At 65.8% G+C, this 459,947-nt stretch carries 409 protein-coding genes, 1 tRNA gene and 2 pseudogenes (1 of these 412 cut by a window edge); 184 read left to right on the top strand and 228 right to left on the bottom strand.

All coding sequences use genetic code 11. From position 1 onward, the window contains the following. Positions 1–174: 174 nt before the first annotated feature. Positions 175–627, top strand: coding sequence for a hypothetical protein (locus BRADO_RS35755; RefSeq protein WP_244423035.1), 453 nt, complete (start codon positions 175–177; stop codon positions 625–627). Between the two features lie 252 nt (positions 628–879). Then, positions 880–1,398, top strand: a complete 519-nt coding sequence (locus BRADO_RS13840; protein WP_011925956.1) for a hypothetical protein — start codon at positions 880–882, stop codon at positions 1,396–1,398. Between the two features lie 120 nt (positions 1,399–1,518). Here BRADO_RS13840 and BRADO_RS35295 read toward each other — a convergent pair whose 3' ends face one another. Continuing rightward, positions 1,519–1,818 (bottom strand): hypothetical protein, encoded by a 300-nt coding sequence (locus BRADO_RS35295; protein ID WP_162093058.1) that lies wholly within the window; start codon positions 1,816–1,818, stop codon positions 1,519–1,521. Here BRADO_RS35295 and BRADO_RS13835 point away from each other — a divergent pair. Beyond that, positions 1,817–2,629, top strand: a complete 813-nt coding sequence (locus tag BRADO_RS13835; protein WP_011925954.1) for a dienelactone hydrolase family protein — start codon at positions 1,817–1,819, stop codon at positions 2,627–2,629. The two genes, BRADO_RS35295 and BRADO_RS13835, sit on opposite strands and share 2 nt — an antisense overlap. Positions 2,630–2,773: 144 nt before the next feature. Here the strand turns inward: BRADO_RS13835 and BRADO_RS13830 are convergent, their stop codons facing one another. From BRADO_RS13830 to BRADO_RS35750, 4 genes are all read right to left on the bottom strand, one after another. After that, a complete protein-coding gene (locus tag BRADO_RS13830) occupies positions 2,774–4,120 on the bottom strand; it encodes an IS1182-like element ISBrsp2 family transposase (protein ID WP_012029481.1) in 1,347 nt (448 codons plus the stop codon). Positions 4,121–4,348: 228 nt separating this feature from the next. Next, on the bottom strand, positions 4,349–4,489 hold the full coding sequence (locus tag BRADO_RS34990; RefSeq protein ID WP_157872561.1) for a hypothetical protein: 141 nt from the start codon (positions 4,487–4,489) through the stop codon (positions 4,349–4,351). A 138-nt stretch (positions 4,490–4,627) separates the two neighbouring features. Beyond that, positions 4,628–4,927: a hypothetical protein gene (locus BRADO_RS13825; protein WP_011925951.1), complete on the bottom strand. Its 300-nt coding sequence runs from the start codon at positions 4,925–4,927 to the stop codon at positions 4,628–4,630. Positions 4,928–5,070: 143 nt separating this feature from the next. Beyond that, the gene (locus BRADO_RS35750) at positions 5,071–5,394 is read right to left on the bottom strand and encodes a hypothetical protein (RefSeq protein WP_011925950.1); all 324 of its coding nucleotides are present in this window, start codon (positions 5,392–5,394) and stop codon (positions 5,071–5,073) included. 345 nt (positions 5,395–5,739) lie between these two features. On the opposite strand from BRADO_RS35750, the gene BRADO_RS13815 reads away from it, so the two are divergent. Both BRADO_RS13815 and BRADO_RS35410 read left to right on the top strand, forming a co-directional pair. After that, entirely contained in the window at positions 5,740–6,024 is a 285-nt protein-coding gene (locus BRADO_RS13815) for a hypothetical protein (RefSeq protein WP_011925948.1), read from the top strand. Next, positions 6,021–6,188, top strand: coding sequence for a hypothetical protein (locus BRADO_RS35410; RefSeq protein WP_009027538.1), 168 nt, complete (start codon positions 6,021–6,023; stop codon positions 6,186–6,188). Before BRADO_RS13815 ends, BRADO_RS35410 begins: the two co-directional genes overlap by 4 nt. 34 nt (positions 6,189–6,222) lie before the next feature. Here the strand turns inward: BRADO_RS35410 and BRADO_RS13810 are convergent, their stop codons facing one another. Beyond that, the gene (locus tag BRADO_RS13810; RefSeq protein WP_011925947.1) at positions 6,223–6,753 is read right to left on the bottom strand and encodes a gamma carbonic anhydrase family protein; all 531 of its coding nucleotides are present in this window, start codon (positions 6,751–6,753) and stop codon (positions 6,223–6,225) included. A gap of 87 nt (positions 6,754–6,840) precedes the next feature. Beyond that, positions 6,841–7,170, bottom strand: a complete 330-nt coding sequence (locus BRADO_RS13805) for a hypothetical protein (RefSeq protein ID WP_011925946.1) — start codon at positions 7,168–7,170, stop codon at positions 6,841–6,843. Positions 7,171–7,366: 196 nt separating this feature from the next. Here BRADO_RS13805 and BRADO_RS13800 point away from each other — a divergent pair, with 196 nt between their 5' ends. Further along, the gene (locus BRADO_RS13800) at positions 7,367–8,065 is read left to right on the top strand and encodes a hypothetical protein (protein WP_011925945.1); all 699 of its coding nucleotides are present in this window, start codon (positions 7,367–7,369) and stop codon (positions 8,063–8,065) included. Between the two features lie 328 nt (positions 8,066–8,393). On the opposite strand, the gene BRADO_RS13795 is transcribed toward BRADO_RS13800, so the two are convergent. Next, a complete protein-coding gene (locus tag BRADO_RS13795) occupies positions 8,394–8,606 on the bottom strand; it encodes a DUF3126 family protein (protein ID WP_006611186.1) in 213 nt (70 codons plus the stop codon). A 272-nt stretch (positions 8,607–8,878) separates the two neighbouring features. Beyond that, positions 8,879–9,706, bottom strand: a complete 828-nt coding sequence (gene cysE, locus BRADO_RS13790; RefSeq protein ID WP_011925944.1) for a serine O-acetyltransferase — start codon at positions 9,704–9,706, stop codon at positions 8,879–8,881. A 396-nt stretch (positions 9,707–10,102) separates the two neighbouring features. Here cysE and BRADO_RS13785 point away from each other — a divergent pair, with 396 nt between their 5' ends. Beyond that, positions 10,103–11,518, top strand: coding sequence for a hypothetical protein (locus BRADO_RS13785; RefSeq protein WP_011925943.1), 1,416 nt, complete (start codon positions 10,103–10,105; stop codon positions 11,516–11,518). Between the two features lie 102 nt (positions 11,519–11,620). Here the strand turns inward: BRADO_RS13785 and BRADO_RS13780 are convergent, their stop codons facing one another. Then, positions 11,621–12,376, bottom strand: a complete 756-nt coding sequence (locus BRADO_RS13780) for an alpha/beta fold hydrolase (RefSeq protein WP_011925942.1) — start codon at positions 12,374–12,376, stop codon at positions 11,621–11,623. 43 nt (positions 12,377–12,419) lie between these two features. Further along, complete coding sequence (locus BRADO_RS13775; protein ID WP_011925941.1) at positions 12,420–13,562, bottom strand: hypothetical protein; 1,143 nt, start codon at positions 13,560–13,562, stop codon at positions 12,420–12,422. A gap of 320 nt (positions 13,563–13,882) precedes the next feature. Between BRADO_RS13775 and BRADO_RS13770 the strand changes: the two genes are divergently transcribed. Both BRADO_RS13770 and BRADO_RS13765 read left to right on the top strand, forming a co-directional pair. Then, entirely contained in the window at positions 13,883–14,125 is a 243-nt protein-coding gene (locus BRADO_RS13770; RefSeq protein ID WP_008964462.1) for a zinc-finger domain-containing protein, read from the top strand. A 10-nt stretch (positions 14,126–14,135) separates the two neighbouring features. Then, positions 14,136–15,335, top strand: coding sequence for an FAD-dependent monooxygenase (locus BRADO_RS13765; RefSeq protein WP_011925940.1), 1,200 nt, complete (start codon positions 14,136–14,138; stop codon positions 15,333–15,335). 10 nt (positions 15,336–15,345) lie between these two features. Here the strand turns inward: BRADO_RS13765 and BRADO_RS13760 are convergent, their stop codons facing one another. After that, a complete protein-coding gene (locus BRADO_RS13760; protein WP_011925939.1) occupies positions 15,346–15,810 on the bottom strand; it encodes a hypothetical protein in 465 nt (154 codons plus the stop codon). Between the two features lie 390 nt (positions 15,811–16,200). Between BRADO_RS13760 and BRADO_RS13755 the strand changes: the two genes are divergently transcribed. Further along, positions 16,201–16,287 (top strand) — tRNA-Leu (locus BRADO_RS13755). Between the two features lie 116 nt (positions 16,288–16,403). Further along, the gene (locus tag BRADO_RS13750; RefSeq protein ID WP_011925937.1) at positions 16,404–17,135 is read left to right on the top strand and encodes an SDR family NAD(P)-dependent oxidoreductase; all 732 of its coding nucleotides are present in this window, start codon (positions 16,404–16,406) and stop codon (positions 17,133–17,135) included. Positions 17,136–17,252: 117 nt separating this feature from the next. Here BRADO_RS13750 and BRADO_RS13745 read toward each other — a convergent pair whose 3' ends face one another. From BRADO_RS13745 to BRADO_RS13725, 5 genes are all read right to left on the bottom strand, one after another. Continuing rightward, positions 17,253–18,956: a substrate-binding domain-containing protein gene (locus tag BRADO_RS13745; RefSeq protein WP_244423034.1), complete on the bottom strand. Its 1,704-nt coding sequence runs from the start codon at positions 18,954–18,956 to the stop codon at positions 17,253–17,255. A gap of 33 nt (positions 18,957–18,989) precedes the next feature. After that, entirely contained in the window at positions 18,990–20,588 is a 1,599-nt protein-coding gene (locus tag BRADO_RS13740; protein ID WP_011925935.1) for a substrate-binding domain-containing protein, read from the bottom strand. Positions 20,589–20,748: 160 nt separating this feature from the next. Then, complete coding sequence (locus BRADO_RS13735) at positions 20,749–21,408, bottom strand: glutathione S-transferase family protein (protein ID WP_244423033.1); 660 nt, start codon at positions 21,406–21,408, stop codon at positions 20,749–20,751. A gap of 27 nt (positions 21,409–21,435) precedes the next feature. Continuing rightward, positions 21,436–21,921 carry an SRPBCC family protein gene (locus BRADO_RS13730; RefSeq protein WP_041756466.1) on the bottom strand — a complete coding sequence of 162 codons (486 nt, stop codon included), beginning with the start codon at positions 21,919–21,921 and terminating at the stop codon, positions 21,436–21,438. After that, the gene (locus BRADO_RS13725) at positions 21,914–22,249 is read right to left on the bottom strand and encodes a helix-turn-helix transcriptional regulator (RefSeq protein ID WP_011925932.1); all 336 of its coding nucleotides are present in this window, start codon (positions 22,247–22,249) and stop codon (positions 21,914–21,916) included. Before BRADO_RS13725 ends, BRADO_RS13730 begins: the two co-directional genes overlap by 8 nt. A 203-nt stretch (positions 22,250–22,452) precedes the next feature. On the opposite strand from BRADO_RS13725, the gene BRADO_RS13720 reads away from it, so the two are divergent. Further along, positions 22,453–23,856 (top strand): methyl-accepting chemotaxis protein, encoded by a 1,404-nt coding sequence (locus BRADO_RS13720; RefSeq protein ID WP_041756464.1) that lies wholly within the window; start codon positions 22,453–22,455, stop codon positions 23,854–23,856. Between the two features lie 164 nt (positions 23,857–24,020). Here BRADO_RS13720 and BRADO_RS13715 read toward each other — a convergent pair whose 3' ends face one another. Then, entirely contained in the window at positions 24,021–25,631 is a 1,611-nt protein-coding gene (locus BRADO_RS13715; RefSeq protein WP_041756463.1) for an ABC transporter substrate-binding protein, read from the bottom strand. 253 nt (positions 25,632–25,884) lie between these two features. Between BRADO_RS13715 and BRADO_RS34980 the strand changes: the two genes are divergently transcribed. Beyond that, positions 25,885–26,025, top strand: coding sequence for a hypothetical protein (locus BRADO_RS34980; protein WP_157872560.1), 141 nt, complete (start codon positions 25,885–25,887; stop codon positions 26,023–26,025). Between the two features lie 151 nt (positions 26,026–26,176). Here the strand turns inward: BRADO_RS34980 and BRADO_RS13710 are convergent, their stop codons facing one another. Further along, the gene (locus BRADO_RS13710; protein WP_011925929.1) at positions 26,177–27,790 is read right to left on the bottom strand and encodes an ABC transporter substrate-binding protein; all 1,614 of its coding nucleotides are present in this window, start codon (positions 27,788–27,790) and stop codon (positions 26,177–26,179) included. 430 nt (positions 27,791–28,220) lie between these two features. Then, a complete protein-coding gene (locus BRADO_RS13705; protein WP_011925928.1) occupies positions 28,221–29,828 on the bottom strand; it encodes an ABC transporter substrate-binding protein in 1,608 nt (535 codons plus the stop codon). A gap of 273 nt (positions 29,829–30,101) precedes the next feature. Between BRADO_RS13705 and BRADO_RS13700 the strand changes: the two genes are divergently transcribed. The 8 genes from BRADO_RS13700 to BRADO_RS13665 all read left to right on the top strand — a co-directional run bounded on the left by BRADO_RS13700 (position 30,102) and on the right by BRADO_RS13665 (position 41,235). Then, the gene (locus BRADO_RS13700) at positions 30,102–31,232 is read left to right on the top strand and encodes a M20/M25/M40 family metallo-hydrolase (RefSeq protein ID WP_011925927.1); all 1,131 of its coding nucleotides are present in this window, start codon (positions 30,102–30,104) and stop codon (positions 31,230–31,232) included. Positions 31,233–31,777: 545 nt separating this feature from the next. Next, a complete protein-coding gene (locus tag BRADO_RS13695) occupies positions 31,778–32,719 on the top strand; it encodes an ABC transporter permease (protein ID WP_011925926.1) in 942 nt (313 codons plus the stop codon). 11 nt (positions 32,720–32,730) lie between these two features. After that, positions 32,731–33,621: an ABC transporter permease gene (locus BRADO_RS13690; protein WP_011925925.1), complete on the top strand. Its 891-nt coding sequence runs from the start codon at positions 32,731–32,733 to the stop codon at positions 33,619–33,621. Positions 33,622–33,732: 111 nt separating this feature from the next. After that, complete coding sequence (locus tag BRADO_RS13685; protein ID WP_011925924.1) at positions 33,733–35,379, top strand: ABC transporter ATP-binding protein; 1,647 nt, start codon at positions 33,733–33,735, stop codon at positions 35,377–35,379. Positions 35,380–35,601: 222 nt separating this feature from the next. Further along, positions 35,602–37,107 carry a M81 family metallopeptidase gene (locus BRADO_RS13680; RefSeq protein WP_011925923.1) on the top strand — a complete coding sequence of 502 codons (1,506 nt, stop codon included), beginning with the start codon at positions 35,602–35,604 and terminating at the stop codon, positions 37,105–37,107. Positions 37,108–37,343: 236 nt separating this feature from the next. After that, positions 37,344–38,507: a M20 aminoacylase family protein gene (locus BRADO_RS13675; RefSeq protein WP_011925922.1), complete on the top strand. Its 1,164-nt coding sequence runs from the start codon at positions 37,344–37,346 to the stop codon at positions 38,505–38,507. A gap of 66 nt (positions 38,508–38,573) precedes the next feature. Next, positions 38,574–39,995: an amidase gene (locus tag BRADO_RS13670; protein ID WP_011925921.1), complete on the top strand. Its 1,422-nt coding sequence runs from the start codon at positions 38,574–38,576 to the stop codon at positions 39,993–39,995. 349 nt (positions 39,996–40,344) lie between these two features. Then, the gene (locus BRADO_RS13665; protein ID WP_011925920.1) at positions 40,345–41,235 is read left to right on the top strand and encodes a crotonase/enoyl-CoA hydratase family protein; all 891 of its coding nucleotides are present in this window, start codon (positions 40,345–40,347) and stop codon (positions 41,233–41,235) included. A 292-nt stretch (positions 41,236–41,527) separates the two neighbouring features. Here the strand turns inward: BRADO_RS13665 and BRADO_RS13660 are convergent, their stop codons facing one another. From BRADO_RS13660 to BRADO_RS13650, 3 genes are all read right to left on the bottom strand, one after another. Beyond that, complete coding sequence (locus tag BRADO_RS13660; RefSeq protein WP_011925919.1) at positions 41,528–42,508, bottom strand: NADPH:quinone oxidoreductase family protein; 981 nt, start codon at positions 42,506–42,508, stop codon at positions 41,528–41,530. Then, a complete protein-coding gene (locus tag BRADO_RS13655; RefSeq protein ID WP_011925918.1) occupies positions 42,508–43,110 on the bottom strand; it encodes a 2-hydroxychromene-2-carboxylate isomerase in 603 nt (200 codons plus the stop codon). Before BRADO_RS13655 ends, BRADO_RS13660 begins: the two co-directional genes overlap by 1 nt. 267 nt (positions 43,111–43,377) lie before the next feature. Beyond that, entirely contained in the window at positions 43,378–44,082 is a 705-nt protein-coding gene (locus BRADO_RS13650) for a glutathione binding-like protein (protein ID WP_011925917.1), read from the bottom strand. A 151-nt stretch (positions 44,083–44,233) separates the two neighbouring features. On the opposite strand from BRADO_RS13650, the gene BRADO_RS13645 reads away from it, so the two are divergent. Further along, a complete protein-coding gene (locus BRADO_RS13645; RefSeq protein ID WP_011925916.1) occupies positions 44,234–45,256 on the top strand; it encodes a methionine synthase in 1,023 nt (340 codons plus the stop codon). A gap of 82 nt (positions 45,257–45,338) precedes the next feature. On the opposite strand, the gene BRADO_RS13640 is transcribed toward BRADO_RS13645, so the two are convergent. The 3 genes from BRADO_RS13640 to BRADO_RS13630 all read right to left on the bottom strand — a co-directional run bounded on the left by BRADO_RS13640 (position 45,339) and on the right by BRADO_RS13630 (position 47,394). Continuing rightward, entirely contained in the window at positions 45,339–45,959 is a 621-nt protein-coding gene (locus BRADO_RS13640; RefSeq protein WP_011925915.1) for a hypothetical protein, read from the bottom strand. A 141-nt stretch (positions 45,960–46,100) separates the two neighbouring features. Further along, positions 46,101–46,622 carry a xanthine phosphoribosyltransferase gene (gene gpt / locus BRADO_RS13635; protein WP_011925914.1) on the bottom strand — a complete coding sequence of 174 codons (522 nt, stop codon included), beginning with the start codon at positions 46,620–46,622 and terminating at the stop codon, positions 46,101–46,103. 34 nt (positions 46,623–46,656) lie between these two features. After that, positions 46,657–47,394 carry a molybdopterin-binding protein gene (locus BRADO_RS13630; RefSeq protein WP_011925913.1) on the bottom strand — a complete coding sequence of 246 codons (738 nt, stop codon included), beginning with the start codon at positions 47,392–47,394 and terminating at the stop codon, positions 46,657–46,659. Positions 47,395–47,622: 228 nt separating this feature from the next. On the opposite strand from BRADO_RS13630, the gene BRADO_RS13625 reads away from it, so the two are divergent. From BRADO_RS13625 to BRADO_RS13605, 5 genes are all read left to right on the top strand, one after another. Continuing rightward, on the top strand, positions 47,623–49,041 hold the full coding sequence (locus BRADO_RS13625) for a circularly permuted type 2 ATP-grasp protein (protein WP_011925912.1): 1,419 nt from the start codon (positions 47,623–47,625) through the stop codon (positions 49,039–49,041). Positions 49,042–49,342: 301 nt separating this feature from the next. Then, positions 49,343–50,287, top strand: coding sequence for an alpha-E domain-containing protein (locus tag BRADO_RS13620; RefSeq protein ID WP_011925911.1), 945 nt, complete (start codon positions 49,343–49,345; stop codon positions 50,285–50,287). 80 nt (positions 50,288–50,367) lie between these two features. Further along, positions 50,368–51,216, top strand: coding sequence for a transglutaminase family protein (locus tag BRADO_RS13615; protein ID WP_011925910.1), 849 nt, complete (start codon positions 50,368–50,370; stop codon positions 51,214–51,216). Positions 51,217–51,406: 190 nt separating this feature from the next. Continuing rightward, the gene (locus tag BRADO_RS13610; RefSeq protein WP_009031967.1) at positions 51,407–52,165 is read left to right on the top strand and encodes a peptidase; all 759 of its coding nucleotides are present in this window, start codon (positions 51,407–51,409) and stop codon (positions 52,163–52,165) included. Between the two features lie 46 nt (positions 52,166–52,211). Continuing rightward, positions 52,212–52,964: an SDR family oxidoreductase gene (locus tag BRADO_RS13605; RefSeq protein ID WP_011925909.1), complete on the top strand. Its 753-nt coding sequence runs from the start codon at positions 52,212–52,214 to the stop codon at positions 52,962–52,964. An 87-nt stretch (positions 52,965–53,051) separates the two neighbouring features. Here the strand turns inward: BRADO_RS13605 and BRADO_RS13600 are convergent, their stop codons facing one another. Next, on the bottom strand, positions 53,052–53,588 hold the full coding sequence (locus tag BRADO_RS13600) for a transposase (RefSeq protein WP_011925908.1): 537 nt from the start codon (positions 53,586–53,588) through the stop codon (positions 53,052–53,054). Between the two features lie 164 nt (positions 53,589–53,752). Beyond that, entirely contained in the window at positions 53,753–54,979 is a 1,227-nt protein-coding gene (locus tag BRADO_RS13595; protein ID WP_011925907.1) for an MFS transporter, read from the bottom strand. Between the two features lie 118 nt (positions 54,980–55,097). Between BRADO_RS13595 and BRADO_RS13590 the strand changes: the two genes are divergently transcribed. Then, entirely contained in the window at positions 55,098–56,348 is a 1,251-nt protein-coding gene (locus BRADO_RS13590) for a NupC/NupG family nucleoside CNT transporter (protein ID WP_011925906.1), read from the top strand. Here the strand turns inward: BRADO_RS13590 and BRADO_RS13585 are convergent. From BRADO_RS13585 to BRADO_RS13575, 3 genes are all read right to left on the bottom strand, one after another. Next, positions 56,286–58,376 (bottom strand): acyltransferase family protein, encoded by a 2,091-nt coding sequence (locus BRADO_RS13585; RefSeq protein WP_256374616.1) that lies wholly within the window; start codon positions 58,374–58,376, stop codon positions 56,286–56,288. The genes BRADO_RS13590 and BRADO_RS13585 overlap by 63 nt on opposite strands. 155 nt (positions 58,377–58,531) lie before the next feature. Beyond that, positions 58,532–59,122 (bottom strand): cupin domain-containing protein, encoded by a 591-nt coding sequence (locus tag BRADO_RS13580; protein ID WP_011925904.1) that lies wholly within the window; start codon positions 59,120–59,122, stop codon positions 58,532–58,534. A gap of 230 nt (positions 59,123–59,352) precedes the next feature. Then, complete coding sequence (locus tag BRADO_RS13575; protein WP_009030613.1) at positions 59,353–59,637, bottom strand: usg protein; 285 nt, start codon at positions 59,635–59,637, stop codon at positions 59,353–59,355. A gap of 381 nt (positions 59,638–60,018) precedes the next feature. Between BRADO_RS13575 and groES (BRADO_RS13570) the strand changes: the two genes are divergently transcribed. Further along, positions 60,019–60,333 carry a co-chaperone GroES gene (groES, locus tag BRADO_RS13570; RefSeq protein WP_011925902.1) on the top strand — a complete coding sequence of 105 codons (315 nt, stop codon included), beginning with the start codon at positions 60,019–60,021 and terminating at the stop codon, positions 60,331–60,333. A 151-nt stretch (positions 60,334–60,484) separates the two neighbouring features. After that, positions 60,485–62,125, top strand: a complete 1,641-nt coding sequence (groL, locus tag BRADO_RS13565; protein ID WP_011925901.1) for a chaperonin GroEL — start codon at positions 60,485–60,487, stop codon at positions 62,123–62,125. A gap of 449 nt (positions 62,126–62,574) precedes the next feature. Here groL (BRADO_RS13565) and BRADO_RS13560 read toward each other — a convergent pair whose 3' ends face one another. After that, positions 62,575–63,414, bottom strand: coding sequence for a LysR family transcriptional regulator (locus BRADO_RS13560; protein ID WP_011925900.1), 840 nt, complete (start codon positions 63,412–63,414; stop codon positions 62,575–62,577). 123 nt (positions 63,415–63,537) lie between these two features. Here BRADO_RS13560 and BRADO_RS13555 point away from each other — a divergent pair, with 123 nt between their 5' ends. Further along, complete coding sequence (locus tag BRADO_RS13555; RefSeq protein ID WP_011925899.1) at positions 63,538–64,134, top strand: cysteine hydrolase family protein; 597 nt, start codon at positions 63,538–63,540, stop codon at positions 64,132–64,134. A gap of 1 nt (position 64,135) precedes the next feature. On the opposite strand, the gene lepB is transcribed toward BRADO_RS13555, so the two are convergent. From lepB to BRADO_RS13510, 9 genes are all read right to left on the bottom strand, one after another. Then, positions 64,136–64,897, bottom strand: a complete 762-nt coding sequence (gene lepB / locus BRADO_RS13550) for a signal peptidase I (RefSeq protein WP_041756462.1) — start codon at positions 64,895–64,897, stop codon at positions 64,136–64,138. An 8-nt stretch (positions 64,898–64,905) separates the two neighbouring features. Beyond that, positions 64,906–65,148: a hypothetical protein gene (locus BRADO_RS35615; protein ID WP_011925897.1), complete on the bottom strand. Its 243-nt coding sequence runs from the start codon at positions 65,146–65,148 to the stop codon at positions 64,906–64,908. Positions 65,149–65,304: 156 nt separating this feature from the next. Then, positions 65,305–66,645 carry an RtcB family protein gene (locus BRADO_RS13540; RefSeq protein ID WP_011925896.1) on the bottom strand — a complete coding sequence of 447 codons (1,341 nt, stop codon included), beginning with the start codon at positions 66,643–66,645 and terminating at the stop codon, positions 65,305–65,307. A gap of 808 nt (positions 66,646–67,453) precedes the next feature. Next, on the bottom strand, positions 67,454–67,990 hold the full coding sequence (locus BRADO_RS13535) for an HNH endonuclease (RefSeq protein WP_011925895.1): 537 nt from the start codon (positions 67,988–67,990) through the stop codon (positions 67,454–67,456). Between the two features lie 30 nt (positions 67,991–68,020). Continuing rightward, positions 68,021–68,233 carry a hypothetical protein gene (locus tag BRADO_RS13530; RefSeq protein WP_011925894.1) on the bottom strand — a complete coding sequence of 71 codons (213 nt, stop codon included), beginning with the start codon at positions 68,231–68,233 and terminating at the stop codon, positions 68,021–68,023. Positions 68,234–68,656: 423 nt separating this feature from the next. Then, complete coding sequence (paoC, locus tag BRADO_RS13525; protein ID WP_011925893.1) at positions 68,657–70,876, bottom strand: aldehyde oxidoreductase molybdenum-binding subunit PaoC; 2,220 nt, start codon at positions 70,874–70,876, stop codon at positions 68,657–68,659. A 2-nt stretch (positions 70,877–70,878) separates the two neighbouring features. After that, positions 70,879–71,829, bottom strand: coding sequence for a xanthine dehydrogenase family protein subunit M (locus tag BRADO_RS13520; RefSeq protein WP_011925892.1), 951 nt, complete (start codon positions 71,827–71,829; stop codon positions 70,879–70,881). After that, entirely contained in the window at positions 71,826–72,473 is a 648-nt protein-coding gene (paoA, locus tag BRADO_RS13515) for an aldehyde dehydrogenase iron-sulfur subunit PaoA (RefSeq protein ID WP_011925891.1), read from the bottom strand. Before paoA ends, BRADO_RS13520 begins: the two co-directional genes overlap by 4 nt. A gap of 877 nt (positions 72,474–73,350) precedes the next feature. Next, positions 73,351–74,547 carry a DUF2778 domain-containing protein gene (locus BRADO_RS13510; protein WP_011925890.1) on the bottom strand — a complete coding sequence of 399 codons (1,197 nt, stop codon included), beginning with the start codon at positions 74,545–74,547 and terminating at the stop codon, positions 73,351–73,353. Between the two features lie 645 nt (positions 74,548–75,192). Between BRADO_RS13510 and BRADO_RS13505 the strand changes: the two genes are divergently transcribed. Then, positions 75,193–75,993 carry an FkbM family methyltransferase gene (locus tag BRADO_RS13505; RefSeq protein WP_011925888.1) on the top strand — a complete coding sequence of 267 codons (801 nt, stop codon included), beginning with the start codon at positions 75,193–75,195 and terminating at the stop codon, positions 75,991–75,993. 8 nt (positions 75,994–76,001) lie between these two features. Here BRADO_RS13505 and BRADO_RS13500 read toward each other — a convergent pair whose 3' ends face one another. The 3 genes from BRADO_RS13500 to BRADO_RS13490 form a co-directional block, all read right to left on the bottom strand. Then, positions 76,002–77,519 carry a glycosyltransferase family 39 protein gene (locus tag BRADO_RS13500; RefSeq protein ID WP_011925887.1) on the bottom strand — a complete coding sequence of 506 codons (1,518 nt, stop codon included), beginning with the start codon at positions 77,517–77,519 and terminating at the stop codon, positions 76,002–76,004. Then, positions 77,516–78,649 carry a glycosyltransferase family 2 protein gene (locus tag BRADO_RS13495; protein ID WP_011925886.1) on the bottom strand — a complete coding sequence of 378 codons (1,134 nt, stop codon included), beginning with the start codon at positions 78,647–78,649 and terminating at the stop codon, positions 77,516–77,518. The genes BRADO_RS13500 and BRADO_RS13495 overlap by 4 nt, the downstream gene beginning before the upstream one ends. Before the next feature lie 339 nt (positions 78,650–78,988). Then, a complete protein-coding gene (locus BRADO_RS13490) occupies positions 78,989–79,189 on the bottom strand; it encodes a hypothetical protein (RefSeq protein WP_011925885.1) in 201 nt (66 codons plus the stop codon). Positions 79,190–79,341: 152 nt separating this feature from the next. On the opposite strand from BRADO_RS13490, the gene BRADO_RS13485 reads away from it, so the two are divergent. Continuing rightward, entirely contained in the window at positions 79,342–80,166 is an 825-nt protein-coding gene (locus BRADO_RS13485) for a DUF72 domain-containing protein (protein ID WP_011925884.1), read from the top strand. Positions 80,167–80,176: 10 nt separating this feature from the next. Further along, entirely contained in the window at positions 80,177–80,638 is a 462-nt protein-coding gene (locus BRADO_RS13480; protein WP_011925883.1) for a DUF488 family protein, read from the top strand. Between the two features lie 4 nt (positions 80,639–80,642). Here the strand turns inward: BRADO_RS13480 and BRADO_RS13475 are convergent, their stop codons facing one another. The 18 genes from BRADO_RS13475 to BRADO_RS13390 form a co-directional block, all read right to left on the bottom strand. Beyond that, positions 80,643–82,328, bottom strand: coding sequence for a tannase/feruloyl esterase family alpha/beta hydrolase (locus BRADO_RS13475; RefSeq protein ID WP_011925882.1), 1,686 nt, complete (start codon positions 82,326–82,328; stop codon positions 80,643–80,645). 105 nt (positions 82,329–82,433) lie between these two features. Then, positions 82,434–83,744 (bottom strand): adenylate/guanylate cyclase domain-containing protein, encoded by a 1,311-nt coding sequence (locus BRADO_RS13470; RefSeq protein WP_011925881.1) that lies wholly within the window; start codon positions 83,742–83,744, stop codon positions 82,434–82,436. Between the two features lie 39 nt (positions 83,745–83,783). Then, positions 83,784–84,941 carry an ABC transporter permease gene (locus BRADO_RS13465; RefSeq protein ID WP_011925880.1) on the bottom strand — a complete coding sequence of 386 codons (1,158 nt, stop codon included), beginning with the start codon at positions 84,939–84,941 and terminating at the stop codon, positions 83,784–83,786. Then, positions 84,938–85,876 (bottom strand): ABC transporter ATP-binding protein, encoded by a 939-nt coding sequence (locus BRADO_RS13460; protein WP_011925879.1) that lies wholly within the window; start codon positions 85,874–85,876, stop codon positions 84,938–84,940. Before BRADO_RS13460 ends, BRADO_RS13465 begins: the two co-directional genes overlap by 4 nt. Next, a complete protein-coding gene (locus BRADO_RS13455; RefSeq protein WP_011925878.1) occupies positions 85,873–86,649 on the bottom strand; it encodes an HlyD family secretion protein in 777 nt (258 codons plus the stop codon). Before BRADO_RS13455 ends, BRADO_RS13460 begins: the two co-directional genes overlap by 4 nt. Beyond that, positions 86,646–87,329, bottom strand: coding sequence for a TetR/AcrR family transcriptional regulator (locus BRADO_RS13450; RefSeq protein ID WP_041756457.1), 684 nt, complete (start codon positions 87,327–87,329; stop codon positions 86,646–86,648). Before BRADO_RS13450 ends, BRADO_RS13455 begins: the two co-directional genes overlap by 4 nt. Positions 87,330–87,441: 112 nt before the next feature. Then, positions 87,442–88,722: an alpha-galactosidase gene (locus BRADO_RS13445; RefSeq protein WP_011925876.1), complete on the bottom strand. Its 1,281-nt coding sequence runs from the start codon at positions 88,720–88,722 to the stop codon at positions 87,442–87,444. Positions 88,723–88,822: 100 nt separating this feature from the next. Beyond that, entirely contained in the window at positions 88,823–89,848 is a 1,026-nt protein-coding gene (gene adhP / locus BRADO_RS13440; protein WP_011925875.1) for an alcohol dehydrogenase AdhP, read from the bottom strand. Between the two features lie 134 nt (positions 89,849–89,982). After that, positions 89,983–90,396: a DUF2000 family protein gene (locus tag BRADO_RS13435; protein ID WP_011925874.1), complete on the bottom strand. Its 414-nt coding sequence runs from the start codon at positions 90,394–90,396 to the stop codon at positions 89,983–89,985. 131 nt (positions 90,397–90,527) lie between these two features. After that, on the bottom strand, positions 90,528–90,929 hold the full coding sequence (locus tag BRADO_RS13430; protein WP_041756456.1) for a DUF4189 domain-containing protein: 402 nt from the start codon (positions 90,927–90,929) through the stop codon (positions 90,528–90,530). Between the two features lie 172 nt (positions 90,930–91,101). Further along, positions 91,102–92,709 (bottom strand): NTP transferase domain-containing protein, encoded by a 1,608-nt coding sequence (locus BRADO_RS13425; protein WP_011925872.1) that lies wholly within the window; start codon positions 92,707–92,709, stop codon positions 91,102–91,104. Beyond that, positions 92,706–93,407 carry an XdhC family protein gene (locus BRADO_RS13420; protein ID WP_011925871.1) on the bottom strand — a complete coding sequence of 234 codons (702 nt, stop codon included), beginning with the start codon at positions 93,405–93,407 and terminating at the stop codon, positions 92,706–92,708. Before BRADO_RS13420 ends, BRADO_RS13425 begins: the two co-directional genes overlap by 4 nt. Positions 93,408–93,410: 3 nt before the next feature. Next, a complete protein-coding gene (locus BRADO_RS13415) occupies positions 93,411–93,734 on the bottom strand; it encodes an XdhC family protein (protein ID WP_006612353.1) in 324 nt (107 codons plus the stop codon). A 22-nt stretch (positions 93,735–93,756) separates the two neighbouring features. Then, complete coding sequence (locus tag BRADO_RS13410; protein ID WP_011925870.1) at positions 93,757–94,962, bottom strand: VWA domain-containing protein; 1,206 nt, start codon at positions 94,960–94,962, stop codon at positions 93,757–93,759. Between the two features lie 167 nt (positions 94,963–95,129). Next, a complete protein-coding gene (locus BRADO_RS13405) occupies positions 95,130–96,038 on the bottom strand; it encodes a MoxR family ATPase (protein ID WP_011925869.1) in 909 nt (302 codons plus the stop codon). 22 nt (positions 96,039–96,060) lie between these two features. Then, positions 96,061–96,918 (bottom strand): xanthine dehydrogenase family protein subunit M, encoded by an 858-nt coding sequence (locus tag BRADO_RS13400; RefSeq protein ID WP_011925868.1) that lies wholly within the window; start codon positions 96,916–96,918, stop codon positions 96,061–96,063. A gap of 49 nt (positions 96,919–96,967) precedes the next feature. Next, positions 96,968–97,453 (bottom strand): (2Fe-2S)-binding protein, encoded by a 486-nt coding sequence (locus BRADO_RS13395; protein ID WP_006612357.1) that lies wholly within the window; start codon positions 97,451–97,453, stop codon positions 96,968–96,970. A gap of 145 nt (positions 97,454–97,598) precedes the next feature. Further along, the gene (locus BRADO_RS13390) at positions 97,599–98,045 is read right to left on the bottom strand and encodes a carbon monoxide dehydrogenase subunit G (RefSeq protein WP_006612358.1); all 447 of its coding nucleotides are present in this window, start codon (positions 98,043–98,045) and stop codon (positions 97,599–97,601) included. Positions 98,046–98,278: 233 nt separating this feature from the next. On the opposite strand from BRADO_RS13390, the gene pcaD reads away from it, so the two are divergent. Next, positions 98,279–99,061: a 3-oxoadipate enol-lactonase gene (gene pcaD, locus BRADO_RS13385; protein ID WP_011925867.1), complete on the top strand. Its 783-nt coding sequence runs from the start codon at positions 98,279–98,281 to the stop codon at positions 99,059–99,061. 37 nt (positions 99,062–99,098) lie between these two features. Here the strand turns inward: pcaD and BRADO_RS13380 are convergent, their stop codons facing one another. Both BRADO_RS13380 and BRADO_RS35405 read right to left on the bottom strand, forming a co-directional pair. Then, positions 99,099–99,647, bottom strand: coding sequence for a hypothetical protein (locus tag BRADO_RS13380; protein WP_011925866.1), 549 nt, complete (start codon positions 99,645–99,647; stop codon positions 99,099–99,101). 157 nt (positions 99,648–99,804) lie between these two features. Beyond that, a complete protein-coding gene (locus BRADO_RS35405) occupies positions 99,805–99,954 on the bottom strand; it encodes a hypothetical protein (RefSeq protein ID WP_173363500.1) in 150 nt (49 codons plus the stop codon). 309 nt (positions 99,955–100,263) lie between these two features. Here BRADO_RS35405 and BRADO_RS13375 point away from each other — a divergent pair, with 309 nt between their 5' ends. From BRADO_RS13375 to BRADO_RS13355, 5 genes are all read left to right on the top strand, one after another. Continuing rightward, entirely contained in the window at positions 100,264–101,181 is a 918-nt protein-coding gene (locus BRADO_RS13375) for a branched-chain amino acid ABC transporter permease (protein ID WP_011925864.1), read from the top strand. A 13-nt stretch (positions 101,182–101,194) separates the two neighbouring features. Further along, positions 101,195–102,535 (top strand): high-affinity branched-chain amino acid ABC transporter permease LivM, encoded by a 1,341-nt coding sequence (gene livM, locus BRADO_RS13370; RefSeq protein WP_011925863.1) that lies wholly within the window; start codon positions 101,195–101,197, stop codon positions 102,533–102,535. Then, a complete protein-coding gene (locus BRADO_RS13365) occupies positions 102,532–103,365 on the top strand; it encodes an ABC transporter ATP-binding protein (RefSeq protein WP_011925862.1) in 834 nt (277 codons plus the stop codon). Before livM ends, BRADO_RS13365 begins: the two co-directional genes overlap by 4 nt. After that, a complete protein-coding gene (locus BRADO_RS13360; protein ID WP_011925861.1) occupies positions 103,362–104,093 on the top strand; it encodes an ABC transporter ATP-binding protein in 732 nt (243 codons plus the stop codon). The genes BRADO_RS13365 and BRADO_RS13360 overlap by 4 nt, the downstream gene beginning before the upstream one ends. 156 nt (positions 104,094–104,249) lie before the next feature. Next, positions 104,250–105,368 carry a branched-chain amino acid ABC transporter substrate-binding protein gene (locus tag BRADO_RS13355; protein ID WP_011925860.1) on the top strand — a complete coding sequence of 373 codons (1,119 nt, stop codon included), beginning with the start codon at positions 104,250–104,252 and terminating at the stop codon, positions 105,366–105,368. Positions 105,369–105,507: 139 nt separating this feature from the next. Here the strand turns inward: BRADO_RS13355 and BRADO_RS13350 are convergent, their stop codons facing one another. Continuing rightward, positions 105,508–105,909, bottom strand: coding sequence for a response regulator (locus tag BRADO_RS13350; protein ID WP_011925859.1), 402 nt, complete (start codon positions 105,907–105,909; stop codon positions 105,508–105,510). A 237-nt stretch (positions 105,910–106,146) separates the two neighbouring features. Here BRADO_RS13350 and BRADO_RS13345 point away from each other — a divergent pair, with 237 nt between their 5' ends. Next, the gene (locus tag BRADO_RS13345; RefSeq protein WP_011925858.1) at positions 106,147–108,915 is read left to right on the top strand and encodes a PAS domain S-box protein; all 2,769 of its coding nucleotides are present in this window, start codon (positions 106,147–106,149) and stop codon (positions 108,913–108,915) included. Positions 108,916–109,076: 161 nt separating this feature from the next. Next, positions 109,077–110,075: a P1 family peptidase gene (locus BRADO_RS13340; protein WP_011925857.1), complete on the top strand. Its 999-nt coding sequence runs from the start codon at positions 109,077–109,079 to the stop codon at positions 110,073–110,075. 5 nt (positions 110,076–110,080) lie between these two features. Here the strand turns inward: BRADO_RS13340 and BRADO_RS13335 are convergent, their stop codons facing one another. Further along, the gene (locus tag BRADO_RS13335; protein WP_011925856.1) at positions 110,081–110,842 is read right to left on the bottom strand and encodes an EF-hand domain-containing protein; all 762 of its coding nucleotides are present in this window, start codon (positions 110,840–110,842) and stop codon (positions 110,081–110,083) included. A gap of 226 nt (positions 110,843–111,068) precedes the next feature. Here BRADO_RS13335 and rpe point away from each other — a divergent pair, with 226 nt between their 5' ends. Genes rpe through BRADO_RS13320 form a run of 3 tightly spaced genes read left to right on the top strand, consistent with a single transcriptional unit; the run spans position 111,069 to position 113,147 of the window. Continuing rightward, positions 111,069–111,770, top strand: a complete 702-nt coding sequence (rpe, locus tag BRADO_RS13330) for a ribulose-phosphate 3-epimerase (RefSeq protein WP_011925855.1) — start codon at positions 111,069–111,071, stop codon at positions 111,768–111,770. A 15-nt stretch (positions 111,771–111,785) separates the two neighbouring features. Continuing rightward, positions 111,786–112,271, top strand: a complete 486-nt coding sequence (locus BRADO_RS13325) for an ureidoglycolate lyase (protein WP_011925854.1) — start codon at positions 111,786–111,788, stop codon at positions 112,269–112,271. Positions 112,272–112,316: 45 nt separating this feature from the next. After that, entirely contained in the window at positions 112,317–113,147 is an 831-nt protein-coding gene (locus BRADO_RS13320) for a bifunctional allantoicase/(S)-ureidoglycine aminohydrolase (protein WP_011925853.1), read from the top strand. Positions 113,148–113,262: 115 nt separating this feature from the next. Here the strand turns inward: BRADO_RS13320 and BRADO_RS13315 are convergent, their stop codons facing one another. The 9 genes from BRADO_RS13315 to BRADO_RS35400 form a co-directional block, all read right to left on the bottom strand. Then, on the bottom strand, positions 113,263–114,594 hold the full coding sequence (locus BRADO_RS13315) for a dicarboxylate/amino acid:cation symporter (RefSeq protein WP_011925852.1): 1,332 nt from the start codon (positions 114,592–114,594) through the stop codon (positions 113,263–113,265). A gap of 360 nt (positions 114,595–114,954) precedes the next feature. Next, entirely contained in the window at positions 114,955–116,412 is a 1,458-nt protein-coding gene (locus tag BRADO_RS13310; protein ID WP_011925851.1) for a bifunctional serine/threonine-protein kinase/universal stress protein, read from the bottom strand. 3 nt (positions 116,413–116,415) lie between these two features. Continuing rightward, entirely contained in the window at positions 116,416–117,156 is a 741-nt protein-coding gene (locus BRADO_RS13305) for a metallophosphoesterase (RefSeq protein ID WP_011925850.1), read from the bottom strand. 267 nt (positions 117,157–117,423) lie between these two features. Beyond that, the gene (locus BRADO_RS13300; RefSeq protein WP_011925849.1) at positions 117,424–118,362 is read right to left on the bottom strand and encodes a S1/P1 nuclease; all 939 of its coding nucleotides are present in this window, start codon (positions 118,360–118,362) and stop codon (positions 117,424–117,426) included. A 203-nt stretch (positions 118,363–118,565) separates the two neighbouring features. Continuing rightward, the gene (locus tag BRADO_RS13295) at positions 118,566–119,174 is read right to left on the bottom strand and encodes a hypothetical protein (protein ID WP_011925848.1); all 609 of its coding nucleotides are present in this window, start codon (positions 119,172–119,174) and stop codon (positions 118,566–118,568) included. Then, entirely contained in the window at positions 119,171–119,842 is a 672-nt protein-coding gene (locus BRADO_RS13290) for a hypothetical protein (protein WP_011925847.1), read from the bottom strand. Before BRADO_RS13290 ends, BRADO_RS13295 begins: the two co-directional genes overlap by 4 nt. Next, positions 119,839–120,618 carry a MotA/TolQ/ExbB proton channel family protein gene (locus BRADO_RS13285; RefSeq protein WP_011925846.1) on the bottom strand — a complete coding sequence of 260 codons (780 nt, stop codon included), beginning with the start codon at positions 120,616–120,618 and terminating at the stop codon, positions 119,839–119,841. The genes BRADO_RS13290 and BRADO_RS13285 overlap by 4 nt, the downstream gene beginning before the upstream one ends. A gap of 246 nt (positions 120,619–120,864) precedes the next feature. After that, positions 120,865–121,452: a TetR family transcriptional regulator gene (locus BRADO_RS13280; RefSeq protein ID WP_011925845.1), complete on the bottom strand. Its 588-nt coding sequence runs from the start codon at positions 121,450–121,452 to the stop codon at positions 120,865–120,867. Further along, positions 121,449–121,622, bottom strand: coding sequence for a hypothetical protein (locus tag BRADO_RS35400; protein WP_011925844.1), 174 nt, complete (start codon positions 121,620–121,622; stop codon positions 121,449–121,451). Before BRADO_RS35400 ends, BRADO_RS13280 begins: the two co-directional genes overlap by 4 nt. Before the next feature lie 273 nt (positions 121,623–121,895). On the opposite strand from BRADO_RS35400, the gene purB reads away from it, so the two are divergent. After that, on the top strand, positions 121,896–123,203 hold the full coding sequence (purB, locus tag BRADO_RS13275; protein WP_011925843.1) for an adenylosuccinate lyase: 1,308 nt from the start codon (positions 121,896–121,898) through the stop codon (positions 123,201–123,203). 24 nt (positions 123,204–123,227) lie between these two features. Here the strand turns inward: purB and BRADO_RS13270 are convergent, their stop codons facing one another. Continuing rightward, positions 123,228–123,992 carry a hypothetical protein gene (locus tag BRADO_RS13270; RefSeq protein WP_011925842.1) on the bottom strand — a complete coding sequence of 255 codons (765 nt, stop codon included), beginning with the start codon at positions 123,990–123,992 and terminating at the stop codon, positions 123,228–123,230. A gap of 54 nt (positions 123,993–124,046) precedes the next feature. Further along, complete coding sequence (locus BRADO_RS13265) at positions 124,047–124,595, bottom strand: cytochrome b (protein ID WP_011925841.1); 549 nt, start codon at positions 124,593–124,595, stop codon at positions 124,047–124,049. A 121-nt stretch (positions 124,596–124,716) separates the two neighbouring features. On the opposite strand from BRADO_RS13265, the pseudogene BRADO_RS13260 reads away from it, so the two are divergent. Next, a pseudogene (locus BRADO_RS13260) lies at positions 124,717–125,361 on the top strand (cytochrome b). 260 nt (positions 125,362–125,621) lie between these two features. Here the strand turns inward: BRADO_RS13260 and ftsH are convergent. Together ftsH and BRADO_RS13250 are read right to left on the bottom strand one after the other, a co-directional pair. Continuing rightward, complete coding sequence (gene ftsH, locus BRADO_RS13255) at positions 125,622–127,469, bottom strand: ATP-dependent zinc metalloprotease FtsH (protein WP_011925838.1); 1,848 nt, start codon at positions 127,467–127,469, stop codon at positions 125,622–125,624. Positions 127,470–127,529: 60 nt separating this feature from the next. Continuing rightward, positions 127,530–128,459, bottom strand: coding sequence for a lipid kinase (locus BRADO_RS13250; protein ID WP_050780998.1), 930 nt, complete (start codon positions 128,457–128,459; stop codon positions 127,530–127,532). Between the two features lie 575 nt (positions 128,460–129,034). Between BRADO_RS13250 and BRADO_RS13245 the strand changes: the two genes are divergently transcribed. From BRADO_RS13245 to BRADO_RS13215, 7 genes are all read left to right on the top strand, one after another. Then, the gene (locus tag BRADO_RS13245; protein WP_011925836.1) at positions 129,035–130,012 is read left to right on the top strand and encodes a TerC family protein; all 978 of its coding nucleotides are present in this window, start codon (positions 129,035–129,037) and stop codon (positions 130,010–130,012) included. Between the two features lie 18 nt (positions 130,013–130,030). After that, the gene (locus BRADO_RS13240) at positions 130,031–130,987 is read left to right on the top strand and encodes an exopolysaccharide biosynthesis protein (RefSeq protein WP_011925835.1); all 957 of its coding nucleotides are present in this window, start codon (positions 130,031–130,033) and stop codon (positions 130,985–130,987) included. Between the two features lie 204 nt (positions 130,988–131,191). Further along, entirely contained in the window at positions 131,192–132,922 is a 1,731-nt protein-coding gene (locus BRADO_RS13235) for a CYTH and CHAD domain-containing protein (RefSeq protein WP_011925834.1), read from the top strand. A gap of 81 nt (positions 132,923–133,003) precedes the next feature. After that, complete coding sequence (locus tag BRADO_RS13230) at positions 133,004–133,216, top strand: hypothetical protein (RefSeq protein ID WP_011925833.1); 213 nt, start codon at positions 133,004–133,006, stop codon at positions 133,214–133,216. Between the two features lie 195 nt (positions 133,217–133,411). After that, a complete protein-coding gene (locus tag BRADO_RS13225) occupies positions 133,412–134,584 on the top strand; it encodes a M20 aminoacylase family protein (protein ID WP_011925832.1) in 1,173 nt (390 codons plus the stop codon). 252 nt (positions 134,585–134,836) lie between these two features. Further along, the gene (locus BRADO_RS13220; RefSeq protein ID WP_011925831.1) at positions 134,837–135,751 is read left to right on the top strand and encodes a DMT family transporter; all 915 of its coding nucleotides are present in this window, start codon (positions 134,837–134,839) and stop codon (positions 135,749–135,751) included. Positions 135,752–135,804: 53 nt separating this feature from the next. Continuing rightward, positions 135,805–136,536 carry a hypothetical protein gene (locus BRADO_RS13215; protein WP_011925830.1) on the top strand — a complete coding sequence of 244 codons (732 nt, stop codon included), beginning with the start codon at positions 135,805–135,807 and terminating at the stop codon, positions 136,534–136,536. Between the two features lie 227 nt (positions 136,537–136,763). On the opposite strand, the gene BRADO_RS13210 is transcribed toward BRADO_RS13215, so the two are convergent. The 3 genes from BRADO_RS13210 to BRADO_RS13205 all read right to left on the bottom strand — a co-directional run bounded on the left by BRADO_RS13210 (position 136,764) and on the right by BRADO_RS13205 (position 139,122). Then, on the bottom strand, positions 136,764–137,777 hold the full coding sequence (locus BRADO_RS13210; protein WP_011925829.1) for an NAD(P)-dependent alcohol dehydrogenase: 1,014 nt from the start codon (positions 137,775–137,777) through the stop codon (positions 136,764–136,766). A gap of 137 nt (positions 137,778–137,914) precedes the next feature. Continuing rightward, positions 137,915–138,064 (bottom strand): hypothetical protein, encoded by a 150-nt coding sequence (locus tag BRADO_RS34970; protein ID WP_157872559.1) that lies wholly within the window; start codon positions 138,062–138,064, stop codon positions 137,915–137,917. Between the two features lie 128 nt (positions 138,065–138,192). Continuing rightward, complete coding sequence (locus tag BRADO_RS13205; RefSeq protein ID WP_244423032.1) at positions 138,193–139,122, bottom strand: HWE histidine kinase domain-containing protein; 930 nt, start codon at positions 139,120–139,122, stop codon at positions 138,193–138,195. Between the two features lie 413 nt (positions 139,123–139,535). Between BRADO_RS13205 and BRADO_RS13200 the strand changes: the two genes are divergently transcribed. The 6 genes from BRADO_RS13200 to BRADO_RS13175 all read left to right on the top strand — a co-directional run bounded on the left by BRADO_RS13200 (position 139,536) and on the right by BRADO_RS13175 (position 143,294). Next, on the top strand, positions 139,536–139,949 hold the full coding sequence (locus tag BRADO_RS13200; RefSeq protein ID WP_011925826.1) for a hypothetical protein: 414 nt from the start codon (positions 139,536–139,538) through the stop codon (positions 139,947–139,949). Between the two features lie 150 nt (positions 139,950–140,099). Further along, positions 140,100–140,279: a hypothetical protein gene (locus tag BRADO_RS13195; RefSeq protein ID WP_157872558.1), complete on the top strand. Its 180-nt coding sequence runs from the start codon at positions 140,100–140,102 to the stop codon at positions 140,277–140,279. A gap of 149 nt (positions 140,280–140,428) precedes the next feature. Beyond that, a complete protein-coding gene (locus BRADO_RS13190; protein WP_011925824.1) occupies positions 140,429–140,956 on the top strand; it encodes a thermonuclease family protein in 528 nt (175 codons plus the stop codon). Positions 140,957–141,120: 164 nt separating this feature from the next. Then, positions 141,121–142,224 carry a D-alanine--D-alanine ligase family protein gene (locus BRADO_RS13185; RefSeq protein ID WP_011925823.1) on the top strand — a complete coding sequence of 368 codons (1,104 nt, stop codon included), beginning with the start codon at positions 141,121–141,123 and terminating at the stop codon, positions 142,222–142,224. Between the two features lie 23 nt (positions 142,225–142,247). Next, positions 142,248–142,877, top strand: a complete 630-nt coding sequence (locus tag BRADO_RS13180; RefSeq protein ID WP_011925822.1) for a hypothetical protein — start codon at positions 142,248–142,250, stop codon at positions 142,875–142,877. Between the two features lie 201 nt (positions 142,878–143,078). Next, positions 143,079–143,294: a hypothetical protein gene (locus BRADO_RS13175; RefSeq protein ID WP_011925821.1), complete on the top strand. Its 216-nt coding sequence runs from the start codon at positions 143,079–143,081 to the stop codon at positions 143,292–143,294. Between the two features lie 417 nt (positions 143,295–143,711). On the opposite strand, the gene BRADO_RS13170 is transcribed toward BRADO_RS13175, so the two are convergent. The 5 genes from BRADO_RS13170 to BRADO_RS13150 form a co-directional block, all read right to left on the bottom strand. Then, a complete protein-coding gene (locus tag BRADO_RS13170; RefSeq protein WP_011925820.1) occupies positions 143,712–143,984 on the bottom strand; it encodes a hypothetical protein in 273 nt (90 codons plus the stop codon). Between the two features lie 20 nt (positions 143,985–144,004). Further along, positions 144,005–144,409, bottom strand: a complete 405-nt coding sequence (locus BRADO_RS13165; RefSeq protein WP_011925819.1) for a thiol-disulfide oxidoreductase DCC family protein — start codon at positions 144,407–144,409, stop codon at positions 144,005–144,007. A 140-nt stretch (positions 144,410–144,549) separates the two neighbouring features. Beyond that, a complete protein-coding gene (locus tag BRADO_RS13160; RefSeq protein WP_011925818.1) occupies positions 144,550–144,963 on the bottom strand; it encodes a GFA family protein in 414 nt (137 codons plus the stop codon). A gap of 18 nt (positions 144,964–144,981) precedes the next feature. Then, a complete protein-coding gene (locus BRADO_RS13155) occupies positions 144,982–145,461 on the bottom strand; it encodes an SRPBCC domain-containing protein (RefSeq protein WP_011925817.1) in 480 nt (159 codons plus the stop codon). Then, positions 145,458–145,787, bottom strand: coding sequence for a helix-turn-helix transcriptional regulator (locus BRADO_RS13150; RefSeq protein WP_041756453.1), 330 nt, complete (start codon positions 145,785–145,787; stop codon positions 145,458–145,460). Before BRADO_RS13150 ends, BRADO_RS13155 begins: the two co-directional genes overlap by 4 nt. Before the next feature lie 955 nt (positions 145,788–146,742). On the opposite strand from BRADO_RS13150, the gene murI reads away from it, so the two are divergent. The 7 genes from murI (at position 146,743) to BRADO_RS13115 (ending at position 152,403) form a co-directional block, all read left to right on the top strand. Further along, positions 146,743–147,540 (top strand): glutamate racemase, encoded by a 798-nt coding sequence (gene murI / locus BRADO_RS13145; RefSeq protein ID WP_011925815.1) that lies wholly within the window; start codon positions 146,743–146,745, stop codon positions 147,538–147,540. A gap of 13 nt (positions 147,541–147,553) precedes the next feature. Next, a complete protein-coding gene (locus BRADO_RS13140; RefSeq protein ID WP_011925814.1) occupies positions 147,554–148,327 on the top strand; it encodes an HpcH/HpaI aldolase/citrate lyase family protein in 774 nt (257 codons plus the stop codon). Between the two features lie 62 nt (positions 148,328–148,389). After that, positions 148,390–148,776 (top strand): cupin domain-containing protein, encoded by a 387-nt coding sequence (locus BRADO_RS13135; RefSeq protein ID WP_041756451.1) that lies wholly within the window; start codon positions 148,390–148,392, stop codon positions 148,774–148,776. Positions 148,777–148,873: 97 nt separating this feature from the next. After that, positions 148,874–149,698 (top strand): hypothetical protein, encoded by an 825-nt coding sequence (locus BRADO_RS13130; protein WP_011925812.1) that lies wholly within the window; start codon positions 148,874–148,876, stop codon positions 149,696–149,698. Positions 149,699–149,914: 216 nt separating this feature from the next. Next, on the top strand, positions 149,915–150,532 hold the full coding sequence (rpsD, locus tag BRADO_RS13125) for a 30S ribosomal protein S4 (protein ID WP_011925811.1): 618 nt from the start codon (positions 149,915–149,917) through the stop codon (positions 150,530–150,532). A 200-nt stretch (positions 150,533–150,732) separates the two neighbouring features. Continuing rightward, positions 150,733–151,260, top strand: coding sequence for a hypothetical protein (locus tag BRADO_RS13120; RefSeq protein WP_244423031.1), 528 nt, complete (start codon positions 150,733–150,735; stop codon positions 151,258–151,260). 75 nt (positions 151,261–151,335) lie between these two features. Further along, on the top strand, positions 151,336–152,403 hold the full coding sequence (locus BRADO_RS13115; RefSeq protein ID WP_011925809.1) for a low specificity L-threonine aldolase: 1,068 nt from the start codon (positions 151,336–151,338) through the stop codon (positions 152,401–152,403). A gap of 84 nt (positions 152,404–152,487) precedes the next feature. Here the strand turns inward: BRADO_RS13115 and BRADO_RS13110 are convergent, their stop codons facing one another. From BRADO_RS13110 to grxD, 3 genes are read right to left on the bottom strand one after another with little or no spacing between them, the layout of a single operon-like run. Further along, the gene (locus BRADO_RS13110) at positions 152,488–153,705 is read right to left on the bottom strand and encodes a serine hydrolase (RefSeq protein WP_011925808.1); all 1,218 of its coding nucleotides are present in this window, start codon (positions 153,703–153,705) and stop codon (positions 152,488–152,490) included. 30 nt (positions 153,706–153,735) lie between these two features. Further along, entirely contained in the window at positions 153,736–154,305 is a 570-nt protein-coding gene (locus BRADO_RS13105; protein WP_011925807.1) for an O-acetyl-ADP-ribose deacetylase, read from the bottom strand. After that, a complete protein-coding gene (gene grxD, locus BRADO_RS13100; protein WP_008961081.1) occupies positions 154,302–154,640 on the bottom strand; it encodes a Grx4 family monothiol glutaredoxin in 339 nt (112 codons plus the stop codon). Before grxD ends, BRADO_RS13105 begins: the two co-directional genes overlap by 4 nt. A gap of 304 nt (positions 154,641–154,944) precedes the next feature. Here grxD and egtB point away from each other — a divergent pair, with 304 nt between their 5' ends. Then, entirely contained in the window at positions 154,945–156,198 is a 1,254-nt protein-coding gene (gene egtB / locus BRADO_RS13095) for an ergothioneine biosynthesis protein EgtB (protein WP_011925806.1), read from the top strand. A 57-nt stretch (positions 156,199–156,255) separates the two neighbouring features. Next, positions 156,256–157,230, top strand: coding sequence for an L-histidine N(alpha)-methyltransferase (gene egtD / locus BRADO_RS13090; RefSeq protein ID WP_011925805.1), 975 nt, complete (start codon positions 156,256–156,258; stop codon positions 157,228–157,230). Here the strand turns inward: egtD and BRADO_RS13085 are convergent. Further along, positions 157,203–158,408, bottom strand: a complete 1,206-nt coding sequence (locus BRADO_RS13085) for a low temperature requirement protein A (RefSeq protein WP_011925804.1) — start codon at positions 158,406–158,408, stop codon at positions 157,203–157,205. The genes egtD and BRADO_RS13085 overlap by 28 nt on opposite strands. A gap of 36 nt (positions 158,409–158,444) precedes the next feature. Continuing rightward, entirely contained in the window at positions 158,445–158,684 is a 240-nt protein-coding gene (locus BRADO_RS13080; RefSeq protein WP_011925803.1) for a BolA/IbaG family iron-sulfur metabolism protein, read from the bottom strand. A 229-nt stretch (positions 158,685–158,913) separates the two neighbouring features. On the opposite strand from BRADO_RS13080, the gene BRADO_RS13075 reads away from it, so the two are divergent. Further along, complete coding sequence (locus BRADO_RS13075; RefSeq protein WP_011925802.1) at positions 158,914–159,276, top strand: DUF427 domain-containing protein; 363 nt, start codon at positions 158,914–158,916, stop codon at positions 159,274–159,276. Between the two features lie 84 nt (positions 159,277–159,360). Here the strand turns inward: BRADO_RS13075 and BRADO_RS33975 are convergent, their stop codons facing one another. Next, positions 159,361–159,534, bottom strand: a complete 174-nt coding sequence (locus BRADO_RS33975) for a DUF1328 domain-containing protein (RefSeq protein ID WP_011925801.1) — start codon at positions 159,532–159,534, stop codon at positions 159,361–159,363. Positions 159,535–159,951: 417 nt separating this feature from the next. Between BRADO_RS33975 and BRADO_RS13065 the strand changes: the two genes are divergently transcribed. Next, positions 159,952–161,148: an acyltransferase gene (locus BRADO_RS13065; RefSeq protein ID WP_011925800.1), complete on the top strand. Its 1,197-nt coding sequence runs from the start codon at positions 159,952–159,954 to the stop codon at positions 161,146–161,148. 329 nt (positions 161,149–161,477) lie between these two features. On the opposite strand, the gene purL is transcribed toward BRADO_RS13065, so the two are convergent. Next, a complete protein-coding gene (gene purL / locus BRADO_RS13060) occupies positions 161,478–163,688 on the bottom strand; it encodes a phosphoribosylformylglycinamidine synthase subunit PurL (protein WP_011925799.1) in 2,211 nt (736 codons plus the stop codon). Positions 163,689–163,885: 197 nt separating this feature from the next. Between purL and BRADO_RS13055 the strand changes: the two genes are divergently transcribed. After that, positions 163,886–164,368 carry a PaaI family thioesterase gene (locus tag BRADO_RS13055; RefSeq protein ID WP_011925798.1) on the top strand — a complete coding sequence of 161 codons (483 nt, stop codon included), beginning with the start codon at positions 163,886–163,888 and terminating at the stop codon, positions 164,366–164,368. A 97-nt stretch (positions 164,369–164,465) separates the two neighbouring features. On the opposite strand, the gene BRADO_RS13050 is transcribed toward BRADO_RS13055, so the two are convergent. From BRADO_RS13050 to purC, 7 genes are all read right to left on the bottom strand, one after another. After that, entirely contained in the window at positions 164,466–165,203 is a 738-nt protein-coding gene (locus tag BRADO_RS13050) for a tetratricopeptide repeat protein (RefSeq protein WP_011925797.1), read from the bottom strand. A 261-nt stretch (positions 165,204–165,464) separates the two neighbouring features. Next, positions 165,465–166,724 (bottom strand): DUF1236 domain-containing protein, encoded by a 1,260-nt coding sequence (locus tag BRADO_RS13045; protein ID WP_011925796.1) that lies wholly within the window; start codon positions 166,722–166,724, stop codon positions 165,465–165,467. A gap of 257 nt (positions 166,725–166,981) precedes the next feature. Next, a complete protein-coding gene (locus tag BRADO_RS13040; protein ID WP_244423029.1) occupies positions 166,982–167,548 on the bottom strand; it encodes a hypothetical protein in 567 nt (188 codons plus the stop codon). A gap of 166 nt (positions 167,549–167,714) precedes the next feature. Then, positions 167,715–168,416, bottom strand: coding sequence for a phosphoribosylformylglycinamidine synthase subunit PurQ (purQ, locus tag BRADO_RS13035; protein WP_011925794.1), 702 nt, complete (start codon positions 168,414–168,416; stop codon positions 167,715–167,717). Continuing rightward, positions 168,413–168,667, bottom strand: coding sequence for a hypothetical protein (locus BRADO_RS13030; protein ID WP_011925793.1), 255 nt, complete (start codon positions 168,665–168,667; stop codon positions 168,413–168,415). The genes purQ and BRADO_RS13030 overlap by 4 nt, the downstream gene beginning before the upstream one ends. Before the next feature lie 20 nt (positions 168,668–168,687). Further along, positions 168,688–168,930: a phosphoribosylformylglycinamidine synthase subunit PurS gene (purS, locus tag BRADO_RS13025; protein WP_011925792.1), complete on the bottom strand. Its 243-nt coding sequence runs from the start codon at positions 168,928–168,930 to the stop codon at positions 168,688–168,690. A 13-nt stretch (positions 168,931–168,943) separates the two neighbouring features. Continuing rightward, positions 168,944–169,711 (bottom strand): phosphoribosylaminoimidazolesuccinocarboxamide synthase, encoded by a 768-nt coding sequence (purC, locus tag BRADO_RS13020; RefSeq protein ID WP_008974302.1) that lies wholly within the window; start codon positions 169,709–169,711, stop codon positions 168,944–168,946. Positions 169,712–170,022: 311 nt separating this feature from the next. Here purC and BRADO_RS13015 point away from each other — a divergent pair, with 311 nt between their 5' ends. Continuing rightward, positions 170,023–170,340: a DUF1476 domain-containing protein gene (locus tag BRADO_RS13015; protein ID WP_011925791.1), complete on the top strand. Its 318-nt coding sequence runs from the start codon at positions 170,023–170,025 to the stop codon at positions 170,338–170,340. A gap of 78 nt (positions 170,341–170,418) precedes the next feature. On the opposite strand, the gene cynS is transcribed toward BRADO_RS13015, so the two are convergent. From cynS to BRADO_RS12980, 7 genes are all read right to left on the bottom strand, one after another. Further along, complete coding sequence (cynS, locus tag BRADO_RS13010; protein ID WP_011925790.1) at positions 170,419–170,907, bottom strand: cyanase; 489 nt, start codon at positions 170,905–170,907, stop codon at positions 170,419–170,421. Positions 170,908–170,953: 46 nt separating this feature from the next. Then, complete coding sequence (locus tag BRADO_RS13005; RefSeq protein ID WP_011925789.1) at positions 170,954–171,856, bottom strand: ABC transporter ATP-binding protein; 903 nt, start codon at positions 171,854–171,856, stop codon at positions 170,954–170,956. A gap of 8 nt (positions 171,857–171,864) precedes the next feature. Next, positions 171,865–172,704: a nitrate ABC transporter permease gene (gene ntrB, locus BRADO_RS13000; protein WP_011925788.1), complete on the bottom strand. Its 840-nt coding sequence runs from the start codon at positions 172,702–172,704 to the stop codon at positions 171,865–171,867. Between the two features lie 214 nt (positions 172,705–172,918). Beyond that, a complete protein-coding gene (locus BRADO_RS12995) occupies positions 172,919–174,301 on the bottom strand; it encodes a CmpA/NrtA family ABC transporter substrate-binding protein (protein WP_011925787.1) in 1,383 nt (460 codons plus the stop codon). A gap of 108 nt (positions 174,302–174,409) precedes the next feature. Beyond that, positions 174,410–175,285 carry a sulfurtransferase gene (locus tag BRADO_RS12990; protein ID WP_011925786.1) on the bottom strand — a complete coding sequence of 292 codons (876 nt, stop codon included), beginning with the start codon at positions 175,283–175,285 and terminating at the stop codon, positions 174,410–174,412. A 49-nt stretch (positions 175,286–175,334) separates the two neighbouring features. Beyond that, the gene (locus BRADO_RS12985; protein ID WP_011925785.1) at positions 175,335–176,456 is read right to left on the bottom strand and encodes an acyl-CoA dehydrogenase family protein; all 1,122 of its coding nucleotides are present in this window, start codon (positions 176,454–176,456) and stop codon (positions 175,335–175,337) included. A gap of 34 nt (positions 176,457–176,490) precedes the next feature. Further along, positions 176,491–177,033: an OsmC family protein gene (locus BRADO_RS12980; RefSeq protein ID WP_011925784.1), complete on the bottom strand. Its 543-nt coding sequence runs from the start codon at positions 177,031–177,033 to the stop codon at positions 176,491–176,493. 260 nt (positions 177,034–177,293) lie between these two features. On the opposite strand from BRADO_RS12980, the gene BRADO_RS12975 reads away from it, so the two are divergent. Then, a complete protein-coding gene (locus tag BRADO_RS12975) occupies positions 177,294–177,971 on the top strand; it encodes a TetR/AcrR family transcriptional regulator (RefSeq protein ID WP_041756449.1) in 678 nt (225 codons plus the stop codon). 256 nt (positions 177,972–178,227) lie between these two features. On the opposite strand, the gene BRADO_RS12970 is transcribed toward BRADO_RS12975, so the two are convergent. From BRADO_RS12970 to BRADO_RS12935, 7 genes are all read right to left on the bottom strand, one after another. Further along, positions 178,228–178,452, bottom strand: a complete 225-nt coding sequence (locus tag BRADO_RS12970; protein ID WP_041756447.1) for a hypothetical protein — start codon at positions 178,450–178,452, stop codon at positions 178,228–178,230. Positions 178,453–178,480: 28 nt separating this feature from the next. Then, the gene (locus tag BRADO_RS12965; protein WP_011925782.1) at positions 178,481–179,602 is read right to left on the bottom strand and encodes a DUF2336 domain-containing protein; all 1,122 of its coding nucleotides are present in this window, start codon (positions 179,600–179,602) and stop codon (positions 178,481–178,483) included. 146 nt (positions 179,603–179,748) lie between these two features. Beyond that, positions 179,749–181,167, bottom strand: coding sequence for an HlyD family type I secretion periplasmic adaptor subunit (locus tag BRADO_RS12960; protein WP_011925781.1), 1,419 nt, complete (start codon positions 181,165–181,167; stop codon positions 179,749–179,751). Between the two features lie 10 nt (positions 181,168–181,177). Continuing rightward, the gene (locus tag BRADO_RS12955) at positions 181,178–183,292 is read right to left on the bottom strand and encodes a type I secretion system permease/ATPase (RefSeq protein WP_011925780.1); all 2,115 of its coding nucleotides are present in this window, start codon (positions 183,290–183,292) and stop codon (positions 181,178–181,180) included. A gap of 522 nt (positions 183,293–183,814) precedes the next feature. Continuing rightward, positions 183,815–185,518 carry a C2 family cysteine protease gene (locus tag BRADO_RS12945; RefSeq protein ID WP_011925779.1) on the bottom strand — a complete coding sequence of 568 codons (1,704 nt, stop codon included), beginning with the start codon at positions 185,516–185,518 and terminating at the stop codon, positions 183,815–183,817. Positions 185,519–185,782: 264 nt separating this feature from the next. Continuing rightward, positions 185,783–186,622 (bottom strand): hypothetical protein, encoded by an 840-nt coding sequence (locus tag BRADO_RS12940; protein ID WP_157872557.1) that lies wholly within the window; start codon positions 186,620–186,622, stop codon positions 185,783–185,785. Positions 186,623–187,108: 486 nt separating this feature from the next. Then, positions 187,109–188,308: a TrmJ/YjtD family RNA methyltransferase gene (locus BRADO_RS12935; RefSeq protein WP_011925776.1), complete on the bottom strand. Its 1,200-nt coding sequence runs from the start codon at positions 188,306–188,308 to the stop codon at positions 187,109–187,111. Positions 188,309–188,614: 306 nt separating this feature from the next. On the opposite strand from BRADO_RS12935, the gene BRADO_RS12930 reads away from it, so the two are divergent. The 3 genes from BRADO_RS12930 (at position 188,615) to BRADO_RS12920 (ending at position 191,310) form a co-directional block, all read left to right on the top strand. Continuing rightward, positions 188,615–189,829, top strand: coding sequence for an NADP-dependent isocitrate dehydrogenase (locus BRADO_RS12930; RefSeq protein WP_011925775.1), 1,215 nt, complete (start codon positions 188,615–188,617; stop codon positions 189,827–189,829). A gap of 98 nt (positions 189,830–189,927) precedes the next feature. Next, positions 189,928–190,434: a DUF3455 domain-containing protein gene (locus BRADO_RS12925; RefSeq protein ID WP_011925774.1), complete on the top strand. Its 507-nt coding sequence runs from the start codon at positions 189,928–189,930 to the stop codon at positions 190,432–190,434. Between the two features lie 93 nt (positions 190,435–190,527). Next, positions 190,528–191,310, top strand: coding sequence for a hypothetical protein (locus BRADO_RS12920; protein WP_011925773.1), 783 nt, complete (start codon positions 190,528–190,530; stop codon positions 191,308–191,310). A 7-nt stretch (positions 191,311–191,317) separates the two neighbouring features. Here the strand turns inward: BRADO_RS12920 and BRADO_RS12915 are convergent, their stop codons facing one another. Both BRADO_RS12915 and BRADO_RS12910 read right to left on the bottom strand, forming a co-directional pair. Then, positions 191,318–192,976 (bottom strand): copper resistance D family protein, encoded by a 1,659-nt coding sequence (locus tag BRADO_RS12915; RefSeq protein ID WP_011925772.1) that lies wholly within the window; start codon positions 192,974–192,976, stop codon positions 191,318–191,320. Positions 192,977–192,992: 16 nt separating this feature from the next. After that, positions 192,993–193,349, bottom strand: coding sequence for a copper resistance CopC family protein (locus BRADO_RS12910; protein ID WP_011925771.1), 357 nt, complete (start codon positions 193,347–193,349; stop codon positions 192,993–192,995). A gap of 334 nt (positions 193,350–193,683) precedes the next feature. Here BRADO_RS12910 and ilvD point away from each other — a divergent pair, with 334 nt between their 5' ends. Both ilvD and BRADO_RS12900 read left to right on the top strand, forming a co-directional pair. Continuing rightward, positions 193,684–195,522, top strand: coding sequence for a dihydroxy-acid dehydratase (ilvD, locus tag BRADO_RS12905; protein WP_011925770.1), 1,839 nt, complete (start codon positions 193,684–193,686; stop codon positions 195,520–195,522). A gap of 159 nt (positions 195,523–195,681) precedes the next feature. Then, positions 195,682–195,972, top strand: a complete 291-nt coding sequence (locus BRADO_RS12900; protein WP_011925769.1) for a hypothetical protein — start codon at positions 195,682–195,684, stop codon at positions 195,970–195,972. Between the two features lie 63 nt (positions 195,973–196,035). On the opposite strand, the gene BRADO_RS12895 is transcribed toward BRADO_RS12900, so the two are convergent. Further along, positions 196,036–196,944 carry an amino acid ABC transporter substrate-binding protein gene (locus tag BRADO_RS12895; protein ID WP_011925768.1) on the bottom strand — a complete coding sequence of 303 codons (909 nt, stop codon included), beginning with the start codon at positions 196,942–196,944 and terminating at the stop codon, positions 196,036–196,038. Between the two features lie 177 nt (positions 196,945–197,121). On the opposite strand from BRADO_RS12895, the gene BRADO_RS12890 reads away from it, so the two are divergent. The 4 genes from BRADO_RS12890 (at position 197,122) to BRADO_RS12875 (ending at position 200,364) form a co-directional block, all read left to right on the top strand. Beyond that, entirely contained in the window at positions 197,122–198,786 is a 1,665-nt protein-coding gene (locus BRADO_RS12890; RefSeq protein WP_011925767.1) for a caspase family protein, read from the top strand. Positions 198,787–198,901: 115 nt separating this feature from the next. Next, positions 198,902–199,189 (top strand): DUF3303 domain-containing protein, encoded by a 288-nt coding sequence (locus BRADO_RS12885; RefSeq protein WP_011925766.1) that lies wholly within the window; start codon positions 198,902–198,904, stop codon positions 199,187–199,189. Positions 199,190–199,199: 10 nt separating this feature from the next. Continuing rightward, positions 199,200–199,658, top strand: a complete 459-nt coding sequence (locus BRADO_RS12880; RefSeq protein WP_011925765.1) for a hypothetical protein — start codon at positions 199,200–199,202, stop codon at positions 199,656–199,658. 169 nt (positions 199,659–199,827) lie between these two features. After that, a complete protein-coding gene (locus BRADO_RS12875) occupies positions 199,828–200,364 on the top strand; it encodes a hypothetical protein (RefSeq protein WP_011925764.1) in 537 nt (178 codons plus the stop codon). A gap of 131 nt (positions 200,365–200,495) precedes the next feature. On the opposite strand, the gene BRADO_RS12870 is transcribed toward BRADO_RS12875, so the two are convergent. The 5 genes from BRADO_RS12870 to BRADO_RS12850 all read right to left on the bottom strand — a co-directional run bounded on the left by BRADO_RS12870 (position 200,496) and on the right by BRADO_RS12850 (position 209,542). After that, complete coding sequence (locus BRADO_RS12870) at positions 200,496–201,695, bottom strand: adenylate/guanylate cyclase domain-containing protein (protein WP_011925763.1); 1,200 nt, start codon at positions 201,693–201,695, stop codon at positions 200,496–200,498. Positions 201,696–202,589: 894 nt separating this feature from the next. Continuing rightward, on the bottom strand, positions 202,590–205,550 hold the full coding sequence (locus BRADO_RS12865; protein ID WP_011925761.1) for a bifunctional [glutamine synthetase] adenylyltransferase/[glutamine synthetase]-adenylyl-L-tyrosine phosphorylase: 2,961 nt from the start codon (positions 205,548–205,550) through the stop codon (positions 202,590–202,592). Then, entirely contained in the window at positions 205,547–207,007 is a 1,461-nt protein-coding gene (locus BRADO_RS12860; RefSeq protein ID WP_011925760.1) for an ATP-binding protein, read from the bottom strand. Before BRADO_RS12860 ends, BRADO_RS12865 begins: the two co-directional genes overlap by 4 nt. Beyond that, the gene (locus BRADO_RS12855; RefSeq protein ID WP_009031474.1) at positions 206,991–207,671 is read right to left on the bottom strand and encodes a response regulator transcription factor; all 681 of its coding nucleotides are present in this window, start codon (positions 207,669–207,671) and stop codon (positions 206,991–206,993) included. The genes BRADO_RS12860 and BRADO_RS12855 overlap by 17 nt, the downstream gene beginning before the upstream one ends. A gap of 284 nt (positions 207,672–207,955) precedes the next feature. Continuing rightward, a complete protein-coding gene (locus tag BRADO_RS12850; protein WP_011925758.1) occupies positions 207,956–209,542 on the bottom strand; it encodes a Do family serine endopeptidase in 1,587 nt (528 codons plus the stop codon). Between the two features lie 1,405 nt (positions 209,543–210,947). Here BRADO_RS12850 and BRADO_RS33955 point away from each other — a divergent pair. Then, the gene (locus BRADO_RS33955) at positions 210,948–213,008 is read left to right on the top strand and encodes an ATP-dependent endonuclease (protein ID WP_083794868.1); all 2,061 of its coding nucleotides are present in this window, start codon (positions 210,948–210,950) and stop codon (positions 213,006–213,008) included. Between the two features lie 235 nt (positions 213,009–213,243). Here the strand turns inward: BRADO_RS33955 and BRADO_RS12840 are convergent, their stop codons facing one another. From BRADO_RS12840 to BRADO_RS12790, 11 genes are all read right to left on the bottom strand, one after another. Continuing rightward, positions 213,244–215,253, bottom strand: a complete 2,010-nt coding sequence (locus BRADO_RS12840; RefSeq protein WP_011925755.1) for a methyl-accepting chemotaxis protein — start codon at positions 215,251–215,253, stop codon at positions 213,244–213,246. Between the two features lie 473 nt (positions 215,254–215,726). Then, positions 215,727–217,070, bottom strand: coding sequence for a methyl-accepting chemotaxis protein (locus tag BRADO_RS12835; RefSeq protein ID WP_011925754.1), 1,344 nt, complete (start codon positions 217,068–217,070; stop codon positions 215,727–215,729). A gap of 326 nt (positions 217,071–217,396) precedes the next feature. Then, positions 217,397–217,882 carry a cytochrome c-type biogenesis protein gene (locus BRADO_RS12830; protein ID WP_011925753.1) on the bottom strand — a complete coding sequence of 162 codons (486 nt, stop codon included), beginning with the start codon at positions 217,880–217,882 and terminating at the stop codon, positions 217,397–217,399. A 5-nt stretch (positions 217,883–217,887) separates the two neighbouring features. Further along, on the bottom strand, positions 217,888–219,867 hold the full coding sequence (locus tag BRADO_RS12825; protein ID WP_011925752.1) for a heme lyase CcmF/NrfE family subunit: 1,980 nt from the start codon (positions 219,865–219,867) through the stop codon (positions 217,888–217,890). After that, positions 219,864–220,379 (bottom strand): cytochrome c maturation protein CcmE, encoded by a 516-nt coding sequence (ccmE, locus tag BRADO_RS12820; protein ID WP_011925751.1) that lies wholly within the window; start codon positions 220,377–220,379, stop codon positions 219,864–219,866. Before ccmE ends, BRADO_RS12825 begins: the two co-directional genes overlap by 4 nt. 34 nt (positions 220,380–220,413) lie before the next feature. Continuing rightward, the gene (gene ccmI / locus BRADO_RS12815) at positions 220,414–221,514 is read right to left on the bottom strand and encodes a c-type cytochrome biogenesis protein CcmI (protein ID WP_011925750.1); all 1,101 of its coding nucleotides are present in this window, start codon (positions 221,512–221,514) and stop codon (positions 220,414–220,416) included. A gap of 169 nt (positions 221,515–221,683) precedes the next feature. Beyond that, the gene (locus BRADO_RS12810; protein WP_041756442.1) at positions 221,684–221,953 is read right to left on the bottom strand and encodes a hypothetical protein; all 270 of its coding nucleotides are present in this window, start codon (positions 221,951–221,953) and stop codon (positions 221,684–221,686) included. Positions 221,954–222,058: 105 nt separating this feature from the next. Beyond that, a complete protein-coding gene (locus tag BRADO_RS12805) occupies positions 222,059–223,546 on the bottom strand; it encodes a hypothetical protein (protein ID WP_011925748.1) in 1,488 nt (495 codons plus the stop codon). 109 nt (positions 223,547–223,655) lie between these two features. After that, the gene (locus BRADO_RS12800) at positions 223,656–225,032 is read right to left on the bottom strand and encodes a sensor histidine kinase (RefSeq protein ID WP_011925747.1); all 1,377 of its coding nucleotides are present in this window, start codon (positions 225,030–225,032) and stop codon (positions 223,656–223,658) included. 61 nt (positions 225,033–225,093) lie between these two features. Further along, positions 225,094–225,768: a response regulator transcription factor gene (locus BRADO_RS12795; protein WP_011925746.1), complete on the bottom strand. Its 675-nt coding sequence runs from the start codon at positions 225,766–225,768 to the stop codon at positions 225,094–225,096. Between the two features lie 276 nt (positions 225,769–226,044). Continuing rightward, complete coding sequence (locus BRADO_RS12790; RefSeq protein WP_041756441.1) at positions 226,045–226,257, bottom strand: hypothetical protein; 213 nt, start codon at positions 226,255–226,257, stop codon at positions 226,045–226,047. 216 nt (positions 226,258–226,473) lie between these two features. Here BRADO_RS12790 and BRADO_RS12785 point away from each other — a divergent pair, with 216 nt between their 5' ends. After that, entirely contained in the window at positions 226,474–227,463 is a 990-nt protein-coding gene (locus tag BRADO_RS12785; RefSeq protein WP_011925745.1) for a Ku protein, read from the top strand. A gap of 326 nt (positions 227,464–227,789) precedes the next feature. On the opposite strand, the gene BRADO_RS12780 is transcribed toward BRADO_RS12785, so the two are convergent. Beyond that, complete coding sequence (locus BRADO_RS12780; protein WP_011925744.1) at positions 227,790–227,954, bottom strand: Flp family type IVb pilin; 165 nt, start codon at positions 227,952–227,954, stop codon at positions 227,790–227,792. 382 nt (positions 227,955–228,336) lie between these two features. Between BRADO_RS12780 and BRADO_RS12775 the strand changes: the two genes are divergently transcribed. From BRADO_RS12775 to BRADO_RS12760, 4 genes are all read left to right on the top strand, one after another. Further along, positions 228,337–229,866 carry a thymidine phosphorylase family protein gene (locus BRADO_RS12775; RefSeq protein WP_083795044.1) on the top strand — a complete coding sequence of 510 codons (1,530 nt, stop codon included), beginning with the start codon at positions 228,337–228,339 and terminating at the stop codon, positions 229,864–229,866. Positions 229,867–229,908: 42 nt separating this feature from the next. Next, the gene (locus BRADO_RS12770) at positions 229,909–231,501 is read left to right on the top strand and encodes an MBL fold metallo-hydrolase (protein ID WP_011925742.1); all 1,593 of its coding nucleotides are present in this window, start codon (positions 229,909–229,911) and stop codon (positions 231,499–231,501) included. Between the two features lie 270 nt (positions 231,502–231,771). Further along, a complete protein-coding gene (locus BRADO_RS12765; protein WP_011925741.1) occupies positions 231,772–233,895 on the top strand; it encodes an OmpA family protein in 2,124 nt (707 codons plus the stop codon). 12 nt (positions 233,896–233,907) lie between these two features. Beyond that, positions 233,908–235,617 carry a cell envelope integrity/translocation protein TolA gene (locus BRADO_RS12760; RefSeq protein WP_011925740.1) on the top strand — a complete coding sequence of 570 codons (1,710 nt, stop codon included), beginning with the start codon at positions 233,908–233,910 and terminating at the stop codon, positions 235,615–235,617. Positions 235,618–235,827: 210 nt separating this feature from the next. Here the strand turns inward: BRADO_RS12760 and BRADO_RS12755 are convergent, their stop codons facing one another. Then, positions 235,828–237,411 (bottom strand): MDR family MFS transporter, encoded by a 1,584-nt coding sequence (locus BRADO_RS12755; protein ID WP_011925739.1) that lies wholly within the window; start codon positions 237,409–237,411, stop codon positions 235,828–235,830. 171 nt (positions 237,412–237,582) lie between these two features. Beyond that, positions 237,583–238,095, bottom strand: coding sequence for a YcgN family cysteine cluster protein (locus tag BRADO_RS12750; protein WP_035648309.1), 513 nt, complete (start codon positions 238,093–238,095; stop codon positions 237,583–237,585). Positions 238,096–238,416: 321 nt separating this feature from the next. On the opposite strand from BRADO_RS12750, the gene BRADO_RS12745 reads away from it, so the two are divergent. The 5 genes from BRADO_RS12745 (at position 238,417) to BRADO_RS12725 (ending at position 244,261) form a co-directional block, all read left to right on the top strand. After that, positions 238,417–240,696, top strand: coding sequence for a transglycosylase domain-containing protein (locus BRADO_RS12745; protein ID WP_011925738.1), 2,280 nt, complete (start codon positions 238,417–238,419; stop codon positions 240,694–240,696). 15 nt (positions 240,697–240,711) lie between these two features. Next, positions 240,712–241,293 (top strand): DUF1214 domain-containing protein, encoded by a 582-nt coding sequence (locus BRADO_RS12740; protein ID WP_011925737.1) that lies wholly within the window; start codon positions 240,712–240,714, stop codon positions 241,291–241,293. Further along, the gene (locus BRADO_RS12735; RefSeq protein ID WP_011925736.1) at positions 241,290–241,874 is read left to right on the top strand and encodes a DUF1254 domain-containing protein; all 585 of its coding nucleotides are present in this window, start codon (positions 241,290–241,292) and stop codon (positions 241,872–241,874) included. Before BRADO_RS12740 ends, BRADO_RS12735 begins: the two co-directional genes overlap by 4 nt. Before the next feature lie 127 nt (positions 241,875–242,001). Beyond that, positions 242,002–242,505 carry a CYTH domain-containing protein gene (locus tag BRADO_RS12730; RefSeq protein ID WP_011925735.1) on the top strand — a complete coding sequence of 168 codons (504 nt, stop codon included), beginning with the start codon at positions 242,002–242,004 and terminating at the stop codon, positions 242,503–242,505. Positions 242,506–242,770: 265 nt separating this feature from the next. Then, positions 242,771–244,261 (top strand): acetyl-CoA hydrolase/transferase family protein, encoded by a 1,491-nt coding sequence (locus BRADO_RS12725; protein ID WP_011925734.1) that lies wholly within the window; start codon positions 242,771–242,773, stop codon positions 244,259–244,261. 219 nt (positions 244,262–244,480) lie between these two features. On the opposite strand, the gene BRADO_RS12720 is transcribed toward BRADO_RS12725, so the two are convergent. Continuing rightward, complete coding sequence (locus BRADO_RS12720) at positions 244,481–245,230, bottom strand: hypothetical protein (protein ID WP_011925733.1); 750 nt, start codon at positions 245,228–245,230, stop codon at positions 244,481–244,483. Positions 245,231–245,258: 28 nt separating this feature from the next. Continuing rightward, entirely contained in the window at positions 245,259–245,447 is a 189-nt protein-coding gene (locus BRADO_RS12715) for a hypothetical protein (RefSeq protein WP_011925732.1), read from the bottom strand. A 386-nt stretch (positions 245,448–245,833) separates the two neighbouring features. Between BRADO_RS12715 and BRADO_RS12710 the strand changes: the two genes are divergently transcribed. After that, positions 245,834–246,787 carry a DUF2336 domain-containing protein gene (locus tag BRADO_RS12710; RefSeq protein ID WP_011925731.1) on the top strand — a complete coding sequence of 318 codons (954 nt, stop codon included), beginning with the start codon at positions 245,834–245,836 and terminating at the stop codon, positions 246,785–246,787. A gap of 97 nt (positions 246,788–246,884) precedes the next feature. Here BRADO_RS12710 and BRADO_RS12705 read toward each other — a convergent pair whose 3' ends face one another. The 3 genes from BRADO_RS12705 to BRADO_RS12695 are packed head-to-tail and all read right to left on the bottom strand — an operon-like array spanning position 246,885 to position 249,739. Beyond that, positions 246,885–247,235, bottom strand: a complete 351-nt coding sequence (locus tag BRADO_RS12705; RefSeq protein ID WP_011925730.1) for a DUF1491 family protein — start codon at positions 247,233–247,235, stop codon at positions 246,885–246,887. Positions 247,236–247,287: 52 nt separating this feature from the next. Next, positions 247,288–247,983 (bottom strand): peptidoglycan-binding domain-containing protein, encoded by a 696-nt coding sequence (locus BRADO_RS12700; protein ID WP_041756437.1) that lies wholly within the window; start codon positions 247,981–247,983, stop codon positions 247,288–247,290. Beyond that, a complete protein-coding gene (locus tag BRADO_RS12695) occupies positions 247,976–249,739 on the bottom strand; it encodes a PAS domain-containing sensor histidine kinase (RefSeq protein WP_244423027.1) in 1,764 nt (587 codons plus the stop codon). The genes BRADO_RS12700 and BRADO_RS12695 overlap by 8 nt, the downstream gene beginning before the upstream one ends. Before the next feature lie 454 nt (positions 249,740–250,193). Here BRADO_RS12695 and BRADO_RS12690 point away from each other — a divergent pair, with 454 nt between their 5' ends. Together BRADO_RS12690 and BRADO_RS12685 are read left to right on the top strand one after the other, a co-directional pair. Next, positions 250,194–250,655 (top strand): DUF5330 domain-containing protein, encoded by a 462-nt coding sequence (locus tag BRADO_RS12690; protein ID WP_011925727.1) that lies wholly within the window; start codon positions 250,194–250,196, stop codon positions 250,653–250,655. A 75-nt stretch (positions 250,656–250,730) separates the two neighbouring features. Next, the gene (locus BRADO_RS12685) at positions 250,731–251,156 is read left to right on the top strand and encodes a SufE family protein (RefSeq protein ID WP_011925726.1); all 426 of its coding nucleotides are present in this window, start codon (positions 250,731–250,733) and stop codon (positions 251,154–251,156) included. Positions 251,157–251,162: 6 nt separating this feature from the next. Here BRADO_RS12685 and BRADO_RS12680 read toward each other — a convergent pair whose 3' ends face one another. Continuing rightward, positions 251,163–251,579, bottom strand: a complete 417-nt coding sequence (locus tag BRADO_RS12680; RefSeq protein ID WP_008961019.1) for a MucR family transcriptional regulator — start codon at positions 251,577–251,579, stop codon at positions 251,163–251,165. A 195-nt stretch (positions 251,580–251,774) separates the two neighbouring features. After that, entirely contained in the window at positions 251,775–252,695 is a 921-nt protein-coding gene (locus BRADO_RS12675) for a hypothetical protein (RefSeq protein WP_011925725.1), read from the bottom strand. Positions 252,696–253,138: 443 nt separating this feature from the next. On the opposite strand from BRADO_RS12675, the gene BRADO_RS12670 reads away from it, so the two are divergent. Both BRADO_RS12670 and BRADO_RS12665 read left to right on the top strand, forming a co-directional pair. After that, entirely contained in the window at positions 253,139–254,791 is a 1,653-nt protein-coding gene (locus BRADO_RS12670) for a glycosyltransferase family 39 protein (protein ID WP_011925724.1), read from the top strand. A gap of 106 nt (positions 254,792–254,897) precedes the next feature. Then, positions 254,898–255,677, top strand: coding sequence for a class II aldolase/adducin family protein (locus BRADO_RS12665; protein ID WP_011925723.1), 780 nt, complete (start codon positions 254,898–254,900; stop codon positions 255,675–255,677). Between the two features lie 96 nt (positions 255,678–255,773). Here the strand turns inward: BRADO_RS12665 and BRADO_RS12660 are convergent, their stop codons facing one another. From BRADO_RS12660 to groES (BRADO_RS12640), 5 genes are all read right to left on the bottom strand, one after another. Next, entirely contained in the window at positions 255,774–256,313 is a 540-nt protein-coding gene (locus tag BRADO_RS12660) for a hypothetical protein (RefSeq protein WP_011925722.1), read from the bottom strand. Between the two features lie 88 nt (positions 256,314–256,401). Further along, positions 256,402–256,851: an Hsp20 family protein gene (locus BRADO_RS12655; protein ID WP_011925721.1), complete on the bottom strand. Its 450-nt coding sequence runs from the start codon at positions 256,849–256,851 to the stop codon at positions 256,402–256,404. 219 nt (positions 256,852–257,070) lie between these two features. Then, positions 257,071–257,301 carry a hypothetical protein gene (locus BRADO_RS12650; protein ID WP_011925720.1) on the bottom strand — a complete coding sequence of 77 codons (231 nt, stop codon included), beginning with the start codon at positions 257,299–257,301 and terminating at the stop codon, positions 257,071–257,073. Positions 257,302–257,574: 273 nt separating this feature from the next. Beyond that, positions 257,575–259,194, bottom strand: coding sequence for a chaperonin GroEL (gene groL / locus BRADO_RS12645; RefSeq protein ID WP_011925719.1), 1,620 nt, complete (start codon positions 259,192–259,194; stop codon positions 257,575–257,577). Between the two features lie 43 nt (positions 259,195–259,237). Then, positions 259,238–259,552 carry a co-chaperone GroES gene (gene groES / locus BRADO_RS12640; protein WP_011925718.1) on the bottom strand — a complete coding sequence of 105 codons (315 nt, stop codon included), beginning with the start codon at positions 259,550–259,552 and terminating at the stop codon, positions 259,238–259,240. 221 nt (positions 259,553–259,773) lie between these two features. Between groES (BRADO_RS12640) and BRADO_RS12635 the strand changes: the two genes are divergently transcribed. After that, positions 259,774–260,871, top strand: a complete 1,098-nt coding sequence (locus tag BRADO_RS12635; protein ID WP_011925717.1) for a trypsin-like peptidase domain-containing protein — start codon at positions 259,774–259,776, stop codon at positions 260,869–260,871. A 140-nt stretch (positions 260,872–261,011) separates the two neighbouring features. After that, positions 261,012–262,235, top strand: coding sequence for a GGDEF domain-containing protein (locus BRADO_RS12630; RefSeq protein ID WP_011925716.1), 1,224 nt, complete (start codon positions 261,012–261,014; stop codon positions 262,233–262,235). Between the two features lie 7 nt (positions 262,236–262,242). Here BRADO_RS12630 and BRADO_RS12625 read toward each other — a convergent pair whose 3' ends face one another. The 5 genes from BRADO_RS12625 to BRADO_RS12605 all read right to left on the bottom strand — a co-directional run bounded on the left by BRADO_RS12625 (position 262,243) and on the right by BRADO_RS12605 (position 268,174). Further along, a complete protein-coding gene (locus BRADO_RS12625; protein ID WP_011925715.1) occupies positions 262,243–262,989 on the bottom strand; it encodes an SDR family oxidoreductase in 747 nt (248 codons plus the stop codon). Between the two features lie 27 nt (positions 262,990–263,016). Next, positions 263,017–263,853 carry an alpha/beta fold hydrolase gene (locus BRADO_RS12620; protein WP_011925714.1) on the bottom strand — a complete coding sequence of 279 codons (837 nt, stop codon included), beginning with the start codon at positions 263,851–263,853 and terminating at the stop codon, positions 263,017–263,019. Positions 263,854–263,976: 123 nt separating this feature from the next. Next, on the bottom strand, positions 263,977–264,924 hold the full coding sequence (locus BRADO_RS12615) for an AraC family transcriptional regulator (protein WP_041756436.1): 948 nt from the start codon (positions 264,922–264,924) through the stop codon (positions 263,977–263,979). A 132-nt stretch (positions 264,925–265,056) separates the two neighbouring features. Further along, positions 265,057–266,460 carry a M20/M25/M40 family metallo-hydrolase gene (locus BRADO_RS12610; protein WP_011925712.1) on the bottom strand — a complete coding sequence of 468 codons (1,404 nt, stop codon included), beginning with the start codon at positions 266,458–266,460 and terminating at the stop codon, positions 265,057–265,059. A 109-nt stretch (positions 266,461–266,569) separates the two neighbouring features. Beyond that, the gene (locus BRADO_RS12605) at positions 266,570–268,174 is read right to left on the bottom strand and encodes a helicase HerA-like domain-containing protein (protein ID WP_011925711.1); all 1,605 of its coding nucleotides are present in this window, start codon (positions 268,172–268,174) and stop codon (positions 266,570–266,572) included. Between the two features lie 337 nt (positions 268,175–268,511). On the opposite strand from BRADO_RS12605, the gene BRADO_RS34965 reads away from it, so the two are divergent. From BRADO_RS34965 to BRADO_RS12550, 12 genes are all read left to right on the top strand, one after another. Beyond that, the gene (locus BRADO_RS34965; protein WP_157872556.1) at positions 268,512–268,736 is read left to right on the top strand and encodes a hypothetical protein; all 225 of its coding nucleotides are present in this window, start codon (positions 268,512–268,514) and stop codon (positions 268,734–268,736) included. 52 nt (positions 268,737–268,788) lie between these two features. Further along, complete coding sequence (locus tag BRADO_RS12600; RefSeq protein WP_011925710.1) at positions 268,789–269,196, top strand: DUF4332 domain-containing protein; 408 nt, start codon at positions 268,789–268,791, stop codon at positions 269,194–269,196. Between the two features lie 79 nt (positions 269,197–269,275). Continuing rightward, positions 269,276–270,133: a dihydropteroate synthase gene (gene folP / locus BRADO_RS12595; protein WP_011925709.1), complete on the top strand. Its 858-nt coding sequence runs from the start codon at positions 269,276–269,278 to the stop codon at positions 270,131–270,133. Beyond that, a complete protein-coding gene (gene folB / locus BRADO_RS12590) occupies positions 270,130–270,498 on the top strand; it encodes a dihydroneopterin aldolase (RefSeq protein WP_011925708.1) in 369 nt (122 codons plus the stop codon). The genes folP and folB overlap by 4 nt, the downstream gene beginning before the upstream one ends. A 4-nt stretch (positions 270,499–270,502) precedes the next feature. Next, positions 270,503–270,994 carry a 2-amino-4-hydroxy-6-hydroxymethyldihydropteridine diphosphokinase gene (gene folK / locus BRADO_RS12585; RefSeq protein WP_011925707.1) on the top strand — a complete coding sequence of 164 codons (492 nt, stop codon included), beginning with the start codon at positions 270,503–270,505 and terminating at the stop codon, positions 270,992–270,994. 102 nt (positions 270,995–271,096) lie between these two features. Continuing rightward, positions 271,097–272,956: a methylmalonyl-CoA mutase subunit beta gene (locus BRADO_RS12580; RefSeq protein WP_011925706.1), complete on the top strand. Its 1,860-nt coding sequence runs from the start codon at positions 271,097–271,099 to the stop codon at positions 272,954–272,956. A gap of 2 nt (positions 272,957–272,958) precedes the next feature. Then, the gene (locus BRADO_RS12575) at positions 272,959–273,423 is read left to right on the top strand and encodes a GFA family protein (RefSeq protein WP_011925705.1); all 465 of its coding nucleotides are present in this window, start codon (positions 272,959–272,961) and stop codon (positions 273,421–273,423) included. A 19-nt stretch (positions 273,424–273,442) separates the two neighbouring features. After that, the gene (locus tag BRADO_RS12570; RefSeq protein WP_085972870.1) at positions 273,443–273,625 is read left to right on the top strand and encodes a hypothetical protein; all 183 of its coding nucleotides are present in this window, start codon (positions 273,443–273,445) and stop codon (positions 273,623–273,625) included. Next, positions 273,622–275,778 carry a methylmalonyl-CoA mutase gene (scpA, locus tag BRADO_RS12565; RefSeq protein ID WP_011925703.1) on the top strand — a complete coding sequence of 719 codons (2,157 nt, stop codon included), beginning with the start codon at positions 273,622–273,624 and terminating at the stop codon, positions 275,776–275,778. The genes BRADO_RS12570 and scpA overlap by 4 nt, the downstream gene beginning before the upstream one ends. A gap of 117 nt (positions 275,779–275,895) precedes the next feature. Then, complete coding sequence (locus tag BRADO_RS12560; RefSeq protein ID WP_011925702.1) at positions 275,896–276,660, top strand: RsiV family protein; 765 nt, start codon at positions 275,896–275,898, stop codon at positions 276,658–276,660. A 188-nt stretch (positions 276,661–276,848) separates the two neighbouring features. Next, positions 276,849–277,838: a methylmalonyl Co-A mutase-associated GTPase MeaB gene (meaB, locus tag BRADO_RS12555; RefSeq protein ID WP_011925701.1), complete on the top strand. Its 990-nt coding sequence runs from the start codon at positions 276,849–276,851 to the stop codon at positions 277,836–277,838. Beyond that, positions 277,835–278,506, top strand: coding sequence for a pyroglutamyl-peptidase I (locus BRADO_RS12550; protein WP_011925700.1), 672 nt, complete (start codon positions 277,835–277,837; stop codon positions 278,504–278,506). The genes meaB and BRADO_RS12550 overlap by 4 nt, the downstream gene beginning before the upstream one ends. 40 nt (positions 278,507–278,546) lie before the next feature. Here the strand turns inward: BRADO_RS12550 and BRADO_RS12545 are convergent, their stop codons facing one another. Further along, positions 278,547–278,834 (bottom strand): GlsB/YeaQ/YmgE family stress response membrane protein, encoded by a 288-nt coding sequence (locus tag BRADO_RS12545; protein ID WP_011925699.1) that lies wholly within the window; start codon positions 278,832–278,834, stop codon positions 278,547–278,549. 251 nt (positions 278,835–279,085) lie between these two features. Between BRADO_RS12545 and BRADO_RS12540 the strand changes: the two genes are divergently transcribed. After that, the gene (locus tag BRADO_RS12540; RefSeq protein WP_011925698.1) at positions 279,086–280,459 is read left to right on the top strand and encodes a TIGR03808 family TAT-translocated repetitive protein; all 1,374 of its coding nucleotides are present in this window, start codon (positions 279,086–279,088) and stop codon (positions 280,457–280,459) included. Positions 280,460–280,594: 135 nt separating this feature from the next. On the opposite strand, the gene BRADO_RS12535 is transcribed toward BRADO_RS12540, so the two are convergent. From BRADO_RS12535 to BRADO_RS12525, 3 genes are all read right to left on the bottom strand, one after another. Next, positions 280,595–281,338 carry a TIGR03809 family protein gene (locus BRADO_RS12535; protein ID WP_041756435.1) on the bottom strand — a complete coding sequence of 248 codons (744 nt, stop codon included), beginning with the start codon at positions 281,336–281,338 and terminating at the stop codon, positions 280,595–280,597. 610 nt (positions 281,339–281,948) lie between these two features. Next, positions 281,949–282,902: a hypothetical protein gene (locus tag BRADO_RS12530; RefSeq protein WP_011925695.1), complete on the bottom strand. Its 954-nt coding sequence runs from the start codon at positions 282,900–282,902 to the stop codon at positions 281,949–281,951. After that, the gene (locus tag BRADO_RS12525; RefSeq protein WP_011925694.1) at positions 282,899–283,468 is read right to left on the bottom strand and encodes a sigma-70 family RNA polymerase sigma factor; all 570 of its coding nucleotides are present in this window, start codon (positions 283,466–283,468) and stop codon (positions 282,899–282,901) included. The genes BRADO_RS12530 and BRADO_RS12525 overlap by 4 nt, the downstream gene beginning before the upstream one ends. A 331-nt stretch (positions 283,469–283,799) precedes the next feature. On the opposite strand from BRADO_RS12525, the gene BRADO_RS12520 reads away from it, so the two are divergent. Together BRADO_RS12520 and BRADO_RS12515 are read left to right on the top strand one after the other, a co-directional pair. After that, a complete protein-coding gene (locus tag BRADO_RS12520) occupies positions 283,800–284,948 on the top strand; it encodes a GGDEF domain-containing protein (RefSeq protein ID WP_011925693.1) in 1,149 nt (382 codons plus the stop codon). Between the two features lie 10 nt (positions 284,949–284,958). Next, positions 284,959–286,068, top strand: coding sequence for a DUF2336 domain-containing protein (locus tag BRADO_RS12515; protein WP_011925692.1), 1,110 nt, complete (start codon positions 284,959–284,961; stop codon positions 286,066–286,068). 16 nt (positions 286,069–286,084) lie between these two features. On the opposite strand, the gene BRADO_RS12510 is transcribed toward BRADO_RS12515, so the two are convergent. Continuing rightward, entirely contained in the window at positions 286,085–286,723 is a 639-nt protein-coding gene (locus BRADO_RS12510) for an NrsF family protein (RefSeq protein WP_041756434.1), read from the bottom strand. Positions 286,724–286,725: 2 nt separating this feature from the next. After that, positions 286,726–287,271, bottom strand: a complete 546-nt coding sequence (locus BRADO_RS12505; RefSeq protein ID WP_083794867.1) for a sigma-70 family RNA polymerase sigma factor — start codon at positions 287,269–287,271, stop codon at positions 286,726–286,728. 411 nt (positions 287,272–287,682) lie between these two features. Between BRADO_RS12505 and BRADO_RS12500 the strand changes: the two genes are divergently transcribed. The 4 genes from BRADO_RS12500 to BRADO_RS12485 all read left to right on the top strand — a co-directional run bounded on the left by BRADO_RS12500 (position 287,683) and on the right by BRADO_RS12485 (position 291,985). Next, on the top strand, positions 287,683–287,979 hold the full coding sequence (locus tag BRADO_RS12500; RefSeq protein WP_244423026.1) for a hypothetical protein: 297 nt from the start codon (positions 287,683–287,685) through the stop codon (positions 287,977–287,979). A gap of 81 nt (positions 287,980–288,060) precedes the next feature. After that, positions 288,061–288,840, top strand: a complete 780-nt coding sequence (locus BRADO_RS12495) for an enoyl-CoA hydratase (RefSeq protein WP_041756433.1) — start codon at positions 288,061–288,063, stop codon at positions 288,838–288,840. Between the two features lie 425 nt (positions 288,841–289,265). After that, the gene (locus BRADO_RS12490) at positions 289,266–290,693 is read left to right on the top strand and encodes a TolC family outer membrane protein (RefSeq protein WP_011925687.1); all 1,428 of its coding nucleotides are present in this window, start codon (positions 289,266–289,268) and stop codon (positions 290,691–290,693) included. Positions 290,694–291,025: 332 nt separating this feature from the next. Continuing rightward, entirely contained in the window at positions 291,026–291,985 is a 960-nt protein-coding gene (locus BRADO_RS12485; protein ID WP_011925686.1) for an amidohydrolase family protein, read from the top strand. Positions 291,986–292,362: 377 nt separating this feature from the next. On the opposite strand, the gene BRADO_RS12480 is transcribed toward BRADO_RS12485, so the two are convergent. Next, entirely contained in the window at positions 292,363–293,442 is a 1,080-nt protein-coding gene (locus tag BRADO_RS12480) for an AI-2E family transporter (protein WP_011925685.1), read from the bottom strand. Between the two features lie 754 nt (positions 293,443–294,196). Here BRADO_RS12480 and BRADO_RS12475 point away from each other — a divergent pair. The 7 genes from BRADO_RS12475 (at position 294,197) to BRADO_RS12445 (ending at position 301,746) form a co-directional block, all read left to right on the top strand. Further along, on the top strand, positions 294,197–295,372 hold the full coding sequence (locus tag BRADO_RS12475; RefSeq protein WP_011925684.1) for a transporter substrate-binding domain-containing protein: 1,176 nt from the start codon (positions 294,197–294,199) through the stop codon (positions 295,370–295,372). A gap of 14 nt (positions 295,373–295,386) precedes the next feature. Then, positions 295,387–296,010, top strand: a complete 624-nt coding sequence (locus tag BRADO_RS12470; RefSeq protein ID WP_011925683.1) for an ANTAR domain-containing response regulator — start codon at positions 295,387–295,389, stop codon at positions 296,008–296,010. A 240-nt stretch (positions 296,011–296,250) separates the two neighbouring features. Then, positions 296,251–297,126, top strand: a complete 876-nt coding sequence (locus BRADO_RS12465) for a nitrilase family protein (RefSeq protein ID WP_256374615.1) — start codon at positions 296,251–296,253, stop codon at positions 297,124–297,126. A 42-nt stretch (positions 297,127–297,168) separates the two neighbouring features. Continuing rightward, positions 297,169–298,329 carry a substrate-binding protein gene (locus tag BRADO_RS12460; RefSeq protein ID WP_011925681.1) on the top strand — a complete coding sequence of 387 codons (1,161 nt, stop codon included), beginning with the start codon at positions 297,169–297,171 and terminating at the stop codon, positions 298,327–298,329. A gap of 75 nt (positions 298,330–298,404) precedes the next feature. Then, positions 298,405–299,241 (top strand): branched-chain amino acid ABC transporter permease, encoded by an 837-nt coding sequence (locus BRADO_RS12455; protein ID WP_041756432.1) that lies wholly within the window; start codon positions 298,405–298,407, stop codon positions 299,239–299,241. Continuing rightward, entirely contained in the window at positions 299,234–301,048 is a 1,815-nt protein-coding gene (locus BRADO_RS12450; protein ID WP_157872555.1) for an ATP-binding cassette domain-containing protein, read from the top strand. The genes BRADO_RS12455 and BRADO_RS12450 overlap by 8 nt, the downstream gene beginning before the upstream one ends. Next, positions 301,045–301,746 carry an ABC transporter ATP-binding protein gene (locus BRADO_RS12445; RefSeq protein ID WP_041756430.1) on the top strand — a complete coding sequence of 234 codons (702 nt, stop codon included), beginning with the start codon at positions 301,045–301,047 and terminating at the stop codon, positions 301,744–301,746. Before BRADO_RS12450 ends, BRADO_RS12445 begins: the two co-directional genes overlap by 4 nt. Here BRADO_RS12445 and BRADO_RS12440 read toward each other — a convergent pair. From BRADO_RS12440 to BRADO_RS12415, 6 genes are all read right to left on the bottom strand, one after another. Beyond that, positions 301,743–304,865, bottom strand: coding sequence for an efflux RND transporter permease subunit (locus tag BRADO_RS12440; protein WP_011925677.1), 3,123 nt, complete (start codon positions 304,863–304,865; stop codon positions 301,743–301,745). The genes BRADO_RS12445 and BRADO_RS12440 overlap by 4 nt on opposite strands. Before the next feature lie 41 nt (positions 304,866–304,906). Continuing rightward, entirely contained in the window at positions 304,907–306,154 is a 1,248-nt protein-coding gene (locus BRADO_RS12435; protein WP_011925676.1) for an efflux RND transporter periplasmic adaptor subunit, read from the bottom strand. 1,071 nt (positions 306,155–307,225) lie between these two features. After that, positions 307,226–307,753, bottom strand: coding sequence for a transposase (locus BRADO_RS12430; RefSeq protein WP_173363499.1), 528 nt, complete (start codon positions 307,751–307,753; stop codon positions 307,226–307,228). A gap of 155 nt (positions 307,754–307,908) precedes the next feature. After that, positions 307,909–311,421, bottom strand: a complete 3,513-nt coding sequence (locus BRADO_RS12425; protein ID WP_011925673.1) for an error-prone DNA polymerase — start codon at positions 311,419–311,421, stop codon at positions 307,909–307,911. Positions 311,422–311,671: 250 nt separating this feature from the next. Next, a complete protein-coding gene (locus BRADO_RS12420; RefSeq protein WP_011925672.1) occupies positions 311,672–313,264 on the bottom strand; it encodes a DNA polymerase Y family protein in 1,593 nt (530 codons plus the stop codon). Continuing rightward, positions 313,158–313,952: an ImuA family protein gene (locus BRADO_RS12415; protein ID WP_011925671.1), complete on the bottom strand. Its 795-nt coding sequence runs from the start codon at positions 313,950–313,952 to the stop codon at positions 313,158–313,160. Before BRADO_RS12415 ends, BRADO_RS12420 begins: the two co-directional genes overlap by 107 nt. Before the next feature lie 184 nt (positions 313,953–314,136). Here BRADO_RS12415 and BRADO_RS12410 point away from each other — a divergent pair, with 184 nt between their 5' ends. Together BRADO_RS12410 and BRADO_RS12405 are read left to right on the top strand one after the other, a co-directional pair. Continuing rightward, the gene (locus BRADO_RS12410; RefSeq protein WP_011925670.1) at positions 314,137–315,375 is read left to right on the top strand and encodes a putative DNA modification/repair radical SAM protein; all 1,239 of its coding nucleotides are present in this window, start codon (positions 314,137–314,139) and stop codon (positions 315,373–315,375) included. 105 nt (positions 315,376–315,480) lie between these two features. Continuing rightward, positions 315,481–316,962 (top strand): UdgX family uracil-DNA binding protein, encoded by a 1,482-nt coding sequence (locus BRADO_RS12405; protein WP_011925669.1) that lies wholly within the window; start codon positions 315,481–315,483, stop codon positions 316,960–316,962. A gap of 106 nt (positions 316,963–317,068) precedes the next feature. Here BRADO_RS12405 and BRADO_RS12400 read toward each other — a convergent pair whose 3' ends face one another. Beyond that, on the bottom strand, positions 317,069–318,238 hold the full coding sequence (locus tag BRADO_RS12400) for a M20 aminoacylase family protein (RefSeq protein WP_011925668.1): 1,170 nt from the start codon (positions 318,236–318,238) through the stop codon (positions 317,069–317,071). 175 nt (positions 318,239–318,413) lie between these two features. Between BRADO_RS12400 and BRADO_RS12395 the strand changes: the two genes are divergently transcribed. Then, the gene (locus BRADO_RS12395) at positions 318,414–320,033 is read left to right on the top strand and encodes a GMC family oxidoreductase (RefSeq protein ID WP_011925667.1); all 1,620 of its coding nucleotides are present in this window, start codon (positions 318,414–318,416) and stop codon (positions 320,031–320,033) included. Between the two features lie 450 nt (positions 320,034–320,483). On the opposite strand, the gene BRADO_RS12390 is transcribed toward BRADO_RS12395, so the two are convergent. Further along, entirely contained in the window at positions 320,484–321,656 is a 1,173-nt protein-coding gene (locus BRADO_RS12390; protein ID WP_011925666.1) for an acyltransferase, read from the bottom strand. Between the two features lie 216 nt (positions 321,657–321,872). Between BRADO_RS12390 and BRADO_RS12385 the strand changes: the two genes are divergently transcribed. From BRADO_RS12385 to BRADO_RS12370, 4 genes are all read left to right on the top strand, one after another. Further along, the gene (locus BRADO_RS12385) at positions 321,873–322,817 is read left to right on the top strand and encodes a metallophosphoesterase (protein WP_011925665.1); all 945 of its coding nucleotides are present in this window, start codon (positions 321,873–321,875) and stop codon (positions 322,815–322,817) included. A gap of 10 nt (positions 322,818–322,827) precedes the next feature. Beyond that, entirely contained in the window at positions 322,828–323,154 is a 327-nt protein-coding gene (locus BRADO_RS12380) for a cupredoxin family copper-binding protein (RefSeq protein WP_011925664.1), read from the top strand. Positions 323,155–323,251: 97 nt separating this feature from the next. After that, positions 323,252–323,803, top strand: a complete 552-nt coding sequence (locus BRADO_RS12375; protein ID WP_011925663.1) for a sigma-70 family RNA polymerase sigma factor — start codon at positions 323,252–323,254, stop codon at positions 323,801–323,803. Beyond that, on the top strand, positions 323,803–324,582 hold the full coding sequence (locus BRADO_RS12370) for an anti-sigma factor (RefSeq protein ID WP_041757481.1): 780 nt from the start codon (positions 323,803–323,805) through the stop codon (positions 324,580–324,582). The genes BRADO_RS12375 and BRADO_RS12370 overlap by 1 nt, the downstream gene beginning before the upstream one ends. A 270-nt stretch (positions 324,583–324,852) precedes the next feature. Here the strand turns inward: BRADO_RS12370 and hpnO are convergent, their stop codons facing one another. Further along, a complete protein-coding gene (gene hpnO, locus BRADO_RS12360; protein WP_011925661.1) occupies positions 324,853–326,244 on the bottom strand; it encodes an aminobacteriohopanetriol synthase HpnO in 1,392 nt (463 codons plus the stop codon). Positions 326,245–326,345: 101 nt separating this feature from the next. Here hpnO and BRADO_RS12355 point away from each other — a divergent pair, with 101 nt between their 5' ends. Further along, on the top strand, positions 326,346–326,969 hold the full coding sequence (locus BRADO_RS12355; protein ID WP_011925660.1) for a DUF2147 domain-containing protein: 624 nt from the start codon (positions 326,346–326,348) through the stop codon (positions 326,967–326,969). Between the two features lie 93 nt (positions 326,970–327,062). Here the strand turns inward: BRADO_RS12355 and BRADO_RS12350 are convergent, their stop codons facing one another. After that, a complete protein-coding gene (locus BRADO_RS12350) occupies positions 327,063–329,651 on the bottom strand; it encodes an MMPL family transporter (protein ID WP_011925659.1) in 2,589 nt (862 codons plus the stop codon). A gap of 516 nt (positions 329,652–330,167) precedes the next feature. On the opposite strand from BRADO_RS12350, the gene ispH reads away from it, so the two are divergent. After that, positions 330,168–331,094 (top strand): 4-hydroxy-3-methylbut-2-enyl diphosphate reductase, encoded by a 927-nt coding sequence (gene ispH, locus BRADO_RS12345; protein ID WP_041756424.1) that lies wholly within the window; start codon positions 330,168–330,170, stop codon positions 331,092–331,094. A gap of 34 nt (positions 331,095–331,128) precedes the next feature. Next, a complete protein-coding gene (gene hpnH, locus BRADO_RS12340) occupies positions 331,129–332,277 on the top strand; it encodes an adenosyl-hopene transferase HpnH (RefSeq protein ID WP_011925657.1) in 1,149 nt (382 codons plus the stop codon). A gap of 278 nt (positions 332,278–332,555) precedes the next feature. Here the strand turns inward: hpnH and BRADO_RS12335 are convergent, their stop codons facing one another. From BRADO_RS12335 to BRADO_RS12315, 5 genes are all read right to left on the bottom strand, one after another. Further along, on the bottom strand, positions 332,556–333,320 hold the full coding sequence (locus BRADO_RS12335) for a phosphorylase (RefSeq protein ID WP_371259358.1): 765 nt from the start codon (positions 333,318–333,320) through the stop codon (positions 332,556–332,558). 566 nt (positions 333,321–333,886) lie between these two features. Next, entirely contained in the window at positions 333,887–335,134 is a 1,248-nt protein-coding gene (gene hpnE, locus BRADO_RS12330) for a hydroxysqualene dehydroxylase HpnE (RefSeq protein ID WP_011925655.1), read from the bottom strand. After that, on the bottom strand, positions 335,134–335,973 hold the full coding sequence (gene hpnD / locus BRADO_RS12325; protein ID WP_011925654.1) for a presqualene diphosphate synthase HpnD: 840 nt from the start codon (positions 335,971–335,973) through the stop codon (positions 335,134–335,136). Before hpnD ends, hpnE begins: the two co-directional genes overlap by 1 nt. Continuing rightward, positions 335,970–336,845, bottom strand: coding sequence for a squalene synthase HpnC (gene hpnC, locus BRADO_RS12320; protein ID WP_011925653.1), 876 nt, complete (start codon positions 336,843–336,845; stop codon positions 335,970–335,972). Before hpnC ends, hpnD begins: the two co-directional genes overlap by 4 nt. A gap of 236 nt (positions 336,846–337,081) precedes the next feature. Next, positions 337,082–337,315, bottom strand: coding sequence for a hypothetical protein (locus BRADO_RS12315; protein ID WP_011925652.1), 234 nt, complete (start codon positions 337,313–337,315; stop codon positions 337,082–337,084). Positions 337,316–337,809: 494 nt separating this feature from the next. Between BRADO_RS12315 and BRADO_RS12310 the strand changes: the two genes are divergently transcribed. After that, positions 337,810–338,304 (top strand): hypothetical protein, encoded by a 495-nt coding sequence (locus BRADO_RS12310; protein WP_011925651.1) that lies wholly within the window; start codon positions 337,810–337,812, stop codon positions 338,302–338,304. Positions 338,305–338,585: 281 nt separating this feature from the next. Here the strand turns inward: BRADO_RS12310 and BRADO_RS12305 are convergent, their stop codons facing one another. Beyond that, positions 338,586–340,943 (bottom strand): RND family transporter, encoded by a 2,358-nt coding sequence (locus BRADO_RS12305; RefSeq protein ID WP_011925650.1) that lies wholly within the window; start codon positions 340,941–340,943, stop codon positions 338,586–338,588. Positions 340,944–341,294: 351 nt separating this feature from the next. Beyond that, positions 341,295–342,881 carry a B12-binding domain-containing radical SAM protein gene (locus tag BRADO_RS12300; RefSeq protein ID WP_011925649.1) on the bottom strand — a complete coding sequence of 529 codons (1,587 nt, stop codon included), beginning with the start codon at positions 342,879–342,881 and terminating at the stop codon, positions 341,295–341,297. A gap of 443 nt (positions 342,882–343,324) precedes the next feature. Between BRADO_RS12300 and BRADO_RS12295 the strand changes: the two genes are divergently transcribed. Next, positions 343,325–345,061: a methyl-accepting chemotaxis protein gene (locus tag BRADO_RS12295; RefSeq protein ID WP_041757480.1), complete on the top strand. Its 1,737-nt coding sequence runs from the start codon at positions 343,325–343,327 to the stop codon at positions 345,059–345,061. Between the two features lie 26 nt (positions 345,062–345,087). Here the strand turns inward: BRADO_RS12295 and BRADO_RS12290 are convergent, their stop codons facing one another. From BRADO_RS12290 to BRADO_RS12270, 5 genes are read right to left on the bottom strand one after another with little or no spacing between them, the layout of a single operon-like run. Next, a complete protein-coding gene (locus BRADO_RS12290) occupies positions 345,088–346,689 on the bottom strand; it encodes an ABC transporter ATP-binding protein (protein ID WP_011925646.1) in 1,602 nt (533 codons plus the stop codon). Continuing rightward, on the bottom strand, positions 346,686–347,498 hold the full coding sequence (locus tag BRADO_RS12285; RefSeq protein WP_011925645.1) for an ABC transporter permease: 813 nt from the start codon (positions 347,496–347,498) through the stop codon (positions 346,686–346,688). Before BRADO_RS12285 ends, BRADO_RS12290 begins: the two co-directional genes overlap by 4 nt. Next, positions 347,495–348,439 carry an ABC transporter permease gene (locus tag BRADO_RS12280; protein WP_011925644.1) on the bottom strand — a complete coding sequence of 315 codons (945 nt, stop codon included), beginning with the start codon at positions 348,437–348,439 and terminating at the stop codon, positions 347,495–347,497. The genes BRADO_RS12285 and BRADO_RS12280 overlap by 4 nt, the downstream gene beginning before the upstream one ends. A gap of 15 nt (positions 348,440–348,454) precedes the next feature. Next, positions 348,455–350,020, bottom strand: a complete 1,566-nt coding sequence (locus tag BRADO_RS12275; RefSeq protein WP_244423024.1) for an ABC transporter substrate-binding protein — start codon at positions 350,018–350,020, stop codon at positions 348,455–348,457. After that, positions 350,020–351,180, bottom strand: a complete 1,161-nt coding sequence (locus BRADO_RS12270) for a C45 family peptidase (RefSeq protein WP_011925642.1) — start codon at positions 351,178–351,180, stop codon at positions 350,020–350,022. Before BRADO_RS12270 ends, BRADO_RS12275 begins: the two co-directional genes overlap by 1 nt. Before the next feature lie 71 nt (positions 351,181–351,251). Here BRADO_RS12270 and BRADO_RS12265 point away from each other — a divergent pair, with 71 nt between their 5' ends. From BRADO_RS12265 to BRADO_RS12220, 10 genes are all read left to right on the top strand, one after another. Then, positions 351,252–352,178 (top strand): GntR family transcriptional regulator, encoded by a 927-nt coding sequence (locus BRADO_RS12265; protein WP_011925641.1) that lies wholly within the window; start codon positions 351,252–351,254, stop codon positions 352,176–352,178. Between the two features lie 37 nt (positions 352,179–352,215). Further along, positions 352,216–353,559 (top strand): aspartate aminotransferase family protein, encoded by a 1,344-nt coding sequence (locus tag BRADO_RS12260; RefSeq protein ID WP_011925640.1) that lies wholly within the window; start codon positions 352,216–352,218, stop codon positions 353,557–353,559. An 83-nt stretch (positions 353,560–353,642) separates the two neighbouring features. Further along, positions 353,643–354,263: a GTP cyclohydrolase I FolE gene (folE, locus tag BRADO_RS12255; protein ID WP_011925639.1), complete on the top strand. Its 621-nt coding sequence runs from the start codon at positions 353,643–353,645 to the stop codon at positions 354,261–354,263. 205 nt (positions 354,264–354,468) lie between these two features. Then, the gene (locus BRADO_RS12250; RefSeq protein WP_011925638.1) at positions 354,469–355,014 is read left to right on the top strand and encodes a sigma-70 family RNA polymerase sigma factor; all 546 of its coding nucleotides are present in this window, start codon (positions 354,469–354,471) and stop codon (positions 355,012–355,014) included. Further along, positions 355,011–355,661: a ChrR family anti-sigma-E factor gene (locus BRADO_RS12245; protein WP_011925637.1), complete on the top strand. Its 651-nt coding sequence runs from the start codon at positions 355,011–355,013 to the stop codon at positions 355,659–355,661. Before BRADO_RS12250 ends, BRADO_RS12245 begins: the two co-directional genes overlap by 4 nt. A gap of 158 nt (positions 355,662–355,819) precedes the next feature. Then, on the top strand, positions 355,820–356,419 hold the full coding sequence (locus BRADO_RS12240; RefSeq protein ID WP_011925636.1) for an RNA polymerase sigma factor: 600 nt from the start codon (positions 355,820–355,822) through the stop codon (positions 356,417–356,419). Positions 356,420–356,435: 16 nt separating this feature from the next. Beyond that, on the top strand, positions 356,436–357,962 hold the full coding sequence (locus tag BRADO_RS12235) for a cryptochrome/photolyase family protein (protein ID WP_011925635.1): 1,527 nt from the start codon (positions 356,436–356,438) through the stop codon (positions 357,960–357,962). An 88-nt stretch (positions 357,963–358,050) separates the two neighbouring features. Continuing rightward, positions 358,051–359,334 carry a sodium:proton antiporter NhaD gene (gene nhaD / locus BRADO_RS12230; protein ID WP_011925634.1) on the top strand — a complete coding sequence of 428 codons (1,284 nt, stop codon included), beginning with the start codon at positions 358,051–358,053 and terminating at the stop codon, positions 359,332–359,334. Positions 359,335–359,343: 9 nt separating this feature from the next. Further along, complete coding sequence (locus BRADO_RS12225) at positions 359,344–361,389, top strand: sorbosone dehydrogenase family protein (RefSeq protein ID WP_011925633.1); 2,046 nt, start codon at positions 359,344–359,346, stop codon at positions 361,387–361,389. 109 nt (positions 361,390–361,498) lie between these two features. After that, the gene (locus tag BRADO_RS12220; protein ID WP_011925632.1) at positions 361,499–362,449 is read left to right on the top strand and encodes an SMP-30/gluconolactonase/LRE family protein; all 951 of its coding nucleotides are present in this window, start codon (positions 361,499–361,501) and stop codon (positions 362,447–362,449) included. 480 nt (positions 362,450–362,929) lie between these two features. Here the strand turns inward: BRADO_RS12220 and BRADO_RS12215 are convergent, their stop codons facing one another. The 4 genes from BRADO_RS12215 to BRADO_RS12200 all read right to left on the bottom strand — a co-directional run bounded on the left by BRADO_RS12215 (position 362,930) and on the right by BRADO_RS12200 (position 370,168). After that, complete coding sequence (locus tag BRADO_RS12215) at positions 362,930–363,310, bottom strand: hypothetical protein (RefSeq protein ID WP_011925631.1); 381 nt, start codon at positions 363,308–363,310, stop codon at positions 362,930–362,932. Positions 363,311–363,413: 103 nt separating this feature from the next. Beyond that, a complete protein-coding gene (locus BRADO_RS12210; protein WP_011925630.1) occupies positions 363,414–364,292 on the bottom strand; it encodes a transglutaminase family protein in 879 nt (292 codons plus the stop codon). Further along, positions 364,289–366,823, bottom strand: coding sequence for a circularly permuted type 2 ATP-grasp protein (locus BRADO_RS12205; RefSeq protein WP_011925629.1), 2,535 nt, complete (start codon positions 366,821–366,823; stop codon positions 364,289–364,291). The genes BRADO_RS12210 and BRADO_RS12205 overlap by 4 nt, the downstream gene beginning before the upstream one ends. Before the next feature lie 30 nt (positions 366,824–366,853). Next, the gene (locus BRADO_RS12200) at positions 366,854–370,168 is read right to left on the bottom strand and encodes a DUF2126 domain-containing protein (RefSeq protein WP_011925628.1); all 3,315 of its coding nucleotides are present in this window, start codon (positions 370,166–370,168) and stop codon (positions 366,854–366,856) included. A 435-nt stretch (positions 370,169–370,603) separates the two neighbouring features. Between BRADO_RS12200 and BRADO_RS12195 the strand changes: the two genes are divergently transcribed. Next, positions 370,604–370,801: a hypothetical protein gene (locus tag BRADO_RS12195; RefSeq protein ID WP_008964013.1), complete on the top strand. Its 198-nt coding sequence runs from the start codon at positions 370,604–370,606 to the stop codon at positions 370,799–370,801. A 180-nt stretch (positions 370,802–370,981) separates the two neighbouring features. On the opposite strand, the gene BRADO_RS12190 is transcribed toward BRADO_RS12195, so the two are convergent. The 4 genes from BRADO_RS12190 to hpaR form a co-directional block, all read right to left on the bottom strand. Then, complete coding sequence (locus BRADO_RS12190; RefSeq protein WP_041756421.1) at positions 370,982–372,505, bottom strand: UxaA family hydrolase; 1,524 nt, start codon at positions 372,503–372,505, stop codon at positions 370,982–370,984. Between the two features lie 109 nt (positions 372,506–372,614). Beyond that, entirely contained in the window at positions 372,615–373,394 is a 780-nt protein-coding gene (locus tag BRADO_RS12185; RefSeq protein ID WP_011925626.1) for an HpcH/HpaI aldolase/citrate lyase family protein, read from the bottom strand. A gap of 116 nt (positions 373,395–373,510) precedes the next feature. Next, positions 373,511–374,596, bottom strand: coding sequence for a malate/lactate/ureidoglycolate dehydrogenase (locus BRADO_RS12180; protein ID WP_011925625.1), 1,086 nt, complete (start codon positions 374,594–374,596; stop codon positions 373,511–373,513). A gap of 168 nt (positions 374,597–374,764) precedes the next feature. Continuing rightward, complete coding sequence (gene hpaR / locus BRADO_RS12175; RefSeq protein WP_041757478.1) at positions 374,765–375,265, bottom strand: homoprotocatechuate degradation operon regulator HpaR; 501 nt, start codon at positions 375,263–375,265, stop codon at positions 374,765–374,767. Positions 375,266–375,381: 116 nt separating this feature from the next. On the opposite strand from hpaR, the gene hpaH reads away from it, so the two are divergent. From hpaH to BRADO_RS12150, 5 genes are read left to right on the top strand one after another with little or no spacing between them, the layout of a single operon-like run. After that, positions 375,382–376,188, top strand: coding sequence for a 2-oxo-hept-4-ene-1,7-dioate hydratase (hpaH, locus tag BRADO_RS12170; protein ID WP_011925623.1), 807 nt, complete (start codon positions 375,382–375,384; stop codon positions 376,186–376,188). 24 nt (positions 376,189–376,212) lie between these two features. Further along, entirely contained in the window at positions 376,213–376,611 is a 399-nt protein-coding gene (locus BRADO_RS12165) for a 5-carboxymethyl-2-hydroxymuconate Delta-isomerase (RefSeq protein WP_011925622.1), read from the top strand. Continuing rightward, positions 376,604–378,142 carry a 5-carboxymethyl-2-hydroxymuconate semialdehyde dehydrogenase gene (gene hpaE / locus BRADO_RS12160; protein WP_011925621.1) on the top strand — a complete coding sequence of 513 codons (1,539 nt, stop codon included), beginning with the start codon at positions 376,604–376,606 and terminating at the stop codon, positions 378,140–378,142. The genes BRADO_RS12165 and hpaE overlap by 8 nt, the downstream gene beginning before the upstream one ends. Positions 378,143–378,154: 12 nt before the next feature. Continuing rightward, positions 378,155–379,027, top strand: a complete 873-nt coding sequence (locus BRADO_RS12155) for a fumarylacetoacetate hydrolase family protein (protein ID WP_011925620.1) — start codon at positions 378,155–378,157, stop codon at positions 379,025–379,027. 16 nt (positions 379,028–379,043) lie between these two features. Continuing rightward, a complete protein-coding gene (locus BRADO_RS12150) occupies positions 379,044–380,672 on the top strand; it encodes a thiamine pyrophosphate-dependent enzyme (RefSeq protein ID WP_011925619.1) in 1,629 nt (542 codons plus the stop codon). Here the strand turns inward: BRADO_RS12150 and alkB are convergent, their stop codons facing one another. After that, positions 380,673–381,323 (bottom strand): DNA oxidative demethylase AlkB, encoded by a 651-nt coding sequence (gene alkB, locus BRADO_RS12145; RefSeq protein WP_041756419.1) that lies wholly within the window; start codon positions 381,321–381,323, stop codon positions 380,673–380,675. It lies immediately after the preceding gene. Positions 381,324–381,328: 5 nt separating this feature from the next. Then, positions 381,329–382,072 carry a 2OG-Fe(II) oxygenase gene (locus tag BRADO_RS12140; protein WP_011925617.1) on the bottom strand — a complete coding sequence of 248 codons (744 nt, stop codon included), beginning with the start codon at positions 382,070–382,072 and terminating at the stop codon, positions 381,329–381,331. A gap of 168 nt (positions 382,073–382,240) precedes the next feature. Here BRADO_RS12140 and BRADO_RS12135 point away from each other — a divergent pair, with 168 nt between their 5' ends. Then, a complete protein-coding gene (locus BRADO_RS12135; RefSeq protein WP_011925616.1) occupies positions 382,241–382,999 on the top strand; it encodes a transglycosylase domain-containing protein in 759 nt (252 codons plus the stop codon). Positions 383,000–383,014: 15 nt separating this feature from the next. Here the strand turns inward: BRADO_RS12135 and BRADO_RS12130 are convergent, their stop codons facing one another. Then, positions 383,015–384,367, bottom strand: coding sequence for an amidase (locus BRADO_RS12130; RefSeq protein ID WP_011925615.1), 1,353 nt, complete (start codon positions 384,365–384,367; stop codon positions 383,015–383,017). Positions 384,368–384,373: 6 nt separating this feature from the next. Continuing rightward, positions 384,374–384,709, bottom strand: coding sequence for a hypothetical protein (locus tag BRADO_RS12125; RefSeq protein ID WP_041757477.1), 336 nt, complete (start codon positions 384,707–384,709; stop codon positions 384,374–384,376). 189 nt (positions 384,710–384,898) lie between these two features. Here BRADO_RS12125 and BRADO_RS12120 point away from each other — a divergent pair, with 189 nt between their 5' ends. The 4 genes from BRADO_RS12120 (at position 384,899) to BRADO_RS12105 (ending at position 388,787) form a co-directional block, all read left to right on the top strand. Continuing rightward, positions 384,899–385,312 carry a Zn-ribbon domain-containing OB-fold protein gene (locus BRADO_RS12120; RefSeq protein WP_011925613.1) on the top strand — a complete coding sequence of 138 codons (414 nt, stop codon included), beginning with the start codon at positions 384,899–384,901 and terminating at the stop codon, positions 385,310–385,312. 4 nt (positions 385,313–385,316) lie between these two features. Next, positions 385,317–386,456 (top strand): thiolase, encoded by a 1,140-nt coding sequence (locus tag BRADO_RS12115; protein WP_011925612.1) that lies wholly within the window; start codon positions 385,317–385,319, stop codon positions 386,454–386,456. A gap of 172 nt (positions 386,457–386,628) precedes the next feature. After that, positions 386,629–387,543: an SDR family oxidoreductase gene (locus BRADO_RS12110; RefSeq protein WP_011925611.1), complete on the top strand. Its 915-nt coding sequence runs from the start codon at positions 386,629–386,631 to the stop codon at positions 387,541–387,543. 128 nt (positions 387,544–387,671) lie between these two features. Then, entirely contained in the window at positions 387,672–388,787 is a 1,116-nt protein-coding gene (locus BRADO_RS12105; RefSeq protein WP_041757475.1) for an SMP-30/gluconolactonase/LRE family protein, read from the top strand. A 1,375-nt stretch (positions 388,788–390,162) separates the two neighbouring features. On the opposite strand, the gene ppc is transcribed toward BRADO_RS12105, so the two are convergent. From ppc to BRADO_RS12090, 3 genes are all read right to left on the bottom strand, one after another. Continuing rightward, positions 390,163–392,946, bottom strand: a complete 2,784-nt coding sequence (ppc, locus tag BRADO_RS12100) for a phosphoenolpyruvate carboxylase (RefSeq protein ID WP_041757474.1) — start codon at positions 392,944–392,946, stop codon at positions 390,163–390,165. Between the two features lie 120 nt (positions 392,947–393,066). Continuing rightward, a complete protein-coding gene (locus tag BRADO_RS12095) occupies positions 393,067–394,611 on the bottom strand; it encodes an acyl-CoA synthetase (protein ID WP_041756418.1) in 1,545 nt (514 codons plus the stop codon). Between the two features lie 126 nt (positions 394,612–394,737). Beyond that, positions 394,738–395,547, bottom strand: coding sequence for a crotonase/enoyl-CoA hydratase family protein (locus BRADO_RS12090; RefSeq protein ID WP_011925607.1), 810 nt, complete (start codon positions 395,545–395,547; stop codon positions 394,738–394,740). Positions 395,548–395,649: 102 nt separating this feature from the next. Here BRADO_RS12090 and BRADO_RS12085 point away from each other — a divergent pair, with 102 nt between their 5' ends. Further along, positions 395,650–396,525 carry an SDR family oxidoreductase gene (locus BRADO_RS12085; RefSeq protein WP_006613814.1) on the top strand — a complete coding sequence of 292 codons (876 nt, stop codon included), beginning with the start codon at positions 395,650–395,652 and terminating at the stop codon, positions 396,523–396,525. 115 nt (positions 396,526–396,640) lie between these two features. After that, complete coding sequence (locus tag BRADO_RS12080) at positions 396,641–398,221, top strand: fatty acid--CoA ligase (RefSeq protein WP_011925606.1); 1,581 nt, start codon at positions 396,641–396,643, stop codon at positions 398,219–398,221. 185 nt (positions 398,222–398,406) lie between these two features. Here BRADO_RS12080 and BRADO_RS12075 read toward each other — a convergent pair whose 3' ends face one another. Further along, a complete protein-coding gene (locus BRADO_RS12075) occupies positions 398,407–399,681 on the bottom strand; it encodes an acyl-CoA dehydrogenase family protein (protein ID WP_011925605.1) in 1,275 nt (424 codons plus the stop codon). A 166-nt stretch (positions 399,682–399,847) separates the two neighbouring features. Between BRADO_RS12075 and BRADO_RS12070 the strand changes: the two genes are divergently transcribed. Next, positions 399,848–400,627 (top strand): enoyl-CoA hydratase-related protein, encoded by a 780-nt coding sequence (locus tag BRADO_RS12070; protein WP_011925604.1) that lies wholly within the window; start codon positions 399,848–399,850, stop codon positions 400,625–400,627. 247 nt (positions 400,628–400,874) lie between these two features. Here BRADO_RS12070 and BRADO_RS12065 read toward each other — a convergent pair whose 3' ends face one another. The 3 genes from BRADO_RS12065 to BRADO_RS12055 are packed head-to-tail and all read right to left on the bottom strand — an operon-like array spanning position 400,875 to position 403,041. Next, complete coding sequence (locus tag BRADO_RS12065) at positions 400,875–401,261, bottom strand: DUF6285 domain-containing protein (RefSeq protein WP_011925603.1); 387 nt, start codon at positions 401,259–401,261, stop codon at positions 400,875–400,877. Next, positions 401,261–402,250, bottom strand: a complete 990-nt coding sequence (locus tag BRADO_RS12060; RefSeq protein ID WP_041756417.1) for a phosphotransferase family protein — start codon at positions 402,248–402,250, stop codon at positions 401,261–401,263. The genes BRADO_RS12065 and BRADO_RS12060 overlap by 1 nt, the downstream gene beginning before the upstream one ends. Next, on the bottom strand, positions 402,247–403,041 hold the full coding sequence (locus BRADO_RS12055) for an enoyl-CoA hydratase/isomerase (protein ID WP_011925601.1): 795 nt from the start codon (positions 403,039–403,041) through the stop codon (positions 402,247–402,249). The genes BRADO_RS12060 and BRADO_RS12055 overlap by 4 nt, the downstream gene beginning before the upstream one ends. Positions 403,042–403,207: 166 nt before the next feature. Here BRADO_RS12055 and BRADO_RS12050 point away from each other — a divergent pair, with 166 nt between their 5' ends. Both BRADO_RS12050 and BRADO_RS12045 read left to right on the top strand, forming a co-directional pair. After that, complete coding sequence (locus BRADO_RS12050; RefSeq protein WP_041756416.1) at positions 403,208–403,987, top strand: SDR family NAD(P)-dependent oxidoreductase; 780 nt, start codon at positions 403,208–403,210, stop codon at positions 403,985–403,987. A gap of 168 nt (positions 403,988–404,155) precedes the next feature. Beyond that, positions 404,156–404,989, top strand: coding sequence for an alpha/beta hydrolase (locus BRADO_RS12045; RefSeq protein ID WP_011925599.1), 834 nt, complete (start codon positions 404,156–404,158; stop codon positions 404,987–404,989). 96 nt (positions 404,990–405,085) lie between these two features. On the opposite strand, the gene BRADO_RS12040 is transcribed toward BRADO_RS12045, so the two are convergent. After that, positions 405,086–405,376 (bottom strand): hypothetical protein, encoded by a 291-nt coding sequence (locus BRADO_RS12040; RefSeq protein WP_011925598.1) that lies wholly within the window; start codon positions 405,374–405,376, stop codon positions 405,086–405,088. Between the two features lie 185 nt (positions 405,377–405,561). On the opposite strand from BRADO_RS12040, the gene BRADO_RS12035 reads away from it, so the two are divergent. Then, positions 405,562–406,182 (top strand): flavin reductase family protein, encoded by a 621-nt coding sequence (locus BRADO_RS12035; RefSeq protein WP_011925597.1) that lies wholly within the window; start codon positions 405,562–405,564, stop codon positions 406,180–406,182. 307 nt (positions 406,183–406,489) lie between these two features. On the opposite strand, the gene yghU is transcribed toward BRADO_RS12035, so the two are convergent. Next, a complete protein-coding gene (gene yghU, locus BRADO_RS12030; protein WP_041756415.1) occupies positions 406,490–407,365 on the bottom strand; it encodes a glutathione-dependent disulfide-bond oxidoreductase in 876 nt (291 codons plus the stop codon). A gap of 186 nt (positions 407,366–407,551) precedes the next feature. On the opposite strand from yghU, the gene BRADO_RS12025 reads away from it, so the two are divergent. Continuing rightward, positions 407,552–409,066 carry an acetyl-CoA acetyltransferase gene (locus tag BRADO_RS12025; RefSeq protein ID WP_011925595.1) on the top strand — a complete coding sequence of 505 codons (1,515 nt, stop codon included), beginning with the start codon at positions 407,552–407,554 and terminating at the stop codon, positions 409,064–409,066. A gap of 185 nt (positions 409,067–409,251) precedes the next feature. Here BRADO_RS12025 and BRADO_RS12020 read toward each other — a convergent pair whose 3' ends face one another. From BRADO_RS12020 to ltnD, 14 genes and pseudogenes are all read right to left on the bottom strand, one after another. Further along, a complete protein-coding gene (locus BRADO_RS12020) occupies positions 409,252–409,590 on the bottom strand; it encodes a hypothetical protein (RefSeq protein ID WP_041757473.1) in 339 nt (112 codons plus the stop codon). A 121-nt stretch (positions 409,591–409,711) separates the two neighbouring features. Then, a complete protein-coding gene (locus tag BRADO_RS12015) occupies positions 409,712–410,818 on the bottom strand; it encodes a J domain-containing protein (RefSeq protein ID WP_011925593.1) in 1,107 nt (368 codons plus the stop codon). Between the two features lie 39 nt (positions 410,819–410,857). Continuing rightward, positions 410,858–411,823, bottom strand: a complete 966-nt coding sequence (locus tag BRADO_RS12010; protein ID WP_041757471.1) for an MBL fold metallo-hydrolase — start codon at positions 411,821–411,823, stop codon at positions 410,858–410,860. Positions 411,824–412,123: 300 nt separating this feature from the next. Further along, positions 412,124–413,815 (bottom strand): methyl-accepting chemotaxis protein, encoded by a 1,692-nt coding sequence (locus BRADO_RS12005; RefSeq protein WP_011925591.1) that lies wholly within the window; start codon positions 413,813–413,815, stop codon positions 412,124–412,126. A gap of 300 nt (positions 413,816–414,115) precedes the next feature. After that, positions 414,116–415,744, bottom strand: coding sequence for a methyl-accepting chemotaxis protein (locus BRADO_RS12000; RefSeq protein WP_011925590.1), 1,629 nt, complete (start codon positions 415,742–415,744; stop codon positions 414,116–414,118). A gap of 271 nt (positions 415,745–416,015) precedes the next feature. Then, positions 416,016–417,722 (bottom strand): methyl-accepting chemotaxis protein, encoded by a 1,707-nt coding sequence (locus BRADO_RS11995; RefSeq protein WP_011925589.1) that lies wholly within the window; start codon positions 417,720–417,722, stop codon positions 416,016–416,018. 204 nt (positions 417,723–417,926) lie between these two features. Further along, positions 417,927–419,216, bottom strand: a complete 1,290-nt coding sequence (locus BRADO_RS11990; RefSeq protein WP_011925588.1) for an ABC transporter substrate-binding protein — start codon at positions 419,214–419,216, stop codon at positions 417,927–417,929. Positions 419,217–419,284: 68 nt separating this feature from the next. Next, the gene (locus BRADO_RS11985) at positions 419,285–420,988 is read right to left on the bottom strand and encodes a methyl-accepting chemotaxis protein (RefSeq protein ID WP_041756414.1); all 1,704 of its coding nucleotides are present in this window, start codon (positions 420,986–420,988) and stop codon (positions 419,285–419,287) included. 467 nt (positions 420,989–421,455) lie between these two features. Beyond that, positions 421,456–423,147: a methyl-accepting chemotaxis protein gene (locus tag BRADO_RS11980; RefSeq protein WP_011925586.1), complete on the bottom strand. Its 1,692-nt coding sequence runs from the start codon at positions 423,145–423,147 to the stop codon at positions 421,456–421,458. A gap of 257 nt (positions 423,148–423,404) precedes the next feature. Then, positions 423,405–425,427: pseudogene (locus BRADO_RS11975) on the bottom strand (methyl-accepting chemotaxis protein). Positions 425,428–425,717: 290 nt separating this feature from the next. Then, positions 425,718–427,745, bottom strand: a complete 2,028-nt coding sequence (locus tag BRADO_RS11970) for a methyl-accepting chemotaxis protein (RefSeq protein WP_041756412.1) — start codon at positions 427,743–427,745, stop codon at positions 425,718–425,720. Between the two features lie 415 nt (positions 427,746–428,160). Beyond that, the gene (gene otnK / locus BRADO_RS11965; protein ID WP_011925583.1) at positions 428,161–429,438 is read right to left on the bottom strand and encodes a 3-oxo-tetronate kinase; all 1,278 of its coding nucleotides are present in this window, start codon (positions 429,436–429,438) and stop codon (positions 428,161–428,163) included. Continuing rightward, on the bottom strand, positions 429,435–430,217 hold the full coding sequence (gene otnI / locus BRADO_RS11960) for a 2-oxo-tetronate isomerase (protein WP_041756410.1): 783 nt from the start codon (positions 430,215–430,217) through the stop codon (positions 429,435–429,437). Before otnI ends, otnK begins: the two co-directional genes overlap by 4 nt. 19 nt (positions 430,218–430,236) lie before the next feature. Then, the gene (ltnD, locus tag BRADO_RS11955) at positions 430,237–431,148 is read right to left on the bottom strand and encodes an L-threonate dehydrogenase (protein WP_011925581.1); all 912 of its coding nucleotides are present in this window, start codon (positions 431,146–431,148) and stop codon (positions 430,237–430,239) included. A 129-nt stretch (positions 431,149–431,277) separates the two neighbouring features. Between ltnD and BRADO_RS11950 the strand changes: the two genes are divergently transcribed. The 6 genes from BRADO_RS11950 to BRADO_RS11925 all read left to right on the top strand — a co-directional run bounded on the left by BRADO_RS11950 (position 431,278) and on the right by BRADO_RS11925 (position 437,172). Next, positions 431,278–431,940, top strand: coding sequence for an aldolase (locus tag BRADO_RS11950; protein ID WP_011925580.1), 663 nt, complete (start codon positions 431,278–431,280; stop codon positions 431,938–431,940). 21 nt (positions 431,941–431,961) lie between these two features. Further along, positions 431,962–432,174 (top strand): hypothetical protein, encoded by a 213-nt coding sequence (locus BRADO_RS11945; RefSeq protein WP_011925579.1) that lies wholly within the window; start codon positions 431,962–431,964, stop codon positions 432,172–432,174. A 707-nt stretch (positions 432,175–432,881) separates the two neighbouring features. Then, positions 432,882–433,919 carry an ABC transporter ATP-binding protein gene (locus BRADO_RS11940; protein ID WP_011925577.1) on the top strand — a complete coding sequence of 346 codons (1,038 nt, stop codon included), beginning with the start codon at positions 432,882–432,884 and terminating at the stop codon, positions 433,917–433,919. Between the two features lie 35 nt (positions 433,920–433,954). Beyond that, the gene (locus tag BRADO_RS11935; RefSeq protein WP_041757467.1) at positions 433,955–435,244 is read left to right on the top strand and encodes a PotD/PotF family extracellular solute-binding protein; all 1,290 of its coding nucleotides are present in this window, start codon (positions 433,955–433,957) and stop codon (positions 435,242–435,244) included. An 86-nt stretch (positions 435,245–435,330) separates the two neighbouring features. Continuing rightward, the gene (locus BRADO_RS11930) at positions 435,331–436,266 is read left to right on the top strand and encodes an ABC transporter permease (protein ID WP_041756409.1); all 936 of its coding nucleotides are present in this window, start codon (positions 435,331–435,333) and stop codon (positions 436,264–436,266) included. Positions 436,267–436,269: 3 nt separating this feature from the next. Continuing rightward, positions 436,270–437,172 carry an ABC transporter permease gene (locus BRADO_RS11925; protein WP_011925574.1) on the top strand — a complete coding sequence of 301 codons (903 nt, stop codon included), beginning with the start codon at positions 436,270–436,272 and terminating at the stop codon, positions 437,170–437,172. Between the two features lie 425 nt (positions 437,173–437,597). On the opposite strand, the gene BRADO_RS11920 is transcribed toward BRADO_RS11925, so the two are convergent. The 6 genes from BRADO_RS11920 to BRADO_RS11895 all read right to left on the bottom strand — a co-directional run bounded on the left by BRADO_RS11920 (position 437,598) and on the right by BRADO_RS11895 (position 443,216). After that, on the bottom strand, positions 437,598–438,302 hold the full coding sequence (locus BRADO_RS11920) for an ABC transporter ATP-binding protein (RefSeq protein WP_011925573.1): 705 nt from the start codon (positions 438,300–438,302) through the stop codon (positions 437,598–437,600). After that, positions 438,286–439,017, bottom strand: coding sequence for an ABC transporter ATP-binding protein (locus BRADO_RS11915; RefSeq protein WP_041756408.1), 732 nt, complete (start codon positions 439,015–439,017; stop codon positions 438,286–438,288). The genes BRADO_RS11920 and BRADO_RS11915 overlap by 17 nt, the downstream gene beginning before the upstream one ends. Continuing rightward, complete coding sequence (locus BRADO_RS11910) at positions 439,014–440,018, bottom strand: branched-chain amino acid ABC transporter permease (RefSeq protein WP_011925571.1); 1,005 nt, start codon at positions 440,016–440,018, stop codon at positions 439,014–439,016. The genes BRADO_RS11915 and BRADO_RS11910 overlap by 4 nt, the downstream gene beginning before the upstream one ends. After that, positions 440,018–440,896, bottom strand: a complete 879-nt coding sequence (locus BRADO_RS11905) for a branched-chain amino acid ABC transporter permease (RefSeq protein WP_035658795.1) — start codon at positions 440,894–440,896, stop codon at positions 440,018–440,020. The genes BRADO_RS11910 and BRADO_RS11905 overlap by 1 nt, the downstream gene beginning before the upstream one ends. Positions 440,897–441,089: 193 nt before the next feature. After that, a complete protein-coding gene (locus BRADO_RS11900) occupies positions 441,090–442,334 on the bottom strand; it encodes an ABC transporter substrate-binding protein (RefSeq protein ID WP_011925570.1) in 1,245 nt (414 codons plus the stop codon). Between the two features lie 63 nt (positions 442,335–442,397). Then, entirely contained in the window at positions 442,398–443,216 is an 819-nt protein-coding gene (locus tag BRADO_RS11895; RefSeq protein ID WP_041756406.1) for a putative hydro-lyase, read from the bottom strand. A gap of 113 nt (positions 443,217–443,329) precedes the next feature. On the opposite strand from BRADO_RS11895, the gene BRADO_RS11890 reads away from it, so the two are divergent. The 3 genes from BRADO_RS11890 (at position 443,330) to BRADO_RS11880 (ending at position 446,758) form a co-directional block, all read left to right on the top strand. Then, positions 443,330–444,292: a LysR family transcriptional regulator gene (locus BRADO_RS11890; protein ID WP_011925568.1), complete on the top strand. Its 963-nt coding sequence runs from the start codon at positions 443,330–443,332 to the stop codon at positions 444,290–444,292. Next, positions 444,289–445,539: a Zn-dependent hydrolase gene (locus BRADO_RS11885; protein ID WP_011925567.1), complete on the top strand. Its 1,251-nt coding sequence runs from the start codon at positions 444,289–444,291 to the stop codon at positions 445,537–445,539. Before BRADO_RS11890 ends, BRADO_RS11885 begins: the two co-directional genes overlap by 4 nt. A 307-nt stretch (positions 445,540–445,846) precedes the next feature. After that, the gene (locus BRADO_RS11880; protein ID WP_041756403.1) at positions 445,847–446,758 is read left to right on the top strand and encodes an NAD(P)-dependent oxidoreductase; all 912 of its coding nucleotides are present in this window, start codon (positions 445,847–445,849) and stop codon (positions 446,756–446,758) included. 401 nt (positions 446,759–447,159) lie between these two features. On the opposite strand, the gene BRADO_RS11875 is transcribed toward BRADO_RS11880, so the two are convergent. Continuing rightward, positions 447,160–448,233, bottom strand: coding sequence for a tartrate dehydrogenase (locus BRADO_RS11875; RefSeq protein ID WP_041757466.1), 1,074 nt, complete (start codon positions 448,231–448,233; stop codon positions 447,160–447,162). Positions 448,234–448,390: 157 nt separating this feature from the next. Between BRADO_RS11875 and BRADO_RS11870 the strand changes: the two genes are divergently transcribed. From BRADO_RS11870 to BRADO_RS11845, 6 genes are all read left to right on the top strand, one after another. After that, entirely contained in the window at positions 448,391–449,167 is a 777-nt protein-coding gene (locus tag BRADO_RS11870; protein ID WP_011925564.1) for an SDR family oxidoreductase, read from the top strand. A gap of 79 nt (positions 449,168–449,246) precedes the next feature. Continuing rightward, positions 449,247–450,671, top strand: a complete 1,425-nt coding sequence (locus BRADO_RS11865; RefSeq protein ID WP_011925563.1) for an amidase — start codon at positions 449,247–449,249, stop codon at positions 450,669–450,671. A gap of 278 nt (positions 450,672–450,949) precedes the next feature. Next, complete coding sequence (locus BRADO_RS11860; protein WP_041756402.1) at positions 450,950–452,275, top strand: MFS transporter; 1,326 nt, start codon at positions 450,950–450,952, stop codon at positions 452,273–452,275. Positions 452,276–452,301: 26 nt separating this feature from the next. Next, positions 452,302–452,964: a sulfite oxidase-like oxidoreductase gene (locus BRADO_RS11855; protein WP_011925561.1), complete on the top strand. Its 663-nt coding sequence runs from the start codon at positions 452,302–452,304 to the stop codon at positions 452,962–452,964. 172 nt (positions 452,965–453,136) lie between these two features. Then, positions 453,137–453,502, top strand: coding sequence for a hypothetical protein (locus BRADO_RS11850; RefSeq protein ID WP_011925560.1), 366 nt, complete (start codon positions 453,137–453,139; stop codon positions 453,500–453,502). A gap of 484 nt (positions 453,503–453,986) precedes the next feature. Next, complete coding sequence (locus BRADO_RS11845; RefSeq protein WP_041757464.1) at positions 453,987–455,204, top strand: bifunctional alpha/beta hydrolase/OsmC family protein; 1,218 nt, start codon at positions 453,987–453,989, stop codon at positions 455,202–455,204. A gap of 179 nt (positions 455,205–455,383) precedes the next feature. Here the strand turns inward: BRADO_RS11845 and BRADO_RS11840 are convergent, their stop codons facing one another. Then, positions 455,384–456,430: a YeeE/YedE family protein gene (locus BRADO_RS11840; RefSeq protein ID WP_011925558.1), complete on the bottom strand. Its 1,047-nt coding sequence runs from the start codon at positions 456,428–456,430 to the stop codon at positions 455,384–455,386. Between the two features lie 242 nt (positions 456,431–456,672). Between BRADO_RS11840 and paaI the strand changes: the two genes are divergently transcribed. Beyond that, positions 456,673–457,134 carry a hydroxyphenylacetyl-CoA thioesterase PaaI gene (gene paaI / locus BRADO_RS11835; protein WP_011925557.1) on the top strand — a complete coding sequence of 154 codons (462 nt, stop codon included), beginning with the start codon at positions 456,673–456,675 and terminating at the stop codon, positions 457,132–457,134. A 20-nt stretch (positions 457,135–457,154) separates the two neighbouring features. Continuing rightward, positions 457,155–458,477, top strand: coding sequence for a phenylacetate--CoA ligase PaaK (paaK, locus tag BRADO_RS11830; protein ID WP_011925556.1), 1,323 nt, complete (start codon positions 457,155–457,157; stop codon positions 458,475–458,477). 284 nt (positions 458,478–458,761) lie between these two features. Here paaK and paaE read toward each other — a convergent pair whose 3' ends face one another. Further along, entirely contained in the window at positions 458,762–459,841 is a 1,080-nt protein-coding gene (paaE, locus tag BRADO_RS11825; RefSeq protein WP_041756400.1) for a 1,2-phenylacetyl-CoA epoxidase subunit PaaE, read from the bottom strand. A gap of 99 nt (positions 459,842–459,940) precedes the next feature. Then, positions 459,941–459,947, bottom strand: the 3' end of a protein-coding gene (paaD, locus tag BRADO_RS11820) for a 1,2-phenylacetyl-CoA epoxidase subunit PaaD (RefSeq protein ID WP_011925554.1). Its footprint extends 497 nt past the window's final position; only the last 7 of its 504 coding nucleotides appear in the window; its start codon lies beyond the right edge, outside the window — the gene reads right to left on this strand; it ends in the stop codon at positions 459,941–459,943.

The following is a 459,947-nucleotide window of genomic DNA, read 5'->3' as shown; positions in this document are numbered from 1 at the left end:
CCCGGTCACATCCCCACCCCTCCCCGTCCCAGACCGGTTCGCGCGCGGCCAGCTCTCCCCCAAGGGCTGGCCGCAACTTTTTTTGGCCTTGCTTTGACGATATGTCGCAGACAGGGCGCGGCGGATGGCCGGCCAACCTTGTTTTCCCTCCGCGGTCGGGTTTAGGTTGTCGGCATGATGATGATCCTGCGAAGTGCGGCGCTCGTGGCCGCGGCCCTGACCTTGGCGAACTGCTGCATGTCGGGGACCGGCTGTTCCGGCCCCCTGGCCTCGGCCGATACGCCTGCCGCCGCTCCGGCGATGGCGTCTCCGGCGGCAGCGGCTGCGCCTAAAGTGGTCATGGCTGCGCCGCAGTCGGGCCCTGCTGCCGGATCGGATTGGGATGGCCGGGTCGCCTCCTCCGAGACCGACAACGACATGGCAATGGAGCCGGACATCGGCACCTCCGGCCGCAAGGGCAGCAAGCGCAAGGGCGACTCGCGGGTCGACGTGATGTCGTCGCAGTCGGGCTCCGGCTATCGCAACGGGCGCATGACCTATGAGGAAGAACAGGCGGCCGACATGGCTGACGAGGCCCGCCTGAAGCAGAAGCTTACGATCTGCCGGAACTGCAACGCAACTCAGTAAGCCCCTGGCCGCATGTGCTTTAGGCGCCGTCCGCCCCGGTTGGGATGACCCCGATACCGCTGTGGTCTGACCCGTCGCCCGCGATCTTGCGGGTCTCGCTTTTGTCCGATTTGCTAATAATGTCTTGCTGCGGGGATCGCTTTCCGCCGGGCACGCGTTTTGCTGCCGCGGCGAGGTCCTGGGACTCGCCTTTTCGCCGCTCCCATTCCGGGGCGGCTTCCGAAGCTTTTTTTGATTGTGGGTGGTTTCTAGATGAATCCGGTGACGCGCGACACCAGAAGCTATCTCGACAAGACCAACGTCAGTCCCGTCAAGAGCTCGCAGCCGATCGCGCTCGCCGCCGCCACCCTGCTGGTGCTGGTCGCCGGCATTGGCGGCATCGTGCTGTGGCGAGCCTATGCCGGATCCCCCGCCGAGGCTGAGCGCGGCGCGGTCACGCGACAGCTCCAGGCGAGGACGGTGCAGGCCTCCGAGCAGCTGGTCGAGAAGACCAAGGGTCTCGAGGCCACGCAGCAGGAATCCATCGACCAGCTGCAGATGATGCAGGAGCAGTTGCAAAGCATGCGCCGCCTGCTCACCGCGCAGCAGGCCGACACCAAACGCCTCTCGGACCAGGTCTCAACCCTGAAAGATTCCATCGACGGCCTGCGCCAGTCGTTCGCCAGCACGCAATCCGCGGAGCAGGCCGCGCCGTCGCCGCGCAATCGCAGCATCCGCGAGCGCGCGCATGCGAGCCGCAGCGGCCACCGGGCTCGCCGCAACCGGGGCTGACCCCGATCGACCCTCTCCCAGTAGAATTGCTGCCGAATTTTCCCGGAACCATGTGAAGTGCTTCACATAGCTCCGATGCGGAATCGGGCCATCTTGAGGTCACCGGATGGCGAGCCAATTTCAGGATGGCGCAGGGCCAATTTCAATATCCGGGGCTGGCAAGGTCGTTGGCGCCATACTGCGCCGACGGCCTTGTTCTTTGGAGTCGAGCTGCAATCGCAACGTCACAATGGAACCGGGAGCGATCTGCACCGCTCTCCGGCTGGTGACTTGCTTTTCAGCAGCAGTTCTCGGCTCAATGCGCGCCTCACCTTGGAGAAGCGCCCGCATGTCCGCCGAACCTGTCCTGACCCCTGATGTCATCACCTCGGATGTCATTGGGTTGACCAAAATCGCCCCGTTCTCGCGTCGCGGATTCATGACCGCATCTGCCGCCGTCACGGCTGGCTATACGCTGGCCGCGGGGCCGGTGCGCGCAGAGGCGATCACCACCGACACCAATGGACTCAATGCCGGCGACGCCAAGGTGAAGGTCGCCGACGGCGAGATGCCGGTGTATTTCGCGAGGCCCGCCAGCGCCAGCAACCCGCCCGTCATCCTGGTCGCGATGGAGATCTTCGGCCTGCACCAGTACATCAAGGACGTCACCCGCCGCCTCGCCAAACTCGGCGCGCTCGCGGTGGCGCCGGACTACTACTTCCGCAAGGGCACCGACCTCACGAAGATCACCGATATCAAGGACCTGCTGCCGATCGTGAATGCGAAGCCTGATGCGGAGCTGCTGTCGGATCTCGATGCGACTGTCGCCTGGGCCAAGGCCCAGGGCGGCGACACCTCGCGGCTCGGCATCGTCGGCTTCTGCCGCGGCGGCCGCAATGTCTGGGAATATGCCGCCCACAATGCCGGGCTGAAGGCCGCCGTCGCCTTCTACGGCCCGCTGACCGATCCGCCCAGCGCGGCTTTTCCAAAGAGCCCGATGCAGCTCGCACCCGAGATCAAGGCGCCCGTGCTCGGACTTTATGGCGAGGCGGACACCGGCATTCCCGTCGCCAGCGTCGAGGCGATGAAGGCCGCGCTCGCGGAGAACAAGAAGGCCGCGGAGTTCAAGCTCTATCCCGGCGCTCCGCATGGCTTCCACGCCGACTACCGCCCAAGCTACCGCAAGGAGGCGGCCGAGGACGCGTGGTCACAGATGCAGGCGTGGTTCAAGAAATATGGTGTGCTGAGCTGAAGCACGGTCACGTAGAGCTTGTGAGCCAATTTGAGTTCAGGGCTGAGTTTGCGACGAGGGGGCTGTCGCCGCGGGGATAGCCGTTGTGTGCGGCTCTGTGCGGCGGATTGTCCCGGAGGATCCCTCGGATGCCGCTATCGGCGGCTATGATGCTGCTTTTTGACAGGCGATGAGGTGCAATCCTTGCAGAAGGTTGTTGGTGAACGCGTACCAGCTCACGACGGCGCGAACCTTGTCGATGCCGCGTACCGTCACTTGCCGGAGGTCCCAGTTGCGCCAGCGGGCGTGGATGCATTCGCACAGCGAGCGGAGCTGATACTGAGCCTTGCCGGCTTCGCTCGCCATGCGCGCTCGCCAGGCCGCCACACCAGGGCCATCGGTATCTCGGGGCCGATAAGGATCAACACCGCTTTTTTGCGAGCGCGGCGGACAGTAGATCTCGATGTTCTGGCCATGCGCCCATTCGATGTCGTCGCCACGGCAGTATCCGCCATCGACGAGGTAGCGCCTGGGCAGGCGTTGCAGCTTGTCGCGCAGCCGCTCCAGCATCGGTCGCATCAGGCCGCCGTCTGATCCGTTGTTGTCGATGTCGATTGCGACCACGATCATCGCGGCAGCAGCACTGACGACCTGCACGTTGTAGGCGGGACGGAAGCCGGCATCGGCCATCTTCATCCGCCGCGCCTGCGGATCGGTGGTGGAGGCCCGAGGCTCCTTCGGCTTCTTGCCGTTGCCGCCTTTTTCCTCGAGCTTCTGGCGCTTGCGCTTGATCTCCTCCAGCGCCGCCTGCGCCGCTTCGACCTTCTGTTTATGCTCGCGTGCGGCGCGCTCACGCGCCGCGCGGATGCGCCGGTTGCTGGCTTCTGGATCTGCATCGACTTCCCGCTTGAGCTCTTCCACCACCTCCGTTGCTTCCGCCAGCTTCTGCTGCAGCCTCGCTTCGCGCCGGAACGAGCTGGCCCCCGCATTGGCGCGGATCCGCACCCCGTCCTGTGCCAGCGTATCGAGATCGACCAGCCCGGCCTCGCTCAACGCCGCCAGATGTTCGCTCATCAGGCGGTCGAGCACATCGGCACAGCCGACGCGGAAGTCCGACAGCGTGTGATAGTTCAGCGATACCCCGCCACACAGCCAGCGATAGGCATCATGGCTCTCGCACAGGCGATCCAGCGCCCGAGCACTGCCGACGCCGTCGCTGGTGGCATAGAGCCAGAGCGCCAGCAAAAGGCGTGGCGACGGTGCCGGATGACCAGGCCTGTTCTCCCGCGCCTTCACTCGGTCTTCCAACTCGCTCAGGTCGAGCGTCTCGACATAGGTCCAGATCATCCGCGCCGGATGATCCTGCCCGATCAGGCTGTCGATATCGACCGCGCGCAGCTCGACCTGGTTGCGCTCCGGAACCCGCAGACGAGGCGCACCCTTCGGAAGCTCCCGCGCTTTGGGACCCGACTGCTCCGGCAATCCATCGAAAAGCTCGTCCTTAGCCATCATGACCTCCAGCAAACCGCTCCGCTTAGAGAATCATAGTCAGCGAGAACAGGCATCGAAAGATTCACAGCCTCGTAGGATGGGAAAGCAGCCGCCGAAGGCGGCAGCGTGCCCATCGTTGGGCGGCATGCTCCGCTGCAACATGGTGGGCACGGCACCATTACTTTCTCGCACGTGGCGAGAGCGCGGCTGCGCCTTTGCCCACCCTACATTCAAAGCAGGATTTTCAGATCAGCGCCGCCGCCGCACCTTCGCGGGCTGGCGGGCGCCCCGCTCGAGCTCCCAGGCCATCCAGACCAGCGCAGCGCCGAGGCTGACGACGACGCCCATGAAGACGAAGGTGAGTTCGGGGGATGTGAGTGTGTTCATCATGCCTGGATCCATGCAAGCGTTGCGCCAGCTCTTTCTCCATTGCCGCCGTGATCATCAGCAGCGGCAATGAATCGTGACGAGATATCGTTAAAGCGAAGTGAGCGTCCAACGCATCAACCTGCTTATCGGTTCACGGTGCTACTCGCAGACTTCCACCGGACGCAGACGCCAGCCGTGCGCAGTGCGCACGCGCTTCTTGACGACGTAGCAGCCGCCGAGATCCTCGTAGGTGTAAGGGTAGTAGTCGTACGGGTAGCCGCCGTAATAATAGGGATAACCAAAGCCGAACCCGATCCCGAAGCCCGGGCCGAAGCCGTGGTGATAAAAGCCGTGATGGAATCCGCCATAGTGAAAGCCGCCGCGCGCCGACGCCATACCGGGCGTCATCATCAGCGCGATCGCGCCGGCCGCCATCCATCCCATCCATGTCTTGCGCATTCGATCGGTCTCCAAAGTCAGGCAGGTCACGACATCCTTACCGCGTGGATCCTTAAAGCCTGATTTGGAACAGCTCGCGGGCACGCCCGCTCACATCTGCGCGATCAGATGTCTTCACGTGACATGCCGGCCGCTGGCAACAATCAGCAACCCTTGCAGATGCTTTTCACCTTCTGATCGACCTTCTGGTTTTCCTTCTGGATCTCGGTGTCTCCCGTGGCATCGCCTGTCCGGTTCGGTCCGGTCGCCGCCGTCCCGCCCGCGGCACCACGGCCAGTGCCGGTGGTGATACCGGAATTGCGCGCACCTGCCCCGCTCGCCCCCGAGCCGGTCGATTGCGCAGTGCCGAGGCTATTGGTGCCGTTGACATCGGTCGACTGCGACAGCCCGGCGCCGCCATTGGTGCCGTTCGGCGAGTTCGGCGTGGTGCCGAGGCCAGCAGCATTTCCGGTCGATGAGCCGCTCACGCCATTGGTCCCCGTCCCGACCGTGCCACCGGCCGCTCCCGCAGATGTCCCCGCGCTGGGCGTTCCGGCGGCGCTGGGGCTGCCAGCAGCCGTCCCACCGCTCGTTGCTCCACCCGCTGCCCCACCACTGGCGCTCGCGCCGCCACCTGCTCCTCCACCACCTGCGCCGCCGCCACCGCCACCCCCGCCTCCTCCGCCCTGAGCGAAGACAGCCGTTGCCGCGGTAAGACCTGCGATCACGATCAACGTCCCGAATGAAAACCTGGCCATCGGATGCTCTCCCTTTAGGCTTCAACCCGACCGGGCAGAGCGTGTTCCGGAACCAATGCCGATAGGAGAGGATTGATGGCGCGAGGAGAGCCGGGACGGGTGCGCAAGCTGATCGCCTTCGACGAGGAGACATTCGACAAGCTGAAGCAGCTGAGCCGCGATCAGATGCTCAGCCTGCAGGACCTTGCCGACGAAGCCTTCATGGACCTGCTCGAGAAGCACGGTGTGCCGGCCGATCTGAAGGACGCTCTGCGCAGGAGCGCTGTCGCGGACGGCGACGCCGTCGCCGCGACGCCTGTGCGCAAGAGCAAGACGAAGCCGAGGATGAAGCCCAGGCAGAGAGGCAGGACCGCAGCATGAGCACCGACCCCGATCCGTTCGAACAAGGCCAGCGCGCCGCGCGTGAGAACATTCCAGCGGAGGCCAATCCCTATCAGGATGGCAGCGAGCAGCATGCGCTTTGGGCGAGCGGCCATGAGCGCATCGCCACCGCGCGCGAGGCCAGTGAGTCCGAGGGCACGTGAGCCGCGCGTGATTGGGCGCTCGCCCCCCCGGGCCTCAGCCGATCTTCTTCAATCCCTTGGTGTAGCGCGGCCCCTTGGCGACATAGGCCTTGGCTGCGATGCCCATGCGCTCGACCTGCGAAGGCTCCAGTGTGCGCACGACGCGCGCGGGAGCGCCGATGATCAGCGAATATTCCGGAAAGTCCTTGCCCTCGGTGATGATGGCGCCGGCGCCGACGACGCTGCCGCGGCGGATATGGGCGCCGTTCATGATGATCGAACCCATGCCGATCAGCGCGTCGTCCTCGACCGTGCAACCATGCAGGATGACGTTGTGCCCGACCGTGACGTTGCGGCCGACGCGCAGCGGAAAGCCGGGATCGACATGACAGGTCGCGTTGTCCTGGATATTCGAGCTCTCGCCGATCTCGATCCAGTCATTGTCGCCGCGAATGACCGCGCCGAACCAGACAGTGACCTCCTTCGCGAGCTTCACGCGACCGATCACGGTGGCATTCTCGGCGATGTAGTAGTTACCGTCCGTCGGCAGCTCGGGCGCCTGCCCGTCGAGTTCGTAGATGGCCATCAAGGTCTCCCATTCGCGAGAGACCTTGGCACAGCCGGAGCCGCGAGTTCAAGCAACCGCGCCGTTCGGCGGGCCGCGATGAGGAACTCAGGCCAGCACGCCCGCGGCGCGCAGCGTCATCACCACGAAGGTGCCGGACATCATGCTCCAGAACCCGGCGATCACCGTCGCCAGCATGACGAACTCGAAGCGGCGGCGCTCGATGCGGGCGCCGCGCAAAGTGTTGCGCATGATGATGAAGGGAGCGGCAAACACCAGGAACGGCACCGCGGCGAAGCGGCGGGGCGTGACGCCCTCCTGCAGCAGCTCGAAGCCGGGCGGACGCTCGGCATAGGCCTGGTATCCGCTCGCCAGCGCGCCGGCCAGCGCGAAACCGATCAGGAGAGAGAACAGGGAATTGAACGCCTCTGCAGACATCGTACGCACTCACTCAAACATGCAGAACTGCCCGAGGCTGGTTTGGCAAAATACCGCGGCGAGCGCCACATTATACTTAAGGAAGGGTTAACTCCGGCCGCGCGGGCCGCCGATCCCCATGGGGTAAGATCCTGCAGAAAGCCGCATCGCCGTGGCATAGTCGGACGTGATTCGCCCCGGAGATCCCCTGCCCGCCATGACGATGTTTTCGGTCCGCAGCGTCCGCCCTTCGAACGGACACGGCCACGCCGTGCCGATCGTGATCGGCTGCGCGCTGGCGGCATTGGCGGTGGCGTTGGTCGCCTATCTGTTGTGGCCGACCTGGCGGGCCGGCGCCTACAAGGGCCCCGATCGCCTGCCGGTCAGCATCGGCGGCACCATCTTCAACGTGCCCTCGGCGGCCATCCGGGTGAAGATCCAGCGCCACACCGGCCCGCAGGAACGCGTCGATCTCAGCTTCGACTATCCTTCGCTGACCCCGCCCGAGGCGCCGCATCACGTCTCCGCCGACCAGATCGACCAGGCGCCGCATCCGATCGATCGCATCTTCGTGTCGATCTCGGCGCATCATGATGCGCTGTCGCCGGAGGCGCGGCTGGCGACGATCTATCCGCGCTATCTGAACCCGGCGGCGGTCTCGGTGCAGGACGGCCTGACGATGCGCGGCTTCCGCGCCGGCACGCCCTACGATGTCGAGGATCTGTTCGTGGCCGAGCAGCCGGCCCTGGTCGCACGCTGCACGCGCGATGCAGCCACGCCCGGCATGTGCCTCAGCGAACGCCGCATCGAAGGCGCCGATCTCGTCTTTCGTTATCCACGCAGCTGGCTGTCGCAATGGCAGGACGTCGCCGCCGCCATGGAGCGGCTGACGGCGCAGATGCATGCGGTGAAGTAGTTCGTCGTAGCCCGGATGAGCGCAGCGATATCCGGGGTCTCCGACACAGCACGTGTGAACCCGCATGTCGCTGACGCTCATGCGGGCTACGCGATCGCCACGCGACTGACCGATACAGCGCCCTCTCCCCTTGTGGGAGAGGGCATGTACGGCCTATCGACGAGCGCGGTTGGGTGAGGGGTTCTTTCCACGTCTATCGCTCGCGGAGAGATACCCCTCACCCAAGCGAGTCTGCCGCGTTGTCCTACATGCCCTCTCCCACAAGGGGAGAGGGCGCAATAACTGGCACCTGTGCGCCCAACCTCGCGAGGATCGAGCGCAGCGACGCCTACTCCACCAGATCGTCTTCCAGGATCGCCATCTGAAACTGGAACGACCGGTCATCGTCCTCGTCATCGACGAACAGAACGCCGATGAACTCCTCGCCAATATAGACCTCGGCGGAGTCTTCCTTCTTCGGCCGCGGCACGACGCGGATCTTGGGATTGCCGAACACGCGCTTCAGATACGCGTCGAGCTTCCTGACTTCCTGAACGTCCACGGGTGATCTCCAATCGCAGCGGGGTTTGCTCGTCGTTCTCGGACGCGACACCGCGATTGCGTCCGTGTCCTCGAAGCTTGTTAGTTCAGCCCGTCGGTCCCGGCATTGACGCCAGCATCATGACACGGGCCTGAAAGGGACGCCGTGGATCTCACATTCACTCCGCCGCGGCAATGGCGGATCGTCAGATCCACGGATCAGCGATGTGTTCGCACGAAATTCCGTGGTTGAAAAGCTCTTGACTCGGAGATTGAGCGTCCGCGCTGCGCGGCTCAGATACCGATCGCGTTGATCATCTGGTCCATGGTGCGCGACGGCTCGGCGCAGCCGGCCTCGCCGACGATCTTGGCCGGCACGCCCGCCACCGTGACGTTGTTCGGCACCGGCTTCACGACCACCGATCCGGCCGCGATGCGCGCGCAATGACCGACCTCGATGTTGCCGAGCACCTTGGCGCCGGCACCGATCAGCACGCCGTGGCGAATCTTCGGATGACGGTCCTCATTCTCCTTGCCGGTGCCGCCGAGCGTCACGCCGTGCAGGATCGAGACGTTGTCCTCGATGACCGCGGTCTCGCCGCAGACGAAGCCGGTGGCGTGATCGAGGAAGATGCCGCGGCCGATGCGTGCGGCCGGATTGATGTCGGTCTGGAACACCGCCGAGGAGCGGCTCTGCAGATAGAACGAGAAATCCTTGCGGTTCTTGCGATAAAGCCAATGCGCGAGACGATGCGTCTGCAGCGCGTGAAAGCCCTTGAAGTAGAGCAAGGGATCGATGAAGCGCGACGTCGCGGGATCGCGGTCATAGACGGCGACGAGATCGGCGCGGAAGGCGTGGCCGAGATCCGGCTCGTCGCGCAGGGCATCGTCGAAGGTCTGGCGGATCAGATCGCCCGACAGCGCCGAATGATCGAGACGGTCGGCGACCCGATGAACGACCGAATCCTCCAGCCTGCTGTGATGCAGCACCGTCGAATAGATGAAGGTCGCGAGCTCCGGCTCCCGGCGGACGATCTCTTCGGCCTCGGTCCGGATCCGATCCCAGATCGGATCGAGCGTCGCCAGCTTTCCGCTCTGAGGATGGGTCTGATGCATAGCCATGGCTGCGTCTCGCGGGAGTTCAATGGGCAAGCAATATAGCACGGCGCGTGGAATGCTGTCCTCTGCGCACCGGGCAAGGTGGACGTTCCGTTCCCGTCAGCCTCGCGCGCAGAGAACACGGGATTGAGACATTTCCGTTACGGTCCCTTGCAGCGAGGTTACCGGCGACCCCGGCGTCGTTTTCAGGTGGTCAGCCGGAACCGGAAATCAAGCCATCCGCGATGGGATAAACGCGGTTCCCTTGACTGAAATCAAGGCTGGCAAGACCGCCCGATACCACCCTTGCGGCAAAAAGGAACCACAGGGGAACAGAACGCGCCCCTTCCCCCGCCCGATCACGGGGTTGGCTTGTCGCGCCACAGCGCTTGAGTCTATTGGTGAATACCTCCTTGACCCATGTTTTGGCCAAGGTGGTCCGGAACGGGAGAGGCAGGCATCAGCAACATTCAGATCCTGGACGAACGCGCGACCGAGGCCGGATTGGCCTGGTGGGTGCCAGTCATCGTCCTCCCGCTCTTCCTGGTCGCCCCGGCGCTGTGGAACGGATACCCGCTGTTGCAGTGGGACACCGGCGGCTATCTCGCGCGCTGGTACGAAGGCTATCTGGTGCCAAGCCGGTCGACCGTGTTCGGTCTGTATCTGCATTACGGCGAAGGCTCGAGCTTCTGGCTGAATCTCGGGCTGCAGGCGTTGGCCACTCTCTGGATCGTGCAGCTCACCTTACGCGTGCTCGGACTGGCGCAGCCGCTGCGGCTGCTGTGGGTCGGCCTGCTGCTGATCCTGACCACCGCCCTGCCCTGGCTCGCCAGCATGCTGCTGACCGACATCTTCGCCGGCCTGTCGGTGCTGGCGCTGTTCATCCTGGTGACCCAATCGGGCCGAACATCGGTCCTGGAGAAAGGCGCGCTGTTCGGCTTCGTGGCATTCGCCTCCGCCACCCACAGCGCGACGCTCGGCGTGTTGTTCGGTCTGTGCTGCGCCGGCTGGATTGCCCTTCCCTTTCTGCGCCGGCAGATCGCATTGTCCGGCCTGGTCCAGGCCAGCCTGACCATCGTCGTGGGCGCCGCGATGCTGCTCGCCGCGAATTTCGCGCTGTCCGGCCAGCTGGCGTGGACGCCGGGCGGCACCGGCGTCGCCTTCGGCCGCATGCTGCAGGATGGTATCGTCGCGCAATATCTCAACGACCATTGCGGGCATGAGAAGCTCAAGCTCTGCCCCTATCGCAACGAGCTGCCGCCCACCGCCGACGACTTCCTGTGGGGCAACTCCATGTTCAACAAGCTCGGCCGCTTCGAGGGCATGAACGAGGAGATGGGCTATATCGTCAAGCAGTCGCTCGCCGCCTATCCGCTGTGGCAGGCCAAGGCGGCGGCGATCGCGACCGGCGAGCAGCTGATGCATGTGGCGACCGGCGAAGGGACCAGCGGCTGGGTGCCGCACACTTATGGGATCATCGAGCGCTACATCCCGTCTCAGCTCCGGCAGATGCGCGCCGCGCACCAGCAGCATTGGGAGATCAATTTCGCAGTCGTGAACTGGTTACACGTGCCGGTCGCGCTGGCGTCGATGCTGGCGGCGGCAGCGATTGCGGCGCACGCGATCTGGCGCCGGCGGCGCGACGACATCGCGCTGCTCGCCGTCACCGTAACGCTCGCGCTGCTCGGAAACGCCGTGATCTGCGGCGTCATCTCCGGCCCGCACGACCGCTATGGCGCAAGGCTGGTGTGGATCGCGACATTCACGGTGCTGATCGCCGCAGCCAAATGGTTCAGCGGCGAGCGCACGACCGAAGCGGCAGACACTCTCCCGTAGCCCGCATGAGCGCCAGCTGGAGCCCGCAGGGCCAAGGCGAAAGCGACATGCGGGATCGCACGAGCTGCGTCGGAGAACCCGGGGTCGCCGCCCTCGCCCGGGCTATGCGCTTCGCCGCGCCAGGAAATCCACCACGCCGGCCTTGTAGACCTTGTCGCCGACGGCGCGCATGTGGTCGCGGTTGGGAATGTCGAGCACCTCGGCGTTCGGGATGAGCGCGCCGAGCGCGGGACCGGAGCCGGACACGTCGTCGGTGGTGCCGACCGCGACCAGCACGGGGACCGCGATGCGGCCGGCGTCCTCGCGCGAGATCAGGCCGCGCGAGCCGCGCATGCAGGCGGCGAGCGCGAGGCGATCGGAACGGGTCTGGTCGGCAAAGGCACGGAATGTCTTGCCGACGGGATCGCTGACGTCGTCGAGCGAGGGCGCCTCCAGCGCGGCCGCCACGTTCTCGCCGGGGCCACCGCCTTCGATCATCGCCATGCCGATGCCGCCGAAGATGGCCGAGCGCAGCCGCTGCGGCGTCGTCAGCGCGATGTGGGCGGCGATGCGGCCGCCGAGCGAGTAGCCCATGACATCGGCGCTGGCGAGGCCGAGATGATCCATCAGCGCCGTGACATCGCTCGCCATCTCGGCAATCGCGTACTGCGCGGGATCGTACAGCTTGGCCGAGTCGCCATGACCGCGATTGTCGAGCGCGATGACGCGGCGGCCGGCATTGCGCAGCTCGGTGACCCAGCCCGGATAGATCCAGTTGACGTTCTTGGTGGAGGCGAAGCCGTGGACGAGCACGATCGGATCGCCCTCCCCCTCATCGATGAAGGCGATTTCGACGGCGCCGTTGGAAAAGCTCGGCATCGGACGTGGTCCCGGGAACGCTGGAGTGATATGTCGGCGAACTCTAGCCGCAGGGCGCGGCCGCAGCCAGATCGGCGCGCACAGTCTCCGCCTGCAAGCGGCGCAGCCGCCGCCGCTTGCCGCGATCGATGAGGCTTTGCGTGGCACGCTCGGCCATCGCCTTCAGCGAAGCGACGGCGCTCAACAGCGTCATCAGCGCGCCGAACAGCCAGAGCGCGAGATTGAAGGCGCCCGCCGTGAGCAGCAGCGCGCCGCGGCCGAGCAGCTTCAGGAGCGCGCGGGTCTGGCCACCCTTGGCCTCGGCGAGGCGCGCGGCACGGGCGACGTCCTTCGGCCCCTCTGCGAGCTTGAGCGAATCGAGCGCGCCGCGGGTGCCGGCCTTCTCGGTGATGCGGCCGACATCCTTGCCGAGCCGCACCAGGGCGCCAGCCTTCTCCGCCCGGAACGCCGCGCGGATCGCGGTCGCGGTCTCACCGGGACGCAGCACCGAGCCGGCGGCGACCGCCTGCTGCAGCATCGGCGCATCGACCACCTCGCGCGCCGAGCGCCCCGCCCAGGCCGCCAGTCCCTCGCCGAGCCGGCCGACCTTGCGCGCGTCCTTCACCAGCGTCAGCCCGGCCCGCACCGGTGCAGCGCCGCCGGCCGAGACGTAGGTCGCCGCGGTGACGGCAAGCCCGGCCGCGGCAAGGCCGAGCACGAGGCGGTCGGTCTCCTCGCCCATCGCCAGATGCTTGCCTTCGCGCACGGCATCGCGGATGTCGCCGAACACGAACAGATCGCCTGCCACCGTGCCGGAAAGGCTCGCGACATCGTCGGCCTGGCCCGTGACGAGCCCGGTCGCAAAGCGCTTCGCAACGCTCGACGGCGCCTTCTCAGCGGCAGCGGCATCGCTGACGCGCTCGACCAGCGCCGGGTCGAGCGTGATCCGATGCTCGCTGGCCAGTGCGACGAAGCTCTCGGCAAGATCCGGATCGCCGGCCGCGAGCGCCTCGTCGATATTGCGTGCGATCAGCGCCGGATCGGTCCGCAGCAACGCGGACACCTGGAGCTCGGACAGCCGCGCGGGATCATCGGCCGCCGCGATCACGGTCCCGGCTCGAAAGGCATGCGGCCACCACGCCGCGCCGACTGCGGCGCTGGCGGCGAGACCGACGACGGCCAGGCTGAGCCTCCAATTGATTCGCATCTTCGAACCGCATCCAGATCACGCCGCCTTCACGTTTTCGCGCGGGCGTCCGTCACAAGACATAGGGTATTCAGTCCGTGACACAACGGCCCCGACGAAAGAAGGGCTTCTCGGCGAGGGCCAGCTTGTGTCGAATCCACACGCCGCAAAAATAACCGCGTGCGTCGCATCCAACGCAGGTTCCCAACGCGAGAAATTGGCCTTATGGCTCAGCATGGTGCGTCGCCGTCCTCGTGACGGCCGGGCTCTTCCGTTCTGTCCCGTTCTGGCGGCTTCCCGCGCTGATCCGCTCTTTTCTTTTGCCACTCGAGGTTAAACCGATGGCCGATAACATCGTCCCGCATTTCCACAACGACGCCGGTGTTCCGGTCATCGAGATCGGCTCGCATGAGTTCATGTGCGTGGGCGCCAATCCGCCGTTCGACCATCCGCACGTGTTCCTCGATCTCGGCAACGACAAAGAGATCATCTGCCCGTACTGCTCCACGCTGTACCGCTACGCGCCAGATCTCTCCGCCGGCGAGGCGCGGCCGCCGGAATGTGTGCTGAAGGACGTCGCCTGACCGGCCTGTCGTGGCACTGCGTACCGTTACTGTCGCCGGCGCCGGCATCGGCGGCCTGACCGCCGCGCTGGCGCTCGCGACCAAGGGCTTCCGCGTCGTCGTGCTGGAGAAGGCCGAGCGGCTGGAGGAAGTCGGCGCCGGCCTGCAGCTCTCGCCCAATGCCAGCCGGATCCTGATCGACCTGGGGCTGGGACCACGTCTCACAACGCGCGCGGTCGTGCCGGAGGCGGTCAGCATCATGAGCGCGCGCGCCGGCGGCGAGATCGCGCGGCTGCCGCTCGGCACTACGGCCAGCGAATCGGCTGGTGCACCCTACTGGGTGATCCATCGCGCCGATCTGCAGGCCGCGCTCGCTGCCGAGGCTATGGCGCATCCGGATATCGAGCTCAAGCTCGGATGCCAGTTCGAGGACGTCGCCGCTCACGCCAAGGGCCTGACGGTGGTGCACCGCCGCGGCGATGAGCGCCGGCAGGACGTGGCGCTGGCGCTGATCGGAGCCGACGGCGTCTGGTCGGCGGTGCGGCATCATCTGTTTCCGCAGGTCCGCGCCGCATTCTCCGGCCTGATCGCCTGGCGCGGTACGCTCGAGGCACGGCAACTGCCGCGCGACTACACCAGCGCGCGGGTGCAGCTGTGGATGGGGCCGAGCGCCCATCTCGTCGCCTACCCGATTTCCGCCGGCCGCCAGGTCAACGTCGTCGCCGTGGTGCCCGGCACCTGGAACCGGCCGGGCTGGAGCACCGACGGCGATCCGGCCGAGCTGAAAGCCGCCTTCGCCCCGCCGGGCTGGCCGGCGACGGCGCGGCTGCTGCTCAATGCCGTCGACGGCTGGCGCAAATGGGCGTTGTTCGCGGTGCCGGAGGGCATCGAATGGAGCAAGGGCAACGTTGCGCTACTCGGCGATGCCGCGCATGCGATGCTGCCATTTGCCGCGCAGGGCGCGGGCATGGCGATCGAGGACGCGGCAGTGCTCGCCAAAGCGCTGAGCGAGGCGCGCCCCGATGGACTCGCGGGGATCGAAGGCGCGCTCAAGCGCTACGCGAAACTGCGCCGCCCCCGGGTCGGACAGGTGCAAACCACCGCGCGCAAACAGGGGCGGATCTACCACATGAGCGGACCGCTGGCGCTCGCCCGCGACATCAGCATCAAGGCGCTCGGGCCGGAGCGGCTGTCGGCGCGGCAGCGCTGGATCTACGATTGGCGACTCTGAAGCGCCGGCCTCAATAAACCGAGCCGTCGCGCGGCAAGGTCGAGGGACCGCTGGAGCCCGTCGAGGCCATCGGCCGCATCGCGCGCGCCGGCTTGGCCGGCTTGCCCTTGGCGGCCACCGGCGTCGGCGGCGTCTCGACGCATTTGTTGCGCCGCCAGGCCTCCTCGGCGAACTGCGACTGTCCACGGACGGCGACATAGTCGTTGCGATACGCGACCTCGGCGACCACGGCCCCGCCGGCCCCGGTCTCCGCCTTGGCCATCAACCCCTGCAGCTCGGCGGTCCGCGCCGCCAGCGCCTTGCGCTCGGCTTCGAGCTGCTTGCAGTCGTAGAGATCATATTTGGCCGGATCCGCGAAAGCCGTCGACACGCTGTCGCTCATGCCCGCGCAGCCGGACAGCAGCGCTCCCGCCGCGAACAGTGCCGCGGAGAGCGCAAAACAGTGATGGTGCGGGCGGTGGCGGTCGGTCGTCATGCAGCCTCGATTATTGCAGTCGTCTTAAAACATCGTCTCGATCGGGCACGCCGGCAGATCGGCCAGCCTGCCATCAGCGTCAGCGCCGGCCGGCGGCAATCGTCTCAACCCGCTCCAGCCCTTGCCCATCGACCGCGGCACGTTCCGCGCGCTCGGTGATTCCCGTTCCGCGTCCGTGCCTTACAACGGCCGCCTCGCCCATGTCTTCAGAGATGTCACGATGAGCCGGCAAATTCCTTCCGTGCGAACATCAACTCAAACAGGTCGTGACGGCCGGATTGAGGCTTTACCAAGGCAGCCCGGCTGGCTTAAGCAAAGCATCAGCTGAAGGAGCCGCGCGCAGCCTCATTCCAGATCATGAGATCTTGCGCTAGGTCTCTGATCCCTAACGCGGACGTGGCGGAATCGGTAGACGCAAGGGACTTAAAATCCCTCGACGGCAACGTCATGTGGGTTCGAGTCCCACCGTCCGCACCAGGGCTCGCGCTGCCGTCCGGAGCGAGCCAATACTTGCCGACAGGCCGATCCGCCCAAGTCGGCACAGCGTTTCCGGATCAACGTCATCCCATGCATTGAGACCAGCGAGACGATCCATGGACGCATCTGTTTCCCTCGCCCTCATCACCGGCGCCGGACGCGCCACCGGTATCGGCTTCGAGGTGGCACGGCAGCTCGGCCAGCGCGGCTTTCACATCATCCTGACCGCTCGCAAGGCGGCGGACGCACGGGCAAGAGCGGATGAACTCAGCGCCATGGCCGTGAGGGCGGAGGGGCACGGCATGGACATCACCGATCCCGACGCCACCGCGAAGCTTGCCGCGCTGCTCGATGAGCGGTTCGGCCGGCTCGACGTGCTGGTCAACAACGCGGCGACGCTCGGCCGTTACGACGAGACCGCCTCGAACGCCGATCTCGGCGAGGTCCGCGCCAATTTCGAGAGCACGCTGTTCGGCGCCTGGGCGGTCGCGCAGACGTTTCTGCCGCTGTTGCGCAACAGCGCGCATGGCCGGCTGGTCAATGTGTCCAGCGGCGCCGGCTCGCACAGCGACCCGGAATTCGGTCTCGCCACCGCGGCGCCGATGCCGGCCTCCTACGGAGTTGCCAAGGCTGCGCTGAATGCCCTGACGGTGAAACTCGCCAGAGAAAACCCCGGCCTGCGCGTCAACGCCGTCTGCCCCGGCTTCACCGCGACCTTCGATGGCGGCGCCGCAATGGGCGCGCGCCCCGTGGCCGACGGGGCCGCCAGCGTGATGTGGGCCGCGCTGCTCGACGATGACGGCCCGACCGGCGGCTTCTTCCGCGACGGCAAGCCGCTCGGCTGGTAGCATCGGATCAACGGCGGGCGACTGACCTCTGCTAGTCAAGCTAGAAGGGCTTGCTGCGACATATCGCACGCGCAATATCGATAGCAGGGTATCAGGCGCCCCGGCACTGTTCTGTTATCAGTAGGCCCCCGCGACGCTGGTGCAACCGCCGTTGCCGTGCTGGGCGGGGCCGTTGGCCGGATCGTTCAGCAGCTTGTAGATCTCCTCCTTCCAGGCCGGGGACATGCCGACGAACCCGTTCTCGCGGAGGATGGCCTCGGCCTGATCGCTGCCGTAGAGATAATCGATCCAGCTGCGCAACCAGAGGAACGGATTGTTGCCGTTCGCATGGCTGGCATAGCACTGGTACATCTCGATCCAGGTGAAGCCGGAGATCGGATAGGCGCCTGGCAGAACCGGATCCGGCACCTGTCCAGCCAGGCTCCAGGCCAGCGGGTTGAGACGGGTAGTGTCATCGAATTGCGGCACCGCCTGCGCCATCGCGATCTGCGCGCCCTGCCAGGTCGGAGGCTGAAACCGGCCGCTGCCAGTCGCAAGAACCCATTCCGATTCGATGTTGATGGCTCGCAACGTGACGCCAACCACTGAAGTCGTGATGTATCGCATCGGCACCGCCGCGATAGATCCGGGAATGCCCTGATAATTGTCTCCAGGCGACCACTCCGGATAGGCGAGGTAGGTGACTTCCGATCCGGTTTGGCGGGTCCTGACGAACTTTGCGTTCGCCGGCACCGCAATCGCCCGTCCGCACTGGTCGGGGCCGCTTGCCGCGTATCGGTTGATGTTCGGCCAGTTGGTTTTGAGGCTGCCGCGTGCCGGCGGATTCGGGCAGGCTGCGCTGCGGTCGGTCCAGGGGAATGCGTAGGATACAAGCGTTGCGTCGTTCTCGTTGTTGGGTCCGATCTCGAACTGGCATTGCGCGGCCAAGGCGCTCGTCAACAGGTAGTTCATGCCGCCATCCGCCACCACGACAGCAATGGGACCACCACCGAGAACGCCGCCATTGATTGCAGTCAGGATCGGATTGTCCCATCGCGTGATATGCCCGGAAAAGATCCCGCAGAGCGCATTACGCGACAGGTTGAGCCCGCTGCTGCCGCCAGGCGGCACAGGCTGCAGAATGTTGAGAGGTCTGTTGTTGCCGTCGGTGCCGCCAAACAACAGTGCGATCGGCGCCGCGCCAATCGGCAGTTGCACCAGACTCCCGTACGCGGACCCATTGCCGGCGACCGTCCAGGCCGTCAGTTCTGCCGGATCGACGGGCGCCTCGGTCGCGATGAACTGGAAGCCGTCAAATCCGGAATAGCCGCTGGCGCCGATTCCGAGGCGAACATCGCTGAAAGTGACGGCGCTGTTCCCAAACGCGACCGCACACTGCAGATCGCAACTATAGTAAGACAATGTCGGGTCATCGATATTGAAGCTGTTGGTTCTGAGCATCTGTTTGTAGTTCGACTCAACATGGCTCACGTAAAGAATCTCGCCACCGGCTCCGCTGCTGTTGAAGGCCGGACAGTTGCTGGCCTTTGCCCAAGGTCCAGGCTTGCTGGGAAATCCATTGCGGTTCTGATTACCGCCGCCCTGCGCCTGATTATAGAAGCAGTCAAACAGCTGCCGCAGCGCATAGGCCGGCCGCCACGAGCCACCACCAAAGGCGACCGTCTCGGCCTGCGCCGGCGCCAGATTTGCGGCGAGCAAAAGGATAACCAGAGCAAATTTCATATGATGACGCATTTTCCCCTCCAAACAATCATGCGCGATGTGCGTTTTCGACCGCGGCGGCACGCTGAGGGCCGCCGCCGACAAAATCGGACGTTTCATGACCACGCGGACTCGTGGCGATGACGCGTAGTATCAGTAGGCTCCAGCAACGCTGGTGCAGCCGCTATTGCCGTGCTGGGCTGGGCCGTTGGCCGGATCGTTCAGCAGCTTGTAGATCTCCTCCTTCCAGGCCGGGGACATGCCGACGAACCCGTTCTCGCGGAGGATGGCCTCGGCCTGGTCGCTGCCGTAGAGATAATCCAGCCAGCTGCGCAGCCAGAGGAAGGGATTGGTGCCGTTGGCGTGATTGGCGTAGCACTGGTACATCTCGATCCAGGTGAAGCCGGAGATCGGATAGGCGCCTGGCAGCACTGGATTGGGGACCTGCCCAGCAAGGCTCCAGGCGAGCGGATTGAGGCGGGTCGCGTCGTCGAGTTGCGGCACCGCCTGCGCCATCGCGATCTCCGCGCCCTGCCAGGTCGGCGGCTGGAACTGGCCGCTGCCCGTCGCGAGGTCCCATTCCGATTCGATGTTGATGGCCTTCAAGGTCGAAGAGACGATCGTGGTGTTGATATATCGCAGCGGCACGGCAGCGATCGATCCGGGAGTGCCATAGAGAGTCGCGCCTGGTGCATAGGGCGGATAGGTGAGCGCCGCGATCTCGCTGCCCGGCAGAGAAGCCTGATAGATGGCCATGCCCGCGGGCAAGGCGTTTGTCTTTCCGCATTGATCCTGCGGAGTGAGCGGGGTCGGCCAATTGGTGCTGAGAGCCCCGCGCGCGGGCGGGTTCGGACACGGGGCGTCACGATCGGTCCATGGAAAGGCATAGGACACGAGCGTCGGGTCGGTCTCGTTGTTGGGTCCGATCTCGAATTGACACTGCGACGCCAGCGCGCTGGTCAGCAGATAATTCATGCCGCCCGTGCTCGCATAGATTGTGATCTGCCCGCCGCCGAGCACGCCGCCATTGAGCGCGGTCAGGATCGGATTGTCCCATTTGGTGATATGGCCGGAGTAGATTCCGCACAGTGCATTTCGCGAGAGGTTGAGGCCACTGCTGCCCCCGGACGGCACCGGCTGCAGCATGTTGAGTGGGTTGTTGTTGCCATCCTTGCCGCCGAACATCAGCGCAACGCCCGCGGCACCCATCGGGATCTGGATCAGCCTGCCATACTTCGACAGGTTGCCGGCCGCGGCCCAGGCCGTCATCTCAGCGGCGCTGACCGGCGCCTCCCCCGCAATGAAGTGGAAACCGTCATAGTTCGCGTAGCTGGTAATGCTCCGCGTTGCATCGGTGTAGGGAACGGCGCTGCTCCCATAGGCGTAAGCGCAAGGCAGGAGGCAATACTTGGTGTTGGCGGGGTCTGAAGGAGATCCGATCGAGTTGACCCGCAGCATCTGCTTGGTGTCCGCGGAGAGATGGCTCACATAGAGGATCTCGCCGCCCGCACCGCTGCCGTTGAACATGGGGCAATTGGCGGCTTTGGCCCAAGGGCCGGGCTTGCTCACCCCGGCGGAGCTGCCTCCGCCTTTCGCCTGATCGTAGAAGCAGTCGAACAATTGGCGTAACGCGTAGGCCGGCCGCCATGAGCCGACACCGATCGCCACTGAGCCCGTCTGCGCCTCGGCGGCCGTCATCAGGCCATTTGTCAAGGCCATGACGATCAGCGCAAGTCCAAAGAGCCTTCGCATCGTACCCTCCCGTCGAAAGCGGAAATGTTCCGACGATCAACCTAAAGAGGTCATGCGACATTGTGTTATATATAACGTGAAATACGTTACTCACGGTGCCCTGGCGGCCGCGTCGTGACGCGGCCCACCTGCCACCCATCTGAACAAGCTACTGAACAAGCTACGCCGCCTGCGCGCGCGCCATCAGCTGCGCCATCGTCGTCGCCTGGAAGCTCGGCTGCGCTTCCAGCCGCTCGACCCACGCGACGAGATTGGGATGCGCCGCCGTCAGCTCGGTCCATTCCGGCGTCAGCGACAGGAAGCTCGCTTGCGGGCCGGCCTGCAGGTCGGCGAGTGAGAGCCGGTCGCCGACCATGAAGGGCTGATCGCCGAGCAGGCGCGACAGCTCGGCGGTGACCGCCCTCGCCTGCGGCATCGCGCGCGCGATGGCGGCTTCGTCGCAGGCGGTGCCGAAGAATTGTGGGCCGATGATGCGCTGGAAGATGATGACGTTGCAGACACCCTGGAACAGGTACCAGTCGCTGATGTTCATCACCTGATCCATGCGCGCGGCCTGTCTCGCGTCGTTGGGCGTCAGGGCCGGCTCGGGCCGCACGCGGTCGAGATAACGCAGGATCGCCTGGGTCTCGTACAGCATGAAGCCGTCATGCGCGAGCGCCGGCACGCGGCCGAATGGATGCCGCTGAAAATGGGCGGCGGATTTCGACTCCCCGGGAGCCATGGCCGCCAGGCGATAGGGCGCCCCCTTCTCTTCCAGGGTCGCCAGGACGCTGCGCCCGAACGGGCTCCCCGGCACGGAATGGACGACGAACTCGGACATCACGTTTCTCCCGCTCACGATGAACCGTTAGGACGACGATGACGGACGCTCGGCCTCGGCGGCAAAGCGCTGCAGCAGACCGGGCCAGCCGCCATCGACATCCCGGCGCATCGACGCGCCGGCCGCCTCGCCCATGGTCTCGAACTTGTGGTGCACGAGCTCGATGCGGGTCGTCTCGGCCTCTTCCGCGAAGAAGCGGACATCGACCTCCGAGCGCATCGCTGCATCCGGCTTCCATTGCGCGTTGATCTGCCAGAGCATCACGAAACGCTGCGGCGGCTCCCATAGCGTGATGGTCGCGACCACCGTCTCAGTCCCGTCGTCGGATATTTCCACCCAGCGCCCGCCGAGCTTCGGCTCGATCAGCACCTTGTCGATCGGCTTGCCGCCGACGCCGTGCGTGTGCGGCCACCAGCGGGTCAAACCGCTGGTGAACACGGCAAAGGCATGATCGATCGGCGCTCGCACGCGGACCTGTTTCCGCACCGCCGCAATCACGACACCCTCACTCATGCCCGTCCCTTGTCCGATTCCTGTGCCGATGCGATCGCTCGGCCTCGATCTTGAACGCCAGCAGCGCATCGTCCCAGAAGCTGTCGAGCCAGTCGCGCAGTTCGGCCAGTCCTTCTCGCCGCAGCGAATAGATGCGCCGGACGCCCTCGCTGCGCTCCTCGACCAGGCCGGCGTCCTTCAGCACCTTGAGATGCTGCGACACCGCGGGCCGCGACACCGGCAGCCCGGCGGCAATGGCGTTGACCGCAGCCGGCCCGCTGCGCAAGCGCTCGAACACCTGCCGCCTGGTCTGGTCCGCCAACACCGTCAACGCGGTTTCGTAAGCCATAACTTACCGTAAGTCGTTACTTACGTATGGTCAAGTGACCGTCAGGGAGGATTCGCGCCACCGCCGGTTGCACCCCGGAAACCAGCCGTTAACCAAACCCCGAGCAAGTTGGTCCGCAACCGCCGTCATGAACAGCGGTGACACCGGGCGCGAGGCCGCCCGCGCGCGCCACGCATGCGCATTTGCCGGGATTGAGAGACACGATGCTGGGATTCCGCAGCCGCAAGACCGATCATCAGGAGGTCTCGCCCACGTTCGACAACGCGGCCCTGGAGGCATTCCAGGACGCCCTCGCGCAATGTCTCGACGACTGGGCGGAAGGCAGGCTCAACCGCGACCTGGCCGATATCGACGCGGCCGCGTTGCGCGCGAAGCTGAAGCCGCAGCTGGTCGAGGCCATGCACCGCCTGAGCAACGCGCTGGCCTCGCGCGCCTCGCAGGACCTCGACTCCATTGTCGATCTCTGCATCAACAGCAACGAAGCCTCGATCAGCGCGGCGCGCCTGATCGGGGCCTCGAACAACCAGTCGGAGCGCTGCCAGAGCCTGGCCTCGGCGTCGGTGCAGATGCAGGCGTCGGTCCAGACCATCAGCGCGACATCGACCGCGGCGGCCGACGAGGCGGCCGCCACGCGCAGGGCCGTCGAGGAGAGCGTGACCGCCGTCCGCGGCACGCTGCAGACCATGAACGGCATCGCGAGTTCGGTGCGCGATACCTCATCCAAGATCGCTGATCTCAGCGCAGCTTCGGCGGAGATCGGCTCGATCGTCGGCACCATCGACGCGATCGCAAACCAGACCAATCTGCTGGCGCTGAACGCAACCATCGAGGCCGCGCGCGCCGGCGAATTCGGCAAGGGCTTCGCCGTCGTCGCCGCGGAAGTGAAGAATCTGTCGCAGCAGACGACCAAGGCGACCGAGGACATCAAGGGCCGGATCGAGCGGCTCCAGGCCGAGATGAGCGGCATCGTCGAGGCCATGGCCGGCGGCGCCAAAGCCGTCGAGGTCGGCATGACCGAAATGACCAATCTGGCGCAGACCATCGATCAGGCCGGCGCGCGCACCGCCACCGTGAGCGCCAAGATGGATGAGATCTCAGGCATCCTTGCCGAGCAGACAGCCGCGACCGACGAGGTGGCGCAGGGCATCACCCTGATTGCGGACCTTGCGACCGCCAATGCCAATGAGGTGATGTCGCTCGCCGACACGATGGGCCGGACGGACAGCAAGGTCGGCAAGATGCTCGGCGACATCTCCAAGCTCGCGCTGGACAATCAGGTGGTGCGGCTTGCCAAGGCCGACCACGTGATCTGGAAGAAGCGCTTGATCGACATGTCCGTGGGACGGCTGCAGTTGCGCGCCGACGAACTGTCAGACCATCACAACTGCCGGCTCGGCAAATGGTACTACGGCGAAGATGGCCGGCGATTTGCCGGCGACGCCGCGTTCCGCCGGCTCGAACGGCCCCACGAAGCCGTGCACCGCCACGGTAAGGAGGCCGCCCGCCTGTTCAGCTCCGGCCGCATCGACGAGGCGCTCAACGAGATCGGCAAGGTCGAGATCGCCTCCAGCGAGGTGCTGGCGGCGCTCGACGACATCAAGACATAGGCCCGCGATTGCGTAGCCCGGATGAGCGCAGCGACATCCGGGTTCTCATGACCGCGCGTGGGAACCCGCATCTCGCTGCGCTCATGCGGGCTACGCTCGCTCATCAGCAAGACACAAGGCGATCCTCTATCCCCGCGTCATTCCGGCGTGGCGCGTAGGCGCCCCTACTCGCTCTTGTCGACGTTCCAGAACACCGGCACGGCCTGCCCCTCCAGCACGCCGCTGATCGATTTGCGCCAGGCGCTCGGCATGAACCATTGCCCGAGCGGCACGTAGATCACCTGCTCGTAGACCTCCTTCTGGATGTCGGCGGCGATGCGCTTTTGATCCGCAGGGGTGCCGGCCTTGGCGAAGGCGTCGCGCAACTCCTCCATCTTCGGGTCGTCGGGCCAGCCGAACGGGCTCTTCTGGCCGCGCGCGCTGACGAAGGTGCTGCCGATCGGATTGCCGGAGTCGGCGATCACCGAATTGGTGAAGAACATGTTCCAGCCGCCTTCCTTCGGCGGCTTCTGGCTGGCGCGGCGCGTCACCACGGTCTGCCAGTCGGTGGTCTGCAGATCGACCTTGAAGCCGGCCGCGCGCAAGAGCTGCGCCGCGATGACCGGCTGCGCCTTCAGCGTGATCGCGTCGCCCGGCGCCAGGATCACCACCGGCGTGCCGTCATAGCCAGCCTCGGTGAGCAGCTTCCTGGCCTGCTCCATGCCGTTGCCCTTGACCAGTGTTTCCGAGCCGATATCGGTCTCGAGCGGCGTGCCGCAGCCGAACACGGCGCCGCAGATCGTGTAGTATTTGGAGTTGCCGACCAGCGCGTCGAGCACGTCCTTCTGGTTCAGCGCCAGGAACGCCGCGCGGCGGACCTTAACATTGTCGAACGGCGGAAACAGGAAGTTCATCCGGCCCAGCGTCTGGTAGCCGAACTTGTTCAGCACATTCATGGTGAGATCGGGATTGGCTGACAGCACCGGCTCGAGATCGAGCGGCGGAAATTCCATGAAGTCGATGTCGCCGGATTGCAGCGCGTTGACCGCGGTCTGTGCGTCGGGCATCGCGATCCACTCGACGCGATCGACCTTCACGACCTTGCCGCCGGCGGTCCAGCTCGGCGGCTCCTTGCGCGGCACGTAATCGGTGTTCTTTTCATAGACCGCCTTCACGCCGGGCTGAAATTCGCTCTTCACGAACTTGAACGGACCCGACCCGATCTGCTCGGAGATCTGCTGGTTGGCGGGCGTCTCGGCGAGCCGCTTGGGCATCATGAACGGCACGTAGGACGACGGCTTGCCGATCGATTCGAGCACGAGACCATAGGGCTCCTTGAGCTTGAGCGTGATGGTCTTGGCATCGGCGGCCTCGAGCGAGGCCGTGGCGTCCATCAGCTTCTGGCCCATGCTGTCGTTGCGGCTCCAGCGCTTCAGCGAGGCGACGCAGTCCTCTGCCGTCACCGGTGTGCCGTCATGCCATTCCAAGCCGTCGCGCAGAGTGAAGGTGTAGGTCAGCTTGTCGTCGGAGACCTTCCACTCGGCCATCTGCGGCTGCACTTGGAACTTGGCGTCGGTGCCGAGCAAGGTGTCATAGACCATGTAGCCGTGGTCCCGGGTGATGTAGGCGGGCGTGAACACGGGATCGATCACACGCAGATCGGAATGCATCACCGCCGTGACGGTCTTCTTGCCGGCCGCGAACGCGCCGGACATCGTGCCCGCGGCGACAGCCATGACTGCGGCAACCAGAATTGAAGTCAGCGCAGAGGAGGCCCGGCGCGAAGGATATGACATGCGATCTCTCTTGACGTGAGCGTCCATTCGACGGCCTGACCAGATCAAAACCTCACGATCCGTCGCGAGGCGTTGGACAGACGCCGAGCAAACAGGATCGCGCGCGGAAGACTTGCAGCAGTTCCCGCCAAGGTCAATCGCCGCGGCTGCATAGGTTGGCGCGCCGGGCCGCACGGCCTCAGGCAGTCCCGTCTCGCGATCTGGAACTCCGTATGAGCTCGGCCGTTCTCAACGGCAAATGAGGAGCATGATCATGACGCGCGACGCCGGGAAGCCCCATGACGACCGACGCCCGCCTGCCCCGATCCGCGGCGGCAAGACGCCGCCACCGGATCAGCTCATTCCGCCCCTGATCGTCGACGGCCCGGAAGCCGTCCGCGATCCCTATTGCTGAATGATATCGTAGGGTCGGCAAAGGCGCGGCACCACTCTCTCCTCATACGATGCGGAGATGGCGCCGTGCCAACCGTACCGAGGAGCACGCTGCCTGACGATGGGCACGCCGCCGCGTCGCGACCGCTTTGCCCACCCTGCGGCAGCGATGATTAGTCCTTCTTCTCGATGTTCCAGAACACCGGCGTGGCCGGGCCGTCGAGGACGCCGCTCAGCGACTTGCGCCACACGCTCGGCCCCAGATACTGACCGAGCGGAATGTAGATCACCCGCTCGTAGTTCAGCTTCTGGATCTCGGTCGCGATCTTTTTCTGCTCCTCGGGCGATGAGGCGCGCGCAAAGGCGTCGCGCAGCTTCTCGATGTCGGCATCCTCGGCCCAGCCGAACCAGCCGCCCTTGGTGCCGCGGCCGCCGACCGACACGTTCGCCACGGGATTGGCCACGTCGGCGCCGACCCAGTTGGTGAAGAACATGTTCCAGCCGCCCTCCTTCACGGGCTTCTGGCTGGCGCGCCGTGTCACCACGGTCTGCCAGTCCGTCGCCTGCAGGTCGACCTTGAAGCCGGCCTCGCGCAGCAGCTGCGCCGCGACGATCGGCTGCGCCTTGAGCGTGACCACATCGCCGGGCGCCATGATTGCGATCGGCGTGCCGTCATAGCCGGACTCGGCGAGCAGCTTCTTGGCTTCCGCCATGCCGTTGCCCTTGATCAGCGTCTCGGCGCCGACATCGGTCTCCAGCGGCGTGCCGCACACGAACACCGCGCCGCAGATCTTCTGATACTTGGCATTGCCGACCAGCGCGTCGAGCACGTCCTTCTGGTTCAGCGCCAGGAACGCCGCGCGGCGAACCTTCACGTTGTCGAAGGGCGGGTTCAGGAAGTTCATCCGGCCGAGCGTCTGAAAGCCGAACTTGTTCAGCACGTCGAGCGTGAGCTCGGAGTTCGCCTCCAAGACCGGCAGCAGCTCATAGGGCGGCGCCTCCATGAAGTCGATGTCGCCGGACTGCACCGCGTTCACCGCGGTCTGCGCGTCGGGCATCGTGATCCACTCGACGCGATCTACCTTCACCACCTTGCCGCCCGCCGTCCAGCTCGCCGGCTCCTTGCGCGGCACGTAGTCGGTGTTCTTCTCGTAGACCGCTTTCACGCCCGGCTGGAATTCCGCCTTGACGAATTTGAACGGGCCGGAGCCGATCTGCTCGGGAATCTGCTGGCCTTGCGGCGTCTCGGCGAGGCGCTTCGGCATCATGAACGGCACGTAGGACGACGGCTTGCCGATGGACTCGAGAACCAGGCCGTAAGGTTCCTTCAGCTTGAGCACGATGGTCTTGGCGTCCGGCGACTCCAGGCTCGCCGTGAAGTCCATCAGCTTCTGGCCCATGCCGTCGTTCCGGCCCCAGCGCTTCAGCGAGGCAACGCAATCCTCGGCGGTGACGGGCGTGCCATCGTGCCACTTCAGGCCGTCGCGCAGCGTGAACGTGTAGGTCAGCTTGTCGTCCGACACCTTCCAGTCCGCCATCTGCGGCTGGACCTTGAAGCTCGAATCGGTGGCGACCAGCGTGTCATAAACCATGTAGCCGTGATCACGGGTGATGTAGGCGGTGGTGAAACCGGGGTCGATGACACGCAGGTCGGAGTGCATCACTGCGGTGATCGTCTTCTTGCCGGCAGCAAATACGTCTGGCGCGAGACCTGGCGACAACAGGACAGCGGACGCAACGAGCCATGACGCGAGCGCGGAGCGAGCCCGGCGCAATTGAGGTGACATGCGATCTCTCTTGACGTGACGGGGTGAACGACGGCCTCGGGACTGACCGAGACACGGGGCGACCGCTGGACGTCGCTCTTTCGCTCTTGAGGGTGTCGGCCCAGCGCTCATTCCGCAGTCCAAAGACTTGCAACAGTTGGCGCGCGCGTCAATCGGCTTTGCTGTCGCCGTTCGTCGCTGCCGTGCATCCTATTACCAGCCGCGCTCCCGTAGGGTGGGCAAAGGCGCGGCGGTGCTATTTGTAGGAGCAGAACGGGAGAGGCGCCGTGCCCACCATCTCGTCACCGCCAGCATCTCATCACTGAATGTTCTGCCCGGCGGTGGGCACGCCGCCGCCTAGCGGCGGCCGCTTTGCCCACCCTACGGTGCACCGCATGAAAAAGCGGCGGAGTTGCCTCCGCCGCTCGTATCGCTCGCAATCGCCCGCGAGCTACTCGCTCTTGTCGATATTCCAGAACACCGGCGTCGCCGGGCCGTCGAGCACGCCGGTCAGCGACTTGCGCCAGCCGCTCGGCAGCAAATACTGGCCGAGCGGGATGTAGAGCACCTTCTCGTAGTTCAGCTTCTGGATCTCGGTCGCGATCTTCTTCTGCTCGTCAGGCGAGGATGAGCGCGCATAGGCGTCGCGCAGCTTCTCGACCTCGGCATCCTCGGCCCAGCCGAACCAGCCGCCCTTGGTGCCGCGGCCGCCGACCGAGACGTTCGCGACCGGATTGGCCACGTCCGCACCGACCCAGTTGGTGAAGAACATGTTCCAGCCGCCTTCCTTGATCGGCTTCTGGCTGGCGCGCCGCGTCACCACGGTCTGCCAGTCCGTTGCCTGAAGATCGACCTTGAAACCGGCTTCGCGCAGCAGCTGCGCCGCAACCACCGGCTGTGCCTTCAGCGTGGTGACGTCGCCGGGCGCCATGATTGCGATGGGCGTGCCGTCATAGCCGGACTCGGCGAGCACCTTCTTGGCTTCCGCCATGCCGTTGCCCTTGATCAGCGTCTCGGCGCCAACATCGGTCTCGAGCGGCGTGCCGCACACGAACACCGCGCCGCAGACCTTCTGATACTTGGCATTGCCGACCAGCGCGTCGAGCACGTCCTTCTGGTTCAACGCCAGGAACGCGGCGCGGCGAACTTTCACATTGTCGAACGGCGGATGCAGGAAGTTCATGCGGCCGAGGGTCTGATAGCCGAACTTGTTGAGCACGTCGATCTTCAGATCCGGGCTCGCCTCCAGCACCGGCAGCATGTCGTAGGGAAGGTTTTCCATGAAGTCGATGTCGCCCGACTGCAACGCGTTCACCGCGGTCTGCGCGTCCGGCATCGTGATCCATTCGACGCGATCGACCTTCACGACCTTGCCGCCCGACGTCCAGCTCGCGGGCTCCTTGCGCGGCACGTAGTCGGCGTTCTTTTCGTACACCGCCTTCACGCCCGGCTGGAATTCAGCCTTGACGAACTTGAACGGACCCGAGCCGATCTGCTCCGGAATCTGCTGGCCCTGCGGCGTCTCGGCGAGACGCTTCGGCATCATGAACGGCACCAGCGACGATGGCTTGGCGATCGACTCCAGCACGAGGCCGTAGGGCTCCTTCAACTTCAGCACGATGGTCTTGGCATCCGGCGCTTCGAGGCTCGCCGTAAAGTCCATCAGCTTCTGGCCCATGCCGTCATTGCGGCCCCAGCGCTTCAGCGAAGCGACGCAGTCCTCCGCCGTCACGGGAGCACCGTCGTGCCACTTCAGACCATCACGCAGGGTGAAGGTGTAGGTCAGCTTGTCGTCCGAGACCTTCCAGTCCGCCATCTGCGGCTGGACCTTGAAATTCGAATCGGTCGCCAGCAGCGTGTCGTAGACCATGTAGCCGTGGTCACGGGTGATGTAGGCCGTGGTGAATCCAGGATCGATCACGCGCAGGTCCGAATGCATCACGGCAGTGATCGTCGTCTTGCCGGCCGCCAGGGCCCGTGTGCTCACCGCCGTCGAGAGCGAGAGCATGGCAACGGCGGTGGCGAGCGCCAGACCTTTCCGGCGCGAAATATGGAACATGACGAGAGTCTCCTAGAGGCGAATGATTTGACCTGAAACTGATCAGACTCAGGTCATTCGTTGGGCGTGCAGATCAATCCTTGGGCGAACTAACACGCTGTCAATCGAGCGCTTTCGACACTTGCAGAGCGTGCCTTGGGCGTCAATCCGCATTCACTGCATGCCCCTCTCGCCGCAACATGGCGTTAACGCCCGCATAGCTTTCGCTTTACAAGGCGCACGCAACTGTCGTCTCGTAGCGCCGATCACGACAAGACTTTCAAGAGAGCACAGATGAATCCAGCCGATCTTCCGTTCGATACCGAGGCCATGCTGCAGGGCTTGCGCGGGTGGGTGGAGTGCGAAAGTCCGACCTGGGACGCCGCCGCCGTGGAACGCATGCTGGACCTCGCCGCGCGCGACATGGCGATCATGGGTGCGACGATCGAGCGCATCGCAGGACGGCAGGGATTCGCCGGCTGCGTGCGCGCCCGCTTCCCGCATCCGCGACAAGGCGAGCCGGGCATTCTGATCGCCGGCCACATGGACACGGTTCATCCCGTCGGAACACTCGCCCAGCTGTCGTGGCGCCGCGACGGCGGCAAATGCTACGGCCCCGGTATCTGCGATATGAAGGGCGGCAACTATCTTTCGCTGGAGGCGATCCGGCAACTGATCAAGGCGTCCGTCGCGACGCCGCTGCCGATCACTGTCTTGTTCACGCCCGACGAGGAGGTCGGCACGCCGTCGACGCGCGACATCATCGAGGCCGAGGCGAAGCGCAACAAATACGTGCTGGTGCCCGAGCCCGGCCGTCCCGACAACGGCGTCGTCACCGGCCGCTATGCAATCGCGCGCTTCAATCTCGAAGCGACCGGGCGTCCGAGCCACGCCGGCGCGAGGCTGGCCGCTGGCCGTTCCGCGATCCGGGAAATGGCGCGGCAGATTCTCGCCATCGACGCGATGACGACGGAGGATTGCACGTTCTCGGTCGGCATCGTACATGGCGGCCAATGGGTCAATTGCGTCGCGACCACCTGCACCGGCGAGGCGCTCAGCATGGCCAAGCGGCAGGCCGATCTCGATCGCGGCGTCGAGCGCATGCTGGCGCTCTCCGGCACCACCGACGACGTCGCCTTCAAGGTCACGCGCGGCGTGACGCGGCCGGTCTGGGAGCCGGATTCCGGAACAATGGCGCTGTACGAGAAGGCACGCAGTCTTGCCGAGCAGCTCGGCATGTCCCTGCCCCACGGCTCGGCAGGTGGCGGCTCGGACGGCAACTTTACCGGCGCGCTCGGCATCCCGACGCTCGACGGCCTCGGCGTGCGCGGCGCCGACATGCACACCCTCAACGAGTACATCGAGGTCGACAGCCTCGCCGAGCGCGGCCGCCTGATGGCGGGTCTGCTCGCGACGCTGGCCTGAGGCTTTAGCAACTTAGCTCTAGGGTGGGCAAAGCAGCCGCCGCAGGCGGCAGCGTGCCACCATCGTGCAGCGCAGCTCACAGGAATATGGTGGGCACGGCGTTACCGCGGTCTCGTTCTTGTGAGACAGTAAGGCCGGGCGGGATCCCGTAGCCCGCATGAGCGCAGCGACATGCGGGGTCATCGCCGCCGCTTGCGAGACCCCGGGGTCGCTTCGCTCTCCCGGGCTACCCACCTGCTGCTGCGCAGCAGCACGGTTTCATTTTCCGGGACCGCAGCGCGCTTGTCGACATTCACCTTGCCCCGCGCGCATGATGGCATGCGGCTTGCAAAGTTTGGTGCGAAAGTTCGCCGCAAAGTGCCGCGACATTGTTCGCAATTGCGATCACGCCGATCACCAATCTCCATCCGCGTGCACGCGCAGGGCCGCGAACACCGGAGATCTTGAAAGCCATGAACCTTGCAAGCCATGACCATCGGTGACATGCAGACTCACTCTCGACGTCACGCGCGTCGGCCCCGCACCATGACAACGGTTCTCTCGAGATGATCGGTTATCTGCTTCGCCGCATCCTCGCATCCATCCCGGTGATGGGCGTGGTCGCGCTGTTCGTTTTTCTGCTGTTGCGATTGACGCCCGGCGATCCCGCCGCGATCCTCGCCGGCGACAACGCGACACCCGAGCAGTTGGAGCGCATCCGCACCACACTCGGATTGAACGAGCCGCTCTACATCCAGTTCGTCACCTGGATCAATCAGCTGCTGCATGGCGATCTCGGCGTGTCGCTGATCTCCAAGGTGCCGGTGCTGCAGATGATCGGCCAGCGCATCGAGCCGTCGATCTCGGTGGCGATCTCGACCATCATCCTGTCGATCCTCGTCGCCGTCCCGCTCGGCGTCATCGCGGCGTGGAAGCACGGCACCTGGATCGATCGCTTCGTGATGGCGCTCTCGGTGCTCGGCTTCTCGGTGCCGGTGTTCGTGATCGGCTACATCCTGATCCAGGTGTTCGCGATCAATCTGCGCTGGGTCCCGGTGCAGGGCTTCAAGAGTCTCAGCGTCGGCTTCGGCCCGTTCTTCGAGCGCATCATCCTGCCGACCTGCGCGCTGTCCTTCATCTATGTCGCGTTGATCGCGCGCATGACGCGCGCGGCCATGCTCGACGTGCTCGGTGAGGATTTCGTGCGCACCGCGCGCGCCAAGGGCGTCAGCGAGATAGCGGTGCTGCTGCGTCACGCGCTGCGCAATGCCGCCGTGCCGGTCATCACCGTGATCGGCTCGGGCTTCGCGCTGCTGATCTCTGGTGTCGTCGTCACCGAGAGCGTGTTCAACCTGCCGGGCATCGGCCGCCTCACGGTCGATGCGGTGCTGGCGCGCGACTATCCGGTCATCCAGGGCATGATCCTGTTGACCTCGTTCATCTACCTCGCGGTCAATCTCCTGATCGACCTCGCCTACACCATACTCGATCCACGCATCCGCTACTGAGGCCGCATCCGATGGCGATCGTTACCACTCCAGAGCCGTCGATCCCGGTCACCACGCGACTGGGGCCCCGCTTCGGCTTTCTCACCTCGACCCCGATCATCGCGGTGGCCACCGTGTGCCTGACGCTGATCGTGATCGTGTCGATCCTGGCGCCGCTGCTGGCGCCGCATGATCCGGTGCTGCTGGCGCCGGCGCAGCGGCTTAAGCCGGCGAGCGCGCAGTACCTGCTCGGCACCGACGCTTATGGCCGCGACCTGTTGTCGCGCACCATCTATGGCGGCCGCATCTCGCTCCTGGTGGGCGTTGGCGCCGCCGTCATCTCGATCGCGATCGGGCTGGTGATCGGCCTCGTCTCCGGCTTCTTCCGCTGGGTCGACGCCATCATGATGCGCGTGATGGACGGCCTGATGGCGATCCCGAGCATCCTGCTCGCCATCGCCGTGGTGTCGCTGTCCGGCGCCAGCGTCGGCACCGTCATGATCGCGATCACCATCGTCGAGATCCCGCGCGTTGCGCGTCTCGTCCGCTCGGTCGTGCTCACCGCGCGCGAGGAGCCCTATGTCGAGGCCGCGATTTCATTGGGCACATCGATGCCCAAGATCATGTGGCGGCACCTGATGCCGAACACGATCGCGCCGCTGATCGTGCAAGGCACCTACATCTGCGCCGCCGCGATTCTCACCGAGGCGATCCTGTCGTTCCTCGGCGCCGGCATTAGCCCGGAGACGCCGACCTGGGGCAACATCATGGCCGAGGGCCGCTCCTACTTCCAGATCAAGCCGTCACTGATCTTCTGGCCGGGCCTGCTGCTGTCGATCGCCATCCTCTCGATCAACCTGATCGGCGACGCCGCCCGCGATGCGCTCGACCCGCGCATGAAGCAGCGCGAGGCCGGCAAGTGAAACTGATTTTTCGTCATCGCGAGCGAAGCGACGCGATCCAGGGGCCGCGCCCGGAGCCCCTGGATTGCTTCGTCGCTTCGCTCCTCGCAATGACGGTGGAGAAATGAGCACATGACCGACACCATCCTCGACATCGACAATCTCGTCGTCACCGTCGGCAAGACCAGGAACCCCAACGGCCCGCGCATCATCGACGGCGTCTCGATCAAGGTCGAGAAAGGCGAGACGCTGTGCGTCGTCGGCGAGAGCGGCTCCGGCAAATCGGTGACCTCGCTGACCACGATGGGGCTGCTGCCGAAGAACGCGCTGCACCCGGTCAGCGGCAGTGTCAAGCTGGTTGGCGAGGAACTGCTCACCGCGACGGATCGCCGGCTGCGCGAGCTGCGCGCCACCAAGATGGCGATGATCTTCCAGGAGCCGATGACCGCGCTCAATCCGGTCGTGCCGGTCGGCCGCCAGATCGACGAAGTCTTGCGCGCGCATACGTCGCTCGACGGGCGCGCGCGCCGCAAGCGCATCCTCGACATGATGGAGCAGGTCCACCTGCCCGACGTCGAGCGCATCTTCGGCTCCTACCCGCACCGCCTGTCCGGCGGCCAGCGCCAGCGCATCATGATCGCGATGGCGCTGGTGCTGGAGCCGAAGCTCCTGATCGCCGACGAGCCGACCACCGCGCTCGACGTGACCACGCAGAAGCAGATCCTGTCGCTGATCCGCGAGCTGCAGCACGACCACGGCACCGCGGTGCTGTTCATCACCCACGATATGGGCGTCGTCGCCGAGATCGCCGACCGCGTCGCGGTGATGCGCCAGGGCCGCCTGGTCGAGACCGGTGCGCTCGACAAGATCCTGCGCGCGCCCGAGATGGACTACACGCGCAATTTGCTTTCCTCGGTGCCGAGCCTGATCCCACGCCCGCCGCGTCCCGACAGTGCCGAGCCGGTGGTGCTGGAGACCAACGACCTCGGCAAGGTCTATCGCGAGCGCTCGTTCCTCGGCAAAGCACGCGAGGTCGTGGCCGCGCAGAACGTCTCGCTCACCTTGCGCAAGGGCCGCACGCTCGGCATCGTCGGCGAAAGCGGTTCGGGCAAATCCACCGTGGCGCGCTGCATCGTCCGCCTGATCGATCCGACCTCCGGCGGCGTCCGCCTCGCCGGCCACGAGATCTCGATCCTGACGCGGCGACTCTTGCAGCCGCACCGCAAGCGCATCCAGATCGTGTTCCAGGATCCCTACCGCTCGCTCAATCCGCGTCTGACGGTCGGCGAGAGCATCGCCGAGGGACCGGTCAATTACGGCACGCCGCACGACAAGGCGATGGCGCGGGCGCGCGAGCTGCTCGAGCTGGTCGGCCTGCCCGCGGACGCGATCTCGCGCTATCCGCACCAGTTCTCCGGCGGCCAGCGCCAGCGCATCGCAATCGCCCGCGCGCTCGCGCTCGATCCCGACGTGCTGGTGGCCGACGAGGCGGTGTCCGCGCTTGACGTCTCCGTGCAGGCGCAGGTGCTGGAGCTGCTCGACGAGATCCAGCGCCGGCTCGGCATCGCCATCCTGTTCATCACCCACGACCTGCGCGTCGCCGCGCAGATCTGCGACGAGGTCGTGGTGATGCAGAAGGGCCGCATCGTCGAGCAGGGTCCGGCCGGCGAGATCCTGACTCATCCGAAGGAAGCCTACACCAAGTCCCTGCTCGAAGCCGCCCCCGGCCGGAACTGGGATTTTGCAAACTTCCGCCCGGTCTCGGAGGCGGTGGCCTAAGGCCGTAGCCCGCATGAGCGACAGCCGGCGCGCGATCGCGCGGCGGCGAAAGCGACATGCGGGGTCTCACGAGCTGCAGCGACGAACCCGGATGTCGCTGCGCTGATCCGGGCTACGCGTGGGCGCTGCCGCCGCATGCAAAACGGCATCGCTCCATCGCTTGCGCCGGCCGCGAGCCGCAGTCTAACGTCGTGCGGCAAATCAACGGCCTGAGGCGGAGTGATGACGCGCGTCGCGATCGGTGGCTTCCTGCACGAGACCAATACGTTCGCACCGACGAAAGCCGACTACGACGACTTCATGCATGGCGGCGGCCGCGCGTCGATCGCCGATGCGGCCTCCGTGCTGACGACCATGCGCGGCATCAATGCCGGTCAGGCCGGCTTCATCGCGGTGGCGGAAGCCCATGGCTGGGACATCGTGCCCAGCATCGCCTGCGCAGCGAGCCCCTCTGCACATGTGACCAGGGACGCCTTCGAGCGCATCACGACCGTGTTGGTCGACCGCATCAAGGCGGCGCTGCCGCTCGACGGCGTCTATCTCGACCTGCATGGCGCGATGGTGACCGAGCATCTCGACGATGGCGAAGGCGAGATCCTCGCGCGCGTCCGTCAGGCGATCGGCCCCGACGTGCCGATGGTCGCGAGTCTCGACCTGCACGCCAACGTCACGCCGGAGATGATGGCGCATGCGGATGCGCTGATCGCCTATCGCAAATATCCGCACACCGACATGGCCGACACCGGCCGCGCCTGCGCGGAACACCTCGCGCTGCTGCTGCGCACCAAGAAGCCGCTGGCAAAAGCGTTCCGGCAGCTGCCGTTCCTGATCCCGATCAGCTGGCAGTGCACCAACGACCAGCCCACCAAGGGCATCTATGAGAAGCTCGCCGCCATGCAGAGCGAGGCCGTGCCGACGCTGTCCTTCGCGCCCGGCTTCCCGGCCGCCGACTTCGCCCACTGCGGGCCGAGCGTGTTCGCTTATGGCCGCACCCAGGCCGACGCCGACGCCGCGGCCGACGCGGTCGCGGCGATCGTCGCGGGACACGAGAATGATTTCGACGGCCGCATCTACACGCCGGATGAGGGCGTGCGGCATGCGATGACGCTGGCGAAGACCGCGACGCGGCCGATCGTGATCGCCGACACGCAGGACAATCCAGGCGCCGGCGGCGATTCCGATACCACCGGCATGCTGCGCGCGCTGGTGCGCAACCGTGCGAGCCGCGCGGCGATCGGCATGATCTACGATCCGCAATCGGCGCTTGCAGCTCACGCGGCCGGCGAAGGCGCGACCGTCACGCTCTCGCTCGGCGGCAAGAGCGGCATTCCCGGCGATGCGCCGTTCGAGGAAAGCTTCATCGTCGAAAAGATCTCCGACGGCCGCTTCATCGCGCCCGGCCCGTTCTACGGCGGCCGCAGGATGGAGATGGGACCGTCCGCGGCCCTGCGCATCGGCGACGTCCGGGTGGTCGTCGCCTCGCACAAGTCACAGCTCGCGGACCAGGAGATGTACCGCTTCGTCGGCATCGAGCCGACAGAGCAGGCGATCCTGGTCAACAAGAGCTCGGTGCATTTCCGCGCCGATTTCGAGCCGATCGCCGAACAGCTCCTGATCTGCGCCGCCCCCGGCGCAATGCCCGCCGATCCCTCCACCCTGCCCTGGACTCGTTTGCGCCCGGGCATACGCCTCAAGCCGAACGGCCCGGCCTTCGGAGTCAAAGGATGAGGACTTTGTTGTTCCAGCAGCGGCCTCATGGTTCGAGACGCGCCGAAGACGGCGCTCCTCACCATAAGGGGCTGAAGTTTCGCCTTATGAACACGTCTCGCCACACCCACATCCTCATCCTGAGGAGCCCGCCCCTTGGCGGGCGTCTCGAAGGATGGGCCGCAAGCTCGGTCGCAGACCAGTCTCTTTGCACCGCCTCCTGACTGCTCCCTTTTCACTCAACGGACACGCAACCCATGCCCACGATCGACCGTATCCAAGGCTACGCCGACGAGCTCACCGCCATCCGCCGCGACCTGCACGCGCATCCCGAGATCGGCTTCGAGGAGACGCGCACCTCCGGCATCGTCGCCGAAAAGCTCGCTCAATGGGGCATCGAGGTGCATCGCGGCCTCGGCGGCACCGGCGTGATCGGCGTGCTCAAGGGCAAGGGCGACAGCGGCAAGACAATCGGCCTGCGCGCCGACATGGACGCGCTGCCGATGGAGGAGAACACCAATCTGCCCTGGCGCTCGACCATTCCCGGCCGCTTCCACGGCTGCGGCCATGACGGCCACACCACGATGCTGCTTGGCACCGCGCGCTATCTCGCCGAGACGCGCAATTTCGACGGCACCGTGCATTTCATCTTCCAGCCGGCCGAGGAAGGCCTCGGCGGCGCGCGCGCGATGATCAAGGACGGGCTGTTCCAGAAATTCCCCTGCGACGAACTCTACGGCCTGCACAACGCGCCGGATCTCGAACACGGCGAGATCGCGATCCTGCCCGGCCCGGCAATGGCCGGCGCCGACTTCTTCGATATCAGAATCTCCGGCTATGGCGCCCATGGCGCGATGCCCGAGCGCTCCAAGGACGCAGTTGTGATCGCGACCAGCGTCGCGCAGGCGATCCAGACCATCGTCAGCCGCAACGTCGAGCCGCTGCAGGCCGCCGTGGTCTCGATCACGCAGATCCATGCCGGCTCCGCCTACAACGTCATTCCGGGCGACGCCTGGCTCTGCGGCACCGTGCGCGCGTTCTCCGACAATGTCCGCGCGCTGGTGCGCGAGCGCATGCGCGCGATCTGCGCCGGCGTGGCAGCCGCCTTCAACTGCGAGATCGACGTCGACATCCGCGACACGTTCAGCGTCCTGGTCAACCAGGAGGAGCAGTCCAAGGTCGTCGAGGAGGTCGCGCGCACCGTCGTCGAGCCGTCCAAGGTCATCACGCGCTCGACGCCGAAGATGGGCAGCGAGGATTTCGCCGACATGCTGCAGACCATCCCGGGCGCCTATTTCTGGGTCGGCCATGATGGCTCGGTGCCGGTGCACAACCCCGGCTACGTGCTCGACGACAAGATCCTGCCGATCGGCGCGAGCATGTTCGCAAGGATCATCGAGACCCGTCTGGCGGCGGCCTAACGCCGCCTGACGTATGTCAATGAGCGGGCCTGGAATTGAGACGAACTTCGGCGACGGAGGACCAGCATGCACAAGCCCGTTTCAGACGACGTCACCTCGTTGCACGATCTCTCCGCCGTAGACCTGATCGCCGGCTACCGCGCGCGCCAGTTCTCGCCATCCGAAGTGATGGACGACGTGCTGGCGCATGTCGCGGTATGGGAGCCCGACATCAAGGCGCTGTATCTGCTCGATGTCGATGCCGCGCGGGCCGCGGCCAAGGCATCCACCGAGCGCTGGGTCAATGACGAACCGGCCGGCGTGCTCGACGGCGTGCCGGCGACGGTGAAGGACAACATTGCCACCAAGGGCCAGCCTATGCCGCTCGGCGCAGCCAGCGTCACGCGCGCGCCGCTCGCAGCCGACGCGCCGCCCGTGGCGCGTCTGCGCGAGGCCGGCGCGATCATCTTCGCCAAGACCACGATGCCCGACTACGGCATGCTGTCGTCGGGCCTGTCGAGCTTTCATCCGCTGACGCGCAATCCCTGGGATCTCCGCATGAACCCCGGCGGCTCCAGCGCCGGTGCGGGTGCCGCGGCTGCAGCAGGCTATGGCCCGCTGCATGTCGGCACCGACATCGGCGGCTCGATCCGGCTGCCGGCGTCCTGGTGCGGCCTCGTCGGCCTCAAGCCGAGCTTCGGCCGCGTGCCGATCGACCCGCCCTATGTCGGCCGCGTCGCAGGTCCGATGACGCGCATCGTCGACGACGCCGCGCTGATGATGAGCGTGCTGTCGAAGCCCGACCGCCGCGACGGCACCAGCCTGCCGCCGTCGGATCTGCACTGGAAGGTCGCCGAGAAGCCGGTGCGCAAGCTCCGCATCGGGCTGATGCTCGATCTCGGCGGCGTCGGCCAGGCGCTCGAGCAGCCGGTGCGCGCGACGACGCTGGCCGCCGCGAAAGCGTTCGAGGAGGCCGGCGCCGTGATCACCGAGGTCAAGGGTTTTCTCACCCGCGACATGCTCGACGGCCTCGACAATTTCTGGCGCGCGCGGCTGTGGGACGATCTCGCCCGGCTCGCGCCGGAGGTGCGCGCGAAGACCCTGCCCTACATTCTGCAATGGGCCGAGCGCGGCACCGCGCTGTCGGGTGTGGAGGTCGTCAGGGGCTTCAATGTCACCATGGCGCTGCGCGCAGCCGCCGCAAAGCTGTTCTGCGACTACGACTACATCATCTCGCCGGTTTCGCCGGGCGTGAAGTTTCCCGCCGAATTCGCCTCGCCGGTCAACGATCCCGAGAAACCGTTCGAGCACATCACCTACACCGTGCCGTGGAACATGTCGGAGAATCCGGCGATTTCAGTCAATGCCGGCTACGATCCCGACGGCTTCCCGATCGGCCTGCAGATCGTCGGCCGCCGCTTCGACGATGTCGGCGTGCTCGGCATGGCCAAGACGTTCGAGAGCCTGCGCGGCGAGCAGCGGCCATGGCCGAAGGCGCCGGCCAAGTGAAGTCTTGTAGCCCGGATGAGCGCAGCGACATCCGGGTTCATCGACACAGCGCGTGATACCCCGCATGTCGCTGCGCTCATGCGGGCTACGGACTGCGAATCCTGCTCGTAGGGTGGGCAAAGGCGCGCTCACCGGACGATCCACGCGCGCCGCTGCTGATGGGCGCCGTGCCCACCGCTGCACCATCCGCGGAAACGGTGGGCACGCCGCCGCGCGCTTTGCGCCCGCCGTCTTTGCCCACCCTACGGAATGTCGCACGCCCATTGCCGCGTCGTATGGGTCTAAGCTTGCGCATCGACGTGGAATGACGTTTTTAACAACGAGAACAACAATACATTGGGAAACGCTCATGACCTACCAGACCATCCTCTACGACGTCGCCGACAAGATCCTCACCATCACGCTGAATCGCCCCGAGAAGCTCAACGCCTTCACCGGCACGATGATGGAAGAGCTCATCGACGCCTTCGACCGCGCCGACAAGGATGACGGCGTCAGGGCGATCATCGTCACCGGGGCCGGCCGCGCCTTCTGCGCCGGCGCCGATCTCTCCTCCGGTGCCGACACGTTCGACCGCGATGCCAAGCGCGGGCCGGTGAAGCGGTACGCCGACGGCCGCGTCGACTATTCCGATCCGCAGGTGCGCGACGGCGGCGGCCAGGTGACGCTGCGCATCTTCAAGTCTCTGAAGCCTGTGATCGCGGCCGTGAACGGCCCGGCCGTCGGCATCGGCGTCACCATGCAGCTCGCGATGGACATCCGCATTGCGTCCGAGGCGGCGCGGTTCGGCTTCGTGTTCTCCCAGCGCGGCATCGTGCCCGAGGCGGCGTCGAGCTGGTTCCTGCCGCGCATCGTCGGCATCTCGCAGGCGCTGGAATGGTGCTACACCGGCCGCGTCTTCCCGGCGCAGGAGGCGCTCGCCGGCCGCCTCGTCAGCAAGGTCGTGCCGCCGGACGAACTGCTGCCGACCGCCCGCGCGCTGGCGCGCGAGATCGCCGACAAGACCGCACCGGTCTCGATCGCGCTGATCCGCCAGATGATGTGGCGCATGATGGGATCAGACGATCCGATGGAGGCCCACAAGGTCGACAGCCGCGGCATCTATGCGCGGGGCCGCTCGGATGACGTCAAGGAAGGCGTGGTGTCGTTCCTGGAGAAGCGTCCGGCACAGTTCAAGAACACGGTAACGAAGGATATGCCGGACTACTTCCCGTGGTGGGACGAGCGCGAGTACAAGTAGTGTCCGAGTGCGCACGCACGACATCCTCGGCTGTCGTCCCGGCCTTGAGCCGGGACCCATAGCCACCGGCTCGGGTTTGGCGAAGAACGACGTTCAGGGTGCCACGAGATGGATCACGCGGTATGGGTCCCGGCTCAAGGCCGGGACGACACCGGTTGTGTAGCGGCGCGGTGCCTCAATGTGCCGTAGCCCGGATGAGCGATCGCCGGGGCCCGCAGGGCGCCGGAGATCGCGACATCCGGGGTCTCACGCGGTGTGTCGGTGAACCCGCATGTCGCTCCGCTCATGCGGGCTACGAATCCATCACCATCGCCACCCTCCCGATTGCCTTGCGGTCGATGAGCAGGCGCATCGCGGCGGCGTAATCCTTGAACGGCACGCGATGTGACACGTTGGGGCGCAGCTTGCCGTCCTCCGCCCAGGCCAGCAGCACCGCCATCCTCCGCTCGCCCAATTCGGGATCCTGGCGCACGGCCTCGCCTGCGCGCACGCCGAGCACGCTGGCGCCCTTCATCAAAATCAGGTTCGTCCGTGCGAGCCCGATGCCGCCGGTGAAGCCGATGACCAAGAGCCGCGCGCCCCAGGCGATGCAGCGGACGCTGTTCTCGAACACCTCGCCGCCGACCGGATCGAACACGACGTCGACGCCGCGGCCGCCGGTGATGCGCTTGACGGCGTCGCGGAACGGCTCGCGCGCATAGAGCACGAGGTGATCAGCGCCGCGCGCGCGGGCCGCCGCGAGCTTCTCCTCGGATGAGGCGGCTGCGATCACCGTCGCGCCGATGAGCTTGCCGAGCTCCACCGCGGCAAGCCCGACTCCGCCGCCCGCGCCATGCACCAGCAGGGTTTCGCCGGGCTTGAGCTGGCCGCGATCGACCAGTGCGTGATGCGCAGTGCCGTGGCCGGCGAGATAGGTCGCCCCTTCCGCATAGTCGAAGGGCGACGGCAGCGGCGTGAGCTGGCTCGCCGCGACCACCGCCTCCTCGGCATAGGCGCCGAAACGCATGCGAACGATCACCTTGTCGCCGACCGCATGATCCGTCACCGCGGCACCTGCCTCGATCACGTCACCCGCCGCTTCGACCCCCGGCGTGAACGGCAGCTCCGGCTTGAGCTGATACTCGCCCGCGGCCATCAGAATGTCCGGGAAGTTGATGCCTGCGGCGCGGATCTTCACCCGCACCTCCGCATCGCCGAGCGAACGAGCCGGCAGCTCCTCCAGCCGCAACTTCTCCGGCGGCCCGAGCTCGCGGCAGACGATCGCGCGCGGCATCAGGTCGCCCGCCGCTTCGCCAGCGCCTCGCGGATCAGCGGCAGGCGGTCGTTGCCGAAATACATGTCGTTGACATCGACGAAGATCGTCGGCGAGCCGAAGCCGCCGCGCTTGACGACCTCCTCGGTGTTGATGCGGAGCTGATCCTTGATACCCTGCTGCGCGATCCCGTCGAACAGCGCCTTGGCATCGATGCCGACCCGCCGGCACACTTCGGCGAGCACCGCATCCTGCGAAATGTCCTGGTCCTCGCCCCAGTAGATCTCGAACACGGCGCGGGCGAACGGCACCATCTCCTGCCCGAGCCAGATGCAGCCGCGCATCGCCTTGACGCTGTTCACCGGAAACACCGAGGGCGGCATCTTGATCTTCAGCCCCGCCGAGCGCGACCAGTCGCCGAGGTCCTTGAGCATATAGGCCGCCTTGGCCGGCACCGGCTTCTCGCGCTGCGCATAGACGCTGGGATTGACGGTGTTGAAGATGCCGCCGACGAGAATGGGCCGCCAGACGATGTCGCCGCCGAACTCGCGCGCGAGCGGCTGGATGTTGTGGAAGGCGAGGTAGGTCCAGGGGCTGGAGCAGTCGAAGAAGAATTCGATCATGTGTTTCCTCAAGGTCTTTTATGAGTTCGTCATCGAGAGCGTCGAGTCATTCAGACTATTCGTGCTGCCCCTGGATTGCTTCGCTGCGCTCGCAATGACGGCGGAGGGAGTTGGCGCTCATCACTCTCGCCGCCATCATTGCGAGGAGCCAACGGGTCCGCGCACAGCGCGGCCCGATGACAGGCTCCGCGACGAAGCAATCCAGGGGCGACACGGCCGGTCTGGATGGGTTTATCGTAACGCCCATGATGCGTCCGTGGCGCTGGCTCACGATCGCCCCGTCATCTCCTTCGCCCGCGCGCCGAACATCACGTGGCGCGTCTCGTCGTTGAACGGCTCCTTCACGAACTTGCCGATCGCAAGACCCGCCTGCAGCTTCGGCCGCGCGCGCAAGGTTGCGTACCAGCGCTTGATGTTCGGATAGTCGTCGAGCGTGAAGCCCTGCGCCTTGTGCGTCATCATCCACGGGAAGCAGGCGATGTCGGCAATCGAGTAGTCCTCACCCGCGACGTAGGCGCCGGTCTTGCCGAGCTGCACGTCGAGCACGTGGAACAGGCGCGCGACCTCGTCGCGGTAGCGCTGGATCGCGTAGGGCACTTTCTCCGCAGCGTACAGCGCGAAATGACCGTGCTGGCCCATCATCGGCCCGAGCCCCGCCATCTGCCACATCACCCATTGCACCACGCGCGAGCGCGCGCGCATTTCCGTTGGCAGAAAACGCCCGGTCTTGTCGGCGAGGTAGATCAGGATCGCGCCGGTCTCGAACACCGACAACGGCTCGCCCCCGTCTGCCGGAGCGTGGTCGATGATCGCCGGAATCCGGTTGTTCGGGCTGATCGCCAGGAAATCCGGCTTGAACTGGTCTCCGGCACGGATGTCGACGGGAATGACGGTATAAGGCAGCCCGAGTTCCTCGAGCATGATCGAGATCTTCCAGCCGTTCGGCGTCGGCGCGTAATGGAGGTCGATCATGCCTCTCCCTTCATCCTTCCCCAATCGTGTCCGGTCCCTTATGCCGCGCTGCGGAACGCGTGTCCGGCCTCCGTTCTTTCTGTACCTGACAGTTAAGCCATGGCAGACAGGCGCTCAAGCCTGACTGCCCCTATGCCGACGGAGTCCGACCATGCTGTTTCCATCCACCATCGCAGGATCGCTGCCCAAGCCGGAATGGCTTGCCGAGCCGAACGTGCTGTGGGCGCCGTGGAAGTCGAAGGGTGACGAGCTCGCCCGCGCCAAGCGCGACGCCACCATCCTGGCGCTGAAGCTGCAAGAGGATTCCGGCATCGACATCCTCACCGAGGGCGAGCAGTCGCGGCAGCATTTCGTGCACGGCTTCCTCGAGCGTGTCGAAGGCATCGACTTCGCGCGCAAGGTCGAGATGGGCATCCGCAAGGACCGCTACAAGGCGATGGTGCCGCAGGTGGTGGCGCCGCTGTCGCTCAAGGGCCGCGTCCATGGCGACGAGGCCCGCATCGCCCGCACGCACGCGACGCGCGCCGTGAAGTTCACCCTGCCGGGGCCGATGACCATCATCGACACCATCGCCGACAACTACTACGGCGACCGCGTCAAGATGGCCTTCGCCTTCGCCGAGCTGTTGAACCAGGAAGCCAAGGCGCTGCACGACGACGGCATCGACATGATCCAGTTCGACGAGCCCGCCTTCAACGTCTACATGGACGAGGTGCGCGACTGGGGCATCAAGGCGCTGGAGCGCGCCGCCGAAGGCCTCACCTGCCCGACCGCCGTCCACATCTGCTACGGCTACGGCATCAAGGCCAACACCGACTGGAAGGAGACGCTCGGCAGCGAATGGCGGCAATACGAAGAGACCTTCCCGGTGATCGACGCCAGCACGATCCAGCAGGTCGCCGTCGAATGCCGCAATTCGAAGGTGCCGATCGAGCTGCTCGGGTTGTTGAAGAACAAGATCGTGCAGGCCGGCGTCATCGACGTCGCCAGCGACGAGATCGAGACCGCCGAGGACGTCTGCAAGACGCTCGAGGAGGTCATGAAGGTGGTGCCGAAACAGAACATCATCGCGACGACCAATTGCGGCATGGCCCCGATGCGCCGCGAGATCGCCGAGGCCAAGCTGATGGCCTTGGGCACCGGCGCGAAGCTCGCGCGGCAAAGGTTTGCGTGACGGTAGCCCGCATGAGCGAAAGCGACATGCGGGTTCACCACAGCCACGCGTGAGACCCCGGATATCGCTGCGCTCATCCGGGCTACGGAGCCCGCGCGCTCGGATGCAGCACGGGGCGATAGCCGGCCTGCAGCGCGCGCAATGTGGATGGCGGCGTCAGCAGCAGCGGCGCGGCGATGTCGTCACGTCGAGGGCCATAGCCGGCGAACGACCACGGCGACGCCCTGCCTTTCAGGATCAGCAAGCTCTCGTCTCCCGATCGCACCATCGCTCCGTCGGGCAACGCGGTCCACGGCATCAGCAAGGGATACAGCCGCTTGCGGCCGCGCTCCAGCCGCTCGTGGTGCAGCACCTTGTCGATCTCGGACGCTCGCGCCTCGCTGACGCCGTTGCCCTGCTCCCAGGCCCTGCAAAACCGGTTGGCATCCTCGCGGCGGCAATAGAAGCACGGCCGATGGCCGGCGGCGAGCGCGGTGGCTTCGTCGAGGAAGAACAGCTCGGTCCAGCTCCGCGTCGCCATCACCTCGCGGCGCTTGCCGCGGAACTCGCACAGGCAGACCAGCCAGGCCGGGCTCGACCAGCGCTTGTTCAGCAGCGTCCTGGTCGCAGGGTCATGGATGATGCCGCGATTGCCCGTGAACGTCCCGCGATGCGGCGTTGCGACGATGTCGCCCATCGGGGTGACGCGGTTCTGCAGCGGCATGGCGGGGCTCCGCGTCAGCCGTCATTGCGAGGAGCGAAGCGACGAACAATCCAGAGTCCCGTCCACAGCCTTGGATTGCTTCCGCCGTCGGCCTTCGAGCTATGGCGGACACGTCGGTTCGCTCGCAATGACGACGTCGGCCTAGGCCGCTCCGTCGCGCAGCGGCGGCGCGAACGACAGGGCGGTGTCCCAGGGAAAGAAGATCCAGGTGTCCTGCGACACCTCGGTGATGAAGGTATCGACCAGCGGACGGCCCTTCGGCTTGGCGTAAACGGTGGCGAAATGCGCGTCGGGCAGCATCTCCCGGACCAGCTGCGCGGTCTTGCCGGTGTCGACGAGGTCGTCGACGATCAAGAGCCCCTTGCCCGTGCCGCTGCCGAGCTTCAGCGTGTCTTCCGAGATCGCCTTCAGCACGTTCAGTTCGCCCTGCCGGGTGTGGTCATAGCTGGCGATGCCGACCGTATCGATCACGCGGATGCCGAGCTCGCGCGCGACGATCGCGGCGGGCACCAGCCCGCCGCGGGTGATCGCGATGATCGCGCCGAACGGGCCGGCATCGTTCAGCCGCCAGGTCAGCGCCCGGCAATCCCTGTGAAACTGATCCCAGGACACCGGGAAGGCCCGCCCCGCCCGCTCCTCTGCCGTCAACGTCTTGTCCGTCATCTCGCCCCGTCCGTTCTCGAAATCCAGACCTGCTTTACCGCGTCACGTTCAGCCCCGCGAGCATCTCCTTCACCGCGCTCATCGCCGCCGACAGCTTCTGCTGGTCGCGCGAGCGCACCACGAGGTGCGTGTTCGGCTTCTGGTCCTCGTCGATGAACGGATAGCTGCCGATGATGGTGTCCGGGTGCGCCTTGGCGATCTCGCGCAACGGGCCGCCAATGTCGCCCTCGCGGGCGTTGGCGCGCACGGTCTCCGAGAGCATGCGCACGCCCGATTTCAGCTTCGGCGCGACGATGTCCATCATCGCCTGCATGATCGAGGGCACGCCGGCCATGACGATGACATTGCCGAGCTTGAAGCCCGGCGCCAGGATCGTCGCGCTCTGGATCAGCTCGGCGCCGTCGGGGATCCGCGCCATGCGCAGCCGGGCCTCGTTGAGCTCCTGCTCGCTCCAGCGCTCGCGGAAGCGCGCCACCACCTCCGGATGATGGTCGATGCCGACGCCGAACGCCTTGGCAATCGAATCGGCGGTGATGTCGTCATGGGTCGGCCCGATGCCGCCTGTCGTGAACACATAGGTGTAGCGGTGCCGCAGCGCATCCAGCGCGGCGATGATGTCGCCCTCGTCGTCCGAGACCACCCGCACCTCCTTGAGGTCGATGCCGAGATTGGTCAGGTATTCGGCGATGAAGCCGATGTTCTTGTCCTTGGTCCGGCCGGACAGGATCTCGTCGCCGATGACCAGCAACCCCGCGGTGACGATCTCGCTCATGGTTTCTCCTCGCATATCCCGTCTCTTTTGGCCCGGCTCGGCGCCAATGTCATCCGGAACGTCGCAGTCTATGCCGCGGATTTGAGCATCGCGCAGCCGGTTTTTCGGGCACGATTTCCGCACCCCCCACGAAATGCCGCGGGAGAATGCATATCGCGCTGGCCCGGCCCTTGCTACCATCCTCGGGAGTCATGCAGTGTATGACGAGGCTGGGACACACGGGCATCTATGGCAGTTGCGTTCGACGAAATGAACGAGCCGGGCGGCGACGTCCGTCAGGCTTATCAGGAGCTGTCGCGGTGGCTGAAAGAAACGCCACCGGAGGCGCTGGAATATCGCCGCCACGAGGCGGAGCTGTTGTTCCGGCGAATCGGCATCACCTTCGCGGTCTATGGCGAGGCGGAGGCACAGGAGCGGCTGATCCCGTTCGATGTCATCCCGCGCATCCTCTCGGGCAAGGAATGGACCCTGCTGGAGAAGGGCCTGAAGCAGCGCGTCAAGGCGCTGAACATGTTCCTACGCGACATCTATCACGGCCGCGACATCCTGCGCGCCAACGTGGTGCCCGATGACCTGATCTTCCAGAACCCGGTGTTCCGGCCGGAGATGAACGGCCAGGACGTGCCGCACGACGTCTATGTGCACATCGCCGGCATCGACATCGTCCGCGTCGATGCCAACGACTTCATCGTGCTGGAGGACAATGCGCGCACGCCATCCGGCGTGTCCTACATGCTGGAAAACCGCGAGATCATGATGCGGCTGTTTCCGGACCTGTTCGCGCGCCACCGCGTCGCGCCGGTCGAGCGCTATCCGGACGAGCTGCTGTCGTGCCTGCGCTCGGTCGCGCCGCTCAGCGCCTCGGCCGAGCCGACGGTGGCGCTGATGACGCCGGGCATCTACAACTCCGCCTATTACGAGCACTCGTTCCTGGCCGACAAGCTCGGCATCGAGCTGGTCGAGGGCCGCGACCTCATCGTCAAGAACGACGAGGTGTTCATGCGGACGACGGAGGGCCTGAAACGAGTCGACGTCATCTACCGCCGTGTCGACGATGATTTCCTCGATCCCCTCACCTTCCGCCCGGATTCGGCGCTCGGCGTGCCCGGGCTGATGTCGGCCTATGTCGCCGGCAATATCACGCTCGCCAACGCGGTCGGCACCGGCATCGCCGACGACAAGGCGATCTACTCCTACATGCCGGATATCGTGAAGTTCTATCTGGCCGAGGAGCCGATCCTGAAGAACGTGCAGACCTGGCGCTGCCGCGAGCCGCAGGATCTCTCTTACGTTCTCGACCATCTCGGCGAGCTCGTCGTCAAGGAGGTCCACGGCTCCGGTGGCTACGGCATGCTGATCGGCCCGGCCGCGACGAAAGCGACGATCGAGGCTTTCCGCGACAAGCTCAAGCGCGAGCCGGAAGGTTTCATCGCCCAGCCGACCCTGGCGCTCTCGACCTGTCCGACCTGCGTCCCTTCTGGACTGGCTCCGCGCCACGTCGATCTCCGGCCGTTCGTGCTGACCGGCCGCGACCGCACCACCATCGTGCCCGGCGGCCTCACCCGCGTGGCGCTGAAGGAGGGATCGCTGGTGGTGAATTCCAGCCAGGGCGGTGGCACGAAGGATACATGGGTGCTGGATGAGTAGCAGTCGTTCCAGCGAGAGTGCGCATCTTTCCACGGCGACGCTGCAGCCTCTCCCCATGTGGGAGAGGGTCGCGACGAGCGCCAGCTCGGCGCGGGGTGAGGGGTTCTCTCGGCATATTCAAGCGCGGAGAGAGACCCCTCACCCGGCTTCGCTTCGCGAAGCCACCCTCTCCCACAAGGGGAGAGGGTACACCGAGCAAGTGGTGAAGACATCTCTTCGTGATTCCACACCCATCTTGCCGCTCAGCGCATCTCCGCGTTGCCCGAGCAAGCACATGCCAAACAGCCGATAGAAACCGCCCATGCTGTCGCGCACCGCCGAAAACCTGTACTGGCTCGCCCGCTATGTGGAGCGCGCCGAGTATCTCGCCCGCACCATCGACGCCACGTTGCGCGTCACCGCCCTGCCCGCAGCCTATATCGGCAAGACCAACGAGTGGGAATCGGCGCTGCTGACCGCCGGTGTCTCGGCGAGCTTCTTCGAGGCCTATCCCGAGGCCAACGAGCACAATGTCGTCGAATATCTGTCGTTCAACCAGTCGAACCCGTCGTCGATCAAGAACTGCATCGAGGCCGCGCGCCTCAACGCCCGCTCGGTGCGCACCGCGCTGACCTCGGAGATGTGGGACACCATCAACGGCGCCTGGATCGAGCTGCAGGAGGTCTGGAGCAAGGGCACCAAGACCCGCGAGGAGCTGGCGCGGTTCCTCCGCTTCGTGCAGGAGACCTCGCTGCGCTTCGACGGCTCGGCCTACCGGACGATGCTGCGCAACGACGCCTACTGGTTCTCACGGCTCGGGCTGCATCTCGAACGTGCCGACAACACCGCGCGCATTCTCGACGTGAAATATCACGTGCTGCTGCCCGAGGAGGAGCATGTCGGCGGCCCGCTCGACTACTACCAGTGGACCTCGATCCTGCGCTCGGTGTCGGCGCTGACCGCCTATCATTGGGTGTATCGCGAGACGCTGAAACCCTGGCTGATCGCGGACCTCTTGATCCTCAACGACACGCTGCCGCGCTCGCTCGCCAGCTGCTACGGCAATCTCGTCCGCAATCTCGACCAGATCGGCGTCGCCTATGGCCGCCAGGGCCCGTCGCAGCGCCACGCCCGCGGCGTCCGCAACCGGCTCGAGCACTCCAACATGGACGACATCTTCCAGCGCGGCGTGCATGAGTTCATTCAGGAGTTCATCGCCGACAATTCCCGGCTCGGCGAGATCATCACCAAGCAATATCTGATCTGATCGAGTAAGGTGAAAAGTTCTCGGCCGTCGTCATGGCCGGGCTTGACGGTGGAAAGACCGGCATCCTATCGGACACGACCATGCGCCTGCGTATCTCCCATTCCACCACCTACCGCTACGAGCCGGCGGCGACCGGCGTCATCCAGATCATCCGCATGACGCCCGGCAGCCATGACGGCCAGTATGTGGCGGAATGGCAGATCGACGTGTCGACCGATTCGCGCCTGGACATGCATGAGGACGCGTTCGGCAACGTCACCCACGTCATCACCCATGGTGCGCTGCAGGACCTCACGATCACCGCGGAAGGCCTGGTGGAGACCCACGACACCGGCGGCGTGCTCAAGGGCACCGACGAGCGGTTTCCGCCCGGCTTCTTCCTGCGCCAGACCCCGCTGACGACGGCGAACGCCGCCATGAGCACGATCGTCCGCGAGTTGCGCGCGGAATCCGAGAGCGACGTGCTCGGCTTCCTGCACACGCTGATGAGCCAAGTCTACGAGCACATGACCTTCGACGAGGACCCGACCCATAGCGGCACCTCGGCGGCGGAAGCGTTCGTGCTGAAGCGCGGCGTCTGCCAGGACTACGCCCACATCTTCATCGCCTCGGCGCGCGCCGCGGGCATCCCGGCCCGCTTCGTGTCCGGCCACTTCCTGCGCTCTGATGGTGCGGTGCACCAGGACGCGGGCCACGCCTGGGCCGAGGCCTATGTGCCGGATCTCGGCTGGGTCGGTTTCGATGCCGCCAACTGCATCTGCTCCACCGACGCCCATGTCCGGGTGGCGATCGGCCTCGATTATCTCGGCGCCGCCCCGGTGCGCGGCACCCGCTACGGCGGCGGCACCGAGACGCTTGCCGTCAAGGTGAAGGTCGAGCAGGTCGGCCGCGGCGGCCAGTCGCAATCGCAGTCGCAGCGCCAGTCCTGAATTTCCTCCCGTAGCCCGCATGAGCGTTGCGACATGCGGGTTCACCGAGAGCCCGCGTGAGACCCCGGATATCGCTCCCGCCCGCGCCCTCCGGGCGCCGGCTTTCGCTCATCCGGGCTACGGCATTGCAGGGTTGGACGGACCGCCGATTTTCGCTAACTATTCGCGCTCTGGCTCGAGGGGACTGACGATGACCTATTGCTGCGGAATTCTGGTGCGTGACGGGCTCGTCATGATCGCGGACACAAGAACCAATGCCGGTCTCGACAACGTCTCGACCTTCCGCAAGCTGCACATCTTCTCCAATCCCGGCGAGCGTATCGTGGCGGTCGCCAGTGCCGGCAATCTCGCCATCAGCCAGTCCGTGCTGTCGACCCTGACCGAGGGCATGGAAGATCCCGAGACCGGCGAGGTCGAGACCTTGATGAACGCACCGACCATGTTCCAGGCAGCGCAGCGCATCGGCAAGGCGATTCGCATGGTGCATGCGACCGAAGGTCCGGCTCTGAAGGCCGAGGACATCTCGTTCGACGTCTCCTTCCTGTTCGGCGGCCAGATCCGGGGCTCGCGGATGCGGCTGTTCATGGTCTACACCGCCGGCAACTTCATCGAGTGCACGACGGACACGCCGTATTTGCAGATCGGCGAGCACAAATACGGCAAGCCGGTGCTCGACCGCGCCATGCACTACGACGTCGAGCTCTATGAGGCGCTCAAGACGGGCCTGATCTCGATGGATTCGACGATGCGCTCGAACCTCGGCGTCGGCCTGCCGATCGACGTGCTGGTGGTGCGCTCCGATGCCTGCGAGGCGGATCTCAACCACCGCATCGAGGCCGGCGAGCCCTATTTCCACGACCTCCGCTCGCGCTGGTCGGCGGCCCTGCGCGCGGCGCATAACAACATCCCGCGGCCGCCCTATAAGACTCAGAGCGAAGTGAAGCACTGACGCTGTCGAACGCTCAAAACTGCAAAACGTGAAAAGGTGAGGACACATGGCTGAGGCAAAGAAGATAGCGCTGGTGACGGGCGCAGGCACCGGTGTCGGCCGCGCCGCATCGCTGGCGCTGATGAACGCCGGCTTCACCGTGGTGCTGGCCGGCCGCCGCGAGGAGATGCTGGAGGAGACCGCCAAGCTCGGCCCGGCCGGCATGAGCCTTCCCGTCTCCGCCGACATGATGAACCCCGCCTCGATCGCGGCGCTGTTCGAGACCGTGAAGTCGACCTATGGCCGGCTCGACGTGCTGTTCAACAATGCCGGCATGGGCGCGCCGCCGGTGCCGTTCGAAGACCTGACGATGGAGCAGTGGCAATCGGTGGTCGCCACCAACCTCACCGCGCCGTTCCTGTGCACGCAGCACGCCTTCCGCATCATGAAGGACCAGAGCCCGCGCGGCGGCCGCATCATCAACAACGGCTCGATCTCGGCGCATGCGCCGCGCCCGTTCTCCTCGCCCTACACCTCGACCAAGCACGCCATCACCGGCTTGACGAAAGCCTCGAACCTCGATGGCCGCGCCTACGACATCGCCGTCGGCCAGATCGACATCGGCAACGCCGAGACTCCGATGACCGAGCGCATGGTCGGCGGCGTGCTGCAGCCCGACGGCCGCATGATGCCCGAGCCGCGCATGGACGTGAAAGCCGTCGGCGACGCGGTCGCCTACATGGCGGGCCTGCCGCTCAGCGCCAACGTCCTGTTCATCACGGTGATGGCGACCAAGATGCCGTTCGTGGGACGGGGGTGAGGGCTTCGTAGCCCGGATGAGCAATGCGACATCCGGGTTCTCACGCGCTGTGTCGGTGAACCCGGATGTCGCTTCGCTCATCCGGGCCTACAAGATTGGCTCACCATAATCGGCCTCGTCCGCGCCGAGATCACCTGCCCAATCCTCGGGCAGAGCGCCATCCTGCACATAACGGTGAAATGACGAATGTGGCCAGTCGCAAACTCGCCTGGTCAGGCCGTGCTTGACCGGATTGAAATGCACGTAGTCGACATGCCGCTCGAAATCGTCGTCATCGCGGATTGTATGCTCCCAGAATCGCCGCTGCCATAACGCGAGTTCGCCATTGCGTCGTCGTGGCACGGCGATACCCGAATGCAGCAAGGCAGAGCTGAATTGCCCCTTGATCCTTCGCCAGCGTCCAGAAAAATCGGCGTCGTCGTGAGGTAGCGTCAGGACCACATGCAGATGGTCGGGCAGCACGACGATGGCATCGATCTCGAATGGCCGTTCGTCACGCGTCGCGCGGAATGCACGCCGGAGCAGGTCGACGTGTTCGACCAGCGCGCGGGATCGGCGATCTGCGAGGGCCAGCGTGAAAAAGTATGCGCCGCCAGCCAGGCGATGACGTCGATAGCGAACCATCGCGAATGTCCGAGGCGTGAAGCGGATGGCACCCATTCAATGTCGGACGATGATAGCCGTCAAGGATGCAACCGCGTAGCCCGGATGAGCGTAGCGACATCCGGGTTCTCACGCGCTGTGTCGGTGAACCCGGATGTCGCTTCGCTCATCCGGGCTACGAAGCCCTACTCCAGCCGCTCCACCTTCCGCAGCTCAGGAAAAATCTTCATCCACAACAGCGCCACCGCGATCGTGCCGAGGCCGCCGATAATGGCCGCGGGCATCGCGCCGAACAGCGCGGCGGTGACGCCGCTCTCGAACTGGCCGAGCTGGTTGGAGGCGTTGATGAACAGGAAATTGACCGCGCCGACGCGGCCGCGCATCTCGTTGGGGGTCGCGAGCTGCACCAGCGAGAAGCGGATCACGACGCTGATCGTGTCGGCGGCGCCGAGAATGGCGAGCGCCAGGACGGAAATCCACATGATGTGCGAGACCGCGAACACGACGGTCGCCGCGCCGAACACGATGACGGCCTGGAACATGCGCAGGCCGACGCGGCGTTTGATGGTCGTGCGAGCGAGCACCGCCGTCATCGCCAGCGCGCCGACCGCGGGTGCCGCGCGCAGCACGCCGAGGCCGAACGGCCCGGTGTCGAGCACGTCGCGCGCGTAGATCGGCAGCAGCGCCGTGACGCCGCCGAGCAACACCGCGAACAGGTCGAGCGAGATGGTGCCGAGGATCGCGGGATTGGCGCGGATGAAGCGGACGCCGGCGAACAGATCGTCCTTGCTGCCGTCGAGGCGCCCGGCCGGCACGTCGTCGGGCACCTGCATCAGGCCGGTCAACGCCATGCCGGCGAGCCAGAACAGCATCATGATGCCATAGGGCAGCCTGGGCGCGACCGCATAGGCGAAGCCGCCGATGGCGGGGCCCGCGATGGTCGCGAGCTGCGCCGCGCCGCTCGACAGCGCGCTCGCCCGCTGCAACGTGCCCTCCGGCGCGATCAGCGGCAGCAGCGCCGCGGTGGCCGGGCTCTCGAAGGCGCCGGCAATGCCGAGCACGAAGGTTGCCGCGAACAGCTGCAGCTCGCCGAGCTGGCCGGCATAGGCGCCCCAGCACAAATAGAGCGCCGTCAGCGCTTCGGCGAGCTGACAGAGCTGCACCACGCGCTTGCGCGGAAAGCGGTCCGCGGCGCTGCCGGCGACGAACACGAGCAGCCCGGTCGGCAAAAACTGGATCAGCCCGACCATGCCGAGATCGAAGGCGCGCCCGGTGAGATCGTAGATCTGCCAGCCGATCGCCACCGCCGCGATCTGGCTCGCGAAGCGCGACAGGCTGCGGGACGACAGAAACAGCAGGAACGCGCTTTGCTTGAGGAGATCGCGCGCGCCGAGCGGGACGGTGGTCGACATGATGGCGCCTGCGTGACGCAGGCCCGGATGCTTGTCAATCGCAGCCGCCGCATGGGCCGCATGGCATTGCGCGGGGCTGTTCCGTCAGCTCATAATCGCGTGGGAATTGGGGGCATTGATGCTGCAGCTGCAATCGGCGTTCGGGATCGTCGCGCTGCTCGCGATCGCATGGGCGCTCGGCGAGAACCGGCGCGCGGTGTCGCTCAAGCAGGCCGCGCTGGGCCTGATGGTGACGCTGCTCACGGCGGTCGTCCTACTCAAGGTCCCCACGGTGGCCCGCGCCTTCGGCACCATCAACGACGCCGTCGGCGCCATCTCCGCAGCGTCCCGGGCCGGCACGTCCTTCGTGTTCGGCTATGTCGGCGGCGGCACCCTGCCCTTCGACCTGAAGGCGCCCGGCGCCGATTTCGTGCTCGCCTTCCAGGCGCTGCCGATCGTGCTGGTGATGAGCGTGCTGACCACGCTGTTGTTCTACTGGCGCGTGCTGCCGCCGCTGGTGCGCGGCATGGCCTGGCTGCTGGAGCGGACGCTCGGCGTCGGCGGCGCCGTCGGCCTGTCCACCGCGGCCAACGTCTTCCTCGGCATGGTCGAGGCGCCGCTTTTCATCCGGCCCTACCTCGCGCAGATGACGCGCAGCGAATTGTTTCTCGTCATGACCGGCGGCATGGCCGGGATCGCAGGCACCGTGCTGGTGCTGTATGCGGCGCTTCTGGCTCCGCTGATTCCAGACGCCGCCGCGCATTTCGTCATCGCCTCGGTGCTCGGCGCGCCGGCGGCGATCCTGATCAGCCTGATCATGGTGCCGGAGACCTCGAAGCAGCTCACCGGTGGCGCGCTGGGCGATCCCGACATGCAGGCCTCCTCGACGATGGACGCCATCGTCAAGGGCACCAGCGCCGGGCTGGAGCTCCTGATGAACATCGTCGCGCTGCTCCTGGTGCTGGTGGCGCTGGTGCATCTCGCCAACGCCATCCTGTCGCTGCTGCCCGCCATCGGCGGCGCGCCCGTGTCCCTGCAGCGCCTGCTCGGCCTGCTGATGGCGCCGGTGTGCTGGCTGATGGGCCTGCCCTGGTCGCAGGCCGTCACCGCCGGCAGCCTGATGGGGACCAAGACGGTGCTCAACGAGCTGATCGCCTATGTCGAGCTGGCCAAGCTCGACCCCGCCGCGCTCGACCCGCGGGCGCGGCTGATCATGCTGTATGCGATGTGCGGCTTCGCCAACTTCGCCAGCCTCGGCATCATGATCGGCGGCCTCGGCACCATGGCGCCGACGCGGCGCGACGAGATCAACGCGCTCGGGCTGAAATCAATCGTCTCGGGCACCCTCACGACCTGCCTGATGGGCGCGATCGTCGGCCTCTTGAATTGAGCCTGACAGCATCGCGCGTGGCAGGATCAGCGGCGCGACCTTGCCCATCACATGCACGGAGCCCTCGGCGGTCAGATGCGCATGGTCGAACGACAGCGGCACGTCGCCGACCGTGAGCGGACAGCCGCGCTCTGCGCACACGGCTGACAGGATCGAGACATAGAACAGCCCTTCGCCGCTCGGCAGCGCCGCCTGCATCGCCTGATCCAACGCAAAGATGTCCGAGCGGACGAACATGGCGGGATCCGGCGTGACGCCGCGCAGCGTGGCGCGGGCCAGCATCGAGGGCAACCGCGCCCGGAATTGCACCGCGGGACCGAGGATCACCACCGGAATGCCGGCCTCGCTTAGGCGCGCCAAGGTCAACCTGAGGTCCCGCAGCATCCCGGCGTAGCGCGGCGGCCGCGCATCCTCGAGCCAGTCCGCCGCCATCACCACGAGATCGGGCCGGTGTGAGGCGAGATGATCGCGCATTTGCGCGGCGAGCGCGCGGCAGGCCGGAACGCTCTGCGTCTCCGCGCTGAAGGTCGGCATGCAGGTCGGTTGGGTCGCCTGCATGATGTTCACGCGATCAGGATCGAGCTGCAGCTTGAGGCCGTGATAGGCATGTGCGGCGAAGCTGTCGCCCCACAGCAGGATGTTGGTCTTGCCTGTGTCCGCGCGCAGGCAGTCCTCGGCGACGCGCCCGTCGGGCGTCGTGAAGCAGGCGCCGTAGCGATAGACCGGCTTCATGTCATAGGTGTTGTAGGCGTCGAGGCGCTGCGCCGCGCGATCGGCATCGGAGGCGGCGTCGCTGCGCAGCAGGCCGATGGCGCTCCCGACGAGCAGGATCACGCTCGCCAGCGCGGCGAGGCCGAAGGCGGCGCGCGGCGTCGGCACGAGGCGGCGCTCGCGAAAGGGCTGCTCGACATAGCGCCAGGACAAGGTGGCCACCGCGACCGTCAGCGCGAACAGGACTGCCCGCTCGCCGCCGTCGAGCGCGAGGCCCGGCTTGGCAAAGCGCGCAAAGGCAAACAGCGGCCAATGCCAGAGATACAGCGAATAGGAGATGCGGCCGACGAACGCCACTGCACTGAGCGGCGACAACGGGCTTCGCGCCGAGTTGGGGACACCTTCTCCGCTCCACAGGAACAGCGCCGCGCCGAGGCACGGCGCCAGCGCGTTGGCGCCGGGGAAGCCTGATCCGGGACGCAGCGACAGGATCGGGATGGCCAACAGCAACAGCGCCAGCGTACGCGCCGCGCCCCGCGTCAGACCCGGGCGCGGCGCCGGCAGGCCCGAGACGGCCACCAGCCCGCCCAGCAGAAACTCCCAGGCCCGCGGCGGACTGAGGAAGAACGCGGTCACGGACGCGTGGCCGCTGATCAACAACAGGCTCAGCACGAACGAGGCCGCAGCGAGCAGCGCCAGTGTGAGCGGCAGCACGAATCGGCGGCCACGCGCCAGCCGCAGCACCGCCCAGACCAGCACCGGCAGCACCAGGTAGACCTGCTCCTCGACCGCGAGCGACCAGGTATGCAGCAGCGGCTTCTCCACGGCAGCATGATCGAAATAGCCGGCCCGCAGCCAGAAGAAGACGTTCGAGGTGAAGGTGACGACGGCGGCCGCGGAGCGGAAGAATTCGGTGCGCTCCGAGCTCAGCAGGTCGCTGGCCGCCGGGATCGCCGCGAACGCCACCATGACGTAAAGGGCCGGCAACAGCCGCCGCACGCGGCGCTCGTAGAAGCCCGCGAACGAGAATCGCCCTCGGGCCATCTCGGCCGCGATGAGGCCGGTGATCAGATAGCCCGAAATGACGAAGAAGATATCGACGCCGACGAAGCCGCCGAAGATCGCCGGCGCCTCGAAATGGAAGCCGACGACCGCGAGCACCGCGATGGCGCGGAGCCAGTCGATGTCCTCGCGATGCGCCTGGGCCTGATCCTGGGCTCGATCGAAGCATTCGCCGGCGGAGCCGGACTGCCCTGGCGCGCGGATCCGCGGTGCGAGCCTGCTCGCGGGAGCGTATTGGACGACGAAGGACGGCAACGGGACGGATACGCCTTACACAAGCCCGCGCCGAACGCGACCTTCCGCATTCGTCGCCAGCCCGTCCGTCTCCGTGACGCGAGACCGGACGTCAACACACACGCGCGACGGCCGCCGCCATCACGCGACGATGTTTCCATCCGTTTCTGTCGGCTTTACGTCGAGAGTTCGACCGTTTTGAAATCGGCCGGCAGGATCACTTCGAGCAGCTCGACGTCGTCGGAATAGTCGAGGATCATGTGCCGGATCTTCGGCGGCTGCGTCCAGCAGCTGCCCTCCGTCATCAGCGTCTCGCCAACGCCTTCGAGATAGCTCTTCACCCAGCCCTTGAGCACATAGACCATCTGGAAATCCACGGCATGGATGTGCAGCTTGGAGACCTCCTGCGGATTGCACGGCGGCAGCATGCGGATGACATGCGCACGGGCGAGCCCGTGCGTGGCGGCGGCAATGCCGAGGTCGCGATAATGCGCGTAGGCGCGCAGACCGTCGGCCTTGAAGTCAGCCTCGCGGTGATGGCTGATCGCGATCTTCTGCTTCGGCCGTCGCGGCGCCGAAATGGTGCGACCCTTGCTGACAAGCGCCTTGCGCGCGGACGGCGCGGCCGCCTTGCCCGGCTTGGCGGGCGTTTTGACCACAGTCTTGGCGAGGGTCTTCGCCGCTTGCCTGGTCTTTGCGGTCTTACTTGGCGCGGCCTTGGCGGCGGCGCGAGATGCTGAATTGGTGCTGCGGCTCTTCCTGGCCATGGCGCTCTCCCTGGTGGTCCTCGCGCCCAAGGCTATCACAGATTGGAAGAACTCCGCAGACGCTCCACAAATGCTCGTCATTCCAGGGCGTGCGCAGCACGAGCCCGGAATGACACCGGTGTCATAGCTGTCAGCGAACGCGTAGCCCGGATGAGCGCAGCGACATCCGGGTTCTCACGCGCGGCATCGTTGAACCCGGATGTCGCTGCGCTCATCCGGGCTACGGCAACTCAATGCAGCCTGAACACGCCATCCACGGCGCGCAGCTCGGCCGGCTTGATCAGCTTCGAATGCGCCACCGTCACCGAGTGCAGCGGGCCTTCGATCTTCTCCTGCCAGAACGCCAGGAAATCCTGCAGCGCCGGAAATTTCGGAAACAGGTCGTAGTTCTGCCAGACATAGGTCTGCAGCAGCGAGCGATGGTCCGGCATCCGATACAGGATCTGCGCGGTCGTCAGCCCGTAACCCAGCACCTGTTTCCGAAAGTCCTCGGAAACCTCAACCCTCGACACCATGCCAACCCTCCGTTTCTGGAGCGCATGTCCGCGTGGCCAACCGGGATGGAGCCACCCGGCAAAGATGCGCTCACTGCAAAAGAAATGTGACGCATGTCCTGAACGCATCTCAAGCTTAAATGTTTAACGGCATGTTGAAAAATGCTGCATTAGCAGCCACTTAGCCCAGGTGCTAATACGGGGTTTCGCGGTTCGTTCTGCGCTCGTTAACGCTATCGGAACGCTTTGGCAGAGCGCGAAGTTGACTGCTAATTTTTCTGCTACAAGGCCTTGCCCGGCTGAAAACTCTCCCCTAAATCCAGCCCGCGTGCTGGCACTCGCCGGCACCGACTGCCAAATTTCCAGAAACTGACAATCGCCTCAATAGCTTAGGAGGACTGTATGGCTTTCCGTCCGCTTCACGACCGCGTCGTGGTCAAGCGCATCGACGCCGAAGAGAAGACCGCTGGCGGCATCATCATCCCCGACTCGGCCAAGGAAAAGCCCTCGCAGGGCGAAGTGATCGCGGTGGGCCCCGGCGCCCGCGACGAGAGCGGCAAGCTGGTCCCGCTCGACGTCCAGGTCGGTGACCGCGTGCTGTTCGGCAAGTGGTCGGGCACCGAGGTCAAGATCGACGGCCAAGAGCTCTTGATCATGAAGGAAAGCGACATCATGGGCGTCCTGACCGACGCCGGCGCCAAGAAGAAGGCCGCTTAAGCGCTGTCGATCCTCATCCTGAGGAGCCGGCGCAGCCGGCGTCTCGAAGGATGAGGCCTCAACCACCTCCTCATCTCGTCCTTCGAGACGCCCGCGACGTGCGCGGGCTCCTCGGGACGAGGACCTCGATCAAAACTCAGGGAAACCCAATATGTCAGCGAAAGACGTAAAGTTCGGCGTCGAAGCCCGCGACCGCATGCTGCGCGGCGTGGACATTCTCGCCAATGCCGTGAAGGTCACGCTCGGTCCGAAGGGCCGCAACGTCGTCCTCGACAAGTCGTTCGGTGCGCCGCGCATCACCAAGGACGGCGTCACCGTCGCCAAGGAGATCGAGCTCGACGACAAGTTCGAAAACATGGGCGCACAGATGGTGCGCGAGGTCGCTTCGAAGTCCGCTGACGCGGCTGGCGACGGCACCACCACCGCGACCGTGCTGGCCCAGGCCATCGTGCGCGAAGGCGCCAAGGCGGTTGCCGCCGGCATGAACCCGATGGATCTGAAGCGCGGCATCGACCTCGCGGTCGAGGCGGTCGTGGCCGATCTCGTCAAGAACTCCAAGAAGGTCACGTCGAACGACGAGATCGCCCAGGTCGGCACCATCTCCGCCAACGGCGACTCCGAGATCGGCAAGTTCCTCGCCGACGCCATGAAGAAGGTCGGCAACGAGGGTGTCATCACCGTCGAGGAAGCCAAGTCGCTCGAGACCGAGCTCGACGTCGTCGAGGGCATGCAGTTCGATCGCGGCTACATCTCTCCCTACTTCGTCACCAACGCCGACAAGATGCGCGTTGAGATGGACGACGCCTACATCCTCATCAACGAGAAGAAGCTGTCGTCGCTGAACGAGCTGCTGCCGCTGCTCGAGGCCGTGGTGCAGACCGGCAAGCCGCTGGTGATCGTCGCCGAGGACGTCGAGGGCGAGGCTCTGGCTACGCTCGTCGTGAACCGTCTGCGTGGCGGCCTGAAGGTTGCCGCCGTCAAGGCGCCGGGCTTCGGCGACCGCCGCAAGGCCATGCTGCAGGACATCGCGATCCTGACCGGCGGCCAGGCGATCTCGGAAGACCTCGGCATCAAGCTCGAGAACGTCAACCTCTCCATGCTCGGCCGCGCCAAGAAGGTGATGATCGACAAGGAGAACACCACGATCGTCAACGGCGCCGGCAAGAAGGCCGACATCGAGGCGCGCGTGGCGCAGATCAAGGCGCAGATCGAGGAGACCACCTCGGACTACGACCGTGAGAAGCTGCAGGAGCGTCTGGCCAAGCTCGCCGGCGGCGTCGCGGTGATCCGCGTCGGCGGCGCGACCGAGGTCGAGGTGAAGGAGCGCAAGGATCGCGTTGACGACGCGATGCATGCGACCCGCGCGGCTGTCGAGGAAGGCATCCTGCCGGGCGGCGGCGTCGCCCTGCTCCGTGCCTCCGAGCAGCTCAAGGGTGTCCGCACCAAGAACGAGGACCAGAAGACCGGTGTCGAGATCGTCCGCAAGGCGCTCTCCGCTCCGGCCCGCCAGATCGCCATCAACGCGGGCGAGGACGGTTCGGTCATCGTCGGCAAGATCCTCGAGAAGGAGCAGTATGCCTACGGCTTCGACTCGCAGTCGGGCGACTACGTGAACATGGTGTCCAAGGGCATCATCGACCCGACCAAGGTCGTGCGCACCGCGATCCAGAACGCCGCCTCCGTGGCGAGCCTCTTGATCACGACCGAGGCGATGGTCGCCGAGCTGCCGAAGAAGGCCGCCGCCGGCCCCGCGATGCCTCCGGGCGGCGGCATGGGCGGCATGGACTTCTAAGTCCGGCTTCCATCTGATCGTTGCAAAACCCCGGCAGCAATGCCGGGGTTTTCGTTTGTGCGGGAATTCGCCCGCTTGCGCTGGGCACAGCGCGTAGCCCGGATGAGCGCAGCGACATCCGGGGCCTCACGAGCCGTGTCGGTGACCCCGCAAATCGCTTCGCTCATGCGGGCTACACGTCTGGCGTGTGTAGGGTGGGCAAAGGCGCCTGGCACGCCGTGCGTTTGTGGTGCGCAGTTGCGCGCCGTGCCCACCGTCTTGCCGTTGTGTTCGCCGCACGATGGTGGGCACGCCGCCGCCTGGCGGCGGCCGCTTTGCCCACCCTACCGATCCCCAAGCCACGCTGCGTCTGATCGTCTGTAGCCCGGATGAGCGGAGCGACATCCGGGGCCTCACGAGCCGTGTCGATGACCCCGCAAATCGCTTCGCTCATGCGGGCTACGAGCTGGTCACTCCCGCGCCTGGTAGTCCACAAAACAACTTCGGAGCCAATCGATCACGACGCGTGCCGCCGGATCGCGTTTCAAATGCGTCTGCACCAGCAGCCAGACGTCGCGGCGCCTGGGTAGTTGCGTCACTCGAAGCGATGCATCGCCGAACAGATCGCGGCAGGCATGTTCGGGCAACACGGCGACAGCCCGTCCGCTGCGCAACACCTCCGACATCACCCGCACATTGTCGGTGACGCAGCGCGCGGCATCGATCAGTTTGCGCTGCTTCAAGGCCTGCTGCTCGGGAATCGCATCGAGCTCGTCCGGATAGGCGCAGACCAGGCTCGGTGCCGCGCTTGCCGGCTCGATGAGATAAAGCCCGATGCTGCCGAGCCGGGTGATGGTGAAATCGCCCTTCTCGGGCTTGCGCAGCCGGATCGCGAAATCGGCCTGCCAGTGCGAAAAGCTGACATTGCCGCTCGCCGTCAAGAGCTGCAGTCGCAGGCCCGGATGCGCGGTCAGAACCGCCGCAAGGCGCGGCGCCAGAATCGTCTCAGCGACCCCTGGCGTGGCAGCAATACGGAAACGGCCGCTCACTCCGGCCTGCGCGGCCCCGATGCGCGTGATGTCGGCAGCGTGCTGCGCCATCGCCTCGACATGCGCCAGCACCGTCTCGCAAGCTGGCGTCGGCCTGCGCATGCCGTCGACCGCCTCGAACAGCCGCACGCCGAGCGCAGCCTCGATGCGCGCCAGCCGCCGGCCGACGGTTGTCTCGTCGATGCGCAGCCGCTTGCCGGCTCCGGCATAGCTGCCGCCGTCGCGCACCGCCGCGATGATCCGCAGATCGTCCCAGTTCATCCCCCTAGCGTATCACGGCAGCGGACGTGCCTGCAATTCCGCAGCCAGCGGCTGCAAGCTCCTGCGTTGCCGCAGGCGCCGCGCCAGCTAAGGTGATGCCACCTGATCACGGAGCATCCCATCATGACCACCCCCAAAACTCTGCTCGAATTATCAGGCGCCGATCTGACGCTGCCCAAGCTCGCCGAATCCTGCCTCGTGCTGATCGACATCCAGAACGAATATCGCGAGGGCCCGCTGGCGCTGCCGCAGGTCGAGGCTGCGATCGCGCAGGCCGCCCGGCTGTTGGCGCGAGCGCGCGCCGCCGGCAGCGTCATCATCCACGTCGCCCATCGCGGCAATGCGGGCAGCCTGTTCGACCGCAGCGCGCCGCGGGGTGCGATCGTTGAGGCCGTCGAGCCGCAGGGTGGCGAGGCGGTCGTCGAGAAGACGCTGCCGAACGCCTTCGCCGGCACGGAGCTCCAGACCCTGCTGACCGCCGCCGGCCGCAAGAACCTCGTGCTCGCCGGCTTCATGACTCATATGTGCGTGTCGTCGACGGCGCGGGCGGCGCTCGATCTCGGCTGGCGCTTGACCATCGATGCCGAGAGCTGTGCGACACGCGACCTCCCGGACGGCCATGGCGGCACACTGCCGGCGGCGTCGGTGCATCAGGTCGCGCTCGCCGAATTGTCCGATCGCTTCGCGATCATCGTCGGCGACGGCGCCGCGCTGATCTAGCCTAGCGCACCGTCGTCCCGATCCGATCGGTGCGCAACCTGCTGGGCTGGCCTTGTTTGGCCTCCGCAGCGGAGAAAAAGATCATCGCGGCACGGCCGATCACGTCCTCCACCGGAATGAAGCCCATTGCAGCTCGGCTGTCGGTGGAGTTGTCCCGGTTGTCGCCGAGCATGAACAGATGCCCCGGCGGAACGACATATGCGCTGGTGTTGTCGAAATAGCCATGGTCGACGCAATCCAGCGTTTCGTAGCTCGCGCCGTTCGGCAGGATCTCGCGCCAGCGCTTGACGCGTTCGGTCGCTCCGCCGCCACAAGCGTCGGTGCCGACGACGTCCTGGAGACGTTCGCGCGGCACCGCCTTGTCATTGATGAAGAGAATGCCCTCCTTCATCTGGACGCGGTCGCCGCCGACGCCGACGACACGCTTGATGAAATCCGTCTTGCCGTCCTTGGCGCGGAACACCACGACGTCGCCTGGCGCCGGCTCGCGGCCCCAGACGCGCCCCGCGGCCGGCGGCGTCAACGGCCAGGTATAGCGGCCCCAGCCATAGGCGTATTTCGAAACGAAGACGTAGTCGCCGGTCAGCAACGTCGGCATCATCGAACGCGCGGGAATGTTGAACGGCTGATAGAGGAAGGTCCTGATCAGCACCGGCGAGGCCAGCAGCAGACAGAGCAGGACGAAGCCCGCGGTGAAAATTCCAGCGATCGCCCACCACGGCTCGCGCCGCGGCCCGATCGCTCGCGCCTCCAGGATCGCCATCGCACTCCTCATTCCCTCGCCCGAGCATGATCGAAGTCCCGCCGCGGCGCAAGCGATGGATCACCCTCGACGGACGGGTTCAGGAATGACGGCGCGGGATGCGGGGACGAGCCGGCATAGGGACTCCGCGAATGCTCGGCATCGCCGAAAGCGATCGCCTCGCCCCAGCGAATATAGTCATCGCACTCGCCGGCCGACAGAAAGCTCGCGATGGTCTCGATATTGTCGGCGTGCGATTTTAGCTCGGTCATGACGTCCTTCTCTTCGAAAACAATCACGATCGCGTAGCCCGGAGGAGCATCCGATCGCGCCCGCCAGGGCGCGAGCGGCTGCGACATCCGGAAACTGACGTGCCGCAAAGATGAACCCGCATGTCGCTTGCGCTCATGCGGGGCACACAGGCGAGCTCAATCCTTGAACGGATCGAACTCGCCCTCGCCCGCCATCGCCACGGCGAACGGCCGAAGCGTATGCATGACCTTCACCGAGCCTGCATGCTCGGCCAGCACCTCGGGCAGGCGTCGATAAGCCATCGGGCTCTCGTCGAGGTCGGCACCCACCAGGGTAACGCCGCGGCTCTGCAGCCACGCGTCCATCTCGGCGCGGGTGAAGCGTCGCTTCGCCTCACGCCGGCCGAACAAGCGACCAGCTCCGTGCACGGTGGAGTACAACGAAGCCTTGGCCTCCTCCGACTCCACGCCCTCGATGATGACGGCGTCGTCGCCCATCGAGCCGCCGACGAAGCCGCGCTGGCCCGGAAATGCCGGCGTGGCGCCCTTGCGCACCACCCACAGGTCACGTCCGTCGTGGGTCTCACGCCATGCGTAGTTATGGTGGTTGTGCACGCTGTCGGTGACCGCACCGCCGATGATCTGGCGAACGCGCTCCACTACCCACTCGCGACCCGCATAGGCGTAGCGCCCGGCGAGCTGCATCGCGGCGATGTAGCGCTGCCCGACCTCGGAGTCCTCGTCGACGACAGCGGGCGGCACGTTCATGCCGTCCTTGCCGCCGGCCGCCTTGAGGTAGCGCGTCGCCGAGGTGTGGCCGAGACCACGGCTACCGAAATGCACGCCGATCCAGACGGAGCCGTCCTCGTCGCGCATCAGGTCGACATAATGGTTGCCCGAGCCGACCGTGCCGAGCTGCCCGACCGCCTTCTGCCGGTACGCATCCATGTCGGACGCACGCCAAGCATCGGCATCATCGAACAGCTCATGCTCGACGCGCTCGGCGTTCTTGCGGCCGACGCCGAACGATATCACCTTCGACACATCCTTGATGATCGTGCCGACCTGGTCCTCGATCGCGCTGAACTGGGTGTCGAGCCGCACCGCCATGTTGCCGCAACCGATGTCGAAGCCGACGCCGGAGATGCTGATCTGCTTCTCATAGGCGATCACACCCCCGACAGGCTGCGCATAGCCGAGATGACCGTCGGCACAGATCACGCCGGCGACAGCGTTGCCAACGCTCATGCAGTTGCGCATCTGGGCGATCGTCGCATCCTCGTGGCTCCCGAACACCTTCAGCGGGCTGTTCTGATACCGCGCCGCCTGCGGCCGGCTCGCGACCGTATCGGCCAGCGCCTCGGCCTCGCGCGCGAGCTGCTCCTTGCGCGCCGCATCGCGGAACGTGCACCACAGCGGCATCGAGCGCTGCCCGGGCCGCTCGATCCGCGCATCCGGATCGAGGCCGGCTTCGATCGCCAGCTGCCGCGCACGCTCCTGATAGGGATCCGCTCTCATCTGATTCTCCTCTCTCACTCGAATGCCGGCACGGCAACGCCGACGCGGCACATTTGCCCGAGATCTACGTGACGCAACGCCGCGCAGCTTCGTTGACACGAACCGAGAGATGGATCTGATGGGATGTCCCCGCCGGGGACCGGAGCCGTTCGGATCGTCTCTCTGGCCGTCTCGGCAGAGGGACGATCCCGCCGCCGTGTTACGCTGCTAGTTGATGGTCACGGCGCAGCGCGCCGACCGCGGCCACGCACAGGACGAGACCACGCCGCCGCAGTTGCGGCAGCGCGATGTCCCTGGTCTGGCGTGCGTTCGATATCGGCATGGGTCTTTCGGTGGCGACATGTCGCCGGATGAGTTGGCGCGTGCACTTACAGGGAGTTTCCGGACTTGTAAAGATATGATCGACGGCACGCGCAGCAGCTGTAGGGTGGGCAAAGGCATGACCGCGCTTTCCCCACCTTCGAGACGGCAAAGGCTTCGTGCCCACCGTCTCGCCGCAGGCACTACGGCCCGATTGTGGGCACGCGCCACCTTCGGCGTCGCTTTGCCCACCCTACGCACTGCGGCCATACTGTGGCCGAAGCGAAGGACGGTGGACGTATATGAATATCCTAGAGTTCGCAAGTGTTAGTTTGTAGAACGAATTGATTTTATTAGTTCTACATGGCATGGCAGATAGCGCGGCCCTGTAGCCCGGATGAGCGCAGCGACATCCGGGTTCACGCACGCGGCGCGTGAGAACCCGGATGTCGCCCACGCCGCCGCCTGACGGCGGCGACGTGGGCTCATCCGGGCTACGCGATCATCGTCACCGCTCCAGCTCCACATCCCAATACAAGTAGTCCTGCCACGTCTCATGCAGGAAACGCGGCGGGAACAGGCGCTGCGCGGCCATCAACTCCTGTCGCGTCGGCTCGAACGGAGGCCGCCGCGGCTCGAGATAGCGCCGGTCCTTGCGCGCGTTGCAGGGGCTGCAGGCGGCGACAATGTTGGTCCACGACGTCTCGCCGCCGTCGGCGCGCGGCACCACGTGGTCGAACGTCAGCTCGCCGTGGAGATAGCGGCCGCCGCAATACTGACATTCGAAGCGATCGCGCAGGAAGACGTTGAAGCGCGTGAACGGAACGCGCATCGTCGGCCTGACATAGTCGCGCAACGCGATCACCGACGGCAGCCGCATCGTGACGCTCGGGCTGCGCACGATCCGGTCGTATTCGGCGACGACCACGTGAGACTCGCTGACCACGGCCCGGATCGCATCCTCCCAGCAAACCACCGACAGCGGGAAGTAGCTGAGCGGCTGGAAGTCGGCGTTGAGAACGAGCGCGGGGTTTGTGGCTGACATCGTCGACCTCCTTTCCGGCCGCCGGCTCGCTCATTGATGAGAACGTGCGACCGGACAACCGACGTCGTCTGACGCGCGGTCCATCGCGGCGCCATGAATGTAGTCGAGATAGATCTGCTGTGCGGCGGCCTCGCTGACGCCACGGCAGCTCATGACGATGCGCACGAAGGCCAGCGCCACTGGCGAGGACAAGGCTCGCGCGTGATCGCAAATCTCGGGGTCTTCGCTCGTCATGCGGGTCATCGGACCCTCCGCTCGATGTGCGGAGGGTGAGATCCCGCCGCCGATTACGCTTCTGCTGGAATTCGGAGTCCCGGTTTGGCCAGGGACAGCGCGAGATTGTCACGACCGCAATAAGCGGCGCCCATGCCAAACCAGCCGCGCGACCAGGCAAATGGCCGTTCGTTGGTGGCGGCGTTCGCGAGATGTGAGCGCAGGCTCGACACGGCCGTGGTCCTCAAAGCGCGCCGGAGAGCGGCGGGCAATTTCGATGGGGCAGAGCTATGCACAGAATTTGACGCTCTCGTCAAGACTGGACGCTCGGCAAATCGGCCTTGCTGCGCCCGCACCCATGCGAGGAGCTGGCATATGCGCGGGCACAAGCGCCGAATGATGTCTACAATCGGCATGTAGCACCGCACGACCGATCGCTCGCCCCGCGGTCGGTCACGCCGTTTCAGGCAGGCTTCCGATCAGCTTGTCGAGCGTGATCGGATAGTTGCGGACACGCACGCCGGTCGCGTTGTAGACCGCATTTGCGACGGCGGCACCGACGCCGCAGATGCCGAGTTCGGCGACGCCTTTTGCTTTCATCGGCGACGACATCGGATCGCTCTCATCCAAAAAGATGACCTCCTGATGCGGGATGTCCGCATGTACGGGCACCTCGTAGCTGGCGAGGTCATGATTGACGAACAAGCCGTAGCGCTTGTCGACCGCAAGCTCCTCCATCAATGCCGCGCCGACGCCCATGGTCATGGCGCCGATCACCTGGCTGCGCGCCGATTTCGGATTCAGAATCCGGCCGGCTGCGCACACCGCCAGCATCCGCCGCACCCGAATCTCGGCCGTCGCCGCATCGACCGCGACTTCGACGAAATGGGCCGCGAAGGTCGATTGCTGATGCGTCTTGGCGAGATCGCCGTATTCGATCGCATCTTCCGCCACGAGCTCACCATCGGCGGCCGCCCGCGCCAGCGGCGCGCTGCGGTTGCCGGCCCGGACCTCACCATCGGCGAACACGAGCTCAGACGAATTGAAGCCGAGCCTTGCGGCGACTGCGTCGCGCAGCTTGATGCAGGCCGCATACACGCCCGCTGTGGAGTTGTTGCCGCCCCATTGGCCGCCCGAGCCCGCCGATGCGGGGAAATCGGAATCGCCAAGCTTCACCACGACACGCTCGATCGGCACACCCATCATCTCCGCGGCGGTCTGCGCGATGATCGTGTAGCTGCCGGTGCCGATATCCGTCATATCGGTCTCGACCGTCACGATGCCGTCGCCGCCGAGCCGCACGCGCGCGGCGGATGTCTGCAGCAGATTGTTGCGGAAGCCGGCGGCCATTCCCAGGCCCACAAGCCAGCGCCCGTCGCGACTCTGGGCCGGCCGGGCCATGCGCTGGTCCCACCCGAAGCGTTCCGCGCCGAGCTTCAGGCAGCCGATGAGATTGCGGTGTGAGAACGGGCGTTCCGGATTCTGCGGATCGACCTGGGTATCGTTGCGAACGCGGAATTCGACCGGATCGAGGCCGAGCTTCTCGGCCATCTCGTCCATCGCGATCTCCAGCGCCATCATGCCAGGCGCCTCGCCTGGCGCGCGCATCGCGTTACCCTCGGGCAGATCGAGCTCGGCCAGTTTCATCGCCGTCAGCCGGTTGGCGCCGGCATAGAGCAGCTTGGTCTGGTCGACCGCGGTCTCGGGCCGGCCACCCGGCAGATTGCCCGACGTGCTCTCATGCGCAATCGCCGTGATCTTCCCGTCGGGCGTCGCGCCGATGCGAACGCGCTGAATGGTGGCGGGGCGGTGCGTCGTGTTGTTGATCACGAGCGGCCGCGGCAGCGTCACCTTGACAGGACGCTGCGCTGCCCGCGCGCCGAGTGCGGCCAGCACCGCATCGGCGCGGATGAACAGCTTGCCGCCGAAGCCGCCACCGATATAGGGGGAGTCGAGACGCACGTTCTCAGGCCGGATGCCGAGGATTTTCGCGATGCTGCCCTTCCCCCAATTGATCATCTGGTTCGAAGTCCAGAGCGTCAGCCTGTCGCCGTTCCACGCCGCGATGCTGGCGTGCGGCTCCATCATCGCGTGGCTCTCGTCGGGCGTGGTGTAGATCGCGTCGAGCTTGACGGGGGCAGCGGCGAACGCGCCGTTGAAATCGCCGATGCCGTTGACCGGCTTCGCGCCGCTGCCTTCGCCACTGTCGCCGCCCACGGGCGGCGCGCTTCCGGCGGCCGCACCGAGATCGAACCGGCCTTCCTGTCGCTGATAGTCGACGTCGATGAGCGAGGCCGCGGCCCGCGCCTGCTCGAAAGTTTCGGCGACGACCAGCGCGATGGCCTGGTGATAGTGCTGAATATCCGGGCCGCCGAACAGCGAGGCCGTGTTCATCCGGCCGAGGTCGAGCCTGTCCATGTCGAGCGTGCTGACGATGGCGATCACACCGGGCGCGGCCTTGGCTCTGCTCAGATCCATCGACCTGATGCGGCCCTTCGCGATGCCGGCCCCGAGCACGTAGCCATAGGCCTGGTTGGGCGCCACGTCGTGGCGTTCATAGGCATAGGGCGCCGTGCCCGTCACCTTGAAGCGGCCGTCGATGCGGTCGGTCGGCTTGCCGACCACCTTCTGCTGATCGATCGGGTTGGTCGTCGCGGGCGTCTCGAACTTCATGGTCAGCCTCGTGCTTGGGCCAGAACCGCGCCGAGGGTGCGCTCGGCAAGGCGGATCTTGAAGCTGTTGTCGTGCGTCGGCTTGGCGTCGGCCAGCAGCCGCGCGGTCACGGCCTTCGCGCCACGCCTCATCTCGGCATCGGCATCCGCGCTTCGCCATGGCTTGTGCGCGACGCCGCCCAGCGCCACCCGTCCCGTTCCATCGGGCTGAATCACCGCGGCCACCGCGACCAGCGCAAACGCGTAGGACGCGCGGTCGCGCACCTTCTGATAGATCTGCGCTCCGCCGATCGGCTTCGGCAAGGTCACGGCGGTGATCAGCTCATCTGATGAGAGCGCGGTTTCGAGGTGCGGCGTGGTGCCTGGCTCGCGATAGAACGCCGCGATGGGAATGTTCCGTGCCGTGCCGTCCGGCCTGATCGTTTCGATGCTTGCATCGAGCGCGCGCATGGCAACCGCCATGTCGCTCGGATGCGTCGCGATACAGGCCTCGCTCGCACCGATCACTGCAAGCTGGCGGCTGTAGCCGCCGATCGCGGCACAGCCGCTGCCGGGCCGGCGCTTGTTGCAGGGCATGTTGGTGTCATAGAAATACGGGCAGCGCGTCCGTTGCAGCAGATTGCCGGCGGTGGTCGCCTTGTTGCGCAACTGTCCCGTGGCTCCGGCAACGAGCGCCCGCGACAACAGGCCGTAGTCGCGACGGATGCGTGCATCGGCGGCGAGATCGGTGTTGCGCACCAGCGCGCCGATCCGCACCCCGCCGTCTTCGGTGCTCTCGATTCTGTCCAGCGCCAGTCCGTTGACGTCGATCAGATGCGTCGGCGCCTCGATCTGAAGCTTCATGAGATCCAGCAGATTGGTCCCGCCGGCGATGAACTTGGCGCCCGGCTTGGCTGCGATGGCGGCGGCCGCCTGCGCTGGCGAGGCTGCGCGCTCATAGGTGAACGGCGTCATGCCTTGTTCTCCGCGACTTCGAGGATCGCCTCGGCGATGTTGGAATAGGCGCCGCAACGGCAGATGTTGCCGCTCATCCGCTCGCGCAGCTCGTCCCTGGTCAGTTGCGGCGTTTCGGTCAGGCTGCCCGTGACATGGCTTGGAATGCCGGCCTTGATCTCATCGAGCACGGCGACCGCCGAGCAGATCTGCCCGGGCGTGCAGTAGCCGCATTGAAAGCCGTCGTGCTTGATGAAGGCGGCCTGCATCGGCGCGAGATGATCCGGCGTACCGATGCCTTCGATCGTGGTGACGGGATCGCCCTCGTGCATGACCGCGAGGCTCAGGCAGGAATTGACGCGTCGTCCGTCGACATGGACCGTGCATGCGCCGCACTGGCCGTGATCGCAGCCCTTCTTGGTTCCGGTCAGTTGCAGATGCTCGCGCAGAGCGTCGAGCAACGTCGTGCGCGTGTCGAGCACGAGTTCCTGCGGGCGGCCGTTGACCGTGAACGACACCTTGGCGGTCGCCGGCGGCACCGAAGCAAGCGGCTCGGCGGCCAATGCACCGGGCACACCAGCCCGCAACAGGGCCATCCCGGCGACGGAGGCGGCGCCGCCGACCATCAGGTCGCGCCGATTGAATCTGAAGGGCGGGTTTTCCATGACGTGGTCCGGGCTCGCGAAGTTCGAGGGGCAACGCGTCCCCCACCCGCGAGTTTCCCGATCGCGATCACAACTCGAGGTGCGTCGTCTCGCCGCCGGAACGGCGATACATGGCCCCTCGCCCCAAGCCGGCGCGCCATGACCTCGTTCGCCAACAGATGCGCGGAGAAACCGAATTTTTCAGGGGTTCCAAGCGCATCACCCCTGTCCAGTCCTCATGCGAAAAATAAATCAGTTTCATTTTTTCAGAAATGATGCATCCTAGGCCCGTCCCGTTCTCGTGAGAGGGGCGCTTCGCGATCGTCACGAACGTGGAGGGCGGGATGCGGTGGGCGCGGCGGTCGCAGCGTGAGCTGATCATGCGGACGAACGAACCGGCACGCACGGCGAAGTCGTGATGTCCTGACACCCCGAAGCTGGTGTCAAGGTCGAGAGCCCGGCGTGCTCCGACCGATGGTGGCCAGACAGCCGGAGCACCAGGGAGACCACGTATAAGCCGTAACGCCATCGCGCGGGGAATGCCGGTGTGTCCGGCTGAACCTGTGGTGACTGCCGCCTGCTTTTCTTGTTGCAGGCGGGCCATGGGTGAGGCCCTCACCCGGCATTCCCCGCGCCCTCTCATCAGTTTCGAGGGCGATGTCGTCAGCAAGACTCGGGCGTCATGCGCCGCGGGACTGCGATGTCGTGGCTGCGAGATCCAGGACTCGTAAGATGGGCAAAGCGGCCGCCAAAGGCGGCAGCTTGCCCACCGTCGAGCAGCGAGCTCCATGGAGGGATGGTGGGCACGGCGCCAATTAAGAGTGTTCGCGAGGGGCGACAGGTACCGCGCCTTTTCCCGCCCTACGGCCCATCAACGAGAACGCGTCCCCTGCCCGGCTCAGTCGATGCGGGCGAGTACGGCCAGCTTGCGGATGCCCTTGTTCTTGTAGGCATCGAGGAACGCGTAGTAATCGCGGAACGAGACGCAGCCGTTGGAGTCCCCGTTCGGTCCGAGCATGAAGGTGTGCGCCAACAGCCCGTTGCGGCCGTGAATGGCTTCCTCGCCGCCGATCGGGTTCAGCCGGAGCGCCGGCACGCCGTGGAACAGCGCCTCGCGCGGTTTCAACTCATAGATGTGTGGCGGCGTCACGCCGCGCATCTTGACCTTCTCGGAGCGGGGATCGTCGAGATTGTCGCCGAGGCCCGAATGCGCTTCGAGCTTCGTGCCGTCAGGCAGATAGACCGCCTTGGCGGAGATGTCGTAGACCGCGGTGCTCAGGTCATAAGGCGGCCGGCCGCCACGGGTCGGATCCTTGGTGATCGAAGCGGTGATGTTGGAGTCCGCCGAGGCATAGGCCAGCAAGCCGCCATCCTGGTTCTCCGGCTTGCCCCACAGCTTCTCCTGGATCGAATGCCGCTCGCCGGCGATCGACAGCACCGCCGCCTTGGCGCGCTCGGTCATGGCCCGCAACGAGAAGCCGCCACTCTTCGGCACATTGGCCTCGGCCGCCTGCGCCGGCGCGTCAGCCTGCGGCTTCGGGGGCTGCTTCGGATTGGTGTTGGCCAGCGCCAGCTGCATTGGCGGGCGGACGTCCTTCTTGGGCGCCTCGGCGACCTTCGCGGTTTCGGCCGGCTTGGTTTCCACCGGCTTGGTTTCCACCGGCTTGGCCTCGAGCAGCTTGGGCGGAGCCGCCTCCGCGAACCTGGGCAGCGGCGGCGCGCCAGCGGCGGCATTGGAGGCGATGCCCTGCGGCACGGCCGCGCCGAAGCGGTCGTTGAACATCTGCGGCGTGATGGCGGCAACCGTGGTGGTGGCCGCGGCCGGTGTTTCGGGGAATGCGGAGAAGGCATCGCCCACCGCGTCGGCCGCGCTGCGCGTTGCGATCCGCGGCGCCGGGCGCACGACGGGCTCGTCCTGCTCGATGCTTCCCAGAGTCGGATAGGCGTCGGCAGCGATGATCTTGGTGTAGACCGTCAACGCGCAGCCGCCGATCAGGCAGGCCACTGCCGCGCCACCGATCAATTTGTGAGAGAAAGCGACCAGGGAGGACTTCCTGCGATTTCGTGCGGCCAACGCAGCTCGACTGTTACTCATTCACTCACGCCCGAACGAATACTCGAAAACTTTCGCGCGATGCGCCACGGACACCCGCTTTGCATCTCGCAGAAGCACTGAGCTTCATTAAGGCGACTTTTAGTTAAATGCTGATTAAGTTTTGGCAGATTAGGGGCGGATTAACCATGGAGGTCTGTTTTACCTTCAAAGAGGGCGGAAACAGGGCAAAATTGCAGGCCGATCCAATATTGCCGCCCCGGATGATTCCGGAGCGGCAGCATTCAACCCTTCCCCGAATCCGTAAAACATCGCAGGTCGCGTTAACGATTGAGCTCAGCTGCAAGCGCGCTGTCGATGATCTCTCGTTGCGAAGCATTAGCAAGGTAAAACGGGGGGTTTTTGCTGGTAAAGGGAGCCTGCTTGCGCTTGGCGAAGATGATCTTCGGGGCGCCGACGCAAGTATTGGTCACGTAAAGTCGCGAACGGGCTCGCACGGCGGATCAGCTCGGCAGCCAGCGGCGGCCAGGCCGCATCGGCGCCCGCGCTCGAACCCCTCCCGTAGCCTTCCGGATTTTGCGGCGCGGGTCCGCGAGCGGCAGTATCGTAGCGAACGATTCTCTGCATCACCCCGTCGGCACATCGTCCCGCGTCCGCTCCTGCCGAAACGACACGAGAAGGACCCCCATGCAGATCCCCGACCGGAAGCTGGCCTTCGTTCTGGCCTCCAGCAATCACGGCACGATGATCGTCAACCGGCTCGACTATCGCATGGTCGATGCCACCAGAGGCTATGGCGTCGGCTACCAGATCCTGGAGAGCGGTGCCTTCGATCCGAGCGAGGTGCAGCTCGCGGTGCGTCTGCTCGCCGTGCGCCGGCGGCATCATGGCGATGGCGCTGTCGCGATCGACTGCGGCGCCAATATCGGCGTCCATACGATCGAATGGGCGAAGACCATGACCGGCTGGGGCTCGGTGCTCTCGATCGAGGCGCAGGAACGGATCTACTATGCACTCGCCGGCAACATCGCGATCAACAACTGCTTCAACGCGATCGCCATCCACGCCGCGGTGTCGTCGGAGCGTGGCGTGCTCAACATCCCCTCCCCGAACTATCTGACGCCCTCGAGCTTCGGCAGCCTGGAGCTGCGCCAGCGGCCCAACACCGAGTTCATCGGCCAGGCCATCGACTACGCCAACGACACCGTCGAGGTGCGCAAGCTGCCGCTGGACGATTTCAACCTGCCGCGCTGCGACCTGATCAAGCTCGACGTCGAGGGCATGGAGATCGAGGCGCTCGAAGGGGCCGCGGCGACGATCGAACGCTGCACGCCGATCATGCTGATCGAGAAGATCAAGACCGATGCCGACCTGCTGCGGCAATGGCTGGAGCGCCGCGGCTACAGGACCGTCGATGCCGGCATCAACATGGTCGCGATTCACGCGCGGGACAAGTCGCTGGGGGACATCATTCCGCAGCAGGCCTGACGCGCGCGTCAGCGCTGCAGCTCGGGCGGCGGGGTGCGATCGAGGATCTCGCCTCTCGGCTGACTGAGCGCATAGAACGCGTAAGTCTCGATCGTCAGCGGCCCGCGCTTGCGATCGGCCTCGCCGACCTTCTCGACGCGGGCGAACGTGCTCTCGACGTAGAACCGCGTCGCGATCTGGGCCTCGTCCACGAGCAGCTGCGTGCCCGCGAGCTTCGCCGGATCAGGCTCCGGGAAATTGACCCAGCGGATGCGCTGGATCGGCTGCAACACGCAGGTTCCGCGCGGCAGATAGAACGACAGCCAGGCGGTGGTCCCATAATCCATCGCGAGCACGCAATTGGCCCCGGAACGGACGCGCGCCGCCTCGATCTCGGCAGCGAGCGGCTTCCAGCCGACGCCCACGCTGCGCACGGTGGCGTCCCGCTTGTAGCCCGACAGCAGCCCCGTATTGGCCTGCAGGATCAGTGCAACGAACATCACGACGCCGGCGGGCACCGCCCAGCGCAGGCAGAAGGCCACCATTCGCTGCTCGCGCGGCCTCCAGGCGACGGGGTGCGCGGCGGCCGCGGCGGCAACGACGAAGGCCGGATAGATCGGCGCGAACCAGTTCGCCTCGACGCGGGCATGCAGCGAGTGCCAGACGAAATAGGCGGTGACGACCCAGACCATCGCCTCGACCAGCACGCGTCCTGCCGCATCCCCGGCCCGGCGCCGCGCCAGCGCATAGAGACCCATTACCCCGAGGATGAAGATCAGCGGTGTGGCGAAGGCGAACTGCGTCGGGATGATCTCGGCGATGTAGACGGGCTTGACCTCCTCGATCCTGGCGCGGCCGAGCTGCTTGATGAACGAGACCCACTGGTGCTCGGCATTCCACAGGATGACCGGCGAGAAGATCGCAAACGCGACGAGGCCACCGAGATAGGGCCAAGGCGAGGCCAGCCAGGGCCGCAGCTTCGGCACGGCAAGGAGCCAGATCAGGATCGCGGCGCCGAAGAACAGCGACGTGTATTTCGACAGCAGCGCGGCACCGACCGCGGCACCGACCGCCAGCCACCACACGCCCCTGCCCGTCTCCAGCACCTTGGCGCAGAAGAACAGCACGAAGCTCGAAGCGACCAAGAGCGGCGCATCGGGCGTCACGATCAGCGTGCCGACGGCCGCCATCAGCGTCACGTTGAGCAGCAGCGCCGCGGTCACCGCGACGCGCACGCTGCCGAACAGGATCTGCGCGGTGCGATACACCGCATAGCTCATCGGCAGCCCGAGCAGGATCGAGACCAGGCGCACGCCGAGCTCGCTGTCACCGGCGATCAGCGTCCCCAGGCGGATCACGACGGCAACCATCGGCGGATGGTCGTAGTAGCCGCCGGCGAGGTGCTTCGACCACATCCAGTAATAGGCTTCGTCGAAGGTGATCGGCGTGACCGCAGCCGCGACCAGTCGAAGCAGGACGAGGCCAGCAATGGTCAGCCAGGCATTACGGACCAGCCTGGAATCGCTGGCCTCTGCCGCAGAGGTCATCGCTTGCGCCAGACGAACAATCCGGAGATCGCGTAATTCCAGACCACGCCCATCAGCGCGCCGGCCGCGCCGGCCAGCCACCAGATCGGCTCCTGGTCGTAGACCGAGAAGGCGACGCCGACATTGGCGAGCAGGCCGACCGAGCAGACCAGATAGAACGCGAGCAGGCCGCGCAGGATGCCAAAACCCTTCAGGCGCTGGTCGCGATAGGTGAGGAAGTTGTTGAGGATGAAGTTGGAGGTCATCGCCACGAAGGCGCCCAGCGCCTGCGCCTCGGCGAACGGCATGTCGAAGAGGTTGAGACCGAGAAACAGCGTGGCCAGATGCACGAACAGGCCGGTACCGCCGACCATGGCGAACAACAGGAAACGCAGCGACACGATGTCGTTGGTCATCTTGGCCAGCACGAGGCCGAGGAAGTCGAGCGCGACCATCGAATCGAGCTTGCTCTCGCCATGCACGCGCGAGCCGAACGTATAGGGCACCTCGACGGTCTTCAGACCGCCCTCGGCGCTGGCAATGATGTCGAGCAGGATCTTGAAGCCCTGGGTCGAGAGCTTCGGCGCGATCGCCTCGAAGCGGTCGCGGCGGATCATGAAGAAGCCGCTCATGGGGTCGTTGACTTCGACCTTCAGCGCGCGGCGGGCGATCTCGGTGGCGAAGGCGCTGGCCCCGGCCCGCTTGCTGTCGAAGCTCGCGGCGCTGCCGCCCGCGATATAGCGGCTGCCGACCACGAGCTCGGCCGCGCCGCTCTGCAGCAGCGAGAGCATCTTTGGCAGCTGGGTCTCGTCGTGCTGCAGATCGGCGTCGATGACAGCCGCAAAGGGCGCGCTGGCGGCGAGAATCCCCTCGATGCAGGCGCCGGACAGGCCGCGGCGGCCGATGCGGCGAATGCCGCGCACGCGATTGTCGTTGCGCGACAATTCGCGCACCACCTGCCAGGTACCGTCAGGCGAATTGTCGTCGACGAACACCACCTCCCACGGCACGTCCTTGAACGCCGTCTCCAGCCGCCGGTACAGCGTGGTGACATTGTCGCGCTCGTTGAAGGTCGGAACGACGACCGAAACGATCGGAACATCAGCGGTCTGCGGCGACACCGGCGGGGCCGTTCGGATGGCTTCGGTCATGGTGCGGATGCGTATATCCGCCGCATCCGGCACTGCCAAGCGCGTCAGCCGGCTGGGGCAGCAAAAAGGCCGCCAGGTGGTGCCGCCTTGCACCGCCTGAAAATGTCAACGACCACAAACAAAGGGAGCGCGTACATCCGGCGCAGCCGCTCTGCCGTGGTCGTCTCGGTGCCGGAGCCGCTACAGCTCGACGCCACCGTCCCTACCCAGATGGGGCGTCCCGGCCGGAATGCAAGGGGAGCCCGACTCCGTAGCCCGGATGACCGCGGCGACATCCGGGTTCACACAAGCTGCCGAGGAGAACCCGGGTGTCGCTGCGCTCACCCGGACTACAGGTCCTCAGTTCGGAACCTCACGCACGACCGGGCCGCGCACGGCCGGCGCCACCGGGACCGTCTGGACCTGCGTCGGCTGGACCTCGACACGGGCGGGCTGCGCCGAGCGGGCCATGGGGCCAACCGGAACATAGTAGAACGCCGCCGCAAGTACGGCAGCTGCGACAATTGCGCCGAGCACGCCGCCAACCGATTCCGCTCTCATTGCCACATCTCCCCTTCCCGGCCCGCACACTGGATACACGACGGTCCCGAGCGCTGGAAGGGCGTCCGCGCAACAGCATCAAACTGGCCAGAGCCCGCCCGGTTGACTACTGTCCACCCGCCACCGTCGATCATCAGCATCGGAACCGCCTCGTGAGCAAAGCTCCTGCACGCGCCTCGACACCCAAGAGCCAGATCTATATCGGCATCGGCGGCTGGACCTTCGCGCCCTGGCGCGGGGTGTTCTATCCGGACAAGCTGCCGCAAGCGAAGGAGCTGGAATACGCCGCCTCCAAGCTGACCTCGATCGAGATCAACGGCACCTATTATGGCTCGCAGAAGCCGGAGAGCTTCCGCAAATGGGCGCGGGAGGTGCCCGACGGCTTCATCTTCTCGCTGAAGGGGCCGCGCTTCGCGACCAACCGCAAGGTGCTGGCCGAGGCCGGCGATTCGGTGAAGCGCTTCTACGACACCGGCGTGCTGGAGCTCCGCGATCGCCTCGGCCCCGTGTTGTGGCAGTTCGCGCCGACCAAGAAGTTCGACGAGGCCGATTTCGGCAAGTTCCTCGAGCTGTTGCCGCGCGACATCGACGGCCGCAAGCTGCGCCACGTCGTTGAGGTCAGGCATGACAGCTTCTGCGTGCCCGGCTTCGTCAAGCTGCTGCGCGAATTCGCAACGCCGGTGGTGTACGCGGAGCACGGCAAATATCCGGCGATCGCCGACGTCGCCGGCGATTTCGTCTATGCACGACTTCAGAAGGGCAATGACGAGCTGAAGACGTGCTATCCGCCGAAGCAGCTCGATGCCTGGGCCAAGCGGCTGCAGCTGTGGGCGAGCGGCGGCGAACCCGAGGATCTGCCGCGGGTTGACGACAAGCCGGCAAAGAAGACGCCGCGCGACGTGTTCGCCTACGTCATCCACGAAGGCAAGGTGCGCGCGCCGGCGGGCGCGATGGAATTGATCGAGCGGGTGACCTAAGGGCAGCATCATGGCCAAGAGCAAGACCCTGTTCACCATCGGCTACGAGCACACGCCCGCCAAGGCCGTACTCGACGAGTTGCAGTCGGCCGGCGTCAAGCTCCTGGTCGATGTCCGCGCGGTGGCGGCCTCGCGGCGGCCGGGCTTCTCGAAGAGCCAGCTCGCTGCCGGGCTCGACGAGCGCGGCATCGCCTATGTCCATCTGCGCGGGCTCGGCACGCCGAAGGAAGGCCGCGAGGCCGCCCGCAGCGGCCATTACGACACGCTGCACAAGATCTACAGCGCGCATCTCAAGACAACGCAGGCCAAGGAGCAGATGGACGAGTTGGCCTCGCTGGTGAAGAGCGCCGGTCCCGTGTGCCTGCTCTGCTACGAGCGCGACCACGCCCATTGCCACCGGCAATGGATCGCCGAGATCATCGAGGAGCGCGACAAGGTCCGGATCGAGAACCTCGTCTCGCCGCAAGTGTAGGCCGCTACTCCGCGGTGCAGGTGAAGGAGGATGCCTGCTCGACGTCGCCGCTGACATATTTGGCAAACTTCGGCCACGGGCACAGCGGCCGCGTCCGCTGCGCGCTCCAGCCCGACGGTACCTCCTTGTTGGCCGCATTGACGGAGGCCGTGATCGCCTCCGGCGCCTTGCCCTTCTCGACCCAGTCCATCAGCGCACCCAGCGCATCGAACTTCTCCAAGGTGACGCCGCCGCCGCAATGGGTCTCGCCGGGCAAGGCGAACAGCCGCGCAAACGTATCGACCTTGCCCTGCACGTTGGCGTTGAGCTTCTCGTACCAGCGGATGGAGTCGTTGATGGAGAACACCGGATCGGCCTGGCCGTGATAGATCAGCATCTTGCGGGCGCCGTTCTGGAATGCCGGCAAGGTCGGGTTGTCGACCGCAGGCGGCGTCATGAAGTCCATCGCGGACTCCGTGAACGGGCCCTCTTTGGCGTAGATCTTCGGCGCGTCCTTGTCGAAGTCGTACGTCTGCAGCTTCTCGACCAGCTTGTCGGGCGAGCCTTCGATCTCCACCGGTGGGGTCGAGAAGATGTAGTTCAGCGACGCGCCGCCCATGGTGGCGATGATCGGGAGGTTGTTCCAGGGCGCCACCGGGCTTTCGACCTTCCAGGCCCGCCAGTTGCCGGTGCCGACGCCGCCGTCGACCGGCCAGTCCGAATAGAGCTGCTCGCCCTTGGAATTCTGCGGTCCGGCGAACACCTTCTTCAGGGCATCGACCTTGGCGGCCGGCAGACAGGCCTCGGTGCTGCCGGCGGCGCAGCGCAGGCTGTCGAAGCTGAACGCCTTCTGGCAGGCCTTGAGGTTTGCCGTCAGCCCGTCCTTGGCGCCGTCGAGCCCGTCGCAGACCTCGGTGATCTTGGCGGAGATCAGCTTGGCATCCTCGCGCGTGATCGACTTGCGGATGTCGGCATCCGCCTTGGTTAGCGCCTGCACGTCCCAGGCATGCTGCACGGCGGCGCGCGGCAGATTGAAGCCGGGATTGCCGACCAGGAAGCCGTCATACTGCTCGGGCATGCGCTCGGCCGCGACCATGGTGTGGCGACCGCCATTGGAGCAGCCGGCGATGTAGGAATAATCGGGCTTCTTGCCGTAATGTTCGGAAATGATCGCCTTGGCGATCGGCGCCAACGTGATGTCGGCCGAATAGCCGTAATCGCGCCGCGCCTGCGGATCGAGGCCGAATGCCGAGCCGGAAGCCAGCCCGCGCGGCTTGTTGGCGGGGTCGTTGCCCGAATGACCGCTGTCCGACGACAACACCGCGAAGCCGCGGGCGAGCGGGGTCGTGCCGCCGCTGACCAGGCCATCCGCCTTGTCGCCGAGCGCGGGCACCACCACGCCGTCATTGCCGCCGTTCACCTGGTGCAGGAAGCGGCCGTTCCAGGTCTCCGGCAGGCGGATCTCGAACTGGATCGCATAGGTGTGGCCGTCGAGACCGGTCCGCTCATTGACCTTGCCGGAAAGAATGCAGTGACGCGGCAAGCCGTCGGCCGCCTCCTGCAGCTTCGATCCGGTCAGGGTCAGCGCCGGGACCTTCAGCGCTTCGGCCGTCACCTTGCTGCAGCCCACGTCCTCGGCCCGCGCAGATCCGATCGCCGCCACGCAAGCGAGGCTCACGCCGGCCAAAAGCAACGTCCCGGTTCGGGTCATGCATTTCCTCCTGATACCCTGTTGATTGGCGCGCAGTTAAGCGTGGAGATCCGGCAATGTAAATCGCCGACGCCGCACAGCCGGCAGCAACGTGAACGATCGGCTTTAATGCAGCTGCCAGACTTCGAACGACCGGTCGTAACCGCGCACTGATACCTCGCCGTGGAAGACGGCATCCCCTGCCTCCTCACCGGCGGCCTGCCGCACCTCGGTCGAGATCAGGAGCTGCGAATCGAACTCCTTGTTCAAGGCCTCCAGCCGCGAGGCGAAGTTCACGGTATCGCCGATGACCGTGTACTCCTTGCGTCGCGGCGAGCCGATGCTGCCGGCCACGACCTCGCCGAGATGAATGCCGATGCCGATACGCAGCGGCCAGGACGAGGCAGAATTGACGTCGCGCATGGCCGCTACCATCTCGCGCGCCGCCGCGACCGCCTGCGCTGCGGCGTCGCGCGTTTCGAACGGCGCCCCGAACAGCGCGAGGAAGCCGTCCCCGAGAAACTTGTTCACGATCCCGCCATGACGCTCGAGGATCTCGACCAGCACGGCAAACGCACCGTCGAGCCGGTCAACGACCTCCTGAGGCGGTTTGGAACGCGAAGCCGCGGTGAAGCCTCTGAAGTCGACGAACATCACGGCAACCTTCTGGATGTCCCGCGCCTCCGCCGTGCCCTCCTTCATCAACCGCTCGACAACCTGGGGCGAGACATGCTGGCCGAACAGGTCAGTGACCCGATCCCGCGCGGAGGCTGCCTCGATGCTCGCCGCGAACTGCCGGCGCAATTGCACGCTGACGGCGCCGGCGAGCAGACCGCACAGCAGGATGATGAAGCTGCGCTCGCCTTGATAGTAGATCTCCGGATGCTGGCTCATGTCGATCGAGGGTCTGTCGATCAGTGCGACGGTCAGCAACTCCGCTGCTGCCACCAGTCCGGTAAAGCTCGACAGCCAGAAGTCCAAACGGAGGGTCGAGAGGATGATGAAGATGAAATAGACCAGCGGCGCGCCAAAGCCGAGTGCCCTGTCGCGGCCGATGCCTTCGATCTGCAACACCAGCACGAGCGTGGGCATCGACGTCTCGATCAGCACGCTGAGATACCGCAACACGATCGGGACGTCGTGACCGAGGCGGATGTTGGCTTTGATCCTGAACAGGATGAGCAGCTCGAAGGCGATGAAGGAGACGATGATCGCGTAGACGTAGAGGACCCCGACCCGGCTCGGCCAGATCCACTCCGAGATCCGCGGCTCGAAGATCTCGACGAACACCGAGATGACCAGAAACAGTCCGGCCGTGGCGATCAGCGCCTTCACCCGCAAGAGCTCGGTGTTCAACGTCTGGCGCATCAGCGCCTGGTTGAACTCCGCCGCCGCGGGTGGCGCACCGCTCCCCTTGCCTGCCCTCGCGATCCGCATCCTGCCTCAGCCGGTTGTCCGCCCGACCGGCATTGTGCCTCAATCGAGCGTGCGGCGGAAGCGGAAGACGGCAACCGTCATGGCGAACAGCATGAGACCGAACAACGCGATCGTATCATGCTGCAGGTTTGGGAGCGTCGAGCCCTTGAGCATGATGGCCCGGACGATGCGCAGGTAATGCGTCAGCGGCAGGCACTCGCCGACGATCTGCGCCCATTGCGGCATGCCGAGAAACGGAAACATGAATCCGGAGAGCAGTATGCTCGGCAGGAAGAACATCATCGACAGCTGCATGGCCTGCAGCTGGTTCTGCGCCAGGGTGGAAAACGTGTAGCCGATCGAGAGGTTGGTTGCGATGAACAGCGTCGAGAGCAAAGCCAGCAGCAGCAGGCTGCCCATCACAGGCACGCCGAACAGCAGCACGCCGATGCCGATGATGATGGTAGCCTGCAGGAAGCCGACCAGCACGTAAGGGATGATCTTGCCGAGCATCACCTCGACCGGCTTGATCGGCATCGACAGCAGGCTCTCCATTGTGCCGCGCTCGATCTCGCGTGTCACGGACAGCGCGGTGAAGATCAGCATGGTCATGGTCAGGATGGTCCCGACCAGGCCCGGAACGATGTTGAGCCGCGACGAGGCCGCTGGATTGTAGCGCGCATGCGCCCTGATCTCGAACGCCGCGGTGACGGGATCGCCGGTGTACAGATCATGCGCGAGCGCGGTCTGCACGATGGTGCCGAGCGAGGACAGCGCGGAGGACGCCGCGACCGGATCGGTGGCATCGGCGGCCACCAGTAGCGCCGGGCGGTCGCCGCGGCGGACCGCCCGCTCGAAGCCGCGCGGGATCTCGACGCCGAACAGGACCTTGCCGGACAGCAGCAGATCGTCGAGCTCCGCGACGCTGCCGACCTCTCGGGTGAAGCTGAAATAGGCGGTGTTCTCCATCGCTTTCAGGATCGAGCGGCCGAGATCGCTGTCCTCCTGCAGCAGCACCGCTGCGGGAAGATGGTGCGGCGTGGTGTTGATCGCGTAGCCGAAAAGCATCAGCTGCATCACCGGCAGCATCACGATCATCGCGAACGATACCCGGTCCCGGCGCAGCTGGATGAACTCCTTCACCACCATCGCATAGGTGCGGCGCCAGAAGGCGAAGCGCGGCTCCGGAGAGACGTGAGAAAGCGTTGTGTCGCTCATTGGAAGTTGTCCCGCGAGCGGTTCATCAGGTCGATGAAGACATCCTCGAGCGACGGTGCGGCGGGCTGCCAGTGCAGACCGGGCTTGTCGCGCCAGGGCGCGATGGCGGCATCGAGCGCGTCGTGGTCGTGTCCCGAGACGTGCAGGCTGGTGCCGAAGGGGGCGACCATGTCGACGCCGGGCTTGCCGGAGAGATCGGCGGAAACCGCGCGCACATCGTCGCCGCTCACCGTGTATGTGGTGAGTTTGGATTGCGCGATCACCTCGGACACGGTGCCGTGGGCCAGCAGATGTCCATAGGCAATATAGGCGATCTCGTGACAGCGCTCGGCCTCGTCCATGTAGTGGGTCGACACCAGAACCGTGAGTCCTTCCCCTGCGAGCGCATGGATCTCGTTCCAGAAATCGCGCCGCGCCTTCGGATCGACGCCTGCGGTTGGCTCGTCGAGCAGCAGCAGTTGCGGGTTCGGCAAGGTGCAGGCGCCGAGCGCGAGCCGTTGCTTCCAGCCGCCCGACAATTCGCCGGCGAGCTGCCGCTCGCGCCCGGAAAGGCCGAGCCGCTGCACCATGTCCCGCGCGGCTTGCGGCGGATCGGACATCCCATAGAGGCGCGCGACGAATTCGAGGTTCTCGCGCACGGAAAGATCCTGATACAGGCTGAAGCGCTGGGTCATGTAGCCGACGCGGCGCTTGATCTTGTCGGCGTCGCGGCGGATGTCGAAGCCGAGACAAGTGCCCTCGCCCTCGTCAGGCGTCAGCAGGCCGCACAGCATGCGGATCGTCGTGGTCTTGCCGGAGCCGTTCGGACCAAGGAAGCCGTAGATCGAGCCGCGCCGCACCTGCATCGACAGATCGTGCACGACCTCTCGGCCGCCGAAGGACTTGGTCAGGCCCCTGACGTCGATGGCGATCTCGGCTGGTCCGGCGCCGTTCATTGCTTGTCCGCGACGGGGGTCTTGGGTTGCGGATAGATGCTGACGGGCTGTCCGACGCGCAATGCATCCGGCCGTGCGGGACGCGCCTGGATGAGGTAGACGAGCTTGTTGCGCTCATCGAGGCTGTAGATGACTGGCGGCGTATATTCCGCCGTCGACGCCAGGAAGTAGATGCGCGCGGTCAGGTCGGCAGCGCAATTGTCGCAGGTGACGCGCACCTCCTCACCAATGGCGAACTTGGGAAGATCCGTCTCCGACACGTAGAACCGCAGCTTCATGTTGCCGGGCGGCATGATCGACAACACCGGCCGCTGCGCGGCGACCATCTCGCCTTCGCGAAAGTAGATCTGCTGGATGGTGCCGGCGACCGGCGCGACACCCTTGCGCCGCGCCAGCCGGGTCTGCGATGTCACGACATGGGCTTCGGCAACCCGCAGCGCCGAGACCGCCGCATCGAGCGTCGCCTGCGTCCCCGCCCCGGTCTTGCTCAGGGCCGCGGCGCGATCGTACGTCTGCTGCGCGTTGGCCAGCGTCGCCTTGGTCTGGTTCAGATCGGCCTGCTGCAGGTCGTCGTCGACCGAATACAGGGGATCGCCGACCTTGATCTCGTCGCCTTCGCGGACGTTCAGCCGGGTGACGCGTCCCGCTTCGTCGGGACTGACGAAGATCATGTCGGCCTCGACCCAGCCCTGATAGCCGGGATCGCGCGTGTCCTTGCAACCGTTGAGACTGAACGCCGTGACCAGCACGGCAAGGCAGTGCAGCAGGCTCATGTCGGCCTCCTCGGCCCGAAGATCAGATCGAGATGCGTCTGCAGCATCGCCTCCGCATCGAGCGGCGCATGCGTTTCGAACAGACTCTTCCAGATCACCGCGACCATCATCGGCGCGATCATCAGTTGCGGATGCTGCACGAGCTTGGGCTCGCGGATCTCGCCGCGCGTGACGGCCAGCTGGATCAGCGCCCGCATGGCCGCGAGACCGCGGGAGACGACCTCGCGATAATAGAAATCGGCAATCTCCGGAAAGCGCGGCCCTTCGGCGATGATGAGGCGAACGAGATCGGCCCGCCGCGTGCCCGCGATCTCCTGCAGGAACATGCGCGCCAGGCCCTCGACCATATCGCGCACCGAGCCGCCCACCGGCGGCGGCGCAGCGAGCCGGCCGACGAAGGGCACGATCGCAGTCCGGATCAATTCCTCGAACATCGATTCCTTGTCCTTGAAGTGCAGATAGATCGTGCCCTTGGCGACGCCTGCGCGCTTGGCGATGTCATCGAGCCGGGTCGCGGCAAAGCCGCGCGCGATGAACTCGTCCATCGCCGCCTGCACGATGGCGGCACGGCGCTCGGCGGCTCGGTCGGCGCGGCGGGAGACCGCTCCCATTCCCGGGTCATCCGCGACAGCGCTCGCAGCATCTCCGCCCCGGCGGGCGGTCTTGAAAGACTTCGACATCCTAGGATTATGACTGACCAGTCAGTCATTGTAAAGGGCTTTCGCCGTCTGATAGGAACCGCCGGCGCTTCGGAGCGGTGCGTGCGGATTACCGCGCCTTGCGCTCACCCAATCAGGCGCATGGCCGAATGTAGGGCCGGTTCACCTCCCAGAGTTCGTCGAGGATCTGGCGAGCCGCCGTGGCCGAGTTCACGACCGGGTCGACCAGCAGCGCCTGCAGCGCGACGTCCCTGGAGGCGGTCATCGCCGCCTGCACGGAGAGCTGCTGCACCTGAACCTGGATCGCCATCAGCTTGGCGACGGCGTTCGGCAGCGGACCCAAGGAGATCGGATGAATGCCGCAGCGATCCGCAACGACAGGCACTTCGACGGCCGCCTCGGCCGGGAGATTGGGGATGACGCCGCGGTTGAGCACGACGCCGGACTCGATGGACTGCTTGCGATCGTGCAGCACCGCACCGATCACGGTCACCGCGCGTTCGCCCGACGGGGACCGCCACCAAGCCGGCATCTCGGCCGTTCCCGACAGCACGTCGTCGATCTGGCGGATCAGCCTGGCGCGTTCCGCCTCATCCCAGGCAAAATCATAGCCGCGCTCGCCCGCCTCCCAGCCATAAGCGAGATACTCGCCGACATGGCCATCGCCGCAGCCGAGCCAGACGCCGAAATCATGCAGCAGCGTGCGGGTCAGCGGCGCGACCTTGGGGTCGTGACTGCGCTCCCGTTCGCGCAGCAGCGGATAGAGGTCGGCTCCGGTTTCACGGTCACGGATCTGCAGCAGGCACTGGAAATGATTGAGGCCGGCGCCCCATACCTCGACGCGCTCCTCCGCCAGCCCGAGGATCGACGCCACTTGGCTCCGCGCGATGAAGATGCCGTGGCACAGGCCGACATGGGCGAGCCGGCTGTGAAGACCGAGTGCCAGGATGATGCGGCTCTCGGGATTGGAGAAGTTGATGAACAGCGCGTTCGGGCAGCGCTGCTCCATTTCCCGAACGAAGTCGAACACAACAGGCAAGGTGCGGAGCGTAAAGAACAACGCGCCCGGCCCGCCATTCTCACCGAGCGTATGGCGGATACCGTATTTGCGCGGCACTTCGAAGTCGAGCTTCCACAGCCGATTGCGGTCGATCGCGGTGGAATGAATCACGAAACCGGCGCCGTCGAGCGCGGCGCGCCAATCCGTCGTCGCCTCGATCCTGAGGCCCGCACCGGAGCGGTCGTTCAGCAGCCGGGCCAGCCGTTCCGACCGCGCGAGCCGCGTGGTATCCCGACCGACCAGAACCAGCGTCGATCCCGCGAGATCCTGGGTCGAGAACAAGTCCCGAAACACGCTGAGCCCAAACGATGCGCTGCTCGCACCGAGGAAGACGATCTTGGTGACGGCGGTCATCCGACATCTGTGCCATGACGCTGCGCCGTCATCCTGATCCAGATCAAGACGGCCGCCACGCCGATGCGAGGCGGCCGCCTTGAACACGTGCCTTCGATGATCAGGTGAAATCCAGCACCACGCGGCCGTCGATCTTGCCGGCCTTCATGCGGTCGAAGATGGTGTTGATCTCCGACAGCGGCGCCGTGGTGACCTCCGCCTTCACCTTGCCCTCGGCGGCAAAGGCGATGGCCTCGTCGAGGTCACGCCGCGTGCCAACGATCGAGCCGCGCACGGTGATGCGCTTGAGCACGACGTCGAAGATCGGCGTCGGGAATTCGCCGGGAGGCAGGCCGACCAGGCTGACGGTGCCCTTGCGTCTGACCATCTTCAAGGCCTGCGCGAACGCCGGGGTCGAGACCGCCGTCACGAGCACGCCCTGCGCCCCTCCCCCCGTGATCTGGAGAACGCGGTCCACGGCGTCGTTGTCGAGCGCGTTGACGGCGTGCGCGGCACCCGCCTCCAGCGCCAGCTTGAGCTTGTCCTCGGCGATGTCGAGACCGATCGCCTTCAGCCCCATCGCCTTGGCGTATTGGATCGCGACGTGACCGAGGCCGCCCACGCCAGAGATCACCACCCACTCGCCCGGACGGGTGTCCGTCTCCTTCAAGCCCTTGTAGGTCGTGACGCCGGCGCACAGGATCGGCGCGACTCTGGCGAAGTCGACGTTGGCCGGCAGGCGCGCCGCGAATGCGGCCGCGGCGATGACGTACTCGGCGAAGCCGCCATTCACGCTGTAGCCCGTATTGTGCTGGTGCTCGCACAGCGTTTCCCAGCCGGTCTCGCAATATTCGCAACGCAAGCACGCGTCGTGCAGCCAAGCCACACCGACGGCATCGCCGACCTTGAAGTCGGTCACGCCAGCACCGAGCGCGGCGACCACGCCGGCCGCTTCGTGGCCTGGGATGAAGGGCGGCGTCGGCTTGACCGGCCAATCGCCCGAAGCCGCGTGGAGATCAGTATGACAGACGCCGCAGGCCTTCAGCTTGACGAGAAGCTCGCCCGGACCAGGCACCGGAACAGGCACGTCCTCGATGACGAGCGGCTTGCCAAAGGCTTTGACGACGGCGGCTTTCATGGTCTGCATCGGTTTGCTCCTTAGTTAAGGAGCAAACTAATGACGCGAAACCAGGACAGTCTTGATCGGTGTCAAAATACGCTGCCGCTTTGCTGCGCAACGCGTAACAGTTTCATGACAGGCGAGAGATGGCTCACTCGGTCTCAGGCGTGAAATTTCAAGCCGTCGACGATCTTGTCCACGACCTTGCGCTCGGCACGCAGCGCCAGCCCCACCAGATTGAGATCTATGCGCGCCACCGCCTTCACCGCCGCGCGATTGGCCTCGTCATGCGTGGTCTTGAACATGTCCTCGGTGTAGAGCGCCGGCTTGACGCTGCGCGTCAATGCGCGGTCCAGCGCGCGTGCCAAAGCGGCATTGTCCGGCGCACCGTAGATCAGGATCGGCTGGCCGATCAGCGCGTGATAGCTCGTCGCCGAGCCGTCCTCATAGGGCGCACCGATACATTCAGGACATGCCGCAGCGATGCCGCTAGCGAGGAAAGCCGCGACGTTCAGCTTCTGCCAGGCTTCGAGATCATTGCGGATGATGAGCGCGATCTTGGTGTCGAATTGCATGTCACTTCCAATTCCATCGATGCGAATGCCCAGAATAGCCGAGCCAGTCGGGGCGTGAAGCAGCGAATTGAAAGTGTGTGCACTTGGAACTCGGTCCATCAAGCCGAGATCAGCGCTTGGTCAGCCCTTGGTCAGCCCTTGGCGTCGCAGACCCAGGCGCGAATGACGCATTCCTTGCCGCCATATTTATAGCATTCGCGCGTCGCCTCGTTGAGCGAGGCCGAGATCTTCGGGCGTACGGCATAGCCATGCGGGCCGCAGGGATTGGTGAGGTCGACGGCAAACGCGGCGCAGGCCTTCTTCATCGTCACCGCCGTACACTCGCCTTTGCATTGCTTGAGCGCCGCAGCCTTGGCGAGATGCTCTGCCGGATAGTCGAAGGCCTGGCCATAGGCCGCGCATTGCCCGATGGCGAAGGCGCCGGCGGCATGCGCCGGGCTGATGACGGTGGTGGCGACGCGGGCGGCGCCGACGATCACGGTCAATCCAAATGCAAACAGCGCGACACGTCGCGCGGCGGTTGAGACAATCAAAGTTTCCTCCCCCGAGGCCCAATGCGGTAAATCTAGCCGGGGGTCGTTGAAACTTGGTGAATGAGAGGTTGAGATGGAGACCGTAGCCCGCATGAGCGCAAGGGACATGCGGGTCACCGACACAGCACGTGAGAACCCGCATCTCGCTTGCGCTCATGCGGGCTACAGGGCTTTACCCGCGCCGCGCCGCCTCGAGCGCCTGGGGCGTATCGATATCCAGGAAAGCGCTGTCGCCATCGACCGGCACCTCGGCGACGGCCTCGCTGTGCTTGGCGATCAGGTGCCGCGCCCCGACGTCGCCGTCGAGCGTCATCAGCTCGGCGAAGAACCGGCGCGACCACAGCACGGGATTGCCACGGCGTCCCTCCGAGACAGGTACGACGATCAAATTGCCGCGATCGGGCGCAAAGGCGCCGATCAGACGATCGAGCAGGTCGGATGACACCATCGGCATGTCGCCGAGGCAAACCACGGCGCCGTCGACTCCATCCGGCACCGCGGCAATGCCTGACTTCACTGAGCTGGCGAGCCCGCCCGCGAAATCGGGATTGCGGACGAAGCGGACGTGAAGGTCGGACAGCGCCTGCTCGACCAGCTCGGCCTGATGGCCGGTGACGACGATGACTTCGCTCGCCTTCGAGGCCAGCGCCTGCTCGGTGACCGTCCGCACCAGCTTCTTGCCATCGAGCTCGGCGAGCAGCTTGTTAGGACCGCCCATCCGAGTCGAGCGGCCCGCGGCGAGAACGATCGCCGCAACCTTGCGCTCGCCTCCGCTCTCCTCCGGCTTGGCGCGCGGCTGCGGCCGCGTCACGATCTCCATCAGCAGGCCTCCGACGCCCATCGCGGTCAGCTCGGCGCGGCTGACCTTGATGCCGGCGAGCAGCCGCATCAGCACCCAGTCAAAACCGTTCTCGGCCGGCGAGCGGGCGCAGCCGGGCGCGCCGAGCACCGGAACGCCTCCGGCGCTGCCGATCAGGAGCAGGTTGCCGGGATCGACGGGCATGCCGAAATGGGTGATGGCGCCGCCGATGCCGGTGATCGCCGCCGGGATCACGTCGCGGCGATCGGCGATGGCGGAAGCTCCGAACACGATGACAAGCTCGGCGCCGAGGCCAAGCAGCTCCTTGATCGCGGCAGCCAGCGCGGCTTGCTCATGCGGCACGCGGCGCTCGGCGACGATCGTAGCGCCCGCTGGCGCCAGGCGCTCGGCGGTGACGCGCAGCGTCTTATCGATGACCTTGGGCGCAAGGCCAGGGAGTATCGTCGAGACAACGCCGACGCGCTTGATGATGTAGGGCGCGATGCTCAACGCGCCGCCGCCTGCAGCCGCGACGGCGGCATCGCGCAGGTGGCCCTGGACGCCGAACGGGATCAGCTTGACGGTGCCGACCATTTCGCCTTCCACCACCGGCTTGAACGCCGGCAGGGTCGCGAAGGTGATGGCCTCATCCACCTCGTTGATGCGATCCACTGCCGCACGGTCGATCACCAGCACACCGGGCCGGGCCGCGAACAGATTGGCGCGGCCGGTGAAGGCACGGTCGACGTAAATGCCCTTGCCTGCCACGACCTTGGCGACGTCGGCAGCCGCCTCGTCCTCAGACACGTCGCCGGGCTCAAGCCTGACGACGACAATCTCCTTCACGCCTTCCCTGACCAGCGCGTCGACCTCAGCGGGACCGATCAAGGTGCCCTTCTTGAGCACCAATGATCCTTTGCGCAGGGTGTGGACCGTCACGCCCCCGATCGCCTCAGCCGGGCTGGCAGGACCGAACTTCATGCCGCCTGCTCTTTTTCCTTGGCCGGCAAACGTAGCGTCGCGGTGATCTCGGCCATGATCGAGACCGCGATCTCGGACGGGGAGACCGCGCCGATGGCGAGGCCAATCGGCGCGTGGATGCGCGCGATGTCGGCGTCGCTGGCCCCCTGCGCGCGCAGCCGGTCGTAACGCTTGGCGTGGGTCTTCCGCGAGCCGAGCGCGCCGATGTAGAAGCAGTCGCGCGAGAACGCGTGCAGCAGCGCCGGGTCGTCGATCTTCGGATCGTGCGTCAGCGCCACGAAGGCCGTGTAGTGATCGACATTGAGCGGCGGCAGCGCCACGTCGGGCCATTCGGCGATCAGCGGCACGTCCGGGAAACGCTCCCGGCTGGCGAATGCCGTCCGCGGATCGACGACGGTGACGTCATAGCCGAGCGACTTGGCGATTGGCGCCAGCGCCTGGCTGATATGGACGGCGCCGACGATCACGAGCTTGGCCGTGGGGGCATAGACGTTCAGGAACAGCCGCTTGCCACCCGCTTCGACCATGCCGCTCTTGCCCATGCGCAGATGCTTGGCAAGTTCGTCACGCAGCGGATCGGCCGCGATGGCGGCAGCCTTCACCAGGCGCTGCTCGCCGGAGGCGACGTCGGTGACCAAAATGGCCGGGCGGCGTGCGGCGCGCTCGGCGTTGAGCTCGGCCAGTGTCGACAGCTGCATCGATCAACCCACCTTCTCGACGAACACGCGGATGGTGCCGCCGCACGACAGCCCGACATTCCAGGCGGTCTCGTCTGCGACGCCGAACTCGAGCATCTTCGGCTGGCCGCTGGAGATCACGTCCAGCGCCTCGGTGACCACGGCGCCTTCAACGCAGCCGCCCGACACCGAGCCTAGGAATGTGCCCTCGTCGTTGATCACGAGGTTGGAGCCGACCGGTCGCGGCGCCGAGCCCCAGGTTTCGACCACCGTGGCCAGCGCCACGCCGTGTCCGCCCTTGTGCCAGTCCTCGGCGGCCTTGAGGATGTCTTCGTCGCGGTTGAGCATGGCTCTCTCCTTGTCGGATTGATCAGGCGGCGGGCCGGATCGCGCTGCGGCTATGCGGCGGCAGCGGCGCCGACAGCGCCGAGATCAGCGCCTCGATCGACGTCAAGTTATGTACCGGGCGGAATTCGTCAACGTGGGGCAGCATGGTTTTGATGCCCTGCGCCTTGGCCTCGAAGCCGGAATAGCGCAAGAGCGGGTTCAGCCAGATCAGCCGGCGGCAGGAGCGGTGCAGCCGGTCCATCTCGAAGGCGAGCTTGCTGTCGGCCTCGCGCTCCAGCCCGTCGGAGATCAGGAGCACGATGGCGCCCTGCCCGAGCACGCGCCGCGCCCATTGCTTGTTGAAGGTCTCCAGCGAGGTGGCGATCCTGGTGCCGCCGGCCCAGTCCTCGACATTGGCCGAGCAGCTCGCCAGCGCCTCGTCGGGATCGCGCTGCCGCAGCGCGCGCGTCACGTTGGTCAGGCGGGTGCCGAACAGGAACACCGACACGCGCTTGCGGGCGTCAGTGATGGCGTGGAGGAAATGCAGGAATAGCCGCGTGTACTCGCTCATCGAGCCGGAGATGTCGAGCAGCGCCACGATCGGTGCCGGCTTCTCGATTCTTCCCAGGCGATGGAAGTTGATGATCTCGCCCTCGGTGCGCAGCGCCTGGCGCAGGGTCTTGCGCATGTCGATGCGGTGGCCGCGCGGATCGGCGGTGTAGCGGCGGGTCTTCAGCTCCGCCTGCGGAAGCCGCATCTTGGCGATGGCGCGCGCGACCTCGGCGATCTCTGCCGCGCTCATCTGCGCAAAATCCTTCTTCTGCAGCACCTCGCGGTCGGACACCGACAGCCGCAGGTCCTGCTCCTGCGCCTTCGGCTCCTCATGCATCTGCGGCTGCGACATCGCCTCCTGGACGCGGCGCGAGGCCGGCGGCGGCTTCTTCTTGGCGTGGTCCGGCAGCGGCACCGAATCGAGCATCGACTTCCATTCCTCGGCGGGGCGGAAGAACAGGTCGAAGGCCTGGGCGAAGATCAGCGCGTGCTCGTGGCGCTTGACGAAGATCGATTCCAGCGTGGTGAAGACGTCGGGCCGCTTGCCGATGTCGATGGCTTCGAGCGCGGTCATGGCGTCGATCACGGCGCCGGGACCGACCGGAAGGCCCGCGGCACGGAGCGCGCGCGCAAAACCCGCAATGTTATCGGCGATGCCGCCAGTCGGCGGCGCCAGGTGATTGATGCTGGTGGGCATGTGTTGACCCTCGTCGTTCCCGGCATGCCCACAACTATGTTCGTCATTCCGGGTCGCGCGAAGCGCGAGCCCGGAAGCCATACGCACGATCGTGGTAATGGTTTCCGGTCCTGCGTGCTGCGCACGCATCCCGGAATGACGACCGTCATTGTCGGCACCAGCGTGAACTACGTCTCGCTGGTCGCGTCCTTGATCACCTTGTTCAGCGCATCACCCTGCATGCGGGCGATGTCATCCTGATATTTCAACAACGCCCCTAGCGTGTCGCCGACCACCTCGGCATTCAACGAGCGCGCGTCGAGCTCGGTCAGCGCGGTGGCCCAGTCGAGCGTCTCGGCGACGCCGGGCGACTTGTAGAAGTCCTGGTCGCGCAGTGTCTGCACGAAGCGCACGATCTGCTGCGAGAGCCGCTGCGAGATGCCTGGCAGCCGCGTCTTGACGATGGCGAGCTCGCGCTCGGCGGAGGGATAGTCGACCCAATGATACAGGCAGCGCCGCTTCAGCGCGTCGTGAATCTCGCGGGTGCGGTTGGAGGTGATGATGACGATCGGCGGATGCGGCGCCTTAACGGTGCCGAACTCGGGGATCGTGACCTGGAAGTCGGAGAGGATTTCGAGCAGATAAGCCTCGAAGGCCTCGTCGGCACGGTCTAGCTCGTCGATCAGAAGCACCGGGGCGCCCGCCACATCAGGCTCCAGCGCCTGCAGCAGCGGGCGCTTGATCAGATAGCGGTCGGCGAAAATGTCCGACGACAACTGATCGCGGTCGACGTCGCCACCGGCCTCCGCCAGCCGGATCGCGATCATCTGCGCGGCCGAATTCCACTCGTAGACGGCGGAGGCAACATCGAGACCCTCGTAGCATTGCAGGCGGATCAGCTTCCGGCCGAGTGCCGCGGACAGCACCTTCGCGATCTCGGTCTTGCCGACGCCGGCCTCGCCTTCGAGGAACAGCGGCCGGCCCATGCGCAGCGACAGATAGGTCACCGTCGCCAGCGATCGCTCGGCCAGATAGCCGCGCGACGACAACAATTCGAGCATTGCATCGACGGATGCTGGCAGAGCCGGATCACTCATGGCGAGACCGCTTCCTTCGACGTCACGACGCCGGCGCGTCGGGCTCGGCGGCTCCGTCCGACGCCGTCGAGGCCTTGGCCCCGGCATTGGCGGCATCGACCGCGCGGCGCGCGAGCACGCCGATCAGATGGGCGCGATATTCGGCGCTGCCGTGGATATCGGTGTTGAGGCCCTCGGCCGAGACCGGGATGCCTTCCAGCACCTTGGGCGAGAAGCGCTTCTGCAACGCCTCCTCGAACGCGGTCACGCGGAACACGCCGTTGGCGCCAGCACCGGTGACGGCGACGCGCACGTCCGACGGACGGCGCGCGACGAACACGCCGACCAGCGCGTAGCGCGAGGCCTGGTTGCGGAATTTCACATAGGCCGCCTTCTTCGCCAGAGGGAAGCTCACTTTGGTGATGATCTCGTCCGGCTCGAGCGCCGTCGTGAACAGACCCTGGAAGAACTCCTCGGCCTTGAGCTTGCGCTTGTTGGTGACGATCGTCGCGCCGAGCGCGAGGCACGCCGCGGGATAATCCGCTGTCGGATCGTTGTTGGCGATCGAGCCGCCGATGGTGCCGCGATGCCGCACGGCGGGATCGCCGATCAGGCCGGCGAGATGCGCCAGCGCGGGGATCGCCTCGCCAACGGTGGCGGAGTTCGCCACTTCAGCGTGGCGCGCCATGGCGCCGATCACGAGGTTGCGGCCCTTGACCTCGATCGTGTCGAGGCCTTCGACGTGCGAGAGGTCGACGAGAGCCGGCGGGCTGGCAAGCCGCTGCTTCATGACCGGCACCAGCGTGTGGCCGCCGGCGACCAGCTTGGCGTCCTCGTTCTTGGTGAGGAGATTGGCGGCCTGGCGCACGGTGGCCGGCCGGTGATATTTGAATTCGTACATGGGAGAATATCCTGCGTGCGGCGGGAGCGACTGAGGCGATGTCCGACGTTTAGGCGAGGTCTGACTTCGCCATCGCCTTGGCGCCGGCGGCAATGGACTGCACGATGTTCTGATAACCGGTGCAGCGGCAGAGGTTGCCCTCTAGCTCCTCGCGAATCGTCTCCTCGCTGAGCTCATGGCCCTTGCGGTGGACGAGATCGACCGCGGTCATGATCATGCCGGGCGTGCAGAAGCCGCACTGCAGGCCATGATGCTCGCGAAAAGCCTCCTGCATCGGATGCAGCGGCGCGCCGTCGGCGGCGAGCCCCTCGATCGTGCGGACCTCATGGCCGTCGGCCATTACCGCCAGCGTCGTGCAGGACTTCACCGCCTTGCCGTCAAGATGGACCACGCAGGCGCCGCATTGCGAGGTGTCGCAGCCGACATGGGTGCCGGTGAGGCGCAGATTTTCGCGCAGGAACTGCACGAGCAGCGTCCGCGGGTCGACATTCGCCGTGACGGGATTACCGTTCACAATCATGGAAATCTTGGCCATTCAGGACTCTCTATATTCCGCGCACAGCGTTGCACTGCAGCGCAGCCCAGCAAAAATCGGTCGAAAACCATCATATTGACGCTCCCGGCGGCGGGCAACCTCGCCACCGGCGGCGCATGGGTCCGTTGCAATCAGCCTTGATCCATCATCCTTGGACGGCCTTTGCGAAGTTCGCGAAGAATTCGTCGGCGAGCTTTTTCGCGGCGCCGTTGATCAGGCGCTGGCCGAGCTGCGCCAGCTTGCCGCCGATCTGCGCGTCGACATTGTAGCTCAGCAGCGTGCCGCCATCCTTCTCCGCCAGACCGACGACCGCGCCGCCCTTGGCGAATCCGGCCACGCCGCCCTCGCCCTCGCCGGAGATCTTGTAGCCGTTCGGCGGATCGAGATCGCTCAAGGTGACCTTGCCCTTGAAGCGCGCGGAGACCGGTCCGACCTTCATTTTCGCGACGGCGCGGAAGCCGCCATCCTCGGTCTTCTCAAGCTCCTCGCAGCCGGGAATGCAGGCCTTGAGCACCTCAGGATCGTTCAGCTTGGCCCAGACGGCCTCTCGCGGAGCCGCCAGCTGGACCTCGCCCGTCATCGTCATTGCCATATGCATCTCCCCCCGATTGGCGCGGTTAGAGGCATTCAAGTAAAGCACCAAACGCCCAAAAGGAAGGGCGAGCAGCGCCGTCAAGCGTTGCAGAATCGCTGGAGCACCGCAGCATTCCGGGTCTCGTGACCCACCGGTTTTGGTTGGCAGACGGCGGCCGCAATGGTTAGTTCGCCATCAAATCTGCACGATTCCTGCGGCGGTGGCCGCCTCCTGCGACAAGGATTGCGCCCATGCCGATGATCGATGCCGACGGTTGCCTGCTGAACGTCACCGTCGAGGGCCGCGACGGCGGGCCGACCCTGATGCTGTCGAATTCGCTCGGCTCGACCTTGCAGATGTGGGAGCCGCAGATGCGTGCTTTCACGCAGGTGTTCCGCGTCATCCGCTATGACCGGCGCGGCCATGGCAAATCGCAGGTCCCGCCGGGGCCCTATTCGATCGAGCGATGCGGCCGCGACGCGCTGGCGATCCTCGATGACCTCAACATCGAGAAGGTGCATTGGTGCGGCGTGTCGATGGGCGGCATGGTCGGCCAGTGGCTCGCGGCGCACGCGCCCGAGCGGATCGGCAAGGTCGTCCTCGCCAACACCACTTGCTATTACCCTGATCCGGCGATCTGGGACGCGCGGATCAAGGCGGTCCGGGACAGCGGCCTCGCGGGCATCGCCGATACCATCATTGCCGGCTGGCTGACACAGGAGTTCCGCGATCGTCATCCGGATGTCGCCGAGCGGATGAAGGCGATGCTGGTGGCCACTCCGGTCGAAGGCTATCTCGCCTGCTGCGAGGCGCTGCGCGCCCTGGACCTGCGCGACGATCTGTCGAACGTCAAGAGCCCGACGCTGGTCGTTGCCGGCCGCTACGACAAGTCCACGCCGATCTCGATGGCGGAAGCGATTCGCAGCAGGATCGCAGGCGCGAGCCTGACGATCGTGGATGCGGCGCACATCTCCAATGTCGAGGCGGCCGGTCCCTTCAACGACGCCGTGCTCGGCTTTCTCACGCAGCGTTGACGCTGGTCAGCGCGACATCATAACGCAGGAATGGTGATCAGGCGTTGGCGCCTGCGGCCGTCGCGGGCGTGACTTCGGGCTCCGCCGGCTCGACCGGAGCCGCCACGGACGACGGCGAGACCGGCTTCTCGACGAGCATGACGATGGCTGTTCCGAGCAGCATCAACAATTCGGTGGCGTGCAGGCGCAACGCCTGCGTCTCACCGACCTTCGCCGCCATGATCATGCTGAAGAAGGTGAGCACGCTGCCGAGGCCGAGCCCGATCGACAGAGCCTCGACGTAGCCCGCCACCTTCCGCACCCGCGGGACGAGGATCAAGACCACGAACATCGCGAAGAACCCTGCCACCGTCAGCCGCGCCAGCGCCAGCAGCCAGGCCGCGCGGACCGTCTCGATGCCGGAGAGGTGCAGGTGGTCGCTGATGAACAGGGCCACCGCGATGTTCGGCCGCGCGAACAGCGCCTGGATCGGCGAGACCATGATCTGCAAGGCGATCAGAGTCCAGGCGGGCACGAAATAGAGCGCCAGCAGGACGCCATTGACGCAGCTGAGCCGCCAGTTCCTGATGACGCAGTTCTTGATCATCTCTCGCCCGCCTTTGCATCCCACGCCCGCCCGTCCGGCGAGTTCCAGACGAGCTAACGCGCGACAAATGCAGCGGGCAATTTAAACCCTTTGTTTACCTTAACGGGCGCTCCAAGGACGGCAGGCGGGGTGGCTCCTGATGGCTCCTAAAGACCGTTCAGCCTCCTCGCTCCTGGCCCTGGGGATCAGGCCGCTGCGGTTCAACTCCCTGCCCCTGGTCCTGGCGGATCGGCTTGCCGCCGGTCTGCCCCTGCTGATTCTGTCCAGGGTTCTGGTGACCCTGGTTCTTGTCGGTCAGTCCGGTCATGCGTCTCTCCCTCGCGAGTGGCCAGACAACCAATGCGGGAACCCTCTGATGCGTTGCCTCTAACGATGTCTTTCAGACCCTCAGGCAGGGACGGATCGTCCGGCGAAACCTAGGCAATGGAACCCGCCATCAAAGCAGGCGGGATAAGCTCTCAAATGCGGCACTGCACGCTGTTGCGGCAGACGGTTCCTAGCTGTTAGTACTGCCCGACGCGCCGTCTGCGGCCGCGGGTGCCGGAAGATACCGCCCCCGTCCGCCAGGCCCCCGCCGCGTTGCGAACGAGTATCGACAGTCTCGAAACGGCAGTTCATGGATTATTTCGCGCAGCAGCTCATCAACGGCCTCGTGCTCGGCTCGATCTACGGCCTGATCGCCATCGGCTACACCATGGTCTACGGCATCGTCGGCATGATCAATTTTGCCCATGGCGACGTCTTCATGATCGGCGGCTTCATCGCGCTGATCTCGTTCCTGGTGCTGGTGTCCATCGGACTGACCGCGGTTCCGGTAATCCTGCTGATCGTGCTGCTGGTGTCGATGGCGATCACCGCGCTGTATGGCTGGACCATCGAGCGGATCGCCTATCGTCCGCTGCGCCATTCCTTCCGCCTGGCGCCGATGCTGTCGGCGATCGGCATGTCATTCGTGCTGACCAACTTCTCGCAGGTGTCGCAGGGCGCGCGCGTCAAGCCGGTCCCGCCGATCATCACCGGCGGCTATACGCTGCATGAGGGCGACAGTGGCTTCGTCGTGCAGCTCTCCAACATCCAGATCGTCGTCGTGGTCACCACGATCGTGCTCCTCGGCCTGTTCACCTGGCTGGTGTCACGCACCCGGCTTGGGCGCGATATGCGCGCCTGCGAGCAGGACCAGACGATGGCGGCGCTGCTCGGCGTCGACGTCGATCGTACGATCTCGATGACCTTTGTGATCGGCGCGGCGCTCGCCGCCGTCGCCGGGATGATGTACCTGCTCTATTACGGCCTGGTCGATTTCTTCATGGGCTTCGTTGCCGGCATCAAGGCGTTCACCGCGGCCGTGCTCGGCGGCATCGGCTCGCTGCCTGGCGCGATGCTTGGCGGCCTCGCGATCGGCTTGATCGAGACATTCTGGTCGGCCTACTTCTCGGTCGAGTACAAGGACGTCGCGGCGTTCTCGATCCTGATCGTGGTGCTGATCTTCCTGCCGACCGGCCTCCTGGGCCGTCCCGAAGTCGAAAAAGTCTGACGACGGAGCCCGTGTGAGCGCGTCCCTTCCACCCTCTTCGCCTGTCCCATCGAATGGCTCCGAGCCCGTCGGAGCCGCCTTCATCCTCAGGAAGGCTGTCCTCAGCGCGCTGGTCGCGCTCGGCCTGTTCTCGCTGATGGTCGGCGTCCGCACCGAGGCCGGCCAGAGCGGCCAGCTCGAATACTGGACCCGCTTCGGCGAGCTCGCCAGCCTCGTCGGCGCGGTGTTCGTTGGCTCGATCGTGGTCGAGCTGTTGCGGCTCTGGCTCGGCCCGCGCGGCGGCCTCGGCAGCTTCGTTCCCGCGTCGGTGCAGAGCGGCCTGTCCGTTGCGGGGCGCTATCTCGCACCGGCGCTACTGATCTTCACCTTTCTCGTGCCGGTGATCTTCTACAATCAGCGCTACATTCTCGACCTCGGCATCCTCGTCCTCACCTATGTGATGCTGGGCTGGGGCCTCAACGTCGTGGTCGGCCTCGCCGGCCTGCTCGATCTCGGCTACGTCGCGTTCTACGCGGTCGGCGCCTATTCCTACGGTTTGCTGTCGACAACCTTCGGCCTGTCGTTCTGGATCTGCCTGCCGCTCGCCGGCATCCTTGCCGCGTTCTGGGGCGTGCTGCTCGGCTTCCCCGTGCTGCGGCTGCGCGGCGATTACCTCGCCATCGTCACGCTCGCCTTCGGCGAAATCATCCGTCTGGTGCTGATCAACTGGCAGGAGGTGACGGGCGGCCCCAATGGCGTCTCCGGCATTCCGCGCCCGACCCTGTTCGGCATCCCGTTGACTCCCGGCGAAGGCGGCCTTGCGTCGATGCTCGGCATTCCGTTCTCGCCGACGCATCGCATCGTGTTCCTGTTCTACTTGATCCTGGCGCTGGCGCTGCTGACCAACTGGGTGACGATCAGGCTGCGCCGGCTGCCGATCGGCCGCGCCTGGGAAGCGCTGCGCGAGGATGAGGTCGCCTGCCGCGCGCTCGGCATCAACATCACCACGACCAAGCTGACGGCGTTCGCCACCGGCGCGATGTTTGGCGGCTTCGCCGGCGCCTTCTTCGCCACGCGGCAGGGCTTCATCAGCCCCGAGTCCTTCACGTTCCAAGAGTCAGCGCTGGTGCTGGCGATCGTCGTGCTCGGCGGCATGGGCTCGCAGCTCGGTGTGGCGCTGGCCGCGCTCGCCATGATCGGTGGCTTCGAGCTGTTCCGAAGCCTCGAGGTCTACCGCATGCTGGTGTTCGGTCTCGCCATGGTGCTGGTGATGATCTGGCGCCCGCGCGGCATCGTCGGCCATCGCGCGCCGACCGTGTTCCTGGAAAAATCCAAGAGCATCTCCTCGGACCTCGTCAAGGAAGGCCACGGATGAGCTCCGCTCCCATCCTCGCGCTCGAGAATCTCACCATGCGTTTCGGCGGCATCGTCGCCGTCAACGCGCTGTCGTTCACCGCCCAGCGCAAGCAGATCACGGCGCTGATCGGCCCCAACGGCGCCGGCAAGACCACTGTCTTCAACTGCATCACGGGCTTCTACAAGCCGACCTCCGGCGTGATCCGCCTGACGCATGACGACGGCACGCAATTCGAGATGCAGAAGCTGAAGGACTTCAACATCTCCAAGCAGGCCAAGGTCGCGCGCACCTTCCAGAACATCCGGCTGTTTCCCGGCATGACGGCGCTCGAGAACCTGATGGTGGCGCAGCACAACGCCCTGATGCGCGCCTCCGGTCTGACATTGATCGGGCTGCTCGGCCTGCCATCCTGGCGCGCGGCCGAGCAGAGCGCGATCGACAATGCGGTGTTCTGGCTGAAGCGCGTCGGCCTGATCGACCGCGCCGACGACGCCGCCGGCAATCTCGCTTATGGCGATCAGCGCCGTCTCGAGATCGCGCGCGCGATGTGCACCGGGCCTGCCCTGCTCTGCCTCGACGAGCCGGCCGCCGGCCTCAACGCCCGCGAAAGCGCGGCGTTGAGCGAGCTGCTTCTCTCGATCCGCAGCGACCACGCCACATCGATCCTGCTGATCGAGCACGACATGAGCGTGGTGATGGAGATCTCCGACCGCGTCGTGGTGATGGACTATGGCGTCAAGATCGCCGAGGGAACGCCGCGCGAGATCCGCGACGATCCGAAGGTGATCGCCGCCTATCTCGGCACCGACGAGGAAGAAGCCGCAGCCGTGATGGAGGCCGAGGCGTGAGTGCATCCCTGCTCGCGATCCGTAGCCTGCGCGCCTCCTACGGCAAGATCGAAGCGCTGAAGGGCGTCGACCTCGACATCAAGGCCGGCGAAATCGTCGCGCTGATCGGCGCCAACGGCGCCGGCAAGTCGACGCTGATGATGTCGATCTTCGGCCGCCCGCGCGCGAGCTCAGGCCATATCGTCTATGACGGTCATGACATCACCCAGGTGCCGACGCATCTGATCGCACGGCTCAAGATCGCCCAGTCGCCCGAAGGCCGCCGCATCTTCCCGCGGATGAGCGTTGCGGAAAATCTGCAGATGGGCGCCGATGCCGGCGACACCACGGAGGCGCAGCGGGCCGACACGCTGGAGCGCGTGTTCGCGCTGTTCCCGCGGCTGAAGGAGCGCATCGATCAGCGCGGCGGCACGCTGTCCGGCGGCGAGCAGCAGATGCTGGCGATTGGACGCGCGTTGATGAGCCGCCCCCGTCTGCTGCTGCTCGACGAGCCCTCGCTCGGCCTGGCGCCGCTGATCGCGCGACAGATTTTTGACGCCATCCGGACGCTGAATCGCCAGGATGGATTGACCGTCCTGATCGTCGAGCAGAACGCCAATCATGCGTTGAAGCTCGCCCATCGCGGCTACGTGCTGGTGAACGGCATGATCACCCTGTCGGGCACCGGGACCGAGTTGCTGCAGCGCCCCGAGATCCGCGCGGCCTATCTGGAGGGCGGCCGCCACTGAGGCGGGCCCTCGAATTCCAGACCGGTTTTGCCTTAGCCCTTCGTCGGTCTGCCCGAAAAATGCCGGTGACTTCGGCGGAAAATCAGCCACAATGCGCGCGGTCTGCGGCCCGCCATTCGGGCCATTTCCATGTCGACCTACCCGCGAGGATTTCTCATGAAACCACTCAAACTCATTGGTCTGGCCCTGGGCGCCACGCTTGCGCTCTCGACCGCGGCCTACGCCGAAGACATCACCATCGCCGTGGCCGGCCCGATGACCGGCGGCGAGTCGGCCTTCGGCCGCCAGATGCAGAACGGCGCCGAGATGGCGATCGCCGATCTCAATGCCGCCGGCGGCGTGCTCGGCAAGAAGCTCGCGCTGCAGGTGGGTGACGATGCCTGCGATCCGAAGCAGGCCCGCTCGGTCGCCGAGAAGCTCGCCGGCTCCGGCATTCCGTTCGTCGCCGGCCATTTCTGCTCGTCGTCATCGATCCCGGCCTCGGAGGCCTATGCCGACAGCAACGTGCTGCAGATCACCCCGGCTTCGACCAACCCGCTGTTCACCGAGCGCAAGCTGTGGAACGTCGCCCGCGTCTGCGGCCGTGACGATCAGCAGGGCCTCGTCGCCGCCAACTACATCGCGAAGAACTTCAAGGGCAAGAACATCGCGATCCTCAACGACAAGACCACCTACGGCAAGGGTCTCGCCGACGAAACCAAGAAGGCGCTCAACAAGGCCGGCGTCACCGAGAAGATGTTCGAGTCGTACAACAAGGGCGACAAGGACTTCAACGCGATCGTGTCGCGCCTGAAGCGTGAGAACATCGACCTCGTCTATGTCGGCGGCTATCATCAGGAAGCCGGTCTGATCCTGCGCCAGATGCGCGACCAGGGCCTGAAGACGATCCTGATGGCGGGCGACGCCATGAACGACAAGGAGTTCGCCTCCATCACCGGTCCGGCCGCTGAGGGCACCCTCTTCACCTTCGGCCCCGAGCCGCGCAACAAGCCGACCGCGAAGGCGATCGTCGAGAAGTTCAAGGCCAAGAACATCGACCCCGAAGGCTACACCCTCTACACCTACGCCGCGATCCAGGTCTGGTCGCAGGCGGTGAAGAAGGCCAACACCACCGACGCCAAGAAGGTGATGGACACCATCAAGGCGGGCGAGTGGGACACCGTGCTCGGCAAGCTCGGCTTCGACGCCAAGGGCGACATCAAGCAGATCGACTACGTCGTCTACAAGTGGGACGCCAAGGGCGGCTACGCCGAGCTCGGCGGCGGCAAGTCCTGATCAGGTCCGCTGATTGCGGTTACGTCAAATGCAAACGCCCCGGTCATGGACCGGGGCGTTCTGTTTTGACTTTGGCGATGCGGACACCGACGTCCGCGTCGCGATCTCAGCGCGTGCAGTGCAGCGGCCACTCAGCCGGTTAACCGGCGCAGGCCGACAGCGCCGCCGCTGCTCTGCCCTCGACGGCCGTACGGGCCATTTCGACCGCGTTCATCAATTCGCCCGGCCGGAACGGCTTCTGCAAATAGACCACCCGCGTGAGTTCGTCCGACATCGCCGCCCCGTCAAACGCGCTCATGCCGGAGACGGCCACGACCGGCACGTCGGGAACCAGTCGCCGCATCTCGCTGACCAGATCAAGACCGTTGGATTCCTCCAGATAGATGTCGACAATCACGACGTCGAACGTCTGAGCGCGGAACAATTTGAGACCGTCCGGAGCGGTTCCCGCTTCGACGACCTCGAACTGATTGACGCGCAGCACCATGCTGATCATGGCGCGCACGTCCTTCTGATCGTCCACCACCAGCACCCGTGGCATACAATTCTCCAGAAATTTTTCGTTGGACAGCCTACAACATAAAAGGAAATCAGCTACAACTAATGGTATATTACGCGCGTTTCGGTAAAGGTGCAGTTACTGCAAATCACGACTCATTCTACAAAACGTTTCAGATTGGCACCATGCAACCTTTGTTTGAATAAGTGATTTATTCGCGCATCAGTCGCGTCAGTGCAGAGTTGAGCACGTCGATGCCAAGTGCGCAGGACTTTGGAGATGCGAAGCATCGAAGATACTCGCGAAGTTCTTCTATCAACTTCATCTGCAACCCGGCGAGACCAGCTCGCAGCGCTTGCTGCGTTGGCGGCCTCGGCTTTGCTGTTTGCCATCATCGCTCCCTCCGCCAAAATTCAGCTGCCGGCGAGGCCCGCATTCATCGCGAGCTATCAGTCGGCGCTGGCGCTGAATGATCTGATCACGGCGTTCCTGCTGTTCTCCCAGTTCGTGTTGCTGCGCTCCCGCGCCCTGGCGTGGCTCGCGTCCGGCTACTTGTTCACCGGTCCAGCCGCGCTGTTGCACACGCTCGTGTTCCCTGGCGTGTACGCGCCGGACGGGCTGTTCGGGGCCGGACCGCAGGGCGCTGTCTGGATCTACATGATCTGGCATGGCGGCTTTCCGCTGTTCGTCCTCGCCTACGTACTCGGCAGAAACGGCCGCCCTGTGAGTTCAGTTGGTGCGGCGCTGGCGTTCGCCATCATCGGCGTTGCGGTCTCGCTGGCTGCGCTGGCCTGGATCGTGATCACTCAGGAGGCGGCGCTACCGGCTCTTCTCGACGGCAATGCCGCAACGCCGGCGTTGAAGGTGGTGGTCGGCGCGATCTGGTGCGCGACATTCGCCGCGCTCGTCGCGATGGCGTGGCGGCGGCCGCACAGCGTCCTCGACCTCTGGATCATGGTGGTGCTGTGCGCGTGGCTGTTCGATCTGTCGCTGTCATCGCTGCTCAATGCCGCAAGGTTCGATCTTGGCTACTACGCCGGTCGCATCTACGGCCTGTTCGCGGCGAGCTTCGTGCTCGGGGTGCTGCTCGCCGACAATGTCGGACTGCAGCAACGCCTGACGCGCCTGCTGCAACAGCAGCGGCGGCAGAGCGAAACCGAGCGGGCCCGCTTCATCGCGCGCGAGCGGTTGTTCAGCGCCGTCGTGGAATCCTCCAATGACGCCATCATCACGCTGACCTTGCACGGCAAGATCACATCCTGGAACCGGGCCGCGGAGCAACTGTTCGGATATGGCGCCGAGGACGCGCTGGGCAGCGACATCGCCCTGATCGTTCCGCCCGACCGGCGCGGCGAGGTCGACGGCATTCTCGCCAGGATTGGACAGGGCGAGAAGATCGAGCATCACGAGACGGTACGTCGGCACAGGGATGGTCGCGAGGTCGAAGTCTCCCTCAGCGTCTCACCGATCCTTGATGCAAGGGGAACCGTGATCGGCGCATCCAAGGTCGCGCGCGACATCACGGAGAGCAAGCGCACGCGCAACGCGCTGACCCGGGAAACCGAAGAGCGGCGACGCATCTTCGAGACCTCGCAGGATCTGATCCTGATCGCGGATTCGCGCGGCAATCTGATCCAGGTCAGCCCGAGCACGCGAGCCATCCTGGGCTACCGCCCGGAGGAGATGGTCGGCCGCAACGCCAGCGACTTCGTCTATCCGCCTGAGCTGGAGGCCGTCCGCAGCCAAATGCGCGACTGCCGCCGCGGCCGCGATATCCACAATTTCGAGGCCCAGCTGCTGCACAAGGAAGGCCGCGGCGTGGTGCTGAACTGGATGGCCAGCTGGTCGGATCCGATGCGGCGCCATTTCTTTGTCGGACGCGATCTCACCGAGAAGCGCGCCGCCGAGGCTCAGTTCCGCCAGGCGCAGAAGATGGAGGCCGTCGGCCAGCTCACCGGCGGCATCGCCCACGACTTCAACAATATCCTCACGGTGATCACGGGAAGCATCGCCATCCTGGCAGACGCCGTCGCGGACCGGCCGGAGCTCGCGGCGATCGCCAAGCTGATCGACGACTCGGCTGACCGCGGCGCGCATCTGACGCGACAGCTGCTGGCCTTCGCCCGCAAGCAGCCGCTACAGCCGGTCGATCTCGACGTCAATGCGCTCATCATCGAGACCGCGGCCCTGCTGCGGCCCACGCTGGGTGAGCATATCGAGATCGAGCGTATCCTGTGCGTCGATCCATGTACGGCCCTGGCCGATCCGAACCAGCTCGCGACCTCCGTGGTCAATCTCGCGCTCAATGCGCGAGACGCGATGCCGCAAGGCGGCAAGCTGACTTTGGAAACCGCGAATGTCACGCTCGACCAGGATTATGCCAACGCCAACGCCGAGGTCGCGGTCGGCGACTACGTCATGATCGCCGTCAGCGACACCGGCAGCGGCATTCCGCCGGCCTATCTCGACAAGGTGTTCGACCCGTTCTTCTCGACCAAGGGCCTCGGCAAGGGGACGGGGCTCGGGCTGAGCATGGTGTTCGGCTTCGTGAAACAGTCCGGCGGCCACATCAAGGTCTATAGCGAGGTCGGCCACGGCACCTCGATCAAGCTCTATCTGCCACGCTCGACCTCGGCGCCGACGGCCGGCGCCGACCGGCGTTTGCCCGACGCAACGGGCGGCGACGAGACCATCCTGATCGTCGAGGACGATCCGCTGGTGCGCCAGCACGCGGTCACCCAGGTCAAGAGCCTCGGCTACACGACGCTTGCCGCCGCCAATGCTGCGGAGGCACTGGCCGTGCTGGAGCAACATCCGGAGATCGACCTGCTGTTCACCGACGTCATCATGCCCGGCGGCATGAACGGTCGGCAGCTCGCCGACGCCGCGCGGGCGCAGCGTCCGGCGCTGAAGACGCTGTTCACCTCCGGCTACACCGAGAACGCGATCGTGCATCACGGCCGCCTCGATGCGGGCGTGCTGCTGCTGCCCAAGCCCTACCGCAAGCCCGAGCTCGCCCGCATGATCCGCATCGCCCTGGAGGGATGACGTAGCCCGGATGAGCGCAGCGATATCCGGGTTCACCGCAAAGCTCGTGAGAACCCGGATGTCGCTGCGCTCATCCGGGCTACGGTGACGCGCCGTGCTGCATTGAGCCGGGGCATCGGCCGGGCTATTCATCGACCATCACCACCAGCACCGAGACCGACGTGCAGAATCTCCTGACCGACATTCCCGGCGTCCGCGTCGGCCATGCCCATGATGCGGCGCTCGCCTCCGGCGTGACGGCGATCCTGTTCGATCAGCCGGCGGTGGCCGCGATCGACATTCGCGGCGGCGGGCCCGGGGTGCGCGAGGATGCGCTGCTTGATCCCGTCAACACAGTCGAGCGGGTCGACGGCATCGCGCTGTCGGGCGGTTCGGCGTTCGGCTTGGAGGCCGCCAGCGGCATCCAGGCGTGGCTCGCCGAACAGGGCCGCGGTTTCGCCGTACGCGACGCGTTAATTCCCATTGTGCCGGGCGCGATCGTGTTCGACCTGCTCAACGGCGGCAACAAGCAATGGGGCCGCTACGCGCCGTACCGCGAGCTCGGCTATGCGGCGGCGGCCGCCGCCACGACGAGCTTTGCGCTCGGCAGCGTTGGCGCGGGCCTCGGCGCAACAACGGCCAATCTGCAGGGCGGGCTCGGCTCGGCGTCGGCTGTCACGACAGGCGGCATCAAGGTCGCGGCGATCGCGGTGGTGAATGCGGTCGGCAGCGTGACGGTCGGCGATGGTCCCTGGTTCTGGGCGGCGCCCTACGAAGCCGACGGCGAATTCGGCGGCCGCGGCCTGCCCGCGCGCTTCACGCCGGACATGCTGGCGATGCGCATCAAAGGCGGCCCTGCCCCCTCGGACTCCGAGAACACGACGATTGCGCTGGTGGTGACCGATGCCATCCTCACCAAGGCGCAGGCCAAGCGGCTCGCGATGATGGCGCAGACCGGCATGGCACGCGCGATCTATCCGGTGCACCTGCCGCTCGACGGCGACATCGTGTTTGCGGCCGCGACCTGCGCGAGGCCCATCGAGCCTCTGGTCGAGCTCAGCGAGCTTGGCATGCTCGCCGCGAACGTGCTGGCGCGGGCGATTGCGCGCGGCGTGTATCACGCGAGGCCACTGCCGTTTGCCGGCGCTCTGCCGTCCTGGCAGGACCGCTTCGGCGGCTGAGCGGCTTACACGCTCACCGCGGTCGTCGACGACGTGGCGCTCGACAGCTGCTGCGACTGCCGCTGGATCAGCTTCTCGATCAGATTGTACGACGACGTCGCCGCGTTCGACGCGGTGGTGGCCGCCGGCGTCGTCAACGTGACCTTGGAGCCGTCCGCATAGGTGATCGTGGTCGTCGTCGAGCCGTCGCTGTTGGTGGACGACGAGCTCGACGCGCCCGACAGCGCCTGCATCAGCGCATCGGCGCCCGCGCCGGATGAGGTGCCCAAGCCGCTGCTCCCGCCGGCCTCCTGGTGATGATGATGGCCATGCCGCCCCTTGGCGCCCTGCAGCGCCGAGGACAGCTCGTCGAGGCTGACACTGCCGTCGTTGTTCGCATCGAGCTTGCCGAACACCTTGTCCGCATTGGCGAGGTTGGTGCCGCCGGCGCCGAGCGCGTTCTCGAACTCGGACTTGCTGATCTGCCCATCGCCGTTGCCGTCGATCTGCGAGAACAGATCCTGCAGCGGGTTGGTCGAGGCGCTTGTGCCGGAGGATGCCCCCGATTGGCTCTGCGCCGCCAGCAGCGCGCTCATCGTCTCCGGCGCGATCTGCCCCGAGCCGCTGCTGCCCGAGCTCGACCACGGGCTGAAATTGCCGGAGCTGCCCGTTCCCTTGGCGTCCAGGCTGAACAGGCCGCCGCCCGATTTGCCGGAGCCCGACTTGGTCGAGCCGAGCGACTGCAGGCTGTCCAGGACCGACGACGCGGCCCCCAGTGCAAACCACATGGCGAAACTCCCGCAAGGCCGCCCACGCGGCGGCAGAACATCTCCCCGTCTTCGTCGCAATCCCCATGCCAGCGCCAAACCGCTGATATGTCCGGATATTTCACGATGTTACGACGGCCTGACCCCGGCACTTCCTGCCGCACCCGGCAGATTTTTCCCGCTCGCGTTGCCGCAGCCGGCCCTGCATGATACGGCGACATCCCCGATCGTCCTGGAACAGCCGCCCATGACCCAGTCCTTCACGCCGCGTCCGCTCGTCATCGCGCCATCGATCCTGGCCTCCGATTTCGCCAAGCTCGGCGAGGAGGTGCGCGCCGTCGACGCCGCGGGCGCCGACTGGATTCATCTCGATGTGATGGACGGCCATTTCGTCCCGAACATTTCCTACGGCCCGGATGTCATCAAGGCGCTGCGCCCGCACACGACCAAGATCTTCGACGCGCATCTGATGATCACGCCGTGCGACCCGTATCTCGAGGCCTTCGCCAAGGCCGGCTGCGACCACATCACGGTGCATGCCGAGGCAGGTCCCCATCTGCATCGCTCGCTGCAGGCGATCCGCGCGCTGGGCAAGAAGGCCGGCGTCTCGCTCAATCCGTCGACACCGCTGAATGTGATCGAGTACGTGCTCGACCTCGTCGACCTCGTGCTGATCATGTCGGTCAACCCCGGCTTCGGCGGCCAGGCCTTCATCGCCTCGGCGATCGGCAAGGTCCAGGACCTGCGCGCGATGACCGCGGGCCGGCCGATCGACATCGAGGTCGACGGCGGCGTCGGCCGCGACAATGCCGGCGCGCTCGCGGCCGCCGGCGCCAACGCCTTCGTCGCCGGCTCCGCCGTGTTCAAGGGCGGCACGATGGAAGCCTATCGCAGCAACATCGCCGCGATCCGTGATGCCGCCGCGACGGCGCGCGGCGAAGCGATCTGAGGCGATCGACGGCTCATGCATATGCTCACACCGCGGCCGCTGACGAAGGCGGCCTTCGCTGCCTTCGGCGACGTCGTCGAGACCGACGGCGCCCCGCCGATCGAGATCAACCAGGGCTTTGCCCGCCGCTGCAACGAGCTCGCCGCCATCGACGTGACCTCGGGCGGCATCGATGTCAATATCAGCCTGTTCGAGGCCAAGCCGCGGCCGCGGCCGATCGAAATCAAGCTGATGGAACGGCATCCGCTCGGCACGCAGCTGTTCATGCCGCTGCAGGACCGCCCTTGGCTGGTGCTCGTCTGCACCGATCCGCATGATGCCGCGAGCTACCAAGCCTTCACCGCCACTGGACGCCAGGGCGTGAACTACGCCCGCAACGTCTGGCATCATCCCCTCTTGGTCTTCGACGAGGCCTCACGTTTCATGGTGGTCGACCGCATGAGCCCCGACAATCTCGAGGAACGGTGGCTCGACCAGCCGCTGTTTTTGAGCATCCCCTGAACGATGGCGCGCGCACTCGACGAGCCGCGCGCAGGAGAGACGACGATGGACAAGCCGAACTACTTCGTGCCGCAGGGCGGCCATCCGCCGCAGACCGACCTGCTGACGGGGCGCGCCGTGTTCACCGAGGCCTATGCGGTCATCCCCAAGGGCGTGATGCGCGACATCGTCACCTCGCCGCTGCCGTTCTGGGACAAGACGCGGACCTGGGTGATCGCGCGTCCCCTGTCCGGCTTCTCGGAGACATTCTCGCAATACATCGTCGAGGTCTCGCCCGGCGGCGGCAGCAGTCAGCCGGAGCCTGATCCGGAGGCCGAGGGCGTGCTGTTCGTCGTGTCAGGCGAGATCGCGCTGACCATCGCCGGCACCACGCATCGCCTGGCCAAGGGCGGCTACGCCTTCCTGCCGCCGTCCTGCAAATGGACGCTGACCAACGACAGCGCGGCACCCGCGACCTTTCACTGGATCCGCAAGGCCTATGAGGCCGTCCCCGGCATCGCCGCGCCCGAGCCCTTCGTCACCAACGAGGCGACGATCGCGCCGGTCGGGATGCCCGGCACCGAGGGCCGCTGGGCCACCACGCGCTTCGTCGATCCGCTCGACGTCCGCCACGACATGCACGTCAACATCGTCACCTTCGAGCCCGGCGCCGTCATCCCGTTCCTGGAGACCCATGTCATGGAGCACGGCCTCTACGTGCTCGAAGGCAAGGCGGTCTACAAGCTCAACCGCGACTGGGTCGAGGTCGAGGCCGGCGACTTCATGTGGCTGCGCGCCTTCTGCCCGCAAGCCTGCTACGCCGGCGGCCCCGGCCGCTTCCGCTATCTGCTGTACAAGGACTCCAACCGGCACATGAAGCTGCGGCCGTTCCGGTGAGGTCGCCTGCTCCGCACGATGCCGTCCAGTAGCCCGCATGAGCGCAGCGACATGCGGGATCGACGCAACAGCGCGTGAGACCCTACGAGATCGCGACCACCACGTCTGTCGGCAATCACGCCGCCTGATACTCTACCTCCTCCGCCGTTCCGCGATCGAGCACGGCTTTCGCCCTGGCATGATCGAGATCATTTTCCCAGGCGGCGACGACCACGGTGGCGACGCAGTTGCCGATCAGGTTGCCGACGGCGCGGGCGATGCCGACGAACCAGTCGACCGACAGCACCAGCACGAGGCCGATCGCGGGGATCGCCGGCACGGCACCGAGCGTTGCGGCGAGGATGACGATCGCCGAGCCCGGCACGCCATGCGCGCCCTTCGACGTCACCAGCGACACGCCGAGCACCAGCAAGAGGTCGCTGACCGACAGCGGCGTGTTGGTGGCCTGGGCGATGAACACGACGGCGAGCGTCAGATAGATCGAGAACGCATCGAGGTTGAACGAATAGCCGGTCGGGATGACCAGGCCGACGACCTCCTGCTTCACCCCCATCGCCTCGAGTTTGCGCATGATCTGCGGCAGCACGGAATCGGACGACGCCGTCGCCAGCACGATCAGGAGCTCCTCCTTCAGGTAGCTCAGGAACTTGAACAGGCTGAGGCCGGCGATGCGCATCACGAGGCCGAGCGCGATGACGACGAACAGCGCCACCGAGACGTAGAACAGCACGACCAGCGCCAGCAGCTGCTTCAACGAGCCGATGCCGTATTTGCCGACGGTGAAGCCGATGGCGCCGAGCACGCCGAGCGGCGCGACGCGCACGATCAGCCCCATCGCCTTGAACAGCACCTTGGCGACGGCATCGATCAGGTTGACGACGGGCTTGCCCGGCTCGCCGACCAGCGCAAGGCTGACGCCGAAGATCACCGCGAAGAACAGCACCTGCAGCACGTCGTTACGGGCGAAGGCGTCGAAAGCGGTCGGCGGGATGATGTTGAGGATGAAGCCGCCAAAGCCGCCACCTTGCAGCTTGTGGGCGTTGTCGGCGAAGGTCGCGAGCTGCTTGGCATCGAGCTTCGAGACGTCGATGTTCATGCCATGGCCGGGGCCGAACAGCAGCGCCAGAACGAGGCCGAAGGCCAGCGCGATCGTCGTCATGCCCTCGAAATAGACCAGCGACTTGACGCCGACGCGGCCGACCTTTCTGAGGTCGCCGGCACTGGCGATGCCATGGACGACGACGCAGAACACGATCGGCGCCACGACCATCGCGATCAGGCGCAGGAAGGCGTCGCTGAAGAATTTCAGGCCCTGGGCGGTCTCGGGCGCGACGACGCCGATCAGGATGCCGATCGCGAGCGCCGCCACGACCTGAAAGAACAGCGAGCCGAACAGGCTGCCCTTCGGGGACGCCGTCCCCGCCATGCTCACATCCGTCGCCGCCATCGAATCCCCCTCGTCAAACCAGACGTGCGCGCCCCACACGCGTCACAATGTCACTCTGGCGGGAGAGACTATGAAAGGCAATCGCAGCTGCGCCCGAATAACAGGCGGCAGATGACGCTTCGGCGGTCATGGTTGAAAGGTGAAGGAATGCTGCAGGCTGGGCCTCATCATTCGAGACGCGCCTGTGCCGCTCCTCACCATGAGGGTGGACGTCGAGCCGGCGCTTCATGTTGACGATGAGCTGCGGGCCCCAATGGCAATAGCTCGATCACTGCTTCGCATCGGTCGCGACGGTCGAGCCCTCACCCGGCGGAGCGCGGCGGCAGGCGGGCGTCTCGAAGGGCGAGGCTCTTTCGCGCTCTAACTACGCGACACGGCCTTCGTCGCCACCTCATCCTCCTCATCATCGACCTCCCGCGCCGCCGCGCGCGTGCGGACGACCGTCACCGTGCAGCCGGCCTCCGCGGCCACCTTGGCCGAGACGCTGCCGAGCAGACTGCGCAGCACGGAGTCGCGGCGGGCGCCGATGATGATGTGGTCGACCTGGTTGACCTCGGCGAATTCGATCAGCGCCGCAGCCGGGTCGATGGCTTCGAGCACGTGCACCGTCAGGCGGCTGGTGTCGAGCTTGAGCGGCGTCGCCCAGTGCTTCAGCGCCACCATGCGGTCGATGTGCTTGTTGTTGCCCTCCTCGTCCAGGGTGCGGTCGATGGTGAGACGACCGAGTTTGAGCACGTTGACACAGGCGAGCCGCGCCGACGGCAAGGTCGCGAGGATGCGCTCGGCGGTGACGCGCAGCGCGCCGTTGAGCTCCTCACCGCCTTCGGACGTGTCGATCGCAACCGCCACGATCGGGCTTGTGGCGATCTGCAGCGCGACGTCGGAGGGCTTCGTCTCCGGCTGCACCAGGCCGCGATTGAAGCGGCGTCGCCACACGGTGGTGATCGGATCGCGCTTGAGCTTCTCGGCACGCGCCGTGAGCTTGACCTGATCGGGATTGCCGAGATCGAAGGCGAGCTGCGCCGCGGTCGGATAGCGCCACACCGGCTCGATCTCCAGGCAGCGCAGCACGATCTCCTGCAGCCACGGCGGATAGTCCGGCTTGAGCTGCCGCGGCGGATAAGGATCGCGCCACAGCCGCCGGCGCATGCCACGCAACGTCTCGGTTTCGCCGAACGGCCGCACCCCGGTCGTGAAGAAGTACAAGAGCACGCCCAGCGAAAAGATGTCGCTGCGCGGATCGCTGCGCTTGCCCATCATGCGTTCCGGCGCCATGTAGGGCGCGGTGCCGTAAGGCAGGCGGAATTCCTCCTGCAGCAGATCCGGCAGATGCTTGTGGCAGGACAGGCCGTAGTCGATCAGCACCGCCTCCCCCGTCCCGCGGAACATGATGCTGGACGGCTTGATGTCGTGGTGGATCACATTCTGCCGGTGCAGATCCGCGAGCGCGGTCGCGATCTTCGCGACCAGCACCCGCGCCTCCTCGTAAGGCAGCGGCAGTTCCGGCAGCCGCTTGTACAGCGTCTCGCCCGGGATCAGCTCGATCACCACATAGGCCTGCGTGGCGAAATCGCCGGTGCCAAAGCATGCCGGCACGTGCGGCCCGGACAGTTTCGGCAGGATCATCTGCTCCATTTCGAAGCTGACGATTGCCGCGGGGTCCTCGCCCTCGGAGACGCGCGGCACCTTCATCAGGATCGGCCGGTCGATGTCGGAGCGTGTCACGCTCCACAACGTCGCCATGCCGCCGGAATGCACGCAGTCGCCGACCGTGAAGCCGTCGATCACGAAGCCCGGCTGGAGCTTTGATCTCGGCATGATCTAACGCCCCATCGAGAGCCGCTGCGCCAGCCAGGGCGGCAGGCCGTTGTCACGGATGCGCTGCGCAGCCGCCTCGACATCATAGGGCACGCGGCAATAGGTCAGCTCGCGCGTCTTCGTGTCGAAGGTCGCGAAGCATGCGGCCGGATCGCCGTCGCGTGGCTGGCCGACCGAACCGACCACGGCGAGCCATTGCCGGCCGCGCAGGAGCTGAACAGGCATGTTGGCGGTGGGTGTGAAGCTCGTCATCTTGGCCGTGGCGGACATCGAATACAGCGCGGGACGGTGGATGTGGCCGCAGAACGTCACCGCGGCCTCGGTCGCGATCATGCTGCGCGCGGCGTCGGCAGAGCTCTGCACGTAGCGCCAGCGCGCCGGGCTCGAGGCTTCCGAATGCACGAACAGCCGGTCCTCGTCACCGACGCTCATCGGCAGCTCGGCCAGGAAGCGCCGCTGCTCGGCGCTGAGCCGGCCCCGCGTCCATTCCATCGCCGCCTGCGCCTCGGCATTCATGCTCTCGCTCGACGTGGAGACCGCGTTGTCGTGATTGCCGCGTACCGCGAGCCCACCCTCGGCGACGATCTCCATCACCGTCTCGACCGACCATTCCGGATCAGCGCCATAGCCGACGATGTCGCCCAGGCAGATCAGGCGCTCGACGCCACGGGCGCGCGCCACCTCCAGGCACGCCGCGAAGGCCTGCCGATTGGCATGGATGTCGGTGAAAATCGCCAGCAGCACCCGTATCCTCCCGGTTCGACCGTACAGGTAGGGGTCGCGTGGAATTTGAGCAACATCAAACCGGACGAACCGGAGCAAGGAGTTTCTTGGACGGGGTCGATCCAGCGACACGGCCTCCCGATCTCGCGGCTCGTCACAAGGGGGGACGCGGCTATCGCGGCGCGCGTAGCCCGGATGAGCGCAGCGACATCCGGGGTCTCACGAGCTGTAGCGGTGAACCCGGATGTCGCTGCGCTCATCCGGGCTACGTCGCTACGTCGCGCGGTCCTACCGCAACAACACCTCGAGCAGATTGGCGAGGCGCGCGGCAGCGAGCGCGGCCTGCTTGCGGGCGGTGTCGCGGGCATTGGTCTCGTACTCCCGGGTCAATTCGACCGGCTGCTTGTCGGTGCGAATGGGCGCGGCGTAGGCGACAGACTTGGCCAGGTCGAAGCTCTCCTGCGCCCAGGTCGCGGGATCGACGATCTGCGCCTTGCCGGGATCTGCGGTCACGGTCGACAGGCCGCCGCGCTGATCGGCGTCGAACATGGCACCAAATACGGTGGAATAGCCGCCGAAGATGCCGTCCCAATAGGCGTGCAGGTTCTGCGTCTCGCCGTTGGCGGCGATCACCTGCTCCTCGTTGCCGCCGCGGTCGCCGCCTTTGTCGGGCAACGCGGCCGAATAGCGGGCGATGGCGTGCAACGGCTGGTGCAGATCGCCGACGAGGTGGATGGTCCAGCTGAGGCTGTACGAGCGCAGCGGCTCCGTGGCGTCGCTGTTCGCCGGCAGCTTGGCGATCATCAGCTTGAGCTGGGACACCGCGTCCACCGCGTCGGGACGCGGCAGCGGCGTGTCATCAACCGAGAACAGCGCGTCCTTGTAGTGCCAATAAGTGTGCTTGAGGTGGCCGTACGGCACGAGCTGCTTCGCGGTGGAGTCGCCCACCTGGTCGTCGTAATAGTCCGGCTTCATCTTGATGTCGTCCGGCCAGGTCGCTGCGTGCACGAACGCGTAGAGCTTCTCCTGTCCCTGCGGCGCCCCGGCGATCCAGCTGGCGTAGTCGGGATTGAGCTTGAGCAGCGCGTCCGCCCTGTCCCGCACGGTCGGAGACAGCTTCTTGTAGGCCAAATATGCGATCTGCATGTGGCCTTCGTCCCACCACGCCAGCGCCTGTCCAGCCGGCCACAACATCGCCACGGCCAATGCCATCGTCAGCGTGCGCATCGCAAAGCCCCCCTCGGTTCGTATGAAAAAACACGGGATCAGGAAATCATCGCGAGCCTAACGTGATCAGGAAAAATTGGCAATTTCACCATCGCTGCACCGGGCGGGGCGAGCCAAGCCTCGTCATGCCGGCGTCACACAGCGGCGTGTTCATGGTCCAGTTTGCAGCGCCGCCGGCTTTCGTCCCTCATGAGCGGGGCTCCTTACGGCTCGTCCTTCGGCGGCATGCGTGGCGGCAGCAGCGGCGTGAACGAGACGCCGTCGCCGGCAGTCTTGGCCGCCTTGAACTCGCCCGTGGAGGGATCGCCGCCGGCCGTCTCGACGATCGTCTTCGGCAGGATGTATTCACGCGCGGCATCGATGACGCCGCCGTCGCCGGTGCCGAAATCGGCAGCGCGGCCGCCTTGGGGATGGCCGGCGGCGATCTGGTCGGCGGCGTGCTGCGCCTTCTCGGCGAGCATATCGCTGTAGGGAATACGATAGGCGCGCGGCACGCCGCTCGGGCGGTTGTCGTCATCGAGCTTTTCGACCCACAGATAGACCGCGCCGGGATCGCCCTCGACGCTGTGCGGATCGACGATCCTGACCTGCAGAACCTTGAAGGCCTTCGGCAGCCGGTCGACGCTGGCCCAGCCGAGCAGGCCGCGGGCGCCGACGAAGCTGCCGACATAGAAGGCGCTGGTGACGACGATCGCGACCGCCTTCGCCGGCCACGGCAGCCGCGCATAGACCAGCACGAGCAGCAGCAGCGCGCCGATCAGCGCGTAGCAGACGGACAGCGTGACGATGACGGTCTGCAGGTTGCTCATCATCGGCTGATCATCCTGACGCCGGTCTTGGGATCGAGGTCGGCGCCGTTGGCGCGGACGTTGCGGAAGGTTTCGAGCAGCGATTTCGGCCGGCGCTGCACGTCGACCACTTTTCCCGCCGCGTCGAGCTTGAAACGCAACGCGGTCTTTTCATCGCCGGAATGATCGACCACGACCTTGTCGTCGAAGATCACCTGCGCGGTCGGGTTCAGCTTCTGTACCTTCACGGTGGCCTCGACCGGCGCGCCGCTGACGTTCTGGAAATGCGAGATGTTGACGGTGTATTCGCCGGCGACGATGCCGCGGATGGTGACGATCTCCTCGCGGATCGGCGAAGGAATCTTCAGCCCATTGACCAGGATGAAATCGTTGGCGCCGCCGCGGTCGTCGCGGTCGAGCGTGAGGAAGCCGGCCTCGCGATGCCGGTACCAGGCGATGTTGCCGACCGGATCCTGCACGAACAGGTCGAGATCATCGGGATGGTTGTCCGGCCAGTCCATCGTGATCAGGAACTCGGCCTTCGAGTCGACCTTGCCGTCCTTGGCGTCCGGCGAGATCGCGAGCACCGCGATGAAGAAGAAGAACGCGACGATCTGCAGCGCCTTGAACAGCATCACGCTGAACGGATCGAACTGCTCCTCGCGCGGATAGAGCCCGAAATCGTCCATCATGCGCCCTGCTCCGCCGCGCGCTCCATCGCCCGCTCGAGTCGCGGCGTCACCCGCGTCTCCGTCAGCATGACGGCATCGGAGAACACACGGCCGGTGGCGGCGTCCAGCATGTAGTACTGGATGCGCACCAGGATCGAACCGACGAGGCCGGCGAGCGTGGTGTACATGGCAACCGCCATGCCGTCGCTCATCAGCCCCATCGAGGATTTCATCGCGAGCTTGTCATTCACGTCGAGGCCGGCGATCGGCGCCAGCATGATGATGAAGCCGATGATGGTGCCGAGCAGGCCGAGCTTCATCAGCGTGTCGGATGCGAAGCCGCCGAAGCCGTTGGAGCCGCGCAGGCGGTCGGCGAGCGTGCGCAACAGGAGCGTCTGATCGAGCCGCCCTGCCGCTTGCGTCCTCGCCTTGGTGACGAGGCTCTTGATATGGTTGGTCACGAGCCCCTTGGGAAGCAACTGCGCGTCCGGCTCCAGCGCGCGCTCCGCGTCCGGCCCGACCAGGACTGCGCGACAGCCGCGCGCCGCGTCGGCCTCGCGCGCGATCGCCCTGGTGCGCCAGAAACAGTGGCAGCAGGTCACGATGTAGAGCACGGCGATGACGCTGGAAATGTAGGTGCGGTCCGAGGCGACCATCAGACGGAAGTAGCCGTAGCGCGCCAGCACCACGGCTGCGAATACGGTCAGCCCGGTGAAGATCATCCAGAGCAGCAGCGGCCCGCGCTCGGCGGGGTCACGCGCAGGTTCCACTCTGTCGGCACTGCTGACCACGCTCATGCATCGATCTCCCCGGCTGCTGCGCCCGTTGCGTCCGGCGCATTTGCGGGGGAGTTAAGCAGAGCCGGTAAACGTCGTCCAAAGACATCTGCGAGGACGGCGGGATGAGAGGTTCACATCCCCGCGCTTGCTGCGCTGCGGCCGTTTTCCTGTAGCCCGGATGAGCGCAGCGATATTCGGGATCTCGCGAGCTTCTAGTGTGAACCCGCATGTCGCTACGCTCATAAGGGCTACGAGCGACATGCGCTAGCGCGCCGCCAGCCCGCGCAACAGCAATTTCAGCACCGCATCGACCCGCGTCGAGCACGTGCAATCGGCCCATTCGTCGGCGTGAGCCGGATGATGAAAGCTGCGGGTCGCATCGAAGATCGCGGCGGCGGCGGTCTTGGGATCGTCGACCTCGAACGCGCCCTGGGCGACGCCCTCGGTGATCATCCCCTCGACCTGGGCAATCAGGTCCTGTTTATGGGCCTTGACCACCGAACAGGCCTCGCGCGCGAGCGTCAGATAGGTGGCGAACATCTCGGGATCTTCGCATACGCGCTTATGCTTGGCGTCGAACAACTCGCGCAACCAGCGCTCCAGCTTGGCCGGCGCAGGCCCGGGCTCCGCCGCGATCTGCGCCAAGGGCCTGCTGACGCGCTCGAGCCAGCGCTTGGCCACCGCCTCGCGCAGCGAGGCCTTGCTCGGAAAGTGGCGGTAGACGGAGCCGTGGCTGACATCGAGCGCTCTCGCGACGTCGACGACCGTCGCTTTGGCGAGCCCATAACGGCGCAACACGTCCTCGGTGACTTCGAGGATGCGCTCGGATGTCAGAACCACGGCCTCATTCATGCGTGCACCATATCGGCATCGCCAGGATGCGCTTTGATCTGGATCGGCTCAGCCCGGTCGGCGACCGAGACGGCGCCGAACTTGGCGGCCTGGGCCTCCAGATGACGGGCGATCTGGAGATTGAGCCAGTCTTGGAATTGTGTGTGGAGCAATCGCTTTTCAATCTTCATCGAAGCGGTCCTTCGCAGGTGAAGCCGCTGAACCCCATGGTCAGACAGTGCTAGTTGATCATGGGTTGCATATACACCATCGCGCTGACAGATTTCAATATCTGTCAGCTAGATTTTTAATTTTAGTATTATGATACTCCTTCCCACGTGATCCGGGATGCAAAGCCCGCTGTTTGTGTCGCCTCGGCGGCTCTGGTAGAGCACGGCGTAAAATGCTGCTGGCGCGGACGCGTTTCGTCCCGCCTACCTTCCCTCCCGCCTGGAGAGCCGTCGATGATCCCCCGCTACACCCGTCCCGAAATGGCCTCGATCTGGGAACCGCAGACCCGGTTCAAGATCTGGTTCGAGATCGAGGCGCATGCGGCGGACGCGCTGGCCGAGCTCGGCACCATACCCAAGGATGCCGCCAGGACGATCTGGGCCAAGGCCAAGGACGCTACTTTCGACGTCGCCCGCATCGACGAGATCGAGCGCGAGACCAAGCACGACGTCATCGCCTTCCTGACCCATCTCGCCGAGATCGTCGGTCCCGAGGCGCGCTTCGTGCACCAGGGCATGACCTCGTCCGACGTGCTCGACACCTGCCTCAACGTGCAGCTGACCCGCGCCGCCGACCTGCTGCTCGCCGATCTCGACAAGGTTCTCGCGGCGCTCAAGAAGCGCGCCTTCGAGCACAAGATGACGCCGACCATCGGCCGGTCGCACGGCATCCATGCCGAGCCGGTCACCTTCGGCCTGAAGCTCGCTTATGCCTATGCCGAGTTCTCCCGCGCCCGTGACCGCCTGGTCGCCGCGCGCAAGGAGGTCGCGACCTGCGCCATCTCGGGCGCGGTCGGCACATTCGCGCAGATCGATCCGCGCGTGGAGGAGCACGTTGCCAAGGCGATGGGTCTGACGCCCGAGCCGGTGTCGACCCAGGTCATCCCGCGCGATCGCCACGCGATGTTCTTCGCCACGCTCGGCGTGATCGCCTCCTCCGTCGAGCGCTTCGCGACGGAAGTTCGCCACCTGCAGCGCACCGAGGTGCTGGAGGCCGAGGAGTTCTTCTCGGAGGGCCAGAAGGGCTCCTCGGCGATGCCGCACAAGCGCAACCCGGTGCTGTCGGAGAACCTGACCGGCCTCGCCCGCATGGTCCGCGCCTATGTGACGCCGGCGATGGAGAACGTCGTGCTCTGGCACGAGCGCGACATCTCGCACTCCTCGGTCGAGCGCATGATCGGGCCCGACGCCACCGTCACGCTGGACTTCGCGCTGGTGCGCCTCGCCGGCCTGACCGAGAAGCTCCTGGTCTACCCGGCCAACATGGAGAAGAACCTCGACCGGCTCGGCGGCCTCGTGCATTCGCAGCGCCTCTTGATCGCGCTCACCCAGAAGGGCGCGAGTCGCGAGGACTCCTACAAGCTGGTCCAGCGCAACGCGATGCCGGTGTGGCGCGGCGAAGGCGACTTCCGCACCCTGCTGAAGGCCGACGCCGACGTGAAGAAGTATCTGACCGATGCCGAGATCGACGAGCAGTTCGACCTCGGCTACCACCTCAAGCACGTCGACACGATCTTCAAGCGGGTGTTCGGCGAGAGCTGAGCGCGCCTCGATCAGGCGGACGCCTCAGTCCGCCTCCTCGCACTTGTCCTGCTTGACCTTGAACATCTTCCGGAACTGGGTCTCGAGCGCGCTCCGCATCGCCTCCGTCTTGGTGGCGCCGGTGTTGCGGAGATTGTAGGTCACGGCGCAATTGGTCCAGCCGAAATTGACGAGGTAGATGCGCATGCGCTCCGGCCCGTCCGGCTTCTGCGCTTCGGCGATGTAGCGGGCGACGCAGGCCTTCGGACTGGCGTTGTCGGCGCAGCCCTTGTCGACGGTCTGACGAAACATCTGCTGCAGGTCGGTCTTGCCCTCGATCGCGTCGACGAAGCGCGCGCAGGCGGCGGCGGGCTGATAGTCGCGCAGAGCCGAGGGCGTCTTGAAGCCGCGGGTCTGCGCCAGCTCGAAATCGCAGCTGTCCTTCAGCTCCGCGACCCTGGCGCGGCGGTAGTCGTCGATGCCGGGCAGCGCGATGAACTCCAGCCGCGCGGCGGTGTCGAGCGCGGCCTTGCAGGCGCGATCGATCTTGTCGGGGTCGAGCGCGGCGACCGCCTTCGGCTCGAACGCCGGCGAGGTGCCGGGCGAGTCGAAATCGGACGGGCCGAACAGCAGATGCACGGTGTTGCGCAGCCGCGTCTCGTCCTGCTTGGCGGGATCGAACCGGATCGTGAAACGGCAACCGCTCTCCCACGACATCGTCTTCTCGGCCGCGCTGGCGCCAGCGCCGCCGAGCGCGACGGCGGCGAGCGCCAGGCGTGCGATCCATCCGGTCCAGCTTCGTCGGGTCATGGCAGTTCTCGCAGGCGACCTGAGCCTGCATCCTACCGCGTCCCCGCGCCGGCGCTAGCCCGTACCCCGTACCATCCGCAGCGCAACGTCGTCGCGTTTGACGCGGTGATGCCAGACGGCGGCCGCGATGTGCAGCACGCTCAACGCCAGCAGCACATAGGCGAAGAAGATGTGGCGGTCCTCCCAGGCGCGCGCCGCCTCCTTGTCGGGATTCGTGAACTGCGGCACATGGAAGACTCCGAACCAGCTGGAATAGTCCGGCGTGTGCGCGCCGGAATGCGCCCATCCCAGCATGATCACCGCCAGGGTCACGAGATCGAGTCCCCATTGGTTGGCGCGTGCGACCGCCGCGAGCCAGCGCGGCGTATCGGCCGGCAACGCCGGCGTCGGATTGAACAGGCGCCACGCCATACGCGCGAGCAGCAGCACCAGCAGCACATAGCCGATGTCGGCATGAATCGAGCGATAGAAGAAGCGATCCGGACGCGCCGGGATGTGATTCATCCACCAGCCGAAGGCGATCATCACCAGGATGGTCGGGCCGATCACCCAATGCAGGGCGCGCGCGACTCCGCCCCAGCTCGATGCCGTGTTTCTGATCATGACAGATTCCTAGTTGCGATCTCTTCTGCTTCGAAGCTGCATGGAACCTTTTTATGGCGCTTCGGTGCGATGCAGAAATAGAATCATTCGAAACTAATTAGGACACTTTGGCGCCTTGGGGATGTCGCGGGAAGGTCACCCGGGCGGTCATCGACTTGTGAGCCGACAAGAGCGACGATGTGCATTATGGAGCGGCGATCGCCTGCCACATGGAGAGCTGCACGTGCCCCCGATCGAGACTGCCTATGATCCCCTGCTGCGACGGATTCATTGGGCGACCGCTGTGCTGTTCATTGCGGCCATGCTGATCGGACTCTATTGCGGGCTGCAGCCGGCGGGCACCTCGCCGCGGCGCGAGCTCCTGGAGATTCACAAATCGCTCGGCATCACGCTGTTTGTGCTGGCGATCGTCCGGCTGATCGTCCGTGCGCGGAGCACCGCCCCGGATGCGCCCGCGACATTCGGCCGGATGGTCCGCGCGCTGTCGCAGCTCAATCATTGGGCGCTCTATGCCCTTCTGCTGGTCATGCCGGTGACCGGCTACATGTTCTCCTCGGCAGGCGGCTACTCGCTGCGCTACTTCTGGACCTTCAGCTGGCCTCGCCTGTTCGCCGGCGACAAGGCGATCGCCCATGCCGGCGAGATCGCGCACGATACCTAGGCCTATGTCGTCTATGTGGTCGTGGGACTGCACATCGCAGCCACACTCTGGCACGAGTTCGTCAAGAAGGACGAGACCCTGGCCCGGATGTGGCCGCGGGGATGATTTTGTAGCCCGGATGAGCGCAGCGACATCCGGGTTCAACACAAGCGCCGGCGATGAACCCGGATATCGCTCCGCTCATCCGTGCTACGCGCCATCAACAAGCTCAAGTGCCGTAGGGTGGGCAAAGCGGCCGTCGCAGGCGGCAGCGTGCCCACCGTCGCGCGGCAAAGCGAGCGGCCAAATGGTGGGCACGGCGCCACGGCGATCTCGATCTTGGAAAGACCACATCTGCGCCTTTGCCCACCCTACGCAGCGTCGGGCTAGACCGGCTGCGCCGCCGCCACGAGATCACCGGCGCGCTGATCCTGCTTGAGCAGTGCGGCGAGCTCGGTCTCGTCCAGCGTCTCCTTGACCAGAAGCCGGCGCGCCGCGCGCTCCAGCACGTCGCGCTTGTCCTGCAGCATCTTGCGGGTGCGCTCCAGCGCCGACGTCACGATCGCCCGCACCTCGGCGTCGATGGCGTCGCCGGCGGCCTCGCCATACTCGGCGCTGCGCGAGGTGCCGGGCGCCAGGAAAGAATGGTTGTCGCGCTCATAGGCGACCGAGCCCAACTGCTCCGACATGCCGTAGCGCGTCACCATCGAGCGCGCGATGTCGGTGACCCGGCGCAGGTCGTCCGCCGCGCCGGTCGACAGATGGCCGTACACGACGAGCTCCGCGGCGCGGCCGCCGAGCAGCACCGCCATCTTGTTCTCGAGCTCCTCGCGCGTCATCAGGAAGCGGTCCTCGGTCGGGCGCTGGATGGTGTAGCCGAGCGCGCCGACGCCGCGCGGGATGATCGAGACCTTGTGCACGGGGTCGGTGCCGGGCAGGCTCATCGCGACGATCGCATGGCCCATCTCGTGATAGGCGACGATCTCGCGCTCCCTGGGATTGAGCAGCCGGTTGCGCTTCTCGAGCCCCGCGACGATGCGCTCGATCGCATTGTTGAAATCGTCGAGCGTCACCTCATTGGCGCCGCGCCGCGTCGCCAGCAAGGTCGCCTCGTTGACGAGATTTGCGAGGTCGGCGCCGGTGAAGCCCGGCGTCAGCGCCGCGACCTTCTCCGGATCCACATCGGCGGCGAGCTTGGCCTTCTTCAGATGCACGTTCAGGATCTGGATGCGGCCCGGTTTGTCCGGACGGTCGACCAGCACCTGGCGGTCGAAGCGGCCGGCGCGCAGCAGCGCCGGGTCGAGGATCTCCGGCCGGTTGGTCGCCGCCAGCAGCACGAGGCCGGTCGAGGAATCGAAGCCGTCGAGCTCGACCAAGAGCTGGTTGAGCGTCTGCTCCTTCTCGTCATGGCCGCCGGCGAACGGGCCCATGCCGCGGGCGCGGCCCAGCGCATCGAGCTCGTCGATGAAGATGATCGCCGGCGCCTTCGCGCGCGCCTGCTCGAACAAGTCGCGCACGCGCGCGGCGCCGACGCCGACGAACATCTCGACGAACTCCGAGCCCGAGATCGAGAAGAACGGCACGCCCGCCTCGCCCGCGACCGCCTTGGCGAGCAGCGTCTTGCCGGTGCCGGGCGGGCCGACCAGCAGCACGCCCTTCGGCATGCGGCCGCCGAGCCGGCCATAGGATTTCCGATCCTTGAGGAAGGAGACGATCTCGCGCAGCTCGTCCTTGGCCTCGTCGACGCCGGCGACGTCATCGAAGCGCACCCCGGTATTGGCCTCGACATAGACCTTGGCCTTGCTCTTGCCGATCTGCATCAGGCCGCCGCCGAGCCCGCCGGCCCCGCCCATCATCCGCCGCGACAGGAAGTACCAGACGCCGAAGAACAGCGCGATCGGCATCACCAAAGACAGAATGTCACCGAGGATGTTGCTCTCGACGCGGCCGGTGAAGGTCACGTTCGCCTTGGCCAATTCCTTGGCGAATTCCTGATCGACGCGCGTCGTGGCAAAGCGCGTCTGGCCGCCGGGCAGCGGCTCCTTCAAGGTGCCTTCGAGATAGTTCTCGGAGACGCCGACCTCCTTCACCTTGCCGGCCGACAGCAGGTCCTGGAATTGGCTGTAGGGAATGACGGCGACCTGGCGATAGCTCGTCCACGCATTATGGATCATCATCGCGACGAAGATCGCGACAACAGCGTACCAGAGATTGAAGCGGGTCTGCTTGGTCATGGGTTTCTCGACATGTGATCGGTGGAAAACGAGCGGCTGCAATGTGCGGATCAAGCCGCGTCAGGTGCCCGCCTGCCTGTCAGTGTTGGGCACGAACACGGTGACGGCGCGCGGCAGCACGGAAAAGCGCGCGGGTGTGAAGGTGACGAGCTCGCCATCGGCATTGATCGGCCGCGGCCGGCGGGTGCGGATCTCGAACGAGGTGTCGCGCGAGGCCCGCACCTCCTGCCACAGCCCGTGCCGGCCCTTGCGGAAGTCGTAGGCCATCGCCAGCAGCTTCCAGACCCGGCCGATCTCCAGCGAATAGAGGTCGAGATGGGCGTCGTCGATCTCAGCATTGTGCCGGACCGCCATGCCGCCACCGTAATAGCGGCCGTTACCGACCGCGATCTGCAGCGTCTTCACGCGCACAGCGCCGTCGGACGACACGATCATCGCGCGAAACGGCCGCGCATTGGTGAGCACCTTCAGCGCGGTGATCGCGTAGCCCAACCGCCCAAAGCGGCGCTTGGTTTCCTTCGTCAGCTGCCGCGCCAGTTCGGCGCTGAGGCCGAGGCTGGCGACGTTGAAGAACGGATGCCCATTGACCTCGCCAAGATCGATCTGCCGTCGATGGCCGGCCGCGATCACGTCGGCCGCAGCCTCCATCGTATCGGGGAGCCCAAGGGTGCGCGCGAGATCGTTGGCGGTGCCGGCCGGGATGATGCCGAGCGGCAAGCCGGTCTTCACCAGCGCCGGCGCAGCTGCATTGAGGCTGCCATCACCTCCGGCAACGACCACCGCTTCCGCATCATCAGCGTGCGCTTCGATCCATGGCGCGACCTCGCGCGGACTGTGCGGCGCCGAGATCACGAGGTCGTAGCCCGCAGCGCTCAGCCGCGAGACGGCAACGCCCGCGGCCTCGCCGCCCGAACGGCTGCCGCGATTGATGATCACCAGAAGCCGGCGAACCGTGGCGCTCGGCCGCGAAAGCCGTGCTTTCGCAACCATCGTATGGTCACCCCCCGCCGTCACGCCATGCTCCTGTCCACCAGATGCCAGCACGCGCTCGTGCGCTGGTTCCATACAGAATGACGGGCGCGGCTCTGGGTTCCATCGCGTTCGGGACCAGGGCGGTGATGATCGCCGGCGGAGCCGGCGCGGCGCGGACGATCATTTCGGGCAATCGAGCCGCAAAGTTTAACAGCTGCAAGCGACGCGTGTGGCCGCATGTCATCAAACTCCCAGAGCGCTCGAGAGAGCGCGATACCGCCAACGGTATCTGTCAGGTGAGAGAGTCCGACATCATAGTCATCGAGACTATCAGAGGGGCCCGGATCTCCGGCCTCCTGGAATTAGTTCGCGGGTGTCCCGCCGCAAGGCTGCGAGCAGGCAGACACTCTGTCGCACCTCGTCGTTCATGTTGCTGAACGAGAACGTCCCCTGCCCGCACTTGAAACCCGATCAGCGCAAACCTATGTCCTTAGCGTACCCCTGGTCCGGGCCCCTCTGGTGAAGCTGCCGGTGCGCTCACGATGTCGGACCTGACGACATCAACCTCACCGGCATGATCAAGAGGACCCGTCGTGGAATTCCTGCTCATCGCGTTTGCTGGCAAGCCTGTCTGGATGTGGCTTGCCTTTCTCGCAATCGTGCTCGCCCTCCTCGTTTTCGATCTCGGCATCGTCCATCGCAAGACGCGCGAAATCACCGTGCGTGAAAGCCTCGTGATGAGCGCCGTCTACATCATGCTCGCGCTCGTCTTTGGCGCCTGGGTGTGGTGGCAGCTCGGCGCCGAGGCCGGCACCGCCTATCTCACCGCCTTTACGATCGAGAAGGCGCTGGCGATGGACAACGTCTTCGTCATCGCGATGATCTTCAGCTATTTCGCGATCCCGCGCGCCTATCAGCACCGCGTGCTGTTCTGGGGCATCGTCGGCGTCATCGTGCTGCGCGCCGTCATGATCGGCCTCGGCGCCGCCATCGTTGCGCAGGCAAGCTGGATCCTCTACGTGTTCGCGCTGTTCCTGATCGCGACCGGCGTCAAGATGCTGGTGTTCAAGGACAAGCCGCATGACCTCGGCTCCAACCCCGCGCTGGTCTGGGTGCGCCGCCGCTTCGACGTCACCGAGCAGCTGCACGAGGAGCGTTTCTTCGTGCGCCAGAAGGACGCGAGCGGCAAGCCGACCCTGTTCATGACGCCCCTCTTCCTGGCGCTGATCCTGATCGAGTTCGCCGACATCATCTTCGCCGTCGACTCTGTGCCCGCGATCTTCGCGATCTCGACTGATCCGTTCGTGGTGTACACCTCGAACATCTTCGCGATCCTGGGTCTGCGCGCGCTGTACTTCGCGCTGGCTGCGATGGTCGACCGCTTCCAATATTTGAAGCTGGCGCTCGCCGCCGTGCTGATCTTCATCGGCTCGAAGATCTTCCTCGCCGACCTGCTGGGGCTGGAGAAGTTTCCGCCGGCACTCTCGCTCGGCATCACCTTCGGTCTGCTCGGCGCAGGCATCGCCTATTCGCTGTGGAAGACGCGGCCTGCGGCCGAGCCGGTGAAGTGAGAAACGGGAGATGACGGCGTGGCGATGAACGATGCCGCTTCCAGCGATGAGGTCGCATCATCCGGGCCGCGCCGTCACAACGGTCCGATCAGCCGGCGCCTGCTCGCGATCGCGCGCACGGTGCGATCGGAGGAGCCCTCGGTCGGCGAGTTGTTCGACCGGCTGGAGTCGGAGGGCCTCGGCCTCACCTTGCTGCTGCTGACGATCCCGGCGCTCATTCCGCTGCCCGGCCCATTCGGCATGGTGTTCGGCACCTGCGTCGCGCTGGTCGCGCTGCAGATCCTGTTCGGTGCCGAGCGGCTTTGGTTGCCCGAGGCCGTGCGCCGCCGGCCGGTGCCGCAGCGGCTGCTCCGCAAGATCATCCGCGCAGGCCTCGACTGGGCCGGCTATGCCGAGCGCGGCCTGCGCGAGGACCGGCTGGTCTGGCTGACCGGCCGTACCGCGCGGATGCTGCTGGCGCTGCCGCTGCTGCTGATGGCCATCACGATCATTCTTCCGATTCCGATGGGCAATGTCATGCCGGCATTGGCGCTGATCGCCGCGGCGATCGGCTTCATGGCCGGCGATGGTCTTGCCGTGCTGCTGTCGATGCTGATTGCCGCCGCAGCCGTGGTCTGGACGGCGGTGCTGCTCTACACCGGCGCGGCCGCCGCGGACTATGCCGCTACGCTCCTGGCGCATCTCGCCGTCGAGTTGCGCGTGATGCTGCAGAGCGTCGGCGTCGATCTCGGCTTTGCTGCGGGTGTGTCGACCGCGTTCGCGATCCTAACCGCCCTCATCGCCCTCACCTTCTGGATTCAGACGATACGCCACCGGCGCAGCAGGCGCCAGTCGCTCGATAAGCCGACGGATCCGCAGGAACGCTCACGGGCGATGGCCCGCCGCAGCCGCGGCCTCGTCACTGCGGCGAGCTTGGCGACGGCCGCCGCCGCGATCTTCATCGCAACGCGGCTGATGCTCACCGGCTGGATTTGAAGTTCCGGGAAGCGGACATTTTTTGGTGAGCGTCGGTCGGTCGCAGTGTCCGGCACTTGTCATTGAACTCGCAACAAAAAATGCGAGGGATGCGACTATCCTGCGCCCGACGGGGCGAGGGCCTGCAAGAATTGGCACTGTTCCTCGTGGCGGGCTGCGGTTATACGAGAGATGACTGTCATCAAACGGTTACAGAATCGACCAATGCCCGATTCGAACGCGACCGCGTCGATCCACGGTACCGATCGTGCGATCGAAGCGCCGGACGCAGGTCACGCTGCGCAAAGCGATCAAAGCCAGACTGCCGAGACTGAGCAGCTCGACGGCCAATTGAACCCTTCCGAAGGCGCTGCGGACACCGAGGCCATCGCGCCGACGCTTCCGGATCCTGAGGCTGGCGGCGGCCATGAGATCGAGCTCAAGCTCGTCGTCGATCCCGCACAGCTCTCCGGCTTCAACGCTTCCCCGATCGTCACCGCGCACGCGCGCAACAAGGGCGCGCGCAAGCATCTCAAATCCGTCTACTACGACACGCCGAAACAGGCGCTGTGGAAGAACGGCTTCACCTTGCGGGTCCGCCAGACCGGCGCGCGCTTCGTCCAGACCGTGAAGGTCCAACACAGCGACGACCCGCTCAAGCGCGGCGAATGGGAGGCCAGCGTCGCCTCACTGGAGCCGGATCTGTCGCTCGCAGCGGCGCTGTTGCCCGAGGAGCTGCGCGACATTCTCACGGACAACAAGCTGCAACCAGTGTTCACAGCCGACGTGCATCGCCACGCGCGCCTGCTCGATGTGCCCAATGCGGTGATCGAGATCGCGTTCGACAACGGCGTCATCAAGGCCGGCGAACGCAGCGAGGCGGTGAGCGAGATCGAGCTCGAGCTGAAGAGCGGCAGTCCGGCGGCGATCTACGAGATCGCGCTGCGGCTGGCCGAGCACGGCGACGTCAGGCCGTCGATCCGCAGCAAATCGGCGCGCGGCTTCGATCTCGCCGCCGGGCGTCCGCCGGGCGCCGAGAAGCCGCGGCGACAGGACCTCGATCCGGCGGTCTCGCTCGACGAGGCCTTCGCCATCGTTCTGCGCGGCAGTCTTCATCATTTGTTGCAGGCGCTGCCGGCCACCGAGGACGGCCGCGATCCGGAAGGCGTGCACCAGTTGCGCGTGGCGCTGCGCCGCCTGCGCGCCGCACTGCACATCATGCGTCCGCTGGGCACATCGGCTGCGCTCGAAGGCCTCGAAGCCGATGCGCGCTGGCTCGCGCAGAATCTCTCGGCGGCGCGCGACCTCGATGTGTTCCTGACCCAGACGCTGCCCGAGATCGCCGACGCCTGCGCCGTCGTCGCCGGCTTCGACACGTTGCGCTCGCTCGCGGAACGGCAGCGCGAGCTCGCCTATCGCAAGCTGCGCATCGCGCTGGCCGACCGTCGCTGCACCTCCTTCGTGCTCGGGCTCGGCGCGTGGATCGCGTCGCGCGGCTGGCGCAACGACGTGGCGCCGGATGAGCTCGGCCGCCTCGCCGGGCCGGCCATCGACTTCGCCGGTCACGTGCTGTCGGAGCGGCATCAGAAGGTGCTCAAGCGCGGCCGCCATTTCAAGAGGCTGCCGGCCGAGCGCCGGCACCGGCTGCGGCTCGCGCTGAAGAAGCTGCGCTACAGCATCGACTTCTTGCTGCCGCTCTATGGCGCGAGCAAGCCCGTGAAAAAATACGCCAGATCGCTCGCCGACCTGCAGGAGCAGCTCGGCTATTACAACGACATGGCGGTGACCGCCGGCGTGATCGCGACGCTCGGCACGACCTCGACCGACGCGGCCATCGCCGCCGCCGCGATCACCGGCTGGCATGCGCATGCGATGGCCGGCGTCGAAGATCCGCTGCGCGACGCATGGCGTGGCTTCACGAAGACGCCGACGCCGTGGCAACCCGAAGAGGCCTGACGCGTTGTCCAGTCCGGTCGTCGCGGCGTCGCATTGATCTGGTTCAAAGCTCGCCTCCGCGATGTGTGTCAGAGTGAACCTATGAAAATATCCAGCCTGACGTGCCCCCATTGTCATGCCGCCTATGAGATCGCGGAATCGACCTCCGCGGTGGGCACTCCCGGCCGGGCCGATTGCGGCATCTGCGGCACGCCGCTGGCCGCCTGGAACGAGCCGAAGCTGCGGGCCTTCCGTCTGGTGGTGCCGCCCGAGCACAAATACCCCCGCGTACCGGCGCCCGCTCCGCTCGCCTGACGCACGTTCCCAAATCCGGAACGGTCGGCATGGGTCCGCCGATATGGCTGCGCCACCGGCGCATGGCGCCATGGCCTGCCGCAACTTGCCTCGCTTTTTGGGCCGGGTCATAGTCGGTCATCGCAGCGGTGCTGCCGGCCGATATGGCCGCACGCTGCAGCGTCCCACCCCACCTCAGCGAGTCGTCCGGTCCTCATGCCCATCATCAACAGCATCGCCGCCCTGTCAGACGAAATGGCGGCCTGGCGCCACGATTTCCACGAACATCCCGAGCTTCTCTATGAGGTGCACCGCACGGCAGGCATCGTCGCCGACCGCTTGCGCGAATTCGGCTGTGACGAGGTCGTGACCGGCATTGGCCGCACGGGCGTGGTCGGCGTGATCCGCGGGCGCAAATCCGGCTCCGGCAAGACCATCGGGCTGCGCGCCGACATGGACGCGCTGCCGATCGAGGAGACCTCGGGCGTGCCCTACGCGTCGAAGACGCCGGGCCTGATGCATGCCTGCGGCCATGACGGCCACACCGCGATGCTGCTGGGTGCCGCGAAGTACCTCGCCGAGACGCGCAATTTCGACGGCACCGCGATCGTCATCTTCCAGCCGGCCGAGGAAGGCGGCGCCGGCGGCAAGGCGATGGTCGACGACGGGCTGATGACGCGCTGGGGCATCCAGGAGGTCTATGGCATGCACAACATGCCGGGCGTTCCCGAGGGCCATTTCCAGATCTCGCCGGGCGCGATGCTCGCATCCGCCGATGCGATCCACATCAAGGTCACCGGCAAGGGCGGCCATGGCGGCGCCGGCCCGCACAAGGCGGTCGACAGCATCCTGATCGCCGCGCAGATCGTCAACGCGCTGCAGTCGATCGTCGCCCGCAACGTCGATCCCTTGAAGTCGGCCGTCATCTCGATCTGCTCGATCCATGGCGGCACCACCTTCAACGTGATCCCCGAGACGGTAGAGATGCTCGGCACCGTCCGCACACTCGATCCCGAGGTCCGCGATCTCGTCGAGAAGCGCATCGTCGAAGTCGCCGAAGCCACCGCCCGCGCCTATGGCGGCTCGGCGGAAGCGATCTACGAGCGGAAATATCCAGTGACGATGAACCACGCGGCGCAGGCCGCCTTCGCCGCCGACGTTGCTCGCGATGTCGCCGGTGACGAGCGCGTCAACGACCGTGCCATTCCCCTGATGGGCGGCGAAGACTTCGCCTTCATGCTCGAAGCCCGCCCCGGCGCCTTCGTCTTCCTCGGCATGGGCCCCGGCAACGAGTGCCACCACCCGGCCTACCGCTTCAACGACAACATCCTCAGCGCCGGCGCCTCCTACTGGGTCAAGCTGGTCGAGAAGAGCATGCCGGCGAGCTGATCCGTTGATGAAAGCGTAGGGTGGGCGAGACAGCACGGCAGCGCCTTTGCCCACCCTACGGACTCGCGATCGTGGCTGGCAGCGAACGTGCACCAAGCTCCGTCATCGCGAGCGCAGCGAAGCGATCCAGGGGCGCAGAGCGCGAACCGCAATGGCACGCGCTTTCACCAATGATACTTCGTCCCGCATCGAAACCTCAGGCGCAGCAGCGCGGCTAGGAGAAGCCATCCTTCTCCCATCCGCGAGGCCCGCATGCAGCGCCGCTCCGACCTCACGACAGACCTCGCCCTCCTGCTGCTGCTCTCCACGTTGTGGGGGGCCTCCTACACCTTCATCAAGATCGGCGTGGAGACGATCCCGCCGCTCACCCTGATCGCCGCGCGCACGCTGATCGCCGGCCTGCTGCTCACAACCGTGCTCCGCGCCCGTGGGCTGGCCTGGCCGCGCGATCACGCGACCTGGCGCCGCTTCCTGGTCCAGGCCGGGCTGAACAGCGTCGTCCCGTTCACGCTGATCGCCTGGGCCGAGCGCACCGTCGAGGCCGGCCTCGCCACGATGCTGAATGCGACCTCGCCGATCTTCGCATTTCTGCTGACCGCGCTGATCACCCGCCACGAGCCCGTCACACTGCGCAAGCTCGTCGGCGTCGCGGCCGGCCTCGCCGGCACCTGCCTGATCGTCGGCGTCGAGGCGCTGCACGGGCTCGGCGAGCAATCAGGGGCTCAGCTCGCGATCGTCGCCGCCACCATCTGCTATGCGGGCGCGGCGATCGCCGGAAAGAGCTTCAAGGGCCTCGACCCGATGCTGCCCGCGGCGGGATCACTGCTGTCGGGCGCCGCGATCCTGATCCCGCTCGCGCTGGTCGTCGACCACCCCTGGACCCTGACGCCATCGCTCCGCTCGCTGCTTGCGCTCGTCGCGCTGGCAACCGCCTCCACCGCGGCTGCGATGGTGATCTATTTTCGCCTCGTGCAGACCCTCGGCTCGATCGGCGCGACAGCGCAATCCTATCTGCGGGTCCCGGTCGGCGTGGCGATCGCAGTCACCGCCCTCGGCGAGCACCTCGCGCCGACGGCCTGGATCGGCCTCGCCTGCATCGTCCTCGGCGTCGTCGCGATGACGCTGCCGGCGCTCAAGACGAAGATGAATGATCCAGCCAAAGGTTGACCGCACACGCCAGTGCTGCTTTTCACCGGGGACGGCAACGCTGGATCGTTCAAATGCAATATATCTTCGTCACGGTTCTCATCGCGCTGGCGACCGCGATCACTCCTGCTGCAGCATGGGCCGACATCCCCTATGCGATGTCGCAGCATCCGTCGCAGGACGGCCGCTGCAAGGGCGACACCGGCAAGGCGGATCTCGATCGCGACGAGCAGGCCTGCCTCGCTCAGCTCAAGGACGTCGCCCGGCGCAACGGCAAGGCGCTGGAGATCACATTCAGGGATGGTTTCACCAGAAGCTACGTGACCCGGCTTCCGGATGATCTGCTCGGACACGAGGACGACTCGGTCGAGTACAAGCTGGTGGGCTACTTTCCAGAGCACGAACTGCTGCTGATCGAGATCGGCTATTGGGAGGGCGTGGAATGGATGCTGCTGCGGCTCAATCGCGGCATAGAGACCAAGATCCATTCGCCGCCGCACTGTTCGCCGAACCACCGCTGGCTGTTTTCGGTCTGCTCCAGCGAAGGTCCCTCCGGCTGCGGCAACGGCATGGACATCGTCGCCACGCCGTTGAACCTCAAGCTGGGGGGCTGGTCCTATCTCGTCCCCGACGACGACTACACGTTCTACGAATTCGCCGGCTGGGATGGCGACGACCGCGTGAAGCTCATCGCGACCTTCAAGGTCGGGCAGGAGATGAAGCCGTTCCCAGCCGCGGTCGAACGCGTCAATGGCCGCTGGCAGCTCAAACTACCCAAGCAGCATCCCCCATCGCCGCGACGCTAGCAGCCCGTCTCTCTCCGCCCGTCATTCCGGGGTGGCGCGAAGCGACGAGCCCGGATTCCATACCCCCGAACGATCTTGTACCGACGACTGGCTCGACGATCATTGGCGCCATACACGCTCCCGTGGGTATGGATTCCGGGCTCGCGCTGGCGCGCGCCCGGAATGACGGCGGCAAGAGCGGACTGCGGCAACGCGTGTGTGGTGTGCGGTAGAGACGGCTGCAACCGTCAGCCAAACGCGATCGCGACCTTGCCGACATGCGCGCCGCTCGACATGTAATGGAACGCCTCGCGGGCCTCGGCGAAGGCGAACACGCGGTCGACCACCGGCTTGACCTGGTGCAGCGCCAGCGCATTGGCGAGCGCCTGCAGGTCGTCGACGGAGCCGACCGTGACGCCCTGCAGCCGCTGCTGCTGCATCACCATCAGCGGCAGGCGCAGCTCGGATGCCGGCGCGCCGGCGAGGACGCCGATGAAGGCGATGATGCCGCCGATTCTGGTGGCGCGGATCGACTCGTTGAGCGTGCCGACGCCGCCGACCTCGACCACGAGATCGACGCCGTGCCGGGTGATCTCGCGTGCGTGCTTGCCCCAGTCCGGCGTGGTCTTGTAGTTCAGTGTCACCTCGGCGCCGAGCTCCGTCAGCCGCGCGATCTTCGCCTCGCTCGACGACGTCGCGATCACCCGCGCGCCGGCCAGTTTCGCGATCTGCAGTGCGAAGATCGACACGCCGCCGGTGCCCTGGGTCAGCACGGTCTGGCCCGGCCGGATGCCGCCGAGCTTGACCACCGCGCTCCAGGCGGTGACGCCGGCGCACGGCAAGGTCGCCGCCTCGATGTCGGTGAGATGCGCCGGCGTTCTCACCAGCGCCTGCGCGGGAAAGATGCGATATTCGCTCAACGTGCCGTCGACCGCGCCGCCGAGCGCGCCGCGCATCTTGGTCTCGCTCGGCTCGCCGCCTGTCCAGCTCTCGAAGAAGCTGCCGATCACCCGGTCACCGGGCGCAAATGTGGATACGCCCTCGCCGACCGCCTCGACGACCCCGGCGCCGTCCGACAGCGGCACCAGCGGAAATTTCTGCCTGGAGCCGTAGCCGCCCTTTACCGTGAGCAGATCGCGATAATTGAGGCTGACGGCGGCGATCCGCACCAGCACCTCGCCGCGCGCGGGCGTCGGCACGGGTTTGTCGACCAGCGCCAGCGCATCGATTCCGCCCGGTCCTTGCAGCTCATAGCATTTCATCGGATGTCTCCCGCCCCTGCACGCGCGTCACTCCCGCGCGGCGTTTGCGCGATGGTGAGACGTTTCGCGCCGGCGATCAAGCAGCCGCTCGTTCCGCGACACGGACAACTGGTGTCCGCCACCGTCAGGTCGTCTCATCAGGGTGTAGGCAGATCGGGGCGATCGATGCGGCCGTCGTCGATCAGCGGGATGACGACATGGTTGAGAACATAGTCGGTGCCGAGCCAGGTGATCACGATCGAGATCAGCAGCACTCCCAGCACCAGCATCATGTCACGTCGGTCCATCTAGAACATACGCGGCAGCGATGCGCCCGTTTCAGACCGGCAATCATGGAACCGACCTCGTCCCACGAGGAACCTCATCACCTCGTCGATGCGGATCCGGGCGATGGATCGGCACGCCGGCAAACGGACTACACGTCCGCATCGAACCTGATGCGGCACACGAGACCAATCTCGCGATAATCCTGCTCGATGCTGCCGCCGATGGCCGCGAGGCTGGCGCGGATCATGCGCGTGCCGAACCCCTCGCCCGCCGGCGGCGTGACGGGATGGCCCGACAGCTCGCGCCAGGTGACGGAGCTGCGTCCGCCATCCTGCGCGAGCAGCACCTCGAGCCGGCCGCGATCGCCGCGCAGCGCTCCGTACTTCACCGCGTTGGTCGCGAGCTCGTGAAACACCAGCGCAAGATTGCGGATCGCCTCGGGGCCGAGCGGCAGGTCCGGTCCCTCCACCGCCACCAGGCCGGAGGCGCGATAGGGCTGCAGCTCGGCATCGAGCAGCATGCGCAGCGTCATGACGCGCTGGCTCGACCACGCGATCGTGTTGGCGCGCGCGACCGCATCGAGCCGGAGCGCGATCGCCTCCCCCTTGTCGTGATCCTCATTCGACAGGCTGGAGCGGACGATCGATTGGAACACCGCCAGCTGATTATTGACGCGATGCCTGAGCTCGGCGAGCAGCAGCTCGCGCGCAAGCTCGCTGCGCTTCAGCTCCAACAGCGCGTCGCGACAGAGATTGGCGAGCCAGATGACCAGCGCCGACGCCGCGAGAAACGCGACGAGATTGACCGCCTCCTCATGACCCGGACGATCGGTGAAGCCGATCAGCACGACCGCGGCCGACAGCCACGCGGCAAAAATGGCCGCCGGCAGTCCGCCGACCAGCGTCGCGAACAGAATGGCCGGAAAGAACGGCGCATAGGACAGTGTCGCACCGGCCTCGTCGAGCCCGGCGCGACTCGCAGTGGACAGAGCGACGGCAACAGCCGTGAGCAGAAACGTGGTTGGCGACCACGGCCTGCGTCGAACGATCCAATTCGAAAAAATCTGACCCGCGCGCACGATTGACCCCGAGCGCAAGGTCTATCGCCGGGTGTGCTGCGGAACAAGCTCAAAGGAACTGCCGAAGCCACTCAAAATTTTTGGAACTTTTTTCGTGTAGTTGCGTTGAGCTGCATTGTTTTCGCCGGGCGGAACTGAATGTGCGCGACGTGAAATCCCGTCCGCCATTGCGGCTCCGACCTAAGCATCGGAGCGGCTGCGCCAGAAAGCGCGCTGAGACGATGAACTGCCGCCCGCGAGTGTCCACTCGCTGATCGCGAAGATGGCTCGTCCCAAAAAGTCATACTAGCAATTTGTCTCTGCGACCCCGGCGGTATCGTAGCGCCACCCGCGAAAGGCCTTGTATCTGTTCGCATCGGGCCCGCTAACCCTAGCGGCTTGCCGATGCGCCCCGCAGCGCCGATCATGCCGGCATGACGACGAAATCGCGCGAGAGACTTTATGGTGCCGGCATCCGCATCGCGCAGGAGCAGGCCGCGCGCGCCCGCAAGGAAGCCGACCGTCTCGCGTGCGACGCCTGGAACAAGCGCATGCTCGGCTACAAGGGCCCCGCGCAACCTTCGCCGCTGCTCGGCGACGCGCTCAACGCCGGCTACTACTATCTCGAAGTGCGCTGCCTCGGCTGCGACACCAATCAGACCGTCGCGCTCGACATCATCAGACGCGCCAAGACCACGCCGATCCACGAGCTGGAGCGCTACATGCGCTGCCAGGATTGCTCGCGGCGCACTGGACGCCCTTATAAGCGCAGCGCGCTGGTGGCCTTGCGCGAGACCAAGATCTCGGCCGCATATCCGGCGTCGACATGGTGGCCTGGCGAGCGTTAGCGCGCGCTTGTTCGGTCAGCGCATCACAAGCGCCTTTCAAAGGTACCCTGATCGGGCCACGAACGAGCCGATCGAAAAATCTTCGGACGCAGCGGAACAATGTTGATCAACCGTGGTTTCGAAACTTGCCGGCGCGCAGGGAAGCGGAACATGTCACAGTTGATGACGCAGCCAGAAAAGCTGCGGGCCGACGCAGCGGAATGCGCGCTGATCCGCGATCTCGCCACCGACCGCGACAAGCGCGAGCTGTTCGCCCGCCTGGCGGAGCATCTGAGCTCGCTCGCCGCCGAGGTCGAGCGCGCCGCACGCGACAGACACCCATCCCGCTGACCTTCGAGCGTTGATCGCACGCAGCAGTCGAATAGCGGCCTGCTGATCTCGCAGCGGTCGCCACATCGCGCGCCACGCCTTGGGTATAAGACCGCATGATCGGCGGTCGATTCGCGATCCGACGATCGAACCCTCAGCGCCAGGTGCCGATGTTGCGACGATCCCTCCTCTCCCTCGCCTGTGTCGGTCTCTTCATTCTCGCCATCAAGCCTCTCGCCGCCGCCGATCTGATCGGCCGCGCCAGCATCGTCGACGGCGACACGCTGGACATTCATGGCGCGCGCATCCGCCTCTGGGGCATCGATGCGCCCGAGAGCGCGCAGCTCTGCCGCGGCCGCGACCGCAAGCCGTATCGCTGTGGCGCGCTGGCCGCCAACATGCTGGATGGCTTGACGCGCGGCAGGCTCGTGCGGTGCACGCCCGTCGACGGCGACCGCTACGGTCGCATCGTCGCGCGCTGCGCTGCCAGCGGCGGCGATCTCGGACGGTTCATGGTGTCGCGCGGCCTGGCGATCGAGGAGCCGCAATATTCGCACGGCGCCTACATGACGGACCAGTTCGCCGCCCGCCGCGCCGCCCGCGGCATCTGGTCGGGCCGCTTCGTCGAGCCGCCGCGCTATCGCAACTGCATGCATTCGGGCGGCAGCATTGCCGTGTGCTCCGATGGCGACCGCTAGCGAGCGACCGAGGCGCGGCCGGACCTCTCCTCATCCGCGCCGCGCATGGGGCGCGGCGACGGCGACGCGAGGTGTCGGATATCTGCCGGCAAGGCACGTCAATTGCCACGCGCCGGCCTCTCGCGCTACGGTCGTCACGTCGTGGCTCAGCCTGGTGACGGACGATGACTTCAGAACGAATCCGTGTGGCGATCCTGTTCGGCGGGCGCTCGGCGGAGCATGACGTCTCACGCGCGTCGGCTGCCAACATCTTTCGCTCGCTCGATGCCGGCCGCTACGCGCTGACGCTGATCGGCATCACCCATGACGGCCGCTGGGTGCTCGCCGACGCCGTCAATGATGCGACCAGTGCGGCGCTGATCGTGCCTGCCGATGGCCCGCAAATCGTGCTGCTGCCTGCGGGCCGGGGCCGCGCGCTCGCCATCGACGGCAGCGCTGCCGCCCCGCGCGAACTCGCCTTCGACGTGATCTTTCCGGTGCTGCATGGTCCGAACGGCGAGGACGGCACCGTGCAGGGCGCGCTCGAGCTCGCCGATGTCGCCTATGTCGGCGGGCGCGTGCTCGGCTCGGCGGCGGCGATGGACAAGGACGTCGCCAAGCGGCTCTTGCGCGATGCCGGCCTGCCGATCGTTCCGTTCGTCACCATGACGGCTGCATCCCCGGTGAGCTACGACGACGCCGCCCGCGCGGTGGGCTCGTCCGAGCTGTTCGTCAAGCCCGCCAATCTCGGCTCCTCCGTCGGCATCTCCAAGACGCGCGACGCAGCCGAGTTCGAGGCCGCCTGCCAGCTTGCGTTGCGCTTCGATCGCAAGATCCTGATCGAGCGCTGCATCGCGCCGGTGCGCGAGATCGAATGCGCCGTGCTGGAGCATGCCGACGGCCAGATCAAAGCCTCGGAGCTTGGCGAGATCGTGCCGGCGAACAGCCACGGCTTCTACTCTTACGAAGCCAAATACACCGACGCCAACGGCGCCGCGCTGCACGTCCCGGCGCAGGTCGAGCCGGCCGTCGCGCAGCGCATCCGCAAGATGGCAACCGAGGTGTTCGGCGCGCTCTGCTGCGAGAGCCTCGCACGCGTGGACTTCTTCGTCAGGGGCGACGAGATCTACGTCAACGAGGTGAACACCCTTCCCGGCTTCACCAATATCAGCATGTATCCGAAGATGTGGGAGGCCGCCGGCCTGCCCCAGCCCGCGCTGATGGACGAGCTGGTCGCGCACGCGCTGGCGCGGCATGCAAGGCTGCGGGAGCTGGCGTCGCAGCGGTGAGTCCTTTGACCGGCATGAGGATCATGCGTCGCTTTCCCGTCGCGCAAGTTATGATCACCGCACTCTGTCTGATTACCGCGGCCGCGCCCGCGCGCGGCGACGACGAGGCCTCGCATATAATAAAGCTCGAGAACCGCGATTTCGACGGCATCAACTTCAAGGGGCAAACCGGATTCGAGATTCACGATCCGGACCTCTTGCCGAGGCAGCTCGTACGAGCCATCGAACAGACCGGCTGCCGGTACAAGGAGGATCTCAAATCGCGACCGGTCCGCTTCCTTGTCATCGAGCGGCGAAAGTTCGCGATTGTCCCATGCTTCGCCATGGTCGGGCGCGAACAGATGTTCGATCTCGCGGATATAAGGCGGCCGCAACTTCAACGGTTCGCGATGGCTGCCCCGGATCGCGGCTTTATTGTCGCCCCGGAGCCGGGCGTGATCGCTTGGAACAGTGAGAAGAGCGTGTTCGAAGTCGAGATCCGGTCGGACTTGTGCGGCGATCCGGCCACCCGCTACACTTATCGTCTAGGCCAATATGATTCAGGGCCGGCGCTCGTTCGCATCGACGTCCAGAAGGAAAGCTGCCGGCACGACGATGACTGGGCGACGGTCTGGGACGCCCCGGCTTGGCCGAAGCGGCAGGATCTGCGTTAGCCCTCAGGGCGGGCAGAGGCGCAGCCGTGCCGTCGCCTCGCATCAGGCTCGTCATGGCGTCATACCCCCTCTCGCAACGCAGGCCGCCTGTCCCCATGGTTCGCGACACGACAGCGATCAGCCGACACACGCCCGGGCCGACACATGCCCGCCATACGCCGCCGCTACCAATCGTACGGGATCGCCTTGACGAGGAGCACCATGGCCGACAACGACCTCGACGTCTACCTGACCGCGCGCAACGTGCTGGTCGAATTGCGCCTGAATTTGGCCAAGGCCGTCGCGGCCGGCTACAAGAAGGGCGAAACGGAAACTGCGGTGAAGAGCCTCGTCGAGGTCCAGCAGGCGATCGACGTGATTGATCACGCGAGCGAGGAGCTGGAAGAGCTCGAGGAAGCCGAGGACGACGAGGACTGAGGTGGGGCCCGGAAACGCCGTGGCCCGCTACGTTGACGGTCCTCGGGGTGGGCACCCACCTCTCACGAGCGATGTCATGGCCAACGACGCCGCCGGATAAAGCGCCCTCTCCCCTTGTGGGAGAGGGCTGGTACGACCGATCCGCATGCGCGGTCGGGTATCTCTCCGCATTTAATATTTGTGGAGAGATATCCCTCACCCAAGTGAATATGCCGCGCCACCTACATGCCCTCTCCCACAAGGGGAGCGGGCACGGTTACTGGCACCGCGCTCCTGTTCGGCAATGCCGGCATCAGCGCTACCAAGTGGCGCAACGACGCCAGACCACCGCGTAGCTCGCAAATTGCTGAAGACTTCCCTCGATATCAGGATGGCTTGGGACGGTGGACTGCCGCTCACATCCCCGGCGCAGATCGATCAGAGCAAGGTCGTGACTTCATAGATGAGCACGGCGGCCCCGAGGCAGCGCCGCCAGGGATTGGCGCCGCGCGCGATTTCGTCGACGGCCCAGACGACGAGACTGGCTTTCACCAGGCAATCCAGCTTGTCGCCGGTCGGGCCCTGCGGATGCCAGATCCAGCCGACGGCGCTGCCCAGCAGCGCGATCCACAGCGCCGGGTTCGGCATCTGCGCGATCGTGATCTCGCCGGTCGCAGGGTTGCGGAAGAACCAGTCGATGAAGCGCGACATCGCGCCGCCAGCCTGCCCGGTCACGCTCCGCGTCCCTCCTGCTCCCGACGCTGGAGGATGCGCCCAAGGCCGCGGGAGATCAGCGGCCGCACCGGAAGGAACAATCGGTAGCCCAGCTCCAGGACCGCCAGCGCTCCAGGCAGCGACGCCACACGCGCTGCCCAGCGCCACCGCGGCAAACGCCGCCAGACCTCGACAAATGCCGCGGCGCCCGAAAGCAGGCGCCCATCACCGGCGCGCACATGAAACCGCGCCATCGCCTGCTGCTGGGTCATGCCGTCCGGAGTCTCGGCGCCGGCTTGCGAGATGTCGACGAAGCACAGCGCGCCCGCCTCGTCCGTGCGGCTGTAGTAACCAATCTCCGCCTGGCACAGCGGACATGAGCCGTCGAAGTAGACGGTCGATGGTGCAGGCTCTGGACCCACGGGAATCTCCTATACACCGACTCCGGTGCCGGAGCATAAACGCGCCAGCGAGCGGTTTGGGTCTGTGGTTCGGAGATTTCGGTGAAGCGTATCCTATCAGACGATGGTGACCAGCCGGCACTGTCACCGCAGAGCCCCATTCACCGCGGCGGCATCTTCTCGAATGTCGGCACCGCCGGGTCGAGATGATCCCAGGCCTGCCCGGCCGCGGTCCAGGACACCAGTTGCGGCTTGTAGCGGCTGGGATCGTCGAGGCTCGCAGGCGTCACGATGAACACGTCCGGCATCGCCGGGAACGTCATGTGCATCGACGAGCCGCAGGTCGGACAGAAGGCGCGCCGCTTCACGGTGCCGCCGTCACCCGTCGTCGCCCAGTGAGACACCTCGCCGTCGACCTTCACCTCCGCCGCGACGAAGGTGAGGTGCGACTGATGCCCGGTGCCGCTGTCGCGCTGGCATTGCCGGCATTGGCAATCCAGCATCACCGCGGGCTCACCCTTGATCTCGTAGCGCACTGCGCCGCAGGCGCAGCCGCCGGCATAGACGTTCGTCATGATGGTTCTCCGTTGGCGTCAATGCGGCCGCTGCGGCGATGTCTCGTCGCCGACGAGCTGATCGAGCTTCTTGACCACCGTCTTCCAGCCCTCGCCCATCTTGCGATACGCGGTCTCGTTGGCCGGCAGCACGAAGCCGGAATGGACGAGGCGAAGCCGCGTGCCGTTGTCCGCTCTGGCAAGGCTGAAGGTGACCACCGTCGCCAATGGCGCGCCGTAGCCGACATTGCTGGCGTGGCCGCCTGTCCAGGCGTAGGACAGCCGCTCGTTCGGCACGACCTCCAGCACCTCGCAGTGAATGGTGCCGTCCCATTCGCCGGCCGGCGTGGTCTGGAAGGTGAAGCGCGTCCCCACCACAGCCGCAAACCCCTTTGGCGCCATCAGCCAGCGGCCGATCAGTTCGCCATTCGTCAGCACCCTCCAGATGACATCAGGCGCATGCGGGAAGATCTCCTCCACCACGATGGCCTGCGTGTCTGGCTTCACGTTCTGATTCATGGATCGATGTCCTTCAGCAGTTTCCTCAGGTCGGCGAAGCGCTCGCGCCAGAAGGCGCCGTAATGACTCATCCAGTCGGCCAGCGGCTCCAGCCCGCGTGGCTCGGCGCGGTAGTAGACCTTGCGACCCTCGGGGCGCTCGCAGACCAGACCGGCCTGCTTCAGCGCTTTCAGATGCTGCGAGATCGCGCCCTGCGTGACCGTGCTGCCGCGGGTCAGCTCCACCACGGTGATCTCGTCGGCGTCGACGATGCGCTCGAACACCGCGCGCCGGGTGGGATCAGCCAGGGCCCGCATGACGGTTGTGATGGTTTCGGGATGGATCATGCCAAAACAATAGCGACCACTAATTCATTAGTCAATGCTAATTATTCTGACTTTGCAACCGTCCGCCGCTCTGACCCAATCAGCCGAAAATCCGAATTTAAAGACTTCCGTTTTTCGGAAGACAATGCTATGTTGCTGCGTCCCGTCCCACTTGAGGGGCGCATCGCGATCGTCACGAGCGTTGGGTGCGGGATGCGGTGGGCGTATCGGGTTGCAGCGTGAGCGATCATGCCGACGAACCATCCGATGCGCACGGCGAAGTCGTGTGGTCCTGGTCTCCCGGTGCCGAGATCAAGCCTGCGCTGCCAAGTCTGGACGAGCGCGCAAGGCGACGGGGTCAAAAGCCGGTCCCCGGGGAGAGCACGTATAAGCCGTTCCAACCAACGCGCGGGGAAGGCCGGATGATCCGGCCCGTACCTGTGGTGACTGCCGCCTGCTTTTTTTGCTGCAGGCGGGCCATGGGTGCGACCGGCACCCGGCCTTCCCCGCGCCCTCATTCTGGAGAGGGCGAAGAGATCAGCAACACTCGGACGCGACAGCGGGTGCGAGGATGAGACCGCATGTTTCACCGCCGTCATTGCGAGGAGCAGAGCGACGAAGCAATCCGGAGTCGTGGGCGGGACTCTGGATTGCTTCGCTTCGCTCGCAATGACGCCCGTATTGACCATCGTCGTCCCGAAGAAGCAGCGGCGGCGCGGCGCCGGCGCAGGACCCATCAAACCGCGGCGGTCGCGGGAGGCACGACGGAGCAGCCAGCCTTTGCGCCAATATCCGCCCGTGGTTATGGATCCCGGGTGCGCCGGGATGACACTGAAGGTTTGGTCGCATCGGGGGCTCACCGATGCATGTTTGAACCTTCGCGACCACCATTGGAACACATCGGGACGCCCTGCTCCCGGCAAATGCCGCGGAAAAACCCCCTGAACCCAGCGCCACCATCCGGTACACTCGCGCCGTGACCCACCGCCCGACGATTCTTGTGTTCGACTCCGGCCTCGGCGGCCTCAGCGTGTTGCGCGAGGTGGTGCGCGCGCGGCCCGATGCACACTACGTCTATGTGGCCGACGACGCGTTCTTTCCCTACGGCCACCACAGCGAGCCGGCGCTGGTTGCGCGCGTGGTGCCGCTGATGGGCGAGCTGATCTCAGCCCACCGGCCTGACCTGATCGTGATCGCCTGCAACACCGCCTCGGTGCAGACGCTGGCGCCGCTGCGCGCCGCCTATGCGACGCCGTTCGTCGGCACTGTGCCGGCGATCAAGCCGGCCTGCGCGCAATCCAGGACCAAGCGCGTCTCCGTGCTCGGCACAAAGGCCACGGTGCAGCGGGAATACACCCATGCGCTGATCCGCGACTTCGCGCAGGGCTGCGCCGTGACCTTGGTCGGCTCGCCGGAACTGGCCTCGCTCGCCGAGGCGGCGCTCAGCGGAACCGGCGTCAGCGACGATGCGATCGCCATGGAGATCGCGCCCTGCTTCACCGGCGATGCCGGCGATCCCACCGCCCGCACTGACGCGGTGGTGCTGGCCTGCACGCATTATCCGTTGCTGCTCGACCGGCTGCAGCGGCTGGCGCCCTGGCCAGTCGCCTGGATCGATCCGGCTCCCGCGATCGCGCGCCGCGTCGTCGACCTGCTCGGCCCGCAGTCGGGCCGCGTCGATCACGGCGGTGCCACCATGATCTTCACCTCGAACAAGCCGCATCAGCTCAGCCGCGTGCTGACGCCCTATTTCGGCGGCCGCGTGCCCGCCTGACGGAGACATGCCGATGTCCGCAACGCCCAAGCCGCTCAACCGCCTCAAACAGGCCTGGCGCGACAAGCGGCCGACCTTCGGCGCCATCGCCACCATTCCGAGCATCCAGACGGTGCGCATCATGGCGCAACAGCTCGACTGGATCATTGTCGACCTCGAGCACGGTCCGATCGATCTCTCAACCGCGCATGCGATGATCACCGCGACATCAGGCACGCCCTGCGTGCCATTGGTGCGCATCGCCGCCAACGCGCCGCATCTGGCGAAGGCGCCGATGGACTTGGGGGCGCTCGGCATCAACTTCCCGATGATCTCCAGCCGCGCCGAAGCCGAGACCGCGGTGCGCAGCGTGCGCTATCCGCCCCGCGGCGACCGGCTCTGGGGCCCGTTCCACGCGCCGTTCCATTGGAACGTCTCGATGGCCGAGTACATGGCGACCGCCGACGACGACATGATCTGCATGGTCACGATCGAGCATGTCGAGGCGGTCGAGCGCATCGACGAGATCATGGCGACGCCCGGCATCGACATTGCCGTGATCGGCCCCGGCGACTTGGCGACCTCCATCAACAAGCGCGGGCTGATCGACGATCCCGAGGTGCAGGCGCTGATGGCCCGCGCCGAGGCCGGCATTCTCAAGTCTGGCGTGCCGATCGGCGGCGTGGCGCGCACCGCCGAGCAGGCCAATGCGATGATCGCGCGCGGCTACCTGGCGCTGGCGCTCGGCTTCGACTGGTCCTTGTTCCAGCGCGGCATTGCCGCAAGCTTCGAGGGGATCAAGCGCTGATTCGGCAAGTTGATACCGTCACTTCAGGTTTCGAACGAAAACCAAGATTGGGGGAGAAGCTCATGATGAAAAAGACGATTTTCGGCCTGTCGCTGGCCGTGCTCGGGCTCGGCGCGGCGCTGGCGCAGCAGCCCGCGATCAAGCGGACGATGCTGAACAAGACCGATTTTCCGGACGGCCATACCATCGTCCAGGCGATCGCGGAGGTCCCGGCCGGCGGCGCCGCGGGCCGGCATACCCACCCGGGTGTGGAGACCGCCTACATCCTGGAAGGCGAGGCCGATCTGATCGTCGAGGGCCAGCCCGACCGGCACCTCAAGCCCGGCGATTCGTTCCAGATCCCCGCAGGGGTCGTCCACGACGCCAAGGTCCATGGCGACAAGGGGCTGAAGGTGCTCGGCGTCTACGTGGTCGACAAGACCAAGCCGCTCGCCTCGCCCGCGCCCTAGAGCCGCGCTTCCCTGACCCGGCTGGCGGTGTTAACAGCAGCCGCCGCCGGCAACGGATCAGGCCAAGCAGAACGGGCGGGAGTGACGGGTTTCAAGGATGCGCGGAAAGACCAGGCCGATCTCGCTGCACCGCCGTCTGATCATCGATCTGATGCGTGCCTCGTGTGACGTGCCCTTCGTGTCGCTGTCCCGCACGCTCCAGATCGGCCCGCTGCTGGACGCCCGCGCCACTTCTGCCCGGCCGCCCGGCTTCGCCGCGGTCTTCGTGAAGGCCTTCGCCCTGGTCGCCCGCGACGAGCCGGTGCTGCGCACGCTCTACGTCAAATGGCCGTGGCCCTGCTTCTACGAGCTGCCGCGCAGCGTCGCCACCGTGACCATCGCCCGGGTCGAGAACGGCGAGGATTGCGTGCTGCCGCAGCGCGTGTCCGGCCCGGAGACCATGACCCTGGCCGAGATCGACGCCATGATCCGCCAGGGCAAGGAGGCGCCGATCGAGGACGTCGCCATGTTCCGCAAGATCATGCGGGCGACCCGGCTGCCGCTGCCGCTGCGCCGCTTCGCCTGGTGGGTGGGCCTGAGCTTCGGCCGCCAGCGCGCCAACTGGTTCGGCAATTTCTCGGTGACCAGCATCGCAGCCTGCGGCGGCGGCCAGCTGCTGGCGCTGAGCCCCGGGCCGTTCATCGTCAATTACGATGTCGTCCGGCCCGACCAGACGATTCCCATCCTGATCCGCTGGGATCACCGGGTAACCGACGGCGCCATGATCGCCCGGACCGCCATCCGGCTCGAACAGGTGCTGAACGGCGAGATCGCCGCCGAGCTGCGGGCCTGTCCGGCGGCCGGCAGCCCGCTGGCGGAGATCGAACGGAGATCCGAGGCGTCACGGCCGAAAATTACCGTCGTCGGGGGGCCAAACGGGTGATTTACCTGCAAAGACAGCCATTCCGGTTTGACAAGTCAGCGGTTTCTCCCTTAAGAACCGCCCTGCTCGCGGGCCGCTTTCGGCCCGCGTTGCGTTTCGCGACCCGTGGCCTTGTCCCTTCATGCTTTGGGGATCGGCCTGTCGGTGGACCCGGTTCCCGGGACACACAGGAGGGCGCGTTTCCTCAAACCCGAACGAGAGACTGAAGAGGACGCGATGACTAAGCGCAGTGAGGCGAAGTACAAGATCGATCGCCGCATGGGCCAGAACATCTGGGGCCGCCCGAAGAGCCCCGTCAACCGCCGCGAATACGGCCCGGGCCAACACGGCCAGCGCCGCAAAGGCAAGCTCTCCGACTTCGGCGTGCAGCTCCGCGCCAAGCAGAAGCTGAAGGGCTATTACGCCAACATCTCCGAGCGCCAGTTCCACGGCATCTATGTCGAGGCCGGCCGTCTCAAGGGCGACACCGGCGAGAACCTGATCGGCATTCTCGAGCGCCGTCTCGACACTGTGGTGTTCCGGGCCAAGTTTGTCTCGACCATGTTCGCCGCGCGCCAGTTCATCAACCACGGCCACATCAAGGTGAACGGCCGCAAGGTCAACATCGCGAGCTACCAGGTCAAGCCGGGCGACGTGATCGAGGTCAAGGAAGCCTCGAAGCAGCTCGCCGTGGTGCTGGAGGCCACCCAGCTGGCCGAGCGTGACGTCCCCGACTACATCGAGGCCGATCACTCCAAGATGACCGCGAAGTTCATCCGCATCCCGGCGCTGTCGGACGTGCCGTTCGCGGTGCAGATGGAGCCGCACCTGATCGTCGAGTTCTACTCGCGCTGATCTTGACGGAGCCCAGCTCCGCTCACATCTGATAATCCGAAGGCCCTGGCATACGCCGGGGCCTTTGTTTTTTGGAGTTTTCGGATGCAGCGAACCGATTCCCGAATGCCACACTTGCCACGAATTCGCCCCACCTGGGCTGACAGCGTGTCCAACCCGTGATTTACTGTCCGGAGTTGTAAAGGTGCGGGGCGTTCGCCATGGAGTTCAACAGGCGCAATATCACCTTCGGCGCGTTGCCGGCCGAGACGGTCGGCGCGCCGCCTCTGCCACCGTTGCGCGCGTCACCCCTCCGCGCGCGGCCCTCGGGGATCCGCTACCGGTTCAACGACGGCATCTTTCCTTCGACGGTCTTCGATCTTCTCGAGCGCTCCTGCTGGCACGTCCAGTCCGACGCGACAGCCCATGTGATCCGCCATCTCGGAACCGGGCTCACCTTTGCCGATGCGCAGCTTCGCCACGACCCCTTCGCGCTCGAGCTTCTGCATTGTTTCGACGATACCCCCGAGCCCGCCGACGACTGGCAGACCATGCTGATCGGCTGGGCCGCGGTGAACATGGGCTGGAACGTCAAGCGGCAGCGCCCGGGCGCCGCGCTGCTGCTGTCGCCGTCACGGCGCACCCCGCTGGAATCCTGGGTGTTCGACTGCACGCAAGCTCCGCTGCTGGTCACCGAGCGGATCGACATCTCCACGCCGCTGCGGCCGGACATCTGGCTCGCGGCGTGATCGCAGGGAGGCGCGTTTTGCGGGAGGGTCGCGAGTTGGGTAAGGTCCTGGCGTGAAAGCCAACGAGGACTGCCGATGTATTACACCCCGCCGCAACGCGATCCCAAGGCGCCGCCCGTGCGCGTCAACCTGCTCTCGGATACGCAGACGCGCCCGACCGCCGCGATGCGCGAGGCGATGGCGCGGGCCGAGGTCGGCGACGAGCAGATCGGCGACGATCCGACCGTGCACGAGCTCACCGCCCGCGTCGCCGCCCTGCTCGGCAAGGAAGCCGCGGTGCTGATGCCCTCGGGCACGATGTGCAACGTCGCCGCGACCCTGGTGCATTGCCGTCCCGGTGACGAGATCCTGGCGCACGAGACCGCGCACATCATCTCGCGCGAGGGCGGCGCGCATGCCGCGCTCGGCGGTTTCCAGGTGACGCAACTGAAGGGGCCCGACGGCCAGTTCACGTCGGAGACGTTCCGGGCTGCGCTGCATCCGCGCTCGCGCTACCAGCCGCCGCAGACCGTCGTCAGCGTCGAGCAGACCGCCAATATCGGCGGCGGCACGATCTGGAAGAAGGCCGCCCTCGACGAGATCGTGGAGATCGCCAAGGCGAGCGGCATGGCGACGCACATGGACGGCGCGCGGCTGCTGAATGCGACCGTGGCAACCGGCATCCCCGCCGCCGAGATGACCGCTGGCTGGGATTCCGCCTGGATCGATTTCTCCAAGGGGCTGGGCGCGCCGATCGGCGGCGTGCTCGCCGGCAGCGCGGCATTCATTGATGAAGTGTGGCGCTGGAAGCAGCGGCTCGGCGGCGCCATGCGCCAGGCCGGCGTGGTCGCGGCGGCCTGCATCTACGCGCTCGATCACCACGTCGACCGGCTCGCCGAGGATCACGCCAATGCGCGGGCGCTGGCGCGCGGGCTGTCGCAGATTCACGGCATCGAGGTGCAGGAGCCGGAGACCAATCTCGTGTTCTTCAAGCCCGACGGCGCCGGCGTGCCCGGCGACAGGATGGTGAGCGAACTCCGCAAGCGCGGCGTGCTGCTCGCGATGATGGACGGCCGCATCCGCGCCTGCACCCATCTCGATGTAACCGCAGCGATGATCGAGGAGATGGTCGGCCATGTGAGGGAGATCGTGCGGGGAGCATGAACTCTTAGCCCGCATGAGCGCAACGACATGCGGCTTCACCGATAAGGCTCGTGAAACCCCGGATGTCGCTTTCGCTCATCCGGGCTACGCAAGCGCCTCATACACCAGCCGCCGCACGTCGCTCGCGATGCGCCCGCGCTGCGAGGGCGCCTGCATCATGACGATGACGAACAGATCGTCGGCGGGGTCGATGAAGAAGAACGTCCCGCCGACGCCGTCCCAGCCATATTCGCCTCGCGGCAGCGGCGGCTTGTCGACGAGGCGCACGGAGAAACCCAGGCCGAAGCCGTGCTCGGCGCCCGGAAAATAGAGGTCATCACGCGCAATCCCCGCTTCCACGACATGATCCCGCGTCATCAGCGCCACGGTCTCGGCGTTGAGATAACGGCGGCCGTCCAGCGCGCCGCCATTCAGCAGCATCTGCGCGAACCGCGCGTAGTCAGAGATGGTGCTGATCATCCCCGCGCCGCCGGACTCCCAGCGCCGCGGACGGATGGGATCGTCGAGCCCGGCGATCGGACGATCGAACCAGTCGCGCGGCGACGGCTCCGCGACACGGCCGCGCTGGCTCTGGTCGGCGAGGAAGAACGCCGTCTCGCGCATCCCGAGCGGACCGAGCAACCGCTCGCGCTCGAACTGAAAGAGCGATCGGCCGGACGCGACCTCGATCACCCGTCCAAGCACGTCAGTCGAATGGCCGTAGTCCCACAGCATGCCGGGCTGCTCGGCCAGCGGCAGCCGGGCGAGCCGATCGACGAAGGTGGCGTTGTCGATGTCGCCGTCGAACAGCGGTGCGGCCGCATAGAGCCGACGGACCGCCGTCTCGCCGTAGAAGCCGTAGGTGAGGCCAGAGGTGTGGCGCAGCAGATCCAGGATGGTGATCGGACGTGCCAGCGGCGCACCGTCGACCGTGACATCCGCAAAAGCCGGGATATAGGCCGACAGCGGATCGTCGGTCCTCAGCCTGCCCTCATCGACCAGCATCATCGCCGCGACCGACGTGATCGGCTTCGACATCGAGTAGATGCGAAAGATCGAATCCTCGGTCATCACAGCGCGGCTCGCGGGATCGCGACAGCCGAAGCTCTGCAGCAGCACCGGACTGCCATGCTGCTGGACCAGGACGACAGCGCCGGGAATGTTGCCGGCCGCGATCTCGTTCTCGAAATAGGCGGAGACCTCGCGGAGACTTTGCCGATCGAGAGCGCGATGCGATGCTGCGTCTGCGCCAGCCAGAACGGGCAGAACCGGCGCCGCGAGCAACGCGCTGAGCAGCGTCCGCCGCGAGATCAGCCGATCCATGCTAGCTGCTCCGATGCCGAGAGATCGCGATCACCGCGGCGGACCGGCACGGAAGCGGCTGGCGATCGCCTCGCTCAGCGCCGCGTCGTGCAGCTCGGCGCTCTGCTCGGAGAAGCAGCAGAACACGATCTGAGAGAGCGAGGTCTCCTCGCTGATGGCCTCGATCGAAGTGGCGACCGCGATCGCGGCCGCACGATCGGCGGGAAAGCGGAAGATCCCGGTCGAGATCGCGGGGAACGCAACCGAGTCCAGAAGATGCTTGTGGCACAGCTCGATCGAGCGACGATAGCACGAGGCGAGCAGCTCCGGCTCGCCGCGATCGCCGCCCTGCCAGACCGGGCCGACGGTGTGGATCACATGGCGCGCCGGCAGCCGGTAGCCCTTGGTGATCTTGGCCTCGCCGGTCTTGCAGCCATGGAGCATGCGGCACTCCATGGCGAGATCCGGCCCAGCCGCGCGATGGATCGCGCCGTCGACGCCGCCACCGCCGAGCAGAGACGAGTTCGCGGCGTTGACGATCGCGTCAACGCCGAGCTTGGTGATGTCGGCGGTGACGACCTCGAAGCGGGTCGCGCCGATGGTGCGGACGCGATAGCTCAGGCTGAGGCCGCCGTGCCGACCGGAATGCCCTTGTCGGTGAACAGCTGCTGCAGTTCGCCGCTCTGGAACATTTCGCGGACGATGTCGCAGCCGCCGATGAACTCGCCCTTCACATATAGCTGCGGGATCGTCGGCCAGTTGGAGAACGTCTTGATGCCGTTGCGGAGCTCGGCCGATTCCAGCACGTTCAGGCCTTTATAGCCGACGCCGACATGGTCGAGGATCTGCACGACCTGGCCGGAAAATCCGCACTGCGGAAACTGCGGCGTCCCCTTCATGAACAGCACGACGTCGTTGGACTTCACTTCGTTGTCAATGAATTGCTCGATGCTCATCTTCGCTTCCTCTAGGGCGCCTCAAGGAACGCCTGGGGCTCGGTGCGCGCTGGCCGCGCCGGGACGGAGCCCGTCCCCAGCCGACCATCACTCCCCCTATATGTAGCGCAAACCGTTGGTCAGCCAAAGTAAAATGCCGAGGATCGGCCTCCCGGCCCGGCGGAGCCGCCGCCATAGCCTGATGACAGCAATATTATAGCCGGAGCGAGGGTTTCATCCCGTAACCAAGCCCCTATCTAGGACGAACTGCCCAAAGGAACATGTTCCGTCGAACATCGTTCTCTCCATTCACACGGAGACCCTCGTGACCAGTTCAGCCTCCGCCGCGGCCCCGCTCCCCATCACAGATGCGCCACAGACCCCCGGCCCAGGCTCCTTGGCCGGCAGGCTGATCGATGCGTTTCTCGCGGTCCGAGGCGAAACGGAGCGCCGCGCGGCGCCGCTCAGCCCCGAGGACCAGGTCATCCAGTCCATGCCGGATGCCAGCCCGATCAAATGGCACCGCGCCCACACAACGTGGTTCTTCGAACAGTTCGTGCTCGGCGCACACTGCCCAGGCTACGCCCCTTATCATCCGGATTACGCTTTTCTGTTCAATTCCTATTACGTCAGTGCGGGCCCCCGCCACACGCGCGGCGAGCGTGGCCTGATCACCAGGCCGGGGGTCGCCGACGTGACGGCCTATCGGCGGCACGTCGATGCCGCGGTGGTCGAATTCCTCGGCCAAGCCGACCCTGCGACCTTGGCGGCAGTCGAATCCTTGATCGAGGTCGGCCTCAACCATGAGCAGCAGCATCAGGAGCTGATGCTGACCGACATCCTTCATGCCTTCGCGCAGAATCCGACCGCCCCGGCCTACGATCCCTCCTGGAGCTTTCCTGCACCTGCGGGCAGCGGTCAGGACTGCATCAGCCTCGCCGAAGGCATCCACACCGTCGGGCATGCCGGTGACGGCTATCATTTCGACAATGAGGGACCCGCCCACCGTGCCCTCGTCGGTCCGGTCAAGATCGCTCGCAACCTCGTCACCAATGCCGAATGGCTCGCTTTCATGGCGGACGGCGGTTATGCCACCGCCACCCTCTGGCTGATGGACGGTTTTGCCGCCGCGAGCCGCGAAGGCTGGCAGGCGCCCGGGCACTGGTACATGGTCGAAGACGAATGGAAGATCATGACACTCGGCGGATTGAAGTCCGTCGACCCCAACGCACCCGTCTGCCACGTCAGCTACTACGAGGCCGATGCCTTCGCGCGCTGGTCGGGCAAGCATCTGCCGACCGAGATGGAGTGGGAGGTCGCCGCGCGCGGCAACCAGCTCAACGACGCCTTCGGCATCGTCTGGCAGTGGACGCGCAGCGCCTACAGCCCCTATCCCGGATACCGTCCGATCGAGGGCGCGCTCGGCGAGTACAATGGCAAGTTCATGGTCAATCAGCTCGTGCTGCGCGGCTCGTCGCTGGCGACGCCGGAGGACCACAGCCGCGTCACCTACCGCAACTTCTTCTATCCTCATCACCGCTGGCAGTTCACGGGGCTTCGGCTTGCTGATTACAGCTGACAAAGCCTCGAATATTTGTTGCCGATCGTCGCGCTTGTGCGCGTCCAGGAGAGTATCATGAACGTGCACGTCAACGCTCTGGTCGATGCCCATCTTCCCGACGATAAGACCTCGGCCTTCGCGCAGGACGCGGTCGCGGGCCTGACCCGTCAGCCGAAGCAACTCTCGCCGAAATACTTCTACGATGCGGCCGGATCCGACCTTTTCGAGCAGATCACGCGGCTGCCGGAGTACTATCCGACACGAACCGAGCTTGGCATTCTCCGGGATCGCGGCGCCGAGATCGCGGCAATCATTCCTTCAGATGCGGCGCTGATCGAGTTCGGCGCGGGCGCGACCACGAAGGTGCGGCTGCTGTTGAAGAGCTGCCGCTTTGCGGCCTACGTGCCGGTCGATATTTCCGGTGATTTTTTGACGGCTCAATCCGACGACCTGCGCCGGGACTTCCCCAATCTCGCCGTGCATCCGGTGATTGCCGATTTCACCACCGCGTTCAAGTTGCCCGAAGCCACTGCCGGCAAGCCGAAAGTGGGCTTCTTCCCGGGCTCGACGATCGGCAATTTCGAGCCGCATGAAGCCTGCCGTTTCCTGCGGTCGGCGCGGGAGATCCTCGGCACCGGCGCATTGATGATCGTCGGCGTCGATCTCGAGAAGGACGAGCGCGTCCTGCATGCGGCCTACAACGATGCGGCCGGTGTGACCGCACGCTTCAACCTCAACCTGCTGCTGCGCATCAACCGCGAGCTCGGCGGCAATTTCGACCTGTCCGCCTTTGTGCACCGGGCGATTTACAACCGCGAGCAGCACCGTATCGAGATGCATCTGGTTGCCCGCAAGCCGCAGACGGCCCGGCTGCTCGGCACCACCGTGTCGTTCCGGGCCGGCGAGAGCATCCACACCGAAAACAGCTACAAATACAGCATCGAGCGCTTTGGCGCGCTGGCCCGCGGCTCCGGCTGGAAGGTCCGGACGGTCTGGACCGATGCGGACAGAATGTTCTCGGTTCAGGCGCTCGTCGCCGAGGAGGCATGAGGCTCCGGTTTCGACCGCAGCGACAGCACCTCCCACAGCGCCACAATCGCCAAGAGCGCGCTCGTCAGCGCTGAAAGAACCAGCGGCGACAGTGCGGTCGCGAACCAGACAAGGCCGATCAGACCAAGCAGACCGGCGCCGTGCGAGAGTTGGAGAAATCCGCGGACCTCGCGCTTGAAGAGGATGGTTCCGGCCAGAAAGACGAAGGGTCCTCCGATCAGCACCGCCGCGGCGGTGAAGTCCGTGTGGCCGAGCGGGTGTTTGAGGACGATCTCGTCCCCGACCGCCGAAACGATGATGCCGGCCACGATCGGCATGTGCAGGTACGTATAGGCGGAGCGCGCGACGAGCCCGGATTGGCGCGACTGCGAGATCATCTCCGCGCCGGCCTCGGCGCCACGGTTGAAATACACCGCCCACATCGCGACGGTGCCGACGAAAGCGCAAGCAAAAGCCGCCGCGTTGGCACCCGTCCATTCGAGATCGGCAAAGGTTGCGCCGGTCACGACGATCGACTCGCCGAGCGCAATGATGATGAAGCCGGCGCAGCGCTCCGCCATGTGGCCGCCCTCGACCATCCAGTCTTCCACCGTCGAGGCGCCGAGCCGCGGGACCCAGAAACGAACCGCCGGGGAGACGTATTCGAGCGCCAGCGCCGCGCTCCATAGCGCCATGCGCGTCGAGCCATCGGCGAAGCCGCCGAGCAGCCAGAGCATGGCGGACGTACTCAGCCAGGACAGGATGCGGGCCGCGTTGCGGCGGACGGCCGCCCGCTGCGGCGGCGTCGCCGTCCACCAGAACGCCGTGCGCCCGACCTGCATGACCGCATAGGCCAGCGCGAACCACAGCCCCCGGTCTTCGAACGCCCTCGGGATAGACATCGACAGCATGAGCCCTGCGAGCATCAGGGCAAACAAGAGGGCGCGGACGAGCGCCTTCTCGGGATCGAGCCAGTTGGTGACCCAGGCGGTGTAGACCCACACCCACCAGACCGCGAGGAACAGCATCCCCGTCTGGAAGGCACCGAGGAGCGTGAAATGGCCGAGGAGGTAATGCGAGATCTGCGTCACCGCGTAGACGAAGACGAGATCGAAGAACAATTCGACGAAGGTGACCCGGCCGTGCTGATTCGGCTCGATGACGCGGAACAGCGCGCCGCGCGGATTGTTCACCGCCATCTTCCCCCGATGCGTGCTGCCGCGTGGCAGCCCCTGTCAGCGTTGGTCCGGCACCCCGGTCTGAAGCGCCAGCGCGTGCAGGACGTCTCCCATCTGGCCGCGCAGCGATTGATAGACAAGCTGATGCTGCTGTACGCGGGATTTGCCGCGGAACGCTTCGGAGATCACGGTGGCAGCGTAATGATCGCCGTCCCCGGCGAGATCACGAATGGTCACCTGGGCGTCGGGAATGGCGGCCTTGATCATCTCCTCGATCACGTGGGCATCCATGGGCATCCCGGTACATCTCCTTTTCAGCGGCGAAGGTCGACAGCGCCGCGGCTTTCAGCCGCCTGTTTGGCCCGCTGAACAGCACGAATCAAGGCGTTCTCGCGCGACCGTGATGGCGGAATTTAGCGCGGACCGGTTTCGAGGTCACGCCCGGAACCACTATATAGTGCGCAGAGACACAAGATGCATGACCGGGTGACGCACCCGGGCGCTCGTGAGGGATGAGGGAGAGGACATGAAGCTTCCAGGGCCGGATCACCCGATCACCATCACACCCAATCCGAAACGTGTGCGCGTCGTGGCTGATGGCGTCGTCATCGCCGAAACCACCCGCGCGCTGACGCTGAAGGAAGCGAGCTATCCGGCCGTTCAGTATGTGCCGCGAGCCGATGCCAACATGGCCGCGCTAAAGAAGACGGATCGGGTCACGCATTGCCCCTACAAGGGCGACGCCAGCTATTTCAGCGTCGTGACGCCCGGCAAGACGTTGGACAATGCCATCTGGAGCTACGAGACGCCTTTCCCCGCGATGACCGAGATTACGGGCCATCTGGCGTTTTATCCGGACAAGGTTCGGATCGAAGAAGTGGCGGATTGATCGCGGGCTGATCCCCGGCCACCAGGTCGGCTCGGGGCCGAACCTGGGCGTGGCGATCGCCGCGATCGTTTAGCGGCTCACCCGCTATACCCTGAAGATCGTCAGCCCGAGGATCAGGAGCACGAGGAAGATCACCAGGAAGATGTAGAACAGGATCCGCGCAATGTCGGCGGAGGCTGCCGAGACCCCGGTGAAGCCGAGAATGCCGGCAACGACGGAGATCACGAAAAACAGCAGCGCCCATTTGAGAAGAGTCACGGTATGGTCCTCCGGTTCGCGCCGCGTCGGCGCGTCGCCTCACTAACGGCGGCGTCGGGAACCGGTTCCTGCGGCCGTTACGCGTTCTGCCCGGGATTGCGCAACTCCGGGCCTCATGGCCCGTAACGTCAGCGGCCGGTGAGACGTAACGATCGTGAGTGCTGAATTTCCGCGAGTGTGTGCGAAACCGTCTTGTGGGCCGCTGCGCTTGCTGGTTTGCACCAGCGAACAGAAAATCTGATACTTGGACGACGTCACTCGCGGATCTGTTGCGAAGGCGGACGCCGCCAGGTCATACGAGCTCATTCATTTCAGCTCGCGCAGTCCTGGATCGAGGTTTGCATGCCCGCGTCGCGGGGCCCGACCTCACGGCGGCGGCACGGGCACGGCAACAGCGGCGCGGCTCTCGGGGGGCACATGGTCATATCGGTTACGCAATCGGCGGCGGCCGCCAAGGTCGAGATGCAGGTCCGGCCAAAGGCGCGGGCGCGCAATGCTGCACTCGACCATGCGCGCACCTTCCTCACGCTGGTGGTGCTGCTGCATCACGCGGTGATCCCCTACACTTACTTCGGGCACACCGACTCGACCTCCTTCCTCGGCTTCGACGGCATCGTGCTGGCCACCGACAGCTTCTTCATGGCCATGTTCTTCTTCTTGTCGGGCCTGTTCGTGTGGTCGGGCCTTGCCCACAAGACGACACTGCAATTTCTGCGGGACCGGCTGCTGCGGCTCGGCCTGCCGTTCGTGATCGCCGCGCTGACGCTGATTCCGCTCGCTTATTATGCGATCGAGCTGCGCGCCAACCCTGACACCAGCTTCTCCGCCTTCTGGTGGAAGACTGTGACGGTTGGTCCGTGGCCGAGCGGCCCTGTCTGGTTCATCTGGGTGCTGCTCGCCTTCGACACGTCGGCCGCCCTGCTCTACCGGGTCTCGCCGCGCCTGCTCGAGCCGATCAACCGGCTGTCGCTGCGCGGCTTCGCGCAGCCACGCGATTTCTTTCTCGTGTTCCTCCTGATCACGGGCCTGCTCTACATTCCGTCGCGGCTGTATTTCGGGCCGACTTTCTGGTTCGAGGCCGGACCTTTCTCGGTGCAGGCCAGCCGCGTGCTGCTCTACGCCGCCTATTTCTACGCCGGCGCCGGCATCGGCTCAGCCAATTTCGAGCGCGGCCTGCTGGCCTCCGAAGGACAGATGTCGCAACGCGGTCTCGGCGCCTGGATCGTCGTGACACTGGTGCCCTACGCGCTGCTCTGGGTGCTGATCACGATCAAGCGCGAAGTGCTCGGCAATCCGCCGGTGCTGCCGCATTGGTACGAGGGAGCCTACGGCTTCTTCTTCGTCATCTTCAGCGCGGCGATGATGTTCGCGATCCTGTCCTACTTCCTCAATCATCGTCGCTCGGAGTTCTCCGTGCTCGATCGCATGCAGGCCGACGCCTACGGCATGTTCCTCGTGCACTATCCGATCGTGCTATGGATCCAGTACTGGCTGTTCGACCTCAACCTGCCGGCGATCGCGAAGGCGACGATCGCCTTCATCGGCAGCGTGCTCTTGAGCTGGGGCGCGACCTGGGTGCTGCGGCAGATTCCGGGGTCGAAGAACGTGCTGTAGGCCTCTCTATCGCGATTGCGAGGAGCGAAGCGACGCCTCGTCCGCCATAGCCCGAAGCTCCGCGGAAGCAATCCAGGAGTCCCGCTGGACCCCTGGATTGCTTCGCTTCGCTCGCAATGACGCACGTGGAACGGCGACTGCGCCCACCACAAACGCCGTCGCCCCTGCGAACGCAGGCGAACGCAGGGACCCATACCCACAGCACCTTGTTGTGGTGCGGGTCGGCGACCAGCGTGCGCGACCATAGACTAGCGGCTGCGGTGTATGGGTCCCCGGCGCCACGTCGGCGCGGTGCGCCGTCGTGGCTTGTCCGGGACGACAGTGGAGGTTTAAGCGGCGGCGCCGCCCATGTATCCCGGCAACCAGCTCTCGAACCGGGTCCTGAGCGTCGCGACCTCGACCGAGGCCTCGCCAGCGATCGCCAGGGCCGTGCCGCCCGTGGTGCCGATGCGCGTGCACGGCACGTTGGCGCCGCGCATCTTGGCGAGGACGCGGCCCGCCTCGGTCTCCGGCACCGTCACCAGATAGCGCGCCTGGTCCTCGCCGAACCAATAGGCATGCGGAACGATCGAGGCAGGCGCGGCCAAGAGGCGCGCGCCGATGCCGGAAGCCATGGCCATCTCGGCGAGCGCGACCAGCAGGCCGCCATCGGATAGATCATGCGCGGCAGTCGCCGTTCCCGCGTGGATCATGCCGCGGACGACATCGCCGATGCGCTTCTCGGCGGCGAGATCGACCGGCGGCGGAGCCCCCTCCTCGCGGCCGCAGACGTCGCGCAGATAGACCGACTGGCCGAGCCAGCCGTGGGTCTCGCCGATCAGCAGGATCGCCTCGCCCTCAGTCTTGAAGGCGATGCTGGCGGACTTGGTAAAGTCGTCAAGCAAGCCGACGCCGCCGATCGAGGGCGTCGGCAGGATCGCCCGCCCATTGGTCTCGTTGTAGAGCGAGACGTTGCCGGACACGACCGGGAAGTCGAGCGCCCGGCAGGCCTCCGAGATGCCCTTCAGGCAGCCGACGAACTGGCCCATGATCTCGGGCCGCTCCGGATTGCCGAAATTGAGATTGTCGGTGATGGCGAGCGGCCGGCCGCCGACCGCGGTGATGTTGCGCCAGGCTTCCGCCACCGCCTGCTTGCCGCCCTCGAACGGGTCGGCTTCGCAATAGCGCGGCGTGACATCGACGGTGAGCGCCAGCCCCTTCGGGCCATCCTGCACGCGCACGACCGCGGCATCGCCGCCGGGGCGCTGTACGGTGTTGCCGAGAATGACGTGGTCGTACTGCTCCCAGATCCAGCGCTTGGAGCACAGGTCCGGCGTCGCGATCAGCTTCTCCAGCGCCGGGATGATGGCCATCGGCGCCTTGACCTCGCGGGCATGGATCACCGGCAGCGCGGGCGACGCCACATGCGGACGATCGTAGAGCGGCGCCTCGTCGCCGAGCTCCTTGATCGGCAGGTCGGCCATGACGTCACCGCCATGCTTCACGACGAAGCGCTTGCTCGGCGTGGTGTAGCCGACCACGGCGAAATCGAGCCCCCATTTGCGGAAGATCGCTTCGGCCTCCTTCTCCTTCTCCGGCTTCAGCACCATGAGCATGCGTTCCTGGCTCTCGGAGAGCATCATCTCATAGGCGCTCATGCCGGTCTCGCGGGTCGGCACGGAGTCCAGATCGAGGTCGACGCCGAGGTCACCCTTGGCGCCCATCTCGACCGCCGAGCAGGTCAGGCCGGCCGCGCCCATGTCCTGGATCGCGATCACGCAATCGGCGGCCATGATCTCCAGGCACGCCTCGAGCAACAGCTTCTCGGCGAAGGGGTCGCCAACCTGCACCGTCGGGCGCTTCTCCTCGGAGGAATCGTCGAACTCGGCCGAGGCCATCGAGGCGCCGTGGATGCCGTCGCGGCCGGTCTTGGAGCCGAGATAGACGATCGGCATGTTCACGCCGGAAGCGGCCGCATAGAAAATCTTGTCGGCGTCGGCAAGGCCGACGGCCATGGCGTTGACCAGGATGTTGCCGTCATAGCGGGTGTGGAAGCGGGTCTGGCCGCCCACGGTGGGCACGCCGAAGGAGTTGCCATAGCCGCCGATGCCGGCGACGACGCCGGATACGAGGTGCCTGGTCTTGGGGTGCTCCGGGGCGCCGAACGACAGCGCGTTCAGGCAGGCGATCGGGCGCGCGCCCATCGTGAAGACGTCGCGCAGGATGCCACCGACGCCCGTAGTGGCACCCTGGTAAGGCTCGATGTAGCTCGGATGGTTATGGCTCTCCATCTTGAACACGACGGCCTGGCCGTCGCCGATATCGATCACGCCGGCATTCTCGCCCGGCCCCTGGATCACCCAGGGCGCCTTGGTCGGCAGGCCCTTGAGATGGATGCGCGACGACTTGTACGAGCAATGCTCGTTCCACATCGCCGAGAAGATGCCGAGCTCGGTGAAAGTCGGCTCCCGCCCGATCAGCTTCAGGATGCGCTCATATTCGTCGGGCTTCAGGCCGTGGGCGGCGACGAGCTCGGGGGTGATCTGCGGTTCATTGCGCATGGAGAAATGCCTTTGCCCCGAGGGCCGCTGGTCCCTTAAACCCTGCTTCATAGAAAGCCGGGCCTGATGCGAAAAGGCCTTTTACGGCCCTCATCCGCCCTGTCCAGAGCTTTGGTCCGGACCGTCTGGCGGGATATTTGCAGATTATCGGTTGATCGGATTTAAGACGGTCAATCAACAGTTAAAGGCTCCTTCACGTGCACGATCTGTCCCGGTCCGCCTTCGAGAACCGCCCTGGCATCCACATCGCGACCGACGGCGAGTTCGCCGGCTGGCGCACCTGGATGCGCGACAGCTACGAATCCCACACCGGCCCGTTCTGGCACCGGATGGAGGAGGACGGCGCGATCCGCTGCGCTTTCCGGGTCGAGAAGAAGCACCTCAACGGCGCCGGCAACGTCCATGGCGGCTGCCTGATGACCTTCGCGGACTACTGCCTGTTCGCCTTCGCCGCCCCGATTCTGCAAGGCCCGGGCGTGACGGTATCGTTCTCGTCCGAGTTCCTCGATGCCGCGCGCGAGGGCGAGCTGATCGAGGCCACCGGCGAGGTCACCCGCGCCGGCGCCTCGCTGATCTTCCTGCGCGGCATGCTGCATTCCGGGACCAAGCCGCTGTTCTCGTTTTCCGGGACGATCAAGCGGGTGAAGCGGCGGACGCCGGAGACGGCGAGTTCGCCGTAGGGCGAAAATCGTAGCCCGGGTGAGCGCAGCAATACCCGGGTTCTCGCACACAGCTCATGTGAACCCGGATGTCGCTGCGCTCATCCGGGCTACGGCCCTACCCCGCGATCTGCTTCTCGGCGAGCGCGATCCACTCGGCCTGGGCCTTGCGGACGTGGCGGGGTGAGCGCTTCATCTGGATCAAGAGCTCGGTGAAGACCACCTTGGCCTCGTCGACGCGCCCAACCAGCTTGAGGAGCGTGCCATAGCGCGCCTTTGCCTCGCTGCTGGGTGCGTAGTCCAGAAGCGCCTGATACTCCTCCAGCGCCTCGTCGGTACGACCGGCGTCCTGCAAGGACCGCGCATACAACAGATGCGCCTCGGCCGAATTGTAATCGGGCCAGGTCTTCTGCAGGTCGTCCAGCGTTGCCAGCGCCCCCGCCGGACGGCGGCGTGCGAATTGCGCCTTGGCCTTGCCAAGGGCGAAGATCGCCTCATGCCCCATCGGCAGACTCAGGATGTGGTCGTAATGCCGCTCAGCCTCGTCATAGCGGCCAATCGCGACGCATTCCTCCGCGAGCGCGGCCCGGTTGGCGATCGTATCCGTGATGGCGACACGATCGGACAACTCGCGGTAGTACTTCTCGGGATCGAGCTTGTTGGCGACGCGCTTGCGCGCCTTCTGGACGTCGTGGCTGCCGAGCCATTCCGGCACCAGCTCGACCACGATGTAGGCCAGAGCGCCGATCATCGGGACCATCAGGATGATGAAGGCCCAGGGCTGCAGGCGGCCGGTGCGGGAGGCATGATAGATCAGCGAGATGTCGAGCAACAGAACGACAAGTGCAATCGGCACGGCAGACCCCCACCCCACAACCAACAACGCTACACGCCGACGTTGATAGCGTGGCGATGTGCGATGGACAATCCTGTAGCCAGCGCTGGCTCATCAGGTCCTGCCGGTTTGACGCATCACTGCAACGGCGGGTTCAAGCCGTCTTGAGATCACGTCCGCTGGGCGTACGGCGATTGCCCTTCATCGAGGCGGGACAAGACAAAGAGCGGAAGCGCGTTGCGCTTCCGCTCCCCGTTCGCCACGTATATGGCTGCGGCTTTACTACTGCTGCTGGTCGATGACCTGCACCACCTTCTGGTCGCGCGGATCGACCAGGATCACCTGCTCGCCGATCGCCAGATACTGGTAGTTGGCGAGCTCCGGATTGGCGCGAGCGAGCTCATCGGGCACGCGGCGCAGACTCAGGCAGCTCGAGCCTGACGAGGTCGAGGACGAAGACGTCGTCGAACCGACCGTGCCCGTGTCGGTCACAGCGCGGCGGAGGATCTGGCGCTGATCGTCAGACAGCACGATCCGCGTCGAGTTCACGCCATAGCCGCCGCGGTCATAGCCACGATCGGCACGCCGGCCGTCTGGCGAGATGACGTCGATGATCTCGCGGCTGCGCGGATCGACGATCGCGATTTCGTCATGCACGACGGTGTACTCGTAGCCGCGATATTCCGGCACGATGGTGACGATATCCGACGGCAGCGGACGCGGCCGCACGCGCTCCGGCAGGCGCTCGCCGATATTGACGTTGATGTTGATATCGGTGCGCGCGCGGTCGAAGTCGTGATCGCGGCGGAGCTGATCGACCACGCGGGTCTTCTGCTGCTCGTTGACCTGGACCTGGGCGTTGGTGCGGTTGCCGTTCGGCTGAGTCTGGTTGTTGGCCTGTCCCGTCTGCGGACCAGCGCCAGCCGGACCGGTCTGCGGGTTCTGCTGCGCGGTCGAGCTCTTGGTCTCGGTGCCACCCGGCTGATTGGCCTGCTTGTTGCGGTCGTTGTCCTGCTTGTCGCCAGCCTTGTCCGCGGCCTTGTCGGACGTGCCAGTCTTGCGCTCGTCCTGGCTCTGCCGGGTCTTGTCCTTGTCTGGGGTGTTGCGATCGGCCTCGCGGTCGGACTTCCGGTCCGTCGCGCCAGACTTGGACTCGGCGGCGCGGTCCTGCTCCTGCTTGGACTCGGCCTTAGTCGACTCCGCCTTGGACTTGCTGTCCGACTGCTTACCGTCGGTGACCGACTTCGTCTCAGCGCTCTCCTTTGCGCTTTCCTTGGCATCACGGCCGCGCTCGGCGGCAGCACCGCCCTTGCTTTCGGCGCTCTGCTTGGCGTCATGCGCCGGCCGCTCAGAGGAGCGTTCCTGTGCCTGCTCGCGCCCACTTGCTGCCGGTTCGCTGCGGCGCTCCTGCGCGCTCTGTCGCGTCTCGGACGCGCCGCGCTCTGCGGCCGCCGCGCCGCCCTTCACCTCGCTCTTGGCCTCGCCCGCGGGCTTGGTCGCCTCACGGGCGGTCGGGGCAGCCGCCCCGCCTTCACGCTTCATGTCGCCTTGCGCCGATGCAGCACCTGATGCCGTGCCGATCGCCAGGATGATCGCGGCCGTTCCCAGCCAATGTTTCGTTGTCATATGAGAACCTCCTTGGTTCCCTGCCCCATTCGCGGGCGGACAACGCAAACAACCGCCCGGCGTTGCCGGACGGCGCGAGAAAAAACTGCGGAACGAATTCGATGAACGACCTCTTCACCGCCGCCGGACGCGTCGAAGCGGGCAGCGTCGTCCGGGAAGGGGCGCGGCTTAGATCATCGACGCAGCGGCGAGCCAAGCAGGATCATGACGGGAGCCGCGAATTGAGCGAAGTTGCTGGTGCTGCCCTTTTCGCTGTCCGCCGAGCTGATGAGGCTTGCACTGCCCTTCACCCCGAACAGCACGCCGCTGACCTGATACTCCTTGGTCCCATCAGGTGCCACCTTCAGGCGCCGCACGCGAAACACGCGCGGCACGCCGGTGCCCTTGTCGCCATCGACGCCGAGAATCGTGGTGGTCTGGCCGGGCACGCGCTGATCCAGCAGCTTGATGGTCTGCTCCTGCGAGGCGCGGAATTGCTCGATCGTCATGGTCGTGTTCGGCGGATAGAGCCGATAGCTGACTTTCGCGCCAGGGCCGCATTTGGCGTCCTCGCACAGGAAGAAGGTCACGTCGGTGCCGTTCGGCCGCTGCGGCTTCCAACCGCTCACCGCGAACGGTGCAGCGGCGGCCGAGGGCGCTACCGCTGGCGTCTCGGCCCGCGCCGCACCGACGCCGGCGACGACCGAAAGCAACGCGGACAACAGCAGCCAGCGCGGGGCGCGCCGAGTGAAAGGCATCATCGACATCAAGGCACCGTCGGGATCGAGGCAGGGATCGAGGCAAGAGCGGACGTCAGGGACGATCCAGGAGATGGAGGAACGTCCCGCAACCTCGATCACCAATCGCCCTTTGATAGGCCCGGCCTATGAGCGGCCGAATGACACGTGACGAAGCACGGCGAGCCGATCAGGCCGCGCGGTCGAGATGGGCGACGAGGCCGGCGAACAGGCCGCGGCCGTCGGTGCAGCCCATGATGTCCTCGACGTGATTCTCGGGATGCGGCATCATGCCGAGCACATTCCCGTTCTCGTTGACGATCCCGGCGATCGAATGCGCCGCGCCATTGATGTTGCTGAGGTCGCCGACCTCGCCCTCGGCCGAGCAGTAGCGATAGAGCACGCGCCCGTCGCCATTGAGCCGCTTCAACGTCTCCTCGTCGGCCGCGTAGTTGCCCTCGCCATGGGCGACGGGCACGCGGATGACTTGGCCCGCATTGTAGCCGCGAGTGAACGGCGAATCCGAACGCTCGACGCGCAGATGCACGTCCTTGCAGATGAACTTCAGCCGGTCGTTGCGCATCAGCACGCCCGGCAGCAGGCCGGATTCGCACAGGATCTGGAAGCCGTTGCAGACGCCGAGCACCAGTCCGCCCTTCGCGGCGTGATCGCGCACCGCGTCCATCACCGGCGCCCGCGCCGCGATCGCGCCACAGCGCAGGTAGTCGCCGTAGGAGAAGCCGCCGGGGACGACGACGAGGTCGGTGCCCTTTGGCAGCGACGTCTCGGCGTGCCAGACCATCGCGGGCTCATGGCCGGAGATCATGCGCAGCGCGCGGGCCATGTCGCGTTCGCGGTTGATGCCGGGGAAGACGAGGACAGCGGATTTCATAGCGTGGGCACATCGTTGAGTTCGAGGCGCCGCTCGATGCGATCGAGACGGCCCTCGGAGCGAACCAAAGTGGCGTGAATCCTGGAGAGCTCCTGGTGAATGCCAGTGATCTCCTGACGAAGAGCAATCTGGGCTGTGCGCGACGCCTGTTCGGCCAACTTCAGCTCGTCGATCTTTCCGTCGACCTGCGCGAGCCGCGCCTGGATCGACTTCGAAACATCGTACATCAGCTCGTTGGTGACCGCAGTCATTGCCTACCCCGAGAACTCCTCTACCCCAGCAGCTCCACCCGGTAATTCTCGATCACCGTGTTGGCGAGCAGCTTGTCGGCGGCGGCCTTCAGGGCCGCCTCCGCGCTCGCCTTGTCGGCGCCGGCGAGCTCGATGTCGAACACCTTGCCCTGGCGCACGCTGGCGACGCCATCGACGCCGAGCGATTTGAGGGCGCCCTCGATCGCCTTGCCCTGGGGATCGAGGATGCCGGTTTTCAGTGTCACCGTGACACGCGCTTTCACGTCTTGATTCCCTTTAGCTCTTGACCAGGACCGGGCCGGAGCCCGCCGGACGCTCGTTCTCCATCAGGATGCCGAGCCGCTTGGCGACCTCGGTATAGGCCTCCAGGAGGCCGCCAAGATCACGACGGAAGCGGTCCTTGTCGAGCTTCTCGTTCGACTTGATGTCCCACAGCCGGCACGAATCGGGGGAAATCTCGTCGGCGACGATGATCCGCATCATCTCGTTCTCGAACAGCCGGCCGCATTCCATCTTGAAGTCGACCAGGCGGATGCCGATGCCGAGGAAGAGCCCGGTCAGGAAGTCGTTGACGCGAATGGCGAGCGCCATGATGTCGTCGATCTCCTGGGGCGTGGCCCAGCCGAACGCGGTGATGTGCTCCTCCGACACCATGGGGTCGTTGAGCTGGTCGTTCTTGTAATAGAATTCGATGATCGAACGCGGCAGCTGGGTGCCCTCCTCGATGCCCAGGCGCTGCGACAGCGAACCCGCCGCAACGTTGCGCACCACGACCTCGAGCGGGACGATCTCGACCTCGCGAATCAGCTGCTCGCGCATGTTGAGGCGGCGGATGAAGTGGGTCGGCACCCCGATGTCGTTGAGGTGCTGAAACAGGTACTCCGAGATGCGGTTGTTGAGGACGCCCTTGCCTTCGATCACCTGGTGCTTCTTGGCATTGAAGGCGGTGGCGTCGTCCTTGAAGTGCTGGATCAGGGTGCCCGGCTCGGGACCTTCGTACAGGACCTTGGCCTTGCCTTCATAAATGCGACGCCGACGGCTCATTGGGATGTACCGTGTTTTGTTGAAATCCATGAAATGGTGGGCTCCGGATGACTTTGGACAGGACCACGACGGAGCTGCCGCGAGGGCCCGGATCGTGACGGAAACAGAACAAGAACCGGGCCAATTCGAACCTATCCCATTGGGGTCCCGAGCACAATCGATCCGGTCCCCCGGACCTTAGTTTTACCGGCCTTCCCTGCGGCCTCGTGCCCGTTGTATTGGCGTTGTGTTCCAATTATTTAGGCATGCGGAAACCGCCCCGCAACCGCCAGCGCGGTTAACCCTTTTCGGCAACACTGGAAGTTCCGGCCATGACCACGTTCGACAAGCGCGAGGACGCGTTCGAGAAGCAGTTCGCCCATGACGAGGAATTGAAATTCAAGGCGGAGGCCCGCCGCAACAAGCTCCTCGGCCTGTGGGCGGCCGAAAAGCTCGGCAAGGCCGGCGCTGATGCCGACGCCTACGCAAAGGAGGTCGTCGCGGCCGATTTCGAGGAAGCTGGCGACGCCGACGTCGTGCGCAAGGTGCTGGGTGACCTCTCCGCGAAGGGCGTCACCGAGGCCGAGATCCGCGCCAAGATGAGCGAACTGCTGGCGACGGCGGTCGCGCAGATCAAAGCGGGACAGTAATAATTTGCGAAGAGCGAATTGGGAGTAGCGAATAGGGATGTCGTTTTCCCCTATTCGCTCCTCGCGGCTCGCTACTCGCTACTCTTCCTTGAAACCATATTCCGGCACGTTGCCGCTCGCGCCGTAGTATTTGTACGGCAGGAACTTGCCCGACATCGTGATCTTGACGCGGTCGCCCTTGGCGTTCGGCAGGCGCTCCATCACCATGTCGAAATCGATCGCCGACATGATGCCGTCGCCAAACTCCTCCTGGATCAGCTCCTTCCAGGCCGGGCCGTTGATCATCACCAGCTCATAGAAGCGATAGATCAGCGGGTCGGTCGGCGGCATCTGCACGCCCTCGCCGCGCATCGGCGTCTCGTTCAGCATCGAGACCTCGCTCTTGGAGAGACCGAACAACTCGCCGGCATTCGCCGCCTGCGGCTTGGTCAGCTTCATCTGGCCGAGAATGGCGCCGACGATCAGAACCTCGGAATAGCCACCGATCTTCTCGCAGATGTATTTCCAGCTCCAGCCCTTCTCGCGCTTGATGTCGAGCAGCTTTTCGGTGAGGTCGGATCGCTTCATGCTTGGTCTCCCTTGATGGGCCTTCGTTGAGGGTTTCTTCTGAGCGTCAGCGCGCGACGGCCTGAGGCGCGTCGCTGTCAGCCGGCTTGGACGCGACGATCGTCGGCTCGGTGCGGCCGATCTTCACCACCGGCACCTTGCGGGGATCATGGTCCGGCGTCTCAGCGGTGAAGCTCTTGCTGCGGCTGACCAGGAAATCGATGATGTGGTTGCGCAGCGCGTAGTACAGCGGATGGCGATGCAAATCGCCGCGCAGCCGGTCCTTCGGCAGCGGGTTCTCGACGATCTCGGCCAGCACCGCGCCCGGCCCGTTGGTCATCAGCACGATCTTGTCGGCGAGATAGATCGCCTCGTCCACGTCGTGGGTGATCATGAACACGGTCTGCCCGGTCTCGACGCAGATGCGCCGGACCTCGTCCTGCAACGTGCCGCGGGTCAGCGCGTCCAGCGCCGAGAACGGCTCGTCCATCAGCATGATCTTCGGCGTGATCGACAGCGCCCGCGCAATGCCGACGCGCTGCTTCATGCCGCCGGACAACTCGGAAGGACGCTTGTGCTCGGAGCCGGCCAGACCCACCAGCTCGATATATCTCAGCGCATGCGCCTTCACCCTGGCGCGATCCCATTTGCGCCATTTCGACGAGACGGCGTATGCGACGTTGCCGAGCACTGTCCGCCACGGCAGCAGCGCATGGCTCTGAAAGATCACGGCCCGGTCGAGACTCGGACCTTCGATGGCCTGCCCGTCGACGACGACCACGCCCTCGCTCGGCGCATCGAGCCCGGCCAGGATGTTGAGCACCGTCGTCTTGCCGCAGCCGGAATGCCCGATCACGCAGACGAACTCGCCGCGCGCCATGCCGAGCCAGAGATTCTCGAAGATCGTCGTGCTCCGCGCGCCCTCGTAACGCTTGGCAATGCCCTCGATGGAGATGAATTTATCGGTCATGCCGCGCCCTACTCCGGAAACGTCACGAGCCGCGAGACGCGGGCGAGGAGCTGGTCCAGCACCATGCCGACGACGCCGATCAGCAGGATTGCGATGATCACGTTGGTGATCGACAGGTTGTTCCACTCGTTCCAGACGAAGTAGCCGATTCCGGTGCCGCCGACGAGCATCTCGGCGGCGACGATCACGAGCCAGGCGATGCCGATCGAGATCCGCATCCCCGTCAGGATCGTCGGCGCCGCTGCAGGCAAAATCACCGTGAAGGCGCGCCGAAAATTGCCCACTTCCAAGGTACGCGCGACGTTGATCCACTCCTTGCGCACGCTCGCAACGCCAAAGGCGGTATTGATCAGCATCGGCCAGACCGAGCAGATGAAGATCACGAAGATCGCGGACAGGCTGGAATCCTTGATGGTGTAGAGCGCCAGCGGCATCCAGGCGAGCGGCGAGATCGGCTTGAGGATCTGGATGAACGGGTCGAGCGCCTTACTCATCAAGGGCGACATGCCGATCAGGAAACCCAGCGGGATCGCGATCGCCACCGCGATGAGATAACCGAGCATCACGCGGCCAATCGAGAACGCGAGCTGGATGCCGAGGCCCTTGTCGTTCGGACCGTTGTCGTAGAACGGCCGCTTCAGATGCTCCCACAGCTTGGCGCCGACATCGAGCGGCCCGGGCATGGCGGACTTGCCTTGCGTCGCCGTCATGCCCATCAGCTTGGCGTATTCGGGGCTCATGTTCGCAGCAGCGCCCGTGCTGCGCGTGGCGAGGTGCCAGGCGCCGAGGAAGACGGCGAGCAGCACGATCGAGACCACGGCGGCACGAAGACGAAGTGAGGCGGTCATGCCGTCGCTCCACTATCGGTGTCGTCCCTGCGAACGCAGGGACCCATAGCCACAGGCGGGCGTTGGTAGAAAAGATCGTCGCTACCAGCCCTGCCCCAAGCGAGGTCACAGCGTATGGGTCCCCGCGTTCGCGGGGACGACACCGTTGGTGTGGTCGGTGGCGTCCTTTTCATCACCGATGGTGGGGTTAGCAGCGCCGCACCCATCCGCCGCATCACGACGCCTTCTTGATCTTGAAGCTCGCCACGTAATCGTCCGGCTTGGTCGGATCGAAGCTCTTGCCCATCACCGAGAACGACTTGTACGACTCGGCCGGCGGCGTCAGCCCCATCTCGGTCATGACCTTGCGGGTGTCGGTGGCGAGATAGATCTGCTCGGCGACCGCCTTGTAGTCGACCTCGCCCTTGATCTGGCCCCAGCGCTTCATCTGGGTCAGCATCCACACCGCGAAGGACTGCCAGGGGAACGGATCGAAATCGACGCGCTTCGGATCGGTCTTCACGCCGCCAAGACCATCCGCATAGGTGCCGGTCAGCACCTGCTCCAGCACGGTCACCGGTGCGTTGATGTAATTGGCCGGCGCGATCGCCTCCGCGATCTGCTTGCGGTTCTCGGCCTTGGCCGCATAGGCGGTGGCGTCGACGATGGCGCGGGTCAGCGCGGCAAAGCTGTTCGGCGCCGTGGTGATGAAATCGCGGCTGGCGGCGAAGCTGCAGCAGGGGTGGCCGTCCCAAATCTCCTTGGAGAGAATATGCAGGAAGCCGACGCCGTCGTAGATCGCGCGCTGGCAGATGTTGTCGGGCGCGAGGAAGCCGTCGATGTTGTCGGCGCGCAGGTTCGCGACCATCTCCGGCGGCGGCACCGAGCGCAGTTGTACGTCGGTGTCGGGATCGATGCCGTGCTCGGCGAGATAATAGCGCAGCAGGTAGTTGTGCATCGAATAGTCGAACGGAATGGCGAACTTGAGGCCCTTCCAGTCCTTCGGGTCGCGCTTGTCCTTGTGCTTCATCGACAGCACGATGCCCTGCCCGTTGATGTTCTCGATCGCAGGCACGGTGAACGGAATCGGCTGCGCGCCGAGACCCAGCGAGATCGCGATCGGCATCGGCGCCAGCATGTGCGAGGCGTCGTATTCCTTGTTGATCGTCTTGTCGCGGATGACGGCCCAGCCGGCGGTCTTGACGACCTCGACGTTCAGGCCGGCCTTCGAATAGAAGCCGAGCGGCGCCGCCATGATGATCGGCGTCGCGCAGGTGATCGGAATGAAGCCGACCTTGAGATCCTTCTTCTCCGGCGCGCCGGTTTCGGCGAAGGCTTCAGTCGCGGTCTTCAACGGGAAGAACTGCGAAACGGCGGCGAGCGCCGTGGCGGCGCCGACCGTCTTCAGAAAAGCGCGGCGCGTGGCTGCTTCCGGAAACACCGCGCGCAACACGGCGGAGGCGACGACGTTCTCGTAGCGCTTCTGCTGGGATTCGACGACGGGATCGCAGCGCAGCGCCATCGCGTGATCGTGTTCGGCCGGACTGCGATGTTCACCGCAGATACAACCGGTATTCACGCGAGACTCGGCATCGAACGGATCATCGAAAATCGACATGTGCTGCGCCCCTTTGTCACACCTACTGCCAGACTTGCGCTCTCAGCGCCTTCAAACTGCTCATCCGGCCGCGTTTTTCAGCGGCCGGATGTGCATCTCATGCAGCTTCTATGCCGCTTTGCTGGTCAGCGCCGGCATCGGGAGACCTTCCTCGATCGGCAGCGACGGGTCGCGCGACCACTCGTTCCACGAGCCGAAATACATGCGCACATCCTTCACGCCGGCGTTCTTCAGCGCGAGGAAGGTATTCGACGCGCGCGCCCCCTTGAAGCAGTACAGATAGACCGGCGTATCCTGGGTGATGCCGACGGTGGCGCATTCGGCGAGGATCTCGTCCTTCGACTTGAAGCGCGGACCTTCGGCCGTCGGCTTCATCATGCGGTACCATTCGAGCCACACCGCGCCGGGGATGCGGCCCTTGCGCGGGCAGAAATCCTTGCCGTAGGGCGAGGAGGAATCGCCGATCCACTCGTCGACATCACGCACGTCGAGGATCGCGATGGCCGGATTGCCGACGGCCGCCAGCATGGCCTTCGCATCGATCAGGATGCTGCCCGCCTCCGGCACGATCGCGAACGACGCCTTCGTCGGCGACGGGACATCGGTCGTCACCGGCAGGCCAGCCGCGGCCCAGGCGTCGTAGCCGCCATGCAGCACCTTCACCTTGGGATAGCCGAGCATGGTGAGCAGGAAGTAGCCGCGGCACGACTGGCCGAAGCCGGAGTTCATCGACTGCTCGTAGACCACGGCGGTCTCGGCACCCGACAGGCCGGCGGCGCCGAACGCCTCGGCGAATTTCGTCTTCAGTTCGGCGATGCCCTCCGGCGTCGAGGTCGCGAGATAGGTGAAGATCTCGTGGACGTTGACGGCGCCGGGAAGATGTCCCGCAGCGTAGGCGTCGGGATTGCGGGTGTCGATGACGACACACGGTTCGGTCTTGATGAACTCGGCGAGTTCGCCGGCAGTAATCAGAACGTCCGTCATGGCAGGCCTCTCCTGGATGGGATTTGTTGGTTTGCCGTCCTCGCCGGCGTCAGCCGTCGGCGAGCATCTTGCGGAGCTGTTTGGTCGCGGGAGTCACGATCGCGACGAAATAGGCCTCGCGCAGGCGACGTTCGGCGCGATTGCCCTTGATGTAGCCGCGCGCTCCGCAATGGAGCATCGCGGCGTGAGCGGCAGCGACGCTGGCCTCGCCGGCCCGCAGCCGCAGCGCGACCACCTTGCGCCAGTAGGTCTCGTCCGTGTTGTAGGGATCGCCGGCGAGCTCAGCCGTCTCCTTGGCGAGCTCGTCGGCGAGCGCGCTGAAATCGACCGGCTGTTGCGGCAGATAGCGGTTGATGTGGCCGAGCGGCGCCTCGACCTCGTGCATGATCTTGATGCAGTCCTTGATCAGGCCGAGCGCCATGCCGGCCTGCAGCAGGATGAAGCCGGCGCGGATCTTCTTGACGAACGGTCCCGCAGGATCGGCGAGGATCAGTTCGTCCGGCACGAACAGGTCGCGGAACTGGATGCCGTAGGTGCCAGTGCCGTCCATCGCGAGGAACGGCTGACACGGCTGCAAGGTCACCGCCGGATCGGCGCAGTCGGCGACGAACATCACGATCTCGCCGGGCGCATCCTCGCGCTCGAAGATCGTGCCGAACATGTGGTCCGGCCCGAGATTGGAGACCCAGGGCAGCGCGCCACGCACGACGTAGCCGCCGTCGACCTTTCTCCCCTTCAATTTGAGCTTCTCGATTCCGAAGAAGCTCTTCATCGGGTTCGAAAGCCCGGTGCCGCCGAGCAATCGGCCGCTGGCAGCATCGTCGAGCAGACGATCAACCAGCGCCTTGTTGCCGGAATTGGCGATGTACCAGACCAGCGTGTTCTGGCACCACGCCATGAAGGCGGAAGCGCCGCAGACCTCGCCGATCGCCGCGATCGACGCGATCGCGCTGTTGAGATCCGCTCTTCCGCCGTCAGGCACGTGGCTGCTCCACGCGCCGACCTCTCCGAAGCGGCGGAGTACGTCGGCAGGATACACCGTGCCGGCGTCGATGCCAGAGGCGAGCGGCGCGAGCTCCGTGCGCGCGATCGCCGCCACCTGCTCCGCGATCGACGGCACGGGCGTCACGCCCGCACGATTGACCGCCAGATGCTGTCCGAGTGAACCCATCACATCCTCCGCTGCCTCAGTCGGCAAGCCCAGCTCAGATGCCGACTTCGAGATTGACCGGGCGCGTGAAGGTGTTGGCGACGGGCGACCACTTCTTGACGTGATCGATCAACGCCTGGATTTCCGCCTGCGGAATGCCCTCGCATTCCATGTCGACCTTGACGCGCACATCGGTGAAGCCGACCGGCTTCTCGCTGACGTCGCCGGTGCCCCAGACGGCGGTGATGTTGAGATCACCCTCGAGCTCCAGCTCGAGCTTGTTGACGGTCCAGCCGCGATGCACGGCGTTGGCGTGCAGGCCGACCGCGAGGCACGAGCCAAGCGCGGCGAGCGAAGCTTCCGACGGATTCGGCGCGGTGTCGTCGCCGAGCAGGCCCGGCGGCTCATCGACGATGTAGGGCGCGAGATTGCGGATGTAGTTGGCGTGACGGAACTTGCCTTCCGCGACGGTCTTGCACTTCAGTGTCTTGATGACCTTGGGGTTGGCCTTGCCGTTGGCGATGAGCTGCTCGAGGCCGCCCTTGTCGATGGGGGCGAGGCAACCCGTCAACGCCGTCTTCTGAACCACAGCGGTCATCTCTTTTCTCTCCCTGGGATCGAGGATACCGAACGGTCTGTTTCCTGCACGAAGCGTGCCAGGGAGCCTGAAAATCAAAAGGCGGAATGATCCTCGCGGCTTAGGGAATGATGACGGACATCGGCCTGCCCTCGCCTGCCCAAGCGCGATGCACAATGCTGCTATCAGCGATGAAATTGAGCGCAGCGCCGCCGCATCAGCATCAGCGGCCTTGCTGACTCACGCGCACAGCGATTAAGCTTGCGCCCATGGGCAGATCGATGGGCAAGTCAGCTGCGGGCAAACAGACGGGGAAGACGCAGGCGATCGCGCGGCCGATCGCCGCGGGAGATGATGAATCCGCGCGCGGCCGCCTGCTCGGCGCGGCGACGCACCTCTTCTGCAAGAACGGCATCAACGCGACCGGCATCGACGCCATCATCAGCGAGGCCGGCACGGCGAAAACCACGCTCTACAAGCTGTTCGGATCGAAGACCGCGCTCGTCACCGCCGTGCTCGAGAGCGAAGGCAGGCAGTGGCGGGAATGGTTCATCGGCGCGATGGAGAGCGGCGGCGGCGATGCCGAGACCAAGCTCGCGCGCATCTTTCCGGCGCTGAAGAGCTGGTTCAGCGAGGAGCGGTTCTACGGTTGCCCTTTCATCAATGCGGTCGGCGAGCACGACAAGGATCAGAAGCAGTTCCGCAGCATCGCGATGCGCCACAAGAAGGTGGTGCTGGCGCATATCGAGAAGCTGGCGCGCGAGATGGGTGCGGTCGAGCCGGAGAGTTTTGCGCATCAGCTGGCGCTGCTGATCGACGGCGCCATCGTCGCCGCGATGGTGTCGCGCAATCCGGAGGTCGCGGACACGGCCGGCATCGCGGCGAGCGCGCTGTTCGAGCCGGCGAAGCAGAAGGTCAGGCGCGCTGGAAAAGCCGATCCGCAGCTGGCGGCGGTGTGAGCCAATCCGATCGTCGTCGTTACCTTACGCTTGTATCTGGTCTGCGAGCTCTTCGTTTGAGGAGAGCTATTTCCGCGCGTCATTGCGAGCGCAGCGAAGCAATCCAGAGTTCCGCTCACCACCCTGGATTGCTTCGCTGCGCTCGAAATGACGAGGAGAGATCGTGCCTTGCTTGCGTGAATCGTGGCGACGCGCGAATCGCGATCCCTAGGACTCGTCCTGCCGCTAAGCGCTCAGTTGGACCACGCTGCGAGACCTACCGAAAATAATCCGCCACGCGTTGCATATCCGCCATATCCGCGCTTGCACCATTGAGGCTCGCATCGATGATGCGGCGGCAGGCGGCGACGGTGGCATCGTCACCGAGCTCATTGGCGGCTTCGAGGACGTGCCACGCGGCATCGATGGCGGCTCGATCCACCGCGGCATTTCGGCCGTCCAGGCGCTGGGCGCCGTGGAGATGAAGTCCCAAGCCATTCATCCGCGATCACCTCTTCTCGCAGCAATCCTCAATGCGCCGCGGCACGGGGCGCATGCGCGGACACGGCCGCCTTCCCCGCGTTCTTTCGTGACTGGTAGAATTCGAGCACGCTACGGGAGGTCTGGGTCTGCAGCCTCGCATAATCCCGCTCCAGTTCGTCCAGCTCGCCGGCGGTGATCTTGTGCTCGCGGGCGCCGAGGAAGGCCAGCGCCATCATGGTGTCCCAGGAGAAGCCGAGCGCCTTCGCGAGCATCAGCAGCATTTCGCGGTTGCGGTCGAACAGCGCGCGGTCGACGACATCGACCGGCAGGCCGGACAGCAGCGACAGGCCGATCGTGACCTCGTCGACCTTGTGTGCCGTTGCATAGCCAGCAATCGTGCTCTCGTGCAGATTACCAAGGCGGTGCTGGATCGTCACGGTGCGCTTGGCGACGAAGTAGTTGCGCGAGCCGGGCCCGAACTTCGACTGCAGATCGCCGGCGATGTTGGCCACCGAGCTCTCGATTTCCCCGAGCAGCTCCGGGCGCTCGCTGGCCAGCCGCTTGCCCACGTCGTCGGAGGCTTTGGCGATCAGCTGCTGGAACAGGTGCCGCGGAATGTCCAGACGCCTGCCGAGATGCTCGGCGAGGATGGAATCGTTCTCGGCGCGCTTCACCATGTGGAGGAAGCCGGCCCCGGAGAATCGCGCACCATGATTGCGCGCGACGGCGGTGGCGACGGCGCGATCGCCGTGCGTCGCCAGGACGTCCGTCACCGCCGGGCTCAAGGTCTTGCGCTCGGCGATCGCGAGCAGATGGGCCTGGCTCTTGGTGCTGGCAGTCTCGACCAGCGCCGCATCGTCGAGCCGCTCGGACTCACGCAGCACCGGTCCGGCGACCCAGATCTCGTCGTCGAAGGCGAGCTTGCGGATGACGCTGGCCGGTGAATATTCGATTCTCGCAAGGCGGTCTGCGAGCTTGGCGCGGGCCTCGACCTCGATCTCGTCGGCGAGCCGGCTGATCACCTCGCCGAACGTCGCGATCTCCTCCTCGCAATAGCGGCCGGCGAGCAGGAGATCGGTCGCGTGCCACAGCGCCCGCTCGCGGCTGTCGGCCGTGCCCCGCGCAATCGCGTCTTCCAGGTCGCGCAATACTGATTTCGTCTCGTTCATGATGAAAAGCCACGACACCGCAATGGGGAAAGCAATGCCGGGAACTTACCTTCCGAACGCCAGCGTTCCGTAAGCGTGCGCGCGCGGATTTGACGGTGCGTTTTTGCTCAAATGCGCAAAAGCCTGTTAACGATGCCGCGCGTGCCTCAGCGCTCGCGCATGGCGTCGTGGACGTGCTCGCTGAGCGGCGCTAGCAGGAAGTCGATGATGCGGCGCTTGCCGGTCAGGATCTCGGCCTTCACCGACATGCCCGGCACCAGCGCCGCGGCACGGCCGTCGACGTCCAGCGTCGCGCGGTCGAGCGCGATGTGCACCATGTAGCGCAGCCGCTCGCTGGCCTCGACGCGGTCGGTCTGGTCCGCCTGCCGCTCGGCGCCCTGCACGCCCTGGGGATTGACCGGCGCGGCCTCCGCGTCGCGGTCAACCGAGGTCACCTTGCCGCCCAGCAGGCCGTAGCGCGTGAACGGGAAGGCATCGACCTTGAGCTCGACGCGCTGGCCGGCCTCGACGAAGCCGACGTCGCGGTTCTCGACCACGGCCTCGACCTCGATCCTGTCGTCATCGGGCACGACGGACAGCAGCTGCTGCGCCGGCGTTACCACGGCGCCGGCGGCCGCGATGTGCATCTGCTGCACCGTGCCGTCGATCGGCGCGCGCAAGGTCTGCAGCTCGGCGCGCCGCGCCGCCTTGGTCAGCGCTTCGCCGGCGGCGCGGGCGCGCTCGCGCGCGGTGGCGAGATCGCGCATCGCCTTGTCGCGGATCTCGGCCTCCGTCGCCGCGATCTTCTGATCGAGCCCGGCGATGGTGGCATCGAGCGCAACGATTTTCGCCTTGTTGATCTCGAGCTCCGAGCGGGTCTCGACCAGCAGCTGCTGGCTCTCAAGCAGCGCGATGATCGAGGCGTTGCCGATCTCGCTCGCCTTGGTGCGGATATCGGCGCGCTGCGTCACCATCGGCAGGGTCTGCTCGTATTTCGCGACCGTCTGTTGCAGCGCCTCGCGCTCGGCAACATGTTGGGCGCGCTCCTGCGCCAGCGCCGCCAGCTGGCTGGCGCGCATCGCCAGCTGCGCCGTGAGCTGCGCCTGGGCACGGGCGCGATCGAGCGGCTCGGCGCCGGCCACCAGATCGAACGGTCCGTTCTTCACGCCATCCAGGAAGGCCGCCAGCCGGACTTCGTCGAGCAGGCTCGCGATCAGATCGCTGCGGGCCCGGTCGGCCTCCGCCGTCACGGCGGTCCTGTCGAGCTCGATCAGCGCGTCGCCGGCGCGCACGCGCTGACCGGGCTGTACCAGCACGGCCTTGACGCTCGCCGTCTCGAACGGCTGCACCACCTGGGTGCGGGTATGCGAAATCACCTTGCCGCTGGCGACCGCGACGATGTCGACCTTGCCGAACACCGCCCAGCCGAGCGCCGCAAATGTCACCGTGCATAGTGCCAGCGCGGTGATGCGTCCGAGCGGGTTGGGCGGCGTCTCCGTGATCTCCAACGCCGCCGGCAGGAACTCGCGCTCCGACGTGTTGCCGCCGAACGAGAAGCCACGCAAGTGATTTGCAGATGTGCTCATCGCCCTCTCCTCAGCGGCCCGCGGACTGGATCCGGTGCAGGGTCGCATAACGGCCGCCCCCGGCGACCAGCTGCTCGTGGGTCCCGTCCTCGACTATGACGCCGCTCTCGATCGTCAGGATGCGATCGGCTTTGCGCACGGTCGATAGCCGGTGCGCGATGATCAGCACGGTGCGGCCACGGACGATATCGCGCATGTTGGCCTGGATGATGCTCTCGGACTCGTAGTCGAGCGCCGAGGTCGCCTCGTCGAAAATGAGGATGCGGGGATCGCCGACCAGTGCGCGCGCGATCGCGATGCGCTGGCGCTGGCCGCCGGACAGCGACACGCCCCGCTCGCCGATCACCGTGTCATAGCCTTGTGGCATCCGGCAGATGAACTCGTGCGCGCCGGCAAGCTTGGCCGCCTCGACGATCCGCTCCATCGGCAGCGCGGGATCTGCGAGCGCGATGTTGTCGCGCACCGAGCGGTTGAACAGGACGTTCTCCTGCAGCACCACGCCGATCTGCCGCCGCAGCCATGAGGGATCGAGCACCGCGGTGTCGACGCCGTCGACCAGCACGCGGCCCGCTTCCGGCTGGTACAGCCGCTGCGCCAGCTTGGCGATGGTGCTCTTGCCCGAGCCGGACGGCCCGACGATGCCGACCACCTGCCCTGCCCCGATCCTGAGCGAGACCTCGCGCAGCACCGGCTGGGTTTTGAGGGCGTAGCGGAAGGTCACACGCTCGAACTCGATGGCGCCCTCGAGCGGCGGCAGGTTCTGCTCGGCGCCACCACTCTGCGCTTCGACTGGCGTGTTGAGGATGTCGCCGAGCCGCTCGACCGACAGCCGCACCTGATGGAAGTCCTGCCAGACCTGGACCAGGCGCAGCACCGGACCCGACACCTGATTGGCCAGCATGTTGAAGGCGACGAGCTCGCCGACCGTCATCCTGTTGGCGATCACGAGCCCTGCGCCCACGAAGAGCGTCAGCGCGCCGACGCCTTTGTTGAGCAGGCTCGCCGCCTGGCTCGCCCAGTTGCCGATCTGCGAAGCCTGGAACGAGGCGCCGACATAGCTCGCGAGCTGCTCCTCCCATCGCCGCTGCATCAGCGGCTCGACCGCCATCGCCTTGATGGTCTCGACGCCGGTAACGCTCTCGACCAGGAAGGCTTGGTTCTCGGCGCCGCGCCGGAATTTCTCGTCGAGCCGTGCGCGGAACGCCGGCGTCGTCGCGAGCGACAGCAGCGCATAGACCGGTAGGGTCGCACACACGATCCACGCAAGCGTGGAGCTGTACAGGAACATCACGCCGATGAAGACCGCGGCAAAAGCGAGATCGAGCACCAGCGTGATCGAGGACGAGGTGATGAATTGCCGGATCGTCTCGAGCTCGCGCACCCGCGCGACGCTGTCGCCGACGCGGCGGCTCTCGAAATAGGCCAGCGGCAGCCGCATCAGGTGCCGGAACAGCCGCGCACCGAGCTCGACGTCGATGCGGTTCGAGGTGTGGGTGAACAGATAGGTGCGAAGGCCCGACAGCACCGCCTCGAACAGCGCGATCAGCGCGAGCCCCGCGACCATCACCTCCAAAGTCGACAGGCCGCGATGCACCAGCACCTTGTCGATCACGACCTGGAAGATCATCGGGGTCGCGAGGCCGAACAGCTGGATCACGAACGAGGCCAGCAGCACCTCGATCAGGATGCGGCGATACTTGCCGATTGCTCCGACGAACCAGCTGAAATTGAAACGGCGTGCGGTGTCGGAGAGCTCCGCGCGCTTGGCGATCAGGATGAGTTGTCCGGACCAGATCGCCTCGAACTCGGGAAAGCTCAGCAGGCGCGGTCCGGCATCGTTCAGCCCCTGGATCAGCACGCCCGTCTCGGTCACCTTGCCGATCACGGCGAAGCCGTCCTTCAGCACGGCCATGGTCGGCAGCGGCGTGGACTTCAGCCGCGCGACCTTCGAGCTGATGAGCCTGGCCTTGACGGGAAAGCGCGCGGTGGCGCGCAGGAGATCGTCGACCGAGAGCGCATCGCTGCGGCCGGCCTCGTGCTGGATGCGGCCGGGATCGGCGACGATGCCGAGCAGGTGCAATGACAGCGCCAGCGCCCATGCGCCCTGATCCGTACACGCCTGCATCGACTGATCCCGCCTCTTGGTCCGAAGTCCCCGCCGACACCCTCCGGAACCCGCGTTCGCATGGCGTTAACTCGGATGCTTAACGGAGGATGCACGCGGACCCGCGCTGCGCCGGGGCGCGCGGGCAGAATCGTAGCCCGGATGAGCGGAAGCCAAAGCCCGCGAGGGCGGAGCCGGACGCGACATCCGGGTTCTCACGCGCTGTCGCCGGTGAACACCGGATGTCGCTATCGCCGACGCCAAAGAGGCGTCGGGTTACGCTCATCCGGGCTACGGGGGCGGGCTCCGAGGCGGCGCAGCAAACGAGCTGTCGCCCTGTGCAGACTGCAGACCCTCACCCTGAGGAGCCCGCCGGAGGCGGGCGTCTCGAAGGGCGAGGCCACCGGCCGGGGCCTCATGGTTCGAGATGCGTCGCAAGGGCGACGCGCCTCACTATCAGGGTTTGGCGCCGATCGCCGCACGCGGCACCATGAGCAACCTGCTCTCAGAGAGAGGGTGGACCGATCGCCCCTCCGGATGTCGTCACGCCGCCATCGGCATCGCCAGCGTGTGCTGCTGCGAGGCGAGGCCCTGCGTGAACGCCACGTTCGACGAACCGCCGTCGGTGAGCGAGGCGATCGCCTGGACGAAGCCCGAGGCAGCGCCGGCGAGATCGTTGACGTCGGAGGTGAGCTTCAGGCCCGACGACGTCGTGGTGGTCGCCGCCGCCACCTTTTTCGCATCGCCGACATTGTCGATCGTGATCGTGTCGCCGGCCGCGAGCAACGTGGCGAGGCTGACCTCGAACGTCGTCTGCCAGTACTGGCCGGCCGCCGAGCCCCAGGGATTGCGGACCTGCAGCATGCCGTTGGCGCTGTTGTAGCCGTAGATCGACATCGCGTGGCTGGCGACCAGCGTGGTCTTGCCGGTCGCATCCTTGGCGTTGGTGTAGGACGACAGGATGACGTCGTCGCCGGCGGCGAGGCTCGCCGCGATCGTCGCCAGCACGCCCGAGGTCGCGTTGCCGGTGGTGTAGCTGGTCACGCCGAAGGAGGAATTGTAGACCACCTTGCCCCATGAGCCGCCCATGGCGCGGAAGTCGGTGATCTGGCTGGCGCCGGTGATCGCCTCGAGCGCGATCTCGGGCGCGCCGCCATTGCCGATCGTGGTGTAGGAATTACCGTAATTAATGGAATTGCCGGTGTAGACGCCGCTCGCCTGCAGCTCCGCATAGGCCTTCTCGGCCAGGCTCGCCCAGATCGCGTTGCCGCCATTGTTGAAGATGGTGCCGCCATTGGCGAGCGAGGTGTTGACGGTGACGTAGCGCGCCGTGCCGTTGACGTAGAAGCGCACGCCATAGGTGTTGTTGCCGTTGGCCGTGAACATCGAGGAGATGACCGACTGCTCCTTGTAGGCGACCTCGGCGAGGCCCGCGAGCAAATAGCAGTCGCCCAGGTAGCCCTGGTTGATATCGCTCATGCTGGCGCCGCTCGCACCGAACAGCGCCTTGGTCGAGTTCGAATAGGACACCGAGAACTGCGTGCTGCCGAGGATGACCTTCGACGACGGCAGGTCGGTGCCGAGGAACCACTTGCCGATCAGCTCGGCAAATTGCAGCTCGGTCGAGCCCGACGCGAGATTGCCGAGCGCGACGGAGCTGGCGGCGCCGCCGGTCCAGGTGGCGTTGGCGGCGTTGCCGTTGACGAAGGCCTGGGTGATGTAGGTCAGGTAGCTCGAGGTCGAGACGCCGTTGTTGAGGTTGGCGGCGATCGTCTTCAGATCGGCGAACTGGCTGGCGCTCAGCTTGGTCTTGGTCGCGGCCAGCGATGCGTCGATGTCGGTGAAGACTTTCAGCAGGCCTGCATAGGTCACCGTGCCATTGGTGATGGCCGCCGTCATGTCGGCCTTGATCGCGGCGTTGGTCAATGTGTTGACCCAGGACGGCACCGGCGTCTTGGTCGTGGATGTGGCGGTGACCGTCGAGGTGGAGGTCACCGTGCTCCCGCTCGACGTCGAGCTCGGCGCGGTGGTCACCGTCGCGGCGACGCTGCAGAAATTGCCATAGATCGCGATCGCCTCAGACGGATCCGAGGCGGGTGCCGCGGCCGGCGCGGCGACCGGGGCCTGGGTGGCCAGCCAGAGCTGGGTCAGGTCGGGCGTGAGCCAGCTGTCGGTCTCGAACACGCCGGTCTGGTCGCTGGTCTGGTCGGTCTGCGGCTTGCGTAGGCCCTGCGGCTGGATCGGCATTGGTCGAGGCTCTCCGTGAACGATGGCTCGTGAGTGATCGTCGTCGCGATCGGGCTCCCATCGTTCGCATCAGCCGTTGCGGCAAAGCTGAGCGATCCGTTCGAATTTTAAAAATTTGTCCCGATCAGCTGTATCCCACGGCCGTCTGATCGGTATTAATCTACTGATCGGCGGACGATGATACTGAGGCCGTATTAGTACGGATCCCGGTTCGCAATGACCGGCGCGCGTGACCACCCGCGCACCGGGGCTGTTCGATGAAGATCAGGGCACGACGCTGAGAACGCGGGCGTCCGCACTGGCAACGGATCGCATGTCGGACCCGAGTGGGCATTCTGCGAGGGCCTGGTCGATCAACCGGATGGCCGCCGCCTCACGGTTCTGCTGCAGCATCAATTCGCCGGCGAAGAAGCTTGCCTCGCAACGCCGCAGCCTGCGCGTCGCGCCCCCGCCGCGGTCGGCCGCCGCAAGCACGGCATCGATCGTTTCCTGCCCAAGAAACAGACGCAACAGCGGCGCCGGCCATTGGCGCATGTCGAGCCGCCTCGCCTGGCTTGCGAGTTCGCTCGCGAGCCCTGCACGCCGGCGCGCCAGATCAAGCCACAGGGCCGCTTCGGCATCACCGGGATCGACCGCACCGAGCCGCCTGAAGCTGTCCTGCGATTGCTCCAGCAGGCCGGCCTGATAGCTCGCGACCGCCAGTCCGCGATAGGCAAGTGCACGATCGTTGTCACGCCGTGATGCCCGGTCCGAGCCGGAGAGCACCAATGGCTCGTTGCTACGCCGATCAGGCGTCAGGCGGTTATAGGCAGCGAGAGGATCGGTCGAGGCCGCGGCGATCACCCGCTTGTAGTCCTCGATGGCGTGGTCGAGGTCGCCCTTGTGAAAATACGCGCCGGCGCGCGTCATATGAGCTTTGGCCAGTTGCGCGGCCGCCGACCTGCCTTGCTCGATCGCCACCGTGCAGCCGGCGATGCGCGCATCGACGTCCGCGCTGCTTGTGCACCGCGCCGCGTGTTTCGGCGCAGCGTTCGCTGACGAATTGAAGACGAGACCGATGATCAGCGCCTGACCCGTGAGCAAGACCCATCGTCGCAATGCCATGTGTGTCCCCCTGGTATTATTTTGATGCGGCGATGTTACCAATGCCGGTCAGAGGAACCACAATCTGCAATTGCATTCACGGATCATCGTTGCGCCGGTGTTAACGGCCTCGCGAATTTGGCAGCAGCACGCGCTCATCCTGCCCGCTTTGTCAGTGGCGGCCGCCGTCTTCGACGGCCTCGATCCCAGGGTTTGGCTCACGATCGCCTGCGATCAACGACACAGCGCGGGTCGGTCATGGCGTCGTGTTGAGCGCACGGAGATCCGCACGCGCCGGCGCCAGTCCAACGAAGCTGTCCGGACAGATTCTGGCGGCATTCGCAAGCAATCGAGCGGCGCGCTCCGAATCGTTGTCGCTCAGCGCGAGCTCTCCCGCGAAGTAGTTCGCCGCGCAAGCTTTGCCACAGTCTGCCCTTCCTGACCTCCGATCAAGGATATCAAGCATGATCCGGCCCGACAACGTCACGCGGCATGCGCGGTGATCAGCTACTTGGTCTCGGCAATCATCCCGTGCAGCCGGGCCAGCTCGGCCTCCAGATTGGCCTCGACATCCGCCGCCTTCACCTCGGTCACGCGATAGTCGCGGCTCTCCAGCCACGCCTTGCGCTGGGCGCGATCGGCGACCACGCCTTTGCTCTCATCAGTGCCGACCAGCTCGATGGCCAGGCGGTGGATGAAGGAGACGAAGTCCGGGATATGGCGGCCGACCGGGGTCTGGCGCTTGAACTGGCCGGCGAAGCGGCGGTCGCGCGACAGCGCGTGCCACAGCGCGCGCTCGGCGTCGGTCGGGTTGCGGCGGAGCAGCCGCGCCAGGCCGCGCAGCGAGCCGCGCGAGTCCGGCAGGTTGGCGACGGTGCCCTGCTCGGCGATCAGCGCGCGCAGCCGCGTCGCCTGGGTGCTGTCGAGCACGCCGCCCTTGGCCGGGCCCTTGCGCCCCTCGGCGATCGCCATGACCACGCCGTGCAGCGTGTGCATGTCCTGCTTCGTCGGCTCCATGCGGAAGAAGATGTTGCGCAGGTTCACCAGCATGGTCTCGCGCTTCTCGGCCGGGCGCAGGAATTCCACACGGTCGAGCTCGCGGACGAGGTTCTCGAAGAACGCCTCCATCTGCTCCTGGGTCGCGCGCTCCGAGCGCTCGGGCATCGCGAACGGCAACGCGCCCGAGGTCACCAGCTTGAACCATTCATAGCCCATCAGCAGCACGGCCTGGGCGAGGTTCAGCGAGGCGAAGCCCGGATTGACCGGATAGGTGATGATCCGGTTGGCGCGGGCGACCTCCTCATTGGTCAGGCCCGACCGCTCACGGCCGAACAGGATGCCGGCGCGGCCGCCACTGGCGATCTGGCCCTGCATCTCCCGCGCCGCCGCCTCCGGCCCCATCACCGGCTTGGCCTGATCGTGGGAGCGGGCTGTCGTCGCGAACACCAGGTCGAGGTCGGCGATCGCCTCCGGCAGGGTCTCGAACAACCGGACGTGGTCGATGATGTGGTCGGCGCCGGCCGCCGCCCGTTGGGCCGCGATGTTCGGCCAGCCGTCGCGGGGATTGACCAGGCGCAGCTCGGTCAGCGCGAAATTGCCCATGGCGCGCGCGGCCATGCCGATGTTCTCGCCGAGCTGCGGCTCGACCAGGATCACCACCGGTCCTGCGATCTCCACGCCTGCCTTGGTCTTGTCGGTGCCCGACACGGGACTGTCCTCACCTTCTATGTCGCGTGAGGCGCGAACATGCGCGCGCCCCGCCCGCTCCGTTGGCCCGGCTGGCGAGAATTCTCAAGCAAAATAATCGGCTTAAGCCCAAATTTTGCAGTTCGTGCGCAATGGCCGGGAGCCGTCCCCCGGGGTCATCGCCTGCTGCATGAGCGGGGCGCGAAAATCAGCACCGTGCGCATACCGGGTGCGCTTCCGCCCGCGGTGCAGCAGTGCTATGACGCGCTTGATTTCACAAGCGCTTTCCATTCCTGGCGCGCTGTTCCCAAGAAGGCCCCATCGATCATGGCAAAAATCAAGGTGACCAATCCGGTCGTCGAGCTCGACGGCGACGAGATGACCCGGATCATCTGGCAGTACATCAAGGACAAGCTGATCAACCCGTTCCTTGAGATCGATCTGCAGTATTACGACCTGGGGATGGAGAGCCGCGACAAGACCAACGACCAAATCACGATCGATGCCGCCAACGCGATCAAGAAGGTCGGCGTCGGCGTGAAGTGCGCCACCATCACCCCCGACGAAGCCCGCGTGAAGGAGTTCGGCCTCAAGGAGATGTGGAAGTCGCCGAATGGCACCATCCGCAACATCCTTGGCGGCGTCGTGTTCCGCGAGCCGATCATCTGCAAGAACGTGCCGCGCCTCGTCCCCGGCTGGACCAAGCCGATCATCATCGGCCGCCACGCCTATGGCGACCAGTACCGCGCCACCGACTTCAAATTCCCCGGCAAGGGCACCCTGTCGATGAAGTTCGTCGGCGAGGACGGCACCGTGATCGAGCGCGAGGTATTCAAGGCGCCGGGTCCGGGCATCGCGATGGAGATGTACAATCTCGATGACTCGATCGTCGATTTCGCCCGCGCCTCGTTCAACATGGGCCTGGCCAAGAACTACTCGGTGTACCTGTCGACCAAGAACACCATCCTCAAGGTGTATGACGGCCGCTTCAAGGACCTGTTCCAGGAGGTCTACGACAAGGAGTTCAAGGACAAGTTCGAGGCCAAGAAGATCACCTATGAGCACCGCCTGATCGACGACATGGTCGCCGCGGCGCTGAAGTGGTCGGGCGGCTATGTCTGGGCCTGTAAGAACTATGACGGCGACGTGCAGTCCGACACGGTGGCGCAGGGCTACGGCTCGCTCGGCTTGATGACCTCGGTGCTGCTGACCCCGGACGGCAACACGGTGGAGGCCGAGGCCGCCCACGGCACGGTGACCCGCCACTTCCGCGAGCACCAGAAGGGCAAGGAGACCTCGACCAACTCGATCGCCTCGATCTTCGCCTGGACCCGCGGCCTGTCGCACCGCGCCAAGCTCGACAACAATGCCGAGCTCGCCAAGTTCGCCTCCACCCTGGAGAAGGTCTGCGTCGACACCGTCGAGGCCGGCTACATGACCAAGGACCTCGCGCTCCTGGTCGGCGCTGACCAGCGCTGGCTGTCGACCACCGGCTTCCTCGACAAGATCGCCGAGAACCTCACCAAGGCGATGGCGGCGTAAGCCTCCCCACTTTCGCCTTCTGGTTTTGCCAATTTACTACGGGCTGCGCCACAAGCGCGGCCCGTTTTCGTTTTCTGCTGTCATTTGAGGAATTGAACATGCGCGAGATCCCGACGCTGTCGCTGTTGCTGCTGGGTGTCCTGACGGTTCAGGCCCGGGCGGCCGAGACCGCGATTCCCGACGCCCTGATCGCTGCCGGCGAGAAGCCGGCGCTGACGCTGCACGCCGAGGGCGCCCAGGTCTACGAATGCAAGACGGACAAGGATGGCAAGCTCGCCTGGGGCTTCCGCGAGCCGATCGCCACGCTGTTCGCGGACGGCAAGACCGTCGGCCGCCACTTTGCCGGCCCGAGCTGGGAGCACCAGGACGGCTCGATCGTCGGCGGCCGGGTGGTCGGCACCGCGGTCGGCGCCACGGACAGCGACATTCCCTGGCTGAAGCTCGCCGTCGTCTCCCACCGCGGCGGCCAAGGCGTGCTGTCCGAGGTCACCACGGTGCAGCGGATCAACACCGCGGGCGGCAAGCTCGAGGGCGCCTGCGACACCGCGGGGCAGCTGCGCAGCGTCGCCTATGCCGCGGACTACGTCTTCCTGCGCAAGGAGTGAGCCGATGGGACAGCGCCTCGCCCGGAAATTTCAAAGCAGAGGCCGGGGCGCGTCCGCGACGCACGCCTCGCCTGATGCCACGGAGGATGGTGGATGACGTCGCCGCTCGTCGACTGGCCGCGCCCGCATTACGTCAAGGGCGGCAAGAACCCCTTCGTCTTCTATGTGGTCTATGGCTGGGTGGACATCGACCGCCCGTTCTCCCGCAGTGCCTATCGGTCGCGCGGCCTTCCCGATGGCATCGATCTCACCGGCTATGGCCCCACCGTCCAGCCCATGGTGGTGTCACAATTTCGCACCGGCTATGGCTGGGGCAGGCTTGTCGCACAGGATCCTGATCTGGCTGCGGTGGTCGCCGCCCAGGATTTCTGCCTCGTCATCCGGGGCGACGTCGCCGATCCGCCATCGCTGAGCTATTTTCGTGACCTGATCGGGCTCCTGACCTTCTGCCTCGATGCCGGCGGCGTCGCGATCTACGATCCGCAAATCCTCAAATGGTGGAGCCCGGCGGACTGGCGCACCCACGCCTTCGGCGTCGGACATTGCACACCACGGCACCACGTCGTCACCTTCGTCTCGCCGGAAAAGGATGGCACCGCGTGGTTCCACACCCGCGGGATGCGCAAGTTCGGCCGTCCGGACGTCAGCATTCACAACGTGCGCCCCGAGCACCGCCCCGCCATCATCGACCTCGTCAACCGCTTCATCGACCTGCTCGCGTTCGGCGGCCGGGTGCCCGATGGCCAGCCGATCCGGATGAGCACGCTGCCACAGGGCATGACCTGCTGGCAGAGGGGCAGCGAGGACGATCCCGACTTCAACAACGAGCACATCGAGATCCTGTGGCCCGACGCCGGCGAGGCTCGTGGAAGCTGAGCGCGCGTCAGGCCTCGCGATAATCGAGCAGGATCAGCCCGACCAACACGAACGCCACCGGCCACACCCAGGCCGCGGCGCGGCTGATCCTGCCGTCCATGCGCAGCTCCAGCCAGCGCGCCCAGCCGGCGGTGATGCCGCAGAGCGCCAGCGGCGTGTGGCTCATCTCGATCAGCAGCTGGTCCTTGACGTTGGCGATGGCGTGCGAATGCGTCAGCAGCAGCGCGCCGCCGGCGGCGACCGTCAGCGGAAACACCAGTGCGGCGCGGCCCGCCTCCTGCCCGCGCAGCCGCACCCGCCATTCGAACAGGCCGAACAGGATGATCAGCACCACGAACAGCCGGTGCTGCGCCACTTCGGGATCGCGCCACGACGCCCAGAAGCCGATCGGTCCGAGCGGCCAGGCCATCTCGTCGGCGCGCAGGAACAGGAACGCCGCCATCACCAGGAACAGCAGCGGCCAGTGCCGCGCCCACCTGCCCCACGAAAAGCGTTCGATCAGCGCGAGCACGCCGATCAGCAAGACGAAGATCCCTGCCCAATGATGGTTGTATTCCGACCAGGCGATATCGGCGGCGCTGCGCGGCAGGATCACGCCCTCGCCCGGCACATAGGCCGGCGGCGCGGTCACGCGCTGGGCGTCTGCGGCATCGATTTTCGCCTGCAGCTGCGAGATCGTCAGCTGATCGACCGAGGGGCTCGTCAGCCGCGGCCATTGCGGCGCGGCGCGCTCGACGATCTCCGACCAGCTCAACCGGTCCTGGCTGAGGTCGCTGCCGGGCGGCAGCGAGGTCAGCGAGCCCGCGGTCAGCAGCACCGTCAGTCCGATGCCGAGCTCGACCTCGACGAAGCGCTTCATCCGCAACAATGGCGTTGACGGATCGCGCCGCCGCAGGCGCTCGACGGCGAAGAAGTTGCCTGCGCCGAGCGCGAGCAGCATCAGCAGCATCGCGACCTTGGCCGCGGTCATCACGCCATAGGCCGTGCCGTAGATCGCCTCGAACGAGCCGAGATAGGCGATCGCCATGAGGGCGCCGCCGGTCACGATCGCCGCGACCGAGGCCATCGACATCAGCGAATAGCGCCTTCCGATCAGCCGCTGGTCGGCCTCCGCCGTGCAGCCGTTGAGCGCCATCAGGAAATACGGCAGGCCGCCGATCCACACGCCGGCTCCGAGCATGTGCAGGAAGTCCGCCACCAGCAGCGGCCAGCGCACGTCGAGCCGGCTCGCGGCGTGGGTGAGATTGAGCTGCATCGCCAGCGCCAGCCCTGCAAGCGCCACCAGCGCTGCCGCGCGGCCGCCGACCCAGGTGCCGGTCCGCGCCAGCGCGGCGATGCCCAGCGCGCAGGCGGCAACGGCGAAGCCCGAGCGGGCGAAGTCGGCGCCGGCCGCCTCGCGCCAGGACAGGTCGAGCGTCCCGGTCAGCGCGGCCATGTTGACGGCGAGCGAAGCTGCGACGACCGCGCACCAGCCGAGCGCGCTCCACCGCAGAAATCGCTGGGCGCGCTTCCCCACCACCAGCGCCACCGCCGACAGCTTCGTCTGCAGCGGCCGCATCAGCAGCAGTTGGAACGCCAGTCCGCCGAGCGTGAACGACTGTGCCAGCAGCGTCAGCCCGCGCAGCACCACCGAGAGATAGCCGAAGATGTCGAGGAACAGCGCCATGACGAGAGAACGACGGCTAGCGCACGTTGAACGGGATGTCGCCACGGGTGATGTGGCCGTCGACGCTGAGCACCTGCCATTGCAGGTGCCAGGCACCCGGGCTGAGCGCGGCGGCTTGCGCATCGATCTCGTCGGCCGGCGCATCCGCGACCGGCGTCAGCGCCAGCTCGGCGCCATCGGGCGCTTTCAGTTTCAGCCGCGAGCGGGCGTGATCGATGCGACTGTTGAAGCGCAGCCGGATCGCGAGCGCGTCCTTGTCGATGGTCGCGCCGGCGGCGGGCTGCGAGGACACGATGATGGCGTGGGCCGAGGCGGCGCCGGGCAAGGCGAGGATGGCCAGGGGCGCCAGGAGGCGAAGTCGCAGGGCGAGCATGGGATGATTGCCGACATCTGAGGATGCACAGCATCCCGTAAGCAAGAGCTGCGCCCGGAAAAGAACGATTCCGTTCTAATCTAGGGCAGCCGCCCGTTCCACACCTCACCACAATGCCGTGAGCGCCGCTGTGGACAGCCACTTTGGCGTGTAGCCCTCAGGCACCTGCCCTGCCCGTCCCGCATTCCCGCTGCGGCGAAATTTAGGATCGAATCGTCAAGGACTTCGCTGTATGCCTCCGAAATCTTTGCCGCCGGTCCGGCCGGCGCGGCCCGCCGCCCCGTCCGCCGGACCCAACATTGCCGCTCCCGAGGAACGTCTCAAGGAACCCGTCATGCCCGCCTATCGCTCCCGCACCTCCACCCATGGCCGCAACATGGCCGGCGCCCGCGGCCTGTGGCGCGCCACCGGCATGACCAACGAGGATTTCGGCAAGCCGATCATCGCCGTCGTCAACTCCTTCACCCAGTTCGTCCCCGGCCATGTCCATCTCAAGGATCTCGGCCAGCTGGTCGCGCGCGAGATCGAGAAGGCCGGCGGCGTCGCGAAGGAGTTCAACACCATCGCGGTCGACGACGGCATCGCGATGGGCCATGACGGCATGCTCTACAGCCTGCCGTCGCGCGAGCTGATCGCCGACAGCACGGAATACATGGTCAACGCGCATTGCGCCGACGCCATGGTCTGCATCTCCAACTGCGACAAGATCACCCCGGGCATGCTGATGGCCGCGATGCGGCTGAATATTCCCGCGGTGTTCGTCTCGGGCGGCCCGATGGAGGCCGGCAAGGTCAACATCGAGGGCAAGCTGCGCAAGGTCGACCTGATCGACGCGATGATCGTGGCCGCCGACGACAAGGTGTCGGATGCCGACGTCGAGGTGATGGAGCGCTCGGCCTGCCCGACCTGCGGCTCCTGCTCCGGCATGTTCACCGCCAACTCGATGAACTGCCTGACCGAGGCACTCGGCCTGTCGCTGCCCGGCAATGGCTCGGTGCTGGCGACGCATGCCGACCGCAAGGGCCTGTTCGTCGAGGCCGGTCACCTGATCGTCGATCTCGCCCGCCGCTACTACGAGCAGGACGATGCGAGCGTGCTGCCGCGTTCGATCGCCAACTTCAAGGCGTTCGAGAACGCGATGAGCATGGACATCGCGATGGGCGGCTCGACCAACACCGTGCTGCATCTGCTCGCCGCCGCGCATGAGGGCGAGATCCCGTTCACGATGACCGATATTGACCGGCTGTCGCGCAAGGTGCCCTGCCTGTGCAAGGTCGCGCCCGCGGTAGCCGACGTGCACATGGAGGACGTGCATCGCGCCGGCGGCGTGATGGGCATCCTCGGCGAGCTCGCCCGCGCCGGCCTGCTGCACACGGAGTTGCCGAGCGTGCATTCGGCCTCGCTCGCGGCAGCGCTGGAGCGCTGGGACATCCGCCAGACCTCCAGCGAGAGCGTGAAGAACTTCTACATGGCCGCCCCCGGCGGCGTGCCGACCCAGGTCGCCTTCAGCCAGGACCGCCGCTACCAGGAGCTCGATCTCGACCGGCAGACAGGCTGCATCCGCGACCTCGACCACGCCTATTCCAAGGATGGCGGCTTGGCCGTGCTGACCGGCAACATCGCGCTCGACGGCTGCATCGTGAAGACCGCCGGCGTTGATGCCTCGATCCTGAAATTCGCAGGCCCCGCGCGGGTGATGGAGAGCCAGGACGCGGCGGTCGAAGCGATCCTCACCAACAAGATCAAGGCCGGCGACATCGTCGTCATCATCTATGAAGGCCCGCGCGGCGGCCCAGGCATGCAGGAGATGCTGTATCCGACCAGCTATCTGAAGTCGAAGGGCCTCGGCAAGGCCTGCGCGCTGATCACCGACGGCCGCTTCTCCGGCGGCACCTCGGGCCTGTCGATCGGCCACGTCTCGCCAGAAGCCGCCGAAGGCGGTCTCATCGGCCTGGTGCAGGACGGCGATCGTATCGAGATCGACATCCCCAACCGCACCATCCATCTCGCCGTGTCAGACGAGGAACTCGCCAAGCGCCGCGCCGCGATGGAGGCGAAGGGCGATCAGGCCTGGAAGCCGAAGACCCGCGCCCGCAAGGTCTCGACCGCGCTCAAGGCCTATGCTGCATTTGCGTCAAGTGCCGCCAAGGGCGCGGTGCGGGTGGTGAAGTAGGTAACCAACCAACCCTCTTAATGGTTCATAGACCCGGCCGCCAACGGCCGGGTCTCACCTCAGCGAAGTCTTAGATCCTGATCTATGGCGGAGCCCGTCAATACGTACGGATCGGGGCATTGTGAAACAGCAGGCCGGCGATCACGCCGGTTCACCCGGATGATCTGGAACATTATTGATCGTAGGCACCGTCCCTACCGCTGGAAACATATCGACGCAATCGTCGAGGCCATCGAACATGACAACAGCTGTCGCGACTCCGATCAGGCCGAGGACGCCCATCCAAATTTGGTCGTCGACTACGACATCAGATGTGGCATCTCGCTTCGAGAGGCGATTGACTGGGCCAACCAGCAACGTTGTCCCGTAACGCTGTACATCTATGACGCCGACGCGACCACCCAAGCGAACCACATGAGGGCGACCGCTTGCCGCTTTCCAGATCCATGATCGAAGCCCGATAGACCAGACGGCGTCAGGCGATCCCTTAACGCCGTCCTTGGTTTTGCGCACTCAATACGCCTTCGGATCGCCGCTGTCGTTCGGCTGCGCGAACGCCTTCTGCAGCACCGCCGTCATCGGGAAGTTGAAGTTCACGCCCTTGGGCGGCACCGGGGTCATGAACCATTTCGCGTACAGCGTCGCGATCTCGGGGCTGGTGTAGAGCTTCGCCGTGGCGCGGTCGACGACCGTCTTGAAGGCCGGATCATCCTTGCGCAGCATGATGCCGTAGGGCTCGGGCATCGAGAACTGGTCGGTCGAGATCGCGTAGTCCGACGGCGCCTTGGCGCTGGCGACGAGGCCCGCGAGCAGGATGTCGTCCATGACATAGGCGTCGGCGCGGCCGTTCTCGACCATCAGGAAGCCCTCGGCATTGTCCTTGGCGGCAACGATGTTCAGGCCGAGCTGGCGGGCCGTGTTGGCCTCGTAGAGCTGCTTGATGTTGCTGGTGCCCGACGTCGAGGCCACCGTCTTGCCCTTGAGATCGTCGATCGTCTTCAGCCCGCTCGCCGCCTTGGCGACATAGCGGCTGGCAGTGAGGAAATAGGTGTGGGAGAACGACACCAGCCGCTGCCGCTCGAGATTGTTGGTGGTCGAGGCGCATTCGAGATCGATGGTGCCGTTAGCCATCAGCGGAATGCGCGTCGCAGACGACACCGGCGTCAGCTTGACCTCGAGCTTGTCGAGCTTCAGCGTCGCCTTGATCTCGTCGACGATCTTGCCGCAGATGTCGAGCGCGAAGCCGAGTGGTTTCTGGTTGTCGTCGATATAGGAGAACGGCAGCGAGGTTTCGCGGTAGCCGATCGTGATCGTGCCGGTCTCCTTGACCTTCTGCAAGGTGCCGGTGAGGTCCTCCGCAAGCGCGGGCGCCGCCAGCATCGTGGCGAACAGGGCATACGCGAGGAGACGTGAGGTCTTCATACGGTTCTCTTCCGCTAGATGTGAGTTCCATCACGGAAGCAAGGACCGCGCCAGGGGACACTGATCGCTGCCGAGACGGCAGAGGCCGGCGCCGCGAGCCTGTCCGCGCACCTTGCGTGGCCGACATGGCTGGATAGTGTGTCACAGCCTCGACCGTGGGTATTGTCCGGGAAACCAATGTCGGCATTGCGCTACCTCTTAGTTCTCATGCTGCTGCTGCTGGGCAGCAGCACGGCCGCGCTGGCCGAGAAGCGGGTCGCGCTGGTGATCGGCAATTCAACCTACAAGACCGTCGCCCGGCTATCGAACCCCGCCAATGATGCGAAGCTCGTCGGCGACATGTTCCGCAACGCCGGCTTCGAGCGCGTCGATGTCAGGCTGGATCTCGGCGTGCAGGAGATGCGCCGTGCCTTGCGCGAATTCGGCGCGCGGGCGCGCGAGGCGGAGGTGGCCGTGATCTACTACGCCGGCCACGGCATCGAGCTCGACGGCGTCAACTACCTGATCCCGACCGACGCCTCGCTCGAGGCCGACAGCGACGTGCTCGACGAGGCGATCGCGCTGGACCGCGTGCTGTTCGCGATCGAGCCCGCCAGGCAGCTGCGCCTCGTCGTGCTCGACGCCTGCCGCGACAACCCGTTCGCCAAGACGATGAAGCGCAGCATCGCCTCGCGCAGCGTCGGACGTGGACTCGCCAAGGTCGAGCCGTCGAGCCCGAACACGATGATCGCGTTCTCCGCCAAGGCCGGCTCGACCGCCGCCGACGGCGATGCCAGCAACAGCCCCTACGCGATGGCGCTGGTCACACATCTGCCGAAGCCCGGCCTCGATCTGCGCCGGGCCTTCGGCTTCGTCCGCGATGACGTGCTGAAGGCGACCGGCTATCGGCAGGAGCCCTATGTCTACGGCTCGCTCGGCGGCAACGACGTCGCGCTGGTGCCGGCAGCACCATCCCCGAGCGCGGCCACCGATCCCGACGCGGGGATGCGGCGCGACTACGAGCTGGCGGAACGCGCCGGCAGCCCGGCGGCGTTCGACGCGTTTCTCGAAAAATACCCCACCGGCTTCTACGCCACCCTCGCCAAGGCGCAGCGCGCCAAGCTGTCGCCGACCGCCGCCGCAAAGCCCGCCGAGTTGGCGCGCGCCCCCGAGGCTGCGGCCCCCGAGGTTACGCGCAGCCCGCCCGATCCGGCCCAGCAGCCCGAGAAGCCGGCCCCCTCCTCCGCACCGACTGCGGTCGCGGCGGTACAGCCTCCCCCCGCGACGCCGACGGCCGCGCCGCCGCCTGATCTGCCGCGCCTGCTCGCCGCGGAACTGCGCCGCGTCGGCTGCAGCACCGCCGACAACGACGGCACTTGGGATCTCCATGCGCGCCGGGCGCTGGAGCGCTTCAACAAGCAGGCCGGAACCAGGTTCGACGTCCAGGTCGCGAGTATCGATGCGCTGGGGGCCGTGAAGGCGAAGACATCACGCATCTGTCCCCTGCTCTGCGGCAAGGGCCAGCGCGCCGAGGACGAGGCCTGCGTCAAGATCACCTGTCCCGCGGGTCAGGCGCTGGATGAGGATGGCGACTGCGTCAGGCGCAAGGGCGAGCCCGTCACCAAGAAGCCCGAGGAGCCGGCGCGAAAGAAGGAGCCCGCGATGGCGATGCGCTCCGAGTCGGAGACCCGGCGCGCCAGCAGCGGCGGCCGCTGTACCAGCATCAATCAGCGCTGCGCGATTCAGATCGGCGGCCGCTGCAATGCCGCCACGGGCGCATGGGAGTACGGCCGCAATGGTGCCGGCGGCGACACGATGTCGTTCAACAACTGCGTCAGCCGGATGATGGCCGGGGGCCGGTGAGCCGCGACGCTGCCCGGAGCGCTCAGCTTCATTGTGAGCGAGACAACTGGAACGATCTGGAAACGGATTGAAAACCCGCTCACAATGCGCGTCCCAGCATCCCGGAGGCGCGCCCATGCTGTTCATGGTGATCGAACGTTTCAAGGACTGCGATCCGATTCCCGTCTATCGCCGCGTCCGCGACCCCGGCATCACATTTCCCGACGGCCTGAAATATCTCGGCAGCTGGATCGAGCCGAATTTCGACCGCTGCTTCCAACTGATGGAGTGCGACGACGCGCGCCTGCTGCAGCAATGGATCCTCGCCAATGCCCGCGACACCGGCATGACCTTCGAGATCGTGCCCGTCGTGACCAGCGCTGAGACGCGCGAGGTGGTGGCGCCGTTCCTGGATCAGGCCTGAGAGGGGACGGATGTTCGAAGACCCGATGCAGATGCTGATGCACATGCTCGCCGTCTGCCTCATCTCTTATACAATCGGTGTCTTGATGCCGTCCTGGCGAGCGCTGCTGATCGCGATCGTCATCGCGGTGGTGCTCACGCAGGTTCGCCCTCATGCGCGGAATCTCACCCCGGTCCACGGCTGCGGTCCACGTCGCAGGAGCCCTCGTCGCGCCGGCACTGCTGGTCTTCGCGCCCAACGTGCTCTCGTGGCCTCCTTGGTCGATGCTTTGATCGGAAAGCAAGCGCCGACACCGGCGCTGGTGGCCGGCATCACCGTCTCATCCGCTTCGAAGAAGTTGACGAGTTCCTTGCACGAGGCGGCCGGCGCGCCGAGTTGCGTGCTTCGGTCCCGCATTGCCGCGTCCGCCGAGCGCGCCCTCGAAAGACCGCTTGCAGACCATCGCTCGTTCTTTCGCCTTCACCGCTGATGATCCGATACCGCCCTGTCGTCCCCGGGCGCAGTTGCTGGTCACATCGGGCCTGCCGCTCGTCCCATGGCCCTGGTCCGAACCGGCCCATCATGGCTCGGTGCGGCGGTCGGCCGCGACAGGGCGCATCCCGCCGGACACCGCGGTCGGTCCGTGTCAGGAGGTTCACATGCCGTCTCATATCCGCTCTCTGGGCAGTCTCGCGCTCGCGCTGATTGCCACGATGTCCGTCACGATGTCTTCGCCATCGGCACAAGCCGGCGATGCAGCTCCCGTCGGAGGCAGGTTCAGCTGCAAGAACGACGAAGAGCACAAGAACCGGGTGGACGGTGATCCCGCCCACGAGCTCATTCTGCTGAGATCGAAATGCGATGGTCGGGCCTCCGGCGCGTCGGCCCGCTTCGACGGCGGTCAGGTCGTGATGGTCGAGCTCGATGATCTCGTGCGCGGCAACGGCACGCTACGCGGCTACGATCACATCAAATATCCTGATGGGAGCGTGCAGATGGACAGCTATATCGGCCAGCAGACCACGACCGTGGTGAACGGCAAGCAGGAGTGGACCGCCGTCGGCACCTGGGAGCAGACCGCGGGAACGCGCGGCTTGGCTGGCGCGCATCTGCGCGGCACGTGGACCGCCAAATCCACATCCGAGACCGAATACGTCATCGATTGGGAAGGCGCGCCCGCCGAGATCACTCCGTAACAGGCCGACCTTGTTTCGCCCTGATGACAATCTGCGTAGCCCGGATGAGCGCAGCGACATCCGGGTTCATCGCAACAGCTCGTGCGATCCCGGATGTCGCTGCGCTCATCCGGGCTACGAAAGGAAAACTCCTACCCCTCGAACGCGAACAGCTCGATCGGGTCGCTGAAGCCGCGGACCGGAAACTCACCGACACGCTCGAGCGCGAACGGTCCCTCGACGAGCTCGGCGAAGGCGCGCGACATCAGCACGGGACGGCCGACCTGCTTGGTCAGCGCCTCCATGCGCGAGGCCATGTTGACCGCCGGCCCGATCACCGTGAAATCGAGCCGCGTGCGCGAACCGATGTTGCCGTACATCACGTCGCCGACATGGATGCCGATGCCATAGCGCAGCGGCGCGCGACCGCTCTCGGCATGCCGCGCATTCAGCTCCGCCATCGCCTGCCTGGCGCCCGCCACGGCGTACAGCAGATTGGCGCAGGCGTCGGGATGGCTGAGTGGAAAGATCGCCAGCAGGCCGTCGCCGATGAATTTCAGAATCTCGCCGCCATGCTGGGTAATCGGCTCGACCATCGCATCGAAATAGCCGTTGAGCAGATCGATGACGTCGTCGCGCGGCCAGTTGTCCGAGATTTTCGTGAAGTCGCGGAGGTCGCAGATCATGATCGCGGCGCGCACGGTCTCGCCGCTGCCGCGCCGCGTCGCGCCGGCCAGCACCATCTCGCCGGCATGCGGCCCGACATAGGTTTCGAGCAGCGTCCGCGCCAGCCTGTTCTTGATGCGAATCTCGCTCACCAGCGCCAGGACCGGGATCAGCCGGCGCAGCGCATCGATATGGACATGATCGAAGCCGCCGTGGCGGTCGGTCGCGAACGTGACGATGTGGCGCTTGCCGAGCGTGTGATAGATCGGCCAGGCGACATAGTCGGTCAGGCCCATCGCGCGCATGTCGTCATAGACCGCATGCTGGCGGCCGAGCTTCGGGTCGCGTGCGAGATTTTCCCGGATCTCCTCGGCGCCGTCGACGATCTCGCTGGCGGGGCTGCCGATATATTCCGACCGCTCGCGCACGTCGTAATCGACCCGCGCGATTTCCGCTCCCTCCATGCCGTCGCTCCACAGGATGCGGGCGCCGAGCCATTGCGGATGGTTGATCTGGACATGCAGCGACGCCCGCATCACCGGAATGCCGGCGCGCTGCAGCCGGACGCACATCTGGCCGAAGATGTTGTCGATGAAGCGCTCGTCGCGGGTGCCATTGGTCAGCCAGTCCACGACCTCGTCACCCAGGCGCTGGCCGGCGGCGGGATGCGTGTGTGTTGCGGTCATGGCGGTCTCCTGGGCATTTGGTCGCAATCCCCGGAGATGTCGTGTCGCGGTGCGGAAGAGTCAATCGACATGATCGCCGCACGCCCCTGCCCGGCTAGGCAGGACCGACCGCTCGCGCGGCAGCCAATTTGGCGCTGGCGATTGGTCGTGACGGGCGGATGACAGCCATCCGCCCGTCCGGAAGCACCGCCTCAGAAGTGCACCACCGCGCGCAGGCCAAGGACGACCGCATTGCCCGTCTTCACGCCGGCGGTGCGCCGATCCAGATTTCCTGCGCCGAAACTCCGATTTCATCATCGATGCCAGACACATCGTCCATTTCAAGGACCTTCTGCAGAAATAAATCGCTTCCGAAAATCAGCAAATCATGTCACTTCTCTCTCCGTTCCGGCCCGGATGAGGGGCGTACGCGTCGTCACGAGACGTTGGGCCGGCAATGCGGTGGACGTGAGCGCATCAGCGCGCCCTTGGGGGTGCGGACGAATGAGGCGTTCGCGGAACGTGAAGTCGCGTGGTCCTGGCACCCCGAAGCTGGTGTCCTGCGATGGCGTGGGTGACGCGCGTCGTCGCCACGGTGGCCAACAAGCCGGCGCACCGGGGAGATCGCGTATAAGCGTTAAAACCATCGCGCAGGGAATGCCGGGTCGAATCGGCTGCATCTGTGGTGACTGCCGCCTGCTTTTCTTGCTGCAGGCGGGCCATGGGTGAGGCCTTCACCCGGCATTCCCTGCGCCCTCATCATCGTTTTGAGGGCGATGCCTGCCGCATCCTCCGGGCGCGCTCGCGCCGCGGATGCGTCGTCACATGCCCAGCTGTTTGAGCGGTTGAATATGAAACGCGGAGCACAGGGACGCCGGCACGCGCGCCGCAGGGTGAGCGCTTGCAAGCGGATGATCAACGTTCGAGCAGCGCCGTGAACACCCGCCGCACCTCGCTCTGGGTCTCGCGCACGCGCGCTTCCAGCGCCGAGAAGTCCGGCGCGTCGCCGGCGCGGGTCATCACGCGCAGCAGGTCGTCGCCGGCCTGGTCGGGCTTGAACTTGTCGCTGACGCACAGACGCAGGATCTGCGTGAGGTCGTGATACATCCGCGCGGCGTGACGCAGGATCACCGCATCGGCGCGTGGCAGCACGCCGAGCCGCTCGGCATGGTCGAGCACCTGCAGCGAGCTGATGTCGAGGATCTCCGGCTTGCTCGCGGCATGCACGAGCTGCAGATATTGCGCGACGAAATCGATGTCGACCATGCCGCCGGCGGCGTGCTTGAGGTCCCACAGATCGGTTTCGCCCTTCTCGGCAGCGATAGCGCGGCGCATGTCGGCGACGTCGCGCGCGATCGCCTGGGCATCGCGGCTTCGCCGCAGCGCAGTCTGGATGATCGCCTCGATGCGCGCGCGGAACGCGGGCGAGGCCGAGATCACCCGCGCGCGGGTCAGCGCCATATGCTCCCAGGTCCACGCCTCATGCTCCTGATAATGCGCAAAGGAGTCGATGTGCGAGGCGAGCGGCCCGGCGCGGCCCGAGGGGCGCAGCCGCATGTCGATGTCGTAGAGCACACCGTAGTTGGTGCGCGACGTGAACGCGGAGATCAGGCGCTGTGTGAAGCGGGCGAAGTAGTGGGCGCCCTGCAGCGGGCGCTCGCCATCGGAGTCGGGCGCGTCGGCATCGAAATCGTACAACAGGATGAGGTCGAGATCGGACGACGCCGTCATCTCGCGCGCGCCGAGCCTGCCCATCGCGATGATCGCGGTCTCCTGGCCGCGGATGCGGCCGTGCTGGGCGGCGAACCGCTCGATCACGAGATTGTGGACGGTGTGGACGATTCCTTCGGCGACGTCGGCGAATGCGGTGCCGGCCTGCTGCGCCGAGACGGTGCCCGACAGGATGCGGGTGCCGATCAGGAACAGGCTCTCCTGGCCGAACAGCCGAAGGCGATCGAGGAACTCCTCGTAGCTGCCGGCATCCTGCAGCGTCGCGGCGAGACGCGTCGACAGCTCGCGCTTGTCGGGGATCGCGCCGAAGAAGCGCGGATCGATCAGGCCGTCCATCAGCCGCGGCTGCCGCGCCAGCATGTCGCCGAGCCGAGGTGCTGCGCCGAGCACCAGCGCCACGAGCGCGACGAGGTCGCGGTTCTGTCCAAGCAGGGTGATCAGCCGGCCGCCGAGCTGCAGCGCCTGCAGGAAACGGTCGAACGCCACGACGGCGCGATCGGGCTCGTCGGCGTGGGCGAGACCGTCGATCAGCGCCGGAAGAAATTCGTTGAAGGTCGTGCGCGTCGCCTCGGCCCGGAACACGCGGTAGTCGCCCGCGAGCCATTGCTGCAGGGTCAGCGCGACCATCATCGGATCGCGGAAGCCGAGCGCGACGAGATGCTCGAGCAGCCGCGGCTCGTCGGGCCCTGCGCCGTAGTTCACCGGCGGCAGGCTGACCGTGCCGGTCGGGTCGCCTTCGAACAGTCGTGCGTAGTGTCCCTGGACGATGTCGAGGTGGAACAGCAGGTCGGTCGCAAAGCGCTCGCGGCTCTCATAGCCGAAGAAGCACGCGAAGCGCGCGACGCCGTCGACGTCGTCCGGCAGGCTATGGATCTGCTCGTCGGCCATCATCTGCAGGCGATGCTCGACGCGGCGCAGGAACTCATAGGCCGAGGTGAGCTCGTCCCGGGCCTGCGCGGTGATCCAGTTGCTGGCGGTGAGCACATCGAGTGCCTGCAATGTCGGGCGCACGCGCAGCTCGGGATGGCGGCCGCCGGCGATCAGCTGCTGGGTCTGGGCGAAGAACTCGATCTCGCGGATGCCGCCGCGGCCGACCTTGACGTTGTGGCCCTCGACGGCGATTTCGCTGTGACCGCGGTAGACCTGCATCTGCCGCTTCATGTCGTGGACGTCGGTCAGCGCCTGGAAATCGAGATGCTTGCGCCAGACGAACGGCGACAGCTCGGCCAGCATCGCTTCACCCGCGGCGACGTCGCCGGCGCAGATGCGGGCCTTGATCATCGCGGCGCGCTCCCAGGTGCGGCCCTCGCGCTCGTAGTAATGCAGCGCCGCCTCGGTCGACATCGCGACCTGCGTCGAGGCGGGATCGGGGCGCAGCCGGAGATCGACGCGGAAGACGTAGCCGTCGGCGGTGCGGCTCTGCAGCAGCCGCGCCAGCGCCTGGGTGACGCGGACAAAGAAAGGCTGCGGCTCGATGTCGTGTGCGAGAGTCGTGGCGTCGGGATCGAAGAAGACGATGAGGTCGATGTCGCTGGAGTAGTTCAGCTCGCCGGCGCCCATCTTGCCCATCGCCAGCACGAACAGCCCGCAGCCCAGCTCCGGCTGTGCGGGATCGATGGGCGCGAGTCGGCCGCGCGCGGCCTCCTGGCGCAGCAGATGGCGCAACGCCATCTGCACCGCGGCCACGGCGACGTCGGTCAGCGCCGCCGTCACCTGCATGACGGGCCAGACTCCGCCGATGTCGCACAGCGCGATCAACAGCGCCGCCTCGGATTTGAGCCGTCTCAGCAGGCTCATCACATCGGCTTCGCCGCTGCAGGCGAACACCTCGCGGCCGGTGCGCGCGATCAGCTCCGCGAGATGCGTCTGCGGATCGCAGCGCAACAGGCGGTCCAAACGCTGGGCGTCGGCGCGGATCAGATCGAACAGATAGGGGGAGGATTCGACGATCCCCAACAGGATGCTGCGCGCCCAGCCGCTGGCGAACTGATCGCGGAGGGAGGCGGCCAGAGAGGGCTCGAGCTCGGCGAGCCAGTCCTGCAGGCGGTGTTCGGCTGTGTCGGGCGCACGGACATGCGGGCCGGCAACGAAACGCGCGGCCAGACGGCTCTGCCCGTCCGCGTTTCCCGGCGCGGAGGAGGTCATGCGGCCTTCTGTGGCACATCCTGTGTCGGCGCCGCAAGCTTCGCGGGCTGGCCTGCGCCGGCGGGCAGCACGAGCGTGGCGATCAGCCCCGGCCTGGCGTCGCCGAGCCTGAGCTCGCCGCCATGCAAGGTCGCCACGGCGGAGGCGAGACTGAGGCCGAGGCCGGAACCCGGCAAGGTGCGGCTCGCCTCCAATCGCACGAACCGTTCCACGGCGTGCTTGCGTTCCGCTTCGGGAATGCCCTCGCCATGATCGGTGACGCTGAGCAGCACCTGGCCGCCCTCGCGCCGCGCCTCGATCAGGATCTCGCGGCTCCCCGCTGCGGCGGCCGGATCGAGCGGCAGTGCGGCCGGCTTGCCGTATTTGATCGCGTTTTCGACGAGATTGGCGAGCGCCTGGCTGATCAGCTCGCGATTGCCATGCACCGGCGCCGCCGACGCCTTCACCCGCAAGGTCATCTCATTGTCCTCGGCGAGCGGCTCATACAGCTCGTGAATGCCGCCGGCGACGTCGGCCGCATCGAACTCGACCATGTCGCCGCGCGCCTGTCCCGATTCCGCCCGCGCGATCATCAAGAGCGCATTGAAGGTGCGGATCAGGCCATCGGATTCCTCGATCGTCCGCTCCAGCGCCGCGCGATACTCGTCCTCGGAGCGCGATTTCGCCAGCGCCTCCTCGGCGCGGTTGCGCAGCCGCGTCAGCGGCGTCTTGAGGTCGTGCGCGATGTTGTCGGAGACCTCCTTGAGCCCGGTCATCAGTGCCTCGATGCGCTCCAGCATCGCATTGAGGTTTTCCGCGAGCCGATCGAGCTCGTCGCCGCTGCGTCCGACCGGCAGTCGTCCCGAGAGATCACCCGCCATGATCCGCTGCGTCGTGCCGGTCATCGCATCGATCCGGTACAGCACGCGCCGCGCGACGAAGATGCCGCCGCCGATGCCGAGCACGATGACGACCAGCACCGACCATTGCGCGGCCTTGGCGACGATGCCGAACAGCCGCCGCCGCTCCTCGAGGTCGCGGCCGATCAGGAGCCGAAAGCCGCTCGACAGCTGCGTGACATAGACCAGCGCGCGGTGGTTCTGCTCGCTGGAATCGTCGAGCCGGCGGTAGAACGTCTCCGACCAGCCGGAGCTGCCCATCACGCCGGGCGCCAGCGCATCGACATTGCCGGCGACCTGTTGGCCGGTCGGAGTCGTGAGCAGATAGAGGTTGGCGCCGGGGCGCAGCGCGCGGCTCTGGATCGTGCCGACGATCCACCGCAGGCCGCCGCGGGTGTAGATGTCGGTCATCTCGCCGATCTCCGAGCTGACCGTGGTCGAGATCTGCTCGGTGATCAGGCGACGGGTGTTCCAGGCGAAGTAGCCGAGCAGCGAAGCGGCAAACAGCGCAAACAACAGCAGATAGACCAGCGTCAGCCGGAACGCCGTGGTGCGGATCAGCTTACCGAAGGCCGTCACGGATCATGTACCCCGCGCCGCGGATGGTGTGGAGCAGCGGGCGGTCAAACCCCTTGTCGATCTTGGAGCGCAGCCGCGAGATGTGGACGTCGATTACGTTGGTCTGCGGATCGAAGTGATAGTCCCAGACATTCTCCAAGAGCATCGTGCGCGTGACCACCTGCCCGGCATGCTTCATCAGATATTCGAGCAGCCGGAACTCGCGCGGCTGCAGGGTCAATTCATCCTTGCCGCGCGCGACGCGATGCGACAGCCGGTCGAGCTCGAGATCGCCGACCTTGTAGGTCGTCTCCTCCGCCGGTCCGCCATGACGCCGCGACAGCACCTCGACGCGGGCGAGCAGCTCGGCGAAGGCGTAGGGCTTCGGCAGATAGTCGTCGCCGCCGGCGCGCAGGCCCTTGATGCGGTCGTCGACCTGGCCGAGCGCGGACAGGATCAGGACCGGCGTGCGGTTGCCCTTGTCGCGCAGCGCGCCGATCAGCGACAGGCCGTCGCGCTTGGGCAGCATGCGGTCGACCACTAGCACGTCGTAATCGCCGCTCTCGGCCATCGCGAGCCCCTCCTCGCCATCGCCGGCGAGATCGGCGACATGGCCGACTTCGCGGAACGCCTTGACCAGATAGTCGGCGGACTCGCGGTCGTCTTCGATGATCAGGAGGCGCATTGCGGAAACAGGGGCGACGGTCACGGTTGGATGTCCATCTACATGGCCCGGCCGCGGTTTCCGTGCAAGGCGGCGAGAGCCCGGGGGTGATCAACAGGAAAGTGGGCGGTGAAGCTGGGGGACTTCACCGCCCGAGTTCCTTCCGACGGAGGGGGGCATGTTCCTGACGGAAGGTGTTGCGGGGGCGGAATTTGAAACCCGCCCCCTGGGAGAGCCGCCGGCGCGGGGGCAACAGGCCGGCAACCCTCCATCTCGTGAGCGCCTTGAGCGCTTGTCAGCCCTTGTCAGCCCTTGGCCAGCGGCACCGCGACGAAGCGCGACTGGCCGCCGCTCTTTACCCGCATCAGCACGCTGTTCTTGTTGTCGGCCTTGGCGGCGTTGATCGCCTCGCGCACATCACCGGCCGAGGTCACCGACTTGCCCGCGACTTCGAGGATCACGTCGCCTTCCTTGAAGCCGCGATCGGCTGCGGCGCTCTTCGGATCGACCTCGGTGACCACGACGCCGTCCTTGCCGGCTCCGGCCACGCTCGACGCCGGCGCCACCGTCATGCCGAGCTTCGGCACGTCGGCGCCGCGGGTCGGGCTGGAATTGTCGCCATTGTCGTTATCAGCCTTGGCCTCGACCGTGTTCGGCAGCTTGCCGAGCGTCAGGTTGACGGTCTTCTCCTGGCCCTTCGACAGCACGTTGAGCTTGACCGCCGCGCCCGGCGCGATGCCGCCGATGGTGCGGGCGAGCTCGCGCGCGTCCTTCACCGGCTGGCCGTTCACGGCCGTGATGACGTCACCGGACACGATGCCCGCCTTCGCCGCCGGACCGTTGGCCTGGGGCTCGGCGACCAGCGCGCCTTCCGCCTTCTTCATGCCGAGGCTGTCGGCGATGTCCTGCGTCACCGGCTGGATCTGCACGCCGATCCAGCCGCGGCTGACTGAGCCGTTGTCCTTCAGCTGCGCGATCACGCTCTTCACCGTCGAAGCGGGAATCGAGAACGCGATGCCGACGCTGCCGCCGGACGGTGAGTAGATCGCCGTGTTCACACCGACGACATTGCCGTCGACGTCAAACGCCGGGCCACCCGAGTTGCCCTTGTTCACCGGCGCGTCGATCTGGATGAAATCGTCATACGGACCGTTGCCGATGTCGCGGCCGACCGCCGACACGATGCCCGCGGTCACGGTGCCGCCGAGGCCGAAGGGATTGCCGACCGCCAGCACCCAGTCGCCGATGCGCGGCTTGCCGTCGGCGAGCTTGGCAAACGGGAAGTTCGAGCCGCCCTCGACCTTGATCAGCGCCAGGTCGGTGCGCTGGTCGGTACCGATCACCTTGGCGCTGTAGGTCTTGCCGTCGTCGGTCGTCACCTCGACCTTGTCGGCGCCGTCGACCACGTGGTTGTTGGTCACGGCATAGCCGTCGGCCGAAATGAAGAAGCCAGAGCCCTGCCCGGTCACCGCGCGACCGCCACCGCGGCCGCCGCGGCCCGGCATGCCGGGAATGCCGTTCTCTCCGCCGAAGCGGCGGAAGAAGCGCTCCATCGGCGAGCCCGGCTGGAACGGCGTGTCGTCGTCATTGTCGTTCTTGGCGACCTTCTCGGCGATGTTGACCTTGACCGAAATCACCGACGGCTTCACCCGCTCCACGATGTCGGCAAAGCCGACGGGACGCGCGACCTTGCTGACCTCGTTGGCGACCTGCGCATGCGCCGAGGTCGAGAACAAATCGAGCGGCGCGCCCTGCGGCGACAGGCCATAGGCGGCAACGCCCAGGCCCGCGACGACGGAGGCCATCAGCGCGAATTTGCGCGCCGAGAACAGCCCGCGGCGGGGCTTCTGATAGGATGGAAGCGAGGACAGGTCGGTCGGACGGTCAGTCATACGGTTTTCTCCGCAAGCGATTTTGGTCAAGGTCTAAACGTGTGTCCCGGGCTGTTCGCCCCGTTCGCCAGTGAACATGGGACTTGCCGCCTTACGGCGTGCTGGCTGCGGCGTTAAACTTCTGTAATGGACGGACATGGAGACTGCGGCAGAATGGCGCAGATGTGGGAGTTGTTGCGAAAAATCCTTTGAGGACAGGGGCTTGCCAAAGCTCTCGCAGTCCGCTGGCTGCCATCATTCCGCCCGCCTCGACCAAAGTCCAACCCCCGTAGGGCGGGTGACCCGCAAGGCGTGCCCTGCCGCGTCGCCGACGGCGCTTCCCTTCCCCTGCCGCCCGGCCGTCATTCCGGGGCAATCGTCGATGCGTCGGCGCGCAAGCCGCGACGCGTTGGCGATTGAACCCGGAATGACGGCGGAGCGTGACGTAAGCTGCCTGCCCGCGTAGCCCGCATGAGCAAAGCGACATGCGGGTTCACCGCCCCTGCGCCTGTAGCTGTAGCTGTCGCCCTAGCTGCCAGCCCACCCCCACCTGTCATTCCCGCGAAGGCGGGAATCCAGTACGCCGCGGCCACTCGGCTCAACCACGACGGCCGCGGCGTACTGGATCCCCCGCTTTCGCGGAGGATGACAGCGGAGTGTGTGGCACCCCGCCTGCCCCAAGCTCGCAATGACGCGCGGAGACATCACGATCCACATTGTTAAACAGCCCGCCGAGAAACCTATTAGCAACCCGAGCACCAACCTCCCCGCGACGCATCCCGCGCCCGAGTCATGTCCGACATCTCGCCCTCAGCTAACAGAGGGCGCAGGGAAGACCGGGAGCTCGCCGCCCCCATGGCCCCCGTGCGAATGAAAAGCACGGGGTAGGAACCACAGGTTCGGCTGAGACATCCCGGCCTTCCCTGCGCGATGGTTTTAACTGTTATGCGTGCTCTCCCCGGGGACCGGCTGTCTTGCCCCCGTCACCGGCGGATCATCACCACCGGCTTGGCCGCAGCATCGGGCGACCAGGACCACACGATTTCCAGTCCGCGCGCCGCCGTTCGTCGGCGAGGCAAAGCCCCGCTGCGGCAGCCCGCGTCCATCGCATTCCGCTTCCGACGTCCGTGACGATCGCGATACGCCCCCTCGGTGGAACGGAACGAGGCGGAAGATACGGGTGATTTGGGGTTGGAGGCAAGAGGATTTTTGATTTTCGGAATTCGCCGCGGCGGCGAAAAGTGAAAAGTAATGAAGACTTCTGACTCCGGCGAGCGATAGCTTGGGACTGATAGGTCACACCGAGGTTCGAACAGCACCCCCTTGGAACTCCCCGATTTCATTTTGCATGGCAGGTAGCAGGTGATCTACTGACCCGCATTGATTGAGTCGAAAGCCATTTCCTTCCTATTGGGATGCCCGCGCCATGCACCTTCGCAAACTCCGAATCAAGAATTTTCGTGCACTTGAGGATATCGAAGTCGAGTTTGACTGCCTTGTAAGTGTTATAATTGGACCCAATGCGATAGGTAAGACAACAATCTTAGAAGCAATTCGCCTTGCCAAAAGCGTCCTGGCGCCAAGGACGCAGTCCGAGGCTGTTCAAACACTGAACCAATTGGGCGTAACCTCTCCTCACATGCCGCAGCGCTTGCTCCCAGCTGCCTTGACGACTAATCCGAGCATCCCAACCTCAGTAAAGTGCGGATTCAGGATAGAAGATTCAGAGATACTTCTGATTGAAGAACTAATACCCCAATTGGCCGCCAATCTCGCACTACAATCAGCCGGCTTAAGTTTCGCAAATCCAACACAAGCCATAAGCTTCTTAGGCTCACCTCAGGGACAATCCATAACTCAACAATCGTCTCAGACGATCGCAGATGAATTCGCGCGGGTAAAAGCGGATCGCCACCTGCATTTGAACTTCCGAGTAGACTACACCTCCGGACAGATTGGCGGCGAATTTCCCGTTCAACAGCTCTTTTTCACTGCCCTCGAACAGAGACTCGACCCTACGCAAGCACTGTTCTCCTACTTCCCCGCAGATCGAGCCATGCCGGTCGGCGAACAACCCGTTCAACTCGGAATAGCCGATACAGGACAGCAACTAGAATCGTACAACTCTCAACCTCAACTAAAATACAATCGACTCAAAAACATGATCTTCAACTCGATCATCGGAGGAGCAGATGGACGACAAAAGCTCAATGCACAGTTTGATCTGATTTTTGACAGAATACTAAAAGGTCGCTCGTTGGGCGAAATCGGCGTCAATGAAATCGGGATGCTTTCAATTCCGATAATTGACAAAGAAACAGGAAGAAAATTTGACATAGACGGACTAAGTAGCGGAGAAAAAGGACTGATCCTTACATTTTTGCTGATAGCGCGGAGCATTGCCGACAACGGCCTCATACTACTCGATGAACCTGAACTACATCTAAACCCAGCCGTCTGCCGCGATTTGCTTCAATTTTTCGTAGACGAATACGCAACCAAGAAGAACATGCAAGCGATAATCTGCTCTCATTCAGCCGAAATTCTGGCTGGCGCATTTGATAGGCCAACTTGCGTTCTATTCCATCTACGCAACAGCAAATCATTGGCCAGGGTTCGACACAATGACCAAGGCGAAATACGCGATGCACTTAGACGACTAGGAAGTTCTGAAAGCGAAGCATTGCTATATAAGGGCACCGTCTCTGTCGAGGGAATACATGATGTAGAGATACTCCAAACTGGTTTTGATCATATATTTAGACGATTCAAGCTGAAGCAGCTTGGCGGAAGAGGACAGATCGAATCGGACATCAAAGAATTACAGCGCGCGGAATCGCGTGGAGATGATGTTGGATATTATTATTTCCTATTCGACCATGACGGCAAACCAACGACGTTATCAGATTCCAACCATGTGCGACTGCGCCAGCTACAACGGCACTGCTTGGAAAACTATCTTCTGGACCCTGAAATAATCACCGACCTTACCAGGGATCCGGAATTCGGCAGTTCTCCCCTAAAAAATATCACGGATACAACGAGCATAATGAAGAACTTGGCACTAGCTCAACTCGATACCGTATCGGCGCGATCGGTATTCAAGAAGTTTGGGTTAGAACGGATTGGTTTTGACATGAAGGTTCTAAACGGCTCGGATCCAGCAACTATGGCTGGCCAGCTATGGTCGCAGATCGAGGCAATGAGGAGCAGCTTTTCTGAACTACAAGCAGCAGGCTTTGACGAAGAGTTCAAAAAGCAGTTCAATTCTAAAAAGTCGGAGCTGACGGCGGTCTGGGACGATAAGTGGCGCGACCTTTGCGATGGGAAGTTGCTGTTTTACAGCCTTAGAGCCGAGGGATACGTTCGAGGTGACTTGCTAAAATTGAAGCGAAGAATTTCGGGAGAAATGAGAGCGCGGACTACAGAGACATGGAGCTCACTAGACAGTCTTCTCAAAGAGCTTGTTGGGAACAGCGCACCATAGCATTCGGCTACCGCGTAGCGCGCAGCCCGGATGAGCGCAGCGATATCCGGGGTCGTCTCTCCAGCTCGTGTGAACCCGGATGTCGCTGCGCTCATCCGGGCTACGGGGCAGGCTCGCCCGATCGGCAGTGCGTAGGGCGGCTTAGCCGAAGGCGTAAGCCGCCGCTGTTGTTGGGTGGGGATGGCGGATTACGCTGCGCTAATCCGCCCTCCTCGTCCGTCGTTGGAGCGACGCCTCACGCCGCCTGCAGCGACCCCAGGAACCGGCTCACCTCGCGCTTCAGCCGGCCGCTCTCCGCCGACAATGACCGAGCCGCCGTTAACACCTGGGCCGACGCCGAGCCCGTCTCCGAGGCGCCCCGCTGGACGTCGTCGATGTTGTGCGAGACGCGCTGGGTACCGTTGGCGGCGTGCTGGACGTTGCGGGAGATTTCCTGGGTGGCGGCGCCCTGCTCTTCGACGGCGGCGGAGACGGCGGCGGAGATTTCGGAGAGGCGGCCGATGGTTGAGCCGATCTCCTTGATCGAGCCGACCGACTCCTCGGTGGCGGCCTGGATGCCGGAGACCTGCTGGGCGATCTCGCCGGTGGCCTTGGCGGTCTGCTCGGCGAGCGCCTTGACCTCGGAGGCGACCACGGCGAAGCCGCGGCCGGCCTCGCCCGCGCGCGCCGCCTCGATGGTGGCGTTGAGCGCCAGCAGATTGGTCTGGCCGGCGATGGTCGAGATCAGCTCGAGCACGTCGCCGATGCGGGTGGCGGCCTTCGACAAGGTGCCGACCCGCTCATTGGTGCGGTTGGCCTGCGCCACCGCTTCGCTCGCGATGCGCGCGGATTCCTGCACCTGGCGGGAGATCTCGCTCACTGAAGACGACAGCTCCTCCGCGGCGGAGGCGACCGTCTGCACATTGGACGACGCCTCCTGCGACGCGGCGGCCACTTCCGTCGACAGGCCTTGCGCGCGCGACGCCGTGCTGGTGAGCGTGCCGGCGGAGGCTTCGAGCTCGCTGGAGGCGTGCGACACCGCATCGATGATCTCGCCGACGGCCTGCTCGAACTCGCGCGCGAGCCGGGCCATGTCGGCCTTGCGGTCGTGCTCGCGGCGCGCTTCGGCGGCCGCATGCTCGCCGCGCAGACGCTCGGTCTCGCTCATGTTGTCCTTGAACACCTGGATGGCCGTGGCCATGGCGCCGATCTCGTCACGGGCGCCGCGCCCGGGGATCTCGACGGCGACGTCACCGCTGGCCAGCCGGCCCATCGCCCGCGTCATCGAACCCAGCGGCCGCACGATGCTGCGCGCGATCAGGAACGCGACGAGGCAGCCGAACAGCACGGCGGCGGCACCGACCTGCATCTGCAGCGAGATGGTGTGGCCGATCGCGTCCTCGGCGGTCGCGCGCGAGGCGCGGTAGTCGGCATTGACGTTGGTCTCGGCGGTCTTCAGCGTCTCGACGCTCCTGGCGATCAGCGGCTCGATCGCATTGGCGTAGATGTCCTCGGACTTCAGCGTCGCGGCGGCGGTGGCCTCGAACGCCTGCTTGTTGACGTCGAGCGAAACCTTCACCGGCGCGATCGCGGCGAGCACGCCCGCCGGCGGCGCATTGCCCTCCAAGGTGGCCAGCCGCTGCTCGACATTGTCGACGCCGGCGCGGAAGGCGGAGGCGGATTTGGTGTCGCGCAGCGCCAGGAACCGCCAGGTCGCGATGCGCACGAGCTGCAGGCGGTTCTCGATGTCGGTGACCGCGGTCATCACCTCCGGCTCCTTCGAAATGCGCGCCGCGATCGAGAGCTTCGCGGTCTTCGCGGCGAGATCCTCGCCGCCCGGCAGCAGCGCGGCGCGGCCGGTCTTCATCTGCTTGATGGCCTCCTGCAGCTGATCGCGCAGCGTGCGCATCTGGGCGATGTCGGCGAGGAGATCGCCGTAGAGCTTGCGCCGCTCGGCGGAGCGCGAACCGGCCACGGCGGCCTGCAGCAGCTCGGTCGCGGCCGTCTCGCGGTCGGCGGCCTCCTTGAGGGCCGGCTCGTTGGCGTCATGGATGTAGCGCAGATTGGCGCGCTGGATCGCCTGGAGGTGGTTGGAGATCTGCAGGATGCGCGCGGTCCCGTCCGACAGCGCCGACATGCTCGCGACCTGGTCGCGCACGGCCCACAGGTTCCACACCGCGACCGCGGCCATCACGGCACCCGCGACGATGAGCGCCGCAAAGCCGGCGTAGAGACGTCCGCTGATCTTCAAACCAAAGCTCGTCATGAGTCCTCGTCCGCTCCTCCAAGAGCGCAGGCGGACGACATCGCGCCCCGCGCCTGCCCCGCGGCCCGGCCGCCTGTCCGGCGACTCACAGCAGCGCTTTTGCACGATGGACGGTATTTGCTAATAGCGGGTTAGAGAGTACCGCGGGACGCATCGTGAGCGCAGCGTCCGCGATAGGTTGGGCAGGCCGCCGCCACACTCACCGCCGTCGTCCCGGCGAACGCCGGGACCCATACTACGCGGCGGGCGTTGCGAGACGAGGCTGGTCCGACGTCCTGCCCCAAACATCTGCTGGGGGTTATGGGTCCCGGCGTTCGCCCGGACGACAGCGGTGGGTTGTGAGGCGGCTGCGCGTCATCGCGCGCGACGATAGTGAGCGTAGCCCGGATGAGCGCAGCGATATCCGGGGTCCCACGCGCTGTATCGGTGAACCCGGATATCGCTGCGCTCATCCGGGCTACAGGCGACAGGGGCTAGCTCGCCTTCACGCTGATGATGAAGGCGTCGACCTCGCGCTTCAGCGTCTCGGCCTGCTGGGAGAGATCGCCGGCGGCATCGCGGGCGTCGGTGGCGAGGCGGCCGGTTTCGGCCGAGGTGGACGTGATCTGGGCGATGTGGTTGGAGACGTCGAGGGTGCCGCGGGCGGCTTCCTGGACGCTCTTGGAGATGTCCTGGGTGGCGTTGCGCTGCTGCGATGTGTCGACCTCGATGCCGGACATGATGGCGCTGATCTCGCTCAATGTGGTCGAGATGCCGTCGATGGCGCCGCGGGTCTCGGCGGTGATGCCCTGGATGCTGGCGACATGCGCCGAGATCTCGTCGGTCGCCTTGCTGGTCTGGTCGGCGAGGTTCTTCACCTCCGACGCCACGACCGAAAAACCCTTGCCGGCCTCGCCGGCCCGCGCGGCCTCGATGGTGGCGTTGAGCGCCAGAAGATTGGTCTGCGCCGCAATCGCCTGCACCAGCTGCACGACCGTGCCGATCTTCTCGGCGGCGTCCGACAGCGAATGGATGGTGTTCTTGCTCTTCTCCGCCTGCGAGGCCGCGCCCTCGGCGCGCTGGGTGGCGTCGGAGACCCGGCGGCTGATGGTGCCGATCGAGCTCGACATCTCCTCGGCCGAGCCGGCCACCGTCTGCACGCTGCGATTGGCGTGGGCGGCGGCGGCCTCCACGGCATTCGCCTTGGCCGAGGTGTCGTTGGCGGCGCGCGACAAGGTCTCGGCGTTGCTCTTCAGGCGGACGGCCGACGACGCCACGCTGCCGACGACGCTGGCGACGAGCTCGTTGAAGGCGTGGATGCGGCCGTCGAGGAAGCGCGAGCGCTCGCCCTGGCGTTGCGCCTCCTGCAGCTCGCGCTCGGTGAGACGCTGGCGGTCGATGCCGTTGGTCTTGAACACTTCGAGCGCGCCGGCGAGCTGTCCGATCTCGTTGGACAGGCCAAGGCCTGGGATGCGGGTGTCATACTTCTGGCCGGCGACGTCGCGCATCGCCGCGACCATCGCGGCGAGCGGGCGCAAAATGCCGTTCTGCACGGCGGCGTAGGTCATCAGGCAGACGGTGCTGGCGAACACGGCGATCGCGACGCAGGCGGTGATGAAATAGGAGAACGCCGACTGCGCCTGCTGATAGGTCAGCATCGCATGGTCGCGCGCCGGACCGCTGAGGGTGGCGAAGTCCTGCGAGAGACTGGTGATCTGGTTGTTGAGATAGAGCACCGCGACAAAGCCGGTGCCACCGCCGATCGCCAGCAGCAGGAGCAGAGACGCCACGACGCCTCCCACGAGGAAGCGGATCGTCAGATTGCTGTTGGAGAACATTGGCTTTGCCCGGACGCGTCAGACGGAATGTCAATGCACACTTCCAGACAATGGTAAAATAAGATGAAAGCGCGTGGGCGGACGGAGCACGGGAGAGTGCGGGGGTTGGCGGATCGAAGGCCGTTGCAAGTTCGAAGCAGTTGCTCGAACGCAGCATGGTCCTCACCGCTCCCGCTCCTCACCCTGAGGAGCCCGCCGCAGGCGGGCGTCTCGAAGGGCGAGGCCCGCGCTGTGGCCTCATGGTTCGAGACGGCGCTACGCGCCTCCTCACCATGAGGCTAAGGCTCCGCGCCTGGCGCGGCGCGGCAACCCGAAGCAGCGCGCAATCACGTCGCCGGCGGCTGCTGTTCCGCCAGCAGCGCGGCGATGCGCGCTTCCTCTTCGGCCGTCAGCTTCGGCATCGCATCGCCACCGCGCTGGCCGCGGCGGCGGACCTGGAGCCACAGCGCAAGGCCGCCGCCGAGCAGCAGCACCGGGGGCAGCAGCCAGAGCAGCAGGGTCTGGCGCTCGAAGCGCGGCTTGAGCAGCACGAACTGGCCATAGCGCGCGACCAGGAAATCCAGCACCTGATTGTCGCTGTCGCCGGCCGCGAGACGCTCGCGCACCAGCAGGCGCAGGTCGCGGGCCAGCGGCGCGTCGGAATCGTCGATCGACTGGTTCTGGCAGACCATGCAGCGCAGCTCGCGCGACAGCGCTCGGGCGCGCTGCTCCTTGGCGGTGTCCGACATCACCTCATCGGGCTGCACCGCATGCGCTACGGGCGAGCTGATGAGCAACAGCGCGAGCGCGATCGAGCCGAGAATACGTCGCATCCGCCCTACTCCGCCGGCTGCAGCGCGCGCGCCGCACGCGCCGGACGCGGCGCGCCGACACGCAGGCGGCGATCGGACAGCGACAGCAATCCGCCGAACGCCATCAGCACCGGGCCGAACCAGATCAGGAGCACCAGCGGCTTGTGATAGATGCGCACCGCGAGGCCGCCATCGGCGGTGGTGTCGCCGAGCGAGACGTAGAGCTGGCTGACACCGCGGGTCAGCAGCGCGGCTTCCGTGGTCGACATGCCGCGGGTGGCGAAGCTGCGCTTGCTCGGCGTCATCACCGCGAGCTGCCTGCCGTCCTCGCTGACGACGAAGGTGCTGATGACTTCCGTGAAGTTCGGGCCCTGGCGCTGGGTCATGCCGTCGAACTTGATCTGGTAGCCGGCGAGATTGCGCATGTCGCCCGGACGCAAGGTCGAGATCAGCTCGCTGTTCCAGGTGGTCTCGCAGACGATGCCGAGCAGCGCCACGCCGAGGCCGGCATGGGCGAAGGCCGTGCCCCACACCGAGCGCGGCAGGCCGCGGGTCCGGTGCAGCGCCGTCTTGAACGGCACGCGGGTGATGCCGCTGCGCTCGACCAGATCGACGATGGCGCCTGTGATGACGAATACGCCCAAACCGATGCCGAGCGGCGCCAGCGCGCTGCCGCCGCGCGCCCACGCCCAGGCAATCGCGATCGCGACCAGCGAGACCACGCCGGCGGCGAGCAGCCGCTGCGTCGCCGCGACGAGATCACCGCGCTTCCACGCCAGCATCGGGCCGAACGGCACGATCAGGAGCAGCAGTGCGAACAAGGGACCGAAGGTGAGGTTGTAGAACGGCGCGCCGACCGAGAGCTTGAAGTCGAGCGTTTCCATGATGACGGGATAGAGCGTGCCGAACAGCACGGTGGCGCAGCTCACGGTCAGCAGCAGATTGTTCAGCACCAGCGCGCCCTCGCGCGAGATCGGCGCGAACAGCCCGCCCTGCTTCAGCGCGGTGGCGCGGCCGGCGAACAAGGTCAGGCTGCCGCCGATGAACAGCACAAGGATGCCGAGGATGAAGACGCCGCGCGTGGGATCGCTGGCGAAGGCGTGCACCGAGGTGATGACGCCGGAGCGAACCAGGAAGGTGCCGAGCAAGGACAGCGAGAAGGTCAGGATCGACAGCAGGATGGTCCAGACCTTGAGCGCGTTGCGCTTCTCCATCACGAGCGCGGAGTGCAGCAGCGCGGTGCCGGCGAGCCAGGGCATCAGCGAGGCGTTCTCGACCGGGTCCCAGAACCACCAGCCGCCCCAGCCGAGCTCGTAATAGGCCCAGTACGAGCCCATGGCGATGCCGAGCGTGAGGAAGATCCAGGCCATCAGCGTCCACGGCCGCACCCAGCGTGCCCAGGCCGCATCGATGCGGCCCTCGATCAGCGCCGCGATCGCGAAGGAGAACGAGATCGAGAAGCCGACATAGCCGAGATAGAGCATCGGCGGATGCACGGCGAGGCCGATGTCCTGCAGCACGGGATTGAGGTCGCGGCCCTCGATCGGCGGATTGGCCAGACGGGCAAAGGGATTCGAGGTGGTCAGGATGAACAGATAGAACGCGCTCGCGACCCAGGCCTGCACGGAGAGAACACGGGCGCGCAGCGACAGCGGCAGATTGTTGCCGAAGGCCGCGACCATGGCGCCGAACAGCGCCAGGATCGACACCCACAGCAGCATCGAGCCTTCATGGTTCCCCCACACGCCGGTGATCTTGTAGAGCAGCGGCTTCATCGAGTGCGAGTTCTCGAACACGTTGGCGACGGAGAAATCCGAGGTCACGTGCAAGGTGATCAGCGCGATGAAGGACAGGCCGGCGAACAGCAATTGCGCCAGCGCCGCCGAGCGGCCGACATTCATCAGCGCGACGTCGCGTTGATGGGCGCCGAGCATCGGCACCGTCGACTGGATCAGCGCCAGCGCGAGCGCCAGCACCAGGGCATAATGTCCACTCTCTGCAATCACTGCGTCGCTCCTGCAGCCGTCTTCTCGCCCTCACGCATCGATACCGCGCCCGGCTTGGCCGCGCCTTGCGGCTTGCCGTAATCGTCCTTCCAATGGCCCTGCTTCTTCAGGGTGTCGGCGACCTCCTTCGGCATGTAGGTCTCGTCATGCTTGGCGAGCACGGTGTCGGCCTTGAACACGCCAGAGGCATCGAGGGCGCCCTCGGCGACCACGCCCTGCCCCTCGCGGAACAGGTCCGGCAGGATGCCCTTGTAGGCGACCGGCAGCTTGGCGCCGCCGTCGGCGACTTCGAACGTCACCGCGAGATCATCGCCACGCTTCAACGAGCCCGGCTGCACGAGGCCGCCAAGCCGGAAGCGCTTGCCCGGCGCGACATGCTTCTCCGCGACCATGGTCGGCGTCGAAAAGAACACGATGGAGTCGCGCAGCGCGTTCAGCACCAGCCCGGCCGCGACCGCGAGCACGAACAGCGCCCCGCCGATGATCGTCAAACGCCTCTGCTTGCGTGTCATCCCAACATCCCGTTCGCGGCCGATGCGCCGCTCCTCATCCATCCAGCCCGAACGTCTTCACGCCCTCGTTGAGCTGGCGCAACCGCTCGGCATCCTTCACAGCCTGCCTTGCGTCAGATAACGCTGACTTGGCCTTGTCGAGATCACCGAGCACGACATAAGCGCGCACCAGCCGCAGCCAGCCCTCGGCATCGTCGCCATTCTGCTTCAGCCGCGTCGCGAGCCGGTCGACCATGCCGCGGATCATCGCGTCGCGGTCATCGGCATTCATGTCCTTGGCGGCGGCCATCGCCTCGTTCGGCAGCGCCGGAGCCTCGCCGCCGCCCACCCGGGCGAGCGCGGCCGCCACCAGCGGCCGCCATGGCGCATCCGCCGGGCCCTTGCTGAGCATGGCCCGCCAGATGTTGGCGGCATCGTCCTTGCGGCCGTCCTGCTCGGCGGCCAGGCCGAGATAATAGTTGGATTTGGGCTCGTCGGCGTCGAGCGCATGGCCGCGCTCGAACTCCGCCTTGGCCTCGGCGGTGACAACGCCACCGGCGGCGGCGGCGATCACCTCGCCGAGATCGGCGCGCTTGGCGGCGCCGTCGCCGGCATAGGTGATCATGTTGCGATAGGCGCGGATCGCGTCCTCGGTGCGGCCAAGACGCGCCAGCACCGGGGCGAGCACCGTCCAGCCGCGGCCGTCGGTCGGGTTCTTCTGCAGATGCTGCTCGACCTGCGAGACCAAGTTTTCCAGCGGCTGCGAGCCATCGGGCGTCGTGGCGCGGGCGGTGAGCGGAAAGTCCGGCAATTGCGGCGAGCCGAGCGGGAGATAAACTGCGAGCGCCACGATCGGCACGCCGATCAGCGCCAGCACGGCGGCGACGCGGCGCAGACCCATGCTCGGCTTCGCCGCGACCTCGCTCTCCTGGTCGGCCGCGGCCAGCAGGCGACGGCCGATCTCGACCCGCGCGGCCTCCGCCTCGACCTTGCCGATCAGCCCGTTTTCGACATCGCGCTCGATTTCGGCCAGCTGGTCCTTGTAGACCGCGGCCTCGCGTCCATCCGCGAGGTTGCGCGCGCCGAGCCCGAGCGGAAGCAGCACGGCGAAGATCGCCGCGGCCGTCATCACGGCGAACACGAACCACAACGTCATCGGAGCCAACGCATCATCGGACAGAGCGTCATCGGGCAGAGTTCCGTTCAGCGCCCACCGGCAGGCGCCCAGGCGCGCTTTTACCCAGCACCGTTCCCGGCGGCAATTCACAATTGCCGCCCTGGTAGCCCAGTCGTCGGCCCCGAAAAACTCAGGAGAATTACGTAATTTAGGAGACCTCGAACTCGGCGCTCTTGGCGAGGTAGCTGCCGTGCCCGTTGAGCGCCACCAGGAAATAGGTCCCCGGCCTGACATGATCCGTCAGCCGGATGCGCAACGAGCCCACCGGCACGGGCGAGGCGATGGTGGTGACGGGATCAGGCAGATGGGTCCCGCTCGTCTTGTCGACGAGCACGACCTTGGCCTTGATCATGAGGTTGCGATAGGTCGCGCGGACAACGCGATTCTCGACCTCGACGAAGTTGATGGTGGAAATCATGGTCTTGATGAAAACAGCTGGAACTGGCGGGAACCTATGCGCGGCCACAGGTCGCGGTCAACCTAAAATTGCGTCTACGAAACCGTCGGAAGATAGCAAAAAGAACTAGCCGGCGCGCGAGGATTTTCGCTCGCCATTCATCGCGTTTTCAGCGGCGCGACTCATCAACTGAGCATAGTCGTTGCCGAACAGAACATGGCAGAATCGAATCGCCGCCGACACCTGCGACTGCCGATAGGCGCGCGCGCGCGCATCGCCGGAGCGCAGCGACTGCACCAGCGCTTCGGTGGCCTTCTCTACATATTGCTGCAGGTCAGTATAGGTGCGCAGCGTGACCTCGTTGATCGCGAGCTCGCTGGCATAGTTGCGGCACACGGCGACGAACTCGATCAAGGCCGCCACCTCCTCGACCTCGGCGGTGTCGACACCGGCACCGGCAGGAATGTCCTTGTCGGCGCGCTGGCGCAGGATGCGGCGGGCACGGCCGGGCACGCTATCAATCTCAGATTGTAGCGAGTTCGAGATGTCGGCGCGGATCGCGGTGAGCTGCTTGCCCCAGTTCGACTCCGAGCGCAGGTCGAGCTCGGTGCGCAGGCCGCGGACGCCGTCATGCAAGGTCTTGAGCGTGTCGCCGAGATTGGAGAAATGCCCGCGGCGGATATCGGCGCGCAGCAGCGACGCGAGGTTGGCGAGGTCGTTGAGCGCGATGGTCACGGCGACGCCGAACGGGGTCGCCGCGACCCTGATTTCGTCGTCGGACGCGGCGATCTTGGTCGCGAGGCGGATGATCTGCCAGGGCGCGGCCAGCCGCTGCATCACCATCGACAGCGCGAAGGGGAGCATCAGCGGCGTCTGCAGCGACGGCACGTTGATGGCGTCGGTGACGGAGGCGATCTGCGAATCGCCGAGCACGCGGATGATGCCGGGCAAGCGTCCGTTGAGACCGTCAAGCGCCTCGCGGTTCTGCAGCACGAGCGCGATCGGCAGCAGGTCTTCGATCACGCTGGGCGCGCCGATCCGCGCCAGCGCCCGCTGGCGGTCGCCGGTGGCGTTGGGGCCGACCAGCTTCATCAGCGCGTCGGCGGCGGCAAGCTGCAGCTTGCGCGCGGCCATCTCGACCTCGCGGGAGCTGTCGCTTCCGGCCGCCATCGCGGCCTCGAACTCGGTGTAGCGCTCCGGCGCGCCTTCGCGGCCGAGCCACTGCCAGACGGCGAGCAGCGAGGCGCGGCGGATCTGACCAGGGCGCAGCGGACCGGTGGAATCGGTGAGGAACGGCTCGAGCGGCCGAAACAGGCGGCGCGGTCCGTCGCCGCCCTGGCGACGCTCCTCGCGGGCCGGCGATCGTGCGACCTCGATGGCCGGCGCAGCGCGGGCCGGTTCGGCTGCAGGAACTTGAGGGGCGGTGGGAGCAGCCGCAGCGGCCGGCGCGGCGGGGCGCGCCACCTTGCGGAGCTGCTCCAGCACCATGGTGGCCACGGCAACGTCCTGGCCGCGCTCGATGGCACGCTCGAACTCGCGCATCAGAAGCGACTGCGCACTCGGCGGCAGCTGCCCGAGATATTCCCTCAATCGCTCGTGAGCTGTCTGACCCATGCGCCGGCGTGCAAATTTCCACGGCGAGAGCGCACATCGCGCACCCCTGCACCGACCTTACCGTCCGCGATGTTAAGAACACCTTTAGGATGGCGAATTTCGCCGCCCGTCAAACGCCGGGCAGTCGCAGCTCGGCCCGCAGGCCCCCGATCGGCGCGTCCCCGAGCGTCAGGCGGCCGCCATAGAGCGCGGCGAGATCCGTGACGATCGAGAGTCCGAGGCCCGATCCAGGCTTGGATTCGTCCAGCCGCTGGCCGCGGCGCAGCACCTGGGCGCGCTCGGCCGCCGACAGGCCCCTACCGTCGTCATCGACGACGATCCGCAGCATCGGCGTGGCGCCGGACTGGGTCGGCGGCTCCACGGCGACTTCGACCGACACCCGCGAGGCCGCCCATTTGCACGCGTTGTCGACGAGATTGCCGACCATCTCCTCCAGATCCTGGCGCTCGCCGCGAAACCGCGCGGCGGCATCCGCCGTCGCCTCGACCGCGATGCCCCGATTGCGATAGATCTTCTCCATGGTGCGGCGCAGCGCCTCGATCGCCGGCGCCACCTCGGTGACCGTGGACACGATCGTCACGCGCGCCGCGATCCGCGCGCGCTCGAGATGATGGGCGACCTGGTCGCGCATCACGTCGGCTTGCTCCATCACCTTCGCGGCGAACGGATCGGCCGCGTGGGTCGTGGCTTCGTTGACGATCACCGACAGCGGCGTCTTGATGGCATGAGCGAGATTGCCGACATGGGTGCGCGCGCGCTCGACGATCTCGCGATTGGCGTCGATCAGCGCATTGGTCTCGCGGGCCAGCGGCGCGATCTCGACGGGAAATTCGCCCTCCAGCCGCTCGGCCCGGCCGGAGCGGATGTCGGCGATCGATTCGGAGATGCGCTTCAACGGCGCGAGGCCATAGCGGACCTGGAAAATAGTGGTCAGCAGCAGCACGATTCCGAGCGCGGTGAAGGTGCCGCCGAGATAGTAGTCGAAGCTGCGGGTCTCGTCGAAGATCTCCGAGGCATCGCCGGCGACGCTGACCAGGAATTTGCCGTCGGAGCCGAGATCGACCGGACGCTCGACCATGCGCAGGTCCTGATTCTCCGGCCCCTCGACATAGCCGATCCGGATACCGGCGGCGGTCAGCTCGATCCCCTGCTCTTCGAGCTTGGGCAGCTTCTTGTCCCACAGCGAGCGCGAGGCCCGCACCTCGGGCTTCTCGGTGTCGGTGCGGGTGATCTGCCAGTACCAGCCGGAGAGCGGCAGCTCGAACAAGGGCTCGCCGAGCGACTGGAATTGGCGGTCAGGCGGGTCGTCGGGGGTCGCGACCTCGGCGATCAAGGTGCGGAGGTACAGGTTGAGCCGGCGGTCGAAGGCGCGCTCGGTCGCGTTGCGGTAGACCGAGGACAGCACGATGCCGGTGATGGCGAGAATGACCACGAGCCACGCGGTCGCGGACAGGAACAACCGGGTGGCAAGTGAACTCTGGCGCATGACCGCAAATTAGCGAAACGGCCGGCGCCCGGCCACCGTGAATGGCGGGCGCCGGGACGGATCAGGCGCTGGCGGTCGGTGGCGGGGTCAGCAGATAGCCGAGGCCGCGCACGGTCTGGATGACGTCGCAGTCGAGCTTCTTGCGGATGCGGCCGACGAACACCTCGATGGTGTTCGAGTCGCGGTCGAAGTCCTGGTCATAGAGATGCTCGACCAGTTCGCTGCGCGACACGACCCGGCCGGAATGATGCATCAGATAGGACAGCAGGCGGTATTCATGTGAAGTCATCTTGACGGGGTTGCCCGACACGCTGACCTTACCCGTGCGGGTGTCGAGCGTCACCGGTCCACAGGTCAGTTCGCTCTGAGCGTGGCCGGCCGAGCGGCGCAGCAGCGCGCGGATGCGAGCCAGCACCTCCTCCAGGTGGAACGGCTTGGCGACGTAATCGTCGGCGCCCGCATCGAAGCCCTGCACCTTGTCGCTCCAGCGGTCCCGCGCGGTCAGGATCAGGACCGGCATCGCCCGGCCATTGCGGCGCCACGCCTCCAACACTGAGATGCCGTCCATCTTGGGCAGGCCGATATCGAGCACGACCGCGTCGTACGGCTCGCTATCGCCCAGATAGTGCCCCTCCTCCCCGTCGAACGCACGGTCCACGACGTAGCCGGCGTCGCTCAGCGCCGTGGTGAGCTGACGGTTGAGATCCGGATCGTCCTCGACAACGAGCAGACGCACGCTTGCCTCCAAAGCTGAACTGCACGATTTCCGCCCTCAAGATGAACCGGAAGGCCGTGAACCGTGCATGAACGGAACCCGACCGACCGGGTTACTTTTTGGTCATCTCGGTCGGGACAGCCGGCAAGGGCCGACAGAATTGGGGCGGATATAAGCTCTGGGTGGTCATCATGAAAAGCCCGGCCGTGGGGCCGGGCTGGATCGGTCATGGGGCATCGGTCGCCGGTCGGTACAGGCCGTGCAGCGGCCTCGACAGCGGGCGCTCCCGTGCTCTGATCAGGTGTGGAAGAACACGAACCACACGAGGCCCAGGACAAGCAGCGCCAGCCCGGTGGAAATGGCCAGCATAGCCAGGACGGACGGGCCGGGTTCACCCTGCCGCGCTTCGGTTGGAGTTTCGACGATCTGCGACCCTCGTCTTGTTGCCATGGTGCCCTCAGCTCGCTGGTATTCGACATCGAACGCGGTATCGCGTTCTCTCGTCTGCATCCCTGGCAACGTCGGGCCCCAGATGATGTTCCGGCGCGAAGCACGACCGCGACCAGTTAACGCCGCTCTCAGAATCTGCAGCTAGGCTTGTTGAATCCGGGGCCTGCGATGTTATCCTCGCGGCCGCCGCGACAACTACGTCCGCAGCAGCCGGTCCCGGGGAGCACTCCGGTCAGTCTTGCCGTCGATCAGTTTGCAGTTGAGTGGAGTTGAAGAATGGCCCCGCGCGCCAATTGGAAGGGATTTCTGCGGCTGTCGCTCGTGACCTGCCCGGTCGCGCTGTACCCGGCGACCTCGGAGTCGGAGAAGGTTTCCTTCAACCAGATCAACCGCAAGACCGGCCACCGCATCAAATACAGCCGGGTCGACGCCGAGACCGGCGAGGAAGTCGCCAACGAGGACATCGTCAAGGGCTACAAGGTCGACACCGACACCTACATCGAGGTCACCAAGGACGAGCTCGAGGACATCGCCTTGGAGTCGACCCATACGATCGAGATCGATGAGTTCGTGCCGCGCACGGATATCGACAGCCGCTATCTGATCCGTCCCTATTACCTCGTTCCCGACGGCAAGGTCGGCCACGACGCCTTCGCCGTGATCCGCGAGACCATCCGCAGCATGGACAAGGTCGCGATCGGCCGCGTCGTGCTGACCAACCGCGAGCACATCATCGCGCTCGAGCCGCTCGACAAGGGCCTGATGGGGACGCTGCTGCGCTACCCCTACGAGGTGCGGAACGAGCAGGAATATTTCGACGACATCCAGGACGTGAAGATCACCAGCGACATGCTGGATCTCGCCAAGCACATCGTCGAGAAGAAATCCGCCGACTTCCAGCCGGAGAATTTCGAGGATCACTACGAGGCCGCGCTGGTCGAGCTGATCAACAAAAAGCGTAATGGCGTGACCATCACCGCCAGGGCGGCGCCGAAGTCGACCGGCAACGTCATCAATCTGATGGATGCGCTGAAGCGCAGCCTCGCCAGCGAAAGCGACAAGGTGCCCGCGGCCTCGGCGCCGGCTTCGAAGGCAAAGCCCAAGAAGGCGAAGAAGCGCGTCGAAGGCCAGCGCGAGATGCTGCTGCCGATCAGCGGCAAGAAAGCCAAGGAACCACTCAGCAAGGACGAGCCGAAGAAGGCGGACGAGCCGAAAAAGGCCGAGAAGCCGGCCCGGACCGCGGCACGCTCGCGCAAGGCGGGCTGAGAGACGACAGGAGCGCTCAGCTCGGCGCAGGATCGCGTGGCCTGTTCGCGCATGAAGCGCCCCCTGTTGAACGTCGGCGCTGGCCGGACTGAGCGCCGTCGCAAACGACGTCCAAGCAGGCGAGATTGTCGCGGGGCACAGCGCCGCTTCACCTTCACGCTCGGTTCAGGTGACCAATCCCCATGATGCCCATCGGACGGCGCGGCGCGGAACTGTGAGCGCAGCGGTGCGGCTTCCGGCGATGCACCGGGGGAAGCATGTGCATCAGGCGCCAGACGGATCATCACCGCGGGCAAACGAGACGGTTTGCGCGGCGTCGAGGTCGATTACTTGATCGAGCTGTTGATGGAGGTGAACTTGCTGCTGAGGCCGGATCCGAGGCCGTTGACGGCCGCCAGGATCACGATGCTCAGCCCACCGGCGATGATCGCGTATTCGATCGAGGTCGCGCCAGCCTGATGTCTGAGAAAGCTCGCAATCAACTGCCGCATCTTCCACTCCGGTCGGGCTCGATCATCTGATGCGCCGAAAGGGCGCGCCAAGCCGGGACGGACGCCCCGGATAAACCCTGCGTCATCGGCTTGAACAATGGGTTAATCCGATCAGGGAGCTACGACGCCGGGATTTTCATGCGGGAGATGAACGACCGCGCGCGACGACGCTGCCAAGCCATGTTCAAGCCAGATCACAAGCGACTGACTTTGTTACGGTTTGTTTCAGGCGCGCCTTGCCTCGCAAGAGCCGTCGCTCCGGCACTGCTTGCGAATTCCCTCGCACCAGATTCAGAAAAAATTGGGCTTGTGCGGCAGATGCCATGGCATGATCTGGGTCAACCGCCGCGGAGTCGGCCGGCTTAAGCTTGGTGCGATCATCATGAGCCCAGCAGATACCGCCCGCCCCCAGCTGAAGATCCGCAGCGTCGCGCTCGATACCGGGCGGGAGAATGTGGTCGTGATCTCGCGACGCTCGCGGGCCTTGCGGCCCGAGGTCTTCAGCGGCTTTTCCCGGGTCGAGCTGCGCTGCAATTCGCGCACCCTGCTCGCCACCCTGCTGATCACCGACGACGACGCCCTGGTGGGGCCTGACGAGATCGGGTTGTCCGAGCCCGCGTTGCGGCGCTTCGCCGAGCCGGCCGGCATGCTGGCGACGGTATCGCCGGCCACCCCGCCCGAGAGCCTGGAGGCGGTGCGCGCCAAGATCCGAGGCGAAACTCTCAGCGACGAGGCCATCGCGGCTGTGATCGAGGACCTCGCTCACTACCGCTACTCGGACATGGAAATCGCCGCATTCCTGATCGGCTCGGCCAGCTTCATGACGTCCGGCGAGTTGCTGGCGCTGACCCACGCGATGGCCAATGCGGGCACCCAACTGACATGGCCCGAGCCCGTCGTCGTCGACAAGCATTGCATCGGCGGCATCCCCGGCAACCGTACCTCCATGGTGGTTGTGCCGATCGTCGCCGCCCATGGCCTGACCATCCCGAAGACGTCCTCGCGCGCGATCACCTCGCCGGCCGGCACCGCCGACACGATGGAGGTGCTGGCCCGCGTCAACGTCGGCGCCGAGGAGATGAAGTCGATCGTCGCGGCCTGCAACGGCTGCGTGATCTGGGGCGGCCACGTCAATCTGTCGCCGGCCGATGACATCCTGATCTCCGTCGAGCGCCCGCTCAGCCTGGACACCCGAGAGCAGATGGTCGCCTCCATCCTGTCGAAGAAGCTCGCCGCCGGCTCGACGCATCTGCTGCTCGACCTGCCGGTCGGCCCGACGGCGAAGCTCACCAGCGGTGCGGAGGCCATGCGGCTGCGCAAGCTGTTCGAATTCGTCGGCGACCGCTTCGGCCTGAAGGTCGAGGTGATCACGACCGACGGCCGGCAGCCGATCGGCCACGGCATCGGGCCGGTGCTCGAGGCGCGCGACGTGATGGCGGTGCTCGGCAACGAGCCGCAGGCACCGGCCGACCTGCGCGAGAAATCGCTGCGCCTCGCGGCGCATCTGCTCGAATATGATCCGAAACTGCGCGGGGGCGCCGGCTATTCACGCGCGCGCGAGTTGCTCGACAGCGGCGCGGCGCTGAAGCAGATGCAGAAGATCATCGACGCACAGGGGCCGTCCGCGGGCCGCAGCGAGCTCGGCGATCTCGCTTTCGACGTCGGGGCTGCCAGCGACGGCGTCGTCTCGGCGATCGACTGCCTGCGGCTCAACCGCCTGGCACGCACCGCCGGCGCGCCGGTCAATAAGGGCGCGGGCATCCGGCTGTACAAGAAGATCGGCGACCGTGTCGACCAGGGCGAGCCGCTGTACCGCGTGTTCACCTGCGATCCGTCCGAGCATGATCTGGCGGCAGCGGCCGCGAGCGCCAACAATGGCTATGTCCTCGATGGCCCGAACGGCCCTCACTAACGAGGCAGCGTCGCGCCTCACGTCATCTCGGGAGACTGCCGCATGAGTGTGACTCTTCGCTTCTGCGGCGCCGCGCACACCGTGACCGGCTCCTGTTATCTGCTGCGGACCGACCAGGGTCAGGTCCTGATCGATTGCGGTCTGTTCCAGGGGCAGAAGACGCTCAAGGAGCTCAACTACGGGGACTTCCCGTTCCGCCCCGCAGAGATCGACGCCGTGCTGCTGACGCATGCGCATATCGACCACAGCGGGCTCTTGCCGAAGCTGGTGCGGCTGGGCTTCGACGGCAGGATCTTCGCCACGCGCGGCACCATCGATCTGTGCTCGTGGATGCTGCCCGACGCCGGCAACATCCAGGAGCAGGAGGTGCTGGCGCTGAACCGCCGCAACATCGCGCGTGGCCGCGGCGAGGTCAGTCCGATCTACACGCAGGCCGACGCGATCGCCGCGTTGCAATACTTCCAGCCGATCGCCTATGAGACCTGGACCGACGTCATTGCCGGCGTCCGTGCGCGCTACTGGAACGCCGGACATCTTCTGGGCTCCGCCTCGATCGAGATCGAGCTCGCCGGAAAAGGCACGGGCGGCGCGCCGCTGCGGCTGCTCGCCTCGGGCGATGTGGGCCCCGATGCCAAGCTGCTGCAGCCCGATCCCAAAGCGCCGGCCGGCTTCGACTACGTGATCTCGGAGGCGACCTACGGCGACCGCATCCGCGAGCCGACCACGCCGGAGCTGCGCCGCGAACGTCTCGCCGTCGAGGTGCGCGACGCCGCGGCCGCCCGCGGCGCGCTCCTGATCCCGGCGTTTGCGGTGGAGCGGACGCAGGAGCTGATCGTCGATCTCGTCGGGCTGATGGAGCGCGGCGGCATTCCGGCCGCACCGATCTTCCTGGACTCGCCGCTCGCGATCCATGCCACCGAGGTGTTTCGTGCGCATGCGGGCAGTCTCGATGGCGGCAGCGACGTCGGCCGTCTGCTGTCGTCGCCGCATCTGCGCTTCACCGAGACCGTGGACGAGAGCAAGGCGATCGCCAAGCTGACCGGCTTCCACATCGTCATCGCCGCCAGCGGCATGTGTGATGCCGGGCGCATCCGTCATCACCTCAAGCGCTGGCTATGGAATCACCGCGCCACCGTGCTGCTGGTCGGCTATCAGGCCAACGGCACGCTCGGCCGCTTCCTGCAGGACGGCGTCAAGGCGGTGCGCATCCAGGGCGAGGAGATCAAGGTCGGCGCGCGCATCCGCATGATCGACGACTACTCCGGCCACGCCGACGGCACCGAGATCGCGCGCTGGATCGCGGCCCGCCGGCCGATCGCGCGCGGGCTGTTTCTGTCGCATGGCGAGGAGGCGGCGATTGCCGCGCCGTCGGCGCGCGTCGCCGGGCGGATCGTGCCTGCGGCCAACGTCTTCTCCCCGCTGCTCGACGACATCTACGAACTCACAAGCGCGATGCCGACGCCGCTCGATGTCGCGCGCCGGCGGCGGCTGGCGCCCGAGGCGGTCACCCGGCTCGACTGGCACAACGACATGTCGGGCCTGCTGCTCGACATTCACGCGCGTATCGAGCAGGCGGCCGACGACCGCGCGCGCGGTGTCATCATCCGCCGCCTGCGGCGGGCACTCGAGGAATGACGCGATCGCCGTCTCGGCCACGAGGGGATGTCGGTCCGTTGTCGTCGAACGGTCACACTTTGATCGCAACCTCGCTCGATCGACCGTCGACGGATTGCAACGTGAGGCGCGGGCTGCCGACAAAGACGCCATTTCCGCTTGTGCATAGCCAACGGCACAACGCGCAGACGGCTGGTCTCCGGAAGCGATTCTGATACGCTCGACGCGTGGTTCACGACAACGGTACGATCCGGCTGAACCGGGCGCAGGTGGGGAAACGGGGGCTCTCACATGCATCAACCATCAAAATGGTGGACGGGACTGATCGCCGTGGCCGTGCTCTGGCTGGCGGCCATCATCTTCAAGACGGCGGGTGTCGAGGAGGAGATCGCCCCGCGTGCGCAGGCGGCGGTCGCGGCGACCGCACCTGATACCGCCGGAGCGCTCAAGGTCTCGGTCGCCGGCCGCGACGTCCGCATCGAAGGTCCGGAGTTCAGCGCCGATCAATCGGATCGGCTGGATGATGCGGCGACGGTGGACGGCGTCCGGCTCGTCGACGGCACCTACGACAAGCTGCCGACACCCTCGCCCTATACTTTCCGCGCCGCACGCAACGGCAGCCAGCTCGTGCTCGAGGGCGGCGTGCCGACACCCGCGGTTCGTCAGGCGGTCGTCAGCGCCGCCCGCGGCGCCGTAGCCGGCGGCGAGGTCGTCGATCGGCTCGGCTATGCCCTGGGCGCGCCTGCGAATTTCGCCGCCATCGCCGGCCACGGCGTGGCGCAGGCGGCGAAGCTCAATGGCGGCACCTTCGCGCTCGCGGACAAGGCCTATTCGCTTGCCGGCGCCGCGACATCGTCGGACATCTACGAGGCAGCGGTGGCTGCGACGCGGCAGTTGCCCGGCGGCGCCGTGCCCGACAAGGTGGCGATCCTGCCGCCGGAAGCCAAGCCGTTCATCTGGACCGCGGTCCGCGACGCCAAGTCGGTGGTGATCTCCGGCGTCATTCCCAATGACGACATCAGGCGCGCGCTGCAGGCGGCCGCGAGCCAGGCATGGTCCGGATCGCCGGTGACGCAGCAGATGCAGATCGCGCGTGGCGCGCCGGCGGGCGATTTCAACGCCTATACGACGTATGCGTTGGCGGAGCTGGCGCGGCTGACCACGGGCCGCGTCGTCATCTCCGACGCCAGCTACACGATCACCGGCGAGGCGCCCTCCAGCGCCGCTTATGACGACGCCATCGCCGGCCTGGGCAAGCTGCCTTCCGGCCTGACCTTGGCCAAGGCGGAGATCCTGCCGCCCGAGATCAAGCCCTACCGCTGGTCGGCGGAGTTCAACGGCACCGCGCTCAGCCTCTCCGGCCTCGCGCCCGCCACGCCCGTCCGCGAGGCGATGCTGGGCTCCGCCAGCGGGCCGTTCGACGGCAAGCCGATCAAGAGCGAGATCGGCATCGCGCGCGGCGCCCCGGAGGGTGATCTGACCAAGGTGAGCGCGAGCCTTCTGACGGAGCTGTCCAGGCTCGCCCAGGGCCGCGCCGAGATCAACGACACCAAGGTGTCGATCACCGGCGTCGGCCTTGCCAATGTCACCGGCGCCGCCGTGCGCGAGGCGCTGGCCTCTGCCCTGCCCGCGCCGTTCACGCTCGCCGCCGTCGACGTCCGTGACGGTCCGATCTCGCCCTATGCGTTCGGTCTGCAGAAGCAGGACGGCCGCGTCAGGCTGAGCGGTTACGTGCCGGATGACGCCGCGCGCCGCGATCTCGTCGACGCCGCCACGGCGACCTTCGTCACCGAAACGGTGGAGGACGGCCTGAAGACCGGCGCCGGCGCGCCGAAGGATTTCGTCACATCGCTCAAGGCGACATTCCCGGCGCTGGCGCGGCTGTGGTCGGGAACGTTGTCGGCCAAGGATGCCGCGATTACCATCGAGGGTCAGGCGATCTACGAGAAGTCCGCCGAACAGGTCCGCAAGGAGCTCGCCGACGCAGGCGGTGGCGACATCAAGCTCGCCGGCGTCACGATCGGGCTCAAGCCTGAAAGCCCGCCGCTTGCCGTCGCCGAATGCCAGCCGGCATTCGAGGGCCTGCTCGCCAAGGGCCGCATCCGCTTCGCGACCGGCAGCGCCGAGCTCAGCCGCGAGTCGCTGGCACTGCTCGACCACATCGTCGATGTGGCGCAGCGCTGCAAGGAGGCCGAGATCACGATCGAAGGCCACACCGACAATGTCGGCAACGAAGCCGACAACATCGATCTCTCGAAGCGGCGGGCGGCCGCGGTCGTCAGCTACATCAGCGAGGCCGGCATCGATACGTCGCGGATGTCCTCGGAAGGGTACGGCCAGAACCGGCCGGTCGCTTCCAACGACAGCGCGGAAGGCCGCGCGCAGAACCGCCGCATCGAATTCGTCGTGAAGTGAGGCGCTGACATCATGATGTACGACCTGACGACGTTCTTCTTCTGGATCCTGCTCGCCGTGGTCATCGGCGGCTTCGTCGGCTGGCGCACCTGGTCGGATGAAAAGCAGCCGGACTGGATGCGGAGCTGGCTGCTGCCGGCGATTCTCGCCTTCCTCATCGGCTCGCTGATGGCGATGCTGAGCGTGCTGCCGGGCCGCGCCGGGCTGTGGCTGGAGGTCGCGCTGCTGATGGTCGGCGGTTATGTAGTCGGCTGCCTGGTCGGCGGACAGCTGAAGGACTATGTCGGGATCGGCGACTCCAGCGCCATGTCCCCGGGCGGCCCCGGCGGCACGGTGGCGTTCACCGCGCCCGCCCGCCCCTGGGCGGACAGCCCGTCGCCCGCCGCGCAGGCCGCGGCCCAAGTCGAGGCCGACAGACTGGCCGCGGAGGCTGCCGCGCAGGCGGAGGCGGATCGTGTTGCAGCCGAAGCTGCCGCGAAGGCCGAGGCCGATCGTCTCGCTAACGAGGCGGCTGCGAAGGCGGAGGCGGATCATCTCGCTGCCGAGGCCGCCGCGAAGGCGGAGGCTGATCGTCTCGCTGCCGAGGCCGCTGCGAAGGCGGAGGCTGATCATCTCGCTGCCGAGGCCGCCGCGAAGGCGGAGGCTGATCGTCTCGCTGCCGAGGCCGCTGCGAAGGCGGAGGCCGAGCGCCTCGCTGCCGAGGCTGCTGCGAAAGCGGAGGCCGAGCGCCTTGCCGCCGAAGCGGCCGCAAAGGCGGAAGCCGAACGTGTTGCGGCCGAGGCTGTCGCGAAAGCCGAAGCGGAGGCCGCGCAGCTTGCCGCCGAGGCCGCGGCCAGGGCCGAAGCCGAGCGCGTCGCCGCTGACGCGGCGGCCAAGGCGGAGGCCGAACGTCTGGCGGCGGACGCCGCGGCGAGCGCGGAGGCCGATCGCCTCGCCGCCGAGGTCGCGGCCTCGGCCGCCGAGCCTGCGCCGATCAGCAGCAACGGTGCCGACGATGGCCGTCCGCCGGCCCTGCCCGCGCCCGACGGCACCGCAGACGATCTCAAGCTGATCAAGGGCGTCGGGCCGAAGAACGAGCGCGTCCTCAACGACATCGGCGTGCATCATTTCAGCCAGATCGCCGACTGGTCGCCGGCGCATGCCGAATGGGTCGGTCATCACATGGCCTTTCCCGGCCGCATCGAGCGCGAGCACTGGATCGCGCAGGCCAAGCTGCTCGCTGCCGGCCTCGACACCGCGCATTCGACCGCGGTGAAGTCCGGCGCGATCACCATCGACGACCAGGCCGACGCGCCGCTGACCGAGGAGGAGGCCAGCTACCTCCTCTCCCACCTGCCGGCTCTGATGCCGCCCGTCGAGAACGAGGGCGCCCATGCCGGCAACCGGCCGCTCGGACTCGCCGCGCCTCGCGGCGGACAGGCCGACGATCTCAAGCTGATCAAGGGCATCGGAAAGCAGAACGAGGCGCGGCTGCATGGCCTCGGCATCTGGCACTTCGATCAGATCGCGGCCTGGACGGCCGAGCACGCCAAATGGGTCGGCTCCTATCTCGCCTTCGCCGGCCGCATCGAGCGCGAGCAATGGATCAGCCAGGCCAGGGAGCTCGCGAGCGGCGGCACGACGGAGTTCGCCAAACGCGTCGAGGCCGGTCTGGTGAAGTCATCGCTCGACGACGGCTCGCGCGGCCAGGACAACGTCGAGATCGTCCAGCCGCGGGATTAGCAGGTCGGCTCGGCAAAGCCCTGGTCTGGCGCTGCCAGATGCAGTTCGTAGAGTGGGCAAAGGCGCTGACGGGCGCTCTCATCACGCGCGATCGCAGCGGCGCCGTGCCCACCATCTTGCCGCGGAACGTGCCGGAAGCCGGTGGGCACGGCGCGTGACAGTTTGCCTCGAACGACGGTCCTGCCTCGCGCCTCTGCCCACCCGACTTTGCTACTCCGCGAGCTCCACTGTCTCGTTCCGCGATGGGCCGGCCAGCGGGCGTTCCTCCATCAGGATCATGCAGACGGAGGCGCAGGCGAGCATCGCGGTCGCGGCGGCATAGACGAAGCGGAAGGCGTGGATCATGTCGGCTTCCGCGATGCCGCTGACGGCACCATGGGCGCCCTCGGCCAGCGAGATGTCGGCGCCGAGCGCCATCAGGAGGATGGCACTGAAGGCTGCGACGGTGAACGAGGACATCATCGAGCGGAAGAAGTTCATCGCGCCGGTGATGGTGCCGATCTGCGAGCGGTCGACCGCGTTCTGCAGCGACACCACCGAAATCGGGAACGCGGTGCCGAGCCCGATGCCGAACACCGAGAGCAGCGCCATCAGCACCCAGAGCGACGGCGTCGTCACTGTCATGACCGCGGCGGCGATCGTGCCGATCAGCGTGCCGATGATCGCGACGCGCTTGTAGTGCTTGACGCGAGCCATGGTGCGACCGGCGATCCCGGCGCCGAAGGTGGAAATCGCCGCGATCGGAATCAGGCCGAGGCCGGCCTCGCTCGGCGTCAGATGATAGACCAGCTCGTAGTACAGCGGCAGATGGACGGTCAGCCCGATCAGGGCGCCGAGCGCGCAGCCGCTCGCCAGCATGCCATAGGGCACCACCGTGCCGCCCATCAGTGACAGCGGCAGGAACGGCTCGTCGGCGCGCCGGGCGTGCCAGACAAAAGCCAGACCCAGCGCCACGGCGCTGCCGATCATCGCCAGGATGGTCGGCGACAGCCAGGCCAGCTTGTGGCCGCCCCAGGTCAGTACCAGCATGAACACGACGGCCGAGGCCATCAGCAGCAGGCCGCCGGCCCAGTCGACCTTGCGCAAGCGGTGATAGACCGGCAGCCGGCCCATCTTCGGCAGCAGCAGCGCCAGCGCCGCGACCGCGAGCGGGATGTTGATCCAGAAGATCATCGACCAGTGCAGATGGTCGGCGAAGAAGCCGCCGATGACCGGACCGAGCAGGCCGGCCAGCAGCCAGACGCCGCTGAACCAGGCCTGGTACTGGCCGCGCTCGCGCGGGCTGACGACGTCGGAGATCACGGTCTGAACCACCGGCATGATGCCGCCACCGCCGAGCCCCTGCAGGCCACGGGCGAGGATCAAAACCGGCATGTTCGGCGCCAACGCGCAGACCACGGAGCCGACGACGAACAGGCTGAGCGCGGTGATGATCATCGAGCGCCGGCCATAGATGTCGCACAGCGTGCCGAACACCGGCGCCACCGCAGTCGAGGCCAGCAGATAGGCGGTGATGACCCAGGAGAGATTGGTCACGTCCTGGAACTCGCGGCCGATGGTCGGCAGCGCGGTGGCGACGATGGTCTGGTCGAGCGCGGCCAGGAACATCGTCAGCAACAGGCTCATCAGGATGGTGCGCACCTCGGCCGGAGTCAGCGGCACCGGAGGCGCGAGGGACGGCCCATCCTCGATCGCCTGAACCTGCGGCGGTATCGCCGGCAGCTCAGCGGCCAGTTCCTCGGGCAAGGATGGGGACGCGGCAGGGTAATGGCTCTGCCGATCAAACTTGTTCATGGGGATAAATTGCTATGCCGCGCGCGGCGAGCGCCGCGCAGATTCGCCAGATACCGAACTACTTAAGGGATAATTTTCCCTTGCGGCAGCGGGGCATTCGCATGGGTGCATCCCGGCAGCACGAGACCGGTCGCACCATCGTGACTTGCTGCGTGTGCGAAGTGATCAGGCCTATTTGGGCCGGCGCTTCAGCTTGGCGCGCTTCGGCAGCAGCACCGGCCACTGCACGATGTGGTCCTCGAGCTGGTCGTCGGGAACATCGTCCTCGGTGCCCTCGACCCGGCCGCGCACGGAGACGCCGGCTTCATGCACCGTCTGAGGATCACCCGAAATCAGCGGATGCCACCAGTAGAGATCCCGTCCCTCCGCCGCCAGCCGGTAGCCGCAGCTCGGCGGCAGCCAGGTGATGGTGCGGACGTTCTCGGGCGTCAGGCGGACGCAGTCCGGCACCTGTTCGGAGCGGTTCGGGTAATCCTTGCAGGCACATAGGCCGGCATCCAGAAGCTTGCAGGAAATGTGGGTGAAGTAGATGTCGCCGGTATCCTCGTCCTCGAGCTTTTCCAGGCAGCAGCGCCCGCAGCCGTCGCACAGGCTCTCCCATTCCGCCTCGGACATCTCTTCCAAGGTCTTGGTTTTCCAGAACATTCCCTCCTGGCCCGAGGGACGTTTGAGCGGTGCGGTCATCCAAGCGATTCCAAAGCGGGCGCGGCGTCGCCGCCATCTAGGTGCCCTGCCCCCGGAGGCGCAAGAGGCGCCGGGCTGTTCAAGCGGGACGTTAGCTTTGTGCATCAAAATGTGAGCGGAACCATTGGTTTGTGATACCCGCTCGGCTAGATTGTGGGCTTGAGTCACTCAGGCGGCGGCGCAGTGCCTGTCATCGAGTGCCTCCACCCCATGCCTTGGGTTTGCCGCAACAAGCGCGCATGACCCGTCGATGGCCCCCAGCCTCGCGTGCTGAGTGCTTTCGAAGCCCGCTGACACGCTTTCGAAACGACCAGGGTTCCCGTGCGGCAGATCATTCCAGACGATTGGAAGAAGCGGATCAACAATTTCCGCCTGGATCTCGACGCGCGTTTCGATTCGGCGCTGTTCTCCTCTCTGCGCGGCACCCGCGAGCTGTATGAGCGCTTCTCGGCATTCATGGACCGCTTCTACGTCGGCGGCTGGAAGCGCTGGGTGTTCGTCGAGCCGCTGTCGGAAGCCGCCACGATCGGCCTCGGCGGCCTGGTGCTGATGCTGGCGCTCGCCATCCCGGCGTTCCGCGAAACCGCCGACGAGGACTGGCTGAAGAAATCCGACCTCGCCGTCACCTTCCTCGACCGCTACGGCAACCCGATCGGCAGCCGCGGCATCAAGCACAATGACTCGATCCCGCTGGAAGACTTCCCGGACAATCTGATCAAGGCGACGCTCGCGACCGAGGACCGCCGCTTCTACGACCATTTCGGCATCGACTTCCCCGGCCTTGCGCGCGCGCTCGTCACCAATGCCCAGGCCGGCGGCGTCCGCCAGGGTGGCTCCTCGATCAGCCAGCAGCTCGCCAAAAACCTGTTCCTGTCGAACGAGCGCACCATCGAGCGCAAGGTCAACGAGGCGTTCCTGGCGATCTGGCTGGAAACCCGGCTGACCAAGAACGAGATCCTGAAGCTCTATCTCGACCGCGCCTATATGGGCGGCGGCACTTTCGGCGTCGACGGCGCGGCGCATTTCTACTTCAACAAGTCGGTGCGCGACATCAACCTGGCGGAAGCCGCGATGCTGGCCGGCCTGTTCAAGGCGCCGACCAAGTTCGCGCCCCACATCAACCTGCCCGCGGCGCGCGCCCGCGCCAACGTCGTGCTCGACAACCTCGTCGATGCCGGCTTCATGACCGAGGGCCAGGTGTTCGGCGCCCGCCGCAACCCCGCCTTCGCAGTCGACCGCCGCGACGAGAGCTCGCCGAACTATTTCCTCGACTATGCCTTCGACGAGATGCGCAAGCTGGTCGACACGTTCCCGAAATCCTACACCGAGCGCGTGTTCGTGGTGCGGACGTCGATCGACATGAACGTGCAGCACGCCGCCGACGAGGCGATCGAGAACCAGCTGCGCCAGTTCGGCCGCGACTATCACGCGACCCAGGCCGCGACCGTGGTCTCTGACCTGGACGGCGGCATCCGCGCCATGGTCGGCGGCCGCGACTACGGCGCCAGCCAGTTCAACCGCGCCACCGACGCGTACCGGCAGCCCGGCTCGTCGTTCAAGCCGTACGTGTACACGACCGCGCTCCTCAACGGCTTCAAGCCAACCTCGATCGTGGTCGACGGTCCGGTCTGCATCGGCAATTGGTGCCCGCAGAACTATGGCCACTCCTATTCCGGCTCGGTGACGCTGACCCAGGCGATCACGCGCTCGATCAATGTCGTGCCGGTCAAGCTGTCGATCGCGCTCGGCGGCAAGGACGGCCCGAAGGCGGGCCGCGCCAAGATCGTTGAGGTCGCCCGCCGCTTCGGCATCAAGGCGCCGCTGCCCGACACGCCGTCGATGCCGATCGGCTCAGACGAGGTCACCGTGATCGAGCATGCGGTGGCGTATGCGACGTTCCCGAACAAGGGCAAGGCGGTGACGCCGCACTCCGTGCTCGAGGTGCGCACCGGCGCCGGCGATCTGGTGTGGCGCTGGGACCGCGACGGGCCGAAGCCGAAACAGGCGATCCCCGCCTCCGTCGCCGCCGACATGGCGGGCATGATGAGCCACGTCGTCAGCGAAGGCACCGCGCGCCGCGCCGCGCTCGACGGCATTCCGACCGCCGGCAAAACCGGCACCACCAACGCCTATCGCGACGCCTGGTTCGTCGGCTACACCGGCAACTTCACCTGCGCGGTGTGGTACGGCAACGACGACTACTCGCCGACCAACCGCATGACCGGCGGCTCGCTGCCGGCGCAGACCTGGCACGACATCATGGTCGCCGCGCATCAGGGCGTCGAGGTCAAGGAGTTGCCCGGCGTCGGCATGGGCGAGAAGCTGCCGCAGCCGGTGTCCGCCGCGATGGCCCAGGCCGGCCAGCCGAAGACACTCGAGATCAAGCCGGGCCCGCCGCCGATTCTGACGCGCCGTGGCGCCGAGATCCTGGTGCAGGTCGAGAAGATGCTGGACGACGCCGCCCGCGTCGCCGAGAAGGCCGCGCCGGCCGATCCGAAGAAGCCCGGCAAGCCGGTGTCGTCGAGCGCGCTCGCCTTCCCCGAGAACTACGCCACGGCGACCGCCGACAGCGTAACCACCCCTGCCTTGCGCAAGAACTGACGACAGCGAAGTCCCGTGCGGCTGCTCTTCATCACCTTGCTCGCGCTGCTGATCGCCACCGGCGTCGGCATCGGCGCGACCTGGATCACCACCACCCGCGGCACCGAGTTCGGCACCTTGACGATCGGCGCCTGGACCGCGCGTCCCAAGACCGGCACCGCCGATGTCGACCCCTATGCGCGCGCCACCATCACCCGCAATGGCGAGCTGCCGATCGGCACCGGCGACGGCGTCGCGTTCACCGCGACCACCGACGATCAGAAGAAGCCGCTCGACGGCCGCTGCGACATCCTGGTCAGCGGCGTGACGCCGCCGGCCCGCTTCTGGACGCTCACGCTGTATGACCGCAAGGGCCACCTCGTCGCCAACACGCTGGAGCGTTACGGCTTCACCAGCCAGGAGCTGGTGCGCGGCGCCGACGGCTCGTTCGAGATTCGCGTCGCCGCGCGCTCGCGCGCCGGCAACTGGCTGCCGACCGGCGGCATCGAGCGCTACGCGCTGATGCTGCGCCTCTACGACACGCCGGTGGGCGTGGCCACGCGCACCCAGCGCGACGCGCCGATGCCCGCGATCACCACCGTGGGCTGCCCGTCATGATCCGGCTGCTGTTCACCATCGTGGTCGGCGTGCTGCTCGGCGGCGTGGTCCATCTCGTCAGCGTGCTGGCGCTGCCGCGGATCTCGACGCAGGACGCCTATTCGCGGCTGACGCCGATGACCAAGCTGAACGCCGTCACGCAGCTGCCGCTCGCCGATCCCAACAATTCGCCGATGCCGTTCATGGACCCGGCCTTCGCGATGGCGATCTGCCGTTACGATCTGTCCGACGGTCCGCTCAAGCTGACGGTGCCTGTGAGCCAAGCCTATACATCGGTGTCGTTCTACACGCGCAACGAGCTTGCCTATTACGCGATCAACGATCGTTCTGCAGGCAAGCGCGTCATCGAGCTGGATCTGATGACCGAAGCTCAGCACGAGGATCTGCCGGAGGACGAGGAGGTCACGGCCGCCGACCGTCTGATCATCGATTCGCCGACGACGACCGGCCTGATCGTGCTGAAAGCGCTCGCGGCCGAACCCGGCCTCATGCCGCAGGCGCAGGCTTCCCTTGCTGCAGCGACCTGTGGCCCGCAGGCCGAAGCGCCGGCGAAGACCGAAAAGCCGCGCGGCAAGCGCTAGGCGGTAAGAGGTTAAGCAGACCTTCGATCAATTCGACAACGCGCTCTTCATCCTTCGTGGCATAGTGATTGTCTCGCCCCGCTGCTATGACATATCAGGACGGCGGTGCTTCGCTCATCAACAGGTCATGCCCCTCGAAATCGAACGTAAGTTTCTCGTCAGGACCGACTCCTGGCGAGCTCTGGCCACCCACAGTGAGGACCTTCGCGACGGTCTCGTCGCGCGCCAGGATGGTCTCAAGGTCCGCGTCCGCTGCTATGGCGATCGGACAACGCTCTGCGTGAAGAGCGGCCGCCGCGGACTGTCGCGCGAGGAATTCGAATACGAGATTCCGCGCGATCATGCGGACGCCATCTTCGCGCATTGCGAGGGACGCATCCTGGAGAAGACGCGCCACTATGTGCCCGGCGAAAGCGGCATCTGGGAGGTCGACGTCTATCGCGGCGCGCTCGAGGGGATCATCATCGCCGAGATCGAGCTGCCGAGCGAGACGACCGTCGTGACGCGTCCCGACTGGGTCGGCGACGAGGTCACAGGCGACCCACGCTACAGCAAGGCCAACCTGCTGAGCGAGCGTCTGCACGCCAGCAAGGTGCGGGAACTGCGTCGCGCGTGCGGTGCAGGGCTGTGATGCGCGCCCCGCACCGATTGATCCCAGGACAATCGCCGACGGCAAGCGCAGTTTTGCGCTCATCTCTCTCCGCGTCATGGCCGGGCTTGACGCGGACAAGCCAGGGCATGACGGAGAGAATCATCGGCGGGATCGCTCGCCAAGACAGCTCCGCATGCCATATGCGATAGCCCTGCGATTGACCCGTATCAAGACAGCACCGAAAGGCTCATCCTAAACAGCGCGCACTTGGGCGGACCCGACAGTCCGCGTTGGAGCTGGCACGATGAGTTCTTCGCAGGTGATGTCGCAGGCGCTGCGCGCCAAGATCATGTCGGCGGATGAGGCCGCCGCACTGGTCACGCCGGGCAGCCATGTCGGCATGAGCGGCTTCACCGGCTCGGGCTATCCCAAGGCGGTGCCGATGGCGCTGGCGCGGCGCATCGAGCAGGCGCATGCGCGCGGCGAGCCCTTCCGCATCGGCGTCTGGACCGGCGCCTCGACCGCGCCCGAACTCGACGGCGCGCTCGCCAAGGCCAACGGCATCGACCTGCGCCTGCCCTATCAGTCCGATCCGACAACGCGCCAGCGCATCAACGCCGGCAGCATCGAATATATCGACCTGCATCTCAGCCACGTCGCGCAATTCGTATGGTTCGGCTTCCTCGGCCATCTCGACGTCGCGGTGATCGAATGCGCCGGCATCCTGCCGGACGGCCGGCTGATCCCGTCGACCTCGATCGGCAACAACAAGACCTGGCTCGATCAGGCCGATCGCGTGATCATCGAGGTCAATTCGTGGATGAACCCCGCGCTGCTCGGCATGCACGATGTCTACTACGGCACCCGGCTGCCGCCGCATCGCAAGCCGATCCCCATCATCGCGCCCGGCGACCGCATCGGCGAGACCACCTATCGCTGCAATCCGAACAAGGTCATCGCCGTCGTCGAGACCCACGCGCCGGACCGCAACACTACCTTCGCGCCGCCAGACGATGTCTCGCGCGCGATCGCGGGCCACATCCTGGAGTTCTTCGCGCACGAGGTGAAGCAGGGCCGGCTGCCGCGCAGCCTGCTGCCGCTGCAATCCGGTGTCGGCAATGTCGCCAATGCCGTGATGGCCGGGCTTGATGACGGGCCCTTCCCGCATCTGACCGCCTACACCGAGGTGCTGCAGGACGGCATGCTCAACCTGCTCCGCTCGGGCCGGATGGATCTCGCGTCGGCGACCGCACTGTCGCTGAGCTCGGAGGCCGCGATCGAGTTCAATCGCGAGATCGAGTTTCTGCGCGATCGCATCGTACTGCGGCCGCAGGAGATCTCCAACCATCCCGAGGTGATCCGCAGGCTCGGCGTGATCGCGATGAACGGCCTGATCGAGGCCGACATCTACGGCAACGTCAACTCGACGCATGTCCGCGGCAGCAGCATCATGAACGGCATCGGCGGCTCCGGCGACTTTGCCCGCAACGCCTATCTGTCGATCTTCATGACGCCGTCGACGGCGAAGGCCGGCACCATCTCCTGCATCGTGCCGATGGTGACGCATGTCGACCACACCGAGCACGACGTGCAGATCCTGGTCACCGAGCGCGGCCTCGCCGATCTGCGCGGCCTGTCGCCGAAGCAGCGCGCCCGCACGGTGATCGAGCAGGCAGCACATCCCAAATTCCGCCCTGCCCTGTCGGACTATTTCGAGCGCGCCTGCCGCGACTCCACCGGCAAGCACACGCCGCATCTGCTGGAAGAGGCGTTCCGCCTGCTCAGGCCGGAGTGACTGACCAAGAGCATAGCCGAACCAGTCAAGCGTGAGGTCCGAGTTGAGCTTGCGCAGTCCATTCCGCGCCGTGATGCTCGGCGAAGGCGGAGCATCCAGTACTCCGTGGGAGAAGTGATTGAACCAAGAGGTCACGGCGTACTGGATCGTCCGCCTTCGCGGACGATGACAGCGGGGGTCTACACATCCGGATCAAAGTGATCAGGAATGGTCGTTGAATCAGCCGCGCGTCGTCAGCGGCCGCTCGATCAGGGGCCGCGCCGCCACCGGCGGATTGGCGGTCTGCGCCGCCAGCTCGTTGATCAGGCGGTCGGCCTCGGCAGCCATGCCGTCGGGGGCCTGGAGCACCAGGCGCTCCAGCGCCCAGCGATAGGACGAGACGCGCTGCTCCAGGCTGATCTGCACCCATTGCACGATCAGCGAGTTCTCCTGCATGCGCGCGACCGCGTCCGCCTTCTCGCGCGGCGACAGTTCGGTCATGTACTTCATGCTGGCGTCGCGCTTGCGATCGAGATCGATGACGCGGATCGCGGAGGCGAAGAACGGCTCGAAGCGGGTGATGTCGTCGCGGACGTCGTCGATCAGCTGCGCGTAGCGCGACGAATGCGAGCGATGCGGCTCGTCGATCAGCGCCCGGCCATAGGCGGTGCGATCGAACGCCACCTTCTGCCGCCACGGCGACGCAGACGGTGCGTAGTCGCCGAACACCGCTTTCCATGCAGGACGTGAATGCGGTGGCTCGATCAGCGGATAAGCGAGATCGCGCAGTTGGCGCTCATTGTCGGTCAGCTGGAACTGTGACGGCTTGACGCCCACGCTGGCGGTGGCTTCCGCCCCGATCCATTTGTGCATGTCGTCGTTGCGCATGTCGGCGCGGGTGCGGCCGAAATCACCGCCGCTGCAGGCGCCGAGCAGTCCGCTCGAAAGGATGAGTGCGACGGCCGGAGCGGCGCGCCGGACCCGAACCATCACGTCCGGCATTCCCAGTCCCCTGATCTCAGCGGCGACGGCGGCGGCGGCTCGGCGCGGCGCCCTCGCGGGGCCCGCGATCATCGGTCGTGGTTTCGCGCTCGATCCGAACGACGGGAAGAATCAGGATCGTTCCCATGCCCTCCTCCGGCGCGCCGGTCACGGCAGGCCGCGCGCGACGCGCAACATCCGCCGGGAATTCAATGATGGTCGCCATGTCAACTCTCTTTCGTGCCCGAAGTTCTGACCCCCAAACTCCCCGCCGCCCGAACTTCGCAGGCACTGGGGCACGCAAACTGACGATCACGAATGCCGGGTGAACGACGCGGCATTCCAGGTGGCGAAGATCAGGCTGGCGCAGTGACGAGGCCAAGGCGAGATCATCGAACGGATCGATTAAGATCAGGACGTGGTTAAGAGGATCTTAATGCAGCGCGATCGAAACACGGATCGCGTGCATCGGCATGAGAGATGGCAAGCCAGCGTTGCGCCTTTGTCTCACCGGGCATATTCGGCCGATCTTCACCGATTGTTTTCCTTAACGCGCCATTAAAACAAGTGCGATCTAATGGGCGCAACGATTGCCGAAGTTGCGTACCCGACATGACAAGATCATCGCTGTTCCCCGGCTTCGACGGGCTGCTCACGCTCTCGCGTCGCGAGGGCGTCGACATCAAGCCCACACTGCTGCGCGTGCTGACCGATCTCTACGTGCAGGCAAGCGCACATTCAGCGGATGAGGAGCGGCAATTCGTCGAGCTGGCGTCACGCCTCGTCGACGATGTCGATGATGCGACACGCGCGGCGGTGCGCGCCCGGCTTGCGATCTACCCGGGAACGCCGGTCGAGATCCTGAAGAAGCTCGGTTTGCGCCCGGCGCAGGACGAGCCGGCGCCGCCGCTCGCCGGACTCATTCCAGCAGCGCTGCGCGCACCTCAGCCGAAACCGGCGGCGCGCGATGACGCGGGATTGTCGATGCAGCCGAAGGAGGCTGCCGAGCTGAGCGAGATGTTCATGCGCGCAGCGTCCCACGAGCGCATCGCGATCCTGCAGAATCTCGCGACCACGCCGCTGAAGCCGGCGGCTCCGACGCCCCTGCACCGCGCGGTGCATGCGATCGAGGCGCTGGAGATGGCCGCCTTCAACGCCGACGTCGACACATTCACGATGGAGCTCGGCGAAAGCCTGATCCTGCCCTCGCGTGTCAGCCGTGAGATCGTCAATGATTCCGCCGGCGAGCCGCTCGCCTGCGCGGCCAAGGCGCTCGGCATGCCGCCACCGGCGTTCGAACGCGTGCTGCTGTTTCTCAAGCCCGAGATGGGCCAGTCGGTCCAGACCGTGTTCCGGCTGTCGCGCTTTTACGAGCGGCTCAGCGAGCGCGCCGCGCTGATCATGCTGGCGGCGTGGCGCGGCTCCGCGATGGCCGCGATCCGGGCGAAGCACCGGACGGCGCTGTACGACGACGAGCGGCAGCATGTCCGTGGCAGCGCGCGCGCCGGCACGCATGCGCCGGCCAAGCCGATCGTGCGCACCGGCACCGACGGCTTCAAGCGCTAGGGTATGATCCGAAGACGTGGAAACCGGTTTCCGAAGAGATCATGCTCGAGACAAAGAGATAAGATCATGATGAGTTTCCGTAGAAACGCATCGTGACCTAGGGCTGCTCGGGCGCGAGGTCGAGGAAGTGGCGACCCTGCTTGTCCTCGGTCTCGACGATCCAGGCATCGGGATCGAAGCGCAGCTCCTTGCGCAATCTTTCGTCGATCTCGAATTCCGGCAAGGGCTGCGGCGACACGGCAACGAAGAGACGTTCGAGCGGCCGGCTGTCGTCATAGACCGTCTGCGGCGCCGGAGCGTAGAGCTGCGCGGTGCGGTCCATCAGCGCGACCTTGACGAAGACGGCCCCCGCCTCCTCCGCACCGCGATGGCTGATCGCGCCGAACACACCGGCCGACTGACAGCGGCGCAGATAGGCGCTGACCCAGATGCTCGTCTTCAGTCGCATGATGTCTTAGGCCGCTTGAGAGCGTGCTGCCGATCGCAGCTCGTGGCCTGCTCTATTCGATCGGGTGCCCGATGACAATTGCCAGCTCGCGGACCAGGCGGTCCGACACCTGTCCGGTCACCGGCAGCTTGCGCTCGCGCTCGAATTTCTGGATCGCTGTCTGGGTGTCGGATCCGATCATCCCGGTCGGCTTCAGCTGGCCATAGCCATATTCGGTCAGCGCACGCTGAACGGCCGCGACCCGGCGTGCATTGCCGCCCTGCTGCGTCGGCTGCGGACGCGGCGTAGCGGCCTGGCCGCCACTGACCGAACGGACGAGATCAGCGAGAGGATCGGCGTATTTCTGATCGGAGCGCGTGTCGGCCACCCGCGGCTCCGCCACCTTCGGCTCCGCCGCGCGGGTCTCCGGCGGCCGGGTTTCGATCACCTTCGGATCGAACGGAGACATCGCCTCCGCCGGGCGCGGTCGCGGCATTGGATTGGAATTCGCAAGGACCGGCGGAATGGTCACGATGGAACCGAACATCGGCGCGGGATGCGGACCCGATTGCAGGAACACGGCATTGACGATGATCGCGCTCGCCGCGGCGCAGGCCAACAGCCCGGCAAACATGTCCTTCGGGCTGTAGAGCACGGCACGCATCAGCCAGCCGCGTTCGTCCGCCACTTCGACCACGGCAGCAGTTGCAGCCGTGCGCTTGCGACGGCGCGGCGGCGCCTCATCATCCTCTGCAGCTCGTCTAGGCACTCTTCTTCACCTGCATCACCTGCCCCGCCTGGGCGGACCGCGCGGGCGACAGCGGCGTGACGGTGGCACCAGCGGCCATCTCCGCGACGCAGTTGATCGGCAGCGCGATCGTGACCGTCGTTCCCTCGTCGAGCTTGCTTTCTATCGACATTTCGCCGCCGTGCAAGGTCACGAGACTCTTGACGATCGACAGGCCAAGTCCGGTTCCCTCGTGACGGCGCTGATAGGTCTTGCCGGCCTGGAAGAACGGATCGCCGATGCGCTTGAGATCGTCGGCCGCGATGCCGACACCCGTGTCGGTGATTCGCAACAACAGGCGCGCGCCGTCGACGCCGGCGGACACCGTGACACGACCGCCACGCTCGGTGAACTTGATGGCATTGGAGACGAGGTTGATCACGATCTGCTTGAATGCGCGCGGATCGCCGGTGATGACAGGCAGGTCATGCGGCGCATCCGCCGCCAGATCGACACCGTTCTCGCGCGCACGCAGCGCCAGCAGATTGCAGCAATTGAACAGCGCGGTGCGCGGCGCAAACGGCTCCGGCGTCAGCTCGAAATGGCCGGACTCCATCTTCGACATGTCGAGGATGCCGTTCACGACCGACAGCAGATGCTGGCCGGAATCGTTGATCAGCTGCGCATATTCGCGGCGTCGCGCGGCGTTGAGCACGAGCACCTGCTCCTGCATCAGCATCTCGGAGAAGCCGATGATGGCATTCAGCGGCGTACGCAGCTCGTGGCTCATGGTCGCGAGGAATCGCGTCTTGGCGGCGTCGGCGCGTTCCGCGGCGCTGCGCGCAAGCTCCAGCGCCTGCTCCTGCAGCTTGCGGTCGGTGACGTCGCGCATGACCGCGACCACCTCCTGATCGGTGCCCGCGCAGGTGACTCCGGCGCGATCGAGCGGCCGGCAGCGCATCTCGACCCAGATGAAATCGACGGACTGCTGCCCAGCGCGGCCCTCGCCCGGCGCATCGCGGCGCAGGCGGAACTCGACGCTCGAGGCTTCGCTGCCGCCGGCCGCTTCGGACAGCGCGGTCAGATAGGCCGGGCGATCCGCGACATGCACGCGCTCGAACAGGCCGTGGCCGTGGAGCTGCGCAACCGGCGCGCCGAGCAGCGTTTCCACAGCGGGCGAAATGAACATGACAGCGCCGTTGCGGCGATGGCGGGAAATCACGTCGCTCATGTTGCGCGCGAGCAGACGATAGCGCTCCTCCTCCATCGACAGCAGCGTCACGCTGGTGCGCGCGAGGGTGTCGGCGGCAAAGGCGAGCACGGCCGCGTACAGCGTCGCCGAGGCAACGCCGAAGGCGAGCAGGCTCGTGCGCAGCGCCGGATTGGTCTCGGGCTTCGGCAGCCAGCCACAATGGCCGATCACAATCAGCAGCAGCGCGCAGGACAGCGCGAGCGCTGCGGAGAACACCACGACGCGGCGCGAGGCCGAAAATGATGCCTCGAGGGGGACGACGATCAGCCAGACAGCCGCGAAGGATTCGATGCCTCCGGTCTCGATCGACACCGCCATGATCAATGCGGACAGCGCCAGCGACGACAGCGCGCAGGCGCTCTCATAACGGCCGGTGCGCGACAGATACCAGGACAACAAAATTGGCGCGATCAGCCAGGCCAGCGCGCCGACCTCGAGCGCACTCGGTGCGCCGCGCATTGCGAGGTAGGCCGGGAACACGGCAAAAGCGGCGAGGCTGCCGAGCAGGCGCGGCGCGATGAAAGCGCGATGGCGCGCGCGTGTCATCGCATCAGTTCGAGCCGACGGATGCAGCAAAGCATCAAGACAATCGCGGATGATACTCAACACACTCACGGCTCTCGCGCCTCGGCCTGTCGGTTCGTTCTCACAAAGAACGCGCCGGGACGCCCCCTGTCGTCGGAAGCACCGTGTCAGACTCGCATTAAGCGAACGCTAAGGGCCAGACTGCGGTCACCTTGCCAATCGGACATGATGGTGAACGCATCGTTTCCGGCGGCTTCACCGGTTGCGAAAGCATCGCAAGCTACAGCCGGTTGCATGCCGCTTTCAGCTTGCGCCAACCAAAAATTTACGCCGAAAAAAGTTCGGCCGTCCGCTTTCCTAATTCTCAACCAATTAAGCCCAAAGCAAGCAGTCGCGACATAGAACAAGAGAGCTGAGATCTCGGTTGCGCCATTGAGGACGGACGCGGGATCAGCAGCACGGCCGGGGTTGCGTGATGTTCTTTCTGCTTCGGATGGCATTCTGGCTCGGGCTCGTGCTGGTGCTGCTGCCGCGCGAGAAGACGCCGGAGTCCGACAAGCTGCCGCAGATCAATGCGCAAGAGGCCGTGCAGGCGGCGACCGCGGCGATCTCCGACATGAGCCAGTTCTGCAAGCGCCAGCCGCAAGCTTGCGAGGTCGGCGGTCAGGCCGCCACGGTGGTCGGTCACCGCGCGCAGGAAGGCGCGCGCAAGATCTATCAGATCATCACCGACAAGCCCGAGACCGCCGAGAAGCCGACCGCAGCGGACAAGTTCATCGGCCCGGTGAAGCCGGCCAGCCTCGAGCGGCGCGGCAACGACCATACCGGCTCGATCGATGCGCCTGTGACCGAGGAAGTTCCCGCGGGCGAGGCGCCGGCCGACACGCTCTCGGCCGACGATCTCAGCGCCGAATGGCAGCTGCCGCCGACGCCCTGATCGTCGGCGGAACCGGCTGTCGCTTTCGTCCCGCCGAACCCCTATATGAGGTTCAGGACGGGACTGAAGAGCACCATGACCATCGACGAGATCCGCGACAATTTCGCCCTGCTGGACGATTGGGACGACCGCTACCGATACGTGATCGAGCTCGGCCGCACCTTGGCGCCGATGCCGGAGGACGAGCACTCCGCTGCCAACAAGGTGCAGGGCTGTGCGAGCCAGGTCTGGCTGTCCAAGCACATGGATGACAGCCGCGCCGTGCCGGTGCTGAACTATCTCGGCGACAGCGATGCCCACATCGTGCGCGGCCTGATCGCGATCCTGCTGACTTTGTATTCGGGGCGCACACCGCAGGAGATCCTGACCATCGACGCGCCCGCCGTGTTCGACGAGCTCGGGTTCCGCGAGCACCTGACGCCGCAGCGCTCCAACGGCCTGCGCTCGATGGTCGAGCGCATCCGCAGCGACGCACGCGAGGCGCTTGCCGCGGCCTCGTGATGTCGGCTACTTCTCGCGCTCGGGTCGCTGCTGTCCCAAGCCCATCTTCTTGGCGAGTTGCGAGCGCGTGACGGCGTAGTTCGGCGCCACCATCGGATAATCCGGCGGCAGGTTCCATTTGTCGCGGTACTGCTCCGGCGTCATGTTGTACTGCGTGCGCAGATGCCGGCGCAGCGACTTGAAGCGCTTGCCGTCCTCGAGACAGACCAGATAATCGGGGTGGATGGATTTCTTCACCGGCACGGCCGGCCGGGTCGGCTCGGGCGCCGGCTCGCTACGCCCCGCCGCCACGCGCGTCAGCGCCGCGTGCACCTGGCTGATCAGCGACGGGATTTCCGCCGCCGGGGTCGGGTTGTTGCTGAGATAGGCCGAGACGATGTCGGCCGTCAGATCGATAAAGCTCTTGCCGGCCCCTTCGGTCATCAAAGCTCCGTCCCCATCCACTGACTTTCATTCGCAAGTATCACCCGACGCGGGTGAGAGCGTCATCTGTCATTTCTCCAAGCAATATGGGCAAATGACTGGCAAAATGACAAGAAGGTGAGGACTTCTTCTTGAGACATCTGTGCCGTTTTCAGTACTGTGTGCCAAATGCCAGTCTTGCGGCGCGCAAGGCGATCAGCTGCGGCCTTCCAGATGGGTGCGCAGCTCGTCGATCGACGCAAAACGCATCATCCCCTCCGGCATCTGCGCCTCGATCGAGCCGTCGGAGTAGAGCGAATAGGCCATCCCGTCCACGACGCCCGACTTGATGATGCTCGCCGCCGGCGCATCCATGTCCTGCGGCTCGGGCACGGGAGCGGGCTCCGACTCGACGAAGGCGGGTGCGGCACGTGCCAGGCGCCGCGGAAACGGCGGCCGCAGCGCCTCCTGAGGACGCGCCCGTTCGGGGCGCGACCAGCCCTGATCCAGACCCGGAGGAGCAGCCTCGGGGGCCGGCTCATCGAGCGGCATCGCCGGGGGTTCGCTGCGCGGCGGCGAGCGGAAATCCGTCGGCATCGACTCGGCGCCGCGCTTTTCGGCCCGCTCCCGCTCGCGGCGGGAGGTCGAGGCGAACAGCAGATTGCGTCGGGGCCGCTCGGCGGGCTCCGCGGCCGGCTCATCCTCCTCCAGCGGGGAGGCGGCGGCGCGAAGCGTTGCGGACAACGGCGGTGACGGCGGAAGCGGCGCCGACGACAAGGGCGACGACAGGTCGGGCATCCGCGGCCGCGCGCGCGGCGAGCCACCCTCGCGCCAAGCGTCGTCTGCCGGAGGAAGCGGGGGCGAGTCGAGATCGGCCTTGCTGCCGATGCCCGGCAGCTGCAAGGGCCTTGCCTCGCTCTCCGAGGGCGACCGTGCGCGCAGGCGGTGCGAGATCACCTTCAGCTCGTTGAGAAGCGCAGACAGGCCGAACAGGATGAGCCCGCTGCAGACGCCAAGGGTCCCGGACAGGATCAGCGTGCTTCCCAAGCTGAAGTCCTTGATCGGAATACCCCAAGCGATCGCTCCAAGCCCGACCAGCACGGCCAGGGCCCCAGCGGCCAACATCCCACTCATCATTCGAACCTATCCCCTAATGCGTCGGTCGGGCCGCGTCCCGACCCTATCACACTAGTTGCCCGCGGCTGCCCGCGTCCGGTGAACCCGGGTTCTAGTCGAAATCCGCGACAATTTGCAGCAGAAGTTCGATCAGAGCAGTCAGCGTCCCCCGGCCCAGCCGCCAGCGACGCCATGATCGTGCCACATTCACTCCCGCCAACCCACGGAACCGTCAGGGGTTCCTCCGGGTTTGTCCCGAGCCACACGGTTCAGGACGCGTTCATGTCGCTGTGCCAATATGGCGCCAAGCAGCCGAAATTCGGGCCCCTGCTGCACTGCGACGGACGCGTGACGCTCATATTTCCATCACCTCGGAAACGGGGACGCGCTATACGCAAACGGGGAAGAAAGCCTTCGAAGCTCGGAAGCGGGGTCGCTAGGGGACGCCGGGTCACTTATCAGCCATGACATCGATAACCACTTCGGTCCTCGAGACGCCGACGCGGCGGACCCTCGAGCGGACTTGTGACGATCTCGCCATGTTCGCGCTCGCCGCTGTCGCGGTGGTGGCCGGACTGACATTCCGCGACTATGGCCTCGGCTGGGACGACTACACCCATGCCGAATATGCCGATCTGTTGTTGCGCATGTACGGTTCCGGTTTCAGGGATCAGGCGGCGCTGTCGTTCGCCAACCTCTATATGTACGGAGGTGGGTTCGACATGGTTGCAGCGTTGCTGCACAAGATCCTGCCGCTGGAGCTGTTCGAGACCCGCCGGCTGGTCGGCGCGATCGTCGGCCTGATCGGGCTCGGCGTGACATGGCGCCTCGCGCGCCGCATCGGCGGTGCGGTCGCCGGGCTGGCGGCGCTGCTGCTGCTGGCGCTGTGCCCGATCTTCTACGGCCACATGTTCATGAACCCGAAGGATGCCCCCTTCGCGGTCGCCATGGTCGTGCTGCTGATGGGGCTGGTGCGTCTCGCCGACGAGTACCCCTACCCCTCGCCGCGCACCATCCTGATCCTCGGCCTGGGCGCCGGCTTCTCGATCGGCTCGCGCATCCTCGGCGGCATGGCGGTGGTGTACGCCATGATCGGTTTCATGCCGCTGTTCCTGGAGGAATACCGCACGCAAGGCGCCCGCGAGGCGGTGCGCCGTTTCGCCAGCGTGCTCTATATGCTGATCCCCGGCCTGATCCTCGGCTATCTGGTCATGGGCCTGATCTGGCCTTGGTCGATCATCGAGCCGGCGAATCCGTTCCGCGCGCTCACCTATTTCTCGCACTTCTTCGAGAAGCCGTGGAAGGAGATGTTCGACGGGGCGCTCGTCTCGGTACCGGACATGCCGTGGTCCTATCTGCCCACGCTGTTTGCGCTGCAATTGCCCGAGCTGATGATCGCGCTGTTCGTGGCGGGCGTGGTGGCCTCGCTGATGTCGCTGTCGCGGCCGAATATGCCGGCGCGACAGAAGAGCATCCTGTTGATGCTGACCTTGGCGGCAACGCTGCCGATCCTGATCGCGATCGTCAAACGCCCGGCGCTCTACAACGGCATCCGCCATTTCGTATTCGTGATCCCGCCGATGGCGCTGCTCGGCGGCATCGCGTTCTCGTGGCTGTTGTCCTGGCTCAACAATGACGAGCGCCGCAGCTGGCAGCCCGTGGCGATCGCCGCCTTCTGCTTCGGACTGCTCCTGCCGCTGGCCGAGATGATCCGGCTGCACCCCTATCAATATACGCATTTCAACTACATCGCCGGCACCGTCCGCGAGGCGGATGCGCGCTTCATGCTGGATTATTGGGGCCTCGCGCTGAAGCAGGCCTCCGACGGTCTCAAGGAGCAGCTCGACGAGCGCCAGGAAGTGCCGCCGATCGGGCACAAATGGAAGGTCGCGGTGTGCGGTCCGCAACGGCCGGCGCAGGTCGCACTCGGCCCCGACTTCACCATCGGCTGGGACAGTCATGCCGCCGACTTTGCGATGACGCTCGGCGAGTTCTACTGCAAGGGACTGACCGCCCCCGTGATGGTCGAGATCAAGCGCGACGACGTCGTGTTCGCCCGGGTCTACGACATCCGCGGCCGGAGCATCTCCAGCCTGCTCTCCATTCCGGCGCCTTGAGCGATCTGCTCCGCCAATCGACATGACTGCCCTCCCGGCTCCGCGCCTTGCCGAGCCGGGAGAGGCAGCTTACGCTCGGGTCAACCTCTCGAGACCGGAGCATGCCATGTCGCCAGCCGAAGCGCGTCTGAAGGAAGTGCCGTCGAACATGACGGAAGCGGAGTGGTCGCAGCGGGTCAATCTCGCCGCAGCCTACCGTCTGGTGGCGATGTTCGGCTGGGACGATCTGGTCGACACACACATCTCGGCCCGCGTCCCCGGCCCCGAGCATCACTTCCTCATCAACCCCTACGGCCTGTTGTTCGAGGAGATCACCGCGTCGAGCCTGATCAAGGTCGACCTCTACGGCAACCAGCTGTCCGAGAGCGAGTACAGCATCAATCCCGCCGGCTTCACCATCCACTCGGCGATTCACGAGGTGCGCGAGGATGCCGGCTGCGTCATCCACCTGCATACGCTCGACGGCGTCGCGGTGTCGAGCTGCGCCGACGGCCTGCTGCCGCTGAACCAGATCGCGCAATACGTGACCCACGACCTCGCCTATCACGACTACGAAGGCGTGGCACTGGACCATGATGAGCGGCCCCGGCTGCAGCGCGACCTCGGCACCAAGAACCACATGCTACTGCGCAATCACGGTACGCTGACCGTCGGACGTTCGGTCGCCTCGGCGTTCGAGCGCATGTATCACCTGGAGCGCGCCTGCTCGATCCAGGTGCGTACCCGCACGCTCGGACCCACGGCCTATCCGGTACGCGAGGAGGTCGTCGACAAGAACGCCAAGCTGTTCGACAACGCGGAACGCATCGAGCTCCGTTCGACCCAGCTGGTCTGGCCGCCGCTGCTGCGCCGGCTCGACCGGATCAATCCAGGCTATCGCAATTGATCTTGCTGGGCTGATCGGCTATCAACAGTTCATCACCCTCTACGCTATTTGGAATGAAACGCCGCCCAATTCCGGGCGGCGTTTTTTACTTGCTCCTCAGCTGCACGCGGCGCGAGCCGGCCGGTGCCGGTCCGGCGCACCCTGCAACTGCTGCAACTCCTCCGCCAGCCGTCGCTCGACGAAGCGCCGCTCGTGCTCGGCAAGCCGAGTGGCCAGCAGCTTGCGGTAGCGCCGCACATTGGCTTCGCGCGAAAAACGCAGCCGGGGCGCCGGCCGCATCCGGCTTCCGCTCGCGAGAGCATCGCCCCCCGTACCACCGTCGGCGTCGACGTCGACGCGTGGCACGATGCGCATCGCAGCGCCGCCGCGCGGGCGTGGCGGCTGGTCTTCGCGGTCCAGCTGGCGCAGCGCGCCGAGAATGTCGGACACGCGGAGCGGCCTGGAAATGCCTGGAATCTTGCGCAGGCCGGGCTGCGACTCGACGGCATACATGTCCGACGCCCAGGACGACAGGATCAGCCGCTTCTCGGTCCGGCACAGCTTGCCGTCATTCAGCAGGTCGGCCGGCGATTCGTAATGCGAGACCGGATGGAAGCCGGCAGTGCCCGCGGTGATCGAAACACGATGCTCGCTCATGGCGTCTCTCCTCCTACGCTCCTTTCACAAGAGACAGATGATGAAGGCGGCGCGGGCCGCGGCCGGCCCGCGTCGCTCGTCGAACATGTCAGGCGGCCTGCTGCGGCGCGATCTGCTCGACCGGCGACGTGCCGATGGCGATGCGGCGCGGCTTCATGGCCTCGGGGATTTCGCGCACCATTTCGATCCGCAGCAGGCCGTTGTCGAAGAAGGCGTTCGTCACCTGCACGTAGTCGGCGAGGTTGAACTGCCGTTTGAAGGGCCGCGACGAGATGCCCTGATAGAGGTACTCGCGGCTCTCCCTCTCGACCTTCCGGCCTTCCACCGTCAGGACATTGTGCTCGGCCGTGATGGAGAGCTCATCCGGCGCGAAGCCGGCCAGGGCCAGCGAGATCTGATAGCGGTCGTCGCCGATCCGCTCGATGTTGCAAGGGGGATAGTTGTCCTCGACGGCGCGCTGGGTCTCGTCGAGCAGGCTGAACAGGCGATCGAAACCGATGGTCGAACGCCACAGCGGGCTGAAATCATACGTCCTCATAGCCAAGTCCTCCTAGGAGCAAGATGGATACGAAGGAGCGCCGGGCCGATGCAGGCTTCGTTCTGAGGACCCAACAACCGGTCAGCGCCCAAAGCACAGCCGGGCCCTGAAGGCACCCGGCACCGCGAGACGCGGCGACCAACGACTTAGATCAACCGACGCCGGGTTCAAGGGCCCACCGACAAATTTTTTGCCGCAGCCCCGGCGTTTTCTCGAGGGCTACGCGGCCACCGCGGACAGCCGTTGCAGCCGCATCGTCGCCTCGCGCAAGACACTGACCAGCCGCTCGCGCTCGCGCGGATCGATGTCGCCACGCGACAGCACGGCCTGGCAATGCGCGACCACGCGCTGCTCGCTCTCGATGAGAAACCGCGTCAGCCGCCGAGGATCGGCGATCGGCATGACGGCTGTCGGATTGGGCGGCGGATGATTGTACTGCCAGGCAGACATGTTTGCCCTTGCAAACGCGCGTTGCGCTGCACTGAGACCGGGCGGCGCGACAGCGCCCAACCACACCTCCCGTCGACCGTCGGTCAGTCAGCAGGCCGGCCGCTCTCCGGGGATTGTGGCCGGCTCTGGACAAATCGCAGTCGTGGCTCTGACTCATAGTCGCGCGTTGTGGCCGATCCGCGGCCGGCGATGCGAACAACAGACTTTCTTTTGAAACCGCTCTTTTGAAGCCGTGACGGCTGCGCTGGCGCAGTCCGTCACGGCTGATCGCGATCAGTAGTCCATCGCCGGCGCGGCGGCGGTCTCCGCCTTCTTCGGCTTATCGGCCACCAGCGCCTCGGTGGTGATCAGCAGCGAGGCGACCGAGGCCGCGTCCTGCAGCGCGGTGCGGACCACCTTGGCCGGATCGATCACGCCGGCCTGCACCAGGTCCTGGTACTCGCCGGTCGCGGCGTTGAAGCCCCAGCTGTAGCTGTCCTTCTCCAGGAGCTTGCCGACCACCAGCGAGCCGTCGTCGCCGGCATTCTGCACGATCTGGCGCACCGGCACCTGGATCGCGCGCCGGATGATGTCGACGCCGGCTTTCTGGTCGGCGTTGGCGGTCTTGACGCCGTCGAGCACCTTGGTGGCGCGCAGCAGCGCGACGCCACCACCGGGCAGGATACCCTCCTCCACCGCCGCGCGCGTGGCGTGCAGCGCATCGTCGACGCGGTCCTTGCGCTCCTTGACCTCGACCTCGGTGGCGCCGCCGACCCGGATCACCGCGACGCCGCCGGCGAGCTTGGCCAGCCGCTCCTGCAGCTTCTCGCGGTCGTAGTCGGAGGTGGTCTCCTCGATCTGCAGCCGGATCTGCTGCGTGCGCGCCTCGATGTCCTTCTTCGCGCCGGCACCGTCGACGATCGTCGTGTTCTCCTTGTCGATCACGACCTTCTTGGCGCGGCCGAGCATCGACAGGGTGACGTTCTCCAGCTTGATGCCGAGATCCTCGGAGATCGTGGTGCCGCCGGTGAGGATCGCGATGTCCTCCAGCATGGCCTTGCGGCGGTCGCCGAAGCCCGGCGCCTTGACGGCCGCGATCTTCAGTCCGCCGCGCAGCTTGTTGACCACCAGGGTCGCCAGCGCCTCGCCCTCGACATCCTCGGCGACGATCAGCAGCGGCTTGCCGGACTGCACGACGGCTTCGAGCAGCGGCAGCATCGTCTGCAGGCCCGACAGCTTCTTCTCGTGGATCAGGATGTAGGGATCCTCGAGCTCGACCCGCATCTTCTCGGAGTTGGTGACGAAGTATGGCGAGACATAGCCGCGGTCGAACTGCATGCCCTCGACCACCTCGAGCTCGGTGTCGAGGCTCTTCGCCTCCTCCACCGTGATCACGCCCTCATTGCCGACCTTCTGCATGGCTTCCGCAAGGAAACGGCCGATCTCGCTGTCGCCATTGGCCGAGATGGTGCCGACCTGGGCGATCTCGTCGTTGCTGGTGATCTTCTTGGCGTGCGCCTTGAGGTCTTTCACAATCGCCTCGACCGCGAGATCGATGCCGCGCTTGAGGTCCATCGGGTTCATGCCGGCGGCGACAGACTTCGCGCCTTCCTTCACGATCGCCTGGGCGAGCACGGTGGCGGTGGTGGTGCCGTCGCCGGCGAGATCGGCGGTCTTCGAGGCCACTTCGCGCACCATCTGCGCGCCCATGTTCTCGAACTTGTCCTCCAGCTCGATCTCCTTGGCGACCGTCACCCCATCCTTGGTGATGCGCGGCGCACCGAACGATTTCTCGATCACGACGTTGCGGCCCTTGGGACCGAGCGTGACCTTGACGGCATTGGCGAGGATGTCGACGCCGCGCAGCATACGGTCGCGCGCGTCGGTGGAAAACTTCACGTCCTTGGCAGCCATGTTCATCGTCTCCTTGTCTACCGATGACTGTCAGTTTGAGGGATCACGCGGCTTTCTTCGCCGCGACGGGGGCGTCGACGATGCCGAGCAGGTCGCTCTCCTTCATGATCAGGAGATCCTTGCCGTCGATCTTCACCTCGGTCCCCGACCACTTGCCGAACAGCACGCGGTCGCCGGGCTTGACGTCGAGCGGCACGAGTTGTCCCTGCTCATTCCGCGCGCCGGGACCGGCGGCGACGATCTCGCCCTCCTGCGGCTTCTCCTTGGCGGTGTCGGGAATGATGATGCCGCCCTTGGTCTTCTCCTCGGCATCGATACGGCGCACGAGCACGCGGTCGTGCAATGGACGGAAATGCATGCACATCCTCCTTTACAGATCAGCGATGTCATAAGCCTCGGGTCCCATGAGGCCCCCGGGCGAGCAACGACCTAGGAAAGCCGAGATTTTCGTTCAAGAGGGTCACGCAAAATTTTTGGCACTCGGCAGGAACGATTGCCAGGTCGGCTCTTGACCGCGGCAGCCGTCCTGACCAGTTCTACGGGTGCCAAAATCCGCCCCCTTCCGTCGAGGAAAACACGATGCAGCTTCTGCGTTGTACCCGGCCTTTGGTCCTGCTGCCGGCGATCCTGCTCTCCCTTCTGTATGCCCCTGCCCTCGCCCAGATCCCGGATCTCAAGCTCGGCCGCGTCCCGACGCTGGCGCCGCTGGTCAAGGAGGTGACGCCCGCCGTCGTCAACATCTCGGTCGAGGGCAAGGTCCGGCAGGACAATCCGCTGTATCAGGACCCGCTGTTCCGCGACTTCTTCGACGTGCCGAAGCAGGTCGAGAAGCAGATCAGCGCGACCGGCTCCGGCGTCATCGTGGATGCGCAGCGCGGCTACGTGATGACGGCCAACCATGTCGTCGAGCATGTCACCAGTGCCCAGATCCGAACCAAGGATGGCCGCAAGTTCTCCGCTCGCCTGGTCGGACGCGATCCCGCCACCGACATCGCACTGCTGCAGATCAAGGACCCGACCGAACTGAAGGCGATCGCGCTCGGCGACAGCGATGCGCTGGAGGTCGGCGACTTCGTGATCGCGGTCGGCAATCCCTTCGGCCTGGGACAGACCGTCACCTCCGGCCTCGTCAGCGCGCTCGGACGTACCGGGCTCGGCAAGCAGGGCTATGAAGACTTCATCCAGACCGATGCCGCGATCAATCCCGGCAATTCCGGCGGCGCGCTGATCAATCTGCGCGGCGAACTGGTCGGCATCAACACGGCGATCATCTCGCCCGGCGGCGGCAATGTCGGCATCGGCTTCGCTGTGCCGATCAACATGGCCCGTCGCGTGATGGAGCAACTGGTCGCGAACGGCCGCGTCGATCGCGGCCGCATCGGCGTCACCCTGCTCGATCTGGATTCGGCGGCGGACGGCCTTGTCGTCGGTGCCCGCGTCGCCGACGTGGCAGCCGGCTCGCCGGCGGAGCGCGCCGGCCTGCGCAAGGGCGATGTCATCGTGAAGGCGAATGACATGCCGGTGCGCAGCGCGACCCAGGTTCGCAATCTCATCGGACTCACGCCGGTCGGCCAGCGTGTCCGCCTTGTGTTCGAGCGCGACCGTGCGCTCGGCAACGCGACGGTCGAGGTCGCGCCGATCGCAGAGGAGCGCGCCCGCGTGCGGACGTCGGGTTGAGGACGGCTCGGTGTTCAGCCTGGACGGCGTAGATTCGAGTTAAATTTTACCGTCCATCAAGCATGCAGCGAGACGCTGATACCTCCCTAAAGACCTGTTAAGTGCCTTCGCGCTTATTGCAACCCCGCGGAGGTATTGAAATGCGGGGTGATGGTCTGGCTTTCAGTCTGCCACGCTGGCGCGTGACGCGCTGGCTGGCAGACCCGGGATATCCGGTGTCACCGGACATCCGCCTTGCATTGATCGGCGAGCTATTCGGCTGCTGGTCGGTGTTCGCCGGTGGCGCGATCAACACCGTCGCCGTGGCGGCCGCACTGGCGCTGCGCACGCCGACCATGCTTTTCATCAGCTGGCTCGTGATGGAAGTCGCAATCTGCCTGTCGCGGCTGATCGTGATGATCATCGCCTATCGCCGCGCGGGCGCGGGGATCTCGACACCGACCGACATCCACATCCTGCTCGCGGTGGGCTGGAGCGCCAGCGTCGGCTTTGGCGTCGGCATCAGCCTGGGATCCGGCGACTGGATCGCGGCGTCACTGACCTGCATCTCCTCGGCCGCGATGGTCGGCGGCATCTGCTTCCGCAATTTCAGCGCGCCACGTCTCGTCGGCACGATGATCCTGTGCAGCATCGGCCCGGTCATCCCCGGCGTCGCGCTGTCACGCGAGCCGCTGCTATTTGCGATGTACCTGCAGATGCCGGTGTACTTCCTCGCGATGACCGGCGCCGCCTTCCGCCTCAACAAGATGCTCGTCGCCGTCATGCATGCCAAGCGCGAGAGCGACGAGCAGGCCCGGCGCGATCCGCTCACGGGCTTGAAGAACCGCGCTGGCCTGATCGACGCGCTGCAGAGCCGTCTCGATGGCAAGGTCTCCGGACAGCGCGGCTTCGCCGTGCTCTATCTCGATCTCGACGGCTTCAAGCCGGTCAACGACACCTTCGGCCATGCCGCCGGCGACGAGCTGTTGAAAATCGTCGGCCGGACGCTCAAGGACATCGTCGGGCCGTCCGACGTCATCGCCCGGATTGGCGGCGATGAGTTCGTTGTGCTCTCCACCTCCACCGATCCAGCGCTTGATCACGCGCTCGCGCTCAGCGAGCGCCTCATCGAGGCGATGACCGCGCCCATCCTCTTACCGGGCGGCGCGCGCGTAGACATCGGCATGAGCATCGGCATTGCCGCTGCGCCCGATCACGGCATCGAGCCGGAGTCGCTGCTGTTTGCGGCGGACGCCGCGCTGTATGAAGCCAAGGCGAGCGGCAAGTCGTGCTGGAGACTGGCCTCCGCGGAGGCCAATCTCGCGGCGCTGCGCAAGGTCGCAGGCCGCCAGCTCACGACGAGGCCGGTCGAGACGGCGGCCTGATGTCGGCCTAGGCAGCCGAGGTGAGCCAACTGTCGAAATCGATCGCACCCAGCCGTGCCGTCCCGAGCGGTGTCAGCGACTGGTCGTCGATGGCGGCGCCGAAATAGCCTGCCTTCGGATCGGCAACCACCTCCCGGCCATCGCCCGCAGCCCGCAAATGCCGCGAGACGAAGCTGGCGAAAGGCTGCTTGTCAGGACCGGCAACATCGATCGTCGCATTGAGTGGCACCTGCACGGCGACGTCGGCAAGCGCCGCGGCGACATCATCGGCTGCGATCGGCTGGAACAACGCCGAGGGCACGACGACCTTTCCATCGACCGCGCCTGCATCGGCGATGCCGCGGACAAACTCGAAGAACTGCGTCGCCCGCACGATGGTGTAAGAGAGGCCGGACGTCTTGATCACCTGCTCTTGCGCGACCTTGGCGCGGAAATAGGCCAGATCGGCCATCCTGTCGGTGCCGACGATCGACAGCGCGACGTAGTGCTTGATGCCGGCGGCCTTGCCCGCGGTGACCAGGTTGCGGCTCGAACGCTCGAAGAAGTCGAGCACCGCCGCCGGGCTGAAATCCGGCGCATTCGACACGTCGACGACGACTTCGGCGCCTTCGAGCGCACGGCCAAGGCCCTCGCCCGTCACGCTGTTCACCCCGGACTTCGGTGACGCCGGCACGGCGTCATAACCTTGCGCGACAAGCCGCGCCACCAGCTTCGATCCGATCAGCCCCGTGCCGCCAATAACGACGATCTTCATTGTTTTGTCTCCTGATGAGTTCGAGTCTCACGCCTGCACGAAGGCAAGCAGGTCCGGATTGATCACCTCGTGGTGGGTGGTGCACATGCCGTGGGGAAACGTCTCGTAGACCTTGAGCCTGCCACGCTTCAGAAGCTTGACCGACAGCCGCGCGGACGCGTCGATCGGAACGCTCTGGTCGTCGTCGCCGTGCATCACCAGCGTGGGCACGTCGATCTTCGACAGATCGTCGCTGAAGTCAGTTTCCGAGAACGCCTTGATCCCATCGTAATGAGCCTTGGCGCCGCCCATCATGCCCTGACGCCACCAGTTATGGATGACGCTGTCCAACGGCGTCGCGCCCGGGCGGTTGAAGCTGTAGAACGGGCCAGAGGGAAACTCGGTGTAGAACTGCGTCCGGTTGTCGGCGAGCGCCTTGCGCAATCCGTCGAACACCTCGATCGGCAGTCCCAAGGGATTGCCAGGAGTCTTGACCATGATCGGCGGCACCGCCCCGATCAAGACGAGCTTGGCCACGCGCCCCTGCGGCTGACCATGACGCGCGACATAGCGCGTCGCCTCACCACCGCCCGTCGAGTGACCGATGTGGACAGCGTGGCGCAGATCCAGGCGCTCGACGACAGCGGCTGCGTCGGCCGCGTAATGGTCCATGTCGTGATCATCGCTGACCTGCGCCGAGCGCCCATGGCCGCGGCGGTCGATCCCGATGACGCGATAGCCGTTCGCGAGAAAGAACAGCATCTGATTGTCCCAATCGTCGGAGCACAGCGGCCAGCCATGATGGAACACGATCGGCTGCGCCGTCTTCGGACCCCAGTCCTTGAAAAAGATGTCGACGCCGTCTCGGGTCGTCACAAATGCCATCGTCGCTCTCCTGCCATGATCAGCGGGGCGCCCGACATTGGGCGCGACGACAGTAGTGTTGCCTGGACGGCGCTGCCGCTCTTGCCTCGGACCGGCTCGAATTGTCCAAAACCGGCGTAGGTGTCAGTGAGCGTCCTGCGCGGCAGCGCGTCTGATCGCCGCACGCCCCTTCGACCGGCGCCAGCGGTCCGGACTGGTCCCGACCAGCCGCGTGAAGGTCCGGGTGAAGTGGCTCTGATCGGCGAAGCCGACTTCCAGGGCGATCATCCCCAGACTGAGCTCGCCCTGCACAAGCAGATCACGCGCCCGCGCGACCCGGCGCTGCAGCAGCCATTGATGCGGAGCCACGCCGACCGACTTCTTGAAAGCTCGTGCGAAGTAGCTCGGCGACAGATCGAACTCCGACGCGATGTCCTGGAGCAGGATGCTGCCGGAGAGCCTGGCCTCGATCAGATCGCAGGCACGGCGCACCTGCCAGGCGGCGAGCCCGCCCGGCAACAGCGGTGCCGGTTCGCCGGAGCCGCCGTATGTCCGCACGACATGGGCGACGATCGTCATCGACAGATGATCGACGAACAGCCGGTTGGCCTCATCAGGTCGTCCCAATGCCTCGCTCATGGCATGGCTGAGATGCCGCATGACCGGATCGTCGACGCCCACCGCCGGCTCGTAGGACAATTCACCGACGGACGCGCTGAACATCTCGCGCGCCGTGCCCTCGATGACCTCGCGCGACAGACGGTAGAAGATCGAATGAAACGGCTTGTCGATGACGTAGCAGGGCGCGCGCTTCATGTCGTAGAGATAGGTGCCGCCGGCGAAGATGTCCTTCTTTGCAACGGTTCGCCCATTCTCCCAGCATTCGCAATCGGGATAGTCGCGAAACTTCACGCTGACCATGTAGGCATCGTCAAGCGGCAGCGGATGGGACAAGCCTTTTTGCGGATCGTCGGACCGGCATTCTGCGGCTTCAAGCACACTGTCGGCGAACGCACGGGTGACGAGCGTCGGGGCCTGTTCGAGCCGCAGGCCCGCCTTCAATCGCTTGCCAAAGATCTCGGTTTCGACCATCAGCCCTTTCCTGCCGATCAAGGTTGTATGGTACCCTGACCGGGCGAGAAAGGGCTTCTCTGTCGCACCCCCTCACAACATCGTCAGCGACCGACTGGCAGTCTTCAAGACGCGGCCGCGAGAGTTCCTTGGCTAACGCGGCATCTCCGCCAGCGCTGCGAGGATGCGGGCCCAGGAGCGGATGCCCTTGTGGTAGCTCTTGAGGTCGTACTTCTCGTTCGGCGAATGGATGTTGTCGTCGTCGAGACCGAAACCGACCAGGAGCGAGTCGAGGCCGAGCGTCTTCTTGAAGTCGGTGACGATCGGGATCGAGGCACCTGAGCCCATCAGGATGGTCTCCTTGCCCCACTCCTCGGTCAGCGCCTGCTTGGCGGCGGCGAGCGGCTTCATGCTCCAGTCGAGCGCGATCGCGGCACCCGCCGAGTGATCGCCGAACTCGACCGAGCAGTCGCCGGGGATGCGCGCCGATACGTAGTCGCGGAACGCCTTGCGGATCTTCAACGGGTCCTGGCCTTCGACGAGGCGGAATGAAACCTTCGCATGGGCCAGCGACGGAATGACAGTCTTCGAGCCCTCGCCGATATAGCCGCCCCAGATGCCGTTGATGTCGCAGGTCGGGCGCGACGAGATCTGCTCGATCAGCAGGCGATCCTTCTCGCCGGCGGGGATCGACAACCCGATCGGCTTGAGGAAGCTCTCCGGCGTCAGGTTCAGCTTCTTCCACTGCTCGAGGACTTCCGGCGGCACGTCCTTCACGCCGTCGTAGAAGCCGGGAATGGTGATGCGGCCGTCGGCGTCGAACAGACCGCCGAGCACCTCGGTCAGCACCCGGATCGGATTGCGCGCGCCGCCACCGAACACGCCCGAATGCAAGTCGCGATTGGCGGCCTTGATCTTGAGCTCTTCATAGAGAAGACCGCGCAGCGATGTCGTGATCGCCGGCGTGTTCGGGTCCCACATGCCGGTGTCGCAGACGAGCGCGAAGTCGGCTTTGAACTCATCCTTGTTGGCCTCGAGGAACGGCACGAAGTTCTTCGAGCCGACCTCCTCCTCGCCCTCGATCAGCATGGTGATGCCGAGCGGCAGCGATCCCGTCACCTTCTTCCAGGCGCGGCAGGCCTCGACGAAGGTCATCAGCTGGCCCTTGTCGTCCTCGGCGCCGCGCGCGACGATGATCTTGCGGCCGTCGGCATGATCGGTGACGACGGGCTCGAACGGCGGACGGTGCCAGAGATCGAGCGGATCGACCGGCTGTACGTCATAATGGCCATAGAACAGCACGTGCGGTTTGGCCGCGCCATGACCGTTGCTCTTTCCCACCACGGCCGGGTGTCCTGCCGTCGGACGCACCTCGGTGGCGAAGCCGAGCGTTGCGAGATCCTTGGCGAGATGATCGGCCGCCGCCTTGCAATCGTCGGTAAAGGCCGGATCGGCCGAGATGGACTTGATGCGGATCAGCTGGAACAGACGGTCCAGGCTGTTGTCGAAATCGGCATCGATGTGGTCGAGAACGGATTGAAGCTGCGCATTGGCCATGGCCACGGGATCCCTTCGCAAGTGACGAGCGTTGGCTTGCTTGTAGCCCCGTTGCGCGGTCCGGACCAGCGTGATGCCGCGAGCATCACGCTGGCGAAGACGGCATGGCTCAGCGCCGCAGCAATCCGCCGAGCGCGCCGCGCACGAGGCTGCGGCCGATCGAGCCGCCGAGCGAGCCGCCGACCTGCTTGCCGAGATCGGCCGCGATGCCGCCGACGACCTTGTCGGTGACCTGGCGAGCGACGTTGCGCGCGATCACCTGCGTGGTCGACAGTTGGCCGCGCTTGACGTTGGTGCCGAAGATCGTCGCTGCGATGTCGCCGATCTTGCCCAGCACGCTGCCGGAGCCTGGCTCAGCCGTCGCCGTCCCGGCGATCCGCTTCTGCAGGATCTCGTAGGCGGACTCCGCATCGATCTCGGTGTCGTACTTGCCCTTGACCGGGCTGGCGGCGATGATCGCCTTGCGCTCCTCAGGCGTGACCGGCCCGATCCGTGCGGATGGCGGCCGGATCAGCACGCGCTCGACCATCGCCGGCGTACCGTTGCCTTCCAGGAACGACACCAAGGCCTCGCCCTTGCCGAGTTCCGTGATCACCTTGGCCGTATCGAGCTTGGGATTGGGACGGAACGTATCGGCGGCCGCCGCCACCGCCTTCTGATCGCGCGGCGTGAAGGCGCGCAGCGCGTGCTGCACGCGGTTGCCCAGCTGCCCGAGCACGCGATCGGGAACGTCGAGCGGGTTCTGCGTGACGAAATACACGCCGACGCCCTTGGAGCGGATCAGGCGAACGACCTGCTCGATCTTGTCCATCAGCGCCTTCGGCGCATCGTTGAACAACAGATGCGCCTCGTCGAAGAAGAAGACGAGCTTGGGCTTGGCGACGTCGCCGACCTCCGGGAGCTCCTCGAACAGCTCCGACAGCATCCACAGCAGGAACGTCGCGTAGAGCCGCGGGTTCTGCAGCAGCTTGTCGGCGACGAGGATGTTGATCATGCCGCGGCCGTCGCGGTCGGTCTTCATGAAGTCCTGCAGCGACAGCGCGGGCTCGCCGAAGAACTTCGTACCACCCTGGTTCTCGAGCACCAGCAGCTGACGCTGAATCGTGCCGACGGTCGCGCGCGTGACGTTGCCGAACGACTGTGCGGCCTTGCGGATCGGCGCGAGCGGATCCGCCTCGGCATCGGCACCCTTCTTGGTGTCCGGAATGATCGCATCGAGCAGCGCGCGCAGATCCTTCATGTCGATCAGCGCGAGACCGTTCTCGTCGGCGACGCGGAACGCGACGTTGAGCACACCCTCTTGAACGTCGTTGAGATCGAGCATCCTTGCCAGCAGCAGCGGTCCCATCTCGGTGACGGTCGCGCGTACCGGATGGCCCTGCTCGCCGAACACATCCCAAAATACCGTCGAGAACTGATCGGGCTGATAGGTGAGGCCGAGCTCGCTCGCGCGCTTGACGATGAAATCCTTCGCTTCGCCGATCTGCGAGATGCCCGAGAGATCACCCTTGATGTCGGAGGCGAAGACCGGAACACCGGCGCGCGCAAAACCTTCGGCCATCACCTGCAGCGATACGGTCTTGCCGGTACCGGTCGCGCCCGTCACGAGCCCATGGCGATTGGCAAGCGCCAGCGTCAACCACGCCGGCTGCTCACCGGCACCTACGAGAATCTTGTCGTCGGTATCAGCCAAGGATTTTCCGGATGGTGCCATGTTGATCCGTCTTTCGAGAATGTTTGTTTCGCATCGCACGTGGCGCGGAGCGCGTTCGACACCGGTAACATACTTTAGTTTCGCACATCGGAACCAGCGTCAGGGTGCCTCACCTCTTTGCGAGCGGATGCGCTCTTCTTACCATCGGTGTGGGAGAGACGCAGGTTTCATCCGGTGATTCAACAATTGGTCTTGCATCGCTGCAACAGTTGACCATCGATCGCGAATCGATTCGCGCGCCAGCCATGCTCGTCGCTTGTAATTCATAAATCGTCCGATCAAGATGAATACAGCGAGGACGTCTGGTCTTGGGGGACTGGACGACGACGGGGTTCACATGAACGAGCTGATTGAGCCGCTGGCCAGAAAGGCCAGCATCGATAGAGCCGTGGCTGACGAGGCTGAAAAGCCTGGATGTCTCCATCCCGAGATCCTCTGCAACCAAAACTCTCACCATCTGTTTGCTGGCCTGTCCAGTGCGGCCGATGATTGGCCGGCCTTGAACTTTCCGAGTTCGGCCGCGACCAAATCGGAACGGACCAGCTGGGCACGATACGGTTAGGCACGCGGGGCCTGAACGATTTCGACTGAAGCACCTTCGCGCGCCGAGTATCATGACATATCCGATCACCGAACTCGAAGGCATGACGGCCTTCTACGCCGCCAAGCTGAAAGCCCTGGGCATTCGCACCACCGATGCGTTTCTCGAAGCCGCCCGCACCGTGAAAGGGCGTAAGGCACTCGCTGCCAAGACCGGGATCAGCGAGCAGCAGCTGCTCGATTGGGCGAACGTGGCCGATTACATGCGCATTCCCGGCATGGGCAAGGCCAAGGTCTGCCTGGTGCGCGCCGCCGGCGTCACCACGGTGCGCGAGCTGGCGCATCGCAATCCGGCCAAGCTGGCGCAGAACATCAAGGAAGTGAACACGCGGCGGCGGCTGGTCCGCATCCTGCCGTCCGAGAAGTCGGTTGGCCAGCTGATCGAAAAGGCGCGCCGGCTGGACCCGAAAATCAGCTATTGATCGCACGTCGGGCCGCTGCGCGCCGCTTGTGCAGCGCGACGTCTTGACTCGCCGCTGGCAACCGCGCAAAGCGGCGGCCATGAGCGCCATCTTGCCGCACGCCGCCTCGGATCTCACCGCGAGCCACCCGCTGCTGCGGCCGTGGCTGGCGCGTCCGTATCCGGCCGTCATGGGCATCCTGAACGTCACGCCGGATTCGTTCTCCGACGGCGGCCGTTTCAACGCGCCGGACCGCGCGCTCGACCAGGCCCAGGCGATGATCGCGGCCGGCGCGGACATCATCGACATCGGAGCCGAGTCGACCCGTCCCTACAAGGGCGCGGAGCCTGTCACGGCAGATGAAGAGTTGGCGCGGCTCGAACCCGTCCTGCCCGCGATCGTTGCGCTCGGTGTGCCTGTGTCGATCGACAGTATGAAATCTGAGGTTGTCGATCATGCGCTCAACCATGGCGCTGTGATCGCCAACGATGTCTGGGGCCTACAGCGCGATCCGGCAATGGCCGATGTGGTCGCCACGCATCGCGCTCCGGTCGTGGTGATGCACAACCGCGCCGCGGTCGATGCGCAGATCGACATCATTGACGACATGCTCCGCTTCTTCACGCGCTCGCTCGACATCGCCGCCAAGGCCGGCATTCCCGATGGCAACATCGTGCTCGATCCCGGCATCGGTTTCGGCAAGACCGCCGAGCAGAGCATGCGGGCGCTGGCGCGGCTCGATGCGTTCGCGCGCTTCGGCCTGCCGCTTTTGGTCGGCGCCTCGCGCAAGCGTTTCATCAGCTCGGTCGTGACGTCGGAGCCGCGAGAGCGGCTCGGCGGCTCGATCGCGGCGCATCTGATCGCGGCGCAGCGCGGGGCTGCGATCATCCGGGCGCATGACGTCGCCGAGACGGTCCAGGCCGTGCGCGTGGCCGCAAGCATCGAGGCACTGGGATGACCGATACGATCTTCATCAAGGGCGTCCTCATTCATGCCCGTCACGGCGTGATGGAGCATGAGAGCGAGGTCGGCCAGCGCTTCGTGATCGATCTCGAGCTCTACACGGACCTGTCGGACTCCTCGCGCAGCGACCGGCTCGCCGACACCGTCTCCTATTCAGACGTGGTGGAGACGGCGACCGCCGCGTTCAAGGACACCAACTACCGCCTGCTCGAACGCGCCGCCGGCGCGGTCGCCGATGCCATCCTGTCCACCTTCGTCCGCATCCGCGCCGTGAAGGTGACCGTGCACAAGCCGCATGCGCCGATCGCCGCGATCTTCGAGGATGTCGGCGTCGTGCTGACGCGCTCGCGGCATCCGTGATCAGATGGCGAGCGCGCTGATCGCCCTCGGCGGCAATGTCGGCGACGTCAGGGCGACCTTCGTGCAGGCGATCGCGGAGATCTGCCGGCGCGCCGATGCCACGCTTGTGGCGCGCTCCTCCGACTACATGACGCCGCCCTGGGGCGAGGTGCAGCAGCCACCGTTCGTCAACGCCTGCATCGCGGTCGAGACGGCGGTCGCCCCGCATCCGCTGCTCGCCATCCTGCATGACGTCGAGCGCCTGTTCGGCCGCGACCGCGCCCGGGAGACCCGCTGGGGCCCGCGCACGCTCGATCTCGACCTGATCGCCTATGACGATGTGACGCTCGACACGCCCGATCTCACACTGCCGCATCCCCGCCTGTTCGAGCGAGGTTTCGTGCTGGTCCCGCTCGCCGAGATCGTCCCCGAGCGCCGGATTGCCGGCCGCCGGGTGGAAGAGGCGCTGGGCGCTGTTTCACGTGACGGAATCCAGCCGCTGCCTTCAGCCGAATAGCTGACATCTCCGGCGAAACAACCGTTTGGCTTGGCGGTCGCGACGTGGCATTTTGCGCCACAATAATCGCCATAACAGACGCTTCCGGGAGATACGGGCCGCATGACCACCGACACCGAACAGCTGCGATTGGCCGCCGATTTCGCGCCGGCTAGCGAGGCGGACTGGCGCAAGCTGGTCGACGGCGTGTTGAAGGGCGCGGCGTTCGAGAAGCTGGTCGGCAAGACCTATGACGGCCTGAAGATCCAGCCGATCTATTCGCGCGCCCAGGGCGCCGCGCCGGTCGCCGGCCGCGCGCCGGCGGCGGCGTGGCAGATCATGCAGCGCGTCGACCATCGCGATGCCGGCAAGGCCAATGCGCAGGCGCTGCTCGACCTCGAAAACGGCGCGACCGGGCTGACGCTGGTATTCGCCGGCGCCAACGCCGCGCATGGCTTCGGCCTCGCCGCCACCGCGGACGCGCTGGCCCGCGCGCTGGATGGCGTGCATCTCGACGCTGCGATTGCCATCGAATTGCAGGCAACTGACGCATCTGCCGCCGCACTGCTCGCGGACTACGTCAAGCAGCGCGGGTTCAAGCCGGGCGCTTGCGACATCCGCTTCGGCCTCGATCCGATCGGCGATGCAGCCAGTAGCGGCGCGAGCGCCCATGATGCGGGCGCGCTTGCCGGCAGCGCCGTCGACTTGGTGAAGCAATTGCACGGCGCCGGCTTCCAGGGTCCCTTCCTGGCCGCGGATGGCCGCGTGGTGCACGACGCCGGTGGTTCGGAGGCGCAGGAGCTCGCCTTCGTGCTGGCCTCCGGCGTCGCCTATCTGCGGGCGCTCGAAGCGGGCGGCATCGCGTTGGAGACCGCGCGTGGCCTGATCTTCGCGCGGCTCGCGGCCGATACTGATCAGTTCCTGACGCTGGCGAAATTCCGTAGCCTGCGCCGGCTTTGGGCGCGCATCGAAGAGGCCTGCGGCCTGCAACCGAAGCCGCTCGTCGTCTCCGGCGAGACGGCGTGGCGCATGCTCACCCGGCGCGATCCCTATGTGAACATGCTGCGCGCCACCATCGCGACGCTCGCCGCGGGCCTCGGCGGCGCCAATGCGATCACCGTGCTGCCGCACACCGCAGCGCTCGGACTGCCCGATGCGTTTGCTCGCCGCGTCGCGCGCAACACGCAGCTGGTGCTGCTTGAGGAGAGCAATCTCGCCCGCGTCGCCGATCCCGCGGCCGGCGCCGGCGGCATCGAGGCGCTGACGAGCGAGTTGAGCACCACCGCCTGGGCGCTGTTCCAGGAGATCGAGAAGGCCGGCGGGATCGTCGCCGCGCTGCAGGCCGGCCTGATCCAGAGCAAGGTCGCCGCCGTGAAGCAGGCGCGCGACGTCAACATCGCCAGACGCCGCGACGTGCTGACCGGCGCCAGCGAGTTTCCGAACTTGAACGAGGCTGATGTGAGCGTTGAGGCGGTCGCGCCGCTGCCCTCGCCGCCTCCGGTCAAAGCTGCGCTCAGCTTCGCGCCGCTCGCCCCGATCCGTCTTGCAGACGCGTTCGAGAAGTTGCGCGACCGCTCGGACGCCCTGCTGAAGAGCAAGGGCGGACGGCCGCACGTGTTCCTCGCCAATCTCGGCTCCGCCGCCGACTACACCGCGCGCGCGACCTTTGCCCGCAGCTTCTTCGAGGCCGGCGGCATCGCCGCGGTCGATGGCGAGGGCGGCTCCGACCCAGCCGCGCTCGCGGCGGCGTACCGCGCCTCGGGAGCGGCGATCGCCTGCCTCTGCTCATCCGACAAGGTCTACGCCGATGCCGCGGTTCCCGCAGCCAAGGCCCTGCAAGCGGCCGGCGCGCGACATATCTATCTGGCAGGCCGCGGCGGCGAGCAGGAAGAAGCCTTGCGCGAGGCCGGGATCGGCAGCTTCGTATTCGCAGGCGGTGACGCGCTGGCAACGCTCGAAGACGCCTATACGCATCTGGAGTGAGCATGACCGAGGCCAGCAAACCCGTCCTCACCGGCGGCTGCCAATGCGGCACGATCCGCTATGCGCTGATGGCGGCGCCGACGCGCGTGAGCATCTGCCATTGCCGGATGTGCCAGAAGGCGACGGGCTCACCGTTCGCGTCGCTCGCCGACATCAATCATGACAGCTTTGCCTGGACCCGCGGTACGCCGGGAACGTTCCGCTCCTCCTCGATCGCAAACCGCTATTTCTGCGCCGCTTGCGGCACGCCGCTCGGCTTCGGCGCCATCGACGGGCCGCGGATCGAGATCATGACCGGGACCTTCGACCGGCCCGATCGCGTCGTGCCGACGCGGCAGTTCGGCTCGGAATCCCGGCTCGGCTGGGTGGTCGCGATCGCCAACCTGCCGAGCCAGACGACGCAGCAGAATTACGGACCGGAGAAGATGGCGCGCATCGTCAGCCATCAGCATCCGGACCATGATTGAGGCGGGAGCAAGAGGGAGCGTGACAGTCGTGCTCAAGATCCTTGAAGCACTGATCGAGTTGCTCGACGGCAGGCTATTCGCTCGCCTGTTGTTGCTGGGGACAGACGTCGCGGCAGAGGATCGCATGAACGACCCGACCTATCAGAGCAACGTGCGGCACCTGATCGAGCGCAGCCGCCAGTTTGAGGAAGCCCGGAAATGACCCGCATTCCGAATTTCGCTGACATCGCGTTCGAACCCACCGCCGCCCCCGCGCCCGCCGGCGCCGCAGAGCCGTGGCTGACGCCGGAGGGCATCCCGGTGAAGCCGGCTTATGGCGAGGCCGATCTCGCCGGCATCGATTTCCTGGAGACATGGCCGGGCACAGCGCCGTATCTGCGCGGCCCCTACCCGACCATGTATGTCAACCAGCCCTGGACGGTCCGGCAATATGCCGGCTTCTCCACGGCCGAGGATTCCAACGCGTTCTACCGGCGCAACCTCGCCGCGGGCCAGAAGGGTCTCTCGGTCGCGTTCGATCTCGCCACCCACCGCGGCTATGATTCCGATCATCCGCGCGTCGGCGGCGACGTCGGCATGGCCGGCGTCGCGATCGACTCGATCTACGACATGCGCACCTTGTTCGCCGGCATCCCGCTCGACCAGATGAGCGTGTCGATGACCATGAACGGCGCGGTGCTGCCGATCCTCGCTTTGTTCGTCGTCGCGGCGGAAGAGCAAGGCGTGCCGCCGGAGAAGCTGTCGGGCACCATTCAGAACGACATTCTGAAGGAGTTCATGGTGCGCAATACCTACATCTATCCGCCTGCGCCCTCGATGCGGATCATCTCGGACATCTTCGCCTTCACCTCGCAGCGGATGCCGAAGTTCAATTCCATCTCGATCTCCGGCTATCACATGCAGGAGGCCGGCGCGACGCAGGACCTCGAGCTCGCCTATACGCTCGCCGACGGCGTCGAGTACTTGCGCGCCGGCATCGCGGCGGGTCTCGACGTCGACCGCTTCGCGCCGAGGCTGTCGTTCTTCTGGGCGATCGGCATGAACTTCTTCATGGAGGTCGCCAAGCTGCGCGCCGCGCGGCTGCTGTGGGCCAAGCTCCTGAAGCCGTTCAATCCGAAAGATCCGCGCTCGCTGTCCCTGCGCACGCACAGCCAGACCTCGGGCTGGTCGCTGACGGCACAGGACGTCTACAACAACGTGGTGCGTACTGCGGTCGAGGCCATGGCGGCGACCCAAGGCCACACGCAGTCGCTGCACACCAATGCGCTCGACGAGGCGCTGGCGCTGCCGACCGACTTCTCCGCGCGCATCGCCCGCAACACGCAATTGTTCCTGCAGCAGGAAAGCGGCACCACCCGCATCATCGATCCCTGGGGCGGCTCGTATTACGTCGAGCGCCTCACCCGCGATCTCGCCGCCAAGGCCTGGGGCCACATCCAGGAGATCGAGGAACTCGGCGGAATGGCCAAGGCGATCGAGGCCGGCGTGCCGAAGCTGCGCATCGAGGAGGCCTCGGCCAAGACGCAGGCGCGCATCGACACCGGCCGCCAGTCGGTGATCGGCGTCAACAAGTACAAGCCGACCGACGAGCCGCCGCTCGACGTGCTGAAGGTCGACAATTCCACCGTGCGCCGGCTGCAGATCGACAAGCTCTCCAGGTTGAAATCCGAGCGCAAGCAGGCCGAGGTCGATGCGGCGCTCGCGGCGCTGACGCGCTCGGCCGGCGACGGCAACGGCAACCTGCTGGCGCTGGCGATCGAGGCCGCGCGCGCGAAGGCGACCGTCGGCGAGATCTCCGATGCGCTGGAGAAGGTGTTCGGCCGCCATCGCGCCGAGATCAAGTCCATCACCGGCGTCTACAAGCGGGAGATCGCCGCCATGTCCGGCAAAGCCGAGAAGCTGCAGACCTTGATCGAGTCGTTCGAGGAAGCGGAAGGCCGAAGGCCGCGCATCCTCGTCGCCAAGATCGGCCAGGACGGTCACGACCGCGGCCAGAAGGTGATCGCGTCAGCCTTCGCCGACATCGGCTTCGACGTCGACATCGGGCCGCTGTTCGCCACCGCCGACGAGGCCGCGCGCCAAGCGGTCGAGAACGACGTGCACATTCTCGGCGTCTCGTCGCTCGCAGCCGCGCATCTCACCGCCGTGCCGGAGCTCAAGGCCGCGCTCAAGAAGCAGGGCCGCGAGGACATCATGATCATTGTCGGCGGCGTGGTGCCGCCGCAGGATTACGATGCGCTGTACAAATCCGGCGCCGAGGCGATCTTCCCGCCGGGCACCGTCATCGCGGATGCCGCCGAGGAGCTGATCCACAAGCTCAATGCGCGGCTGGGCCACAGCGAGGCGGCGGAGTAGCGCGCCAGCCATTTACGCATCATTTGACGGCGCTCGGTCACGAGATCGCGGGCCGGTTGGTTTGAACCCGCGCCATCTCGGGCGATGCGCATCCTCAGCCACCGGATATTCATTGCCATGACCCGTTTCTCGATTTGCATTGCTGCCGTTCTGGGCCTGTTTGGCGTGTCTCCCACCTCCGAGCCGGACATCGTGAGAATGGGCCAGTTGTTCTCGGCCTCGGTCACCCTCGATGCGCAGATCAAGGCCGATCCGCCGCTCGCCGGCTATTGCCTCGCGGACGGCCAAAAGGGGATGGATAAGATTGACGCCGATGCCTTCAATGAGTTCAAGAAAGACCCGAAGCTGTTCCGCGATGGCAACTGGCGGTTCGAGCGCAAATACTCCGTCCGCTCCGTCGTCGCCGATCGCTACATCAGCATCCTTAGGGACGACTACATGGACACGCGCGGCGCGCATCCTAACAGCGACGTCAACACCATCCTCTGGGACAAGTCCGCCGCCAAACCGATCAGCATCCGTCCGTTCTTCACCGAGACCGCCGACAACGGCCCGGCGATGAAAGCCATGCTCGCGGCGGTGATCACCTCGCTGAAGGCCCAGAAGAAGAAGCGCGACGCGACGGAGACCGCGACAGCCGAATGGTTCAAGGGATTGGAGCCGAAGCTCTTGAAGATCGGCGCCGTGACGCTCGCTCCCTCGACAGAGGCCGGCAAGAGCTCCGGTCTCACCTTCCACTACCCGCCCTACGCCGTCGGTCCCTATGCCGAGGGCCAGTACGTCGCCTTCGTGCCCTGGGAGACGCTGAAGCCGTATCTCAGCGCAGAAGGCCAGGCGATCTTTGGCGGCGCTCGGCCGAAAGGTGACGCCGAGGACAACTAGCCGACCGTTTTCAAATCCTGGCATGTTGATTGTATAGGCAACAGCTGTCATCGTCCGCGAAGGCGGACGATCCAGTACGCCGTGACACGTCGGCTCGATCTACTGCTGCCGCGGAGTACTGGATGCTCCGCCTTCGCGGAGCATGACAGCAGTGGAGATGACGAACGCTCTTCGGCTATAAGGGAGGCATGTCCTCCCCCGCACCTTCGGTGAACGTCACCTCATTGACCGACGACATCCGCGCCGGCAGCCGCGCCGCGCTGGCGCGCGCGATCACCCTGGTCGAGAGCCGCCGCGCAGATCACCAGGCGGCCGCGCGCGAGCTGGTGCAGGCGCTGCTGCCGCGGACCGGCAACGCGATCCGCGTCGGCATCACCGGCTCGCCCGGCGTCGGCAAGTCGACCACGATCGACGCGCTCGGCATGTATCTGATCGAGCAGGGCCAGAAGGTCGCCGTGCTCGCGGTCGATCCGTCCTCGGCGCGCACAGGCGGTTCCATCCTCGGCGACAAGACGCGGATGGCGCGGCTGTCGCATCACGAGCACGCCTTCATCCGCCCCTCGCCGTCCTCCGGCACGCTCGGCGGCGTCGCCGCCAAGACCCGCGAGGCGATGCTGTTGTGCGAGGCCGCGGGCTTCGACGTCGTGCTGGTCGAGACCGTCGGCATCGGCCAGTCCGAGACCGCGGTCTGCGACATGACCGACTTCTTCCTCGCCTTGATGCTGCCGGGCGGGGGCGACGAGCTGCAGGGCATCAAGAAGGGCCTGGTCGAGCTCGCCGACATGATCGCGATCAACAAGGCCGACGGCGACAACGTCAAGCGCGCCAACATCACCGCTGCCGACTATCGCGGCGCGCTGCATCTGCTCTCGCCACGCTCCGAGCACTGGCATCCGCCGGTCGTGACCTATTCGGCGATGGCGGGGACGGGCATTGCCGAGCTGTGGCAGAAGGTGCTCGACCATCGCAAGGCGATGATCGCCTCCGGCGAATTCGCGGCGCGCCGCCGCCACCAGCAGGTAAAGTGGATGTGGACGATGCTGGAGCAACGCCTGATGGCGCGGCTGCGTACCGATCCCTCCATTCGCAGCAAGGTGAAGAAGCTCGAAACCGACGTCGCCGAAGGGCGCGTCGCGCCGGCGCTGGCCGCCGAGCAGCTTGCGGAGATGCTGAATTGAGCGGGCGCGTCCGCATTCTGATCACCGGCTTCGGCCCGTTCCCCGGCGCACCAATCAACCCGACCATGCCGCTGGTAAAGCGTCTGGCCGAGCTGCGGCGGCCCGCGCTCGACGATGCCGACGTCAGCAGCCACATCTTCCATGTCACCTACGCGACCGTCGATCGCGAGCTGCCTGCGCTGATCGCCGAGCGCCGCCCGCATGCGCTGCTGATGTTCGGACTCGCCGGACGAACCTCCTATCTCCGCATCGAGACCCGCGCCCGCAACGCTATTACCACCACCTTCCCCGATGCCGACCGTCGCGTCGCCAGCAAGGGTGTCATCGTGCCGGGCGCTCATCCCCTGGTCTTCGGCCCGCACATGGCGCGGCTGCTGCGCGCAGCGCGCGCCACCGGCATCGACGCGAGGCCGTCCCGCGACGCAGGCAGCTATCTCTGCAACTATCTAAGCTGGCGAGCCATCGAGGCGACGCGGGACGCGAACGGCCCGCGGCTCGCCGCCTTCATCCACATCCCTCCACTCCCCCGGGCGGGGACCGTGCTGCCGCACGGCAGTTCGCGCATGACACTGGACGCGCTGGTGGACGCCGGCGAGGCGATGCTGATCGAGCTGATAAGGCTGGCGCGACAGGAAACCAGTCGCACCAGCCGAGATCGATCGAGCTGATGGCGGCCCAAATGGTCAGGCTCGCCATCAGCGGCTGACGTCAAGCGCTCCAGCGGCGTCGGCGGCCAAATCCGCCGCCGATCAGGCGCAGGATCAGCAACAGGACCACCGCGCCGATGAAGGCGTTGATGATCGCGGCGACCAGCCCGACACCCAGGTGAATGCCGAGCCGTGGCAGCAGCCAGTTGCCGACGAACGCGCCGAGCAGGCCGACGATCAGATCGCCGATGAGCCCGAAGCCGCCACCTTCCATGACGCGGCCCGCCAGCCAGCCGGCGACAATGCCCACGAACAGAATCACCAGCAGGCTCTCATTGGATAAATGCATCAGTCACTCCTCCTCGATCCGTCGCCGGAACAAGCTCGGCGCGCCCGATTGGTTCCGGTCAGGAGGGCGTCCAATGCCGGCTCGCTGGCGCAGCCCCGCAAACGAGGGTCACGTCACGGGCGCGGCCATCGATGTGAAGCTTTAACCCTTCCGGCAACAATCTCCCGCGGCAGCGCTCATCCTCAGCATCAGGATTGAGGCTTTCGGCTTAAGTCGTGTCAGCACGTCATCTTTTGCCAGAGACGCTGACCATGGACGTCAATCGCCGCCGCATTCTCGCTGGATCGGCTGCCGGGGCCGCCGGAGCCCTTGCTTTGCCGACTGTTGCCGCAGAGGGCGCTCCCTTGATCTCCACGCTCGGCCGCGACGCCACGCAGTACGGCGTCAAGCCGAACAGCCCCGACGATCAGACCCGCGCCCTGCAGCGGGCGATCGATGAGGCAACGCGGGCGCAGGCGCCGCTGGCGCTGCCGCCCGGCGTTTACCGGAGCTCCATGCTGCGGCTGTCCAAAGGCAGCAAGCTGATCGGCGTCCGCGGCGCCACCAGGCTCGTGTTCACCGGCGGCGCGCCCTCGCTGCTCTCGGCCGAAGGCGCCGACGGTGCTGATGTCACCGCCGTCTCGCTCGATGGCGGCGGCATCGCCCTGCCCCAGCGCCGCGGACTGCTGCACGTGGCCGCCGGCAACGATGTCAGGATCATCGATTGCGAGATCACCCGCTCCGGCGGCAGCGGCATCTGGCTCGAGCAGGTGTCCGGCGACGTCAGCGGCAACGTCATCATCGACATCGCGGTCACTGCCATCGTGTCGTTCGACGCGCTCGGCCTGATCGTGTCGCGCAACACCATCAAGGGCACGCGCGACAACGGCATCGAGATCCTGCGGACCGCGATCGGCGACGACGGCACCATGGTGCTCGACAATCACATCGAGGACATCAAGGCCGGCCCCGGCGGCTCCGGCCAGTACGGCAATGCCATCAACGCCTTCCGCGCCGGCAATGTCATCGTGAGAGGCAATCGCATCAGGAACTGCGACTACTCGGCCGTTCGCGGCAACTCGGCCTCAAACATCCAGATCGTCGGCAACAGCGTCACCGATGTGCGCGAGGTCGCGCTGTATTCGGAGTTTGCGTTCGAAGGCGCCGTCATCAGCGGCAACACGGTCGACGGCGCCGCGTTCGGCGTCTCCGTCTGCAACTTCAACGAAGGCGGTCGCATTGCCGTGGTCCAGGGCAACATCATCCGCAACCTGATCCCCAAGCGGCCGATCGGTACCGCGCCGGACGACGATGCCGGCATCGGCATCTATGTCGAGGCGGATTCCTCCGTGACGGGCAACGTGGTGGAGAACGCCCCGTCCTATGGCATCGTCGCCGGCTGGGGCCGCTACCTCCGCGACGTCGTCATCTCCGGCAACGTGGTACGCAACGCGCTCGCCGGCATCGGCGTGTCCGTGGTTCAGGGTGCGGGCACTGCGCTCGTCAGCAACAACTTGATCTCCGGCACCCCGCGCGGCGCGGTGATCGGGCTCGATCACATCAAGCCGGTGACGTCAGACCTCACGCAGGACGGTGCGCAACGCTTTGCGCAGCTGACCATGGCCGGCAACGCCGTCAGGCGATGACTGACGCGCCCTGCTGCGGCCCCCCGCCTGAGCGAGGTTCGCGCGGTCATTCGGGGGCAATCGTCGATCCGAAGCCGCGAAGCGGCTGCGCGTTGGCGATTGAGCCCGAATGTCGGTGGTCGTGAGACAGCTGGACTAATAAGCGACAGCCAGCGCCGGATAGCGGCGCTCGATGGCGTCGAGGTCGACCACCGGCTCGTCATACTCCACGTCGCCTTCGATGCCGATGCTCAAGGCCTGCTCGAGCGCCGACATGTCGATGTGCAAGGGAGCGTCTGTCAGCTCCGGCGCGACGTCGTGCTCAGCGACCTCGTCGTACTCGAAGGCGTAGTCGGTCTCGACGACATCGTTGGGCTCGATGACGACGTCGGGCTCCATGTCCGGCTCGGCCAGCGCGATCTCGGGCTCGACGATGATTTCGGATCTCGCAAGGATGGTATCGAGCGAGCGCGGCAGCTCGATCGGCCGGTGCTCGAAGCTGCGCTCATCGAGGGCGTAGAGCCTGATCGGCTCGGGAAGTCTCTCCGGCTCCACTGGCGGAGCCGCGACCATTATCGGAGCCGCGACCGCTGTCTTGGCCGACACAACGCTGGCCGGCACGATCTTGATGGGCTCGAGCTTGACAGGGTCGACCATGACCGGGTCGACCTTGATAGGATCGACCTTGGCGAGCTCAACCTTGGCGGCAGCCAGCGATGTCCAGGTCTCAACCGCGGCCTTGGCGTGACGAAGGTCGTCGAGGAAGGATTGCTCGGTGTAATAACGCCGCCAGCGGCCGCTATCGAACAGCTCGGTGAGGTGATCGAGGCGCCGTTCGGCGAGCGCGCGCCAACGCGCAGCCAGTTCGCGGCTGCAAGCCACGTCCAGTCGATGTGTCATAGGGGAGCCCGCAAGAAAGGGGACGGACGCACTCGGCACGAATCAACGCAACGTGACGTGAATATTTTGTGGAAAAGGTTAACAAAGTCTAGCTATCGCCATCTTCGCCGACGGCAAAACCGTAGTCCACCGGAAGATTTATCCGTGCTTCTACGAGCCCTGCCGGCGCGGCGACAACGCCCGCGCGACCACTCATCTCATCGGGCAACCAGAAGATGTGACGCCGGTTGACGGCTAGCGGGGCTTCGCTTCATCGCTTCGCCCGAAATGAAAGAGCCGTCCGGGGGGACAACCGGACGGCTCGAGCCATATGGGCGCTTGGGGTGGATGGGCGCTCGCGCCTGATATAGCTATGGGGAGGGGATCACCGCTCCCACATACCTTCTGTCGTAACCGCCAGGGCACACGTTCAACGTGACGGACGGATTTTTGGAACGTTCACGAAAACGTTGACAGGCTGGTGCTGCGCCGGCGCGACCGACACGAAGGATCAGCTGCTGCCGGAGTCGAACCGCGGGACCTACATCGCCGTCGCCGCGCCTGCCGGCCGGCGGCGATCGCGCGCTCCATCACCGCACGACGCCTCGAGTGACGTCCTGGACGACGCGGATTACTGAGCGGCCACCGCGATGCTGACGATCTTCTCGCGCGACAGGCGGCCGATCAGGCCATCGGCGTCGGCCTTCGACAGCGGCTGACTGCCAAGCTGCAGCTTGAAGACCCCGCCCTTGGCGCCGTCGACGATCAAGGCCTGATAGCTGTCCAGCAGCGCGGTGATATCCGCCATCCGCGCGTCCGGCACGAACCGCACCAGCGCGTAGACGGGCGCAACCGCGGCCGGCTGCGGCCCGAGGCCGCGGATCAGCGGCGCCGCCGGAGCCGGCGCCTCGGCCACGCGCGACCGCCTCATGCTGTCCGTTGCGCGCGGCTCGGCCGGCGCAGGCGCCACGGCGGCGACCGGTGGCGCGGGGCTTGGGGGTGGCGGGGCCAACCTCGGGCCGGCGGCTTTCGGGTCCGCCGCCGGAGCGGGCGGCGCGGCCTTGTATTCGGCGACCCTGTCTTGAGCAGCCTTGTCTTGCACGGCCTTGTCTTGGGCGGCCTTGTCTTGGGCGGCCTTGTCCTCGGCCATCGACGCGGTCTGGTACGTCGCCTGCGAGCGCAGCAGTACGCTGCCGATCACACCCGCCTGCGCCACCACCAGCAGCGCGCCGAGGCTCACGGTCCAGGCCAGCGTGCGTGGCGACAGGCTCTCGAAGAACGCCATGATGCGCGCGCCGGCACCGGGCAGCGCCTTCGGCGCCTGCTCCGGCTCGGCCTCGATCGCGGCGAACAGCTTCTGCATCGCGCGCATCGACGGCGCGCCGAGACTCTCGTTCAGCGCGATGGTCTCGGCATATTCCTTCTGGATCTCGGCATATTGCCGGGCGAGATCGGCATCCTGGCCCAGCGCCTCCTCGACACGGCGCATGTCGCGCGCGCTCAGCGTGCCGGCAGCGTACCACGGCAGCAGCAGTTCGATGTCACCGGGCTCTTGCTCCAGCATTTTCCTGCTCAAAGCCATCATGGCCAGCCTCTTTCAATGCCGGCCGCCTTCAGGAGTTCGGCCAATTTCTTGCGCGCATAGAACAGGCGCGTCTTGACGGTGTTTTCCGGAATTCCGACGATCTCGGCCACCTCCTCCACGGACTTCTCATGGTAGTAGACGAGATCGACGATCTCCCGGTGATCAGGCGAAAGCGCAGTCAGGCACTTGCGCAAGGCTTCTCCGGTATTCTTCTTCTGCGCCGCCACTTCCGGATCGTCGGACGTGTCCTCGATCGCGTTCGCGGCGTCGTCCTCCAGTTCAACGTCCTTGCGGCGCCGAAGTGCCGAAAGGGCCTTGAACCGCGTAATGGCCAGGAGCCAGGTTGAGACGGCAGAGCGGCCCTCAAACTTGCCGGCCTGACGCCACACGTCGAGAAAGACCTCGCTGATGAGATCTTCCGCGACCTGTTCGTCCCGTACGAGCCGCAGCCCGAAACGGTACACCCTGACATGGTGCCGTCCATACAGCACCTGCATGGCGAGCCGGTCGCCTTGAGCGATCCGGGCAATCAGGGTTTCATCTGACGCCGCTGCTGTCACGCTCAATGGCCGTCTCGCGAGATTGGTCTGGAGGAATGAGATTGCGGTTCGAATTCAACCGCAAAATTCCTCAAAATACCGGAAAGATACGTCCCCGGATGTGAGCTGGCGCACAGACGTACGAATTTCGACGCCCGCACCGAGGCGATCGCGCCCGGCGGGTTCCCGCCTACCATGTTACGTCCCCGCCCCACGCATTGCCCGATCGAGCCGTCAAAGAAGCCGTGGAATGCCTTGTCACGACGCGCGGCCTCGCGCGCATTCCAGTTCCCTAGATACCAAAGTTAAAGGCTTTCCCGCGTAGATTTTCGGTTGAACTCCGAAGAAATGCGAGCAAATGGACACTACGGCGCCGCCCTATCGAAATGCCGATGTTGCCGAGGTGGACGGCTCGCGCGCGCTGCCGCCGCCCGATCTGCATGTCCGCCGCGCCGGACGGCGCCGGCAGATGCTGGCGATGATCGCCGGCTGCTACCTGATCGACGCGGTGATCCTGTTCATCTATGCCCAGGCCGGTACCGTACCGCCCACGATCGCGCCCTCTTATGCCGCGATTGGCGTGCTGACCGTCGCTCTGTGGACGATGCTGTCGGAGAGCGGGTTCAACGACCGCTTCCGCGACCACTATCTGGTCGTGCCGCAGTCGATCGCCAGCATGATGATGACGGTCGGTTTCTGCTACATTGCGCCGGAAGTCAGCATCGTCTTCCTGTGCACGCTGTATCTGGTCGTCGCCTTCGGCTCGCTCCGCGCCACGCCACGCCAGAGCGCGATCTGCTGGACCTTCCTGGCGCTCGGCCTCGCCGGCCTATTCCTCCTGACGGACAAGCCACTGGGCATGCCAACCGGCAACGCCCTGGAGCGGCTCGCGACCCTCCTGGTGTTCCTGCTCACCATCGCCGGCTGCATGTTCCTCGGCATCTTCTCCTCGGGCCTGCGCGAGACGCTGTATCTACGCGGTCAGAAGCTGAAGGAGGCCTATCGCCGCATCGAGGAGCTCGCCGAGCTCGACGAGCTGACCGGCGCGCTGAACCGCCGTTCGATCATGCAGGTGCTCGATGAGGAAATGGCGCGCTGCCGCCAGGCCGGCCGGCCCTGCTCGATCGTGCTGATCGACCTCGACTGGTTCAAGCGCATCAACGACACCCATGGCCATCCAACCGGCGACGACGTGCTGCGCACCTTCGCGATCACGATGTACGCCAACATTCGCGGCAGTGACCGTTTTGGACGCTATGGCGGAGAGGAATTCCTGCTGGTGCTCCCGGGCGCGCCGGCGGAGCCCGCCGCACGGCTCGCCGAACGGCTGCGCCGGATTATTGCCGAGCTCGACTGGAGCGCGTTCTCCGCCGGCCTGCAGGTCACGTTCTCGGCGGGCGTCGCGACGCGGCGCGGCGACGAGACCGCCGAGTCCCTGCTCGCCCGCGCGGATCATGCGCTCTACGACTCCAAGGCCAATGGGCGCAATCGCGTCACCGGCACCTGAGCATCCCAGCATGCCCGCGAAGTCCGCGCCGAACGAGAGCCTGCTGGACGAGCTGGAGGACACGCTCGCGCACGGCACCGTGGCGCGACGGGTCGAGACGCTGCGCAAGGTGACGGACCTGTTCGTCGACGGCGCGACGGATTTTGCCGACGATCAGGTGGCGCTGTTCGATGACGTCTTCGCATGCCTGATCGATCACATCGAGATCTCCGCGCGGGCTCTGCTGGCGAACCGCCTGGCGACAATCGATGCGGCGCCGCCGCGTACGCTGCACCGGCTGGCCGATGACGACGCCATCGAGGTCGCCGGTCCCGTGTTGTCGAAGTCCGAGCGGCTCGATGACGCCGCACTGATCCGGACCGCCGAGACCAAGAGCCAGGCGCATCTGCTCGCGATCTCGATCCGCCGCGTGCTGAGCCGTGCGGTCACCGACATTCTGCTCCGGCGCGGCAACGACGCGGTGGTGCAAAGCACCGTCAGCAATCCCGGCGCCGAACTGTCGGAGCGCAACTTCGAGAGCTTGGTCGATCGCGCCGCGCTCGACGAGAACCTCGCCGCGTGCCTCGCGATGCGGCCCAACCTGCCGCGCCACTTTTATCTGAAGCTCGTCGCCAAGGCGTCCGTCACCGTGCGCGCGCGGCTTGAGGCGGACAATCCGAAGCTGGCGCCGGAGGTCTCCTCGGCGGTGCGGACGGCGAGCCGGTGCGCGCGGTCGAGCGCCGTGGCGCTGACCAGCCAGACCGAGATCGCGCACGCGCTGGTGCGCTCGTTGCATGCCGACGGCCGGCTCGACCCGCAGCTCGTGGCGCAGTTCATGGAGCAGAAGAAGTTCGACGAGGCCAACGCCGCCGTCGCGGCCATGGCCAACGTGCCGATCGCCGTCGCCGAGAGCATCATGATCGAGAGCCGCGCCGAGGGCGTGATGATCCTCGCCAAGGTCGCCGGCCTGTCATGGCCGGTGGTCAAGTCGATGATCACGATGCGTGATGAGCTGACGGGCGCGACGCCGACCGACCTCGTCTCGGCCAAGGTCACCTATGAGCGGCTCCGCCGCTCAACGGCGCAGCAGGTGCTGCGCTTCCACCGCGTGCAGGACGCCGCCGCGCCGGCCGAGGTGTGAGCGCCCCTTCGCGGCCTCAATAGCGCAGAACACGCGCGCCGATGGCGGCGCCGAGGCCGGCCACGATCAGCGCCGCGGCGGTGTACCAGGTGGCGACGAACAGCGGCGAATCGTCATTGCAATGCGCCGCGTAGAGCGTCGCCGCGATGCCGGCCGACACCAGTCCGGCGACGGCGCCTGCGACCGCCGGGCGCGACGGCGCGCCGTGCCGCAGCCCGAACAGGGCGGCGGCCAAAACCGGCAGCGACAGCACCGGGATCGCGCTCATGCACAGCATCGAATTGTGCCCGACCATGCGCGCCATCATCGGCGCCCGCTGCGGCAGCATCATCTCCGCGGCGATGCCGCCGACAAGGACGAGGACCGGCGCGATCAGGAGCCAGCTCCAGCCGTGCAGCGACGCCTCGGGACGCGACAGATGCAGGCTGATGATCAGCGCCGGGATCGCCAGCGCCGCGGTGACCACGAACTTCAGGTCGAAGAACGGATTGCGCACGGCGAGCCAGATGTCGGGGCGGATGCCGAGGCCGACCAGCAGCATCGCCGTCGAGACCGGCGTGGCCGCCATCAAGGCCAGCGCCAGGACGATGCCGACAGGCTGGGCGCGTTGCGCATTGTCAGCAGCAAGCGAGCGGATGAGCTGATCGGTGTCCATGGTCACGTATCCCGTAGCTTGGCCGTGAGGCTCGCGAGCGCCCGGTGCAGCGCGACCCGCACCGCGCCCTCGCTCATCGAAAACTTCTGCGCCGTCTGCTTGATCGAGGAGGCCTCGACCGCGATCGCCTGCAGCACATCGCGCTGGCGCTGCGGCAGCGTCTTCAGCTGAGTCTCGACCTCGCCGGCGGAGACGCTCGGCGCCGGCGGCTCGTCGGCCAGCGTCTCGGCGAAATCGTCGATGTCGACGAACACCCGCCGGCCGCGTCGGCGCAGCATGTCGATCAGCTTGTTGCGGGCGATCGCAAACAGCCAGGGCGCGAACGGCGCGTTGACGTCCCAGGTGTGCCGCTTGAGATGAATCGCCAACAGAATTTCCTGCACGATGTCCTCGGCCTGATCCGGCGGCTGTCCGGCGCGCGTGAGCCCTCGCCGCGATGCTGCGCGCAGCACCGGCGTGATCGCCTTCAGCAGACGATGGTAGGCCTGGTCATCTCCGGCGACGGCCTGGCGCATCCAGCCCGTCCACTCGTCGTCACGCTCGCGCACCTACGCTCCACCCCCACAGGTTCGACCGGATCGTCTGATTGTTACCCCGCCACAGACCTAATCACAAACTCGTGATATCCAGCTTGGCCTCCGAACCAGCCGAGTTGCGCCACACCGCCATCACGCACGCGCGCAAAGCTCAAAACCGCTCTTAGCACCGAATCGATCACAGGAGGATCTGGGTTCTGAGGTGAGAAGCCAAGGCCGCCGGCGTCCGGCGTCGCCTCGCTTTTGCCGTGAGCAGCAGGAAGATACCCATTTTCTGCCCCGATCTCGACATCTGTCGGGGTCTCACTCTGTCATGGGGCTGGCAGGGTGGGGAGAAGACCTGAGATGACGATCCAAGCCAGTGGACGTACAGCATTCATGATAGCGGCCGCGCTCGTCCTCTGCCTCGCAGGCACTGGATCCGTGCGCGCGGCTGACTCGCAGAGCTACAGCCCGTTCCTGCCGGTCGGTTCGGACGGCACGGCCGCCGCAAAACAAGACGTGTTTCCGGCTCCGATGACGGCCGAGGCGCAGGCGGCGCCCGCTGCTCAAGCCGCCGAGAGCGAGCCCGCCGCGGCCGAGCCGACCACCGTCAATATGGTGATGGTCAGCACGGACGACAGCTCGGGCTGGGACAAGGCCTCGATCATCGGCAAGATCTTCATCGCCTGCGGCACCCTGCTCACCCTGGGCTCCGCCGCGCGGATGTTCATGATCTGACGATCGGCGCCGCCACCCCTACTTGATGCGCAGCCATCCAGCGGGCAGATTGCCCGCTGTTTGATTTTGCAGGGTGGAAACATGAGCGTTTACGAGCACATCATCGTCGAGGGCAAAGGCGCGGTCGGCGTCATCACCTTGAATCGGCCGAAGATGCTCAACGCATTGTCGTTCGGCGTCTTCCGCGAGATCGCCGCGGCCGTCGACGATCTCGAGGCCGACGACGCCATCGGCTGCATCGTCATCACCGGCAGCGAGAAGGCGTTTGCCGCCGGCGCCGACATCAAGGAGATGCAGCCGAAGACTTTCATCGACATGTTCTCGAGCGACTTCACTGCGATCGGCGGCGACCGCGTCGCGCGCTGTCGCAAGCCGACCATCGCCGCCGTCTCGGGCTATGCGCTCGGCGGCGGCTGCGAGCTCGCGATGATGTGCGACTTCATCATCTGCTCCGACACCGCCAAGTTCGGCCAGCCCGAGATCACGCTCGGCACTATCCCCGGCATCGGCGGCACGCAACGCCTGACGCGCGCGATCGGCAAGGCCAAGGCGATGGACCTCTGCCTCACCGGCCGCATGATGGACGCGGCCGAAGCCGAGCGCGCCGGCCTGGTCAGCCGCATCGTGCCCGCCGACAAGTTGATGGAAGAGACGATGGCCGCGGCCGAGAAGATCGCCGCGATGTCGCGGCCCGCCGCCGCCATGGCCAAGGAGGCCGTCAACCGCGCCTTCGAGACGCAGCTGTCCGAGGGCATGAACGTCGAGCGCAACCTCTTCCACGCCACCTTCGCGCTGGAGGACCGCGCAGAGGGGATGGCCGCCTTCATCGAGAAGCGCAAGCCGGTGAATAAGAACCGCTGACCGGGACCTGGCGGGGTTCGCCCTGAAGTCGTTCGAACCCCGCCACACGAAGGGTGCGCTCCTCTCCCCGTTCCACGGGAGGGGCAACCACCATCACCGACCCTGCAAAGAGCCCCCTCACCCGGATTTGCATCTGACGAGGCCATCCGACCTCTCCCCAAGCGGGCGAGGTGCAGCGAGCGTGTCGCAATAGCTCACAACTGTCGAAGTGATTCGTCGCGCACGGTCACGCCGTCTCGTCGCGTCACTCACCCGCCTACCGCGGGACCAGGCGACCCCACTCTCGGCGTCGTCGTCTGTGGCGGGACCGCCACAACAAACCATGGAAAAGCCTGCCGAATTCCGCACCAACGGTTTGTGTGTGGCAGTTCCCCGCCGTAAACAGGTAAACAATTGGTTAAGATAGTGGGACGCGGCGGAGTCGGATGGTGGGTCGAGCCAAAGAATTTGGCATCGGCAGGGTGCGCGCATGGCGGATCGGCTCCGGCCTGATCCTCGCCGCCAGCCTTGTTGTCAGCCTTGCCGTCTGCGCGCCCGCGCGCGCCGAGGATCTCGCGGCCGCGCTCGCCAAGGCCTATCAGACCAACCCGGCGCTCAACGCCGAACGCGCGCGGCAGCGCGCCACGGACGAGAACGTGCCGCAGGCGCTGGCCGGATATCGCCCGCAGCTGGTCGCGAGCCTGAGCAGCGGCCTGCAGGCCGTGCGCAATCTCCTGCCGGGCAACACCATCCAGACCGCGACCTTGAAGCCTTGGACCATCGGCCTGACGGTGACGCAGACCTTGTTCAACGGCTTCCGCACCGCCAACAGCGTGCGCATGGCCGAGCTGCAGGTGCAGTCCGGCCGCGAGGCGCTGCGCAATGTCGGCCAAGGCATCCTGCTCGACGCCGTCACCGCCTACACCAACGTGCTCGCCAACCAGTCGCTGGTCGAGGCGCAGAAGTCGAACGTCGCCTTCCTGCGCGAGACGCTGGCGGTGACGCAGCGCCGCCTCAATGCCGGCGACGTCACGCCGACAGACGCCTCGCAAGCGGAAGCCCGGCTGTCGCGCGGCCTCTCCGATCTGAACGCGGCCGAGGTGAACCTCGCCATCAGCCAGGCCACCTATGCGCAGGTGATCGGCATGACGCCGGGCCAGCTGCGCGCCGCCGATCCGATCGACCGGTTGCTGCCGCGCTCGCGGGAGGATGCCGTCGCGCTCGCCAACAAAGAGAATCCGGCGGTTGCCGCCGCGAGCTTCGACGTCGACGCCGCCTCGACCTCGATCCACATCGCCGAGGGCGCGCTGCTGCCGAGCGTGACCTTGCAAGGCAGCGTCAGCCGCAGCCGCGATTCGGACCAGACGCTCGGCACCTTCGGCACCGACCAGGCCTCGATCGTCGGCGCCGTGACCGCGCCGATCTATGACGGCGGTACCGCGGCCTCGCAGACCCGGCAGGCCAAGGAGCTCGCCGCGCAAAGCCGGCTGGTGCTCGATCAGGTTCGCAACCAGACGCGCACCGCCGTGGTCAGCGCCTGGGTCGCCAATGAGGGTGCCAAGGTCGCCGTCAGCGCCTCCGAGGCCGAGGTGAAGGCCGCCACCGTCGCGCTGCAGGGCGTCTCGCGCGAGGCGCAGGGCGGCCAGCGCACCACCGTCGACGTACTCAACTCGCAGGCCGATTTGATCCAGGCCAAGGCCCGCCTGATCGGCGCTCAGCGCGACCGCGTCATCGCCTCCTACACGCTGCTCAGCGCGGTGGGCCGCCTCGACGTCAAGAACCTCAATTTGAACACGCCGGACTATCTGCCCGAGGTCCACTATCACCAGGTCCGCGACGCCTGGCACGGCCTGCGCACGCCGTCGGGGCAGTAGGGCGGCTTACGGGGCCGCGAGTCATCGGACCGACATGAGATGGGGCCGAGTCCCCTCGCTCTCCGCTGTCGTCCCGGGCAAGCCTCCACGGCGCGTAAGCGCCGTTGAGGCGCCGACCCGGGACCCATAACCACAGGGCGATGTGTTGACACGAGATCGGAGCCAACCGTGCCCGCCACACGACGCCCTGTGGCTATGGATCCCCGCTTCCGCGGGGATGACGACCAATAGCTGGCTTCGCTCTTGCCCCCTGCCCCGCGCCGGTTCACGCTCCTCCCGCAACACCAAGCGCGTCACCCGCAACGCACGCGCGACATCCGGGGAGACCCACCATGCTCAACCGCCGAAGCCTGCTGCTGGCCTCGCTCGCCGCCGGAGTGACGATGACGACAGCCCGCGCAAACCCCTCACAACCGGCTACGCCGGTCGATTTCGACGTGCCGGCCGACGCCTGCGACTGCCACACCCATATCCATGGCGACCCGGAGAAGTTTCCTTTCGCCGCCACTCGCGTCTATACGCCCGAGCCAGCCTCGCCGGAAGAAATGGCCGCCCTGCACAAAGCGCTGCACATCAAGCGCGTGGTGATCGTGACGCCGAGCGTCTACGGCACCGACAATTCAGCGACCTTGTTCGGGATGAAGGCACGCGGCAACGACGCCCGCGGCGTCGCTGTGATCGATGACAAGACCTCCGAGGCGCAGCTCGATGCGATGAACGCCGACGGCTTTCGCGGCATCCGCCTCAATCTCGCAACCGGCGGCATCAACGATCCCAATGTCGGCCGCGCCCGCTTCCAGGCCGCCGTCGACCGCATGAAGGCGCGCGGCTGGCACGTTCAGCTCTACACCAACACGCCGATGATCGCGGCGATCAAGGACCTGGTGATGCAGTCGCAGGTCGCGGCCGTGTTCGATCATTTCGGCGGCGCGCAGGCCGAACTCGGCCTCGAGCAGCCCGGCTTCTCCGACCTCATCGACCTCGTCCGCAGCGGCAAGGCCTATGTGAAAATCTCCGGCGCCTACCGCGCCTCGACCAAGAGCCCCGACTACACCGACGTCATCCCGTTCGCGAAGGCTCTCATCGCCGCCAACCCCGACCGCATCGTCTGGGGCACCGACTGGCCGCACCCGGATTCGTCACCGCATCCTGAGCTGAAGGTGACGGATGTGAGGCCGTTCTATCAAATCGACGACGGCCGCCTGATGAACCAGCTCCCGGTGTGGGCGCCGGATGCCGCGATCCGCAAGAAGATCCTGGTCGACAACCCCGCGCGGCTGTACGGCTTCTGAGCCGAGACTGCAGCCTCAATCGCCGTCATTGCGAGGGGCGAAGCGACGAAGCAATCCAGTGTGGTGGGCGGGACTCTGGAACGCTACCGCCACCGTCCTTCGAGCCATGGCGGACAAGTCGCTTTGCTCGCAACGACGAAATGGGGCGCGAGCAGGTTACCACAAGCTCCGCTGTCATCGTCCGCGAAGGCGGACGATCCAGTACGCCGAGACAGTCGTGATCGACCCGCGGCGCCGCGGCGTACTGGATGCCCGCCTGCGCGGGCATGACACCTAATTTGTTTCGCGCATGCTTTGCCGTAGCCCGCATGAGCGCAGCGACATGCGGGTTCTCACGCGCTGTGCCGGAGATCCCAGGGTCGCTTCGCTCGCCCGGGCTACGCATCGCTACGTGTCGGGTCAGCCACCGCGCGATTCTCGCTGCGCACCACCGTGAACATGTCCCACACCGCGATGAACATCGCCGCGATCACCGGGCCGATGATGAAGCCGTTCAAGCCGAACACTTCGATCCCACCCAGGGTCGACAGCAGCACCACATAGTCCGGCATCTTGGTGTCCTGCCCGACCAGGATCGGACGCAAGAGATTGTCGACGAGACCGATCACCAGCGCGCCGTAGGCGATCAGGATCACGCCGTGCCAGATCGAGCCGGTGGCCAGCAGATACAGCGCAACCGGAAACCACACGATCCCCGCGCCGACCGCGGGCAGCAGCGACATGAACGCCATCACCACGGCCCACAGCAGCGGCGCGGTGATGCCGAGGAACCAGAAGATCAGGCCGCCCAGCGCGCCCTGCGCCAGAGCGACCGCCAGATTGCCCTTCATCGTCGCGCGGATCACGATGATGAATTTTGCAAGCAGCGCGTCGCGTTGCTCGTCGCGCAGCGGGATGGCGTCCGCGATCCGCCGCGACAACGTCTCCTCATCGCGCAGCAGGAAGAACAGCAGATAGAGCATCAGGAACAGGCTGACGAAGAACTCGAACGTGCCCTGCCCGATGTTCAGCGCCTGACCTGCGATCACCTGGCTGCCGCGCAACAGCAGCGCCGACAGCCGGTCCTTCAGTCCCGCCAGACTGCCGAGCCCGAACCGGTTCAGCAGATCGACGATCCAACTGGGCAGCGCATCCAGCATCTTCTGGAAGTACTGCGTGACATCCAACTGGCCGCCCTGCACCTGCCCGTACACACCGGCCGCCTGCTGCGCCAGCGCCGCCGCGATCAGCGAGAATGGAATGATGATGATCAGAACCACCAGCAGCACGACAAGGGCCGCCGCCAACCCGTCACGACCGCGCATCGACTGTGACACCCGGCGATGCAGCGGCGCGAACACGATCGCGCCGACCACGCCCCACAGCAGCGCGCCATAGAACGGCAGCAGGATCCAGCCGAGCGCGAGCGTGATCACGGCGAGCAGGAATAGCAGGACTCGGTCTTCGAAACTGCGCATCTCAACTTTCCAGTCTGGCCGCGTGTTGAACGGCGCCCGTTACAACGGGGCCACAAAGCGCGGCCGACTTAACCCGACACGGTCAACGCGGGAGGAGGACTTTCGACCCTGCGCATAAATGCTATTTTCGGCTGCGATCGCAATGACAAAGCCCGTTTCAAGAGCCCCCTTGAAAAATAAATAACTTCCGAAAATCAGCAAATCAGACCTATAACATCCCCGTTCCGGTCCGGATGAGGGACGTACGCGTCGTCACGACACGTTGGGCCGGCAATGCGGTGGACGTCGGGGCATCGGCGCGCGTGACGTGCGGACGAGCGATGCACTTGCGTACGTGAAGTCGCGTGGTCCTGGCCTCCCGGTGCTGAGGCCAAGGTGTGCGGAGGTCTGACGAGCTCCGCGGCCGACGGGGTCAACCAGCCGGTCCCCGAGGAGAGCGCGTATAAGCGTGAAGCCCGCCGCGCAGGGAATGCCGGAATGTCTCGGCTGACCTGTGGTGACTGCCGCCTGCTTTTCTTTCTGCAGGCGGGCCATGGGTGCGGCCAGCGCCCGGCATTCCCTGCGCCCTCATCATCGACGAGGGCCCGAACATCGCATGATCCGGACGCGCTCTGCGTCGCGGCGATGCTGCGGCTCGTCTGACACCTGGAACCGGACCTGCCTATGTCGCCCCCGTTGCCAACCGCGCGCCGAGTGGCAATAGTCCGCGCTTCCCGAGCCGGCCGCGCCGGCCCGTCGACCTGGAGGCATGATGATGACGACGAGACCGGCCGCAAAATCATCCGACAAGGATGTCTGGCGCGTCGGCGTGCTGTTCTCGCGCAGCGGCCTGATGCAGGTCACGGAGTCCGAGCACTTCTTCGGCACGGCGCTCGCGATCCAGGAGATCAACAAGGCGGGCGGCGTGCTCGGCCGCGAGATCGAGGTCATCGCCTATGATCCGGGCTCGCAGCCTGAAACCTTCCGCAAGCTCGCCGACCGCCTGCTCACCGAGGACGGCGCCTCCATCATTTTCGGCTGCTCGACGTCGGCGGAGCGCAAGGCGGTGCTGCCGGCGATCGAGCGCCGCAACGGCCTGCTGTGGTATCCCTCGCTCTACGAAGGTTTCGAATACTCCCCGAACGTGATCTACACCGGCCCGGCGCCGAACCAGAATGCGTTCCAGCTCGCCGAATACATCGTGCGCAAGCATGGACCGCGCGTCTATCTGATCGGCTCGGACTACATCTATCCGCGCGAATCCAACCGCATCATGCGCGACCTCGTCGAGTCCTATGCCGGCCGCGTCGTCGGCGAGCAATATGTGACGATGGAGGCGACCGACGCCGAGCTGACGCGCGGGCTTGCGGCCATCAAGGACGCCGTGCCAGACGTCGTGTTCTCGACCATCGTCGGCCGTACCGCGCAGCGGTTCTATCGGATGTACGCGGAGGCAGGCTTCGATCCGAAGCGGCTGCCGATCGCGAGCCTCACGATGGCCGAGGGCGAGGTGCGCGCCATCGGCGCCGAATATTGCGCGGGCCATCTCACGGCCGCGAGCTATTTCGGCACGCTTGCGCGGGACAGCAACGACCGCTTCAAGGCGGCGTTCGCGGCCACCTTCGGGGCCGACACGCCGGTCAGCATGTGGAGCGCCTCGGCCTATGCGCAGATCAAGCTGTTCGCGCGCGCGCTCGAACAGGCCGGCAGCCTCGATACGCAGAGACTGGTGGAAGCCGCGCTTGGCCTGAGCCTCGAAGCACCGGAGGGACCGATCCGAATCGATCCCGACAACAACCATGTCTGGACGACGCCGCGGATCGGCCGCGTCCGCGCCGACGGCCAGTTTGACATCGTCTGGGAGAGTAAGAGCCCGATCAAGCCGGATCCGTATCTGTCGGTGTCGCCGATCGGCGGCCGCTGGCTGAGCGAAGAGGCGCTGTCAGCATGAGGCCGGATGACCGCATGAAGCCCGGCGTGCGCCGCCTCATCGAGGAGCTGCGAGGCGCCCGCGTGCTGGTCATCCATCCGCGCGATGCCGAAGGCGACGCACTGATCGATCAGCTCAAGCGCATCGGCTGCAACGTGCGCGGCGTGTGGCCGCCGCCGGCCGCGATCCCGCACGACATCGACACGGTGTTCCAGCTGATCGAGACCTCGGAGGAGATGATCTTCCCGGAAGGCACCACCGAGCATCCGCTCACCTTCATCGCCATCGTCGACTACGAGAATCCGACCATCCTCAAGCGCCTGCTCGACAGCAACGCGCATGGCGTCGTCAACAAGCCGATCCGCTCGTTCGGCATCCTCTCTTCGCTCGTGCTGGCCCGCTCGCTGCGCGGCTACACGCGACGGCTCGAAGGCAAGGTGCAGAAGCTGGAGGAGACGTTGAAAGCGCGGCGCGACGTCGACAAGGCGGTGAAGATCCTGATGGGGTTGAAGCAGGTGGGCGAGGTCGAGGCCTATGAGCTGATCCGCGCCCAGGCGACGCAGAAGCGCGTGGCGATGGCCGACATCGCGATCTCGATCATCAACGCACAGGAGACATTGGGCGGATTGGGGGTGCTGGATGCGCCGGTTTCCCGCTGAGGGCCAATTGTTGCGCCCACGCGTTGGGCAGCGGCGGCCTCAAATTTTTGCAGGCGACGGCGTTGACTTCGTATCGCGCATTTGAGTTACTTGTGGTCGTTGCGGACATCGCATGTCCGCCAATGGCCGGTCGGCCATTTCACATCAGGCTATGCAGCCCTCGTATTGCGCCGCAAGGCGCAGTCGGGGGCTTTTTGTTTGGCGCGCGCGATCCTCGCGAACGCAACGGAGACTCGTGCCTTGACGACGGATGACGACAGCAAACTGCGGATCGCCTGCATCCAGATGCAGCCGATGGTCGGCGAGTTGGCCACCAACCTCGCCCACAGCCTCGATTTGATCCAACAGGCGGTGGCGCAAGGCGCCAAGCTCGTGGTGCTCCCCGAACTCGCCTCCTCCGGCTACGTGTTCAAATCCCGCGAGGAGGCCTTCGCCGCCTCGGAGACAATTCCCAACGGCCCCGCGATGACCGCATGGAGCGAGATCGCGGCCAAGCACGGCCTGCATCTCGTCGCCGGCATATGCGAGCGCGACGGGACCAAGCTCTACAACAGCGCGGTGCTGATCGGGCCGAAGGGCTACATCGGCACGTTCCGCAAGGTGCACCTGTGGAACGAGGAGAACCTGTATTTCGAGCCCGGCAATCTGGGCTTCCCCGTCTACCACACCGAGATCGGCCGCATCGGCATGGCGATCTGCTATGACGGGTGGTTCCCGGAGACCTATCGCCTCAACGCGCTGCAGGGCGCCGACATCGTCTGCGTGCCGACGAACTGGGTGCCGATCCCTGGCCAGGCGCCGGGACGCGAGGCCATGGCCAACATCCTGGCGATGGCGGCGGCGCATTCCAACTCCATCTTCATCGCCTGCGCCGACCGCGTCGGCGTCGAGCGCGGTCAGCCGTTCGAAGGCCAGAGCCTGATCGTCAGCTACACCGGCTGGCCGGTCGCCGGTCCTGCGAGCCGCGACAAGGAGGAGATCGTGATCGCCGATGTGGCGCTCGGCGAGGCCCGCCGCGCCCGCAACTGGAACGCCTTCAACCAGGTCCTGCGCGACCGTCGCTCCGACGTCTACGACGAGATGCTCGGCAGCGAGGTCAAGCGCGGTTGGTACTGACAACTTCGCCTTTCTGTTTTGACCATTCATGGAGGACCAACGATGACATCACGTTTGCTCACCACTTCACTCGCGCTCGCCTTCGCGGCGACCGCGCTCTCGTCCGCTTTCGCCGCCGATCCGATCAAGATCGGCGTTCCCGTCGGCCTGTCCGGCGCCAACTCCGTCGTCGCGCCGTCGGTGGTGCAATCCGCCGAGCTGGCGGTCGAGGAGATCAACGCCAAGGGCGGCGTGCTCGGCCGCAAGCTGGAGCTGGAAGTCGCTGACGACGCTTCTGGCGCTGCCGGCGCGCAGAAGGCGTTCGACGCGCTGATCTTCCAGAAGAAGGTCAACGTGCTGATCTCGATGGAGACCAGCGCGGCCCGCAATGCCGGCCTGCCGATCGTCGCGCGCGGCAAGACGCCCTACATCTACACCTCGTTCTACGAGGGTAAGTCGTGCAGCCCCTATCTCTACGTCAACGCCTGGGTGCCGGACCAGCAGGTGCCGCCGATCGTCGACTACTTCAACAAGGAGAAGAAGGCGAAGAACTACTTCCTGATCGGCTCCGATTATGCCTTCGGCCGCGGCATGCTCGCGTTTACGAAGATGTATATCGAGAAGACCGGCGGCAAAGTCGTCGGCGAGGAATATCTGCCGATGGACGGCTCCGACTGGACCTCGATCATCTCCAAGCTGAAGGCCTCTGGCGCCGATGCGCTGATCACCTCGACCGCGGGCGGCGCGCCGAACGTCACCCTCACCAAGCAGCTGCGCGCCGCCGGCGTGAACCTGCCCTACGGCAATCTCGCCGTGGACGAAGGCACAGCCAAGGGCATGGGCGCCGATGCTGCCGGCATCTATCTGTCTGCCTCCTACGTGACCGGCATCGACACGCCGGCCAACAAGACCTTCCTGGCCTCGATGGCGAAGAAGTTCGGCGCCGAGCTCAAGACCCCGAATGATCTCTCGGTTCCGCAGTACGAGGCCGTCTACGCCTACAAGGCCGCGGTCGAGAAGGCCGGCAGCACCGATCAGGACAAAGTACTGAAGGCGCTCGCCGAGGTCTCGGTCGATGGTCCCCGCGGCACCATCAAGATGGACAAGCAGCGCCACGCGCCGCTGACCATGTATCTCGGCCAGGTTCAGGCCGACGGCAGCGTCAAGGTGATCCAGAGCTTCAAGGACGTCGATCCCGGCGCGCAGTGCCCCGGCAAGTCGTGAAACAGCACGCCTGATCGCGTATGATCCCGCGGGGCGGACTACAGCCCGCCCCGCTTCTCTCAAGTGGAAGTGACCATGCTGACCGTCGCCCTCGATGCCGTCACGACGGCCGCCATGCTCTTCATCATCGCCGCCGGTCTCCTGATCGTGTTCGGCGTGATGAAGATTATCAACTTCGCCCATGCCGCCTTCCTCACCGTCGGCGCTTACTCGGCCCTCGTCGGCGCGCAGCTGGGCCTGCCCTGGTTCCTGGTTCTGCCGCTGGCCTTCATCGCCGGCGCGATCTGTGGCGGGGCTACTGAAATTGTTATTGTCCGCCGTCTCTATCAGCGCCCGCTCGATGCGATCCTCGCTACCTGGGGCCTCGGCATCGTGCTGGGACAGCTCATCACCTTGATGTTCGGCCGCGAGGTGCAGTTCGTGCAGGCGCCGATCTCGGGCACGGTGCATCTGTTCGGCGCCGATTACTCGGCCTACCGGCTGGTGATGATCGTAGCCGCCGCTATCGTCGGCCTGCTCTTCACCGGCCTGCTCAATGGCACGCGACTGGGTCTCTCGACAAAGGCCGTGATCATGAACGAGATGCTGGCGCAGGGACTCGGGGTCGATTCATCGCGCGTCCGGTTGATCACCTTCGCGCTCGGCAGCGGACTCGCCGCGCTGTCCGGCGCGCTGATCACGCCGCTATCGAGCGTCGATCCGAACATGGGCGTGCCCTGGCTGATCGGCGCCTTCATGCTGGTGATGGTCTCGGGCGGCTCGCTGCTGGCGCTGGCCGGCTCCTGCGCCGTGCTGGGAACGCTGCAGGTGCTGGTCTCGACCTTCGTCAATCCGATCCTGGGTGGCCTGACCATTGCGATCTGCGCCGCGATCGTGTTGCGGATCCGGCCGGAGGGCTTTGCCCGTGCCTGATGCGCGCCCCCTCGCCTCTCCTGCAACATCATCCACGAGCCGGGCGCTGCCGCGCGTGATCGTTCCCGCGTTGCTGGTGGCGCTCGCCGCCGCTGTGATCCTCGTCGCGCCGCTGCTGCTCGACACCTATCTCGTGAACATCCTGGTGCGCGCCTGCTTCGTGGCGATCGCGGCGATCACCGTCGACATCATGTGGGGCTATTGCGGCACGCTGACGTTCGGGCAATCCGCGTTCTTCGGCATCGGCGCCTATGCGCTCGCGATCATGTTCACCGAATACGGCTTCGGCACGTGGCAGATTTTTGCTGCGATCGGCGCCGCGGTCGCGGTTGCAGCGGCCGTTGCCGCCTTCACCGGCTGGCTGTCGTTCTATCCCGGCTCGACGCCGCTGTACGCGTCGGTGATCTCGCTGGTCGTGCCGATCGTGCTGGTGCAGATCCTCTACTCCGGCGGCACGTTCACAGGATCGTCGAGTGGCCTCGTCGGCTTCGAGAGTTTCGACCTGGAGATCGAGACCTGGCTGCGCCTTGCCGGTCTCGGACTGCTCGCAACCGCGGTGCTTGCGCTCGTCGTGATGCGCAGCGACACCGGCCGGCTGCTGTCAGCGCTGCGCGACAATGACGCGCGCTGCACCTATCTCGGCATCGACACCTCCCGCCTGCGGATCGTCGTCCTGGTGCTCTGCGCGATCGTCTCCGCCTTGGCCGGCTTCTTCTATGCCGGCTTCGGCGCGGTCGCGGCTCCCGAGAATGCCAGCTTCACCTTCGGCACCAACCTCGTGATCATGGTCGCGCTCGGCGGCCGCGGCACCGTGATCGGCCCAGTGATTGGCGCGCTGTGCATCGAGGTCGCCAGCGCCTATCTCGCCAACAGCCTTCCCTACGTCTGGGAGCTGATCGTCGGCGTGGCGCTGATCGCTGTGATCCTCGTTTTTCCGGATGGCCTGCTCGGCGCAGTGATGCGCCTGGTCAAGCGCGGGCGTTCGGCAGGCGCTCAGACGCGTCTGCAGCCGGCTGTCACCGCCACCGCCGTCAGCAATCCTGATGCCGTCGCGATCGAAGTACGCGCACTCGGCAAGCGCTACGGCAGTCTCGCCGTCTTGGACGGCGTGCAGTTCACGGCCTACCGCGGCGAATTGCTGAGCTTGGTCGGTCCCAACGGTGCCGGTAAAACCACCCTGATCCGTTGCCTGTCCGACGGACGCGAGCGCTCGACCGGCGACGTCTCGATCGCCGGCCATGACATCGCCCGGCTGCCGCCGGATCGCGTCGTGCGTTTCGGTCTGGGCCGCAAGTTCCAGACGGCGTCTGTCTTTGAGACGCTGACCGTCGCGGAATGCCTGCGCGTCGCGCGGACGCATGCCGATCCGCCCGCGCTCACATCACGTTCGGACACCTTGGCTCTTCCGCCAGCGGCGATGTCCGTCGTTGAACGCTCCGGCCTCGGCGAACGGCTCGACGAGGAGGCGCGCAATCTCAGCCATGGGCTGAAGCAGGCGCTTGAGCTGGCGATGGTGCTGTCGCTCGAGCCGGACGTGCTGCTGCTCGACGAGCCCACCGCCGGCCTGACGCGCGCCGAGCGGCAGGGATTTGCCGACATCCTGACCACCCTCGCCCGGCGCGACCGCCTCTGCATTCTGCTCGTCGAGCACGATCTCGATTTCGTTCGCGAGATCTCCTCGCGCATCATCGTGCTGCATCAGGGCCGGCTCGCGCTCGACGGCTCGGTCGACGAGGTCGTCAACAGCGAGCTGGTGCGCGAGATCTATACCGGACAGCACGTGACGCATGCGGAGGTGCCGGCATGAGCACCATGCTGGAAGTCAACGAGCTCGCCAGCGGCTATGGTTCCTCTGAGGTCATCAGCAATGTCGGCTTTGCGCTGGCGAAGGCCGAGACGCTGGCCATCGTCGGCAAGAACGGCATGGGCAAGACCTCGCTGCTCAAGGCCATTCTCGGCTTCCTGCCGGCCTGGCGCGGCAGCGTCAGGCTCGCGGGCAAGGACGTGACGCGGGTGGCGCCGCATCTGAAGCGCAAGATGGGTCTGGTCTATGTGCCGCAGGAGCATGCCCTGTTCCAGGACCTGTCCGTCCGCGACAATCTCCGGCTCGGGCTGCTGTCGGACAAGGACATCGATGCGCTGTTCGAGCAGGTCGGCGGCTGGTTTCCAGTGCTGACCAAACGGCTCAGCCAGCGCGCGGGCACACTGTCGGGCGGCGAGCAGAAGATGCTGATCGTCGCCCGCGCGCTGATGGCCAAGCCCGACGTGCTGCTGCTCGACGAGGTCACCGAAGGTCTGCAGCCGTCCGTCGTCGATCGTCTGTCCGAGGTGCTGGTGCGGGTCCGCCACGAGATCGGCACCTCCATGATCGTGGTCGAGCAGCATCTGCCGTTCGCGTTGTCGATCAGCGATCGCTACCTCGTGTTCAAGCGTGGCGAGATCGTGGATGCTGCCGCCATCGATGCGGATTCAGCGGCGCGGATCGACGAGCACATGCGCATCTAGCGGACCCTTCGGCGGGAGAACAGCGAGATCAGGACCGGCAGCGTGATCAGGATGACAGCAGGCGCCAGCATCATGCCGGTGACCACGACGATCGCGAGCGGCTTCTGCACCTGCGAGCCGATGCCGGTCGACACCGCGGCCGGCATCAGGCCGATGCCGGCGACGACGCAGGTCATCAGCACCGGACGCAACTGTAATTCGCCGGTGCGAATGACGGCCTCGATGCGGTCGACACCCTCGTCGATCAGCTGGTTGAACTGCGACAGGATGATGATGCCGTCCATCACGGCGATGCCGAACAAGGCGATGAAGCCGATCGCCGCCGACACGCTGAAGGGAATGCCGGTCAGCACGAGGCCAACGACGCCGCCGAAGATCGCCATCGGGATCACGCTCATCGCGAGCAAGGTGTCGGCCATCGAGCCGAAATTGAACCACAAGAGCACGCCGATCAAAGCGAGGCTGATCGGCACCACGATCGACAGCCGCTTGATCGCGTCCTGCAGATTGCCAAACTCACCGACCCACTCCAGATGCGATCCGGGCGGCAGCTGCACCTGATCGGCGACCTTCTGCTGCGCCTCCTGAATGGCGCTGCCGAGGTCGCGCTCGCGCACCGAGAACTTGATCGGGAGATAGCGCTCCTGTTGCTCGCGATAGATATAGGCCGCGCCCGACACCAGCTTGATGGTCGCGACCTCGCTCAGCGGAATCTGCGTGATGCCGTTCGGCCCCTGCGCGCCGATGCGCAGATTTTCGATCGCCTCGGCGCTCTTGCGATACTCCGGCGCGAGGCGGACGATGATCGGAAAATGCCGGTCGCTTCCGGGCTCATAGAGGTCTCCGGCGGTATCGCCGCCGATCGCGACCTTGATGGTCGCGTTGATGTCGCCGGGCGCCAGCCCATAGCGCGCGGCCTTGGCGCGGTCGATGTCGATTTGCACCGTCGGCTGGCCGAGCGAGGTGAACACCGCGAGGTCGGTGACTCCCTGAACCGTCGACAGCACCTGCTTGATCTTGTTGGCCGTGTCGGTGAGCGCCTGCAGGTCGTTGCCATAGAGCTTGATCGAGTTCTCGCCCTTCACGCCGGACACGGCTTCGGAGACGTTGTCCTGCAGATATTGCGAGAAGTTGAACTCGACGCCCGGGAAGCGGTCGTCGAGCTGCTTCAACAGCTCGGCCGTGAGCTGATCCTTGTCCTTGGTGCCCGGCCAGTCCTTGACCGGCTTCAGCGGCGCGAAGAACTCGGCATTGAAGAATCCCGCCGCGTCGGTGCCGTCGTCGGGACGGCCATGCTGCGAGACCACCGCCTCGACCTCGGGACGCGCCCGGATCATCTTGCGCATCTCGTTGACGTAGGAATTGCCCTCCTGCAGCGAGATCGTCGGCGGCAGGGTGGCGCGGATCCAGAGATTTCCCTCTTCCAGCTTGGGCAGGAACTCGAGGCCGAGCAGCCGGCCGACCACCACGGTGAGCAGCACCAGGCCGACCGCGCCGGCCATCACCAGGTTGCGGTTGCCCACCGCCCAGCGCAGCACCGGGGCGTAGATCGCGTGCAGGATCCGCATCAGCCGCGTCTCGGTCTCCTCGACATGCGCCGGCAGGATGATCGCGCTGAGCGCCGGCGTCACCGTGAAGGTCGCAAGCAGGCCGCCGGCGAGCGCATAGGCATAGGTGCGCGCCATCGGCCCGAAGATGTTGCCCTCGACGCCGCTCAAGGTGAACAGCGGCAGGAAGGCGGCGATGATGATGGCGGCGGCGAAGAAGATCGAGCGCGACACGTCGGCGGCGGCCGACAGGATCGCGTGGCTCTTCATCCCCATCATCGTCTCGGGCGAGATGTGGCTCGACTCGGCCGCGGACAACGGCGTGGTCTGGGTCAGGCGGCGGAAGATCGCCTCCACCATGATGACGGTGGCGTCGACGATCAGGCCGAAATCGATCGCACCGACCGACAGCAGGTTGGCGGACTCGCCGCGCAGCACCAGGATGATGACGGCGAAGAACAGCGCGAACGGAATGGTGGCGCCGACGATCAGCGCGCTTCTGAGATCGCCGAGGAAGATCCACTGCAGCAGCACGATGAGGCCGATGCCGACGACCATGTTTTCGAGCACGGTATGCGTGGTGGTCTCGATCAGGTCCTTGCGGTCGTAGATGCGCTCGATGCGCACGCCGGGCGGCAGGATCGTCGAATTGTTGATCTGGTCGACAAGCTGCTCGACGCGCGCGATCGTCGGCGAGCTCTGCTCGCCGCGCCGCATCAGCACGATCCCCTGGACGATGTCGTCGTTGTTGTTGAGGCCGGCGATGCCGAGCCGCGGCTTCTCCGCGATCGTGACATTGGCGACGTCCTTCACCAGCACCGGATTGCCGCCGCTCTGCGACACCATGGTGTTGGCGAGATCCTCCATCGACCGGATCAGGCCGACGCCGCGCACGACAGCCGACTGCGTGCCGATCTCGACCGTATTGCCGCCGACATTGATGTTGGAGTTGCCGACCGCCTGCAACAGCTGCGGCAGGGTCAGGCCGTTGGCGACCAGCTTGTTGAAATCGACCTGGATCTCATAGGTCTTGGTCTTGCCACCCCAGCCGGTGACGTCGATCACGCCCGGCACGGAGCGGAAGCGCCGCTGCAGCACCCAGTCCTGCAAGGTCTTGAGGTCGAGCACGCTGTAACCGGGCGGACCGCGCAGCCGGTAGCGATAGATCTCGCCGACCGCGCTCAAGGGTGAGATCTGCGGCGTGACGTTGCCCGGCAGCGGCGACAGCTGCGACAGCCGGTTCAGCACCTGCTGCAGGGCTTCATCATAGGTGTAGTCGAAGGAGAACTGCAGCTTGACGTCGGACAGGCCGTACAGCGAGATCGTCCGGATCGTGCGCAGGTTCTTGATGCCGGCGACCTGGGTCTCGATCGGGATGGTGATGTAGCGTTCGATCTCCTCGGCCGAGAGACCATTGCTCTGCGTCACGATGTCGACCATCGGCGGGGTCGGATCGGGATAGGCTTCGATGTTGAGCTGGCGGAACGCGATCAGGCCGCCGATCAGGACGGCGACGAACATTCCAACCATCAGGAAGCGCCGCTGGACGGCGATGGCGACGAGACGATCCATTCAGGTCGGAGCTTTCAGCACGGCAGGCAGGAGGACCACGTTCAGCTACCGGAGGCAGCCCGATCGATGAACAGGCTGCCCTTGGTCACGATCTGCTCGCCCGCGCTCAGATTGCCCTCGACCGCGACCTGGTCGCCATTGATGAGACCCGTCTTGATCTTGCGCAGCTCGATCGACTTGTCGGGACGTGCGACCCAGACGCGGACCTCGTTACCTTCGTAGATCAAAGCCTGCCGCGGCACGGCGACGGCGGGCTGCTCGCCCGGCGAATAGATCGTGACATTGGCGAACATCTCGGGCTTCAGCACGCCGTCCTTGTTGTCGATGGTGGCGCGGACCAGGAGGCGCCGGGTGGCCGGATCGATCGAGGCCGCCACGTAGTTGATGCTGGCCTTCAGCGGACGGCCCGGCAGCGCCAGCACATTGACGAGGATCTCCTCGCCGATATTGACCAGGGCGGCGTCGCTCTCGCGGACGAAGGCCGTCAGCCACACGGTGGAGAGATCGCCGATCACGAACACCGGGTCGCTTGCGCCGGAGTTCACGTACTGCCCCGGTCCGACCTTGCGCTGCACGACCGTGCCGCCGATGGGCGCGTAGATCGTGATCTCGCGGTCGATCACGCCCTTGTTCTGGAAATCGGCGATGGCGGCATCGGTGAAGCCGAGAATGCGCAGCTTGTTGCGCGCGGCTTCCAGCGCAGTCTGTGACGACCGCATGTCATTCTGAGCCTGAACGGAGGTCGCCTCCGCCTGCTGGAAATCCTTCAGCGGGATGGCGCGGCCTTCGAACAGATCCTTGGCCCGCTTGTATTGGATGTCGGCGAGGTCGAGCGCGGACTTCGCCTTGTTCATGGAGGTGATGGCCGCGATGAAATCGTTCTGCGCCTGCACGGTGTCGGCCGCCTCGATCACGAACAGCGGCTGGCCCTGGCGGACGGTCTCGCCCGGGCGCGCCAGCAGCTTGGTGACCCGGCCGGCATAGGGCGAGAACACGGGGGTCGAGCGGTCCTCGTCGACGGCAACCTTGCCCTCGGTAATGTGCTCGGCGCGGAATATCTTTTCACACACCGGCTCGATCGTCAGTGTCGCCCATTCCGCGGCCGATGGCGTAAAGGTGGTGCCGTTGCGCTTGGACTGGCTGGACAACTCGATGTTGTCCTTGGCCGGCGCCGATCCGAATTGCCGATAGCCGTAAGCCCCCGCTCCGGCGAGCGCCAGGACGGCAAAGCCGATCAGCAGCCGCTTGGTGCTGATCAACTGCGGGACAGGTTTCGTGTCAGACGCCATGGCTCGTGTGATCCGTCGACGATTCCGGCATTGGCAGGCTCATCGTTGCGCTAATAGTGCGGAACTGGAGCTTTAAACAACCTAAAAATCGCCCAACTCCCTGCTGTCTTGCTTTAAAAATTTGAAAGTTCAACGACAGCCGTTCAGGCTGCATTCAGTTCGTTTTTGGCAATCGCGATTTTTCTTCGCGATGCACCACGATGTCAGTTTCGTGTAAGGATCGCGGACACGATGTTGCGCGGACACGATGTTGCGGTCTCCCAAGCCAACCTTTGCGGGTATCGGCCTACTCCGCGGCCTCGCCGTACTCCCCGTCTGGCCCGCCGGTCTGGAGCATTCCCGGTCGTTGCAAGATAGGTTTGACGATCGTCTTGATCGCAGGGATTGCGACATGACGTCAGCGAGCCGCCTCGCGACGCCGACGCGTCCGAGTTTTGCTGACTGCTTCGCCCTCGCATGAGGAGGGCGCAGGGAAGGCCAGGCGCCGACTGGCGCCTGCGGCCCGCCTGCGAAAAAGAATGCAGGCGGCAGGTACCACAGGTGCAGCCGAGATCACCCGGCCTTCCCTGCGCGACGGTTTTCACGCTTATCGCGCGCTCTCCCCGGTGTCCGGCTTGATAGCCACCGTCGTCGGCGGGATCATCATCACCCGCGAACTTGACGCCAGCATCGGGGCGCCAGGACCACACGCCTTCGCGTCCGCGTCACGCCGTTCGTCCACGCAGCCAAAGCTACGTTGCGACATGACCGCGGCCATCGCCCCGCCCCGCGTGTCGTGACGATCGCGCGCTACGCCCCTTCTCGATGGAGCGGGATGCAGGGAATAGAGCACGATTTCGGAAAAAATGAAAGTGGAATTTTGGGAGTGACGGGGAGATCTCTTGATTTGTGGCTAAGCTTTCGGCCCGAGGCGAGAGCCGAGAGCATCGCGCCGCGGCCGGTGGGCACGTCACGACGCGCGATGCGCGCCGTGCCTTTGCCCACCCTACGAATTCTCATGATGAACCGTAGGGTGGGCAAAGGCGTCTCGGGCGATGCGAAGCATCGTCCGAGACGACGTGCCCACCGCCTTCATTCGCCGAACGAGCCGGACATCTTCTTCACATCTCCTCCCCAATCCGCAGCGAGCCACCCGCGTTCGACGTAGCGGTGGAAGCTGCTGTGCGGCCAGTCCGAGACGCGCGAGACGAGCCCGTGCTTGACGGGATTGAAATGGATATAGTCGATATGACGTTCGAGATCCGCCTGATTACGGATGGCATGCTCCCAATAGCGGCGTTGCCAGATACCCTTCTCGCGTTTTGCGGACACACTGGACGATTGCGTGTGAGGCTTCAGGCCACGCGAGAAGCCGCTCTTGATCATGCTCCAGCGGATTGGGTAGTTGCCGTCGTTCTCCGGCAACGCCCAGATGACGTGGAGGTGATCCGGCAAGATGCAGATCGCGATCGTTTCGAACGGGTGGCGCTCGCGCGTATCGCGATAGCAGGAGCGGAAACGGTCGATCTGATCGACGAGCAGACGGCTCGAACGGTTTTCGAGGACGACCGTAAAGAAGAACAAGCCGCCTTTGATGGATGCTCGGCGATAGTTCGGCATGATCAACTCCATCGCGCGCGCGGCCGGTGGGCACGTCACGGCGCTTGGCGCGCCGTGCCTTTGCCCACCCTACGCTGCTCATGATGAGCCGTAGGGTGTGGATGCGCAGCATCGTCCGAAGTGCCGTGACCACCGTTTCACCACAAGAACAGACCTCAATGAAAATCCCGCGATCGCGGCAGGATGCGAACGTTGCGGGGGTGGCTGACGCGCTGGGAGGGGTTGTCGGTGTGGTCTCTTCGATCGTCGTTGAGCGGCTCCGCGGGTGTGGCGCCATGCGGGATGGCGTCGAGGCGGTCGTCTGAGAGCAGAGTGAGATCGGCGGTGCGGTCGACCAGGCGCTCGGCGACGAGATGCACGACCTTCTCCGGGCTGCTCTGGATGCGGCCTTCGACCAGCACGAGACGCGCGCCCATCACCTCCTTGCGGAAGGTCTCCATCACCTTCGGCCACACCACGATGTTGGCAATGCCGGTCTCGTCCTCCAGGGTCATGAACACGACGCCCTTGGCGCTGCCGGGACGCTGCCGTACCAGCACGACGCCGGCGCAGCGAATGCGGCGGCGGTCATTGGTGTCGTTGACGTCGCGGCAGGCCAGCACGCCCTCGGCGGCGAAGCGCCGGCGCAGGAACTCCATGGGATGGCCCTTCAGCGACAAACGGATGGTCTGATAGTCCGCGACGACGTGCTCCGGCAGCGGCATCTCCGGCAGCGGCTGCGCGCCCTCGTCCGGCTGCTCGCGGGCGATCGCGGCCTCGAACAGCGGCAGCGGCACGTCGTCGGGCAGCCGTCGCACGGCCCAGAGTGCCGCGCGACGGTCGAGCCCGAGCGAGCGGAACGCATCGGCATCGGCCAGCAGCAGCAGCGCGCGCTTCGGGAGAGCAGTGTCGCGTGCGAAGTCTTCCAGCGAGGTGAACGGACGGCGTTGGCGGGCTCGGATAATGCGGTCGGCCCAGTCGTCCTCGCGGTCGTCGTTGTGGAGTGGAATTTGTCTGTCGTTGTCATTCCGGGGCGCCCGAAGGGCGAACCCGGAATCTCGAGATTCCGGGTTCGCGCTGCGCGCGCCCCGGAATGACACCGGGGAGATGGCTGGCAAGGAACGTGTCGAAACAGACAATGCTTCTTTGCGCACCGCCTCCGACAATTTCCTGATCCGCTCCTCGTCGCGGTCGATCCAGCGGAAGCCGTCGATCTGGCGGAAGCCGAGGCGGACGGCGCAATATTCGCCATCCGTTTTCTCCAGCGTGTTGTCGGCGAAACTGTGGGAGACATCGATGTCGCGGATCTCGACGCCGTTCTTGCGGGCGTCGCCGACGATCTGCGCCGGCGCGTAGAAGCCCATCGGCTGCGAGTTCAACAGCGCGCAACAGAACGCATCGGGATGAAAGTATTTCAGCCAGGACGAGACGTAGACCAGTTGCGCGAAGCTCGCCGCGTGGCTCTCCGGGAAGCCGTAGGAGCCAAAACCCTTGATCTGGTCGAAGCAGCTCTTGGCGAAGGCCGGATCGTAGCCGCGCGCGATCATGTTCGAGACCATCTTCTCCTCATAGGAGCCGATGGTGCCGACATTGCGGAACGTCGCCATCGCACGTCGCAGGCCGTTGGCCTCCTCGGGCGAGAATTTTGCGGCCTCGATCGCGATCCGCATTGCCTGCTCCTGGAACAGCGGCACGCCGAGCGTCTTGTGCAGCACCTTGTAGAGCTCGTCGGACGGGCCGTGATCCGGCGACGGTGAGGGATAGGTCACCTTCTCCAGCTTGTTGCGACGGCGCAAGTAGGGATGCACCATGTCGCCCTGGATCGGCCCGGGCCGGACGATCGCGACCTCGATGACGAGATCGTAGAAGGTGCGCGGCTTGAGCCGCGGCAGCATGTTCATCTGCGCGCGACTCTCGACCTGGAACACGCCGAGCGACTCGCCCCTCTGCAGCATCTGGTAGACTTCGTTGTCGTCCTCCGACTTGATGTCGGAGAGCACATAGCGCCGGCCCTTGTGATCGGCGATCAGGTCGAAACTCTTGCGGATGCAGGTCAGCATGCCCAGCGCGAGCACGTCGACCTTCATCATGCTGAGCGCATCGACATCGTCCTTGTCCCATTCGATGAAGGTGCGGTCGTCCATCGCGGCATTGCCGATCGGCACGTAGCTGTCGAGCCGGTCCTGCGTCAGCACGTAGCCGCCGACATGCTGCGACAGGTGGCGCGGAAAGGTGATCAGCTCCGAGGCGAGTTCGACGGCGCGGCGGATCATCGGATTATGGGGATCGAGCCCGGCTTGGCGCACCTGCATGTCGGAGAGGCCGTCGCCCCAGCTGCCCCACACGGTATCGGCCAGCACGGACGTGACGTCCTCGGTCAGACCGAGCGCCTTGCCGACGTCGCGAATGGCGCTGCGCGGGCGATAATGAATGACGGTGGCGATGATGGCGGCGCGGTGGCGGCCGTAGCGGTGGTAGACATATTGCATCACCTCCTCGCGCCGCGAATGCTCGAAATCGACGTCGATATCCGGCGGCTCCAGCCGCTCCTTGGAAATGAAGCGCTCGAACAGCAGGTCGATCTTGGTCGGATCGACCGAGGTGATGCCGAGCACGTAGCACACGGCCGAATTCGCCGCGGAGCCGCGGCCCTGGCACAGGATGCCCTCACTGCGCGCGTAACGCACGATGTCGTGGACGGTGAGGAAGTAATGCGCGTAGTTGAGCTCGGCGATCAGCGCCAGCTCCTTGTTGAGGACCGCGCGCAGCCTGTCATCGAGCTTGTCGCCGAAATAGGTTTTCGCGCCGGCCCAGGTCAGGTCCTCCAGATGGCCCTGCGCGGTCTTGCCAGGAGGCACCGGCTCGTCCGGATATTGGTATTTGAGCTGGTCGAGCGAGAACACGATGCGGTCGGTGAAGCGCAGGGTTTCGGCGATCGCCTCGGGATGATCGCGGAACAGCCGCGCCATCTCGTGTCCCGGCTTGAGATGGCGCTCGGCATTGGCCTGGAGACGGCGGCCGATGCTCTCGATCGAGGCCTTCTCGCGGATGCAGGTCAGCACGTCCTGCAGCATGCGCTGCTGCGGATGGTGATACAGCACGTCGTTGGTGGCGATCAGCGGCACCTTGGCTGACGCCGCAAGACGCGCCAGCCGGGCCAGACGGCGGCGGTCGTCGCCGCGGTACAGCAGGCTGCCGGCGAGCCACACGCCTTCGGCCGGGCTGTCCTTCAGCCGCGCCAGGATGGCGCCGAGCGCGTCCTCGTCGAAGCGATGCGGCGGCATCAGGACCAGGAGCTGGCCTGCGATGAAGTCGAACAGGTCCTCGAATGCCAGGCGACAGTCGCCCTTCGCGACCTTGTCGAGATCGCTGCCGCGCTTGCCGCGGGTGAGCAGCTGGCACAGCCGGCCATAGGCCGCACGGTCGCGCGGATAGACCAGGATGTCCGGCGTGCCGCAGGTGAACACCAGCCGCGCGCCGTAGAGCAGCTTCGGTCTGTAGCCCAACTGGTCGTTACTCAGCTCGCTATAGGCGCGCACGATGCCGGCCAGCGTGTTGTGGTCGGCGATGCCGATGGCGGTGAGGCCATATTCGGCGGCCTGATGCACATAAGCTTGCGGATGCGAGCCTCCGTGCAGGAAGGAGAAATTGGTGGTGACGCCGATCTCGGCATAGGGGATGGGAGTCATGGCGGGGCTGCGGAGATTGGGGCGGCGCGATACCTACTCCAATTGTGAGCACATCTCTCGCGGCTGGCGCCGCTCTTACCTCGCCCCGCTTGCGGGGAGAGGTCGGATTGCATCGAAAGATGCAATCCGGGTGAGGGGGGCTCTCCGCACGGTCGGTGCCTGTGGCTGCCCCTCACCCCAGCCCTCTCCCCGTGAAGAACGGGGAGAGGGAGCGCACCGTCGGCGCTGCATGTATCTCGGTCCCCTGCCCTCATGCGAATAGTCCATGCATGTACCAGGCGGGCTGCACCGGCGGGCCGTTCTCCGGCTGCTCGAACTCACGGTCATACAAACCGTCGCGGTAGAGCCAGAAGCGGAGGCCGTGCTCGTCCTCGACACGGAAATAGTCGCGGGTGAGGCCCTGCCCGTCCGGCCGCCACCATTCCATCGCGATGCGCTCCGGGCCTTCGGCGCGCACGACAGCATGGGCGGCGCGGCGCCAGACGAAGCGCGCGGGCGGGCCGTCGGGGACGCCGGCGATGACCTGGATGGCCTCGGGGCGCGCGAACAGCCGCAACGGGCGCAACGGCGGCTCGCCGTCGATGCGCTCGGGCCAGGCGGCGGTGCTGGTGGCTGCGAGATTGTGCTGGGCGGGCAGCGGCAGTGCCGCGCGTTCGGGGACGTGCGTGTCGACCGGCAGATGCACGAGGACGCGCTTGCCGCCGATGCGCGCGGCGATGCGGTCGATCAGGGCCGACAGTTCGTCATTGTCGTGGACGTGGGCGTCGAGATCGCGCTGCTGCTGCACCACGATCTCGCTGCGACCGGCGGCGAGCCGGATCATGTCGAAGCCGAAGCCGGGATCGAGCGGATCGCTCAAGGCGTCCAGCCGCTCGCGGAACAGCCGGTCGATCATTGCGGCGTCCGTCACCGGCTGGCCGGTGTCGACGGCGATGATGCGCACCAGTCCGTCGGTGCGGAAGAAGCAGGCCTCCAGCCGCCGCGCGCCCTTGCCCTGCTGCGCCATCGCCGCCACCAGCATCGCCGCAAGGCTCGACAGGCTCGCCGCGATCACGGTGTCGGTCGCGACCGGCTCGGCAAAACGCTTCTCGACGATGTAGTCCGGCGGAGTTTTTCGCGGGCTGATCGGCGCGTCCGCCTCGCCCAGCGCCTGCGCCAGCACGCGGGTGAAGGCGGCCCCGAACCGCGCGGTGATCTCGTTGCGACCGCGCGAGGCGACGTCGCCGATGGTCTTGAGGCCGGCGCGGCGCAGGCCGAGCGTGATCGCCTCGTTGCCGCCGAGCGCGGCCACCGGCAGCGGCGCAACAGCGGCTGCCTCCTCGCCATCCGACACGATGCGGCCATGCACCTGCCGGTTCAAGGTGCGCGCGCAGACCGCGTTGGAGGCGATCGCCGCCGACACGGTGAGGCCATGCGCAGTCAGCGCATCGCAGACCGACTGCATCAGCTTCGCTTCGCCGCCGAACAGATGCACGCAGCCGGCGATGTCGAGCGACAGGCCATGCGGCGGATCGAGCGCCACCAAGGGCGTGAAGCGGTCGCACCAGTCGGCGATGCTCTCCAGCATGTGAGCGTCGGCGGCCAGATCGGCCTCGTGCGCGACGAGGTCGGGACAGACCGCGCGGGCATTTGCCAGGGGCTGGCCGAGCGACACGCCATGACGTGCCGCGGCCTCGTCGAGCGAATGGATCAAGAGCGCATTGGCGTCCTTGATGACGACGACCTGCGGCTTCGTCTCAGGCGGAGCGCCGGTCAAAGCCTGCTGTCTTTTGATGCGCTCGATGGACAGGCGCGGCAGCCACAGGCTGAGGATCCGCCGCCGGTTCGCTGAAACGGCACGCATCGGGACTCCACTCCATGATCCATCGTCCGGTCTGGCCGTGACGGTTGCGAATGAGTTCGGCATCGAGGCGCGGCGCCCCCCACGCCATCCATGGCGCAGCGGGCGGCGACGGCGCGGTCCGCACCATCCAGCGCGTCTCCGCGGTCGACGGCTCTGGATCGGCGGCGACGCGCAACAGCAGCGCGGTCACGCCGGAGTCTTGCGCCGCCAAGGTCAGCTTGCGGCTGGCGACGAGATCGAGCTTTTGCGTCTCGCCCCACACCTCCAGCATTACGCCGCCCAGCGCATCGCAGGCGAGGGCGTCGGCGGTGGTGCGCAGGGCATGATCGAGATCGGGCGCGCGGACGACCACGAGACGGCGCGGATCGAGGCCGAGTTCGGCGAGCCCGCTCATCGACAGCGCGCCGGCCTCGCGCTCGGCAAAGTCCTGCCGGATCCAGATCAGCGGCTTCCGCGCGGCGACACGCGCGGCGAGCCCGCACACGAAGCCAGTCGCGGCCGCCGCCTGGCGGCCGGCCTCGGCGAACACCTCGTGCAGCGCGCCGGTGGCGAGCCCGCCCTGCAGCACCGCGTCAGCCTCGTCATGGCCGAGCGAGACCCGGCGCAGATCATGCGCGCCCTCGGCCGCCTCGAGGCGGTGAATGCTGCCGCGCAGACGCGCGAGCGTATCCATGCGTGCGCCGGTCATCCGTCGCCGCTCCTTTCAATCCATCGTCCGGGTGCTGCCGTTCTCTTTGTGAACGCAGGCAATGAACCCGCGACGATCTCCTTTGTTCATGATACGTTCTAATATAAAGCTAACGCGTCCGAGAGAGTCAATCGGGATTGACCCGGTGCGGATTCAACGAGTGGAATCAAAGGGATTCAAAAGCATGGAGCTGCTGCGCAAACTGGAGATCCTGGCCGATGCCGCCAAGTACGACGCGTCCTGCGCCTCCAGCGGTACGGAGATGCGGGATTCCCGTGACGGCAAGGGGCTCGGCTCGACGGCGCCCGGCATGGGCATCTGCCATTCCTATGCGCCGGACGGACGCTGCATCTCGCTGCTCAAGATTTTGCTGACCAACGCCTGCAACTTCGACTGCCTGTATTGCGTCAACCGCGCCTCCTCCAACGTGCCGCGCGCGCGCTTCACGGTCGACGAAGTGGTGCAGCTGACGATCGACTTCTATCGCCGCAACTACATCGAGGGGCTGTTCCTGTCGTCGGGCATCATCCGCAGCCCGGACTACACGATGGAGCAGGTCGTCTCCGTCGCACGCAAGCTGCGCGAGGAGCATCGCTTCCGCGGCTACATTCATCTGAAGACAATTCCGGAGGCCGACGAGGCGCTGATCGCGGAGGCCGGCAAATATGCCGACCGGCTCAGCATCAATATCGAAACGCCGCTGGAGGACAGCCTCACAAAGCTCGCGCCGGAAAAGGACCAGCGCGCGATCCGCCGCACCATGGGCCGCCTCCGGCTCAAGCTCGACGAGACGGCGGAGGCGAAGAAGACGGTGCGCCGCGCCCGGCCGCCGCGCTTCGCGCCGGCCGGCCAGAGCACGCAGATGATCGTCGGTGCCGACACGGCGAACGACCGCACCATCCTGTCGACCTCGGCCAATCTCTACGGCGCCTACAAGCTCAAGCGCGTCTATTACTCGGCCTTCAGCCCGATCCCCGACGCGAGCCGCGCGCTGCCGCTGCAGGCCCCGCCGCTTGTGCGCGAGCACCGGCTGTACCAGGCCGACTGGCTGATGCGGTTCTACGGCTTCGATGCCGAGGAGATCGTCGAGGAGAACGAAGGCATGTTGCCGCTCGACATTGATCCCAAGCTCGCCTGGGCGCTGCGCCACCGCGACCGCTTCCCGCTCGACATCAACAAAGCCAGCCGCGAGGAGCTGCTGCGCGTGCCCGGCTTCGGCACCCGCACCGTGCAGCGCATCCTGGCCACGCGCCGCACCACGACGATCCGCTTTGCGGATCTGGCCCAGCTCAACGTGATCCGGAACAAGGCGCTGCCGTTCATCGTTTTGTCAGATCACCGGCCGTCGCCGTCTTTGCTGGACGGCGCCAGCCTCAGGGCCCGGCTGCAGCCCAAGCCGCAGCAGCTGGGGTTTGGATTCTAGCCAAGTCGTCATTGCGAGGGGCGAAGCCCCGAAGCAATCCAGGGGCGACACGACGACTCTGGATTGCTTCGTCGCTGCGCTCCTCGCAATGACGTGAGGAGACAAATGCACGTCGTAACCCTCGATAGCGACACCGATTTCGACGGCTGGCGCAAGGCGGCGCGGGCGCTGGCGATGAACGACGTCAGGGCCGCTGATGTGTCCTGGCGCGTGAAGGGCGCGGCGGCCGACCTGTTCGACGATCAGTCGGAGATACGGCTGCCCGAGGTCCCCAGGGGCGCGTTCTCCGTGCCCGCGAGCTTCATGGAACTGGCCGAGAGCGCGATCCTGCACAGCGATCCCAACCGCTTCGCCCTGCTCTACCGGCTGCTGTGGCGCCTGCGCACCAACCACGACCTCATGGACATCGCGACCGATCCCGATGTCGCCCAGGCCAACGCGCTCGCCCGCGCCGTGCGCCGCGACGTCCACAAGATGCACGCCTTCGTCCGCTTCCGCGAGGTCGGCCGCGAGCGCGAGGCGCGCTACGTCGCCTGGTTCGAGCCCGAGCATCACATCGTCGAACGCGCCGCGCCGTTCTTCGCCCGCCGCTTCGCCGACATGCCCTGGTCGATCCTGACGCCGGAGATCTGCGCCCATTGGGACGGCAGCCGGGTCTCCTTCACCTCCGGTGTGAGCAAGGCTGAAGCGCCGACAGAAGACCGGCTCGAAGAGGTGTGGCTTCGCTATTACGCCAGCATTTTCAATCCGGCACGGCTGAAAGTGAAGGCGATGGAAAAGGAGATGCCGAAGAAATATTGGCAGAACCTCCCCGAGGCCAGGCTGATCCGGCCGCTGATCGCGGAAGCCAGCCGGCGCACATCGGTGATGATCGCCGATGAAGGCACCGAGCCGCACAAGCCGCAGAAACGCGTCGAGGAGACCGCGATGACCCGCAAGCCGAAAGCGCACGCGCCTGCTGCTGAGACCTCACGTGATGTCGAGGCTGTCGATCTTCAGACCTTGCGTGAAGAGGCTGCGGCCTGCCGCGCCTGCCCGCTGTGGAAGGACGCGACCCAGACCGTGTTCGGCGAGGGCCCTGAACATGCGCCCTTGATGCTGGTCGGCGAGCAGCCCGGCGACAAGGAGGACCTTGCCGGCCATCCCTTCGTCGGCCCGGCCGGCCAGATGCTCGACCGCGCGCTGGCAGAGGCCGGCATAGACCGCTCCAAGGTCTACGTCACCAATGCGGTGAAGCACTTCAAGTTCGTGCCGCGCGGCAAGATCCGGCTGCACCAGAAGCCGGCGACCCCGGAGATCAAGGCCTGCCGTCCCTGGTACGAGCGCGAGCTCGCCGCAGTCCAGCCGGCTCTGGTCGTGGCAATGGGCGCGAGCGCAGCCCAGGCGGTGTTCGGCAAGATCACCCAGGTCACCAAGAACCGCGGCCACATCGTCGACCTGCCCGAAGGGGCCCAGGCAATGATCACGGTGCATCCGTCCTATCTGCTGCGGCTGCCCGATGCGGAGGCCAAGGCGCGGGAGTACGAGCTCTTCGTCAAGGACCTGAAGATCGCCGCGGCCGCCCTCAAGCGCGCCCAGGCGGCCTGACGCTGCCCGAACCGCAAATGGCCGGGCCTTCGCCGCCCGAAAGGGCTTCGGCCCCGCAGGCGGGACAGAGCCCGGCCATCGCTTGAAGACAGCGGAGCGATCGACCTCACGCCGCCAGCGTGTTCTCCACCACCTTGATGAAGAACGAGGTGCCGTAGACGATCGCCTCGTCGTTGAAATTGTACGCGGGGTGATGCAGGCCGGCCGAGTCGCCATTGCCGACGAAGATGAAGGCGCCGGGGCGGGCCTCGAGCATGTAGGCGAAGTCCTCGCCGCCCATCATCGGCGGCATCTCATGGACGTTGGCGTCGCCCGCGACCTCCTTGGCGGCGCGGATGGCGATCTCGGTCTGCTCGGCGTGATTGACCACCACGGGATAACCGCGGGTGTAGGCCAGGTCGATCTTGGCGCCGGTCATCTGCGCCACGCCGGTCACGACCTCACGCACCCGCTTCTCCATCAGCTCGCGCACCTTCGGCGTCAAGGTGCGGACGGTTCCGCGCAGCACCGCGCTCTGCGGAATCACATTACGGGCATTGCCGGCGTGGAACTCGCAGATCGACAACACCGCCGCCTCCAGCGGATCGACATTACGGGCCACGACCTGCTGCAGCGCGGTCACCAGCTGGGCGCCAACCATCAGCGAGTCGATGCAATTGTGCGGCTTGGCGGCATGGCCGCCATGGCCCTCGATCGTGATGTCGACCGAATCGGTCGAGGCCATCAGCGGCCCCTGGCGGATCGCGAAGGCGCCGACCGGCAGGCCCGGTCCGTTGTGCATGCCGTAGACCTGGTCGATCTTGAAGCGGTCGATCAGACCGTCCTTGATCATCGCGTCGGCGCCGCCACCGCCTTCTTCGGCCGGCTGAAAGATCACGGCGACTTCGCCGGCGAAGTTGCGGGTCTCGGCGAGATAGCGGGCAGCGCCCAGCAGCATCGCGGTGTGGCCGTCATGGCCGCAGGCATGCATGATGCCCGGAGTCTTGGAGGCATAAGGCAGCCCGGTGATCTCCTCGATCGGCAGCGCGTCCATGTCGGCCCGCAGGCCGAGCACCTTGACGTCGCCCTGGCCGGGCTTACGCCCCTTGATCACGCCGACTACGCCGGTCTTGCCGAGGCCGGTCACCACCTCGTCGCAGCCGAACTCGCGCAGGCGATCGGCAACGAAGGCCGCGGTCCGATGCACCTCGTAGAGCAGCTCCGGATGCGAATGGATGTCCCGGCGCCAGGCCTGGATGTCGGGCTGCAGATCGGCGACGCGGTTGACGATGGGCATGGGGAATCTCGTAACTCCAGAAGGGATTTGCGCCGTTTTAGCATGCAAAAGTCGCACCGCCCAAGATGAGGGCTGCGCCTGTTTCATGGCTCGGTCAACCAGCCATGAACGAGGCGCTTGTCCGGCCCCGCTCCGCCTGACTAAAAGCCTCGCAACGATTGGGAAGGGAATGCCGATGCCGCGTCAGCTCGAGGGAGAATACGACTACATCGTGGTGGGCGCCGGCACTGCCGGCTGCATCCTGGCGAACCGGCTGTCGGCCGATCCGAAGACCCGGGTGCTGATCCTCGAGGCCGGCGGCTACGACAATTGGATCTGGTTCCATATTCCGGTCGGCTACCTCTTCGCGATCGGCAATCCGCGCTCCGACTGGATGTTTCGCACCGAATCCGAGCCCGGCCTCAACGGCCGCTCCCTGGCCTATCCGCGCGGCAAGGTGATCGGCGGCTGCTCGGCGATCAATGCGATGATCTCGATGCGCGGCCAGGCCGCCGACTACGACCATTGGCGCCAGCTGGGCCTGCCCGGCTGGTCCTACTCTGACGTGCTGGCGGTGTTCCGGCGGCTGGAGGACCACTTTCTGGGCGAGAGCGAGCACCACGGCGTGGGCGGCGGCTGGCGGATCGAGGCGCCGCGGTTGTCCTGGGCGGTGCTGGATGCCGTCGGCGATGCCGCCGAACAGATGGGCATCCGCCGCATCCCGGATTTCAATACCGGCGACAATGAAGGCATCAGCTATTTCCACGTCAACCAGCGGCGCGGCCGGCGCTGGTCCTCGGCACGGGGTTTTCTCAAGCCGGCACTGAAGCGGCAGAACCTACGCCTCGAAACCAACGTCCTGGTCGATCGCCTGATCGTCGAGAACGGCCGCGTGACCGGCGTCCGCTTCCAGCAGGACGGGCAGGCCATCGAGGCGCGAGCCAAGGGCGAGGTGATCCTGAGCGCCGGCTCGATCGGCTCGGTTCAGGTGCTGCAGCGCTCGGGTATCGGGCCGGCCGAGTGGCTCGGCGAGCTCGGCATCGATGTCGTATTGGACAAGCCCGGCGTCGGGCGCAATCTGCAGGACCATCTGCAGCAGCGCGCGATCTACAAGGTTTCAGGCGTGAAGACGCTGAATGAGACCTACTACTCGCTGGTCAAGCGCGGCCTGATGGGGCTCGACTACGCCTTCCGCCGCCGCGGGCCGCTGACCATGGCGCCATCCCAGCTCGGCATCTTCACGCGCTCCGATCCCCGGCGTGACCGCGCCAACATCCAGTTCCACGTGCAGCCGCTGTCGCTCGACAAGTTCGGCGATCCGCTGCACCGTTTCCCGGCAATCACGGTGAGCGCCTGCAACCTGCGCCCGACCTCGCGCGGCACGGTGCGCATCCGCTCCGCAAAGATCGATGAGGCGCCGTCGATCGCGCCGAACTATCTCGCGACCGAGGACGACCGCGAGGTCGCCGCCGACGCCATCCGCATCACCCGGCGGCTGATGAAGCAGAGCGCGCTGGCGGCCTACCGGCCGGAAGAATATTTGCCGGGCCCGTCCGTCGGCGATGACGATGCGGCGCTGGCGAAGGCCGCCGGCGACATCGGCACCACGATCTTCCATCCCGTCGGCACGGCGAAGATGGGCACTGCTGACGATCCGATGGCGGTGGTCGACGAACGGCTGCGCTTCCGCGGCCTTGACGGCCTGCGCATCGCCGACGCCTCGATCATGCCGACGATCACGTCGGGAAATACCAACACGCCGACGGCGATGATCGCGGAGAAGGCGGCGGGGATGATCCTGGAGGACGGACGCTGACGACCTCTATGCCGCTCGCCTGTAGCGAGCGGCATGACGCGAGATCGCACTCCTGACGCTGCACGCTATGGGCTGTACGCTTGACGCCGCGCGAACGGGCAGAGGTTTACCGCCTCAAGCTGACACTTCTCTGACAGCGCGCGACCATCGGACGCGATGCGGGACAGCGGGAATAACCCTCAGCCTGTCATTCACCTGTCGTGACTCTGTGCAGCGCAACCGCAGGGTGGACAAAGCGAAACCGAAAGGCGGCGCGCGCCTACCGTCGTGCGGGCAGGCATGATGGCCTCGGCGGCGAGACGCCGGACGCATTCAAGAGTCTCGCCCGTGGCCCCTGGATCGCGTCGCTACGCTCGCGATGACGGAGTTCGTGGCGCCGCTCGGTGTCCCCACCATCGTCATTGCGAGCGAAGCGACGCAATCCAGGGGCTCCGACCCAGCTCTGTGCTTTCAGATGATCCGCTTAACCAGCGGCACGCGTCGCAACAGCGCGGCCGCCCCCCAGCTCACCGCAAGCGTCCCTACCAGCACGATGGCGAATTTCACCGGGGCCGGCCACGCCGGATCGAACACCAGATATTGCAGCCACAGCAGCGGCAGGAAGTGCAGCAAATAGATTCCGTAGGCGGACGGCTGCATGCGGTCCATCAGCGCCAGCGGCGCCCTGGCCCAGCGCAGGAAGAACGTCGGCACGCCGAACGCCATCGACGCGCAGAAGCTGGCCACGGCGCTGCCGTAGGCCGCGCGCCACCACAGTGGCGGCGAATCGAAATCGGCGATCCAGTTGTGGTGGGCGTAGGCGAGAAACAGGATCATGGCATAGCAGCCATAGGAGAGCGCGAACCAGATCGACCAGCGCTGCACCAACGGGCCATCGGCCGCGAACGGTCCGGTGCGCAAGTTCGCCGCGCCGATCGCCACGCCGGCGACGAAGAACGTCGGATAGAGCAGCGCGCGGCTCGCCTGCAGCGGCAGCGGAAAATGTCCGGGCATGAACCACAGCCCGTCGCCGAAGCCGAGATGCGGCGGCAGATAGGCGGCGTTGGCAATCGCGAGGAAGGTCAAGAAGCCGGCCATCGGTGCTCGCTGTAGAATGCCGGCGAGGCGTCCGAGCACGCCGATCGCCTGTGGCAAGGCTGCCCAGGCGAGCGCGGTCAGGAGATCGAAGATCAGCAGCACGCCGAGAAACCACGCCGAGCCCGATGGCCACGGCCCTGCGCTGATCATCCGCCACCACACCGTGGTGAAGTGATCCTCCGCGACGTAGTAGCGGTAATAGGCGATCGGCATGATCACGAAGATCGACACGATGTAGGGCACGCCGAGCCGCAGCGCACGGCGGACGAGGTAGTCGGACGATCCCCGCCTCCCCAGGCTCGCCGGAACGAAAAGCCCGGAGATGAAGAACATGCAGGACATGAAGTAGCTGTCGTTGAACAGCGCCACCAGATCGAAGCCGAGCCAGTGCATGCGGTCGCCGCCCTGGCCGAAATAGGTGTAGTTGATCGCGGCGTGATAGAGCACGACCGAGAGTGTGATGAAGGTCCTGGCGCGGTCGAGCGCGACGATGCGGCCGCCGGCCGCCTCGGTCCGCGACAGGGTCGGAGTCACGCGCTCATTCATCGAGGTCGGGTCCGGTGGCCAGCTGTGCGAACTACCTTCTTATACCTCGCAAGGCCGCGCGATGAATGACATCCTGCTTGAACAATCCCGTCAGCCCCCCTTCCCGTGCGATCACGAAAGCGTCAACGCCGGTCGGGACGCGCAAGGCCGGGAATAAAACGGCCCCGCCGCCGCTCTCCTCCCTGCAAGCCGTTTGGCGAGACAAGGGAGATGACGATGAGCATTGATGATCATGACGACAGTGGCCTGAGCCGCCGCAAGGTCCTGGAATGCATGACATGGGCCGGCACCGGCGTGCTCTGGACCTTGTCGGGCGGCGTGCCGCGCTCGCTCGGCCTGGTCGACGCCGCGCGCGCGGCCGAGCAGCAGGCCACCGGCCTCACCTTCCTGCAGATCAGCGACAGCCATGTCGGCTTCGACAAGCCGGCCAATCCCAATGCGATCGGCACGCTGGAGGAAGCCGTCAACCGGATCAAGGCGATGCCGAAGAAGCCCGCCTTCATGATCCACACCGGCGACATCTCGCATCTGTCGAAGGCGGCGGAGTTCGATGATGCCGACCGCATCATTTCGCAGACCCGGCTCGACGTGCACTACGTGCCGGGCGAGCACGATTTCCTCGACGAGGACGTCAAGCTCTACAAGGAGCGCTACGGCAAGGGCACGCGCGGCGCCGGCTGGTACTCGTTCGACGCAGGCGGTGTGCATTTCATCGGGCTGGTCAACGTCGTCGATCTCAAGGCCGGCGGTCTCGGCAATCTCGGCGCCGAGCAGCTCGCCTGGCTGGAGCAGGATCTCAAGGGCCGCTCGACATCACAGCCGGTCGTCGTGTTCGCGCACATCCCGTTGTGGACGGTCTATCCGCAATGGGGCTGGGGCACCGAGGATGGCGGCCGCGCGCTGGACTTCCTGAAGGGTTTTGGCTCGGTGACGGTGCTGAACGGCCACATCCACCAGGTGATGCAGAAGGTCGAGGGCAACGTCACCTTCCACACCGCGCGCTCGACCGCCTTCCCGCAGCCCGCGCCGGGCACGGCGCCCTCGCCCGGTCCGATGAAGGTCGAGGACACGAGGCTGCGCAGCCTGCTCGGCATCGCCAGCATCGACTTCAAGCTCGGCGACGAGCGGCTCGCCATCATCGACACGCCGCTGGCCGGCTGAGGACCGCGACATGATTCCTCGCATATCGCTCGGGCGAAGCCTGCGCCTCGCCCTCACGGCGGCTCTGCTCGGCGCCGCGCCGGTGCACGCCGAGACCATCAAGGTCACGATCGACAACTTCACCTTCACGCCGGCGGAGGTGACGGTGAAGGTCGGCGATACCGTGACCTGGACCAACCATGACGACATCCCGCACACCGTGGTCTCGGCCGGCAAATACAGGTCGAAGACGCTGGATACCGACGACAGCTTTTCGTTCACCTTCGCGGCGGCCGGCGACTACAAATATTTCTGTTCGCTGCATCCGCACATGACGGGGATGGTGAAGGTTGAGTAGCGTCGCGAACCAGGGCATGAGAACGGCGTCATGGCCGGGCCGGCAGCAAGCTGCCGCCCCGGCGGTGACGCCGCGAACCGAACCGGAAAGGACGCCGGTGGCCACATCGCCTGACGATCCCGAACGGGCGCGGCGCTTCCGCGAGGCGGCGCTGCCCTATCTCGACGACGTCTATACGCTGGCGCGCTATCTCCTGCGCAATCCGGCGGACGCCGAGGATGCGGTGCAGGAATGCTACTTGCGCGCGCTCAAGCATTTCGACAGCTATCGCGGCCCGGCCATGAAGCCGTGGCTGTTCGCGATCCTGCGCAATGTCTGCCACGCCGAGTTTGCCCGCCGCGCCGGCGCGCCAGCCAAGACGCTCGACGATGCGCCCGAGAGCGGCGAGCAGGCACCGCTCTGGCAGGAAAGCGCCGAGACACCGGAGAGCGCCGTGCTGCGCGAGCATGATGCCTCCGCCATCCAGCAGATGATCGCGACCCTGGCCGAGCCGTTTCGCGAAACCTTCGTGCTGCGCGAGATCAACAATCTGTCCTATCGCGAGATCGCGGAGGCCGCGGGCGTGCCGGTCGGCACTGTGATGTCTCGCCTGGCCCGCGCCCGCGCGATGCTGCGCGCCGCCTGGCTCGCGCAGGAGGAGCCACAATGATGACCTGCGACGAAGCGGAGATCCTGATCCACGCGCTGGCTGACGGCGAGCTCGATGCCGGCCATGCCCGTGAGGTCGAGGCCCATGTGGCGACCTGCGCCCGCTGTGCCGGCGAGCTCGCTGCGATCCGGCAGATGAAGCAGGCGCTGTCCGGCGCCGACCTGACCTACAAAGCGCCCACCGCGTTGCGCGAGCGCATCGAGGCCGCACTCCCGGATGTGCAGTCGACCAAGGTGACGCCGCTCGTCCCGCCGAGCCGCCGTTCGCTGCTGAGAGGCTTCGCCGCGGGCTCCGCGTTGTCGGCGCTCGCCGCCACCGGCCTCGTCGCGATCGTGCTGCGCAAGGACGACAAGCAGCGCATCGAGGCCGAGATCGTCTCGGCGCATCTGCGCTCGCTGCAGGCCGGCCATCTGACCGACGTGATCTCGACCGACCAGCACACGGTGAAGCCCTGGTTCAACGGCAAGCTCGACGTCGCGCCGCCGGTGATCGATCTGACAGCGGAAGGCTTCACCTTGATCGGCGGCCGGCTCGACTACGTCGATGCGCGCGCGATCGGCGCGGTGGTCTATCGGCGGCGCCAGCATATCATCAATCTGTTCGTGGCACAGACATCGTCGGCCGAACGCCGTGCGGCAAAGCTGGACACCATCCAGGGCTTCAACATCCGCTCCTGGCGCGACCGCGGCCTGAGCTACTGGGCGGTGAGCGACATCAACGCGGATGAGCTCAACGAGTTCGGCGAGCGGTTCGAGCGCGCGATGGGTACGAGCAGCTGAAGCAGCTGCTTCGTCATTGCGAGCGAAGCGAAGCACTCCAGAGCCGTTGCGTAGCCCTGGATTGCTTCGCTTCGCCGCTTCGCTTGCAATGACGGCGATTGATAAGAGCCGCATCCCGGCTGTCATGCCCGCGCAGGCGGGCATCCAGTACGCCGCGGCCCATCGGGTTGACCACAACCGTCTCAGCATACTGGATCGCCCGGTCGAGCCAGGCGATGACAGTGAGTATGCCGAGAGAGGTGCCTCCCTATCCTTCCGAGGCGAGGAACCTTAGGCCGACTTCCTGATCGCGTTGTCGACCAGGGTCTTGCCGAGCGACCAGATCGCGCCGGGGACCTTGTGGCTCTGGGCGATGACGTCGTCGAAGGCCCGCTCGATCCAGTTGCAGTCGTCTTCGGTGATCGTCAGCGGTGGGAGCAGCTTGATGGTGTGCAGGCCGTGGCCGGCGACCTGGGTCAGGATCTTGTGATCCTTGAACAGCGGCACCGTGATCAGCTGGCAGAACAGGCCCTTATTGGCGCTCTCCAGCATGGTCCAGGACGCCTTGAGACGGAGCGATTTCGGCGGACCGAACTCGACGCCGATCATCAGGCCCTTGCCGCGCACCTCCTTGAGCAGCTCGTAGCCGGGCACCATGCGCGTCAGTGCCAGGCGCAGCTCGGCGCCGCGCTTGGCGGCGGCCTCGATCAGCTTCTCGGCCTTGAGCACCTCGAGCGTGGCGATGCCCGCCGCCATCGCGAGGTCGTTCTTGGCGAAAGTCGAGCCGTGCACGACAGCACGATCCATGCGGTTGAAGATCTTGTCGAAGATGGCCTTGCGCGTCAGCAGCGCGCCGACCGGCACGTGACCGCCGGACAGCGCCTTCGACAGTAGCACCATGTCGGGCTCGACGTTCCAGTGTTCCACGGCGAGGAACCGCCCGGTGCGCCCCATGCCGGTCTGGATCTCGTCGGCGATGAACAGCGAGCCGTATTTCTTGCAGAGCGCGGCGGCGCCCGGCAGGAATTCGTCGGTGGGCATGTTCACGCCCTTGCCCTGAATCGGCTCGACGATGAAGGCCGCAATTTCGCGTGATGCCAGCGCCTGCTCGAGCGCCGCGAGATCGTTGAACGGAACGGCCGTGCAACCCGGCAGCAGCGGCTCGAAGCCGGTGCGGAAATTGGAGTCCTCGGTCAGCGACAGCGCACCGTAGGTGAGGCCGTGGTAGGAATGCCCGCAATAGACGATGCCCGGACGCCCCGTCGCACCCCGCGCGAATTTGATCGCCGCCTCGACCGTCTCGGCGCCGGAATTGGCGAAGAACACCTTGTCGAGATAAGGGACATATTCCAGCAGGCGCTCGGCAAGAACTCCCGCCAGGGTCGAGACGTCGAGCTGCACAAGATTTGGCAGGTCGCTGTCGAGAACGCTCTTCAGCGCGTCACGAAGGGTCGGATGGTTGCGTCCGATAGCAAAGACGCCGAAGCCACTCAGCAGATCGAGGTAACGGGCGCCGTCACGATCGTAGAGATATTGCCCTTGGCCCTTTTGGAACCCGACATCATATCCAATCGTCTTGAGAACGCGGACCAACTGCTCGTTCAGATGCCGAGAATGCATGGTGCTGCGCTGCGCCTGGCGCTCCACAAACATCTCGGAAACGTCTAGATTGGACTTTAGCATCGGCTACATACTTCGGTTGATGGACGTGACGTCAACTGAAAACGCGCAATGCGGCGTTTTGCCCTCATTCGCACCATCAAAGCAAGCACGGGTTTCTGCCAATGTTGCATCGCCTTAGATCTCTCATGTCGACAACGATAGCATACTCTGCAGTGGTGTTCGCCGCAGGAATTTCTTCTGCGCTCGCGGCTGACCCCACAGGGGATTGGCGGGTTGCCGATGGTGTCGCCAACATCCGAGTCGCACAATGTAATGGCAGCATGTGGGGCGTGGTGGCTTGGGAAAAGACGCCGGGCGGCCGGGACAGTAATAATCCCGATCCAGCCAGGCAGAGCCGGCCGACCCTCGGCATGCCGATCCTCATCGACATGAAGAAGAAGGCCGGCGCGGACGCCTGGGAAGGTCAGGTCTATAACGCCAAGGACGGTCAGCTCTACAGCTCAACGATCACCCCGACCGATCCGGATCACCTGGAAATCAAAGGTTGCGTGCTCGGCTTTTTGTGCGGGGGCGAGACCTGGACCCGGGTCGGACCACCGATCCCGTCGAGCCCCGTGAACAGCATGGCCAAAGGTACACAGAAACCAATCGCGCCAGCCCCTGCCCCCAAGACGACGACGGGTGCGGCTCACAGCGGCGCCGTGGCCACGGCCAAGCCGGCCGCGAAGCCCGCCGATCAGATCGGCGACATCTGCCTGCTGCCCGAGGTCGCGCGCGCGCAGTGACGCGGCGCTCAGGACCGAATAAAAAAGCGGCCGAGAACATCGGCCGCTTTTTCTTTTTTCCTTTGCCACATTCGTCTTGCGAATGGTTCGCTGCTATTCGTGAACCTCGCGCGGCTTGCCCATCAAGGCCGGCTGGAACAGCAGCACGGCGGCGAGCGTCGTGACCAGCGACAGCGCCAGCAGCTTGCCCATGCTGGACGTGCCGGGATGGCTCGACAGCCATAGGCTGCCGAACGCGGTCGCCGTGGTCAGGGCGCTGAAGAAGATCGCCCGTGTCAGGCTGGTCTGCAGCAGGTTGGTGCGGCCGCCGCGCCATGCCACGACGTAGTAGATCTTGAATGCGACACCGATGCCGAGCAACAGCGGCAGGGCGACGATATTGGCGAAGTTCAGCGGCAGCTTGATCAGCACGCAGATTTCGAGCGTCACAGCGCCGGCGACCAGCAGCGGAACGAGCGTCATCAATACGTCGGAAAAACGCTTCAGCGTAACCCACAGCAGCAGGCTGATCACCACCAGCGAATAGATGCCGGCGTGGATGAACGCCTTCACGATCGTGTCACCGGATTTGAGGATCGAGACCGGGCCGCCGATCGCGTTCGGCTCCGCGGTCAGCACGGCATTGGCGAACCGCCGGAGATTGTCGTTGTCGTTCGGATCGCCCTTCGGCTGCGCCTCGACGCGAATCAGGCCGTCCTTGCTCTTCCACTGCGACACCAGATCGGGCGGCAGGTTGGCGAGCGTCACCGGCTGGGCCTGCAGCGCGGCGCCGAGCTGCGTCAGCGTGATCTTCCACGGCTCGACGAACACATCCTGCGCCTTGTTGCGCACAGCCTCGGTGGCGCCCGCGAGCTTGGCGAGCGCGTCGGCCAGACGCCGCGACGCCACCGCGCCGGGGCCCTTGCCATCGCCGGCGGTGCGCCGGAGGTTGTCGACGGTCGAGTTCAGCGCATCGACATTCTCCTTGTCGGTCGGCGCTGTGTCGATCTGGTCGGGATTGATCGCTGGCCCCAGCACCTTCGCGCCCTGCGCGATCAGCTTCAGCTTGGTCGGCTGATCCTCGGGCACGAAGCTGTCGAGCGACATCACGCGCGCAACCTCCGGCACCTTCTCGAGCTTGGCCTCGATCACCTTGGCGTCGCTCTCCGAACGGGTCAGCACGTCGATGGCGTTGGCGCCGGTGTTCGGATCCTTTCGCAGGTCGAGATAGGTCGCGATCGACTCCGCGTGCGGATTGCGCAGGTTCATCGGGTTGAAGTCGAACTTCATGTAATAGAGCAGCGGCAGGCCGGCGATGACCAGGCCGAGCGTGCCGACGATGATCGGCACCCGGTGCTTCTCGAGGAATTCATCGACCGGCGCCAGGAAGGCGTAGCCGACCGGCTCCTTCTCGCCGGGCGGGTTGAGGATCTTGAGCAGCGCCGGCAGCACCGTGATCGACGACAGGAAGGCGATGATCATGCCGGCGCCGGCAATGGCGCCGAGCTCGGAGATGCCCTTGTAGTCGGTCGGCAGGAAGCACAGAAAACCGGCAGCGGTTGCCATCGCCGCGAGCGACAGCGGCACGGCGGAGCGGCTCGCGGCCTCCGCGAGCGCCTGCTCGAGATTGTCGTTCTTGAAGCGCTCGGAGCGGTAGCGGACGCTGAACTGGATGCCGAAATCGACGCCGAGGCCGATGAACAGCACCGCGAAAGCGACCGACAGCAAATTCAGCGAGCCGACCATCATCAGGCCGACCGCCGTGGTGATGGCAAGGCCGATGAACAGGTTGACGAACACGGCCGAGATGATTTTGGCCGAATGCAGCGCCAGCCAGAGAATGATCAGCACGACGACCACGGTGCCGATGCCGTTGACCACGGCGCCTTCCTGCACGGTGGCATATTCCTCGTTGGCGATCGGCACCGGGCCGGTCAGCCGGACACGGGCGTGGAAGCGGTTCGGGAAATCGAGCTCGGCCGCGGCCTGGCGGATCGCGTCGGTGGCCGCCTTGCCCGGCTCCAGCGCCTGATAGTCGAGGATCGGCTTGAACTGGATGAAGGCGCGCTTGTCGCTGTCGCTGAGCGGCTTGTCGGAGATCAGCTGGCGCCAGGAGAAAGTCGCGTCGCCCTTGGCCAGCACGGTCTCGACGGTCTGCGAGATGTAGTCGAACGGCCGCGCCGTGTTGTCGAGCTGCACTTGGCCACGCTTGACGCCGGCAAGGCCGGTCTCCAGCGCGCCGGTCAGACCGCGGATCGAGGGATCACCGGCCATGATCTCGACCAGCGGCGCCGCCGCGGCGAACTGCTCGGTCAGTTGCTTGACCTCATTGGTCGGCAGGAACAGCAGTCCATTCTTGGCAAAGAACTCGCCGCCGCCGAGCAGCTCAACCGAGGAGAAGTTGGTGGTATCGCCCTTCAGCTTCTTGGCCAGCGCGTCCGCCGCGACGCCCGTCAGTTCCGGCGTTTGCGCCTCGACGACGCCGAGGATCATGCGGTCGCGATCGAACGCCTGCTCATATTGCTGGTCGCGCTTGCGCCAGTCCAGATCCGGCGAAATCAGCTTGTTGATGTCGGTGTTGATCGAGAAGTGGCGTGCCGTGTAGAGGCCCGCGCCCACGGATAAGAGCAGGCCTGCAATCAATGTCGGCCACGCAAACCGGGTGCAGGCCTTAACAATCGAGACGACAAAGGTGGTCAGCACGTCGTGACTTTCTCAAGGTTTAGAGAGCTGGGCGGAAACGTCCGCTCCGTGGCGGAGTTCCCAAGCCAGCGCCAGGCTTGGAACAAGCCCTGGCCCGGTCTTTGGCAAGGTCTTGGCCCAGCCCTTGGCGGACGAGGATGGTCCATGGACGGCGGATCAGAACGAACGATGCACGGAACCGTCGGAGCGGCTGATATAGAAGCTGTTCTCGGCGGTAAAGTGACGAACGAGTGAGAGTTTAAGCCATTCATTTATATTGATAAATTAACAATTACCAAAATACCTGCCGCATCCCGGGTGCTGTGTGCCGCGGGTCACATGCGAGCCACTTGCAATCCGGCTTTCTTCTACGCTCGATTTTTGACACAAAGCCTGCGCTTCCATGCGCATCCGCGGGCAAATTGGGGCATCCGCTTGGTGTGGATATTGCACTCATTCGCACGCACGGAGGTGGCAGGTCGAAAGTGAGGCAACGTGGCTGACGGGCGTCCCTTGCAGAGTCTCTTGCAAAGTCCCTTGCAGGTCTATCTCGCGCAGCCGCGCGGGTTTTGTGCTGGCGTCGTGCGTGCGATCGAGATCGTTGAGCGCGCGCTGGAGAAGCACGGCCCGCCGGTCTATGTGCGTCACGAGATCGTTCACAACAAGCACGTCGTGGAGAGCCTGAAGGCCAAAGGCGCCATCTTCGTCGAGGACCTGTCCGAGGTGCCGCCGCGCGCCGTCACCGTGTTCAGCGCCCACGGCGTTGCCCGCTCGGTCGAGGAAGAGGCTGCGGCTCGAGGCCTGCCGGTGCTCAATGCAACCTGCCCGCTGGTCACGAAGGTCCACAACCAGGGCAAGCGCTACATGGCCAAGGGGCGCACCCTGGTGCTGATCGGCCATGCCGGGCATCCGGAGGTCGAGGGAACCATGGGTCAGGTTCCCGGCCCGGTCCATCTCGTGCAGAACGTGGCCGATGTGGCCGCCCTGCCCCTGCCATTGGACACGCCGATGGCCTATATCACCCAGACGACGCTCAGCGTGGACGATACCAGGGACATCATTTCGGCGCTCCAAGCCCGCTTTACAGACCTTCAAGGTCCCGATATCCGGGATATCTGCTATGCGACACAGAACCGGCAATCTGCGGTAAGGGACCTGGGAAAGCTGGTGGACGTCATCCTGGTGGTGGGCGCCGCCAACAGCTCCAACTCGAACAGACTGCGCGAGATCGGCACCGAAGCCGGTATCCCGAGCTATCTGATCGCAGACGGGCGCGAGCTGAATCCGGTTTGGCTGAAAGGGGCCAAGGCCGTCGGCATCACCGCCGGCGCCTCGGCTCCCGAAGTGCTCGTTGACGACGTGATACAGGCCTTGCGGCGCATCGGACCGGTTGCGGTCTCGGTCGTCCCGGGGCGGGAAGAAAACATCGAATTCCGCTTGCCGGCCGAACTGGTCGCGGGCTGATCGGTCCTCGTTTGGTCCAGAAAGAAGAGACGTAATGGCAATCCCCTTCCATAAGGAACTGCGTATCGGGGCCTATCTGATGAAGCAGAAGCTTCTCGGCCGGAAACGCTACCCGCTCGTGCTGATGCTCGAACCGCTGTTCCGCTGCAATCTGGCCTGCGCCGGTTGCGGCAAGATCGACTATCCCGACGCGATCCTCAACCGCCGCATGAGCGCGCAGGAGTGCTGGGACGCCGCCGACGAGTGCGGCGCGCCGATGGTGGCGATCCCCGGTGGCGAGCCGCTGATCCACAAGGAGATCGGCGAGATCGTGCGCGGCCTCGTCGCGCGCAAGAAGTTCGTCTCGCTCTGCACTAACGCGCTGCTCTTGGAGAAGAAGCTCGATCTGTTCGAGCCATCGCCGTATCTGTTCTTCTCGGTGCATCTCGACGGCCTGCGCGAGCATCACGACAAGGCCGTGTCGCAGAAGGGCGTGTTCGACCGCGCGGTGTCCGCGATCAAGGCCGCCAAGGCGCGCGGCTTCACCGTCAACGTCAACGCCACGGTCTTCGATGGCCATCCGGCCGAGGAGATCGCGAAGTTCCTGGACTTCACCACCGAGCTTGGCGTGGGCGTCACCATGTCGCCCGGCTATGCCTATGAGCGCGCGCCGGACCAGGAGCACTTCCTGAACCGCACCAAGACCAAGCAGCTGTTCCGCGACGTCTTCAAGCTCGGCAAGGGCAAGAAGTGGAACTTCATGCATTCCGGCCTGTTCCTCGACTTCCTCGCCGGCAATCAGGAATTCGAGTGCACGCCCTGGGGCATGCCCGCGCGCAACATCTTCGGCTGGCAGAAGCCCTGCTATCTGCTCGGCGAAGGCTACACCAAGACCTTCAAGGAGCTGATGGAGACCACTGACTGGGACTCCTACGGCACCGGCAAGTACGAGAAGTGCGCCGACTGCATGGCGCATTGCGGCTACGAGGCCACCGCGGCCAACGCGGCGCTGAGCAACCCAATCAAGGCGATGGCGGTGTCGCTGCGCGGCATCCGCACCGAGGGCCCGATGGCGCCGGAGATCGACCTCTCCAAGCAGCGCCCGGCGCAGTACGTGTTCTCCTCCGAGGTGCAGAAGCGCCTCTCCGAGATCCGCAAGGACGAGGCCATCGAAGCGCAGCAGAAAGCCTCGACCGCGGCCTGATCCGCGAAGAACATCAGCTCAAACCGAAACGGCCGCCGGACAACGGGCGGCCGTTTTCGTTGCGTCGATAGGGAACGGGAATGCGTGGGCTTCAGCCGGCAGCGCAGACATTGCATCTTGGGCGAAGCTCAGTCCGCGCGTATTGCGAGCGCAGCGAAGCAATCCAGAGTCCCGCACACCACCCTGGATTGCTTCGCTGTGCCGCTGTGACGGATCAAGCTGAATAAGCGGAGGACCTCCGCTCCAACTAACCAGGCGATCGCCCGCGAGTCGCGGCCTCACGCCTCGGCGGCGGCCAGCGTCTCGGTCTCGAGGAAGTGCTCGGCCGCGAGCAGGCCGCTCAGCAGAAGGTCGCGGGCGCCGCGCAGCGAGCGAAGGGCGCGGTTGAACTCGATTCCGGTGGACACCAGGCCGCTCAGCACGGTCGGATTGCGAGCGATGCCGCGCAGGATCATCGGCAGGTCGATATCGCCGTTCGGCTTGATCGCGTCCTTGGCGAGCGACGGCAAAGTGCGATGCGCGGGATCGGAGATGACGCGCAGCGCGGCAAACGGCAGGTTGTATTCAGCGGCATAGGCGGCGGCGATGTGGCTCTCCATGTCGACGGCGGCCGCGCCGGTCTTCATGCGCAACGCCGCCTTGCGGGCCTGCGCCACCACCACCTCCTCGGCACCGGCGAGCACGCCGCGGACGACGCGGCGCTTCTTCAGCGCCGCGCGGGCGATGTGTTCTTCGCGGAGAGAAAGGCCGGACAGCCAGCGCGCGTCGCCGGCAGTGACCTCGGTGGCGACGACGATGTCGCCGGCCTTCAGGCTGGGATCGAGGCCACCGGCGACGCCGAAGCTGACGACGCCACGAATCGAGGTCGGATCGAACACGGTGAGCAGCGAGCGCAATTGCCTGGGATCGCTCGAGCTGCAGATGACCATCATGCCCGGGCCAGCGGCGATGCGAGCCTCCTGCACAAGTCCCGTCACGACCAAGATTGGCCGCGGATCAATCGGGCGATCCGTGGACGTATCGTCCCCCATCCCCAACTTCACAATCCGACCCCTGACACCTTCTCGGACGCCGCGAAATCCGACGTCTCCGTCTCTCGTTTCAAAGTCTCAACCGCGGCGGCGCCAGAGCGGAAAGACCTTAACAAACCGAGGATTACGCAGAAAAAATCCGCGAGGAAACCCCGTTTGCGCCGCACTGCACCCGCAGCCGAAGCGTTTTTTGCCCGGTGTTGCCATTTGGTCCCGCTGGCGATTGTTCCAATCGGGAACAGGTCGCCAAAGCTTCACCGGCTAGGGAACTCTAAGCAAGAACCGAGCCACGAAGATGTGAGACACGCGTCGGGACCCGCAGTGTCTACGAGGCGAGATTCGACCGAGGCCAAAATCTCTCGCGAGAATACTCGGTGTCGTCCCGGCCTCCGAGCCGGGACCCATACGCCGCGGCGGTTGGTAAGAAGACGGTGCGGGTCGAGCGGGTTCGACAAAAGGCGTCACGGGGTATGGGTCCCGGCTCGGAGGCCGGGACGACACCTTTGATGGGGCGCCCTGGTCGGCATACGCGAAGCTTGAAGAGGGATCGACGACGCGCAAACGAGAAGCCTGCGCCGTCAGCCCTGCCCGAGCAGCAGATCGGCCGCCCGATCGCCGGAGCGCACCGATCCCTCGATCGTCGCCGGCAGGCCGGTATCGGTCCAGTCCCCGGCGAGCGCCAAATTGCCGAACGCGGTCCTCACGCCCGGACGCAGCGCGTTCTGCTCCGGCGTCGCCTCGAAGGTGGCGCGGCGCTCGCGCACGATCTGCCAGGGTGGCAGCTCGGCCGAGATGCCAGCGGCCTTGCAGACGTCGGCCCAGATCGCGCTCGCGAGTTCCTCACGCGGCATGTCGACCAGCCTGTCGCCATTGCTGATCGTGACCGACAGACGTTGCGGGAAGGCGAACAGCCACTCGATCAGGCCACCGACGACGCCGAGCAAAGCCGGCGCATCCTTCGGCGGCGTGATGCGGAAATGAGCATTGACGATGGCGCGATACTTCGTCGGCCCGGTCAGTCCCGGCAATAGCGCCATCGCCGGCCGCGGCGGCACCGCGAGCACGACGACATCGGAGGCGCCGAGCGCGACCGTCTCGTCGCCGAACTTCAGGCCGGTGACGCGACCGGCGGCGCTTTCCAGCCCGCGCAGCTCGCGGCCGATCCGCACGCTGCCGCCATTGCCTTCCAGAAATTTCACGGCCGGATCGATCAGAACGCCGGAGAGGCCGTCGCGGGCAATCAGCGGACGGCAGGCCTGGCCGCCGGCCAGCAGAGTCTCGCGAACGATGGCGCCGGCGAGCCCCGCCGAGCCTTCCGGCGGGTCGCAATTCAGCGCCGCCAGCAGTAGCGGCTGAACCAGCCGGTCATACAGCGTCCCCTTGCAGGGAATGGTGTCGCCGATCGTCTTCGACGTGCCGGCCCAGATCAGCGGCGACAGCGCGAGGTAATCGCCCAGCGACGTGTCTGGCACGCGGCGCCCCTCGTCGAACACCCAGAGCGGCAGCCGGCCGCTGCCGAGATCGAGCAGCCAGCGCTGCCCGGTCTTGATGTCGACGAAGGCGAACTGCGCCTCCTTCGGCCCGACCAGTCCTGCCTCCGAGCCGATCGCACGGGCATAATCGAGCACATGGTGGTTGGCCGACAGCAGGAGATGGTTGCCGTTGTCGATCACGAGATCGGTCGCGGCGTCATAATAGGAGCGGCAGCGGCCGCCGAGCTGCTGCGTGGCCTCGTGGACGTGCACGGTGTAGCCCGCCTTGGCGAGGCGCACGCCGGCGGAGAAGCCGGAGATCCCGGCGCCGATGATGTGAGCGGTCTTGGTCATCAGATCAGAGCGTAACGGAGGATGATGCTGATCTTCGTGAGCTTGCTCACGCGCACGGGCTCGCGCGGCAGCGCGAAGCCACGGGCCATCAGCAGATCGAACACGGCGCGGTAGTATTTCGACATGATCCGCGGCGCGCGCACGGCGCGGCGGCGGTTGCGCCGCATGATCTCGTCGGCCTTCTCGAAATGCGTCTTGGCGCGGACGGCGACCGAGTTGCAGACCTTGGGCAGCGCGCGCTCTTGCGTCACCTTGGCGGGATCGTCGCCGGTGATGCCGGCGAACAGCAGCGCCTCGCGCGGCAGATAGAGCCGGCCGATTGCCGCGTCCTCGTCGATGTCGCGCAGGATGTTGGTGAGCTGCAGCGCGCGGCCGAGATGATGCGCGAGCAGGATGCCGTCCTCCTCGGGCATGCCGAAGATGCGCACCGAGAGCCGGCCGACGGCGCTGGCGACGCGATCGCAATAGAGGTCGAGCGTGGCGAGATCCGGCGCGCGGATCTCTTGCGGCACGTCCATCTCCATACCGTCGATGATGGCGAGGAAGTCCTCGCGCTTCAGGCCGAAGGTCTTCACCGAGGCGACGTAGTCGCGCAGCCGCGGCGGCGGATTGCCCTGGTACAGCGCGTCGATGTCGTCGCGCCATTTCTGCAGGGCCGCCAGCCGCTCGGGCCGCGGGCCATCGGAATCGGCGATGTCGTCGACCTCGCGGCAGAAGCTGTAGACCTGGAACATCGCGTCGCGCTGGGCGCGCGGCAGAATGCGCATGGCGGCATAGAACGAGCTGCCGGAGGCCGCCGTGCCGTGATCGATATTGTCTGCGGTGGCTTCGAGGGTCATGCGCCCGCCGATTTGGTCTGGGGATGGCGGCCGGCAACGCGGCGGGCGATCTCGCCCATCACAGACGTGAAGGTCAGGCCGAGCATGCCGGCCGGTGTCAGATGCACGCGCTCGCTCAGCGGATCGCGCACCTGAAGCAGCGCCACGATGCGGTCGGCGAAAGCCTGGATCACGGCGATCTCCAATCCGAAGCGGAAATCCTTGACGCCACTGTTGAGGTCCCTGCCCTCCTCCAGCAGCGCCGCGTTGCGCACGGCGAGCTTCTGCAGACAGCTCAGGAGCTGCGGCGACGACTTGGCCTCGCCAAGCATCTCGACGGCGGCGCCGGCCTCGGCCAGCGCATCGCGCGGCAGATAGACCCGATTGAGCGCCTTGTAGTCCTTGCCGCAGTCCTGCAGGTGGTTGTTGATCTGCAGGCCGGCGCAGATCGCGTCCGAGGCCGGCCAGGTCGCTGTGGACTCGCCATGCACGTCGAGCATAAAGCGGCCGACCGGCATTGCCGAATAGCGACAATAATGGATGACCTCGTCCCAATTCTCGTAGCGCAGCTTGGTCACGTCCATGCGGAACGCGACCAGCAGATCGAGCGCGTGGCGCGGCGGCATGCCCCGCTCCGCCAGCGCCCGGCGCAAGCTGACCGCGACGTCCTGGGTCTCGCCCGTTCCGGTCAGCTCGGCCTCGAGCAGATCGAGCAGCCGCAGCTTCTCCTCGCCCGGCAGGCTCGGGTGGTCTGCGATGTCGTCGGCGGTCCGCACAAAATTGTAGAAAGCGAGAATCAGTGCCCGGTGCTCGGGACGGATGATCCACGACGCGACCGGAAAGTTCTCGTCCCGGTGTGTCTTGCCGGATCGCAAATCGCTCGCGGTGGTCATGGACGAAACAGCTGTCAGGTTGAAAGGGCGCTACCAGAAACAATGCCCGCCGCTTCGCTCATGCGAACGGATTGTTGGCCCTCATATAGGCGAAGATCTGGTCAAAACCAATGCAATCAATGCTGGGCAACCCATGCGGACGAGCCGCCGGATACCCCGCAAAAGGCGCCCGACGGCCGTTAACCATGAGTGTCCGGCAGCTGCGTCCGGAAACAACCGTTCCGAACGGCAACCGCTTACTGGTTGTGCGTCTTCAGCACCTTGTCGCAGTCCGGGCTGATCTTCGGGCGGTTCTCCTTGAGGCACGCCAGGATGGTGAAGTCGCCCTGATCGATCACCGAGCGGCAGAACTTCTGAACATCGCGGGTGCAGGCCGCCTGCTCCTCGGCGGTGCCACGGCCGCCCTGCGCGAAGACGGCTGTAGAGACGGTGAGCGACAGCAGAGAAAGTGCCAGACAAATCTTACGCATCGTGTTCCTTCATTTTGACAGCAGAGGCCACCTCCCGGGATCGCCGATGCGGACCGGGAAACACCTGTTTGGTTTGGCAAGGACCGCAAGCCCCCCAGCGCCGGAGCTACGCTGCCAAATGCGGCCAAATTCGCGCCCTATGATGCCGAGCGATCATGCTCGAACCTCCACAGCTTTGGCACAAACAAGACTTTGATACTAGGGCGTTATTCTCAAAGGTCGTTTTTCGCATTTGGCTGTTGCAAGCATGCCGCGCGGACCGTTAGATGCGGCACCGTCGGGGCTGCAGCGTTGCCGGCAGTCTTGCGAAAGAAGGCCGTTCGGCGCCGCTCCGTCGCACGGTGCCGATGAGAATGCCGACACGAATCATGACATCCGGTCGCAGCGCCCGACTGGACCGTCATTTGAACCTAACCTTCGGCGAGAACACCAAAGTGTTCGAAGCGGCGACACACGCCGGCACAACGGTGTCATTTTTGGATGGGAAACTCGATATGAAACTGTTCGGCTCATCTCTCTCCGGGCGCGTCGTCAAGGCCGCCGGCCTCGGTGCAGCACTGATCCTGACCGCGTCGGCAGTCCATGCGCAGTCGGGCCCGTTCGCCGGTTTCGACGGCTCCTGGTCCGGCAACGGCACGGTCGCGCTGTCCGATGGCACCACCGAGCGCATCCGCTGCAAGGCCAGCTATCGGGTCGCCGGCGCCAACCTCAAGCAGACCCTGCAATGCGCCAGCGACAGCTACAAATTCGACCTCTCGAGCGACGTCACCAGCCAGGGTGATCGTATCACCGGCAATTGGAGCGAAGCCAGCCGGAACGTGAACGGCGATCTGCAAGGCACCGCCGGCAACGGCCAGATCGACGTGTTCGTCCAGGCCGCCGGCTTCGCCGCGAGCATCTCCCTGCGGACCAGCGGCAACAAGCAGGTCGTGCAGATCTCCTCCAAGGGCGAGATCCGCGGCGTCAACATCACGATGTCGAAGACCTGAGCTGATTGCTCAGCCTGAACATGCAAACGGCCCTGACGATGTCAGGGCCGTTTTGTTTTGAGACCGAAGCATCGAATCCGGCGCGGAGTTTAAGCCCCACTGTCATCGCCCGGCTCGACCGGGCGATCCAGTACGCCGCAGCCTATCGCTTCAATCACGACCGCCTCTGGAATACTGGATCGCCCGGTCAAGCCGGGCGATGACAGCTTCGTGTGGCATGGATACCTCGCGCCTTCGCAGAAGATGACGGTGGCGCGCGCTTTGGCTTCGACCGCGTGCGCTCATACCTGCTTGCGCTTCAACTTCTGCGACAGGTTGATCAGGAACATCGCGGTCGGCCGCAGGATGAAGAGGTCGGCGAACAGCGCAGCCACCATCGAGAAGGCGCTGAGCCAGCCGAACAGCCGCAGCGACGGCAGGTCGGAGAACACGGTGACGACGAGGCCGCAGGCCAGCACCACCGTGGTGAGGATCAGCGCCGGGCCGACCAGCACGGTGGCGCGTTCGACCGCAATGGCAGCACTCACGCCGGGTGCACTCTCCATGCGCAAGCGGTTGAGGAAGTGGATAGTGGCGGACAGGCCCAGCCCGAACGAGACCGTCAGCGCGACGACGCTGGCGAATTGCAGCCCCTCCCCCATCGCCCACAGCACGGTGCCGGACATCACGACCGGGAAGATGCCGGGCAGGATGCAGGCCAGCATCACCACCCAGGAGCGGAAAGCCAACCCGATGAACATCGCCACCAGCGCGAACTCGATCGTCAGCCCGTGATTGAGCTTTTCGATCATGCTGGCGGAATTGCGCGCGGCGATGGCCGCGAGGCCGGTCACGGCAACCTCGTAGCCGGGATGCTTCTTCCTGACGGCGTCAAGCTCGTGGTCGAGCTTGTCGACCACCGGCAGCAGCTGGCTGGAGTCGAGGTCGGGCACGCGGCCGGCGACGACCACGGCGTCCTGCTCCTTGTCGATAAAGCGGCGTACCAGATGCTCGGGGATCAGGTTGACGTATTCCTGCAAGGTCGCGGTATCCGACGATTGCGCCTTCTCGGCCAGCCACCGCCTGAGCGTCTCGACCGACCAGACGTTGCCGACGCCCGCGGTCTTCTCGACCGTGGCGTGGACGTCGGCGATCGTCTGCAGCGTCTCCGGCGCATACAGCGATGCGCCCTTCGGAAACTGGATGAGCACGTTGACCGGGTTGGCGCCGGTCAGCTTGGCGTCGAGACGGTTGCTCGCAGCGACCGCCTGGCGCTTGTCGGGCACCTGGTCGGCCAGGCGGTAGCGCGGCTCCAGGCTCGCATAGACCACCGCCAGCGAGCCGACGAACACGACCGCGATCAGGCTGAAAAGGCCGGGGCGGCCGACCATCCGCACCGCGATCCAGTAGCAGAAATTGCGCAGCGCCTGCACGCCGGCATCGGCGCCCTGGAACTTGACCGCGAACGTCTTCTCGTTGCGCACCAGCAGCACGCCGAACACCGGCACGAGCGACAACACCGCGAGCAGCGCGATGACGGTGGCGGCGAGCCCCGCCTCGCCGAACTTGCGGATCAGGTCGCTGTCGGAGAATTGCAGGGCAATGAAGGAAATGCCGGCGGTGGCGTGCGTCAGCACGCAGGCGGGACCGACAACCAGCACCGCATTCTTGAACGCCGTCACCTTGTCCTGGCCCGCGATCAGGCGATCGCGCGCGGCGAAGGTCAGCTGCATCGAGTCGGAGAAGCTGATGACCATGATGAGCGGCGTCATCACATTCAGGAACATGTTGAGGTTGAAATTCGCCCAGCCGAGCGCGCCGAGCGCGAGCATGATGGCGATCAGCGGCGGGAACGCCGCCACGATCATGAAGGAGATCTTGCGGAAGAAGATGATGGCGATGATGCAGCCGGCGAGAATGCCGAGCACATTGTAGGTCAGGCCGTCGCGCTCGACCGCGTTGCGGATCTCAAGCTGCATCACCGGGACGCCGGACAGCTGCACGTTCAGGCCGGTATCGGCGAGGTCGTCCGTCATCAGCTTGCGGATATCGCCGACGACCTTGCCCAGATCGTTGGAGGCGACCACCTTCGGCTCGAGCGACAGCACGACCAGCGCCAGCGTGCCGTCCTCCGACAGCAGCTTGCCGCGGATGATCTCGTTGGACTTCACAGTGTCGATGAACTTGTCATAGGCCTCGCCCTCCGGAAGGTCGGAGGGAAACAGCGCCGCCGGCAGCTTGCCGGGCGCCGGCGCCTGGCGGGCCGAGAACAGCGACACCAGGCCGCGCGTGCCCTCGACCAGTTGCAGATCGGTGACGAAGTCGCGCAGCTTCTCCAGGTTCTGGCGGGCAAGCAGCGTCTTGCCCTCGACGACGACGAGAACGTCGAATTCCTCGGCCGGGAACTTCTTGGTGACCTCCTCGTACTGATGAAATTCCTTGCTGTCGGAGCGGAACAGCTGGCTCAGCGAATCGTCGATCTGGATGCGCTTGATGCCGAACACGGCCGCGACAATCAGAAGCAGCAGGACGATGCAGGACAGCACCGGCACCTTGACGGCGAGCAGCCCGAGGCGCTCCAGCCCGAAGGCAATGCTGTCGGCCGGTCGCTGCTCGACTTTCTCGACATGGACTTCGTTGTCGTGCCTGACATCCAGCATAGGGGGGTCCAGTGGTTACGGCGCGGCCCCATTCGGGGAGGCCTGAGCGCATAGGGCAGAAATAAGGCCACTCAGCGAAGCTGACATGACCGCATTGTGGCCCACAGCCGAAGCTAATCCTTGAAAATACGCAGAAATTCGTCGCACGCGGGTCTAGCAGGGTTCATACCCCGCCCGCAACCATGCGCGCCACACAAGACGGCGAGAGGGTCGTGTAGCTCATGACGCCACGATTCTGCCGTGGTTGAAAAGACCTCGCGGCTCACCGCCTGCCGGCTCTGCCGAAACCCGATTCGTCCGGCAGGGCAGCTCATGCGCCAACCACCCGCTCAAGCGCGAAACCGGTGAGCATCACGCCGCCGGAACAGCCGCCTCGCGCAGCCGGATCGAGTAGTTCGACGCATTCTGGTGGCCGCGCGAGGCGGCGCGCGCGAACATGATCAGGTGATGGGCGATCATCGCGACCGCGATGAAGTTCTCGATCTCGCCGCGCCTCAGCTGGGTCCAGGCGAACCGCCAGAACGGCCGCTTGTAGTCGCCGAGCACGCCGACCTTCCAGAAAATCTTGCCCATCATGACGAGGCCGCGGCGGATGTTCGGCCAGGTCTTCATCTCGTCGCTGACCGGCACCTTGATGCGATTGGAATAGGTGTGATCGCATTGATGCTGGTAGCGGGCGTAGAGTCGCTCCGGCTCGTAGGCCTCGTCCATGCAGCGTCGCCAGCCCGAGACCACCTCGTCATAGGGCATCAGGAACTTGATATTGGAGTCGCGGCTGTCGTCCTGCAACAGCCTGCCCTCGCGCTCGAGCCGGTCCCACAGCGGCGTCTTGGGCAGCGCCTGCAGCAGATTGATCGTGAGCAGCGGGATCCGGCTCTCCTCGACGAACTGCAACAGCGCGTCCGCGGTCTGCGGCGTGTCGGTGTCGAGCCCCATGATGATGCCGGAGACGACCTCCATGCCATAACTGTTGATGGTCCTGATCCCCTCCAGGATCGGCACCATCATGTTGTGGTCCTTCTGCATCGCCGTAAGCGCGTCCGGGTCCGGCGTCTCGATGCCGCAGAAGATGGTGATGAAATACGCCTCGCGCATCTTCTCCAGGATCTCGGGGCGTTTGGCGATGTTGAGCGTCGCCTCGCAGGCGAGCCGCATCACATAGCCCGTCCGCTTCTGCCATTCGATCAGATGCGGCAGCAGGTCCATCGCGGCCTTGCGGTTGCCGATGAAATTGTCGTCGACGAAATATACCGAGCCGGTGACACCGCATTCCCGGAGCTTGTCGAGCTCGGCGATGATCTGCTGCGGCGTCTTGATGCGCGGGTTGCGGCCGTACAGACCGGGAATGTCGCAGAACTCACACTGATACGGGCAGCCGCTGGAATATTGGATGCTGCCAAGGAAATACTTGCTGACCTCCGCCAGCTCGTAGGCGGGCACCGGGAACTCGGTCATCGCCACGCGCTCGCCTGTCCGGAGCACGACCTGGCTTGCGGGGCGCGAAACATCGTGCGCGAGGCGCTCGATCAGCGCGTCGGTGGCATCGCCGAGCTCGCCGACATGGAGATAGTCGAAGTCCGGATAATAGTCCGGGCACGCGCTCACAGAGGGGCCGCCGAGCGCGACCGGCAGGTCGAACGCATGCGCGCGCCGGCAGATGTCGTTCATCTGCTGGCGCTGGATGTGCATGCCGCTGACGAACACCGCCTCCGCCCAGGCGAAATCCTCATCGCGCGCGGGACGGATGTTCTCGTCGATGAAGCGCACCTGCCAGGAGCTCGGCAGATAGGCCGCGATCAGCAGCAGGCCCTGCGGCGGCATGAACGCCTGGATGCCGTCCGTGAGCGGATAGGCGTACTCGAAGGTTCCGAACGAGGACGTGTAGCGTGGGAACACACAGAGAATGCGGCGTACCGTTTCGATGCCTTCGAATCTCATCGATCGTCCTCGCAACAACCTGCTATCCGGGTACCTTACGGCGAGACCCTGCCGTTCGCCACCACTTCCGGAAAAGTTGAGACGCTGCGGCGGCTTCGAAGGGTTCCAGGCAACCCGTTCTGCATCGACCTTCCGGCTCGACGCGCAAGAGTGCGGCGCTCTCTACGGACACATCCGACGAAGCGGGTCGGCAACTCGTCGCCCTGCATTGTGCTCGGCGGCGGTAGCCGCCGGCCGCTCTCGGCCTCCGTAGTCAAGCGGATGCGGCGCAGCTCCGACGCCCGCAGGCCTCGGGCTAATTGATTGAAAAGAAACGCGAAGTACGCAAGGGTTGCATCGGACTGACAATGTCCACTTAACGCTTTCTCCATGAAGCTTTTGCATAACTATTAATGAACAACCTTCCCTGCGTCGCAGTCTCACATCCGCTGGTATTCCACCGCATGACCTCACGTTCGACGTCAACGACGACGGCCACACGCCACTCCATCGCAATCAAGCTGTACGCCATCTTCGCGCTGTTTGCGTTGCTGACCGCCGCGATCACCTGGCTGTCCGATTACAATTCGCGGCGCGCGGCCGAGCTCACCAAGGCGATCGAGACGGCGAATCTCGCGGCGCTCAACGTGCAGTCGGTCAATGGGCTGGTCTACGCGGTCGTCATGGAGTCGCGCGGCGTCTACATGTCCACAGATCCCGCGGTCGTGAAGCGCTATGGCGACGGGCTGCTCAAGTTCAATGCCGAGATCCTGAAGATCGTCGACAAATGGCAGGCCATCGTTCAGGCCGACGATGCGCAGCAGTTCGCGACCTTCAAGAAGCGGATCGAGCAGTTCGTCGACTTCCGCAAGGAGCTGGTGCGTCGCGCCAATGAGATCAGCCCGGCGGCGGGCCGCGAATGGGGCGACAACGACGCCAATCGCTCGGTCCGCTCCGCTTTGAATAAGGATCTCGACGAGCTCTCCAAGGTCTATCTGGAGCGCGGTCGCAGGATCGGCGAGGACACCGAGATCAACCGCAAGCTCTCGCTGGTGCTCACCGCGCTCGGCGGCGTGATGCTGCTGCTGGTCGTCGCCGGCGTCGTGATCATCGCCCGCTCGATCGCCCGCCCGCTGTCGCAGATCACCGAAACCATCCGCCAGGTCGCGACCGGCGCAGAGAATGTCGAGGTGCCGCATGCCGGCCGGGCCGACGAGGTCGGCGAGCTCGCCCGGGCCATTGGCGTGTTCCAGCAGGCCATGGCGCACAACCGCGATCTCAACGTCCAGGTCTCGCAGGACTCGGAGATCCGCGAAGCGCGCGCGCGCCACATCGAGGCCGCAGTCGAGGAATTCCGCACCGCCATCGGCGGGGTGATGCGCACCGTCACCGAGAACGCGGCCGCCATGCGCAACACCGCCGAGACCATCACGCGGCTGACGGCGGATGCCAACGAGCGCGCGGTCACCGCAGCCGGCGCCACGTCGCAGGCCTCGACCAACGTCTCCGCCGTCGCCAGCGCCGCCGAGGAGCTGTCCGCTTCGGTCGAGGAGATCGGCCGCCAGATCCGTCAGTCCGCCGGCGCGGTCGAGCAGACCGGCCAGCGCACCGTGAAGTCGATCACCGAGATCGAGGGCCTCGCCGCCGCCACCCAGCGCATCGACGGCGTCCTGACCCTGATCCAGACCATTGCGGAGCAGACCAACCTGCTCGCTCTCAACGCCACCATCGAGGCCGCGCGCGCCGGCGAGGCCGGCCGCGGCTTCGCCGTCGTCGCCCATGAGGTCAAGGCGCTCGCCGGCCAGACGGCGAAGGCGACCGAGGAGATCAGCGAGAATGTCGGCCTGATCCAGGCGTCGACCAAGACCGCGGTCGACGCGGTTCGTGAGATCGGCCAGGCGGTGCGCGGCATCAACGAGATCACGACGAATATTTCCAATGCCATCCAGCAGCAGGATCAGGCCACCCGCGAGATCTCCGCCAACGCGCAGTCGACGGCGCATGGCAATCAGACGCTGGTCCAGAACATCGGCTCGCTGCGCGACGCCATCGGCGAGACCTCGACCGCTGCGGCCTCCGTCCTGTCGGCCTCCGGCGACCTCAACTCGACGGCGCAGACGCTGGCGCATGAGGTGGAGAAATTCTTCCGGAATCTGCGCTCTGGCCCGGCCGCCGAAGCCAGGCTGCGCAAGGCGAGCTGATCCCAATTGCAGGCCGGCCGCCGGCCTCAGGCGGGCGCCGGCTCGCGATCGGAAAACGCCACGATCGGTGCCGCCGCAAGCAGCGCCTTGGTGTAGTCGTGCTGCGGCCGGTCGAATACGTCGTCCCGGCTACCCTGCTCCACGATCTGCCCGGCCTGCATCACGACGACGCGGTCGGCGACCTGTTCGACCGCGGCGAGATCGTGGCTGATGAACAGGCAGGCAAAGCCGTATTGCGCCTGCAGCCTCTCGAACAGCTTCAAGACCTGCGCCTGGATCGTCATGTCCAGGGCCGATACCGGCTCGTCGGCCACGACGAAGGCGGGGCGGCGGATGATTGCCCGCGCGATCGCCACCCGCTGGCGCTGCCCGCCGGACAATTCGTGCGGCCAGCGCTGCGCAAGGCCGGAGAGCCCCACCTCCTCCAGCATCGTCGTCACCCGGCCCGCACGTTCCGCTGTCGTGAGCGACGTATGACGGAGCGGCTCGGCCACGATGTCGCCGATGCGCATGCGCGGGTCGAGCGAGGAGTACGGATCCTGGAACACTAGCTGCGCGGCGAGGCGGAAATCAGCATCGATCGCCGAAGTCACGTCGCGGCCGAGAAAGTGAACCTCGCCGCCCGCGAGCGGCAACAGCCGCAGCATCGCGCGGCCCAGCGTGGTCTTGCCCGAGCCGCTGCCGCCGACCACCGCGACGGTTTCGCCGGCGCGTATCGAGAGATCAACGCCGTTGACGGCCATCAATCCGGCATCGCGCCGGAACAGCCGCTGACGGCCGGGGAACGTCACCTTCAAGCCGCGGACCGCCATTATTAGGTCGTCTGCCGCCGCGGCGCGGCGCGCCGCCGCACGGCGCGGCAACGCCTCGACCAGCTCGCGCGTATAGCTTGCGCGCGGCGCCGTCAGGATCTGCTGCGCCGTACCTGTTTCGACCATCCGGCCGCGGCACATCACGACGGCGCGCTGCGCATAACGCGCCACCAGACCGAGATTATGGGTGATCAGCATCACCGCTGTGCCATGATCGCGCGCCAGCGCCACCATCAGGTCCAGCACCTCGCGCTGGGTCAGCGTATCGAGCGCGGTCGTCGGCTCGTCCGCGATCAACAATTTCGGCCGCAGCAGCATGACCGAGGCCAGCATGATGCGCTGGCGCATGCCGCCGGAGAATTCGTGCGGATAGGCGCTGAAGGTCCGGAGGGGATCGCGGATCTGCACCCGCGCCAGCATGTCCAGGCAGCGCCGGCGCGCCTCCTTCCGTGCGAGGCGCTCGTGCAGCAGCAACCCCTCCATCATCTGGGCGCCGATCGTGAGCGCCGGATTGAGCGACACCATCGGCTCCTGGAACACCATACCAATCGCGGGGCCACGCAGCGCGCGCAGCTGCCGCTGCGACAGCCTCGTCAAATCCTCGCCATCCAGCAGGATGCGTCCTTGGCTGCGCACCAGCCCCGCGGGCAGCAGTCCCAGCACGGCGCGCGCCGCCGCTGTCTTGCCGCTGCCGGACTCGCCGACCACGGCCAAGAACTCGCCGCGTCCGATCTCCAACGAGATGCCATCGACGATCGGCGTGCCGGCTGCGCTCGCGATGCCCAGCCCCTCGATCTGCAACAACGGCGCCGTCATCGCTGCGCCATCCGCGGGTCGAGGCGGTCACGCAAGGAATCGCCGAGCAGGTTGATGCCGAGTAGGGTCAGCGCGATGCACAGGCCCGGCGAGATGCTCAGCCAGGCGGCGTTCTCCATATAGGGCCGGCTCGCCGCCAGCATGTTGCCCCAGGTCGGTGCCGGCGGCGGCACCCCGAGACCGAGAAAGCTCAACGCGCTCTCCGCCAGAAGCACCCAGCCGAACATGCTGGTGGCGAGCACGGCCACGGGCGCGACGGCGTTGGGCAGCACGTGCCGCAACAGCGAGTAGAGCTCGGAATTGCCGAGCACGCGCGAGGCCTCGATATACTCCTTCTCGCGCAGCGACAGCACGGTGCCGCGCACGACGCGCACCACCGAAGGCATGTAGGCGAGCGCCAGCGCGAGCACGAGGCCGAAACTGTTCGCACCGATCACCATCATCACACCGAGCGCCAGGAGGATGCCGGGGAACGCCAGCAGCGCATCATTGACCGCCATGATCAGCCGATCGGTCCAGCCCCGCCAATACCCGCTGACGCTCCCGACCAGCACGCCCACCGTGACCGCGATCAACACCGTGGCGACGGCCACGAGCACGCTGGTCGAAGCCCCGGCCATGATGCGGCTCAGCACGTCTCGGCCGAACTCATCGGTGCCGAGCCAGTGCTGCGCCGACGGCGGCCGCAGCCGGGCGCGCAGATTGACGCGCAGCGGATCGAAGGGCGTCCAGACGACAGCGGCCAGCGCCGAGCCGCCCAGCAGTGCGACGAGCACGCCGCCGATCGCCGTGTTGGCTTTGATCCTCATGCGACGGCCACCCGGGGATCGAACAATGGGTAGCAGAGATCGACGATCAGATTGACGACGACATAGATCAGGGCCGTGAACAGCAGACAGCCCTGCACCACCGGATAGTCGCGCGCGAAGATCGAATCCACCAGCAGCCGCCCGAGTCCGGGCAAGGTGAACACGGTCTCGATGACCGCGATGCCGCCCAGCAGATGCCCGAGCACGAGGCCGATCAGCGTCCAGGTCGGCGCGAACGCATTCGGCAGCACATGCCGCGCCAGCACCCGCCATTCCGGCACGCCCTTGGCGCGGGCATGGGTGACGTATTCGAGCCGCAACACGTCGATCGCAGCGGCGCGCGCCATGCGCGTGAGCACGCCGACCTCGATCATCGCCAGCGTCACGACCGGCAGCACCATGAACAGGGCCGCGCCGACAAAGCTCTCCGAGAACGGGACATAGCCGACCACCGGAAGCCATTTCAGCTTGAGGCCGAACAGCAGCAGCAGGAGCAGGCCGAGCCAGAAGCTCGGGATCGAGAGCAGCAGCGTCGCGCTGCCGACGATCACGAGATCGACCGCGCTGTTCTGCCGCCACGCGGCAACGAGGCCGGCCGGCACCGCAATGCAGGCAGCAATGGCGACCGCGATCAGCACGATCACAGCGCTCACCTGAAAGCGCTCCAGGATCAGCGGCAGCACCGGCAGGCCGTTGGCGATGGAATGGCCGAGATCGCCGACCGCGAGCCGCTCGAGCCAATAGAGGAACTGGATGGGGATCGGTCGGTCGAGGCCGAGCTGCTGCTTCAGCGCCGCGGCCTGCGCAGGATCGGCGGCATCGCCGAGCATCACCTGAACGGGGTCGCCGGGGATCAGGCGGACCAGCAGGAATACCGCGCCGGCGACGATCAGCAGCGTCGGGATCGTCGAGACCAGGCGGCGCAGCAGGTAACCGGTCATGATGACGCTCCGGCCTTAAGGCTGCAGGCTCACGCCCCAGAACCGCGCCTGGGGATAGAGCCAGCCAGAGTAGCCCTTCACCGCCTTGCGCAGCGCCGTGAGCTCGGACCCGTTGAACAGCACGATCATCGGCACGTCGGCGATGAAGCGCCGGTGCATCTCGTCGAACAGCGCCTGGCGCTTGGCGGCATCGGTCGTCAGCATCGACTGGCGCAGCATCTCCTGCGCCTCCGGATTGTCCCAGACCTTGCGCGGCTGGGTCGCCTTCGGCCCCATCAGCATCTCGAAGCTCAGGGACGGATCGAGCCGGGCGGAATAGATGAAGGCCATCGCCTGATAGTCGCCGCGATTGTAGCGGTCGAGCTGCGCCGCCCAGTCCAGCACCTCGAGCTCGATGCTGATCCCGGCGGCGCGCGCCATTTCCTGCGCCAGCACGGCCGCGTCGAACACGAAGCTGTAGCGCTTGTTGGTGATCAGCTTGATCGGCTGACCGCGATAATTGGCAGCCTTGAGCAGCTTCTTGGCCTCGGCGAGATCCTGCTGATAGCCCTGCCCCTGCACGCTGCCGTGGAAGGGGCTCCCGATCGGCAGCGCCGAATTGTTGGCGCGAGCAGTCCCCTCCATCACGACGTCGACGATCTGTGGCGCGTCCAGCGAGAGGGCGATCGCGCGGCGGATGCGCGCGTCCTGGAGGACGGGATCGCGGGTCTGAAACAGGAGCCCGGTCATGCTCAGCGACGGCGTGATGCTGAGCTGCACCTCGGGGCGAGTCTTGAGGTCATCCAGGTCCGGGATGGACAGGCTCATGATGACGTCAAGCGCGCCGCTGAGCAGACCGGCCTTGGCCGCCGCGCTGTCCGGAATGACGTTGAAGCGCACACGGTCGACCGCGGCCGTCTTGGCGCCGGTCAGGCCGGTGCGCGGATCGCTACGCGACACGTAGCCGTCGAACCTGATGACATCGACATACTGGCCGCGCTTCCATTCGCCGAGCTTGAACGGACCGGTGCCGATCGGCGCGATCCATCTGCCGTCCGCACCGACAGAGTCACGGTGAAGGATCGCCGTCTGGCCGCAGTCGGGCCGCGCGAGCGTCGGCAGGAACAGCGCGGTCGGCTGATCGAGCGTCACCGTGACCGTCTGCTCATCCACCGCCAGGATCTTCTCGATCCGGGCGATGCCGTTGGGGCCGAACTCCGACAGGCAGCGCCATTGTGTCGCGGGATCGAGCCAGCGCTCCAGCGACCAGACAACGTCGCTCGCCGACATCACCGCGCCGTTGTGGAATTTCACGCCCTGACGCAGCTTGAACGTATAGGTCTTTCCATCGTCCGAGACTGTCCAACTGTCGGCCAGCATCGGCCCGACCGACGTATCGTCACGGAAGGCGACGAGGCCTTCGACGACGTGGGCGATCACGCCGTCGGTGTTGGCATCGCGATTGGTGCCGGGGTCGGTCGAGCGGATGTCGGCGTTGAGCCTGGTCCGCAGCAGCGTCTCAGCGCCGGCGTTCACGGCGCCTGTCAGCAGCGTCGCGAGCACGAGGCCCGCGAGTCGCCAGCGCGATCGCCCGCCGCTCATCACGACACCATCGTCGCTGCCGGCCGGCTCGACGCCGAGGTTGCGGCGGCCGACATGTCGAGCCGATAGGCCGTGAACTCCCTGTTCAGGGCCGGCAACGGCGCCACCTCCATCAGGCCCTCGGCCGGCTCCATGACGATCATCGCAACGGTGGCGCTGAGATTGTTGCCGAGATTGCGCCGCGGCGGCCGGCACACCGACCAGGGATCGGCGAAATTATCGAACAGCGCCATCTTCACCGTATCCTTGGTGATCGCGCCGATCTGCGGCTGCAGCAGGCTGCGGACGCGAATGTCGCGATAGAGGCTGCACGGCGTGTTGGCGATGCCGGTGTCCTTGAGCTTGCCAAGCGCGACCGGGCTGACGAAGTGGTTGGCGTGAACCAGCAGCCCCCGCTCCGGATGCACCTGGAAGGTCTCGTCCGGCGCACATTCGAAATCGATCGCGACGCCCTCGCAATGGCTGACGATCATGTTGTTGGCCGCCGATTTCCGGGTGCAATAAACCGCGCGCATCGCCAGCGCGACGTGCTCGCTTTCCAGCACCTTGCGGCGGATCAAGGCGAGCGGCACGCCGACCTCGCGATAATCGCGATCGGATTCCAGGTAGTTGGCCGTGATAGCGACGCCGATCGCATTGAAGCCGGAGCGGCCAAGCGCGCCAGCCTCGGTAAAGGTCAGAAGATCGGGCCCGTCGTCACGGCGCACCCGCAGCACCACGGCGGTCTCGACGCATTCACGCTTCCAGTCCCAGTTCTGCGCGTGAATCAGACGGCCCGTCGCGGTGGCCGGCGGCAACACGACGACGCCGGTGCAGCCATCCGGCTCGTCTGGCGTCTTCAGCCTGGCGCGTATCTCAGGCCGCGCGAGCTTCAGAATCTCGGTGCGCGCATTGAGCAGCACGACATCTTCGAAGGGCACGTCGGCGCCGGTCGCAATTCCCCGCATCTCCTCGACATAGGCCGGCTCGAACTGCTCGATGACCGGAAGATACGCGGCCACCAGCACGGCCACGCCGGCTGGATCGAGCGAGAGATCCTTCAGCTGCGACAGATAGTGCGTCGTGCCCTTGCGGATGCGTGCGGCCGCCTGCTGGCCATATTGAACACCGCGCGCATGCGGCGCACCGGAGATTTCGATCAGGGGGAACGGCTCGATCATCACTGTCGCAGAACTTCCTTGGCTGAACTTCCCTTTGCCTTCTCGCAAAGCGTAATGTATTTTGTGATTACATGAAACAAAAATCTTCCAAGGTTTCCCGCATCGCGCCGAGCCGCCTGCAGCAGCAGTTGTCGGCCGCCATTCTCGAGCTGATCCGCAGCGAGGGCATGGCGCCGGGCAAGCGTCTCGCCGAGGTCGCGCTCGCCGAACGCCTGCAAGTGTCGCGCACCCCGGTGCGCGCGGCGCTCCAGTTGCTCGCCTCCAAGCGCCTGATCCGGCGCGGCGCGTTGCGCGGCTATTTCGTCGGCGACGCAACGGCCCCTGCCGCGAAGGCGCCCGCCAAGCCGGTTTTGGAACAGACCGAACAATTGTTTCTGGCCATCGCTCGCGACAGGCGCACCGGGCGACTGGCGCTCGACGTGTCCGAGGCCGACCTCATGCAGCGCTACAAGGCGACCCGCCCGCAGGTGCAGCGCGTGCTCACCAGGCTCGCCGAGGTCGCCGCCGTTCAGCGCAAGCCCGGCCATGGCTGGCGCTTCGAGCCCAGCCTCGCCGATGCCGACGCCCGTGCCGAAAGCTATCGCTTCCGGCTCGTGGTCGAGCCGGCCGGCCTGCTCGAGCCCGGCTTCCGCCTCGATCCGGCCTGGACGGCCGAGATGCGCCGCGAGCATCAGGCGATGCTGGAAGCGCCTTGGTGCGACACCGTGAGCATCGCGTTGTTCGAGATGAATGCCGCCTTCCACGAAGGTCTCGCGGCGGCGTCCGGCAACCGCTTCCTGCTGGTTTCGGTGCAGCAGCAGAACCGGCTGCGCCGCTTCGCCAACTACGACTGGGCGTTCGGTCATGAGCGCGTCATCGTGAACTGCCGTGAGCATCTCGCGATCCTCGACCAGATCGAGGGCGGCGACCGGCAACGTGCCGCCGAGCTGTTGCGGCGCCATCTCGAAAGCGCCGCAGCGCTCAGGCGGCCGCCGGGCAATGGCCGCAAATCCACGTGATGATCACGACAAGACCCGCTCGTTCCGGAGTGTCCCCATGACGACCACCTCTTCCGCCCCCCACGATCCCGTGCTCACCGATGCGCAGCTGAATTCGTTCTGGATGCCGTTCACGCCGAACCGGCAATTCAAGACCAATCCGCGCCTGTTCGTCGCCGCGGAAGGCATGCACTACATCAAGCCTGACGGCGGTCGCGTGCTCGACGCGATGGCCGGGCTGTGGTGCGTCAACGCCGGCCATGGCCAGCGGCGCATCGTCGAGGCGATCCAGGCGCAAGCCGCCAAGCTCGATTTCGTCTCGTCGTTCCAGATGAGCCACCCGGCCGCGTTCGAGCTCGCTGCCCGCATTGTCGCGATCGCGCCGGACGGATTGGACCACGTCTTCTTCACCAACTCCGGATCGGAGTCCGTCGACACCGCGCTGAAGATCGCCCGCGCCTACCACCGCGCCCGCGGACAAGGCGAACGCATCCGCTTCATCAGCCGCGCCCGCGCCTATCACGGCATGGGCTGGGGCGGCCTCTCGGTGAGCGGCCTGTCGCGCCACCGTCGCGACTTCGGACCGTTGCTGCCCGAGATCGATCATCTGCCGCACACCCACGATCCCGAACGCGCGGCATTCTCGCGCGGCCAGCCACATTGGGGCGTGCACTTCGCCGACGAGTTGGAGAAGCTGCTGGCGCTGCATGATCCCGCGACGGTCGCCGCTGTCATCGTCGAGCCGGTCACCGGCTCGGGCGGCGTGCTGCCGCCGCCGGTCGGCTATCTCGAGCGGCTGCGCGAGATCTGCGACCGCAACGGCATTCTGTTGATCTTCGACGAGGTCATCACCGGCTTCGGCCGGGTCGGTGCGGCGTTTGCCGCCAATGCCTTCGGCGTGACGCCTGACATCATCACCTGTGCCAAGGGCATGACCAACGGCGCGGTGCCGATGGGCGGCGTCATCGTCCACCGCAACATCCACGATACGATGATGAGCGGTCCGGCGGGGATCGAGCTGTTTCACGGCTATACTTATTCCGCCCATCCGCTCGCCTGCGCCGCGGCGCTCGCGACGCTCGACGTCTACCAGGAGCAGGATCTGTTCGGCCGCGCCGAGCGGGTCGCTCCGTTGTGGGAAAACGCCGTTCACGCGCTGCGCCAGGCCCCGCACGTGATCGACATCCGCAACATCGGCCTGCTCGCCGCGATCGATCTCAAGCCGCGCGACGGCGCGCCGGGCGCCCGCGGCAGCGAATGCGCGGCGCGCTGCTTCGAAGACGGCGTGCTGATCCGCGGCTCCAGCGACACGCTGGTGCTGTCGCCGCCCCTGATCGTGTCCGAGGAGCAGATCGGCGCGGTCTTCCGCACCATTCGCCAGGCGCTGGACGCGCTCGACTGAGCGCGGCCGCGCCCGGCCATTTTGCGAGACCGGTGATCCACGGGCACGGGGGTTCCGTTTCCCTACTTTCGGAGAGCCCCCACGTGCGCAACACAGCCAAGAAACTCCCCTTCGTTTGCGATCCCGTCACGGTCACCCAGGACGACGTCGAGGACGCCATCCGCACCATCCTGACCTGGATCGGCGAGGATCCCTCGCGCGAGGGCCTCTCGGAGACGCCGGCCCGCGTCGCCCGCGCCTACAAGAGCTACTTCGCCGGCTACGACCAGAACCCGGAGGACTATCTCCGCAAGACCTTCGAGGAGACCGCCGGCTACGACGAGATGGTGCTGCTGCGGAACATCCCCTTCCAGAGCCACTGCGAGCACCACATGGCGCCGATCATCGGCCGCGCTTGGGTCGGCTACGTGCCGCGCAACCGTGTCGTTGGCATTTCCAAGCTCGCCCGGGTCGTCGAGGCCTACGCGGCCCGGCTGCAGATCCAGGAGCGCATGACAGCCGAGATCGCCAACATCATCGACGAGGTGCTCCAGCCGGAAGGCGTTGCCGTCGTCATCAAGGCCGCCCACCACTGCATCAGCTCACGCGGGGTCAAGAAGCATGGCGTCGACCTGACCACCAGCCGCATGCTCGGCTGCTTCCGCTCTGACCCGATGAGCCGGCAGGAGTTTCTCGCGATGGTTAACTCCGACCTGAAGGATTGACGACCGCGAAAATTCTCGACCCGCTGTGATCCAGCCCGACATCCAGTGCGTTCCCCGGTATCGAAGAGGCGTGCCGGGGATCATGACCACGCGACTGAGAGCGGCTAGATTAGCGCCATGGAACGTGGCATCGTCCCGCCACAGAATTTCGCGGGGCGCCGGTACCCGTGTGGTGGCGAGTGCGAGCAGAGGGCCGAAGGCAACTGTGGACTGGGCGGAGTTGATCGGACGTGTCGCCGCGCGCGGCGACCGCGAGGCTTTCAAGGCCCTGTTCGAGCATTTCGCGCCTCGCATCAAAGGGTTCCTGATCAAGACCGGGTGCAATCCCGACGAGGCGGAGGAGATCGCCCAGTCGACGATGGTGGCCGTTTGGACCAAGGCGGCCCAGTTCGACCCGTCCACGGCGGGGGCTGCGGCCTGGATCTTCACGATCGCCCGCAACCAGCGCATCGACGCGGCCCGCAAGGCGACCCGTGAAGGCCGGCTGAGCAAGGAGATCGTCCTCGATGAGGAAGCCGATCCGACCTTGGCCGCAGATCAGATCGTGTCCCGTGTCGAAGATGCCACGCGTGTCGCGGCTGCGATCGAAAGATTGTCGGTGGAGCAATCCACCGTGATCCGCTTGTCGTTCATCGAGGAACGACCCCATTCGGAAATCGCGGCGGTGCTCGGACTGCCGCTCGGTACGGTAAAGTCACGAATCAGACTGGCGATGAATCGCCTGAGGGACCTGTTGGACGACGCGACATGACGATTAGCCACCACCCGCCGGAAGACCTGCTGGCCGACTTCGCCACTGGTACGCTCGACGAGGCCGAGCGGCTCGTCGTCGGTGTCCACGTTGCCGGCTGCCCCCGCTGCCGGCGCTTCGTTCGCGCCATCGAGCAGCTCGCGGGCGCCGCATTCGAGGCGGCCGAGCCTGTTGCGATGGAGACTAACGCGTTCGATGCCTTGATGACGAGGATCAACCGCCGCCCCCAGCCCGCACCGCAGGTCCGTGAAGTTGCCGAGATCGACCCGGAGTTCGCCGACCTGCCTGAGATGGTGAAGCGGTTCAAGATCGGCAAGCGCCGCCGCGTCGCACCGGGTATCAGCATGCGTCCGATCATGCTGTCCGGCACCGGCAAGTCGCGAGCGTTCCTGTTGCGCTCCGAACCCGGCGCGAGGATGCTCGAGCATACCCATTCCGGCAACGAGCTGACCTGTGTGCTGAAGGGCAGCTTCAGCCATCTCGGCGGCTATTACGGCCCCGGTGACTTCGACTACGGCGACGACGAGGTCGATCACCGTCCCGTGGTCGGCGACGAAGGCCCGTGCCTGTGCCTTGTGGCGATGACGGGCGACCTGAAGATGCACGGCCTGCTCGGCCGCATGATCAGTCCTTTCGTCCGGCTCTGAACCTCCCCACGCGGATGGCGCGAGGCCCGCGAGATCTTCCAGGTGCTGCGCGCCTGGACGATCAGCCAGTTGCGTCCCTCGTGTGACGGCCGCAGTCTGGCGGTGATCCGCGTCATCCCCTGTCCCGTTTCGAGTGAGGAAGCGGATGGAGGAAGAGGATGCGATCAGGACGCGCGGATCAGAAGAGCTACATCGCGCATCTCAGCGGCCTTCTGGCGCGCGCCGGACGCAATGACCAGCACGCATTTGCAGAGCTCTACGCCGCAACCATCGTGAAGATGCGCAAGACGATCCGCGTCCTGCTGCCCTCCTCGGCCGACCTCGACGATATCCTGCAAGACGGCTACGTGAAGATCTGGCGTCATGCCGCGAGCTTCGATCCGACGCGCGCCTCGCCCATCACATGGATGTGCACCATCATGCGCAACACCGCGATCGACAGCCTGCGCGCCACCGGCGTACCGACCTCGGAGCTCGACGAGGCGCTCTCGATCGCCGATCCCGCCGCCACGGCGACGGAGGACGAGTTCGACTACGCGCAGGCGGAACCGATCGCGCGCGAGGCGCTTGAACGCCTGCCGGAAGAACGCCGGCGTCTGCTCGCGCTCGCCTATCTCGAGGGCGAAAGCCGGACGCGGCTGTCGGAGCGGTTCGGCGTACCCGTCGGCACCATCAAGACCTGGCTGCATCGCAGCCTCGTCGCGGTACGCAAGGAATGCCTCGGCCGCGTCGGAGCCATGACCGCGGCGGCGGCCTGATTTGCAGCGGGACATGATGACGAAAGCAAAGGCCGTCAGACATCTCGTCGTCGTGCTGGGCGACCAGCTCGATGCCGATTCGGCTGCGTTCGACGGTTTCGATCGCGAGCAGGACGTCGTGCTGCAGATGGAGGTCGACGACGAGGCGACCTACGTTCCGCAGCACAAGATGCGGATCGCCTTTTTCTTCGCGGCGATGCGGCACTTCCACGCCGATCTCGAATCCCGCGGCCGAACCGTGCGTTACGTGCGGCTCGACGATCCTGCCAACACCGGCGCGCTCGACAGCGAGATCGCGCGCCACCAGGCCGCGCTGCAGCCGCAGGCTACGATCGTGCTGGAGCCCGGCGACTTCCGCGTCCGCGAGAGCCTGCGCAAGCTGCCGCAGCGGCCGGAGATCCGGCTCGACCGCCACTTTCTATGCACGGCTGACGAGTTCGACGCCTTCACCGACCGCCATCCGCGACCGATCATGGAGACGTTCTATCGCGCGATGCGGCGCAAGACCGGGCTGCTGCTCGACGAGAGCGGGCGCCCGATCGGCGGCAGCTGGAATTTCGATGCCGAGAACCGCAAGGGGTTCGGCAAGTCTCGCCCTCCGATTCCCGTGCCGCGCTCCTATGCGCCCGACGCGATCACGCAAGATGTGCTCAAGCTGGTCGCGGCGCGCTTTTCCAACAGTCCGGGCAAGCTCGAGCGCTTCGACCTGCCGGTGTCGCGCGTCGATGCGCTGACCGAGCTGTCCGATTTCGTCAGCTGGCGTCTGTCGCTGTTCGGCACCTATCAGGACGCAATGCTGACCGGCGAGCCGTTCCTGTATCACTCGCGGCTGTCCGGCGCGCTCAATCTGCACATGCTCAATCCGCGCGAGGTGGTCGCTGCGGCGCTGGAGAGCCGCAACGCTCCGCTGAACGCGCTCGAGGGCTTCGTGCGCCAGATCATCGGTTGGCGCGAATTCGTGCGCGGCATCTACTGGCAGCGCATGCCGCACTATGCCGACGAGAACGCGCTCGACGCCAATCTGCCGATGCCACGCTTCTACTGGACGGGCGAGACCGATATGCGCTGCCTGTCGCAGGCGATCGGCCACACCATCGATCATGCCTATGCCCATCACATCGAGCGGCTGATGGTTCTCGGCCTGTTCGCGATGCTGCTCGGCGTGAAGCCGCACGACGTGCATCTATGGCACATGTCGATGTTCCACGACGCGATCGACTGGGTGTCGCTGCCGAACACGCTCGGCATGAGCCAGCACGGGGATGGCGGCGTGGTCGGCACCAAGCCCTATGCGGCCTCGGGCCACTATATCGATCGCATGAGCGATCATTGCCGCCACTGCCGCTACGATCCGAAGCAGGCGACCGGCGACAAGGCCTGTCCGTTTACGACGCTCTATTGGAGCTTCCTCGCCAAGCACCGCCGCCGCTTCGCCAACAACGGCCGGATGCGCAACCAGTATGTAAACCTTGAGCGGCGCAGCGCCGCCGAGATCCGCGCCATCCGCAGCCACGCGGACACGATCACTGCGTCCATGGTCTAGCCCGCCCGCTTGATGGCCGGGCGCCGATCGGTCATACCTTCGGGCAGCCGTTTGCCCCGCCGAGATCCATGACCGGATACCTCCCGCAATGACCACGGCCATCGTCGCCGTCTTCGCCCTCGCCTATGCCGTGGTGGCGCTGGAGCACCCGTTCCGGATCAACAAGGCGGCCACCGCCCTGGTCGGCGCCGGCCTGATGTGGACGATCTATGCGCTCGCTGGCGGCGCAGCGGCTCAGGTCGCAGGCGAGCTCAACGACTCCGTGGCGTCCACGGCGCAGATCATCTTCTTCCTGATCGGCGCGATGACCATCGTCGAGGTCATCGACGCGCATAACGGTTTCGAGGTCGTGACCTCGCTGATCGGCACCCGCAGCCAGGTCGCGCTGGTCTGGCTGGTCGGCTTCGTCACCTTCTTCCTCAGCGCCATGCTCGACAACCTCACGACGGCCATCGTGATGGTGTCGCTGATGAAGAAGCTGTCCGGCCGCGACGAGGACCGGCTGGTGTTCGCCGCGATCGTCGTGATCGCCGCCAATGCCGGCGGTGCCTGGTCGGCGATCGGCGACGTCACCACGGCGATGCTGTGGATCGGCGGCCAGATCACACCGGTCGCAATCATGACATCGGTGTTCATCGCCTCGCTGTTGAACCTCGTGGTGCCGCTCACCGTGGTCAGCTTCGGCTTGCGCGGCAAGCAGCTGGAGCCGCCGGTCAGCGCCGGCCGCGCCACGATCAGTCCGATCCTGCCGTTCGAGCGCAACCTGATGTTCGCGCTCGGCCTCGGCGCGCTGGTGCTGGTGCCGGCGTTCAAGGCCGCGACTGGCCTGCCGCCGTTCATGGGGATCCTGTTTGGCCTTGGCATTCTATGGATGGTCGGCGAGATCATTCATCGCGAGAAAGCCTCCGATCAGAAGCAACGCCTGACGCTGGTGCATGCGCTGACCCGAATCGACATGCCCTCGATCGTATTCTTCATCGGCATTCTGCTCGCGGTCGCGGCATTGGAGCACACCCACATCCTGCAGGCGCTGGCGCTATGGCTCGACCGCACGGTCGGCCGGCTCGACCTGATCGTGATCGTGCTCGGCCTCGCCAGCGCCGTCATCGACAACGTGCCGCTGGTCGCGGCCTCGATGGGCATGTACGGCCTTGGCCAATATCCGCCGGATAGTTTCCTCTGGGAATTCGTGGCCTATTGCGCCGGCACCGGCGGCTCGATCCTGATCATCGGCTCGGCCGCAGGCGTCGCCGCGATGGGGCTCGAGAACATCCACTTTTTCTGGTACGTGCGCCGTATCAGCTTCATCGCCCTGCTCGGCTATTTCGCCGGCGCTCTCGCCTACATCGTGCAATACCAACTGACTCATTGAGCATGTCAGATGACGCCATGGCGCCTTGTTGCTGCCGTCGTGACCTCATTGCTGATCGGCGCATCCGACGGCCGGGCCGACGACCTGACTTTGAAGAGCGGCTATGCGCTGACCGCAGCAAGCTGCGGCGAGGCCCCTTTTGCCTTTCCACGGCTGAGGATCGACATGAAGGCCGGTCTCTGCGCGGGTCTCGCCGCCAGCCGCGACGACGGCCTGAGATTTCCACGCGGCATCGTGCAGATTCCGGGCAAGCCGCTGTTCGTGATCGCCGACATGGGCGGCTGGGGCCATGACGACGGCCGGCTGCTGATCCTCGATCCCTCGGCGCCCGCGGGACAGCGCCTGCGCGAAGCGATCACGCGGCTCTCCTATCCGTTCGGGCTCGCCGCCGGCCGCGATGGAAAAATCTACGCCTCCACCGACACCGCGATCTTCCGCTTCGATCCGCTCGCCTCAAATCCGAGGGCGACGATCGAAACCGTCGTCCGCGACCTGCCGGGACGCCGGCTTAAGCTGCCGGACGGCACGAGCGTGGCCGAGAGCGCGCATCCGCTGAAGGCGTTTGCAATCGACCGCACGGGTCGGCTGTTCGTCAATATCGGCTCGCACAGCGATAATTGCCTCTTGCCCACGGCGATCACAAAGCCCTGCACCGCTGGTGAAGGCGCCTCTCCGCTGGCCGCCATCTGGCTGTTCACGCCGCCCGCAGGCGGCGTCTTTCCGGCGCTGAAATCCGGCGAACCTGATCCGCCGCATGAGGTGTTCGCGCGCGGTCTGCGCAACTCGATGGCGCTCGCGCTGCATCCGCGCTTTCCCGATCCCGGCACGGCCTTCCTGCAAGCGGAGAACGCCCGCGACCTGCAGGACGTGTTCGCGCCGAACGAGGAGATCAATGCCATCGAGCCAGGCCGCCATTACGGCTGGCCGTATTGCTACGACCTGAAGACGCCGAGCCCCGAGTTCAAGCGTGTGCTGCAGGCCGGTCCCTACAAGGACTTCTGCAACGCCACCGCACGCTATCAGCAGCCCTGGTCGCTGCTGCCGCCGCATGGCGCACCGCTCGGCATGCTCTACTACACGAGCGACCGCCTCGATCAGCTCAAGGGCAAGCTGCTCGTCGGCCTGCACGGCTATCGTCCGACCGGCAGCCGGCTCCTGGCCTATGAGATCGACGAGCACGGCTTCCCCGTCGTCAGCCCGGCGCCGGTGCGCTATCACGTCAGCTGCGCGGCGGAGCCGACCCGCGCCTTCCAGACGGCGGCCGGTCCTGCACCCGCTGCTGCTTTCGACGAGATCATCACCGGCTGGCATCGCGTCAACGGCGTCCGGCCGCAGGGCGCCCCGGTCGGCATGACAGTTGCCGACGACGGCGCGCTCTGGCTGGTCGAGGACAAGAACCAGACCGTGATCCGCATCGACCGCTCCAGCGAGCCCGCGCCCGATCCGCTGCCATGCGACGGCAGGAGCGAGCAGCTGATCGATCAGCTGGCTGCGTTCGTGACCAACGATGCCGCGAGCCGTGCGCGCCTGACGATGTTGCGCAAGGAGCTGGTCGAGAGGCATTGCAGCGGCTGCCATTCGGATTTCGGCATCAAGGCCGGACAATCCGAGCCGGAGAAGGACAGGGCCGTGCTGCGTTTCCTGCTGGCGCAGGACGGCTGGATCTATCCCGGCGATCCCGACGCCGGCCGGCTGCGGCAGCGCCTGCGCGGTCTCGGCGAGGAGCGGCAGATGCCGCCGGGCGCGAGCCTGATCAAGACGGAACCCGGCTATGCCAGGCTGCTTGACATCGCCGACGACCTGGTCGCCCGCATGGTTCCGGGCAGCCGCATGCGGGTCAAGCCGGGCGGCCCGCCGCAACGGAAATTCTTCGCTGCCGACGGCCGCGACTGCGGCGAGATTCCGTTCGGCAAGGTCGTCGTGGTGACGGAGCGGTCTGCCGTCAATAAGCCCGGCTTCAGCCGTTTCTTCCGGCCGGCCGACATTCATCTCAACGGCGCCTGCACGGACGACAATGGCTATTACATGCAACAACAGTTCCTGGCGCCGCTCTGACGAGACGCGCGTGTATCGTAGGGTGGGCAAAGCGACCGCGGCAGGCGGCGCGTGCCCACCGACCGCGGTCGCCGGCGCGCGCGATGCTGGGCACGGCGCGCAGGAGACCATGCCTGGACGTTGGCTGCGCCGGCTCGCGCCTTTGCCCACCCTACGCTTCGCGTGTTTTGTCGCGCTCGTCGCCACGCCGGCCCTCGCCGCACCAAAGCTGTTCGAGAGCACGCAGCTCACACCTTTCGGCGAATACACTTTCGGCATCGAGGGTCCGGCCGTCGATCGCGACGGCAATCTCTACGTCGTCAATCTCGGCAAGCCCGGCACCATCGGCCGGCTCGCTCCTGAAGCGACCGCCTCGGAAAAATTCACCGAGCTGCCCGACGGCAGCATCGGCAATGCGATCCGGATCGACGCCGCCGGCACGATGTTCATCGCGGACTACAAGAAGCACACCATCTTCGCGATCGCGCCCGGCACCACCGAGCCCCGCGCCGTGTTCCACGCCGACGAGATGAGCCAGCCCAACGACATCACCTTGGCGCGCGACGGCGCGATCTACGCGAGCGATCCGGCCTGGAAGGCGCGCAGCGGCCGCATCTGGCGGATCGCGCAGGGCGCCGACGGGACAATGCAGGGCGTCGCGATGACCGCGCCGCGGGCGATGGGCACCACCAACGGCATCGACCTCAGCCCCGACGGCCGCACGCTCTATGTCGGCGAATCCAACAGCGGCGAGATCTGGTCCTACACGATCGAAGGCGAGGCGCTAACGCAGGCGAAGCTGATCACGAGGTTCGAGCCGAACACGATCGACGGTCTGCGCACCGATATCAGCGGTCGCCTGCTGGTCGCCCGCATCCTGAAAGGCAGCATCGCCCTGCTCACGCCCGATGGCCGCATCGTCAGGGAGATCGCGCTGAAGGCCAAGGAGCCGACCAACCTCGCCTTCGGCGGCAGCGACGGCAAGACGGTGTACGTGACCCAGCGCCAGGGCGGCTTCATCGAGTCGTTCCGGACGGATGTCGAGGGCCGCGAGCATTGTTTGCAGCGGCGCGCCTGCTGACGCTCGCGAGCGACCGATAGGCATGTGTCGCGAGACCGCGACCCCATCTTCCCGTCATGCCCATGCAGGCGGGCATCCAGTACGCCGCGGCATCTCGATTCATCACAGCTGCTTGCGAATACTGGATCGCCCGTCTTCGTGGACGATGACAGCGGGGGCTTACGGCACAGCGCAATCGGGGAGAGAATTCGCAGCTGACCCCGCAAGAGTCGCACAACAAACACCGCTGTCGTCCCGGACAAGCTGCGCCAACGCGACAGCGTTGGCGCAGCGCCGATCCGGGACCCATACCCGACAGGCCGTGGTGCAAGGCACATTCGGAGTTGCCAGCACGCCGCACAACAGACGGCGGTGGTTATGGGTCCCGGCTTTCGCCGGGACGACACCGGTTAAGCCGCAAACTGCTCGCCCCTTACCTTCACGACGTCACCTGCATATGCGTGCAGACGAGGACGACGGGCTGAGCGTCATTGCGAGAGCTTACCGCCCGTACACCACAGGCCCGCGTTGGACGATCAGCGGCGGCGGCAGGTCGCGCTGCCAGACCCGGCCGTCGTCGAACTGGATGCGCATGCCGTCGGGCGAATACACCGCGCTCTCGTCGCGCGCGTCGATCCAAAGCCTGCTGTTGGGCGCATTCCAATCCGGCCAGGCCTGCAGCGACTCGCCGGTCTCGGTGGTCAGGTTCACGGCATCGCCGTTCTGCGTCACGAAGGCCGGCGCGCCGATCATGCCGTCGCGGCACATCTGGATGCAGCGGTAGGTGCCGGTGAGGTTGACGCTGGGCTGGGCCAAGGCCGAGCCGGCCACACAGGCGCCGACGAGGCCCATGATGATTGCAACGCGCTTCATGTCGATCACTCCATCGCTCGAAAGGGTCAGCCAGCCCCCGGTTCAAGCCCCTCGGGCGGGTCAAGTGAGATGCAGTGGAAATGTTCCGCTCGTTCCCGCTCCGGGAACCGCCCTACTCGACCATCACGACGTCGACGGCGACGCCGAGCTTTTGCTTGGGCGAGCCGACGATGATGCCGTCAACCGGCGAGACGTCGGAGAAGTCGCGGCCCATGCCGAGGATGATATGATCATTGCCGACGACGAGATCGTTGGTGGGATCGAAGCCGATCCAGCCGAGCGCCTCGCCGCACCACAGCGACACCCACGCGTGCGTCGCGTCGGCACCCTGCAGCCGCGGCTGGCCCTCGGGCGGAATCGTGCGCAGATAGCCGCTGACATAGGCCGCGGGCAGACCGAGGCCGCGCAGGCCGGCGATCATGACATGCGCGAAATCCTGGCAGACGCCATGGCGATTATCGAACACCTCGCGCAGCGGCGTCGAGATCACCGTGGCCTTCGGATCGTATCTGAACTCCTTGCGGATGCGCCGCATCAGGTCGGCGCCCCCTGCAAGGATGCCGGTGCCGGCCGGAAAGCTCGCCGCCGCGTAGTCCGTGACGGGCTTGAGCACCGGCACCAGCGCACTTTCGAAAACGTAGCCGATCGGCGACGACGGGCCGAGACTCGTCGCCTCGAACGCGGCGTCGCGCACCTGCTCCCAGGTCGCGCTCGACGCATCGCGCTCCGGCGGCTTGCGCGACAGCTTCACCCGCGAGCGCGAATCGATCCGCAGATGGCGGTGCTGGGTGTCGATCACGATGCTCTCGGTCAGCGTCCCGAAGAAGTCGCGGCGCGCCGTGCGCTCCGAGGGGCGCGGCCGGATGTCGACGCTGTGCGAGATCAGCTCCTGACCGTCGCCGCTGAGCGGCTCCAGCCGCAGCGAGCAGCGCGCGAAGCTCACCGCGCTCTCATACTCATAGGTGGTGACATGTCGGATGTCGTAGATCACGCGAGGCCCGTGAGCTTTTCCGGCCGCGTCGCATTGGGGCCGTGCGGGAAGTAGTGCTGGCCGATCGCTTCCGACAGATTGAGCAGGTCCTGCTCCAGCGCGAACAGCGTACGGCCGTCGAGATGCGCGGCCTCCGCCGCCGTCAGCCGTGCGCCCAGCGAGACCGCGAGCCGCTGCGGCCGCTCGATCAAGCCGTTCTCCTTCAGCACCGGCAGCCCTGCGATATGCTCGCTCAGGGCCTGGATCTGGAAAGCGACCGAGCGCGGATTGTAGGTATCGAGCACGACGAGATCGCGGATCGGCGCCAGCGACGGCCCGATCAGATAGCGCGAGCGATAGGTGATCTGGCAATCGACCAGCGTGAGCAGGACATCGAGATCTTCCGGCGTCGCCTCGTCATAGCCGAACTGCCGCGCGAAGCGCGCGGTGTTGATGGCGCGCTCGGCGCGGCGGCCCATGTCGAGGAAGCGCCAGCCGGCGGCACGGTTCATGTTCTCCTGGGCAAGACCGGCGAAACTCGCGAGCTTCTCGAGCAGCAGCTCGGCCGTGCTCACGGCGGCCTCGTCGTCGTCGACGTCCTGCGCGAGCCTGTTCGACATCTCGGTGATGACCTGCCAGGCATCCGGCGACAGCCGCTCGCGCAGCGAGATCGCGGTGCGCTGTGCCGACTTCAACAGCGACAGCGCCGAGCCGAACTGATCCTCCGCCTGCAGCGCCTCGTCGGCGACGCGCGCCCCTTGGGTGCGCGAGGTCTGCGCGATGGCGCCCCAGGCGAGCAGCAGCCGCTGGATGCGCTCGGCGGTGTTGAGCTGCGCCGGCGAGCCCTTGCCGGGATCGCGGTGCTGGGCGGCAAGCGCGCGGATCAATCGCAACGTCGCCTCGGCGCGCTCGAGATAGCGGCCGAGCCAGAACAGATTGTCGGCGGCCCGGCTCGGCAGCACGCCGGCGATGCGGCGGATGCGGACATTGTCGGAGCCCGGCAGCAGGCTGCGCGCCGCCACCGCCTTGTCACCGACGACCCAGACGTCGGCGGCGCTCGCGCCGTCACCCATCGACACCGCGCGCGCATCGAGCTTGTCGGCGATGCGGCAGAAGCCGCCGGGCATCACCGTCCAGCCATCGGGCGTCGCGGCCGCGAACACGCGCAGCACGAACGGACGCGGCGCGATCTTGCCGTCCTCCCACACCGGCGTGGTCGACAGCCGCACCACCTCCTGGCCGACATAGTCGATGCCGCGCTGGATGATCGCCGCGCGCAGCCGCTCGCGCTCCGCCGCCGACAGTTCGCCCGCGAGCAGCGGGCCGCTGCTCGCAAAGCCCGGCACGGCGCGGCCATAGGCGCCCTCGATGGCGAGCTCGTCGAGCCGCGACAGCACCTCGTCGCGCGCCGATTTCTGGCCGCACCACCAGGTCGCGATGTGCGGGATCTTGAGATCCTCGCCGAGCACGCGCCGCGACAGGCTCGGCAGGAAGCCGAGCAGCGCGCGCGCCTCCAGCACGCCGGAGCCCGGCATGTTGGCGATCACCACGCCGCCCTTGCGCACCACGTCCATCAGGCCGGCGACGCCGAGCCGCGAGGCGGCGTCGAGCTCGAGCGGATCGAGCGAGTTGGAATCCAGCCGGCGCAGCAGCACGTCGACGCGCTTCAGCCCGGCGACGGTGCGGATGTGCACGCGGTCACCGCTGACGGCGAGATCGTCGCCTTCCACCAGCAGAAAGCCGAGATAGCGCGCAAGCGTCGCGTGCTCGAAATAGGTCTCGCTGAAGCTGCCCGGCGTCAGCACGCCGATCCGCGGCTCGTCGCGATCGGCGCTGGCACGCAGCGAGTCGCGGAACGCCTCGAAGAACGGCGCCAGCCGTTCGGCATTCATCGATTTGTAGATCGAGGAGAAGGCGCGCGACTGCACCAGGCGGTTCTCCAGCGCGTAGCCCATGCCCGACGGCGCCTGCGTGCGGTCGCTGAGCACCCACCAGCGCCCATCGGGACCCCGACCGATGTCGGCGGCATAGACGCTGAGGAAGCGGCCGCCCGGCGGCTTGATGCCACAGACGGGACGCAGATACTCGCTCGAGCCGGCGACGGCCGCTGCGGGCAGCGCGCCGCTCGCAATCAGCCGGCCTTCGCCGTAGATGTCCTGCAGCACGCGCTCCAGCAACTCGGCCCGCTGGACGATGCCCTGCGACAGCTGCGCCCATTCCGTCTCGTCGATCAGCAGCGGCAGATGGCTGAGCGCCCAGGACCTCTCGGCGTTGTCGCCCGGCGCGCGATAGGTGACGCCGGCTTCGCGAAGATGCCGATCGGCCGAGGCAAAGCGGCGGTCGATGTCGGTCGGCGCGAGCGCCGCAAACGTGTCGGCAAACCGCGTCCACACCGGCCGAGGCTGGCCGTCGGCGCCGATGAACTCATCGGGAATTCCCGGCAGCCGGGCATAGTCGCGGGCCCATTGGGCAGCGCGGCGCAAGGGAGGGCGTACCGCCGGCCGACCGGCGGCGGGGCTCGCTCCCTGGTCCTGGCCGCTCCGGCCGTCCATACCCTGATCCTCCGCGCACGCTCCTTTCCATCAATGCAGGTTCGGCCTGCGCAAGTCGAGGGTCATCGGGAATTCATTTGTGCGTTCTTCCGGCGGCATCGCAATTCGTCCGGGAGTGTGGCCGTGATCCTGGAATCGCGCGAGCCGCCGCGCCTCCGCCTCGTAGGAGTTGATCGGCTTGGTGTCGTAGTTGCGCCCGCCGGGATGGGCGACGTGATAGACGCAGCCGCCGAGCGAGCGGCCATTCCAGGTGTCGATCAGGTCGAACGTCAGCGGCGAATGCACGGGAATGGTCGGGTGCAGACCGGAGGCCGGCTGCCAGGCCTTGAAGCGAACCGCCGCGACGGCCTCGGCCGAGCGGCCTGTCAGGGTCATCGGCATCCTCCTACCATTGCAGGTGATGAGATGGCGGCCTTCGACGAAGCCTTCGGCCTTCACCTGGAGCCGCTCCACCGAGGAATCGACATAGCGGACCGTACCGCCGGCCGCGCCCTCCTCCCCGAGCACATGCCACGGCTCGAGCGCCTGGCGCAGCTCCAACGTCACGCCGCCATGCTGCACGCGGCCGAAGGTCGGAAAACGGAACTCGAGCTGGGCCTGATACCAGTCCGGCGAGAAATCGTAGCCCGACGAGCGCAGCTCATCCAGCACGTCGAGAAAGTCCTCCCAGATGAAGTGCGGCAGCATGAATCGGTCATGCAGCGCCGTGCCCCAGCGCACGAACTTGCCGCCTTGCGGCTCGCGCCAGAGCTTGGCGATCAGCGCGCGGATCAGAAGCTGCTGCGCCAGCGACATGCGCGGATCGGGCGGCATTTCGAGCGCGCGGAATTCGACCAGGCCGAGACGGCCCGTCGGTCCTTCCGGCGAATACAGCTTGTCGATGCAGATCTCCGAGCGGTGCGTGTTGCCGGTGATGTCGACCAGCAGATGGCGGAACAGGCGGTCGACGAGCCACAACGGCACGCTCTGCCCGGCGGCGGGCACATTGGCGAGCGCGATCTCCAGCTCATAAAGACTGTCGTGCCGCGCCTCGTCGATGCGCGGCGCCTGGCTGGTCGGCCCGATGAACATGCCGGAGAACAAATAAGACAGCGCCGGATGCCGCTGCCAATACAGCACCAGGCTCTTCAAGAGATCCGGCCGGCGCAGGAACGGCGAGTCCGGCGGCGACGAGCCGCCGACGACGACATGATTGCCGCCGCCGGTCCCGGTGTGACGGCCATCGATCAGGAAGCGGTTGGCGCCGAGCCGCACCTTGGCCGCGTCCTCATAGAGGCCGAAGGTGATGTCCACCGCCTGCCGCCAGGTCTGCGCGGGCTGGATGTTGACCTCGATCACCCCCGGATCGGGCGTCACCTTGATGACGTCGATGCGCGGATCGAACGGCGGCGCATAACCTTCGACATGAACCTTGATCTGCATCGCCTCGGCCGTCGCTTCAACCGTGGCGATCAATTCCAGATAATCCTCAATGGTTTCGACCGGCGGCATGAACACGCAGAGAATGCCGTCGCGGATCTCGACCGACATCGCGGTGCGCACGCCGAGGCCGCCCCAGTACTGATACTGCACGTCCTGCTGCGGCTGCGGCGGACGATCGAGCGCCTTGAGCGGCGGCACCTGCGGCACGATCACGGGGCGTCCCTGCGCGTAGACCGGCAGCGGGCCGCGCTGCTCCATCGGATCCTGCTCGTGGATATACGGGAAATCCTCCGGCGGGATGTAGACCAGCGAATTGATCGGCAGCCGCAAACCGAGCGGCGAGTCGCCGGGGATCAGGAACAGCCGCTTGCGCCGGAGGCCCCAGCGCTCGCTGCGCCAGCGCGTGGGCCTCGCATTCCAGCGCTGGATCGGCAGCACGAAGCCGCGCGGAATATGCAGCCCCTCGTCGAACACGCGCGCCATGCGCGCGCGCTCTTCCGGATCGGCGAGCTTGGAATCGAGCGCATCGACGTTCTCAGGAAGCGCGGCCTCCTTCTGCAGCCAATGCGCGGGGTCCTCGTAGGCTGGCAGGACGTAGTCCGGCTCCAGGCCGAGTGTTTCGGCCGTCGTCTCCAGAAAGCGCTCGGCGTCGACGACGGTCGCCATGCGCGGACCGTCTACGCTCGCGATCAGGTCCGCATTGCGCCAGATCGGCTCGCCGTCCTTGCGCCAGTACAGTCCGAATGCCCAGCGCGGCAGGCTTTCGCCTGGATACCATTTGCCCTGGCCATAATGCAGCAGACCACCGGGCGCGAAGCGCGTGCGCAACCGCCTGATCAGGCTGTCGGCGAGCCCGCGCTTGGTCGGACCGACCGCGGCCGTATTCCATTCCGCCGACTCCATGTCATCGATCGACACGAAGGTCGGCTCGCCGCCCATCGTCAGGCGCACGTCATGGGCGGCGAGATCAGCATCGACCGCTTCGCCAAGACGGTCGAGCTTGTCCCAGGAGTCATCGGAGAAAGGCCGTGTGATCCGCGGCGCTTCGCGAATACGCTTCACGTTCATCTCGAACGCGAAGTCGACCTCGGCAATTCCGGCACTGCCGCTGATCGGGGCCGCCGAGTGATAATGCGGCGTGGCCGCCACCGGAATGTGGCCCTCGCCGGCGAGCATGCCCGAGGTGACGTCGAAACCGATCCACCCAGCACCGGGCAGATAGACCTCGGCCCAGGCATGCAGATCGGTAAAATCGCTCTCCACCTCCACCGGCCCCTCGACCGGATCGATATCGGGACGAAGCTGGATCAGGTAGCCCGACACGAAGCGGGCGGCGAGGCCGAGATGACGCAGCGTCTGAATCAGCAGCCAGGCGGAGTCGCGGCAGGAGCCGGCGGCGGAGGACAGCGTCTCTTCCGGCGTCTGAACGCCAGGCTCCATACGGATGATATAGCGAATCTTTTTCTGCAACTGGGCATTGAGGTCGACGAGGTAGTTGACAGTGTTGTCAGCCTCGCGCGGGATCGACTTCAAGTACTCCGCGAACAACGGCCCGGGCTCGGTCGTCTCCAGATAGGGAGCGAGTTCCGTCCTCAGTCCCTCGGGATAGGCGAACGGGAAACTATCGGCATAGGGTTCGACAAAGAAATCGAACGGATTGATCACGGTCATCTGCGCCGTGAAATCCACCTCTATTTTCAGTTCGTTCACCTTCTCTGGAAAAACGTAGCGGGCGAGCCAGTTGCCCTGCGGATCCTGCTGCCAGTTCACGAAATGGTTGGCCGGCGTGACCTTGAGCGAATAGCTCAAAACCGGCGTCCTGGTATGTGGTGCAGGACGCAGTCGGATGGTTTGCGGGCCAAGCCCTACCGGACGATCATACTTATAATGGGTGACGTGATGTAAGGCGACGTAGATTGACACGTGGGTTCAGCGCTCCAGCAACTTTTTTGAGCAGAACATTGCCGTGCTCAGGGATCAAGCACTAACAACGGGCACAGCTGCCTATTGAACTGCCGTAAGCTCGAAACCCGGCATTCACGACCGCCCGCGGCCTCATCCGAACCCGATCATGTGTGTTCTCTGCACGTACCGGTCGTTTTTTCGGCGGTCGCGCGACCCAATCCCGCCTCATCGCATAGAACGAGAGAAGAACAAACAAGTACGACCTCCGTGTTCCAGCGGAGTTGTCCACAGGCGCGCGTACAAATACTCACGGAAGATTGACCACTTTGCCATATCTGGGGTTAACCGCGAAAAATGAACTAACAAGAACTAATAGCGTTGCACCCGCCGCAATCGCTTGATAGCTCGACTACACGTGCTATTTAGGACGGCCATTGCCAAGAGGAGAATCAAGTGGCGAAGACAGCTAAGAAGGCAGCTACCAAGAAGTTGGCGCGCAAGCCCTACACGCCGGCCGACATCAAGCTGCTGAAGCAGCACTCGAAATCCAAGACCCCGGTTGCCAAGATCGCCAAGGCGATGAAGCGGACTGAAGGCTCGCTCCGCCAGAAGGCTCTGGCGCTCGGCATCGGTCTGGGCCACCAGCGGTAAAATCGTTCAGCGCCGCTGTCGCACGCGCGTGAGCGCGAGAAGCATGCGGCGCTCTCGACCGGTTATCTGATCGCAGTTGCGATCCAGTCTCAGCTAAATGACGATCTCAGCTGTGATCAGATGCCGGCACGTGATACGACCGGCATCATTCCGGTTCCGCAACTGACCGGCTTGATCGAGCTACATGGTCGCGCCGAGCACCCAGGGCGCGAACTCGGCGCCGCCGAAATCGAAACTCTCGCTCTTGGTCGGCTCGCCCGACGCGGTCTTCAGCATCAGTTCAAAGATGCGCTGGCCGCATTCCTGCACACTTTCCTCGCCGTCCAGGATCGTGCCGCAATTGACGTCCATATCGTCTTCCATCCGCTTGTACATCGGCGTGTTGGTTGCAAGCTTGATGGACGGCGCCGGCTTGCAGCCGAACACGCTGCCACGTCCAGTGGTGAAGCAGACGAGATTGGCTCCGCCCGCCACCTGCCCCGTTGCTGCGACGGGGTCGTAGCCGGGCGTATCCATGAAGACGAAACCCTTCTTGGTGACGGCTTCGGCGTAATGCAGCACGTCGACCAGATTGGTGCTGCCCGCCTTGGCCATCGCGCCCAGCGACTTTTCGAGAATCGTCGTGAGACCCCCGGCCTTGTTGCCCGGACTGGGATTGGCATTCATCTCGGCGCCTTCACGCGCGGTATAGTCTTCCCACCAGCGCATCAGAGAGACGAGTTTCTCGCCGACCTCGCGGCTCACGGCGCGGCGAGTGAGCAGGTGCTCGGCGCCATATGTCTCAGGTGTCTCGGATAAAATCACCGTGCCACCGTGCCGCACCAGCAGATCGCTCGCGGCACCGAGCGCCGGATTGGCCGAGATGCCCGAGTAGCCGTCGGAGCCGCCACATTGCAGGGCCACGGTCAGCTCACTCGCCGGAACCGTCTCACGCTTCACCTTGTTGGCATCCGCCAGAGCCTCCTTGACGAAGGCAATGCCGGCCTCGACGGTCTTGCGTGTGCCGCCGACCTCCTGGATGTCCATGGCGCGCAGCCGGCCGGCGAGCTTCTGCTCCTCCATCAGACCGCCGATCTGATTGGCCTCGCAGCCGAGACCGAGCACGATCACCGCCGAAAAATTCACGTGCCGCGCGTAGCCGCCGAGCGTCCGCCGCAACAGCTTGAGCGGTTCGTCCATTGTCATGCCGCAGCCGGTCTTGTGCGTCAGCGCCACCACGCCGTCGACGTTGGGATAGTCGGCGAGCGGATCGTCGCCGGAAAACGGATTCCGCTTGAAGACATCGGCCACAAGACCAGCGACATGGGCGCTGCAATTCACCGAGGTCAGGATGCCGATATAGTTGCGGGTCGCGACCCGGCCGTCGGGGCGACGAATGCCCTCGAAGGTTGCAGGAAGATCGAAATTCGGCGTCGGCTTGACGTCGACGCTGTAGGCGTAGTCCTTGGCGAAATCACCCATGCCGCAGTTCTGTGTATGAACATGCTGTCCGGGCGCGATCGGCGCCGTGGCGAAGCCGATGATCTGACCGTAGCGCCGAATCGGCTCGCCCTGCGCGATCGGGCGCACTGCGACCTTATGCCCCGCCGGTATGCGGTCGACCGTCACGACTCCCTCCGTCACCGCAAGCCCCGGAGGAAGGCTGGCGCGCGCGATCAGCACGCTGTCCTCGGGATGAAGCCGGATGACGGGAGCGGGAGCCATGGCAGTCTCTCTCGTTGAGTTCATCAGTTACAAACAGACATGCGATGGGCGAGGTGCGAATAGCGGATGATCTACACCCCTATTCGCTCTCCCCCTTCGGTATTCGTCCTCAGGCCTTGCCGCCGGATTCCTTGCGCGTCTGCGCCACCTGCTGGCGGGCATAGACCTGCATCAGGCCGACCTCGTTCGACAGTGTCACGAGCTTGAAGCCCATGTTGATGGCACGCACCGCGCCCTCGGCGCCGCTGCAATGGATGCCCGGATTGAGGCCGCGCTTGCCGCATTCCTTCACGATCTTCTCATAGATCTTGAGAATCTCGGGCTCGTCGCGATCGAGCTTCGGCACGAGGCCGTAGGAGAAGCCGAGGTCGGACGGGCCGATATAGACGCCGTCAATGCCCTCGACATCGAGAATGGCCTCCATATTCTCGACCGCCGTCCGCGTCTCCATCATCGGCAGCAGCACGATCTCGTCATTGGCGGTCTTCTGATACTCACCCGCGCTGCCATACATGCCGGAGCGGATCGGGCCGTTCGAACGCACGCCCTTCGGCGGATATTTCGAGTAGGACACGAGATTGCGTGCTTCCTGCGGCGTGTTGACCATTGGACAGATCACGCCATAGGCGCCGCCGTCGAGCACCTTGCCGATGATGCCGGGCTCGTTCCACGGCACGCGGACCATCGGGGTCACCGGATGGCCGTGCATCGCCTGGAAGCATTGTACCATCGAGAGATAGTCCTGCACGCCGTGCTGCATGTCCACAGTGACGCTGTCGAAGCCGCACTGCGCCACGACCTCGGCGGAGAACCCCGAGGGAATCGCGAGCCAGGCATTCACCACCGTCTTGCCTTCGGCCCAGAGCTGCTTGACCTTGTTGTTCGCCACGACTTCGTTTCCTTCCCTGGTTGTTCAGTCTACGTTGTTCAAACTCGTTCTTCGATGCGTGAGCGCGATGCAATCCCGCTCACATGCCGCGCCGCGCCACCGGCAATCTCTGGAGATCATGACGTCGCCCGCTGAATGCTCACCTCGCTCACGCCGACCTCGCGGGCCGTCCCAACGATCGCTGCCCAAGTGTCGTCAGGCAGCGGCACACCATTGGCCGTGCGATCGGCCCGCGTCTTGCGCTCGACGTCGCCGGGCACCAGCACGTGATCGACGCCGGCCACCGGCTTCGTCGCCCGGATGAAATCCGTGTAGCGGGTGATCTCGCCATCGAAGAAGTTGGCAGGATCGACCACCTTGGGGTCGATGTAGATCGCGAGCATGCCGTTGGCAAAGCGCCGGCCGGACGAGGTCGCGCCCGTGCCCGTCAAGGCACCGCCAAGCAGTTCGCAGATGAAGGCGAGACCCGAGCCCTTGTGCTCGCCGAAGGCGCGGATCGCGCCCGTGCCCTTGGTGTGGTCGCGCGGGCCTTCGGCCTCATATGGACCATAGAGCACCGCAGGATTCTCGCTCAGGGTGCCGTCGGCATCGATCAGCGCTCCCTTCGGTAACTTCTTGCCACCACGGCTCGCCACCAGGACCTTGCCTTCGGCGACGATCGAGGTCGCAAAATCGAGCACGATCGGATCCTGGCCCATACGCGGAATGCCGACGCAATACGGCGCCGTCGAGAACCGCTTCTCCACTCCGCCATAGGGCGCAACCAACAAAGAACCCGCGGCAGTCACGAAGTGAATCGAGACGAGACCTTCAGCGGCGGCCATTTCGGCCCAGTCGCCGACGCGGCCGAGATGGCCGGAATTGCGCAACGCGAGCGCCGCCAGGCCACTCGTCTTGCAGCGCTCGATGCCGATCTTGACCGCCTGCGGCGTGACCGTCTGGCCGTATCCGAACTTGCCGTCGACCACTACCAGCGATGGCGTATCGACCACGATCTCCGCCGTCTGGTTGGGGACGATCGAACCCATCTTCTGCCAGCGGATGTAGACGGGGACCCGGATCACGCCATGGCTGTCGTGCCCTGTGAGGTTGGCGGTCGTGAGATAGGTTGCGATCCGGCGCGCCTCCTCCGGAGAAGACTGGGCATGTTCGAAGACGTCGGCAACGAAGTCGATGAGGCGCTCAACCTGGATTGTAACCATGACAACTCGCGGGTTCGATCAGCATGCGAAAACAGAGTTAGCATGGATTGCCATGCCTGCGACGCAACGCCATCTCCGCTCGACTGCATCGCTTCTTATCAAACTGTTGAAGTCACTGCCAAGCGCAAGGACTGATCAGGCCTGAATTTGCGCGGGTTCTGCACGACGTCATTCATCGGCATCCGACACCATCTCACCATCGCCGCCGATGCTCTGCTCGAGCTCATCCAGCATTTTGTGCAGCGCGGCAAGTTTTCGCGCGCCGTAGCGGCGGGCAATCGAGGCGTAGATCGCCTCTGAGTTCGGCGCAACCTGCGCAATCAGCTTCAACCCCTTCGTGGAAATCGACAGCACGCCCCTGCGCATATCGCGCGCATCCACCTCGCGCTGAATCAGGCCACGCGCCTCCAGGTCACGCAGAATGCGGGACAGGCTGGGACCGAGCAGGAAGGCGACACGCGCCAGCTCCGTGACCTCGATCGCATCGACGGCGGCCAGCGCGCGCAGAATGCGCCATTGCTGCTCCGTCAGACCATGCGCGCGCAGATTGGGCCGAAACTGCCGCATGACAGCTTCGCGGGCCCGCAGCAGCGCCATGGGCAGCGATTGCGAGAAGTCGCGCATCGGGACCTTGCGCGCATCCTTGAACCCCTTCTTGCTGTCGCTCATCGCCACCCTCTGGCCGCCTTCCGATATTTGCACTGCAGCAATCGCCGTTTGGATTTGCGGCAATAAACTTAACATGTTAATCAACTGCCGCCACCTGTTTCCTCGAGGATCCTCTCATGCCGCTGTCGAGCGACCAGATTCACAGCTGCGCCTTGCGCCTGGATCAGGCCGAAAAATCTCGCCGTCAGATCCGGCAATTCTCGCAGGATTTTCCCGAGATCACGATCGCCGACGCCTACGCGATCCAGAAAGCCTGGATCGACATCAAGGTCGGCGAAGGGCGGGTCATCAAGGGCCACAAGATCGGCCTGACGTCGAAGGCGATGCAGAACGCGCTGAACATCGACGAGCCGGATTCGGGCGTGCTGCTCGACGACATGTTCTTCGCCGATGGCGGCCTCGTGCCATCCGGCCGCTTCATTGCAACGCGGATCGAGGCTGAGCTGGCCTTTGTCATGAAGCACCGGCTCGCCGGACCGGACTGCACATTGTTCGATGTGCTCAACGCGACCGACTTCGTCGTGCCGGCGCTCGAGATCCTGGATACACGGATCGAGCGCGTCGATCCGGAGACCAAGGCGACGCGCAAGATCTTCGACACGATCGCGGACAACGCGGCGAACGCCGGCATTGTCCTCGGCGGACGGCCGCTGCGGCCCGCCGACACCGACCTGCGCTGGGTGGGCGCCCTCTGTTATAAGAACGGTCAGTTGGAGGAGACCGGCCTGGCTGCCGGAGTGCTTAACAACCCGGCAACCGCCGTCGCCTGGCTCGCCAACAAGATCGCAGCGCACGGGCTTGCACTTGAACCAGGCCAGGTGGTTCTCGCCGGGTCGTTCATCCGGCCGATCGAGGCCCGCAAGGGCGACACGATCCAGGCCGACTACGGTCCGTATGGAACGGTGAGCTGCTATTTCGCCTGACGCCCTTGCCGGAGCTGAACCACCATGCCGCATTTCAGCATCGAGTACTCCGCCAATCTCGACGCCCGCGTCGACATGGCCGGGATTTGCGAGATCGTTCGTAAGGCCGCCAGCGAAACCGGCATCTTCCCGATCGGCGGCATCCGCGTCCGTGCCATCCGCTGCGAGCATTATGCCGTCGCAGACGGCAAGCCGGACTATGGTTTTCTCGCCATGCTGCTGCGGCTCGGCGAAGGCCGCGACCTTGCCGCGCGGCAAAAGGCCGGTGAGCACGTGTTCAAGGCGCTCTCGGCGCATCTCGATCCCGTCTTCGCCGGCAGCAAATTCGCGCTGTCCTTCGACATGCAGATCAACGACGCCGCGACCAGTTGGAAGCGCAACAACATCCACGACGCCCTGAAAGCGGAGGCATCCCATGGATAAGGCCACTCCCAAAGCCGACATCTACCAGGCCAACCTCGACCGCGCCGCCCCCCTGCTCGCGAAGCTTAAGGACGAAGGCATCGGTCATTTCATTGACGGCGAGGTTGTGCCGGCCATCTCGGGCGCGACGTTCGAAACAAGGTCGCCGATCGACAATGCCGTGCTGGCCACCGTCGCGCGTGGCAATGCCGAGGACATCGATCGCGCTGCGACCTCCGCGGCGCTGGCCTTCAGGTCCTGGCGGGAGATGGCCCCGGCGATGCGCCGCAAGCTGCTGCACCGCATGGCCGATGCGATCGAGGATCATGCCGACGACATCGCGGTGCTCGAATGCATCGACACCGGCCAGGCCTATCGCTTCATGGCCAAGGCGGCGATCCGCGCGGCGGAGAACTTTCGCTTCTTCGCCGACAAATGCACCGAGGCGCGCGACGGCCTGAGCACGCCGAGCGAGGAGCATTGGAACATCTCCACCCGCGTGCCGATCGGTCCGGTCGGCGTGATCACGCCGTGGAACACGCCATTCATGCTGTCGACCTGGAAGATCGCGCCCGCCCTCGCCGCGGGCTGCACGGTCGTGCACAAACCGGCCGAGTGGTCCCCGATCACGGCGCAATGGCTGGCGAAGCTCGCCAAGGACGCCGGCATTCCCGACGGCGTGCTCAACACGGTGCATGGCTTCGGCGAGGAAGCCGGCAAGGCGCTGACCGAGCATCCCGCGATCAAGGCAATCGGCTTCGTCGGCGAAAGCTCGACGGGCTCGGCCATCATGGCGCAGGGCGCGCCCACCCTGAAGCGGGTGCATTTCGAGCTCGGCGGCAAGAACCCGGTGATCGTGTTCGATGACGCCGATCTCGACCGCGCGCTCGATGCGGTCGTGTTCATGATCTACTCGCTCAATGGTGAGCGCTGCACGTCGTCGAGCAGGCTATTGGTGCAGCAGAGCATCGCGGAAACCTTCACGGCCAAGCTTGCCGCCCGCGTGCGCGCGCTGAAGGTCGGCCATCCGCTCGATCCGGCGACGGAGATCGGGCCGCTGATCCATGAGCGGCATCTCGCCAAGGTCTGCTCCTATGCCGACGTCGCGCGGCAGGACGGCGCGATCATTGCCGTCGGCGGCAAGCCGTTCGCCGGCCCCGGCGGCGGCCATTATGTCGAGCCGACCTTGGTGACCGGCGCAAGCCAGACCATGCGCGTCGCGCAGGAGGAGGTGTTCGGGCCGTTCCTCACCGTGATTCCGTTCCGCGACGAGGCCGACGCGGTCGCGATCGCCAACGACGTGCAATATGGCCTCACCGGCTACGTCTGGACCGGCGACATGGGCCGCGCGCTGCGCGTCGCTGACGCGCTGGAGGCCGGCATGATCTGGCTGAACTCGGAGAACGTCCGCCATCTGCCGACGCCGTTCGGCGGCATGAAGGCGTCCGGCATCGGCCGCGACGGCGGCGACTATTCGTTCGACTTCTACATGGAGACCAAGCACGTCTCGCTCGCGCGCGGCACCCACAAGATCCAGCGGCTCGGCGTATAAGGAGACCAGCCCATGACCTCCCCGCGCCTCGCGACCTACGCGATCAACGGCTCCGTCCGCTACGGCCTCGTCAACGACAACGGCCTCGTCGATCTCTCCGCACGCTTTGCGAAGGACTATCCGACCTTGCGGGAGGTGATCGCCGCGGGCGCCCTGTCCCGGCTGATCGAGGCCGCCGCCGGCCTGTCGCCGGATCACGGCGTCGATGCCATCACCTGGCAACCGCCGATCCCTTCGCCCGAGAAGATCATCTGCATCGGCGTCAACTATCCCGACCGCAATGCCGAGTACAAGGACGGCCAGGACGCGCCGAAATATCCGTCGATGTTCATGCGCACGCCGCGCTCCTTCGTCGGCCACGAGGCGCCACTGGTGCGCCCGCGCGCTTCGCCGCAACTCGACTACGAGGGCGAGCTGGTGCTGGTCATCGGCAAGGCCGGCCGGCACATTCCCGAGGCCCAGGCGCTGGATCACATCGCGGCGCTGACCTTGTGCAACGAAGGCACCATCCGCGACTGGGTGCGGCACGCCAAGTTCAACGTCACACAAGGCAAGAATTTCGATTCCACCGGCAGCCTCGGGCCCTGGATCGTGCCCTACACCAGTGAGAGCCAGATCGCCGACATCCGCCTGACCACGCACGTCAATGGCGAACTGCGCCAGGACGACCGGACGTCGCGGCTGATCTTCGGCTTTCGCTATCTCATCAATTACATCTCAACCTTCACGACGCTCGTTCCCGGTGACGTGATCGTGACGGGCACGCCGACCGGCGCCGGTGCCCGGTTCGATCCGCCGCGCTATCTCAAGCCCGGCGATGTCATCGAGATCGCCGCCGAGGGCATCGGCACCTTGCGCAACGGCGTCGTCGACGAAGCAGAATAGAAACGGACATATCAGCATGACCACCATGACCGGCGGCGAAGCCATCGTCAGCGGGCTCGTCGCCCACGGCGTCGACACCGTGTTCGGCCTGCCCGGCGCGCAGGTCTACGGCCTGTTCGACGCCTTCCACCAGGCGCAACTGAAGGTCGTCGGCGCGCGCCATGAGCAGGCCTGCGGCTACATGGCGTTCGGCTACGCCCGCGCCAGCGGCAGGCCCGGCGTGTTCAGCGTCGTCCCAGGCCCCGGCGTGCTCAATGCCGGCGCGGCGCTGCTCACCGCTTTCGGCTGCAACGAGCCGGTGCTGTGCCTGACCGGCCAGGTGCCGACGGACTATCTCGGCCGCGGCCGCGGCCATCTGCACGAGATGCCCGACCAGCTCGCCACTTTACGCACCTTCGTCAAATGGGCCGAGCGCATCGAATATCCCGACAGCGCGCCGACACTGGTCGCGCGCGCGTTCCAGGAGATGCTGTCCGGACGGCGCGGGCCCGCCGCGCTGGAGATGCCGTGGGACGTGTTCACGCAGAAGGCCGCGACATCGGCCGCAAATCCGCTGGCTCAGGTCACGCCACCGCAGCCCGATCCCGACCGCATCGCCAAGGCCACCGCCCTCATCGCGAGCGCCAAGGCACCGATGATCTTCGTCGGCTCCGGCGCGATCGAGGCGCGCGAGGAGATCCTCGAACTGGCCGAGATGATCGACGCGCCGGTCGTCGCCTTCCGCTCGGGGCGCGGCATCGTCTCCAACGCGCATGAGCTCGGGCTCACCATGGCCGCGGCCTACAAGCTCTGGCCAACCACCGATCTGATGATCGGCATCGGCACCCGCATGGAACTGCCGACGACGTTCCGCTGGCCGTTCAAGCCTGACGGCTTGAAGTCGATCCGCATCGACATCGACCCAGCCGAGATGCGTCGCCTGATCGTCGACGCCGGCCTCGTCGCCGATGCCAAGGCGGGCACGGCTGCGCTGGCCGCGGCTGTGAGCAAGGCGGGCACTCGCAAGACCTCCGGCCGTCGCGCAGCAATCCGCAAGGCCAGCGCTGCGACCTTGCAGGAGATCCAGAAGGTGCAGCCGCAGATGGCCTACCTCAACGTGCTGCGCGAGGTTTTGCCGCATGACGCCATCGTCACCGACGAATTGTCCCAGGTCGGATTCGCCTCCTGGTACGGCTTCCCGGTCTACCAGCCGCGCACCTTCATCACGTCAGGCTATCAGGGCACGCTGGGCGCCGGCTTTCCGACCGCCCTCGGCGCCAAGGTCGCGCATCCCGACAAGCCGGTGGTCGCGATCACCGGCGATGGCGGATTCATGTTCGCGGTGCAGGAGCTGGCGACCGCCGTGCAATACAACATCGGCGTCGTGACCCTGGTGTTCAACAACAACTCCTACGGCAATGTCCGGCGCGACCAGCGCGAACGCTTCGACGGCCGCGTCGTCGCCTCCGACCTGGTCAATCCGGATTTCGTCAAGCTCGCGGAGTCGTTCGGTGTTGCGGCAAGCCGCGTCACCGCCCCTGACCAGTTCAAGGCGGCGCTCGAGACCGCACTCGCGCATGGCGGGCCGTATCTGATCGACATCGAGGTGCCGCGCGACAGCGAAGTCTCGCCCTGGGCCTTCATTCATCCGGCCAAGCCGGCCTGATCAACCCGCGCGGCGAAAGGTCAGGTTGATACGCCGGCGGCCAAGCCGCGCATGCTCGCCGTCGGCGAGCGGCGCGACGCCGTGAAACGCGAGCCGCGCCGGCCCGCCCCAGACGACGACGTCGCCATGAACCAACCGATAACGCTGCGTCTTGTCGGTGCGCCTCAGGCCGCCGAACAGGAACGTCGCGGGCAGCCCCAGCGACACCGAGACGATCGGCGCGCCGACGTCGCGCTCGTCGCGGTCCTGATGCAGCGACATTTTTGCGCCGGGCTCGTAGCGGTTGATCAGGCAGGCGTCGGGCGCGAAACCTGGAAAGCCAGCCTCGCGCGCGGCATTCTCGGCGATCTGACGGAACAGCGGCGGCATCGCCGGCCAGGGCTGTCCGCTCTCCGGATCGACGGCATCGTAACGATAGCCGCTGCGATCCGTCACCCAGCCGAGCGCGCCGCAATTGGTCATCGCCACCGACATCTGGTGGCCGCCCGGCGTGACCATGCGGCGGAACGGCGCCTGCGCCGTGATCATCTCGATCGCCGCGAGCAGCTCGGTCTCAAGTGGCCGCGCGAAGCCGCGCAGCAGCAGCGCGCCCGGCGCAAGCAGCTCGCGCGCAGGCCCGGCATCAAGACCATCAAACAAATCCGCCGTCATCCGCCTCACTTCGCATCGTGAAAGATCACGCCGACCGTATGCCGCCGGCCGGCGCGCAGCCGGCTGACGCCGTGGCGCATGGTGACGCGGTAGCTGCCGCGCGTGCCCTGGACGGGGCGATGGTGAACCGCGAACACCACGGCGTCACCCTGCCGCAGCGGCACCACCTCCGCACGCGACTGCATGCGCGGCCGCTGCTCCGTGAGCACGAACTCGCCGCCTTCGAAGTCGCGCCCGGGCTCGGACAAGAGGATCGCGACCTGCAGCGGAAACACATGCTCGCCATAGAGATCCTGATGCAGGCAATTGTAGTCGCCCTCGTCATATTGCAGCAGCAGCGGCGTCGGCCGGGTCTGGCCGGCGTCGTGGCAGCGGGCGAGAAATCGCGCATGGTCTGCGGGATATTGGACATCGATGCCCATCGCCGCGTTCCAACGATTGGCGACCGGAACAAGCTGCGCATAGAGAAGCGGCCGCAACTGCGCGATCGGCTCCGGCAAGGGATAGCTGAAATATTTGTACTCGCCGCGCCCGAACCCGTGCCGCGCCATCACCACGCGGCTGCGGAAGTGGCCGTCCTCCGGATACAGTGCCGCGAGCGCGCGGCACGCGTCCGACGACAGCAACTGCGGCAACACCGCGCAGCCGCCGGCGTCGAGGTCGCGTTCGACCGAGGTCCAGTCGATTGCATCGATCCCGCTCGCTGCGGGAGAAACGAGGTCGGGCAATGCGTGCTTGGGTCTGGCCATTCAATCAATCCCAGCTGTCATTCCTGGGCGGCGCGAAGCGACGAGCCCGGAATGACGAGGATGCGACAGAATGAGCGCCGACCGCCACCCGTTTCCAGGATGCTTGGCATCGCGCCGGAACTCCCCCGTTGAACCGGAACGCTTCGGGCGGAACCAAATCCTCTGACGATGCACCATCCACGCACCCGGCGCTTTCTCATTCTGTTCGGCAAGTCGATTCTGGCCGTGCTCTCGCTCGCCGTCATGCTGCTGCTTTACGCCGCCGGCTATGCGATCTGGTACGCCGAATATCACCTCGGCGTCCCTACCGAAGCCGAGATCGCGGCGCTGCCCGGCACGGGCCATCTATGTCCGCTCGAAGCAGGATCGCCCTACATGCCGCTGGCCGACATGCCCCCGCTGCTGCGCCAAGCCGTCGTCGCGTCGACGGGCTCCGACTTTCAGACGCGACCCAATCTCGTTCTGCCGGCGCTATTGGCGGCCGTTGTCAAGAGTGACGGACGGCCCGATACGAGGATCACGTTTGCGGTCACCCGCCATTGCCTGCATGTCCTGGCTTCAGACTGTTGCCGCGGCCTGGATTGGCACATCGGAAGCACGGTCTTCATGGGCCGTCTGGAACGAACCTTGTCGCGCGATCGAATTCTGGAATCCTACCTGAACGACAGCTATCTCGGCCGCAACGCCTACGGCGTCGCAGCGGCGGCAACCGCGCATTTCGGCAAGCCCCTGACAGACCTCGACATCGGCGAGATCGCCCTGCTCATCGCGCGTTTCCAGGTGCCGACGCCCTCTGAACGCGACAGCGAGCGACGCAGTTACATCCTCGACAAAATGCTGTCAGCCGGCCTCATCGACGAGGCACAGGCGAGCGCCGCCAAGGCGACACCACTGTCCTTGATCGCTGCCCCGCCCCACAATCCCTGATCGCTTGCTGCCGCCTCACCCCCGCACGACGCCCTCGATCCCCGCCGCGATCTCCAGCAGCTTGCGGTCGTTGCCGCCGGACTGCGCCAGCATCAGGCCGACCGGGACCTCGCCGTGGCGATGGGCCGGCAGCGAGATGGCGCAGCCGTCGATCATGTTGATGAATGTGCAGTTGCGCAGCGCACGGATGTTTTCCCGCGCGAAGGCGGCGTCGTCGGCGAGGTCGGCGATTTTCGGCGGCGCGTTGGCCGTGGTCGGCATCACCAGCGCGTCGTAGGGCGCGATGCGCGCGGCGGCGCGCGTCACCAGGGAGCGGCGGGCGTTGAGCATCTCGATGTAGTCGGGCACTGTGATCGCCTCGCCGCGCAGGATGCGCACGGAGACGCGGGGGTCGTAGACGTCGCCCTTGGCGGTCAACAGGAAGCGATGCCACGCGTAGCTCTCGGCGGCGGCAAAGCCGCCCTTCATGCCGATGACGCCGACATCGAGAAACTCGGGAAATTCGATGCGCTCGATCAGCGCGCCCTGTCTCGCGAGAGTGTCCAGCGCCCGCTCGAACGTTTCGGCCACCTCGGCATCGAGCTCGTCGAGCACGATGGTCGTCGGCACCGCGAGCCGCAGCCCCTTCACGGGACGTGACGCCAGCGGCCGGATCGGCTCGTCAGCCAGCACGGAGTCCAGCACCGCGCAGCAGGCCACGGTGTTGGCGAGCGGGCCGAAGCTGTCGAGCGTCGACGACAGCGGCACGCCGCCGTCGAGCGGCACGCGCGCCTGGGTCGGCTTGTAGCCGGTGATGCCGTTGAACGCCGCAGGGATGCGGCAGGAGCCGCCGGTATCGGTGCCGAGCGCGCCATAGGCCATGCGGTCGGCGACCGAGACCGCGGCGCCCGAGGACGAGCCGCCGGGCACATAGCCGACCTCGCGCTTCCACGCGCTCTTCGGCGTGCCGTAATGCGGATTGATGCCGATGCCGGAATAGGCGAACTCGGTCATGTTGGTGCGGCCGATCACGACGAAGCCGGCCTTGCGCAGCCGCGCCACCGCGGGCGCATCCGCTTCGGCCGGCGCCGAATCCTCCAGCGCGCGCGAGCCGGCGCGGGTCACCTGACCCTTGATGTCGAACAGGTCCTTGATCGACACGGGAATGCCCGCGAACGCCGACGGCGCGGCATTGGCCTTGCGCAGCGCGTCCATGCCGTCGGCGGCCGAAAGCGCCGCGTCCTTGTCGACGTGGATGAAGGCGCGCTGGCCTTCGCCGGCCGGATCGGCGATGCGGACGAGACAGTCCTCGACCAGCTTGCGCGAGGTCGTGCGTCCCGCGGCGAGATCGTCGGCGAGCGCGGCGAGGGTCGGATTGGCAGCGGTCATGGCATCCTAACTTGGGTCTAGACTTGGGTCAGCGGCATCAGCCGAAATATCGAGATCGAGCAGCGCGGAACTCAGCGACTTGCCGTGCGCATCCAGCGCCAGCGAGCGCGTCACCCCGCCGCCGAGCGCACGGCTCATCACGAAGTTCAGCGCCGCGATGTTGGGCAGCTCATAGCGGACCACCTCCCCCAAGACAATGCCGGCAAAGTGCGCCCTGACCCGCTCCGCCGTCACCTCTGCGAGCAGCAGCGGATAGTGCCTGGGATCATAGGCGATGACCGAGATGTTCGAGGTGTCCCCTTTGTCGCCGGTCCTGGAATGGGCGATATCGCGCAGCTTCATCTGAACTCCGATCATGTGATCGCATCAAAGACCAATTTTCATCGGGCGGCAATTGCCACCACGACACCTCTGCACCACCAGGAGAGCCGCATGCGCAGCACGATGGACCGTTGACGCCCCTCCACCAAATGGCGCATCAAAACAGCAAAGGAACGGGCGACGGAGCCCGCCGCAGGGAGAACAATCCGGATGGCCGAGCCGATGCGCGCACGCCCGAAGCCCACACCGGAGACGCAGCATTTCTGGGACGGCACCAAAGCCGGCGAGCTGCGGCTGCAGCGCTGCGACGCCTGCGCGCACGTCTATTTTCCGCCGCGACCGTTCTGTCCATCATGCGCCTCCCGGAAGGTGAGCATCTTCAAGGCGTCTGGCAAAGGCACGCTCTACAGCTACGTGATCAACCATCGCCCGGCCGCGCCCGGCTTCACGCCGCCTTACGCGATCGCCGTCGTTGCGCTGGAGGAAGGGCCGCGCATGATGAGCAACATCACCGGCTGCCCGCAGACACCGGAGTCGCTGGAGCTCGACATGCCGCTCGAAGTCACCTTCGAGCCGCTGGACGAGCAGATCACCCTGCCCCTGTTCCGACCGGCGAAGGGCTGAGCCGATGCGCAGAAACCAGGTTGCCGTCGTCGGCGCGGCCGAGACCACCGAGCTCGGCGTCATCCCGAACATGTCGCAGATCCAGTTGCATGCGGACGCCGCGCTCAACGCCATCGCCGACGCCGGGCTGAAACTCAGCGACATCGACGGCTTCGCCACCGCGGTCGAGACGCCGCAGCAGATGTGTCATTACCTCGGCATCACGCCGACCTGGGTGGACGGCACCTCGGTCGGCGGCTGCTCCTTCATGCTGCATGTCCGCCACGCGGCGGCGGCGATCGAGGCCGGGCTGTGCAAGACCGTGCTGATCACCCATGCCGAAAGCGGCAAGTCGATGATCGGCAAGCTGCCGCGCTCGATTCCGGCCGACAGCCTGCAGGGCCAGTTCGAGGCGCCGTTCGGCGTCTACGGCCCGCCCAGCATGTTTCCGATTCCCGTGCTGCGCTACATGAAGACCTACGGCATCACCCATGAGCAGCTCGCGATGGTGGCGGTGGTGCAGCGCGAATGGGCGGCGAAGAATCCGCGCGCGATGATGAAGGACACGATCACGGTCGAGGACGTGCTGAACTCGCGCATGATCGCCTATCCGTTCCGGCTGCTGCAATGCTGCCTGGTCACCGACGGCGGCGGCGCGCTGATCCTGACCTCGGCCGATCGCGCCAAGGATTTCCCGCAGAAGCCGGTGTACATTCTCGGCACCGGCGAGAGCGTGGAGACGCCGATGGTCAGCCAGATGGAGACCTTCACCTCCTCGCGCGCCTTCAAGATCGCAGGTCCCCTCGCCTTCAAGGAAGCCGGCATCACGCACGCCGACGTCGATCATCTGATGATCTACGACGCCTTCGCGCATCTGCCGCTGTTCGGCCTCGGCGATCTCGGCTTCATGCCGCATGAGGAGACCGGCCCGTTCATCGCCGCCGGCCACACGCGCCCCGGCGGCAAGCTGCCGCTGAACACCAATGGCGGCGGCCTGTCCTACATGCATTCCGGCATGTACGGCATGTATGCGCTGCAGGAGAGCGTCCGCCAGATGCGCGGCATCGCGCCGGCGCAGGTGCCGAATGCGAAAATCTCGGTGTGTCACGGCGTCGGCGGCATGTTCGCCGCGTCGGGCACGATCATCTTCACCAACGAGAGATAGTGACATCCATCATCCTGGAGCCCTCTCCCTCGCTCCGTCCCTACTCCATGGCGATCGCATGTGATGGTGCAGATTTGAGTCGGGCTTTCTCGCGAACCACTCAGATCCTCAGATGCGGTTGCCAGCGGCCCATGGCCGGAGCAGATTCTCACATCAAGCCAAGGAAACCACCATGACCAAATCGCTTCAGGACAAAGTCGTCATCGTCACCGGCGCCGGCCGCGGCATCGGGCGCGAGATCGCGCTGCTGTGTGCCGCCGAAGGCGCCAAGGTCGTCGTCAACGATCCCGGCGTCGCTTCCGACGGCTCGGGCACCAGCGCCGCGCCCGCGGAGGAAGTGGTCGAGGAGATCCGGAAGGCCGGCGGCACCGCGGTTGCGAATTTCGAAAGCGTGTCCGAGGCCATCCCCGCCAGCAGAATCGTGAAGGCCGCGACCGATCATTTCGGCAAGCTCGACGGCGTGGTGAACAATGCCGGCATCCTGCGCGACATGATCTTCCACAAGATGAGCATCGAGGCGTTCGAGGCCGTCATCAAGGTGCACCTGATGGGCTCGTTCTATGTGTCGCACTCCGCGGCGCGGCTGTTCCGCGAGCAGGAGAGCGGCTCGTTCGTGCACTTCACCTCGACCTCGGGCCTGATCGGCAATTATGGCCAGGCGAACTACGCCGCCGCCAAGCTCGGCATCGTCGGCCTGTCGAAGTCGATCGCGCTCGACATGGGCCGCTTCAACGTGCGCTCGAACTGCGTCTCGCCGTTCGCCTGGAGCCGCATGATCGGGACCATCCCGGCGGAGACCGAGGCCGAGAAGGAGCGCGTCGAGCGCATGAAGCGGATGGGGCCGGAGAAGATCGCACCGGTCGTCGCCTATCTGCTGGGCGATGCCTCGAAGGACGTCACCGGCCAGATCTTTGCCGTGCGCATGAACGAGATCTTCCTGATGGGTCAGTCGCGTCCGCTGCGCTCGGTGCATCGCGGCGAAGGCTGGACGCCGCAGACCATCGCCGAACACGGCATGCCCGCGCTGAAGCCGTCGTTCTACAAGCTCGATCGCTCCGCGGATATTTTCGGCTGGGATCCGATCTGAGCGCTGCATCGCGCAAAATCATCTTCGCAGCGCAAACTATCTCAAGTTGTTTTTTATCCGAACAACCCGCTGAAAGCCACGATTTCGTCGTATGGTCGCCTCCCAACAAAAAATGTTTGGAGGAGACCATGACGAATTCACGACACGCTATCGCGCAGGACTTGCCGGCCGAAGCTGATCGCTTCGACCGGCGCACGCTCCTCAAGGGCGTGGCAGGTTTTGCCGCTGCGGCTGCGGCGGTTTCGCCGGCCCTCGCCCGCGACTACGGGCCGAGTGCCGAGCCGCAGCGCTATCCCGATCCCGACATCGTCGTGATCGATGAGAAGCGCTTCAAGGCCAAGGTCGGCAACACCACGATCAAGCGCCTGTTCACCGGTTGCCTGTGGGCGGAAGGACCGGCCTGGAACACGCAGGGCCAGTATCTCGTCTGGAGCGACATCCCGAACAACAGGCAGTTGCGCTATCTCGACGACGACGGCCACATCTCGCAGCAGTTCCGCAAACCCTCCAACGAGTCGAACGGCAACAGCTTCGACTATGAGGGACGGCAGATCTCGGCGGAGCGCACCCGCCTCGTGCGCTTTGAACACAACGGGACCGTGACGGTTCTCGCCGAGCAGGCCAACGGCAAGCCGCTCAACGGCCCGAACGACATGGTCGTCAATCCCGCCGACAAGTCGATCTGGTTCACCGATCCCGGCTACGGCTCGATCAACCTCTATGAAGGCCAGAACGTGCGCAACGGCTCCAACCAGCCGTTCCAGAAGGAAGCGGTGTACCGCGTCGACGCGCAGTCCGGCGTCGTCACCAAGGTGGCCGACGAGCCGTTCAAGCCGAACGGCATCGCCTTCAGCCAAGACTACAAGAAGCTCTATGTCTGCGACACCGGCATCACGCACTATCCCAACGCCAAGAACGTGATCTGGCAATACGACATCAACGGCGACAAGCTGTCCAACCCCAAGGCCTTCATCGACATGGCGCTGGACGGCAGGTCGGGCTTCGCCGACGGCCTGCGCGTCGACATCGACGGCAACATCTGGGTCGGCGCCGGTTGGGTCGGCGAAGGCTATGACGGCGTCCACATCTTCGCCCCCGACGGCCAGCGCATCGGCCAGATCAAGCTGCCCGAGATCTGCGCCAACGTCTGCTTCGGCGGCAAGAAGCGCAACCGCCTGTTCATGACCGCAAGCCAGTCGCTGTACGCGGTGTATGTGGAGACGCAGGGCGCGCATATTTGTTAGGCTGGGCTGATGCACCGGCGCGCGCTGCTCGTCCGCCTCACGTCAGCGCGCGCAAGGCATCGTCATTTGCCCCATCGACATGAGCACGCTGCTCACGGTCGATGCTGCACTCGCGTTTAAACACACCCGTAACCTTCGCACCGCTGTGCAATGCAGAGCCCTCGCCCCTTGTGGGAGAGGGCAGCATCGGCCGACCCGCAGGCTCGGTCCGGTGAGGGGTTCTCTCCGCGAGCGAAACTCGTTGCGACAGACCCCTCACCCGGCCGAGTTCGTTGCACCGCCGTCCATGCCCTCTCCCACAAGGGGCGAGGGCGCAGTCATGACCATCGTGCCCGCGGCGACGCGGCTCATGGTTCATGTGCAGCTCTGACTTCGGAGCTGGCCCCTCATGGTGAGGAGCGCCGCGCACCGGTCATGCCACGATGGACGGTCTGCATGTCGGCGCGTCTCGAACCATGAGGCCTTGGCCGGGCCTCGCCCTTCGAGACGCGCGCCAAGTGGCGCGCTCCTCAGGGTGAGGCGTGAAAGTGTGCTGTAACGTGCGACGCGCTTCATTGGCGACAGACCTGCGGTCCTAGCGACAGTGTCATTGGCCTCGCACAAACTTCCACAAAAAATAATTTTCTTGCTATTTTTCAGAATTCATGGTCTCCTCCCCCCATCCCGCCTCAAGCAAGGGGCGTAGCGCGCGATCGTCACGACACGCGAGGCGGGGATGCGATGGCCGCGGTGAGCCGCAGCGTGTCCGACAGGATGCGCGGACGAACGGCTTGGCTGCGGACGTGAAATCGCGTGGTCCTGGCGCCCCGACGCAGGCGTCAAGTTCGTGTGGTGCTCCGCATCGCACGGGCGACGGTGTCTACGAGCCGGCACACCGGGGAGATCGCGTATAAGCGTGAAGACATCGCGCGGGGAATGCCGGATGGTCGGCTGAACCTGTGGTGACTGCCGCCTGCTTATCTTTCTGCAGGCGGGCCATGGGTGAGGCCTTCACCCGGCATTCCCCGCGCCCTTGCGTGATTGTGAGGGACGCAAGTTTCATCACCTTGGGCGCGATGCGCCGCGGGAACGAGACGCTATGTCCCGCGCTGTTTGAGACTGTGAAACGGAAGATGTTCGAACGGCGCTTCGAGTGCACCGCTCATGATTGCGCCCTCTCCCCTTGTGGGAGAGGGCATGTAGGATGGTGCAGCAGGTTCGGTTGGGTGAGGGGTTTCTCTCCACGAGTTTTGCACGCGGCGATAGACCCCTCACCCAACCGAGTGCACCGAGAGGCCGGCGATGCCCTCTCCCACAAGGGGAGAGGGCGCCGTATTTGACCGTGCGCCTGCAATGGACAAGCCGGGCCACGACGGCGTCGATGCAGAGCTCTCGCCTACCCCGTATTCCTCAAGCCCGCCGAGATGCCGTTGATGGTCAGCTGAATCCCGCGCAGCACCTGCTCGTCCGGGTTCTGCGCGCGGTGCTCTTTCAACAGCTCGACCTGCACGTGATTGAGCGGGTCGAGATATGGGAAGCGGTTGCGCACCGAGCGCTCGAGCAGCGGATTGCCCTGCAGGAGCCGTTCCTGGCCGGTGATGTCGAGCAAGGTCTCGATCACCAGGTTCCATTCGCGGCGGATGCGGCCGAAGATCTGTTCGCGCAAGGCTTCGTCCGGCACCAGCTCAGCATAGCGCGAGGCGATGGCGATCGAGCTCTTGGCGAGCACCATGTCCATGTTCGACAGCAGCATGCGGAAGAACGGCCACTCCTGATAGAGCTCGCGTAGGAACGGCATGCCCTGCTCCGGATTCTCTGCGATCCAGGCCTCGACCGCGCTGCCGAAGCCGTACCAGCCCGGCAGCATCAGCCGGCACTGCGCCCAGGAGAACACCCAGGGGATCGCGCGCAGATCCTCGATCGCGCGGGTCTTCTTGCGCGACGCCGGACGGCTGCCGATGTTCAGGGTCGCGATCTCGTTGATGACGGTCGAGGACCAGAAATAATCGACGAAGCCATCGGTCTCGTAGACAAGGCCACGATAGGCCTTGAATGCAAGCTCCGACAGACGATCCATCGCGGTGAGATATTCGCGTTTCGGCGCCGGCTGGCGTGGATGCAGCAGGCTGGCTTCGAGCGTCGCCGCTGCCAGGATCTCCAGATTATAGCGCCCGACTTCCGCGTTGGAATATTTGCTGGAGATGATCTCGCCCTGCTCGGTGATGCGGATCTGGCCGTTCACGGCGCCGCCGGGCTGCGCGATGATGGCGTCGTAGCTCGGTCCGCCGCCGCGGCCGACCGAGCCGCCACGGCCGTGGAACAGCCGCAGCCTGACGTGATGGCGCTCGAAGATTTCGACGAGATGGATCTCGGCCTTGTACAGCTCCCAGCCGGAGGTGACGAAGCCGCCATCCTTGTTGCTGTCGGAATAGCCGAGCATGACCTCCTGCACGGCGCCGCGGCTGTCGACCAGGCGGCGATAGTCGTGCAGCGCCAGCATCCGGTCCATGATGCCGCTGGACGCCTGCAGATCCTCGATGGTTTCGAACAGCGGCACGATGTTGACAGCGCAGCGCCCCGACGGGTCGATCAGCCCGACCTCCTTCAAGAGCAGCGCGACCTCCAGCATGTCGGACATGCCCTTGCACATCGAGATGATGCACTGGGAGATCACGTCGGCGCCAAACGTGGCATGCGCCTCGGCGGCGGCACGGAACAGCTCGAGCTCGCCGATGGTCTCGTCGCTGTACTTGACGAAATGCGACACCAGCGGGCGCGTATTGCGCAGCTCGTTGACAAGCAAGCCGACCCGTGCATCCTCGCTTAGCGCCAAGTAGGACATGCCGGGCATGGCGGTATCGATCAGCTCCGCCACCGTGCGCTCGTGCACAGCCGAGTTCTGGCGGATGTCGAGCCGCGCCAGATGGAAGCCGAAGCAGTCCACCGCGCGCCGCAGCAGCCGCAACCGTCCGCGCGCGATCACCTCGGCATTGTTCGCGATCAGCGAATGGTGCAGCACGTCGAGATCGTCTTGCAGCTCCTTGACGCTGTCATAGGGCGCGACATCAGCCACCGGCAGACGGCTGATCTCGATGCCGAGCTTCTTGGCGGTCGCGGCCAGCCGGGCATAGATGCCGGACACCGCCAGCCGGTAAGGCTCGCCGCGCCGGTGCGGCGAGGTGTCGGGAGACTTCTCCGCGAGCGCGCGCAGCTCCTCCGAAACATCGGCGAGATGCGCGGCAATCGACAGCTCGCTGCCGAGCAGGTGCAGCTCTTCGAGGTAGTAGTGCATCGCCAGGCTGGATTGCAGCTTCAGCGTGCCGCGCATGACCTCGGCGGTGACGAACGGATTGCCGTCGCGGTCGCCGCCGATCCAGCTGCCCATGCGCAGGAACGACGCGAGGTCGCCCGCCACCTCAGCGCCGTCGTTGAGCCGGTCCTCGAGCGAGCACAACAGCCGCGGCACCTCGCGCAGGAAGGTGTAGTCGTAGAACGACAGCCCATTGGTGACCTCGTCGAGAACCGTCAGCTTGGTCCGGCGCAAGAGGTTGGTCTGCCACAGGGTCAGCACCGCGCGGCGCAGCGCCTCGTCATTGGCCTCGCGCTCCTCCGGCGTCAGCTGCATCCGCTCGCGGCGGTCGAGCAGCATCGCGACCTCCATCTCGCGGTCCATCGTACTCTTGCGCCGCACCTCGGTCGGGTGCGCGGTAAGGACGGGGCTGACCAATGCGGTCGAGAAGAACTTGCGCAACTCGGCCGCGTCGAATCCCGCCGATTTGGCATGGGCGAGCGTGGCCGCCAGCATGCCGGCGCCGCCATTGGCATCGCTCTTGGCGCGCATGCGGCGGATGTTGTTCTGGTCCTCGGCGATGTTGGCGAGGTGGGAGAAATAGCTGAAGGCGCGGACGATGCGGACAGTCTCCGCAATGGTCATGCCGTCGAGGATCTGCTCGAGCTCGCGCCGCGCCTGACGGTCCTCATCGCGGTGGAAGCGCACCGAGGTCTGGCGGATGCGCTCGACCAGATCGAACACGTCGGCGCCCTCCTGGTCGCGAACGGTGTCGCCGAGGATGCGGCCGAGCAGCCGGATATCCTCGCGGAGCTGCGCGTCCGCTTCCATGGCCTGCACGTCGGCGGCGCGGTTGGGACGGATTTCCTCTGTGATGGCTTGCGGCGACATGGATACGCTCTCCAGCATCTGCCCATTTACGGGTCAGTCTGCCGTATCTGCATTGCAGCGCAAGATCAAGAAAGAGGCGTCGCCTGCCTTATTCGATGCGCTCGACCAGCACGCACACGGTCAGATCTTCCGCCCCGCCTGCTCCCAATAGGGATCGCGCAGCCGCCGCTTGAATATCTTGCCGGAATCCTCGCGTGGCAATTTCGCCTGGATTTCAATTTGCCTGGGCACCTTGTAGTCGGCCAAAGAGGCCTTCAGCCGCAGCTTGATCTCGCCAGTATCGAGCACCACGCCCGGTTGCGGCTCGACCACCGCCATCAGCGCCTCGCCGAACTCGGCGTCGGGAACGCCGAAAACGGCGCAATCATGCACGCCGGGCACCGCGTGCAGCACGGCCTCGATCTCGGCCGGATAGATGTTGACGCCGCCGGAGATCACCATGTCGCGCTTGCGGTCGCACAGGAAGACATATCCCTCGGCGTCCATGTAGCCGACATCACCCGACGTGATGAAGCCGTCGCGATCGATCTCGGCGCGCTTCTCAGGCTTGTTGTGATAGGTGAAGTCCGGATTGCCCGCGATACGCGAATAGATCTCGCCGATCTCACCCTGCGGCAGGATGCGGCCGTCGTCGCCGAGGAAGCGCAGCTCGGCGCCGGGCGAGACCTTCCCGACGGTGCCGGGCTTTCGCAGCGCGTCCTCGGAGGTCGCGAAGGTCACCGCGCCCGATTCGGTCGAGCCGTAGAATTCGTAGATCACGGGGCCCCACCACTCGATCATCGCGCGCTTGACGTCGGCCGGGCACGGAGCGGCGGCGTGAATCACGTGACGCAGCGAGGAGACGACAAAGCGGCGGCGCACCTCCTCCGGCAGCTTCATCAGCCGGATGAACATGGTCGGCACCATGAAGATGGTGTCGATCCGCTCGGACTGGATGACGGAGAGAAACTCTTCCGGCTCGAAGCGCGGCATCAGCACCAGCGCGCCGCCGAGCCGGCCGGCACGCAGGCCGAAGGCGTTCGGCGCCGAATGATACAGCGGGCCTGGCAGCAGCGCGCGCGAGCCCGGCTTCAGCCCGTAGATCAGCGCCCGCATCCGCTCGGCCGACGCCGCCTGCTCCACCGTCGGCGCGCTGCGGCGGACGCCCTTGGGATGGCCGGTCGTGCCGGAGGTGTAGATCATGTTCTGCGGCTGCGGCACCTGCGGCCCTTCGTAGGGGCTGTGCTGAACGAGCCAGCTCTCCAGCTCGATGGCAAATTCAGGCGGCTGAAGCAAATCTGCAGAGATCTTGTAGTTGGACAGGATCTCCGGCGGTGTCGGCACGCTGAGGACGGTGACGCCAGGTGGAATAAGACCGCGAAGCTGGTGCAAGAGATCGGCATGACCGATCAGCACCCGCGTCGCCGAATCCTTCAGGATGTAGTCGATCTCCTCCGGCTTGAAGTGCCAGTTCACCGGCACGCCATAGGCGCCGAGCCGCATCGCGCCATAGGCGGCCTCGATGAAGGCGATGTCGTTGCGCATCAGCATGCAGACGCAATCGCCTTGGCGCACGCCGAGTTGCGCGAGACCACTGGCGATCCGCGCGGCGCGGTCGGCGATCTCAGGATGGCTGCGCCGGCGGTCGCCGGAGATGATGCCGGAAAAAAGGGCGGACGTTTCCATTCTTGTTGCCTTATCCGATCTGACGTCGGTTTGAGTGTCGTCGTCATTCCGGGGCGATGCGCAGCATCGAACCCGGAATCTCGAGATTCCGGGTCTGCTCCTTCGGAGCATCCCGGAACCACTGTGCTAATCCGCGAACTTCGGTGCGCGCTTCTCGATGTTCGCCCGCACCGACTCCAGCTGGTTCGGACTACCGATCAGCTTCTGCTGCTCTACCGACTCCGCCAGCAGCGCCGGGCCGGGATCAACGGAAAGATTGTTCAGCATCCGCTTGGCCGCGCGGATCGCGTCGGGGTTCTTGTCCGCGATCTCCCGCGCCGTCTCCAGCGCGGCGGCGCGCGGATCGGGGCAGATTCGGGTGACGAGACCGTAGGCCTGCCCCTCCTCCGGCGAGAACACCCGGCCGGTGTAGGTCAGCTCCCGCAGGATATCGTCGCGCATCAAGGTCGCCAGGATCGGCGTGCCGGCCATGTCGGGCACGAGACCCCATTTGATCTCCATGATCGACATTTTGGTCTCCGGTGCGACGTAGCGCATATCGGCGCCGAGCGCGAGCTGGAAGCCGCCGCCATAGGCCACGCCATGCACCGCAGCAATCACCGGCACCGGTAGCTGCCGCCAGCCCCATACCGCCTGCTGCGCGAAGTTGGCCTTGCCGTGGGTGCGAACGGTGAGGTCGCGCTTCTCGCCGCCAGCGATACCATTGCCGCCAGACTCCTTCATCGCGGCGAAGCGGCCCATGTCGAGCCCGGCGCAGAACGCGCGGCCCTCGCCCGACAGCACCACGGCGCGCAGCCCCTTCTCGTTCGACAGCCGTTCGGTCGCGGCCACCAGCGCTGCGAACATCTCCTGATCGAGCGCATTCATCTTGTCGGCGCGGACCAGGCGGACATCGGCGACGCCGTCCTTGATCTCGATCGCGATGCGGTTGTCCATCGGGCGGTCTCCTCACGATTGTCTTTGTGACTTTACATGGGGCTGTCGGAGCGATTTAGTCAATCGACCAATTAACTCACAACATGTCAGGCGGAAACTTCCATGTTCAAGGACAATCTCCTCGAGGGTCGACGCATTTTGGTGACCGGCGGCGGCACCGGCCTCGGCAAGGCGATGGCCGCCCGCTTCCTGCAGCTCGGCGCCGAAGTGCATATTTGCGGACGGCGGAAAATCGTCTGCGACGAGACCGCCACCGAGCTGATGGATCTCTATGGCGGGCGCGTCACCAGCCATGGGGTCGACATCCGCAACGCGATGGCGGTGGAGGAGATGATCGAGGCGATCTTCCAGGAGGGCGGTCTGACCGATCTCATCAACAACGCCGCCGGCAATTTCATTTCCCGCACCGAGGAATTGAGCCCGCGCGGCTTCGATGCGGTCGCCAACATCGTGATGCACGGCACGTTCTACGTGACGCATGCCGTTGGCAAGCGCTGGATCGCGGCGAAGCAACCGGGCAACGTCGTCTCGATCACGGTGACCTGGGTGCGCAACGGCTCGCCCTATGTGGTGCCGTCGGCGATGAGCAAGTCGGCGATCCACGCCATGACGATGTCGCTGGCCACCGAATGGGGCCGCTACGGCATCCGCCTCAACACCATCGCGCCCGGCGAGATCCCGACCGAGGGCATGAGCAAGCGCATCAAGCCCGGCGACGAGGCCGGCGCGCGCACCAAGGCGATGAACCCCATGGGCCGCGTCGGCACCATGGAGGAGTTGCAGAACCTCGCCGTCTTCCTGATCTCCGGCGGCTGCAACTGGATCAACGGCGAGACCATCGCGATGGACGGCGCGCAGGCGCTGGCGATGGGCGGCAATTTCTATCAGCTGCGCGACTGGAGCGACGACGACTGGACCAAGGCCAAGGAGTCGATCAAGGCGCAGAACGAGAAGGACCGCGCGACACGGACGAGCTGATGCGGTGTTGATCGGCGACGCACGCTCGGTAGACTGATCGAATGATGCTCGCTCCGGCACGATCCGGGGCGAGAAAAAAATAAGACTAAGAACACGTCACAATTGGAGGGGAAACATGTCCGTCACGACGGCAGCTTCGACGCTCGTCGACGTCGTGCGCAGCCAGGCGCAAGCACTCGGCTCCGCCACCGCCTATGAATTCGAGGGCCGCATCACCAGCTTCGCCGAATTCGACCGCAAGACCAACCAGGTCGCCAACGCGCTGAAGGCGCTCGGCCTTAAGCCGGGCGAGCGGATCGCTTATTTCGGCAAGAACAGCGACATCTATTTCGAGCTGCTGGTCGGGGCGATGAAGGCGAACGTCGTGATGGCACCGGTGAACTGGCGTCTCGCCGGTCCCGAGGTCGCCTTCATCGTCGAGGACTGCAAGGCCCCTGTCCTGTTCGTGGGACCTGAGTTCATCACGATGATCCGGCAGATCCGCGACCAGCTGCCGAGCGTGCGCCAGATCATCACCACCGAAGGCGGCGCGCCGGAATGGCAGGACTATACGGCCTGGCGTGATGCACAGCGCGCCGATGATCCGGGCGTTGCGATTACCCCGAAGGATATCGCGCTGCAGCTCTACACTTCCGGCACGACCGGCAAGCCGAAGGGCGCGATGCTGTCGCACGCCAACTTCCTCAACCTCGTCAACACCAGCAATCCCGAGGAGAAGCCGGACTGGAACAAATGGTCGACCGACGACGTCTCGCTGATCGCGATGCCGATCTTCCATATCGGCGGCTCCGGCTGGGGCCTGATGAGCCTTTATCATGGCGCCCGCGGCGTCATCGCGCGCGAGTTCGACCCGACGAAGATCCTGGATTTCTTCGAGCAGTCGGGGATCACCAAGCTGTTCATGGTGCCGGCCGCGATGCAGTTCGTCGTGCGACAGCCGCGCGCGCGGCAGGTCGACTTCTCCCGGCTCAAATACATGCTGTACGGCGCCTCGCCGATTCCGGCTGCGCTGTTGAAGGAGTGCATCGACGTCTTCAAATGCGGCTTCGTGCAGATGTACGGGATGACCGAGACCACCGGTACCATCGTCGCGCTGCCGCCTGAAGATCACGTCGAGGGGCTGGAGCGGATGCGCTCGGCCGGCAAGCCATTGCCCGGCGTCGAGGTCGCCATCATCGATCCGCTCGGCAATCCCTTGCCGCCGCGCGAGGTCGGCGAGATCGCGACGCGCTCCGGCTCCAACATGGCCGGCTACTGGAATCTGCCTGAGGCCACCGCGCGCACGCTCGGCAAAGACGGCTGGCTGCGCACCGGCGATGCCGGCTACATGGATGAGGACGGCTACGTCTACATCCACGACCGCATCAAGGACATGATCATCTCCGGCGGCGAGAACATCTATCCGGCCGAGGTCGAGAGCGCGATCTGCGATCACCCCGACGTCGCCGAGGCTGCCGTGATCGGCATTCCCGACGACAAATGGGGCGAGGCAGTCAAGGCGATCGTGGTGATGAAGCCGGGCAAGCAGGCCACCGCGACCGACATCATCAACTTCACCCGCACCCGCATCGCCGGCTTCAAGACGCCGAAGACCGTGGATTTCCTCGATGCGCTGCCGCGCAATCCCTCGGGCAAGATCCTGCGGCGCAATCTGCGCGACCCGTATTGGGCTGGAAAGGACAGGCAAGTGAATTGACCAAGCGCTTGCACGACGACTCCTGGATCGCTTCGCTTGCGCTCGCGATGACGTGGGAGAGAGTGTGCGCTCTCTCAATACCGTCATTGCGAGGCGCCCTTGCGCCGAAGCAATCCAGGGGCCAAGTGACTGGTCTGAATTCCTGCGCCGGCCCTCGCAATGACGAACTTCCTACGACGACAACCTCACCTCTTGTTCGCTCCCATATATCCAAACAGGAACCCCGCCACCTTGCGCATCTGGATCTCCTCGCTCCCCTCCGTGATGCGGTAGCGGCGGTGGTGGCGGTAGATGTGCTCGAACGGCTTATGGCGCGAATAGCCCATGCCGCCATGCACCTGAATGGCACGGTCGGCGGCCTCACAGCACAGGCGGTTAGCCCAGTAGTTGCACATCGAGACCTTGTCCGACAGCGTGTGCTCGACCTGCGCCTGCGTCAGCTGATCCATCTCCCACGCGGTCTTGCGGATCAGGAGCCGCAGCATCTCGGCCTGGGTCGCCAGCTCCACCAGCGGCCACTGGATCGCCTGGTTCTCGGCCAGCGCCTTGCCGAACGGCTTGCGCTCCCGCGCGTAGTTCACGCTCTCATTGATGCAGAACACCGCGGCGCCGAGCGAGCTCGCGGCCTGCCGGATGCGGTTCTCGTGAACGAAGCACTGCGCCAGCGACAGCCCGCGGCCGACCTCGCCGAACAGCGCATCCTCCGGGACGAACACGTCGGTGAAGCTGACACGGGGATGGTCGGTCGGCATGTTGAAGGTCCAGAGATACTCCTCGACCTTCACGCCTTCGCTCTTCGCCGGCACCAGAAAGCAGGTGATTCCGCGGGCATCGCCGTCATTGCCCGAGGTGCGCGCGAACAGCGCGCAGTGGGTGGCGACGTGCATGCCCGTCGTCCACATCTTCTCGCCGTTGATCAGCCATCCCTTGACGTTGTCGCGCGTCGCCGGGACGGCCTTGGTCTCCATGTGGGTCGCGTCAGAGCCGTGATGCGGCTCCGTCAACCCAAACGTGATGCGGTACTTGCCGGTGATCGAACCGTCGATCATCGCCTTCTGATCGTCGCGGCCGTAGCGGTCGAGCATGGTGACGATCGGCAAATTGCCGACGATCGAATGCTCGTTCTGCAAATCGTTGTGCAGGCCGAGTCCCTTGGAGGCGAAATGCTCGCGGATCACGGCCATCCAGAGATTCGAGCCGTCCTTGCCGCCATAGCGTTTCGGGATCGCGAAGCGCAAATGGCCGGCGGCATCGGCGCGATCCTTGGCTTTACGCAGCAATTGCTCCCACTCATGCCGCGGCAGGCCGCCATTCTCGAAATCGGTGCGCGCCCATTCCCGGCGATGGTCGAAGAACCGGATGTTGTCATCGGCCTCCTCGAGCGGCTTGATCTCGGCATCGATGAAGCGGTCGAGCTCGTCAAGATAGGCTGTGAGCTCCTTAGGCAAGGAAAAATCCATGGCGTGTCTCCCTGTGCGTGTCGTTGTTGTTCTTGATCTTGGTCGGGCCGGCTCTCCGCCGCGTGCTTGTGGCGCGCAGCGCGGTTGCGTATTTGGATGGCCGCGCACGCGGCACAGGCGCTAAGCTCCCGCAACGTTGCCAATCAGAAAGCAGGAGGAACGACCGATGGAGCTGAAATTCTCGAAGATCACGCGCAAGGGACCGGTCACGATCGTGACCCTGGCGCGCCCCGAGGTCTACAACGCGCTGCATACCGACGCCCATTACGAGCTCGAAGCGGTGTTCGACGGCTTCGCCGCCGATCCCGAGCAATGGGTCGCGATCGTCACCGGCGAGGGCGACAAGGCGTTCTGCGCCGGCAACGACCTGAAATGGCAGGCGGCCGGCGGCAAGCGCGGCTGGGGCCGAAGCGGCTTCGGCGGCCTGACCTCGCGCTTCGACTGCGACAAGCCGCTGATCGCCGCCGTCAACGGCGTCGCGATGGGCGGCGGCTTCGAGATCGCGCTGGCCTGCGACCTGATCATCGCCTCTGAGAATGCCACCTTCGCGCTGCCCGAACCGCGTGTCGGCCTCGCCGCGCTCGCCGGCGGCCTGCAGCGGCTGCCGCGTCAGATCGGCATGAAGCGCGCGATGGGCATGATCCTGACCGGCCGCCATGTCGGCGCCCGCGAGGGCCATGAGCTCGGCTTCGTCAACGAAGTGGTGCCGCAAGGCGAAGCACTGTCGGCCGCGGAACGCTGGGCCGAGACCATCGCCAAGAACTCGCCGATGTCGATCCGCGCCTCCAAGCAAGCGATCGAGAAGGGCCTCGCGGTCTCGCTGGAGCAGGCCATCACCGAGCAGCGCGATTATCCCGCCGTGCAGGCGATGATCCATTCGCAGGACTACATCGAGGGTCCCAAGGCGTTCTCGGAGAAGCGGGCGCCGAACTGGCTGGGGCGGTAACTCCTCGCTGAGCTCGTCATTCCAGTGCGCGACGCAGTCGCGAGCCCGGAATCCATAACCACGATCGGGAGTATGGATTCCTCGCCTGCGCCTTGCGGCGCATCCCCGAATGACAGCTAAGGTGGTGGACGGACCTGTTCCGCTCTCACCACCGTCATTGCGAGCGAAGCGAAGCAATCCAGACTGCCTTTGCAGAAACAGTCTGGATTGCTTCGTCGCTGACGCTCCTCGCAATGACGGCGGAAAGTTAGGCGCCATCTCGGTCCCTCCCCGCCTCTCGTTTGTAGGCGGCATAGTTGGGCTGGTCGACAGCGAGCTTGTCGAGCGTGGTCTGCCAGAGGTGCTCCTTCAGCCCCGGCGTCGTGAGATCGAGGGTACCGCTAGCGATCTGCTCGGCCAGTGCGCGATTGAGATCGAGCAAGGTACCATCCTGTCCGAGCAACTCTTTCAAGCGCACATGCTCGGCAGTGTCCGCCGGCGCGGCCTGTATCAGTTGGCGAACCACGAGATCGAGCGCGTTGATGCCGACGCGCAGCTTGAAGGCCTGATGGCCCGAGATCAGCGGCGCGATGTCGTTGCGCAGGAAGTCGGCCACTGCTTGAACCAGCTCCGTCGGTGTCGGTTCGTCCTGCATCAGCCCTCTCCTCGCGGTGCCAGCAGCCGCAGCAGATCGATCTCGGTCTCGGAGGCGCGGCGGCCGATCATGGCGCGTTCCATCGAGTGGTCGGGGCCGATCCGAAACCGCTGCATCATGCCGCAGCACATCACGCCCCAACGCAACGTGCCCATGACCTCCCAGAACTTCACCCTGCCGGCATCGACCTTGCGGCCCGCGGCTTCGTACCCGGCGAACAGCTCCTCGCGCGCGCCGAAGCCGCCGACCGGTTTGTCGATCTCGCCAAATCGCCAGGAGTTGACGCAGATCCAGCCGAGATCCTCCATCGGGTCGCCGAGATGGGCGAGCTCCCAGTCGAGCACGGCGCGCACGCCGTCGGGACCGATGATGAGATTGCCGTTGCGGAAGTCGCCGTGCACCAGCGTCACCTCGGCAGAAGGGCCAGGATCGTTCTGCGACAGCCAACGCAACGCCAGATCGAACACCGGACGTGGCCAATCGAAGCTATGATACTCGCGCGCGAGCTCGGCGATCTCCTTGGTTGCGTTCATCTCACGCAGAGCGGGCAGCGCCTCGCGTGAAATGCCATGGATGCCGGCGGCGATGCTTCCGAGCTGGCGGGCGAGCCGCGGCCGGGCGTCGGCGAATTCAGCGTCGCGCAAAATCTTGCGCGCAATGGTCTCGCCCTCGACCCGGCGCATGATGAAGCCGGTGCCGAGATCGTCGGAGGGCCGCAGCACATGCAGCACCTCGGGCGACGGCACGCCGGCGGCATGCGCCAGCTGCATCAGGGCCGCCTCGTTGTCGAGCCCGGCGGCGCGGCCGGGCGCGGCGCCGTAGCCTTTTGGCGAGCGGCGCAGGATGGCGGCGACATCGCCGCCGGGATGGACGACGTCGAAGCGCCACGTCTCCTGGCTGGCACCGCCGGAGAGCTTCGCGGCGCCACGCACACCGGTCGCACCCGGCATGAACGCGGCGACGCAAGCTGACAGCTCGGTCTCGATCATTGGCCCTTGAACTTGGCGGGACGCTTCTCGAGGAAGGCGGTGACGCCCTCCTTGAAGTCGGCGGTGCTGCCGGCGATGCGCTGCGACTGGAATTCCTCGTTGAGCTGCTCCTCGAACGAGTTCTCCGGGCTCTCCCAATAGAGACGACGGATCTGCGCCAGCGCGACCGTCGGGCCGTTGGCGAGCTCGTGCGCGAGCTTCATCGTCTCCTCTTTCAGCGCCGCATCGTCATAGATGCGGTTGACGAGGCCCCATTGCAGTGCCGTCTCGGCCGGCAGCTTCTCACCGAGCAGCGACAGCTCGATCGCGCGGGCCTTGCCGACAAGGCGCGGCAGCAGCCAAGTCGAGCCGCAATCCGGCACCAGGCCGATGCGGCGGAAGGCCTGCAGGAAGTACGCGGACTTGGCGCACAGGATCATGTCGCCCATCAGCGCGAAGCTCATGCCGGCGCCCGCCGCCGGGCCGTTCACCGAGGTGACGATCGGACAATGCAGATTGCGCAGGCGGCGAAGGAAGGGATGAAAGGCGGTCTCGAGCGCCGCGCCCGCATTGCTGCGACCGGGCTTAGCCTGCGCGTTGCGGCCCTGCAGATTGGCGCCGGTGCAGAACGCGCGCCCGGCGCCGGTCACGACGAGACAGCGTACGTCGGCTTTCCTCTCCTCGATTTCGTCGAGCGCCTCGGCAAGGCCGCCGAGCATGTCGATCGAAACCGCGTTCATCACCTCCTGATGATCCAGCGTGAGGATGGCGACGGGCCCGTCGAAATCGAGCGTGACGTGCTTGAATTGCATGGTTTCCTCTCAAGAGCTGTTCGGGCGCTGCATTCTTCGCGGCGGAAATTCGCAAGTTTGCCGGTGCGTGCAGCATATTTGATTTTTGCGCTTCGCTTGTCCATGGTTGCGTCATCCCAATAACGGAAGCGACGCACAGCGTCCTCACATCATCACGGAAACGCTCATGACCCCGTTCGATCTCACCGGCCGCGTGGCGGTCGTCACCGGCGGCAATGGAGGGATAGGCCTCGGCATCGCCCAGGCACTTGCGTCCAGTGGCTGCAACGTCTCGATCTGGGGACGCAACACGGAGAAGAACAAGGCGGCTGCCGCGTCGATGGCCGCAGGCCCTGGCAAGGTCGACACGCGCATCTGCGACGTGACGAGCCCCGCCTCCGTCGCTGACGCCATGAAGGCCACGCTCGACACGTTCGGCCGCGTCGACGGCTGCTTCGCGAATGCCGGCATCGGCGGCGGCGGCCGCAAGCCCTTCATCGAGCGCAGCGAGGAAGAGTGGCGCACGATGTTCGCGACCAATCTCGACGGCGTCTTCCACGCCTTCCAGGCCGCCGCCAGGCACATGACTGCGCGCGCCGAAGCCGGCGATGCGTTCGGCCGGCTGGTTGCGACATCAAGCCTCGCCTCGCTTTTCGGCACCGCGCGCAACGAGCACTATGCGGCGACCAAGGCCGCCATCAACGCGCTGTGCCGTGCGCTGGCGGTCGAGCTCGCCCGCTACGGCGTGACGGCCAATGCGATCCTGCCAGGCTGGATCAAGAGCGACATGACGGCGGGCATCATGGGCAACGAGAAGTTCGTCGCCAACGTGATGCCGCGCATTCCGGTGCGCCGCTTCGGCGAGCCGTCGGATTTCGGCGGCATCGCCGTCTACCTGATGAGCAAGGCGTCGTCCTACCACACAGCCGACTGGTTTGTGATCGACGGCGGCTATACCGCGTTCTGATCTGCAGCGACGGACAGTGGACCGGCGCGCCGGTCCACGAAACCCGGCTTTGTTCCACTCCTCTATTCCAAGATTTCCGAAATTTAATCAGCCACGTGCTGCCACGCCCCCGTGACCTCGGCGTTGTCCCTCATCACATGACGAGGAGAATTCCAAGGGAAGGACGCCATGAAGCGCGGTGTGACGGTTTTGGCCTGTGTGTCTGCCCTGGCTGTGGCCGGCTACTTTGCGATGGCCAAATGGGGCATCCAGCACGAGAGCCGCGAGTTCTACGATGCCGCGCGGCAGCGGCCGATCAACGTCGACATCGCGGTCCGCACCGACTATGAGATGAAGGCCAATGCCGGGCTGTGGCGGCTGCCCGTGGCGGTCATCTCCAACGGCAATACGGTCAAGAACACCGAGTACTCGTTCCTGGCGAACGTGTTCGCCGCGCGCGGCTATCTCGTCGCCAGCGTGCAGCAGGATCTGCCGACCGATCCGCCGCTCGTCACCAAGGTTGGCCTGCCCTATGTCGGCCGGCTGGATGTCTACAAGAAGGGCGAGGCTAACATTCTCTGCGTGCTGAACGAGATGAAGAAGCGGCATCCCAATGCCGACTACGATCATCTGACGCTGGTCGGCCATTCCAACGGCGGCGACACCGCGATGTATTTCGCCAAGGAGCATCCGAACATCGTCTCGCAGGTCGTGACGCTGGACAATCTGCGCGTGCCTTTCGTGGTCAGGGACAAGCTGAAGATCCTGTCGTTCCGCTCGGACGATCCGCAGTTCAAGACCGATCCGGATGTGCTGCCCAAGCAGCTCGGCAAGAAGAGCGGCATCGACATCATCAAGACCGAATTCCAGCACACCTGGATGAGCGACCGCGGGCCCTATACGGCGCGGGAGCGGATCCAGGCGACACTTGACAAATATCTCGGCGGCGATGCGACCAGCGAGCTTGCGCCGGCGGATACCGACAATCTCATCGTCACGAACGGTGCCGCGGCCCTGCCGTGAGCCGGCCGGGACGCTCCTTTCCGCGAAACTCCTTCTTGAGGGCGGCAGGACGGCTGAGGCGGCTGCGCAACCGCAGCCGCCTCGCCGCGTGCGCGGTCAGTCCTGAGGTTTCTTGGCCGGTGGTCCGTTCTTGTTGCCGGGCATGCCCTTGATGTTCGAGGGATCCTGGGCGCTGACGCTCGGATTTTGCTGGTTGATGATCGAGGAGGAGCCGACGGTGCCGGAGTCCGTCGCCGTCGGTCCGTTCTTGTTGCCGGGCGCCCCCTGAATGCCCGCGCCGGAGTTGTGCGCGCTGGGCGGCGTGGTCGGCTGCTGGCCCCCCTGCGCCAGGGCCGAGGTGGCCGAGACGACGAGCGCACAGGCGATCAGACTGATCGTCGGTTTCATGGCGTAACCTCCATTTGTAGCTGCTGTGCTGTTCGAACGTGGCGCCGTCGGAGCCGTTCCAGGAACCGGCAATTTCCGCGAGGCGACCGGCGCGGATGCATGCATCCCCTGCCCGCTATATTGTCTTCCGCGACGCACCCTGGCCGACTACGGTCGGCTCACCGACATCTCCGAGGCCGCCTGACATGGAATACCTCTCCACCGATCTCAGCCCGCGCGAGCGCTACAAGATCCTGACCTCCTTCGTGCTGCCGCGGCCGATCGCCTGGGTCACGACCATGGGCGAGACCGGCGTCGTCAACGCCGCGCCGTTCTCGTTCTTCAACGTGATGGGCGAGGATCCGCCGCTGTGCGTGTTCGCGATCAATCTGCGCCCGGACGGCCGGGTGAAGGATACGCTGGTCAATATCCGCCGCGCCGGCGAGTTCGTCGTCCACATCACCGACGAGCCGCTGGCGCAAGCAATGCACGAGACCGGTGGCGACTTTCCGCCCGAGGTCAGCGAACCGGATCATCTCGGGCTGAAGCTCTCGCCCTCGCGCATGATCTCGGTGCCGCGGCTCGCGGCCGCGCCGTTCGCCATGGAGTGCAAGACCTGGCAGCTGATCGACGTCAACGGGGATCGCGTGCTGGTGCTCGGCGAAGGGCTCGCCTTTCACATCCGCGATGAGCTGTGGGACACCGAGAGGATGCGCGTCGAGATGGAGCTGTTCCATCCCGTGGGCCGCATGTTCGCCGACCGTTATTGCCGGACCAACGACCGGATGGATTTCCCGCCGGCGAGAGGGATAGCGGCAACTAAATAGCTGGTGTCGTCTCCGCGAACGCGCGGGACCCATACGGCGGTATCGATCGAGGAACGTCGCTGGCAGTTGCCCATCTCACGACGGCCAGTGGCTATGGGTCCCGGCTCGAGGCCGGGACGAAGGCGGCAATATTGTTTGCAGAGCGTCTCATCGTGGGTTCGTAGGGTAGGCAAAGCGCCGCCGAGAGGCGGCGCGTGCCCACCGGCGGTGGGTGTGAGGAACAGCGGTGAGCACCGCGCGCGAGTTATCGTGCATCGTAGCAACGACCTCGGCGCGACTTTGCCCGCCCCACAGGAGCCGCGCGCGACTACTTCCCCTGCTCGATCTTGTCCTGCGTCTTCGTCTCGAAATCGCTGGCGTCGTGGCGTTCGTGGAGCTGGCTGGCGGGATCACCGGAGACGCGGTTGACCATGCGGCCGCGCTTGACCGGGGGACGCTGCGCGATCTGGTCGGTCCAGCGTTGCACGTTCTTGTACTCCTGCACGGACAGGAACTCGCCGCCTTCATAGAGCAGGCCTTTGGCGAGCGCGCCGTACCACGGCCACACCGCGATGTCGGCGATGGTGTAGTCCGGCCCGGCGAGATACTCGCTCTCGGCCAGACGCCGGTCGAGCACGTCGAGCTGGCGCTTCACCTCCATCGCGAAGCGGTCGATGGCGTATTCGATCTTCATCGGGGCATAGGCGTAGAAGTGGCCGAAGCCGCCGCCGAGATAGGGCGCGGCGCTCATCTGCCAAAACAGCCAGGATAGGCATTCGGCCCGCTTGGCCGGCTCGGTGGGGAGAAAGGCGCCGAACTTCTCGGCGAGATAGACGAGGATCGCGCCGGACTCGAACACGCGGACCGGCTCGGCAGCGCTGCGGTCCAAGAGCGCCGGGATCTTGGAGTTCGGATTGATCGCGACGAAGCCGGAGCCGAACTGGTCGCCCTCGCCGATGCGGATCAACCAGGCGTCATACTCCGCGCCGGCATGCCCCAGCGCCAGCAGTTCCTCCAGCATGACTGTGACCTTCACACCGTTCGGCGTGCCCAGCGAATAGAGTTGCAAGGGATGACGGCCGACAGGCAATTCCTTGTCATGGGTCGGCCCGGCGATCGGGCGGTTGATGTTGGCGAAGCGGCCGCCGCTGGCCTTGTTCCAGGTCCAGACCTTGGGCGGCACATAGCTGTTCTGTTCAGACACGGGAGACTCCGGCGTAGGCGGCAAAACGAACCGTCGTTGTAGGCGCATATGCCGCGAAGCGGAAGCCGCACCGCACGCGGGCGCCATCCACATTTTCTGCATTGCACCGTCGAACCGCCGATGACAGAACCGAGACAAGACAACAATGACGGCCCGCCACCGGGCCGCTGCCGCTTGGAAACGCCGATGACCACCACTGCCCTGCCCCCGGACCGCATTCCCGTGATCGTCGGCGTCGGCGAGATCGTCGACCGGCCGAAGGACATCGCGGACGGACTGGAGCCGATGGCGCTGCTCGAGCAGGCGATCCGCCGCGCGGAAAATGACGCCGGGGCCAAGCTCGTGCAGAACACCGGCTCGCTCGACGTCGTCAACTTCCTGAGCTGGCGCTATCGCGATCCCCAGCAGTTGCTCGCGCAGCGGCTCGGCGTAACGCCGGCGCACTGCACTTACGGTCCGGTGGGCGGCGAGAGCCCGATCCGCTATCTGCACGAGGCCGCGTTGCGGATCGCGCGCGGTGAATGCGAGGTCGCGATCGTCTGTGGCGCCGAGGCGCAGTCGACCGCGACCAAGGCCGAGCGCGCCGGCGTGACCTTGCCTTGGACACCGTTCGCGCATGACGTGGAGGAGCCGAAGCGCGGCGCGGCCTTCCAGAAGCCACTGGCCGTGAAGCTCGGCGTGTTCCGTCCGGTCTCTGTCTATCCCTTCTATGAAGTCGCAACCGCCGCCAAATGGGGCCAGACGCCACGGCAGGCGCTCGCCGAATCCGGCGAACTGTGGTCGCGCTTCTCGGCGGTGGCCGCCTACAATCCGAATGCCTGGCTGAAGCGGCACTTCGCGCCGGAGGAGATCACGATGCCCTCGGCCGACAACCGCCCGATCGCCTGGCCCTACACCAAGCTGATGGTCGCCAATCCCATGGTCAACATGGGCGCGGCGCTGATCCTGACCAGCCTAGCAAAGGCGCGCGCCGTCGGAGTTGCCGAGAGCCGCATGATCTACCCGCTGGGGGGCGCTTCGGCGGAAGACCCGCGCGATTATCTCACGCGCGATCAGTTCGCGGAGAGCCACCCGCAGAACGCGGTGCTGAAGGCGGCGATGAACCTCGTCGGCGGCAAGGGCACGGCGTTCGACGTGATCGAGCTCTACAGCTGCTTCCCTTGCGTGCCGAAGATGGCGCGGCGGACGCTCGGGCTCGGCGCCGACGTCGAGCCGACCGTCACCGGCGGGCTCACCTTCTTTGGCGCGCCACTCAACACCTACATGACGCATGCGGCCTGCGCGATGGTGCGGCGGCTGCGCGGCGGCGGCGCCAGGCGCGGCCTGCTCTACGGCCAGGGCGGGTTCGTCACCAAGCATCACGCGCTGGTGATCTCCCGCGAGCCGCCGGCCTCGCTGTCACAAGACGTCAGCGTGCAGGCGGAGGCTGATCGTCATCGCGGCGTCGCGCCGGAGTTCGTCAGTGAAGCGAGCGGCCACGGCAAGGTCGAGAGCGTCACCGCGCTGTATGATCGGAATGGCGAGGTCGAGCATGGCGTGGTGATGCTGCGCACCGAGCAGCACACGCGCACGCTGGCGCGCGTGCCGCCACAAGATACAACAACGCTGGCGCGGCTGATGGATCTGGACCGGACCCCTGTCGGGGCGCTCGGCGAAATCAGCATGGCCGCTGATGGCGTGCCGGAGTGGCGGCTGAGCTAGGACGGAGCTGTCAACAAGGCACCGTCATTCCGGGGCAAGGCCGCAGGCCTTGAACCCGGAATCTCGATATTGTCTGGCGCCCGTTTTCAACAAGATCGGGATTCCGGGTTCAATCGCCATGCACCTTCGGCGCACATGACGATTGCCCCGGAATGACGGTGGGGATGTTGGCGCGTCAAGGGTCACTACGCCTCCTTCGCCTCGCGCTGCCAGCGCGCGTAGGCGGCATCCCAGCCGGGGTCTGCATCGGACTCGAAGCCGAGTGTGCTGCCGCCGCCGAGGTCGCGGAAGCCGATCATGGCGCGGCGGTGGGCGCCGCTTCTGACATAGGCGCGCATGCTGGCCTCGTCGGTCCAGACCGTCAGCGTGTGGTACACGCCGTCGACGGAACCCATGACGACACGCAGATTGCCGGGCGCCGCGCGCGCCTGGCGGGCAGCCAGCATCGTACGCCACCAGAACCGTGCGAGGCGCAACGGTCCGCGATGCGGACGGAAGCCGGTGACAGACACGTAGACGCTCATCGCGTACTCCCTGCGATCGCAGCCTGCGATGGTCATCTGGTCGGCAGCGCAGCGCGACCTGTCCATAACGTTGCCAAGCGTCGCCTGGATGTCAGGGCGCGCCTCACGCGTTTGCTTGAGCTCAGCGCCCGTCGCGCTTGGCAGCGCCGGGCGCTGGAAGCGCGCCGGTCGTTTCGGAGGCCTCGGAGCGTACGCGATTGTCGTCGGCGATCTGCTGCTCGCGCTTGCGCGCAAGCGCCTCGTCGCGGCGGGCGGCCGCGACCGCAAGATCGGGGTTCAGCTTGAGCGCCTGATTGAAGTCAGCGAGCGCACGGTCGTAACGCCCTTTCGCCAGCCAGACGGCGCCGCGATCGCTGTAGAGCTCGGGATCGTTGAAGCCCATGCGCACCGCGCGATCGAGATCGACCAGCGCTTCGTCGAAATCGCCCTGCTGCTGAAGCGCGAGGCCGCGCTCGTGATACAGCGTCGGATTGTTCGGATCGAGCCGGATCGCCCGCTCATAGTCGGCGACGGCGCGGTCCCACCGCTCCCTTCGGCCGAGGTCGCGGGCGCGATAGCGGTACAGGTCGGCATTGCGCGGCGCGAGCCGGACCGCCTCGTCAAAATCGGTGATCGCGCCGTCGACATCACCCTTCTGGCTGCGCTCCAGTCCTCGCTTGACGAAGCCGGCTGCCGACGTCGGCGCTTCCGCGACCACCTCTCCGGCGGTCGGCTCAGGGGTCGGCACTTGTGCCGGCGCAGCCGGCGGCGGAGAGGTCTGTGGCGGCGTGATCGCCGTCTCCCGAACCGCTAGTGCCGGGTCGCGCGGTATCTCCGATCGCTGCGGCTCGGATCGTTGCGGGGCTGCTGCTTGCTGCGCGACCGAGCGCGTTGGCTCCGGCGGCCTGCTCGCCCAATCGCCGAACGAGGGCAGCAGCAGGATCTCGAGCCCGATCAGGATGGCACTCAGCACGGCCGTGATGGTCGTGAATTGCAGAATCGCGTCCCAACGCTCGCGGCGGACGCGCGTGCGCTCGAAGGCGAGGCCAGCATCGTACTCGGCGCGCAGATCGGGATCGCGCAGCACCTTGTAGGCGAGGATGATCATCTTGAGCTGATGCTCCGCCGCCGCATCGCCGCCGCCCCGGAGGTCGGGATGATGCGCCTTCGCGGCGTGGCGGAACGCCCGCTTGATCGTCTCGAGATCAGCGCGCGGCGAAACTCCGAGCACCTCGTAATGCGTCTTCATAATACGGCCCCAAGCCCTTCTCTGCAGCGCCGTTCGAGATCATGCGGGGAGCATGTCGAGCGCATAATGCGCGCCATCGCGAACGAGCCGGCCAAATCCGGGCCATGGAAAATGCGAACCGCAGATCAGCATCTGGTCTGCGACAATCCGATCGAGCAATTTGCGCCGGCTGACCTCGGCAGCCGGTCCGTCCTGATCATAGGCGCCGTGCCATTCGGGATGGCGCAGGCAAAACGCCGGCACATAGGCGGTGTCGCCGGAAATCATCAGCTGCTCCTGGCCGGAGCTGAGATGGAAGGCGGTATGCCCGGGCGTGTGGCCGGGAACGCTGACGAAACGGATGCCGGGCACAACCTCGTCTTCGCCCTCCATCGGGAGCACGTTCTTCCAGCTCGGGATCACGCTCTGGATGCGGCGGGCGAGCCCCTGTCGCGAGAGCGGCAGGCGGCCGGTGAGCGAGGGATCAGTCCAGAACTTGTACTCGGCCGCCGCGACGATGACCTCGGCATTGGGAAACACCGGCGTATCGGTGTCGCTACGCAACAGCCCGAAGATGTGATCGGGATGGAAATGCGAGATCAGGATGGTGTCGATGTCCTGCGGACGCAGCCCCGCGGCCTTCAGGTTGTCCAGCATGCGGCCGGAAACGAAGATCGAGTCGGAGTTGAAGCCCTGCACCTGGCCACCGCCGCCGGCATCGCAGAGCACGGTCTTGCCCTTCAGCCGCACCACATAGGTCGAGATCGGCACCGGGACAAAAGCGGGATTGAGCCCGGCCGCGCGCAGCGCCTGCTTGACGTCGTCGATGCTGGCATTGCTGAAGAAGCCGGCTTCGTGCGGCTTCTCCCAGATGCCGTCATACAACGCGGTCACCTCGGCCTCGCCGATCGTGATCCGGCGATAGCCGCGCTCGGGATCCTCGGTGCGGCGGCGCGGCCTGGCGGCGACGACGGCCAGACTGGCATCGAGGCCAAAGGCTGCGGCAGCGGTGGCTGCCGACAGCACCAAGCTCCTGCGCGAGGGTCCGCTCGCCGTCACATTGCCCACCACGAATCTTTACCGCTGGTTGCACAAGTATGAGATGCAAGGAACCTTTGCACCTTAGCGGGATTATGGCGTCGGAGCGGCTTTCTGGCCGGGTCAGTCGCTTCCTTGTCGATGGATGCAAGGACCACACAGTTCGGGCGGTTCGCGGACGACAGGGCGTCTCATGACAGGACTAGCGTACCCGGCCGCGGCATGCCGCGCCAGCTTCGTTCACTCATCGCACCTGATGAGATCGCCGGTGGGTCCACCTCGCCGCGATCAGGCCGCGCGCACCGATTGCAGGAAGCGGCTGACCTCCTGCTTGAGACGCTGGCTGTCGCCGGAGAGCTGACGCGCCGCCGTAAGCACCTGGCCCGACGTTTCGCCGGTCTCGCTGGCGCCGCGCTGCACGTCGACGATGTTGGACGAGACCTCCTGCGTGCCGGCGGCGGCGTGCTGGATGTTGCGGGCGATCTCGGACGTGGCTGCGCCCTGCTCCTCGACGGCGGCGGCAACCGTCGCGGCAATCTCGGACAGCCGCTCGATCGTGGTCGAGATTTCCCGGATGGCGCCGACGGATTCCTGCGTGGCCGCCTGGATGCCGGAGATCTGCTGGCCGATCTCGCCGGTGGCCTTCGCGGTCTGCTCGGCCAGCGCCTTGACCTCGGAGGCGACGACCGCAAAGCCGCGGCCGGCCTCGCCGGCACGCGCGGCCTCGATGGTGGCGTTGAGCGCGAGCAGATTGGTCTGGCCGGCGATCGTATTGATCAGTTCGACGACGTCGCCGATGCGGGTCGCGGCCTTCGACAGTTCGCCGACGCGATCATTGGTGCGGCGCGCCTGGTCGACGGCATCGGAGGCGATCCGCGCGGACTCCTGCACCTGGCGGCTGATCTCCTTGACCGACGACGTCAGCTCCTCGGTCGCCGAAGCCACGGCCTGAACATTGGCCGAAGCTTCCTCCGAAGCCGCGGCCACGGTGGTCGACAGTTCCTGTCCGCGCAAGGCGGTGCCTGACAGAGAGTTCGCCGAGCTCTCGAGCTCGCTCGAAGCCGAGGAGACGGTATCGACGATGTTGCCGATGGCGCCCTCGAAGCTTTCCGCGAGCTTCGACATCTCCTGCTTGCGCGACACTTCGGCGCGCTGCTCCTGCTCCTTCAGCTCCCGGGCGTTGAAGCGCACCATGGTCTGCACAGTCTGCAGGTTGCGCAAGGCGCGGCCGATCTCGTCGTCGCGCTCGATGCGCATGCGTGTGTCGAGCTTGCCCTGGGTGATGCTCTCCATGGTCTCGTTGACGTGCGTGAGCGGCCCGACGATGACGTTCATCGTTCTCAGTCCGACCAAGCCGCAGAGCACGATGCCCGCCGCCGCTATCCCGGCGGCGGCCATGCTTCCGGCCCCGCCCGCGCTCAACGACATGCCGCCGAGCACGATCAGAAACAGCGTCTGCAGCCCGATCAGTGTTCGCAGCCTGGATGCGATGGTGCCGGTGAAGACAGCAAGATGGTCGAACAGCGAGCGGCGGCGCACGATGCCGTCCTCGATCTTGTAGCCGTGCGGCTTCTTCTCGCGGATCGCGGCATAGACCTGCTCGGCCTCCGCGCGCTGATCCGACGGCAGCTTGGTGCGCACCGAGGTGTAGCCCGTGACCTGGCCGTTCTGCACGATCGGCGACGCCGTCGCGAGCACCCAGTAGTAGTCGCCGTTCTTGCGCCGGTTCTTGACCGCGCCGACCCAGGGGCGCCCGTGCTTCAGCGTCGTCCAGAGATTATCGAACGCTTCAGGCGGCATGTCGGGATGACGCACGATGTTGTGCGGCTGCCCCATCAACTCGGCTTCGGTGAAGCCGGCGGCCTTGACAAAGTCCTCGTTGAAGAAGGTCAACTTGCCCTTCGCATCGGTCTTCGACACGATCAGCGTGTCATCCGTGATCGGATATTCGACAGTGGTGACGGGCAGGTTCTTACGCATGGCGCAGCTTCCAATCTTCCGGGGATGCGGGGGGAAAACGTCACGCCGTCGTTGGCATGATTAATTTTTCAGCTCTTTGCCCATCATTGATCGCCGGGTTCGCTTAACTTGAGTTAAACAACTGCGCCCGGAAAACCACGGAGATTGTACGGGTTCCGCCTCTCATTCTCAGGTGGAACAATGAGTTGTGGCGATGCCGCCGCACCGGGTCAGGAGTCGGACAGGCTTCAACAAAACGAAACGGCGGCAATGCAATTGCCGCCGTTCGTCGCTGATGAGTGGAGGAGGGATCGCCGACAGCTACGCGGCGCGCACCGTGTCCAGGAAGCGGCTGACCTCGGCCTTCAGGCGGTTGCTGTCGGACGACAGCGCCTGGGCCGCGGTCAACACCTCCGAGGAGGCCGAGCCGGTCTCATTGGCGCCGCGCTGCACTTCGACGATGTTCGTCGACACGTCCTTGGTGCCCTGCGAGGCATGCTGGACGTTGCGCGAAATCTCCGACGTCGCGGCGCCCTGTTCCTCGACGGCGGCGGCGATGGTCGAGGCGATCTCCGAGAGCCGCTCGATGGTACCGGAAATTTCCTTGATCGCGCCGACGGATTCCTGGGTCGCGCTCTGGATGCCCGAGATCTGCTGGCCGATCTCACCGGTCGCCTTCGAGGTCTGCTCGGCCAGTGCCTTGACCTCGGTGGCGACGACCGCGAAGCCGCGCCCGGCCTCGCCGGCACGCGCCGCCTCGATGGTCGCGTTCAGCGCCAGCAGATTGGTCTGGCCGGCGATCGTGTTGATGAGCTCGACGACGTCGCCGATCCGCGCGGCCGCCTTGGACAGCTCGCTGACCTGCTCGTTGGTCCGGCGGGCCTGGTTGACCGCCTCGCCAGCCATACGCGCCGACTCCTGCACCTGCCGGCTGATCTCGGTCACCGATGATGACAGCTCTTCCGTCGCGGACGCGACCGACTGCACGTTGCTCGAGGCGAGCTCCGAGGCCGAGCTCACCGTCGTGGTCAGCTGCTGCGCACGCTCGGCCGAGCGACGCAGCGTGTTGGCGGAGGTTTCCAACCGGCCCGAAGCGCTGGAGACGGCATTGACGATGTCGCCCACCGTCTGCTCGAAGCGGCCGGCGAGGTCCATCATGTCGCGGCGGCGGCTCTCGGCCTGACGGCGCTCCGTTTCCTTCTGCTCGGCTTCGAGCGCCTGGACGCGGATGGCGTTGTCCTTGAAGATCTGCACGGCCTTTGCCATCTCGCCGACCTCGTCGAGACGATCGGCATAGGGGATCGCGACACTCAGGTCGTTGGCGGCAAGCCGCCCCATCGCGGCGGTCATGCTGGTGATGCCCCGGGTGATCGCGGTGTTGAGGACCAGCCAGGCGAGCATCGCGATCACGGCCATGGTGACGCCGCCAGTCACGATCGCGGTACGCGACGACGCCAGCGCGGCGTCGGCAGCATCAGCGCGCGTCTGCAGCAACGACGCTTCGGCGTCGATCACCTCCTTCACCAGGCCGCGAAGTCCGTCCATGTATTTCTTGCCGGCGGCGGAGGCTTCGAGATTGCGGGCCTCGGCGACGGTTTGCGGATTGCGCATCAGCGCGATCTCCTTTTCCGCGACATCCTGGCGCCAGCCGGCCGCGGCCTTTTCGATCTGCTCGAAGCGGCGCTGCTGCGCCGGATTGTCGGAGGTCAGCTGCTTCACCTCGGTGAGCGCCTTCTTGAACGCCGCATCCGAATTCCGGTAGGGCTCGAGGAAATTGTCGGTCCCGCCGACCAGGAAGCCGCGCACCCCGGTCTCGGCGTCCACCATCGCGGACACCAGCGCTTTGGCCTGCTCCATCACCTGGTAGGTATGAACCGTCCACTGGTTATTCTGCGCGAGCGTCCCAAGGTTCTGCCAAGTCACAAGGCTGGCGGCGATCGACACCACCATCGTCAGGAGGAAGGCCGCGCTGAGCTTGCGCGACGTCTTCAGGTTCATCAGCAACGAGAGCATGCGGAGTCCTCTGAGGAGTGGTCAGCCCCTGCAGCAGGCAGGCGGCGCGTTAACCAGACACTGCGAACAATTGATGCCGACAGATTCAAACTTAGGTTAAGTCTTGAGGTCGTAGGTTCCCTGGGTCGCGGTTCGCCTGCTCCGGAACGCCGAAAAAGGGCGGCCTGACGGCCACGCCCCGAAAAATCCTGGCGATTTGGATCGGAGATCAGGCCGCGCGCACCGTTTCCAGGAAGCGACCGACCTCGAGCTTGAGGCGATTGCTGTCGCCGGACAGCATCTGGGCCGCGGAGAGCACCTGCGAGGAGGCGGAGCCGGTTTCGCTGGCGCCGCGCTGGACCTCGGCGATGTTGGACGATACCTGCTGGGTGCCGATCGCCGCCTGCTGGATGTTGCGCGAGATCTCCTGAGTTGCTGCACCCTGCTCCTCGACCGCGGCGGCGATGGCGGAGGAGATTTCCGACAGCTTCTCGATGGTGCCGGAGATCTCGCGGATAGCGCCGACGGATTCCTGCGTCGCCGTCTGGATGCTGCCAATCTGCTGGCCGATCTCGCCAGTGGCCTTGGCCGTCTGCTCAGCGAGCGCCTTGACCTCGGAGGCGACCACCGCGAAGCCGCGGCCGGCCTCGCCGGCGCGCGCCGCTTCGATCGTGGCGTTCAGCGCCAGCAGGTTGGTCTGTCCGGCGATGGTGTTGATCAGCTCGACGACGTCGCCGATGCGGGTCGCGGCCTTCGACAGCTCGCCGACGCGCTCGTTGGTGCGGCGCGCCTGATCGACCGCCTCGCTCGCCATGCGCGCAGACTCCTGCACCTGCCGGCTGATCTCGGACACGGATGAGGACATCTCCTCGGTCGCGGAGGCGACGGACTGTACGTTGGTGGAGGCCTCCTCGGAAGCGGCGGCGACGGTGGTCGCCAGCGACTGCGAGCGGGTCGCGGTGGAGGTCAGAGTCGTTGCCGACGCCTCGAGCTCGGTGGACGCCGACGACACGGTATGAACGATCTCGCCGACGGCGGATTCGAAACCGTCGGCCATCTTGTGCATCTCGGCGCGGCGCTTCTCGGCGAGCAGCTTGTCCATCGCGATCTTGGCCTCGGCCTCCTGACGCGCCTTCTCGGCCAGCATCAGCTTGATCTCGTTGACCGCCTGCGCGGTGTCGCCGATCTCGTCGCCGCGGCCTTCGCCGGAGATCGCGACCTCCTCACCCTTCGCCATGCGCTGCAGCACCGCCACCAGCGCTCGCATCGGCTTGGCGATGCCGTACTGGCCGATGACGAAGCCAAGCGACAGTCCGAGCACAATGCCGACGGCGGCCACCGCGATCAGCATCCGCGAGGTCTGCTGATACTGCTCGTCGGCCTGCTTGGCGAGGTTCTCGACACGCGCGTTGAGACGGTCGGCCACCTCTCTGATCTTGCCCTGCAGCTTCTCGGAATTGGCGCGGCTCTTCAAGGCGGCATCCCGCATCTTGTCGGTCTGCTCGTTGAGCTGCATGTCCTTGGCGGCGGCGACGACGCGCATCGTCTCCTCCATGCCCTTGATGTAGTCGTCGTAGAGCACGCGAACGTCCGGAATCATCGCACGCGCCTGGTCGTCCTTGGTCTTGGCAACCTCCTCCAGACGCTCGGCGAACTGCTGGCGCTGCTCCTCGATCACCTTCAGCGCGGCTTCGCGATTGTCGTTGCGCGGGTCGAGCGCGGCGCGGAATTCGGCCCGGTTCAAGGCGATCACGTTCTGATTGGCGCGGGCGGCAAGCAGCGCACGATTCGCGGCGGCCTTCATGAGCACGGCGCCTTCGGCCACTGTTTCGAGCGCGCTGATCGCGAACCAGCTGATCGTGCCTGCGACAGCAGCCATGAGCAGTACGATGGCGAGTATCTTGGTGAGCACGCGGAAGCGGGAGAGAAGCGACATCGTTGACCTCGTCTCATGCCAGGGGAATGACGGACGAGGCCATGCGGCCCGCTTCAAGAGGTAATTTCCGGCATCACTGGCGGCGTTGAACGCGGAGAGCGTGTTCCCGCGGACGCCTAGAATTTATTAAAATTGGAACCCGTGAGTTTACGAGCGTAGATGCCCTGGAGTGCGCGGCTCCGCATCGCGAGGCCGCGCCGCCGGTCACTCCAGGTCGACCGGTTGATAGGTCCCGCTCGGGTCGAGGGCCGTTCCCCAGATCTTGTGCGAAGCCTGGTGCTCGGCGGCACCGAAGCCGAGGGTGGCGCCAAGGCCGAGATCGATGTTGCGCATCGACTCCAACGTATCGATCAAGCGCTCCGTGTCGAGTTGCGCGCCGGTCTTCTTCAGCGCTGCAATAAGGATGCTCGCCTCGATATAGCCCTCGAGCGAGGTGTAGTCCGGCGGCTCGCCGGGGGCATATTTCGCAAGCGACGCCTTGTAGTCGAGCACCAGGCTCGAATAGCCGGAGACGGCCGGCACGACCTGGGTCACGACGACGCCCGCAGCGAAGCGCGGGCCGAGCAGCATCAGCTCGTTGGCCAGCGCGGAGGCGCCGACAGCGGACACATTGGCGAACACCACGCCGGGCAGCGCCTCGTGAGCCTTCTCGATGAATTTGGCCGCCGCCCGCGAGGTCGCGACCATGATGACCGCGCGGACCGGCAGCTTCTGAGCCTTGAGCTGATTGATCGCCGGCTCCACGTCCACCGTGTTGCGGGCGTAGTTGACGCGCAGGATCGCCGCGTCGTTGAGGCCGAGGGCGCGATACGCCTTCGCCACACCGGCAAATCCGGCATCGCCGAACGAATCGTCCTGCGCGAACAGCGCGATCTGGCGCGGCGGCACGCGGCGGAGCTTCACCAGATAGCGCACCAGCGCGTCCGCCTCCTCGGAATAGCTCGGCCGATAGTTGAAGACGTAGCGGTCCGGAGGATCGTGGCGGCTGACATTCGCGCCGGTGTAGGGGCTGAAGAACAGCAGCCGCCGCTCCAGCGAATAAGGAATCGCGACCGCCGCCGTGGCCGTGCCGAAACTGCCGACGAAGCCGAACACCTGCTGCGTCTCGTAGAGCTGCTTCATCGCATCGAGCGTGCGGGCTGGATCATAGCCGTCGTCGGCGACCACGAGCTTGAGCATTCGCCCATGGACGCCGCCGGCTTCGTTGGCGCGGTTGAAAGCAGCCTCGATGCCGATCTTGAGCAGCCGGCCGGACTCCTTGTTCGCGCCCGAGAGCGGCACCACGCTGCCGAAGGTGACCTCGCGGTCGGTGACGCCGCGCACGGCGGAAGCAGGCGCGATGCCCGCACGGTCGCGCGCCACCAGGGTGTTGTCGACGGACATCGCATCGGTCGCGGCCGCGATCATCAGCGCAAGCGCGATCGCAGAGCGCGATGCGAGCAATTTCGCACCGCCGACCAGCCGATGACGAGGCTGATTATCAGGGAAGATCATCATGACAGATTCGAACTCGTTGCGACGGGTTGGCGGGACTTTTCGGCGGGCCGTGTCGGCGCCGCCGGTCAGGCGGCGCGAACCGATTGCAGGAAACGGCTCACTTCGCGCTTGAGCCGGCTGCTGTCCGTCGACAGCCCCTGCGCGGCCTCCAGCACTTGAGTGGACGCGGATCCGGTCTCGTTGGCCCCGCGCTGAACGTCGGTGATGTTGGCAGACACCTGCTGGGTGCCCTGGGCCGCCTGCTGAACGTTGCGCGAGATTTCCCTCGTGGCGGCGTTCTGCTCCTCCACCGCCGCGGCAATCGTCGAAGAGACTTCCGACAGTCGCTCGATGCTGCCGGAGATCAGCTTGATCGCATTCACCGACTCCTGCGTCGCCGTCTGGATGCCGGCCACCTGCTGGCCGATCTCGTCGGTCGCTTTCGCCGTCTGCTCGGCCAGCGCCTTCACTTCCGCGGCGACCACCGCGAAGCCGCGCCCGGCTTCGCCTGCCCGCGCGGCCTCGATGGTGGCGTTCAGCGCCAGCAGATTGGTCTGGCCGGCGATGCTGTTGATCAGTTCGACGACGTCGCCGATGCGGCTCGCCGCGCGCGTGAGCTCGCTGACACGCTCATTGGTCCGCTTCGCCTGCTCCACCGCCTCGTTGGCCATGCGCGCCGACGCGTGCACCTGACGGCCGATCTCGGTGACAGACGACGTCATCTCCTCGGTGGCGGAGGCGACCGACTGCACATTGGTGGAGGCTTCCTCGGAGGCGGCTGCCACTGCGGTCGCGAGCTCGCCGGCCCGCACCGCCGTCTTGCTCAGCATGTCCGCCGACACCTCCAATCGTGACGACGCCGATGACACGGTCTCGACGATCTCCCCGATCGCGCCTTCGAAATCATCAGCCATCTTGTGCATGTCCGCCTTGCGGCGCGCCGTCGCCCGCTGCTCGGCTTCTTTCTGCTCCTCCTCGAGCGCGTGACGCGCGACCGCGTTGCTCTTGAACACCTCGACGGCGCCCGCCATCTCGCCGATCTCGTCACGGCGGCCGATCCCGGGCACATCGACGTCGAGACGGCCGCCGGCGAGACTCTTCATCGCCGCGGTCATCCGATGCAGCGGGCCGGTGACGCCGCGTCCGACGATGGTCGACACGACGAGCAGGACAAAAAGCACGAGCCCGGCGGCCATCAGAGACTGCCGCGTCGAGGCCCAGGCCTGCGCCGAGAGATCATCAATATACACGCCGGTGCCAACGAGCCAGTTCCAGGGCGCAAAGCCCGCGACATGGGTCAGCTTGGGCTGCGGCGTTTCGGAGCCCGGCTTCGGCCAGTCGTAGTCGACGAAGCCGCGCCCGTTCTGCCGGACCATTTCGATCATCTCGACGAACAGCCTCTTGCCGTTGGGATCCTTCATGTCGGAGACATCCTGGCCGACCAGCTTGGTCGAGATCGGATGCATCAGCATGCGCGCCGCCATGTCGGTAACGAAGAAATAGTCCGAGCCGCCGTAGCGCAGCGCGCCGGCCCGTTCCAGGGCGCGCCTCTGGGCCTCGGCGACCGAAATCGTCCCCTTCTGCGCGGCCGCATGCTCCTCGGCGAAGATGGCGAGCGCGAGCTCGGTGAGATGCCGGAGCTCGACCTGCTTCTGCAGCTTGAGACCCTGAGCGAGCTCACGGGAGTTGAATGTTGTCAGGCCGATCAGGCCAAGGAAGCTCAGTGCGATCAAGGCGTAGATCTTGACGCCGATCGTGAGCTTGAAACGAGAGAGAGGTGCAAAGGACATGTCAGTCTCCACGGGCGCGACTGTCAGGCGCTCGGGGACAGCGACGTGCCGAGGGGCTGGGCTCGCCCCTCCTTTGCACGCCAACGGGCCCCACCGCCCTCAGGTGCGAAGGTAGGGACGACGCTGTTAAGTCCAGTTAATGGAGCCTACGTGCAAATACGGAGCGACGATCGAATTCGATCGCCACCCTGCCAAGATCGGTAACGCGCTCCGGCTCGGCCGTGCGACGCGTTGTCTCATGCCATGTCGATCTGACGAAAGGAGCGCCGTCTGCCCGTGGAGCTGCGTCTTTATCGATCGACCCGCACCGTCACTATGCGCGCGAGATGTTAACGCAAGTTAAAAACCTGGATTGACCAAGCAGGTTAATTGCAAAGATCGTGGCTCGACGAGAGCGAAAAAGAAAGCCGCAAGCCCGGAGGCTTGCGGCTGATCGATGATCTTTGATTGGTGTGGTTGAGCGGCAGCTACGCCGCGCGGACCGTCTCCAGGAAGCGGCTGACCTCCTGCTTCAGGCGATTGCTGTCGCCCGACAAGGATCGCGCCGCATTGAGAACCTGCGACGAGGCCGATCCGGTCTCGCTCGCCCCGCGCTGCACGTCGGCGATGTTGGAGGAGACCTGCTGAGTACCCTGCGCGGCCTGCTGCACGTTGCGGGAGATTTCCTGGGTTGCCGCGCCCTGCTCTTCCACGGCGGCGGCGATCGCCGACGCAATCTCCGACAGCCGCTCGATCGTACCGGAGATGGTGCGGATCGCATTCACCGATTCCTGCGTCGCGGCCTGGATGCCCGCGATCTGCTGGCCGATTTCGCCGGTCGCCTTCGAGGTCTGCTCGGCCAGCGCCTTGACCTCGGTGGCGACGACGGCAAACCCCTTGCCCGCTTCGCCGGCGCGCGCCGCCTCGATGGTGGCGTTGAGCGCCAGCAGATTGGTCTGGCCGGCGATGGTGTTGATCAGTTCGACAACGTCGCCGATCCGGGCGGCGGCCTTCGACAGCTCGCCGACCTGGTCGTTGGTCGTCCGCGCCTGGCTCACCGCCTCGCTCGCCATCCGCGCGGAGTCCTGCACCTGGCGGCTGATCTCGGAGATCGACGACGACAGCTCCTCCGTCGCGGACGCGACCGACTGCACGTTGGTCGAGGCTTCCTCTGAGGCCGAGGCCACCGTCGTGGCCAGGCGCTGCGAGCGGTCCGCCGTGGAGGTCAAGGTGCCCGCCGAGGCCTCCAGCTGGCTCGACGCCGAGAAGACCGTGTTGACGATCTCGCCGATGACGGTCTCGAACTGGCGCGTCACGGCATCGACCCGGCGGCCGCGCTCGATCTTCGCTTCGGCATCCTTGGTCGCGGCCTCGTCGGCCGCCTTCTTTGCGATCAGGGCGTCCTTGAAAATCTGCAGCGCATTGGCCATTGCACCCATCTCGGTGTTCTCGCCACGATGCGGAATCTCGGCCGACAGATCGCCCTCGCCGAGGGCCTGCATGGGCTGCACGATCGAGGCGATGCCCTGCGAGACGCTGCGCACCATCAGGGTGCCGATGACCGCGCCCAGCGCGAGCATGACGACATTGATCACGCCGAGCATGGCGAAGGACTTTGAATAAGTCGCCGCGGCATCGTCCGATGCCTTGTCGGCGCCGGTGTTGTTGAGGTCGATGTCCTTGCGCAGCACCTCATCCGCCTCGAGGCCGATCTTGTTGACCGTGTTCTGGTTAAGCTCGTGGGCCTCGTGGGGAATCTGGCCGGCGGCCTTGCGCGACAGCTCCATGACCTTCTGCGCACCCGCCAGATACCGGTCCCAGGTCCCCTTCCAATTCTGATAGATGGCCCGCTCCTCGGCCGAGGTCATCATCGGCTCATAGGTCTTGAGCGCCTTGCCGACGGCATCGAGCGTGAGCGCCCCGGTCTTCTCCTGGGCCAGCTTGTCCTCGAGCGACTCCGCCAGCATGTGCTCGCGCACCACGTTGCGATAGGTGATGGTCGCGGCGCGAAGCTCGCCGAGGACGCGGACGCTCGGCAACCAGTTGGTGGTGATGTCGACAGTGTTGGCGTTCATCGTCCGCATGCTTGTGACCGCGAGCAGTCCCATGGCGGTCATGGCGATCAGAAGCAGGGCAACGACCGAAATGATCTTTGCGCGAATGGACATGCTCGCGAACATGAAATGTCTCCTCTCGGATCGCCATTGATCCGTGATGACGCCGGCCAGGACGGACGCGTGGCGCAGGCGATGTTTAAGAATCGTCTTGAATCTTAAGGTTTCAGACCTTGAACTGCGTTAAGAACGCACACCGTAATATTACGTAGTCGCTGTCGCTCGTAGACGCCCGGCAGCCGCCGACACGGAAAATGGCCGCAAGCTTCCGCTTGCGGCCATTCGGGATGGATGAGGTCGACTGTGCGAGATGGTCTTACCAGCTACGCGGCGCGCACCGTCTGCAGGAAGCGGCTGACCTCGAGCTTCAGGCGGTTGCTGTCGGTCGACAGGGTCTGAGCCGCGGACAGGACCTGCGAGGAGGCCGAACCGGTCTCGCTCGCGCCGCGTTGAACTTCGCTGATGTTGGACGAGACCTGCTCGGTGCCGCGCGCCGCTTGCTGGACATTCCGGGAAATCTCCTGCGTCGCCGCGCCCTGCTCCTCGACCGCGGCCGATGGTCGACGAGATTTCCGACAGCCGCTCGATCGTGCCCGAGATGGTCCGGATGGCGTTCACGGACTCCTGGGTCGCCGCCTGGATGCTGCCGATCTGCTGGCCGATTTCGCCGGTCGCCTTCGCCGTCTGCTCGGCCAGCGCCTTGACCTCCGTGGCGACGACGGCAAAACCCTTGCCGGCCTCGCCGGCACGCGCCGCCTCGATGGTGGCGTTGAGGGCGAGCAGGTTGGTCTGCCCGGCGATGGTGTTGATCAGCTCGACGACGTCGCCGATCCGCGCGGCCGCCTTCGACAGCTCGCTGACCTGGTCGTTGGTCTGCCGCGCCTGGCTTACGGCCTCGGTCGCCATCCGGGCGGATTCCTGCACCTGTCGGCTGATCTCGTTCACCGAGGATGACAGCTCCTCCGTCGCGGAGGCCACGGACTGAACGTTGGTCGATGCCTGCTCGGAAGCAGCCGCCACCGTGACGGCCATCTGCTGCGAGCGTTCCGCAGTCGAGGTCAGCGAGCCCGCCGAGGCCTCGAGCTCGGTCGAAGCCGAGGAAACAGTCTCGATGATCTGGCCGACCGAGCGTTCGAACGAATCCGCCAGCTGCTGCATGTCCCGCTTGCGCTGCTCGGCGGCGAGCGCGTCGGCCTGCGCCTTCTCTTCGGCCTCGGCGCGCGCCTTGGTCTCGGCATTGGCGCGAATGACGACCACGTTCTTGGCCATGTCGCCGACCTCGTCGCCGCGCTCCGAGCCGGGGATCCTGATGTCGAGATCGCCCGCAGCCATCCGGCCGAGCGCGCCATCGAGCGCGACGATCGGACGCGAGATGCCCAGGAAGCCGAAGGCTACCGTGCCGGCGAGCACGAGAACGAGGATGACCGAAAGCGTGAAGTTCACGCGCGCCGCCCTCCCTTCCACCACGTTCGCCTGCTCCTTGGCTTCCCTAGAGAAGTTGTCGGCAGCCTGAACGGCTTCCGCCATCAGCTTGCTGGCCTCGGCGGCGGCCGGGAGCATGGTATCGTTGAGCAGCTTGGTCTTCGCTTCCTCCAGGCCTGCCGCCTTGGTCGAGGATTCGACGTAGGCCTTGAGCTGGCCGCGCAGCTTCTCGACCTCCGACTTCGCCGCTTGCGGCACCCGCTCCATGATCTGGACGAAGCTCTGGTCGAGCTCCTTGGCACGGACGATCATGTTCTCCTTGGATTTGACGTCGCCGGTCACGAGATAGCGCCACGCGATGGTGCGGATCGCGGTGCCGGCGGCGTTGAGCTCATGCAGGTCGCGCTCGACCGCAGTCGAGTCCGCCGCCGCCTTCAGCTCCGGCGACTTCAACAGAATGTCGAACTGCTTGGTCCAGTCGGCGGCCTGGGCATCGCGCAGCGTGTTGGTCGCCAGCAGCTCCTTCTGCATCCGGACGATGTCCTCGGCGCCCTTCTTGTAATCGGTCGTCAGCACGAGAATCCTGCCGAAGCGTTCCTTGCTCGCGGGGCGAACCGCCATGTTCTGCGCTGTCTCGAGGTTCTGCCTGACACGTCCTTCGATCTGATGCTCGTCTGCAAGCAGCTTGTCGACCTCGGCCGCGCTGCGGGCCAGGCGGACGCCGCGGTTGGCGAGTTGCAGGCCACGCAAGTCTGCGTCCGCAGTCAGAGCAAGCTTGCGGATTGCAAGCTGGCGATCCGAATTTTGGGTGGCTTCATCGACCGCGCTCTGCGACGTCTGCTGATTGACGAGCGCGCCGACAGCCAGCAGCATGCCGACGAGCCCGGCGAGACCGAGCTTGTAACCGATACGATTCAACTTCATCTCTTCGCTTCCCGGTGAAGCGCAGCCAGGTCCTGTCGCTCAGGACGCGCGCGCCAATGTGCACAAGTCGAGAATTGCAAATTGGAACCCGCGCGTCGGCGAAACCTTAACGCCGGGGACAGAAGATCTACGGGACTTCAGGGCTTTCTCCGCGGCAGATTGACGCAAAACACGTAGAACTACGCGGATTCGAACGGCGCGCGCCCAGTGAAAGGTAAAGGCCGAAGCGTTGCCGCTTCGGCCTTCGATCGTCCTGATCAGCGGCGAATTCTCGTCGCCTTACGCTGGCATCACGCCGCGCGCACCGAGCCGAGGAAGCTCGCGACCTCCCGCTTGAGCCGGCTGCTGTCACTGGATAGCGCCTGCGCTGCCGCCAGCACCTGAGCCGAGGCGGAGCCAGTGTCGGCCGCACCGCGCTCGACGTCGATGATGTTGGCCGAGACCTGCTGGGTGCCGTGCGCCGCCTGCTGGACATTGCGGGAAATCTCCTGCGTCGCCGCGCCCTGCTGCTCGACCGCGGCTGCGATCGTCGACGAGATTTCCGAGAGCTTCTCGATCGTGGAGGAAATCTCCTTGATCGCGGCGACCGACTCCTGCGTCGCGGCCTGGATGCTCGAGATCTGCTGGCCGATCTCGCCGGTCGCTTTCGCCGTCTGCTCCGCAAGCGCCTTGACCTCCGAGGCGACGACGGCGAACCCGCGGCCAGCCTCGCCGGCGCGCGCCGCCTCGATGGTCGCGTTCAGCGCCAGGAGATTGGTCTGCCCCGCGATCGTGTTGATCAGCTCGACGACGTCGCCGATCCGCGTCGCCGCCTTCGACAGCTCGCTGACACGGCCGGTCGTGGTGCGCGCCTGGCCGACGGCGTCGATCGCGATGCGCGCGGAGTCCTGCACCTGGCGGCTGATCTCCGTCACCGAAGAGGCCATCTGCTCGGTCGCGGACGCCACCGACTGCACGTTGGTGGTGGCCTCCTCGGACGCCGAGGCGACCGCCGTCGTCAAACCCTGCGACCGCCGCGCAGCCTCGGTCAACGTCGTCGCCGACTGCTCCAGCTGGCTGGACGCCGCGGACACGGTGTCGACGATCTCGCCGACGGCTGCCTCGAACTGCTCCGCCAGGCGCTGCATGTCCGCCTTGCGCTGGCGTGCGACAATCGCGTCCTGCGCGCTCTTCTCCTCGGCCTCGGCGCGCGCCTTCGCTTCGGCATTGCTCTGGATCACCGTGACGGTTTTGGCGAGATCACCAATCTCGTCGCCGCGCAATGCGCCGGGAATGACGATGTCGAGACGGCCGCGGGCCATTTCGCCGAGCGCGGCGTTGAGTCGTGTCAGCGGCCGGGCGATGCCGAGGAAGGAAAACACCACCGAACCGATCACCGACAGCAGGACGGCCAGTCCGACGAACAGCGTGATGTAGCTCGTCCGCACGGCCACCTGGTCGGCATCGAAACGAGCGCTGGCATTGCGCGCACGGGCGTCCTGGATCGCGGCCGCCATCAGCTCGCCGGCCTCGCCGAGATAGATCTGCGTGCGGTCACGCAGCACCGCCTCCTTGATACCCTCGATCTTCACCACCTCGTCGTTGGCCGCGACGAAGTCTGAGGCGATCCCATTCAGCTTGGTGATCGTGGCCTGGACCTCGCGATCGTCGGCCAGCATGCGTGCATCGGTCAGCGAGCTCTTCAGACCCGGGATCGTCTGCTTGACGGTCTCGATGGTCGCGGCATCGCCCGTCATCCCGAAACGCCACGCCTGGGCGCGCATATAGTTGAGCTTGGCATCGGCCGTCTGAAGCTGCCGCTCGACCCGTTCGCGGAACGCGAGGTTCGGCAGCTCCGGTGAGGCCAGCAGCGTCTTCAGACCGTTGGTCCATTCGTTGGAGACCGTGCTGCGCTTGTCGATCTGGATCAACAGTGCTTTTTGCGCCTCGGCGAGATCGACTGCTCCCGCCGCATAGCTCGTCATCAGCTCCTTCAGCCGGGTCAGCCGGGTTCGGTTGTCGGCTGTCGACACATTGGAGAGCGCCGCGTCGATGTCGGTCATCATCGCGGTCGAGAACTGCCGGATGTCGGCGGCGGCCTTCTCCGCCTCGGCCGGGGCCCGCGCCAGCCGCGCCGAGCGGCCTCCGAGCTGGGTCTGCTGCATGTTGATGCTGGCCGACAACACGCTCTCCACGACGCGCCGCGCGCGCTCGGCCTGCTGGTTGGCCTGGCTGACCGTCCGCTCCGCGATCATCTGATTGGCGATCATGCCGACCGCAAGAGAGGCGCCGATAGCGCCGGCGAGTCCGAGTTTGTAGCCGATCCGATTCAGTTTCATTGCCCTATCCACAGAAGGACCCATCACGCCGCGGTCCACCGATGAAAGGTATAGTGGTGAGGTCACTCCACTCCGTTAATTTACGGGTGTCGTGACGCACGACACACAAAAAACTGCTGCATTTTGTGTGTGCGCTCCGATGCTTATCGCGGCACGACGCGACCGGTGCGCCGTGCAAGGGCTTACAAACTAAGCAGACGAGATCGAGACCGCGCGAGGCGTTCCGAAATCCGGAACGCGCGCCGCCGGATGCAGGGGCTATCGCATTTGAAGATCGCGGTGATGTGCTCGTCGCTCTCCTCGTCGTCATGGCCGGGCTTGTCACGGCCATGACGGAGTAACAAGGGAGCAGGATCATTCGCCGGTACAGCTGCGCATCGCCATATGCGATAGCCCCGCCGCCGGATGGGTGGCCCTAGCGCATCAGCCCGAGCGCGTCGGCAAAGAAATGTGGTCCGCCGAAATTGCCGGACTTGAGCGCCAGCAGCATCTCACCGGCCTCGGCGCCGATCGCGCGCAGCACGGGAACGCCGGCCGCGATCTCAGTCCCGACGAGGAATCCGGGAATCCTGAGCCGATCAACGACCGCTCCGGACGTCTCGCCGCCGGCGACAACCAGTCGCCTCACACCGGCATTGATCAGTGCCTCCGCCAGATCGGCCATCGCCTGCTCGATGGCATGTCCCGCCGTTTCACGGCCATGCCTGGCCTGCAGCGCGCTGACCTGATCAGGTGTCGCGCTGGAGGCGATCAGCACCGGTCCCTTGGAAATCCGCTCGCGGGCCCAGGCAAGCGCACGCTGCGTCTCGCCGGAGCCTGCAACGAGTCCCGCCGCATCGAGATGCAGCACGGGCATGATGGCCTCGGCTTGCGCGATCTGCTGCAACGTCGCTTGCGAGCAGCTGCCGGCGAGACACGCCGCCATGCCGCCGACCGGCGCGTCATGGTGATGGATCAAGCCGTGAGAATGCACATGCCCCGCCGAGACGAGCGCCCGCGCGAGGCCAAGTCCGATGCCGGAGGCGCCCACCGACACCTTGCTCTTGAGAGCGGCCGCACCGATCGCGGTGAGGTCTGCGTCGAACACGGCATCGACGATGGCCGCGCCGATGTCCTGCCCTGACAACTCTTGCAGCCGGTGGCCGATCGCCTCCGGCCCGTGCACGACGGTCGCGAGATCGACCAGGCCGACCTTGCGGCGGCTCTGTCGGCCAAGCACACGAACCAGATTGGCGTCGTGCATCGGATTGAGCGGGTGGTCCTTCAGCGGACTCTCGTTGAGCGGCACGGGGCCGACGAACAGGTTGCCCTGATAGACGGTCCGCTTGGTTTCCGGAAAGGCCGGCGTCACGAGCACGATGCCGTCACCGGCATCGCCGGCGAGCGCGTCCATGACGGGACCGATGTTTCCGGCGTCGGTGGAATCGAAGGTCGAGCAGATCTTGAAGAGCACGTGACGGGCGCCCCGCGCGCGCAGCCATGTGTCGGCTTCCCGCGACCTGGCCACTGCGAGCGAGGCCTCGATCGAGCGGCTCTTCAGCGACACCACCACCGCGTCGACTTCGGGCAGCGCGAGATCGTCGGCAGGCACGCCGATGGTCTGCACCGTGCGCAACCCGGCGCGGGTCAGCGTGTTGGCGAGGTCGGAGGCGCCGGTGTAGTCGTCGGCGATGCAGCCGAGCTTCAGGGTCACGGCTTCACTCCCTTGTAGGGCTCAAACCAGCCGAGCCCGTCCTCGGTCCGGCCGCGCGGATTGTATTCGCAGCCGACGAAGCCGGCATAGCCGAGCCGGTCGAGCTCGGCGAACAGGAACGGATAGTTCAGCTCCTCTCCATCGGGCTCGTTGCGCGATGGGATGCTGGCGATCTGGATGTGGCCGGTGATGTCCATCATCTCGCGCAGCCGCATCGTGACGTCGCCATGGATGATCTGGCAGTGATAGATGTCGAACTGTAGCTTGAGATTGGGAATCTTGAGCTCGCGGATCAGGTCGCGGGCGAAGCCGAAATCGTTGAGGAAGTAGCCGGGCACGTTGCGCGGATTGATCGGCTCGAGCACGACGTCGAGGCCGTGCGGCGCGAAGAACTCCGCCGCCCAGGCGACCGACTTGTAGTAGGCCTCAACGGCTTTCGCGTCGTGGCGATCGGCGATGCCAGCCATCAGGTGCAGTCGCTTCACGCCGGTTGCTTTCGCGTAAGGCAGCGCCGTCTCGAGGCTCGCCTTGAGATCGTCGAAGCGCTCGAGCAGCGCCGCAAAGCCCTTCTCGCCGGCGTCCCAATTGCCGGGCGGCAGGTTGAACAGCGCCTGCGTCAGGCCATTGCCGTGGAGGCGCTTGCCGACCTCCTCGACGGGATGATCGTAGGGAAACAGGAATTCGACCGCCGTGAAGCCGGCCTTGGCGGCGGCCGCGAAGCGATCGAGGAAGGGATGCTCGGTGAACATCATCGAGAGATTGGCGGCGAAACGAGGCATGATGCGAGGACTCGTGCTGTTACTTGGATGAGCCGGGCAGCGTGGTGCCGGTGACCTGGGCATACATGCGCGCCACCGAGGCGTCGTCGTCGCGGCCCATGCCGGCGGCTGCCGTCATCAGGAACATCTGCAGCGCGGCGGCCGAGACCGGCACGGGGAAGCGATGACTGCGCGCCATGTCCTGGATGATGCCGAGGTCCTTGACGAAGATCTCGACCGCGCTGCGCGGCGTGTAGTCGCCGTCGAGCACATGCGGCATGCGGTTTTCGAACATCCAGGAATTGCCGGCCGAGGCGGTGATGACCTCGTAGACCTTCCTGATATCGAGGCCCTGCTTGGCTGCGAACGCGATCGCTTCGCTGGCGGCGGCGATGTGCACGCCGGCAAGCAGCTGGTTGATCATCTTGAACGCGGCCCCCTGGCCCGCGGCATCGCCGAGCTCGTAGAGCTTCGCCGCCATCGCATCGAGCGCAGGCCGCGCCTTGGCAAACGCGGCCGCGCTGCCCGAGGCCAGGATCGTCAGTTCGCCCTGCGCCGCGCGCTGCGCGCCACCCGAGATCGGCGCGTCGAGATAATGCCGGCCGGTCGCCTCCAACTGCTTGGCGAGACGCCGGGCCACGTCCGGGTCCATGGTCGCGGACGAGACGAACACCGAGTCCTTCGGCATGGTCTCCGCGGCGCCGCCAGGGCCGAACAGAATGGCTTCGGTCTGCGCCGCATTGACCACGACGCTCACGACGATGTCGGCGCCCGCGGCGGCCTCGGCCGGGCTGTCAGCCTCCTTGCCGCCATCGGCGACGAAGCGCTTCACCGCATCCGCCGAGACGTCGCATCCGGTCACCACGAAGCCGGCGCGCTTGAGCGAGGTCGCCATGCCATAGCCCATCGAGCCGAGCCCGATCACGGCGACGTTCAATTGCGATGACGACATGCAGCAAATCCTCGATGCGTTTCCCGACCTGTCCGGTTAACCCGGCTCGTCCCTGGGTAACACGGCTTGGCCGCGCTGCCAAAGCGTGAGACAAAGCTCGTCACGCGCGACCCCTCGAGGATGAACACCGTGGCGGACACTGCAATTCGCGAGGCCATCTGCCGGTTCGGGCGCTCGCTGTTCGAGCGCGGGCTGACGCCGGGCTCGTCCGGCAACATCAGCGTGCGGCTGGACGACGGCGGCTGGCTGGTCACGCCGACCAATGCCTCGCTCGGCTTCCTCGATCCGGCCCGGCTGTCGCGGCTCGATGCGACCGGCAGGCTGGTCTCAGGCGACGCGCCGACCAAGGAGGTGCCGCTGCATACGGCGCTCTACCAGACGCGCGACGCCGCGCGCGCCGTGGTGCATCTGCACTCGACGCATTCGGTCGCGATCTCGATGCTTCCGGAGATCGATCCGCGTGCCGCGCTGCCGCCGCTGACGCCTTATTATTTGATGCGTTGCGGTCAGACCGCTCTGGTGCCCTATCACCGTCCTGGCGATCCCGCAGTTGCCGACGCCATCAAGGGTCTCGCCGGCCAATACGCCTCGGTCCTGCTCGCCAATCACGGTCCGGTCGTGTCCGGCGACACGCTGGAGGCCGCGGTGTTCGCGATGGAGGAACTGGAGGAGACGGCCAAACTCTATCTGCTGCTGCGCGGGCTCAATCCCCGCCATCTGTCGCCGCAGCAGGTTGACGATCTCGTCAAGGTGTTCGGGCTCATTTTGCCCGATCACGCCGATCATCATTGATCGAATCGACGGTCGACGCGCATGCAGTACCCTGCACCCTCGCCGGCCGAGATCGAAGCCGCCGCTCGCGTGCTGTTCGAGGAGGCGCGCTTTTATCGCTGGTTTCCGATCGCGACCGACTCCTATGAGATCTTCGCCGAGTCCGATCGGATCGGGATCGCCGAGTTGCGCGGCATCGCCGAGCGCATGTTGATGGCGGCCGCCCATGCCAAGCTGGGGACGCGGTTGCGCTAGCAAAGCATCTCACAAACAGCTCGCACGCGTTCGCACTTCCACAATGCGCAGCCGGGAGAGCGGCCCCGCTGTCACCCTCCCCTGGAGGGGGAGGGTCGGCTCACATGGAGCGCAGCGCAATGTGAGCCGGGGTCGGGTGCTCTCTCCACTCACTCCGTTTCCGCGGCTTCACCCTATCCCGCTCGCCCGCTTCGCGCACAAGCGGCCTCCAGGGGAGGGTGACAGCGAGATCGCGGCGGCCGCCGTCATCATCACGGTCTGCCTTGCTTCCGGAAAGCTTTGATGCCTAATATTGATGCAGAACTTGGCTGCGCGAGCCATCAGCGGCCGCTTGATCGATAGGCAGACACCGGTGAATCGGGCGCCGCCGCCCGGCCGGCTTCTCCATCATCGATTGCAGCGGCGCGCGCTCCACACGCCTGGTGCACAGACAGGGACGGGCAAAGTGCCTCCACAGCGCCGTGGTTGCCGCTGTTTTCGAGGGGGATCGCGCGGCACCAGCCCGGCGAGCGCCGGAGGAGACGGCGCGCGCCGGCCTTTTGCATACGCAGGGCCTGCAGCGCGCGTTCCTTATGCAGCTGGAAATCCGGCTGCCGATCATTGGCATATCCGTTGCAGACATGACGCAGGTCGGGAGCCGGGCGCCCGACCAAGCGAGCGACGACTCACGCCCGGTTCTTGCTGACGACAGTCGAAACGGAGGGCGGATGGCGGCGGGCGCGAGCTTGGAACTGGTGAAGGTGACGAAGATGTACGGTCACGTCACCGCCGTCGATGCGATCGACCTGCGGATTCCCGCGGGCTCCTATTGCTGCCTGCTCGGCCCGTCCGGCTGCGGCAAGACCTCGACCCTGCGCATGATCGCCGGCCATGAATCGGCGACATCGGGCGACATCATCGTCGGCGCCAAGAACGTCACCGAGCTGCCGCCCGCGGGCCGCGGCACTGCGATGATGTTCCAGTCCTACGCTCTGTTTCCGCATCTCTCGGTGATCGACAACGTCGCCTTCGCGCTGAAGATGAAGGGCGTCGCCAAGCCCGAGCGCCACGCCCGCGCGCGCGAGCTGCTCGAGCTCGTGGACATGCAGAGCTATGCCGGCCGCCTGCCGGCGCAGCTCTCCGGCGGCCAGCAGCAGCGCGTGGCGCTGGCGCGCGCGCTGATCACATCGCCGCAGATCCTGCTGCTCGACGAGCCCCTGTCGGCGCTCGATCCGTTCCTGCGGCTACGCATGCGCGCCGAGCTGAAGCGGCTGCAGCGCGAGCTCGGCCTCACCTTCATCCACGTCACCCACGGCCAGGACGAGGCGATGGCGCTGTCCGATCTCGTGGTGCTGATGAATGGCGGCAAGATCGAGCAGCAGGGCAGCCCGCGCGAGATCTTCAATCATCCGCGCACGGAATTCGCCGCGCGCTTCATCGGCGGCCACAACGTGATCCCGCTCAAGGGCGAGACCTTCGCCGTGCGTGTCGACCGCATCCAGCTGAAGGCGCCGAATGCCGCGATCGACGGTCCCGCGGTGCCCGGCACGATCAGCAAGATAGAATATCAGGGCACCTACGTCCTGATCGCGGTAGCGACCGACGGCGGTCCTGAGATCTCGGCCCAGCTCAGCGACGATCAGTTCGACGCGGAGACCCACACCATCGGCGAGCGCGTCGTCCTGACCTGGAATCCAGCGCTGGCCGATGCGCTGACGCCCCGCCCCGCCACTTCAGCCGCTCCGGCTGCAGAGCTCGTGGCCTGATTTCGCCTACTCGTTCTTATCCCAAGGAGATGATCATGAGCGATCGATCGAAAAAGACATCCATCAACCGCCGTTCGCTGCTCAAGGGCGCGGCCGGCGTTGCCGGCCTCGCCGGCACGGGCACGCTGCTCAGCGCGCCCTACGTCCATGCCGCCGATCCGAAGGTGCTGCGCTATCTCGGCACCGCCGTGAACGAGGGCGACGAGATCTCGAAGAAGTGCCTCGCCGACACCGGCATCAAGATCGAATACATCACGGCGACCACCGACGACGTCACCAAGCGCGTGATCACGCAGCCGAACTCGTTCGACGTGCTCGACACCGAATATTTCTCGCTGAAGAAGCTGGTGCCGTCGGGCAACATCTTCCCGCTCGATGCGCGCAAGATCAAGGAATTCGACAACATCACGCCCGTCTTCACCAAAGGCGAGCTGCCGAACGGCAAGAAGATCGGCGGCCAGGGCACTGCGCCTTGGAAGGTGCTGTATCTCGACGGCCCGAACTCCAAGACGTTCTCGGCGACGCCGACCGAATACGTCACGCTGATCCCGACGGTCTACAACGCCGACACGCTCGGCATCCGTCCCGACCTGATCAAGCGCCCAATCAACTCCTGGGCCGAGCTGCTGAACCCCGAATTCAAGGGCAAGGCCTCGATCCTCAACATCCCCTCGATCGGCATCATGGACGCCGCCCTCGTCGTCGAGGCCACCGGCCAGTACAAATATGCCGACAAGGGCAACATGACCAAGGCCGAGATCGACCTGACCATGAAGGTGCTGACCGAGGCCAAGAAGGCCGGTCAGTTCCGCGCGTTCTGGAAGGACTTCAACGAGTCGGTCAACCTGATGGCCTCGGGCGAGACGGTGATCCAGTCGATGTGGTCGCCGGCCGTCACCAAGGTGCGCTCGATGGGCATCGCCTGCACCTTCCAGCCGCTGAAGGAGGGCTATCGCTCCTGGGCGTCGGGCTTCTGCGTCTCCAAGGCGGTTGCCGGCGGACCGAAGCTCGACTGGGCCTATGAGTTCGTCAACTGGTATCTGTCCGGCTGGGCCGGCGCCTATCTGAACCGTCAGGGCTACTACTCGGCCGTGCTCTCCACCGCCAAGGCCAACATGACCGAGGACGAGTGGGGCTACTGGATGGAAGGCAAGCCCGCCAAGAGCGACATCAAGGCGCCGGACGGCACCCTGATGGAGAAGGCCGGCGCGGTACGCGACGGCGGCTCCTACGACGACCGCATGGGCGGCGTCGTGTGCTGGAACGCCGTGATGGACGAGAACGACTACATGGTCCGCAAGTGGAACGAGTTCATCGCCGCCTGATGTGACCACCATAGCTGCCGCGCCCGCGATGGTCGTGGGCGCGGCAGATCTTCTCAGTCATCTGCGACTTGACGACAGGTATTGCCGTGGCCGTGACGATCGACAATTCGCCCGACACCATCGCGCCCGCGGAGAGCACGTTGCGCAAGCTCACGATGCGGTCGATCGCCTGGCTGCAGGCCGGGCCGATGATGCTGGTGTTCGCGCTGTTCTTCCTGCTGCCGCTGGTGCTCGTCGTCGTCGTCAGCGCCTGGGACTACAACGAATACGAGATGATCCCGGCGTTCAGCTTCCGCGGCTACACGGACACGTTCGAGGGCTGTGTCGCCAACCTGCCCGAGCTGTGCACCATCCTGAAGACCTATCTGAAGACGCTGAAGCTCTGCCTGCTCACCTGGAGCCTCACGCTGCTGATCGGGTTCTGGGTCGCCTATTTCCTCGCCTTCCACGTCCGCAGCAAGACCTGGCAGATCGTGCTGTCGCTGTTGTGCACGATCCCGTTCTGGACCTCCAACGTGATCCGGATGATCGCCTGGATCCCCCTGCTCGGCCGCAACGGCCTGGTCAACCAGGGCCTCGTCGGCGCTGGCGTCATCAACAAGCCGGTCGAGTGGCTGCTGTTCTCGGAATTCTCGGTGGTGCTGGCGCTGGTGCACCTGTTCACCTTCTTCATGGTGGTGCCGATCTTCAATTCGATGATCCGCATCGACAAGCGGCTGATCGAGGCCGCCTATGACGCCGGTGCGTCGGGCTGGCAGACGCTGGTCAACATCGTGATTCCCTTGTCGAAGCCGGGCATCGTGATCGGCTCGATCTTCGTCATCACCATCGTGATGGGCGATTTCGTCACCATCGGCGTGATGGGCGGCCAGCAGATCGCCTCGGCCGGCAAGATCATCGAGGCGCGCCTCTCGGCGCTGCAATTCCCGGCCGCCGCGGCGAATGCCGTGATCCTGCTCGGCATCACCATCATCATCATCTCCGCGCTGACGCGGATCGTCGACGTGCGCAAGGAGCTCTGAGAGATGGGAGACAAGCGCCCCCGCTCCTTCTACATCCTCGCGGCGTTCTTCTCGGCCTATGTGCTGTTCCTGTACGGGCCGATGATCGCGATCTACATCCTGTCGTTCCAGGGCCCGGACGGCGGCCTCACCTTCCCGATGAACGGCGTGTCGCTGACCTGGTTCGGAAAGGTGTTTTCCGGCGGCGGCATCGTCGACATCGGCGCCGCCTTCAAGCGCTCGCTGGCACTCGGGCTCGTGGTGATGGTCATCACGGTCGTGCTGTCGGTCGCGGCAGGCATGGCGTTCCGCAAGCCGTTCCGCGGCGCCTCGATGCTGTTCTACACCGCGATCGCCAGCCTGATCATGCCCTCGATCATCACCTCGCTCGGCATCGCGCTCGAGTTCCGGCTGGTCGACGACTTCATCAACAAGCACGCCGCCGATTATGGCCTGGGCTGGCTGGCCGAGGGGCACACCACCGCGATGGGCCTGTTCACCTCCGGCCTCGGCGCGCACCTGACCTGGACCTTGCCGTTCGGCCTCCTGATCATGTTCGCGATCTTCAACCGCTTCGACGGCCGCCTCGAGGAAGCCGCCCGCGACCTCGGCGCCACCCCCTGGCAGACCTTCCGCCACGTCGTGCTGCCGATCATTCTGCCGTCCGTCGTCGGCATCGGCCTGTTCGGCTTCACGCTGTCCTGGGACGAACTCGCCCGTTCGAGCCAGGCTATCGGCTCGGTGAACACGCTGCCGCTGGAACTGCAGGGCCTGACGACGACGGTGACCAAGCCCGACATCTACGCGCTGGGCACGCTGACCTCGGCGGTGTCGTTCATGGTGATCTTCGCCGCGCTGTCGGTGATTTTGGTGCTACAGGCCCGCCAGAGACGGCAGGGGTCGGATGCCGGCAAAGGGATGGTGTAAGAGTTCACGCCGAAGCGGTCACGACCGAACTCATTGCCGCGATGTCTAGCGACAAGCCGCGAGCGCGGTGCTCGTATATGCGCCCTCGCCCCTTGTGGGAGAGGGCATGTAGGACAGCGCAGCAAACTCGGTTGGGTGAGGGGTATGCATCCACGAGCTCGCTTGCGGAGAGATACCCCTCACCCAACCGAATGCGCGGAGAGGCCATACATGCCCTCTCCCACAAGGGGCGAGGGCGCTGTATCGCACAGCGCCGTCGTCTCGCGACTTTGCTCGGTGCGTAGGGTGGGCAAAGGCGCGCCAAAGACTCCGATGATTTACGACGCCATCTCCCGCGCCGTGCCCACCGTCTTTCCTCATCGGCACCGCTGGTGGGCACGCGACGCCTGACGGCGCCGCTGTGCCCACCCTACGAGGTCATCGCCTCAAAGCCCCAGATACGCCTTCCGCACGTCCTTGTTGCCGCTGATCTCGGCGGCCGTGCCCTGCATCAGCACGCGCCCCGTCTGCAGGATGTACGCACGGTCCGCGATCTCCAGGCACTCGGCCATGCGCTGCTCGACGATCAGCACGGTCATCCCCGCATCACGGATTTTCTTCACGGCCTGGAAGATCTCGTCCACCAGCTTCGGCATGATGCCCTGCGACGGTTCGTCGAGCATCAGCAGCCGCGGCCTCGTCATCAGCGCGCGGCCGATGGCCAGCATCTGCTGCTCGCCGCCGGACAAGGTCTCTGCGCGCTGCTCCAGCCGTTCCGACAAACGCGGGAAAAGCTTGAATGCGAACTCCAGCGGCTCCTCGCGATTGGCTTCGCTGCGGTAGAGATAGCTGCCGAGCCGGAGATTGTCGCGCACCGAGAGCCGCGGGAACAGCCGGCGGTTCTCCGGCACGTAGGCGATGCCCTTCGCCGTGATCAGATGCTGCGCCATGCCGTCGATGCGGTGGCCATCGAAGGTGACGCTGCCGGCACGCGGACGCTCGGCCCCGGCGATCGACTTCAACAAGGTCGACTTGCCCGCGCCATTGGCGCCCGCGACACAGACGATCTCCCCCTTCTCGACGTCGATCGAGACGTTCGAGATCGCAACCAGGCCCTGATAGGCGGTGGTGACGTCACGCACCGACAGCATGGCGGTCTCCCAGATAGGCCGAAATGACTTTGGGGTCGCGGACGACGTCCTTGGGGCTGCCCTCGATCAGCACCTTGCCGAGGTCCAGCACGATGGCGCGGTCGACCAGCGGCATCACGATCTCCATGACGTGCTCGACCATCAGCACCGTGATGCCGGTGTCGCGCACGCGGCGCACGAGCTCGACGCCCTTCTGCGACTCGACCGGCGTGAGACCGGTCAGCACCTCGTCGAGCAGCAGCAGCTTCGGCTCGGTCGCCAGCGCGCGCGCCACTTCCAGCCGACGCTTCTCCGACGGCACGAGGTCGCTCGCCAGCACATCCGCGCGCGCATCGAGCCCGCAGAAGGCCAGCACCTCATGCGCCTTGCGGCGGGCGTCGCGCATGTTGGTGGTACGCACCAGTGAGCCGACGATGACGTTCTCGATGACCGTCATGCTCTCGAAGCTCTTGACCACCTGGAAGGTGCGGCCGATGCCGCGCTGGCAGCGTTCCGCCGCCGGCAGCGCCGTGACGTCCTCGCCGTCGAACAGGATCTGGCCTTCGGTCGGCTTGAACGCGCCGGCAATCAGGTTGAACAGGGTGGACTTGCCGGCGCCGTTCGGACCGATCAGGCCGACGATCTCGCCGCGGCCGACCGAGATCGAGACGTCGGAGTTCGCGGTCAGGCCCGAGAAGCGCTGGGTGATGTTGCGGGTTTCCAACAATGCGGTCATGACGCCACCGCCTCTCGCGCCGGCTGCGCCGCCGTCTTCGGCTTGCGGGAGAACAGGCTGACCAGGCCCTGCGGCCGCGCCAGCGAGATCGCGATGATCAGGCCGCCATAGACGATCAGGTCGACGCCGCGGCCGGAGCCACCGATGTAAGAACGGGTCAGCTCGGTGAGCGGGATCAGGATGACCGCGCCGAGCATCGGGCCCCAGAGGGTGCCGATGCCGCCGAGCACGGCCGGCAACGCCATCAGCAGCGAGAACTGGAAGCCCATCACGCTCTCGGGATCGATGTAGCTGACGAACTGCGCATAGAAGCTGCCGCCGATCGCGACCAGGAAGGCGGACACGGCAGCCGCGCCCATCTTGGAATTGAACACGTCGACACCGAGGCTCTCGGCCGCGAGCGGATTGTCCTTCACCGCGCGCCACCAATAGCCCCATTTGGAATCCTCCAGCCACCAGGTGACGAACCAGGCGACGCAGGCCAGCACGAGCGCGAAGTAGAAGTATGGCAGCTTCGAGCGGGTGAACTGGAACGTCAGCCAGGAGTCGCGCCGCACCGGAATGTCGATGCCGAGCGCGGCCCCTGCGAAGTCCCAGTTCTGGAACAGGAGCAGCGTGATCTCGGCGATGACGATGGTGGCGATCACGAAGTAATGGCCGCCGAGCCGGAAGCAGGGATAGCCGAGCGCCATCGCGATCACAGCGGAGATCAGGCCGCCAGCGAGCATGCCGAACCATGGCAGCACGCCGAACTTGGTGAACAGGATCGCGGTCGTATAGGCGCCGAGGCCAAAATACAGCGCGTGCCCGAGCGAGATCTGGCCGCAATAGCCGGACAGGATGTTCCAGCTCTGCGACAGCGCCGCATACATCAGGGTCAGCACCATGATGTTCTGGACGTAGACGTCCTTGACGAAGAACGGCACGGCCGCGGCCATCGCGGCGAGGAATGCGGCGAGGATGAGATCACGCCGGCGGCGTTGAACGAATGCCTTGTCCATCAGATCGATCCGAACAGGCCACGCGGGCGGATGAAGACGACGAGGAGATAGACCGCGTAGATGCCGACCGTCTTGAGCGATGCCGGCAGGATCAGCGTCGTGATGGCCTCGACGAGGCCGACCACGATGCCGCCGGCGAAGGCGCCGAACACGCTGCCGAAGCCGCCGAGCGCCACCGTCACATAGGCGATGGTCGCGAACGACGCGCCGACATCGGGGAAGACGTAGAAGAAGATCGCCATGACCGCGCCGGCAAGGCCGACCAGCGCCGCGCCCAGGCCCCAGCCGAGCGCGAACACCTTGTTCTTGTCGATGCCGACCAGCGCCACCGCCCCAGCGTCCTCGCGCGTCGCCTCCAGCGCGCGGCCGAAATCGGTGCGGTGGATGAAGAAGTACAGGCCGGCAAAAGCGGCGATCGCGATCAGCGCGCCGACCAGCTGCGGCTGCGGCAGATAGATGCCGGCGATCGAGATCGTCTTGCCGCCGAGCCAGGAGTGCGGAATGCTGCGATAGTCGGGGGTGAAGAAGTACTGCGCGACGCCGCGCATCAGCACGGCGAGGCCGAAGGTGGAGAAGATCTGCACCATGCCGGTATTGGCCTTGGCGCGGACGGCAAATCTGACAATCAGCAAATAGACCACCGCGCCGAAGACGAACAATCCGGCCGCGACGATCGGCGCCGACAGCAGCGGATCGAGCGCAAAATAGGCGAATAGGAAGAAGGTCGCATACATCGCGATCATCAGGAACTCGCCATGGGCGAAGTTCACGACGTCCATCAGGCCGAAGATGAGCGCCAGCCCTACGGCAATCAGGCCGTAGAGCAGGCCCATCAACAGGCCGCTGGCGAGACTTTGGATGATTGTTTCTGCTGTCACAGATCTTGCCCCACTCTCGATGTGACTCGGGGTGTCGTCCTGGCGAACGCCAGGACCCATAACCACGACTGTTTGTGTGGGGCACGACGACGGCCAGTCATCGTCCAACCACGGCCTCGGCGTATGGGTCCCGGGTCGGCGCCGCCACGCGCTGACGCGCGTCGCGGCTTGCCCGGGACGACATCCGAGTTAGTTACTTCATCGGCCAGCTGGCTTCGGCCACCGCAGCCTGGGCCGGGAAAATGGTCACGAACTTGCCGCCGACATATTGCAGCAGCACCGGATCGGCGTCGTTGTTCTGGCCGTTCTCATCGAACTTGACCCGCTTCCACGGCATGATGGTCTGCTCGCCCGGCAGGTCGGTCGCGGCCAGCGCGTCGCGGATCTTCTCGCCGTCGGTGGACTTGGCGCGGTTGATGGCGTCAGCCATCACGATCAGGCCCATGAACTGGCGCGACGAGTAGTCGTTGAAGTCCTTGCCCGACTTCGCCTTGAACATGTCGTTGATCTTGCCGACCATCGGCCGCTTGGCGGCGAGGTCGAGCGAGAACGAGCCGCGCGAGATCACGCCTTCGAGCTTGTCGCCGACCGCGTCATACAGCGCCTTCTCGGAGAAGCCGGCGTCCTGGGCCACGATCGCATTCGGCTTGTAGCCGAGTTCCGCCATGGTCTTGACCAGCAGGATGCCGTCGGTGGTGTAGCTCGACGGCATCAGCACGTCGGCATTGGCCGCCTTGAGCTGCTGCACTTCGGCCGACAGCGACGGCGAGTTGGCGCGGTACTTGATGTCGGCGACGACCTTGTAGCCGCGTTCCTGCGCGAGCTTGAGCTGGGCGTTGCTGGAATCGGTGCCGAAGATCGTGTCCTCGTGGAACAACGCGAGCGTGTCGATCTTGGTGCCCTTCTTCTTCATCGCGTCGAAGAAGTCGAACATCGCCTGCGAGAACATCTCGTCATGCGGCGCGGCGCGGAAATAATACTTGAGGCCGCGGCGATGCAGGCTGGGCGAGGAGTTGTCAGCGGAGAGATACGGGATCTGGTAGCGCTCGCAGATCTGGCTCGCGGTCACCGCGACGGCGCTCTGATAGGAACCGATGACGGCGGCCACCTTCTCCTGGGTGATCAGGCGCTCGGCCTCGGCGCGGCCCTTCTGCGGATCGGCCTGGTGGTCGGCAAACACCAGCTTGATCTTGGCGCCGCCGAGACCCGGCAGGCCCTCGGTGCGGGCAAGCGGGAGATCGTAATCATATTTGCCGTTGATGATCTCGGCCGCGGTCTCGAACGCGCGCTGCGCGTCGACGCCGATCTGCGCGCTGGCGCCCGAGAACGGATAGATGACGCCGATCTTCACCTCGGAGGTCTGCGCGCGGGCGGCGATCGGCCCGAGGGCGGCGGCAGCGGTGGCTCCAAGCAGGACGTTACGGCGCGTGATGGTCATGGCAAGATCCTCTGGTGAAACGAAAGACGTCGAAGACAAAGGCGTGAGCGCCGCGGCTGGCTTCTACAGAACGGCGAGATCCTTGTTCCGGAGATCGGTGATCAGCATCAGGCCTGGCGCATGGGTGATGGCGAACGGCAGCTTCGCCGCCGCGATCACCGCCTGCGGGGTCACGCCGCACGCCCAGAATACAGGAATCTCGTCCGTACCCACCGGCACCGGGTCACCGTAGTCGGGCGTGTTGATATCGGCGATGCCGATCTGCTCGGGCAGGCCGAGATGCACCGGCGCGCCGTGCACGGCGGGAAAGCGCGTCGTGATCTGCACCGCGCGAATCGCCTGCGCTGGCTTGAACGGGCGCATCGAGACCACCATGGGCCCCGCAAACTGGCCCGATGGCGTGCAGGCGATGTTGGTGCGGTACATCGGCACGCGGCAGCCCTGCTCGATGTGGCGGATCGGCAGGCCGTCGGCCATCAGCGCCTCTTCGAACGAGAACGAGCAGCCGAGCACGAAGGTGACGAGATCGTCGCGCCAATGCGCGAGCAGATCGGTCGGCTCCTCGACCATCTCGCCATCGCGCCAGACGCGGTAGCGCGGCACGTCGGTGCGAATGTCCAGATCGGCGCCGAGTGCCGGAATATGAGGATTGCCCGGATCGGACATGCCGATGATCGGGCACGGTTTTGGATTGAGCTGGCAGAAGCGGTGAAAGGCGCCGGCGTACCGCTCCGGGATGATGGCCAGATTGCCTTGGACAAAGCCGTTGGCCACGCCCGCGGTGCTCCATCCCTTGCCGGTGCGATAGTCCAGCCGAGCCTGATGGCTGGGGAGAAGCCCCGCTTCGTCGGCCGATTGCTGCAATGCCGCAGAAACAGTCATTTGTGCCATTTGCCTAAGATCTCGACAAACTCACTCAACATCAGGCATGCTATAAAGTCTAATCTTCGTTTTTAATCAGGATCGATAAAACAAATTGATCCGAGGCGGGGCCAATGTTGGATTTCCGTTCCATCGAGACGTTTCTCTGGGTCGCGAAGCTCGGCAGCTTCCGCGGTGCGGCGCAGCGCCTCAATACTACCCAGCCGGCGATCTCCCAGCGCATCGCCCAGCTCGAGCGCGAGCTCGGCGTCAAGCTGCTGAACCGCGACCATCGCGTGGCCTCGCCGACCGCGGTCGGACGGCAGATGCTGGTCTATGCCGAGAAGCTGATCGGCCTGCGCGCGGAGATGCTGGCCGAGGTCGGCGACCGCTCGGCGATGCGCGGCGTGCTCCGGCTCGGCGTCGCCGAGACCATCGTGCACGATTGGCTGCCGCGGCTGATCAAGAGCGTCAACAAGAGCTATCCAAACCTGTCGCTGGAGATCGAGGTCGACGTCACGCCGAACCTGCACGCGCGCCTGCTGGCGCAGGAGATCGAGCTTGCCTTCGCGCTCGGCGCGCCCTCGGAATCGGGCATCCGCAGCCGCGTGCTGTGCGACTATCCGATCAGCTTCCTCGCCAGCCCCGCGCTCGGCTTCGGCGAGGGCATCGTCACGGCCGAGCAGATGGCGCGTTTCCCGATCATCACCTTCCCGCGCAACACCCAACCCTATGACAATGTCCGATCGCTGTTCAACCGCCCGCATCTGCCGCCGATGCGGCTGCACGCCAGCGCCTCGCTTGCGACGGTGATTCACATGGCCGTCGAAGGCCTCGGCGTCGCCGTCATTCCCGCCGCCATCGTCGCCAACGAGATCGAGAACGGCCGCCTGCAGGAGCTCGAGACCGACCTGCGCATCCCGCCGCTGACTTTCACCGCGAGCTGGCTGTCATCGCCCGAGATGGTCGCGATCGAGCGCGTCGCCGAGCTCGCCGCCCGGACGGCGCAGACGGCCAGCCATCCCGCCACATCGGTTGACGCCGCCGTCGCGGCGCGCGATGGACAGGATGCCGGAGTACAAGGACTAACAGCATGAGCCGCGCCGCCACCAATCTGCAGATCGATTCCGCCCGCCTCTGGGACAGCATCCACGAGACCGCCAAATTCGGCGCCACGCCGAAGGGCGGCGTGCGCCGGCTGACCTTGAGCCAGGAGGACAAGCAGGTCCGCGACTGGTTCCGGAAAGCCTGCGAGGACGCAGGCCTGGAGGTTCACGTCGACACGCTCGGCTCGATGTTCGCCTTGCGCAAGGGCCGGGACATGTCGAAGCCGCCGGTCGGGCTCGGCTCGCATCTCGACACCCAGCCGACCGGCGGCAAGTTCGACGGCATCCTCGGCACGCTCGGCGCGCTCGAAGTGATCCGCACACTCAACGACGCCGGCATCGAGACCGACGCGCCGCTGTGCATCGTCAACTGGACCAATGAGGAAGGTTCGCGCTTCGCGCCGGCGATGATGGCGTCGGCCGCCTATGTCGGCGACTTCACCGTCGAGGACATCTTGTCGCGCAAGGACGCGGAAGGCGTGACGGTCGGCGAGGCGCTGGACGGCATCGGCTATCGCGGCGCAACGGCCGTCGGCACGCAGAAGTTCTCGGGCTTCGTCGAACTGCACATCGAGCAGGGCCCGATCCTGGAGGCCGAGAACAAGACCATCGGCGTGGTCGATCACGGCCAGGGCGTGTTCTGGTACGACGGCAAGGTGACGGGCTTCGAGAGCCATGCCGGCTCGACACCGATGCCGCTGCGCCGCGACGCGCTGCTGGCGCTGTCGGAGTTCGCGCTGACCCTGGAGCAGATCGCGATCAGGCTCGGGCCCAACGCGGTCGCCACCATCGGCGAGGCCGTCATCGCCAATCCCTCGCGCAACGTCATCCCTGGCGAGATCGCCTTCACCATCGACTGCCGCAGCGCCAATGCCGACACCCTGGAGGCGCTCGACGCCAGTCTGCGCGCGGCCGCGAGCGAGATTTCCAAGAAGCGCCGCGTCGAGATCGCGATCGACCAGGTATGGCGCAAGCCGCCGACGCATTTCGATCCCAGGCTGGTCGACGCCGTGGAGCGCGCCGCAGGCTCCCTCGGCTATTCCCACCGCCGCATCACCTCCGGCGCCGGCCACGACGCCTGCAACCTCAACACCATCATGCCCGCGGCGATGGTGTTCGTCCCCTGCAAGGACGGCATCAGCCACAACGAGCTGGAGGACGCGACCCAGTCCGACTGCGCGGCGGGCGCCAATGTGCTGCTGCACACCGTGCTGTCGCTGGCGGGCGTGGCGTCGTGACGGGCTGATGCTTGCGGACGCATCGGGACCTCATCCTTCGAGACGCCGCTGCGCGGCTCCTCAGGATGAGGGGAGAGGCTGCGGCGAGCTTGTTTTTCATCTCCATGGGTAAGCAGCAAGTGATCCGCCCGCAGCTCCGGTTTCGGAGCTGCCCCTCATGGTGAGGAGCGCCGCGCCCGGGGCGGTGCGGCAACACCGGTCGATACATACGGCGCGTCTCGAACCATGAGGCCCGAGACGCTTCGAGCCAGAACAACAGTCAGTCGCCCTGCCCCATCTGCTCATGGGATCTAATCAGGAGGTATCAGTGCGCGGAGTTTTCATCGACGCTAACTTGTCGCTGGCCGAGATCTTCGAGCGGCAGCGCCAATCTGGCGATCCCGAGATGCGCGTGCATCTCGATCCCGACATCAAGCCGGAGGACTGGCCGGTCATTCTCGACGGCGCGGAGATCGGCGTGGTCGACCACACCGCGCTGCCGACAGACGTCGCGAAGCAGTGCAAGGGGCTCAAGCATGTCGTGTTCCTCGGCACCGGCGCGCGCAGCTACATGGATCCCGAAGAGCTGGCCGAGCTCGGCATCACCGTTCACCTGATCAAGGGCTATGGCGACACGGCGGTGGCGGAAGCTGCCGTCGCCCTGATGTGGGCTTCGGCGCGCGGCCTCGCGCAGATGGACCGCGAGATGCGCGCCGGCAACTGGCTGCGCGACGACGGCATGCAGCTCACCGGCAAGACACTCGGCCTGATCGGCTTCGGCGGCATCGCCGCCGAGGTCGCGCGCATCGCGTCGGGCAGCGGCATGAAGGTGATCGCCTGGAACCGGTCGCCGAAGAGCCATCCGGGCGTGGAGTTCGTGTCGCTCGATCAGCTGCTGGCGACCAGCCACGTGGTCTCGCTGCATCTCCTGCTCAACGACGACACCCGCGGCTTCCTCTCGCGCGAGCGCATCGCGCAGATGCGCAACGGCGTGCTCTTCGTCAACACCGCCCGCGCCGCCATCGTCGACGAAGCCGCGATGATCGACGCGCTCCGCTCCGGCCACATCCGCCACGCCGGCCTCGACGTCTTCAATACGGAGCCGCTGCCGGCCGGTCACGTGCTGACGACGATCCCCAACGTGACGCTGTCGGCGCACTCGGCGTTCCGCACCCCCGAGGCGAGCGAGAACCTGATCCACGCCGCCTGGGAGCACTGCCGAAGGGTGGCGAAGACGTAGTTATTTGACGCGTAGGGTGGGCAAAGCGGCCGCCGCAGGCGGCAGCGTGCCCACCATCGATCAGCGCGCACGCGGCAAGATGGTGGGCACGGCGCCACTACAATTTCGCTTGGGGATGCAGCGCGGCCGCGCCTTTGCCCACCCTACGTCCTTTCCGTCATTGCGAGCGAAGCGACGCAATCCAGGGCTGAGCAAGGACTCTGGATTGCTTCGTCGCTGCGCTCCTCGCAATGACGATGTGGGCTGAGCTGCGGCCCAAAACCACCATTGTCGTCCCGGCGAACGCCGGGACCCATACCGCGTGATTGATCAGTAGCGAACGGTGGCAGAGACCGGTAGCCACAACGACGGCCGGTGGTTATGGGCCCCGGCGTTCGCCGGGGCGACGATAAACAGCTGAGCTAATCCACCATCTCCGCGACCGCCTTGCCACACGCCACCGTATCCGCATTGCCGCCGAGATCCCGCGTCCGCAACGTCCGCTCCGCGAGCGTGCGCTCGATCGCGCCGACGATGGACTGCGCCGCGGTCTTCTCCCCCAGATGCTCCAGCATCATCGCGCCCGACCAGATCATGCCGATCGGATTGGCGATTCCCTGCCCGGCGATATCAGGCGCCGAGCCGTGCACCGGCTCGAACACCGACGGGAAATTGCGTTCCGGATTGATGTTGCCGGACGGCGCGATGCCGATGGTGCCGGTGCAGGCCGGGCCGAGATCCGACAGGATGTCGCCGAACAAATTGGAGCCGACGACGACGTCGAACCAGTCCGGATGCAGCACGAAATTCGCGGTGAGGATGTCGATGTGGTATTTGTCCCACTTCACGCCCGGATAGTTCTTCGCCATCGCTTCGACCCGCTCGTCCCAATACGGCATCGTGATCGAAATGCCGTTGGACTTGGTCGCCGACGTCAGATGCTTCTTCGGCCGGGACTGCGCGAGCTCGAACGCGAACTTCAGGATGCGGTCGACGCCGGTGCGGGTCATCACCGTCTGCTGCGTGACGAACTCGCGGTCGGTGTCAGGGAACATGCGGCCGCCGACGGACGAGTACTCGCCTTCCGTGTTCTCGCGCACCACCCAGAAATCGATGTCGCCCGGCTTGCGGTTGGCCAGCGGGCACGGCACGCCCGGCATCAGCCGCACCGGACGCAGGTTCACATACTGATCGAACTCGCGGCGGAACTTGATCAGCGAGCCCCACAGCGAGACGTGGTCGGCGATCTTGGCCGGCCAGCCGACGGCGCCGAAGTAGATCGCGTCATGGCCGCCGATCTGGCTCTTCCAGTCGTCAGGCATCATCTGGCCGTGCTTCTCGTAATAGTCGTAGCTCGAGAAGTCGAAATGATCGAACTGCACCGCGACGCCATGCTTCTTGGCGGCCGCCTCGATCACGCGCAATCCCTCGGGCATGACCTCCTTGCCGATGCCGTCGCCGGGAATGACTGCGATGCGATAGGGCTTCTTGCTCATCGAGCGGATCCTCACATGGTCGCCGGTTAGCCCGGCCGAAATCGTCGATCGCCTGAATGGACCAAACCGGAGGCAAGCGCAACGCTGCGGTGCAAGATTGACCGCATGGCTGGCGCGCAAGACAATCCGGTTTCCCTCCCCTCAACGAGAGCCCTCCATGGATCTTCATCTGCGCGGCAAGCGCGTTCTCATCACCGGCGCCTCCAAGGGCATCGGCGCCGCAGCGGCCGAGGTGTTCGCCGAGGAAGGCTGTCATGTCAGCCTTGCGGCGCGCAGCGGCGACCGGCTCGCGGCGCTGGTCGAGCAACTGCGCTCGACGCACCAGATCGACGCAAGGGCGCACGTCGTCGACCTGCGCAAATCCGAAGATGTGGCGCGGCTCGCGCAGGAGGCCGCCGACATCGACATCCTCGTCAACAATGCCGGCGACATTCCCGGCGGCCCGATCGACAAGATCGACGAGGCGACCTGGCGGCACGCCTGGGACCTCAAGGTATTCGGCTTCATCAACCTCGCCCGGCTGGTCTACGCCCGGATGAAGGCGCGCGGCGCCGGCGTGATCATCAACGACATCGGCGCGGCCGGAGAGAAGTTCGATTTCAACTACATCTGCGGCAGCGCCGGCAACGCGGCGCTGATGGCCTTCACCCGCGCGCTCGGCTCCCAGAGCCTCGCCGACAACATCCGCGTCGTCGGCATCAATCCCGGCCCGGTCGGCACCGACCGCCACGTCACCCTGCTGAAGACCCGTGCCAAACAGCAGTTCGGCGACGAAAGCCGCTACACGGAATTCCAGAAAGGCCTGCCGCTCGGCCGCCCCGCGCACGCCAGAGAGATCGCCGACCTGATGGCGTTCCTGGCATCCGACCGCGCTGGCTACACCTCGGGCGTGATCTATACCGTCGATGGCGGCATCAGCGCGGGGTGGGGTTGAGCGCAGCGATCTTTCCACACCGGACGAAACGTGGTCTACAGCACGGCGCCGGAACGCTTCCAATCAGGAGAACCACGCCTTGGCCGACCAGGAATTGATCCGCGAGACCGCCTGCGCCGTCGTCGACAGGCTGAAGGCCGGCGACATCACGCCGCTCGATTGCCTCGACGCGCTGGAAGCGCGCATCAAGGTCGTCGACGACAAGGTCAACGCGCTGCCAACGCTGTGCTTCGACCGCGCCCGCGATCACGCCAAGGCGCTGATGAGCAAGCCGGCCCATGAGCGCGGCCTGCTCGCCGGCCTGCCCATCCCGATCAAGGATCTCACCGACGTCCAGGGCGTGCTGACCACCCAGGGCTCGCCGATCTTCAAGGACCGCATTCCGGAACGCTCCGATCTCCTGGTCGAGCATCTCGAAGCCAATGGCGGCGTGATCTACGCCAAGTCGAACACGCCGGAGTTCGGCGCCGGCGCCAACACCTTCAACGAGGTGTTTGGCGCGACGCGCAATCCCTGGGACACGTCCCGCTCGGCCGCCGGTTCCTCCGGCGGCGCCGCGGTGGCACTCGCGACCGGCATGGCCTGGCTGGCGCATGGCTCGGACATGGGCGGCTCGCTGCGAAATCCTGCGAGCTTCTGCGGCATCATCGGCCTGCGCCCGAGCTTCGGCCGCGTCGCGCATACGCCGGCCACATCCGTCGACCGCAACCTCGGCGTCCAGGGCCCGATGGCCCGGAATGTCGAGGACCTCGCGCTGCTCTTGGATGCGATGAGCGGCGAGCATGCCGCCGATCCGATCTCGCTGCCCTCGCCCGCGACCTCGTTCCTGTCCGCCGCCCGCTCCGGCAAGAAGCCAGTGCGCATCGCCTACTCGCCCGATCTCGGCATCACGCCGGTCGACCCCGAAGTGATCGCCGTGACCCGCAAGGCCGCGCAGCGCTTCTCTGAGTTGGGCGTGATCGTCGAGGAAGCGCATCCTGATTTCAGCGAGGCGCATGAATGCTTCCACGTGCTGCGCGCGCTCGACTTCGCGATGAGCAAGCAGGAGCTGCTGCGCACCAAGCGCGACCTGCTGAAGCCCGAAGTGATCTGGAACATCGAGGAAGGCCTGAAGCTTTCGGTCGCGCAGATCGCGCGCGCCGAGGCACAGCGCGTGGCGATCACCGCGCGCGCGGTGAAGTTCTTCGAGACCTATGATCTGCTGCTGGCGCCGGCGACGATCGTGCCGCCCTTCCCGGTCGAGAACCGCTATGTCGCCGAATGCGCCGGGCACACATTCGACAATTACGTGCAATGGCTCGGCATCGTCTACGCGATCACGCTCGCCTGCTGCCCGGCGCTGTCGCTGCCCTGCGGCTTCACGGCCTCCGGCCTGCCTGTCGGCCTGCAGATGATCGCGCGCCCGCGCAACGACGCCGGCCTGCTCGCGGGTGCCAAGGTGCTGGAAGACATCCTCGGCGTCGGCAGCTCCACCCCGATCGACCCACGCGCGCCGAAGGGCTGAGCGGACCAAAATCGTAGCCCGGATGAGCGGGAGCCATCGCCCGAAGGGCGAAGGCGGACGCGACATCCGGGTTCTCACGCGCTATCGCCGGTGAACCCGGATGTCGCTTTCGCCGACGCCGAAGCGCGTCGGCTGACGCTTATCCGGGCTACGGATCCGCTCCAGAGCCGGCGAGTTCCTCCCGAAGGAACATACGACCCCCGCCCTTATTCCATATTGGCAATCCCGGCGGCTCCCGTAGAAGGGCCGCAAAATCACGCGTGCCCCGGAGACCGGACATGACAGACCAGGCGATCGAGCCTGCCGTAGAGCCCGCCACGTCGATCGCGGACGTCGAGCGCCGCATCAAGGCGATCCTGATCGGCTCCGCCGGCAACCTCGTCGAATGGTACGATTTCTATGCCTACACCGCGTTCGCGCTGTATTTCGCGCCGGCGTTCTTCCCCTCGAAGGATCCGGTCGTCGAGCAGCTCAACGCCGCGGTGGTGTTCGCCGCCACCTTCCTGATGCGCCCGCTCGGCGGCTGGCTGTTCGGCTATCTCGCCGACCAGTATGGCCGGCGGCTGTCGCTCACGATCTCCGTACTCTGCATGTGCTTCGGCTCGCTGATCATCGCGGTGACGCCGACCTATGCCACGATCGGCATCGCGGCGCCGATCATCCTGGCGCTCGCCCGCGTGATCGAGGGGCTGAGCCTCGGCGGCGAATATGGCGCCAGCGCCACCTATCTGTCGGAAGTCGCCGACGCCAAGCACCGCGGCTTCTATTCCAGCTTCCAATACGTCACTTTGATCGGCGGCCAGCTCACCGCGATCATCGTGCTCCTGCTGCTGCAGAAGGTGTTTCTGACCACGGACGAGCTGAAGGCCTGGGGCTGGCGCATCCCGTTCTTCATCGGCGCCTGTCTTGCGATCTTCGTCGCGGTGATGCGGCGCAATCTGCACGAGACCGAGGCCTTCGTGGAGGCCAAGAAGAAGGCGGGCTCGTCCAGCTCGATGGCCGCGCTGTTCCGATATCCGCGCGAGCTGCTGCTCGTCGTCGGCCTCACCGCCGGCGGCACCGCGGCATTCTATACATTCACGACCTACATGCAGACCTTCGTGAAACTCTCGGTCGGCCTGACCGAGGACCAGACCACGATGGTGATCTTCGGCTCGCTGCTGTTCGCCTGCGTGCTGCAGCCGCTGTACGGCGCGATCTCCGACCGCATCGGCCGCAAGCCGCTCTTGATCTTCTTCGGCATCGCCGGCACGCTGTCGACGATCCCGATCCTGACCGCGCTCAAGGCCACCAAGGAGCCGTTCACGGCCTTCCTGCTGATCTGCGGCGCCTGGATCTTCACCGCCGGCTACACCTCGATCAATGCCGTGGTCAAAGCCGAGCTGTTCCCGACCAACATCCGCGCGCTGGGCGTCGGCCTGCCCTACGCGATCACCGTGTCGCTGTTCGGCGGCACCGCGCCGGCGATCGCGCTCTATTTCAAGAGCATCGGGCACGAAACCTGGTTCTATTATTACCTGTCCGGCGTGATCTTCCTCTCGCTGCTCATCTATGCGACCATGCGCGACACCAAGCATGCGTCCGCCATGCACAGGCATGAGTGAGCCGCTCAAATCGACGGGGTGCCGAGATGGCAGACGAGTCCGGGCTGCCGCCCGAGAGCAAGCTGACCCGCAGCAAGGAACGCTGGGCGCGCGAGGGCAAATTCCTCACCGGCCGCATCGTTCGGCCGGAGGACGAGCGGCTGCCGCCGGGCCAACACCTGACCCGCGACTGGCCGGTGCTCGACCTCGGCCTGACGCCGTCGGTCACATCAGAGCGCTGGCGGCTCGACGTCTATGGCGCGGTCGAAAATCCGCTGTTCTGGGACATGTCGGCCTTTCTCGCCCAGGAGCAGCGCCAGTTCGTCTCCGACATCCATTGCGTCACGACCTGGTCGCGCTACGACAATCAATGGGAGGGGCTCGCGACACGCGACCTGCTCGCCGCCTGCCGCCCGCGCGAAACAGCCAATTTCGTCGTGCTGCATTCCTATGACGGCTACACCACCAATCTCGCGCTGGAGGATTTCGCCGCCGAGGATGCGCTGCTCGCGCACAGCTGGTCCGGCGCACCGCTCTCCCTCGAGCATGGCGGCCCGGTGCGCGTCGTGGTGCCGCATCTGTATTTCTGGAAGAGCGCGAAATGGCTCAAGGCCATCGAGTTTCTCGATGCCGACAAGCCCGGCTATTGGGAAGTCCGCGGCTATCACAACCGCGGCGATCCCTGGGCCGAACAGCGCTATTCGGAGTGACGGGTTAACCGACTTGTAGGGTGGGCAAAGACGCGCAGCGTCGTGCCCACCGTCTTTCCCCGAAAAGAAAAGAACGGTGGGCACGCTTCGCTTTGCCCACCCTACGGACTGCATGCTATCGCTCCGCCCCAAGCGCGGTCACCGCGATATCCGAACGTGCCAGAGACGCAGCATGGAGTTCACCTCAGAAACCGGCAAGATCCCCAAGGGCTATGGGTATCTGCTGAAGCCTTCCGTCATCCTCGCCGCATTGACCGCGCAGGATCTCGGCGGCATCCGCATCCATCTCGTGCGCAGCCACGGCCGCCGTCTGTTCGATGCGCGATACCGGCCGCCCGACGGCGACATTCCCTATGAGCGTCTCAACATCAAGGTCGGCACCGCGCACGAGCGCGACCTGCCGCCGCTTCGCCGGCGTGCCAAGGAGGAAAGCCTTCCCACGCTGGTCCAGTGGATTTCCGATCTCGTCGCCCAGGACCTGCCGACGGCGATCCGGAACGGCGAACAGGTGATCGAGCTGATCCCTGAGCGGGAGTGATCGCGGCTGCGTCATGTCCCGCGATTGCAGACCTCTCCGGCGTGGTTGTCGCATGGATGGTCGTCGTTGTGCGCCCGCCTCTCTCCACGTCGTCACGGCGGGGCCTGTCCCGGCCATCCACGTCGGTCGGCATGCTCGCTCGTGAGAGGCGCGACGATTTGCACAACTCGGGCCGTACCGGCCGCGAGACGGCACCATCATATCTGCAGTTGATGCAGATGCAGCACGGGGTGTCGTTGCTGATGTCATCGCGTGATTGCTGAGCCCCTGGATCGCTTCGCTTGCGCTCGCGATGACGGAGTTCCTGGAGCGTTCGCTGCCCGCCACAGCGTCATTGCGAGCGCACGCGAAGCAATCCAGGGGCCGCACGACAGGTGCCGATCACTTCAACGCACCGACACATGCAGACCCGATCTGATATATGACAATATGAGATCATGCGGCGTCAACGCCGCGCGCGGACGCAACGATGGGGGATCACATCATGCCGACCGAACGTTTCCAATTCGATGGCGCAAGCGGCGACCGACTGTCCGCGGCGCTCGACCTGCCCGACGGCGCGCCGCGGGCGTATGCGCTGTTCGCGCATTGCTTCTCCTGCGGCAAGGACACCCATGCGGCACGCCGCATCGCGATGGCGCTGACGGCACACGGCATCGCCGTTCTCCGGTTCGATTTCACCGGCCTCGGCTCCAGCGAGGGGGACTTCGCCAATACGACGTTCTCCTCCAACGTCGCCGATCTCGTCCGCGCCGCCGATCATCTGCGTGAGACCCGGCAGGCGCCGGCCATCCTGATCGGCCACAGCCTCGGCGGCGCCGCCGTGCTGGCCGCGGCCGGCGACATCGCGGATGCGAAGGCGGTGGTGACCATCGCCGCCCCGTCCGATCCGGCGCATGTCACCGACATGTTCAAGGACAGTCTCGAGGCGATCCGCCGCGACGGCTCGGCCGAGGTATCGCTGGCGGGCCGTCCGTTCCGGATCAGCAGCTCGTTCCTTGACGACGTCGCCGAGCAGCGCCTGCTCGACAAGGTCAAGCATCTGCACAAGGCGGTCTTGGTGATGCATTCGCCGGTCGACGACACCGTGGGCATCGACAACGCGACCCACATCTTCGTCGCCGCCAAGCATCCGAAGAGCTTCATATCGCTCGACCATGCCGATCATCTGATCAGCAGCAAGGTCGACGCGGCCTACATCGCCGAGGTGATCGCGAGCTGGGCGAGCCGCTACGTCGCGCCGGCGGTGCCTGAGCCCGCCGCCACGGATGGTCCGCGCGGCGTGGTCGTGCGCGAGACCCGATCCAGCAAGCTGCAGCAGAGCATCGCGCTCGGCCCGCATCGCCTCACTGCCGACGAGCCGCTCTCTGTCGGCGGACAGGATACCGGCCCCGGCCCCTACGACCTGCTGCTCGCCGCGCTGGGCGCCTGCACCTCGATGACGATGCGGCTCTATGCCGACCGCAAATTCCTGCCGCTCGAGCGGATCACGGTGACGCTCCGCCACAGCAAGATCCACGCGGAGGATTGCGCGGAGTGCGAGACCAAGGTCGGACTGATCGATCAGCTCGAGCGCGAGATCCACATGGACGGCACGCTCGATGCGGAGCAGCGCAAGAAGCTGATGGAGATCGCCGACAAATGCCCGGTGCACCGCACGCTGACCTCCGAAATCCGCATCGTCACGCGCGCTGTGGAGTGAGCATTCGACCTAGTCCCACCCACCATGATTCCGGGGCAAGGCCGACAGGCCTTGAACCCGGAATCCCGAGATTATCTCGCGATCGTATCCGACCAGCTCGAGATTCCGGGTTCAATCGCCGATGCGCGAGCGCGCATCGACGATTGCCCCGGAATGACGGTGGGGGTGACGGAGTTGAACTAATGCGCCGTCTGCGGTTCGATCTTCAACGGCCTCACCCGCAGCGCCCCACGCAAGCCCACCGCCGTGCCGATGAAGATCCCGCCCACCGCCACGAACGACGGCAGCGCCAGGGTCGACAATCCCGTGAGCCCCTGCCCGACCGAGCAGCCCAGCGCCATGACGCCGCCGACCCCCATCAACGCGGCGCCGCCGGCCGAGCGCAGCATGTGCTGCGGCGAATGAAAACCTTCGAGCTTGAAGCGGCGCGTGACGATCGCGGTGACGAGACTGCCGGCGAGCACACCGGCGACGGTGGCGATGCCGAAATTCACCGTCGAGCCGGTCGACAGCATCACATATTGCAAGGCATCGGCGATCGGCGCGACGAAGGTCAGCGACGCCACCGGCACAGGGTTGAAATCGTCAGCGCCAAGAGTCCCGGTTGCGAACCAGCCGGCGGCGATCAGCAAACCGACGATGAGGCCCGCGAGCATCTGCCCCGGCGCACGCCGGAACGGCGCATGCGCAAAGGCAAAGACCAGCAGCGCGCCGCCGATCGCCAGCGCCGGCAGCAGCCGCGCCGGTACGCCGTGCAGGCCACCGAACGAGAGCAGCGCCGGCAGCGACGTCGCCGTCGCAGTGGTCTGAGACCCCTGCGTCAGCACGATCCGCAGCGGCGCGATCAGACCCTTCAGCGTCATCTCCGCCGCGATCGCCAGCACGATCACCACGACGAAGGAGCGGAGATTGCCGCGGCCCAGCAGCACCAGCGCGCGTGAGCCGCAACCGTTGGCCAGCACCATGCCGTAGCCGAACAGTACGCCGCCGGCGAACATCAGCGGCACAGAGAAGGCCGGCTGCAGATAGATCGACTTGCCGAGATCGACAAAACCATTGGCCGCGAGCAGCTGCGTGGCGATGACCGCGATGCCCATCGCGAGCGCGTAGGTGCGCACCAGACGGCCGTCGCCATCGGCCCACCAGCCGCGCAGGCTGCTCATCATGCAAAAGCCGCTGAGCAGTCCGGCGACGCCATAGACGAGGCCAATCCCGAGGCCGGCCATGATGGCCACATCAGCAGCTTCCGGCACGCGAAGGAGTCCTTCCGGTTGCGGAAAAGAGGCGGCGGCACGCGGGCTGCGCAAGCAGCTCTTTCGCTTGACGCGCGCGGAATATTCGCCACGATAACGCGCTTAACTAGTTCAGAATGCTTGTTCCAACAAGCATCACCGGGAGAGAACGCCGTGGTTTCACCAGCGCATCCTCATGCGCCGATCCTGGCTCGCGCGCGGCCGGAGGCCGGACGATGAGCAAAGCGGCGCCCCTTTCTCCCGACGCCCTCGCCCGCGCCTGCGCGGATGCGATGTGGCAGGACGACCGCGCCAGCCAGGGGCTGGGCATGCAGATCGTCGAGATCGGTCCGGGCCGCGCGACCCTGCAGATGACGGTCCAGCCGCACATGGTCAACGGACATGGCATCGCCCATGGCGGCTTCATCTTCACGCTGGCGGATTCCGCCTTCGCTTTCGCTTGCAACTCGCACAACGACCGCACGGTGGCCGCGCAAGGCAGCATCAGCTTCATCCGCCCGGGCAAGCTCGGCGACGTCCTGACCGCCCGCGCGCAAGAAGTGTCGCGCAGCGGCCGCTCCGGCATCTATGACGTCCGCGTCACCGCCGGGGAGACTGTGATCGCGGAGTTTCGCGGCCATTCCCGCAGCATCGGCGGCACGCTGGTTTCGACCGGCATGCCGGAAGCTGCAAGCTGATCCGCCGGAGGACATCACCCATGACCAAGCATCAATCGGCGGGCAGCTACGTGCCCGAGATGGACGCCACCGAACGCGCCTCGCGCGACGAGATCATGGCACTGCAGACCAGGCGCCTCGCCTGGTCGCTGAAACATGCCTATGACAACGTCGCCCATTACCGACGGGCGTTCGACAAGGCAGGCGTGCATCCGTCGGATTTCCATGAGCTCGCCGACCTTGCCAAATTCCCGTTCACGGTGAAGACCGACCTTCGCGACAACTACCCGTTCAACATGTTCGCCGTCCCGCGCGAGCAGCTGGTGCGCGTGCACGCCTCCTCCGGCACGACCGGCAAGCCGATCGTGGTCGGCTATACCAAGAACGACATCGCGACCTGGTCGGCGGTGATGGCGCGCTCGATCCGCGCCGCCGGCGGCCGCGGCGGCATGATCATCCACAATGCCTATGGCTATGGCCTGTTCACCGGCGGTCTCGGCGTGCATTACGGCGCCGAGGAGCTCGGCTGCACCGTCGTGCCGATCTCCGGCGGCATGACCGAGCGGCAGGTGCAGTTGATCAACGATTTCCGCCCCGAGATCATCACGGTGACGCCGAGCTACATGCTGGCCATCCTCGACGAGTTCAAGCGCCAGGGCCTCGATCCCCGCCAGAGCTCGCTCAAGATCGGCATCTTCGGCGCCGAGCCCTGGACCAACGCGATGCGCGCCGAGATCGAGGACGCATTCGCGATGGACGCCACCGACATCTACGGCCTGTCGGAAGTGATCGGTCCCGGCGTGGCGCAGGAGTGCCTGGAGACCAAGGACGGGCTGCACGTCTGGGAGGATCATTTCTATCCGGAGATCGTCGATCCCGACACCGGCCGTGTGCTGCCCGACGGCGAGATGGGCGAATTGGTGTTCACCTCGCTGACCAAGGAGGCCTTTCCCGTCATCCGCTACCGCACCCGCGATTTGACACGGTTGCTGCCGGGCACGGCGCGCCCGGGCATGCGCCGTATGGAGAAGGTGACGGGACGCTCCGACGACATGATCATCCTGCGCGGCGTCAATTTGTTCCCGTCGCAGATCGAGGAGATCCTGCTGACCACCGAATGGTGCGGCGGCCATTTCATGCTGGAGCTGACCCGCGAAGGCCGCATGGACGAGCTGACCATCTACGCGGAATCGCGCCCAGAGCATTGGGACGAGAACGCGCTCGGCGAGCACGCCGAGCGCATCTCGATCCATATCAAGAACACCATTGGCGTGACGGCCAAGGTGAAGGCGGTGCCGCCGGACACGCTGGAGCGCTCGGCGGGCAAGGCGAAGCGGATCAAGGATAAGAGACCGATGGGGTGATGGATCGCGCCAAAATGGAATCGAGATATCGCGCCAGCGGCGCTGCGCTCCCTCTCCCCGTTCTTACGGGGAGAGGGCTGGGGTGAGGGGCAGCCGCACGGGAGGTGTCGATAGGGGCAAACGCGCCGGGAGTGTCCGTGGAAAGACCTGTACCCCTCACCCGGATTGCATCTCACGATGCAATCCGACCTCTCTCCGCAAGCGGGGCGAGGTTGCACCGAGCCCGCCGTGAGAGCGTGCTCACATCGATATTTTATCAGCAGCGAGATTGCGGACACGCCCTCTCACATATGATCGTAGTCCACCACCACCCGCTCCGTCACCGGCTTCGCCTGGCAGGTCAGCACGAAGCCGGCCTGCAATTCCCACGGCTCGAGCGAGTAGTTCAGCTCCATCTCGGCCTTGCCCTCGGAGAGCTTGGCGCGGCAGGTGGAGCACATGCCGCCCTTGCAGGCGAACGGCAAATCGACACCGGCGCGCAGCGCGGCGTCGAGAATGGCCTCGCCCTCGGCGACCGGCACCTCGCGGCGTTTGCCGTCGATGATCAGGGCGGCGATCGCTTTCGGCGGTGCGGAGTCGGGCACCACGATCTTCGGCCGCGGCTTGCCGCCAGCGCCGGAGACGAAGCGCTCGACATGGACGCGGTCGTCGGCGATGCCGAGCGCACGGCAGGCGGCCTCGATCTCCTCGCTCATCCCGGTGGGGCCGCAGATGAAGACGTGATCAACAGCCTCGGCCGGCACCAGCGAGCGCAACAGCAGGCGCACCTTCTCGCCGTCGAGACGGCCGTGCAGAATCGGCAGATCCTGCTCCTCGCCGGAGATGACGTGGAACACCGAGAGGCGATCGAGGAAGCGGTCCTTCAGCTCCTCGAGCTGCTCGCGGAACAGCATGCCCGCGGTGGTGCGGTTGCCATAGAACAGGAAGAAGCGGCTGTCCGGCTCGCGCGCCAGCACGGCTTTGACGATCGACAGGATCGGCGTGATGCCCGATCCCGCCGCAAAGCCGACATGGGTGCGCGCGGCCTCCGGCTGCAGCGCCACGCCGAAGCGGCCGGTCGGCGTCATCACGTCGATCTCGTCGCCGCGCTTCAATTCGTCGGTGACGAAGCTGGAGAACGCGCCGCCATCGACGCGCTTCACCGCGATGCGGATCTCGTTGTCATCGGGACCGGAGCAGATCGAATAGGACCGCCGGACCTCTTCGCCGCCGAGCGTGGTCTTCAACGTGAGATATTGCCCGGGCGCGAAGCGATAATCGTCGACCAGCTCGCCTGGAATGGCAAACGTCAGCGACACCGCATCCGGCGCCTCGCGGCGCAAGTCACGGACGGCAAGACGATGGAAGCGTGGCGTTGTCGACATCGATTCTATCCCCGCGTCATTGCGAGCGAAGCGAAGCAATCCAGGGCTCCGGGCGTGGCCCTGGATTGCTTCGCTTCGCTCGCAATGACGGCTGTCATATCAGTGG

The sequence above is a fragment of the Bradyrhizobium sp. ORS 278 genome (assembly GCF_000026145.1).
Lineage (GTDB): Bacteria > Pseudomonadota > Alphaproteobacteria > Rhizobiales > Xanthobacteraceae > Bradyrhizobium.
Note: the sequence above shows the minus strand (reverse complement) of the source record. Positions and strands in the feature narration are given on the sequence as shown.

Bases quoted from the DNA above. Each gene is read 5' to 3' on its own strand.
- BRADO_RS13660 (WP_011925919.1), bottom strand. From the start codon at position 42,508: ATGCCGCGCGCGATCGTCTGCCGCGAGCTCGGGCCGCCGGAGAAGTTG.
- BRADO_RS13445 (WP_011925876.1), bottom strand. From the start codon at position 88,722: ATGACCGCCGTCACCAAGATCGTCTTCCTCGGTGCGAGCAGCGCATCG.
- BRADO_RS13250 (WP_050780998.1), bottom strand. From the start codon at position 128,459: ATGGTTGCGAAAGCACGGCTTTCGCGGCCGAGCGCCACGGTTCGCCGG.
- grxD (WP_008961081.1), bottom strand. From the start codon at position 154,640: ATGAGCATCGAGCAATTCATTGACAACGAAGTGAAGTCCAACGACGTC.
- BRADO_RS12440 (WP_011925677.1), bottom strand. From the start codon at position 304,865: ATGGATCGTCTCGTCGCCATCGCCGTCCAGCGGCGCTTCCTGATGGTT.
- BRADO_RS13535 (WP_011925895.1), bottom strand. From the start codon at position 67,990: ATGTCAGCCACAAACCCCGCGCTCGTTCTCAACGCCGACTTCCAGCCG.
- groL (WP_011925901.1), top strand. From the start codon at position 60,485: ATGTCAGCGAAAGACGTAAAGTTCGGCGTCGAAGCCCGCGACCGCATG.
- BRADO_RS12775 (WP_083795044.1), top strand. From the start codon at position 228,337: ATGAGCCCAGCAGATACCGCCCGCCCCCAGCTGAAGATCCGCAGCGTC.
- BRADO_RS13410 (WP_011925870.1), bottom strand. From the start codon at position 94,962: ATGCCCACCAGCATCAATCACCTGGCGCCGCCGACTGGCGGCATCGCC.
- BRADO_RS12105 (WP_041757475.1), top strand. From the start codon at position 387,672: ATGACGAATTCACGACACGCTATCGCGCAGGACTTGCCGGCCGAAGCT.
- BRADO_RS13760 (WP_011925939.1), bottom strand. From the start codon at position 15,810: ATGACGACCGACCGCCACCGCCCGCACCATCACTGTTTTGCGCTCTCC.
- BRADO_RS35615 (WP_011925897.1), bottom strand. From the start codon at position 65,148: ATGACCGAGCTAAAATCGCACGCCGACAATATCGAGACCATCGCGAGC.
- BRADO_RS12080 (WP_011925606.1), top strand. From the start codon at position 396,641: ATGTCCGTCACGACGGCAGCTTCGACGCTCGTCGACGTCGTGCGCAGC.
- BRADO_RS11915 (WP_041756408.1), bottom strand. From the start codon at position 439,017: ATGACCGCATTGTTGGAAACCCGCAACATCACCCAGCGCTTCTCGGGC.
- BRADO_RS13655 (WP_011925918.1), bottom strand. From the start codon at position 43,110: ATGATCGAATTCTTCTTCGACTGCTCCAGCCCCTGGACCTACCTCGCC.
- BRADO_RS11870 (WP_011925564.1), top strand. From the start codon at position 448,391: ATGGATCTTCATCTGCGCGGCAAGCGCGTTCTCATCACCGGCGCCTCC.
- BRADO_RS12040 (WP_011925598.1), bottom strand. From the start codon at position 405,376: ATGAAACCGACGATCAGTCTGATCGCCTGTGCGCTCGTCGTCTCGGCC.
- BRADO_RS11985 (WP_041756414.1), bottom strand. From the start codon at position 420,988: ATGTCCTTTGCACCTCTCTCTCGTTTCAAGCTCACGATCGGCGTCAAG.
- gpt (WP_011925914.1), bottom strand. From the start codon at position 46,622: ATGACGGACAAGACGTTGACGGCAGAGGAGCGGGCGGGGCGGGCCTTC.
- BRADO_RS13290 (WP_011925847.1), bottom strand. From the start codon at position 119,842: ATGATGGACGATTTCGGGCTCTATCCGCGCGAGGAGCAGTTCGATCCG.
- BRADO_RS13220 (WP_011925831.1), top strand. From the start codon at position 134,837: ATGCAGCGCCGCTCCGACCTCACGACAGACCTCGCCCTCCTGCTGCTG.
- BRADO_RS12275 (WP_244423024.1), bottom strand. From the start codon at position 350,020: ATGAGCGGCGGGCGATCGCGCTGGCGACTCGCGGGCCTCGTGCTCGCG.
- BRADO_RS12750 (WP_035648309.1), bottom strand. From the start codon at position 238,095: ATGACCGCACCGCTCAAACGTCCCTCGGGCCAGGAGGGAATGTTCTGG.
- BRADO_RS12070 (WP_011925604.1), top strand. From the start codon at position 399,848: ATGGAGCTGAAATTCTCGAAGATCACGCGCAAGGGACCGGTCACGATC.
- BRADO_RS12240 (WP_011925636.1), top strand. From the start codon at position 355,820: ATGCGATCAGGACGCGCGGATCAGAAGAGCTACATCGCGCATCTCAGC.
- hpnD (WP_011925654.1), bottom strand. From the start codon at position 335,973: ATGACCCTCGAAGCCACCGCAGACAATATCGATCACGGCACGGCGGCC.
- BRADO_RS11990 (WP_011925588.1), bottom strand. From the start codon at position 419,216: ATGATCTTCCCTGATAATCAGCCTCGTCATCGGCTGGTCGGCGGTGCG.
- BRADO_RS13480 (WP_011925883.1), top strand. From the start codon at position 80,177: ATGGCCAAGAGCAAGACCCTGTTCACCATCGGCTACGAGCACACGCCC.
- BRADO_RS12920 (WP_011925773.1), top strand. From the start codon at position 190,528: ATGACGTCGCCGCTCGTCGACTGGCCGCGCCCGCATTACGTCAAGGGC.
- BRADO_RS11935 (WP_041757467.1), top strand. From the start codon at position 433,955: ATGAGCGATCGATCGAAAAAGACATCCATCAACCGCCGTTCGCTGCTC.
- BRADO_RS11900 (WP_011925570.1), bottom strand. From the start codon at position 442,334: ATGACCATCACGCGCCGTAACGTCCTGCTTGGAGCCACCGCTGCCGCC.
- BRADO_RS12205 (WP_011925629.1), bottom strand. From the start codon at position 366,823: ATGGACGGCCGGAGCGGCCAGGACCAGGGAGCGAGCCCCGCCGCCGGT.
- BRADO_RS13215 (WP_011925830.1), top strand. From the start codon at position 135,805: ATGCAATATATCTTCGTCACGGTTCTCATCGCGCTGGCGACCGCGATC.
- BRADO_RS13650 (WP_011925917.1), bottom strand. From the start codon at position 44,082: ATGATCGACCTCCATTACGCGCCGACGCCGAACGGCTGGAAGATCTCG.
- ppc (WP_041757474.1), bottom strand. From the start codon at position 392,946: ATGTCGCCGCAAGCCATCACAGAGGAAATCCGTCCCAACCGCGCCGCC.
- BRADO_RS12315 (WP_011925652.1), bottom strand. From the start codon at position 337,315: ATGCGTAAGATTTGTCTGGCACTTTCTCTGCTGTCGCTCACCGTCTCT.
- BRADO_RS13725 (WP_011925932.1), bottom strand. From the start codon at position 22,249: ATGGCTTACGAAACCGCGTTGACGGTGTTGGCGGACCAGACCAGGCGG.
- BRADO_RS12520 (WP_011925693.1), top strand. From the start codon at position 283,800: ATGGACACTACGGCGCCGCCCTATCGAAATGCCGATGTTGCCGAGGTG.
- BRADO_RS12085 (WP_006613814.1), top strand. From the start codon at position 395,650: ATGTTCAAGGACAATCTCCTCGAGGGTCGACGCATTTTGGTGACCGGC.
- BRADO_RS13705 (WP_011925928.1), bottom strand. From the start codon at position 29,828: ATGTTCCATATTTCGCGCCGGAAAGGTCTGGCGCTCGCCACCGCCGTT.
- BRADO_RS12760 (WP_011925740.1), top strand. From the start codon at position 233,908: ATGATGTACGACCTGACGACGTTCTTCTTCTGGATCCTGCTCGCCGTG.
- BRADO_RS13840 (WP_011925956.1), top strand. From the start codon at position 880: ATGAATCCGGTGACGCGCGACACCAGAAGCTATCTCGACAAGACCAAC.
- BRADO_RS13735 (WP_244423033.1), bottom strand. From the start codon at position 21,408: ATGTCCGAGTTCGTCGTCCATTCCGTGCCGGGGAGCCCGTTCGGGCGC.
- groES (WP_011925718.1), bottom strand. From the start codon at position 259,552: ATGCATTTCCGTCCATTGCACGACCGCGTGCTCGTGCGCCGTATCGAT.
- BRADO_RS34965 (WP_157872556.1), top strand. From the start codon at position 268,512: ATGAACGAGCTGATTGAGCCGCTGGCCAGAAAGGCCAGCATCGATAGA.
- BRADO_RS13495 (WP_011925886.1), bottom strand. From the start codon at position 78,649: ATGACCGAAGCCATCCGAACGGCCCCGCCGGTGTCGCCGCAGACCGCT.
- BRADO_RS12410 (WP_011925670.1), top strand. From the start codon at position 314,137: ATGGAGCTGCTGCGCAAACTGGAGATCCTGGCCGATGCCGCCAAGTAC.
- BRADO_RS13520 (WP_011925892.1), bottom strand. From the start codon at position 71,829: ATGACGCCGTTCACCTATGAGCGCGCAGCCTCGCCAGCGCAGGCGGCC.
- folP (WP_011925709.1), top strand. From the start codon at position 269,276: ATGAGCGCCATCTTGCCGCACGCCGCCTCGGATCTCACCGCGAGCCAC.
- BRADO_RS13805 (WP_011925946.1), bottom strand. From the start codon at position 7,170: ATGTCTGCAGAGGCGTTCAATTCCCTGTTCTCTCTCCTGATCGGTTTC.
- hpnC (WP_011925653.1), bottom strand. From the start codon at position 336,845: ATGACCACCGCGAGCGATTTGCGATCCGGCAAGACACACCGGGACGAG.
- ccmI (WP_011925750.1), bottom strand. From the start codon at position 221,514: ATGACGTTGTGGTTCGTGTTCGCCGTGATGACGGCCGCGGCGATCTTC.
- BRADO_RS12715 (WP_011925732.1), bottom strand. From the start codon at position 245,447: ATGGCGACCATCATTGAATTCCCGGCGGATGTTGCGCGTCGCGCGCGG.
- otnI (WP_041756410.1), bottom strand. From the start codon at position 430,217: ATGCCTCGTTTCGCCGCCAATCTCTCGATGATGTTCACCGAGCATCCC.
- BRADO_RS12755 (WP_011925739.1), bottom strand. From the start codon at position 237,411: ATGAACAAGTTTGATCGGCAGAGCCATTACCCTGCCGCGTCCCCATCC.
- BRADO_RS12530 (WP_011925695.1), bottom strand. From the start codon at position 282,902: ATGATGGCTTTGAGCAGGAAAATGCTGGAGCAAGAGCCCGGTGACATC.
- BRADO_RS11925 (WP_011925574.1), top strand. From the start codon at position 436,270: ATGGGAGACAAGCGCCCCCGCTCCTTCTACATCCTCGCGGCGTTCTTC.
- BRADO_RS13540 (WP_011925896.1), bottom strand. From the start codon at position 66,645: ATGAGAGCGGATCCCTATCAGGAGCGTGCGCGGCAGCTGGCGATCGAA.
- BRADO_RS13140 (WP_011925814.1), top strand. From the start codon at position 147,554: ATGTCCGCAACGCCCAAGCCGCTCAACCGCCTCAAACAGGCCTGGCGC.
- BRADO_RS12650 (WP_011925720.1), bottom strand. From the start codon at position 257,301: ATGTCTGCCTGGCAGTACAATCATCCGCCGCCCAATCCGACAGCCGTC.
- BRADO_RS12965 (WP_011925782.1), bottom strand. From the start codon at position 179,602: ATGAACGAGACGAAATCAGTATTGCGCGACCTGGAAGACGCGATTGCG.
- BRADO_RS13580 (WP_011925904.1), bottom strand. From the start codon at position 59,122: ATGGCCAGGAAGAGCCGCAGCACCAATTCAGCATCTCGCGCCGCCGCC.
- BRADO_RS13435 (WP_011925874.1), bottom strand. From the start codon at position 90,396: ATGCAATTCGACACCAAGATCGCGCTCATCATCCGCAATGATCTCGAA.
- hpaR (WP_041757478.1), bottom strand. From the start codon at position 375,265: ATGAGCGACAGCAAGAAGGGGTTCAAGGATGCGCGCAAGGTCCCGATG.
- BRADO_RS12725 (WP_011925734.1), top strand. From the start codon at position 242,771: ATGAGTTCTTCGCAGGTGATGTCGCAGGCGCTGCGCGCCAAGATCATG.
- BRADO_RS13505 (WP_011925888.1), top strand. From the start codon at position 75,193: ATGCAGATCCCCGACCGGAAGCTGGCCTTCGTTCTGGCCTCCAGCAAT.
- BRADO_RS12980 (WP_011925784.1), bottom strand. From the start codon at position 177,033: ATGACCGCTGTGGTTCAGAAGACGGCGTTGACGGGTTGCCTCGCCCCC.
- BRADO_RS12930 (WP_011925775.1), top strand. From the start codon at position 188,615: ATGGCAAAAATCAAGGTGACCAATCCGGTCGTCGAGCTCGACGGCGAC.
- BRADO_RS13270 (WP_011925842.1), bottom strand. From the start codon at position 123,992: ATGACCCGACGAAGCTGGACCGGATGGATCGCACGCCTGGCGCTCGCC.
- BRADO_RS12460 (WP_011925681.1), top strand. From the start codon at position 297,169: ATGACATCACGTTTGCTCACCACTTCACTCGCGCTCGCCTTCGCGGCG.
- BRADO_RS12140 (WP_011925617.1), bottom strand. From the start codon at position 382,072: ATGGCCAGACCCAAGCACGCATTGCCCGACCTCGTTTCTCCCGCAGCG.
- BRADO_RS13265 (WP_011925841.1), bottom strand. From the start codon at position 124,595: ATGATCAGAAACACGGCATCGAGCTGGGGCGGAGTCGCGCGCGCCCTG.
- BRADO_RS13460 (WP_011925879.1), bottom strand. From the start codon at position 85,876: ATGAACGGCGCCGGACCAGCCGAGATCGCCATCGACGTCAGGGGCCTG.
- BRADO_RS12305 (WP_011925650.1), bottom strand. From the start codon at position 340,943: ATGCTGGATGTCAGGCACGACAACGAAGTCCATGTCGAGAAAGTCGAG.
- BRADO_RS12290 (WP_011925646.1), bottom strand. From the start codon at position 346,689: ATGACGGCGCCGTTGTTGCAGATCGAGGGGCTGGGCATCGCGAGCGCA.
- BRADO_RS11885 (WP_011925567.1), top strand. From the start codon at position 444,289: ATGAGCCGCGCCGCCACCAATCTGCAGATCGATTCCGCCCGCCTCTGG.
- ntrB (WP_011925788.1), bottom strand. From the start codon at position 172,704: ATGACCGCCTCACTTCGTCTTCGTGCCGCCGTGGTCTCGATCGTGCTG.
- BRADO_RS12705 (WP_011925730.1), bottom strand. From the start codon at position 247,235: ATGCGACTGAAGACGAGCATCTGGGTCAGCGCCTATCTGCGCCGCTGT.
- BRADO_RS13605 (WP_011925909.1), top strand. From the start codon at position 52,212: ATGGCTGAGGCAAAGAAGATAGCGCTGGTGACGGGCGCAGGCACCGGT.
- lepB (WP_041756462.1), bottom strand. From the start codon at position 64,897: ATGGCGATCCTGGAGGCGCGAGCGATCGGGCCGCGGCGCGAGCCGTGG.
- BRADO_RS13815 (WP_011925948.1), top strand. From the start codon at position 5,740: ATGGCGCGAGGAGAGCCGGGACGGGTGCGCAAGCTGATCGCCTTCGAC.
- BRADO_RS12990 (WP_011925786.1), bottom strand. From the start codon at position 175,285: ATGACGGACGTTCTGATTACTGCCGGCGAACTCGCCGAGTTCATCAAG.
- BRADO_RS13750 (WP_011925937.1), top strand. From the start codon at position 16,404: ATGGACGCATCTGTTTCCCTCGCCCTCATCACCGGCGCCGGACGCGCC.
- BRADO_RS12690 (WP_011925727.1), top strand. From the start codon at position 250,194: ATGTTCTTTCTGCTTCGGATGGCATTCTGGCTCGGGCTCGTGCTGGTG.
- BRADO_RS12425 (WP_011925673.1), bottom strand. From the start codon at position 311,421: ATGACTCCCATCCCCTATGCCGAGATCGGCGTCACCACCAATTTCTCC.
- BRADO_RS12785 (WP_011925745.1), top strand. From the start codon at position 226,474: ATGGCCCCGCGCGCCAATTGGAAGGGATTTCTGCGGCTGTCGCTCGTG.
- BRADO_RS13490 (WP_011925885.1), bottom strand. From the start codon at position 79,189: ATGAGAGCGGAATCGGTTGGCGGCGTGCTCGGCGCAATTGTCGCAGCT.
- BRADO_RS13680 (WP_011925923.1), top strand. From the start codon at position 35,602: ATGACGCGCGTCGCGATCGGTGGCTTCCTGCACGAGACCAATACGTTC.
- BRADO_RS12135 (WP_011925616.1), top strand. From the start codon at position 382,241: ATGCACCATCCACGCACCCGGCGCTTTCTCATTCTGTTCGGCAAGTCG.
- BRADO_RS13780 (WP_011925942.1), bottom strand. From the start codon at position 12,376: ATGCCGAGCTTTTCCAACGGCGCCGTCGAAATCGCCTTCATCGATGAG.
- BRADO_RS12915 (WP_011925772.1), bottom strand. From the start codon at position 192,976: ATGGCGCTGTTCCTCGACATCTTCGGCTATCTCTCGGTGGTGCTGCGC.
- BRADO_RS13235 (WP_011925834.1), top strand. From the start codon at position 131,192: ATGCCCGATTCGAACGCGACCGCGTCGATCCACGGTACCGATCGTGCG.
- BRADO_RS12805 (WP_011925748.1), bottom strand. From the start codon at position 223,546: ATGGGTCAGACAGCTCACGAGCGATTGAGGGAATATCTCGGGCAGCTG.
- BRADO_RS12220 (WP_011925632.1), top strand. From the start codon at position 361,499: ATGCCTGGACGTTGGCTGCGCCGGCTCGCGCCTTTGCCCACCCTACGC.
- BRADO_RS12005 (WP_011925591.1), bottom strand. From the start codon at position 413,815: ATGCGTAAGAACCTGCCCGTCACCACTGTCGAATATCCGATCACGGAT.
- BRADO_RS13390 (WP_006612358.1), bottom strand. From the start codon at position 98,045: ATGGCAATGACGATGACGGGCGAGGTCCAGCTGGCGGCTCCGCGAGAG.
- BRADO_RS13345 (WP_011925858.1), top strand. From the start codon at position 106,147: ATGCGAAGCATCGAAGATACTCGCGAAGTTCTTCTATCAACTTCATCT.
- BRADO_RS34990 (WP_157872561.1), bottom strand. From the start codon at position 4,489: ATGATGAACACACTCACATCCCCCGAACTCACCTTCGTCTTCATGGGC.
- BRADO_RS13315 (WP_011925852.1), bottom strand. From the start codon at position 114,594: ATGGCGGCGACGGATGTGAGCATGGCGGGGACGGCGTCCCCGAAGGGC.
- BRADO_RS11890 (WP_011925568.1), top strand. From the start codon at position 443,330: ATGTTGGATTTCCGTTCCATCGAGACGTTTCTCTGGGTCGCGAAGCTC.
- BRADO_RS11980 (WP_011925586.1), bottom strand. From the start codon at position 423,147: ATGTTCGCGAGCATGTCCATTCGCGCAAAGATCATTTCGGTCGTTGCC.
- BRADO_RS12015 (WP_011925593.1), bottom strand. From the start codon at position 410,818: ATGAAGACGCATTACGAGGTGCTCGGAGTTTCGCCGCGCGCTGATCTC.
- BRADO_RS13700 (WP_011925927.1), top strand. From the start codon at position 30,102: ATGAATCCAGCCGATCTTCCGTTCGATACCGAGGCCATGCTGCAGGGC.
- BRADO_RS13230 (WP_011925833.1), top strand. From the start codon at position 133,004: ATGAAAATATCCAGCCTGACGTGCCCCCATTGTCATGCCGCCTATGAG.
- BRADO_RS11860 (WP_041756402.1), top strand. From the start codon at position 450,950: ATGACAGACCAGGCGATCGAGCCTGCCGTAGAGCCCGCCACGTCGATC.
- BRADO_RS12445 (WP_041756430.1), top strand. From the start codon at position 301,045: ATGAGCACCATGCTGGAAGTCAACGAGCTCGCCAGCGGCTATGGTTCC.
- BRADO_RS13425 (WP_011925872.1), bottom strand. From the start codon at position 92,709: ATGAAGTTCGGTCCTGCCAGCCCGGCTGAGGCGATCGGGGGCGTGACG.
- pcaD (WP_011925867.1), top strand. From the start codon at position 98,279: ATGCCGATGATCGATGCCGACGGTTGCCTGCTGAACGTCACCGTCGAG.
- BRADO_RS12540 (WP_011925698.1), top strand. From the start codon at position 279,086: ATGGACGTCAATCGCCGCCGCATTCTCGCTGGATCGGCTGCCGGGGCC.
- BRADO_RS12765 (WP_011925741.1), top strand. From the start codon at position 231,772: ATGCATCAACCATCAAAATGGTGGACGGGACTGATCGCCGTGGCCGTG.
- BRADO_RS12050 (WP_041756416.1), top strand. From the start codon at position 403,208: ATGACCCCGTTCGATCTCACCGGCCGCGTGGCGGTCGTCACCGGCGGC.
- rpe (WP_011925855.1), top strand. From the start codon at position 111,069: ATGACCCAGTCCTTCACGCCGCGTCCGCTCGTCATCGCGCCATCGATC.
- BRADO_RS12600 (WP_011925710.1), top strand. From the start codon at position 268,789: ATGACATATCCGATCACCGAACTCGAAGGCATGACGGCCTTCTACGCC.
- BRADO_RS12635 (WP_011925717.1), top strand. From the start codon at position 259,774: ATGCAGCTTCTGCGTTGTACCCGGCCTTTGGTCCTGCTGCCGGCGATC.
- BRADO_RS12300 (WP_011925649.1), bottom strand. From the start codon at position 342,881: ATGAGATTCGAAGGCATCGAAACGGTACGCCGCATTCTCTGTGTGTTC.
- BRADO_RS12780 (WP_011925744.1), bottom strand. From the start codon at position 227,954: ATGCGGCAGTTGATTGCGAGCTTTCTCAGACATCAGGCTGGCGCGACC.
- BRADO_RS12115 (WP_011925612.1), top strand. From the start codon at position 385,317: ATGCGCAGAAACCAGGTTGCCGTCGTCGGCGCGGCCGAGACCACCGAG.
- BRADO_RS13450 (WP_041756457.1), bottom strand. From the start codon at position 87,329: ATGTCGAAGTCTTTCAAGACCGCCCGCCGGGGCGGAGATGCTGCGAGC.
- alkB (WP_041756419.1), bottom strand. From the start codon at position 381,323: ATGACGGCGGATTTGTTTGATGGTCTTGATGCCGGGCCTGCGCGCGAG.
- BRADO_RS12285 (WP_011925645.1), bottom strand. From the start codon at position 347,498: ATGAGGATCAAAGCCAACACGGCGATCGGCGGCGTGCTCGTCGCACTG.
- BRADO_RS13555 (WP_011925899.1), top strand. From the start codon at position 63,538: ATGACCACCCCCAAAACTCTGCTCGAATTATCAGGCGCCGATCTGACG.
- BRADO_RS13380 (WP_011925866.1), bottom strand. From the start codon at position 99,647: ATGATCAAGAACTGCGTCATCAGGAACTGGCGGCTCAGCTGCGTCAAT.
- nhaD (WP_011925634.1), top strand. From the start codon at position 358,051: ATGACCACGGCCATCGTCGCCGTCTTCGCCCTCGCCTATGCCGTGGTG.
- BRADO_RS12355 (WP_011925660.1), top strand. From the start codon at position 326,346: ATGTTGCATCGCCTTAGATCTCTCATGTCGACAACGATAGCATACTCT.
- BRADO_RS12615 (WP_041756436.1), bottom strand. From the start codon at position 264,924: ATGGTCGAAACCGAGATCTTTGGCAAGCGATTGAAGGCGGGCCTGCGG.
- BRADO_RS13695 (WP_011925926.1), top strand. From the start codon at position 31,778: ATGATCGGTTATCTGCTTCGCCGCATCCTCGCATCCATCCCGGTGATG.
- BRADO_RS35755 (WP_244423035.1), top strand. From the start codon at position 175: ATGATGATGATCCTGCGAAGTGCGGCGCTCGTGGCCGCGGCCCTGACC.
- BRADO_RS13350 (WP_011925859.1), bottom strand. From the start codon at position 105,909: ATGCCACGGGTGCTGGTGGTGGACGATCAGAAGGACGTGCGCGCCATG.
- BRADO_RS12560 (WP_011925702.1), top strand. From the start codon at position 275,896: ATGACCCGTTTCTCGATTTGCATTGCTGCCGTTCTGGGCCTGTTTGGC.
- BRADO_RS13600 (WP_011925908.1), bottom strand. From the start codon at position 53,588: ATGGTTCGCTATCGACGTCATCGCCTGGCTGGCGGCGCATACTTTTTC.
- BRADO_RS13080 (WP_011925803.1), bottom strand. From the start codon at position 158,684: ATGCCCATGGATGCCCACGTGATCGAGGAGATGATCAAGGCCGCCATT.
- hpnE (WP_011925655.1), bottom strand. From the start codon at position 335,134: ATGACCAAGACCGCTCACATCATCGGCGCCGGGATCTCCGGCTTCTCC.
- BRADO_RS13310 (WP_011925851.1), bottom strand. From the start codon at position 116,412: ATGCCGAGATCAAAGCTCCAGCCGGGCTTCGTGATCGACGGCTTCACG.
- BRADO_RS12075 (WP_011925605.1), bottom strand. From the start codon at position 399,681: ATGGATTTTTCCTTGCCTAAGGAGCTCACAGCCTATCTTGACGAGCTC.
- BRADO_RS12235 (WP_011925635.1), top strand. From the start codon at position 356,436: ATGACGAAAGCAAAGGCCGTCAGACATCTCGTCGTCGTGCTGGGCGAC.
- BRADO_RS12455 (WP_041756432.1), top strand. From the start codon at position 298,405: ATGCTGACCGTCGCCCTCGATGCCGTCACGACGGCCGCCATGCTCTTC.
- BRADO_RS12490 (WP_011925687.1), top strand. From the start codon at position 289,266: ATGGTGGGTCGAGCCAAAGAATTTGGCATCGGCAGGGTGCGCGCATGG.
- BRADO_RS12605 (WP_011925711.1), bottom strand. From the start codon at position 268,174: ATGGCACCATCCGGAAAATCCTTGGCTGATACCGACGACAAGATTCTC.
- BRADO_RS12970 (WP_041756447.1), bottom strand. From the start codon at position 178,452: ATGAATGGCTTGGGACTTCATCTCCACGGCGCCCAGCGCCTGGACGGC.
- BRADO_RS13030 (WP_011925793.1), bottom strand. From the start codon at position 168,667: ATGACTGCGGTCACCAACGAGCTGATGTACGATGTTTCGAAGTCGATC.
- BRADO_RS12060 (WP_041756417.1), bottom strand. From the start codon at position 402,250: ATGATCGAGACCGAGCTGTCAGCTTGCGTCGCCGCGTTCATGCCGGGT.
- BRADO_RS11970 (WP_041756412.1), bottom strand. From the start codon at position 427,745: ATGAAACTGAATCGGATCGGCTACAAACTCGGACTCGCCGGCGCTATC.
- adhP (WP_011925875.1), bottom strand. From the start codon at position 89,848: ATGCAGACCATGAAAGCCGCCGTCGTCAAAGCCTTTGGCAAGCCGCTC.
- BRADO_RS12110 (WP_011925611.1), top strand. From the start codon at position 386,629: ATGACCAAATCGCTTCAGGACAAAGTCGTCATCGTCACCGGCGCCGGC.
- BRADO_RS13575 (WP_009030613.1), bottom strand. From the start codon at position 59,637: ATGGTGTCGAGGGTTGAGGTTTCCGAGGACTTTCGGAAACAGGTGCTG.
- BRADO_RS13075 (WP_011925802.1), top strand. From the start codon at position 158,914: ATGAAGCTTCCAGGGCCGGATCACCCGATCACCATCACACCCAATCCG.
- BRADO_RS12985 (WP_011925785.1), bottom strand. From the start codon at position 176,456: ATGGGTTCACTCGGACAGCATCTGGCGGTCAATCGTGCGGGCGTGACG.
- BRADO_RS12265 (WP_011925641.1), top strand. From the start codon at position 351,252: ATGAAACAAAAATCTTCCAAGGTTTCCCGCATCGCGCCGAGCCGCCTG.
- BRADO_RS12695 (WP_244423027.1), bottom strand. From the start codon at position 249,739: ATGACACGCGCGCGCCATCGCGCTTTCATCGCGCCGCGCCTGCTCGGC.
- paaI (WP_011925557.1), top strand. From the start codon at position 456,673: ATGAGCAAAGCGGCGCCCCTTTCTCCCGACGCCCTCGCCCGCGCCTGC.
- BRADO_RS12880 (WP_011925765.1), top strand. From the start codon at position 199,200: ATGTTCGAAGACCCGATGCAGATGCTGATGCACATGCTCGCCGTCTGC.
- BRADO_RS12515 (WP_011925692.1), top strand. From the start codon at position 284,959: ATGCCCGCGAAGTCCGCGCCGAACGAGAGCCTGCTGGACGAGCTGGAG.
- hpnO (WP_011925661.1), bottom strand. From the start codon at position 326,244: ATGCTAAAGTCCAATCTAGACGTTTCCGAGATGTTTGTGGAGCGCCAG.
- BRADO_RS12120 (WP_011925613.1), top strand. From the start codon at position 384,899: ATGGCCGAGCCGATGCGCGCACGCCCGAAGCCCACACCGGAGACGCAG.
- ilvD (WP_011925770.1), top strand. From the start codon at position 193,684: ATGCCCGCCTATCGCTCCCGCACCTCCACCCATGGCCGCAACATGGCC.
- BRADO_RS12575 (WP_011925705.1), top strand. From the start codon at position 272,959: ATGACCGAGGCCAGCAAACCCGTCCTCACCGGCGGCTGCCAATGCGGC.
- BRADO_RS13770 (WP_008964462.1), top strand. From the start codon at position 13,883: ATGGCCGATAACATCGTCCCGCATTTCCACAACGACGCCGGTGTTCCG.
- BRADO_RS12025 (WP_011925595.1), top strand. From the start codon at position 407,552: ATGACCACCACTGCCCTGCCCCCGGACCGCATTCCCGTGATCGTCGGC.
- BRADO_RS13775 (WP_011925941.1), bottom strand. From the start codon at position 13,562: ATGCGAATCAATTGGAGGCTCAGCCTGGCCGTCGTCGGTCTCGCCGCC.
- BRADO_RS13510 (WP_011925890.1), bottom strand. From the start codon at position 74,547: ATGAGTAACAGTCGAGCTGCGTTGGCCGCACGAAATCGCAGGAAGTCC.
- BRADO_RS12910 (WP_011925771.1), bottom strand. From the start codon at position 193,349: ATGCTCGCCCTGCGACTTCGCCTCCTGGCGCCCCTGGCCATCCTCGCC.
- BRADO_RS13615 (WP_011925910.1), top strand. From the start codon at position 50,368: ATGCGCCTGCGTATCTCCCATTCCACCACCTACCGCTACGAGCCGGCG.
- BRADO_RS35410 (WP_009027538.1), top strand. From the start codon at position 6,021: ATGAGCACCGACCCCGATCCGTTCGAACAAGGCCAGCGCGCCGCGCGT.
- BRADO_RS12835 (WP_011925754.1), bottom strand. From the start codon at position 217,070: ATGTTCTCCAACAGCAATCTGACGATCCGCTTCCTCGTGGGAGGCGTC.
- BRADO_RS13045 (WP_011925796.1), bottom strand. From the start codon at position 166,724: ATGAAGCGTGAAGGCGGGGCGGCTGCCCCGACCGCCCGTGAGGCGACC.
- BRADO_RS13670 (WP_011925921.1), top strand. From the start codon at position 38,574: ATGCACAAGCCCGTTTCAGACGACGTCACCTCGTTGCACGATCTCTCC.
- BRADO_RS13530 (WP_011925894.1), bottom strand. From the start codon at position 68,233: ATGACCCGCATGACGAGCGAAGACCCCGAGATTTGCGATCACGCGCGA.
- paoA (WP_011925891.1), bottom strand. From the start codon at position 72,473: ATGGAAAACCCGCCCTTCAGATTCAATCGGCGCGACCTGATGGTCGGC.
- groES (WP_011925902.1), top strand. From the start codon at position 60,019: ATGGCTTTCCGTCCGCTTCACGACCGCGTCGTGGTCAAGCGCATCGAC.
- BRADO_RS13300 (WP_011925849.1), bottom strand. From the start codon at position 118,362: ATGCGCACGCTGACGATGGCATTGGCCGTGGCGATGTTGTGGCCGGCT.
- BRADO_RS12405 (WP_011925669.1), top strand. From the start codon at position 315,481: ATGCACGTCGTAACCCTCGATAGCGACACCGATTTCGACGGCTGGCGC.
- BRADO_RS13185 (WP_011925823.1), top strand. From the start codon at position 141,121: ATGACTTCAGAACGAATCCGTGTGGCGATCCTGTTCGGCGGGCGCTCG.
- BRADO_RS13715 (WP_041756463.1), bottom strand. From the start codon at position 25,631: ATGTCATATCCTTCGCGCCGGGCCTCCTCTGCGCTGACTTCAATTCTG.
- BRADO_RS11920 (WP_011925573.1), bottom strand. From the start codon at position 438,302: ATGCTGTCGGTGCGTGACGTCACCACCGCCTATCAGGGCCTGGTTGCG.
- BRADO_RS12475 (WP_011925684.1), top strand. From the start codon at position 294,197: ATGACGACGAGACCGGCCGCAAAATCATCCGACAAGGATGTCTGGCGC.
- BRADO_RS13400 (WP_011925868.1), bottom strand. From the start codon at position 96,918: ATGTACGAATTCAAATATCACCGGCCGGCCACCGTGCGCCAGGCCGCC.
- BRADO_RS13610 (WP_009031967.1), top strand. From the start codon at position 51,407: ATGACCTATTGCTGCGGAATTCTGGTGCGTGACGGGCTCGTCATGATC.
- BRADO_RS13120 (WP_244423031.1), top strand. From the start codon at position 150,733: ATGGAGTTCAACAGGCGCAATATCACCTTCGGCGCGTTGCCGGCCGAG.
- BRADO_RS12940 (WP_157872557.1), bottom strand. From the start codon at position 186,622: ATGGCATTGCGACGATGGGTCTTGCTCACGGGTCAGGCGCTGATCATC.
- BRADO_RS12510 (WP_041756434.1), bottom strand. From the start codon at position 286,723: ATGGACACCGATCAGCTCATCCGCTCGCTTGCTGCTGACAATGCGCAA.
- BRADO_RS13195 (WP_157872558.1), top strand. From the start codon at position 140,100: ATGTCACAGTTGATGACGCAGCCAGAAAAGCTGCGGGCCGACGCAGCG.
- BRADO_RS13135 (WP_041756451.1), top strand. From the start codon at position 148,390: ATGATGAAAAAGACGATTTTCGGCCTGTCGCTGGCCGTGCTCGGGCTC.
- BRADO_RS13560 (WP_011925900.1), bottom strand. From the start codon at position 63,414: ATGAACTGGGACGATCTGCGGATCATCGCGGCGGTGCGCGACGGCGGC.
- BRADO_RS12495 (WP_041756433.1), top strand. From the start codon at position 288,061: ATGAGCGTTTACGAGCACATCATCGTCGAGGGCAAAGGCGCGGTCGGC.
- BRADO_RS12090 (WP_011925607.1), bottom strand. From the start codon at position 395,547: ATGGACAACCGCATCGCGATCGAGATCAAGGACGGCGTCGCCGATGTC.
- BRADO_RS13085 (WP_011925804.1), bottom strand. From the start codon at position 158,408: ATGGCGGTGAACAATCCGCGCGGCGCGCTGTTCCGCGTCATCGAGCCG.
- BRADO_RS12925 (WP_011925774.1), top strand. From the start codon at position 189,928: ATGCGCGAGATCCCGACGCTGTCGCTGTTGCTGCTGGGTGTCCTGACG.
- BRADO_RS12225 (WP_011925633.1), top strand. From the start codon at position 359,344: ATGACGCCATGGCGCCTTGTTGCTGCCGTCGTGACCTCATTGCTGATC.
- BRADO_RS12770 (WP_011925742.1), top strand. From the start codon at position 229,909: ATGAGTGTGACTCTTCGCTTCTGCGGCGCCGCGCACACCGTGACCGGC.
- purB (WP_011925843.1), top strand. From the start codon at position 121,896: ATGATCCCCCGCTACACCCGTCCCGAAATGGCCTCGATCTGGGAACCG.
- BRADO_RS12370 (WP_041757481.1), top strand. From the start codon at position 323,803: ATGACCTGCGACGAAGCGGAGATCCTGATCCACGCGCTGGCTGACGGC.
- cysE (WP_011925944.1), bottom strand. From the start codon at position 9,706: ATGGCTATGCATCAGACCCATCCTCAGAGCGGAAAGCTGGCGACGCTC.
- BRADO_RS13130 (WP_011925812.1), top strand. From the start codon at position 148,874: ATGCGCGGAAAGACCAGGCCGATCTCGCTGCACCGCCGTCTGATCATC.
- BRADO_RS12840 (WP_011925755.1), bottom strand. From the start codon at position 215,253: ATGACGAGCTTTGGTTTGAAGATCAGCGGACGTCTCTACGCCGGCTTT.
- BRADO_RS12430 (WP_173363499.1), bottom strand. From the start codon at position 307,753: ATGCCGAACTATCGCCGAGCATCCATCAAAGGCGGCTTGTTCTTCTTT.
- folK (WP_011925707.1), top strand. From the start codon at position 270,503: ATGGCGAGCGCGCTGATCGCCCTCGGCGGCAATGTCGGCGACGTCAGG.
- groL (WP_011925719.1), bottom strand. From the start codon at position 259,194: ATGGCTGCCAAGGACGTGAAGTTTTCCACCGACGCGCGCGACCGTATG.
- BRADO_RS11845 (WP_041757464.1), top strand. From the start codon at position 453,987: ATGCCGACCGAACGTTTCCAATTCGATGGCGCAAGCGGCGACCGACTG.
- BRADO_RS12095 (WP_041756418.1), bottom strand. From the start codon at position 394,611: ATGGAAACGTCCGCCCTTTTTTCCGGCATCATCTCCGGCGACCGCCGG.
- BRADO_RS12800 (WP_011925747.1), bottom strand. From the start codon at position 225,032: ATGCGCCAGAGTTCACTTGCCACCCGGTTGTTCCTGTCCGCGACCGCG.
- BRADO_RS13355 (WP_011925860.1), top strand. From the start codon at position 104,250: ATGAAACCACTCAAACTCATTGGTCTGGCCCTGGGCGCCACGCTTGCG.
- BRADO_RS12960 (WP_011925781.1), bottom strand. From the start codon at position 181,167: ATGAGCACATCTGCAAATCACTTGCGTGGCTTCTCGTTCGGCGGCAAC.
- BRADO_RS34970 (WP_157872559.1), bottom strand. From the start codon at position 138,064: ATGGACCGACGTGACATGATGCTGGTGCTGGGAGTGCTGCTGATCTCG.
- BRADO_RS13785 (WP_011925943.1), top strand. From the start codon at position 10,103: ATGTTTTGGCCAAGGTGGTCCGGAACGGGAGAGGCAGGCATCAGCAAC.
- purL (WP_011925799.1), bottom strand. From the start codon at position 163,688: ATGCGCAATGAACCGCAGATCACCCCCGAGCTCGTCGCCGCCCACGGC.
- BRADO_RS13710 (WP_011925929.1), bottom strand. From the start codon at position 27,790: ATGTCACCTCAATTGCGCCGGGCTCGCTCCGCGCTCGCGTCATGGCTC.
- ftsH (WP_011925838.1), bottom strand. From the start codon at position 127,469: ATGACCAAGCAGACCCGCTTCAATCTCTGGTACGCTGTTGTCGCGATC.
- BRADO_RS13225 (WP_011925832.1), top strand. From the start codon at position 133,412: ATGCCCATCATCAACAGCATCGCCGCCCTGTCAGACGAAATGGCGGCC.
- BRADO_RS13620 (WP_011925911.1), top strand. From the start codon at position 49,343: ATGCTGTCGCGCACCGCCGAAAACCTGTACTGGCTCGCCCGCTATGTG.
- BRADO_RS12270 (WP_011925642.1), bottom strand. From the start codon at position 351,180: ATGATCGAGCCGTTCCCCCTGATCGAAATCTCCGGTGCGCCGCATGCG.
- BRADO_RS12065 (WP_011925603.1), bottom strand. From the start codon at position 401,261: ATGCAGGACGAACCGACACCGACGGAGCTGGTTCAAGCAGTGGCCGAC.
- rpsD (WP_011925811.1), top strand. From the start codon at position 149,915: ATGACTAAGCGCAGTGAGGCGAAGTACAAGATCGATCGCCGCATGGGC.
- BRADO_RS12020 (WP_041757473.1), bottom strand. From the start codon at position 409,590: ATGAGCGTCTACGTGTCTGTCACCGGCTTCCGTCCGCATCGCGGACCG.
- BRADO_RS13800 (WP_011925945.1), top strand. From the start codon at position 7,367: ATGACGATGTTTTCGGTCCGCAGCGTCCGCCCTTCGAACGGACACGGC.
- paaE (WP_041756400.1), bottom strand. From the start codon at position 459,841: ATGTCGACAACGCCACGCTTCCATCGTCTTGCCGTCCGTGACTTGCGC.
- BRADO_RS33955 (WP_083794868.1), top strand. From the start codon at position 210,948: ATGCACCTTCGCAAACTCCGAATCAAGAATTTTCGTGCACTTGAGGAT.
- BRADO_RS13625 (WP_011925912.1), top strand. From the start codon at position 47,623: ATGGCAGTTGCGTTCGACGAAATGAACGAGCCGGGCGGCGACGTCCGT.
- BRADO_RS12655 (WP_011925721.1), bottom strand. From the start codon at position 256,851: ATGAGGACGTATGATTTCAGCCCGCTGTGGCGTTCGACCATCGGTTTC.
- BRADO_RS12435 (WP_011925676.1), bottom strand. From the start codon at position 306,154: ATGGCGTCTGACACGAAACCTGTCCCGCAGTTGATCAGCACCAAGCGG.
- BRADO_RS12485 (WP_011925686.1), top strand. From the start codon at position 291,026: ATGCTCAACCGCCGAAGCCTGCTGCTGGCCTCGCTCGCCGCCGGAGTG.
- BRADO_RS12190 (WP_041756421.1), bottom strand. From the start codon at position 372,505: ATGGCTCCCGCTCCCGTCATCCGGCTTCATCCCGAGGACAGCGTGCTG.
- BRADO_RS13175 (WP_011925821.1), top strand. From the start codon at position 143,079: ATGGCCGACAACGACCTCGACGTCTACCTGACCGCGCGCAACGTGCTG.
- BRADO_RS13500 (WP_011925887.1), bottom strand. From the start codon at position 77,519: ATGACCTCTGCGGCAGAGGCCAGCGATTCCAGGCTGGTCCGTAATGCC.
- BRADO_RS12245 (WP_011925637.1), top strand. From the start codon at position 355,011: ATGACGATTAGCCACCACCCGCCGGAAGACCTGCTGGCCGACTTCGCC.
- paoC (WP_011925893.1), bottom strand. From the start codon at position 70,876: ATGAAGTTCGAGACGCCCGCGACGACCAACCCGATCGATCAGCAGAAG.
- BRADO_RS12730 (WP_011925735.1), top strand. From the start codon at position 242,002: ATGCCCCTCGAAATCGAACGTAAGTTTCTCGTCAGGACCGACTCCTGG.
- BRADO_RS12625 (WP_011925715.1), bottom strand. From the start codon at position 262,989: ATGAAGATCGTCGTTATTGGCGGCACGGGGCTGATCGGATCGAAGCTG.
- ccmE (WP_011925751.1), bottom strand. From the start codon at position 220,379: ATGACACGCAAGCAGAGGCGTTTGACGATCATCGGCGGGGCGCTGTTC.
- BRADO_RS13465 (WP_011925880.1), bottom strand. From the start codon at position 84,941: ATGAGCGACACAACGCTTTCTCACGTCTCTCCGGAGCCGCGCTTCGCC.
- BRADO_RS13415 (WP_006612353.1), bottom strand. From the start codon at position 93,734: ATGCTCAACCGCGACGAAGACATCCTCAAGGCCGCCGAGGACTGGCAC.
- BRADO_RS13835 (WP_011925954.1), top strand. From the start codon at position 1,817: ATGACCGCATCTGCCGCCGTCACGGCTGGCTATACGCTGGCCGCGGGG.
- BRADO_RS13590 (WP_011925906.1), top strand. From the start codon at position 55,098: ATGCTGCAGCTGCAATCGGCGTTCGGGATCGTCGCGCTGCTCGCGATC.
- BRADO_RS13690 (WP_011925925.1), top strand. From the start codon at position 32,731: ATGGCGATCGTTACCACTCCAGAGCCGTCGATCCCGGTCACCACGCGA.
- BRADO_RS11940 (WP_011925577.1), top strand. From the start codon at position 432,882: ATGGCGGCGGGCGCGAGCTTGGAACTGGTGAAGGTGACGAAGATGTAC.
- BRADO_RS12380 (WP_011925664.1), top strand. From the start codon at position 322,828: ATGATTCCTCGCATATCGCTCGGGCGAAGCCTGCGCCTCGCCCTCACG.
- BRADO_RS12545 (WP_011925699.1), bottom strand. From the start codon at position 278,834: ATGCATTTATCCAATGAGAGCCTGCTGGTGATTCTGTTCGTGGGCATT.
- BRADO_RS13155 (WP_011925817.1), bottom strand. From the start codon at position 145,461: ATGAATCAGAACGTGAAGCCAGACACGCAGGCCATCGTGGTGGAGGAG.
- purQ (WP_011925794.1), bottom strand. From the start codon at position 168,416: ATGAAATCCGCTGTCCTCGTCTTCCCCGGCATCAACCGCGAACGCGAC.
- hpnH (WP_011925657.1), top strand. From the start codon at position 331,129: ATGGCAATCCCCTTCCATAAGGAACTGCGTATCGGGGCCTATCTGATG.
- BRADO_RS11875 (WP_041757466.1), bottom strand. From the start codon at position 448,233: ATGAGCAAGAAGCCCTATCGCATCGCAGTCATTCCCGGCGACGGCATC.
- BRADO_RS11855 (WP_011925561.1), top strand. From the start codon at position 452,302: ATGGCAGACGAGTCCGGGCTGCCGCCCGAGAGCAAGCTGACCCGCAGC.
- BRADO_RS12155 (WP_011925620.1), top strand. From the start codon at position 378,155: ATGACCTCCCCGCGCCTCGCGACCTACGCGATCAACGGCTCCGTCCGC.
- BRADO_RS13110 (WP_011925808.1), bottom strand. From the start codon at position 153,705: ATGGATCGGCTGATCTCGCGGCGGACGCTGCTCAGCGCGTTGCTCGCG.
- BRADO_RS12810 (WP_041756442.1), bottom strand. From the start codon at position 221,953: ATGATTTCCACCATCAACTTCGTCGAGGTCGAGAATCGCGTTGTCCGC.
- BRADO_RS13645 (WP_011925916.1), top strand. From the start codon at position 44,234: ATGCTGTTTCCATCCACCATCGCAGGATCGCTGCCCAAGCCGGAATGG.
- BRADO_RS11995 (WP_011925589.1), bottom strand. From the start codon at position 417,722: ATGTCGCTTCTCTCCCGCTTCCGCGTGCTCACCAAGATACTCGCCATC.
- BRADO_RS13115 (WP_011925809.1), top strand. From the start codon at position 151,336: ATGTATTACACCCCGCCGCAACGCGATCCCAAGGCGCCGCCCGTGCGC.
- BRADO_RS12295 (WP_041757480.1), top strand. From the start codon at position 343,325: ATGACCTCACGTTCGACGTCAACGACGACGGCCACACGCCACTCCATC.
- BRADO_RS12660 (WP_011925722.1), bottom strand. From the start codon at position 256,313: ATGAGCGAGCATCGTGTTTCGATCACCGCGGGCACTGCCGGCTTCCAT.
- BRADO_RS12470 (WP_011925683.1), top strand. From the start codon at position 295,387: ATGAAGCCCGGCGTGCGCCGCCTCATCGAGGAGCTGCGAGGCGCCCGC.
- BRADO_RS12045 (WP_011925599.1), top strand. From the start codon at position 404,156: ATGAAGCGCGGTGTGACGGTTTTGGCCTGTGTGTCTGCCCTGGCTGTG.
- BRADO_RS12995 (WP_011925787.1), bottom strand. From the start codon at position 174,301: ATGTCGATTTTCGATGATCCGTTCGATGCCGAGTCTCGCGTGAATACC.
- BRADO_RS13745 (WP_244423034.1), bottom strand. From the start codon at position 18,956: ATGAAACGTCCGATTTTGTCGGCGGCGGCCCTCAGCGTGCCGCCGCGG.
- BRADO_RS13190 (WP_011925824.1), top strand. From the start codon at position 140,429: ATGTTGCGACGATCCCTCCTCTCCCTCGCCTGTGTCGGTCTCTTCATT.
- BRADO_RS11850 (WP_011925560.1), top strand. From the start codon at position 453,137: ATGGAGTTCACCTCAGAAACCGGCAAGATCCCCAAGGGCTATGGGTAT.
- BRADO_RS12610 (WP_011925712.1), bottom strand. From the start codon at position 266,460: ATGGCCAATGCGCAGCTTCAATCCGTTCTCGACCACATCGATGCCGAT.
- BRADO_RS13150 (WP_041756453.1), bottom strand. From the start codon at position 145,787: ATGATCCATCCCGAAACCATCACAACCGTCATGCGGGCCCTGGCTGAT.
- BRADO_RS12055 (WP_011925601.1), bottom strand. From the start codon at position 403,041: ATGCAATTCAAGCACGTCACGCTCGATTTCGACGGGCCCGTCGCCATC.
- BRADO_RS12385 (WP_011925665.1), top strand. From the start codon at position 321,873: ATGAGCATTGATGATCATGACGACAGTGGCCTGAGCCGCCGCAAGGTC.
- BRADO_RS12480 (WP_011925685.1), bottom strand. From the start codon at position 293,442: ATGCGCAGTTTCGAAGACCGAGTCCTGCTATTCCTGCTCGCCGTGATC.
- BRADO_RS12680 (WP_008961019.1), bottom strand. From the start codon at position 251,579: ATGACCGAAGGGGCCGGCAAGAGCTTTATCGATCTGACGGCCGACATC.
- BRADO_RS13595 (WP_011925907.1), bottom strand. From the start codon at position 54,979: ATGTCGACCACCGTCCCGCTCGGCGCGCGCGATCTCCTCAAGCAAAGC.
- BRADO_RS12830 (WP_011925753.1), bottom strand. From the start codon at position 217,882: ATGCGACGTATTCTCGGCTCGATCGCGCTCGCGCTGTTGCTCATCAGC.
- BRADO_RS35295 (WP_162093058.1), bottom strand. From the start codon at position 1,818: ATGAATCCGCGACGCGAGAACGGGGCGATTTTGGTCAACCCAATGACA.
- egtD (WP_011925805.1), top strand. From the start codon at position 156,256: ATGAACGTGCACGTCAACGCTCTGGTCGATGCCCATCTTCCCGACGAT.
- BRADO_RS12735 (WP_011925736.1), top strand. From the start codon at position 241,290: ATGATCCGGCTGCTGTTCACCATCGTGGTCGGCGTGCTGCTCGGCGGC.
- BRADO_RS11945 (WP_011925579.1), top strand. From the start codon at position 431,962: ATGCAGTACCCTGCACCCTCGCCGGCCGAGATCGAAGCCGCCGCTCGC.
- BRADO_RS13280 (WP_011925845.1), bottom strand. From the start codon at position 121,452: ATGAATGAGGCCGTGGTTCTGACATCCGAGCGCATCCTCGAAGTCACC.
- BRADO_RS13665 (WP_011925920.1), top strand. From the start codon at position 40,345: ATGACCTACCAGACCATCCTCTACGACGTCGCCGACAAGATCCTCACC.
- BRADO_RS11840 (WP_011925558.1), bottom strand. From the start codon at position 456,430: ATGGCCGGCCTCGGGATTGGCCTCGTCTATGGCGTCGCCGGACTGCTC.
- BRADO_RS12415 (WP_011925671.1), bottom strand. From the start codon at position 313,952: ATGACCGGCGCACGCATGGATACGCTCGCGCGTCTGCGCGGCAGCATT.
- BRADO_RS13455 (WP_011925878.1), bottom strand. From the start codon at position 86,649: ATGAGCCTGCTGCACTGCCTTGCCGTGCTGGTCACGGCGTTCAGTCTC.
- BRADO_RS12685 (WP_011925726.1), top strand. From the start codon at position 250,731: ATGACCATCGACGAGATCCGCGACAATTTCGCCCTGCTGGACGATTGG.
- BRADO_RS12975 (WP_041756449.1), top strand. From the start codon at position 177,294: ATGGGCAAGTCAGCTGCGGGCAAACAGACGGGGAAGACGCAGGCGATC.
- BRADO_RS12310 (WP_011925651.1), top strand. From the start codon at position 337,810: ATGAAACTGTTCGGCTCATCTCTCTCCGGGCGCGTCGTCAAGGCCGCC.
- BRADO_RS12630 (WP_011925716.1), top strand. From the start codon at position 261,012: ATGCGGGGTGATGGTCTGGCTTTCAGTCTGCCACGCTGGCGCGTGACG.
- BRADO_RS12870 (WP_011925763.1), bottom strand. From the start codon at position 201,695: ATGACCGCAACACACACGCATCCCGCCGCCGGCCAGCGCCTGGGTGAC.
- meaB (WP_011925701.1), top strand. From the start codon at position 276,849: ATGTCCTCCCCCGCACCTTCGGTGAACGTCACCTCATTGACCGACGAC.
- BRADO_RS13295 (WP_011925848.1), bottom strand. From the start codon at position 119,174: ATGATGAGCAACCTGCAGACCGTCATCGTCACGCTGTCCGTCTGCTAC.
- cynS (WP_011925790.1), bottom strand. From the start codon at position 170,907: ATGAAGCGATCCGACCTCACCGAAAAGCTGCTCGACATCAAGCGCGAG.
- BRADO_RS12955 (WP_011925780.1), bottom strand. From the start codon at position 183,292: ATGCAGGCGTGTACGGATCAGGGCGCATGGGCGCTGGCGCTGTCATTG.
- BRADO_RS13160 (WP_011925818.1), bottom strand. From the start codon at position 144,963: ATGACGAACGTCTATGCCGGCGGCTGCGCCTGCGGCGCAGTGCGCTAC.
- BRADO_RS12000 (WP_011925590.1), bottom strand. From the start codon at position 415,744: ATGGTGGTGTCGATCGCCGCCAGCCTTGTGACTTGGCAGAACCTTGGG.
- BRADO_RS13335 (WP_011925856.1), bottom strand. From the start codon at position 110,842: ATGTGGTTTGCACTGGGGGCCGCGTCGTCGGTCCTGGACAGCCTGCAG.
- BRADO_RS13065 (WP_011925800.1), top strand. From the start codon at position 159,952: ATGGTCATATCGGTTACGCAATCGGCGGCGGCCGCCAAGGTCGAGATG.
- BRADO_RS12900 (WP_011925769.1), top strand. From the start codon at position 195,682: ATGATCTGGAACATTATTGATCGTAGGCACCGTCCCTACCGCTGGAAA.
- BRADO_RS13285 (WP_011925846.1), bottom strand. From the start codon at position 120,618: ATGAGCGTGGTCAGCAGTGCCGACAGAGTGGAACCTGCGCGTGACCCC.
- BRADO_RS12580 (WP_011925706.1), top strand. From the start codon at position 271,097: ATGACCACCGACACCGAACAGCTGCGATTGGCCGCCGATTTCGCGCCG.
- BRADO_RS13325 (WP_011925854.1), top strand. From the start codon at position 111,786: ATGCATATGCTCACACCGCGGCCGCTGACGAAGGCGGCCTTCGCTGCC.
- BRADO_RS12665 (WP_011925723.1), top strand. From the start codon at position 254,898: ATGTCGCCAGCCGAAGCGCGTCTGAAGGAAGTGCCGTCGAACATGACG.
- BRADO_RS12260 (WP_011925640.1), top strand. From the start codon at position 352,216: ATGACGACCACCTCTTCCGCCCCCCACGATCCCGTGCTCACCGATGCG.
- BRADO_RS13210 (WP_011925829.1), bottom strand. From the start codon at position 137,777: ATGAAATGCTATGAGCTGCAAGGACCGGGCGGAATCGATGCGCTGGCG.
- BRADO_RS35400 (WP_011925844.1), bottom strand. From the start codon at position 121,622: ATGAAGATTGAAAAGCGATTGCTCCACACACAATTCCAAGACTGGCTC.
- BRADO_RS12150 (WP_011925619.1), top strand. From the start codon at position 379,044: ATGACCACCATGACCGGCGGCGAAGCCATCGTCAGCGGGCTCGTCGCC.
- hpaE (WP_011925621.1), top strand. From the start codon at position 376,604: ATGGATAAGGCCACTCCCAAAGCCGACATCTACCAGGCCAACCTCGAC.
- BRADO_RS12400 (WP_011925668.1), bottom strand. From the start codon at position 318,238: ATGCCCATCGTCAACCGCGTCGCCGATCTGCAGCCCGACATCCAGGCC.
- BRADO_RS12180 (WP_011925625.1), bottom strand. From the start codon at position 374,596: ATGGTTACAATCCAGGTTGAGCGCCTCATCGACTTCGTTGCCGACGTC.
- BRADO_RS13720 (WP_041756464.1), top strand. From the start codon at position 22,453: ATGCTGGGATTCCGCAGCCGCAAGACCGATCATCAGGAGGTCTCGCCC.
- BRADO_RS13180 (WP_011925822.1), top strand. From the start codon at position 142,248: ATGCGTCGCTTTCCCGTCGCGCAAGTTATGATCACCGCACTCTGTCTG.
- BRADO_RS12670 (WP_011925724.1), top strand. From the start codon at position 253,139: ATGACATCGATAACCACTTCGGTCCTCGAGACGCCGACGCGGCGGACC.
- BRADO_RS12710 (WP_011925731.1), top strand. From the start codon at position 245,834: ATGACAAGATCATCGCTGTTCCCCGGCTTCGACGGGCTGCTCACGCTC.
- BRADO_RS13640 (WP_011925915.1), bottom strand. From the start codon at position 45,959: ATGCCGCTGCAGAACCGCGTCACCCCGATGGGCGACATCGTCGCAACG.
- BRADO_RS12890 (WP_011925767.1), top strand. From the start codon at position 197,122: ATGTCGGCATTGCGCTACCTCTTAGTTCTCATGCTGCTGCTGCTGGGC.
- BRADO_RS12865 (WP_011925761.1), bottom strand. From the start codon at position 205,550: ATGACCTCCTCCGCGCCGGGAAACGCGGACGGGCAGAGCCGTCTGGCC.
- BRADO_RS12125 (WP_041757477.1), bottom strand. From the start codon at position 384,709: ATGAAGCTGCGCGATATCGCCCATTCCAGGACCGGCGACAAAGGGGAC.
- BRADO_RS35405 (WP_173363500.1), bottom strand. From the start codon at position 99,954: ATGACCGGACTGACCGACAAGAACCAGGGTCACCAGAACCCTGGACAG.
- paaK (WP_011925556.1), top strand. From the start codon at position 457,155: ATGACCAAGCATCAATCGGCGGGCAGCTACGTGCCCGAGATGGACGCC.
- BRADO_RS13825 (WP_011925951.1), bottom strand. From the start codon at position 4,927: ATGCGCAAGACATGGATGGGATGGATGGCGGCCGGCGCGATCGCGCTG.
- scpA (WP_011925703.1), top strand. From the start codon at position 273,622: ATGACCCGCATTCCGAATTTCGCTGACATCGCGTTCGAACCCACCGCC.
- BRADO_RS13320 (WP_011925853.1), top strand. From the start codon at position 112,317: ATGGACAAGCCGAACTACTTCGTGCCGCAGGGCGGCCATCCGCCGCAG.
- BRADO_RS13740 (WP_011925935.1), bottom strand. From the start codon at position 20,588: ATGCGAAGGCTCTTTGGACTTGCGCTGATCGTCATGGCCTTGACAAAT.
- BRADO_RS12420 (WP_011925672.1), bottom strand. From the start codon at position 313,264: ATGCGTGCCGTTTCAGCGAACCGGCGGCGGATCCTCAGCCTGTGGCTG.
- BRADO_RS12535 (WP_041756435.1), bottom strand. From the start codon at position 281,338: ATGACACATCGACTGGACGTGGCTTGCAGCCGCGAACTGGCTGCGCGT.
- folB (WP_011925708.1), top strand. From the start codon at position 270,130: ATGACCGATACGATCTTCATCAAGGGCGTCCTCATTCATGCCCGTCAC.
- BRADO_RS13685 (WP_011925924.1), top strand. From the start codon at position 33,733: ATGACCGACACCATCCTCGACATCGACAATCTCGTCGTCACCGTCGGC.
- BRADO_RS13395 (WP_006612357.1), bottom strand. From the start codon at position 97,453: ATGGCCAAGATTTCCATGATTGTGAACGGTAATCCCGTCACGGCGAAT.
- BRADO_RS12395 (WP_011925667.1), top strand. From the start codon at position 318,414: ATGCCGCGTCAGCTCGAGGGAGAATACGACTACATCGTGGTGGGCGCC.
- BRADO_RS13810 (WP_011925947.1), bottom strand. From the start codon at position 6,753: ATGGCCATCTACGAACTCGACGGGCAGGCGCCCGAGCTGCCGACGGAC.
- BRADO_RS12885 (WP_011925766.1), top strand. From the start codon at position 198,902: ATGCTGTTCATGGTGATCGAACGTTTCAAGGACTGCGATCCGATTCCC.
- BRADO_RS12855 (WP_009031474.1), bottom strand. From the start codon at position 207,671: ATGCGCCTCCTGATCATCGAAGACGACCGCGAGTCCGCCGACTATCTG.
- BRADO_RS12675 (WP_011925725.1), bottom strand. From the start codon at position 252,695: ATGATGAGTGGGATGTTGGCCGCTGGGGCCCTGGCCGTGCTGGTCGGG.
- BRADO_RS12390 (WP_011925666.1), bottom strand. From the start codon at position 321,656: ATGAATGAGCGCGTGACTCCGACCCTGTCGCGGACCGAGGCGGCCGGC.
- BRADO_RS13005 (WP_011925789.1), bottom strand. From the start codon at position 171,856: ATGACCGATAAATTCATCTCCATCGAGGGCATTGCCAAGCGTTACGAG.
- BRADO_RS12165 (WP_011925622.1), top strand. From the start codon at position 376,213: ATGCCGCATTTCAGCATCGAGTACTCCGCCAATCTCGACGCCCGCGTC.
- BRADO_RS13630 (WP_011925913.1), bottom strand. From the start codon at position 47,394: ATGAGCGAGATCGTCACCGCGGGGTTGCTGGTCATCGGCGACGAGATC.
- BRADO_RS13675 (WP_011925922.1), top strand. From the start codon at position 37,344: ATGCCCACGATCGACCGTATCCAAGGCTACGCCGACGAGCTCACCGCC.
- BRADO_RS13015 (WP_011925791.1), top strand. From the start codon at position 170,023: ATGACCACGTTCGACAAGCGCGAGGACGCGTTCGAGAAGCAGTTCGCC.
- BRADO_RS12620 (WP_011925714.1), bottom strand. From the start codon at position 263,853: ATGGCATTTGTGACGACCCGAGACGGCGTCGACATCTTTTTCAAGGAC.
- BRADO_RS12130 (WP_011925615.1), bottom strand. From the start codon at position 384,367: ATGACCGCTGCCAATCCGACCCTCGCCGCGCTCGCCGACGATCTCGCC.
- BRADO_RS12945 (WP_011925779.1), bottom strand. From the start codon at position 185,518: ATGCCGATCCAGCCGCAGGGCCTACGCAAGCCGCAGACCGACCAGACC.
- ltnD (WP_011925581.1), bottom strand. From the start codon at position 431,148: ATGTCGTCATCGCAATTGAACGTCGCCGTGATCGGGCTCGGCTCGATG.
- BRADO_RS13830 (WP_012029481.1), bottom strand. From the start codon at position 4,120: ATGATGGCTAAGGACGAGCTTTTCGATGGATTGCCGGAGCAGTCGGGT.
- BRADO_RS12895 (WP_011925768.1), bottom strand. From the start codon at position 196,944: ATGAAGACCTCACGTCTCCTCGCGTATGCCCTGTTCGCCACGATGCTG.
- BRADO_RS12790 (WP_041756441.1), bottom strand. From the start codon at position 226,257: ATGCAGACGAGAGAACGCGATACCGCGTTCGATGTCGAATACCAGCGA.
- BRADO_RS13200 (WP_011925826.1), top strand. From the start codon at position 139,536: ATGACGACGAAATCGCGCGAGAGACTTTATGGTGCCGGCATCCGCATC.
- BRADO_RS13170 (WP_011925820.1), bottom strand. From the start codon at position 143,984: ATGTCGCGCTTCATCGACTGGTTCTTCCGCAACCCTGCGACCGGCGAG.
- BRADO_RS12720 (WP_011925733.1), bottom strand. From the start codon at position 245,230: ATGGTTCGGGTCCGGCGCGCCGCTCCGGCCGTCGCACTCATCCTTTCG.
- BRADO_RS13420 (WP_011925871.1), bottom strand. From the start codon at position 93,407: ATGCAGCTGTCGACACTGGCCGAGCTCAACGCCGAGCGCGCCGCACGC.
- BRADO_RS13405 (WP_011925869.1), bottom strand. From the start codon at position 96,038: ATGAGTGATCCGGCTCTGCCAGCATCCGTCGATGCAATGCTCGAATTG.
- BRADO_RS11910 (WP_011925571.1), bottom strand. From the start codon at position 440,018: ATGGACAAGGCATTCGTTCAACGCCGCCGGCGTGATCTCATCCTCGCC.
- BRADO_RS13475 (WP_011925882.1), bottom strand. From the start codon at position 82,328: ATGACCCGAACCGGGACGTTGCTTTTGGCCGGCGTGAGCCTCGCTTGC.
- BRADO_RS12875 (WP_011925764.1), top strand. From the start codon at position 199,828: ATGCCGTCTCATATCCGCTCTCTGGGCAGTCTCGCGCTCGCGCTGATT.
- BRADO_RS12850 (WP_011925758.1), bottom strand. From the start codon at position 209,542: ATGACTGACCGTCCGACCGACCTGTCCTCGCTTCCATCCTATCAGAAG.
- purC (WP_008974302.1), bottom strand. From the start codon at position 169,711: ATGAGCCGTCGGCGTCGCATTTATGAAGGCAAGGCCAAGGTCCTGTAC.
- hpaH (WP_011925623.1), top strand. From the start codon at position 375,382: ATGCCGCTGTCGAGCGACCAGATTCACAGCTGCGCCTTGCGCCTGGAT.
- BRADO_RS34980 (WP_157872560.1), top strand. From the start codon at position 25,885: ATGACGCGCGACGCCGGGAAGCCCCATGACGACCGACGCCCGCCTGCC.
- BRADO_RS13470 (WP_011925881.1), bottom strand. From the start codon at position 83,744: ATGCGGATCGCGAGGGCAGGCAAGGGGAGCGGTGCGCCACCCGCGGCG.
- BRADO_RS12035 (WP_011925597.1), top strand. From the start codon at position 405,562: ATGGAATACCTCTCCACCGATCTCAGCCCGCGCGAGCGCTACAAGATC.
- BRADO_RS12280 (WP_011925644.1), bottom strand. From the start codon at position 348,439: ATGACCGGTTACCTGCTGCGCCGCCTGGTCTCGACGATCCCGACGCTG.
- BRADO_RS11895 (WP_041756406.1), bottom strand. From the start codon at position 443,216: ATGACTGTTTCTGCGGCATTGCAGCAATCGGCCGACGAAGCGGGGCTT.
- BRADO_RS13365 (WP_011925862.1), top strand. From the start codon at position 102,532: ATGAGCTCCGCTCCCATCCTCGCGCTCGAGAATCTCACCATGCGTTTC.
- BRADO_RS13730 (WP_041756466.1), bottom strand. From the start codon at position 21,921: ATGAGTGAGGGTGTCGTGATTGCGGCGGTGCGGAAACAGGTCCGCGTG.
- BRADO_RS13375 (WP_011925864.1), top strand. From the start codon at position 100,264: ATGGATTATTTCGCGCAGCAGCTCATCAACGGCCTCGTGCTCGGCTCG.
- BRADO_RS13040 (WP_244423029.1), bottom strand. From the start codon at position 167,548: ATGATGCCTTTCACTCGGCGCGCCCCGCGCTGGCTGCTGTTGTCCGCG.